We start from the raw sequence: 448495 nt of genomic DNA on the forward strand, positions 1-448495 counted from the left end.
AAGATGTCGGTCTCGCCGCGATAGGCAGACAAGGTCCCGTCGGGCGCCGCCGCGCTCTCGATCAGGCGCGTTGGCGTCGAGCCCACCGTAATGATCCGCCCGCCCTTGGCGCGCACGGCATTCAGGGCGGCGGCGGTGTCTTCGCTCACCTCGCCCCATTCGGCATGCATGCGATGGCCGGAAGTGTCGTCCGCTTTCACCGGCAGGAAGGTGCCCGGCCCCACATGCAGCGTCACCTTATGGAAGCTGGCGCCGGCGGCGCGGATTTCGTCCATCAGCGCGGGGGTGAAATGCAGGCTCGCCGTGGGCGCCGCGACCGAGCCTTCCACCTGCGCGAAGATTGGCTGGTAGTCGGTGCGATCCTGCGCATCCTCCGGACGGCGGGCGGCGATATAAGGCGGCAGGGGCATGTGGCCGACCGCGTCGATGGCGCCATCGAGCGCCGGGCCGGAGAGGTCGAAGGCGAAATCCACCGCGCCGTCCTCGCCTTTGGACAGCACGGTCGCATCCAGCGTGCCGAGGGCGCAGGTCTCGCCCGAGCCGCCGAAGCGCACCCGGTCGCCGGGCGCGAGGCGCTTGGCGGGACGCACGAAGGCGCGCCAGCTTTCGGGCGAAAGCCGCTTCACCAAGGTCGCCTCTATGGGCACAATGGAGCCGCCGGCGCGGGCGCGGGTGCCGTCGAGCCGGGCGGGGATGACCTTGGTGTCATTGATCACCAGCGCATCGCCCGGTCGCAGGAAGCGCGGCAGGTCGGCGATATGAGCGTCTTCCAGCTCGGGCGCATCGCCCGGCCGCACCACCAGCAGGCGTGCGGCGGCGCGCGGCTCGGCGGGGCGGAGCGCGATCAACTCGGGCGGCAGTTCGAAATCAAAGGCGTCTACGCGCATGAAACCCACATGCGCCGCGATCCATGCGGCGGGAGCGCCTTCCTAATTCGGATTGGCCGGAAGGGAAACCATCAAACGGTCGCTCAGAAGATGGCGACGGCGCCCTGCCAGATAGCCCAGCTCATGCCGGCGGTGACGAGGATGCCAAGCACGGTGGCGAAGAAGCCGGCGAGGATCACCCCGCCGTCGCGCTCCACGAGGCCGAGGCCGAAGATGCACACGGCAAAGCCCGGCGGCAAATTGCCGAGGAAGGGAATCGGCAGCAGCAGGATGAAGCCCAGCAGCACCACCACCGAGCCCACCACCCGGCGGGCCGTGGGCCCGGCGAACTGAGCCAGGCGTGGGCGAGACCAGCGCTCGAACCATTCGATGGTCGGGCGCGACCGGGTGACGATGGCATCCAGCATGCTACGCGAGAAGGTCTGGCGGGAGATTCGGTCCGGCAGCCATAATTCCTGCCGGCCCATGGCCATTTGCAGGCCGATGAGGCCGAGCACGATGCCGCAGATGACCGGAATGCCCGGCGGCATGGGAATGCAATTGGGAATGCCGAACAGCAGGAAGGTGATGCCGAAGGCGCGGTTGCGCAGCGCATTGATCAGATCGCCAATGGCGACACGCTCTCCTTCCTGGGCGGCGAGAACGGCGGCGAGCAGCTCAGACGTGCGCGGTGTGCGATGATCCACGGGGGCCTCTGGTCCTTCAGGCCTTCCTCTTAGCACCGGGAAAGCGGCGCTGTCAGGGCATAAGCTGCAATCGCGCCCGCCCGTCGGCCGTGCTCCCGTGGATCGTTCCACCGCGCTCTCGCTCAGCGCCACATGAACATCGCTGCCGCTCAGTGCAGCAGGAACATCCCGCTGACGGTGCGCAGCTCCGCGGGCTTGATCAATTGCTGGTGGGTCACTTCCACCGAATGCAGCTTGCCGTCCAGGTCGCGTTCCCAGAATGCGAGGAATTTCATCAATTCGGGAAATTTCGGGCACAAATCATATTGCTGCCAGATGAAGCTCTGCAAGAACGCCGGGTGATCCGGCATGCGATAGAGAATGTGGGCGGTGGCCAGGCCGTAGCCGGCCATCTGTTTGGCAAAACCCTCGCAAACCATATTCGACACCTCCGTGCGGTGCCCCAATCGATCATGGGCCAAAGGATTGTCGGCTCGCAACCTTGCGCGAGCCAGACTAAAATTTGGTATATGAGTTCAAATTCAAGGCGTTAGCAGCGAAGGCGGGAGACTGCTGACAGGGATGACGGAGATATGGCGGTTTCCATGGACGTCGCGCAGGGGCAGCGGTAACATTTCACGCTCGCGTGGGACAAAAACAATGCCGCGCCCTTTTGCGGTGTGCTTCAGCGCTTCGATCCTGGCCGGCTTTGTCGCATTCATCTGCCTCACGGCCTGTTCGCCGGCGCACGCCCAGTCGGCGGCGAGCCCTTCCGGGCTGGAGCCGGTGCGGATCCAGCTGAAATGGTCCCATCAATTCCAGTTCGCCGGCTTCTACGCCGCTGTTGCGAAGGGCTTCTACCGGGACGCGGGCCTGGACGTGTCATTGATCGAGGGTGGCCCCGCCATCGATCCCGTCGCCGCGGTGCTGTCCGGGGCGGCCGCGTTCGGGGTCGGCAATTCCTCGCTGATCGTGGACCGCGCCAAAGGGCGCCCGTTGGTGGCACTGGCCGCGATCTTCCAGCACTCGCCGTTTGTGGTGCTGGCGCGGCGCGGCGACGGCATCAACGGGCCAGCCGACCTGCGCGGCAGGAAGGTGATGATCGAGGAGCACTCCGCCGAGGTGCTCGCCTATCTGCATGCGCTCGGCCTGTGGCCGAACAAGCTCCAGCTCCTGCCGTACGGCGGCGATCCGCTGGTGCTGGCGCAAGGCGATATCGCCGCCATCAATGCCTACACCTCCACCGAGCCGTTCACCCTGCTGCGCCACGACGTGCCCTACCAGACGTTCAACCCGCGCGAGCTGGGAATCGATTTCTACGGCGACACCCTGTTCACCACCTCGGGCATCGCCGGGGACCGGCCGGAGCTTGCGCGGGCGGTGCGCGATGCCTCCCTGCGGGGCTGGCAATATGCGCTCGACCATCAGCAGGAGATCATCGAACTGATCCTGCGCGATTATGCACCGGGCTTCGAGCGCCGCCGGCTGGAATTCGAGGCCGACGCCATGCGCCCGCTGATCATCGCCGACGTGGTGGACCTCGGCTATCAGAGCGAAGCGCGCTGGCGCCGGATCGCCGACCAGTTCGCCGACGCGGGCATGATGCCGGAGCATTTCCCCCTCGCCGGCTTCATCTTCGAGGCCCCGAGGCCGAGCCTGCGCTGGCTCTATCTCTCGCTCACAGCGGCGACGGCGCTGGTGCTGGTGGCGGCGTTCCTCGCCCAGCGCTTCTACCGGCTGAACCGCCAGCTGCTGCGCGAGATGGAGCTGAGCCGGCGCCTGGAAAGCCGCCTCTCCAAGCTCGCCACCACCGACGACCTGACGCAGGCGCTGAACCGCCGGCGGTTTCTGGAACTGGCGGGCGAAGCCTTCGCCCGCGCCCGCGCCGACGCGACGGCGCTGAGCGTCGCGGTCATGGACCTGGATGATTTCAAGCACATCAATGACAGCCACGGCCATGCCGCGGGCGACGAGGTGCTTCAGTGCGTTGCCCACGCCGTGGCCGACATGATCGGCACGAATGCGGTGTTCGCCCGCACCGGCGGGGAAGAATTCGCCCTGCTGTTCGCCGGGCGCACCCCGGAGGCGGCAGCGACCAGCTGCGAGCAAATCCGCGCCCGCATCTCGGAGCTGCGCGTCTCCTCCCGCTGCGCGGATGTGATCAGCCTCACCATCAGCGTCGGTATCGCCGCGATGCGCACGGAGGACGAGACGTTCGATGCCATGCTGGCGCGCGCCGACGCGGCGCTCTACATGGCCAAGAAGGACGGGCGCAACCGGGTGCGCGCGCATCCTGAACCAGCGCCATGCTGAGTGCGGCAGGCCAGTCTGATCCTGGCCGGTAGCACTCACCATCGAAGAGTGCTAATAATCCGCGCGTCTGCCCTTGCGAGGGGATGGAGCCCCTCCTAGATCAGGCTGGGCCGCGGCCGTGATGCCGCGCCCGTGAAAAAGATCAAACATTGAACCGGAGGTTCCCGATGGGTTTCCGCCCTTTACATGACCGCGTGGTCGTGAAGCGCATTGAAGCGGAGCAGAAGACTGCTGGCGGCATCATTATCCCCGACACCGCCAAGGAAAAGCCCCAGGAGGGCGAGGTGGTTTCCGTGGGCCCTGGCGCGCGTGACGAAAGCGGCACCATTGTCGCCCTCGACGTGAAGGCCGGCGATCGCGTGCTGTTCGGCAAGTGGTCCGGCTCCGAGGTGAAGATCGACGGCCAGGACCTGCTCATCATGAAGGAAAGCGACATTCTCGGCGTGATCGCCTGAGCATTCGCCTTTCCCTCCACGTTCCTCGAAATTCAGGAGACGGCACATGGCTGCCAAAGAAGTAAAATTCTCCGTTGATGCGCGCGATCGCTTGCTGCGCGGCGTCGACATTCTCGCCAACGCCGTGAAGGTCACCCTCGGTCCCAAGGGCCGCAACGTGGTGATCGAGAAGTCCTATGGCGCCCCGCGCATCACCAAGGACGGCGTGACCGTCGCCAAGGAAATCGAGCTCGAAGACAAGTTCGAGAACCTCGGCGCCCAGCTGCTGCGCGAAGTCGCCTCCAAGACCAATGACCTGGCCGGCGACGGCACCACCACCGCCACGGTGCTCGCCCAGGCGATCGTCCGCGAAGGTGCCAAGTCGGTTGCCGCCGGCATGAACCCGATGGATCTGAAGCGCGGCATCGACCTCGCGGTCGCCGCCATCGTCAAGGATCTGGCCGCCAATTCCAAGAAGGTGACCTCGAACGCCGAGATCGCCCAGGTCGGCACCATCTCCGCCAATGGCGACGCCGAAGTCGGCAAGTTCCTGGCCGAGGCCATGGAGCGGGTTGGCAACGAAGGCGTGATCACCGTCGAGGAAGCCAAGACCGCCGAGAGCGAGCTCGACGTCGTCGAAGGCATGCAGTTCGACCGCGGTTATCTCTCGCCCTATTTCGTCACCAATGCCGAGAAGATGCGCGTTGAGTTCGAGGATCCCTATATCCTCATCAACGAGAAGAAGCTCTCGGGCCTCCAGGAATTGCTGCCGGTTCTCGAAGCCGTCGTGCAGTCCGGCAAGCCGCTCGTGATCATCGCGGAAGACGTGGAAGGCGAAGCCCTCGCCACCCTCGTCGTGAACAAGCTGCGCGGCGGCCTCAAGGTCGCGGCCGTCAAGGCTCCCGGCTTCGGCGATCGCCGTAAGGCCATGCTGCAGGATATCGCTATCCTCACCGGCGGCCAGGCGATCTCGGAAGACCTCGGCATCAAGCTCGACAGCGTCGATCTTTCCATGCTCGGCCGCGCCAAGAAGGTCGTGATCGAGAAGGAAAACACCACGATCGTGGACGGCGCCGGCGAGAAGGCCGACATCGAAGCCCGCGTGGCGCAGATCAAGGCGCAGATCGAGGAGACCACCTCGGACTACGACCGTGAGAAGCTCCAGGAGCGTCTGGCGAAGCTCGCCGGTGGCGTCGCCGTCATCCGCGTTGGCGGCTCCACGGAAGTGGAAGTGAAGGAAAAGAAGGATCGCGTCGACGACGCCCTGCACGCCACCCGCGCTGCGGTGGAAGAAGGCATCGTTCCCGGCGGCGGCGTGGCGCTGCTGCGCTCCATCGCGGTGCTGGCTGGCATCACGGTCGAGAATCCCGACCAGAAGACTGGCATCGAGATCGTGCGCCGCGCGATCCAGACCCCGGCCCGCCAGATCGTCCAGAATGCGGGCGACGATGGTTCGGTCGTGGTCGGCAAGATCCTGGAAAACCCGGAATATTCTTTCGGCTACAACGCCCAGACCGGCGAATATGTCGACATGGTGAAGGCCGGCATCATCGACCCCACCAAGGTCGTGCGCACCGCCCTGCAGGATGCCGCCTCGGTGGCTTCGCTGCTCATCACCACGGAAGCGCTGATCGCCGAAGTGCCCAAGAAGGGCGGGGCCGCCATGCCCCAGATGCCCGGCGGCGGCATGGATTACTGATCGCTTTCCAGCGGTTGGATCACGGAAAGGGCGCGGCGCAAGCTGCGCCCTTTTTCGTTGCGAAGGGTGCTGTTGCGCCCGTGTCTTCAGAAAAAGCTTTAAGCGCGGGGGGCGGCCCGCACGGCCCGGCCGAAAACGCCACCTATTCAACGCGTTAGAGGGCGGATCGACATTCAGTGACGTGGGGCCTCTGAGTGCGCGCCCTTTCTCTATGTCTTTCGGTCATCGCCCCTTCGTTCGTCATGGCCGGGCTCGTCCCGGCCATCCACGCGGCGCCGATTGCACGAGGCTTGCAAAGCTGGCGCCTGCGTTACCGCGTGGATGCGCGGGACAAGCCCGTGCATGACGATGCTCTGCTACAATCGCGCCGAACCCTGAATGGCGATCGGTCCTACGCCTCGCGCACGGCCTTGAGGAATTGCGGGCCGTAGCGCTCCAGCTTGGCCTCGCCGACGCCGGACACATCGCCGAGCCCGGCCAGCGAGCGCGGGCGGGCGCGGGCGATTTCCATCAGCGTCGTGTCGTGGAAGATCACATAAGGCGGCACGCCCTGCGCGCGCGCCAGCTCCAGGCGCAGCGCGCGCAATTTCTGGTACAGCGCCTCGTCGTGCGGATCGGAGAGCGCGGCCTTCGGCGCCCGCGCCCCGCCGGTGACCCGCGCCGCGCGGGTGCGCGCCTCCACCTTCAGCTCGATGCGCCGTTCCCCGCGCAGCACCGGGCGGCAGGCGGCGGACAAAGACAGGCCGCCATGCCCCTCCACATCCACCTGCAACAGGCCGAGCGCCACCACCTGGCGGACGATGGCGCGCCATTCGTCCCGCGAGGTTTCCTTGCCGATGCCGAACGTGCTCAGCGCCTCGTGGCGGAATTTGGTGATCTTCTCCGTGGTCGCGCCCACGAGCACGTCGATCACATGGCCGGCGCCGAAGCGCTCGCCGGTGCGATAGACGCAGGAGAGCAGCTTCTGCACCGCCTGGGTGCCGTCATAGGTGCGCACCGGCTCCAGGCAGGTATCGCAATTGCCGCACGGCTCGTCGCGCTGCTCCTCGAAATAGGACAGCAGCACCTGGCGCCGGCAATTGGCGGTCTCGCACAGGCCGAGCAGGGCATCGAGCTTCTGCCGCTCCACGCGCTTGCGGGCTTCGGGCGCGTCCGAGGCTTCCACGAACTGGATCAGCTTCGCCACATCCTCGACGCCGTAGAGCAGCAGCGCTTCGGAGGGCAGGCCGTCGCGGCCGGCGCGGCCGGTCTCCTGATAATAAGCTTCGATGCTCTTCGGCAGGTCGAGATGCACCACGAACCGCACGTCCGGCTTGTCGATGCCCATGCCGAAGGCGACGGTGGCCACCATCACGATGCCGTCTTCCTTCAGGAAGCGGTCCTGGTGGCGGGCGCGGGTCTCCGCATCGAGGCCGGCGTGATAGGGCAGCGCCATGCGCCCTTCGTCCATCAGCGCCTGGGCGGTGGCCTCCACCTTGGCGCGGCTCATGCAATAGATGATGCCGGCTTCGCCCGCGTGCTCGTCCAGCAGCGCGCGCAGCTGGGCCTTGGGATTGGACTTGGCGGCGATGCGATAGCGGATGTTCGGCCGATCGAAGCTTGAGAGGAAGACGCGCCCCTCCTCCAGCCCCAGCCGCTCGACGATCTCGCGCCGGGTCGGCCCGTCGGCGGTGGCGGTGAGCGCCACGCGCGGTATGCCCGGGAAGCGCTCGTGCAGCAGGGTGAGTTGGCGATATTCCGGGCGGAAATCGTGCCCCCATTGGGACACGCAATGCGCCTCGTCGATGGCGAAGAGCGCGATCCGCGCGCCCTGGAGCAAGGTGAGGAAACTGTCGGTCAAAAGGCGCTCGGGCGCCACATAGAGCAAATCGAGTTCGCCCAAAGCGAGCGCCCGTTCCACTTGCCGCGCCTCGCCGGGCGGCAGAGAGGAATTCAGCGCCGCCGCGCGCACCCCGAGCTGGCGCAGCGCCTGCACCTGGTCGTGCATCAAGGCGATGAGCGGGGAAATGACGATGCCTGTGCCGGGCCGCACCAGGGCCGGCACCTGGTAGCACAGCGACTTGCCGCCGCCAGTCGGCATGAGGACGAGCGCATCGCCGCCCGCGCAGACATGCGCGACGATCTCCGCCTGCGGCCCGCGAAACGCCTCATATCCGAAGACATGACGCAGGATCTCTCGCGGGTCCTTGGACGAAGCCGGAACCTTCAGCGACTCAAGCGGCAGGGCGGCGGACATGGCCCTTTATAGCGCGGGCGGGCGCGCCGGCAACGCGGCGCCGTGCCCGCCCGCCCCGTCCCGCTTCAGCGCCAGCGCCTCACAGCTCGAAGCTGCCGCCGCTGGCGGGAACGATCACCTTGGTGGAATGGCCTTCCAGCGCCGCGACGAAGCGGCGGGCATCCTTCACCAGCGGGGGGAACGAGCCGTAATGGCACGGCACCACGTTTTCCACATTCAGGAAGCGCTTCACCGCCAGCGCCGCCGTATCCGGCCCCATGGTGAACCGGTCGCCGATGGGCACGAAGGCGACCTTCGGCTTGTGAATCTCGCTCAGCAGCGCCATGTCGGAAAAAATATCCGTATCGCCGAGGTGCCACACCGTCGGCTCGCCGTGCGCCTTGACGATCAGCCCGGTGGGATTGCCGAGATAGGTCGGATGCGCGCCGCCGCCGCCCGAGGAATGATCCGCGCGCACCATGGAAACGGTGAAGCCGCCGAGATCGATGGTGCCGCCGGTGTTCATCATCTCGAACTTGGTCAGGCCCTGGCCGCCGAGGAAGGCGGAAATCTCAGGATTGCAGACCACCGGAATGGCGCGCCGCGCCGCTTCGGCTTCCTTCACGATCTCCACCGTATCGCCGATGTGATCGCCATGCCCGTGGGTCAGCAGAATGTGGGTGACACCGTGCACCGCATTGCGCCGCCCGGCGGAAAACGACGGGTTGCCGGTGAAGAAGGGGTCGATGAGCACGGCCTTGTCCGCGAAATCCAGGCGGAAGGCGGCATGTCCGAACCATGTGATCTTCATGAAATGGCCTTCGAAAGTCGATCCGCAGGCGGATGGGCGCGGCGCCCGCCGCCGTGGGGAAAGGAGGGTCCGGCCCCGGGCTTTCGCGCTGGACGCATCATTTGCGCCGGCAACCGCCCTGGGGCTACCGAAAGAGTATCGCGAAAGCCGTTCCCCGGCGCAACGCACAAGGCATGCGGCTCGCGCATGTGTGGCGAGGCCGTGTCCCCCATGCTAGCCAGAGGCATGACCAAGGATCCGCCCGCCGTCCCCGCCCCTGTTGCCGCCCGCGTGCTGCCGCTTGTCGATCTTGCCGGCCTCCTGCCGCCGCGCGGCGCGCTGATCGGGCTCGACCTTGGCACCAAGACCATCGGCGTCGCCAGCTGCGATCCCGACCGGCGCCTCGCGACCGTGGTAGAAACCGTGTGGCGCACCAAATTCACCGCCGATGCCGCGCGCCTGCTCATCCTTGCGAAGGAGCGCAACGCCGTCGCCTTCATCCTCGGCCTGCCGCTCAACATGGACGGCAGCGAAGGCCCGCGCGCCCAGGCGAGCCGCACCTTCGCGCGCAATTTCGCGCGCATCAGCGAACGGCCCATCGGCCTGTGGGACGAGCGCCTCTCCACCGCCGCCGTCGAGCGCGCGCTGATCGCGGCGGACGCGAGCCGCGCCAAGCGCGCCCAGGTGATCGACCAGCACGCCGCCGCCTTCATCCTCCAGGGCGCACTGGATTTCCTCGGCCGCATCGCCGACGAAAACGCACCCGACGAAGAGCTGCCGGATTAGGCCGGATCGACGTTCAATGCAGGGGCCATTCGAAAGCGGATGCCCGCCCTTTTCCTGCGTCTTTCGCTCGTCCCCCCTCGGTCGCCCCCCTCGTTCGTCATGGCCGGGCTCGTCCCGGCCATCCACGCGGCGCCGACTGCACGATCCTTGAAAAGCCGGCGCCAGCGGGGCCGCGTGGATGCACGGGGCAAGCCCGTGCATGACGCTTGTCTCCTTAAAGGAACGCAGGCGGAACACGCGGCCGCGGGCGATTCGGACACGGTTCGGTCCCGGCCCGTTCTCCCCGCAGCTCAGCACCTGTCCCGAAATGGAACGGACGGCAGCTCAGCGCGGGCGCGGCGGGCGGCGATGGCGCGGGGTTGCTCCCAGCAGGATACCGCGATCCACGGCCCCGGCCCCGAACCGCGCGCGCAATTGCTCCATGGCGTCTTCCGCCGCCTTGAGGCGCGGGGTCTTCGTGTCCACGAGGTCGGCGGGGTCCGCCTCGACGCCCGGCACGAGCTCGGACAGGCCCACGCCCACGAGGCGGAAGGGCGTGCCGTCCACTTCCTTCACCAGCAGGTCATGGGCGGCCTCATAGAGCCGGGCGGCGAGCTGCGTCGGCGTTTCGAGGGCGCGCGAGCGGGTCCTGGCCCGGAAATCGGCGCCCTTCAGCTTCAGCGTCACCGTGCGCCCGGCAATCTCACCCCGCCGCAGGCGCCCGCACACCTCCTCGCACAGGCCATAGAGAATCTGCTCCAGCGGGCGCAACTCGCGAATGTCGGTGTCGAATGTGGTTTCGGCGGAGACGCTTTTTGCCGCGCGATGGGGCTCCACCTTGCGGGTGTCGATGCCGAGCGACAGCCGCCACAACCGCTGCCCCTCCGCCCCATAGCGGCGCAGCATGTCGATCTCGCCGAGCCGCTGGATGTCGGCGATGCGGTTCAGCCCGTCGCGCGCCAGCTTCGCGCCGAAGGCGGGCCCGACCCCCCAGATGAAGGTGATCGGCCGGGGCGCGAGAAATTCCGGCGCCTCCTCTTGCCCCAGCACCGAATAGCCGCGCGGCTTGTCCAGCTCGGACGCGGTCTTGGCCAGGAACTTGTTGCTCGCGAGCCCGATGGAGACGGTAATCCCCACCTCTTTCTCCACCTGCTGGGCAAAGCGCGCCAGCGCGCGGCCCGGCGAGAGGCGGTGCAGCCGCTCGGTGCCGGCAAGGTCGAGGAAGGCCTCGTCGATGGAAAGCGGCTCCACCAGCGGGGTCAGCGCCTGCATGAGCGCGCGCACCTGCCGGCCGGCGATGCGGTATTTCTCCATGTTCGGCTTCAGCACCACCGCCTGCGGGCACAGCGCCTTCGCCTTGAACATGGGCATGGCCGATCGCACCCCATGGATGCGCGCGATATAGCAGGCCGTGGAGACCACGCCGCGCGTGCCGCCGCCGATGATCAGCGGCACGTCCGCAAGGCTCGGATCATCCCGCTTCTCGACCGCCGCGAAGAAGGCGTCGCAATCCACATGGGCGACGGTGAGCGAATCGATCTGCGCGTGGCGCACCAGGCGCGGGCTGCCGCAGGCAACGCACCTCGGCCCGCTTCCCGCATCGGCGCGGCAATCGCGGCAGAAGCCCGGCAGCGGCGCGGCCATGGATCCTCAGCGCTCGCGGCGCGCCGGCGCGTCGGGGTCGAACGGCGGATTGAGCACGTCGTGGGCGCGCGCCACATCCTGCGGCTTCAGCCCGGCATGGGCGGAGAATTCAATCAGCAGCGGCTCGTCCGCCAGCAGGAAGGCGAGCAGGCCGGCATTGAAATGGGGCTCGCGCGCCGCCGCGCGCAGCTCCGCCGGGCCGAGCCCGGTCTCGGCGAGGAAGCGGCCGATGCGGTCCGGCTCCTGCGCCAGGAAGCCGAGCGCGGACACCGCGACGGCCTCGGCGGCCTGCTGCACCCGGGCCGGCGTGTTCGAATGATCTTTGATGGGCATTTGCGCTTCCGCAACGAATGGTCTCTAGCTTGAGCCATCATGTCCGATCCTGGCGCGAAAAGCGAAGCGGTCGGCATGCAGCACGATGTTCGGAGCCGCGCCACCGGCGCGGAGGCGGACCTCATGGGCGGGGACAGAGGTATGCCGAAAACGGTGATGATCGTGGAGGACAACGAGCTGAACATGAAGCTCTTCCACGATCTGCTGGAAGCCAACGGGTATCAGACCGTGCAGACCCGCACCGGTGTGGAGGCGGTGCCGCTGGCACGCAAGCACAAGCCGGACCTGATCCTCATGGACATCCAGCTGCCCGAGGTCTCTGGCCTGGAAGTGACCGGCTGGCTGAAGGCCGACCCCGAGCTGCGCGCGATTCCCGTGGTCGCCGTGACCGCATTCGCCATGAAGGGCGATGAGGAGCGCATTCGCGCGGGCGGGTGCGAAGCCTATCTTTCCAAGCCCATATCGGTCGCCAAATTCCTGGAGACGGTCCGCATTTATAGCGGGGGATGACCGCTTCGGAGGCGAATCGGGTGCTTTGACATCGCGCCCGCTTCCGCTAACTTCCCTTTGTCGGGACGTGAAGCAGGCGGCTGCGCAGGGCGCGGCCCCGCTTCGGAAATACCCTACGGAGTGCTCAGGTCCGCCGCATCTCCTGGGTCCGTGGGGTTCGGCCGGCGGCCGGGCTGTGTGGGTGGCCTCCCCGCGCGCCCGCCGTCGGCCACCCGCCCCTCCCGACATCGCCGGGAACAGCCCCACGCCACCGGCCGGTGCGCTCCGAGCGCGCTCAGCTTTAAATGTTGCGGTGCGGTATTCCCGCCTGTAACAAAGGGTATTCATCTGGACCCGGTGCAAGCCCGGGTGGCTCTTCCGGCCGCCAATCCGCCGGACAACGCATATGACAGCGTAGCCCCAACCGCCTTTGCGCGGCGTGGCCGTCCATTGCGGAAATCCCAGACATGACCAAGCATAAAGCCTATTTTCGCGCGTGGTTCTCAAATCCGCGCGGCGACATTCTCGCCGGTATCGTCGTCGCGCTGGCACTCATTCCCGAAGCCATCGGCTTTTCCGTCATCGCCGGGGTGGACCCCAAGGTCGGGCTCTACGCCTCCTTCGCGATTGCCTGCGTCTCCGCCTTTGTCGGCGGCCGGCCCGGCATGATCTCCGCCGCCACGGCGGCGACGGCGGTCGTGATGGTCAGCCTGGTGCGGGATCACGGCCTGCAATATCTGTTTGCCGCCACCATCCTCATGGGGCTGTTGCAGATTGCCGCCAGTCTTCTGAAGGTCGGCCGGCTGATGCGCTTCATCTCGCGCTCGGTCATCACCGGCTTCGTCAATGCGCTCGCCATTCTGATCTTCATGGCGCAGCTGCCGGAACTGATCGGCGTGCCGGTTCAGACCTATGCGATGGTCGCCGCAGGCCTCGCCATCATCTATCTGTTTCCCTATCTGACCAAGGCCGTGCCCGCGCCATTGGTCTCCATCGCGGTTCTCACACTCTTCGCCTGGTGGTCAGGCATGGATCTGCGCACGGTCGGCGATCTTGGCGAACTGCCGTCCAGCTTTCCGGCCTTCATGCTGCCGGATGTGCCGCTGACCTTCGAGACATTGCAGATCATCTTCCCCTATTCGGTCACGCTCGCTGCCGTGGGCCTGCTGGAATCCCTGCTCACGGCCCAGATCGTCGACGACATGACCGACACCCTGAGCAACAAGAGCCAGGAATGCCTTGGCCAGGGGGCGAGCAACATCGCCTCGGCGCTGATCGGCGGCATGGGGGGATGCGCCATGATCGGCCAGTCGGTGATCAACGTCACGTCCGGCGGGCGGGGGCGGCTCTCCACCTTCGTGGCGGGCGCGTTCCTGCTGTTCCTGATCCTGGTGCTGGACGATCTCGTGCGCATCATTCCCATGGCGGCGCTGGTGGCGGTGATGATCATGGTCTCCATCGGCACTTTCTCGTGGCGCTCGATCCTCGATTTGCGCCGCAATCCCATGCCGTCCTCGGTGGTCATGTTGGCGACGGTGATCACCGTGGTCGGCACGCACGACCTCGCCAAGGGCGTGCTGGTGGGCGTGCTTTTGTCCGGCGTGTTCTTCGCCGGGAAAGTGGCGCGGATGGTGTCGGTCAACCGGAGCGAGGCCGACGGGCGGGTTATCTATACCGTGCTGGGGCAGATCTTCTTCGCCTCTTCAGAAGTGTTCTTGCGTGGTTTCGACTTTGAGGAGAAGCCGGCCGAGGTGGTGATCGACCTGACGCACGCGCACTTCTGGGACATCACCTCCATCGGTGCCCTCGACAAGGCGGTGCTGAAGTTCCGGCAGTCGGGCGCGCAGGTGAGCGTGCTCGGCCTCAACGCGGCGAGCGCGACCCTGGTGGATCGCTTCGCGCTGCACGACAAGGACGAGGCCCGGCCCATCGCGCTCCATTGAACGCATCGGCGGCGCGCCTTCGATGGCGTGCCGCCGGCGGAGCAAGGGCGGGAGCGATCAGGAACGCGCTGCCCACGGGGGACAGTCGGCCCCGAGCCCGACCGGCCCCTGCCGGACGCCACCGGACGCCGTCGAACACGTGTTGCGACAGAATGCCCGTTGCCAATATATTCAAATATCCTAATTTTAATATTATGAATGTCTAAACTTCGATTTCACCATCGGGTGCAACGAAAAATGGGGCCGTGGCCCGCCCGACGCTTGGTCCGGGCCAGCCTCAGTGGGAGCGAACCATGAGAGCATGCTCACTTCGGGCTCGGGCCTGGTCGCCTTATGTGGCGGGCATCCTGATCGGCCTGCTTCAGGTTCCGGCCTTCCTCCTGATCGACACCGCGCTCGGGGCCTCGTCCTCCTATGTGACCGTGGGCGGCACCCTTGCCGCGCTGATCGATCCGGCGGTGACACAGATCGCCTATGTGGCCAAGCACATCACGCCGACCGCGAAGAATTGGTGGCAGGTCGCCCTGGTGGTCGGCATTGCGCTCGGGGCGATGATCTCCATGTCGCTTTCCGGGGCGCGGCGCAAAGCCATCTCGCCGATCTGGGCGCGGGCGCTTGGCACCTCCAGCCCGACGGTGCGCTATCTGGTCGCCTTCGGCGCCGGCTTCCTCATGCTGTTCGGCGCACGCCTCGCCGATGGCTGCACCTCGGGGCACGGCATCTCGGGCATGGCCCAGCTTGCGGTCTCCTCCACCATCGCGGTGGCCTTCATGTTCGTCGGCGGCATCGCCACCGCTTTCCTCCTCCTGCGCCGCATCTGACGCGCCCGGATAGGATCAGCCATGTCCCTCCTTCAAGCCATTCTCATCGGCCTCGCCATGGGCATCGTATTCGGCGTCGCGCTGGAGAAGTCCCGCGTGTTTGAGCCGGGGATGATCGTCGGCCAGATGCAATTGCGTAATTTCATCATGCTGAAGGTCTTCCTCACCGCGGTCGCCACCGGCGCCGTGGTCTTGGCGGCGCTGCACGGCTTCGGCCTCATCAAGCTGGCGCCGAAGGCCACCTTCTTCGCCGCCGACGTGCTGGGCGGCATCGTCCTCGGCGCCGGCATCGCGCTGGCCGGGGCCTGCCCGGGCACGGTTCTCGCCCAGGTGGGTGTCGGCTATCGCGACGCGATCTTCACCCTCGTGGGCGGCCTGTTCGGGGCGATGGCCTTCAGCTATGCCGAACCGACCCTCGCGCCGCTGCTTCTGTCGGGTGGGCCGGGCAAGCTCACCTTGATGAGCTTCACCGACGTGCCCTATTGGATGCTGGCGCTCGGGTTCGCCGCGCTCCTGGTGGTGGTCTTGATCGCCCTGGAAAAATGGCGGCCGTGGCGGGCCGATCTCGGTGCCGACGTGGATGGGAATTTCGCCCCCGCACAGCGCGCGTCGGATGCTTCGGCCTCGCGCCTCAAGCCGGCGGAATGAACCCGATGCCGCCGGTCCAGTCCGCCCGCATCACCATCCTCGGGTCCGGCTTCGCCGCCCTCACCGCCGTTCGCGAACTGCGAGGCCAGGGCGTCGCCGCGCCGATAACGGTGATATCCCCCGACGATGCGCTCACCTATCTGCCAAGTCTGATCTGGATTCCCGCCGGCTTGCGCGCGGGGTCCGACTTGCGGGTGCCGCTGGGCGGCTTCTTCGCCAAGCATGGCGTCGTTCACCATCGGGCGCGGGTGGAAGGCGTGAGCGATGGCGGGCGCACGGTGCGCACCAGCGCCGGGCCGGTTGCCAACGACATGCTGCTGATCGCCAGCGGCGGGCGTTACATCCGCAAGCTGCCGGGCATCGATCATGCCGCCATCCCTTGCGAGGGCGTGGCGGCGGCGGAAGGCATCCGCGACCGGCTCGCGGCCTTGAAGGGCGGCACCATCGCCGTGGGCTTCGCCGCCAATCCGCAGGAGCCCTCCGCGGTGCGCGGCGGCCCGATGTTCGAATTCCTGTTCGGGATCGATACCCTGCTGCGCCGGCAGGGACGGCGCGCCGCGTTCGATCTCGTCTTCTTCAATCCCTCGCAATCGCCGGGCCAGCGCCTTGGCGCGCGGGCCGTGAGCGGTTTGCTCAAGGAGATGGAAAAGCGCGCCATCCGCACCCACCTTGGGCACAAGATGGTGCGCTTCGAGGCCGATCGGGTGGTGACCGAAGGCGGGGAGATCCCGGCCGATCTCATCCTCTTCATGCCCGGACTGACGGGACCCGCATGGCTCAATACCAGCGACCTGCCCCGTTCGCCCGGCGGCTTCATCTCAGCCGGCGCGACCTGCGCAGTCCCGGGGCTGGAGCGGGTCTATGTGGCAGGCGACGCGGGCAGCTTCCCCGGGCCGGACTGGATGCCGAAGCAAGCCCATCAGGCGGACCTTCAGGCGGTCGCCGCCGCCCGCAACATGGCGGCCGAGCTGAAAGGTCAGCCGGCCATCTTCGCCTTCAAGCCGGAGCTGGTGTGCATCGTCGATACGCTGGATGCCGGCATGCTGGTGTTCCGCGATGCGCGGTTCACGCTCGCCTTGCCCCGCCTCGGCCTGTTCCATACGGCCAAGCGGATGTTCGAGCAGCATTATCTGAAGGCGTTTCGCGCCGCCTGACCTTGCCCATAACGGATACTCTAGAGGTGCCGGTCCGCCCGATGCCCGAGGGCCGCGCTCACGGCGCTGCGGGCGAAATCGGTGAGTGAGCCTTCCATCAGCAAGGCGATGCCGAGCCGCGCCCCCGCCGCCATGCCCAGCACCGCCAGCGGCCAAGACAGGGCCATGAGCGAGCCGGCGGTGATGCCCTGGCCGATGGTGCATCCCCCGCAGATGATCCCGCCCATCCCCATGAGCGCCGCGCCGAGGAGATGGCGCTTCATCTCCCGTGGATCGTCGAACGCTTCCCAGCGGAATTCATCTCCAGTTCGCGCCGCCGCCGCCGCGCCCAGCACCACCCCGGCGACGCTGGCGGCGCCGAATTCCGCAAGGCTCGCCTGATCGAACAGAAGGCCGAACAGGGCGCGCGCGACAGGGGAGACGAAGGTGAGGCTCTGGGGCGCGCCGGGACGGGCGAATTCATCCATCAATTGGGTGGTGGCGAGCCATCCCGCCACCACGCCGAGGCCGAGCAGCACGCCAGCCGTCATCAGGCGGCGCGCGCGGCGCAATCTTGCATCGAGAAAGGCGAAGCTGGAGAGCAGGACTGCGCCGGCCAGCGCCAGCCCTCCCCGCGTGTCGAAGCCCACCACGCGGTTGAACAGGGTCGGCAGATCGCCCTGCCCGCCCCCCGGCACCGGCACGACCAGCCGCTCGATCAGGTCCACGCGCACGGTGGCGAGGATGCCGCGCAAGGTCGCATAGGCCACCGCGCCGAACACCAGCAGCACCACGAGGCTGCGCAGGTCGCCGGCGCCCAGGCGCACCAGCGAGCCGAAGGCGCAGGTGCCCACCAGGGCCATTCCAAGGCCGAACAGAAGCCCGCCGAACGCGACGCCGAACCATGGCAGGGCCGCCGGCAGATAATTGCTCCGCTCGGGCGACAACAGCCCGGTCAGGATCAGCACCTGGGTGCCCGCGAGCGCGACGCCGAGCGCGAGGCCGAACACCTTCAGGCGGCGCATGTCGCCGCCCACCATGGCGTCCTCCAGGGCGCCGAAGGTGCACAGCCGGGCGCGCCGCACGGCAAAGCCCACGACCGCGCCGATCAACAGGCCTGCGAGCGCGCTCCACCACGGGCTTTCGATGTCCATGCGCCGATCCTCCCTGAAACGGCCGGCGCGGGGCTTATGGATGCCCCGTCGCCGGCCCGGCGCTACGCGTCTTAAGTCTTCGGCGGGTCTACCGGCTCGCAGAAGATGTCGTAAATCACTGAAATCACGCGGCGCACGTCGTCGCTGGCGAGGCTGTAGCAGATGGTCTTGCCATCGCGGCGCGTGGTGACGAGGCCATCCAGGCGCAGGCGCGCCAATTGCTGGGACACGGTGGGCTGGCGCAGGGAGAGGATGTTCTCCAGCTCCGTCACCGAGCGCTCGCGTTCCGCCAGCAGGCACAGCAGCAGCAGCCGGTTTTCATGGGAGAGGGCCTTCAGAAAGTCGCTCGCCTTGCGCGCATTGCGCATCAACTGGTCCAGCTCGGCCGAGATCTCTGGGCCGTCGCGCAGTTCGTCCTCGATCCGCGATGAGACGATGGCCGACATATTTCCCGTATCCTCTTTCTGGCGGCATCAGCACGCCGCCGCGCGCGGCGGGCCTATTGGCTTTGCGCCGGCTTGTTAATCATGCTCCCGAGCATGCCCCAGAACGCGTCATCCGACATATAGCCGGTTATGCGGCCAACTTCGCGTCCTTCCTCCACCAATACAAAGGTCGGCGCGAACCGCACCGGTGCCGCCAGCACCAGGTCGCCCGGCACGCCGGCCCGCATGTTGACCCGCCGCAGCGGCGCCTGCCGCCCTTCGTCGGTCCGGTCGTAGACCGGCGATATTTCGGCATCGAAGCGCTGGCACCACGCGCAGCCGCTGCGTTCGAACATGACCAGTTCGCTCGCGCCGGAGGGGCTGGCCAGCAGCAGAACGCAGAGCGCGGCCCATGCGCCAAAAGCGACGGCACGGCGCGCGCAGAGGGACAATGATGCCATGCAAAACCCTGGTGGTGACAATGTTCCTTGGCACATATCATCGCATTCGAATATAAATGTAGCAAGAATGAAACCCGTGGCTTCGGCACGCGGGAAACGGGAGGGATCAATGTCCCTGGATATCAGCCTGCCCGGCGCCTTCCTGGCTGGCCTCCTCTCTTTTGCATCGCCCTGCGTGCTGCCGCTCGTGCCGGCCTATCTTGGCTTTCTCACCGGCGCGGCGGCGGAGACGACGGCGGTAGGGAGCGCGAGACAAGGGAGCGCGACGCCAGAGGCCGCGCGCTTGGGACGCGGGCGGGTGATCGCCATCGCCGGCGCCTTCGTGCTCGGCTTTTCCACCATCTTCATCCTGCTGGGCGCCACCGCCTCCGGCATCGGCCAATGGCTGACGCGCTATGCCGACATCCTCGGCGTCGTCTCGGGCGCGGTGCTCATCCTATTCGGCCTGCATCTGCTGGGCCTTGTGAAGGTCTCCTGGCTCTACCGGCAGGCCAAGCTGGAAGTGTCGCAGAAACCGGCCGGCCTGCTCGGGGCCTATCTGGTGGGCCTTGCCTTCGGCTTCGGCTGGTCGCCCTGCGTCGGCCCGGTGCTGGCCGCGATCCTGATCGTCGCCGGCGCCGAGAGTTCGCTCTGGCGGGGCGCGCTGCTGCTGGCTTTCTATGCCGCCGGCATCGGCATTCCGTTTCTCGCCGCCGCCGCCTTCGCCGGCCCGTTCCTCGTCTGGGCGCTGGCCGTGAAGACGCGGCTCGGCCTGATCGAAAAGATTTCCGGTGCCCTGCTGGTGGCCACCGGCGTGGTTTTCATGGCGGGCCTGATGCCCGAGGTTTCGCAACTTTTGCTGGATGCAGTTCCCGCGCTCGGCACCATCGGCTGAGGCGCGCAAACCCGAGGAGGACGGGCCCATGGGACATGTTCAAATGAGCCGGCGTGTCATGCTCGCCGCCCTTTTTGCCGCCCCCGCCGCCCTGCCCCGGTCCGCGATGGCGGCGGCGCGCATCGGCGACGATGGCCTCTATACCGAGGACTGGTATGTGGAGAGTTTCCTCGATCTTTCGGAGGATCTCGCCGCCGCCACCCAGAAAAACCGGCACTTCGCCCTGCAATGGAGCCAGCGCGGCTGTCCGCTGTGCAAGCGGCTGCATACGGTCTATTTCGCCGATCCGGCCATCGAGACGCCCATCAAGGCGCAATTCGACATCGTTCATCTGGATCTGTTCGGCGCCCGTGAGGTCATAGCCTTCGACGGCGCCCGCCTGACCGAGAAGGCGTTCGGCGCCCGCGAGGGCATTCGCGCGACGCCCACGTTCCAATTCTTCGCGATCGAGAACGGCGCGACGCGGGAAGTCGCGCGCATGCCAGGCCTGCTGGGGCCGGAAGAGTTTTCCGCCATGTTCCGCTATGTCGCCGCCGGCGGCTATGCCGAGGGGTCGTTCGCGGACTGGCTCGCGCGCCAGAAGCCACAGAAAAGCTGACGGCCCCAGTCCTTCGGACCGAAGCCGAGCGGGTACGCTCAAGCGCCGCGCGGGCTTGGACCAACGGCCCCGGTCCTCCGGACCGGAGCCGAGCGGGTACGCTCAAGCGCCGCGCGGGCTTGGACCAACGGCCCCGGTCCTCCGGACCGGAGCCGAGCGGGTTTCGCTCAAGCGCCGCGCGGGCTTGGACCAACGGCCGATGATCGAGCGCCATCGGCCGCAGGCCTCGAGGCTTATTTCGCCGGCTTGTTCACCGGAGATTCGGGATCGAACAGATAGGCGATCACATCCTTCATCTGCTGCTCGCTCAGCACATTGTGCACGCCAAAGCGCGGCATGTTGGAGCAGGCGAAGACCGCCTGGGGATCGAACACCCTGGCATAGGCCGCCTTCGCGTCCGCCGGGTCGAACTTGCGGTCCCGCCCATAGTTGGTGAGGCTCGGCCCCAGCGTGCCATAGCTCACTTCCTTCGGGTCCATCTGGTGGCAGGCATAGCAATTGCCGCCGCTCACGGTTCCCGGCGGGTCGGAAAACTGGCCGCCGCGTCCGTTCTGCGCGATCTTGGCGCCGTCCTTCCAATTCCCCATCACGCCATCGGCAGGGAATTTCACCAGCGCCGCCTCCCGTGCGACGATCGCCTCCGCCTGGGCGGGCGAAGGCGCGTTGCGGGTCTGCGAGCAGATCCGCATGGTTTCATCCTGGATCAGGCGCTCGGCCCAGCCTTCGGGAAGCTTGGTGAAGCTCTCCTTCACCACCGCATCGACACGCGCGGTGTCGACAACCGGGGCCTGCTGGGCGGCGGCGAGCTGGGGGAGCAGCAGCGCTGCGGCGACGGCAATCAGATATCGCTTCATGGACCTCTCCCCCTCAACGCTTGATGGAGGGGACATTGAGTTCGCCCCCCTTGGCCTGGGTGTTGAGATAGACGGTCAAAGCCGTGATCGCCTCAGAACCGTAATCGGGCGCGGGCATGCGCATCTGGCGATAGCAGTCCCACAGGCGGTGCTGCATGGTGCGCAGCGAACTCTGCGAGACCCGGTAGGTTGGCCAGGAGGCCATGGTCGCCTGGGCATCCTTGCCCGGAGTGTCGAGCTGCGGCAGCCCTTGCAGGCGGATGCGCTTGCCAGCCTCGCCGTGGCAGGTGGAGCAGGAGAAATCCATGATCGAGGAGCGGCGGAAGAACAGCGCCTCGCCGATGGCATAGGCCTCTTTTTCCTTGGCATGGGCGAGCGGCACCGCGATCGGCATGCCGTTCGACTTATTGGCGATGAAGGCCACGAGATCCTCCATGTCGGAGGAGCGTCCCGGCCCCGAGAAGGGCTTGGCGATGATGCCCTTGGTGTCGAATCCCTGGATCTTCTCCATGCACCACAGGAGGCGCTGTTCCAGGTCCATCACCTTGTCCGCGTCGGCGAAATAGCGGGGCAGGCTCGCATAGGCCCCCTCCAGCTTGCCGGGTCCCTGGCCGAGGTCGCAGGTCTCCAGCGACACGTTCTTGGTGCCGCGCTTCTCGCTCCACAGCACCTCGCCCCGGTCCACGCTGAGGTAGCCGGGATTGGCCATGGGATCTTCGATCATCTTGCGGTAGCGCTCGATTTCCTTCTCGCTGGCATCGTCCTGGGCCGCGGCGAAGCTGCTCGCGAGGCACATCAGTGCGAGCGCGCAGAGCCCTGTGAGGATTGTCGCTTTCGGTGGCATGGGTCCTCCCCGATCTTGTTGCGCAGCGATCCCCGGCCGTCTTGAGAGGCCTTTACCGGAACCGCCGCGGCCAATGCTCCAGCGCTGCACTGCAACGATGATCACCAGCTTGGAGCCACTTTACATTCAAAAAATTCGATATCACAATATGTGAAATTGATCGGCCGGGAAAAACCCGGTTCGAAACAAAAAACAAATGACGCCAAGGTCCCGCCTGCTTGTCGCGGGACTTCCAGGAGGAAACGGATGACGCCCAAGGGAAATGCCCCCGCATGGGGATTTGCCCCCACCCGACGCCAGGCGCTGCAGGTCGCGGCACTGTCGGCCTTTGCCGCCGTGCTCGCACCGCGCCTGTCGTTCGCGACCGAGGCGCAGGTCGCAGACGAGTTGAAGAAGCTGTTCGGAAGCAAGCCGATGGGCGAAGGCAAGGTCAAGCTGGACCTGCCCGAAATCGCCGAGAACGGCCTCGTCGTGCCGATCAATCTCGACGTCGACAGCCCCATGACCGATGCTGATTACGTCAAGAGCGTCCATGTATTCGCCGACGGCAACCCGCTGCCGCAGGTGGTGTCCTATCACTTCACGCCGGCCAGCGGCCGCGCCGCCGCCTCCGCCCGCATGCGCCTCGCCCAGACCCAGAATGTGATCGCCGTGGCGGAGATGTCGAACGGCACGCTCTACACGACAAAGGCGCAGGTGAAGGTGACCATCGGCGGCTGCGGCGGCTGATCCCTTCAGGCAATACGGCGGCGACGATACGGGAAGGACACATCATGGCGATCAAATCCGCACCTCGCGTGCGCGTTCCGGCGCAGGCGAAAGCCGGCGACATCATCGAGATCAAGACCCTCATCTCCCACGAGATGGAAAGCGGGCAGCGCAAGGATTCCGCCGGGAAACCCGTGCCGCGCGACATCATCAATACGTTCACGGCCGCGTTCAACGGCAAGAAATTCTTTCAGGCGGACTGGTTTCCCGCCATCTCGGCCAATCCCTACCAGTCGTTCTTCTTCAAGGCGAGCGAGAGCGGGGAATTCACCTTCACCTGGAAGGATGACGGCGGCGCCGAACAAAAGGCCACCGCCAAGCTGACCGTGGGCTGACGGCGCCCGTTCCCGCTCCGGGACGCGCGTGCGTCCCGCCTTTTCCGACGCGGCCCCGCATCCCTGAACCGGGAGGCGGAATGCCGTGCCATGTTCCGCAGGACGGTTGACGCTCATGATTTCGAGGCGCGATTTCCTCACCGCCGGCGTGGCCACAGCGGCCCTGCTCGCGGCCCACGGCCCCGCCGCTTTGGCGCAGGCGGTGCGCGGGCAGAAGCTGACGCAGGATGACCTGCTCCGGTTCGGCGCCCCCGGCACCGTGACCTTGCTCCATATGACCGATCTGCATGCGCAATTGATGCCGATCTATTTCCGCGAACCGTCGGTCAATCTCGGCGTCGGCGAGGCGAAAGGGCTACCGCCGCATCTGACCGAAGCAGCATTCCTCAAATACTTCAATATCCCCGCCGGGAGCGCCGATGCCTATGCGATGACCAGCGAGGACTTCGCCGCGCTCGCCAAGACCTATGGGCGCATGGGCGGCATGGACCGCATGGCGACCCTCATCAAGGCGATCCGCGGCGCGCGGGGCGACGACAAGGTGCTGCTGCTGGACGGCGGCGATGCCTTGCAAGGCAGCTGGACCTCGCTGCAGACCAAGGGCGAGGACATGGTCCGCGTCCTCTCGGCCCTCAAGCTCGACGCCCTGGTCGGCCATTTCGAATTCACCTACGGCACCGACCGGGTGCTGGAGATCAAGGAGAAGGCGCCGTTCGCCTTCCTCGCCCAGAACATCCGCAGCGTCGAATGGCAGGAGCCCGTGTTCGAGGCGCGCAAGATGTTCGAGAAGGGCGGCGCGAAGATCGCGGTGATCGGCCAGGCCTTTCCGCGCACCCCCATTTCCAACCCGCGCTGGATGATCCCGGACTGGGAGTTCGGCATCCGCGAGGAGGATATGCAGAAGCAGGTGGACGCCGCCCGTGCCGAGGGCGCGGACGTGGTGGTCCTGCTCTCCCACAACGGCTTCGACGTGGACCGCAAGATGGCGTCCCGCGTTTCCGGCATCGACGTCATCTTCACCGCCCATACCCATGATGCCATGCCGGCGTCGGTGATCGTCGGCAAGACCGTGCTGATCGCCACCGGCTCGCACGGCAAGTTCCTCTCGCGCCTCGACCTCGACGTGGCCGACAAGAAGGTCACGGGCTATCGCTTCCAGCTCATCCCGGTGTTCTCGGACGCCATCGCGCCCGACCCGGAGATGGCGAAGCTGGTGGCCGAGATCCGCGCGCCGTTCGAAAAGGACCTGTCGCGCGAGATCGGCCGGGCGGAGAGCATTCTCTACCGCCGGGGCAATTTCAACGGCACGCTGGACGACATGATCTGCGACGCCATGCTTCAGGAGCGCGATGTGGAGATCGCCCTCTCCCCCGGCTTCCGCTGGGGCGGGACGCTGCTGCCGGGCGATCCCATCACCTTCGACGCCATCGCCAACGCCACCGCCATCACCTATCCCGCGTGCTACCGCATGAACATGAGCGGCCAGCAGATCAAGGATGTGCTGGAAGATGTGGCGGACAACATCTTCCACCCCGATCCCTATTTCCAGGGCGGCGGCGACATGGTCCGCGTCGGCGGCATGGGCTATTCCATCGATGTGTCGAAAGGCGCGGGACAGCGCATTTCCGGCCTCACGCACCTGAAGACCGGGACGCCGATCGAGGCCGGAAAATCCTATTCGGTCGCCGGCTGGGCGAGCGTGAACCAGGGGGTCGAAGGTCCGCCGGTCTGGGAAATCGTGGAACGCTACGTGGCGCGCACCAAGGCCGTGCGGGTCGCGCCCAACACCTCCGTGAAGGTCACCGGCGCCTGAGAGGGATGCAGCGCCGGGCGCCGGGAAGTCTCAATCATATTCAAATCTACGAATTAAAGAATGTATCGGAGGACATGATGTCCGATCACACCGCCAAAGCCCCACCCGCCGCCTTCAACCGGCGCCGCTTCCTTTCGGCGGCGGGACTTGGGGCTGGCGCCATGGCGCTCAGCGCCAGCGCCGCCGGTGCCGGCGCAATCGCGGCCAAGGCCGCCGCCGCCGGCACGCCCGACCCCAATATCGTGCCGGTGCCGGACTGGACCAAGACACTGGGCCAAGGCGTCAATGTGAATCCCTATGGCAAGCCCTCCCCGTTCGAGAAGGACGTGGTGCGCCGGGAGGTGGAATGGCTGACAGCCAGCCGCGAAAGCTCGGTGAGCTTCACCCCGCTCTATGCGCTGGACGGCATCATCACGCCCAACGGCCTGTGCTTCGTGCGCCACCACGGCGGCGAAGCGGAGATTGATCCGGATAAGTATCGCTTCATGGTCCACGGCATGGTGGACAAGCCGCTGGTCTTCACGCTCGACGACATCAAGCGCATGCCGGGGCGGGTGAACCGCACCTATTTTCTGGAATGCGCCGCCAATTCCGGCATGGAATGGCGCGGGGCCCAGCTCAATGGCTGCCAGTTCACCCACGGCATGATCCACAATGTGATCTATACCGGCGTGCCGCTCAAAGCCTTCCTCGATGCGGCGGGCGTGAAGCCCAAGGGCAAATGGCTGCTTGCCGAGGGCGCGGATTCCGCCGCCATGACCCGCTCCATTCCCATGGAAAAGGCGATGAAGGATTGCCTGGTGGCCTTCGCCATGAACGGCGAGGCGCTGCGCCCCGAGCAGGGCTATCCGGTGCGCCTGGTGGTGCCGGGCTGGGAAGGCAATATGTGGATCAAATGGCTGCGCCGGATCGAGGTGGGCGACGAGCCCTGGGAGCAGCGTGAGGAGACCTCGAAATATACCGACCTGCTGGCCGACGGCCGCTCGCGCCGCTTCACCTTCGTGATGGACGCGAAATCCGTCATCACCAGCCCGAGCCCGCAGGCGCCGCTGCGCCACAAGGGCGCCAATGTGATTTCCGGCATCGCCTGGTCGGGGCGCGGCACCATCAAGCGGGTGGACGTCTCCCTCGACGGGGGGCGCAACTGGACCACGGCGCGCCTGGAGGGCGCCGCTTTGCCCATGTCCATGGCGCGCTTCTATCTGGATTTCGACTGGAACGGGCAGGAACTCATGGTCCAGTCGCGGGCCATGGACGAGACCGGCTATGTGCAGCCCACCAAGACCGCCCTGCGGGCGATCCGCGGCGAGAATTCCATCTATCATAACAATGGCATCCAGACGTGGCTGGTGCGGCCGAACGGGGAGACGGAAAATGTCGAAGTCGGCTGAAGCGCTCCTGTTCGCCATCGCGCTCGCCGCCCTCCCCGCGCTTCCCGCCTTGGCGGGCCCCGCCGGTGTCGGCCGGCCCGCCCTGCCGGAGGAGATTGCCGCCTGGGACATCGACGTGCGCCCCGATGGCCAGGGCCTGCCGCCCGGCAAGGGCTCGGTGAAGGAAGGCGAGGAAATTTTCCTGCAGAATTGCGCCGTGTGCCACGGCGAGTTCGGCGAGGGCGCCGGCCGCTGGCCCGTGCTGGCGGGCGGACAGGGCTCGCTCAAATCCGAGCGGCCGGAAAAAACCATCGGCTCCTTCTGGCCTTATGCCTCCACCGCCTATGATTACATCCATCGGGCCATGCCGTTCGGCAATGCCCAATCCCTGGAGCCGAACCAAGTCTATGCCATCGTCGCCTATCTCTTGAACCTGAACGACGTGGTTAAAGATGATTTCGTCCTGAGCCGGGAGAATTTCCCGAAGGTGACGCTGCCCAACGTGGGCGCCTTCTATGATGACGACCGCGAAACGGCCGAAAAAGCCTTCTGGAACGCCAATCCCTGCATGAAGGACTGCTCCGGCGAGGTGAAGGTGACCGGACACGCCCGCATTCTCAACGTGACGCCGAAGGAAGGCGAGGAACCGAAAGGCAATCTTGAGTGAACCAACGCCCGGCCCAGGCAAGGCGGGAGCACGCACGCACCCGGCAAGCGCGCACCCGACATGCACGGTGCGCGGGCTTGGCGGTGGCGATCCTCTGCGCCGGAGGCTGGCCGGCGCGGGCCGAGGGCGATCGCGAATATGGCGCCTATCTCGCGTCCCAATGCGTCACCTGCCATCAGGCGACAGGCAAGAGCGCCGGTGGCGTGCCGGCGATCGTCGGCTGGCCGCCGGACCAGTTCGCTGCCGTGATGACGTCCTACCGCCGCAAGGAGCGCGACAACGAGGTGATGCGCACCGTGGCGGCCGCCTTGTCGGATGAGGAGATCGCAGCGCTCGCCGCCTATTTCGGGGATTTGAAGGCCACAGGCGGGCCCTAAACACCGTCGCAAGATTCAACGAGGCGCCGGAACAGGTGCCCGTCATCAGGGGAGAAGCCCATGGCCATTTTCGATCGCCGCGCCTTTCTTGGAAGCCTGGCGCTTGCCGGGGCGGCGCCGGTGGCGGCCTCCGCCGCGCAAAGCCTGCAATTGAAGGACATCTCCAAGGAGGCGGACAGTGCCTGCCTCTATCATTGCGACTTCGGAGATCCGCCCCGATTCGTCCAGACCCTGACCAATATCTCCAACCATTATTCCGCGTACGGCGCGGACCCTTTCGCCATCCAGATCGCACTGGTGGCGCACGGACCGGGCGTGAAATTCTTTCTCGAATCCCTCGACGACACCACCTGGCGCGATGAAGTCATGGTGCCGCAGATCTTCGAGAAGGTGGAGAGCGTCGCGAAGAACGGGCTCAAGGTCTATCTGTGCTCGATCACCTTCGAACGCTTGAAGCTCAATCGCGACAAGGTCCGCAAGGCCGATTTCATCGCCTTCGTGCCCTCGGGCGTCGCCACCGTCGCCGCGCTCCAGAACAAGGGCTTCGCTTATATCAAGATCGGCTGAGCGCAACAGGCCGGCGCGGGAGGGATAAACCATGCCCATCAATCGCAGAGACTTCATGATCGGCTCGGGTGCGGCGGCGCTCGCCGTTCCGCTCGGCGCCCCCGCCGTGCTTGGCCAAGCCAAGCCCCGCCTCGTGGTGGTGGGCGGCGGCGCGGGCGGGGCAACGGCCGCGCGCTATGTGGCAAAGGACAGCGCCCGGGCGATCGAGGTGATCCTGGTGGAGCCAAGCCGCCAATATGTCACCTGCTTCCATTCGAACCTGTATCTCGGCGGCTACCGCACCTTCGATTCCCTCGTGCAGAGCTACGACAAGCTGGCGGCGCAGGGCGTGGCGCTGAACCACCAGGCCGCAACCGGCATCGATCGCGAGAAGAAGCAGGTACAGCTCGCCGACGGTTCAAGCCTCTCCTACGATCGCCTCATCCTCTCCCCCGGCATCGATCTGAACTATCAATCGGTGCCCGGCTGGAGCGAGGCTGCGGCCGAACTCATGCCCCATGCCTGGAAGGCCGGGCCGCAGACCAGATTGCTCAAGCAGAAGCTGGATGCGGTGCCCGACGGCGGACTGATCGTGATCATCGCCCCGCCCAATCCCTATCGCTGCCCGCCGGGGCCCTATGAGCGGGCCTCCATGATGGCTCATGTGCTGAAGACCACGGGGCGCGGCAAGGCCAAGATCATCATCGTCGATCCCAAGGAGAAGTTCTCCAAGATGGGCCTGTTCGAGGCCGGCTGGGAAAGCCACTATCCCGGCATGGTCGAATGGATCGCCCCCGCCATCAATGACGGGCTGAAGTCCGTGGATCCTGCCACCGGCACGGTCGTCACGGGCTTCGAAACCTATAAGAACGCGGCCCTGGTGAATGTCATTCCCGCCCAGATGGCCGGGCGCATCGCCCGCGACGCCGGGCTGGCCAATGCCACCGGCTATTGCCCGATCGATCCGCAGACCATGGCCTCGGCGATGGACGCCGCCATCTTCATCGTGGGGGATGCCGCCATTCCCGGCGACATGCCGAAATCCGCCTTCGCCGCCAACAGTCAGGCAAAGGTGGCGGCCATGGCGGTGCGCGCCCAATTGACCGGCGCCCGCGCCTTTCCCGCGCGCTATGCCAATACGTGCTGGAGCCTCATCGACACCGACGATGCGGTGAAGGTGGGCGGGCGCTATGCCCCGGCCGACGGCCGCATCAAGGAAATCGAGGGCTTCGTCTCCAAGACCGACGAAAGCGCCGACCTGCGCAAGCAGACCGAGGCCGAGAACATCGGCTGGTACGCCGCAATCACCGCCGACATCTTCGGATGATCGCCGCGTCTGTCTTTTAGCTGAAGCAGCCGCTCTTCCCTTGCTGCGTCACACGCGGCCACCACAATGATCGAGGTCATTCAAGATGCGCTTGACGTCTTCCGTTCTTCTGCTCTCCCTCGCCACGCTGAGCGCGGTGCCCGCCGTGGCGCAGGACATTTCCGCAGGCGAGCGGGTCTGGAACAAATGCCGTGCCTGCCATCAGGTGGGAGAGACTGCGAAGAATGCAGTCGGCCCAACGCTGAATGGCGTGTTCGGGCGCCCGGCGGGCACGGTTCCCGGCTATAATTATTCGCAAGCCAACAAGAATTCGGGGATCACCTGGGACGAGACGGTATTCGCCGAATATATCAAGGATCCGCGCGCGAAGATTCCTGGCACCAAGATGGCGTTCCCGGGTCTCAAGAACGAGCAGGAAATAAAGGATCTCACCGCGTTCCTGGCGCAATTCGGCGCCGACGGCAAGAAACAGTAAGGTTTGAAAGCTGGAGCGCGCGCCGGCTAATGGATCAACCGAAACGGATGGTATCCATCCGTTTCGAAAAGCTGATCCACCAGATAAAGAGCGCGATCCCCCCATATGGAACCACTTGGTGGTTCCATATGGGGGGCGAAGCGCACGCCGCCGCCCATCAGCCTTCGCAAGCGTCGGTCACACCCGCTCCGAACCCTGGGCTTGCGTCCCCTCCCCTGTCCTTTCACCTGCGCGCCTGCCGCCCCGCAGCACCACATAGATCGCCGGAATGACCAGCACTGTCAGCGCCGTGGACGAGGCAAGGCCGAACAGGAGGGAGATGGCGAGCCCCTGGAATATCGGGTCCGTCAGGATCACCGCGGCCCCGATCATCGCGGCGAGCGCGGTGAGGAGGATCGGCTTGAAACGTATGGCTCCGGCCTCCAGCAGCACATCCACCAGCGGCCGGTCAGGCGTGCGGGCATGGCGGATGAAATCCACCAGCAGGATCGAATTGCGCACGATGATGCCGGCGAGCGCGATGAAGCCGATCATCGAGGTTGCCGAGAACGGCGCCCCGAACATCCAATGGCCGAGCATGATGCCGATGAAGGTCAACGGGATCGGCGTCAGGATCACAAGCGGCACCTTGAAGGAGCCGAACTGGGCCACCACGAGAATATAGATGCCGAGGATCGCGACCCCGAACGCCGCCCCCATGTCGCGGAACGTGACCCAGGTCACCTCCCACTCGCCGTCCCACAGCAGCGTCGGATGGCTCTCGTCCTCGGGCTGGCCGTGGAGCGCGATCACGGGTTTCGGCACATCTCCCCAGTCCGCCTTTTCGATGGCGTCCGCCACCGCCATCATGCCGTAGACCGGCGCCTCGAACTGGCCGGCGAGTTCGCCCGTGACCATTTCGGCGGCGCGCCCATTGTGACGGAAGATCGGGAAGGACGCCGGCTCGCGCGTCACGGTCACCACATCGCCGAGTTCCACGACCCCGCGGGCCCCGGGCAGCGCATTGGCCGGCACCGGAGTGGTGAGCGTGCGTTCGTTCACAACCTCGGCGCTCTTGGGCAAGGCGATGCGGATCGGGATCGGCTGGCGGCCACCGCCGCGATGCGAATAGCCCACCGTCGAGCCGGCATAGAAGGCGCGGATGGCATCGTACACATCGCCCTGCTCGACCTTGTAATATTCGAGATTGTCCTGGTCGATGGCGATGCGCACGCGCTCGGGCTGGATGCCGTAGCTGTCGTCTACATCGACGATGAAAGGCACGCTCTCGAACGTCTCCCGCACCTTGGCCGCCACCGCGCGCCGGGTGGCGGGGTCTGGGCCGTAGATCTCCGCGAGCAGGGTTCCGAGCACCGGCGGCCCCGGCGGCGGCTCCACCACCTTCACCGCCGTGCCCGCCGGCAGATCGAGCCCTCGCAGGCGCTCGCGGATGTCGAGGGCGATGGCATGGCTCGGCCGGTCCCGCTCGCCCTTGGGCAGCAAGTTCACGGTGACATCGCCCTGCTGCGGCTGGGAGCGCAGATAATAGTGCCGCACCAAGCCGTTGAAATTGAACGGCGCGGACGTTCCCGCATAGGTCTGGAACGAGATCGTCTCCGGAATCGGGGCGAGGCGGTCGACGATCGCCTGAAGGGCGCGGTTGGTGTCCTCCACCGACGACCCTTTCGGCAGGTCGACCACCACCTGGAGCTCGGTCTTGTTGTCGAACGGCAGCAGTTTCACCGTGACGTGCTTGGTATAGATCAGCCCCAGCGAGGCCAGCGTGGCGAAACCGACCAGCAGAAGGAAGGTCCAGGACCGGGCCTTGGTCTTGAGGATCGGCGCCGCCACCGCCACATAGGCCCGCCCGAGCCAGCCCCCGTGGGCGGCATCATGCCCATGGGCCGCCGCATCGCCCTTGCGGCCCAGCTTCATCATGAGCCACGGCGTCAGCACCACGGCGACGAAGAAGGAGAACAGCATCGCCGCCGAGGCATTGGCGGGGATCGGGCTCATATAGGGCCCCATCATGCCGGAGACGAACAGCATGGGCAGCAGGGCCGCCACCACCGTCAGCGTCGCGACGATGGTGGGATTACCGACCTCCGCCACCGCTTCGATCGCCGCCTGCTCCCGCGCCCGGCCGTCCCGCATGGCCCAATGGCGAGCGATATTCTCGATCACCACGATGGCGTCGTCCACCAGGATGCCGATCGAGAAAATAAGCGCGAACAGGCTGACGCGGTTGAGCGTGTAGCCCATGAGCCGCGAGGCAAAAAGCGTGAGCAGGATGGTGGTGGGGATCACCACCGCCACCACCAGCGCCTCCCGCCGGCCGATGGCGAACGCAACCAGCACTACGATTGAAACCGTGGCAAGCCCCAGATGGAACAGGAGTTCGTTCGCCTTTTCGTTGGCGCTCTCGCCGTAATTGCGGGTGACCGTCAGTTCGACATCCTGCGGCAGGATTTGCCCGCGCACCTGTTCCAGGCGACGGGCGACCGCATCCGAGATGACGACCGCATTGGTCCCCGGCCGCTTGGCGATCGCGAGCGACACAGCGGGCACGCGTTCGAGGCCGGCCGAGCTCCTGCGCACGTCGGTCACGCGCGCCTCGTTGGGCTCGGTCGCGAGCACGATGTTGGCGACATCGCGCACATAGACCGGGCGGCCGTCGCGGGCGGTGAGGAACAGATTTCCGATTTCGGGCGCCGTCTGCAGCGTCTGGCCGGCGAGCAGTGTGCGCTGCTGGCCCTGTTCGCGCACCTTGCCGATCTGGAACGAACGGTTCGCACCCTCGATCTTCGCCGAAAGCTGCTGAAGCGTGATGCCGTAGAGCGAGAGCTTTTCCGGGTCCGGCTCGACCCGGATCTCCTCCGGCTGCTCGCCGACGATATAGGTCAGGCCGATATCCGGCAGCTTGGCCACTTCCACCTGAAGCTCGCGGGCAAGACGGGTCAGCCCGTTCGCGGTCCAGCGTACGGCGGCAGCCGGCGCGGGGGCCAGCGTCACAACCACGATGGCCACGTCGTCGATGCCGCGTCCCACGATCAGGGGCTCGGGAATGCCGACCGGAATGCGGTCCAGATTCGCCCGCACCTTGTCATGCACGCGCAGGATCGCGGCATCGGAGCTGGTGCCGACGAGGAAGCGCGCGGTGACGACGACGCCGTCATCCTCGGTCTGGGAATAGACGTGCTCGACGCCGTCGATGCTCTTGACGATGGTTTCCAGCGGCTCGGTGACGAGCTTGACCGCATCCTCCGCCTTGAGGCCGTTGGCCTCGACGCGGATGTCGACCATCGGCACCGAAATTTGCGGCTCCTCCTCGCGCGGCAGCGTGACGAGGGCGACGATGCCGAGCGCAAAGGCGGCAAGCAGGAACAGGGGCGTGAGCGGCGAGCCGATGAAGGCGCGTGTCAGGTTTCCGGCGATCCCGAGCTTCATTTCGCACGTCCCGGCAGGACGACGCGGTCGCCGTCCTTGAGCCCCGTCAGGATTTCCACCCGCGTCCCGCCATTGTCCGGGAACGTCTCGCCGAGGATCACCGCCACGTCGAGCGGGCCATCGGGCGCCGTGATGCGGACATAGTCGATGCCGTGGCGCGTCGTGACCGCCTCGGAGGGAACGGCGATGACCGTCCGCTTGCCGACCGGGATCCAGACCAGGGTACGCTCATTCACGAAATAGTCGCCCAGCCCCGCCACCTCCACGTCGGCGATGACACGGCCGTCCGATATCTCCGGATAGATCTTGACGATCCGGCCCGGCCGCGCGGTCGCCATGTCGCCGCTCTTGGCGGGCGAGAGGCCGCGCTGTCCAATAAGAACGGTGTCGCCTTCCTTGATTTCCGCGGCGTGGCGTTCCGGTAGGGACAGGCGCAAATAATACTGCCCGCTTGCAATGCGGGCGACTTCCTCGCCCGCAAGGATGACCGACCCGAGCGTTACCGGCACTGTCAGAACCCGTCCGGTCGCCGGCGCGAGAATGGCCCCCTCGGTGGCTCTTTGCGCGATAACCGCCTTATCGGCCTCGGCGGCGGCGACCTGATTGGCGACCACGTCGAATTGGGTCTGCATCTGGTCAAGCCGGCTCTGGCTGACAGCACCGCGCGCAAGAAGCTGCTGGTTCCGGTCCAGTTCGCTGCGGGCGTTGGTCAGCTGGGACCTGAGTTCCTTGATCTTCGCTTCGGCGGCGTTGAGCTCGAGGGCGAGCTTGTCGTCCACCACCAGCGCGATGGTTTCTCCCTCCTTGACCTCACTGCCTTCGGTGACGCCGATCTGGCGGATCGTGCCGCCGATGCGCGCGCGCGCCGGCACGACAGTGCGGCTTTCCACCTGGCCGAACACCGCCTTCAGTTCCGGGACCGAAATCGCCTTGACGGTCAGTTCCGCGTCCGTGGATGCGGCGCAAGCTTGCCCGCCTGCCCCGCTTGTGGCGAGAAGCAAGGCCAGCACAAAGGCGGGAACGTGGACTTTGGTTCGGGGCATGAAAGGCTCGGAGAATGAGGGGGCAAGCTGGAGCTTCGGCACGGTCGGCGTACGTCTGCCGCCGGCCGGAGGATGGCTGCGTGTGGGTCCTGGCTCGTCTATTCGAAAGCGACGCCCGGCTTGCAGCCCAGTTTCTTGAAGATGAGGGCGGCCGGACAGAAGCCGGTTACCGACGCCTGAATCAGGTTCAGCCCGACGAAGGCGGTCAAGAAATACCAATAGGGCGACACGTAGAAACCGAGCGCCAGAGAGACAAGGACCATAAGCCCGGCAAACATGAGGACGGCGCGATCGACGGTCATTTCGACATACTCCTTTGATTTTGCGGTGATATTTATTTTGCGGTATCGAGCCGGACGTCCTTCAATTTTTTGATGCCGAGAAGGTCGAGCGCCATATTCTCGTAGAATGTCTCCGACTTCCCGGTCCGGATCTTGTGCAGGAAATACCGCTCGAAGCCGATCTTGGCCGCGTGCACCCATTTGCCCTGGGCCGACCAATTGACATTGCGTGGCGGGATTTGAGGCTGCGCGACGAAGGCGATGCCGCCGTCGCCGAAATCGGCCAGACACACCGCATTCCAGCTTGCGACGGCATGCGGTTCCTGTCCGTGAAGCAGAGCACTGATATTTTGGGCCGTCGCGGTGGCCATGGATTCGATCATGAAGCCGGTCTTGGGAACGCCCACGGGAAGCGGCGTCTTGCCGACGGGTGGAATGGCGACACCGACACCGATGGCAAAGATATTGGGGTAGGCCGGATTGCGCTGATGCTTGTCGATCAAGACAAATCCGCGCGGATTGGTGAGGTTTTCGATGCCGCGCACCGCCAACACGCCGCGGAAGGCCGGCAGCATCATGGAAAAGGCGAAGGGCAGTTCATGCGCCGTCTTGAGCGAACCGTCCTCGTTCACCTCCTCGACGAACATGCGGCCCGGTTCCACCTTCGCCACCCGAGCATTGGTGATCCATTTGATGTGGTGTTCGCGCATGGCGCTCTCAAGCAACCCCTTCGTGTCGCCGACGCCGTCGAGCCCGAGATGGCCGATATAGGGTTCCGGCGTCACGAAGGTCATGGGCACGCGGTCGCGCTTCTTGGCCTGACGCAAGGCGGCATCGAGAATGAAGGCGAACTCGTAGGCCGGGCCGAAGCATGATGCGCCCTGCACCGCCCCGACCACGACCGGACCCGGATCGGCCAGCAGCGCATCGAATGCCCGCTTGGCCTCAAGCGCATGGTCCACGTGACAGACCGAATGCGTATAGCCGGACGGGCCGAGCCCGGGAACCTCGTCGAAAGCGAGATCTGGGCCGGTGGCCAGGATGAGATAATCGTAGGCCAGGAACGTGCCGTCGTTGAGCTCGACCTGATTTTGCTCCGGATGCACGCGCTTCGCCCCTTCCGGCTTCAGGCTGATGCCGCGCGTCGCAAAGATGTTGGTCAGATCGACCGTGATGTCCTGCCGCTCGCGCCAGCCGACGGCGACCCAGGGGTTGGACGGCACGAAAGAATAAGTCGTGCCAAGATTGACGACGGTGATCTTGTCACCCGGACCCGCCAGATCTTTCATTTCATAGGCCATGATGACCCCGCCAAGACCTGCGCCGAGCACAACGATATGCGACATGGACTTTCCTCCTTGGGATCCGGCCGTTTCCCAGCCGGTTTTTGAGTCTTTGTCAGAGCCGCTTCGCGCGATTATTTTTGATCCTGGCCAAGTTTCTTTATTTTCGCAGGATGCCGCGTGCAAGCGTTTGATCGGGCTCAATGAAATCCAAATGAAAATCACAACGCTCCGATCAGGTTCTTCAAATAGATGCGGCCATTGTCTTCCGGCCAGGCCGGCCGCCGCCGCGCATGTTCACTTGCAGCGCATGAAAAAAGCCGTGGCATCGGCAATTGCGCTTTTGCATCATCGTCTCCACTCGTGTGGCCTACCCTGTATCGTCGGCGGAGCCTCCGGTCCGAAGCCGTTGGCATTGTCGGTTGCAGATAACATTCAAGGATATTAAATTCAAGATCATGAATGTCATGGAAATGATCCCCGCCGCGGAAAAGGCCGCCGAGCTGATGCGCAGCTTGTCGCATCCGCAACGCCTTCTGGTGCTTTGCGCTTTGGGGAAGGAAGAGAAATCGGTCGCTCAGCTTCGTCAGGAGCTGGGGATTGAGCAGGTTCCCATGTCGCAACAATTGATGCGACTCAGGGCGGATGCGCTAGTGGAGGCGCGCCGGGAGGGCACGACCCATTATTACCGCATCAGCCGGCCGGAGGTTCTCGTCGTGGTGGAGGCTCTGCACGCCGCCTTCTGCGCCGTACCCAAAGGGGCGGGCCGGCCGCGACCCGGCTCCGAGAAAAAGGCCGCGACATGAAAAATCGCCATTTCTTCGGGTCATCGGTGGGCTGCGCCGGATTGCCAGCGGGTCGAAGGTGACGTGGCGCGACGAGGCTTTAGCCTAACCCACATCCGACCACCTGAAGCCCGCTTACAGCCGATCCAGGTGGGTACCGCTGCGTGAGCGCCCGATCTCAATGCCCATGGTCCAGGTGGGTCCAGCCCGCGATCAATAAGCCGCGGCAGAATTCGGGCGACATCCGGAGATCGCCGTCGCGGTCATCGCGGGACCGACATCCGCATGGAGCGCGCATACGCGTACTGATGCGACGCTGGAACGTCTCGCTGATGTACTGTCCCTTCCGGCGGCCGCGACCTTCCAGGAGCCGGATTTTAGTTTAGTGATGGTGGCTAAATCCGTGTGCGCTCCGTGTTATCAAAGAGTTACAAGATGTTCGTGTGCAGTTTTTGTGCACGCGGCAACCACCCTGCCCTGGCGCCGCACCGGCCCATGGCTCGCATGGACGCACCATCCAAAGCGGCATCGCAGGCATAATCAACCAGGTCAGCAGCATGAACGGGTTCGCGTGGAGGGCCACAGCTGGTGCTGGAGCGGAGCACCTGTTCAGGGTGACGGGTCGGCGGGCGCGCCAACATCCCAACCCTGGGCGCGGGCCGAGACGAACGCATGGAGGTAGATCAGGGGCACCACCGAGAAGAAGCGTCCGATGGTGGGCGGCTTGTCGCGCGCGACGGCGGTGATGCCCTGCACGAAGTCGAAGATGCTCTCGGGCTTGCGCCCTTCCTCGGCCAGCACAGTGTCTATGATCCTGGCCGTCTCGGCCTTGGAGAAGCCCCGGTTGCGCAGGAAGTCGCTGCGATCCTCGTCGGTGCGCGCGACGATCTTGTCCCGCGCGGCGCTGGTGCCGTTGGCGAAGGGCATGGGCGAGGAATTGGCGAAGCGGATCAGGGCCCGTGCCGCCTCATGGGCGAAGCGGGAGGCGGCGTATTTGGAGTGGCGGATGGTGATCCCTGGAAGTCCTCGACGCCCCAGAGATTGCGGTTCTGGCACACGGCACGCAGATAGAAACTCGCGATGCCGAGCGTCTTGGCGCCCACCTCCGAATTCCAGCAATAGAAGCCACGAAAATAGAGGTCCGGCGAGCCGTCGGGCAAACGCCCGGCCTCGATCGGGTTCAGGTCGCCGACCAGGAACAGGAACACGTCGCGCGACCTGCGCGTGACGCCGGGTTCCTGGCGACCGATGCGGCGCTCCGTGTCGAGCGCCCATGCCTCGGCATCCTTGCGGCGCAGGAACGTCTCGTTGACGTATTGCCCCTTTCCTGCCGACCGGGACTCTCCAGGCGCCCGATTTTGGTTTAGGGAAGACGGCCAATCCGCCGGCCGCATGTGCAGCCGTGTCGGAAATGCCGGAAATGGTGCGCCGCGTGGGGTAAAATCGCCTGTGAGCGCCGGCCATCAACGTTCTAAAATTACGAAATACTATGACATATCAATCATTTATATTTTCCGTAGCCCCTATGATGGATTGGACGGATCGCCATTGCCGGGCGTTCCATCGCACCCTGTCGGCGCGCGCGCTGCTCTATACGGAAATGGTCACGGCCCCGGCGGTGCTTCATGGCGACCGGGAGCGGCTGCTGGGGTATGCGCCGGTCGAGCACCCGGTCGCGGTGCAGCTCGGCGGCAGCGATCCCGCGCAATTGGCGCAGGCCGCGCGCATCTGCGCGGATTTCGGCTATGACGAGATCAATCTCAACGTGGGTTGCCCCTCGGGCCGGGTGCAGGGCGGTAATTTCGGCGCCTGCCTCATGCGCGAGCCGGAGCTGGTCGCGCGCTGCGTTGCCGCCATCAAGGCCGAGGTCGCCGTCCCGGTGACCGTCAAGTGCCGCATCGGCGTGGATGACCAGGACCCGGAAATCGCCCTGGACGCCCTGGCCGATGCCGTGATCGCGGCAGGCGCGGACGCGCTCATCGTCCATGCCCGCAAGGCGTGGCTACAAGGGCTCTCGCCGCGCGAGAACCGCGACATTCCCCCGCTCGACTATGACCGCGTGCGCCGCCTGAAGGCGCGCCTGCCCCATGTTCCCATCGCCCTGAACGGCGGCCTTTCGACGCTGGAGCAGGCCCAGGCCGAAAGCGCGGGGCTCGACGGGGTGATGCTCGGCCGCGCGGCCTATCAAAATCCGGAACTGCTGCTTGGGGTCGATCCGCTGTTTTATGGCGATGCGCCCCCGCACGCCGACGCCTTCGCGGCGGTGGATGCCTTCGAGCCTTATATCGCCGCCCATCTGGAAGCCGGCGGGCGCCTGCACGACATCACCCGCCACATGCTCGGCCTGTTCACCGGCAAGCCCGGTGCCCGCACCTTCCGCCGTCGGCTGTCCACCGAGGGGATCGCGCCCGGCGCCGGGCTGGAGGTGCTGCGCGCCGCGCTCAACGACGTACGTCGCGCGCCGCGCAGCGCTGCCGCCTGACATCTGGACAGGACCGTCGGTTCGGGCGCAGTTTGGCGCCCCATCCCGCCGGCTTTCCCCCGCGCATCCCTCCCTTCGAGGCCGCCTTCATGCTTTCCTCCATCCCCTGGAGCGAACTCGCCTATCTGACGTTGGCACTGCTGGTCGGTGGGATTGTGACTGGCCTGCTCGCCGGACTTCTGGGGGTCGGCGGCGGCGCGGTGATCGTGCCCGTGCTGTATGAGGTGTTTCGCATCATCGGCGTCGCCGAGGACATCCGCATGCAATTGTGCGTCGGCACCTCGCTCGCCATCATCGTGCCCACCTCGCTCCTGTCCTATCGCGCCCACAAGGCGCGCGGCGCGGTGATGGAAGGCGTGCTGAAGACCTGGAGCCTGCCGGCTATACTCGGAATTATCGCGGGTAGCGCCATCGCGGCGTTCCTCGACGGCTGGATTCTCCAGGCGGCCTTCGTGGTGATCGCGAGCTTGATGGGCCTCAAGGCCCTGCTCGGCCGCGCCGAGTGGCGCCTCGGCACCCAATTGCCGGGCAGGGCTGTCATGTGGGGCTACGGCTTCTTCATCGGCCTTGCGGCCTCGCTCATCGGCATCAGCGGCGGCGGCATCTCCAGCATCATTCTTGGGCTGTACGGTGTGCCCATCCATGCTGCCGTCGCCACCTCGGCCGGCATCGGCATGCTGATTCCCATTCCCGGCATCATCGGCTATGCGGTGGCCGGCTGGCCTCACATGTCGGACCTGCCACCCTTTTCCATCGGCTATGTCTCGGCGCTGGGCTTCGCCTGCATGGCGCCGGTGAGCGCGCTGACAGCGCCGTTCGGCGCGCGCCTCGCCCACCGCCTGTCGCGCCGAACGCTGGAAATGGGCTTCGGCCTGTTCCTGCTGGTCATGGCGCTGCGGTTCCTCATCGCCATCATCCTGGGATAGGTCCGCTGGGATAGGTTCAGCGGACCCCGCCTTCACCAGGTGCTGTGGAAGCCGGCCGTGATGCTGCGATTGATCTCGGTGCCGGTGTCGGCCACGGTGGTGGTGAGCACCAGCGGGCCGATCAGATTCTGCTGGGCGCTCAGCGAGGGCAGCCAGGTGTGGCGATCGCTGGCGACGGAGGTGCCGAGGCTGAACCGGGTCCCGGTCTCGTGCACGTTGAGGCTCAGGGATTTATCGCTGCTCCACCCCTCGCCGGAGGAGGTGGGGGCGAGCGTCACAGCATAGCTGTCGCTGACCTGCGCGCTGATATGGCCGCCCAGGTCCCATTCGCGCGAAAAGCTCGTGCCGAGCTGGCTCTTGTCCTGAAGCGGGTCGAGCCGCACGTCCACCGCGCCCTTGTCCCAGAACAGCAGGTTCGAGACGCCCGGCATCGCGACCTTCGCCCAGGCGACCGCGCCGGAAGTGTCGGTTGCGTTCCAGGGCAGGTTGGAACGCGGCTGCACCACCGTGACCGGAGCGGCGGAAACGGAGAGGTCGACGCCAAACTCGGCGGCGCTCCATCCGTTGAGCGCGCCGGCCGCCGTCACCGAGGCGGAACCATCGGCATTGGTCGTGCGCGAAACGCGGGTCGAGACCTCCTGCGCGGCGGCGGGGGCGCTGCCCACGGCCACGAGGAGCAAGGGCACGCATACGGGCGCGAAGGCACGGGGCAAACGGGCTTGCGGCATGTCGTCTCCGTCGATGCGGCACCGCCACGGCCCGAGGGCACGCAGCATTGCCTCAACTTCCAGATCCCAGCCCACCCCAATAGGCCAGAGGCAGGTTAAAGGAATCTTCCCGCAGCGCAATATGCCCCAGCCCCATCCCCCGCTCCTTGCCGAGCGCCCCATTACCGAGCGCCCATGCAACGATCGCATGTCTCGCGCCGACGGCGCCCGCGCGGCCAACTTGCTGGGACGCGCTGGCGCGGCTATCCCCGCCCGAAGGAGACAAAAATGACGCCACCCCGCGAACCCTCTGCCGACGCCACCCATGCCCTGCTGCTGCGCATCGCCGACGCCCTTGAGCGTCTCGCGCCGCCATCCCTGCTCACGCCCGATTTCGAAGCGGCGGACGCCTTCGTGTGGCACACCCAGCCGAACCGCTTCGAGCCGGTGAAGCACGTCAATCGCGTGGACATGGAGCTGCTTCAGGGCATCGACCGGGTGCGTGACCAACTTGTGGACAACACCGAGCGCTTCGCCCGCGGCCTGCCCGCCAACAACGCCCTGCTCTGGGGCGCGCGCGGCATGGGCAAAAGCTCGCTGGTGAAAGCCTCCCACGCCCATATCAACCAAACCGTGCTCGGCCCTGAAGCCGGCGGGCGGCGGCTGAAGCTGGTGGAAATCCATCGCGAGGACATCGAGACCCTGCCGGTCCTGATGTCGCTGGTGCGCGGCTCTCACCATCGCTTCATCGTGTTCTGCGACGATCTCTCCTTCGATGGCGACGACACCACCTACAAGTCGCTGAAGGCGGTGCTGGAAGGCGGCATCGAGGGGCGGCCGGACAATGTGATCTTCTACGCCACGTCCAACCGGCGCCACCTGCTGCCGCGCGACATGATGGAGAATGAGCGCTCCACCGCCATCAATCCCGGCGAGGCCGTGGAGGAGAAGGTTTCGCTCTCCGATCGCTTCGGCCTGTGGCTCGGCTTCCACAAATGCAGCCAGGACGAATATCTGGAGATGGTCGCCGCCTATGTGGCGCACCACAAGATTCCGATGACCGAGGACAAATGGCGTCCGCTGGCACTGGAATGGGCGACCACGCGCGGGTCGCGCTCGGGCCGTACCGCCTGGCAATTCGTGCAGGATCTCGCCGGCCAGCTCGGCGTGGCGCTCGCCCCGACGGCCGGCTGACGCCGCCGCCCATGAAAAAGGCCGGCTCGCAGGAGCCGGCCTTTTCTTTTGCGTGCAGCCGAAACAGCCTCAGTTCCGGGTGACGATGCAGGTGCCGCCCTGGGCCTGGAGCGCGTTGCAGAGGTTGTTCGCTTCCTCGCGCGTCGAGAACGGGCCAACCTGGGCCCGGTAATAAATGCCCTTGTCGCCGAGATCGGCGCGGCGGACCGTCGCCTTATAGCTGCCGAGCAGCTGAGGATACCGGCCCTGGAGCACCTTCCAGGAGCCCATGGCGTCGTTTTCGGACTTCTGCGAGGACACCTGCACCACATACGCGCCATTGGCGACTGCGGCAGGAGCGGCGGCGGCGGGCGCAGCCGCGGAAGCCGCGCCGACGGCCGCTGTGGTGACGGTCTTCGGCGCGGGGGCGCCGGTGGGCAGCGGATTTTGCATCGGCGCATAGGCCGTGGGCGCAATTCCGGGTGGCAGCGCCGAAGCGACCGGAGCGGAGTTTTCGACCAGGCTGCCGTCGGCCCGCACGGCCATGGTCTTCACCCGCTTCGGCTCGGTCGACGGGGTTCCGGCGGCGGCCGGCGGCGCACCGGCGGCGGCAGCTGCCGCTGCGGCGGCGGCGTTCACGTCCATCGGCTGCTCCTCGCGGGGCACGACGCGTTCCGTGCCGGGCGCACCGCCCACGCGGTCATAAATCAGCTTCTGCCCGTCGGCACCGGTCGTGGGCGTGGGACCCGCCACCTTGGTCGGCGCACTGTCCGCCTTGATGACCGGCGGTGGCTCGCCGCTCGTCGAGGATCCGCCGCTTCCCATCATGCGATAGGCGAACAGCCCCCCCGCCGAGGCGACGCCGATGCCGACCACGGACGCCACGATGATCAGCGCCATGCGGCCCTTGCGCTGGCGCGGCTCGGTTTCATAGACCTCCTCGGCGTGAGGCGGCATGTACCCCTCCTCGCCATAGGCGGGGTCGTAGGTGTCGTCATAATCCTCATAGCCGTCACCCTGGGCGGCGCCGCCATAGGCGTAACCGGCCTGGGCGTCCTCCTCCTCGTCCGCATAGCGGGCGGCGGGCGCGGGCGGCTCGCTCGGACGGGACGGCGCGGCCGGGCGGGGATCGTACTCGTCCTGAAGCTGGCGGCCCTCGGCGCGGCGGGAGAGCGAACCATAGCCGAGGCGCACCGACGTGCGGCTCTGCTCGGCGGCGACCTCCTGCTCCAGCGCTTCCCAGCTGGCCTGCGTATCCTGAGCGCGGGGATCCTGAAGGCGGGGATCCTGTTGACGCGGATCCTGGCTACGGGCGCGGGGCGCCATGTCCTCGGCCGGCGTGGCGCGGCCGGAGGGCTCGGGAGCGGCGCCGTCGCGAGCGCCACGGCGGCCCGGCTGCCAATCCTCGAACCGGCGCTCCACCGGCGGGGCGGGAAACTGCGGGGCCTGTGCAGGCTCCGGACGGGCCGCGCGGGCGCGGGGCGCGGGCGCCGGGGGCGGCTGGTCCTGCCCCATCTCCGCGAAATCGGCGAACGGGTCCTGATCGCCGATCAGCCGTGCCAGTTCCGCCAGCGCGTCTTCATTGCGCGGACGGCGAGAAGCGGGAGTCGCGGCCGCCGACGGCGCCTGACTGGCGTATTCGTCATCGCGCCGGTAGCGCAAGCTGCTTTCGTCGCCCATGTGGCCTCAATCGTGTTTGGTAGGACCGGAACTCCGCACCCTCCAAACCCAACCTTACGGCACACGGGTCGGAACGGACGACGCGGTCACTTCAATTCCTGAACAGCCTCAACCCCCAGCACCAACAGCCCGGAAGCGAGCACCGCTGCCACGCCGTGAACCAAGGCCAGACGTGCTAAGGTCAATTCTCGATCATTCTCCATAATGAAGCGTAAATGTGGCAATTCATTTCCGCGATTCCACTGCCCGTGAAAATCGCTGGCCAAATCGTGCAAATAAAAGGCGATCCGGTGGGGTTCGCGCGCGGCGGCGGCCTGTTCAACGAGCCGCGGCCATGCCGCGAGGCGCGCGAGTAGCCCCAACTCCCCCGGATCGTCCAGCCGCTCCAGCGGAGCGTGGGCATAAACTTCCGCTGTTTCCGGCAAAGATGCAATCTGTTCTTTGGCTTTGCGCAGGATCGAATGGGCGCGGGCGTGCGCATACTGCACGTAGAAGACCGGATTTTCCCGAGACTGCTCGATCACCTTGGCGAGATCGAAGTCCAGCGGCGCGTCATTCTTGCGGAACAGCATCATGAAGCGCACCGCGTCGCGGCCGACCTCGTCCACCACCTCGCGCAAGGTGACGAAGGAGCCCGCGCGCTTCGACATGCGCACCGGCTCGCCATTGCGATACAACCGCACCAGCTGGCACAATTCCACGTCCAGGCTCGCCTGGCCGCCGGTCACGGCCTTCACCGCCGCCTGCATGCGCTTGACATAGCCGCCATGGTCGGCGCCCCACACGTCGATCATGCGACGGAAGCCGCGATCGAACTTGTCCTTGTGATAGGCGATGTCGCCGGCAAAATAGGTGTAGCTGCCGTCCGACTTCACCAGCGGGCGATCCACGTCGTCACCGAAATCGGTGGAGCGGAACAGGCTCTGCTCGCGATCCTCCCAATCCTCGATCGGCGCGCCCTTGGGCGGCGGCAGGCGGCCTTGGTACACCTCGCCCGAACGGCGCAGCTGCTCGATCATCAGGCCGACCCGGTCGGCGCCCACGGTCAGCGAGCGCTCGGAGAAGAACACGTCGAACTCGATGCCCAGCGCGGCGAGATCGGCGCGGATCATCACCATCATGGCACCGATGGCGAAGCTGCGGAACACCGGAAGCCATTCGCTCTCGGGCGCCTCCAGGAACGCGCCGCCGTGCATTCCGGCCAGTTCCTGGCCTACGGGAACGAGATAGTCGCCCGGATAGAGGCCGTCGGGAATTTCCGCCGCCTCGCCGGTGGCCGCCTCGCGATAGCGCAGGAACACCGAGCGCGCGAGCACGTCCACCTGGGCGCCGGCATCGTTGATGTAATATTCCCGCGTCACCTTGTAGCCGGCAAACGCCAGCAGGCTCGCCATGGCATCGCCGAACACAGCGCCGCGGCAATGGCCCACATGCATGGGGCCGGTGGGATTCGCGGACACATATTCCACGTTCACCGGAACGTTATCGCCCATGGTGGAGCGGCCGAAATCGCGACCCGCGCGCAGGATGGCGGCGAGCACCACCGGCCAGAAGGCGGCATCCAGGGTCAGGTTGATGAAGCCGGGGCCGGCCACATCCACCTTGGCCACGCGCGGCACGGCGGCGAGCTTGGCGGCGATGCGCTCGGCGAGATCGCGCGGCTTCATGCCGGCGTCCTTGGCGAGCACCATTGCGGCATTGGTGGCGAGATCGCCATGGGTCGGATCGCGCGGCGGCTCCACCACGATGCGGCCGAGATCGAGACCCTCGGGCGTGCGGCCTTCCCCCAACTGGCCCTGGCGGGCAAGCTCGGCGACGGCTTCTCGCACGTGATCGGCGAAGATCGCGTAGACGTTCATGGGGCATTCCAATGTGGTGAGAGCACGGGGCGCCTAACGCAAATCCGGCGTCGAGTCAAAATAGCGGGCGTGCTGGTCCAGGGCATAACGGTCGGTCATGCCGGCGATATAATCGGCGACGCGGCGGATCAGGCGGGGCGTGTCGGAGGGGTCGATGTCGCGCCGCCAGTCGGGGGGCATGTCGTCCGGGGCGCTCAGGAAATGGGCGAACAGGTCGCGCACCACCTGCGCCGCGTCGGCCATGATGCGGTTGACGCGTTCATGCCGATACATGCGCGGAAACAAAAATCCCTTGATCGCCGCCTCCGCCGCCTGCACCTCGGCGGAAAAGCCCACGAGCGGCCGGCCCAGCGCCCGCACCTCCTCGACGCTGGCGACCCCCGCCGCCGCGGCGCGCCGGTCGGTCTCGCACACCACATCCTCGATGAAGCGGGTGATGACCCGGCGCATCATCTCATAGGCGGTGCGGTTTTTGTCGAGCGCCGGCCACAGCGCACGCACCTCGGCGAGCGCGTCGCCCACCAGCGGCAGGCCGGCGAGATCCTCCAGCGCGAACAGACCGGCGCGCAGGCCGTCGTCGATGTCGTGCACGTCATAGGCGATGTCGTCGGCGAGCGCGGCGGCCTGCGCCTCGGGGCCGGCATGGCTCCACAATTCCAGATCCTGGGCGGCGGAATGGACGGTCACCGCATGGGGCAGGCCGGCGGCATAGCGCCCGATGCCCCTGCCCTGCCGGTCGGTCATCGGGCCATTGTGCTTGATGATGCCTTCCAGCGTCTCCCAGGTGAGATTGAGCCCGTCGAAGGCCGCGTAGCGCCGTTCCAGGCGGGTCACCATGCGCAGCGACTGGGCATTGTGATCGAACCCGCCATGGGCCTGGAGGCACACGTCGAGCGCGCGTTCCCCAGCATGGGCGAACGGGGGATGGCCGAGATCATGGGCAAGGCCCAGCACCTCCGCCAGATCCTCGTCGAGCCCGAGCGCGCGGGCGATGGAACGCGCCACCTGCACCACTTCCAGCGTATGGGTGAGGCGGGTGCGGAAATGGTCGCCTTCATGAAACACGAAGACCTGGGTCTTGTGCTTCAGCCGGCGGAAGGCCGTGGAATGGATGACGCGGTCGCAATCGCGGCGAAACACATTGCGGCTGCCCTCCGGCTCGGGATGCAGCCGGCCACGGGAACGCAGGGGGTCACTGGCGTAGGATACGCGCGGGGTCGATCCCAAAACCGCCATCACCACCCCTATGCCCTTTAATTTACGCGCGGCCGCACTTAACTATCATGTCGAACACTGATCAACCGTCGAAGGCCGCCATGTCCAGCGCCGTGACACCACAGACCGCTTCTTCTCCCCCGCCCGCTCCGGGTCCCTTCATCGTCACCGACAGCGCGGCCCGCCGCGTGGCGCAGATCCTCGCTGGCGAAGCGCCGGAAAGCGCGCTGCGGGTCAGCGTCGAGGGCGGCGGCTGCTCGGGCTTCCAATATCGCTTCGATGTCACGCAAAATCGGGACAGCGAGGATCTGGTGATTGAGCGCGCGGGCGCCACCATCCTGGTGGACAAGGTTTCGCTCGATTATCTCGCGGGCTCGCGCCTCGATTTCGTCGATGACCTGATCGGCGCGGCGTTCAAGATCGACAATCCGCAGGCCACCTCCTCCTGCGGCTGCGGCACCAGCTTTTCGCTCTGATTCCGGGCGCGGGGCACCGCGTTTCGCGGCACCGCCGCGTTCGCGGGCAAGCGTCCAGCGCGATGAAGTCTTAAGTCGCGGCGGCGGTCGCGGGCTTGGCGTTTTTGCGCCGTAGCCAATTGGTCACGCGCACTTCCAGCACCCTCTGGCTTGCCCAGGCGAGTGCGAGGCTGGGCGGTAGCGCGAGCGCGAAGAAGATCGGCATCGACCAGTTCCCCGCCAGCGCGACCACGCCGGATTTGTAGAGGCCGAGCTTCACGAACGCCATGGCGATGGGGTGCCAGAGATAGAAGCTGTAGCTGATGGTGCCCATCCACAGCATGGCCGGCGTCCGCAGGATGCGTCCGAGAACCCCCGCGCCTGACGACATGCCGATGAACAGGATATAGGCCAGCAGGAGCGAGAGCGGCATCAGCAGGCTGCGCCAGTCGGCAAACGTGAGGAAGGCGAGCAGCGTCAGCTTCTTGGTCGCGGCGATCTCGATCACCGTGTGCCAGACCGCCAGGAACGCGACCAGCGCCAGCAGCGAAAACCGCGTACCGGCCCAGCGGGCAAGCGGCGGCACGGCGTTCAGCGCGACCAAGACGCCGGGAATGAACATCAGCGCCGGTGTGTGGATCCACAGCAGCGGCGCGGCCGCCGCGATCGGCAGCGCATAGCCCCAGCGGCCCATGAGCGCATACAGCGCAAAGCCAGAGGCGCACACAAGATAGAACGCGAACTCGTAGCTCAGCGACCATGCGGCCGGGTGGATCAGCGGAACCGGGACCACCGGCGGCATGGCCAGCAGGTTCGCCGGCAGCGCGGCGATCAATGCCATGGGCGGCACCCCTTCCGGGCGCCCGCCGGCGATATTCATGGCGAGGAAGATCACCACCGTCACCCACAGCACCGGGAAGATGCGGGTGGAGCGATTCCACAGGAAAGCGGCGGCACTGCGCGAACGGCGCAGCGACCCGATGATCACGATACCGCTGATGCCGAAGAACAATTCCACCGAGTGGGACAGGCTCATCAGGGCGAAATGCAGCGGACCGACGGTCACGGCGGCGGGCGCCGGCAGGGCCGAATTGATGACGTGATAGAAGAAGATCATGGCGCAGAACAGGCCGCGCGCGCCCTGGATATTGGCATTGAGCGCATGGCCGGACAGCATGCCGCCCGCCGGGTCCGGCGCGGAGGAAATCTGTGCCGGTTCGCCGCCCACGCTCGCCCCGCTGTCTGCCCGCGCGGCGATTCACCGTGCGTGAAGCAAGCACCTAGCACCAATCGCGGCGCCGCATCAGCCGCGCCGCGAAAAATCCGCCGGGCGGCTCAGTCCGGCGATTTCAGGTGCAGCGGCCAGGCGCCGTTCAGGCAAGCGAACATGCGTTCCGTGCGGGCGATGATCAGCAGGTCCGGCTTGAAATTATAGATGTCCGCATAATCGAAATCACACGCGCCGAAGGTGGTGCGGCTGAAATGCATCCACCCGGCCTCGGAGACGGGGGTGTAGCCGAACAAAGCGGGCCAGATGTCGACCGTGTAGGAATCGCCGACCACCAGCACGCGCGGGCCTTCCTTGCGGTAGCGGATCACATAGCCATTAAAGCCGCGCGCCTCGTGCTGGAGCCGCAGGGCCGGGTCCGGCTCCTTCTTGATGCCGGGCGGCAGGCGCAATTCATAGTTCATGTCCGGCAAGGGCGGCTTGAGGCGCAAGGTGCGCGCGAGGTCGCCTATCAGCATGGGCTGAAGCGGACCGATCACCTTTTTCACGTCGAGCTGCCAATCGGGATGCCCAGCCGCCGCGACGGTGGCGTTGAAGGCCAGGACCGCGCTGAGGCTGGTCCAATGGGTGTCATTGGGCAGATAGCGGCGCGCGTCGGGCGAGGCCCTGAGCACCTTGCGCAGATCCACGGCCGTGATGCCGGCCTTGGCGAGCCCCTGGAGCATAAGAGTATATTCGGTCGTGCGTTGCGGCACGCGGTCCTGCCATGCGGGCAGATTTTCCGTATCCACCGACTGCGTATTGGGCGGCAGGGCAACCACCATCTTTACGCCATGGGGCGCGAGATGGTCGCGCAGGCTTTCCATCAGCTCGACGAAGCGGTTCACCGCGCCCGTGCGCACCAATTGTCCGGCCGATTGCTCGGGCGCGCGCTGGCCGGACCAGAACATCTGACCGTTGCGGCCGAAATAGACGTTTTTGGTATCCGGCGAATGGACCAGGTCGCGCAATTCCCGGCGGGCCATCGGCATGGTCGCGCGGAATCCGAAATTGTCCTGAAGATAAAGCCCGGCAGCCTGAAGCTGTCCGTGCATGCGGCCGAACCAGCTGGCATCGGGCTTGGCACCGCCGCGCCAGATGCCGCGGCCGAGAGGATCCGGCACCACATTGCTCAGCAGGAGGGCCACAAGGATACCCATGATGAGGATGCCCATGTAGCGGCGATACGAAACGAGCAAGCCAAAGCCTCACAGTCACGGATCAGGATGCCGACGCCAAAGCCGCGATATGCGGCCTCAAAGCCTCATTCACATGGGCCGTCATCGGCACAAAGATCAACAATCCTCTGGTTTCCGAATGCAAACAGTGTTTCCCGCGGTGTAAACGGCCTCAATCGGGCGGCGGCGGCAGATTGTCGGGCCATTTGTTCTTCAGGCACGGAAACAGCCGCTCGGTGCGCGCGATGATCAGCACGTCGGGATTGAAATCGCGGATATCGGCGAAATCGAAATCGCAGGCGCCCGAGGAGAAGCGGCTGAAGTGCATCCACCCCACCTCGGCCACCGGGGTAAAGCCGAACAGGCCGGGCCATTGGGTGGCGGTATAGGAATCGCCCACCACCAGCACGCGCGGTCCGCTCTCGCGGAAGCGGATGGCATAGGGCGTGAACTGGCGCGATTCGGTCTTCAGGCGCAGCGCCGGATGGGGCCGCTTGACCCAGGCCGGATCGAAATTGAGGCGTTGGTTTTCATCGGCCAGGGGCGTCTTGATCCGCAGCAGGCGCGCAAGATCGCCCTGCGGGATCGGCTCCATCGGCCCCACGGCTTTGCTCAGATCCACCTGCCAGTCGGGATGGCCGGCGGCCACCATGGTGGCATTGAACGCGATGGCCGCGCTCATATGGGTCCAATGGGTGTCGTTGGGCAGGTAATGGCGCACGCCCGGCGCGGCCTTCAGCACCGCGCGCAGATCCACGGCGGTGATGCCGTCCTTCTGGAGGTCCGCCAGCATGAGCGAATATTCGGTCGGGCGCGGACGCACATATTTGTACCAGGTGGGCAGATCGTTCACGTCCACAGTCTGGGCATTGGGCGGGATGGCGACCACCAGCTTGGTGTGGGGAAGCCGGTCCTGCATCGCCTTCATGAGGGCGACGAAGCGCTCCACCGCGTGCACCCGGTACAATTGCCCGGCGGTCTGCTCCGGCGCGCGCTCGCCCGACCAGAACATCTGTCCGTTGGGCCCGATGTAGAGGATCGTGGTGTCCGGCGACCAGACCAGATCCCGCAAGGTCCGCCGGACCACCGGCATGGAGGCGCGAAAGCCGAAATTATCCTGAAGATAGAAGCCGAAGCTGCGCAGATTGCCGTGGAGGCGCTGGAAGAATCCCGCATCCTCGCGCGGCAGGCCGCGCCAGGTGTGGAAGCCCAGCGGATCGGGAATGAGATTGCTGAGCAGCAGCAGCGTCAGGATGCCCATCACCAGGGCACCCATGTAGCGGCGATAGGAGACCAGCAGTGCCATGCCTCAGAACCGATAATAGAGGAAGGGCGTGCCCATTCCGCCACCGATCCACACCACGCTGAACAGCATCAGCAGGGCGATCATCACATAATCGCCGACAGCGAGCAGCGGTTTCATCGCCGGCGACCAGCGGATGCGCGGCCACTTCCACAGGCCGATGATGCCGCCGACCACCAGAGCGGCGATCGACAGCGGATACAGGCCGAAGCCGAACGCAACGCTGTATCCGCCCACGCCATTGAAGCCGAACAGGCCCTGGAACATGGCGATGGCGCCATCGAAGGTCTCGGCGCGGAACCAGACCCAGCCGAGAAACACCGCCAGCAGCGTGTAGATATGGGCGAATGCGGCCGGCATGCGCTTCAATATCTTGCCGAGCCCGGCGCGCTCGATCACCAGGAAGGCGCCGTGATGGGCGCCCCAGATGACGAAATTCCAGCTCGCCCCGTGCCACAGGCCGCACAGCAGGAACACCGCCCACAGATTCGCATAAGTGCGCACCACGCCGCGCCGGTTGCCGCCGAGCGTGATGTAGACGTAGTCCCGCAGCCAGGACGACAGGCTCATGTGCCAGCGGCGCCAGAAATCGGTGATGCTGAGCGAGGCGTAGGGAATGCGGAAATTGCGCGGCAGGGTGAATCCCACCATCACGCCCAGGCCCACCGCCATGGCGGAATAGCCGCCGAAGTCGAAATAGATCTGAATCGCGTAGGCATAGACCCCGGTCCACGCCTCCAGCAGCGTCGGATGGGAGGTGCCGTCGAACACGGCGTCCACCATGCGCGCGACCTCGTCGGCGATCAGCACTTTCCAGGCGAGGCCGAGCGCGAACAGCCGCGCGCCGGCGGAGAAGCGGCCCCAGGTGGTGCGCCGGTCCGACAATTGATGCGCGACAAGCGAATATCGCACGATCGGACCCGCCACCAATTGCGGGAACATGGTCATGTATAGAATGAATTCCCACGGATCACGATTGGCGCGCACCCGGCCCTTATAGATATCCGCGATGTAGGAAATCGCATGGAACGAGTAGAATGAAATACCAAGCGGCAGGGCAATATTTGGATTTACGATATAAATTCCAAGCGGATGCAGGAGGAAATCGAGATTGTCGATCAAGAATCCGGTATATTTGAAAAATCCGAGCATCAGGACATTGAAGATCACGCCCAGAATGAGAAAACGCTTGCGCCGCGCGCCCTCATTTTTGTCGACCGCCAAAGCGACATAATAATTCACGGCGATCGAAAACAGCAGAATCAAAAGGTGCGGCGTGTATCCGACTGAATAAAAAATCAGCGAGAAGACAACGAAAATAAAATTCTTCGTCTTGATCTGCTTCGCCGAAAAATACAGCAGCAGGAAGAGCGGAAGAAAATAGAATAGAAACTGAATGGATGCGAAGGTCATACGATCGGGGCCGGCAGGGTCACGAGAAGGGGTCCGAAATGGCATCCTTTCGCCCGTCAGGCAAGCCTCAATCCTAGTTTGCGCGACGGCAGCTCTGCACTATCCTGCCTATTCTCTCGGGAGTGTGACCGATGCGTATCGCCACCTGGAACGTAAACTCCATCCGCCAGCGGCTGGACCATGCCGTGCGCTGGCTGGGCGAGGCGCAGCCCGACGTCGTGTGCCTGCAGGAAATCAAGTGCCAGACCGAGGCCTTCCCCCGCGAACCGTTCGAGGCGCTCGGCTATAATGTTTCCGTGCACGGGCAGAAGACCTTCAATGGTGTGGCCATGCTCTCCAAGCTGCCGCTGGAGGACGTGACCCACGGGCTCGCCGGCAATGAAGAGGATGTCCAGGCCCGCTTCATCGAGGCCGTCATCTCCACCAAGGGCGGCGCGGTGCGCGTGTGCTGCATCTATCTGCCCAACGGCAATCCGGTCGGCACGGAAAAATATCCCTACAAGCTCAATTTCATGGAGCGCCTGCACGCCTTCGCCGCCGACCGGCTCGCGCTGGAGGAGCCGCTCTTGCTGTGCGGGGATTTCAATGTGATTCCGGCCGAGGCCGATGCGGCGGACCCTTCCGCCTGGGTCAATGACGCCCTGTTCCTGCCGCAGACGCGGGAGGCGTTCCGCGCGCTCACCCATCTCGGGCTGGTGGATGCGGTGCGGGCGACCTCGGACAGCGCCAAGCTCTACAGCTTCTGGGATTATCAGGCCGGCGCCTTCCAGCGCGACCTCGGCATCCGCATCGACCATCTGCTGCTGTCGCCCCAGGCGGCCGATACGCTGATCGCGGCCGGCATCGACAAGCACGTGCGGGCCTGGGAAAAGCCGTCCGATCACGTGCCGGTGTGGGTGGATCTCAAGATCGCGGCCTGATCACACCGCGGGCTCGGCGCTGGGGAAGCGGTTTCGGGGCAAAACCGCCCTACCCGGCGCTCAAACCGCGTCGCGCGCTCAGCGCTGTGCGGTCTTCAGCCATTGTTCGAGATATTGTAGCGCCTGTGCGCGTTCCTCGGGCGTCGCCTCGGCGAAGGCGTCCTCATAAAGGTCGACCACCCATTTGTCCTGCGGGGCAGCGGCCCCGTCGCGGGCGAGGGTCAGCCACATCAGGCCGCGGGCGCCCTGCCGGTTGATGCCGTCGTCGCCCCGGAACAGCATGTTGCCGAGCAGCGCCTGGGCCTCATACTGCCCCTTCTGGGACGACAGGATGAGCCAGCGCGCCGCCTGACGTGGGTCGCGCGGCGTGCCGACGCCGTCCAGATACATCTTGCCGAGCCGATACTGGGCTTCCGAATCCCCGAAATAGGATGCGGCATAGGAATACATGTCGCGGGCGCGCCCCGCGTCCCGCCGCACCGACGAATTGGGTATGCCATGGAGATAATAGCCGCCGAGCGCCACGAACGCGCTCGCGACAAACCGCGCCTGGGCGGTGCCGGGATAATCCTCGGCATGGCTGTTGGCGACCCGGCTGAAATATTCGAACGCCTTGATGTCGTCGCGCTTCACGCCATCGCCGTCGGCATACATGCGGCCCAGCTTCCATTGGGCGGCGGGGTGGCCCTGGTCGGCGGCATAGCGCAGGGCATCCACGCCCTTGGCGGTCTGGCCGAGCCGCAGCGCCTGCGCGCCGGAGCGGAACGCCTCGTCCACCGGCCGCACGCCGGGGGTGACGGGCACATTGGCCGGCGGCGTCAATTGCTCGGGCACGGTGTGGTCCGATTGGGCATTGCCGTCGAACGCGAGCGCGGGGCTCGCCAGCACGCCACACAGCAGCAGCGCCGCCGCGAACGTCTCCCGATACGGACGTTTCTCCGGCTGGGACGCGCAGATGCAACGCCCGACACGGGACGCGCGACGCTTCAGCAGGGACTGGCTCTTGCTAACCATGATCGCGGAAAGATGCCATGGCGGGGGGGCGAGATCGGGGCCGCGCCAAGGCCAAGCCGAGGATTCTCCTGGGCGCCCCTGTGCTTTTGCCGCAATCAATAGACCGCAACCGGCCTTATGCCCTGTCATCCGGGATCACCCTCGACGTGGCGGCCGGAAAGACTTTCCGAGCAACTGAACGCGCCACGTGCAGAGCTTCGATTACACGCGGTTTTGTGGCGGCTTCGCGGCGCGCGCCGCCGCAGGCCGGGTCCGTGGCTGGAATGCTTCCAGGTGTTGCTCACCTGTCACAGTTTTCGGCCCGGACGAACCGGGCCGAAATCACGTCACGCGGTGCGGGACAATTGCGCGATGGCGGAGAGAACCTTCTCCTTGCGCGCGAGATATTCCTCGCGCTTCTCGCGCTCGGCCTCGACCACCTCCTCGGGCGCCCGCGCGACAAACGAAGCATTGGAAAGCTTGGCGTCGATGCGCGCGACTTCCTGGTCGAGCTTGCCGTCTTCCTTGCGCAGGCGGGTCAGCTCCTCGGCGAGATCGACGATGCCGGCGAGCGGCAGGGCCGCCACTTCTCCGCGCACCACCATCTGCACCGACTCGCCGGGCATGGCATCGGCGAGCGTGATGTCGGACAGCCGCGCCAACCGGCGGATGGCATCGTCCCACACCTTCGCGCGCAATTGGGTGGCGGCCGAGGCTTCCACCAGCACCAGCGGCACCTGGGCGCCGGCGGGCACGTTCATTTCGGCGCGCACGGAGCGCACCTCGGTGATGAGATCCACCGCCCAGCCCACCTCGGCCTCCGCATCGGGCGCTTCAAGGCCGGAGAGGTCGGGCCAGGGGGCAAGGGCGAGGAGCCCCGCGCGCGCCGGGCCCTGCTCGCCGGTGCGGGCCCACAATTCCTCGGTCAGGAACGGCATGAAGGGGTGCAGCAGCTTCAGCGCCACATCGAGCACGAAGGCCGTGGTGGCGCGCGTCTCGCTCTTGGCCGCGCCGTCGGGACCGGAGAGCACGGGCTTCGCCAGTTCCAGGTGCCAGTCGCAGAACACGTTCCAGATGAAGCGATAGACCGCGCCGGCGGCATCGTTGAAGCGATAGGCGGCGAGCGCGGTCTCAAGCTCGGCCGTCGCGCGGGCGGCTTCGCCCATGATCCAGCGGTTGAGCGTGCCGTCCACCTTAGCGGGGTCGAACCCCTCCACCCGCTCGCAGCCGTTCATCTGGGCAAAGCGCACCGCGTTCCAGAGCTTGGTCGCGAAATTGCGGTAGCCCTCCACGCGCGAGGTGGCGAGCTTGATGTCGCGCCCCTGGGCCGCCATGGCGGCGAGCGTGAAGCGCAGGGCATCGGCGCCATATTGGTCGATGAGGTCCAGCGGGTCGATCACATTGCCCTTGGACTTCGACATCTTCGCCCCCTTTTCGTCGCGGACGAGGGCGTGGATGTAGATGTCCTTGAACGGCACGTCGGGCATGAAATGCAGGCCCATCATCATCATCCGGGCGACCCAGAAGAAGATGATGTCGAAGCCGGTCACCAGAACCGAGGTCGGGTAGAATTTGGCGAGCTCCGGCGTCTCGTCCGGCCAGCCCATGGTGGAGAAGGGCCAGAGCGCGGAGGAGAACCAGGTGTCGAGCACGTCCTCGTCGCGGGTGAGGAAGGCGGCGCGCTTCTCGGCATCGTCGATCAGCGCCTGCGCCTCATCGCCGGTGAGGTTTTCCGCGCCGACATTGTGGGCGAGCGCAGCCTCGAACGCCTGGTCCTCGTCCAGCTCGACGAACACATTACCGAACGGGTCGTACCAGGCCGGGATCTGATGGCCCCACCAGAGCTGGCGCGAGACGCACCAGGGCTGGATATTCTCCAGCCATTCGAAATAGGTCTTTTCCCAATTCTTCGGCACGAAGCCGGTGCGCCCCTCGCGCACGGCCGCAAGCGCCGGCTGGGCCAGCGTCTTGGCGTCCACATACCATTGGTCGGTGAGCCAGGGCTCGATCACCACGCCCGAGCGGTCGCCGTGCGGCACCACATGGGGATGCGGCTCGATCTTCTCCAGCAGATCCAGATTGGTCAGCAACTCGACGATCTGCTTGCGGGCGACGAAGCGATCAGTGCCGTTCAGCAGGGTGAGCACGCCGCCGAAATCGGGATCGTCCACATAAGCGTCGCGGCGGGCGGCGAAGTCATCCTGTATGCCCGACACGTCGATGCGCGCCTCGGCGTCCAGGATGTTGATCATTGGAAGATGATGCCGGCGCCCCACCTCGAAATCGTTGAAATCGTGCGCCGGGGTGATCTTCACCGCGCCCGAGCCCTTCTCGGGATCGGAATATTCATCCGCCACGATGGGAATGCGCCGGCCCACCAGCGGCAGGATGACGAACTTGCCGACCAGATCGGCATAGCGCTCATCCTCGGGATGCACCGCGACCGCTGTATCGCCCAGCATGGTTTCCGGGCGCGTGGTGGCGACCACGATGAAGCGGCCGTCCTCGCCCTCCACCGGATAGCGCAGGTGCCAGAGATTGCCCTTCATCTCGACCGGCTGGACCTCGAGGTCCGAGATCGCCGTGACGAGCTTGGGGTCCCAGTTGACGAGCCGCTTGTCCTTGTAGATCAGGCCCGCGCGATGCAGCTCCACGAACACCTTCAGCACGGCACGGGAGAGGCCCTCGTCCATGGTGAAGCGCTCGCGCGACCAGTCGCAGGAGGCGCCGAGGCGCTTCAGCTGGTTGACGATGGTGCCGCCGGATTCTTCTTTCCAGGCCCACACGCGTTCGATGAAGGCGGCGCGGCCCATCTCGCGGCGGCTCGGTTCCTGGCGCTGGGCCAATTGGCGTTCCACCACCATCTGGGTGGCGATGCCGGCATGATCGGTGCCCGGCTGCCAGAGCACATCCTTGCCGCGCATACGCTCATAGCGCGCCAGCACGTCCTGGAGCGTGTTGTTGAGCGCATGGCCCATGTGCAGCGAGCCGGTGACGTTCGGCGGCGGGATGACAATGGAAAAGCCGGGCGCATCCTTGCGCTCGGGCCGCCCGCACCGGAACGCCTGCGCCTCTTCCCAGGCGGCCGAGATGCGTGCTTCCACGGCGGCGGGATCGAACACTTTTTCCAGCATGCGCAAAGCTCCACGGGCGCGCCGCGCCCGGCATCGTGATCTTGAGACGTGCGCCTTAAAGCCGTACGGCGGCCCCGCCGTCAACGGGGCCGCCGCACAAGGGGCAATTACGGGCTTGCGAAACGGTCAGCGCGCGGTGCGCGACACCCGCTCGATTTCCGCGCGGACCAGCCGTTCGACGATGTCGGGAAGATGGGCGTCCAGCCATTCCTTCAGCATCGGCCGGAGGATCTCCTTCACCAGATCCTCGACCGTGCGCTCATGCGCCGGCAGCACCATGTCGCCCAGCGATTCGAACGCGGCGGCCACCACCGCATCGACGGAGGGCGACAGAAGATCCTTGCGGCGCGGGGCATCGCCGAACGGGCGGGCTGCCGATTCCGAAGCGCGCGGCGCGACCGGACGGGTTGCGCCGTCGCCACGGGGGGCGGCGGGTTGCGCCGGCTGAGTGTGGGGCGTGCGAATGGGGGCGCCACCTGAAGCGGGATAATCGGCCATGTCCTCATCCTCGCGATACGGTGTGGCGGCTCCGGCGTCCATCTCATCCCACCCGCCGGCCGCATCGTCATAGCGATCAAGGCCGGGCGCGAACGGGTCCGCGAACGGGTCGGCCTCCGGGAGATGGCGCGTCGCGCTCTCGCGGCCGGTGGCCGCGTCTCGCGGCAGCTGGGGACGGGCCACCGCCGGACGCGCATCCTCCGCGCCATAGCCATTCTGGCGGGGCATGTCCGGCCTGGAGGCGTCCGGCCGTGCGAAATCCTGCCGGTTGGGCTCCTGGCGGAAGGGCTCCTGTCTGGCGCTCTCTTGCCGCGCCGAATCTTGCCGGCCTCCGTCCTGACGCAGCGGATCGGGGCGCGCAGATTCGGGGCGGGAAGCCTCCCCGCGACGGGGCGGCTCCGGGCGGGCCGAGGGTGCGAAGCGCGTGTCGTCGCCCAGCCCGCGACGGGGCGGGATGTCCTTTGCGGGCGGAGCGGCCTCGCGCCGGGTGGGGGAATCGTCGTCCGAGATGATCCGGCGGATGGAGGCCAGGATCTCGTCCATGGAGGGTTCTTGCGGCTTCGGGTTTGCGGACATGTCTCGACCTCGGCCGAAGACGTCCTTCAAACCGCGCGCAACGCTACGATTAATCAGGGACGCCAGAATCGCACCTATCTTTCAGCATGGCATCACGACGCGCCCCGGCGATCAAGCCCGCCGGCGCATCCGGCTCATTTTCCGTCGGGTGTGCGCAGCCCGAACCAGCTGTCACGCACCTGCTGATAGTGCACCTTCGGGTCGTAGACCGGAACCTTTAGCCCCATCGACACCGCATCCAGCTTGCCGATCACCGACACCAGCGAATAAGCCGCCACCACCCGGTCGCGCTGGGCGATCACCAGGGCCGACTTGGAATTGGTCAGGTCGGTCTGCGCATTCAGCACGTCGGTGGTGGTGCGCTGGCCGACGCGCCATTCCTCGCGCACGCCTTCGAGGGCGAGCGTATTGGCGGCGACCTGAGACTGCGCCGCCTCGATCTGCGCCTTGGCCGCTTCGAGCGCGCCCCAATATTGGACGCCCTGGGTGCGGACCGCGTCGCGGTTCACATCCACCTCGATGCGGGCCTGGGAGAGATATTCCTTGGCCTGGCGGATGGCGGAATATTCCGCGCCGCCCTGATAGATCGGAACCGACAGGTTGAGCGTCACCGCCGCACCGAAGGCCGAATCCACCGACTGGCTCTGGTCGTAGGATTGCAGCACCTGCCCCTGCACGTTGAGATTCGGCGCAAGACCGCCTTCCGCCATGCGAACCCTGAAGTTCGCTGCGTCCACGGCGAATTGCGAGGCCAGGATCGCCGGATTCCGCGTCAGTCCGGCGCCGATCACCCCGTCGAGCTTGGCCGGCAGGCGGCGTTCCACGGCGGTGGTGGGCGGCACCAGCTTGCCCGGCTCCACGCCGATCACCTGATGATAGACCGCGCGATAGGAGGAGAGGTTCGCAATCGCCTGCGCCACCTGATATTGCGCGCTGGCAACGCGCGCCTCGGCCTGCGCCACGTCGGTGCGGGTCACTTCGCCCACGTTGAAGCGGTCGCGGGTCGCGCGCAGTTCCTGGTTCAGGGCGGCGAGATTCTGCTGCTGCAATTCCAGAAGCGCGATGCCCTGGATCACATCCATGAACGCGGTCACGCCGTTCAGCAATACGCTCTGCTCGGTGTTGCGCAGCAGCTCGCGCTGGCCCTTCACCTGCGATTCGGCATTGCGGGTCGTGTTGGCGGTGAGAAAGCCGTTGAAGATCGTCTGGGTCACAGTGAGGTTGGCGGAGCGCGGCACGAGGGTGCCCGTGGTGCTCAGGCCGGCCGACTTGGAACGGGCATATTCGCTGCCGGCGCTCACGCCGGCCGAGATGTTGGGCCGATAGCCGGACAAGGCCTGCGGCACGTTTTCGTCGATGGCCCGCGTCCCGGCACGCTGCGAATTCAAGGTCGGGTTGTTGATGTAAGCGGCAGCCAGAGCGGCTTCGAGCGTTTGAGCGGACGCACTGGCAGACCACGCCGTCGCGCCAAGGGCGGAGGCGGCGGCCAGCACTAGGATGCGTCGGCGAACATGTGTCGCAAGCGACATGAATATCTCCCCGACCAACGCGAGGCCGCACGACAAAGAGTGCGGCGCCTGACGCGCGGAACTTAAGCTGACCTTAACTGCCTGTCCGGTCGGAGGGAACCGACCGGTTCGATACCTCGGCGCTTTTCCGCACAACCGCGGCAGAAGCGCCACAGGTGGATCAAAAAGTGAAGCGCGGCGGGGCTTCGAAGCCGGCCAGCAGGGGCACCGCGGCGTTGAATACGACGCGCTCACTCATCGCGCCGTTCACCTTGGTGAACACGGCCGCGCGGCCGGCGCCGCCACGACCCACCACGGTCACGAGTCGGCCACCTTCCTTCAGCTGGGCGAACAGCGCCTCCGGCACGACTTCGACCGATCCGTTGATGAAGATCACGTCGTAAGGAGCCTCGGGCGCCCAACCGGCGGTCAGCGGACCCTGGAAGGCGGCGACGTTGGCAACCGAGAGGTCGGCGAGAATCGCGGTTGATTCGGCGATCAGCTCGGCATCGTCGTCGAGTGCGACCACCTGCCCCGCCAGCCGTCCGAGGATCGCCGCCGAATATCCGGTGCCGACGGCGATATCGAGCACCAGGTCGTCCGGCTGCACGTCGGCGAGCTGGAGCAGCTTGGCCAGAACCATCGGCTCCACCAGATAGCGCGCGGGCGAACCGGCGCGGGCCGGGCGGATGACCAGATCGTCGTCGATATAGGCGAGGGACTTCAGATCCGAGGGCACGAAGCGCTCACGCGGGATCTCCAGCATTGCGCTGACGATCCGCGGATCGGTCACATCATTGGCGCGGACCTGGCCGTCCACCATGCCGCGACGCAATTCGGCGAAATCGATCATGTCTGGCCCTCCGACCGCAGCCGTGACGGTTTAACCCTCACCTGCAAGAGCCACAGACCTGCCACTTTTGCAAGTCGCCGGAACGCGAGCTTAGCGGCTCGCGTTCCGGCATCCGGCGGTGTTTCAGCGCCTCAAGTGCCGGTGCCTTACTTGGCTGCCGTGTCGGCAATGCCGGCGATCGTGATCTGGCGGAAGATCACGTGATCGCCCACCTTGATCTTCTTGAACTCGTCCCGGCCCTCGGGAATCTGAACCGCGACTTCGTTGCCGCCCGGCCCCTTGACCGTGACGGTGCGGGTGTCGAGGGCGACGGCGGTGACGGTCGCGGCGATTTCGCGGCGGTCGGTGACGATCGCGGCGGGCCGCGCGCCGGCGGGGGCGCCGTCCAGCGTCTTCACGTCAACGGGAATCGGCGTGCCGTCGTTGGGATGCACGACCTGGATCTCGGTCACCTGCTCCATGCCCGCGGTGACGATGTCGCCCACCTTGATCTGCGGGAAGTTCTGCATCTCCTCGCCGGCCTTCAGCGCGACCCAGTTCCCTTCCGGACCCACGAGGGTGATCATGCGGGTCTTGGCATCCACGGCGGACACCTTGGCCGAGATCGTCGTCTTCACCACGAAGGCGACGGTGAGAATCGGATCGGCGGCAAGGGCGAGCGTCGGCAGCAGCGCAAGCGCGCCGGCGGTGAGGAGTTTGCGCATGGTCATGGGCCTGGTCTCCCGAAGTGTCCGTCTTCCTGCGAGACGGAGCCGGGTTGGCTTGCCGCATGGTCAGGTCTCGCGCAAGCGCCAAGCCTGAGCTTTGTCGTCGCGCCCCCGGCCGCTCTCCGACACGCCGCCGGCGAGCCCCGCGCGACGGCGGCGCGGACCCACGTGGGGGATCGCGCAAGAGGGCATGAAAGGAGGCTACCCACAGGCCCCCTTGCCCCCAGCGGCCGACTGCTTTAGTTAGCGCCGCTACGAGGCCACGTGGCGGAGTGGTTACGCAGCGGACTGCAAATCCGTGCACCCCGGTTCGATTCCGGGCGTGGCCTCCAGTTTCGTGCGCGGCACTTTCCCTTTTGCGATGCCCATCTCGCCCGGATGCACGAAACTGAACCGCCGCTTGAGTGGCGAAGCATGGGCGTGGCACGCGGTTGGTGCCCGGAGATCTTGATGAGCATTTCGCCGCTGAAGCGCCTCGGCGCCTATATGCAAAAAGATGAGACCATGCGGCTCATCCATCGCCTCTTCATCTCCGACGGCCGCCGTCACTGGAAAGGATACGCGACAGCGTTCTCCTTCATGGGGCTGATGGCCGCTTCCACCGGCGCCATGGCCTATCTCATGAAGTCCGCGGTGGATTCGATCTTCGTCCACCCCACCGCCGAAGCGGTCTGGGCGGTGGCGATCGCCATGATGCTGCTCTCCATGGTCAAGGGCATTTCCGCCTATGCCCAGTCGGTCACCATGGCCAAGGTCGGCAACCGAATCGTCGCCGACAACCAGAAGCGGATCTTCAATCGCCTCCTCGACCAGGACGTGACCTATTATGCCGCGCGCCACACCGCCGACATCACCATGCGTTTTTCCATCGGCGCGAACTCGGCCCGCGACGCGCTGAACCTCGTCATCACCTCCATCGGCCGCGACATGCTCTCGCTGATCGCCTTGGTGACAGTCGCGATCCTCCAGGACCCGTTCCTCGCCATCGTCGCCTTGGTGGTGATGCCGATCGCGGTGATGGGCACGCGCAAGCTGGTGAAGAAGGCCAAGAACATCTTCAAGCGCGAGTTCGCCAGCGGCATCAAGCTCAACACCACCGCCATGGAATTCATCCAGGGCGTGCGCACGGTGAAGGCCTATACGCTGGAAACCATCATGCGCGGCCGGGTCTACAGCTATGTGGACGATGTGGAGCGCGCCTCCAACAATCTGATGAAGACCCAGGCCAAGTCGAGCCCGCTCATGGAGACGCTCGGCGGCTTCGCCATCGCGGGCGTGATTCTCTATGCCGGCTACAACGTGGTGGTGCTGAACAAGACGCCCGGCGAATTCTTCTCGGTGCTCACCGCGCTGCTGCTGGCCTATGAGCCCGCGAAGCGTCTCGCGCGCTTCAATGTGGAACTGGCCGGCATGATGGTCGGCACCAACATGCTGTTCGAGATCCTCGACACCCCCGGCGCCGAGCAGGAGCCGGCGGACATGCCGCTGCTTCCCGTCGGTCCGGGCCGGGTGGATTTCAAGGATGTGGAATTCGCCTATCGCCCCGGCGAACCGGTGCTGCGCGGCATCTCGCTGACGGCCGAGCCCGGCCAGACCACCGCCCTCGTGGGCACGTCCGGCGGCGGCAAGAGCACCATCATCAGCCTGATCGAGCGATTCTATACGCCCACTTCCGGCGTCGTCACCATCGACGGGCAGGACGTGACGCAGTTCAAGCGCACCTCGGTGCGCGCCGCCTCCGCTCTCGTCAGCCAGGACGTCTATCTGTTCTCCGGCACGGTGAAGGAGAATATCGGCTTCGGCCGTCCGGACGCCAGCGAGGACGAGATCATCGCGGCGGCCAAGGCGGCCCACGCCCATGACTTCATCATGGGCTTCGAGCACGGCTACGACACCCAGGTGGGCGAGCACGGCGCCCAGCTCTCCGGCGGCCAGCGCCAGCGCATCGCCATCTCCCGCGCCTTCCTCAAGGATGCCCCCATCCTGCTGCTGGACGAGGCCACGGCCGCGCTCGACAGCGAATCCGAGGCGGAAGTCCAAAAGGCGCTGGTGACCCTGCAAAGCCGGCGCACCACCATCGTCATCGCCCACCGCCTCCAGACCGTGGTGCGCGCCGACAAGATCTGCGTGGTCGACGGCGGCCATGTGGTGGAAAGCGGCCGGCACGACGAGCTGATGGCCAAGCGCGGGCGCTATTACAGCTTCTATCAGATGCAGTTCGCCCACGAGAACGAGCACAAGGGTGAGCACAAAGGCGAACAGAACGGCGCGCTCCAGGACACCGCCGGCCAGGCGCCGACTTTGCTCTCGGCCTGACGCCTTTAAAAACAAAGGCTTGGGGGAGATACCCCCAGGCTTTTCACAAGCCCCGCGCAATTATCGCGGTTTATGTCTTCACAAGCCGGCACACGGTTGCTATATCGCCGGCCTCGCAAGTGAGCACCTGATCCCCGGTAGCTCAGTGGTAGAGCAACCGGCTGTTAACCGGTTGGTCGCTGGTTCGAATCCGGCCCGGGGAGCCAGTTCTTGAAAAATGGCCGTCCAATTGGGCGGCCTTTTCGTTTCTGGAGCGGCGGCGCCCGGCGAGATCGCTCATCCCGCGCCGAACACCGACCAGCGCATGGCCTTCGCCAAATGCTCCAGCGCGATCGAGCCGAGCACCGAATTGCCGAACCGGTCGAGCCCCGGCGACCAGACCGCGATCGAGGCCTTGCCCGGCGCCACCGCCAGGATGCCGCCGCCCACCCCGCTCTTGCCCGGCAGGCCGACGCGGAAGGCGAAATCGCCCGAGCCGTCATAATGGCCGCAGGTCAGCATCAGGGCCGCGATGCGGCGGGCGCGCTCGGACGTGACGACCGAGCGCCCGGTGGTGGGAATCTTGCCGCCGAAGGCGATGTAGCGGCCCGCCATGGCCAATTGCCGGGCCGTCATGGTGATCGCGCAATGGTGGAAATAGACCCCGAGCGCGTGGTCCACCGGATGCTCCAGAACCTTGAACGCGCGCATGTAATTGGCGAGCGCGGTGTTGAGGAAGCCGGTCTGCTTCTCCGAGCGGGCGACATTCTCGTCGATGGCCACATCCTCGTCGTCGGCGACGAAGCGGATGAAGCGCAGGATCGAGCCGAGCGCCTCGCGCGGCTGATGGCCGGAGAGCAGCACGTCGGTCACGGCGATCGCGCCGGCATTGATGAAGGGATTGCGTGGCTTGCCCTTCTCATATTCCAGCTGGACGATGGAATTGAACGCATTGCCGGAGGGCTCGCGGCCGACGCGGTTCCACAGGTTGTCGCCCAGCTGCCCCAGCGCCAGGGTGAGGGTGAACACCTTCGATATGCTCTGGATCGAAAAGGCGGTCTCGAAATCCCCCGCGCAGATCATCTCGCCATCGGCCGTGGTCACGGCGATGGCGAATTGGTCGAGCGGCACCTTGGCGAGTTCGGGAATATAGCTCGCCACCGCTCCCCGATCAGTGCGCTGCGCCATGTCGGCGGCGATGTCCGCCACCACCTGCCTCAAATCCGGCTTGAAATCCGACACCCCGGTCCTCCCCTTGCACGCATGTCGACTATAACTCTCGCAGGCGCGAAGGGTAGCCGGCCGCAATGCGGCAGCTATGCTGCGCACCCGCTTTTCTCCCGTTCGGTGCGTCATGCCGCCTTCCCCTGCCCTGGTCTGGTTCCGCGACGATCTGCGGCTCGCCGACAATCCCGCCCTCACCCATGCTGCGCGCGACGGGCGGCCGGTGGCGGCGCTTTATGTGCTGGATGAAGCCTCGCCCGGCGTGCGGCCGCTCGGCGGGGCGGCGCGCTGGTGGCTGGCCCAGTCTCTGAAAGCACTGATGCGCGACCTCGGCGCGCACGGCATTCCCCTGATCCTGCGCCGGGGACGGGCGGGCGAGATCGTCCCGGCGCTGGCGCGGGCGCTCGGGGCCGGGCTCCTCACCTTCAACAGCCGGCCGGGCGCGGCCGAGCGCATGGTCGACGAGCAGGTCGCGGCGGCGCTTCGGGCGGAGGGCGGCGAGGTGCGCCTGTTCAACGCCCATGTGCTGCACGAATTGGGATCGGTGCGCACGGCGGCCGGCACCTTGCCGCGCACCTTTTCCGCCTTTCACCGGGCCGCCCTGAAGGATTGGACCCCGCGCCCGCCCCTGCCCCTTCCCCCGCGCCTGGAAGCCGCCCGCCACACAGAGGCAAGCGAGGACCTCGCCGCCTGGGCGCTCGAACCCTCCCGCCCCGATTGGGCGCAGGGCTTGCGCGCCACATGGCGGGCCGGAGAAGCCGCCGCGCGGGAGCGGCTGCACGCATTCCTGTCCGCCGGCCTGCGCGGCTATGCGGATCTGCGCGACCGGCCGGACCGCGAACACGTCTCGCGCCTGTCGCCGCATCTGCGCTGGGGCGAGATTTCTCCCCGGCAGGTGGCCCATGTCGCGCAGCATGCGGTGGAGGCGGAGGGGCTCGCCCCGCGCGACGGCGAGAAATTCCTGGCCGAACTCTATTGGCGCGAGTTCAACCATCACATCCTCAACGCGGCGCCGGACCTCGCGACGCGCAACCTGAACCCTGCCTTCGACGCCTTTCCCTGGCGGGACGCGCCCGAGGAATGCGCGGCATGGCAGAGCGGCCGCACCGGCTATCCCATCGTGGATGCCGCCATGCGGCAGCTCTGGCAGACGGGATGGATGCACAACCGCACGCGCATGGTGGTAGCTTCGTTCCTCGCCAAGCATTTGCTGGTGGACTGGCGCGCGGGCGAGCGCTGGTTCTGGGACACGCTGGTGGATGCGGACGCCGCGAGCAATCCCGGCAATTGGCAATGGGTCGCCGGCAGCGGCGTCGATGCCGCGCCTTATTTCCGCATCTTCAATCCGGTGTTGCAGGGCGAGAAATTCGATCCCGACGGGGCCTATGTGCGCGCCTACGTGCCCGAACTGGCGCGCCTGCCGCCGGCGCTGATTCACAAGCCCTGGACCGGCGATGCCACCGCTTTGTCGCGCGCCGGCGTGCGGCTCGGCGGCGATTATCCCCGCCCGATCATGGACCATGCGCTGGCGCGCGCACGGGCGCTGGAGGCGTTCCAGCAGATCAAGGCGCGATGAGCGCCCCGGCGCCGCGCCGCAGGGCCAAGCTATGGCGCGGCCGCAGGCTTCCCGCTACACCGGACGCGCTGGCGACTCAGAACCGAGACGGCCGCGCCCCGGCCGCGCCGGCGGGAATGTTTCGGCGAGGATCAAGCGATGCGGGAAACCCTCTATTCCTTGCAGATCCTGCGCTTTCTCGCGGCGGCTTTGGTCATGCTGTCCCAGGTCGAGCACAGCCTTTCCGGCTTTCGCGAGCGCTATGGGGCGGAGGTGCTCATCTTCGGGATTTCGGGCGATCTCGGGGTGCGCATCTTCTTCGTCATCAGCGGCTTCATCATGGTCTATATCGCCCATGATGCCTTCGCGCAGCCGGGCGCGCCGGGCCGGTTCCTGGCGGCGCGCATCGTGCGGGTGGTGCCGCTCTATTGGCTGCTGACGACGCTGCAAATCCTCGTCTTCCTGCTGCTCGCGCGCCTCGGCGACCCCTCCGGCGCCGCGCTCCTCTCTGTACCTGAAGTGGTGAAGAGCTATTTCTTCATCCCTTACTTCAATCTCTACGCGCAACACCGGCCGATCCTGTCCCAGGGCTGGACGCTGAACTATGAGATGTTCTTCTATCTCGCCTTCGCCGCCAGCCTGTTCCTGCGGCGCACCTTGGGCCTGCTCGTGCTGGTCGCCGCGCTGCTCGGCCTGACGGTGGCGGGCACGCTGGACTGGCAGCAGGACGTCATGCGCGCCTGGACCCATCCGATCCTGCTGGAATTCGTCATCGGCATCGCGCTCGCCCTGGTGAAACTGCACCTGATGCGCGACGGGCGCGGCGTGCTGGCGTTTCGCCATGCCATTCCCGCCTGCCTGGCGCTGATTGTCGCGGTCACGGCCTTTCCCTTGGCGGTGCCAGCGGCGCATACGCTGGTGGCGATGCTTACCGTGGGGCTATGCGTGCTGTGCGTGGATGCCAATCCCGCGCGGCCGGCGGTGGGGATTATGGTGGTGCTGGGAAATGCCTCCTACAGCCTCTATCTCAGCCACAGCTTCATATTTCTGTTCGTCGATCCGCTGTGGCGCAAGCTGTTGGGCGGGCACTATCTCGGGTTCTATTTCCTGTTGGTCACCAGCACGGCGCTGGCGCTCGGCTATTTGACCTATCGCTGCATCGAGCTGCCTATGAACGGGTTCCTGCGCAGCGCGCTCCTGCGCCGGAGCCCGCGCCCCGCCCCGGTGCCGCGATGACAGCCGCAAGCCGCGCCGGTTGCCGGTGGTGAGCGCGTTCGGTAACCTTCGCCTCGCCATCTGGAGCACGGTTATTCCATGAATATACGTAACGGCCTTGTTGAATCCATCGGCCACACCCCGCTCATCCGCCTGAAGAAGGCGTCCGAGGAGACCGGGTGCACCATTCTGGGCAAGGCGGAATTCCTCAATCCGGGGCAATCCGTGAAGGACCGCGCGGCGCTCGGCATCATCCAGGATGCGATCGCGAAGGGCACGCTCCAGCCCGGCGGCGTGATCGTGGAAGGCACGGCGGGCAATACCGGCATCGGCCTCGCGCTGGTGGCCGCGCCCTTCGGCTTCAAGACCGTGATCGTCATTCCCGAGACCCAGTCCCAGGAAAAGAAGGACATGCTGCGCCTCGCCGGCGCCACGCTCGTGGAAGTGCCGGCGGTGGCCTATTCCAACCCGAACAATTACGTAAAAGTCTCCGGCCGCCTCGCCGAGGCGCTCGCCAAGACCGAGCCGAACGGCGCCATCTGGGCCAACCAGTTCGACAATGTGGCCAATCGCCAAGCCCATATCGACACCACCGGCCCGGAAATCTACGACCAGACCGACGGCAAGGTGGATGGCTTCGTTTCCGCCGTCGGTACAGGGGGCACGCTGGCCGGCGTCGGAATCGCGCTGAAGGCGCGCAATCCCAACATCAAGATCGCCCTCGCCGACCCGTTCGGCGCGGCGCTTTATTCCTATTACACCACCGGCGTGCTGCACGCGGAGGGCTCCTCCATCACCGAGGGCATCGGCCAGGGGCGCATCACCGCGAACCTCGTGGATGCCCCGGTGGACTTCGCCTACCAGATCCCGGACGCCGAGGCGGTGCAGATCGTGTTCGACCTGCTGGAGCATGAGGGCCTGTGCCTCGGCGGCTCGTCGGGCATCAATATCGCCGGCGCGATCCGCCTCGCGAAGGATCTCGGGCCGGGGCATACCATCGTCACCATTCTCTGCGACTACGGCACGCGCTATCAGTCGAAGCTGTTCAATCCCGAATTCCTGCGCTCCAAGGATCTGCCCGTGCCGGGCTGGCTGGAACGCAAGAGCGAGGTGCCGAACGTTCTCGTGTGACCCTCGCCGCCCCTCCTCCAACGCGGAATCCTGTTCATGACCTCCTCGCCTTACCTCGTTTCCACGCAATGGCTCGCGGATAATCTCGGCGCCCCCGACCTGATGATCGTCGATGGCTCCTGGCACTTGCCGCCGACCGGACGCAACGGCAAGGCGGAGTTCCTGGAGCATCACATTCCCGGCGCCGTGTTCTTCGACATCGACGCGATTTCCGACCAGTCGAGCGACCTGCCCCACATGCTGCCGGATGCGCTCGCCTTCTCCGCGGCGGTGGGCAAGCTCGGCATCGGCGACGGGCTGCGGATCGTGGTCTATGACCAGCTCGGCCTGTTCTCGGCGGCGCGGGTGTGGTGGACCTTCCGCGCCTTCGGGGTGGCAGAGGTGATGATTCTGGATGGCGGCCTGCCGCAATGGCTGGCCGAGGGCCGCGAGACCGAAAGCGGGCCCTCCGCCCGCCAGCCGGCGACCTTCATGGCGCGGCTGGATCGCTCCATCATCGCCGACATCGCCCAGGTGGAGCGCGCCCTGACCGCCGGCACCAGCCAGGTGCTGGATGCGCGCCCCGCCGCCCGGTTCCGGGGCGAGGCGCCGGAGCCGCGCGCCGGCATCGCCTCCGGCCATATTCCCGGCAGCCTGAACCTGCCGTTCGGCGAAATCATCAAGGACGGTCACCTCGCCGAGCCCGAAGCCTTGCGCGCGGCCCTGGAAAGCGCGGGCGTGGATCTGTCCCGCCCCGTGATCACCTCGTGCGGCTCCGGCGTCTCGGCCGCCATCCTGTGGCTGGCGCTGGACAGCATCGGCAAGCGCCCGCATGCGCTCTATGACGGCTCCTGGGCCGAATGGGCCTCCGCCGGAAAGCCGGTGGCGACCGGCGCGGAATAAACCCCGGCCCTCGCTTGGAAGGCCCCTCCCCAGCCTCGCTTGGAAAGCCCCCTCCCCAGCCCTCCCCCGCAAGCGGGAGAGGGAGCGCATCGCTCTTCGCGACAAGGGATTTTCCCGCGACACCGCCTTATCCCCTCTCCCGCCTGCGGGGGAGGGTTAGGGAGGGGGAAAGATCGAGGAAAAAAGCGCGCGGCGGCGACGCGGCCGCGCTTATAGCAGCCCGAGCGACCGCAATTCGCGTTCCATCTCCGCCGGCAGGCCGGCCGCGCCCTTGCCCGCCGCGTCGAGATCGGCGGCCACATCCGCGTCCTTGAGATAGCGCCAGCCCTGGAACGGGCGGTGCGGACGCGGCGCCACGCGCACCACCTGCGGGTCCAGCACCAAAGTGCAGCGGCGGATACCCTCGCCATCGACGAACGGGCGAATGTCGACCAGCCGTTGCCGGCATAAGATCTCGCCCTTGATCACCCAATAGAGCGAACCGCCGCCGAGCAATTCCTCGGTGCGGGTGGGCACCATGCGGGTGATATGCCCATGTTCCACAGGCAGGCCGCGCGCCGCCTTGTCGGCGAGACGCTCGGCGATCCAGTCGGTGAGGTCTTCGATCGATTCGGCACCGACGCACAGCTTGAGAAGATGCAGCGGCCGGCCCGCCACCATGACGGACCCGGACGGGGCGGCCGGCGACGGCTTGGCCTTCGCCGCCGGGGATTTGGCAGCGGGAGATTTGGCAGCTGCGGATTTGGCGGGGGTTTTCGCGCTCATGCGGTGGCGGCCGGTTCCCGCTTCACCTGCGGCCAATCCACCTCGTCTTCGGCCAGCACCTCGCTTTCGCGCAGCGCCTCGGCCTTCCAGGCCACGAAATCGGGCTGGGCATGGACCGCCGCCACATAGGCTGCGCTCACCTCGTCGAGCGGCACCGCATAGGTGCGCAGGCGCGTCGCCACGGGGGCGAACATCGCATCCGCCGCACAGAACGCGCCGAACAGGAAATCCCCGCCGCCACCAAAGCGCTGGCGCGCCTCGCGGAAGATGGCGGTGACGCGGGCGACGTCGCGCTCCACGCCTTCGGGCAGGTCGCGCGGCTCCACCGGACGCCACAGATTCATGGGCAGATGGCGGCGCAGATGATGGAAGGAGGCGTGCATCTCGGCGCTGACGGACCGGGCAAACGCCCGCGCGGCGGGACGCGCCGGCCAGAGCGGGCGGCTCGGATGAGTTTCGGCCACATGCTCGATGATGGCGAGGGAATCCCACACCGGAATCTCGCCATCCACCAGAACCGGAACCCGGCCGGCGGTGCCGAGGGGCGCCAGCGCGGCCTTGAACGCATCCGTTCCAATGGCGATGCGCTGCTCCTCGAAGGCGATGCCGGCGGCGCGCAACGCGAGCCATGGGCGCATCGACCAGGAGGAATAATTCTTGTTTCCAATGATCAGCTTCAGCGGCATGGCGGTCGTTTTCCCCAGGACCCTACGGGACTGGGCCGCGTGCCGTCAGCGGATCGAAGCGACGATGACGGGATCGAACCCGCCGAAGAGATAGACCACGGCGATGGTCGCAACAACAACGCCCAAAGCGGTGCGTGCGATGCACCAGCAGGATCGTTCGGTCTTTACGGTCATGATGACTGTCTATGGCTTGAAGGGGGGAAAGAAAGGTGTCCTGACACAGGATTTCGGATGGGGCGCATTTCGGCCACGCATTCGTCACAATACCTAAGAAATTCCTAACGAATGTGCAAGGCCCTCTTGCTGCGCCGCACCTGACATATGCGCATGGCTGCCCTTCGCTGCCCGTTCCTACCAGCCCGGGCTTGCGCGGCGCTGGCGGCGATGCGACAGCAGGCCATGACCAATGCGCAGAACCCGCACGCGGCCGAGACCGCAGACACCGCCCTGCCCGCCGAGGAAGACGTGGCCCACGCCATTCTCACCCTCGCCGCAAAGGAGGCGGGCAAGACCATCGCCCCGGCCGACGCCGCCCTCGCTTTGATGGGCCCCGCGCAGTGGCAGCGCGCCCTTCCGGCGGTGCGCCGGGTCGCGGTGCGGCTCGCGCTCGAAGGCCGGCTGGTGATCTATCGCAAGGGAAAGCCCGTGGACCCGCAGGAGTTCCGCGGCGTCTACCGGCTCGGCCTGCCGCGCGAGGATTGAGCCGTTTCGCGAGCCGCGCACGGTCGCCGAAATTGCCGGGCGAACATTCGGCCGAAATGCCGGTTTGGTGTGCCGCCAAGGCGCGGCGAAGCCTCACGAAACCATTGTTCGTCCGCGCTAAGCCGTTGTTTCACGTGAAACATTTTGCCCGTATGGGGCCAGGGCGCCGCCAGAGCGGTACATCCTAGGGCGCGGGAAACAGCACCTTGGTCTTGCCGGCGAGGTAATAAGCGGCAAGGCCCACCCACTCGCGGGTCGCGATGTCCATCAGATCCTGCCCCTGCGCCACCCGCGTGAACGGGGTATCGAGTACATCCGCGCGGACAGTGCGATAGTCCACGGGATAAGCGATCACCGGAAAATCCACCGCGCGAAAGCAAGCAATGGCGCGGGGCATGTGGAAGGCGGAGGTCACCAGCAGCCATCTTTGGCCCGGCTGCGGGTCGACCAACGCCTTGCTGAAAGCGGCATTCTCGATGGTGTTGCGCGAGCGCTGCTCGAACACCACCCGTGAAAGATCGACGCCCACATCCTGCAAGGCCTTGCGTTCAGCCTCCGCTTCCGGCGCCACCCTCTCGCCCACGGCCGTTGAGCCCGCCGCCACCACCAGCCGGGCATCGGGATATTGCCGCGCCAGGGCCGCGAACACGATGATCCGCTCCGCCGCATCATTCACCGCCGTGACGCCCCGCGCCAGCGCCACGTCCGGCACCTCCGCGCCACCCAGCATGATGATGCCGTCGATGGGCTTTCCGTCGGAAACATAAGGCGGGAAACGCTCCTCCAGCGGCGAGACCAGATAATTGGCCAGCGGCGAGAAGCCGGTCAGGAACATGCCGAGCACCGCGAAGGCGAGAATCAGCGACGGCGTCCGGCGCAGGCCCGTCAGCAGCAGGATCACGCCGAAAACAGCCAGCAGCACCAAGATGTTGGACGGAGCTGCCAGGATTCCGAGAATCTTCGAGAGCGTGTAAAAATCGTCCATGTGCGCTCCTCTTCAACCAAGCAATAGCCTAGTCTTATTGCAGCGCGAAGATGTAGAAGCGCGCGAGCCGCCCGCCGGCGCCCGCGCGTTTCCGATTTTGGCGTGGATGGCCCCGCGAAAGCGCCATCAGGCGGTCTTGTCGAACAATTCCCGGCCGATCAGCATCCGGCGGATCTCGCTCGTCCCGGCGCCGATCTCATAGAGCTTGGCGTCCCGCAGCAGGCGGCCGGTGGGATAATCATTGATATAGCCGTTGCCGCCCAGCGTCTGGATCGCCTCAAGCGCCATCCAGGTGGCCTTCTCGGCTGCGAACAGGATCGCCCCGGCCGCATCCTCGCGCGTGGTGGCGCCGCGATCGCAAGCCTTTGCAACGGCATAGACATAAGCGCGCACGGCATTCATCGTCACGTACATGTCGGCCAGCTTGCCCTGCATCAGCTGGAACGTGCCGATGGGCTGGCCGAACTGCTTGCGCTCGTGGACATAGGGCATCACCACATCCATGCAGGCCTGCATGATGCCGACCGGCCCCGCCGCCAGCACCGCGCGTTCATAATCCAGGCCGGACATCAGCACGTTGACGCCGCGCCCCACCTCTCCCAGCACATTCTCCTCGGGCACTTCGCAGTCCTCGAACACCAGCTCGCAGGTGTCGGACCCGCGCATGCCGAGCTTGTCCAGCTTCTGCGCAGTGGAGAAGCCCTTGAACCCCTTCTCGATCAGGAAGGCGGTCATGCCGCGCGCGCCGGCGGCCGGGTCGGTCTTGGCATAGACCACCAGCGTCTCGGCGATGGGACCGTTGGTGATCCACATCTTATTGCCGTTGAGGATGTAGCGGTCGCCCTTTTTCTCCGCCCGAGTGCGCATGGACACCACGTCGGAACCGGCGCCCGGCTCCGACATGGCCAGCGCGCCCACATGCTCGCCCGAGATGAGCTTGGGCAGATACCGCCGCTTCTGCGCCTCGCTGCCGTTGCGGCGGATCTGATTTATGCAGAGGTTCGAATGCGCGCCATAGGAGAGCCCCACCGAAGCCGAGGCGCGGCTGATCTCCTCCACGGCGATCACATGCTCCAGATAGCCGAGCCCGGAGCCGCCATATTCCTCCTCCACGGTAATGCCATGCAGGCCGAGGGCGCCGAGCTGAGGCCACAGGTCGCGGGGAAACTGGTTCGTGCGGTCGATCTCCTCGGCGCGCGGGGCGATCTTGTCCTGGGAGAAGGCGCGCACGGTGTCGCGCAGCATGTCGGCGGTCTCGCCGAGATCGAAATCGAAACCGCGATGGGCGTTGGGCAACATGATCTTCCTCCCGGCCGCGTCGAAGCCCATTCTGCGCGGCCCGGCCGCCGTGGTCTTCTTGAGGAACGCGCGCTGAACCAATGGCAATGGTGTCCCCGCTCCCCGCCGGCACACAGCGACGCCCGGAAGCGGATGGGGCAGAATAAAACGGATGGCCGTTTATTCAACAGGAATATGAGCGGCGCTCAGGCATCCACATTGCGGCGCATGCCCGGCGGCCGGGGGCGCCCGCCCGGCGCATTCTGATCCGCGAGCATGGCCTGGGCCGCGTCGATGGAGACCGGGCCGGAAAACAGGAAGCCCTGTGCCTGCTGGGCCCCGAACGCCCTCAGGAAGCGCAATTGCTCGCGCGTCTCGACCCCCTCGGCGGTCAATACGATGCCCAGCGAACGGCCGAGCCGCACCACATATTCCACGATCGCTGCGGCATCGCGCTCCGTACCGAGATTGGAGATGAACGAGCGGTCGATCTTGATCTTGGTCACCGGGAAACGACGGATATGCACCAGTGAGGCATGCCCGGTGCCGAAATCGTCGAGCGCGATGCGCACCCCGCTCTCGCGCAGGCGCAGGAGCGCGGCGTTCACTTCCACATCGGCCTGAATGATGGCGCTCTCGGTAATTTCGATCTCCAGCCGCGAAGGTTCGAAGCCGGTCTCGGCGAGGCTCTCCAGGATGAGGTCGGCGATATTGGGCTGGCGCAGGCTGATGGGCGACATATTGACCGAGACGGTCACATCGTCGAGCCGCCGCCCCAGCTCGCAGGCCCGCCGCATCACCCAATTGTCGAGTCGGCAGATCAGGCGGCTGCGCTCGGCGACCGGGACGAAGGTCTCCGGGGGGAGGCGCCCACGCTCGGGATGATCCCAGCGCACCAGCGCCTCGAAGCCGACGATGCGCTCGCTCTCCACATCCACCTGCGGCTGGAAAACCAGCGCCATCTGCCCGTGATCAATGGCTTCCGCCAATTCAAGTTCCACCGTGCGGCGGTTGCGAATGTCCTGTTCCAGTTCCGGCGCGAAGAACCGCACCAGCCCGCGCCCGTCGGCCTTCGCGCGATACAATGCAATGTCGGCGAGGCGCATCAGCTCGCCCGGATCGTCCGTGTGCTCGGGCGCGAAAGCAACCCCAATGGACGCGCCGATCTGAAGCTCATGGCCCTCCAGGCGCACCGGCTGCTGCATCACGCTCAGCAATGTGTCGAGGAAAGGCTCCACCTCGGCCCGTTCGGCGCAGATCAGATAAAGCACGAACTCATCGCCGCCGAACCGCGCGGCAAGGCCTCGGTCGCCCAAAGTCTGGCGGACCCGCGAGGCCATCAGGCACAAAAGTTCATCGCCAACACCGTGGCCGAGCGTGTCGTTGATATCCTTGAACCCGTCGAGATCCAGATAGGCCATGGCCAGGATCTCGTTGCGAGTGAGGGCGGCGACGCGCGCCTGAAGCCGACCAACGAAGCCGCCGCGATTGGCCAGCCCCGTCAGATAATCCTCCATCGCCAGTGATTTGGCCTCCGCCTCGCTGGCCACCAGGGCAGCGCGGGTGCGGCGGGACTGCACCAGCAGCATCACGCAAATGGCAAGCAGCGTCAGCGAGAGCCCCGCGACCAGCGGAGCGATGCGCTGGAGCGCCGTCACTCCGGGACGCTCCGGCATCCAGGCCAGCACAATCGCATTGCCGTCGGCGAAATTGGTCAGCGTGATGAAATTTTCCCGGTCGTTCGGCACCGCTCCCCGATAGACGCGGAAGCCCGCCAATTTGACCCTGCGCGCCAATTCGCCGAGAAACGCGTCATCCAGCAGATCTACCGTCACCGATTGCAGCACGTCCGGCCCGCCGCCGATCGTTTCGGTGCTTTTAATGGAACGCACCACCGCAAGGCCGGCGAAGTCGCCGGTCGCGACAAATCCGGAAAGAGGTTCGCCCGCTGCTTTCGCGTCGCGGTTTTGCGGGTCGCGTATCATCCGCTGGACGGCGGGGCGCAGGGCATCGAACTGATGCTGGTCCACTTCCTGGTCCAGCGAATAAGCGTAAAGGACGTGGTTTTGCCGGTCGAGCAGGAAGGTCCGCTCATAGCCGAAGTGATTATTCAGCGAGCGTCCCAGGTTCTGGTGCAGCCAGGCGCGATCATTCTGCTTTACCCGCGCGCTGACTTCCTCGTCAGGCTCGATCAGGCTTACCGTACGCTTCATGAGGGCGGCATGATCGCTCAGCGCCGCACGGACGGCCTGCCGCTCAAATGCGTTGGAGCGGGCATCATTGCTGGCGGTCGCAAACGCCAGGACCGCGCAAAGGCACGTTACGACGACCAGCACCGCAGCGATGGTCGCCACCGAGAAGCTGCGCGCTGCAGCGCCCGCCCGTCTAGGAATATTAGCCTCCCGACCGAGGGCCACGAAAAGGCCGCGCGATCGACCCAATGTCGCCGCCGACCTTTCTCGTACGCCCGCGCAGCCGGCGCAAGCGCCCCGAAAGGTGCTCCTCCTCTTAGGTACCCCCAAACCACAGAGAGGCCAGGCCGAGAAACGCGAAAAATCCGACGCTGTCTGTTACCATCGTGACGAATACACCCGAGGCAACAGCCGGGTCGAGTTTAAGCTTGTGGATCCCCAGCGGAACCAGGATTCCGAACAGTCCTGCCGCCAGCATGTTGACCACGAGCGCGCTCGCGATCACTCCGCCAAGTTGCAAATTCCAGAACCAAGCGGCGGCGATGACACCGAGAAGGACCGCCAGGATCGATCCATTTACCAAACCAACCAAAACTTCTCGGAGCACGACGCGACGCGCGTTGTGGGAGCTGATGTCCTTGGTGGCGAGGGCACGGACCGCGACGGTCATGGTTTGGTTCGCCGCATTCCCACCCATGGAGGCGACGATCGGCATCAGCACTGCCAGCGCCACCATCTTCTCAATGGTGGCGGAGAACAGGCCGATGATGAAAGCGGCGAGGAATGCAGTCCCAAGATTCACCACAAGCCAGGGCAGGCGACCGCGGGCGGTATAAGCGACGGTGTCGGAGAGTTCCTCATCGCTGCCCACGCCCGCCATCGCGCGCAGATCCTCGTCCGCCTCCTCCTGGATCACGTCGACCACGTCGTCGATGGTCATGACCCCCACGAGACGACCGGCATCGTCCACCACCGGGGCGGAAACCAGATTATAGTGCTCGAACATGCGAGCCACCTCTTCCTGGTCCTCAGACGCCTTCACGATGTGGCGCTGGTCGCTCTTCACCGCCGTCAGCAGCACCGCGCGCTTGGTCCGCAGCAGGCGGTCGAGCGGCACCGACCCGATGAGCCGATAGGCGGGATCGACGACGAACACCTCATAGAAGGTCTCCGGCAGGTCATCGGTCTCGCGCATATGGTCGATGGTGCGGCCGACGGTCCAGAACGGAGGAACCGCGATGAATTCCGTCTGCATGCGCCGGCCGGCGCTTTCCTCGGGATAATCGAGCGAACGCTGGAGCGCGACCCGCTCGGGCGCGGGAATGTGCTGGAGGATGGCGGCTTTCTCGTCCTCATCCAGGTCTTCCAGGATGTAGACCGCATCGTCCGAATCGAGGTCGCGGATGCCCTCCGCCACGGTCCAGGGCCGCAACGCCTGGAGGATCTGGACGCGCACCGTTTCGTCGAGTTCGGTCAAGGCGGTGAAATCGAATTCGCCGCCCGCCAGTTCGATCAGCCGGGGCCGCTGCTCCGAATCGAGGGCCTCGATGATGTCGCCCAGGTCGGCTTCGTGCAGCCCGCGAATAAGCCGGCGTAGATGCTCGCCGTTCGATGCCGCGACCGCGTGCTGGACCTGCGCCAGAAAGGCATCGTCGATCGCGCCGTCCGCATTGCGGGGCGACAGGGGGGGATGCTCGTCTGCGGCGGCGGAACTTTCCTCGCGCATCGTTTACCCCGCATCATGGATGGAAACCGGCACAGGTTCGGACTAGGTTGCTGCCAACCTGAACGCACCGTTCTTCGCTTGCTGTCGCTGAGAGCCAGGAAACCACGGCGTGCCGCCGGGAGTCCGCTCACGCGCTTCTAGGCATACGAGGGCAGGAACGCAAACGCTCCAGCCGGAAAATCCGATTCATGAAGATCCGCATCACCTTGGCCTTGACCATGGGGGCCTTGGCCGCCCTGCTGGTGCCGCTTACCGCGCTGGCACAAGGGTGCCCAGGCCGCCCCTCGGCCCTCGGCACAGCGCGCGTGATGGAGGTGCCGGCGGGGGTGCGCGTCGGGACGAAATCCTTCCCTCAGACGCTGGCCCTTAAGCCCAAGGAAGTGGTGCTCACCTTCGACGACGGCCCCTGGCCCAAGACCACGGCGGCGGTGCTGGACGCGCTCAAGGCGCAGTGCGTGCGGGTGACCTTCTTCCTGATCGGGGAGAATGCCCGCGCCCGGCCGGAACTGGTGCGCCGGGCCCTGGCGGAGGGACATACCATCGCCCATCATTCCATGACCCATCCGGATGCGACGCTCGCCCATCTGCCCTACGCCGCCGCCGTGGCGGAGATCGAGCGCGGCATCGCCGCCGACGATGCCGCGGCCTATGGCAGTGCCGGAACTGGCGCCATGCCGCGCGTGCCGTTCTTCCGCTTTCCCGGTTTTGCCTCCACGCCGGAACTGCTCGCTTATCTTGAACAGCGTGGCATTTCTGTCTTCGGGGCGGATCTTTGGGCCAGCGACTGGAATAAAATGACGCCCGAGCAAGAACTTGCCCTGGTCCTCAGCCGTCTCGACGCGGCCGGAGGCGGTATCATTCTATTTCATGACACGAAAACCTATACTGCAGCCATGATTCCGGCGTTCTTGCAGGCTTTAGCGGAGCGTGGATATCACGTCGTTCACATCGTTCCCGCGTCGACCCGGTCATCCGGCCGTTGAGATTAACCCTATTTTTGGGGACGGTTCGAATCTGGTGATGTGTCAGGGCTTCGATCCTTGGGATCCGTCCCGGTGGGACGTCACGAGAGTTACAGGAATGCGGTCGATTATCCTTGCGGGAGCCCTCGTTGCCTTGGCGGGCGCCGCCCAGGCGGCTGGCGACCCGCCTTTCGCCGGCTCCGCCCCAACGACCGCATCCTCGGTGCCGCCCGGCGCCGCAGCGATTGTTCCGAGCCAGCCCGCAGCGATTGCCGCGCCCAAGGTCGCGCCGGTTCAGGCGGTGGCGCCCGTGCTCCTGCCGCCTGCGCCGCATCCGGCCTCCTACACCACCTCGGCCGCCGTGCCACCCGGCGCGGCCTGCCCCGGCAATCCCGATGCGCTCGGCACGTCGCGCATCGTGAAGATCGACCCAAAGCAGACGCCCTTCTTCGGGCGCCTTCAGTACAAGCAGACCGTGCCGTTGCAGAAAGGCGAAGTGATTCTCACTTTCGACGACGGCCCCCTGCCCCCGATGACCCATCGCGTGCTCGACGCACTGGCCGCCAATTGCGTGAAGGCCACGTTCTTCAGTGTCGGACGCATGGCCTCCACCTATCCGACCGTGCTTCAGGAAGTCTATGAAGCCGGCCACACCATCGGCTCGCACAGCCAAACGCACCCGCTGATCTTTCCCAAGCTGACGCATCCGGCGGGAATCGGCGAGATCGAGCAGGGCTTTGCCTCGGTCAATGCGGGGCTTGCCCCGATCGGCGCCCACACGGTTCCGTTCTTCCGCTTCCCCGGCCTCGGCCGCACCAAATTCTATGAGGCCTATACCCAGGAGCACGGCATCGCCGTGTTCAGCGTCGATCTGGTGGCCGACGACTGGATGCATCTGAAGCCCGATGAAGTCCTCAAGCGTGCACTCGACCGTCTGGAGGCGCGCGGGTCCGGCATTCTGCTGCTGCACGACATCCAGCCGTCCACCGCCGTGATGCTCCCGACCCTGCTGCACGAGTTGAAGACACGCGGCTTCAAGGTGGTTCACATGATTTATGGCGAGGGTCCCGACGCCGTCGCGGCGCTTCCGGCGGCGGTCTCCGCGCCCGGCACGGCGGCGAAACCCGCTTCCGCCAAGCCGGTTGCGGCTCAGTCAGCGACCTCCCATCCCGCCGCGCAAGCAACCTTCGGCGCGCCTGCGGCAGCCCAGGCTAGGCCGACCACCGCACCCGTTCGCGCGACCAGTACCGCGAGCGCGGCCGGCAGCACGCCTTCAAGCCGCGTGCCCCTGCCCGCACCGGCGCCCGCCGCCGTCACCGCAGCGCCGACGCAGGCAAATCCCCCGGCCGCTGAACAGCCCTTCAGCTTGTCCTGGCCGCGCATTCTGACGGATATCCTGCCGAAGAACCTTCAGTCCACCCAGTGAGCGGCGCGGCCTTTTCCCAAGATTGAGAAGCCGCCCGCCGACTCGGCCGGGCGGCTTTTTATTGGGCATCCGAGGCGGCTGGCGCGGCGGGATCGTCGGCGAACGATCCTGGCCAAACGATCTGGCGCGAACGATCTTGCACGAACGATCTTGCAACGGACGCGCGACGCCGGTCCGCAAACGACAACGGCGCCCGAAGGCGCCGTTTTGCGTCGGCCTTTGCGGCCCCATCTTCTGGTGCGGACGAGAGGACTCGAACCTCCACGGGTCTCCCCACTAGCACCTCAAGCTAGCGCGTCTACCAATTCCGCCACGACCGCAGTCAGAGATGGCTCGGCGCCCGCGAACCCTGAGGTGCGTGGCGCCGGGGGCCATCGTCTAACAGATCGCCCAGGGCGCCACAAGGCCTCAACAGCGGATCATGCGCCAACTATATGTAGCCTGTGGATGGCGTGTGTCCCGCGCGCCGTCAAAGCCGTATGAAGTCGCCATGACCGCTCATTCTTCCCCATCGCCGGCCGCCCCTTCGCCCGCCCGGTCCACGCTCGCCACGCACTTCCTGCCCCATCTCGCCGGAGCGGCGCCGGTGGAATGGAGCGTCAGCGATGCCCCCGTGCCCTATCCGCAGGCGATCGCGGCCATGGAAGCGCGGGTCGCCGCGATCGCCGCCGGAACCGCGCCGGAGCTGGTATGGCTGCTGGAGCATCCCGCGCTCTACACCGCCGGCACCAGCGCCAGGCGCGAGGATCTGATTGATGCGCGCTTCCCCGTGTTCGAGACCGGGCGCGGCGGGCAGTTCACCTATCACGGCCCCGGCCAGCGGGTGGCCTATGTGATGCTGAACCTCAAGCAGCGCAGCCCCGATCTGCGCCAATATGTCAGCGCGCTGGAGACTTGGCTCATCGCGTCCCTGTCCGCCTTCAACATCCGCGCGGAACGGCGCGAGGACCGAGTGGGCGTATGGGTGGCACGGCCGGGCCGGGAGGAAAAGATCGCCGCCATCGGCATTCGCGTGCGCCAATGGGTGAGCTTCCACGGCATCTCACTGAACGTGAGCCCCGACCTCACCCATTTCGGCGGCATCGTGCCCTGCGGGGTGCGCGAGCACGGCGTGACCAGCCTGGAGGACCTCGGCCACCTCGCCAGTCTACCCGAGGTGGACAGCGTTCTGCGGATCGCGTTCGAGGAAGTCTTCGGTGCGACCTGCCCGGCCAGCGCATCGCTCTGAAGCGCAGGCGTCAGGTGGAGCGCTATTTCCCAGCAGGTGCAGACGGCGCAACGGCCGGCGCGGGCTTGGCGCGCTCATAGGTGGTGCAGGCGGTGGCGATATAATTTGGCACCGAATCGATCCAGCACAATTCCATGCTGTCGGCACTCACCTCGCCGTCGCCCGAGCTGAAATCGGTGGCATAGACCACGCGCTTGCCATCGCTGCGGAAGGTGCCCAGCAGCACCTGTTCCTTGCCGCCCTTGGAGACCACCGCGCCGCCGAAGGCGCGGTCGCTCTGCGTGTCGATGCGCACGTTCCAGGCTTCGGTGCCGGGGCGGTTCGAGAAATGCGGCGTGTCCACGCGCAGCCGCATATCGTCCATGGGGGCGATGCTGAGATTGGAGCCGGCATGCGCGACCGCCGTCCACAGGCCGATGATGTTCGGCGCATCCGCCGCATATGCCGGCCCGAGCAGCCCGAGAAGAACCGCCGCCGCCACACCCGCGCTCCGCATGCCCCTGCTCCTTGCAACCGGCCTCCGCACGGGGCGGAGCGCCTCAGATGCCCAATTTGCTCTTGAGGATCTCGTTCAGCGCCTGGGGATTGGCCTTGCCCCCCGACGCCTTCATGGCTTGCCCGACGAACCAGCCGAGCATGGTGGGCTTGGCGATCACCTGGGCCACCTTGTCCGGATTGGCGGCGATGATCTCGTCCACCACCTTTTCGATGGCGCCGGTGTCGGTCACCTGCTTCAGGCCCCGGGCCTCGACGATCTCGCGCGGGTGCTGGGTGGTCTTTTCCTCCAGCAGAATCACCAGCACATCCTTGGCAATCTTGCCGGAAATGGTGTTGTCCGAGATCAGGTCCACGATGCCGGCGATCTGGGCCGGAGTAACGTGCACACTGGAGACCGCCAAGCCGGCCGTGTTCGCATAGGCGGAAAGATCGCCCATGATCCAATTGGCCACCAGCTTGGCATTGCGGGCGCTCGCGCCGTCCGCCTTCACCGCCGCCTCGAAATAGTCCGCCGTCTCTTTTTCGGCCACCAGAATGGCGGCGTCGTAGGGCGTCAGCCCGTAATCGGCGATGAAGCGGGCCTTCTTCTCGTCCGGCAGTTCCGGCAACGCGGCGTCGAGCGAACGCACGAAGGGTTCTTCCAGCACCAGCGGCAACAGGTCCGGGTCGGGGAAATAGCGATAATCATGCGCTTCTTCCTTGGAGCGCATGGACCGCGTCTCGCCCTTGTTGGGGTCGAACAGGCGCGTTTCCTGGTCGATCTTGCCACCGTCCTCAAGGATCTCGATCTGGCGGCGGGCTTCCACCTCGATCGCCTGGCCGATGAAGCGAATGGAATTGACGTTCTTGATCTCGCAGCGGGTGCCGAGCGGCTCGCCGGGGCGACGCACCGAGACGTTCACGTCCGCGCGCAGATTGCCCTTCTCCATGTCGCCGTCGCAGGTGCCGAGATAGCGCAGGATGGAGCGCAGCTTGGTCACATAGGCGCGCGCCTCCTCGGAGGAGCGCAGGTCCGGGCGGGAGACGATCTCCATCAGCGCCACGCCGGAGCGGTTCAGGTCCACGAACGAGAGCGAGGGGGACAGGTCGTGGATCGATTTTCCCGCGTCCTGCTCCAGGTGCAGCCGCTCGATGCCCACACTGATGCTTTCGCCGTCCGGCAGATCGACGATCACCTCGCCCTCGCCGACGATGGGATATTTGAACTGGCTGATCTGATAGCCCTGGGGCAGATCGGGATAGAAATAATTCTTCCGGTCGAACACGGAGCGCAGATTGATCTGCGCCTTCAGGCCGAGCCCGGTACGCACCGCCTGGGCGACGCATTCCTTGTTGATCACCGGCAGCATGCCGGGCATCGCCGCGTCCACCAGCGACACATGGTCGTTGGGCGGCCCGCCGAATTGCGTGGAGGCGCCGGAGAAGAGTTTGGCGTTGGAAGCCACCTGAGCATGCACTTCCATGCCGATCACCACCTCCCAATCGCCCGTGGCTCCACGAATGAGCTTCTTGGCATCGGCGGGTCGAACGTGAGCGGTCATCGCGGTCCTTCGCAACTGGCGCGGCATATGCCGCAGGTGATGTGTGTCCCTACTCCCGCGACCCGCTCTCTGGCAACCTTGGGAGCATTGCGCAGCCGCTCCCGGAGCACCGGCAAACCGGGGCGAAGGGCCGGCCCGTGGCAGCCCCGGCACAGGGCGCGATCGCTTCGCTGAGCGCCGCCGCGCCCGCGTGCGACGTTTCCACCCTCCCCGGCCCGTGCTAAGCCGCAACCGGTTTGCGAACGGTTCGAGCGCGCGAAGGGAAGAATATGCGTCTGGCGTCCGTCACTCTCGCACGCGATGAAGCGGACATCATCGAAGTCTTCGTCCGGCACAACCTGCATTTCGTCGATTGCATGTACATCATCGACGACGGCAGCACAGATGCGACCCGCGCCATCCTGGATCTGCTCCAGGGCGAGGGCCTGCCCCTGGTGCGGATCGAGGACGGCGCGCACGCCGCCTACAACCAGGGCCGCCGCACCACCGGCCTCATGCATCGGGCCATGCGGGACGAGGCGTGGGATTTTATATTCGCCCTCGACGCCGACGAATTCATCGCCATCGCCGACCGCGCGACCCTGGAAGCGGAGCTGGACGCTCTGCCGGAGCCGAAAATCGGCGCGTTCTCCGTGACCAATTATTTCCCGCACGCGGATGACGACGCCACCGACCCGAACCCCCTGTCGCGCCTGACCCATGTGCTGGACCTGCCACGCGGCAACGGCAAGGTGATCGTGCCCGGCGCCTTCGCGGCCCATCCCGAAACCCTGATCTCGGACGGCAACCACATCATCAGCCGCTGGCACGCCGAGCAGTCCGTGACCTTGCTCGCCACCGCGGACCTCGCCCATTTCCCGGTGCGGTCGGACGATCAATTGGTGGCGAAATGCATGGTCAGCTACATCCGCTGGCGCGCCCGGCCGGACTACAAGGCGTCCACCGCCTCGCACCATATCGAGGGCGCCCGCGCGCTGATGAAGGAACCCGGCCTGCTGCTGGAACGGCCGGATCAGCTTTTGCTCGCCTATATTCCCCAGCTCGAGGGACCGGTCTCGGTGCGGCCATTCGTCCAGCGCCGTGCGACGCCGCGCTATCTCGATCTCGCCCGCACCTATCCCTATCGGCGGGTGCTGGCGAGCCTCGACGCGCTGGTGGAAGGCGCGCGCGCGGGCACGGCGGAACTGAATGCCTTGCGGATCCAAGTCACCAAGGCACAGGCGCCGTTCCACCTCGCGCTTGCCGCCGCGCTGCGCAAGATGCGGCGCTCGTTCCTCAAGCGCTGGCTGTCCTTGCGCATGAAGTGACATTCCGCCTCGGCGGGCTCGCCAGCTGGGTGCCGGTGGCATACATTAAACCAGAACAATCAGACCGGGCCGGCGCGAGCGGCCGAGTCCCGGCGCAGTCAGGTCAGGGAGACCGCAACGCCATGGCAGACACAGCGACCGGCGAGACCTGGACCGGCGAGACCTGGACCGGATGGCGCGACTTCATCATTGAAAGCCGCATACCGGAAAGCGAGATCATCACCTCCTTCGTCTTCCGCCCCGCGGACGGCAAGGGCGTGCCGCGCCACCAGGCGGGGCAACATCTGACTTTGCTGATCGAGCCCGAGAATGGCCCCGCGCTGAAGCGCAATTACACGATTTCCGGCCATGCCAATGGCGAGACCTATCGCATCTCGGTCAAGCGCGAGGCCCAGGGCGCGGCATCTCGCTGGCTGCATGATGCGGCTGATGCCGGAACACGAGTGAAGCTCATGCCGCCGTCCGGCACCTTCGTCCTGCCGGCAGACCAGGAGCGCCCCGTGGTTCTGCTCTCGGGCGGGGTCGGCCTGACGCCGATGGTCTGCATGCTGGAGGCTTTGGCGGCGCAAACGCCCGGCACGCCTGCTCATTTCATCCATGGCACGCTGGACGGGACGACCCACGCCTTCGCAAGCCATGTGAAGCGCCTCGCCGCACAGCGCCCGGGCCTTGCGACGACGATCTTCTACGAACGCCCGCGCGACGGCGATGTGGCAGGCCGCGATTTCGATCGCGCGGGCTTCATCGATCTCGACTGGCTGGCGGAAAACACCCCGCTGGCGCAGGCGGATTATTTCATCTGCGGCCCCTTGCCCTTCATGCGCCATTTCGTCCAGGGGCTGGCCGCACGCGGCGTGCCGCGGGAGCGCATTCACTTCGAATTTTTCGGGCCGATCGAAGAGCTGCTGGACCCGCAGACCCAACCCGCGCCCGCTGCTGTTTCTCCCGGTGCCAAGGTGGCCCCCATGACCCATGCCAAGCCGTTTTCTCCCGGCACCCTCACTGCCGATCACATCGCCCAGGCCCTTATCGACAGCAATGCCGACGCGGTGGTCGCGAGCGATCGGGAGGGCCTGATCGTGCTGTGGAATCCGGGTGCCGAGCGCATCTTCGGCTTTTCCGAGCAGGAAGCGCTGGGCCAATCCCTCGATATCATCATTCCGGAACCGTTCCGCGCCCGCCATTGGGAGGGCTATCACCAGACGGCGGCGAGCGGTGTCAGCCGCTATGGCGCGGGCGACCTGCTCGCGGTTCCGGGCCTGCACAAGGACGGGCGGCGCTTCTCCATCGAATTCACCATCGTCTTGCTGAAGGACGCCGACGGCCGGGTCGTGGGCATGGTGTCCACCATCCGCGACGTGAACGCCCGCTTCGAGGAAACGAAGAAGCTGCGCAAGGAACTCGCCGCGCTGAAGGAAGCTGCCGAGTTGCAAAAGCCGGTGGCCTGAGCCGCCGGTTCAATACAGCCAGAGCAATTCGCCCTGCCCGCCCGCGAGCCGGTCGCCCACATGGCGCCGCGCCCGCCCGGAAATGCCGCCCCCCAAGAGCTCCGCGAGCTGCGGAATACGACGGGCGAGGAGCTGCAGGGCGACGAGATCGTGCTCGCCCGTATCGCCGAAGCCGGGACCGAGCAAAAGCGGCTCGCGCGCCAGCAGCAACGTGCCGCGCTTCATGCCGGCGCCGGCCTGAGGACCGAGGGTTCCGGCGATGGCGATGGTGCCGGCGATCATGTCGCGCGCCGCATGCTCGGCCACGTCGCCGTGAATGAGCACGAGCCCGCCGCGCATGTTCGCGCCGGCGAGCGGCCCGACATCGCCAAAAATTTCGATCGTGCCGCCCGTCATGCCGGTGCGTGCGCCGGGCAGCGGGCCGCCCAGCCGGGCGCCGGTTTGACCCCGCACCTCGATCCGCCCGCCCGACATGCCGCTCCCGACGCCTTCGCCGGCATCGCCTTCGATGGTGAGCCAGCCCCCGCTCATCTGCGCGCCGGCGCACACGCCAATGGGGCCGGACACCATCATCTCGCCGGACGCCAGGCCCGCGCCCACGAAATCCATGCGCGGATCGCCGCTGATCAGGAGCGCGCCGTCCGAGGCGGGCATGAGCGTGAACACTTCGCCGAGGGGCACCCGTGCGGTGCCATAGGGAAGCGGTAGGTGCTCCACCTCGCTCCCGCTGAGTCCGGCGAGCGCGTGCGGCGTCAGCCCCGACAGGTCGAGACGCGCGGCAAGCGATGCCCGCAACCTGAGTTCATAGCCGCTCACGCCATCAGCTCCCGCAGCTTGAAATGGAACGGGCCGAGATTGCCGCCGTAATTTCCCGCATCGATGGCGACGATGCCCGCCGCCGCGCCGAGCGTGCACACGGCGGAGATCCCGGCGCGCATGGAGGCGCCGACATCTGCGGCCGACAAACCGTCGATGACGATTTCAAGCACGCTCTGAACATCCCCCGGCAAGGCGCTCTCGACGCTCGCGCGCAGGGTCGGGCAATAGGCGTCATTGGTGGAGGCGATCATGCCGGGATATTTGCCGCCGATCTTCGAGCCGGACCGCACGACGCCGCCGGGAAACGGCAGGATCGCGCCCTTCACCCGCGCCATCGCGTCGACCGCCTGTTCGGCCGCGTTCAGCGCAGCCGCACGCGAGCGCGCCAGGATGAGAAAATTGCCGCCGCCGACCGAAGCCGTGCTGCTGCCGGTCACGTCGTCGCAGACAAACTCGCCTTCCATCACCGGGATGCGCCAGAACCGGCGGCCCTCGATGCTTTTGGCGATCTGGTGCCCATCGCCGAAATAGCGCAGGGCCCGGCCGAGCGGCACGCGTGGCCCCTCCTCGAGGCCGGCATAGCAGGCCGAGGTGGGGGCGGTCAGCACGCACTGGCCGACCCGCGCCGGCACGATCTTCTTCAAATTCTTCAGCGACATGGCGAAGATGAGCACGGAAATGCCTGGCCGCCCGTCGGGCGAGTCCTCCGGCGCGATCTCCCCCTCGATCCCCGCCTCGCAGCCGCAGCCGATCACCGAGGTGGCGAAACCCGTGAGCGACGCGGCAGCGGTACGCGCCCAGCGCCGCGTGTCGGCGGTGATGACGAGCCGCGTGCCCGCCATGGGAAAGGCTTCGGCGAAGCTGTCGCGGATCTCGACCCCGTTCAGGTTCACGGCGCGCACTCCACGATGCTGGGCCCTTGCCCGCCCCGGATCTCCCCGTCCGAAATGCGGAAATGCTTGGCCTTGAGGCCAATGGCCTCGTCGAACCAGCGGTCCATGCGCTTGTCCATGAGCGGATCGAACGGCGGCTTCACCGCATAGGTGCGCCCCTGCACCAGATCCACGATCTCACCGTCGCGCACGATGGTCCGGCCATCCTTCAGCACCAGGCGCGGCGCGCTGAACATGGCCTCGCGATCCGCCATGTCCGCATAGAGCACCACATCACCGACGGCACCGGGCGCGAGATGGCCGCGATCCTTCAAGCCCAGCGTGCGCGCCGGCGCGGCGCGGGTGACAATGGCGATCTCCTCCAGCGTGTATTCGCGCGTCAGCTCGGCAAGGTTGGTATGCGCCCGTGCCGCCTTGTGCAGCCGCGCCAGTTGCTCGTCGCGGAAATCGCGGTCCATCAGCAGGCGGATCAGATGGGGATAGGAGGTGAACGGCCCGCCGTTCGGATGGTCGGTGGTGAGAAACACCCGCCACGGGTCCTCGATCAGCAGGAACAATTCCAGGCCGATGGCCCATTGCAGGGCATTGACGAAGGAGGTGTCGCGATAGGCGAACGGCACCACGCCGCAGGCGGCATCGCACTCGATATCCATGCCCACCCATTTCTTCGGGCTGGCCAGGGAGTGGTTGCGATACTGCCCCATCAGATCGGCCGAGGCGGTCACCGTCTGGCCGAACATGATCTGCCCGACATCCACGCTAATATGGGGATTTGCGTTCACCGCCGCCGCGATTTCCGCCGCGCCGGACGAGAAGCGCCGGTCGCCTTCCGTCCCATAAGCGTGGAATTGCACATGGGTGAGGTGAAGGGGAAAGCCCTCGGTGGCGCCAATGGTCGAGAGCGTCGTCGCCACATTGCCGGGCACGCCGAGGTTGCACCCGTGCAGATGGATGGGATGGGGAATGCCCAGTTCCGTCACCGCGCGCTGCAACGTCTGCAGCACCCGGCGCGGGGTGAGCGTGTAATGCGGGCCGGCCTCGTCCAGATCGAGGCTGCGGGCATTGAACTTGAAGGCGGAAATCCCACCGGGATTGACGATCTTGATGGCGCAAGTCTGGGTCGCCGACAGCATCCAGGCGACATAATCGTTGATCGCCGTCTGGCTCTCGCCCTGCGCGATCAGGCGCAGCAGGAAATCGTCATTGCCGAGCACCAGGAAGCCGCCGGTGTCGATGTTCGGAATGTCTGCCATTTCCAGGTGCGCATGGCGCGCATTGGCCCCCACCATGGCCGGTTCGAACACGGCGGTGTAGCCCATCTGGGAATAACGGCAGCCCGTGACATGGGTTGTCGGCGCCGCAACGCCGCCGCCGCACCCGCAGAAGGCGCCGAACGGCTCGGGATTGGCGCGGCGATCCTCCCCCATCAGCAGGCGGGCGAGGTTCACCTTTCCGCCGGCAATATGGCTGTGCAGATCGATGCCGCCCGCCATCACCACGCAACCGGCGGCATCGTGCGTCTCGTCCGCGCGCAGGGTGGGATCGTCGGCGACGATGCGGCCGTCCTCGATCAGGACATTGCCCAGCAGGTCGACCATGCCGGAGGCCGGATCGAAGATCCGCCCGTTCGTGATGCGCACCCTCATGGCGCCCTCACCGATTGGAGGATCGCGGCGGCCGCCTGGGCGACGCTCGCCAGCCCGGCTTCGCGCAGTTTCACGAGCGGCAGGCACACCACGCTGTCCATGCGGAACACCTGTCCCGCATGGTCGACGCCCGGCGTGCCCACGGGGATGAACACGTCCGGCTCGCGGGGAAATTCGGTATGGGGATGGGCCAGCGCGATCAGCGGGCCAGACGAAAAGGCTGGCGGCGGATCGGGACGAAAGGCGCTCACATGCAGCAGCAGGTCGGCATCGCGCACCGCCCGGCTGGTGGCGTAAAGGCCCGGCGCGTGGCTGGCTTCGCCGTGCGCCACGAGCGTGCGTAGCGGATAGCCGAAGCGCCAGAGCGCCATCTGATGCGCGCCGATGAGATTGTCGCGCCCGCCCAAGGGAAAGACCGCCGCGCGCGTGGTCTCGTTCAGCTTCGCGACGATGGCGGCGGCATGGCCGACGATGCGCTCGCCCTCGGCGGGATCGAGCGCGCCGGCATTCCAGGTGAGGACGCCATAGCGCGCCGCCTTGAGCGCGCCCGCCAGTTCGGCGAGCGCCGCGCCCAGCGCGCCGTCGAAAGCGCCACCCAGCGTCTTCACGGAGCGCCCGTCCACGAATGCGTTGATGCCGGCCATCGCGTCCGCGAGCAGCGGCGGCGGCACGGGAATATGCGAAATCTCGTTGCCGGCAAGGGCCGCGCGCGCGGCGGGTCCGGCAAGATCCCCGAGAAACACCACCCGACGCGCGCAGGTGCGGCCCGTGAACAACGGCGCTGCGTCGGAATCCTGCGGATCGCTCGACGCCGCCGGCAGGGCGCGTTCGAAAAAGCGGGCGAAGTCGGGCGTCGGGTCCGCACCCACCACCACCAGCAGGTCACAGCGATTGCGAACCTCCGCGAGCGTGGTGGCGATCCAGCCGCGCCGTTGGAGCGTGTCCAGGTTGCGAAACAGCCCGCTGGACGCGGCATGATCGAAACTGGCGCCGAACCGCATGGCGAGATCAAACACACCGCGCAGCCCGTCCACATCCGCGCCGAGCCCGGAGAAAACCGCGGACCGGCTCCCAGAGAGCAGCGAGCCGGCGCGCGCGGCGGCCTCCTCCAGCGAAGTTTCCCGTCCCGCTACGCGTGGAACGGGCGGCTCACCGTCGGACCGCTCAAGCAGGGCGGCTGCCTCCGGGCAAGCGGAACGCGGGCGCACGGCGCGGCCCTGGACCTTCACTTCGAGGTCGTCGCACCCCAGGCCACAGAATCCGCACACCAGGTCGGTGACGATGCGGGATGTCGCGGCGGAGGACGTCGCGGCGGGAGACGTCGCAACAGGGGGCATGGCCGGGTCAATCATATTTGAGATAGGCGAAGCGCAGATCGGTCGCCGGCGTCCCCTCCAGCGGCCCGCCCTCCTCCGCGCCGGGCTGCCATTGCACCACCTCCTCGATCTTCCGCGCCAAGGCGAAGTCGCGTTCGGTGATGCCCTTGGCGTCGTGGGACATGAGGCGCACCTCGACCCAGGCATAGGAGGCGGTGATATCGGGATGGTGCCAGGCGGCTTCCGCGAGATGGCCGACGGTGTTGATCACCATCAGCGTGCCCTTCCAGCTGTTGGTGCGGTAGGTGCGCCGGATCCAGCCGTCTTCCAGCCGCCAATGGGGCAGATCGGTCGCGAGACGGGTGATGATGTCTTCGGACGAATAGGTCTTCTTGCGGTCGACAGGCATGTCGCGCGCCTCCTTCAGCGGGGGGTCCCGATCAAGACGCTGCGGCGGTTACCCGCTTGTCGTTGCAGTGCTCCGGATGTCCGGGCCATGCGTCCGTTCTTGGGAATAGAGCTAACATCATCCGGGACCGGCGCAAACCCGTCCCGGTTCACTTTCACAGACCGTGTTGCCGCTTGGCCGCCGTCAGGGTGTTCTGGAGAAGGCAGGCGATGGTCATCGGGCCGACGCCGCCGGGAACCGGCGTGATCAGTCCGGCGATGCCCTGCGCCTCCTGAAAAGCGACATCGCCCACGAGGCGGGTCTTCCCATCGCCCTTGGGCACGCGGTTGATGCCCACGTCGATCACGGTGGCGCCGGGCTTGATCCAGTCGCCGCGCACCATTTCCGGCCGGCCGACGGCGGCCACCAGAATGTCAGCGGTGCGGCACTCGCCGGGCAGGTCGCGGGTGCGCGAATGGGCGATGGTGACCGTGCAATCCTCGCGCAGCAGCAATTGCGCCGCCGGCTTGCCGACGATGTTGGAGCGCCCCACCACAACCGCCTTGAGGCCCGAAAGATTGCCCAGATGGTGCTTGAGCAGCATCACGCAGCCGAGCGGCGTGCACGGCACCAGCGCATCGAGCCCCACGGCGAGACGGCCGGCATTGACCACGTGGAAGCCGTCCACATCCTTGGCCGGATCGATGGTGGAGAGGACCTTATTGGTGTCGATATGGGCCGGCAGGGGCAATTGCACGAGAATGCCATGCACCGCCGGATCGGCATTGAGTCTGGCCACCAGCGCCAGCAGATCGGCTTCGGCGGTCTCCACCGGAAGCTTGAATTCGAACGAGGCCATGCCGGCTTCGGCGGTCTGGGCGGCCTTGTTGCGCACATAGACCTGGCTTGCGGGGTCCTCCCCCACCAGCACCACCGCGAGGCCGGGCTTCACGCCGGCGCGTGCGGCGAGATCCGCGACCTCGATCGCGATGCGGGCCCGCAGATCGGCCGCGAAGGCCTTTCCATCGATAAGCTTGGTTTCGATCACAATCGTCCCCCGCGAACGCAGACTGACACGCTGCGCGCCTTGTCGGTAGATGTCGCGCGACGTTCAAGACAAATCGGTCCAGCCCCCGCGCGGAGCCGCCATTCATGTCTTAAAGGGATAAAAAGTTTCGTAAAGAGAAAATATTATTCACCCGAGTTTGGTGCGCCGAGATGCTTGTCTTCGTAGGCGATGGTCCATTCGATGAGGTCGCGCCAAACGCGCTCGGTCAGGTCCGGGGGCAAGCCGGCTGCGGCGGCGCGCAGGCCGACGCGCTCCACCACCTCTTCCACCCGATCCGGGAGCAGGGCCGGAATGCCTTCCCGCTCCTTCACGATCACCACGTTTTTGACCACGGCGAGCCGCTGCACCAGCAGATCCACGATCTGATCGTCGATGGCATCGATGGCGTCGCGCGCGTCCGCAAGCGCTTCGGGAATACCCTCCCGCTGCGGCCGCGCGCCGGGGCTCACTTGGCCCACCACAGGTCTTCCACCGGGAAGCGGCCGGCAGCATCTTCGATCACCTGGGCGAGGGAAAACAGCGTCTCCTCCTCGAACGGGCGGCCGATCATCTGCAGGCCCAGGGGCAGGCCATCCGCCGAGAAGCCGGCGGGCACCGAAATGCCCGGCAGGCCGGCGAGATTCACCGTCACGGTGAACACGTCGTTGAGATACATCTCGACCGGATCGGCCTTGCTCTTCTCGCCGATGCCGAAGGCTGGCGAGGGCGTGGTCGGCGTCAGCACGGCATCGACGCCCTGCGCGAACACATCGTCGAAGTCGCGCTTGATAAGGCTGCGCACCTTCTGCGCGCGCAGATAATAGGCGTCGTAATAGCCGGCGGAGAGCACATAGGTGCCGATCATGATGCGCCGACGCACCTCCGGTCCGAAGCCGGCCGCGCGGGTGCGTTCGTACATCTCCGCGACATCGCGTCCCGGAACCCGCAGGCCGTAGCGCACGCCGTCATAACGCGCGAGGTTCGAGGACGCCTCGGCGGGCGCGACGATATAATAGGCTGGCAGGGCGTATTGCGTATGGGGGAGCGAGATGTCGACCACCTCCGCGCCCGCGTCGCGCAGCATCTCCGCTCCCTGCTCCCACAATTCGACAATCTCCGGCGACATGCCGTCCACGCGATATTCGCGCGGAATGCCGATGCGCTTGCCCTTCACAGAGGCGCCCACCGCATCTTCATAATTGGGCACGCGCAGATCCACGCTGGTGGAATCCTTCGGATCGTGCCCGGCCATGGAACGCAGCAGAAGGGCCGCGTCGTTCACCGAACGCGCGAACGGGCCGGCTTGGTCGAGGGACGAGGCATAGGCAACGATGCCCCAGCGCGAGCAGCGCCCATAGGTCGGCTTCACGCCCACGGTGCCGGTGAAAGCGGCGGGCTGGCGGATCGATCCGCCCGTGTCCGTGCCGGTGGCGCCGGCACACAGGAACGCCGCCACCGCCGCCGCCGAGCCACCCGAGGAGCCGCCGGGCACGAGCGGCGTGGTGTCCCCATCGCGCCGCCAGGGCGAAACCACGGGGCCGAAAGCGGAGGTCTCGTTGGACGAGCCCATGGCGAACTCGTCATTGTTCAGCTTGCCTAGCATCACCGCCCCGTCGCGCCAGAGCTGCGCGGTGACGGTGGATTCGTAGGGCGGGACGAAATTCTCAAGGATCTTCGATCCGGCGGTTGTCGCGACACCGTCGGTGCAGAACATGTCCTTCACCCCGATGGGCATGCCTTCGAGCGGACCGCCCTCGGAATTGCCGATGCGTTCATCGCTGGCCGCCGCCATGGCGAGCGCCTTCTCGGCCGTCTCCTCCAGATAGGCATTGAGGCCGCGCGCCTGCGCCATGGCGTCGAGATAGGACTGGGTCAGTTCGACCGCCGTGAACTCCCGCAGCGCCAGCTTTTCACGCGCCTGGGTGAGGGTCAGCTGATTAAGCGCGGTCATTCCACCACCTTCGGCACGGTAAAGAAGCCACCCTCGGCATCGGGCGCATTGGCGAGGATCTTTTCGGGATAATGACCGTCGCTCACCACATCCTCGCGCAGGGGCAGGCTGAGCGGAATGACGCCGCTCATGGGCTCGACGCCGGACACGTCGAGCGCCGACAATTGCTCGACGAAGGCGAGGATGGCGTTCAATTCCTCCTGAAGGGGCGCAAGTTCCTCCTCGCGCACCGAAATGCGCGCCAGATGCGCAACCCTTCGGACGGTCGCCTGATCGACGGACATGGACAGCTCCCAGCACGCACCGCCCCGCTTTGTACGGGCGGTGCCGACAGATGGTTCAACCGCAAGCGGTTGAACCATGTTCCGAACGCGAGCGCTGCAATTTTCCGCGCGCCGCCCGCGCCCCTCCCCGCCGCTATAGCAAGCCGGGGAATTGCGAGGCAATGGCGCACGGCGCGAAAGCGCGGGCCGCATGCAGCGGCAGCCCGCGCGCCGTCACCACAAGTCGGTCACGGCAGGTCGCTCACGGCATAAGCGCAATCTGCTCCAGGCCGAGCGTCTCGGGATAGCCCAGCACCAGGTTCATGTTCTGCACCGCCTGGCCGGAAGCGCCCTTCACCAGATTGTCCAGGGTGGAGAGCACGATCGCCCGGCCGCTCGCGCGGTCGGCGACGACACCCATCATCACCATGTTGGAGCCGCGCACGTGGCGCGACTGCGGCACCTGGCCGAACGGCAGGACATGGACGAATGGCTCGCCCTTGTAGAAGTCCACGAGGATCTTGTGGAGATCCTCCGCCTTGGCGCCGGTGGTGCGCACGTAAAGGGTGGCATAGATGCCCCGGTTCATGGGCGCGAGGTGCGGCACGAACATGGGGGCGACCGGGCGGCCGGCGGCCTTGGTGAATTCCTGGTCCAGTTCGCCCATGTGCCGGTGCGAGCCGACGCTATAGGCGTGGATGCCTTCCGACACCTCGGAGAACAGCATCGCTTCCTTGGCCGAGCGCCCGGCGCCGGACATGCCGGTCTTGCTGTCGATGACGATGGTTTCCGGCTCGATGGCGCCGGCTTCCAGCAGCGGCACCGCCGGCAGGATGGAGGTGGTGGTGTGGCAGCCGGGATTGGCGATCAGCCGGCCCTTCTTGATCTCGTCGCGATAAATCTCGACCAGGCCGAACACCGCCTCCTTCTGGAGATCGAGGGCGCCGTGGGGATGGCCGTACCATTTTTCATAGGCGCCGGGATCACGCAGGCGGAAGTCGGCGGACAGGTCCACCACCTTCACCTTGGGCGCCTGCTCGAACACCTTCTTGATGACCTCCTGGGTGGTCGCGTGCGGCAGGGCGCAGAACACGAGGTCCACCGCGTTGAAGTCCACCTCATCGATGGTCACGAGCTTGGGCAGCGCATAGGGCACGAACTGGGGGAACACGTCGGCCATGGACTGGCCCGCCTTGCGGTCCGCGGTCAGGGCGACAAGCTCAACACGGGGATGGCGCAGCAGAAGGCGCACGAGTTCGGACCCGGTGTAACCCGAGGCGCCAAGAACCGCGATCCGTGCCTTTGCTGTATCCGACATGTCCTTCTCCCGCCCGCAAGGGCTGTGCGACGTTGGCCGAACGCGTTCGCGCGCGGAACGCTGCGCGGGTGTGTTCGGTCGGGGGTCTGTACACCGATCCCATATCAGGCGAAAGACAGGGATAAGTGACCAGTCCCGCGCTGCGCGCGTTTCCGGTATGTTCCCTTTCGTCCCCTCGCCCTGGCATGATGGCCGGCGGCGATTCGCCCTGAAGCGACTTAAAGAGCCTCATGTCCGATAACGACGATCTGTTTGCCGCGCCCGCCCCTGCCCGCAAGGCCGCGACCCCGCGCGCCAAGGCGCCCGCCGCCGTGCCCGAGATGGCGGGCGATTATACCGCCGCCCATATCGAGGTGCTGGAAGGGCTGGAGCCGGTGCGCCGCCGCCCCGGCATGTATATCGGCGGCACGGATGTCAAAGCGCTGCATCACCTGTTCGCCGAGGTGATCGACAATTCCATGGACGAGGCTGTGGCGGGCCACGCCACCTTCATCGAAGTGCATCTCGCCGCCGACAGCACCCTGACCGTCACCGACAACGGGCGCGGCATTCCGGTGGAGGCGCATCCCAAGTTTCCCGGCAAGTCCACCGTCGAAGTCATCATGACCACCCTGCACGCGGGCGGAAAGTTCGACAGCAAGGTCTATGAGACCTCGGGCGGCCTGCACGGCGTCGGCGTGTCGGTGGTGAACGCTTTGTCCGACCATCTCGAAATCGAGGTGGCGCGCAACCAGACCCTGTATCGCCAGACCTATTCCAAGGGCGCACCGCTCGGGCCGCTCGCCGAGGTCGGTCGCATCACCAACCGGCGCGGCACGAAGGTGCGCTTCCATCCCGACCCGGAAATCTTCGGCGCCGGCGCGCATTTCGATCCCGCCCGCGTGTTCCGCATGGCGCGCTCGAAGGCCTATCTGTTCGGCGGCGTGGAAATCCGCTGGTCGTGCGATGCCGCGCTTCTGGTGGGTACCACCGGCGTGCCGGAGAAGATGACCTTCCGCTTTCCCGGCGGCCTCAAGGATTATCTGGCCGGCGATCTGGAAGGCCAGACGCTGGTGCATGGCGAGATTTTCGCCGGCCGCATTCAGAAGCAGGGCGGCCACGGCTCGGTGGAATGGGCGGTGGCCTGGGTCGCCGACGGCGACGGCGGCATCTCCTCTTATTGCAACACCATCCCCACCCACGACGGCGGCACCCATGAGAACGGGCTTCGCCTTGTCCTGCTGAAGGGCCTGCGCGATTACGCCGAGCGCATCGGCCAGGCGAAGCGCGCCGCCATCCTGATCGGCGACGACGTCACCACCGGCTGCGCGGCCATGCTCTCCGTGTTCGTGCGCGAGCCGGAATTCCAGGGCCAGACCAAGGACCGCCTCGCCACGGCCGAAGCCTCGCGCATCGTCGAGCAGGCCTTGCGCGACCCCCTCGACCACTGGCTCGCCGCCAATCCGGTGCAGGCGAACCGGCTTCTGGACCATGTGGTGGAGCGCGCGGAAGAGCGCCTGCGCCGCAAGCAGGAGAAGGAGGTCTCCCGCAAGACCGCCGTGCGCAAGCTGCGCCTGCCGGGCAAGCTCGCGGACTGCTCCAACACCGAGGCGGCCGGGTCTGAAATCTTCATCGTCGAGGGCGATTCGGCGGGCGGCTCGGCCAAGCAGGCGCGCGACCGCAAGACCCAGGCGGTTCTTCCCCTACGTGGCAAAATTCTCAATGTCGCCAGCGCCGGGCGCGACAAGCTCGCCCAGAACCAGCAATTATCCGATCTGCTTCAGGCGCTCGGCTGCGGAACGCTCGCCCAATATCGCGAAGCGGACCTGCGCTATGAGAAGGTGGTCATCATGACCGATGCCGACGTGGACGGGGCGCATATCGCCTCGCTTCTCGTCACCTTCTTTTACCGCCAGATCCCGAAGCTGATCGAGGAGGGCCATCTGTTCCTGGCGGTACCGCCGCTCTACCGCATCACCCAGGGCGCGAAAACGCTCTATGCCCGCGACGATGCCCACAAGGACCTTCTGATGAAGAAGGAATTCTCCGGCCGCGGCAAGGTCGATATCGGCCGCTTCAAGGGTCTCGGCGAGATGATGCCGGCGCAGTTGAAGGAAACCACCATGAGTCCGCGCACGCGCACCATGCTGCGCGTCACCATCGAGGCGGCCGCGCAGGCCGATACGGCGGACCTCGTGGAGCGCCTGATGGGCAACAAGCCGGAGGCGCGCTTCGCCTTCATCTCCGAGCGCGCCGCGTTCGCCGGCGAGGATCTGCTGGATATCTGACGCGTGCGCCCTCAGGCGGAGAGGTCGACGGGCTCTGGCTCCACCTGATTGAGCCGGCGCGGCAGGCGCGAGGCGGGGAAGGCCAGCGCGATCAGGCATACGCCCGCGCCGGCGAACAATTCCACCGGCCCGATGAGACCGATGAGCTGCGCCGCCAGCAGAGCCCCCAGCGCCTGGCCGGAAAAGAAGAAGGTCGCATAAAGCGAGACCGCCGAGCCGCGCGCGGCCGGCACCAGCTCGGTCGCCATGATCTGCAAGGTGTTGTGGATCATGTAGAAGCCGAAGCCGAGGACGCCGAACAGAGCCAGCATCAGGCCGAGCGAGGGCACCAGCGCGATGGCGATCAGGCACACGCCCGCCACCGTGGCGCCGAGCCCGGCCATGCCGGACAGGCCGAGTCGACGCACCAGAACCGCCACGAGGAAGGTGTAGATCACGCCGCCCACGCCGAACATGCCGAGCGCGAACCCCGCCTCCACCGCATCGCCCAGAGCACGGCCGACCATGTGGGCGGCGACGAACGGGAACACGCCGAAGATCAGCGCCCCCTCGATGGCGGCGACCAGGAACAGGCGGATCGAGAGCGGATTGCTAAACACCACGCGGTAGCGCTCCAGCGCCCCGCGTACGGACGGGCGTTGCGGGATCGCGGTCTCGCTGAGGAAGAACATCGCGCCAAGCGCCGCGGTGCCCGCCACCGCCGCCGTGCACCAGAACACGGCGCGCCATCCGATCAGGGTCGAGATCATGCCCGAGGCCATGGCGCCGCCGAGCTGGCCCAGCACGATGGCCATGAGCAGCCGGCCGAGCGCCTGGGGGCGCTGCTGCATGGTCACGCGATCCCCCACGGTCGCCAGCGCCACGGGTATCACCCCGCCGGCCCACCCGCCGGAAAAGATGCGTCCCGCCAGCAGTGCGTCATGGCTTGGCGCCAACGCGCAGCCGATCAGCCCGAGGCAGAGCATGGACAGCGTCACGCGGATCAGCCGCACCCTGCCCACGGCATCGCCGATAGGGCCGAACACCAATTGCATGGCCGCGTACGGCAGCGAAAAGGCGCTGGCGAGCAATGCCGCGCGTTGCAGCGTGACGGCAAGGTCCGCGGCCAGCAGATTCAGCATGGGGTCCACCGCGCGCATCGAGAACGCGCTGGCGAACCCGGCGAGACCGAGAACCAGGAGAAAGGGCATGTCGGCACTGCCGGACGGAGGCGGGACGCCGACCGGAAACAGGCGGGCGCGGGCGGCTTCCTTGAATGTCATTCCGCAAGGGGTCAAGGGCGCTGCCGCATGGCGCTGCCGGCTGCAATTCGCCACGCGCATGGCAGGTTCAATGACAAGCATTGACACAGCGCACAAAATCCTTACTTTACAACGTGTCGTCCGATTATTTCGAATCCAAGCGCGCCGAGCGACGACCGCTCGCCCAGCCCCGTACGGCACGGGGCCTGCGATAAGCGGAGCGCTGCCGCATTAAGCGACGATATGTCATTTTCCGAACTCGGCCTGAGCGAAAAAGTCCTCTCGGCCGTCACGGCGTCCGGCTACACCACGCCCACGCCCATCCAGGCGCAAGCCATTCCGCATGTTCTCGCCCGGCGCGACGTGCTGGGCTTGGCGCAGACGGGCACCGGCAAGACCGCCGCCTTCACCCTTCCCATGTTGACCCTGCTGGAGCAGGGCCGGGCACGGGCGCGCATGCCGCGCACCCTCATCCTCGAACCGACGCGCGAACTCGCAGCTCAGGTCGAGGACAGCTTCGCCCGCTACGGCAAGAACCATAAGCTCAATGTCGCGCTGCTGATCGGCGGCGTGTCGTTTGGCGATCAGAACACCAAGCTGGTGCGCGGCGTCGATGTGCTCATCGCCACCCCCGGCCGGCTGCTCGACCATGTGGAGCGCGGCCAGTTGCTGCTCTCCGGCATCGAAGTGCTCGTCATCGACGAAGCCGACCGCATGCTGGACATGGGCTTCATTCCCGACATCGAGCGCATCTGTAAGCTGGTACCCTTCACGCGGCAGACGCTGTTCTTCTCGGCTACCATGCCGCCTGAAATCCAGCGGCTGGTGTCGCAATTCCTCTCCAATCCGGTGCGGGTGGAAGTCTCCAAGCCCGCGTCCACCGCGACGACGGTGACCCAGGTCCTGGTCGCCACCGGACGCGAGGATTACGAGAAGCGCGAAATGCTGCGCGAATTGATCCGCGGCGCCGACGGCTTGCAGAACGGCATCATCTTCTGCAACCGCAAGAGCGAAGTCTCGGTGGTCCACCGCTCGCTCCAGAAGCACGGCTTCAACGTGGTGTGCCTGCACGGCGACATGGACCAGCGCTCGCGCACCACCGCGCTGGACCAGTTCCGCTCCGGCGAGGCCACCTTGCTGGTGGCGTCCGACGTCGCGGCGCGCGGTCTCGATATTCCGGCCGTCAGCCATGTCTTCAATTATGACGTGCCCCACCATGCGGAGGATTATGTCCACCGCATCGGGCGCACCGGCCGCGCGGGACGTAGCGGCATGGCCATCGCCTTGATGACCCATGACGACCTGAAGTCGCTCGCCGCCATCGAGAAGCTGATCGGCAATCCCATTCCCTGGCAGGGCGAGCCGCTTGGCGAAGCCCCGCCGCGCGAGCGCCGCACCGGTGCCGGCGACAAGCGTGGTCGCGAGAAGGGCCGCGAAGGCGGTCGCGAAGGTGGCCGTGGTCGCGACAAGGGCCGCGCCGCCCGCCCGGAAGAGGGTGATGTGCCGCGCACCGAGCGTCAGAACACCCGCAACCGCAAGCCACGCGAGGGAACGCCCCGCGAAGAGGCGGCACCTGTCGAGATCGCGGCAGCGCCGGTGCGCGAAGCCCGTCCCCCGCGCGAGCCGCGCCCGCCCCGGGAACCGCGCGAGGCGCCGGCCCGCGAGGTCGCGGCGCGTGAGAGCGCGCCCCGTGAAGCCCGCGAATCCGGCCGTCCGCCGCGTCGCGAGCGTCCCCCGGTGAACGAGCCGGCGGACATGTCCCACCTCCCCGCCTTCCTTCTGCGCCCGGTGCGCGTGAAGGCCACGAGCTGACCCCTCGGGGCGTGGGCCATATCGGTCCCGCCCCACAAGGTTTACCCCGCCGGAATGAGGTTTTCTCCGGCCTTATGGGGCTCTCGTCCCTACCTTCGGTATTACTTGCCTTCAGTGCCCGCCCGCCGTGCCGCGCACCGGCTTTCCGCGCTTTGCGGGAGCAGCCTTGCTGGCGGCGGAGGTGCTGCGGCGCCCCGACGCGGCGGGCTTTGCGCGGCGCGCCGCTCTGGCGATGTCCAGGGCGCGGCCGGCGAGCGCGGCCAGATCCTCCCCATCGTCCAGCGCCGCCTCCGGCACTTTCCAATAGGACATGATGGTGCGCCGGCCCTTGGCTTCATAGCTGAAGGGCACCGAGCCGCGCGCCGCCAGATCCAAGGCGAAGCCGTCATCCACTTTCAGATAGAGTTCGCCGCCCGCCTCCAGCGCGAACATGGTGCCGTCCGCATAGACCCCGGCACCGCCGAACATGCGGCGCACCGCCACCGGGCCGAAGGACGCGAACAATTCGCGGATGTCGTCTGCAGTCACGGCATTTCCGAGGGCGAGGAGAAGGTCTAAGGCGAAACCAACGCCGGCTTTTCCGCAGGCGATACATAGATGAGAGGGCGCAGCAGCTCCAGCAGCTCTTCCTTCACGCCTGCCGCATCGGCGGGCTTGGTGGTCGCTGAAATGGTCAGCTCGATGCGATCATAGCCGAGCTTGCCCAGAACCACGCTCGGCGCGGGCGTCGCCAGCACGCGGGCATCCTGCTCAAGGAATGCCAGCGCCTTGGCGCGAAGCGCGTCCACATCCACACTGGTCGCCACCTCCAGCGCGACCGACACCGTCGAATCGCCGGCGGGATAGGCGGATTTGTTCAGGATCGCCGCCCCCCACACCTGCCCGTTGGGGATCAGGATCTGCACATTGGCGGCACCCGCAAGTTCCGTGGTGAAGAGCGTCAGAGCCTTCACCGTACCGGCCTTTCCGGCGACCTCGACAGTGTCGCCGACGCGGAACGGACGGAAGACCAGCAGCATCACCCCGGCTGCCATGTTGGACAAGGTACCCTGCAAGGCGAGGCCTACGGCAAGGGAGGCGGCGCCCAACACCGCGATGATGCTGGTGGTCTGGATGCCGAAGCGCTGGAGCACCGCGACCAGAACGAATACCAGCACGACATATTTGGCGAGGCTTGCGAGGAAGCTCGCCACAGTCACGTCGATCCGCCCGGTCGCGTTCAGGCCGCGCATCAGCAGGCCCTCGACGGTCTTCGCGATCCACCAGCCAACCGCTAGAAGAATCAGCGCATAGAGCACGTTCAGGCCGTAGAGGACCGCCACATCGCCCAGGTGTTCGGTATCGATATCCATCGCCAAGGCCTCGCTGCTGTTTGATGGGATTGAAAAGGCAAACGCGGGACGATGCAATAAGTTCGGCATTGCGCATGTGGGGTTCCGGCGCGCCGCGCGAATGAATATGGTGCCGCTCCCTTATCGGCAGCGTCGGACCATGCCCGCATCCTCTTCCCTTCTCGACCAAGCCATCGCCCTTCACGATTCCGGCCAATTGGACGAGGCGGCGGGGCTCTATGGCGAGGTTCTGCGCGCAAACCCGCGCGAGGGCGAAGCGCTGTTCCGGCTCGGCCGGCTCCAGTGCCAGAAAGGGCAATTGGACGAGGGCGCACGCCTGCTCGCGGAGGCGACGCAGGCGGCACCGCAGGATGCGCGGGCGTTCGATCTTCTTGGCCTGGCGCTGGAGCGGCTCGGCCGCTTGACGCAAGCGCTCGCGGCCTATGACCAAGCGATCGCGCTCGCTCCGGAAAATCCCGATGCCTGGGACAGCCGCGCCGGCCTGCTCGGCGCCCTCGGCCGCCGCACCGAGGCGCTGCGCGCTTATGACGAATCCCTGCGCCTCGCGCCGCGCCGCCCGGAAGGCTGGCTCAATCGCGGCGCTTTGTTGCAGGAGATGGAGCGGCACGAGGACGCCATCAAATCCTTCGACACAGCGCTCGCCATGGCCCCCGGCATGGGCGCCGCCCATCTCAATCGGGGCGTCTCGCTGAGCGCGCTCATGCGCTACGCGCCCGCCCTCGCGGCGTTCGAGATCGTGCTGACGGCGGAGCCGGACAATGTGGACGCCTTGTCCAACACCGCGCTCGCCCTGCGCAATCTGGACCGCCCGCAGGAGGGGCTGGAGCTGCTCGACCGGGCGCTTGCGCGCGATCCCGCCGCCGCGCAGGCGCATGCCAACCGCGCCAGCGTGCTGCTGGACTTGCGGCGCTTCGCGGAAGGCGTGGAGAGCGCCACCCGCGCGGTGGAACTGGCGCCCGACCGCGCGGAGATTCTCTATCCCCACGCCTTGCTGCTCTCCACCGTCGGGCGGCATGGGGAAGCAATCGCCGAGCTCGATCGCGCGCTCGCCCGCGATCCCGCCTTCATCCGCGCGCGTATTCTGCGTGCCCAGCTCCAGATGGATCTTGGCCGGCTCGATGCCGGCCGGCAGGATCTGGACACCCTAGTCCAGGCGGCGCCTCCCCATCCGGAAGTAGCGTTCCTGCTCGCCACCGCGCGGCTTCGCAGCGGCGACTGGATGCGCGGCCTGCCGCTGTTCGAACGCCGCAACGAATTGCGCCAGAAAGGCTATGCGGAATTTCCCTATCCGCGGTGGACCGGCGACAAGCCGGACCCGAAGAGCCTGCTCGTGCTCCAGGGCGAGCAGGGACGCGGCGATATCATCCAGTTCGCCCGCTTCGCGCCGCTGCTCACCCGCCTGGGCCATAAGGTGGCGCTCGCCACGACACCCGAGATGCTGCCGCTCCTCTCGGGGATCGAAGGCATTGCCGGCGTCATGACCATCGAGCAGGCCATGGGCCTGCGCGAGCCGGCGCGCTGGGCGCCGCTGATGAGCGTGCCGCATTTGCTCCATCTGACGCCGCAGACCCTTCCGCCTTTTGCGCCCTATCTGAAGGCGCAGCCCGCGCGCACCGAGGCGTGGCGGCAGAGGCTGGGAGAAAGCGGGTTCAAGATCGCTGTCGCCTGGGCCGGAAATCCCAAGGGCGAAGCCGGCATGAGCCGCGCCTTTCCGCTCGCCGCCCTCGCGCCCGTCGCGGCTCTGGAAGGCGTGCGCATCATCTCGCTTCAGAAGGGGCCGGGCGAAGAGCAGGCGCAGGCGGCGGACCTGCCGTTCGCGGTCGAGCCCATTGGGGAAATCGATCCGCGGGGCGAGACCTTCCTCGACAGCGCGGCGATCCTGGCCGCCTGCGATCTCGTGATCTCCTGCGACACCGCCATGATCCACCTGGCCGGTGCGCTCGGCCGCCCGGCCTTGCTGGCGCTGATCGCCGGCTGCGACTGGCGCTGGCTAGCGGTGCGGGAGGATACCCCATGGTATCCGAGCGTGCGCCTGTTCCGCCAGGATGCGCCGGGCGATTGGAGTGCCGTGTTCGCCCGCATGGCGGATGAAGTGAAGCAGCGCATGGTGGCCCAAGCCGCCGCCTGAGGATCTCGCCCGGCCTCAATCCAGCAGGGCGAGCAGGCGCGCGGCGGCGTCCATCTCCAGCTTGCGGGCGGCATGGCGCGCGGCCGCAAGCTCGTCCTCGCCCCATTGGGCGCGGTTCCACGCCTCGTCCACATGGGCTGCGGTCCATGCAGTTTCCGCGTCGATGGCGCCATGGGCCACCGCCAGCGCCAGCAGGGCCGACCCGGTGAGCGCGGTCATGGAGGTGACGGCCGCAAGGCGGAACGGCTCACGCGGCACCAGTTCGGCGATGCGCGCCAAGGTCTCGTCCGGCTGCTTCACATGGCGCACGCCTGTGCTGAGGAAGAAGCGGGCGCCATGCCGATCGCGGAACCAGTCCAGCACCGGGTCCCAGGCCTGCGCCTGCAGCGCCTCCAGCCGCTCCGGTCCGTCGGCGCGATAGCAGAGCAGATCGGTGCCGGCATAGCTCACCACCTCGGCGGCTGAGGCGGCGGGATCGCGCATCACGCCGTCCAGCACCACGTTGACGAGCCGGGTCAGCGGCATGGCGTGCGGGTTGATCTCACGCACCTGCGCGTCCCATTCGGCGGCCACCGCCTCGGCGAGGGCGCGCGTGGGCAGGCGCAGGATATCGCGCGCCGGGGTGCGCACCGGTCGCCCGTCCAGAAGAATGGTGAACCCCTCCTCCTCGGCGCCGACGCCCGCGGCCTTGTAGAAGCGCTTCGGCAGCGTCACCCGCTGGGCGGCGCGCACGGATTCAGCCGGGTCGATGCCGGTGGTTTCGATGCCTTCCAGAAGATCACGCATGGGGGGTCTCGTGTTTTCGGCTAGGCGTTTTCAGCAAAATGGATTTCGATTTTGCGTCAAGAAAACGCATCAAAACAACAGCCAGGCTCATGCGGGAACGCGCGCGAACACGGTGTCGATGGCCGCCGGCAGATCCGCGAACCGCTCCACCATCAGATCCGCGCCGGCCGCCAGCAGGGCGCCGGGTTCATGATAGCCCCAGCCGACCGCGATGGCGAAGGCGCCGGCCGCCTTGGCCATCTCCATGTCGTAAGTGGTATCGCCCACCACCACGGTAAAGGCTGGCTCCGCCCCCATCTCGGCCATCGCCTGGAGCACCATGGCGGGATGGGGCTTGGAGGGCGCGTCGTCGGCCGTCTGGATGGTGGCGAACCAGCCCTCCATCGCATGGCCGGTCAGCACGCGCCGCACGCCGCGCCGCGCCTTGCCCGTCACCATGCCCAAATGCAGGTCGGCGCGGGTACGCAGCACTTCCAGCGTCTCGCGCGCGCCGGGATAGAGCGGCTCGGTGGGCGCGGCTTCGCGCTGCGTGCGGTAGGTGGAGCGATAGGCCGCCTCCAGCGCGACCGCGGGGAAATCCACGGCCCCACGAGACAGCACCGCGAAGGTCTCGGGCAGCGACAGGCCGACCACGGAGAGCATCTCTTCCCGCGTCGGCGGGGTCACGCCGCATGAAACGAAGGCCGCACTCATGGCTTCGACGATGGCATGCTGGCTGTCCACCAGCGTGCCATCGCAATCGAACAGGATGAGAGAGGGAAGCCGGTCTTCGGGCATCATTTCTGGGTCAGCTTGTCGGTGGCGAGATCATAGGTCCAGGATATGGCGTTGGGATCGAGAAATTGAATGGTCTTGAAGCCGCGCTGCTTGCACTGGCGCGGAAATGGACCGGAGGCGATCAGTTCCACGGCGGTCTTGGCGGGAAAATTGAACTTGATGGCGATGGTCGTCGCTTCCGGCCCGCTGGTAGTGACCTGAAGATCGAGCCCGTTCTGGACGAAATTGTCCTGGGTGGTCTTTGCGAACGCGCGCCGGGTCGGTTCGTCCGCCGTCGGCTGCGGCACGCCCGGACGAGCGGTGGGCAAGGCGGCCTCCGCTTCCGGTGCGCTGGACGGAGCGGACGCCGACGGTAAGAGCTGGGGGGCCACAAGCTGAGGAGCCACGAGCTGGGGAGCCACGAGCTGGGATTCGGGCATCGCGGGGGCCGAACTTGCCGAGGCAGATGCCGTTGGCGCGGGAGCCGGTGCTGGCTGGGCCGGCGCGGATGCCGGCGCACTCGCTTCCTGCCCCGTGCCGTCCGGCGGGGGGCTCAGCATGATCCACACGCCGGCACCCGCCAGCAGCGCGACCAGAACGCCCGCGGCGCCGACAATAAGAGGAAGCATCGAGCGGCGCTGCGGCAGGACGGCACCGCATTCGGCGCATTCATGTGCGTGGGGATGCGTCGGTGCTCCGCAGCCGGGACACAAGTCTGGCTGTCGGCTCATGCGTCGTCTCCGTAACTCGATTGGATGGCGCGCCCCCGGCATCCATGTAGCGCGGTTTGTCCGCAGGGGAAACCTGCCCGGCCGCAGCTGGGCGGCCCAGCACGAATGCCAAGCCGCCGCACGGCGCGTCCGGATTAGGCTTCGGGCGCTTCCAGGATCGGATCATATTGCGTGGCGTCGAGGCCCAGCACCGCCCAGGACTGGGCCATGTGGGGCGGCAGAGGCGCCGAGACATCGATCACGCCGGTGCCACGCGGATGGGGAATCACGATGCGGCGCGCCAGCAGATGCAGCTTGTTTTGCATCCCGCCGGGAAATTCCCAATTCTCGATGTTGAAATATTTCGGATCGCCGACGATGGGATGGCCAATGTGCGCCATGTGCGCCCGCAACTGATGGGTGCGGCCGGTGACCGGCTTCAGTGAGAGCCAGGACATCTTCTGCGCAGCCTGGTCCACCACCGCATAATAGGTCAGCGCGTGGCTCGCCTCGTCCTCGCCATGGCGGGCGACGCGCATGCGCTCCTCGCTCTCCTCGCGGGCGAGATAGGTGGAGATGCGCCCCTGCCGGGGCTTCGGCACGCCCGGCACCAGCGCCCAATAAATCTTGCGCGCCTCCCGCGAGCGGAAGCTCTTGGTGAGGATGGACGCCGCAAGCCGGGTCTTGGCGATCAGCAGGCAGCCGGCGGTGTCCTTGTCGATGCGGTGGACGAGGCGCGGCTTCTGCCCGTCGCGGTCGCGCATGGAATCGAGCATGCCGTCGACATGGCGATAGGTGCCCGAACCGCCCTGGACCGCGAGGCCCATGGGCTTGTTCAGCACCATCACATCCTTGTCCTCATAGAGGATCATGGCCTTCAGCGCGGTGAGATCTTCATTCTCGCGGCGGGCAGCGGCAGCAATCACGCCGCGCGGCGCGGCCGGGCGCTCACCCGCCTCGCCACCTGGTGCGGCGGCCCGCGCCGCCTCATCGGCCGCATCCACCGGCTCAATCCCATCGGCATCCACGCCGAGCGGCGGAATGCGCACGCCCTGGCCCGGATCCAGGCGCGTGGAGGTCTTCACGCGCCCGCCATCCACGCGCACCTGTCCGGTTCGCACCAGCTTTTGGAGATGGCCGAACGACAGGTCCGGGAAATGGGCCTTGAACCAGCGGTCGAGGCGCATCCCGGCCTCGTCCGCACTCACCTGCTTTACCTCGACCGCCATGGGTCACATCCTCGAAACGGTCGGAACTTGCGCGCAGATTTACGCGTCCCGCGCCCGTCTGTCACGTAAGGGCGCGCATGAGTGCCATGCCAGCGGTCACGGCGAGGATGCACAGCACCAGCGAGCCGATGGCATAGATCGCCGCATGCCCCCAGACGCCACGCTCCATCAGCAGGGCGAATTCCAGGGAAAACGTGGAAAAGGTGGTAAATCCGCCCAGGACCCCGGTGGTCAGGAACAGGCGCGTGGGCTGCGACCAGCTCACCCCGGACCTCATGGCGAACCATATGGTCGCCAGCCCCATGATGAAGCATCCCAGCACGTTGATGAACATCGTGACATAGGGAAACTCCACCATTCCCAGCAGGCGCATGCCCGCCAGATTGAAAAGATGGCGCATCAGGCCGCCCAGGCCCGCCCCGACGAAGACCAGAAGAGCGGGAATCATGGCTGCACCTGCAAGACTGAGGGACCCGCTTCGTCTTAGCGGTCCCTGCCGCCCCGCATCAAGGGTGCGCACCGGGATTTTTGCATTGCAGTACATGCCCCGGCGTCACGGTTCCCCGCGCTCCGCCCGCAATCGCGCCCAATAGTCCATGCGCTTCTTGATCTCGCGCTCGAAGCCGCGCTCCACCGGGTGGAAGAAGCTCTGCCGCCCCAGTTGCTCGGGGAAATAATTCTGCCCCGAGAACGCATCGGGCTCATCATGGTCGTAGCGATAGCCCTTGCCGTAGCCTTCGCCCTTCATGAGCTTTGTGGGGGCATTGAGGATATGTTTCGGCGGCACAAGGGAACCGCCGGCCTTTGCGGTGCGCATGGCCGCCGACCAAGCCTTGTAGACCGAATTGGATTTCGGCGCGGTGGCCAGATAGACGGCGGCCTCGGCAAGGGCAAGCTCCCCTTCCGGCGAGCCGAGGAAGTCGTAGGCGTCCTTCGCCGCGCTGGTCACCACGAGCGCCTGCGGATCGGCGAGCCCGATATCCTCCACCGCCATGCGCACCAACCGGCGGGCGAGGAACAGCGGGCTTTCGCCGGCATCCAGCATGCGGGCCAGATAATAGAGCGTCGCGTCGGGATCCGAGCCACGCACCGATTTGTGCAGGGCCGAGATGAGGTTGTAATGCCCGTCCTCGCTCTTGTCGTAGATCGGCGCGCGGCGCTGCACCACGTCCTGAAGGGCGGCGGTATCGAACACCTCGTCAGGGCGCGCGGCGCGCCAGACCTCCTCGGCGAGCGTCAGCGCGGCGCGACCGTCGCCGTCCGCCATGCGGGCGAGTGCGTCCCGCGCCTCGGCGTCGAGCGGCAAGGGGCGACCTTCCACCTCCTCCGCACGGACCAGCAGGCGCGCGATGGCCCCCTCGTCCAGGGCGCGAAACACCAGCACCCGCGCCCGCGAAAGCAAAGCGGCGTTCAGCTCGAAGGAGGGGTTTTCCGTGGTGGCGCCCACCAGGGTCACCGTGCCGTCCTCCATCACAGGCAGGAAACTGTCCTGCTGCGCGCGATTGAAGCGGTGGATCTCGTCCACGAACAGCAGCGTGCCCCGCCCAGTCGCCCGGCGATGGCGGGCCTGTTCGAACACCTTCTTCAGATCGGCGACGCCCGAGAAAATGGCTGATATCTGCTCGAAATGCAGGTCCGTGGCATGGGCCAGCAGCCGCGCCACGGTGGTCTTGCCTGTGCCGGGCGGCCCCCACAGGATGAGCGAGCCGAGCGAACGGCCCTCCAGCATGCGCGTCAGCACGCCGTCGGGACCGACCAGATGGTCCTGCCCCACGACATCCGCGATCTTCTCGGGGCGCAGGCGATCCGCCAGGGGGCGTGGCGCCCCCTGTTCCAGTCCGGCCGCTTCAAACAAGGTCGCCATGAACCGCCCCGGATCCCGTCCGCGCTCAGCCGCCGATCACGGCATTGATGACGCGCCCGCGGCGCGCCACGCTCACCTGCCAGGCACGCATCGGGGCGCGCGTGGCCTGCTCCAGATCGGCGGTGCGGGCAATCTTCGCACCATTGACCGCTAGGATCACGTCGCCCGGGCGGAAGCCGGCGGCGGCGGCAGGGGAATTCTCCGCCACGTCGGCAACGACGACGCCAGTATCGTCCACATCCACCCGCATCTCTTCCGCTACGGCGGGAGACACATTCACCACACGCGCGCCGGCAAAGGGCGAGCGGCCGCGCAACACGATCTCCTCACGCGGCACGCTTTCCGGCGCCGGCTCCAACGCGACCTTCACCTGTGTCTCGCGGCCCTGCCGGCTGAGGGTGAAGGTGACCGTACCACCTATTGGCCGGGTGGCGAAGCGATAGCCCAGCGATTCGGGGTCATCGACCCCCTGCCCTTCCACCGCGACGATCAGGTCTCCGGTCTTGATTCCCGCCTTGGCGGCAGGGCTCGCGGCCAGCACGCTTTGTACCAGAACGCCGGTCGGCCGGGCGATGCCGAGCCCCTCGGCGATCTCCGGCGTCACGCGCTGGAGCTTGGCCCCGAGCCAGGGCCGGCGGACCGTGGCGGAGCCGGCCTTCGCGGATTCAAGCACCACCCGCACCATATTGGTGGGAATGGCAAAGCCGATGCCGTGCGATCCGCCGGACCGCGAATAGATCGCCGTATTAATGCCGATCAGCCGCCCGGCCATGTCCACCAGCGCACCGCCGGAATTGCCCGGATTGATCGCCGCATCGGTCTGGATGAAGAACTGATAATCCGACACGCCCACCTGCGTGCGTGCGAGCGCGGAGACGATGCCCTGCGTCACCGTCTGGCCGACGCCGAACGGATCGCCGATCGCCAGCACCAGGTCGCCGACGGCAAGATCGTCGGAATTGCCGAGCTCCAGGCTCGCATAGCTCTTCTGATCGCCCTTGATGCGCAGCACCGCGAGATCCGTGCGCGGGTCGCTGAGCAACAGCTCGGCATCGAACTCGCGCTTGTCATTGAGCGCGATGCGGATCTGGTCCGCCCCCTGGATCACATGGTGATTGGTAACCACGAGGCCGCTCGGATCGACGATGACGCCTGAGCCCAGCGAACGCTGCATCCGCTCCGGTCCGCCGAGGCCAGGGGCATCACCGCCCTGTCCGCCGCCGAAAAAGCGCCGGAAGAAAGGATCGTCAAAGAACGGATTGGTGCGCGGCGCGCTCTTCAGCGCGTAAACATTTACAACCGCCGGCGCCGTGCGCGCCACAACCGGCGCAAAACTGAGGGTGATTTCGCTGCGCGTGACCGGCACCTGCGCGCGCTGCGTCTGGCTCGCGGCCGGCGCGGTTTGGGCGTGCGCGTCTCCCACCGCGGCGAGCGCCAAGAGGCCAAGCACGCCCGCACAGGCGAGCAAAGTTCGCATCCGCACCTGCCGGAACGCCAGCGTCTGCGCCCAGGGTTTCAGCTGAAAAAAGTGGGAGATGCCAGAAGCCATGAGCCACCTTAGGTCCGCACCGCACCAAACGGCGCCGCATGCCACATATAGAGCCTGCCTGAAACGAAAGAAGGGCGACCTAGCGGCCGCCCTTCCAAAACGTTTGGAAACCGAGACAGATCCAACCTCAGGCGGCGGCGGCCTCGGCCGCCGTGCGCGCGTGATCGGAAGCACCCTTGGCGTCCACGTCGCGATCGACGAACTCGATCACCGCAACCGGGGTCGAGTCGCCATAGCGGAAGCCTGCCTTGACGATGCGGGTATAGCCACCCGGACGCGCCTGATAGCGGGGCGCGATCACGTCGAACAGCTTCTTCACCACCGCGACGTCGCGCAGCTCGGCGATGGCCTGACGGCGCGCGTGCAGATCGCCGCGACGGGCGAGCGTGACGAGCTTTTCCACCACCGGGCGAAGATCCTTCGCCTTGGGCAGGGTGGTGACGATCTGCTCATGGGTGATGAGCGCCGCGCTGAGATTCATGAACATCGCCTTGCGATGTTCCCAGGTGCGGTTGAACTTGCGATGTACCTTGCCGTGACGCATGACGGCGAACTCCTAAAATCCGACGGCGTTTCGAGCCGGCTTATGGTTGAGCGGCTCGAGCCGCGTATGGAAAGCTCAGTAATGATCTTCGAAGCGCTTCGCCAGCTCTTCGATGTTTTCAGGCGGCCAGCCCGGCACTTCCATGCCGAGATGCAGACCCATGGAAGCCAGGACTTCCTTGATCTCGTTCAACGACTTGCGCCCGAAGTTCGGCGTGCGGAGCATCTCCGTCTCGCTCTTCTGGATCAGGTCGCCGATATAGACGATGTTGTCGTTCTTCAGGCAGTTCGCCGAACGCACCGAAAGCTCCAGCTCGTCCACCTTCTTCAGCAGCGCCGGGTTGAAGGGCAGCTCCTGGATGGCGGTGGATTCGCTCTCGCGCTTGGGCTCTTCGAAGTTCACGAAGATCTCAAGCTGGTCCTGCAGGATTCGCGCGGCATAAGCCAGTGCATCCTCCGCAGAAATGGACCCGTCGGTCTCGATCTGCATGGTCAGCTTGTCATAGTCGAGGATCTGACCCTCACGGGTGTTCTCGACCTTGTAGGAGACCTTGCGGACCGGCGAATACAGGCTGTCGATGGGGATGAGCCCGATGGGCGCATCTTCCGGCCGATTGCGGTCTGCCGCCACATAGCCCTTGCCGGTGTCGATGGTGAACTCCATGCGCAGCTCGGCGCCGTCATCCAGCGTGCAGATGACGAGGTGCGGATTGAGCACCTGGATGTCGCCCACGGTCTGGATGTCGCCAGCGGTCAACACGCCGGGGCCGGTCTTCTTCGCAACCAGACGCTTGGGGCCTTCGCCCTGCATCTTGATGGCGATGTCCTTGATGTTGAGAATGATGTCGGTCACATCCTCGCGGACGCCGGGGATCGACGAAAACTCGTGCAGCACGCCGTCGATATGCACCGAGGTCACTGCCGCGCCCTGGAGCGACGACAGCAGGATGCGCCGCAGCGAATTGCCGAGGGTCATGCCGAAGCCGCGCTCCAGCGGCTCGGCCACGACAGTGGCGAGGCGCTTGGGATCGCGGCCCGCCGTGACCTGCAACTTCTCGGGCTTGATCAGTTCTTGCCAGTTCTTCTGAATCACTTGCGTCACCTTGCCTTCTCACCGGGCCGCTGCACTCAGGTGCGATCTCTGACCGCGAGGCGCCGACCCGTCCCGTATGCGGGGGGAGGAACCGGGCAGAAGGCTCGCCGACCGGGCCGGCGAGCCAATGGAACGCTCAGACGCGCCGGCGCTTGCGCGGACGGCAACCGTTATGCGGGATCGGGGTCACGTCCCGGATCGAGGTCACCATGAAGCCAGCGGCCTGAAGGGCGCGCAGGGCGGACTCACGTCCCGAACCGGGACCGGAGACTTCCACTTCCAGGGTGCGCATGCCGTGCTCAGCAGCCTTGCGGGCCGCGTCTTCGGCGGCAACCTGCGCGGCGTACGGGGTGGACTTGCGCGAGCCCTTGAAGCCCATGGCACCGGCGGACGACCAAGAAATGGTGTTTCCCTGCGCGTCGGTGATGGTGATCATGGTGTTGTTGAACGAGGCGTTCACATGCGCGACGCCGGAGGCGATGTTCTTGCGCTCACGACGTTTAACGCGGGTAGCTTCCTTGGCCATCTGTACTTTGATCCTTCAGGCGCGCCCGTAACACCAGGCGCTCGGGACGGGTGCTCCCTCATGGGAGCGGGTCGAGCGAAACACAAAAAGGAAGGCCGGCGCACCGGCCTCCCCACTGCACCTAGGCGCAGATCACTTCTTCTTGCCGGCGATCGCCTTCGCCGGACCCTTGCGGGTGCGGGCGTTGGTGTGGGTGCGCTGGCCGCGCACCGGCAGGCCGCGACGATGGCGCAGGCCGCGGTAGCAACCGAGGTCCATCAGGCGCTTGATGTTCATCGACACTTCGCGGCGCAGGTCGCCTTCCACGATATAATCGCGGTCGATGGTCTCGCGGATCTGAAGCACTTCCTGATCGGTGAGCTGGTTCACGCGGCGTTCGGCCGGGATGTTCACCTTGGTCACGATCTCCTCGGCCTTCTTCGCGCCGATGCCGTGGATGTACTGAAGCGCGATGATCACGCGCTTGTTGGTCGGAATGTTGACGCCAGCGATACGAGCCACGTGTCTCTCCATGTGGACCGCCTACAGATGCAGGCGGTGTCTCCGCGTCCGGTGGAGGCCGGCCCATGCGGAGATAAAACAAAACCCGCACGTCCCACGTCGCCAAAAGCGGCGCGGGCAGCACGGATGCCGGATGAAGGGAGCGCTGATACACGCTTATGTGGGAGACGTCAAGTCACGCCTCCCAGCCGGTTCCCGTCAGACCGTTTCGAGCACCTCGGAGATGGCCTTCGTCACCTCGTCGATGGGCCGCATGCCGTCGATCTGCTGCAACTGGCCGCGCGCAGCGTAATAAGGCGCGACGATCGCAGTGTCACGGTTGTACGCCTCCAGCCGATGGCGGAACACGTCCGGATCGTCATCCTTGCGCACCGGCTCGCCGCGCGCCTTGGTCTCTTCGGCCCGGCGCATGATTCGATCCGTCAGCAGAGCCTGATCCACCACCAGTTCGATCACCGCATCGAGCTTCAGGCCCTTGTCGGCAAGCATGTGATCGAGCGCCTCGGCCTGGGCGACCGTGCGCGGGAAGCCGTCGAGGATGAACCCCTTCTGCGCGTCCGCATGCTCCAGCCGCTCGGCGATGATACCGATGACCACGTCGTCCGACACCAGGCCGCCCGCTTCCATCACCGCCTTGGCCTTCAGCCCCACCGGCGTTTCAGCAGCCACGGCGGCACGCAGCATGTCGCCGGTGGAGAGCTGGACGATCCCGTGACGGGCCACCAGTCGCTGGGCTTGAGTCCCCTTCCCCGCCCCGGGAGGTCCCAGCAGAATCAATCTCATTTCCGTCTCCCCCCACGCAGCTTGGCCTTCTTAACCAGTCCTTCGTACTGGTGGGCCAAGAGGTGTCCCTGTATCTGAGATACGGTGTCCATCGTGACGCTAACCACGATCAACAACGACGTCCCTCCGAAATAGAACGGAACGGCCGCGTAGGAAATGAGCAGTTCGGGGAAGAGACACACTGCCGCAATGTATGCGGCGCCGACGACAGTGATTCGGGTCAACACATAGTCGATATATTCGGCGGTCCGCTCACCCGGGCGGATGCCGGGAATGAAGCCGCCGTGCTTCTTCAGATTGTCCGCAGTCTCCACCGGATTGAACACGATCGCGGTGTAGAAGAAACAGAAGAACACGATCAGCGCGACATAGAAGACCATATACAGTGGGCGGCCGTGGCCCAGCTGCGTGGTGACGACGCCGAGCCATTCCGGACCCGAACCCTGCATGAAGCTCGCGATGGTCGTGGGGATCAGCAGCAAAGAAGAGGCGAAAATCGGCGGAATCACACCCGAAGTGTTCAACTTCAGCGGCAGATGCGAGGATTGGCCCTCATAGAGGCGATTGCCCACCTGGCGCTTGGGATATTGCACCAGCAACCGCCGCTGAGCCCGCTCCATGAACACGATGAAAGCGATCAGGCCGATGACCATCACCAGCACAAGCAGGATGATGGGGGTCGAAATCGCGCCCTGCCGGCCGAGTTCCAGGGTGCGGACGAAAGCGCCCGGAAGTTCTGCAACAATGCCCGCAAAGATGATCAGAGACGTGCCGTTGCCGATGCCGCGAGACGTGATCTGCTCACCAAGCCACATCAAGAACATCGTTCCGCCGGTCAGCGTGATCACGGTCGAAATCCGGAAGAAGAGCCCCGGATCCTGCACCACCGAACCCGAGCTTTCGAGACCGACGGAAATGCCATAGGCCTGGAACAGCGCCAGAACCACCGTGAGGTAGCGGGTATATTGGTTGATCTGCTTGCGGCCGCTCTCGCCCTCTTTCTTCAGCGCTTCCAGTGTCGGCGAGACGGTGGTCAGCAGCTGAATGATAATCGAAGCGGAGATATACGGCATGATGTTCAGCGCGAAGATCGCCATGCGCTCGACGGCACCGCCGGAGAACATGTTGAACAGGCCGAGAATGCCATTCTGCGCGCCGTGAAAGACTTGCGAGAGCGCATCGGGATTGATCCCCGGGAGGGGGATATAGGTTCCAAGGCGATACACCAGAAGGGCGCCGAGGGTGAACCAGATGCGCTTTTTCAGCTCCTCGGCCTTGCCGAGAGCACCGAAATTCAGGTTCGCTGCGAGTTGTTCCGCCGCCGAGACCATGCCTTGCTCCGCTTGGGCCATCCGCGTGGGAACGGCCTATCCATGAGAAGCGGGAGCGCGCGGCGTCAGGGCGAGAGCCGGCACGCACCGCATCTTTCCATCGGTCATACCCGCACTCGCCGCGGCAGACCATTGGCGAGATGACGCGCCGGGCCTACGCGATGAGGCGGAACGACCGCCTCTAATTTCGGCCCCATGCCCGGTGGGGCCTTAAATTCTTGAAACGAAATGATTTTTTAACACACCGCACAGGCAACGACGGCGAAGCAGCCCTGCCCCGCCGTCATCAGAAATCACGCAGCTTCTACCGCAACCGCAGACATGGTGACCGAGCCACCCGCCTTTTCGATCGCCTCAACCGCCGACTTGGTGGCATAGGCCACCTCAAGCGAAACCTTCGCCTTCAGTTCGCCCGACCCCAGCACGCGCACGCCATCCTTGGCACGGCGGATGACGCCAGCAGCCACCAGCGCCGCCGAATCGATTGTCGCGTTCGCATCGAGCTTTCCAGCGTCGATGGCGGTCTGCAACCGGCCCAGCGACACTTCGTTAAAGTCGAGGGCGAAGATGTTGTGGAAGCCCCGCTTCGGCAGGCGACGATGCAACGGCATCTGGCCGCCCTCGAAGCCCTTGATCGCAACGCCGGTACGGGCCTTCTGACCCTTGACGCCGCGACCAGCGGTCTTGCCCTTACCGGAGCCGATGCCCCGGCCGACGCGCATGCGCTTCTTGCGCGCGCCGACATTGTCTCTGATCTCGTCGAGCTTCATCTGATGGCCCTCACTCGCCCTCGACCACGCGGACGAGATGGCCGACCTTCGCGATCATGCCGCGCACGGCCGGCGTATCCTGGAGAGTGGAGCGGCGATGCCGCTTGTTCAGGCCGAGGCCGACCAAAGTCGCCTCCTGCGAGAACGGACGGCGGATCGGCGAGCCGATCTGCTCCACGGTTACGGTCTTGGCGGTCGAAGCCGCCGTCTTTTCGGTCGCCTTAGCCATGGCGCGCTCCTAATGGTTGCTGCCTGGCTCAGTCCGTCGCTTCCGCGTCTTCGACGCGGCGGCGGGACTGAAGCTGCGACACCTTGATACCCCGGCGCGAAGCGACGGAGCGCGGGCTGTCCTGATTGACCAGGGCGTCAAACGTGGCGCGCACCATGTTGTAGGGGTTGGAAGACCCGAACGACTTGGCGACGACATCGTGGATGCCGAGCGTCTCGAACACAGCGCGCATCGGGCCGCCGGCGATGATGCCGGTACCAGCCGGGGCGGCGCGCAGGATGACCTTGCCCGCACCGTGATGCCCATGCACGTCGTGATGCAGGGTCCGGCCTTCGCGCAGCGGCACGCGGATCAACGCGCGCTTGGCGCTTTCCGTGGCCTTGCGGATGGCTTCAGGCACTTCACGCGCCTTGCCATGACCGAACCCGACGCGACCCTTCTGGTCGCCGACGATAACCAGGGCGGCGAAACCGAAGCGCCGTCCGCCCTTCACAACCTTCGCGACACGATTGATGTGGACCAGCTTGTCCACGAACGTGTTGTCACGATCCTCGCGATCTCCGCGGTGTTCCCGTTCACGGGCCATTTCGCTACGTCCTTCGCGTCAGAACTGAAGGCCGCCTTCGCGGGCGCCCTCAGCGAGCGCCTTGACGCGCCCATGATAGATGTATGCGCCACGGTCGAACACGACCGCGGTCACGCCCTTCGCCGCCGCACGCTCAGCAACCAGCTTGCCGATGGCCTTGGCGGCCTCGGTGTCTGCGCCGGTCTTCAGGGTGCCGCGCAGGTCCTTTTCGAGGCTGGAGGCGGCCGCTACGGTCTCGCCCTTCGCATCGTCGATGATCTGCGCATAGATGTGCTGCGAGGTGCGGTGCACCGACAGGCGGGGACGCCCGTTGGCCGCAACGCGAATCGCACGGCGCACCTTGGCCTTGCGGCGCGCCAGCGCCTCCAAATCCTTAGCCATGGTTCGCCTCCGTTACTTCTTCTTGCCTTCCTTGCGGAAGATGAATTCGCCTGCGTATTTGACGCCCTTGCCCTTGTAGGGTTCGGGGCCGCGGAACTCGCGGATCTCGGCAGCGACCTGACCGACCTTCTGCTTGTCCATGCCCGAAACCAACACTTCCGTGGGCTTCGGGGTCACGATCTGGATCCCTTCGGGGATCGCATAGATCACGTCATGGCTATAGCCGAGCGACAGGTTCAGGTTCTTGCCGGCAGCCGCGGCCTTGTAGCCGACGCCGGTGATTTCGAGCTTCTTCTCGAAACCCTTCGTCACGCCTTCGACGAGGTTGGCGACCAGCGTGCGGGACATGCCCCACATCGCCCGATGCCGCTGCGTCTCGCCGCGCATGGAGACTTGCAGTTCGGCGCCGTTCAGCTCCGCCAGCACTTCTTCCACGAGAGTCAATTCGAGGGCGCCCTTGGGGCCCTTCACCTTCACCGTCTGACCGTCCACGCTGACATTGACGCCGGCGGGAATGGCGACGGGATGCTTGCCGATCTTCGACATGTTTCTCTCCGTCGCTCGCTCAGAACACCGTGCAGAGCACTTCGCCGCCGACATTCTTGTCGCGGGCGTCGTGATCAGCCATCACGCCCTGGGGCGTGGAAACAACTGCGATGCCGAGACCGTTCGCAACGCGCGGAAGGGTCTTGACGGACGCATAGACCCGGCGGCCCGGCTTGGAGACGCGCTTAATCTCGCGGATCACCGGCTGGCCGTCGAAATACTTCAGCTCGATCTCGAACTCTGTCCGGCCGTTGCCGTGATCGGTCGAGGTATAGCCGCGGATGTACCCTTCGTCGCGGAGCACGTCGAGCAGGCTGGCGCGCAGGCGCGAACCGGGCGTCGAGGTCTTCTCCTTGCGCCGCATCTGGGCGTTGCGGATACGGGTGATCAGATCGCTGATGGGATCGTTGATGGACATGAGCCTCTCCTCACCAGCTCGACTTCACGAGGCCCGGGACAAGTCCCTGGGACCCGAGTTCGCGCAGCGCGATACGGCTCATCTTGAGCTTGCGGTAAAACGCGCGGGGGCGGCCAGTGACTTCGCACCGGTTGCGCACGCGGATCTGCGCGGAATTCCGCGGCATCTGCGCGAGCTTGAGGGTGGCGGCAAACCGCTCCTCGATCGGCAGGGTCTTGTCGTTCACGATCGCCTTCAGACCCGCGCGCTTGCCGGCCAAGCTCTTGGAGAGCCTGCGGCGACGCTCGTTTGTCTCGATCGCGCTCTTCTTCGCCATGTCTTGCTCCTGTTCTCCGCGTCTGAAGAGGCCAAAACCCCTCCACAGCCGGAAAATCACAACCTTCTCTTGATTTGAGAGGGAAACGCGCCCGGCAGGAATATCCCGACCCAAGCGCGAATCGCCTCTTCTATACCGTCACTGGCGGAAGGGGAAGTCGAAAGCGCGCAGCAGGGCCCGCGCCTCATCGTCCGTCTTTGCCGTCGTGCACACGATGATGTCCATGCCCCAGATCTGCTCGACCTGGTCATAGTTGATCTCGGGGAACACGATGTGTTCCTTGATGCCCATGGCATAATTGCCGCGGCCATCGAAGCTCTTGGGGTTCAGACCACGAAAGTCACGAACGCGTGGCAGCGCGATCGTCACGAGCCGGTCCAGGAACTCAAACATGCGCACCTTGCGAAGGGTGACCTTCGCGCCGACCGGCTGGTTTTCGCGCAGCTTGAAGTTCGAGATCGCCTTGCGGGCCCGCGTCACAACCGGCTTCTGTCCGGCGATGCGCGCGAGATCCGCGGCGGCGGTCGTCACCTTCTTGGTGTCGGCAGTGGCTTCGCCAACGCCCATGTTGATGACGATCTTCTCGATCGTCGGAACCTGCAGCGGGTTCTTATAGCCGAACTGCTCGATCAGCTTCGGGCGCACGACTTCGTCGTAGTGCGTACGTAGCCGGGGGGTATAACTCACCTCAGCCATCGATCCTCTCCCCGGAACGCTTGGCCACGCGGACCTTCGTCCCGTCTTCCAGCACCTGGAAGCCGACGCGGGTCGGCTTGCCATCCTTGGGGTCGGCGACCGCAAGGTTGGACAGATGGACGGGCGCCTCCTTGGAGATGATCCCGCCTTCCTTGTCCGCTGTCTGGCGCTGGTGGCGCTTGACGATATTGACGCCACGGACGAGCGCACGCTCCTCCTTCGGCATCACTTGAATGACCTCGCCGGAGCGACCCTTGTCGCGGCCGATGAGAACGACGACCTTGTCGCCCTTTTTGATCTTCGCCGCCATCACAGCACCTCCGGCGCCAGCGAGATGATCTTCATGTGGTTCTTGGCGCGGAGTTCGCGCGGAACCGGTCCGAAGATACGAGTGCCCACCGGCTCTTTCTGATTGTTGATCAGCACGGCCGCATTGCGGTCGAAGCGGATCACAGAACCATCGACGCGGCGAATGTCCTTGGCCGTGCGCACCACGACGGCCTTCATGACATCGCCCTTCTTAACGCGGCCACGCGGAATGGCTTCCTTGACTGACACCACGATGATGTCGCCAACGTGAGCATACTTCCTCTTGGACCCGCCTAGCACCTTGATGCACATGACGCGACGCGCGCCGGAATTGTCCGCCACGTCGAGATTGGTCTGCATCTGGATCATGACGCACCTGTTCTCGTCATCCAGCGCCGCCGGCAAGCCGGCATTGCCCGTTCCACATACCGTGCCCGCTCATCGGTACACGGTTCTCACTGCGATGCGGTCTCCACTCAGTCCAGACGTCCCGAACTCGACGGACCCAGCATCGGAGCGCTTCGTTACTAGACCTCGGCCCGCTTCTCACCCTGGATCACGATCCAGTTCTTCAGCTTAGACAGAGGCCGATGCTCTTCGATCCACACGATATCGCCCACGTGATACGAATTCTCCGCATCATGCGCGTGATACTTCTTGGACCGACGAACGGTCTTCTTCAGCAGCGGGTGAGTGAAGCGACGCTCCACCCGGACCACCACCGTCTTGTCCTGCTTGTCGCTTACCACGACGCCTTGGAGCACGCGCTTCGGCATCGTTCCCTCACTTCGCCTTCGACGCGGCCGCGCCGCGCTTGGTGGTCTGCACGGTCTTGACCCGCGCGATGTCGCGACGGATCTCCTTGGACCGCGCCGTGTTCTCCAGCTGACCCGTCGCCTTTTGGAAGCGCAGGTTGAACTGTTCCTTCTTCAGCTTCAGCAGCTCATCGGCGAGCTGATCGGGGCTGAGGGCCCGAACGTCCTCGGCTTTCATGAGCCTCTCCTCACTCGGCGATGCGCTGAATGAAGCGCGTCTTGATGGGCAGTTTCGCGGCGGCGAGCGTGAGAGCCTCACGGGCCGTCTCGACGCTGACACCGTCGATTTCGAACATGATGCGGCCGGGCTTGATCTTGGCCGCCCAATATTCAGGAGCGCCCTTGCCCTTACCCATACGAACTTCGGTGGGCTTGGAGGTCACGGGCACATCGGGGAAAACGCGGATCCACACGCGACCGGCACGTTTCATGTGACGGGTGAGTGCGCGACGCGCGGCTTCGATCTGGCGGGCCGTCACGCGCTCGGGCTCGAGCGCCTTCAGGCCGAATTCGCCGAAATTCAGTTCCGTGCCGCCCTTAGCGACGCCGTGAATGCGTCCCTTGAACTGCTTGCGGAATTTCGTGCGCTTGGGTTGCAGCATGGCTTATCGCCTTTCTCTCTGCTCGAGCGTCAGGCGGCGTCGCGATCGCGGTCGCGACCATGGTCGCGATCACGTTCACGCCGGGGCGGACGCCCGCTCGGGCCGTCACTCTCGGCCAGGCGCTTGTCCTGGGCCATGGGATCGTGCTCGAGGATTTCACCCTTGAAGATCCACACCTTCACGCCGCACGTCCCGTAGGTCGTGAAGGCCGTGGCGGTGCCGTAATCCACATCGGCGCGCAGGGTGTGCAGCGGCACACGACCTTCGCGATACCATTCCAGGCGCGCGATCTCAGCTCCGCCGAGACGGCCGGAGCAGTTGATGCGGATGCCTTCGGCGCCGAGACGCATCGCCGACTGAACGGCGCGCTTCATGGCGCGGCGGAACGCAACGCGGCGCTCCAGCTGCTGGGCGATGGATTCAGCCACCAACCGCGCATCGATTTCCGGCTTGCGGATTTCGACGATGTTGATGAAGACCTCCGACTTGGTCATGTCGGCAACCTTCTTGCGAAGCTTGTCGATGTCGGCGCCCTTCTTGCCGATCACCACGCCCGGGCGGGCGGAATGAATCGTCACGCGGCACTTCTTGTGCGGACGCTCGATGACAACCTTGGACACCGCGGCCTGCTTAAGAAGCTTGAACAGCATCTTGCGGATCTTGATGTCCTCGTGGAGCAGCTGGCCGTATTCGCCCTTGTTGGCGAACCAGCGGCTGTCCCACGTGCGGTTGATGCCGAGCCGCAGCCCGATCGGATTGACCTTCTGACCCATCAGGCCCGCTCCTCAACTTCACGCACCACGATGGTGATCTGCGCGAACGGCTTCTCGATGCGCGAGGCACGACCGCGCGCCCGCGGCGAGAACCGCTTCATCACCAGGCCCTTGCCCACATGCGCTTCGGCAACGATCAGATCGTCGACGTCCAGCTCGTGGTTGTTCTCGGCATTGGCGATCGCGCTCTCGAGGCACTTCTTCACATCGCGGGCGATCCGCTTGCGAGAGAACTCAAGATCGGCGAGCGCCGTCGCCACCTTCTTGCCGCGGATCAGACCCGCGACGAGGTTCAGCTTCTGGGGGGAGACACGCAGATTGCGCGCAACCGCCTTGGCTTCATTGTCCGCGAGAGCGCGGGGCTTTGCCTGCTTACCCATGGCCTATCACCGCCGCTTCGACTTCTTGTCGGCCGCATGCCCGTAATAGGTACGGGTCGGCGAGAATTCGCCGAACTTGTGGCCGACCATGTCTTCCGACACATAAACGGGGACGTGCTTCTGGCCGTTATAAACGCCGAAAGTAAGGCCCACGAACTGGGGGAGGATCGTGGAGCGACGGCTCCAGATCTTAATCGTATCGTTGCGACCCGAAGCACGCGCGGTGTCTGCCTTCTTGAGCAGATAGCCGTCGACGAACGGGCCCTTCCAAATCGCTCTTGACATAAGTCAGGCCCTCACTTCTTCCGCTTGTGACGGCTGGTCACGATGAACCGATCCGTCGCCTTGTTGTTGCGGGTCTTCTTGCCTTTGGTCGGGAGGCCCCACGGGGTGACCGGATGACGGCCGCCCGAGGTACGTCCTTCACCACCGCCGTGGGGGTGATCGACCGGGTTCATGGTCACGCCGCGGTTATGCGGCTTGCGTCCGAGCCAGCGGTTACGACCCGCCTTGCCCAGAGAGATGTTCATGTGGTCCGGGTTCGAAACCGCACCCACCGTCGCGTAGCACGCGCCGTGCACCAAGCGCTGCTCGCCCGAGTTCAGGCGAACGATCACATAACCGTGGTCGCGGCCGACGATCTGCGCATAGGCGCCAGCGGAACGGGCCATCTGGCCGCCCTTGCCGATCTTCAGCTCGACATTGTGCACGATCGTCCCGACCGGCAGGTTCGACAGCGGCCCGGCATTGCCCGGCTTCACGTCCACCTGCTCGCCGGCGATCACGCTGTCGCCCACCGCCAGGCGCTGCGGCGCCAGGATATAAGCCAGATCACCGTCTTCGTACTTGACCAGGGCGATGAAGGCCGAACGGTTGGGATCGTATTCGATCCGCTCCACCACGGCCGCCATGTCGCGCTTGGTGCGCTTGAAGTCCACCAGACGATAGGTCTGCTTATGGCCGCCGCCACGGAAGCGAACCGTGATGCGACCGTTATTGTTGCGGCCACCCGAGGAGCTCTTGCCCTCGGTCAGCGTCTTCACCGGCTTGCCCTTGTAGAGGCCGGAGCGGTCCACGATCACGAGCTGGCGGAGGCTCGGCGTGACCGGCTTGAAATGCTTCAGCGCCATGGTCTTATTCCCGTCCCTCTGCTCACAGGCCCGTGGTGACGTCGATGGTTTGGCCCTCTTCGAGGGTCACGACCGCCTTCTTCACGTCGGACTGCACACCTTTGCGGCCTTTGAAGATCTTCACCTTGCCCTTGCGGACCAGAGTGTTGACGCTCTTCACCTTCACGTCGAACAGCTTCTCCACCGCCTCCTTGATCTGAGGCTTGGTGGCGGTGCGGGCGACCTTGAAGACGACCTTGTTGAATTCGCTCGCCGCCGTCGCCTTCTCGGTGATGACGGGAGACAGGATCACGTCGTAATGACGTGGCTCGATGTTCCGCTGCGGGCTCATTTGAAGCGCGCCTCCAGCGCGTCCACGGCTGCCTTGGTCAGGACCAGGGTGTCACGCCGCAGGATGTCGTAAACATTGATGCCCTGGATCGGCAGCACGTCCACGTAGGGGAGGTTGCGCGCCGCCATGGCGACGTTCGCCTCCACTTCGGAGCCGTCCACGATCAGCACCGAAGCCCAACCGAGCTTCGCGAACTGTTCCTTCAGGGCCTTGGTCTTGGGGTCGGTCAGCGACATGTGGTCGAGAACGACGATCTGCTCCGCCTTCGCCTTGGACGAAAGCGCATGCTTCAGCGCCAGGGCGCGCACCTTCTTCGGCAGGTCGATGGCGTGGGACCGCACGACCGGACCGAAGGCGCGGCCGCCGCCACGGAACTGCGGCGCAGACGCCGCACCGTGACGCGCATTGCCCGTGCCCTTCTGCTTATAGAGCTTCTTGGACGTGCGGTTGATTTCCGAACGACCCTTCGTGCGATGCGTACCGGCCTGGCGGCGCGACAGCTGCCAGGTGACACACCGATGCAGGATATCCGCACGGGGTTCGAGACCGAAAATCTCGTCCGAGAGCGTCACCGAACCTGCGTCGGCACCATCGAGCGTCTTGACGGCGATTTCCATCACACGCCCTCCCCGTTCGTCGCTTCAGCCTGCACCTCGGCCGCGCCGCCATTGCCGTCGCGCAGCTTGAACGCGCCGGGCTTGGGGGCTTCGGTGGGCAGACGCTTCTTCACCGCATCACGCACCGTGATCCAGCCGCCGGCGTGGCCGGGAACCGCACCTTCGACCGCGATCAGGCCGCGCTCGACGTCGGTCATCACGACCTTGAGGTTCTGGGTGGTGACGGTGACGTCGCCCATATGCCCCGGCATCTTCTTGTTCTTGAAGGTCTTGCCGGGATCCTGGCGACCACCGGTCGAACCGATGGAGCGATGCGAAATCGACACACCGTGGGTGGCCCGCAGACCACCGAAATTGTGCCGCTTCATACCGCCGGCAAAGCCCTTGCCGATGGTGGTGCCAGTGACATCCACATACTGGCCCACAACGAAGTGGTCAGCAGTGATCTCGGCACCGACCGGGATGAGGCCTTCGGCATCCACGCGGAATTCCGCGAGCTTGCGCTTGGGCTCCACCTCGGCCACCGCAAAGTGGCCCCGCTCGGCGCGGGTGGTGTTCTTCGGCTTGCGACGGCCAGCACCGAGCTGAACCGCGACATATCCGTTGCTATCGAGCGTGCGGTGGGCAACCACCTGGCAGCTCTCAACTTTCAGCACAGTGACCGGGACATGTTCACCAGCATCCGTAAAGATGCGTGTCATGCCGACCTTCTGGGCGATGACGCCTGACCGCATGGTCGTGTCTCCTCGCCTCACTTCAGAGCTTGATTTCGACGTCAACGCCGGCGGCGAGGTCGAGCTTCATCAGCGCGTCCACCGTCTGGGGCGTCGGATCGACAATATCGAGCAACCGCTTGTGAGTACGCATCTCAAACTGCTCGCGCGACTTCTTATCGACGTGCGGAGACCGGTTGACGGTGAACTTCTCGATCCGCGTCGGCAGCGGAATCGGGCCGCGCACCTGCGCGCCCGTGCGCTTGGCCGTGGCGACGATCTCGCGTGTTGACGCATCGAGGATGCGATGATCGAACGCCTTCAGGCGGATTCGAATGTTCTGGCCGTTCATGGCTCTAGGGCTCCACGAAAGAGGGACGCATGGGCGAACCACGCGCCCCCGTTCAAACTTCTATTTCACTCGATGATGGAAGCGACGACGCCAGCGCCGACGGTCCGGCCACCTTCACGGATGGCGAAGCGCAGCTTCTCCTCCATGGCGATGGGGACGATCAGGGCCACGTCCATCGAAACATTGTCCCCGGGCATCACCATTTCGGTGCCCTCGGGAAGCGTGCAGATGCCCGTCACGTCCGTCGTGCGGAAGTAGAACTGCGGGCGGTAGTTGGTGAAGAACGGCGTATGACGGCCGCCTTCTTCCTTCGTCAGGATATAGGCTTCGGCCTTGAACTTCGTGTGCGGCTTCACCGAACCCGGCTTGCACACGACTTGGCCGCGCTCCACGTCCTCGCGCTTGGTGCCGCGCACCAGGATGCCCACGTTGTCGCCCGCCTGCCCCTGGTCCAGAAGCTTGCGGAACATTTCAACGCCGGTCACCGTCGTCTTGGTGGTCGGGCGGATGCCGACGATCTCGACTTCCTCGCCCACCTTGATGATCCCGCGCTCGACGCGACCCGTCACAACCGTGCCGCGGCCAGAGATCGAGAACACGTCCTCGATCGGCATCAGGAACGGCAGGTCAACCGGACGCTCCGGCTGCGGGATGTAGCTGTCGACGGCCGCCATCAGCTTCAGCACCGCGTCATGGCCGAGCTCGGGAGACTTGCCCTCGAGCGCCATCAGCGCCGAACCGTGGATGATCGGGATGTCGTCGCCCGGGAAATCATACTTCGACAGAAGCTCGCGCACTTCCATCTCCACGAGCTCCAGAAGCTCGGGATCGTCGACCATGTCGCACTTGTTCAGGAACACCACCAGGGCGGGCACGCCCACCTGACGGGCCAGAAGGATGTGCTCGCGGGTCTGCGGCATCGGGCCGTCGGCCGCCGAAACCACCAGGATCGCGCCGTCCATCTGCGCCGCGCCGGTGATCATGTTCTTCACATAATCGGCGTGGCCCGGGCAATCCACGTGCGCATAATGGCGGTTCGTGGTCTCATATTCCACGTGCGCCGTGGAAATCGTGATGCCGCGCGCCTTCTCTTCCGGCGCCTTGTCGATCTGGTCGTACGCCGTGAACGTCGCGCCGCCCGCTTCCGCGAGCACCTTCGTGATCGCGGCCGTCAGCGACGTCTTGCCATGGTCAACGTGACCGATCGTGCCGATGTTGCAGTGCGGCTTGTTGCGTTCAAATTTTGCTTTGGCCATGGGACTCTCCGTTGGGTCTCTCTGGCGATTTCTCGATCAGGGTTCGGTTATGAAGTTCAGGCGTATTTCGCCTGAACCTCCTGCGCGACGTTCGACGGCACCTGTTCATAGTGGTCGAACTGCATGGTGAAGGTGGCGCGGCCCTGGCTGAAGGACCGCAGCGTATTCACGTAGCCGAACATGTTGGCCAGCGGCACCATCGCATTGATGACGTTCGCATTGCCGCGCATGTCCTGGCCCTGGATCTGGCCACGGCGCGAATTCAGATCGCCGATCACCGAACCCGTATAGTCTTCCGGCGTCACCACCTCGACCTTCATGATCGGCTCCAGCAGCACCGAGCCGCCCTTCTGAAGGGCTTCGCGGAACGCCGCACGGGAGGCGATTTCGAACGCGAGAGCGGACGAGTCCACTTCGTGATACGCGCCGTCGGTGAGCTGAACCTTCACGTCCACTACCGGGAAGTTCGCCAGCACGCCCGCACCGAGCACGCTTTCGAGACCCTTTTGGACGCCGGGGATATATTCCTTCGGCACCGCACCGCCGACGATCACGCTCTCGAAGCTGAAGCCCTTACCCACTTCGTTCGGCTCGACCGTGAACTTCACTCGCGCAAACTGGCCGGTACCGCCGGTCTGCTTCTTGTGGGTGTAGTCGACGTCGGTCTTCTTCGTGATGGTCTCGCGATAGGCCACCTGGGGGGCGCCGATATTGGCGTCAACCTTGTAGGTCCGGCGCAGGATGTCGACCTTGATGTCGAGATGCAGTTCGCCCATGCCCTTGAGGATGGTCTGGCCGCTTTCGAAATCGGTCGACACGCGGAAGGAGGGATCCTCCGCCGCCAGCTTGGAGAGCGCGATGCCGAGCTTTTCCTGGTCCGCCTTGGACTTGGGCTCGATGGCGATCTCGATCACCGGCTCCGGGAATTCCATCTTCTCAAGGATAACCGGCTTGATGGTGTCGCACAGCGTGTCGCCGGTGCGCACATCCTTCAGGCCTGCCAGGGCGACGATGTCGCCGGCATAGGCTTCCTTGATATCTTCGCGGTTGTTGGCATGCATCAACAGCATCCGGCCGACGCGCTCACGCTTGTCGCGGGTGGAGTTCAGCAGCGCCATGCCGGTCTCGAGCTTGCCCGAGTAAACGCGGCAGAAGGTGATGGTGCCGACGAAGGGATCGTCCATGATCTTGAACGCGAGAACCGACAAAGGCTCGTCATCGTTCGGCAGACGAACGGTGTCTTCTTCGGTCTTGAAGTCGATGCCCTTGATCGCGCCACGATCGATCGGGCTCGGCAGGAAGTCGACTACCGCGTCGAGCAGGGGCTGAACGCCCTTGTTCTTGAAGGCCGAGCCGCAGAACACCGGGTTAAACTTACGCGTCACGACCGCCTTGCGGATCAGCGACTTGAGGGTCGCTTCGTCCGGCTCGGTGCCATCGAGGTAAGCAGCCATGGCATCGTCGTCGAGTTCGACGGCGGCTTCCACCAGCTTATTACGGTACTCAGCAGCCTTGTCGGCGAGATCCGCGGGGATCTCCTCGTCATGGAACTTCGCGCCGAGGGCTTCGTCTTCCCAAACGACCGCCTTCATGCGGACGAGGTCGATGATGCCCTTGAAATTGTTCTCCGAGCCGATCGGCAACTGGCAGCACACGGGGTTACCGGCCACGCGGTCGATGATCATCTCGACGCAGCGGTAGAAGTCGGCGCCGGTCTTGTCCATCTTGTTGACGAACACGATGCGGGGCACGTTGTACTTATCTGCCTGGCGCCACACGGTCTCAGTCTGTGGCTCGACGCCCTGATTGCCGTCGAGCACGCAGATCGCGCCGTCGAGCACACGCAGCGAACGCTCGACTTCAATGGTGAAGTCCACGTGGCCTGGGGTGTCGATGATGTTCAGGCGCTTGCCGTTCCAAAAGGCGGTCGTCGCAGCAGAGGTGATCGTGATGCCACGCTCCTGCTCCTGCGTCATCCAATCCATGGTGGCGGCGCCATCATGGACTTCGCCAATCTTGTGGCTCTTTCCGGTGTAATAGAGAATCCGCTCGGTGGTCGTGGTCTTGCCGGCATCAATGTGGGCCATGATGCCGAAATTACGGTAGTCCTCGACGGCGTTAATGCGCGGCATGACTGAGGTCCTCTCCGATCACCAGCGATAATGAGAGAAGGCACGGTTGGCTTCGGCCATCCGGTGCGTATCTTCACGCTTCTTCACCGCGTTGCCGCGGTTGTTGGCGGCATCGAGCAGTTCGGCGGAGAGACGCTCCACCATGGTCTTCTCGTTACGGGCACGGGCCGACGCGATGAGCCAGCGGATCGCCAGGGTCTGGCGACGCTCGACGCGCACTTCGACGGGCACCTGATAGGTGGCGCCACCGACGCGGCGGGACCGCACTTCGACGGCCGGCGCGACATTTTCCAGCGCGGTGACGAACACCTCGACCGGGTCGTGCTTGGCCTTGGACTCGACCACGTCGAGGGCGCCGTACACGATGGTTTCCGCAACCGACTTCTTGCCGTCACGCATGACGGAATTCATGAAACGGCTGAGCACGAGGCTGCCGTACTTGGCGTCCGGAATGACTTCGCGGCGCTCGGCTTTATGACGACGAGACATAGCTCAAGCTCCCCTGATCACTTCGGCCGCTTCGCGCCGTACTTCGAACGGCGCTGCTTGCGGTTCTTCACGCCCTGGGTATCCAGCACGCCGCGGAGGATGTGATAACGCACGCCGGGCAGATCCTTGACGCGGCCGCCGCGGATCATGACCACCGAGTGCTCCTGAAGGTTATGTCCCTCACCGGGGATGTAACCGATCACTTCGTAGCTGTTGGTCAGCCGCACCTTGGCGACCTTACGAAGCGCCGAGTTCGGCTTCTTCGGGGTCGTGGTGTAAACGCGGGTGCAAACGCCGCGCTTCTGCGGGCTCGACTGAAGAGCAGGAGCCTTGTCCCGCGCCTTCTGCGCTTCCCGCGGCTTCCGGATCAGCTGGTTGATCGTCGGCATGTACGCCTTCGCCTCGTCCTGACCTGCGGCTTTCGCCGCATCCATGAATTTTGCGACCCCCTCGGGGATCGCTACGATTTAACGGCCGAAGCCGCCACAAAACAGTTTCGACGCCGAAAGGCTTTCGCCCTTCAGCGGCACCGCAAACGCCTAAGCATGGAGCGCTGAATCAACAGCATCCCGCTTCGTTCGCGACAGAGGATCACGCCACTCCATCTCCTTGCGGAGATTGGCGCCGCGATCGTGCACCCTTGTCTCGCAGTGCTCTTCCAGGCAGCTTTTGGCTATTTGATCGGTGCGTCCCGGATGCCGGGAGAACTGCTCCGATCGCTCAGACGCGAACGTCTGCCGTGGAAGTGGAGCGTGATGTAGCCGCAGAGTCGCCGTGCGTCAAGGGCTCGCAAGCTTCGTGACAGCTTTATTGCAAGTTTCGGCCCGCTTCCGGGGCCAAAACCGCCCTGCACGTCATATTATATTAACACGACCCTGTCGGAGAGTTCGTTTTTGTCTCCCGGTAGCGCCGGGAGATGCGGCGCGAGCAGGGCGCCGGCCTGGGTGACGGCCGCCGCGATTCCCTCCGCGAGCGCCCCCTCGCCCGCCCGCTCCACCACCGCGCCGCAGAGCGAAATCCAGGCCTCGTGCGGGATTGCCGCTTGGACCCCTTCGTCCGCGACGATCTCCACCAGGCGATCCCGTGGGGCCAGGAAGATCAGCAGGCCGTTGCGCGCCTCGGTCTGGTGAAGCCCATGAGCGTGGAAAAGCTCAAGCGCCTTGACACGGGCCGCATGGCGCCGCGCGGCGAGTGGAACGAGGCGGGCCGCAACCGGCGGGCGGGTCGCCAACAGGCCAAGCACGATGAAGCACCCCGCCTGGATCGCCAGAAGCGACACCGGGCGCATCGGCAGAACGGCCATGATTCCCCAGGGCGCGATCAAGGCCGCGAGGGCCGCCCACATGATTCCGTGAAAGGAATGCCCCACCACTCTGCCGGACGAGACTGCGACGCGGATTTCGGCACGGGTCACCTGCTCTGCGTGCGCGATGGATTGCGAGATTCGCTCCAGGTCCTCTTGGGCCAGGATGGGTGGCGAAGGCTGCGAAGAGCGTCCGGTGGTTCCGCGGCTCATCTCACCATCCTCCCGAGGCGCCGCCGCCGCCCGACGAGCCCCCGCCGCCGGAAAAGCCGCCGCCGCCGCCCGAACCGCCGCCCCAGCCGCCCGACATGGGGCCGGGAACGAATACGCCGCGTCGTCGCCCGCCCAGTCCGCGCCCGCCGCCGGAGCCGCGGGAAATGAAATAGAGGAACAGCAGTACCATGATCGCGAAAATGACGATCTGCACCCAGTCGTCCTCGCTCAATCCCGTCTGCGGCTCCGCGCCCTTGGCGCGCGCCTTCGCCTCCTCGGGGTCGAGATTGAGAATCTCCAGGATCGCGGCGGCCCCCGCCTCGATGCCGGCGGGCATGTTCCCGGCCTTGAAGGACGGCAGGATCGCGGTTCGGATGATCGTGCCGGACACCGCGTCGGTCAGGATGCCTTCAAGCCCATAGCCCACCTCAATGCGGACCTTGCGCTCGGCCGGCGCCACCAGTAGGAGCACGCCGTTATTCTTGCGCGCCTGCCCGATCTGCCAGAAGCGAAACAGGCGGTTCGCATAATCCTCGATCGATGTCCCTTGAAGCGAGGGCACGGTCGCGATCACGAACTGGTCGGTCGCCTTGGCCTCCTGGGCCGCCAGCTTCGCATCAAGGCTGCGCACGGTGGCCGCGTCGAGAATGCCCGCCGCATCCACCACGCGCCCGCTCAGGGGCGGAAAGCTCAGCTCGGCCCAAGCTGCCGTGCTGGAGGCGAGAAAGGCCCACACCAGCAACAGGCCCACCCATCCCCGCCGGGCCTGCACGCGCCGGGCCGCGGGTTCGAAGGGATGGCTCTGGCCCATGGCGCCGCCCTCCGTCCGCCTCAGTTGAACTTCACCTTCGGCACCTGCATCTGCTGCTCGGAGATGGTGAAGGTCTCCATGGGCTTGTTGGCGCGATACAGTGTGGCCGCCCAGATCGAACCGGGGAAGGTCCTCAGCTCGGTATTATAGATTCGCACGGCCTCGATATAATCGCGCCGCGCCACCGCGATGCGGTTCTCGGTGCCTTCGATCTGCGACTGGAGCGCCAGGAAGTTCTGGTTCGACTTCAGATCCGGATAGGCCTCCGATACGGCGATCAGCCGGCCGAGCGCCCCGGACAGCTGCGACTGGGCGTCCTGGAACTGCTTGAACTGCGCCGGGTCGGTGATGGTGGATGCATCCACGCGAATGGAGGTTGCCTTGGCCCGCGCCTCGACCACGGAGGTGAGCACGTCCTTCTCCTGGGCGGCATAGCCCTTCACGGTCTCCACCAGGTTCGGGATGAGATCGGAGCGGCGCTGATACTGATTGAGCACTTCGCTCCAGGCCGCCTTCGCCCGCTCTTCCTCGGTGGGGATTGCGTTCACGCCGCACCCGGCCAGGACCAGCGCCACGAGCACCATCAGGGACGGGATTTTCACGCGATCGGCAAATGCGCTGATGGAGGACATGACAAGCCTTTCTCGAGCAAACCGTCTGGTGCGGACGATCATAGCGATGGTGGATGAACGTGCGGCGTCTGCGGCTTGCCGAGACGCCCGATCCTATTTTCCCTTGGCGATATATCCCGGCAGATCCTGCGCCTCGTCGAGCAGCGCCAGTTTGAGCGCCAGATCCTCGGCCAGGTCCAGGCTGGTCTCAATCAGCCGCTTGCTCATGAAGGTGCGGAAATACTCGCCCCACATGAATTCCTTAAAGGGCGTGTCGTCATCGTCGCGGAATGCCGTGCCGCGCACGCCACGGGCAAGGGTGCGCCAGGGATTATCGGTCAATTCGCGCACGTGGCCCGGAATGCGCACATAGGGGCGCCGGTTCCCGTCAGCATCGATCGGCCAGCACATGCCGGCGCGATCCATCGCCGGCCAGAATTCGTCGGCATTCATGTGCGACCAGTCCAGCGTCCCGGCGATATCCTGCACCGCCGTCGTGCGGCCGCACAGCAGCAGCGCGCGGCACAGATGGTGATGGTCGATCATATAGAGCTGGCCCTTGGGCCCGATCACGCAGGGCACCGGCCGTTTGTGGACCAGGTCGTCGAGATCGTCCTTGTCCAGCGCGGCCATGCGCTTGGCGCGTCGCGTCACCTCGGACATGCCGAGGGTGAGCTGGGTCGGATGCAGATCGTCGATCGCAATCGTGCGATTTCCCATGGCCCCTCTCTGAATTGCGGGCCGCGCCATGCGCGACCCGTCCATCTTGCTGTGAAGGCAGAAGCGAAGATCAGCCCGGCGAGATCATCTGCTCGGGCCGCACCACCGCGTCGAACTCTTCATTCGTCACATAACCACCGCCGACCGCCTCTTCGCGCAGGGTCGTGCCGTTCTTGTGCGCGGTCTTGGCGATCTTAGCGGCATTATCGTAGCCGATCTTCGGGGCGAGCGCGGTGACCAGCATCAAGGACCGCTCGAGCGCCGCCTTGATATTGTCCTCGCGCGGCACGATGCCGACCACGCAATGCTCGGTGAAGCTGTTCGCCGCATCCGCCATCAGCCGCACCGACTGCAGGAAATTATAGGCCATCAACGGGTTATAGACGTTCAGCTCGAAATGGCCCTGGCTACCCGCGAACGTCAGCGCGGCATTATTGCCGAAGATCTGCACGCACACCTGCGTCATGGCCTCGCACTGGGTCGGGTTGACCTTGCCCGGCATGATGGAGGAGCCGGGCTCGTTCTCCGGCAGGGACAGTTCGCCGAGGCCCGAGCGCGGGCCCGAGCCCAGCAGGCGGATATCGTTGGCGATCTTGAACAACGCGGCCGCCGCCGAATTGATGGCGCCGTGCGAGAACACCATGGCGTCGTGCGCGGCGAGGGCTTCGAACTTGTTGGGTGCGCTGGTGAACGGCAGGCCGGTGATGCTGGCGATCTGTTCCGCCACCTTGTCGGCAAAGCCGACCGGGGCATTCAGGCCGGTGCCGACGGCCGTGCCGCCCTGCGCCAGCTGCATCAGGCCCGGCAGGGTGGATTCAAGCCGCGCGATGGCATTGCCGACCTGCTGGGCATAGCCGGAAAATTCCTGGCCGAGCGTAAGGGGCGTCGCATCCTGGGTGTGGGTGCGGCCGATCTTGATGATCGTGGACCATTCCTTCGCCTTCGCATCCAGGGCCTCATGGAGCGTGCTGAGGGCGGGCAGAAGGCGGTGAACGATCTCTTCCGCGCAGGCCACGTGCATGGCCGTGGGATAGGTGTCGTTCGACGACTGGCTCATATTGACGTGATCGTTCGGGTGAACCGGCTTCTTGGAGCCGCGCTCGCCGCCGAGGATCTCTATCGCACGGTTCGAGATCACCTCGTTCGCATTCATGTTGGACTGGGTGCCGGATCCGGTCTGCCATACGACCAGCGGAAAATGATCGTCGAGCTTGCCGTCGATCACTTCCTGGGCGGCGGCGACGATCGCGGCGCCGAGTGCCGGGTCGAGCCGGCCGAGACCCATGTTGGTTTCCGCCGCCGCGCGCTTGACGATGCCGAGGGCCCGCACGATGGGCAGGGGCTGGCGCTCCCAGCCGATCTTGAAGTTGCCCAGCGACCGCTGGGCCTGGGCGCCCCAATAGCGGTCTGCCGGCACCTCGATGGGGCCGAACGTGTCTGTCTCGGTACGGGTCGCTGTCATGATGGGAGGTTCCCTGTCGCCAAATTCTGGGAGCGAGGAGGCTTTTAGCACAGCCCGGAACGAGGCCGAGGCCCGCCGAATGGTAAAATAGTTATAAGAAGGTATCGGAGGAGGGCGGTTCTCACTGGATTTGCCATAGGTTCGCCGAGGATCAGGCGTGTTGTTACCTGATCGTGCTTTCGGATGGATGGACCAACGCTTCGTCCACCCCGAAGCTCGTGAAACTCGGCTCGGTTTGGGGGGAACCATGCCGCCTGTCGAGGCTTGAAGTGAGCGAGATCGTGAATCTTCGGCGTGTGCGCAAAGACCGCGCACGCAGCGAGGCGCAGGCCGAGGCCGCCGAGAACCGGATTCGGTTTGGACGCACCAAGGCTGAGCGGGAAGCTGAGGCCGCAGAACAGCGGAATAAAGCCCTGCGTCTTGAAGACCATCTGCTCACGAAGAGGGAAAACACATGAAAAGCCCCGTTGTGAAAAGGTCCATCGTGATCGCCGGTCATAAAACCAGCGTGAGCCTCGAAGATGCCTTCTGGGATGCCTTGAAGGAAATCGCGAGCAGTCGCCGCCTGACATTGTCTGACCTTGTCGCGACCATCGACTCGTCGCGCACGCAGGGGAATCTTTCTTCCGCGATCCGCCTCTTCGTTCTTGATCACTACCGGGGTCATGCGGCACCCAGTCGCGCCTCGAGTACCGCCGACCGCACTGGAGCAAGCGGAACTCCCGTTGCGTAAGCTTGGTCGGCCCCCTATCTGACTCTCTTGTGAAGCACGCGCTGCGTTGAAACGTGGCGCGTGCCTTTCTATAACCCGCTGCCAGTCGGTCGATCCAGGCGCGCTTTTTTGAGCGAGTCGCTGGAGCTTCAGGACGCAGGCGGTTTCGATTGTGGTGGACCGCCCGTGTGTGGCGCTCCAACGGGAGACGGCGGATGTCGTGGAAGAATCAGGGCGGTGGCCCATGGGGAAGCGGGCCTCGCGGTCCCTGGGGTACGGGGCCTTCCTCTTCGGGACCAACGCCAACGGACATTGAAGACCTGATCCGGCGCGGTCAGGACCGGCTCAAGAACATGCTTCCGGGTTCCATGGGGACCAAGGGAGCGATTCTGGTGGTGGCCCTCGTGGTGGCCGGCTGGCTGCTGTCGGGTTTCTATCGGGTCGAGCCCGACGAGCAGGGCGTGGTGCTCCGCTTCGGCCGGTTCGTCGAGATCACCCAGCCGGGCCTCAACTACCACCTGCCCTACCCCATCGAGACGGTGATCACGCCCAAGGTGACGCGGGTGAATCGACTCGACATCGGCATGCGCCTCACCGAGGATGCGCGCCGCGGCAGCACCGTGATGCGCGACATTCCCGAAGAGAGCCTGATGCTCACCGGCGACGAAAACATCGTCGACGTGGATTTCGCCGTGTTTTGGGTGATCAACAACGCCGAAAAATTCCTGTTCAACGTGCAGAATCCCGAAGGCACCATCAAGGCGGTGGCGGAAAGCGCCATGCGCGAGGTGATCGGCCGCACCAATATTCAGCCCATCCTCACCGGCGCCCGCCAGACCATCGAGCAGGACGTGCATGACCTCATGCAGCGCACCCTCGACAGCTATGGCGCAGGGGTGCAGATCACCCAGGTGCAGATGCAGAAGGTCGATCCGCCTTCCCAGGTCATCGATTCCTTCCGCGACGTCCAGGCCGCCCGCGCCGATGCGGAGCGCGCCCAGAACGAAGCGCAGACCTATGCCAACCGCGTCCTCCCCGAGGCGCGCGGACAGGCGGCGCAGATCGACAACGCGGCGCAGGCCTATCGCGAGCGCACCGTGGTGGAAGCCCGGGGCCAGGCCGAGCGCTTCCTCAGCATCTATGAGCAATATGTGAAGGCGAAGGACGTGACCCGCCAGCGCATGTATTTCGAAACCATGGAGCGGGTACTCGGCGGCATGGACAAGGTGCTGGTGGATCAGAATTCCACCGCCCGCGAAGGCGGCGTGGTGCCGGTGCTGCCGCTCGGCGATATCGGACGCAGATCGACGGCGCCCCAGGGCACCACCCAGCCCCAAGGAGCCGCCCGATGAAAAATCCCGTTCTCGGCGGCGTCCTTGCCGTCATCGCCGTGGTCGTGCTGATCGGCCTCTATTCGTCCGCCTTCATCGTGAACCAGACCCAGCAGGCCTTGGTGTTGCGGCTGGGCGATCCGCTGACCCCCATCACCAGCCCCGGCCTGCACTGGAAGATCCCGTTCATCGACAGCGTGGTCTATCTGGACAAGCGCATCCTCGACCTGGAAAATCCGTCCCAGGAAGTGATCGCCTCGGACCAGAAGCGCCTGGTGGTGGACGCCTTCGCCCGCTATCGCATCTCGAACCCGCTGCGGTTCTATCAGGCGGTGGGCAGCATCGAGGCCGCCAATTCCCGGCTCGCGACGGTGCTCAACTCGTCGCTGCGGCGCGTTCTCGGCGAAAGCACCTTCACCAGCGTCGTACGCGACGATCGTGAGGGCCTGATGCGCCGGATCGCCGAGCAGGTGAACCGGGAAGCCTCCAACTTCGGCATCGTGGTCGTGGATGTGCGCATCCGCCGTGCCGACCTGCCTGAAGCGAACAGCCAGGCGGTGTTCCAGCGCATGCAGACGGAACGCCAGCGCGAGGCGGCCGAAATCCGGGCGCAGGGTGCGGAAGCGGCCCAGCGCCTGCGGTCGCGGGCGGAGCGGGAAGCCACCATCGTGGTGGCCGAGGCAACCTCGCGCGGCGAGCAATTGCGCGGTCAGGGCGATGCGGAACGCAACGCCATCTTCGCCGACGCCTTCGGGCGCGATCCGGACTTCTTCGCCTTCTATCGCTCCATGCAGGCGTACGAGGCGAGCCTCAAGCCCGGCGACACGCGTCTGCTGATCAGCCCGGATTCGACCTTCTTCCGTTATTTCGTCGATCCGTTCGGCAATGGCGGAAGGCCGGTCCCGACCCCGGCTGCGGCTGCACCGGCCGCTGGAGCGGCGGCCGCCCCGGCGCAACCCGCGCCCGCACGCTGATCGCGGCGCGAGGGTCGATGCGCGATCTGGTAGCCGCCCTCGGTTTGGTCCTCGTCATCGAGGGTCTTTGCCTCGCCGCCTTCCCGGCGGCGTGGCGCAGCGCCATCAAGGCGGTGCTGCAAGCGCCGGAAACGCCGGTCCGCATTGCCGGGCTGGTGGCCGGGGCGGTGGGGGTGGTTCTGGTCTGGCTGGTCCGCGGATAAACTGCGCGCTCCAGTTGACGCGGCGTCGCGTTTCCGCCGCATTGGCAGGCGAGGCCTAAGGGCCACCGCCGTTTCATGCGGCTTTGCCTGGGTATTTGTTTTACCCCGCCCCTGAGGAGAGGCCATGTCCGCTCGTTTCATGTCCGCTCGCCTTCTCGGCGCGCTGAAGATACCGCTGCTCGCAGTGGTGCTGAGCGCCCCGCTCGCCTGGTCGGCGCCGACGCTCGCGGCTCCGGGCAAAGGCCCCGATACCGTTGCCGACGTGGCTGAGAAGGTCATGGACGCGGTGGTGAATATATCCACCTCGCAGAATGTGGCGGCCTCGCGCAGCGTGCCGACCCCGCAGCTGCCGCCGGGATCCCCGTTCGAGGATTTCTTCGACGAATTCTTCAAGCGCCGCCAGCAGCAGGACGGCGACCAGAATGGCGAGCGCGACGGCGGGCGCGGTCGCAAGGTTTCGTCCCTCGGTTCCGGCTTCGTCATCGACCCCTCGGGCCTGATCGTGACCAACAATCACGTGATCGCCGATGCCGACGAGATTTATGCCAATTTCAATGACGGCTCGAAGCTCAAGGCCGAACTGGTCGGGCGCGACACGAAGACCGACCTCGCGCTGTTGCGGGTGAAGCCCGACAAGCCGCTGACCTTCGTGAAGTTCGGCGATTCCGACAAGATGCGGGTCGGCGACTGGGTGATGGCCATCGGCAATCCGTTCGGCCTTGGCGGCACGCTGACGGTCGGCGTCGTCTCCGCGCGCAACCGCAACATCAATGCCGGCCCATACGACAATTTCCTCCAGACCGACGCCGCCATCAATCGCGGCAATTCCGGCGGTCCGCTGTTCAACATGGATGGCGAGGTCATCGGCATCAATACGGCGATCATCTCCCCCTCGGGCGGTTCGATCGGCATCGGCTTCGCCGTTCCTGCATCCACCGCCACGCCGGTGATCGCCCAGCTCGAACAGTTCAAGGAAGTGCGCCGCGGCTGGATCGGCGTGCGCATCCAGAGCGTCAGCGACGAAATCGCCGAGAGCCTCGGCCTCGGTAAGGCCCGCGGCGCGCTGGTGGGCGGCGTCAACGACGGCGGACCGGCCGCGAAAGCCGGCCTCAAGGCCGGCGATGTCGTGGTGCGCTTCGACGGCAAGGACGTGAAGGAAATGCGCGACCTCCCCCGTCTCGTCGCCGATACGGCGGTGGATAAGGAGGTGGATGTGGTGGTCGTGCGCAAGGGCAAGGAAGAAACCCTGCGCCTGAAAATCGCGCGCATGCCCGACGACGAGAAGGCCGCAGCCGCGGCCAAGGCGCCTGGCGCCGATACGGCGAAGCCCGAAGCCAAGAAGTCGCTCGGCCTGGAACTTGCGCCCATGAGCGAAGATCTGCGCAAGCGCTTCAAGATCAAGGACACCGTCAAGGGGGTCGTGATCCTGAACGTGGACCGCAATTCGCCCGCCGCTGACAAAGGCCTCAAACCCGGACAGATCGTGGTTGAAGTGGGCCAGGAAGCGGTCTCCAGCCCCGACGATGTGCAAAAACGCGTCGAGGGGCTGAAGAAGGACGGCAAGAAATCCGCCCTCCTGCTAATTTCCGATGCCGACGGTCAGGTCCAGTTCGCGGCCATCCCGCTGAACTGAGCTGAAGCCTCATGAATCGAAAGGCCCGGACACGCCGGGCCTTTTTACTCGCATAGTTTGCGGACCAGTTCAGGCGCTGCGGATTTCCTCGGCCGAATAGCCTTGGAGATACAATAGCGCGGTGAGATCGCCATGGTCGATGCGGGCATGGGCCGCCTCCGCCACCTTCGGCTTGGCGTGGAAGGCAACTCCAAGCCCGGCCTCGCCCAGCATGCCGAGATCGTTCGCGCCATCGCCCACCGCGAGGGTCTCGGACGGGGAAAGATGCAGCCGGTCCCGCAGCTCGACGAGGGACGCGGTCTTGGCATCGCGACCCAGGATCGGCTCCTCCACCAGACCCACGAACAGGTCCGCCTCGACCACGAGCCGGTTGGCGCGATTCTCGTCGAAACCGAGCAGCCCTGCCACCGCGGTGGTGAACAGGGTGAAACCGCCGGACACGAGCGCGGTATAAGCGCCGTTCGCCTTCATGGTGGCGACCAGCGCGGCGCCGCCGGGCGTGAGCGAAATGCGGCTGCGCAGGACCTCGTCCACCACGTCAACCGACAGGCCCTTCAGCAGGGCCACGCGTTCGCGCAGGGCCGGTTCAAACGCGATCTCGCCGCGCATTGCCCGCTCGGTGATCGCCGCCACATGGGCCTTGATGCCGATCACATCCGCGAGCTCGTCGATACATTCCTGGCCGATCATGGTGGAATCCATGTCGGCGATGAACAATCGCTTGCGCCGGGCGGCGGCTAGTTGCACCACCACGTCCACCGGCGCGCCGGCCAGCGCGGCCCGCACGCTGTCGGCAAGGATGCGCGTGTCGGCCCCAAGTTCCGGGTCGAAGGGAATGTCCACCGCCACGTCGGCCGCAAGAACGCGCTCTTCCTCCGCGCCGGGAAGGACGGAACGCGCCGCGTGCACCATTTCGCGCGTTAAGGTCGCGTCAGAGGGATTTGCGATAAGAGTCGCGACATACACCATGGTCTGTCCAATGAGGAAAGCTTGAAACCGTCGGCGGTGCTCATCGCAGGTCCAACGGCCAGCGGCAAGTCCGCGGTGGCGCTGGCCCTTGCCGAGCGCACGGGCGGGGTCGTGATAAACGCTGATTCCATGCAGGTTTACGGGGATTTGCGCATTCTCACCGCGCGGCCCAGCCTTGAGGAGGAAGCACGGGTTCCCCATCGGCTCTACGGCCATGCTGCGGCGATGGATGATTATTCCGTCGGCCGCTGGCTCGGCGAGGTGGTCGCCGCCATTGCGACGGCGCGTCAGGACGGCCAGCTTCCCATCGTGATCGGCGGCACGGGCCTGTATTTCCGCGCTCTGACCCAGGGGCTGGCGGCCATTCCCCCGATTCCCGAAGACATGCGGGCCGCCATTCGTGCCGCGGCCGAAGGCGAGAGCGCGCCCGTGCTCCATAGCCGCCTTGCGACGCTGGACCCGGAGACTGCTTTCCGCCTCACGCCCAATGATCGCCAGCGCATTTTGCGCGCGCTCGAAGTCGTCGAGGCGACCGGGCGCTCGCTCAGTGCTTGGCAGCGCAGCACGCAGCCGCCCGCCCTGCCCGCGGAAGGGGTGGTGCGGCGGGTGCTTCATCTCGATCGCGAGGTGCTGCGCCACCGGATCGACCGGCGCTTCGACGCGATGATGGAGGCCGGCGCCCTGGAAGAGGTGGAACGGCTTGCAGCCCGCCATCTGGCCGCCGACCGGCCGCTGCTCAAGGCCTGCGGCGTGCCCCCGCTGATGCGCCATCTGGCCGGCGAGATGGCCCGCGCCGAAGCGGTCGCGCTGGGCCAGAATGACACGCGCCGCTATGCCAAGCGGCAGGAGACTTGGTTTCGCCACCAGATGCCCGAATGGCCTCGCACGTCGCCCGACGCGGCCCTGGACAGCCTGTTGGACGAGATTGCCGCCTGATGCGCTCAGGCGGCCGCAAGGTTCCTGTGTGCCGGGGCTGGCTTGCCGGCCAAGCGAATCCATGCGCCGGCGACCGCCAGCAGCAGGAAGCCGATGGGCCCGTGCGGGCTGGCGTGGGCGGTCTGGATCTCCCAACCGAACGCGATGAGCAGAACCAGTGCCGGCCAGGGGGTACGGCGGGTGAGGTGGAGAGCAAGGGCCACGCTCACAGCGGCAAGGAGGACCATCCATGAGCCGGTGAGGCTTATGACCGACCCGACGCCACCCACCCACGGGTCCACCCAATCCGCATTGAGCAGCGCAATCGCGCCTTGTGCCTGCTCCGGCGTCAGAGTTCCGGCCGCGCGCATCGCCTCGATGTTCAGCATGCTGCGGCCAAGACCGATGCCGCCGATGGAATCGAGCGCCGTGTAGCAGATGAGGAAGAGGAAGGTCGCCACGCGCGACACCCAGGCCGCGAGACAGGCAAGGCCATCCTCAATCCCCTCCACGGCCATCCAGAGCCCCACCGACACCAGCCCGAGCATCGGAAGCTGAACCATGTGCATGGTGAACCACCAGGTCGGCCCGAAATAACCGAGCGCCCAATAGCGCGGGTCAAACGGCTGGGACGTGCACAGATAGGCATACATGCCCGGGCTGCTGGTGAAGCCCGCCGGATGGAAAAGCTCCATGCCGGCGAGAACAAGGGGTGCCGCGCAAAGGCACGCCCACCACAGGATTCCCTTAATTTTCTTGTCCATGTCCCACCCCCGATCCCGTGCGAGCTTAGCCTACCGGTGGGCCTGCCGAAACGGATCGCGGCGAGGCTTATCCGGCGAATGTGGACTGCGGCGACGGGGCTTTCGCGGCCGCCGGCTTGCTGGCCCGCGCGGCCTTTGCCGGTGGAAACAGGAGCTGCCGCACCGCTGCCGCCAGCGCCAGCGAAAGGCCCGCGATCAGCACCCATGCGGCAGGGCTAACCCCAAGCTGCGGCTGGAAATTCGCCGCCGCCACCAGCCAGGGATCCACGCCGGTCAGCAGCCCGTACCAGGCGACTTCGCCGAGCCCCGTCAGCACCGCGCCGAGCACCGTCACGCCGGCGAACAGCAGGGGTCCCACACGGTTCGAGAAATGGAAGACGATGCGATAGACGAACAGCACGATCAGCAGGCCGCCCATCATGACGGCTTCGGTCACATCCAGCTTCGACTGGATCAGGAAATGGGCAATGGCAAGGATTGCAATGGCGTAGACGCTGGCGTGCAGGGCGTTCCAGCGCTTTGCCCCCATGCGGCGGATGATGCGATCAAACGAGGTGCCCCCCAGCGCCAGCAGCAAGGCAACCGCCACCGCCCCGATGGTGAGATAGAAGCGCAAGACGATCTCACGCCCCGCCGCCGTAAAGCTATAGCCTTGATCTACCACGAACAATCCGAGATGCAACACGGCATAGAACAGCGCCGCGAGACCGAGATTGCGGCGCGCCAGGACCAGCTTCGGCCAATGGAACAGGCGCCGGACCGGGGTGACGGCGAGGCTCAGGAGCAGGAAACGCACCGCCCACAGGCCGGTGAAATGGATCGCCGCCGCAACCGGCCGCCCCCCGAGATCGCCCGCCAGCGCCCACCCCGCCAACCACAGTACGGGGATCGCCGCCCCTAGAAGAGTGAGCGTCAGTTCCGGGCTGAATTTGCCGTTGCGTTCGTGAAACAAAGCCATGATGCGTATTCTCTCGCTGTCGCTCAAGATACGCAAAACGCCGCGCCAAAGTTACGACCCATCATGACACAAGCCCGTGAGGCCGCACATCATACAGCGACGGGGGCCTTGATGGCAGGATGAGGATTATAATCCTCAATCACCACGTCATCATAGCGGAATGCAAAGATGTCGCGCACCTGCGGGTTCAGCACCAGGCGCGGCAAGGCACGCAGGGGACGGGACAATTGCTCCCGCGCCTGTTCCATATGGTTGGAATAAAGGTGGACGTCACCAAACGTGTGAATGAATTCTCCAGCTTTCAGTCCGGCCACCTGCGCGACCATGGAGGTTAGCAGGGCATAGGACGCGATATTGAAAGGAACGCCGAGAAATACGTCGGCGGAGCGCTGGTACAGCTGGCAGGAAAGCTTGCCTTCCGCGACATAGAACTGAAACAGGCAATGGCACGGCGGCAGCGCCATCTTCGGCACATCGGCCGGGTTCCAGGCGGTTACGATCAGGCGCCGAGAATCCGGATTGCGCTTGATGTCGGAGATGACCTGGGCGATCTGGTCGATCACCCCGCCGTCCGGGGTCGGCCAGGAGCGCCATTGATGGCCATAAACCGGGCCGAGATCGCCGGTCGCATCCGCCCATTCGTCCCAGATGGAAACGCCATTTTCCTTGAGATATCTGATATTTGTGTCGCCCGCCAGAAACCACAGCAGCTCGTGGACGATGGATTTCAGATGCAGCTTCTTGGTGGTGACCAAGGGGAAGCCCTCGGCCAGATCGAACCGCATCTGATGGCCGAACACGGAGAGCGTGCCGGTGCCGGTCCGGTCCTCCTTGCGGACGCCCTCGGCCAGAATGCGCAGAAGAAGGTCGTGGTACTGGCGCATCTCAGCCCTTCTCCGTCCCAATTCCGTGCTTCTCCGCGAGATTTATGCACTCCACCAGGAAAAGTCATCGCCGCAGGTCGCGAAGCCGCCTCCGGACCCACACAAATTCGTGTTGCGACGCAATATCCCTTCGCTCCAGCTTCGCTGCGTCGCAGCGTTGACATGGATCAATCGGCTGCCCACTGTGGACGCATTCCAAGGGGAGCCCCGCGAGGGGGCTGAGAGATCGCCTTCCGGATCGGTCGTCACGACCGCCGGCGCCGCGATGACCCTTCGAACCTGATCCGGGTCATGCCGGCGAAGGGATCGGAATAGGCCTCCGCCACGATTCGCCCCGCGAATCCCACCCGGAGGCCACCCGTCTCCTAAGCTCGAATTCCCGGATCTCATTTGAAGCGCGAGCTTGAAGGAGATCCGTATGCTCGACGAAGCCTCCACCTCATCCTTGAAGGTGACGACAGGCCCCCTGCTCCAATCCCGCAAGGTGTTCATTCCCGCCGACCGTCCCGACGTCCAGGTGGCGATGCGGGAGATCAGCCTGTCCGATCCCGCCGAACGCCCGGTGCGCGTCTATGACACCTCCGGCCCCTACACTGATCCCGCTGCCCTGATCGACCTGACCAAGGGCCTCGCCGAGCTGCGCCGCGGCTGGGTGCTCGAGCGCGGCGATGTCGAGGAAGTGGAAGGGCGCGCGCAGAAGCCGGAAGACGACGGCCTGAAGCCGGGCCAGACCAGCCACCTCCCGGCGTTCGACCGCACCGGCAGGAAGCCGCTGAAGGCGAAGCCCGGCAAGCGGCCGACTCAGATGGCCTATGCCCGCGCCGGCATCATCACCGCCGAAATGGAATATGTGGCCGCGCGCGAAAATCTCGCACGCGCCAATGGCGGCGCCCATCCGCACCACAAGGCCATGGGCCTCGGCTCCGCCATTCCCACCGACATCACGGCGGAATTCGTGCGCGAGGAAGTGGCGCGCGGCCGCGCCATCATCCCCAACAACATCAACCATCTCGAAACCGAGCCGATGGCCATTGGCCGGAACTTCCTGGTGAAGATCAACGCCAATATCGGCAATTCCGCCGTCACCTCGGGGGTTGCCGAGGAGGTGGACAAGCTGGTGTGGGCGATCCGCTGGGGCGGCGACACGGTGATGGACCTGTCCACCGGCAAGAACATCCACACCATCCGCGAATGGATCATCCGCAATGCCCCGGTGCCCATCGGCACGGTGCCGATCTACCAGGCGCTGGAAAAGGTGAATGGGGTCGCCGAGGACCTCACCTGGGAGATCTTCCGCGACACGGTGATCGAGCAGGCCGAGCAGGGCGTGGACTATATGACCGTCCATGCCGGCGTGCGCCTCGCTTATGTGCCGCTGACCGCCAATCGTGTCACCGGCATCGTCTCGCGCGGTGGCTCGATCATGGCCAAATGGTGCCTCGCGCATCACAAGGAAAGCTTCCTCTACGAGCATTTCGAGGAACTCTGCGAGATCTTCGCCCAATATGACGTCGCCTTCTCGCTCGGCGACGGCCTGCGCCCCGGCTCCATCGCGGACGCCAATGACGCCGCCCAGTTCGCCGAGCTGGAGACGCTGGGCGAACTCACCGAGATCGCCTGGAGGCATGATTGCCAGGTGATGATCGAGGGGCCGGGCCATGTGCCGCTTCACCTCATCCGCGAGAATGTGGAAAAGCAGCTGAAGATCTGCCACGAGGCCCCCTTCTATACGCTCGGGCCCTTGGTCACCGACATTTCCCCCGGCTACGACCACATCTCCTCGGCCATCGGTGCGGCGATGATCGGCTGGTTCGGCACCGCCATGCTCTGCTACGTGACGCCGAAGGAGCATCTCGGCCTGCCCAACCGGGACGATGTGAAGACCGGCGTTATCTCCTACAAGATCGCCGCCCATGCGGCGGATCTTGCCAAGGGGCATCCAGCCGCGCGCATCCGGGACGATGCACTCTCCCGGGCCCGCTTCTCGTTCCGCTGGCGCGACCAGTTCGCGCTCTCCCTGGACCCGGAGACGGCAGAGCAGTTCCACGATGAGACCTTGCCGGCGGAAGGCGCCAAGGTGGCGCATTTCTGCTCTATGTGCGGGCCGAAATTCTGCTCCATGAAGATTTCCCAGGAGCTGAAAATCGAGGCCGGCGACATCGCCCGCGCCGAAGCCGACAACCAGGCGGCGGCGGGCATGGCGGAAATGGCGCAGAAATTCCGGGACGGCGGCGGCAAGATCTACGCCCCCGCGCCCGACGTTGCGGAACCGCCCTCGGCCTGAGCGCCCGCGCCGCAAAAGAAAACCCCGCCCTTCACAGGGCGGGGCCAGACCCGGAAAATCGTTCCGGTCAGTCGAACGTGGCGCTTGTGGTATCCGATTTGCGATTATAGCGAATCGTAATCTTGGACACGCTGCAAAGGTCGATATTCTTCCAGACTGCGGTCGAATCATCGTCGTCATAGACCACTTTCAGGTCCCATTTGCAGGCGTTTGTGCTGCGGTTAAACTTGATCGTCCAAGTATCGCCATCTTCCAGAACGTCCTTACCGAGAACGTCCTCTTCCCAGTCATCGGACTTCACCGGCGAGACATAGACGTGACTGATGTCATAGCCGGTTTTGTTCACGAGCACGAAATCCTGCTTTCCAGCCGCATGCACAGGTGCAGCGATCATCATGAAACAGGACAAAGCAAACCAGAGACCTGGAAACGCGTATTTCATTACCTCCCCCCATAATTCCCCCAATCGGGTAGATTTTGTTTAAGTTTTTATTTGGCGTCGTCAATCGTGACGCTTTGTCGTACGGCAAATTCAGGAGCTAGCCGGCGAAGGTCAAGCTACCGTGCGCGCCCACGACACGCGGGATTACCGGCGAATCCCTCTCCGCGCATCGAGCCGGCTGGCGCAGATCCTGCCCGCGCAGAAGATGCGCCGACCCGGCGTTTTCCGGCGGCAGGAAAGCGTGAAACGGCACTGGACAATCCGCGCTGCCCCCCTTGAAATGCCGGAACGTCCCGAGTAGGTTCCGCGCTCTCTTCGGCGCCCCCGCGCGCCGGAGCTTCGCAGGTGTAGCTCAGTTGGTTAGAGCGCCGGTCTGTGGAACCGGAGGTCGGTGGTTCGAGCCCACCCACCTGTACCATTGCCAGTCCCCGCCCTTTCGCCCCATGCCGCCCCAAGCACCGGGTGTACGGGGCGGGCCGTGATCTGGACAATCTGAGATTGCCTGCCCCATATTTTCGCTGAACTGCGGGGGCCCAATGCCACATCAACGCGTCATTGTCCTCGACACCGAGACCACAGGGGTCCTGCCTTACGACAAGCTTGTCGCCCTGGCTGCCATTCGGTTCGACCATGGCACCTATGTGGATCACATCTACCGCATCTACGACCCGCGCAAGGATTCCCATCCCGGCGCACTGGAGGTGCATGGTTGGGACGACTGGCTGCTCCGCTTCCAACCTCTGTTCGCCGAGGAAGCGGACGAGATCCGCGCTTGGCTCGATTGGGCGGATTGCTTGATCATGCACAATGCCGATTTCGATATGCATTATGTGGCGCGCGAGCTGAGGAAAGCGGAGCGCCCGCCGGTCGAAAAGCAGGTGTTCTGCACCATGCGTGCGGCCCACGGCCATTGGCCGGGCCACTCGGCCAAGCTTTCGGCCTGCGTGAGCCGGCTCGGACTTGGATCTCAGGCCGCGCGCCATGATGCGTTCCAGGACGCCTTCCTCACGGCGCAGCTCTATTTCCATCTGAAGCGCGCCGCGATTCCCCCTTGGCCGCTGCCCTGGCCGTCGCCAACAAATCTCCTGCCCGCCCCGCCTCGCCCACCGGCACCCTTGCCCCGCCGCTCGCCCAAGGGATCGAACTGGCGGGCCGCACCGGTCACGGCCTCCCCGCCGGCACAACAGACCGCAGCCGACGCGCGCCGGTGGGTGAGAAACGCCGTGGCGCATGCGCGCGATGGCCAATTGGTGATCCGCTTCGTGGCAGCCGGAGCCGATGTGCCAGCCGATGTTCAGATGGCGACACTCGACGCCTATTCGTCCCACGTGGCAGGCATCCTGCGGCTGCCATTGGATGGCAACCTGCGCGACGCGCTTCGGGCAAGCGCCATGGCCCTTCCCGGAAGCCAGAAAGGGGCAACCACGGCCTCCAGACGCCTTGCCGCCAACCCGGAGGAAATGTCCGTCGTCCTGCCGCTGCTGATGGGCATGATCAAGCGGGATGGTCGCCTGACCAGCGCGGAGGAACATGCCATGCGCCACATTTTCGCGGTGATCCGGGCATCGACCGGTACCGCGCGTGCGGATGCCGCGCGTGCGGATGCCGCGCGCGCGGATGCCGCAGATGACACCGCCGCGGCGGTGCCGTTGCGCGATGAGGCCTGAGCCGCCGGGCCGCGCTCTCGCCAGGCGCCCGCGCATCGCGTGCGCGGCTGGTGTATGAAACGGGGCATGGATTTCTCAGCTCCCGCCGTCGCCCTCGCCGATTATGAAGCGCGCGCCGAACAGCGCATGAGCGAAATCGCGCGCGCCTATGTGAATGGCGGCGCGGCGGATGAAATCTCGCTGCGGGAAAACCGCGCCGCCTTCGCCCGCCTGAAGCTTCAGAACAGCGTGCTCGCGGACCTTTCCGCCGCCAATACCCGCCTCTCGCTGCTGGGGCTCGCCCTGGAGCATCCGATCGCGCTGGCGCCGGTGGCCTATCATCGGCTGGTGCATCCGGAGGGCGAGATCGCGAGCGTGATGGGCGCGGGCGCAGCCAAGGCGCTGGCCGTGGTCAGCACCCAGGCCAGCGAGAGCCTGGAGCGCATCGCCGCCGCCGCCACCGGGCCGCTGTGGTTCCAGCTCTATATCCAGCACGACCGGGGCTTCACGGCCGATCTGGTGGCCCGCGCCAAGGCCGCCGGCTATCGCGCCCTGGTGGTCACGGTGGACGCGCCGGCGAGCCTGCGCAACCGCGAGCAACGCTCCGGCTTCCGCCTGCCGCCCGGCATCGAGCCGGTGAACCTGCGCGGCATGCGCCCCGGCCCGCCCGCCTGCGCCGAGATCGGCCGCAGCCCGCTGTTCTCTGGCTTCCTGGAGGGTGCGCCCACGTGGCGCGATCTGGATTGGCTCGCTGGGCTCACCGATTTGCCGCTCGTGCTGAAAGGCATACTCAACCCCGCCGATGCCCGACGCGCGGTGGAGGCCGGTGCATCCGCATTGATCGTCTCCAACCATGGCGGCCGCGCGCTCGATACGGTGCCGGCGACCATTGAGGCGCTTCCCCGCATCGCTGAAGCGGTGGCGGGCGCCCTGCCCCTTCTGCTGGACGGCGGCGTGCGGCGCGGCACCGACGTCCTCAAGGCCCTGGCCCTGGGCGCGAGCGCCGTGCTCATCGGCCGGCCCCATATCCACGCCTTGGCGGTCGCCGGCGCGGCGGGGGTGGCGCACGCGGTCCATCTGCTGCGGGCGGAGCTGGAAGTCGCCATGGCCCTCACCGGCCGTGCCAGCCTGGCGCAGATCGATTCCGGCGTGCTGTGGCGGGCATGAGCTCACCCCGCCGGCCTGCGGGCGCGCGTGGGACGGCGCACGAAGCCGGCGGACGCGCGCAGGCTCATGTCCCGCTCCAGCATCGCATAGGCCACCAGCAGCGCCCGGATGGTCGCGCGCGCATCCCCCTCGCAGGCCGCGATGGCCTCGTCCACGTCCTGCTCGCTGACGTCGAAATCCGCAGGGTCGGCGGGCTGGACCTCGGAGTTGAGGGTATCGGTGGACTTCGGCTCGCGCGGCATAGGTCGCCCCTCATCGGTCGGGGCCTATTCATTTCACAAGAACAAAAAGAGAACAAGAAGACTCTTCTGTCTTTCCCCCGCCGCGGCCGCCTGATGCCCTTTCTGAGAGGCGCCGCTTTAGCGACAGCCGCCACAGGCGGCCGTCGCTCTTTCACATCGAACCGTTCGCTGAGCCGGAGCCCCCTGCTGCGGGCAATGGATGCTCCATCGCCCCTGTTCACGCTGCGCGGACGGTCTCCAGGAAGCGCTTCATGACCACGGTCAGGGTTTCCGACTGCTTTCCAAGGCTGCCCGCCGCTTCCTGCACAACATTGGCGGCGCGATTTGAATCCTGCGCGGCCCCGTTGATGCCGATGACATTCTCGGACACCTGCTGCGTGCCCTGCGAAGCGCGCGCCACGTTGTGCGCGATCTCCCGCGTCGCCACGCCCTGCTGATCCACGGCCGATGCGATCGAAGTGGCGATTTCGTTAATCTGACCGATAACGTCGGTGATACTGACGATCGAGTCCGAAGAACTTTTCGTTGCCGTCTGGATGTCGGATATCTGCGCTTCGATCTCGGCGATCGCGCTCGAGGTCTGCGACGCCAGCTGCTTCACTTCAGAGGCGACGACCGCAAACCCCCGGCCGGCCTCCCCGGCTCTCGCCGCTTCGATGGTGGCGTTGAGCGCCAGCAGGTTGGTCTGCCCCGCAATGTTCCGGATCAGATCGACGATCTGCCCGATCTTGTCCGCCGAAAGCGACAATTCCTGAACCGTCCCGGCCGTCGCTTTCGCATTGACGGTCGCGGAGGCCGCAATACGGGCCGACTCGTCCACCTGACGCTTAATCTCGATGATCGAGGACGCCAGCTCTTCCGCTGCGGACGCTACGGTCTGGACATTGGCGGACGCTTCGTTGGATGCACCTGCGGCCGTCTCCGACTGGGCCGCCACCTTGACCGTCGCCGACGTCATCGTGGTCGCTGCGTTCTGCAACTGCTCGGATGCTGACCCGACGCCCAGAACCACGTTGCCCATGGCGCTTTCCAGCCCGTCGGCAAGCTTCAGCATGGCGGCGCGGCGCTCGCGATCCTGCTCCTGCCGGGTGACTTCCGCCTCGACGCTCTTGCGTTGCGCGTCCTCGGCGATGCCGACACGGATCTGATCGACAGCACGGGAAATGTCACCGATTTCGTCCTTGCGTCTCGCGCCGGCGATTTCCGCGACAGGCTCTCCGTTCGCCATGCGACGCAATGCAGTCGTCAAGCGCGTGATGGGACCGGAAATGCCGGACGCGAAGAAGGAGGTCACGATCAGCGCCGTGGCGGTCACGCCAAGGGCGGTCACGATCTGCCAGAAGATGGAATTGCTGCTCTTGGCCTCAAGCTGCAGCTTCAGACGCTCGACGTCGGCCAGAACCACCGCGCGCGGCACCGTGATGAGGACCGACCAGGTCAAGCCGGTGCGGCCGAGCGTTACGGGCGAAAACACCTTCAGTGCATCGCGCACCTTATCCACTTCGACGACCGGAACACCGCCGCTCAGGTGCGCCATGTCCTTTTCCGCCTCGGGATCGATGGCCTTCAGGGGACCACCGATCGCACGCGCGTCGGCGCTCGAAGCCACCACCAGTCCGGCGCTCGACACGATGGCCACCGACCCCTGCCCCTTATAGATCGATTCATTCACCTTATTGGCGAGGGTCTGAACGAAGGACAGGTCGAAATCGGTGCCCGCGACACCCGCGAACTTGCCGCCGATCATGATGGGAACGGAGAGGGTGGCGAGGAACACCGGCTTGCCTTGGACGATATAGGGCAGCGGCGCCAGGATGCTCTCCTTGCCGGTGCTTTCGGGACCGAGGAACCATCCGCCCTTCATCACACCGTTGGGATGCAGCTCGCGGCTGTCGTATTCCACCAAGGGCTGCAACGCGATTTTTCCAGCGGAGTCACGGGTCCAATACGGCAAGGCCCGGCCGGTTGCGTCGGACCCCATGCTGGTCTTGTTCTCAAACTCCGCATCATTCTGATCGAGCGCATTCGGAAGCCAGGCGCTGTAAGTGCCGTTAAGACGCGGATTGTTTTTCAGCACGCCCAAGAGGATGCCGTTCAATTGAGCGCGGCGGTTCTCAGGGGCGGACGCGTCGTTGTCCTGAGCGGCGATCACCTCCAGGCCAATGGCCATGGTTCGTGCTGCCTCGAAGGCAATATCAAGCTCGGTCTGCACGGTACGCGCCTGGACCGTGGCCAGTCTCTGAAGTGAGTCCTTACTTATCCCGTCAAGCAAACCATCGACATTTTCAACTACATAAGATGAGGTTTCGCGCGCTGATACGATGCCGAACCCAACCAGAGCCGCGGACGATGCGATGACCCCCAGAGATGACAATGCAATGACTTTAATTTTAATGGAATGCAGATTCATCTGGAGGCCCAACCTTGGTCGATTTTGCACCAGAGGAAGCTGTTAAATACCGGCATGCTCAGGGCTTGCATCGCACATAGGACAATAGTCAGATGGCATGCGGCATAGAGGCCGCCCCGGCACGCCATCAGCTGCGCGCCTTTTGTGGGCATCCGTGGGGCCCGCGAACTTCGGTCGCGATGGGAAGGCGCACGACACCTGCGCTTCAAAGATGTGAAGCGATACCGCCGGTGATTTTGTGCTGAAGAATGGAATGGCGGGAGTGACGGGGCTCGAACCCGCGACCTCCGGCGTGACAGGCCAGAGGTGCTTTTGTCTTTTCAACGCCGTGTGACACGTACAAGGGCTGGAGGCAGCCCCAAATTTACCCAAAGTGTCACAAGGTTGCCCCCCCTCAATCGGCGAACAGCCGCGGCGCGCGATCCCCCGGAGTGGGCAGGCCCGGGGATGTGAAGATCAGCTCCCGTGCCGCTTTCGGCTGCCCGTCTGAAACCGTGTAGACGAGTTCGACTTCCTGCCGGTCAAACGCGGCGAAGATCTCCCTGGTCTCGGGTACGTCGTTGATCGACAAAATGAAGTGGCCCTTGATTGTCGCGAGCTGCCCTGCCATCTGCGCGAACTCGCTCCGAGAGAAGGCCGCCGCGCCGTAGTCGCGCTCGGAGCCGAAATAGGGCGGGTCCAGATAGAATAGGACCTCGGGTCCGTCGTAGCGGGCGACGAACTCGCCATAGGGCAGACGTTCGATGATGACGCCCGACAAACGATGATGGAGATCATCTAGAGTGCTCGCCAGGCGCACCACATCGAAGCGCCCTGGTAGCCCATTGGAGACCCCGAACGATCGCCCCTCAACCTTCCCGCCGAATGCGGCGCGTTGCAAATAAAGGAATCGCGCTGCGCGTTCGAGGTCGGTCAGCGTGTCCGGGGGCGTGGCGAGAAGGCGGGCGAATTCCTCTCGGCTGGTCAGCCGCCATTTGAGCATGTCGATGAACGCCTGATAGTGGCGCTGAAGGATCCTGAAAAAGGTCGCCACGTCGCCGGAGAGATCGTTGATCACCTCGCAAGGCGGCGCGCGCCGGCGGCGCAGGAACACGCCGCCCATACCCACGAATGGCTCGGCATAGGTTCGATGAGGTACCGCATCAATCATATCGGTCAGAAGGGAGGCCAGCTGTCGCTTGCCACCAATGTAAGGGGCAGCCGGGCGAACCGGCGTAACATTGCGCAATAAATCGTGAGACATTGAGAACATTCCGCGAACACGCTAGCCTGCGCGTGCGCACCGGTGCGCACGGTGGGCAGCTTTCACGAAACCTGAGGCTGGGCGGGGATTCGGCCAGGAATGGACCCGCAGCGGAGAGGCGTTGTCGCGCCTTGAGGCCCCACCGGCCTATCCTTCTGGCCGGGTGCAGGTGTCCCGCAACACCTTAGAGCGGGGTGGGGATGCATTCTTATTGCGTAAAGCGCGTGAGCAATTTGCAACCACGGATAAAGAGCGATCGGCCGGCGGATGCCCTCACCTGAGCACCCCCCCATGAACCTCACGAACATGCGCGAAAACGGCGTCAGACACATCCTTGTGTCCTGCCTCGGGTGCAATCACTCGGCCGAGGTCAATGTGGACCGATTTCCCGGCCACATGTTCGTGCCGACGATGGCGCGACGTTTCCGATGCTCGCGCTGCGGATCGCGGCGGATCGAAAGCCGTCCGGCATGGCGGACACAAATAAAAAGCTCCACCCCGCGGTGAGGGGAGATGGATCTGGGAGATCAGACCCAAGCGCCAAAATATCCGTTTGACGCCGCACCTCTGCGCTCCTATATTTAGACACATCGGATGGCCGCTAGGGCCGCCGGGCAAGTCGGAAGGGACAGCCGCCATGATCAAGATGATCGAAATCCGCGCCGAAATGATCCGCTCATTTCCGAGCGTCGCCAAAGTCTCCGCATGGAAGGAAAGGTTTTATATTGACCTTTCGGGCCGCAACACCAGCTTCTCCGGCGACCGTACCCTCAAGATTTTCATAAGCGGAAATGAGCTGATTGTAGACGCGGGAAAGGGCTCCATGTCCCCGACCATGTCGGCTGCCTATGACATCTTCATCGCCGACATCGAGCGCATCGCCACCAAGACCTACGGCTACTCGGACTCGCTCAACGCTCGCTATACCTTCAAATGATGGTGAGGCGGGCGGCCACGAAGGGCCGCCCATGCGCGTTTCACGCGGCCTGAAATATTTCAATCCACAAGGAGCAGATCATGCCCCTCGACACCAAGTCGACGAATCCAGCATACTTGATGGGGAGGCTCTGCGCCATGGTCTATCCCGATAGCGTGGCAGACATCCCGCCCACGACGGTTGCGGCCATATTTCGCAGCCCCATGGCCGGCCTCGCGCTGCTCCGCCCCCGGCTGGACAATAGCCCCGATGTCGAGGAGATCATCGAGGCGCTCGATCCAGGCGCTGAAGGCCCACTCAAAGGCGAGGCGCAAGGACCCTACTGGCTGGGATATTATCACCAGCGTGCGACGGCAGCGCTTGCCTCACGCCTGGCCGTCGAGGATCTCCGCCGGATCGGCGAGGTGCTTTATGGACCCCGTTGGCAGACCGAAATGGCCCAGGCACTCCGGTTCGGCGACAGCGCGCGCATCAGACAGTTTTTAAGCGGCGCCCGCCCGATCCCGGCCGGAATCTATGCGGACACAATGGCGTTGCTGCGCCACAAATCCGAGACCGCCAAGGCACTAGCTGATGAACTCGAGCGCCGCTCCGCGCCCGACGAAGCCTGACACGCCAAACAAAAAGCCCCGTCTCCCCGTGAGGGATGCGGGGCCAGTCGGGCGAAAAGCCATCGTTGACTGATACAGGAAAAACCTGTATCACAATATCACCACGGGGCAACGCCCCACTCTCACGGGAGACAAGCCGATGATCGGGTCAGAGAAACAAATTGCTTGGGCTGAAAAAATCAGGCCAGCCCTGATTGCGCAGTGGAATGAGGCGGTCGCTGCTGCGTCGGCAAAAGCGCCATCACCCGATGCCGCCCCCATCGTGATTCTGCGCGGCATTGTCGAATATGCCGCCACGATTGAGGACGCGTCATTCTGGATCGACAGCAGGGGCGGCAGGATACTGCTTGACGTGAACCGGCAAAAAATCATTCGCGAGAAATTCGGCGTTGAGCGGAAGGCGGTATTAGGTGCGGTAGACCACCTACTGAGCTACGTGAACATTTTGGCCCGGCAGCGGGAGGGTGCACAATGACCACGCGAAACGAAAAAATCAGGCAGATGTGTGTCGAGCTAGCCGCTCGCAGCCTCAATATGTCTGCACAAAATGTTGAGGCCGCCCGGACGTTCGCCAATATCCTGGCCGGGATATACGACCCGCTCCGGATAGATCAACCGGATGACGCCTATGCGGATAGCATCGCGCTCGGACTGCACCAGCTATACGGATACGACGATGATTTATCGTCTCGCTCACGCCGCTTCATTGATGAGGCGGTTCGGGCGTGGGCGCGTTTCGTCGAAATCGTGGGGTATCAGGCCGCGCGGCAGTGCGATACCCGCACGTTCGCCGCAGTGGAGATAATGCAGGCCGGCGGGACGGATCGCCACGCCGCGATTTACAGAGTGATGGGGGCATCGTGACAGGCGACGATCTGCGCGCCGCGCGCGCCGCGCTCGGTGAACGTTGGGGTCTCGGCAGGCCGCTGCGCATGAGCGAGATGGGGCGCGCCCTGCAATTGCAGGGGCGCGATCCAGGCGCGACCATCCGCGAGATGGAACGGCGCGACAGGGTGTCGGGGCCGGTTGCTATTGCCGTGAGCTACATGCTGGGGCATGATCCGGTGTCCTCGCGCCTAGATGATATCCTGACGCCCGTTCCCCGCTAATGCGGGGATGACCCGGGTACGACGTGATGCCCGCCTTTAGAATGTTCCCTGCATTGGCGGGGATGAACCCTGTATAGGGGAGGCATCCTTGAGGATGTCAGTGCGTTCCCTGCATGTGCGGGGATGAACCAACCCGACGCTACCCGCCTCCCGTGGGGGAGACGGGCGGCGTCATCGGGAATCCCGTAACGGGACGAGCGAGAGGGAGCGCCACCCCTACCCCGGTCGAACCAATCGGTCCGCCCGCGCGCGCAGATCGTCCAAGGTGCCATCATTGTGCAGCACAAAATCAGCTAGCGCCGGCACGCGCTCGCTCTCGTGCCCGTTGGCCGGGCCGACGCCGGGACGGCGGATCTCGACCAGGACGCCACCGCGCGTCTTGATGGCGTCCGCCTCGAGGGCGAAGCGGCAGCTTTCCAGCACCACGGGGGTGCCGGCAGCGAGCATGCGGTCCACCTTCGCGCACCACAGGTCCAGCCAGATGGTCGGGCGGATGCAGTTGCGCCCGAACGCCGTGCCAAGATCCTGCTGCACCTGCGTCGAGGTCACGCCGAGCTCGGGCACGATCTCACGCTTGAGATCGCCGTCGATGATGCGGGCGATCATCTCCTCGCCATAGCCAATTTCCCGCAGCAGGGTCGCGAACATGGCGGCGAACGGCGCCTTGATGTGCGGCGCCTCAAAACCGTGCGCCGCGCACAGATGGCGGGCCACCTCCGATTTTCCGGCGCCGGCATACCCCATGAGGCCGATGAGGCGGGGCATCATGGTGACCTACCCTCGCAGCGGCGGGATCGGCGGCGGCGGGCCGTCGCGCCAGGCGCGGGCCCAGCGCAGCAGCGCTTCGCACAGGCTCATGCCGATCAGCCCGAGAATGAACCCCACCATCCCCTCCACCGAGGTCGACGGAATGTCCGGCGCCGCCATATATCGCGACGCGAGGACCGCGCCGACCGGCGTGCCATAGCCAGCCACGAAGGTGCCGACGATGGCGGTGCCGACGTGGCGCGGCCAGGTCCCGCCGGGCCGGGACAGCGACCGGACGATGCCGCCGGCGGCGCCGGCGACGATGTGGGTCACCTTGACGCCCAGGATGGTCGCCAGGGGATCGGGGGGAAGGTCCGCCATCACTGACCACCTCTCGACGCCCGAGTGGATGCCCAGGTGCTCGCGATTTTCTCGATGGTTCGGCCGCCGAAATAGGCGCCGACGATGATTCCCATGAGGTTGGTCATCTCCGGGCTCAGCGGATCGGTCGTGCCGAGGGCAAGCACCTTGTCCCACACCACAACCTTGCCGACGTACAGGATGAAAATGCCGGCGAACAGCGGCCTGGGCAGGGCGGAATACCATCGCCCCTGCTCGGCGATGATCAAGTCGCGCCCGGCCTGCTGCGCCGCCACCTCGGACTTGATCGCCTCGATGGTGACCTGGGACCGGATGCGCTGGTCCTCGGTTTGCGCATCGACACGCTTGTTCAGGGCATCGAGGATCTTGTCCACGACACCGCCGCCGAGCCACGACAGGAGGGTGGTGAAGAGCGTCGTCAGCATGAGATCCACTCCCCTGCGGTCAGGAATCCATGCCAGTGCGTGCCTGTTCCGCCGGCGGTCAGCCGGAGGACATGATGCACACTTGGGGTGAGGGTCGGACTATCCCGATTCCCATCCCACTCCCATGAGGGTGATGGATCTGGCCGGAACGGGAGCGCGCCGTGCCGGCCACATCCGCAGGGGCACACATAAAGCATCCCCGCCGTCGGACGATCGGCAGCGGCGAAGAACTCGAAAGCGCCCGGTGGCGCGTCAGGTGCGTCGATATCCTCGACAAGGATCGCGCGCACCCTCACGGCCGGTCCCGCCGGCCGGGGGGCGTGGTGGTCACCGCCCGGAACACCACATTGCCGATTGTCACCGCCAGCGTCACGGTCGCCGCGGAGGTCTTGTCCATGAGCTGCGTCCAGTCGAAACCGGACACGCTGTCGAACACGGCAGCAATGATCGGCGGCAGGCAGGCCAGGGCGTTGAGCACGTTGAAGGCGAACGTCCGCCAGCCCCGCGGGGCGAGGAACCATGCTGCCGCGAACGCGACGCAGACCAAGGAAAGCGCAAGCAGGATGTGCATGATCAGCCCCCAATGAGATTGGTGAAGAACGAGGCGATGGAATCCCACCAGTGGACGGCGGCGACGGTGCCGCTCACAGCCGCGGTCGCGACGACGGTCTTGGTGGTCGTATCCATCTTGGGCGGAGCCGGCGGCGCGGCGGCAAGCGCGTCCAGGCGGGCCAGCAGCACCATGGCGCCGCACTGCCCCGAAACCGCGCTCGCATCCCAGTGACCATCGGTGACGTACTTGCCCTTGGTGTAGTGGGTGGAATAGCTCCAGAGGTACGGCGACAGCACGGTCGGGTGATAGTTGCGATATCCCCATCCGTTGTACCCTTCGAGCTCAAAGGCGATGCTTTCTGGGCTCCAGTCGTCGACCTTGTCGAGACCGTCGTAGCGCATGGCGTCGATTGCGCTTTCTTCCCACGAGAAGGGAGGGCTGCCCGCCGTAGGCCGACCCTTCGGCACTTGCTTGGTGCGCGCGGTCAGCGGGTCGCCGTTGTGAAGATGCCCCTTGAAGGACAGCCCACATTCCATGGCGTGGATGACGCCGACCACCTTCCAAGGCACGCCCGTCGCCGCCTCGACCGCTGCATAGCGGTCCTTGCCGGCGAGGATCTTTCGGGCCACGGAATCGGCCGCCGCGCGTTTTTCCGGCCGAATGGTCATGCTCAACCATAGGCGTGCATATTCGCCCTTCAGGGCGCTGAAGGTCGGCATAGTCATCTCCGATGATGTGGAATGAACACAAAAAAGCCGCCTCAGCGGGCGGCGGACGGGCGGGATATTTTCGGAGGTCAGACCCGAGGATCGTCCACCACATACAGAGTGGGCCGGCTCACCTCATAGAGGATCGAGCCCGTACCGACGTGGGAACAGATGTGTTTGAAATTGAGGTGCGTCGTGCCGGCCGGGATCTGGAATGGAGGTGTCCGGAAATAATAGGGGTGCCCATTGAGCCGGACATCTCCGATGGGTGTCGTGAGGTCCGCCACATAGTTGGAGCTCACCGCAGACGTTGCGGCCCCCGTGCTTGATGTGCGGGACTCGACTTGCAGCGACCAGCCGCGCAGTAGCTCACCACCTGTATAGAGCCAGACCAGCGCCTCGGCGCGCACCCACTGCCCGTCATAGGCGGACGCCGCAATGCTGGAATTGCCTGACCCTGAGGTGTCGGAAAACAGCGGCCACCACGTCACAGGCGTCTCATCAGATGCCGTGATGAGCACCCGTACCCCGGCTTTGCCGCCCGGATCGGTGATCGTTGACGCGACCGCGCTCGACGCGGGCGTGCCGCCACTGCACCCGACGCGGATATAGCTCGGCAGCGTGCCGCTGAGCGTCGTGGCGACACCGTTGTTGCCGCCGGTCCCGGTCAGGTTGCCATTTTGGTATAGGTTCGTTCCGGCGAAATCCGCATCCGGCCGGGGCTGCACGACACGGCGGATGGTATCCAAAAACACGAGGCTGTCGGCCGTCACCCCCAGCGGCAGAGCGTGCAGCCCGTCCAGTGTGGTGTCGGCGAGCGCCTCTTGCATAGCCGACATGGGATCCGCGAATGCGGTCGCCAGATCGGCGAGATACACGCCGCTCGTCTGCGCGGCAAAATCCCGTAGCTTGTCGTCCAGGCTCATCTTTTTGCGCCGATCGACGCTGTTCGCCGCCAGCGCGTTCGCGCCGCTGGTCCCGCGCGCATTGGGCGTGCAGAGGATCGGTATGGCGCCGCCGTCGAGCACCCGCTGCACATTGTCCCGAATGCCGGCAAATGCGACCTGCGGCGTCAGGCTGACCAGCTCATTGGGGCCGGTATAGAGCACGATCGCGGCATAATCCTCGGAGAGCGCCGCTTCGATCTGCGTCACCTGAGCGGCGTATGTCGTGCCCCCGACGCCCTTGTTGGCGCCGCCGATGTTGTTGGGTTTTGTGGCGTCGTACCAGCAGTCGAATTCAAATCGCGGGTCCAGGAGCCGCGCGCGGGTGACAAAGCCACCGGCGGACGTGACCATCAGGATTGCCGACAGCGCGCCGGCATTGGCCTCCATGCTGCTCGATCCGACGCCAGCGATCCGCGCGCCGTACGGCAGCGGAGGCTGGAGCGGTAGGCCGGCCATGCGGCCGGTAAGATAATCAAAATTGCTGTTGGCCTTGCCAAATGCCGACCGCAGGCTGTCGCCCGTGCCGTCGTTGGCGGCGGAGCCGGTATTGATGGTCTGAATGCTCATGGTGGTGACGCTCCGGAGGGATGGCAGCGCGCCGGCAATAAGGGATGTCAGGCCGCGTCGATGGTGAGCAGCAGGGCCGGGTTGATGATCATGTCCGCCGTGACGTTGGTCCGGTCGGCCGTCGTCTGGTGGATGCGCGTGACGATCGGCAGCACCGGCGCGACAGCGTCCTGTGCCTCATCGCGTGCGGTCTCGGAGGCGCCCCGCGCGCCCATGGCGCCAGTCTCGGCCTGGAGCGCTACGGTTGCATTCGTGGCGCTCGTCGAGGCCGCGGACGCTGCGCTCGCCGCCGCAGACTGAGAGAGCGCTGCCGCGGCTGCCGCCGCGACCCGGTCTGCCTGCGCGGCGGCACCATCGAGCAGGATCGACCAATCGGCGGCCCCAGGCCCTGGTGCCTCCACCGTGTCGCGCTCCGCGAACCAGGTCGACCCGAGATGCCCCACCGAATCCCGAGCGAGATAAGCCCCCGGTTGCCACGCACCGCGATGGACAAACGGCGGCGGCCCCTGGATGACGGGGAGAAAAACCTCAACCGATGCCATGATTTCCCCACTTGCTCACGATGAGCCGCCCGTAGAGCAGCGTGTCCGGCGCCCCGGCGATGGTCCGGGCGAGCGAAAAACGGGCGCGTGCGCCGATCGGCAGCGCGAGGGTCTCTTCCGGGGTGGCGGTGAGCACGAGCGCGCCCGCAGCCGGATCCGGAACAAGGATGCCGCCGTCCCCGGGCCAGGACTTGCTCAAGCCCCCATCGGCCCACTCGACCGAAAAGGTCACCTGCGCGCCGGTAAGATCCAAAGGCTGGCGGGCGCCCGCCCCGTCCAGAACGGTAAAAGCCAGCGGCACGCGCAATGCATCGCCGCTCCATACCGGGAGGTCCCGGTATTGAGGAAAGTCTGCCATCTCTGCCTCTTGGAACGTGGGCGGCTCAGCCTTCGGCGGGCGCCGCGCGCTTCGCCTCGATCTCGGTGATGTATCGGTCCTTGCGGAACCGGTCCGTCGCGGTCTCGATGGTCCAATCGATCTCGTCGACGCCCGGGCGCACGCCCGCGAGGCGCAGCGGCGCGCCGGCAATGACGCTGGGGTTTCCCTCAATGGTGAAGCTCAGCGTCGCCGCGCCATCTTCCAGTTCTTTTGATTTCGCCTTGGCGGCGCGCTTGGCCTCATCCTCGGTGCCGAACGGGGTCGGAATGCGCAGGATGGCGGCGGCGCCGGCATCGCTCTCGACCTCCACCTCCTTGCGGTGCTGGCGACCCTTGTCGTCGGTATAGGCGACCACCTTCTTGTGCCGCTCGCGATCGGAAAAGCGCACGCGGCAGGAGCCGCGCACGATCATGTTGCGGGTGATCACCAGGGGTGCCAGGGCGGCGCCGGAGGTGGATTCCCCCTTGCCCCGCTCGGCAATCACGAGATTGCCGTCCTTGACCGCGAACAGCCCGCCATAGCGCCGCGCCAGGCGGTGCAGCAGGTTGAGGTCGCTCTCGTCTTGTTGGCCAAGCCACGGCAGGCGGATCGCGCCCAGGCTCTCCGCCACCTGCGCCTTCAGCCCGTGGGCCCCCGCGACCTCCTCGACGATCTCCTTGAGGCTCTTATTGTCCCAGTGCCGTTCGCGATCTGTTTTCAGATCCTCGCGCATGTCGGCCGCGCGGCCGCGGATGTGCATGGAATAAGGCAGGCACTCGAGCTCGATCTCGTCGGCGGTGTAGGTCCCCTTGTCGATCAGGCCGGTTTCGCGATAACCGAGCGCCGCTTTCAGCACGGCGCCGCGGCGCGGGATGGCGAAAAACGGGTCATCGTGCAGATGGGTCTGGATTTCGTCCGCCTCATCCCCGGCGTGGTCGGTGATGGAAAGCTCGATCAGCGAGGCCCAGAACGCGCCGGTGACCGGCGTGCCGTCCACGCTCAGCGATGCCATTGGGTTCATGGCGTCAGGACCACAGCGTTACGCCGGGCGCGGATCTCACCTGCGGCAGGTCGGGCAGCAGGATGTCGACGCCGGCGGCAAACACCGGCCCAAGCCAGGCGAGGCCGGGATTGGCCGCAAGCACCGCCTCCACCGTGCCCGCATGCCGCCCGTAGCGGCGCAGGCAGATGAGATCGAGCATGTCGCCCTGCTGCGTGCGATAGCGCGTGGACATGGAGCCTCCGGCTTGATTGGACTTTTCAGAACAGGCGGATGCTGACGCCGGCTGAAATGCCGGACGCATCGTGGCGACGCAGTTGCAGGCGATAGCCGAGCCGGCCGGGCGTGCCGGCGGCGATGTGGTGGGATCGCTCCTCCCCTACCCCAACCAGGGCATGGCGGCCGTAAATGCGCCCGGCCAGCGAGGCGAACATGAGCGACTGGCCGGAGAGCGCGGCCGACCGGAGACCATCGAGCGTCCCCATGCCGCCGAATTCCAGCGGAAAGAGCACGCCGCGAATATTCACCTCGTCGGAGGTTGGCCCCATCCATTGCAGGGCCTCCATGCGGTCGACCACATCGCTGGAGGCCCATGGCGTGCTCAATTCGCGATCGATTTCCTGGTAGCCGAAGCCCATGGCGGTGAAAATATATGGCCCCAAGGCGAGCGTGACGGGTCCCACTCACCCCTCCTCAATAGATGGGGGCAAAGCTGCCCCGCACGTTGAAGCCCTTGATCTTCTGGCGCCCAGCGGCCTCGGCCTGCGCCGCAAGCGTGCCGGAGCGGGCAAGCTCGGCATTGAGCTGCCGCGCAAGATCGAGGGCCTGCATCATGCTCGCCGTGTCGACGGTGGGGGCGATGCTGACGCCGAGATATTCCTTCATCATCTCGCCCACATCGCGCGCCTTCTCCCCAGCCAGATTGAGGGATTCGAGATCCACTTGCGGCGCCGCGGGCGCGGGCGGCGGAGCGAACGCAGGCGCCGGCGCGCCGACAGCGGAATTAGCGCGCGCGGGCACCTGCGTAAGGGGGAGAGCAAAGGCTTGGGCGGGAACGCCCAAAGCGCCCTCACCACCAGCGGGGAGACCGGAAGAATAAGGTGTTCCTGGCGCAGGGTATAATGGCAGCACGTCGGGAGCGGCGGCGAGTGGTTCAGGATGTTTATAATCCCCAAAGGCGGGGGGCTTTCCCGGATAGCTGCTGGTGGCAAAGGCAAGCCCAGGAGAGGCGGGGGCTTGCGCCGTTCCATTGCGAATTTTCCGCCGCAGTTCGATTGCATCGGCGTCCTTCTGGACATCGCGGAGCCGCACCTCCAGCGAAGGAACCATATGGGGCATGAGCAGCCGGGCCTTCTCTATGCGATCAAGCAGCTCAGCACGGAGCGCAAGAACGGCATCTTCTTGAGCTCGCTCTTCGTCATTCGGTTCCGGCGGTCGCTCATAACCTTCTACAGTGTCAATAATTCCCTGCGAAACAACGCCAACACCGCCCTTCAGATAGTCCCCGACGCGCGTCATCAATACGTCGATGGATTGCCACGCCCGATCGTACTTGCTGAAATCCTTGGTCAGCTGCTGGTCGAAGCCCTTTTGCACCGACCCGACATATTGAGTCTTTTCCGCTACGCCGGCGAGTATCTTGGTCAGATTCTCATACTGGCTCGAAAGGGTTGCAATATTATCCTGATATTCTTTCCCGAAAAGGTTCGTGAGAGTTTCCGCTTTCTTGATCGGATCTTTAATGGAATTGATCCGCTGTAAAAGCATCAGTGTTGTCTCCAACGGCTTTGAAGCAAAATCCTTCTGCACATTGTGCGGATTGAGGCCGAGTGCCTTGTAGCCGTCAGCGCTATCTTTGAGAAAACCTTCTCCTAAGGCCATTGCATTCATTAATGTATTAAATGTACTTGATGCCACCTCATCGCCGACACCCACAGATTTCTGAGCGGCAGCAAAGGCAAGTGTCTGTTCGGGCGTTAAGCCCGACTGCCGTCCCAACTGGCCAGTCCGACGAAGGACACTGAGAAGATCACTCTCTTTTGCTGCGGTATTATCGGCCACCGTATTCACGGCGTCGCCAATCTCCTGGATCCGCGCCTGATCAGCATCGAACATATTGCCGATTTCCGCGAGGGCCTGACCCGTGTCGCCGGCATTCACCCCCCAAGCGCGCGAAGCCTTGGCCGCATATTCGGTGAAGGCCGGAAGCTCGCCCTTCGGCCGTCCCGCAAATCCACCCGCCGCCATCAGAGATGCCAATTCTTCTTTCGAAGTGCCTGTCGCCCGCGCGAGATCCATGAGCCCCTTGGCCAGTTTACCCAGATCCTCGGCGCTCACATCAGTCGCGCGCTGCACATCGTCCATGCCACGCTCAAAGCCAATCGACGTGTCGAATGCCTGCTTCGCACCAGCACCGACCGCAGCTGCACCGAGAATAGGGGCACCCACCCCCGCAAGGACGGCCCCTCCGACCCCAGCAGCAGCCATTGCCCCGTGGCCGAAACCGGTTTCTCCCGGCGGGGCCCGCTCGGGCGCGCGGCTTGGGGGGAGCCGAAAGCCGGGACCGGGCCGGCCCACGCCGGGGCCAAGGCCGTTCGGCTGGCGCCGGAGAAGATCGGCCTGCCGCCGCAGCGCGCCATTGGCCTCCTCGATACTGACCTTCAGCCCCCGCTCGGCGGATGTCACCTTGCTGATGGGCGTTCCGGCCTCGCGCAGCGCGCGCGCCGCATTTCCCACAATGTCGCGCTGGCGCTCGAACGCACTGGCCGCATTCTTGACTTCCGCCTGCGCGCGGGCATAGGCCTTGCGCAACGCAATCGTGGGCTTTTCCGCCTGCGCCATTTCGCGGCCGAGGCGCTGCACCTCCTCCTGCGCCGTGCGAAACGAGGTGCGCGCGGCAGCGAAAGTCTTCTGCGCCTCCCGGAATTTGGTGAACTTGCCGGCTTCGCCTTCCAGTTCGGCCAGCCGGCGCGCCAGACGGCGCGCCTCCTCACCCATGCCGCCGAGCGCGCCTTGCCCTTTCCGAGACTCTCCCTCGAGCTTGGCGATTGCCCGCATCAGGTCGTTCACCTCACCCGTCGACCCGGCGAGCTTATCCAGTTCCTTTCCGGACGCCGCGAGGCGACCGAGCGACAGGCCAGCCTTTGCGGCGGGTCCGGACATCTCATCCTTGAGCCGGGCGACAAGCATGGTGAGGCGATTGGCCATCTTCTACTCCCGAGCGTGAATTTCTGCCCACCAGACCAGCAACTCAGCGAATGTGAGCGCGCGGATCTCGGCGAGGGTGAAGCCGTTGCGCTTCAAATCGAGGGCGTAATGGCGCCACCGTCCGGGGATTGCCCGCTCCCCGTGCCGACCCGGAAGCGGCGGGGCAAGAAACGCAACATCACCGCATTGACCCGTTCCGCGTCGTCATCGTCGAGATGATTGAGAACGGCGTCCGGCACGTCGAACATGGGGAAGCGCGGTGGCTTTTCCCCAGCCTCCCGAGCGAGGGCCACATAGGCGTCGACCTCCCCAACGGTCAGCCGGCGCACCGAAATGGCCGCATATCGGACCCCCTCGAAAACCACAGGCCATTCCAGTGGGACGGTCTCGGACCGCGCAGATGGATTTTCAAATACAGGAGGTTCAGGTACTGGCGCGGCACTTGCCGCCGGACCTTGCCCGCCGTTGAACCCCTCAAATTGCTCGAATGCCATCATGTTTCCCTAGAGCTTGTCGAAAAGACGTGAGACTTCGTGTTCGAGGCGCTTCGGCAAAGTGTCCTCGATGGCTTCTTCCCAGACCGTGACCGCCGGTTCGCGCAGCAGCTCGGTGGGCACGGATGGTCCCCAAACCACGCGCACCGGCAGGCGATCCGCGCCATTGCGTACGAAAATCTGAGGTCCACCCGCCGCTTTGCCGATGAAGGCTCCGGGATAAGCCCGGGGCACATTCCAGGCCGAGGCATAAAGCTGGCGAAACACCTTGGGTCGCCCGGCAACCATTCGGGTCGACTTGACCGTGCGGACGCCCTTCGCATGGATCATGCCGAAATGCCGGCCCGTAGCGATGATCTTGAATTCCAGATCATCCATCCAGGCACCCTTCTTGCGCAGCGCCCGCGTGAGGCCCAGGGACGAATATTTGATGCCGAGATGGGAGCTCAGCGCCGTGCGCACCTTGCCGAAGGCGGAGGTTCCCGCGCGGTTCAGGGCATTAGCCAAGGCCTTCTGCGCTTCATATTCGCCGATAGCCCGCAGGCGGGCGGCATAGCGCGCGAGATAATCCCCGCCGCGTTCGATCTCGATCTTCATTGCAACCCTCCTGTCTCTGCGGCACGCTTCTGTTGCATCGTGCAACCTCGCCCAGGGAGGGGAAGGTGGAGTTCCTTTTGGTCTGGTTTGGCCTCGCCATTGCGAGCGCCGTGATCGCTCCGAGCCGGGGGCGAAGCGCAATACTCTGGTTCTTTCTCGCGTTCTTCATCTCCGGAGCGTTGGCAATCATTCTCCTGCTGGCCCTACCCTCTAAAAAAGTGCCGCAGCCCGCGGAAGTACGACTTGTCGAGGCGCCACCATCTTCAAACAGTAAGACATGCCCTAAGTGCGCCGAAACAATCAAGCGAGCGGCACGTGTTTGCCGATTTTGCGGATATTCTTTCGAAAAAGAATTATCCATAAAATCATCTCCATCCCAATATTTGGGAGTTCCGTACGTTGTGGACGAAAATCAATCTGTCAACGCATGGATCTATGGAAATGTGAAGACTTGGCCGTCACTCGAAGATTTTAAAGCTGAGGTTGATCACAAGACACCGCCGAGACTTACTTGATCGAAACCTGCACAAGCCCCAACCTCACATCAACCCGACGCGCTGCCCATGCAGAAGGTCGAGCACCACGCGGCGGGGGATCAGGACTGAACGGCTTTGACATTTGCCGAAGGTGACCGCGCCCGTAGAGGCGCGGGCGCCGGGCAGCTGCGCCAGGGCGATGGGCCATGCGCCGATCCATTGCGTCTCCACGAAGCATTGGGCGAGGAAGGAATGGGCGTTCGCGATCGCGACCGTATCCCGCGCTTCCATCGGCCCGAGCCTGAGGCCGAAGGCCGGAAGGGCCTTTTCCGCCACGCTGTCGCTGATGGCGAGTTGGAGCAGGTTTCCCACATCGCGGCCGGGAGCGGCGGCCGTCCGCATGAGATGCCGAAAACATCCAACCGGATCGTCCTGCGCCGTGCCGGCCATGAGGCCGGGCCGCAGATGGCTGACTTTCGGCAGGTCCGGTTCCATCTCCCAGAGACCGCGCGCCGCCTCAGGTCCAAAGAGCTTCTCGGCGGCGGAGAGCATGCGCGCCGCCGCATTCACCTTGGCGACACGCACGCCCCACAATTTGCCGTCGGCGAGCGCGGGCAGATCCTCGGCCTCCGCCCCCATCACATAGACCCCGGTGCGGCGCAGGGTGGGCAGCACCTCTGCCGTCACCCATTTCTTGAACCGCTTGGCCGCCGGCTTCCGGCTGGTGAGCACGAGGCTGTAGAGCCCCGATTCGTTGATGATGGTGAGCGCCTGGACCTGAGGGGCGATACCCTCACTAATGTTTAGGGTATCCGTGAGGGTCATTTTTTCATCGTCGTCAAGGCGGGTAGCGGCCTGGCTCGGATTGCTGTGCTCCAGCACCCGGCACACGTCGGCCAGGACGAACCACGGCTCGCCGTTGCGGTCGATGAGCCGCACCTCGGAATCCTCAAACTGAAAGGGGGTGAGAGTGTTGCAGGCATTCATGTTAGGCATATCAGTCTCCATGGGCGTCCGGCCCGCCAAGACCTGGACGCGCAGGTGGTCGCGCACGACCGCCGGAGCCCATGAAGCTCGGGATCGCGTCATTCCCCTGGCGGTGGGAAATTCGAGTGGTCGAAATCTTGATCGGGATTAGCAAACGTACTGTGGGGCGCACGAAGGCGGCCGAGTCGTTGCTCTGATGACCTTGAGATTGCAGTGAAAAAACAGGATGTCAACCCGCCAGAACCGGAAAACAACGAAGAATGGCTCCGGATCAGGCTGCCAGTGCGCCCTCGACGAGCACGTGTGGATCGAGTTCACGTGCCATGTAATATTCGCCAAGCGCATCCTCGGCACGGGCGCCGCTCGTGTGCTCGATATAGGTGCGCACCGCGTAGCACATGGTTTTGATGCGCTTGATCATCTCCAACGCTTCCTGCTCGCGTTCCGAGTCTTGCGGAATGCGGTCTTCGACCAGTTCCGCCAGATAGGAGATCAGATGGATATGAAACATGGCGCCAACCGCGCTCTCGGGAAGAAGCTGAGAGGCTCGGGCGACGAGGCAATCCTGCACATCGCTTATCGCTTCCATCTGGGCGTCGATGGCAATTTGCGCCGCGTGTCCCGCCCGTGACCGTCGGACAAGGGCGCGGTCCCATGCCGCGCTGAGAGCACGCACCTCCTGTATCACAGGCAGAAGGGGGCATTGTGTGGTATGAACAGTGTCAGCCTGGGCCATGGCGATCTCCGTGGCGGGGTGAGGCCCGGTATGGAAGTTCCCGCTTCCAGCCGGGCCGCTTCTTTGTTGCGAAGCTTCCTTCATTTACCTACAATGCACATATCCTGTCAACGTCAATGTAGGTAAATGTGGGTATGGGAAAAACTCCTTCATTGGGCGTGCGCGTCCAACCGGAAACGAAAGCGGCGCTTGAAAAGGCCGCCAAGGAGGATGTTCGATCTGTGTCGTCACTGATCGAGAAGATCCTCACCGACTGGCTGCGCGAGCGCGGTTACCTGCCCAAGTAAGGCTCCCAAATGACCCTCATTTTTAATGAGGGCCATCTCCTCACAGCAGCATCGCGGCCCGGATCGACGCGTATTGGCTCACGCCGCCCACCAGCACGTCGAAGTCGGTCATCTCGACCAGCGGCTGCCCGTCCATTTCCAATTTGAAGCTGTTCACGTCGACGGAATATTCCGGTTCGTTCTTCTCGCCCGGCTTCCAGGTTCCGGGCGTGACCGACACCAGCTTGCCGCGCGCATAGAGCACGCCAGAATGGGTGGTCGTGTCTTCATCCACGAAGGCGCCCGTCGCCATGAATTCCTTCTCGACGCCGGGATAGAGGCCGAACAGGCGGATGGTGGCGGGGTCGAAGGCGGTGAACTTGAAGCCGAGAATCGGCTTCTCGTAGCCGAGGTTGACGCCGCGCGGCTTGGGCATGCCGGCGTTGCGGAAATCCTCGATCAGCACCTTCATCTCAGGGATGGTGATCTCCGAGGCCTGGCCGACCTTGCTATCGCGATCGGCCCAAATGGTGCAGTTGCGCAGGATATAGGCGGGGGTCTCTTTCATGGCGGGGATCCTCGATCAGATGGGAGGGTCCGCGCGGCGGCGCACCACGCGGAAGATGGCGGGCGATCAGGCGGCGGCGGAGAGCGAGCCGGACGAAATCTCGGTGAGCACGCTGTCGCGCAGCACCGCGTAATAGGTGATGTCGCGGTGGGCGATGATGCGGATATCTTCCATCGGCGCCGGCGGCTCGAATTTCACCGCCAGGGTGATCCGGCCCTGCGCCATCTCCTCGTTGGAGTTGAGATCGAGCGGCAGCCAAACATCGCCGCCGAGGATCGCGCCTTCCGCGACCAATTGCGCCATGAAGGCGCGGCCGCTCTCGATCATGAACTTCAGATTGGCCTTACTGAACGGCTTGTCGACGAATTCGAGATAGGCTTTGCGGATCGCCTTGTTGATCTGGTCGGCCGTGCGGCGGACGGGCAGGAATTTCCAGAGATCATCGCCGGTCGTGACCCGGTTTCCCCATGTGCGAAACCCTTCGCCGTTGAGATTGATGATCGAATTGACCGCGCGCTCGTTCAGATAATCCGACTGCGCACCATAGGAGACCGGGCGCGTGGTGCCGGAAATACCCTTGATCGGCTTGTTGGAAACCGACCACCAGAAGCCGAGCGTGCTGTCCACCAGGCATTGCACGCCCGCGAAACGGCAGCCTGAGGGCCGGGGCACATAGGCGTTGGCGAGCGTGTCCCACACCATGCTCTTGGGATCGATCAGATAGATGCGCTGGGAATTCAGGAGCTGGCGCATCTGCACCGCGTCCTCATCCGTCGTGTCGGTCGCATCCACGAACGAGACGGCCTCGATGCGCGAGAGCACGGCGTCGAGTTCCGCCAGCGCGGGGCCGATCACCGGCCCCACATGGGCGGTCGCTGCGGCGCCTGCGCCGCCGGCAATGGCGACCGTGGGCGCGGCAGAATAGCCGGAGCCGCCATTGGTGACGGTGATCGCGGTGACGACGCCGTCCGTGAGCACGGCGACCGCGGTGGCGCCGGTGCCCGCGCCGGTCAGGGTCACCGCCGGCGGCGTCACATAGCCCGCGCCACCCGCGGTCACCGCGATCGCTGTGACGGCGCCGCTCGCCACCGAGGCGGTCGCCGTTGCGCCGCGCCCCCCGCCCGTGAGCGTCACCACCGGATTGACATAGCCGGAGCCGCCCCGCAGGACCTTGACGCCGGTGATCTTGCCATCCTCGAAAATGGCTTCGAACACGCCGCCGGTGCCGCCGGAGACCGAAACCACGGGCGCAGACTGGTAGCCATCCCCCTGGTTGGTCATGGAGATGGAGGCGATGCCGGTTGAGGAGCCGCCGGCCGTGAAACCGTCGATCTGCGCGATGGTGGGAACGAGGCCGAACTTGCTCTCGCACTTCAGCGCCGCCCACACCCCGGTCATGGCCGCCTGGTCGCCGACCAGGTTGGACATGGTCTCGGCGGCGTTCGCGCCCTGCTCGATCCGCACCACGAACACATAGGGTTTCCACTGGTCGAAAATGCCGTCGATGGCGTTTTTAAGCGTGCCGGCGGCGCCGAGGCTGGTGGCGGCGGAGGGCGTGCCCTTCAGCAGCACCGGTTCGTCATAAGGCCATGCGGTTTCATCCGCGTCCGGTGCGGTGCCGTAGAGGATGATGACGGCGCTCTGGTCGGTGCGGAAGAGGACCGGGGTTTCGGCGCTCTCGTTGACGCGCGAGCCATGATGAAAAGCGATATCGGCCATGGGCTTGGCTCCAACAAAAAAGGCGCCCGAAGGCGCCCATGTGGGGAGAAGGTGAAGGGCGGTGAGAGGGGAACCTCAGGGGGCGAGCGCGGCCGCGAATGCCGCGTCGATCGCGCCGGTCGTGGTGATGTTTTCGGCGGTGATCTCCCCCTGAATCTGGCGCAGGGCGGAGAAACAGCGCTGCACATGCCGGCCGACAGCGACGCCGATGGAAATCATGGTGGCGCGATCGAGGGTCACCCACGTGCCGGGCTGGGCTTCCCAGTCGATGCTGGCCACGTCGGGATCGTTGGACAGGAGCACACAGGCGCCGGAGATTTTGGCCTGTGACTGCTCATCCGTGCGGATCATTTGGCCCGCTACCTCGATCCCGCCGGTCTCGATTTCCCACCGGCGCTGTGCCGCGTGGGCGAGCAAGGCTGCGGTGGGGGATAGAGAGAGGCCGTAGGGCGCCAACACATCCCGCAAGGCCGCATCCGTCTGCGCGCCGGCCTCGTCTCGCGGCCAGCGCGTCGCGACGTTTCCAGCGGCGATCCAGGCCAGATAGGCGGGGGTGTCCAACGCGACGACGCTGCCCGCCGCCGAGGAATAGAGACGGCCGTCTGCACCCAGCCAATACCAATCGCGCGGGTTGTACATCATCACCCTACCCCCGAAAATCAGATAAACACGGCGTCATTGCTGACGGCCCCGGCCACCGAGCCGGGGAAGAAGTTCACGCCACCACCGCCGGTGACGCACAGGCTGTTCTGGTCGATGGTGTGGCGCTTGCCGGTAGAGGCGCCGGAAAACACCGCCGACATCGCTGTGATGGTCGACATGCTGTCCGCCCAGGCGAACTGATCCGTGAAGGATGGGGTGCCAGTAATCGCTACAGGGATCGGGCCGGGTGTCGCATAGGAGATATAAGACCGGCCGGATGCATAAATGTGGTTCTGCCCTCCGGAGGAAATCCGGTACCCGCTCTGGAAGAGTACAAAACTGCCACCATAGGCCTGCACCTGAGAATACAGACAGGGGCCGAAATCCACATCCATGAAATAGACATTACTGGAATAGGCCGATACACCCGCCGACGTTGGAGCACTATGCCGGACCCGGTCGAAGCGCACATAGGCACCGGTCTGTACCGAAAGCGGCCCAATAACGACGTCGGAAGGCGAGCTGCCCGACCCCAAAATATAGACCATGCCGAGCCCTGGCAGCGGTCCAGTGAGCGTGCCGCCCGCATACGTGCCGGGCGCGCATGAGATCGTCACCTGGTAGCCCGCCGTGTCGTAGAGCCGCCGCACCTGATTATAGGCATGCTCGATGGTGGCCCAAGGGTGCGCGGCGCTGCCGTCGCCCGTCGAATCGGATCCCGCGTTGCTGACATAGACCGTCGCGTCGCCGGTGAGTTTGATGCGGATGTCTTGGTATGCAACGCCCGACAGGAGGAACGCGCTGCCCGCCCAAATGACGGTGACGATCGCACCTGCGGGAAGATCGCCACGGTTGAGGGTGGCACCGCGCATCGTCTTTATTGGCTGCGCTCCGATGCCGTTGACATTTAACGTCGCCGGCCCTGCATTCTCGGCGGAAATCATCACTCTCAACGGGGTGCCGAGGATTTCCGAATAGGCCGCGATCGCAGGGCTGAGGGCGATCGTCAGCGCGGACGCTGTGCCACCCGCCGCGACGTAATTCCAGACGCCGGCGCGGATCGCGACCGGCAGTTCCGGCCCCCATCCCGCGGCGGTGCGTGAGAGATAGCGCGACGGATCGGAGAGGCCCTTGTCGCCGGCCACGACGAGATGCCCCGCAGGCACGTCGACGGCGGCCCACACCTCGCCGGTCCATTGGGCCAGACGGTTCGTGAGGTCCGCGCCCGCCCATGCACCGGTGGCTCCGGTGGGGATGACATAGGTCGCGCCGAGGGCGGGAGAGGCCGGCGGCGCCGTGGTGGTGGCGCTGTCCGCCACCAGGAACGGCGCGCGCAGCATCTGCCCGATGTGCACCGCCACGTCCGGCAGCAAATTGATGGTGATCTGCGCCGTGTCGGAGATCGGGAACACGATATCCGTGGTTAGCTCCACCGCATTGCCCTGTGCCGGCGAGCGCTTCTCAACAAACGGGTGCTTCGCCAGCGCGATCAGGGTGCCGGCGGCGTCGAACACGCCGATTTCGCGGATGTCGAACGGCCCGTCGGCGGCCGGAATCACCGCCGTGATCCGCCACATGGTCGGGTTGACGGGGTCGCGCCCCGAGGCCGCGATGCCATATGCGGCGCCCACACGGCGCACCAAATCGGTCATGGTCTCGTTGGGCGTGATGGGCACGCCGTTGCCATCGCCCACGCGCACCGTGGTCAGGCTCAGCGGTGTGCCGCCGATGCTGCCGGCAATGGCGGCCTGCCCGGCGAGGGTGACCACGCCGATATATTCATTGCTCATGCATGATCCTCAGGTGACATCCTCAGGCGACCGGGCGGGCGCGGATGCGGGTGCGCACCATGGCGCCCACGAAAACCGGGGGAATGGCGGACAAGATGGTGACCGGGTCGGCGTTCGGCCGGACGCGGATGCGCGTGCGCACCATCGCCCCCGCGAAAATGGGCGATTGCGACCCCGGCAGGCGCAGATTGGTGGCTTCCAGGTACGAGCGGACGTTCTTGGCGCGCAGCGTCGTGCGATAAAGGCTGTCCAACGCCGCGCCGCGCCATTCCCCGTTGGCGGGATCCGTGATCGCAAGGCGGAACGTGTAGGCGGGCCGAGCGGTCAGAAACCATTCGGTGACCTGCGCACCATAGCCGAGCGGATCGAGCGCGCGCTGCAGGGCATAGGGCGTGCCCTTGTGGGCATGCACGTCCCAACTCGCGGCGATCGTGGCGCGCTTGACCGCCTCCGGCCATTCGGGCTGCCATTCGTCCACCGACCATTCCCAGGCCAGGAACGGCAGCAAGCGGACATCGCATGCTGCGGGGTCGAGCGCGGTCGGAATGCTGCGCGGATCGGGCAGGCCCGCGAACGCCTCGGCGAAGGCCTCCGACAACGCAGATTCGAGCGGCGTGGCATTGCCGGGCAGGAGCGAGCGGCTGAACAGCATGGTGCGGCCTCAATCCGAGATGATGTCGGCGCGCACGGAGACGCTCGCCGCAAAGGCCGCCTCCTTCAGCCCTGGCAGCAGGTCCGCCACGGGCGAGGCGACTGTGACCTCCTCGACCAAGGCACGCCCGTCGGTGGCGAGCACGGTCGCGGCGGCCTCTATACCGGCGCGCGTCGCCGGCGCATTGATGCGGTGCCGGTCGGCGACATAGGTCGAGACGCGCTCCAGCGCCCGGCCCCGGATAAGGTCGATATCCGGCCCCGGCAGCACATGGATGGTGACGTCCACGTCATAGGAAATGATGCTGGCGCTCTCCACATAGACCGGCCGATCCGTCAGCGGACGCCGCTCCTTGGGCGAGAGTGCGAGGGACACGGCGCCGAGGACCTGGTCATCCGCCGTGCCATCCCCGCGCCGGTCAAGCACCACCACGAGTACCTCGCCAGGATCCACCAGCCCGCTCTCCGGCCCGTAGACCGCCACCGACTTGACCTGCGGATGGGCGTCTAGCGCCCACCAGATATAGGCGCCATAAGGCCCGGCGGTGGAGATGGCCTCAACCGCCATCTGCCTGCGGGCGCGCAGGTCATCGTCGCTTTCCAGGGTCGGCGCGACCGGTGGGGAGGCGGAAGGGTCGCCAGCATCGAGCGTGCGGCGGGTGAGGCCGAATTCCGCCGCGCGGTGCTCCAAAAACGCGCCCCAGGTGGAGGCCAGCATCACCGCACGAATGGCATCGTTATAGCTCTGCTTGGCGAGGGTGACCCGAAAGGCCACCTCCTCGATCAGCACGGTGACGCAATTGTCTTCCAGCAGCAGCGTATCGACCGGCGGCAGATCGGGCCGCTGCGCCCGCAAGGCCGCCCACCGGGCGATAAAACCCGCGCGGATCGCATCCGTCTCGGCCTCGAAATCCGCAGGCACCAGGTCCGGCACGGCGCCCAGCCGCGCGAGGTCGATATCCTCAAATCTGCGGCTCACAGCGTGACCTCCAACCGGCGGGTGGCATCCTCCGCCCGCCCATCGCCGACGTGGCCGCGAGGGACGTAATAGCCCTCGAGGACGAAGGTGATGGACCCATCCGCCGCGGCCTGGGAGACGCCCACCGACACGAGGGCGAAGCGCGGCTCGCCATATTGCCGGCCCTCCACCAGGCGCGGCTCCAGCGCATCGGCGGTCGCGACGAACGCCGCGATTTTCGTGCGGTCATTCATCGGCGCATCGATGAGGCCGGGGATATCGGACCCGAACAGACGCCGCATAATCCGCGTCATGCGGCGCGTGGTGAGCAGCAAGGTGATGGATTGGGCCACATGGTCCCAATCCACCAGAAGACGGCCCGTGAAGCGGTCGAAGCCGACGCTGTCGGGCACGTCAGGCGGCGGGCGTTTCGCCGGACGCGGTCTTGCCCTTCGGCGCCACCGGCGCGGGGTCCTCCGCAGCGGCGGGGGACTCGGGCGGGCTGAGGCGGGTGTCGTGCGGCGGCAGGAAATATTTCGCCTGCGCCTCGGTGAGGGTCACCGTCGCGCCCTGCTTGCGATAGGTGCCGAGCAGGAAGCCGGCGGTGTTCACGATGTAAACGGGCATGGTTACTTCCCCTTGATCTTCTGGGCAGGGCCGGATTCGAGCATCACTTTGTCTTCCGCATCCTCCTCGCCGAGCTTGGTCTCGCCATCGGTGACGATCAGGCCGGACTTGAGCGTGATCTGCCCCGACGCGAACGTGGCGAGGGTGTCTCCACCGACGGAAATGGCGACGCTGCCATTGGCGATAGCCACCTGGGCATTGCCGGCGCGAAGCCAGATGGAGCCGTCCGAAACGCTTGCCTTCACATCGCCGACCGCCAGGAGCACGAATTCATCGCCGCGCGTGCTCGGGCGTGCATTCGTGTCCGAGGGCACGGACATTTCGATTTCGCCGTCGGTCAGGTCGCCGCTCTCGGAGCGCACCCGCGCCTGCTGCCCGACGGATGGCGGAAAATGCGTCTTGCCGGCGCCGGCGGCCTGTTCCGACCAGGGAAGCCAGGGCGTGAGATAATCCGTGCCGCCCTGGCTGGAGAGGCGCACCCGGGCCCGGCCGTGGGCCGCGTCCACCTCGGCAATCGTGCCGATGCGCGAGCGGTTGCGCCCTGCCCGCTCCATGTCCGCGACCCTGAAATAAAGCTCGCGCACCTGCCGGGTGAGATCGTCAAAGACGGACATCGCCACCCTCGAACGCCACCGGAGGCACCGGCTGCGCAGCGGGCGCCGGGGCCACTGGCGAGACATCCGGCGACGTCGCCTCGGCGGGCGCCGGCGGCGTGATATGCAGCGCGCGCGCCTCTTCGCGCGTGAGGCCGAGCGAGGCCTGCTCCAACAGCCAGTGCGGCGGGGAGGCATCGCCTTCCAGGGCCGCGCGGATGCCCGCGCCCATCTTGGCGAGATGCGGATCAGCCGCGCCATCCAGCCACGCCAGCAGCCCCACCCACGCCGGCCCCAGCGCGGCACCTGGCACCGGATCGGCGGGCGGGGTCGCATCGATAATGATCTGCCGTGCCGCGCCGCGCGTGCCCTCGCGGAAAAAGGCGCCGCGGACCGAGCTGCGCTTGCCCACCCGGCCCGCGAAGGTCCGCCACAGATCGGCGGCGGGCGCGGCGGACGTGAGGGCTTCGAAAATCTGTCGCTCGATCATGTCGATGAGGAACTCGACCGCGCCATCGGTGGCGGGCATGACCTCCTCGTGCTCGCCGGCACCATCTTCCAGGTCGACGCGCACGAGCGCGGTCGCGCCTATTTCGATGGTAAGCGCCACAGTGCCGGGGGCCGTCAGGATGTTGCGGCCCGCGACATCGTGCTGCGCATCATCCGTATAGACGGCGATGAAAGGCCTGCGCTCCTGGCACACGCGGTCATCGATCGGGACGATGTCGCTATCTGCCACGCGATCCCGCGCCCATGTGCGGCCGAGCAGAACGTTCACGGTGAGCAGGCGCAAGGCGCATCGGGCCAGCATGTCATATCCTACTGAGATCGAGACGAACGCGGTCGAACCGATAGGGGTCCCGCGCCATCACCTCGAACCGGGGCTGCCCGGGCAGCTCCAGGGCGATGACGATATCCCCGGTCCGAAATTCGAAGCCCGGGGGGATATGGACCTGATCCATGGAGAGCGTGCCGCGCCGCGCCACGATGCTGGAGCGCCAATCCTCGCTATTGGTGCCGCTGGTCTCGACGATCTTGGACGTCGCGGAGATCTGCGCCGGCGCGGTGAAGGAGACGCGCGTGGGATCGGAAACCGTCCCGTAATTCCCCTTCTGCATGGGGCGCACTTCCACGGAACGGGCCATGTGACGGTCGACGACGCAATTAAGCTCGGCGCGGGCGCGATCGAACGGCGTCATGGAAACCTCGCGCTGTCGGGAAAGGGCGCCACCACCGATTGACCCCGCGATTCAGATCCAGCCGACGGGCGGTCGGGGTCGGTGCGCGGCGCCCTAACCATGCAGGGCTCCGCGATCAGTTGGCGGCGCTGGAGCCCTTGATCAACACCTTCGGCTTGAGGCACAGCGAGATGGGGTTCGACTGCACCTCGAGCCGATAGCCCTTGTTGTTGGGCATGAGGAAGGCCCGCAGGTAGCGCGGCAGGCCCATGGTGTTGACCGTGTCGTTGTAATCCGCCGGGGCGAAGCGGGTGATGAAGAGGCCGGGCGCGCCCATGGGGAAGAACTGCAAGTCATCGTCGCCGATGAAATTGGCGAGGCCGCCGGTGCGGTAGCGCTCGAAGGTGATGTCGCCGAACTGAAAGGTGCGCGGCAGGCCCTGGCGCAGGAACGCGGCCTCCACCGTGTTCTTGTAGCTGTCGACCACTTCCTTGTGCTTGAACAGCTTCTTATAGGCGGAACGGCCGGCGAGACAGTGCACGTGCGAATAAGGCGTGCCGGTGAGATTGTTCTCGACCGTCTCAATGATGCTGTCGCAGGCATCGCGCAGGACGCCGGATCCCGGATTGGCGTTGCCGAGATCGAGATAAGCCACGGATTCCTGCGCCACGCCGAATTCGTTGAACAGGTTGTAGCGGACCTGCCCCAGCTTGTTGAGGATGATGCCCTTCAGGGCACCCACCCGCTGATATTCGAGCGACAGGTCGAAATCGCGAAAATGCTTCATGGAGCGCTGCACGACGCGGGTTTCGACCGTCTCGCGCTGATCGGTGGTGCCGAACACGCGCTTACCCTGGACTTCCTCGGCCATCACGGCTTCGTCGCGTTGCCAGTGGGGCACCACGAGCTTGCGCATGCGCTCGTAATCCTTGGCCGTGGTCTCGCCGGGCCCGCCGCGGGCCGTCTCGGCGACGAGCTCGAGCGTGCCGTCGCGCTCCTCGATGGCAAGGTCTGTGGTGTCGATTCCCGCCTCGTCGAAGATGTTGAGCGCGCCCACCTGACCGGGGGCGAAGGGCTCGTTGTTGACGCTGGCGGTGAGGGTGGTGAAATCGAAGGCATCGCCTTCGAAGGCGTCGAGCATCTGAGGCATGTTGCGCTCCAGTTCCTGGCCCCCGGCCGTCCTGGCGGGGCGAGATGGTGGGAAAGCCGGGTTGCGGCGGGGAAGCGAACCGTCAGCGGACCTTGATGCCGACGGCGGCGAGGGAGGCGATCGCGGCGGCCTTGGCGGGCGCGCTGATACCGGAGGGCCATGCGATGTTGGGACCCATCAATTCCGCATCGGCCGTGATGCCGGCGGTCATCTTGGTCTCGCCGGCACCGGTGAGGCCGGGATAGATCGAATAGGCGATGGGGATCTGCGCGCCGTCGGTGGCTGCCGGGTCGAAGGCCTTGTACTGCGCGCCCGCGATCACCACCGCGATGAGAGCCGTATCGCCGGCGACGAAGTCGGACGTGCCGTCCGCGATGGTGAATTTCACCACGCCGGTGAAGGCGACACCGACCGTGCCGTTGCCCACCACCACGCCGGTCGGATCCTCCACGATGAAAGCGCCGGCGTCCGCGGCGGGCTCGATGAAGACCACCCGGTAGATGCCCGCCTTCACGCCGGCGCCATAGGGCGTGCCGGCGAGGGTGAGCACGCCCTTGTTGGCGCCGGCCACATCGGTCTTGGTGACCGTGACGGCGCCCGTGGGCAGCACCGCGCCCAGCAGGGAATTGGCCGGGAAATCCTGGTTCTCGGCCAGCATGAGGTTATCGCGGGACCGATTCCCGCTCGCCTCGGAAAGGATGGCCTCGCCGGGACGGCGGGCACGGGTGAGGACGGTGGACATGGGAAACCTCGCGATTTCGCGGGTGGAGAAACGCCGGGCGAAAGGCTCAGCGCGTGGCGGCGGCGCGCGTGGCTTCCATGCGACGCGCGTAGACATTCTTGGGATCGAGCGCCTCGGCGCGCTTCGCCTCGTCGGGGTTCGGCGGCATGCTGCCCTGGTGGTGCGGGTTCTGCCGCTTCGACTGGAGCGTGGAGGCCTTGGTCTGCAGGGCATCCGTGGCCTCTTCGAGTGAGCGGGCCGTGCCCATCACTTCGATGGCGGCGGCGGCGTCGAGCCCGAAGGACAGGGCGCGCGCCTGAACCTTGGCCATCTCGCCGGCCGCCCAGGTGTGTTCCTGCGGGGCCGCTCCGGACGGGGCCGGCTGGGTTTCGCTGCGGGCGCCCTGGGCTGGATCGGCGGCTGGATTGGCGGGCGGAACGACGGGGGGAACGACAGGATCGGACATGCGGCTATCCTCGAAGACGATGGGATAAGTCGGGGCATCGGCGGAGCGCACGCCGGCGCCCGCATCCGCCCCGACAGCGACGAAGGAAATTTCGTAAGGCTGCCAGTCGATGACGCGCCACAGCATCATCCCGCTGGCCTGGCGGATGCGCTCCACCTTGCGCAGGAGGTATCCGACCGAGACGTTACGAATGATGCCGTCCACGACCTTGCGGAATACCCGGTCAGCATCGGGATCATCCTCGGCCTTGGCGAAGCGCACCGTGGCGCGGCCTTCGCCCTTTTCGATCATGGCGCGGACCACGACGCCGAGAATGCCGGACAGCGACCATTGGGAATGGGCCGCCAGAAGCGGCGCGCCGGAATTCAGCCGGTTGAGGTCAACAGCTTCAGCGGAAACGACGAGCTCTTCCTCGTACGGCTCTTCGCGATACCAGTCGTAGCGGAGAACTCGGGCGCCGGTGGTCCACACCAGATCGATGGTGCGCGCCTCCACGTCGAAGGCAGAGACCGCGATGGCGCGCGTCTGCATCGGCAGCGCGAAGGCATCACTGCGCGGCTGGTGGGTCATTTGCGTCTTCCTGTGAGGGAATGCCCGGCGCCTGGCCGAATGCGATGCCGGCCTTGGCCAGCAGCGGCGCGTCTTGCTCCATTTCTTCCAGCCGTTCGTCCGGGTCGTAGCCCCGGGCGGCGACTTCCTCGCGCCAGCTTTCTAGGCCGAGGGCAAGTTCGGTTTCCTTGGCCTTGGCGTCCTTCAGCGGGTCCACCCAAGGACGGCGGGGCGGTGTCCATTCCGAGCGCGAATCGCCCGAAACGCCCTGCCCGCGCGCCGTCGCCGCGGCGAGCACCCGGCGGTCGGCCGTGCGCAGCATCTGCGGCACGGCCATCAGCCATTGCCACTGATCGAGCAGGGGCCAGAAATCGAGCTTCCCTTCCCGCATGGACGAGAAGTTCGTGCGGGTCAGGTCGCCCGAAATGGACGAATAGGGCAGGCCCGTGGCCGCCGCCGACGCCAGCAATTGCCGCGTCATGTGGTCGACATAGCCGTTGGACGGGGTGGGCGTGACCGGCGAGACTTCCTCGCCGTCATTGAGATAGGCGATCATGCCGGGGGCGATCTTCTCCAGCCGCCGGCCGCGCTTGTCTGTTCCCTGGGCTTCGCGCTGCGCTAGGTTGCTCGCGCCCTGCCCGGTGCGCCGCACGAAGATGGTGAGGCATGCCTCGATCTTCTTGCGGACGAGCTCAGCCTCCTCGTAATCCCCCGCGTCGCGCAACCGCAGCAAGGTGGGTGCGAGCCACGGCACACCCGTCACCTGCCCCGCCCGATCGATGCGGAATATGTGATCCACCTCGCTCGCCGGCACCCGCTCCGACAGGAACGTGCTGCTGCGGATCAGCGTGATCTCGCCCGGATGGATCGGGAACAGCCAGTAAGCCGCGCGCCGGCCGAAGGAATCGTATTCGACGCCGCTGATCACCACATTGCCGGAGGGCAGGATCTCGGTCTTGGCGAGATCGAGGTGATCGTGCTCCAGAACCTCGCACTGGAGGGGCACCTTCAGCCCCCATTCCGGCGGCCGCACATACCAGCGGATGAAGGCGGCCCCGCCCTCGACCACCTCGCCGATGGCCTGGGCCTGCTTTCCGTTCCAGTCCGACAGGCCCTCGGGATCGCAATTGTCCGAAAAGGCGTTCCACAGGTCGCGCCGGCGCTTCTTCGTCGTCTTCGAGAGCCCTGCGGGCGGGCGCGGCGTGAAGCCGGTTCCGACGATATGGGCCACCAGCTTCTGCTTGGCGTTCCGCGCCCACTCGTTATTGCGGACCATATCCCGCGAGCGGTTGCGGATGGTGGGCAGCGCGCCCGACATCTCGCGGCTGATCGATCCGCCGGAGGTCTGCCACGAGGCCGTGCGCCGGTCGTGGCGGGCCGCGTCAAACCCGCGCACCGTCTCCTGAACCTGTTCCAGGCCGAACTTGTCGGACAGGCGGCGGGCGCCCCAGCCCGGCGAAACGGAGGCGATCGCGCGCTCGAAGGCGTTCAGCTGCGCCATCAGCCGCGCTCAAACTGCGCGAGGGTGGATGGCAGGACCTCGCGACCGCCAGCGCCGGCGAGCTGGGCTTTGGCATAGGTGAGCGCCTGCATCAGCTCGCTCATGGAGCGATATTGCACACGCTGGCGTTCGCCACCGAGTTCCACTTCGACGAGGAGTTCGCCCATGGCGACGGCACGCTCAAGGCGCGCCACGTCAGCGGCGGTGAACGTGGTATCCGTCATGGGTCCGCCCGGGGTCAGAAATCGATGTTGAATCCGCCCAGCCAGCTATCCGGCTGCGGCTCTGGCTCTGGCGCTTCGAAAGGCCTCTCTGGCTCGCTGCGGCCAATCCCCGCCGCCATCACCTGGTGCGGCTCGGGTGCGAACAGATCCGGCGTCAATGTCCCGTCCGGCACCTGGCGCCGGCGGGCCAGCTCGCGCCATTCCTCCGGCGACATGGCGGATAGGCCGAGGTGTTCGGCCATCGCCATGTTGCCGATCCGGCAATCGAGATAGTGGTTTTCCCCGCGCTTGGTCCAGCGGCGCCCGGTGACGCGCCCGCGGTTGATCACGTCTTCGAGGAATTCCGACGTGATCTGCTTGAAATAAATCTCGTCAAGCCATAGCGCGAAATGGCAATAGCCCGGCGGATTGATGGTGAGCCCATCCTCCGACACCCGCGATTTGCGCAGGTAGTCGTAAAAATCGAGCTTCAGGGACCATGTTCCGGTCTTCCAGAGCTTCGCGCCGTTCTTCGTGACCCGACCTTCTAGGTCGATGTCCACCAGCTTCGGCTGGGCCGAGATCGCGGGACGCTCCCAGCCATCCTCGCCCTTCAGGGCATAGGCGCTGCCGCGCTTCGCGCACCAGGCATAGACCTGATTGGCGCGCCCGCCGTCGCCCGCGTCCACCCCGAAGGCGTCGGCGCGACGGCGATTGCCGAAGGCGTCCTCATAGCTGCGCTCGTAGATTTCGGCGAGCGAGACCCAGGCCCCGCGCCGGTCATCCGTGGTATCTCCGTCGAGGAAGCCGACGTCGATGGTCCATGACCTTTTGTCGGGCCCCCAGGCCACCACCTCGAAATAGATGCCGGAGTGCTGGACGTCCGCCATCACGGTGATGAGCAGTGCGTGTGCCGGGATGCGCCGGCGCGGGAAATCCTCGCGCCGCTCCATCAACCGAACATGGTCCGGCGCATCGCCCCGGAACTTGTAGGGCAGGCCCAGCACCAGATTGTGCAGGTCCTTCTGATCCTTCTCGGTCTTGGCCTTTATGACATCCTCGGCAATGGCCTCATAGGACATCATCAGCGAAATGAACGCGTCGATGTGGAAACCCGGCTCGCGGCCCAGGCCCGGCATCTGCGGGTGCCAGTAGCCCTCGCGCACCGCGATCACGCGCTCGGGCTCGGAGATTTGGTGCGTGCAGCTCGGGCACTGGTAATAGCTTTTGTGCGGATGCTCGCGGTCCACACGGAACAGGGCGATGTCGTGCACGAACGCGCGATTGCACTCCGGGCAGCGCACCCGCCAGAACCGTTGATCCGATCGCTTGAAGGCGCGGTCGATGCGACAGTGGCCGGCGGTCTCGCCCGTTTCGTCGCCGGTGTCTATTTCCGGCGTCGAGATATCGAGGATCTTGAACGACTTGGTGCGCCGGAAGGCGGTAAAGCGGCCGAAAAACAGATTCTCCGGATCGCCAACGCCGGGAATGTCCTGCCATTTCGACAGTTCGTCCCGCACGCCCTTCTTCACCGTCTTCATGGACAGGTCCATGACGGCGTTGGCGTTCGCCAGCGACAGGTAGCCGCCAGGGAAGCGCTTCTCGTACGTGGTCGAGCCCGTGCCGGCGCGAGCGGTCACCGGATAGATCACCGTGCGCTTCATACGCCGCTGCCAGGCGTCGATAAGCGGTTGCAGCTTCTGCCCGCTGATGTCCCGCAGGGTCTCCAGGCCCGGCACCGCATAGAGCGTGTTCGCGGGCTCCCGTTCTGCGATGTAGAGGCACCAGCCGAGCGCCAGGATCGAGGCGCCGGTCTGCTGCGACTTGCGCACCGTCACGAAATTGCACGGGTGATCGTCCGAAAGGCAATCGGCGATCTCGGGCAGATAGGGCGCCCCTTCCGGCGACCACAGCTCGCCGGACGATTCCCCGTCCACCAGCACCAGATTCTCGGCCAGCCAGCGCGACGGCGGCATCGGTTCCGGCGGCTTCACGCCCCGCGAAATCCGTCCGGACACCAGGCGCAGCGCACCAGGATGGCCGCTCACGTCGAAGCCTCCTCCGACCGACTGGTGTCCTCGATCGGGGCGGCGTCAGACATCTCTGCGAGCGCACGGGCGACGTCTTCGCGCATCCGGCTGGCGAGCACCTTCAGGTGGACGCGGGCACCGTGGGTGCCGTCCTTCGCGACGGCCGCTGAAATCTCGTCTGCGGCGCGCGGCAAGCGATCGATGACGTGGATGATGCGCTCGCAGACCTGTTCGAGCGCGTTCTCCACCATGTCCTTGCGCACCAGCTCGCCCTTGATTTCGGCAAGCTCCAGGCGGCGCTTTTCGGCCTCGTGCCACGTCTTTTGGCGCAGTGCCTCGTCGTATGACTCATTCGGCTTTAGCGGCGGTTCAGGGATGTCCCGTCGCGGCGCCTGGGCCTTCGAGGGGTCTCCAAGCTTCCCGCGCAGGTGATCGTACTGGACCACGTTGAACGAGACGATGGCGCCGAGCCCGTTGCGCTCCACCAGCAGATGATGCCGCTCGGCGAGCTCGCGGACCTTCTTCGTGACCGCCTGTTTCGTGACCCCGTCGCGCTCTGCCACGCGCGCGGCCGTCCACATGACAGCATCGGGCGCGGCAACCATGGTTGTTGCGTCCGACAACATCGACAACCCTGATTTTGAGACCGCTCAACTGGCAAAAGCCCGGGAGCAGCGTGCCCGCGGAGGGTGGGGGTGCCGGGGGAGGACCCGCGTTGGGGGGGGCGCGCCACGTTGGTGGGGAATGGGAGGGCTTGAGGGCGCCCCTCTGGCCGGGCCGGGGGCATGAAAAAACCCGGCGCGCTGCGAAGCGACCGGGTTACTTTTTATCTGTGACAAGTGATGCTCCAAATTCCACCCGCACGTCAAGCGGGTGCTGAATTCTTTTTCGGGGCGTCGATCACGTCACAGCCGATTCACCCACAGGGGGACGGCTGACTGCGCTGCACACATGCGCCTCCCACGGCCGTGCGGGACGTGCGGAATGATGCACGAGATGCGCACTCAGGCCCTGATCCGCAAGGGTTTCGGCGAGGCAGCCGAGCGCGGCAATCCAGAGCTCATATTCGCCGCGCTCGACCACGATGGGCGCAGGGTCGGGGACGAGTTCGAACTTGCGATACGCACCGGGGAAAGGCCTCTGCCGCGAACCATTGAAGCCGTCAATCTCGACCACGCTCGCCACGGGCCCAAATGCGCCAGGGCTGAGATGCGTGATCTGGCGAAACCACCTCGGCTTGCCGTTCGCACCACTCACGACGCGGCGGACGGGAGGCCCTGCCTCCCACGCCGGCGCGCATCCAAGGATTGCCTGGCGGATCACGAGCCGCGAAAGGGGTTGGCGAACCTTCCTGCGCCCTTCCTCGGTGAGGGGCGACAATCGATCGAGCCCGCGCCGAACCGCCTCGGCGCCCTCCTCACCAAGATCGCCCATATCCGTCAACGGGTTCCAACCCTCAGGCAATTCCACATCGAGCTTAGCCAAATCCTCCACCGCCGCCGCCACCGCGAGCGCGTCGGGGTGCGGATCGCCGCCCTCGACCTCGAGCGGCACGAGCCCCCATTGATTGAGGATATCCGGCTCCTGCACCACGGTCAGCAATTCACCGTAACGCGACAAGGATGACCACCCCGACCGAATAGCGGCAACCAACGAGGTCGGGCGCCCGACCTTAGGCAACTCATCGCAATAGGCCCAACGCACCAGATGCTCGATATCGATCGTTTTCATTGCCCATCCCTTCCGGTTCAACGCTTTGCGAGGGTTGCGAGGGTTCGATCCTCAGGCCGCGAACCCTCGCGGATTTTTTCTTGACGCTTTTTCAATTGGTTATCTGTCGCTTTGCGAGAGTTGCGAGGGTTGCGAGGGTTTCTCTTAGATGTATGAGAAAATTCGCCCCCTATCCCCCCGTTGTTCCATGTGTGCGTACGCGCAAAACCCTCGCAACCCTCGCACTTCTCCGCCAAGCCCCTGCCCTGGTTATCGAATTCCGGTTGCGAGGGTTCGCACGCACCCTCGCAAAACCTTCGCAACCCTCGGTGGCCGGCGCGCAACAGTCCGCGCACAATCCGGCCGACGCCTTGCCTGCGAGGGTGTCATTCGAGGTCGCCATAGGGATTTTGGGGGCTGCGGGGCGCGTCCGCGTGCTGCGCATCGGGCCGGGCGGGCACGTCGTGCAGGCGGCAGTCGAGATAGCGGCGCACGCGCTCCTTGGTCTTGGTCAGGCCCTTGTGGGGCATGGCCGAGCCGAACGCGGTCTCCTTCCAAGGTCTTCGCGCGTTTGCGAGCGACCATGAGACATAGGCCTCGTACATCTGGCGCGCGGTGACGCTGGCATTCTCGCTCGGATCGGTCCTTTCGACGCAATCGGCCATGAATGAGCCGATAGGGTCCATCTCCTCGCGATATTCGGCCGTTGCGGCGATCACCTCTTCCGGCGTCACCAGCCCCTCGACCAGGAAGAGGCGCGCGCCCTCGATCAGCCAGTTGAGGATGCCGGAGCGCTCGGCCGCGAACTCCGCCAGCACCTCGCCCATCTCGCGCTGTTCCGCGTCGGGAATGGTCACCTCCCAAGGCACGAGGCGCATGCGGCGCCATATGCCGTGATCCACGCCGCCAATGCGCGGCTTGTCATTGCCCGACATGACGGCCTTGAACACCGGCAGGAACTCGAAGAAGCCCTTGTTCAAATGGCGCACCAGCATGGGCTCGCCGCCTGTGAGCTGCTTGACCAGCGCTTCCTTCAGCGGCTCGCCGCGCGGCAGTTCGGACACGCGCACCAGCCGGGCGCCAGGCAGGCGGGCGAGATCCGGCGTTGCCTGGTCGCCGCGCCGCTGCCCCTGACCGGTCAGGCTCTCGGCCGAGAGCTGCTGTGCATAGGCGCCCATCAGGTCGCAGATGGCGTTGATGAAGGTGCTCTTGCCGTTCGCCCCTCCCCCGTAGTGAAACACCAGGGCCTGCACCGTGCGCCCGATGATGCCGAGGCCGTGGAACACCTGGAGAAACCGCTGCATGAGCGGATTCGGCTGGAAGCGATCGAGGAAGGCCTGGAAGCACGGGCATTTCGCGTCCTTGTCGTAAGCCACAGGCATGACCTTGGTCACCAGGTCCTCGCGCCGGTGCGGCTGGAACGAAAAGCTGCCCTTCCAGCGCACCGCATCCGGCTCGGGACATTCGGGATCGAGCTCGCGCGTGAAGCGCAGCACGCCGTTCTGCACCGCCACCAGCAGTGGATCGGCATCGAACGCGTCCACCGGCACGGTGAGATAGGGCTCGGCCTGCTGAATCATCGCCACCGTGCGGGCGCGATTGCCCGAGGAGATGCCGAACTTGCGGCGCGAGGCGCGGCGCTTGTCGAAATCCTCTTCCTTCTCGCCCGCGAATGGCTTGAGCACCCGCGCCTCGAGCACGATGCGGCTGGCTGTCCAATGGGCGCGGGTTTCAATGGCGGATTTTCCGCCCTCCATGTCCCAATGGGTGCCGGTCCACACATGCCAGCCCAGTTCGCGCCCGCAGCGCAGATCCTCGCCGAAATGGGCGATGAGCCGGCGGGCGTTGCCGATGTCGTTCTGCGCCTCACCGGCGCAGCGCTTCACGGTCTCTTCGTCGACCGCCGGGCCGGATGGCGGCGCCGCATCCTCGCCCGGGTCGAAATCCTCGAAACCATCGAAATCGCGAGCGTCTCCCTCCGGCGCCGGATCGCTCGCAGGGGGCTGCGGGGCATCGGCTGCCGCGCGGACGATGGCGGCAATGGTGGCGAGCGGGTCCATTCCAGGCGGCCCGGCGTCGGGAATAGGGGGAGGCGGAGTCAAGACGCACCATCCCCCGCACTTTCTTCCAGGCAGCGCGGACGGATGTTCTGGTAGACGGAGCGGCCGGCGATCTTGCGCTTGGCGAACCCCATGCGGCCGAAGCGGGTGAGGAAACTGTTCTCGCCGGGGTTTGCCAGATCGCGCCGCTTGCAGAAGGCGGAAAAGGCCGGCAAGAGCATGGCGGCTGGCGTCACCACGCCCCGCACCCGTTCGATACCCTCGACCGCGAAGCGGGCGACGGCATCATCCGCCTCGGCCAGGATGGCCCCCGACGGGTCCATCTCACCCACCCAGGGCAAGCCGAGGTGACGCCAGAGAGCGCGGGCGGCGGATTTTCCCGACAGCCGCTCGGTGATTTCCACCATGCGGCAGCGGGCCGAGAGGTCGGAGAGCGGGCCGAAGTCCTCCGAGGCCGAGGCGGTACGGACATTCAGTACCCCCTCACCCTCCAAGCCTTCGAAGGGAACACCGTCATGGTGCCCCCCTCGCTCTCCGAAGAAGTGGCTGAAGAGCGCCCGGTAGCATTCCCGCTTGTAGAGCAGCACTCGCCGGCGAGTCTCCTCGTCCTTCACCCGGCCTTCATCGATGGTGAACAGCCATCCGTGCACGAGGTCGAGGCGGAGAAGGGTCGTTTCCTGCGGCCCGCCGGGCGAAGGTATCACCACCATGGTGATACCTTGAGACAGGATCGGGTCGCGGCGGATCCTTTCCTGCTGCTTTCTCCATACTAACCCCAGGGCATCGCAGATCGGCTTGATCGCGATGAACACCGCGCCGTCGCGCTCAACGGCGAACAGCGTGTCCCCGTGGAACTCCACTTGGATCAAGGCAAGCGCATGGGCGGTCATTGCGAAGCTCCATCATTATCGAAGGCCGTGAGCGCGTAGCAGAGCCGCGCCATGGGGGGCAGATCGCCCATCAATTGCCGGAGCGCCGCCACGGCGCCCTTGACGTAAGAGGATTCAAAGCCCGGCTGAATGAGGCCTAAATCCAGGGCGCCCGAGATCAGCCCCTGCGCCATGAAATGGGGCGCAATGGTCGCGATCCCATCCGGGGTCGCGACGGTCCGCGTCGCCGCGCGGAACGGGTTGTCCCGCAGGAATTTCAGGCGGGCGGCGGGCGGCAGACCGAGACACCGCTGGAGATCATCCGCGCTGTGCCACGGCAAGTGCGGCCCGGGCAAAGGCGGGCGAAAGAAGCGCAGCCGGTGCGCGGCAAGATCGATGCTGTGCAAAGGATCGACCACGCTTTGGAATGAAGGCGAAAGGCGGGGTTGCATGGTCAAATCCCCTCCCCGATCAACCGAAACCGCGGATTTTCCTGATAGAAGAGGGCCAGGGCATCGGGGTCGGCGATGCCGTCTTCCGCCGGATCAAATTCGGGCAGATCGCCCGCATCCGGCTCCCTGTCGCTGTCCTGCTCCTCCGGTTCCTCGCCGGCATCCACCTCGCCGTCGATGACGGCACCGGCGTGGCGGGAGAATTCCTGGTTGGGCCATGCGTTCGACCATGCCAGAGACGGCTCGCAATCCTCCCGATCCACTCCGAGCGCGGCGAGGCGATCGAGAAGATGTTGCGGCAGATCGGCCAGGAAGACGGATCCCTCCGGCGTCAGCGCGACCGGATGAAGGCGCGCCGAGAGCGCGGAGAGGAGGGCCAGCGCCTCCTCGCCCACGAGATGCGTGATGGTCTTCGGCGGCCGCCGCGTGTGGCGCAGCGGATAGCGTTCAGGATCGGGAAAAGTGTCGACGAGGGGGCGCGCGTCCGCGCGCCTTGGCTTGCGGGCCATGGTGCTGCCTCTTGTTAGGCGTTGCGACGCGCCAACAGAGAGGCATTCCACGGCCCACCTGGTGGCGGGAGGTTGGAACCTGAAACAAGAGCAGGCGCAGTTATTCGGCCGAAGCCTTATTACCTGCCCTCCCGCCATAGGAGGCGCATCCGGAAAAATCCGGGCGCAAAAATAGCCGCGATGACGACGCGGCCAGCCGCTTGTTCGGAGGTTCCACGCTCCAAGCGGCAGGGTGGCGCGATTTGCGCGGCGCGTCAACAGCATGACACGGCATCGGCAAGATGCCGCCCTCTGTGACATGCTTCGCATAGCACTCGTAGATTTTTTATTGCAAAGGCAAGCTCAGGATAAGCAACGCGGCTTTTGATGTGATCAACATGGAGCCGAACCTGTTTCGCCGAAGCACCACACATTCCACACCGCGATTTGGCGTTCCGTATCACTTCGACGCGAAGTTGGAGCCATTCTTTGGTTGTGTAAAAGCGTTCCGCTGGAAGTTTCGCTAGCACACCCGCATGCTCTGGCTGAGCCGCCTCTTTTGATACGGGCAAATCCCAAGATGCATTGTATTTTATTTGCTTAGCCCTCGACGCTACACGCGCCCGTAGACCGCCGCGCTTACAAACGGCAGATCGCTGTCGCAACACGCATCGTGAAATCACGAATGATTTTAAATCAAATGTATTCCGCTCGGATAACGTCCGATTTCGCAAATATACTGACATTGTTGTATTTTTTACACGTTCTGGAACGTTTATTTCTTGAGAGAACCCCATTGACGAGACGATGCGGTCGAAGACATCAGAAGAACGATCCCCCGCGACAGCGGGTACGCAATAATCCGCACGCACGAAAGCCGCGTGTAGCTCGGTCAGCATAACGATTTTCATATCCGTGGCTCCGAGCAGCCACCACCCATGCCCGCGAAGAGCACGACGGTAATGCGATCATCGAGCGCGAAGGGGGCGTTCATTCCGCTGCCCCTTTGTGCTTGGAGGCGTCGAATTTTGTTGCCTCATTCCCCCACCCGTCCCAGCCGGGACGGGATTGACGCGAGAACAGATCCGCCCGCGCGGCATGCGGCGCGGCCTTTTCGACCATGGCGAAGAATTCTTCCGGCTTGCGGCTGTGCTCGCGGGCGATCCCGTCAAAGATGGACGGAAAGGCCGCGTGGCGAGGATTCCCAGCGGTGGCAACGATCACGGGTTCATGCATGGTCCTGGCGCGATATCCGGGACCCATGCGCACCTTTCCGGCCAGCGTCGTCTTCCGCCAGATGATCGATGTCTTATAGGTGAAGCCCCAGGCGTCGAGCACGCGCTGGCGTGCCGCCGGCGGGATCCATTCGCAGCACCACAGAAGAAGAAGGCAGTCGCCCCGGGCGAGATCGCCGACGCGCAAGGCCTCGATCTGGGCAAGCGACATGGTGGCGTAATGCGCCTTGGCGGACTTCCCCTCGCCCGCCTCTGAATAAAGCTCGAAATCCCAAGGCGGGTCTGCGGCGATCAGGTCATAGCCGAAGGTCCGCAAGGCGCCGAATTGCCAAGGCGCGCTCATGCCGCCATCCTGCATTTTTGTGTATCGCTACACACTTTCCCATTGACCGCGCCCGCCTCGTTGTGTATCAATACACACACAAACAACGGGGCACGAGAATGGGTCGCAAGGGCAAATCCAACCAGCCGCGCATCATCCGGCAGATGCTGGAACAGGATGGGTGGCAGGTGGTCCGCAAGGGCCCGGGCGATCACCTCCAGTTCAAGCGCCCCGATCAGCAGGGCCGCGTGACCCTGGACATGGGCGCCCGCGAGATACCCACCGGGACCCTGCGGTCCATCTACAGGCAGGCGGGGTGGGACTGGTGAGGGGCACCCCCCTCCCCTCACCAAAAGACACAGGAGCAGGACATGGCACACGCGATCGGCATCATCCACGAAGAGACCGGCACCTTCGGGATCTCCTTCCCCGACTTTCCCGGCTGCATCTCCGGCGGCACCACCCTGGATGATGCCATCGCCAATGGCGCACAGGCCCTTGCCTTCCACGTCGAGGGGATGGTGGAGGATGGTGAGGCGCTCCCCGAACTGCGGTCCCTGGATGGGATTCGAACCTGTGAACCCGAATGGGTCGAGGGCGGCATCGCGGTCGCGGTGCCGGTCGAACTGCCCGGCAAGTCGGTCCGCATCAACATCTCGGTGGACGAGCGCGCCCTGGAGCGCATCGACCGCGCCGCCCAGGCCGAGGGCAAGACCCGCTCGGGCTACCTGGTGGAAGCCGCCCTCGCCCACGCCCGCACGCAGATTGGCGAGGGGGGAACAAGCATCGTCAATCGGCCCGCGCGTGCGGTCGCCGCGCCCCGCAAGGCCGCCAAGAAAGCCTGAGATAAAGCCTGACATCACGCGCCCTCGCCGAATTGGTCGACGAGGTCCACCTCGCCCTCCGTAGGCTCAGGCAACGCGGCCATGCCGGCCCCGGCGAGCCGAGGCAGCACGGGTGCCCCCTCGGGGCGCGGGGCATAGATGAGCTTGGCGCAGGCGCGGCAATAAGAGCCCACGCCCCGCACCCGCGCGCCGCACATCAGGAGATCAGCCCCCCATCCACCGCCCACCGGCCGGCGGCACGCACCGGCCTCGATATCCGCCAGCCGCACGGGCTTATCCGGCGGCAGGAAGGCGGCGCGAAAGGCGCGAAAGCGCTCCACATGGGTCAGGCGATCACCTGTCGCGACCGGCTGGGCGGGAGGAACGGCGCGCGCGCCGCGCGGTGCAGCCCCAAGGCCTGACGTCTTAAGGCCCGCCGCCCCAAGGCATAGCTCCTTGGCACCCGGCGGCACGGCTCGCGCCTTTCCCACGGCCCACGTCTTGCGGATCTCGACGCGCTGCGCAGGCTCTTGCGCCATGGGCTGCCCCCGCTTTCGCGCCACCCGCACCTGCCCGCATCCCGGCTTCACCGCCGATTCAAGCCCAAGCCGACGCGCACGCCCGATGACGGCGTTGCGCGTGGTGTCCGCGCGACCAGCCTCAAGGATCGCGAGCGTGATCTGCGAAAAGGCCTCCCCCGCCGCGAGGCCGCGGGCAATCAGATCGTCATAAGGCTCCCAAGACGCTTTCATGCCGCCTCCCCTTCATTGGCGAGCGGTGCCCGCAGCAGATCGTCGAAATCCATCCCCGCCGGCGGCCAGGCGATGGCCACATGCGGCACGGTGGCGGCGTGGCGGCGCCGGGCGCGCTCCATGGAAAGACCGGTGGCGACGGGGTCGCTGTCGCCGTCGCCCAGCAAGGTCAGGCGCTGGATTTCCGGCGGCACGAACATCGCGGCGCTGTCGAAATCCGGCTCCGCCCCGGGCACCTTGCTGGCGCGCGTGCGGCCGCGCGCGTCCGTGGCGGTGCGCGTCGGATGCGCCACGCGGTCCAGGGCCTTGCCGGCGAGATTGCCGAGGTCGACCCCGCTCACGAATTCGGTGCGCCGCAGATCCTCGCCCGCCCCCGAAAGCGCCGTCCAGACCGCGCACACGGTCTCGATCCCCTCGCCCGCGATCTGCGCCACCGGCGCACCGCTCGCGGCGCGCACCAGCAGGATGCGATTGCCCTGTTTCGAGCCGCGCACCTTCTTAGCCGGCAGCACCTCTCCCGTGTCGGGATCGACGATTACCGCCTTGCCCTTGGGCTGGCTGAGATCGAGCCAGGTGGTGTGAAGCCCGGCGAAACTCCCGTCGGCATCGGTGATCGCCGCCACCATGGCCGGGCCACGATGAATGATGCGGGCGCATGTGCCGCCCCGGCCGTCGGGTTCGCGGCCGTGGAAATAGGGCGCGATGGGCATGAAGCGCAGCGGCGCGAACGGCGGCAGCTTGAGCCGCCGCAACGCGAAATAGGCCTGCACCGGCGTGCCATTGGCCGGCTTCGCGCCAAGCCAATGGGCATAGAGTGCCCCCCGCTCCTCTTCGCGATAGCGGTTCGATTTGGCCTCGCGCGCCGCTTCCTTTGCGCGGTGCTCTTCGGCCCGCGCCGCCAGGTCTTCCGGGCTGGCGCGCGTGCCCTCCCCGCGCGGCGGCTTGCGCCCCGTGAGCGTCTCGCACGCGCCGAGAAAATCCGCCCCGTCGAGATATTGCACCAAAGCGATGGCATCCCCCCCGCGCCCGGAGCCCCGGCAGATGAAGACGTTCTTGCGCACATTGATGCCGAACCGGTCCGTGCCGCCGCATACGGGGCATGGCCCCATGCGTTCCACCGCACCCTTGCCAAGGCGAATGCCGCGCCTGTCCACCACCTCGGCGACGGTGACGGCGCGCGCCTCGTTCACCACCTCGGCGACGGTGACGGCGCGCGCCTCGTTCACCCAGGCGTCGAAATCGGGATCGCGCTCAGACATGTGCGGCCCTCCCCATTTCGGCCATCAGCGCGCGTTCGCGCGGCGACCACACGCGCCCGTTGGCGGCTCGGCCAGCCAAGGCCCGGCGCACCCAGCGGCGCGACAGGCGCAGGCAAATGGCGATCTCGCCCACCGTGTAGCCGCGCGCGGCCATGCGGCGCGCAGCCGGGGCGCGGCGGCGGAAATAGCCGGGGCGGTGCACCACCAGCACCGGACGGGGCGAGAGCGCGCGCATGGGCTACACCGCCGCCAAAACGTCGCCGCGCCAGACGAACGGCGCGCGATCGAGGTCCACCACATCGCGCGGCGGCTTGTGGTGGCGCATCAGTGCGGCGAGCAGGCCGAGGCTTCCGGCGATGCCGTCCAGCCGGCGGAAATCCGGATTGTTGGCGCTGATGCTCTTGCGCGCCGCGTCATAATCCGCCGCAAGCTCCGCGACGAAGGACAGGCGCACGCCTCCCTTGCGCTTGTGGCCGCTGGCTTTCTGTCCGCTCCCCATGATCGCCTCCCCTCGCCAGTCGTCAGACCGCGCGCAAATTCATCTGCGCGGCATTCATGGGGGCGGAGGCATTGACCGCGCCCGCGCCCTTCACGCTCGCGAGGCCGGCGCGCATGTGGCGCAGGGAGACTTCCTGCTCCGCCAGCGAACGGTCGATCAATTCGGCCTCGGCGGGGGTGACCGTGTGGTCGGCGAGGGCCTGGGCAACCAGGACGCAGGTTTCCGCCGACCGGCGGAGCACCTCGGAATGGCGGTCCAGCAGGCTCGCGGCGGATTGGGCGGCGACCTCGTCGGTGAGCCGGCGCCCATTCACTTCCGCCATCACGGTGGTGACCACCGGCACGCCGCAATCCGCCTCGAGCGCCAGGGCGGCGGCAAGGTCGATCACGTCGCTGTCGCCCGCGCTTTGCCAGCGCGAAACCTCGGTCTTGGAGCGGTTCGCCACCTCGCCGGCGCGCACCACGCCGCCGCAGATCTTCACCAGATCCCGCGTGGCCGCCTTGATGCGATGGAACCATTGTTCATTCAGGGGCCGCGCGTCGCTCATGGGTCATCCCTTCTGTCAAGCGGCAAAAGCATTCCCATGTCGGGAAAACGCAGCGCGTTTTCCCGTACCGGGAACGGTTTCGGTGGTGTCTTGTGGGTGGCGTCAGATCACGGGGGCGGCGTCGCCCTCACAGGGACCGGAGGCTCGGAATGGGTGAACGACGGCTTGCATCTGCGGAGGAGGTGCTCTTCCGCAATTTCCTGATTGAACTCGCGAAGGCCTGCGCCCGCGACGCCGTTAGGGCTGACCCCGGCGTCAGGCCGCGCCTGCTCGACGTCGTTCAGAACATCATCCCCAAGCTCACGGCCCAGATGAAAGCCGACCCGTCCATCGTCGAGCAATTGCAGGCGCTCTCCGGGGAGATCCAGGCAATCGCCCTGTCCGGCCGCCCAATGGGAAAACCGCTCGGGCATGGTCACCGCCGCGCGCAGCAGGATGCAGGCGTAGCTGCGGGAAAGCCCGACAGCGGAGCGAAGAATTGAGGCGGGCACATGATCAAGGGCGGCGGGCAATGGCACGTCAATGCGCAAATGCCCCTCGGCGGCCGCGAACGTGTCCCGCCCCATCAGGGCGGCAATCTCCTGGAGCAGCGCAGCGCGCTCGGACGGATCATCCGCCATCCGGGCAAGGCTGGCCCAGCCCTCATCGAGGTGTGGAGCGTTCATGCCTCGACCTCCGAGGGAGGGGATGGGGCGAAGAGCGCCGGGTGGAACTCTATTAGGAATTGGACAAACGCATGACCAAAGCGATTTTCGGCGAACTCACCAACACGCTGTTTTTCTTGGGTGTCTCCAAGGTCTATGGCGACCTTGCGGGCGCCGCGAAGAAGAAGCGGCTCACCGAAAGCGATATCGGCGACGTGGAGCGGATCGCCCTCATTGATCTGAGCAAGGCCAGGGCGGCCATACCCGAATTCCCTGACGGCGGCGAAGAGGCAATCGAAGCCGCAGAAGCGCTCCTTCGCGAGTTCTTCCATGCAGCGAAGCAAGCTCGGCGTGGGGGCAAAACTTGATGCGATGTACGCATCCCATTTCTTACGATCGCTCATGCCGCGACCTCCGCGTGAGGAGCCTTCGACACCACAGCGCCGGTTTCCGGATCGCGCCGGCCGGTGAAGGTCTTGGCCAGGGCAGCCTCGGGCAAACCCCATTCGGTGTTGACGCGCCGGGCGGCTTCGCCGAGTGCCGCGCACAGGTCGCGGGCATAGTCCGTGTCGGCAAACGAGATGCAGGCCGAGCACGTATTGTCTGTCCCGCTCCCGGCGAAGAGAGAGAGCCCAAGCCCGTCCCGATGCGGGTTCAGGAATAGGAATTTCGTGGAAACCGACCAGTTGCGGCCCCAGAAATGGGCGGCCATCAGCACGCGAGGATCATCAGCCATGTCGCACACCGATCTGATCAAGGATTATGGACTTCATCTTGACGATGGGGCAGCAGGCCGGGTGGTTGGATGAGGGCGGGAACGTCATTTGCCCGGACCTCCGGTTTGACGGATGACAGCGAGGAGCGTCGGCGGAAGTGGCGCTCCGATGGAAGGCTCCCGAACGGGCAATATTCGAAGCTTGGCGATATCGCAGAGATCCGGGCTCATGCCGCGCGCCCCAGCTTGAGGGGCGGCGGGAGATGCCAACCTGAAGATCGGATCGAAGGAGAAGAAATCATGAGCGAGATGACGGACAACGAGTTGCGCGGCCGGATCATGACCTTGGAGACCATGGTCGTGACCCTGCTCGGCCACATGGCGGCGCACACCAGCGATCCTGCACAGTTCACCGCGCAGGTGATGGACAACACCGAGACCATGCTGCACCGCGCGGCAAAATCGGCGCCAAAGGAGATGGAGACCACCGTGCGGTTCGCCCTCGGGAGCTTCGAAGCGCTTTCCGGGCAGGTGCTGGCGCATGTCCACCGATATGCGGTGCCAAAGGGACGAGGCTGAAAGACAGCGCTTGAGCTTCATGCCGCGACCTCCGAGGGAGAGGATGTCGAGCCGCTTTCATGCTCGCGCATGAATTTCAGGGCTCTCTCGGCCAGCCGAAGACTCGGCACACGGCCCTCGCGAACCTGAAAAACAAAATTCGGATCACCCACCGCGTCGCGGCCGAAGCGGGTGGGCCTCATGCCTGAGCGATCAAGGTAAGCGTCCAGCTCGGCTCGGAATTGATCGGGTGTCATCATGGAACGGGAGATTATAGGAAAATGCCTATCAAGCAAGAGGCTAAATCCTATTCGCCTTCGCTGTCGGATTTTTCCTACACTTCGCCCATGGATACGGCGCGTGTGAAAATTCTCCAGCAGGTGGCTGAGCGCAGGTTGAACCTGTCCGAGCTATCGAAGCAACTCGGCAAAAACCATGCGTATTTGCAACAGTTTATAAAGCGGGGTGTTCCCGCTGAATTACCCGAAAGAGTGAGAGAACAACTTAGCTCGCTGCTCGGCATTGATGAGGATGAATTGCGCGCCAACCCGAGACGCCAAGACCCCCCAGAAAGCGACAACGTCGGCGATGAAGATGCGCTGGTGGCGATCCAAAAGCGGAAACGGCGTAGCCTTGAGCCAGGGGAGATTCTGGAAATCGACGTCCGCGCCGGTCTCGGAAACGGCGGCTACGGCACTGAGGTAATGGTGGACGGCGAGGTCGCCGACGGAGTGCGTGCAACTTGGCGCCTCCCTGTGGACTTCGTTCGGGCAGAGCTTCGCTCGCGCGAAGCCGAACTCGAAATTCTCCCGGTCGATGGCGATTCCATGATGCCAACGCTGATGCCAGGCGACAGGGTGATGATTAATCGGCGACAGAACACCCCCTCATCGGACGGCTTGTATGCAATCGGCGGACCTTACGGGGTGCAAATAAAGCGGATTGAATACATTCAAGGCACTCAAGATCCCATTATGATAAAAGTGATTTCCGACAATCCACTACACTCGGAGCGCGAATTGCCTGCGGATGAGATTCATGTGATCGGGCGGGTCGTCTGTCGAATTTCACGCATGTAGACTGGCTTTTAGGGGGGCGATGCGATGGGCGCGACTAACGGAAGTTATGGGATATTAGCCGCCATTGCGTTGACGCTATTAGCGCCAGCGGCATTTTCCTTACTTTCAAAGAGCTTCGTTTCATTCCTTACGTCCGCGGTTCTTTTATCTGCTTCTGTTTTTATTTTCATCTTCGCGAAGACCTCCTTCGAACTCATCTTGAGTTCTGTCATTTATGTTGGCGCGCTGATCTCCGCATCGGTCATTTTCATCGGCTATAGAATCGAGCGCGCTATTCGAGAGACGCGCCCAACAACTCCATCCCCAGCCGAACGCCCCGCGCTCACCCGAGAACAGGCGCTTGACGATTTTATCGCCAGCCGGGGAAGCAGACCTCCTCAGGCCGAACCGCATGCCCCACCCCCAAAGTCGGATGCAGAGTGGGAAGATCGCGTCCCGAGCCAAACCAAAAAGCCTTGGCTTTCGCCCGGTGCGACATAGCTGGATAGCGCAATAGGATTTTGCCTATTGACCTAGGATAGGACTATTCCTACAGTACCCCCATCCACCCGATGGGGAGCACCAATGTCCGACATCACCTATCCGGCCCAGCTCACGGCCGGCGCCGATCCCCGCGAGGATCTGCCTGTCTCCGCTGTGGAACAGGCCCGGCGGTCCCTGGCCCGCTGTCTCGCCGAAGAGGCGGCGCGGCGGACGGAAGACGAGGTCTCGGTTCCCCATCCGTGCGAGATTTCCCTCTCGTTTCGCGATTGGTGCCTGCGGCATGGCGTGACGCCCGAAGACCCGATCTTCGTGGCGTCCCTCACTCTCGCCATCCGCAATTACACCGCGCATGCCCTGCGCGTTGCCCAGCACCGCAGCGGACTTCTGGCCAGCGAGATGGCCGGCCTGGGTGCCGCAAATGCCGGCGCCGCGCGCCCCTTCATCCGGCCACCCGGTCAGAAGCCGGGAACGCCGAGCGATTTGCCGATGGCCGCAATAGCCGCTGAGCCAAGCGCGGATGCACCCGCCTTACTCCCCTCCGATGCCGCGCCCTTCGCCCAGGCGACGACCTTGGCTCCCATGGACGTCGACGGGTCCAACGGGTCCGGCTTATCCAGCGACGCCCAGGCTTTTGGCGTCAATCCGGCGTCGCGGGCGCCGAACTGATGCGCCGCCCCATCGATATAGCCGTGGCGCAAAAGCCAGCGGATCGTTTCGATCCCCTCCTGGACGCGCGGGTCCGGCGTCTCCGAGAACTCCGCCTCAAATGCGGCGAGTGTCGGCCCGCCCTCTCCGAAAAGATCGGAGAACAAAAGGAACTGCCGGCGCGGATGGGCAGCGTAGAGCTTCCCCAGGGCGTGCAGCGTCTGCGCCTTGAAGCGAAGGATGTTGTCCGGCTCGTTCACAGCCGCATCCCCGCAGTTTTACCCATTGATGCTCTCCGGCAATTGGTGTGTCGGCGGGTGTCAGGGCGCGGGCCGATTCGCGTCGGCTCGCGCCCACCTATCTACAACCAGGATTTGCACCCGGCACAAGACAGCACCGCGCCTTCGGGCGGGCGGGTGCACCATGTCTGAAGCCCTCGCCCGCATCTGCGCCCTGGCGCAGGCCATCGCGCGGCATCGCCATGAGACGGGCCTGTGCACGCGCGACGATCTGATCGAAGCCGGGTTCACACGCGCGGAAATCGATGCGCACCTCGCCGCCGCGCGCGCATGCCTTTCCGAACCACCCGTGATCGCAGCGGGCGCCATGCGCCCGGCGGCGCACATCCCCAGCTTTCAGCCCTCGGGAGCGCCCCGCCGCGCCTTTCCCCGACAGATGACCTTCGCCGAGGCGGCGGCGTTCCAAGGAGCACATCCGTGAACATGTCCGACATCACCTATCCGGCCCAGCTCACGGCCGATGAGGCGCACACGCTGAAGCGGGCGTGTGCCGGCCTTCAGGCCAGCCTGGCCGATGCCGAGGAAGAGCTCGGCGATTTCACCGCATGCGCCGATTATCTACCCGCGCAGGAAGCCCGGCTCGCCGGCGCCGCCGAAGGCACCACCCTGCGCCGGGAGATGGACGAGGCCCTGGGCGAGGCGCAGGTGGAGGCGACGGACGATGCCCGCGCCTTCCTCGCCGCGCTCGATGCCCTCGCCGCCCGCATCGCCAATGTGCGCGCCGAGTTCGTCGCCGGCCTCACCGCCGCCGCCGCGGCGGAAGCGCCCGAAGCGGAGGCCGCCTGACATGGCCGCCCCCTGCACCACCCCCTTCCTCCCCGCCCACAAGGGCGCGCTCTATCCCGGCGACGTGGTGCGCCTGGAAGAGACGCTCGCTCTTCCCGCCGGCTGCCCGCTGAAGCAAGGCCACATCTACACGGTGCTGCGGGTGGACGGCCTGCTGCACGACATGCACACCTGCCTCGTCCTGGCTGGTGCGGAAACCTGGACCCCCTTCGCCTGGCGCTTCGCGCTGGTGGCGCGCGGCCCGCATGCACCGGTCGCGGAAGCCTCGGCACAGGGCGCCGAGGAGGCGCGGGCCATCGTGGAGCGCATGACGCAGGTGATGCGCGAGCGCGAGCGCGAAACCGGCGCCTGCGACCGGCACGATCTCGCCCGCGCCGGATTCACGGCCGCCCAGATCATCGAATATGCCGATGAGGCCCGCGGCCTTGCCGGCGCGCCCAGCCAGCAGGTGGCGGCATGACCGCGATCATGACCCCCCGCATGGTCCGCCGCGCCGCCGGCCTGGGCGCCCTCCTTGGCGCGGGAGTGGCCGCTTTGGTGGCGCACCTCCACGGCATCGACCGGCCTTCCTTCGCCTTTGCCGGCGCCCTGTGGGGCGCGGCTATCGTCTTGACCGCCGCGGGCGCCCGCCTCCCCACCTGGCGGCGGTCGAGCCGGGGGAGGCGCGCATCATGATGCTGCTGGCCTCCCCCGGATTTTCCCCCCTGCCCGGTGGCACGCCGCTGGAACGCGTCGCGCGCCTCGTCTGGTGCGCCTCGCAGGAACTGCTGCACGCGGCCCGCACCGGCCAGCGCGCCCAGGCCGGCGCCATTGGCGCATGGCTATGCGCCACCGCCTCCGCCCCCACCTGCCCGGTCCGGCTCGCGCGCACCATCAACCGGACGATGGCGATCGCCCGCACCCACCTCGGCGGCGTCGCTCCCGCCTTTGAGCCCTGCCAGGGCGACGACGGGGAGGCCGCATGACCAACGATCAATCCCAGCCGGCCCGCACCTGGTGGCCGGAATTCCTGGTGGACGAATCCATGCCGGCGGGAAAGGCGCACCCGACGGAATGGATCGCGGGCGCCCTCGTAGACGGCGACGGCGTTTGGGGTTTCATGGTCGGCGGGGCCGTCTCGAAAGTGACCTCTCCGGACGATGACGACCCGGCTGACGTCTATGCGGTCCCGGTTTTGCTCGACGAACGCGTGGATTTCACGTGGAGCGAGCCGCGCGGCCGGCGCGAGGTCACCATCTATCCCGATGGAACCTATCGTGTTGAGGGCGTGCCGCCCGCCGACTTCACCAATTGCTGGGAGTTGGGCGAGCCCGAAAGCTGCGCCGATACCCTTGAGGCGTTCGTGCGAGAGTTCGCATCGCCCTGGGGAGGCTTGGACAAGCCCGAGGTCATCACCGTTCATTTCATCAAATGGGGTGGTGACGAACCCTTCCGCCTCCAATTGGTGGATGGCGCGCCCGCGTTCGTCCCCGTGAAAACGGGAGACTCGGCATGAACCCGGCCGGTGAAAACCCCTGGATGCAGACCGCCAGCGGCCGGGCATTCGACCTGGTGGCGCCCACAGCCGCCATGGTCGATCTCGGGCACGACGTGCCCGGTGCCCTCGCGCGCATCTCGCGATTTGGCGGGCATGTGCCCTCCGGCTCCTATTCGGTGGCGCAGCATTGCGTGCTCGGCGTGGACGCCATTCTTGCCGCCGGCGCCGCCGACGGGTGGCACGTGGCCCAGGCGTTCCTCCTGCACGATGCCCACGAGGCCTATATCGGCGACATCACGACGCCGATGCAGGATGCATTGGCGCAGGTCGCCGCGCAGATCGCGCCGGACGCCGCCGACGCGGCGCCCCTGATGCGGACCGTGATCCGCGAGATGAAGCGGCGCTGCGACGGCGCCATTCACGAGGCCGCCGGGCTGCCCTGGCCCCTGCCGAAGCATATCCATGCGCAGGTGAAAGCCTGGGATTTGGCCATGCTCGCCACCGAGCGCCTGCACCTCATGCCGCGCGCGCCGAGGCCCTGGGACCCGGTCGTTGAGGCCGCCCAGCCCGTCCGCCTGCGCGGCCGCATCCAGATCTGGCCATGGCCCCGCGCCGCCGACGAATGGAGCATGCGCTTGCGCACCCTCTTCCCCCACGCCGCCGCGCGCGCAAGCGCCTGACAGGAGAGCCCACATGTCCGTTCGCATCATCCGCAGCTTCCTGCAAACCCTCGGGCTCCTCTCCCGCGGCAAGCTGGAAGAGAAGCTCAACGAAGAAATGGAACGCGTCCTTGAGGCGCTCGACCAGCATCCCGAAGACAAGGCGCAGGCCACCGTCATCCTCGAAGTGGAATTCACCAAGCTCGGCGATCGCGTGGACTGCAAGCCGACGGTGAAGGTGAAACTCCCGAAGGAAAAGGCCTTCGCTTCAACCACATTCTGGCCGCTAGAAAACGGCCTCAGCGTCCAGCATCCGAGCCAGACCGACATGTTCGGCCCTCGTCCCACCGCGCGCGACGACGCGCGCGACTTCGCCTGACCCTCCTCACCCTTAAAACGGAAGTCCCGATTATGACGGAAGAAACCACATCGCCGGATGCCGCGCTCGTGTCCCTGCTCGCCCCGGCGGGCGGCGCGCCCTATTTCGGATCGCTCGATGGCGATGCCATCGACCGCATCAAGACCCTCGCCGCTGAGGGCACGAAGCCGGAAATCGTCCTGATCCCCACGGAGGGCCTCGGCCGGGGCCTGCCGCCGCGCGTGCCCATCCTGTGGGATCGGATCGACCAGGCGCCCATCTCGCTGAAGGCGCTCATCGAGGAAGCCCGCCCGCCCATGCCTCGTGTGGGCACGGCGACCACGGACACGCTCGCCTCCTTCATCGACCTCGTGAACCGGCACAAGGACGATGGTTCCGTGATCTTCGCAGCGACCTCCCATCCGGGGCTGAAGCTCACGGCCGTTCTTGATTATCACGCGCTGGACGGGACCGCCCGTGAGGGCAAGCACCGTGTTGCCTATACCTTCCCGCTGACCGAAGAATTCAAGGTGTGGGTCGCCGGCGACGGCAAGGCCATGAAACAGGCCGAGTTCGCTTTGTTTCTAGAAGAGCACGTGGCCGAGCTGGCCTCGCCGCGCGATGGCGAGTGCAGCGAGTACGAGCCCAAGTTCAAGGCCCAGTTCGGCGCGCCGAACGAGCTGCTGGACCTTTCCCGCTCGCTTGAGGTGAACGAGGGCTCCAAGGCCAAGCAAAGCTTCAACCCGCAGACCGGTGAGCGACAGGTGGCCTTCACCGCCGAGCACACGAATGCGGCGGGCGATCCCATCGACATTCCCGGCATCTTCATGATCTCGGTCGCGCCCTTCGTTTCCGGCGATTCCGAGCCGCCGAAAATCCGCATCCCCGCGCGCCTGCGCTACCGCCTGATAGGCGGCGCCATCACATGGTTCTATCAGCTCTATCGGTGGGAATATTTCCTGCGCGAACGGGTGCAGATCGACCTCGCCGAGGCCGCGAAAGAGACCGGGTTGCCCGCCTTCGAGGGCGCGCCGGAAATGGCGGCCTGACATGGCACGGGCCGCGAAACAGCTTGAGGCGCGTCGCCGCGCGTTGATCGCGGCCTATGCCCGCGCCCGCAAGGGCCACAGCGCGAGCGCCAGGATTTCCCGGCGCCTCGCCACCGTCACCTGCGACCTGCTGCGCGCGGAAATCCGCGCCGCCAGAAACCACCCCACGGTGGCGACGCGGGAACCCGACCTCTTCAGTGATCGAGCCGCAGCATGAAACTCACCCTCACGCGCGATGCGCTCCTCGCCGGCATCGACCGCATCGTGAAGCTGGTGGAAGCCCGCAACACCATCCCCATCCTCAGCCACATCAAGGCCGAGACGCGGGACGGCGCGCTGCACCTGACCGCCACCGACATGGACATGACCGGCGCCACCCGCGTGCAGGCCGAGATCCAGAACGACGGCGCGCTCACGCTGCACGGCAAGACCTTGCGCGATTTCGTGCACAAGCTGCCCGCCGGCTCCCATGTGAGCTTGGAATTGGCCAAGGCGGGAACGGTCACGGTGAAATCCGGCCGCACCCGCGCCACCTTGCCGACGCTGGATCCCACCGATTTCCCGGACCCGCCCGGCGCGGGAACGACCCACAGTTTCGAGGTGCCGGCGAACACGCTCGCCAAGATGATCAACCGGGTGGCGTTCGCCATCTCCACCGAGGAGACCCGCTATTATCTGAACGGCATCTACCTGCATGTGGTGGCGCCGCCACAATGCGACAGGCCCATGCTGCGCGCCGTGGCCACCGACGGCCACCGGCTGGGGCAATACCAGGTGACCGCGCCGAACGGTGTGATCCGCGAGGGCGAAGGACCCTTCGCCGGGATCATCATCCCGCGCAAGGCCGTCGACGAGATCGCCCGCCTGCTGAAACCGTTGGGCGGCGAGAACGTCAAGATCGAGGTGGGCAAGACCTTGCTTCGGCTCACCGCCGGCGCCACCACGCTCGCCAGCAAGCTGATTGATGGCACCTTCCCGGATTATGGGCGCGTCATCCCAAGCGGCAACGCTCTCAAGGCCGTACTCGACAAGGCTGCTCTCGCCGGCGCCGTGGAGCGGGTGCGCGTGGTTTCCTCCGACCGGGGCAATGGGGTGAAATTCGCTTTCGACGCCGGTGCGCTGACGCTGTCGGTGGTCAACCCCGACACCGGCACAGCCGTCGACGAGGTGGAGGTGGAGTATTCGGCCGAGCCGTTGGAGATCGGCTTCAACGGCGCCTATGTCGGCGATATCTGCGCCGTGGCCCCGGGCGAGCGCCTGTGCCTGGCCATGGCCGACCCCGGCTCGCCCTGCCTGATCACGCCCGCTGGCGAGGACACCTCCTCGCTCTATGTCCTCATGCCGATGCGGGTGTGAGCGATGAGCAATCTCGAAGTGCAGGCCGAATATGGCTCAATCGTCCTTTACATGCGGAATCCGGACCCCGCTGGCCGGACCGAACGCGCCACCGTCTGCCACCTGACGCCGGCCGAGGCGCGCAGCCTCATCGAAGGCATCGGTCAGGAGACACTACGGGCCGAATACAACATCCGGCAGAAAGTGACCGCGGAAATCCAGGATCTGAAAGAGAAAATCGCAGCCCTCGAAACCCGCTTGCGCGAATTGGAAGGGGGCGAGCATGCCTGATTCCGAAATCGTCGGCCTGTGTGTGCTCGCCGCCGCCATCGGCGCGCTGCTGGGCATCATCCTGGTGAGCCGGGAGAACCGCCATGGCGGATAAGGCGAGCGCCCCGCCCAATGGCCCGATCGACCTCGCCGAGGTGCGCCGGCGCCGCGAGCGCGAGCGCTACGCAGCCCTCGTGATGAAGGCCTTCGCCGATCAGGAACACACCACAAAGCGCGACCATCTCGACCGCAAGGCCGAGGTGCAGATCGCCGCCCGCGAGAGGATCTGACCATGGCGGATTGGACCGACGCGACGCTGTTTGGGGGCCCGCTTCCGCGGCGCTGCACCAGTTGTCGCCAAGTGAAGGCGATCAATGAGTTCAACGTCGATCTCTCCAGGGCCAACGGACGAGGATATGTATGTCGTTCGTGCATTCGCGTCAGTAATGTTGATGTACCCAATCGCACAGAGCGTGCCGAAGCGAGAAGGCGCGGCGAAGCTTGGTGCCGAGATTGTGCCAAATGGCTTGCCATCTTCGATGTGAACCAAGGTCTTTGTCGCGAGCATCAGCGGTTAACCGATAGGCAGCGCTACGCCACGAACGAGGCTCACCGCGAACGTCGTCGGGCGCACGCGACTATGCGAAAGCGCGGCGTCGAGCCGGTACCCGCAGTTGCCCGCGAGTATTACCTCGAACTCTTTGAAGGCGGATGCGCGTACTGCAATGGCGTCGCTGAAACCTGGGATCACGTTGTCCCCGTCGCGAAAGGCGGGACAACGACCCCCGACAACATTCTACCTTGTTGCATCCCCTGCAACAGCTCGAAACGAGACCGCGATCTCGACGAGTGGCTGACAGCCACCGGACGGCAGATGCGCCTTATCGCCATCGAGCATCTCTCTCACCACCAGGTGCTATGATGGCGCAAAGAACTTCTATTGAATGGACCAGAGGGGCCGACGGTTCCCCAGGCGCGACGTGGAATCCCATCGTCGGGTGCTCCATCGTCTCGCCCGGCTGCACCAATTGCTATGCCATGAGCATGGCCCGGCGCATCGAGGCCATGCAGCCGACAACGCATTATGCCGGCACCACCCAGGTGGTGAACGGCAACGCTGTGTGGACCGGCAAGGTGGCGCTTGCACCCGAGCGCATCCTGACCCAGCCGCTACGCTGGCAGAAGCCGCGCAAGATCTTCGTCAATTCCATGGGCGACCTGTTTCACGAGGCCGTGCCGGTGGAATGGATCGACCGCACCTTTGCGGTGATGAACGATGCCACATGGCACGACTTTCAGGTGCTCACCAAGCGGCCCGGCCGCATGCGCGCCTATCTCACCGATGAGGCGACGAACGAGCGCATCGCCGACGCGCAGGTGAGCATGGGCCTCGACGTCCACGTGAACACGCCTGCCCGCAATATCTGGCTTGGCACCTCGGTCGAAGACCAGCACCGGGCAGATGAACGGCGCGAGGATCTCTCCGCGCTCGCGGGCGACCGCTGGCGCACCTTTGTGAGCTACGAGCCAGCCCGTGGCCCGGTGGACTGGACGGGATGGGAATTCCTCTCATGGCTCATCTCCGGCGGCGAGAGCGGCAACCGCGCGCGCCCCTCAGATCCCGACTGGCACCGCGCCGCCCGTGATTTCTGTGCCGCCCACGGCATCCCCTACCTTTTCAAACAGTGGGGAGAGTGGCTCCCACTTGGGCAGTCGGGATTTACGCAATGGACCGCTTTGACACGCGGAGATGGCACACTCATCTATCACGACATTTGGCGCGGCCACGCTCATTTCAACGATGGCGCCGGCGGCCCAGAAACGCACGTGATCGGCCCGGTGAAAACCCATAGCAGGGCCTCGTGCCTTTCGGCCAGAATCGGCAAGCGCGCCGCCGGCCGCTTGCTCGACGGCATCGAGTACAACGGAATGCCGGGGGCGCCGCAATGACCGCCCATTGCTGCGGATGGCGCGCGCTCTCCGTGATCCAGCCCTGGACCTGGGTGCTGGCGCACGGATTCAAGCCGGTCGAAAACCGGAACTGGCGCCCCGGCAATCCAGGCCTGCGCTTCCGGGGCGACGTGCTCCTGCACGCTGGGCAGAAGTTCGACAGCGACGGCTATGACTGGATCGCCGCGACCTTCCCGCACATCCCGCTGCCGCACCCGGACGCCTTCGAACGCGGCGGCATCGTCGGCCAGGCGCGCATCGTCGACGTGGTGCGCGAGATGGAATCGCCCTGGTTCTTCGGCCCCATCGGCCTCGTGTTCGCCGACGCCAAGCCCCTGCCCTTCCAGCCCTGCAAGGGCGCCCTCGGCTTCTTCAATCCCGCATGGGGGCCACCTTCGGCCGCGCCGGCCGCACCTGCACAGGAGACATTGCTGTGAGCTCGAATTTTCACGCGACGGCGGAATGGCATGCGGGCGCCGAGGCGATGCGGGAAGCCTGCAAGGCGCGGATCGATGCGGGCGCCCGTAAAGCTGAATTCTCACCCGACATGCGCCGGCTCGCGGAAGCACTGGTTGCCGACATCACGCACCTGATCGACGAGATGCAGATCGCGGCCCCGCCCGTTCCCGCTGCGGAACCGGCCGCCGATAAAAGCGCCCCGAAGGGATGGCGCATGGTGCCAGCCGAGCCGAGCCGCGAAATGCGCCTCGCCGTCTGGAGGGATCAATATCTCTTCTACGGCGCGCCGGCGACGGATGTGGAGGAACTTGCGCTTAAGCGCCTCAATGACGAGGAGCAGCGGCAGTTTGACATCAGGAGCTACCGCGCCATGCTCGCCGCCGCTCCGCCCGCTCCCGCCCCTGAGGGTTCAACCGACTGGACGGTTGGCGACAGCGAAACAGCGGGCGCGGTCATGCGTTATCTTGGCATCGGCACCGACCCATCGCTGGAGCCCTATGCCGACCGCCGCAGGGACAAGGTCGCGTCAATCATCTGCGCGGCCCGCGCTGCCGCCCTCGCCCAGGCCGAGGGCCATTCCACCCCCGCGAGCGTCCATGCAGCGGCGGAGATGTTATCGGCCCTGCAAGCCGTCTGGCAATATGGCACCTGTGCGGGAAGCTGTCAGATGGAGGGGGCGGACGGCTCATGCACCTGCCACAAGGTATTTGAGGCGATCCGCAAAGCGGAAGGGCGCCCCAACCTACTCACCCAACCCACGAACGATATCGAATACACGTGCCTGCCAAAAGATGAGCTCTTCGAGATGCTCGACGTCATCAACGAGATGGTAGGTTTCTGCTCCTGCCATATGCCCGCACTTCGATATTACGCCGTGGGAAATGCCGTTTGGGTTATTGCCCACCGGGCCGCTGGGAACGACGAAAAAGCGGACGGGCTGAAAACGCAGCTACTCCAGAACCGGGCCGCATATATCTCTTCGGTCACCCCCTCCAAAGGGGAGGTGTGAGAAATGGAGCGTCCACCGCCTTTCGACTGCGCCATCTGCGGGCGACACGTCGAGAACCGCTGGCCCGGGTCGAAGCAGGAATGGCCCCTCTCGCCCGTCTGCCTCTCCTGCGAGCGATGCTATGCGGCGCCACTGCCGCCGCGGGGCTCATTCCGAGATCGACGCCTAGCGCGCCAGATCAACGCGCTCGCCGAAGCGCTGGAAACGGCGGCGAAACACGCCCAAGCGACAAGGAATTATCATGACCAGCCGTGATTACGACAGCGCGCCGGTGGCGGACAGCCTCGATCTCGCCGGCGTGATCCGCGGTCTCGCCACCGACCTTGAAGGGATGCGGGCCAAGACCATCAGCCCCGCTGAAGGGCTGGCGCGCGCCGCCGTGGCGAAACAGCTTTTCAATGGGGTCAGGCTCTACCTGCAAGCGATGCACATGCTGGAGCGAGAGGCCAAGCCCGCCAACCGCGTCACCCTCGAAGGGGAGGCGTAAGCCATGACTGAGGGCATCATCTCCCCGTGGTCGCCGGAACGAGATCGCATCCGGCTCGCCGTGCTCGGCAAGCTGATCGAGGAATGCAACGAACTGGCGGGGCGCGCCGCACGCTGCATCATCCAGGGCATCGACGAACAGGATCCAACGAGCGGGCGCACCAACCGGGAGGAACTCGCGCGCGAGATGGCCGATGCGATCGCCTGTATCGAGACCGCAGAGACGCGCCTCGGAATACCAATCAGCAGCGACCGGATTGCCGACAAATACGACGGCTTCAAACGCTGGCATGCGATGATCGAGACCGGGGAGGCGTGAGCCATGGCCATCCGCACTATTGTCGCCCTCCTTCTCGCCCTCGCCATATGCGCCACGCTGGCGCCCGCCCACGCCGACCCCATCGCGCCAGGCGCGGTGCGCGTGGTCGACGGTGATACAATCGCCGTGGGAGCGGTGCGGTATCGCCTCGTGGGATTCGACACGCCCGAGAAAGGCGCCCGGGCCCGCTGCCGCGCCGAGCGCACGCTGGCCGCCAGGGCCACGCGCAAGCTCCGGAGGATCGTCTCCGGCGGTGGGCTCGACCTTTCAGCCGTCCCCTGCTCTTGCCGCCCAGGCACGGCCGGCACACGCGCCTGCAATTTCGCCCGCCCCTGCGGCGTGCTCACCGCAGACGGGCGAGATGTGGGCATAACCCTGATCGCCGCGGGCCTCGCCCGCCCCTATCCCTTCGACTGGCGCCACCGCCCCGCGCCGGCGCACTGGTGCGGGAGGTGAGGATGGCGCTTCGCTTCTCCGTAGAACCGCGCGACATTCCCCCGGAAAAGGCGGCGCGGCGGCTGCATCTCACGCTGGCAGAATTTGATGCCGTCCGCGGCCGGCTGGAAGGCCGCGGGTTCCCGAGGCCAGATCCCGACACGGGAATGTACGATACCAAGGCCATCGACGCTTGGATGGATCGCCGCTCGGCCTTGACGGCGCCGCTGCAGTCGCGCGACGCTCGGGAGGTGGCGCTTGGCCGCATCGCCAACCTGTGAGCGTCCCGTGGGGGCAGACAAGATTCGCTATCTGGTGTTCGTGAACGGACGCTGGCGCTGGCGCCCCACCCGCACCATGCGCGCGCACGGCTTTCGCCTCATCAGCTTCGGCCCGGAACTGACATCGGCCGATCGCGCGAAGGCCATCCATCTGAACGACGAATGGGACCGCGCGCGACGCGGCCTGGCGTCCGAGCAGCCGCGGCGCGCCTTTCCGCATGGCAGTGTGGGAGACGGCTTCCTACGCGCCGTCGCCATGCGCAAGCTGGATCGAAAGGAAAAAGGGCTGCCTTGGACGCCCGAGCAAGAAAGCCGGGACGATTGGGCGCGGGCCTGGAAATGGATCGAGCCAGTCTATGGCGACGTGGATCCCCGCACCATCCAGCCCGAAGAAATGCTCCCCTTCAGAGCCAAGGTGGCCGAGCGGGTTTCCGAAAGCGAGGCGTTTCGCGTCATCAAGGTCTGGCGGGCGCTTTGGAAAAAGATGGCTGTGATGGGCTATTGCGACCGGGATCGCGATCCCTCGCTCGCCACCTCCAATTCCGCACCACCGCCGCGTGCCGGCGCATGGACCGACCATGAGGTGAAGCGCCTGGTCCAGCGCGCATGGCGCCGCGGATACCGCGGGCTGGCGGTCTGCATGGCGATCGCCTGGGATACCCAGCTCTCGCCGGTGGACGTGCGGCGCTTGACGCGAGCGCAGCGCATGCGCGATTCGGGCGGCAGCTATTTCAGCCTCGGCCGGGCGAAGACCGGGCGCGCAGCCGCAGGGACGCTCACGCGCTGGTCGGAAGCATTGCTTGACGCCTATCTCGCCGGCCAAGGATTCGAGGCGCTGGAAACCTCACCCCTTTTCAGGACGCGGCACATTGCGCCGACCAGCAAGGGCGGTCGCGCTTGGCTGCCTCGGCCATATACCAAGGACAAGCTCGGCAAGGACTTCTCGACGATCCGCGCCGAGGTGTTCGGCGTTGCAGAGCGCCGTCAGCTCGCCGACATGCGCCGCTCCGGCACCATCGAGGCCTTCGCCGGCGGAGCGAGCCCCGGCGGGGTGTCCACCAAGATGGCAAACACCCTCGCTGCATCCACGCGCCTGCAGAAGACGTACAACCCCGTCCACATCGCCACCGTGCGCCAGGTGGACGAGGCGCGCGAAATCGGCAGGGCACGGATGAAGGAACAAAAAGCCACCGAAAGTGTCACGACGCCGGACAGAAAAGTGTCACGGCGAAGGGCAGATAAGGCTTAAGTCATTGAAATAAATGGCGGGAGTGACGGGGCTCGAACCCGCGACCTCCGGCGTGACAGGCCGGCGCTCTAACCAACTGAGCTACACCCCCCGAGCGACGCTGCCTTCGTGGCGGCGCGTCGAGATGGCGGGTGATAAGGCGCGGCCCGGATCAAGTCAAGCGAACCGCCCGCATTTTTAGCCGGCCTGTGCAAAACTTGCCGAACGGTCGCCGCCACACCGGGCGAAAGCTGGATTTTGCAGGATCTCGCCAGACACCCGGCCCTCCGCGCGCCGCACGGGCAACCGAGAGGACTCATAAGAGCGGCAGGCAAAATGAGGATTCGGGAAAATGGCGGGCGGTGACGGGCGGGCACCACCTCTTACCCACAAGTCACCGATTAACAACAGGGACTCGTTCTAACCGCTGGTCGCGCTGCCGAAAGTTACTCCAACCATGTGTACATTCCAGGCGCGCGTGTCAACAATTTGCTCCCGTTTCCGTCCTGTCAGAGCCTCTGTTCTGACAAGGCTAGAAGCCGGGAGAAGCGGTGGCGCATAACCTTTGGAATCCTTGTGCGCGACGTCTGCGGCCGACACACGGGATCGTAGGGTCGGTGAATGGGCCTCGATGCCACGGCGACCAGAGCGCTCAGGCGCTGACATTCGAGTTGCGCACATGGCGACGCCATTACGGCAGCCCGCGCTGGAGCGATCCAGATCAAGGGAGCGTGCATCCGGTGGGGATACGCGCCATTGCGCCGTGGGACGGCGGGACGTACCGGCCACAAATCCGTCGGTCAGGACCGGTGTCAAATGTGGCCTGCGACCCATGGGAGATTCCCCGGCGGCGCATACCCCCCGGCCCTTGAACACGGAAGAATCGTTCTCCGCGGGGCCGCGGTCGCAGCTTGATCAGCCTCCACGAAATCGGCGTCGCATCGGCATCCGCCGCCAGCTGGCTGTTCAACAAGCTGGTGACGTACGTCTTTCTCTCCATGGTGGAATGGATCGGCCTCGCCGGCGTCATCGCCCTGTTCATGCTGGTGTGCCTGCTGGCGCTGGCCATCTGCTTCGTCTTCGTGCCGGAGACGCGCGGCCGTTCGCTGGAGACCATCGAGGCGGACGGTCTCGCCGGCACGCCGCTGCGCGCGGTGGGGCCGAGGGGCGCGACTAGCCTCCCGCTCACCGCGTCCATGTGGCGAGACCCTCGGCGTCGAGATATTCGATCTTGAGTTCGGCCGCCTTGCCGGCCTTCATCACGAAGCGCACGGATGACAGCGAGCCATAGGGCATGTTCTCGCCGCGCGGGGCGACTGCGAACGTGTCGCCGTCCCAGTGGGTCAGCGGCAAGGACAGCGTACCCGGGCCGAGCGCCAGCACCAGGCCGCTCTGGCCTTGCGTGATCCGCGCCGGGCCATAATAGGCATTCTCATAGATGCCCACATAATCGGCCACCGGGCGGGCTGCGGCCGGCTTCGCCGGCGCGGTCTTGCCCGCCAGATCGCCGGAAGGGTCATTGAAGGCCAGCAGCAGCGGATGGAACAGCGCATACCAGTCACGGGTGGGCGCGCCGTAGAGGACCGTGTCCATGAACTGACTGGTGATCGCCTCCGCTGCCCCCACGGGCGCGCCGTTGGTCAGCACCACGATGGCGATGTCGGCGGACGGCAAGAAGCGCACCTGCGTGCCCGCGCCGGTCCCGAAGGCGCCGGAATGGGACAGGTCCGGCCGCCCATCCGCATCCACCCCAACATTGAAGCCGAAGCCGTAGAAGCTGGATCGCGCGCCGACGGTGGGGGCAGGCGCACTGAAGGCCTGCGCCCGCAGGGCCGGCAGCAGAGCGGCAGGCGTGATCAGTTCCTTCCCGTTGTAGCGGCCGTTGGCGAGCACCAGCTTCATCCATTCGGCGATGTCGGTCACGCTCGACGAGACACCACCGGCCGGCGACTGCGGGTCGGGGTCGCGCTGGAAGCGTGGCGTAAAATGTCCGTCCTCCAGCGAGTGCAGCACCGCCCGGTTCTCGTGCTTGAGCAGGTCTTGATAACGCGAGCTGGTGGATGTCATGCCCAGCGGCCCGTAGAGCACCTTCTGGCAGAGGTCCTCCCACGATTGGCCAGAGGCCCGCGCCACTGCCTCGGCGCCGGTGGTGAGGCCGAAGTTGGAATAAGCATAGGAGATACGGAACGGCGCCAGCGGCAGCAGGCGGAGCCGCTCCAGGATCGCGGTGCGGTCGAAGCCGAGGTCTTCGAGCATGTCGCCGCCCGCGTGCGGCAGGCCGGTGCGATGCGAGAAGAAGTCGCCCACGGTCGCATTGGCGGTGACATAGGGATCCTTCAGCGCGAAGCCCGGCATGAGCTGCGCCACCTTGTCGTCCCATTTCACCACACCGGCCGTCACCTGCATGGCAACGACGGTGGCGGCGATCGGCTTGGACACCGAGGCCAGCTGGAACACGGTGGCCGTGTCGATCAAGGCCGGCTTGCCCAGTTCACGAACACCGAAGCCTTGCGCGAATACCGTCTTGCCGCCGTGCACCACGGCGACAGCCGCGCCCGGGAGGCCGCTGCGCTTCAGGACGCTCTCAATCGCCGCCGGCAGATCCGCCAGCGCCCTCTCCGTCCCGCCCTGGGCGAGCGGGATGACGTCTTCCGGCGGGATTGCCCCAAGCGTCAGGGGGACGGTCTGCGCCTGCAGCGGCAACACTGCGGAGCTCAGCAAAATGGCGGCGGCGAGCTTCAGTGCTCCCCGGCCAACAAACGAGGTGAGCTTGGCCATGACATCGGTCTCCAGCTATGTGATCGCCTGCAAACGGGGCGGCCACGTCAGGGGGCAGGTCGGTGAGACTCCGGCACGTGGTCACGCCGGCATCCCGGAATGCATTTGCGTCAAAAGACCCTTGCCATCTGGACGAACACACGCTGCCCGTCGTGGAAAATGCCGCGGAGTCTTCCCAGGGAATGGCGATGAGTAGCTGCGCATTGAGCGCATCGCCCAGCTTCGCGCGCAGGCCGGCGCTGGCGGCACCGAGCCTGGCGTCCGCATAGTCCACGCCGACCTCCTGGCTCCAGAGTGCCGCATAATCGACGAACACGAAGGCCTGGAGGCCCGAGATCCCCGGAGCGGACCAGGGGAGTGCCCGGCTGAGCTCGAACGTGGCGGCAACGCCACTGTCTCCCACCGCCATGGAATTGTCGAAGGCGCGCCCGAACGGGTCGCCCCCTACGTTCGGCCGCACCACCGAAGGCAAAGGATCGAACGCATATTGCGCGGCCATGCGCAAGCGTGCGTTCAGCTCCGGCAAGACCTCCTCGCGGACGTCGAGGTCGAGACGGACGAAGCGATAGTCGTCGGGCACGCCAGATCGCGAGGGAAACGCCCAGCGATCGGCGCGCGCGCCCAGGTCATCAAGACCTTGCGCCACAGAGGCGAGCACGGTTGCGGAACCGCCCTCGAACTCGGCGAGATAGCGCAGCGAGGCCGCCAGCCCGCGGTTTCGCCTTGGTATTTTCAGGCGGAATCCGGCGCTGCATGTCCGGGACGGCAATAGCGATTGTTCCAGGCGCGCGTGGTTCCGAGAAGCGCTGGATCACGGCCGACTGTTCGGACATGACCTGTTCCAGCACCTGCGCGGACGGGCGCATTCGCCAGCGCCGCACCGGCGCCGACGACCAGCGCCGCGGCTCTTGCAAACATCGAACCACGCATAGTCTCCCCCCATTCCCATGGGTCTTCATCGGCACCCATAATCGCCGAGCGTGTTCAGCTCCACCGTCGCGGGGGCCTCAGGTCGTCCGCGTTCAGCGGACGTCGTGCAGCCGCCGCCCGCCAGCCCGTCACACGGAGACAGCACACGGAGGATCAGCGTGGCGAAGCGAATGATTACCGCAGGTCAGAGATGTAGAAATGATGGTCGCAACTACTACGAATCGCGAGCATCAAAGTCTCTCACCCGTCCGGAGACGGGCTGATAGACTGATGCGGCTACAGGCCGGGCAACCCGAGCGGCGACGAGAGCTTCCGGACCACCAAGATGTCGATAGCAGGCAATTGTTTGAGCAATATTTGAAAACGGCATAATTGCGCAGCCCCCTCGGGAGGCGCACGAAAAAGCGCCGATGCCGCGCGCTCAGCTCGCGGCGATCAGGCCTGTCCCCATGAGGACGAAAGGCGGAATCACGCCCGTGCCGTGCATCCCGGTCACATGGGCGACGAGCCCCTCCATGATGTTGGCGCGGGCTTGCAGCGAGGTCAGGTGGCGCACCGAGGTCATGTAGGTGAACGCGAGCGCGTTGCGTGCCCCTTCCGGACCGGCCGCTCGCAGCACGTCGATGACCGCCTGTGGCAGCCGCTGGCCGGGAGGCGTGACCAGCACGGCGATCATCGCGCTGAGATCGGGCGGGGAATGCGGGCTCCAGTAGGAAAAGGCCGCAGCGGCCTTGAGCGCCTCGCGGTCGCCCGCTGCCAGCAATGCAATGCACTTCAGGACACGCATGTGCAGTTCAAATTCGGAATCGGGGTCCGCCATCTCGATCCCGCGGTCGAAGAATGCCAGCGCGGCGGTAAAATCGCCGCGCGCCTGCCGCAATTGCCCGAGCACCGGCAGGGCGGCGGCAAATTCCGCCGTGCGGGCGAAGGCCCGGTCCGCCAGATCCTCGGCCAGCTCAAGATGGCCGCGATCGACGAAATAGAGCAGCTTGGCGGCCGCCAGCAGCAGCAGCGCATTGGTCTCGATGAGCGGCAGGCAATCCAGCACGGTCGCCTCGATCTCGCTCTCGATCTCGTCGCGCTCGCGGCGAGAGATGCCGGTGAAGGGATTGGCAAGGACAAGGCGCGCGAACAGATGCAGGCACCATTGCAGCGCGATGTCCGCGCTGGCCGGGTTCTGCGCCCGCGCGTCACGCAGTTGCAGCCCCTTCTCCAGCCATTTCGGGTTGGAGGCCGACAACAGGGTCGTTGCCTTGCGCAGACGGATTTCCAGCGGCTGATCGGCGGGCGTGCCGAGCCCTTCCGAGGCGTCGGCCAGGGTCCGCTGCAACGCCTCGATGATGCCGTCCGTGGCGCGTTCCACCTCTGGGGTGAGCATGGCGAGGCTGGCGCCGCCGAACTCCAGCCGAAAGGCCCTGATGATGCGCCCTGACGGCGCTTCCCGCAGGATCGCCGTGCAATCCAGGCGGGCGCCGCTGTCCTGGAAGCTCACCTTCAGGGCATAGCGCGCGCCCTGCGGCACCGCCCCCTCGTCGCGCCCCACGATGATGACGGCTTGACCTTCGCTGACCCTGCCCGCGATCATGTCGCGCATCAGTCCGGTAATGGCCCCCGCCCGTTCTGTCAGGCGCTTGTCATGAAGCGGGACCACAGGGGCGATTGCCAGGAGCATGTTCGCCGGCGCCGGATCGGGCCTGACGGCCACAGCCGGCAGCTTTGTTGCGATCCACACATAGCCCTCGCCATACTGCGTGGCGATATATCGGGGCGACCTCGCGCTATCTCCCAGCTTTGCGCGCAGGCGGTTGACGAGAAAATCGACGTTGCGGTCGGATGCATCGGCCTGGGTCGGCGCGATCGCGTCGAGCAGTTGACTGCGCGGCATCAGGCGGTGCGGGTTGCGAGACAACACCAGGAGAAGCGCGCGCTCGCTCCGGGTGAAGCGAATCTGCTCACCGCTGCGATGGGCAAACAAGCAGGTGTCATCCAGTACCACATCGCCAAACACGAATCCGCCTGCGCTCGATCCCCCGCGTTCCATTCAAGCTTGTCCCCAGGCCGGCCCGGCACGCACCAATGCCGCCCGGATAATGCCCGAGGGTCAAATGCGGGTCGAGCCAATTTGGCTCCTGGAGGCCGCCGCCGCCATAAGTGGGGCCGCTGGAGGTACGCAGGAAAGATACTCGGCCCGAGCGCGTCATCGCGACGCGCGTGAACTGACGTAGCCACGCGCATCGATCCAGCCCGACGTTCGTTCCGGCCCGACGTTGAAGCGCTGGATTGTCGCCATGGGGCCATGTCACGCGAGTGGGCCGCATCTCATACAGCACGTTGAGCCGCTCAAACACTGTGCAAACAATCGCCTGCTAGACGGCCCCTTCGATGAATCTTACCGGTGGGGAATTCGGCATGGCGTCACCTTCAAACCGCTCCAACCCGCGCGCAAGCGGCAAAAGCGGGCAAAGCGCGCGTGTTGCAGCCTTGCTGAGCTCGACGGCCACGAACGGGCAGCCGCTGTCGATGGAGGAGCGGGAGATCTTGAAGCTGTGCGCCCTTCAAAAGACAGGGTCACGTCTGCGACGCACGCTGCCACGCTTGGCCGCGACCGCGCTGACGATCACGATCGCGCTGCTGCCCAGCAAGGAAGCATGGGCATTTTATTACTGGGCTCCACCGGCATCAAATGCCGATGATATGAATAATTTTGCGAACTACAATAGCTCCGACAATGTCGTTACAGCTAAAGCATACTATGGAAGTATTTCACAAAATATTTATCTATCAAATCAATATAAATTGCCAGGATATCCGGAACTACACTTTTATGCACCCTATCAAATAACAATAAATAATGGAGGAACGCTATCTAACATTTATCAAATATTTAATAATTCAAGCATGATGACCATCAACAATGATGGAACATTCAATACTTGGATTTTGCGCGGACCGTTCAAAATCAGCAACACCGGCCTGCTGAATGTCGGCGTAAGTCTGTATGAGATTGCAATCGACAACTTCGGGACCATCGCGTTGGGCGCCAACACGACGGCAGCCACGGCTACAATTAACAACCGAAGTGGAAAGATTGAATTCTCGGGAAACGCCACGGCGGGCTCCGCCCGTATCACCAATGACGGCACCCTGACTTTCAAGGACCGGTCGTCGCTCGCATCCGCATATATCATCAACAATGGTGTGCTGGCCCTCCACGACTATGTGTCCATGAGGGCTGGCAGGATCGAAAACGAGGGCAGCGTCACGCTCGGCGAATATGCCTCCTTGGGCGAAGGGGACATCGACAATGTCGGCAAAATAACCTTCAGCAACTTTTCGGGTGCCGGCAATGCCTCGCTCGTGAATGCCAGCACCGCCCAAATCCGCTTCATCGATAACGGATCAGCCGCCAATGCGAAGCTGGACAATGCCGGGCGGATCACCTTCCTGAATTTCGCCAGTGGCGCCAGTGCCACGATCACCAATTGGACCGCCGGAAGCGTCGTCGACATCTCCGGCCTGACGGCCGGCGGCACGCCCCTCGGCGCGCTGGCCGGCGAGGGCACCGTCGCGCTGGGCAGCAAATCCCTGACCGTCGGGGGCAACAATGCCAACACCGTCTTCTCCGGCGTTATCAAGGACGGCGGCGACGCCGGCGGCACCGGGGGCATGTTGATCAAGGAAGGCACGGGCAAGCTGACGCTCTCGGGAACACAGACCTACACCGGGGCAACGACCATCAACGCCGGCAATCTGAATGTAAACGGCTCGATCGCGCGTTCCTCGGTCGTCAACCTGAACAAGGGCGGCACGCTGTCGGGCAGCGGCAACTTCGGCAATGTCGTCAATAACGGCGGCACGCTCTCGCCCGGCAATTCCATCGGGACGATGCATATCAACGGCAACCTGACCATGAACCCAGGCTCGATCTACTATGTCGAGATCAATGGCGTCGCCAGCGACCGTATCGAGGTGACGGGCACGGCCAATATCAGCAGCTCGGTCTTCGAGATTGCCCATGACACCGACACGGCCTCGCTGCCGGTGCTTCCGGGCACCACCTACACCCTGATCACCACCGGCGGTGGCCTGACGGTGACTGCACCGCAGGTCGCCATCGCCGACTTTCCCTTCCTCGACTTCACGCTCGGCGCCGACGCGCACAACGGCTATCTGACCACCTCGCGCAGCTCCGAACGGTTCGCCAGCCTGGCCTCAACGTCGAATGAGCGCGCGGTGGCCAATGCGTTGGACACGGCCTCCCCGACCAGCCCGCTCTGGCAGCAGATCGTGGGGGCGAGCGAGGCGCAGGCGCGCGCAGCGTTCACAAGCCTGAGCACCGCATCATTTCATGCCTCCGCGGTCGGGGTCCTGTCCGAGCAGTCGATTTACCTGCGCGACGCGGTGGTCGACCGCATGCGTCAGGACTTCGGCCCCGCCACCCCCCTGGCGCCGGCGAGCACGGCGCTCACCTATGTGCCAGAGACGCCCAACGCCCGGGCCGCGGCGGCCAGAGGGCCGTTCCAAAAGGCGCCGCCGGCCGCCATGCTGCCGCCGCCCGAAGTCTATGCGGTCTGGGCACAGGGTGTGGGAAGCTGGGGCAAGCTCAACGGGGACAGCAATGCGGCGGCGATCGATCATTCAGTCGGCGGCGTCGTCTCCGGCGTCGATGTCACCTTCAACGGCCTCTGGCGCGTCGGCCTAGCCGCCGGCTACAGCGAATCGAACTTCAGCACACCGAACCAGCCCGTTTCCGGCTCAAGCGACAACTATAGCGTGACGCTTTATGGCGGCGGGCAGTTCGGCGCCTGGGGCATGCGCGGTGGCGCCAGCTTCGGGTGGGGCAACATCGAGACGTCGCGGCAGGTCACGGCCGTCGCTCTGGCGGGGGCCCAGCGTGGCGCATACGACGCGACGACGACGCAAGTGTTCGGCGATGTCGGCTACACCTTCGCCTTCGGCAGCGCTTCGATCGAGCCGTTTGCCAACCTCGCTTATGTCCACGTTGACAGCACCGTCAAGGAAACCGGCTTTGCCGCCGTAAGCGGCGATGCCGCGATCGACACCACCTTCGCAACGCTGGGGGCACGGGGCGCGTTCGCCGTGAACAGCGTATTGACGGCCCGTGGCAGCCTGGGTTGGCAGCACGCCTTGGGCGATGTGGTGCCGATGGCGACGCTGGCCTTTCAATCCGGCGGCACGCCCTTTTCCCTGGCCGGCACGCCCATCGCGCGCAATGCCCTCGTGGCGGAACTGGGCGCAGACCTCGCGATCGCCCCCAATGCGGCGATCGGCGCCGCCTGGAACGGACAGTTCGGCGACGGCGACACGTCAAACGCTATCAAAGGGTATCTCAGCTGGAAGTTCTGAGAACCCTTTGAGACCGTGCTGGGCATCCCTGCCCCCTCAGGCCCTTTTCGCTTGCGCGAAAGAGGCCGCGGGGGGCTGACGTGCCCCCCGTTTCCAGAGCCGGATCTGCACCCTGGCGGAGCCCCAACACCTGCGCCGAAATGGTCGCGAGACTTCACATGAGGGTATCTCGCTCCATCCCCAACTCCATACCAACGTCAGTATGCGCAGCCAGCAGGCACGCCCGGCGACGGACCTCGATCGCTGGTAACGGCCCGCGTCGTATTCGTACGGGAGTTGCCCCATAGGCCGCAACGCGGCGACGGGGGATGCGGAGGGAAAACCAGAAGGTGGAACCTCTTAGCCAAAGGTGCATCGAAACGCCCCAATGTGATCATTCGGGTGTACGCTCCGCGCGACTAGAACCGATTTTTCCGTTTATCATCAATGATCTGGAGGGATGGTGGGCGGTGACGGGCTCGAACCGCCGACCCTCTCGGTGTAAACGAGATGCTCTACCAACTGAGCTAACCGCCCGAACCATTCAGGCCGCTTGCTTTTCCGGTTCTCGCCTTTTTCGCGCTGGCGCGTAAATGGCGCGAACCAGTTTCTGCAATGCCTCACGACTGGCAGCCATATAGGCCGGGTCGGCGTGGGCGTAAACCTCTGTGATGTTGTAACCGGGCATGCGATGGCCGAGGAAGGCAGCGACCTCCCAGGGCGGCACGCTGTTGGCCCGCATCCACCGGGCGACGGTATGCCGGAAGGATGTGGGCTGTACGTCCTGTCCGAACCCCGCATTGGCACGCAGCGTCCGCCAAGCGGTCTTCACGCTGGCCAGGACCGCACCATTCGGGCTTACAAGGGCGTCACCGTCTTCTGGCTTGGCCTCGGCCTTCAGCTGGACCAAAAAAAGCCTGAGGGCCTCACAGATGCGGATGGTGGGGCGACGCTTCTTGGTCTGAGCGCGTCCGGGCGGGTTCAGCGTGATGATGCCCGTTTCCAGATCGATCCTCTCCCACGTCAGCTGCAATAGAGCCTCCGGCCTGGCGCCCGTGCCCGCCAGCAGCATTATATAGGTGTGCATGTAGCCGGAGGCGTGCTTCAGCAGCTTCCTGATTTCATCGACCGACAGCGGGCGACCGCGCGGCTGCTTGTCCCCTTCATCCACGTTTTTGAAGGGTGGGAGGCTGGCAATCTCGCCGTACTCCCAGGCCGCCCGGAGCGCAGCCTTACCGACGCTGATGACGCGGGCGACGGTAGACGGCTTCATCCCCTTCCCTTCCAGGAAGGCCACGAACCAGTCACGGGCGGCGCGGCTGGTGGCCTCCGCCACTGAGGCGGCTCCGAAGTGCTCATTCCAATAGGCGAGCGACATCTTCTGGGTGGGCGCGCTACGCTGCTTTTTGGCGTGCCGCTCCCAATGGGCGAGCAGCACGTCCGCAAGCGGCAGAGATGCGGGCTCGGCCTTCTGCGGGCGCACATTGGCGATGAACCACTCAGTCAGCCCTTTTTCGGCTTCCTGAAGGTCTGTTGTGCCAAGGCTGAAGCGCTCTGTCCGCTTGGTCTCGGCATTGTACCGGCAGCGATACCAGGCCGGGCTTTCTCCGCGCTGTCCGAGGAACCATTCTCCGAGCTGGAACTGTCGCTTGTCGTATCGTCCCATGCGCCGGTCCCCTTCAACAGAAGATCCACAATGTGCTGGCCCAGGTATCTCACGCCGCGCTCACCCATGCGGATGTGCGGCGTAATCCCCTTTCGGCGCCAACGCTTAAGGGTGCTCACGTCCACATTCAGGAAATGCGCGGCCTGCTCTTCGCCGTACTGGCGGAAAAGCGCAATGCCGTATTCGAGAGCGATACCCTCGCGCATTTTCTGATGCTCTTCATCCACAGGAGCCACCCAGTTTAAACACGGTAGTAGCGAATTGCGGCAGGCCGAAGGCTAAAACCACCAATAAGCCTGCAAACACCGAGCCCCAATAATCCTTTTTCGCAAGCTGAATAACGAACCATACCAATGTTGCGATATGGATGAGAAAGGACCACGGCTCATAAACCGGCGCTATCACCCGCCTGCCTACGCAATACAAAAATGGCGACCATCCCCACTGGACGGCCAACCAGTTCGCCGCGTAGAGTAGGATTGCTACGCCAGCCAGGAGAGTAGCTGGCCTTTTTGGGGGATTATTCATGAGGCCCGAACAAGCTGCGCAGATTTACGCCTCTTATCAGCGCGATGAATTAGCTTTAAAAGCGATGAATGAGGTTCACCTTCTTCAGAAAACGTCACCAGACTCACCCCTTATTGATATTCTCACAAGAGCGAAAAACGGGGACAGGGAAGCGATAAATAAAGTCTTGCAGCATGTTTATGTGACCCGATACAATAAGGCAGTGCAGCAACTTAACTCCGGTAAATACGATGAGTTGATGGTCCATATTACTCGGAACGGAAGCGCGCCTTCCGAATATGTCGCACCTCCTTCACCGATGAGAGGCGCTGCCAGAGGTATGAAGCAAGCGGCCAAGGTAGCCCTCCCCATTCTCATTCTGCGGACTTTAATGAGCATCTTCAGAATTGCGCGCTAACCACACCAATTATAACCTCGTGTGAATCGCAGGCGGAGACTTGCTAAATGTACGTCTTCGCTTCGAATCATATAACGCTCCGGGCCTATCGAGAGCGCTATATCCAGGTCGTTGCTTATCATGAACGCTTGCAGGGTTTTGTAAGGAATGCTCTCGCTCCACCCATCAAGCAGGGCGACTGGTAAATGAAACATCGGCCAAAACGGCTCACCTTTGCGTAGCTGATTTATCATTAGACGCCCGGCAGCCTCAAACGACACTTCGCTAAATATTATTGGAACCTCGTCCAAAGGCATGTTCCAGATCCTTAGCACCTCCTCGGCTTCGGGAAAGAACGACACCACCATATTCATATCGTCCGCCGAATATTCGCCGTGAGGCATTTTGCACACCCGCAGTATAGCCGAGGCGCTTTCAACGAAAAGACCCGGTTGCAATCCCCGCCCTCCCATGCACCGATATGCACCGCTACACGATGGTATTGTAAGTTGCACGAAAGCACCAGTTAGCTGAAGCTGCCATGTAGAGAGAGCGCAGTTAGACAATTCATTCTGAATTGTCCGAAGGTGCTGCGCGCGCTAGTTGTATTATAGATACATGGCGAAAGCAGCTTACTTCCGGTTGGAACATTCAGCGGTGAACCGCGCCTCTAAGGGCGACGGTTATCTATCCGCACATGCCAACTATGCCGCCAATACCAACAAATGCACGCGCGTCATCCATATTAACGGCCATACGAACCGCCATGCAATTCAGCGGCTTATTGCCGACCATGAACAGTCCGTGACGCGGAAGAATGCGCGTTTGGCCGACAAGATCCTGCTGTCGCTTCCTGTCGAGTTGAGTGAGGCCCACCGGCACCAGGCTGTGCAGCGCTTCTTGCGCTCCATCACCTTTGACGGCCGAACGCGGGCCATTGCGTTCTATCATTCCGACCACGCTCATAATCCCCACGCGCACGTCATTTTATTGGACCGGGATGTTGAGACAGGTCAGCCGGTTGCCCTCATGGGTGCCAACCGTCAGAACCGCCTTAAAGCCGGTCTTGAGCCGAACGCTACCGAGTGGCTGCGCAAAACGTGGGAAAAGGACTGCAACACCGTTTTTGAAGAGTTTGGTTACGGCCTGGAGGTTGATCGACGCAGCAACCTTGAGCGCGGGCTTGCGGCCGCTGGAGAGCACCGCGGCGTCGAACCTGACAATGACAATGCCGAACAGATGCCCCCGGACGCACCGACAGCGGAGATGGATAGCGCCCAGGAACCTGATAGCGTTGCCCCCGAACCAGAGGACGCCCACGATGGCGATGAAGACATGGCGTATGTTGCCGTGGATGAGCGCAAGCCCGATGAACTGGCGGCGGCCGAGCGCGTTCAGGTAGCCCGGCAGGCATTCCAGGAAGCCCTGAGCATTCAGCAGGCGATTGAACGTAAGGCCCACGCAGTCCAGCGCTATGAGGCTGCCAAGGTGCTAGCTCAGCGCGCCGCCGAGGCCTTTGGAGAGCAGGGCATCAGAACACAGGCTGCCGAGCAGCTCTACTACCAGGCGAAGAAGGCTTACGAGGCTACGCACGGCGAGAATGGGAAGGCCAAAGGCTTCACGCTTTCCCTGTTCGGCCGGACGCTTTGGCAGTCGCGCACCGCCAGGGAAGCAAGCGAGGCGGAGCGCCGACTGTCGGGCGCGTCCTATAACTATGAATTCTCCCAGAAGGATCTGGAGCAATTTGACCGCCAGAGCCAGCACGAGGCTCTGCGGGCCAACGAGCTATTCCAGGCAGCTGAAAAGCACGTTCAGTACATTCAGACCGCCTACGGAACCGATGAAGAGGCCCAGGAAGCCCTGCGGCTAAATCAACAGACCGTAAAAGAGTATATGGCCGACATGACTATGGCCGAGCTGATGGTGATGATCGAGGAAGGTGAGATTCAGCTCGGAGAGGCCGTCGAAGCGCTGCGCATTATGGGCCGGGATCACGACGCGGATGAACTGGCTGCCCATGAATATGAGCGCCAGCAGGAACGGAATAGGGAAAGCCCAGAAATGTAAGCCCGGCATCTATGCCGGGCTTTACCCCAAAAGAAAGTGGGAAGGAGAGACAAACCACTTTCAAACATACCTTACTCCAGATTTCATTATTCGATAAGCCTTTTTCGCCTTTACAGCGGTATTACCCAAGATGAGCAGGCTTTCATCTTTTGGCATGCGGAATATCTGGTCCGGCTTCATAAGCCGCACCCCCATCTCGCTCGCCCCTTTGCTTTGTCCATGGTCGCTGACGTTATAGCTTTGATTTTCAATGGTCCTGTCGCCTATCAACCGGCTGTAGGCCTCGTTCGTCCCCATATCCTTGCACCCGCCGAAAACCACATGATCGCACCCGTTCCATAGGGTGTCCGCGTCGTCGGCGTAGGTCGTGTCCAGATCCTTCTTGCTCAGAAAGCAGAGCATGATGGTGACGTGAGCCTTCCGGAGCACGTTGTGGGCCTTCACGATGGCCCCGCAGTGCCCCATGTCCTTCGCTTCGTCCGCTATTATGCGAACCGGCCGAGGCATGGGCTTCCCCATCCGGTCCCACATGCGCATGACTGTGTTCACGGCATTGCCGAACACCACGCGGGTGAACTCGCCACCGGTCTCTCCACCGGCTAGGCCCGCGCGTACGAACATCACAGTGGGCTTGTCGTAGAGAAACACGTCCTCCCACTTCCATCCGCGAGCGGCATTCCCCTCCGCATCCCGGCCGAAGGTGCTCACCTCCTTGATCCGCTCCGACCGCCAGATCTTCAGGCGGTTGAGGGAAGTTGACAGCATACTGGGGCCTTCGTTCGTGCCCAGCTTCTGAAAGGTTTTGATGGCCGCGAAGGTGCTGCCGTAGACCTTCATGCGCTTGATCATGGCGTCACGGAGATCGTCATCGATGATCTCCTCGGCGATCTGCGCGATGGTCTTGTTGTTTCCCTCATACTTCACGTTCAGCAGAATGGCGTCGTGAAGCATCTGCCGGGCAAAATCCCGGAAGTGCGGCTGGCGCTCCTTGTGGTCGCGGGGCACCAGCAGCTCACACAGGCTTTCGATGTCCGCGTCCGTGGAGATGTCGTCGGTGGTGCGCACGAACGAGAGCACATCGTACTTTCCGCCCTCCATGGGGCTTTCCAGGTCGATTTTCCCGACCATGTAGCCCATGCGGACGAATAGCGCCGCGGTCGCGCTATAAATCTCATTGGCGGCGTCGCTGATGATGATCACCGGCCGTTGCGCGGGATCAATAAGCTCCAATGCGTGAAACCCCGCAATAATGGTCTGGCTTTTACCTGTGCCGGGAGCGGCCATCACGATTGCGCTGCGCTCGAAGTGGCCGAAGATCGGAACGTCCGGCTTGATCATACGTCCGACATAGAACCCGCGCGGGTCCAGGTTTCCATTAGCCTTTAGTACCTTGCGGTCAGCCCACGCGGCATCACCATGTTTTGGCGCCTCTTTATGCCCCCAGAACGACCGATGGGCATACTCCCCAACATCCAATAAACCCTTGAGAATAGCTCCGCCAACTTCCGAGAGAAGGATAAATGGTGCGAGAATTATTCTCAAAAGCAAATCCATGTGAAATTATCCTATTGGGTACATCCCAAATCTACCAATACCTTTTAGGAGCGCGTTTTATGAAAACGCCAGAACTCTACACGTCCGTCACCCATCGCATCATCAAGGAACTGGAAACAGGAGTCCCCCCATGGGTAAAGCCCTGGTCTGGCCAATCAAAAGGCATCAACCTTATACCGGCCAACCTGCTTACCGGCCGCCCCTATTCCGGCATCAACACCCTTATACTGTGGTGCGAGACACTGGAGAAGGGTTATCCCACCCATGGATGGTGCACCTTCCAGCAGGCCAACGAGGTCGGCGCCCGGATCAAGAAGGGCGAGAAGGCCACCACCGTCGTGTTCGTGAAGCGCATCGAGCGTGAGGACGAGCAGACGGGCGAGAAGAAGGCCACGACCATCCTCAAGAGCTATGCCGTCTTCAACCAGGCACAGCTGGAGAACCTTCCCCCTCAATATGCCGTGCTGCCGGCCACCGAGTTCGTCAATGACGACCGCGCGCACGATGAGGCGGTGCAGTTTCAGCAAAACTGCGGGGTGAAGGTCTTCCACGGGGGCAACAAGGCCGCCTACTTCCCGCAGCGCGACCAGATCGTGCTGCCGGAATTCGGCACCTTCAGCGACGAGGAGGCATACTGGGGCACTTTCTTCCATGAGGTGACCCATGCCAGCGGCCACAAGGACAGGCTCAACCGCAACCTGTCTGGTCGGTTCGGTTCCAAAGCCTACGCGGCGGAGGAGCTGGTTGCCGAGCTGGGAAGTGCATTCACCTGCGCCCGTCTTGGTATCCCGCCGACGTTCCGCAGCGCCGCCTACATCAAGGATTGGCTGGAGGTTCTTAATAAGGACAACCAGGCGATCTTCCGGGCGGCCTCGCATGCCTCGCAGGCGACGGACTTCATGTGGGAGCAAGCCTTCTACGCGGAGCAGGACCAAACGCCCGAGGCCGAGCGCCTGAACCCGAACGAGAAACTTCAGGACGCTCTGGCGCCCTGATCTCAGCCCCCGCCTCGCGCGGGGGTTTTGCTTTTCTGATGTCACGCTGACGCTGTATACTGCTGGGATGCGCAGCAGCTTCCGGGTGGCACATGAGGATTAAAGCGTTCACAGCGGCCATAATTTCGATAGCGGCCGGATTTTCGGGAGAGGCATATTCCCAGGCGCAGCCGGACGGCTGGAAGAGCGGCCAATCCCCAGAATGGGGAACATTTGTTTATACAACTTCACAACAAACTACGATAAACGACACGCAGCAGTCGCTCATTTTTGGATATGGCTGCGCTCAGCAACCAGAATCATCAATTCACTTCTTTCATTATTTTATTATTGCCAAGGGGGCTGGAAGTAAATGCTCCTTGGCTGGCGATGAAGATGATAGAGCGCCGATAAAGATATCAACGCCTAAATCATATGACCATGACTATACATTCAAATGCAAATATGAAGCGACCCGAGATGCCTTGGTTTACACTCTTGTTGGCTCCTATAAGAACGCAATTCAGGATATATTCTCTCTTCAGGAACAGTTTAAAGCGAAAAATATCAAGTCGTTTGATGTTACATTGGTCGACTTAAGAGTACGAGCGACATTTTCCGCGAGGAACGATCAGTTGGTAAGAAACATGGTCTGCCAGGAATAGCTAAGAGCATACCTGTCCCATAGCTACATCCAGTTTGAGAATTCCCCTCCGGGTCTCACTGGTGTCCTGGTCACTCACGGTCGGCCGGTTGGCTTGGTAGACGACGCAGGCCCCGCTCACCGAGTGCGCGCAGGACATCAGCGTCAGACATAAGCTCAACGCGAGAAGCCGCGCGGGAGGCAGCGTCAACATCTTCCAGTGCCTTCTGTGCGTCTGCGCCCTGTTGCAATTTGCGGCCAAGAGACACGAACAAGGCATTTTGGATAGCGGGCCACCACTCCTTCAGGAGTGCAACCAAGGCGGCAAAGGCGGCAAAGGCGGCCTTCCAATCCATTCTACTTCTTGAAGTTCAAGGCGAGGGTATCAACAAACTTGCTTATGGCATCCACCACCTTGTTATCGGCATCGGTGGGCGTCAGATTAGCAATCGCAGAAGCCGCAGCAATGACCGACGTAATTGCCAATAATATTTCATCCCAATGACTTACAAACCATTCCACATATTTACCCTTTCGTTGCCTTTATTGAATCACCGCCATTAAGCCGCGTCAACAGCGGGGTATTCCTTCCACGGCAACTGAAAATGCGGCCCATCGGCCAGAACTCGGACGATCCCCCTCCCCCTGGCGCGCTCGATATAAGCGACGTGCTCTTTCATGAGATCGTCGGACAGGTCGTTCAGGTGGCGGTCCCAGACCGCGCCCCATTCGATAGGGATGCCCAGCTCGGCCGCGGCGTGCTTCATGGCAAGCGCGAGGATCGGCGCCGTATCCCAGTTGACCCCTGTCACCGCTCCAAGATCCACGGCATGGCCGGTCAGGTGGCGGCTTCTCATGGTCTTGCTGGCGCCGGAGGCGACGTATTTGCGCTGCTGGTCTGGGGATCTGAGCCCCGCCGTGACGGAAAAGTCGATGGGTGAGAGTTCGAGCGCGCGCCGCACCACCCGCACCAAATCCGGATGAACCCCTTCCAGGTTTCTCAGCGAACGCGGGCCAAATACAAATCCCATCAGTTCAGGCTGATGATGCCCATTTTCTGCAATGCCCAGGCGATAAGGCCCCAGGCGCCGGTCATCGCCATGGCCAGCTTCGTCAGCGCCCACCAGCCACCGATGACCTTGGCTTGGTTGGTCTCCAGCTGGGCAACCCGTTCCGGGAGATCGAGCGCTCTGGCATGACCCGCCTCCAGGATCGCAACCCGCGCGGGAAGATCCTTCAGGTGGTCCACCCGCTCTTTGACAGCGGAAAGGTCGGCTTTCAGCTCCAGCACCACGCCGTAGATTTGCGCCAAAATCGAGGGTTCGCGGCTCATGCAAATACCCTCTTTGGATAGGCTGGGGTTCCAATCACATATGGCGTCCAGGCCAGTGGGAGATCGCCATCAAGCACCCGGACGTTGACATGAAAACCCTCCGTTGGAGATCCATCCTCCCGATGCAAGATGCCAACGGGATCAATCTCCATCAAGGGTTCAAAGTCGTATTCCGCCAAGAGACTATCAAAGGTCTCTTGGTCTGGAAATTTGAGATAAATGGTGTTCGTCCACATGGCTATTGGGTCAGTTGTTGCAGTGTAGAGTTTGGAAGGCGGTAGGAGTAATATTGGAGATATGCCACCCATCCGAAAAGATACTCTCCCGCGATTGAAGAACCAATACGGAGAGCGGTTATTCCCTTTGGCGACGAAGTTCCGCCCGATAATACGGAGCTGCCGTTTACCGAGCCAGCAATCCCAACCGCGTCATAAGTGAGGCCGATCCTTAATTCTTGCCCCACAGTTGGAGCCATAAAAGAGCCGATTGAAGAAGCCGCACCGCCCACAACCACACTCTCGACCAAATTGGCTGGACCCGATCCTTTTGTGATCGTCATCCGATTGTTGTTCGTGCCATCGTCAATATGGACGAACCGTTGGTTCATCGCCGTGTCGGTGCCCGCGAGTGTCGCGGAAAGCACAATACCACCGTCATTCTGATTATAGCCGATGGCAGCGACGTTCGTGATCACAGCAATGTCTGCGGCACGCGTGGCGGCAATCGACGTGGTGGGAATATAGCTGCTCGCAAACGGCCCAGCTTCCAGGTTGGCAAATTGCACATTCCCGGTGACCGTCAGGGTCAGCGAACCCGCCGAAGGAGTGAAGGTGAGCGTCGAGCGCGCCGGGTAGGCGCCCGAGCCGGTGAGAGATCCAGTGAAGGTGCCGCTCAGTGTGACGGAACCCGTCCCGTAGAACGACAGCGTGTAGGAAACCGCCGCCGTGGTAACTGTTTGGGTGGATAAAATATTGGAATTGAGAAGGATATTAGTGCGCGCACCTTCGATCAGAAGACCTCGGGGGGCCAGCGTAGCTGGGTTATAATCGAAGCACGGCACATCATTACCGATCACCCGCATGACGCCCGATCCGTCGATGCAAGTGCGACCGCTGGCCCGCGTGAACGATACGAAAGAAGGGAGACTGCTTGCGCCGACCAGCTGGAGATTAAGGGTGGCGCGCTGGGAGTTTGACAGCGGACCCATTCTGCCGACGAAGCCCGCCTGCATGGCGTTGGCACAGGGCAACAACAGGCCGATAAGAACCGCAGAGAGCAGGAATAGCCGCAGCTTTGCGATGAAACCGCGCCAGAGGGGTCGGAAGGCTGCCAATCCCTATTTCTTCATTTTGCTGATGCTGAGCGTACCGTCAGAGGCATTGCGGGTGACGGCCAGCTTGGATTTGGCGTCCAAAATGAAATATTCCGGCGTCTCGGCCGAGAGTGGCGTCGAACTGACCGAGACGGTGGGTGTGACCACACCCACAGGCGCGTTGATGTGGCACTTTTGGGAACATACCAAGCGATAGACCGCCGGTATGGTATCGCTGGTGAAGTCCGTGATGGTCGTGCCGCTATTCACGGAAATGGCCGTCGCTGTGACGATGCGATAGGCAGTTCCTACAGCGGCATATCCGTCCGCGCCGTATCTGGCCTCTTGTGCCTGGGCTGAACCTAATGCAGTCACCATTATCGCAATCGCTATATACTTTTTCACATCGCGTGCTTTCGTTATTTTAATGCCATTATATCTATTTTATTCCGTATACCGCAATATTTCCCGACGCGACGTTGCCGGACGACATAAAAAACTGCACACCGTTGATTGGCGTCGTTGACTTATAGGCGCCCCCGCTAACAGATGGGTTAGGTGACCCGTCTGTTAGCGTTTGCATCCCCATCCAAGAAAACCCTTTAAAACCAGTCGATGATGTCATGTTAAAGAATGTCATTTCGCCATTTATTACCTCCCCGGCGGCGTTTCCTTGCACGCTCACCGTGAGCCTTATTTGGTTCTCATTGGTATAGAGCCGTCCCCCGAAAAAGTCTTCCGAACGGAACCCATAAGGGGTGCTGCTGCTGACCCAGGAGGTCCCACCATCGATGCTGACGCGAACATAAAAGTTTACGGCGTCCGTTTGCGGCGCCAAGTCCTTCACAATGAATTTGTAGGACCGGTAGGTATTGTCGAATGTCACCGTGGATGAGGTGAAATTCAACGCGGCGGAATTGTTTGCCGTCAGAGAACCCAAATAGGACATGCTGAGAGGAGCGCCACCGGCATACACCGTGCTCGCGCTCACGGTCGGAACCGCAAGCGTCAGGCTTGCACCGCTATTGCTCACAAGGAAAGGCAGGTCTGAGCTGCTAATGGCCCGGAAGAATGGTGTGGCACTATTCCCGGACGCTGGACCGGCGAAGATGGTGTTGCTTGACTGGACGACCCATGTGAGCGAGATCGTGTCGCTGATGGTGACCGGCGTGCGGCTTACAGCGAAGGTGGACGGTGCTTCCAGGCCGACGCTAACTAACGAGCCGCTGACGGCGCTTGCCGGGATCGGCCGCGTGACACCATCCACGAACCCTACATAGATTTTCTCCAGGGCGGCGGTAAGCGACCCGCTGTCCATATTCACCACCACGGAGGTGTTCGGCGCGCTGTAGGTGCTGCTGCTGACTGTGCCGTAATAGGTGAGGATGTCATCCGCCTTGATGCGGCGTCCGGTGGGGAAATATGCCGTCTTATCGCCGCTCACCAGGAAGGTGTTGCCGTTAACCTGGGTGGTCGTGAAGCCGAGATCGATCCATTGGGGATCTTCGTAGAAAGAGCGCACATCCGCCATGAGCTGGCGGGCCGCATCGTTCACGTCACCGGCAGGCATCGGCTCCGGGAACAGGAAGACGTTGGAGCCAGGTGTGGTCGAATAATCCGCCAAACCGTCCGCAAAGGCAGGAGCTGAAATCAGCGTTACAAGGGCAATCCAGAGCGCGAGAACATATTTACTCACCAATCCCACTTTCATTTTCGTTGAACAGAAACCGCAGCAATCCCTCATACTCATCGGTGGGCCGGGGCTCGCTGGCGGCATAGCCGATCATGCCGCCCGGCGTGGCGTAGCTCAGACTGGGCTGGATCTGGCGCAGGGAGTTCATGGCAGCATTCGTGCTGCCGTTCACGGAGCCCCGGTATCCTGCCTCGGCGGCCAGGCCAATCGCATTCGGAATGAGGAATGCGGGGTTGAAGGCTCCGGCAGCGGCAGACCCCAGAGCCCCACCCGCAGCGCCAAAACCCAGAAGGCGGTTCGGAGAGAGCTTTGCCACCTCTCGCAGAGCACGTTCGCCCCCGGTGGTGGTGGCAGCGCGCTCGACGGCCGGGCGCTGCTCAGGGCGCAGATAAGCCATCTGCTGCTCATCGTCAGCTATGCCACGGAAAACGTCTCTAGCACGCGTCTGCTTCGTCGTGCCGGGTGCACGTTGGCGGACCTGCCGCTCAACATCGTCGGCGAGGCTGAACGCCTGCTTGTCGCGCCAGGCGGAACGAGCGGAGGAAATGAGCTGCGCGTCCTCTGGGGTTCCGGAGCGCATCTGCGCGGGCGTCACGTTGTCCAGGAAGCTGTTGATCTGCTGTTTCAGGCGGCCAGCAAGCCGAGCACTCTCGGTTGATCCCCCCGCAATGTCGTCCAGGCCCTTCATGTAAGCGTCGAACCCGGCGGGGGTCAGATCGGCCTGGGGTTTAGATTTCAGCTCATTCAGCTTGCGGGTGATGGAGGCGTACTCAGGCGCGCTTTCAACGTACCCTTCCCGCTTCAAGGCATCCTGCACACTGGTGGCAAAGCTTTTGACCGCCCGCCGAGAGATCTGCGCGCCGGACTGGTCAACGGCGTCATAGGCGGCTTTGGCGCGGGCATTCACCTCCGCCCGACCGGTTTCCACTGGCCGCGTGATGGCTTTGTTGGCGGCATTGTAGACGGAGCTTCCCGCCTTCCCTCCAACAAGCGCACCCACGAGACCACCATAGGGCCGTGCCCATTCCCCAAAAGTGGAGGCGGCAGCATCACCACCGGCTTGGCCACCAGCCGCGCCGGTGGCGCCCGTGAGAACGCCGGGGATACCGCCCACCACGCCAGTGGTTGCGCCGGTGGCGACTGTCTGGGCGTACTCGCCAGCTTTCGTCTGCGGCTGATAGATGGATGAAGCTAACTCGGTGGCAGGTGAAGATGGCCCTCGGAACGGCGCTGCGGTAGAAAAATCGCCAGTGGCCAGCGCCTGTGTATTTCCCACCAGATCACGAACCCAGTTCACCGGGTTCAGCGCATCCGCAAACATCCCGGCGCCGATGCCGACGCCGCTGGCAGCCGACTTTACAACGTCCGCGCCAGTGCTGGTGCCGCTGAATTGGCGACGCAAGACGGCTTCAACGTCCGCCTGGGACATGCTGTCGGGAAATTCCGCAATATCGCCGGTGGGCAGTTGCACCTGCATTATTCAACCCTCCCCGTGGTGGGGTTGAACTTCAGGACGCGCGGTGCGGCAGGTGATGCCGGGCTGGCGCTGGCGGCGGGGACATTCAGCTCGTTTTCCTTGAATACCGGGCCGAGCTTGGCGGTCTCGTCGTAAAAACTCTCCAGGCTATTGTCGGAGCGCAGCAGGCGGCGGGCGATCTTTTCTTCCTGCTTCCGACGATCAAGAATGCGCTCATAGCCGTCCACGATCTTGTCGATGCCGTTCTGTGAGTTCCACAGACTCGGCAAGCTGTTCAGGAACATCTGCACGTCGGTGTCGCTGCTGGACCCGCTTCCGGGTGTACGCATGGCGGGGGCCAGCCGCGATGCAATGGACTGGATGGTCTCGGCTTCCGACATCCCGGAAAGCTCATTGTCACTGAGGCCAAGAGCTTTGCCGAAGGCCAGCCGCGCAGCCCCGGTGCCACCGAGCTTCGTGTTCTTCGCGAGCGTGCGCACACGCTGAAGCTCCGGCACCAGATCCGACAGCTTCTTGGTCTGCGCCGCGATCTCACCAAAGGTGCCGGTGTCCACCTGGGCAATCCCGGACGTAACCGCTTCAGCCTGGGCGGCACGGGTTTTCGGCGTGTCCTGATAACTGAACACACCCGCGTCCGGTGTCTGTCCACCGGCTGGCGGCGGCATGAGCGTCTGGCCAGCCGGAAGTGGCGCGGCGCTGGGCTGCGGAGGAGTGCCCTGGGCTGCTGCGACACCGGCGGGCGACTGATACGGCTGCGCACCGGGCAGAACGGCTTTCGGCGTATTCACGAAAGAGCCGGTGGTGCTGTTGAACGTCGGCACCAGGCGGGACGCTGTGTCCACTACCGACTGGGCAATGGCCTTATCCCGTTCGTTCGCTGAAGGATCGCGCAGCACCTGCATGGCGCGCGCAAGATCCCCCTCAAATCCTTTGCTCTGCACCCCATACTGAGCGTTCTGCTGAGCTTCCTGCGTCACGGCATTTAGCTGTTGCTGGCGCTGCTGGTTTTCAATGGCCTGCTGCCGGAGCTGGTCGAGCTGCTGGATGGTCGCTCCGCCCGCCGTGCCAATGGCCCCGAGAGTGGTGGCGCCGGGCTGCGAACTGGCCGCCATCAGGTTCAGGCCGAGCCGCGTCAGCGAATTTGCAAAGGTGGGGCTTTCCAGGATCGGATTGGAGCGCGTCTGAGGCGCGATCACGCCGTTCTGCGGCTGCTGCTCCGGTGATTGGGGCAAGTTCAAGTAGCGCAGAACACCGCTCTGAGGTTGGCCGGTCAGGAGATCGAGAATACCCATGGCTTACTGATTCCAGTACACCGGGCCAGAGCCAAAATACGAAACTCCGCCAGGGCTAGACATTTGTTGGGAGTAACCGCCACCACCTCCGCCGAACAAGGAATTTGCTGCGCCACCCGCAGCAGCTCCACCGGACGGGCCACCGAAATAATATCCGGCGCCCGTCGCCGCGAGACCCAGAACCTGTCCCAATGCATTGCTGCCCTGAACCGGCTGAGTATTGGTGGAAGTTGTGCCTGCGCCGGGCGTAACCAAGCCTAAGCGCTGGAGAAATTGGTTGAGAGCGTCGCCCTGGGAATTGGCGTCGTAGGAATAGCGTGCCATGCTTTCATCAATGCCCTTCTGAGCCTGAGCTTCCTTCTGCGCCCCGACCTGACCAAGGGCGGAAATGTCCGTATAATCCTGGTTGGCCAGGGCTGGCGCTAGGCCCGCAGCCGCAAGCTGGTTCTGGCGCTCCTGCATATAATTCTGGTTCGCCATGGTGGTGGATGTGTCTGACAATTGGCCCGCCAACGCCGTGCGCGCTGAATCCTGGGCGTCGGCATACAAGCCGGAGCCGTATCGGCCGGAGCGTGCGCTTCCGCTGGCGATGGTAGGAAATATGCTGTCCTGATAACCGCGCACCGTGCCCTGATTGGCGATGTCGATGGCGTCATTCAGGTAAGGATTTGCGTTCAGATAGGCGCCGTTCAGGGTATCGGTGACGTTGCCCTGGGCGTCTCTGACCGCCGGGCTGCCATTGACCGCACGGTCGGTGGCGAGACCCATCGCCTGGGAGGTCTCGGGAGACAAATCGGCATACGTCTGGCCGGGATAGAACGCCGGAGCACCCTGGTCATACAGGGAGCGAGCCTGATCGAGCGCGAACTGCTGCTGGTCCCCGATCCACCCCGGCGGGGCAACTGTCGAGGTCGTGGTCTGCGTCTTGCTCTTACTACTCGTCACGCTACAAGGCTTTCTCCACGGTTATCGCCACCTTCCGAAACCCTCTATCTTTCAGGACACGCTCCCAACCAGAGCGGCCGGAAGCTTGAAGGTATTCACATCCAATACTTTTGGCCCACGCTTCAATTAAGTCAATGCCCTTGATCCACCTAGGCATATCTACACCGCCAATAGCTGTTACTTCGGCGACACGCCCCCTTGAGGTTTCTTTGACTTCCACAGTGAGCGCCATGTTCAGGTGGCCATCATCCAGAGCATAGAAGCCCGCCACCTGCCCGGCGGCCAAAGCGAGATAGGTGGCGCCCTCCTCTATCTGTGCGGCCGGGTCGGCCTCATTGGCCTTGGAGAGGAGCCCCCAGAACTGCGGCCAGAAAGCATCCAGCTCCTGCGGCAGCAGCCCGTGAAGGGTTACACCCCAATCCATTCCACCCCCGTGCTCACCAACCGCAGCGAGGCGTATGCTCCGCCGATAGTGGTGGTGCTGGCGCCGTTGACCGTCTCCCCGGCCGCAGCTTCCAGGGTGAGCGTGTTGCCGCTCGCATCGGATCGCACCACCGTCACCGTGTCGCGGGCGAAGTCTTTCGCCGCCGGCAGCGTCACCACCACGTCGTCGCCGCTGGCGTCCACCACCACGAACTCGTTGCTGGCGGTGATGGTATGGTCCGCCGCCACCGTAACTACCCAGGGTCGTGCATAGTCGAACAGGCGCTTGAGGTTGTCGGCCAGATTGCGGATGTAATCCGGGCTGTTGTCGGCGCGGACGGTGAACGTGAGCTGCATCAGCGCACTCCCGTCGCTTTGGCCCGGAACTGAAGGCCGCGCACGTAGCTCCAGGCTCCGGACAGCGTGATCCTGGATTTATGAAAGCGCGCATCCACTCGCCCGCAATGTTCGCCGGTGGCGGCGCTGTACAGGAGGCTGGCGCTCTCGGAATGGGTCTCGGTCAGCTGGTTCCGGCTGAGGATCTTCACATCCACTGTGGGCGCGTCGGTCACCACGACGATGGACGAGACAAGCGCTCTCCCATTCAGGTTTAAGCGCGCTTCCACGCACTCGACCGTGGCCTCCATCGGCTCACCGTTGAAATATCCCAGAACGCCGTCTGCATTGAACGAAGCTGGTAAGACGGACCCACCTGCATATGCTGCGCTGTCTAGTGACAGCGGAATGTCTTCCAGGTTGCCATACTCTGCGCCCAGATCCTCGATGGTCTTTCCGGCCTGCAAGCTGATGAACGACTGCGCCACGTCCAACTCTATCAGAGTCCACCGCTGGTCCGTCCAGTTGTAAACCAGCATCTTATCCGGCAAACCGTTGGAGCTGAGGTTGCTCACATAGGCCCAGGTGACGATTTTCTTGAGCGGGTTGATGGATGCAACAATCTGGGGAATGGACCCAGGCTTCAGGTCAGCGAGGAAGGTCCGGTCGATCTTCTTATCGCCGATGCCGACGCTGGCCGCACCGTTGAACAGATAGAAGCCATCCAGGGCGAGGTAGAAGATTCGGCTTCCCCACACCACCACCGTATTGCCGCCGACCGTACCCTGGTTGGTCTCTGCGGTCTCAATGTTGAAGATGCCGGGCGTCCCGACATAGGAGGCGCGGATAATGGCGTCGCTCTTCAAGACGATGGCGTGGTTCTGATACCCCACCACGGCCTGCACCTCTCCTGAGCTGTCCTCGATGTCCTGAAAGTCGGCCTGCGTCACCGGCGAAGGCTCCCACGCCTCGGTGTTATCCAGACCATCCCAGCGGATGCGCTTTGGCCGCGCGCCGTCAACGGCATCAAACGTGTTGCCCATCAGGACGAAATTGTTCACCACCGTCATGGTCCGGCATTTCGGCGCGTTCGGCAGGGCGGCGAACTCTGTGCTGAGGCCTAGGTCGAAATACTGCGTATCGTCGGTGTAATCGGCCGCGATCAGCCGGTTCCCATACTGGGAGAACACCCAGCGCCCGTTGTCCGGCACAGCGTATGCGCCCGCACTACGGGTCACGTCCTGCCACTGGTTGCTGTTGAGTTTGAACAGGGCCGTGGCGGTACCGGCGAATATGTGCACGTTCCCGCTGCTGTCCTTCACCGCCACCGCGCCACGGCATGTGTCCGGCAGGGCATCAATGCCAGAGGGCACAAAGTCCTGGAACGGCACATAGTCGGAGGCCTGACTGATGCAGTTGGTAGCGACGCTGGAAAATTGCGTGAACGGCCCGGCGATGTCCGGACGCCATTCGCCAATCGGCTGGATGTCGGACAGCTCCGGCTGCATCACAGGAACCTTTGATGGAATGACGTGGAGCCCTGGACCAGCTTCCGCCGGCTCAGCTCAGCCAGGAAATCGGCGAGCGCCGGGGCATACATGGTGTTCACGCCGGCGATCTGAGCATCCTGCATGTACGTTTTGGCGTGGCCGAGCGCCCCGTACAGGTACAGGTTCGGAAACTCCTCCAGGACCCAGTTGGAAGCGACATCGGCCGAAAGGGGCGCGAAGTTCTCCCGGTAGATGGCGCGCAGCTCGTATTCTCCGTCCGGGATGGGAGCCAGGCGCACCGTGCGGCCTCCTTCCCAGGCGAACTGACACGGCACGCCGGAGACACCGGCACGCGGGCTTTGCAACAATGTGAGCGGAGATTGCTGAGCCATCTTCGGCATGCCGGGCCGGACATGTGCCAGGGCTGAAACGCCTTTGGCAGTAGCGGGAAGCTCCACAGTGGCGGTGCCCGGCGTCGTGGTGATGATGGAGATGGCGATTTGTTCCAGGGCGTGCACCTTGGGCCGGATGTCTGCCTCGAACAGCGCAATGAACGTGGGCGCTTTCGATGCCAAATCCGGCCGCACCAGCCAATCGGTGATTTCATTCTGCAAGCCTGCGTAACTGTCCAGGTCCATGCTTAAAGCCGTCCGTTATAGGTTTTAAGGTTCGGATATTCGGTATTCAGCAGGTGCCGCAGCTTCTTCTGAAACTCCTCGCGCGTCATGCCATTGCGCGCGGGCGACAGCATGAGATTGAAGTTGTGCTTCGAGATCATCTCCATGATCACCGTAGGCGGGATTACCGCGAACGGCTGTTGGTCGATGGCCTCGGCATCATTGCGCCGGTGACGGAGTCCGCTGGTGCGGATATCGGCTGCATGCTGAACAGCTGCGGATACGTCCTCAGAGGTCTGCACATGCACACGGCGGTGCCCTCCCCCGAGGTTCTCAACATCAATCCGGGTGGTGACATCCCCGCTCTGAAAGTGGATCGGCTTTCCAGCCATGGTGCATGAGCAATCATTGAAATTGGGGGGCGGTTGTCCGCCCCGTTTAGGCTTAGATCAGATCCGCGATCAGATCCGCGATCAGACCGTTGGCCGCCTCGTTTTCGCACTTCAGCATGAACTCGGAGATCAGTTGGTGCTTGGTGTTGTCACCCGTCTTGCCGAGTTCCTGGCTGATGAACTTGCGGCCTTGCAGGTAGGACACGCCCCACTTATCCGGAGACAGTAAGGCAATTACGCCGTCGTCCATGTGGCGGTTCGTGACCAGGTTCAGGTCGCCGAAGTCGGTCTCGTAGACGCGCACGCTGGTGATCAGCTTGCCTTCCTCGAAATCCGCCCGGTTGTTCATGGCGTTTTCGGTCATCAGAGCACTGACGCTCTTGCGGCGACGGGTACCGACCATCATCACGGACGGCCAATCGCTGCTGTTGTCGTAGCACTTCTCGGCCAGGTCGGTGATTTGCGCCGGATCGAACGCGCGCGGCGTACCGGGGACACGAGCTACTGGCAGACCTTGCGTGATCACCGGATCGGTGCCGTCGTTGGCCTTGTTCGTATTGGTCTTGATCCAGGCCTGCATCGTGCCGGTATGGCGCGTCGGATCGCCGTCGCTGCCGGCGGCGGCTGACTGGTTGCCGACCAGGATCTTCTCCATGTCGCGGCGAAGCTCCAGGCCCTTCTTGATCTTCTGGCGGAGATATTCATCCTCGGCACCGGCCACATCGATGGCGCGGGCGCTACCAGACACGACAAAGGACTTGTCGGAGATCTGGGTTACGTTACCCACGCGCACTGGAGGGGTCAGCGACTGCGGGTCAGCGTCGGCGCCTTCCTGCCGGGCATTGGTGTTGTCCGCCGCCGCGAGGGTGTCGGTGGTCCAATCCTTCTGCGTGTTGGAGGCTTCTTCCGCGTCACCGATCATGCTCATAAAGGGCGTGTCGGTGGGCGAGATCATGCTGATGGTGTTCGCATAATCCTCGTGTTCATTCGTCAGATCATATGAGCTGTACGTATTTGCTGGCTGTGGCATTGTTTTTTATCCCCGTAAGGGTTGTTGTTTCGCGGCCTTGAGGCGAGCCAGAGCGTTCTTCACGTTCGGGTTCTTCTCAAAGGCCTCCCTTGCGGCCAACTTCTGCACAGCGTTCGGGTTTGGCTTGGGTGCCTCACCCGAGGGGGCGAGAGACTTTGCTTCTTTGGCGGCATTGCGCACGCCCTTCCCGATGTTCTGGTTACGCTCGTCCCACTTCCGGGCCTTATCCACGATCAACCAGGCACGGTGGTCGCCAAGATCGGCGATATCCGTATCCTCAAAGCCCTGTGCCTTGAGATATCCGACCGCCTTCTGGACGTACTGGGGATTTGCAAAGTCAGGACTGGCCTTCCTCAGCAATTCCGCCTGCTGCGCCTCAAAGGCATCACGCTCGGTTTTGGCCTGTTGATCTTGCTGTGCCTGCACACGCCGCTGTTCGGCTATAACCGCGTTGTAACGGTCAATGGCTTCCTTCCCCTGGAGATACCGGGTGTTGGCCTCGGCACGCTTTGCAGGATCGGTTTCGACGGTGGCTGCATGAAGCAGCGCGGTCAGCTGGTTTTGGTCCGGCAGGTTCGGGCGCATCATCTGAGAGAGATGCCCGAGCTGCTGCTGGTATTGGTTGGCCAGGCCGCCCACCTGCTGCTTCAGCGTGGTCACCTCGCGCTCGCGCGCCAAGATTTCATGCTGTTTGCCTTCAAGGTGTTTGGCCGAGGAATAGGTCTGTGTCAGCTCAGACAGCGGCACCTGACGTGCTTCACCATTCACCTTTACGGTGAAGATGGGCTCGTCGGCATCACCCGCGCCTTCATCATCCTGTTCGCCACCATCCGCCGGTGCTTCGGCCGCGCCATTACCCTCGGGCTCGCCGTCCTGGCTTCCCTGCTCATCGGCAGGGGGCTGGGCGGCACCGTCATCGGGATCGGCGTCGGCATCTGCCTGATTGGCGGAGGCCGCGTCACGCTTTGCCTTAAGCATGGCAAAAGCGTCGCTTTCATTCATTTGCTTGGGCTGCTCGATAGCAGGGCTCCGTTCACCCTGGGCCGCAGGTGCGGCTCCAGTGGCCGGAGCTTCTTTCTTGATCGTCACGCCTTGTTACTTTCGTTGCGTTGCGCCGCGTCGAGGGGCCGTTTTGGCTTCCTTATTCGCAGCCTCCATGCGCCCGCTGCTGACGATGTTCGCCAGGGCGGTCTTAACGGCTTCGAGCCCACGCAGTTCGCACCACGCGTGCTCTCGCTGTTCAACCGTTAAAGCTTGTTTCCAACCGGAGATAATGGTGCGCTCGACGCGCTCGCAGGCCTCCTTAAAGGCCGGTATATTAAGCAGCAGTTGCGCTTGGTTCGCTGCTTCTATCTTGTCCATTATCGTTCGCGGTCACCATTTGTTCAATTTCAGCCAGAGTCTTAAACCTCTGCATATTCAACTTTTCACGTTCGCGCACGTCTTGCAACCAGATTTCCAATACCCTTACTTTGGTATCCTCCCGGTGCTTTTGCAGATCAGCTTTAAGCTTAGCTTCCTCAATCGCGTTCTTGGAAACCAGCTCGGCCTCTGCCACGTCGATGGCGCTGGGTTGTGCGGGCTGGGGCTGAGGCGGATTGGCAACAGGGTCCGTGAGATACCGACCCTTGGTCACCAGACCTTGGGCGGTCAACAGATCCTGGAGGACGTTATAGGCGTTCTCCAACGACACCAGCGGCCCAGCCACGCCGCCCTGCATCTCCACCACCCCTTGCAGGATGCTGTAGGCGCTGTTGAGGGAAGCGATCTTCTCCAGGCGGTCGGCATACCCTAGGCCAACCTTGATCACGGTATTCCGCTTGGTGCGCCAGTCGGTGGGATTCACCGGCACATATTTGCCCATGAACTCGAACATCCGCTCGCGCTTCTCGTTCTTCATCACCAACTCGCGGACATGCTCCATCAGCGAGCGCACGCCGGTCTCGGCGAAGGTACGCAGCATCATCTTCACCCGCATCAGGCTCTGGCTCATGATCATGGCGCCCATCATGTTGGTGCTGTCGGCCAGCGCCTGGGAATCCAGGCCTGCGGCCTGCTTGGACAAGCCTGTGCGAGATTCGAGCATCCCTTGCAGGTACTCCATGATGGGCAGCGTCATAGTCGCGGTGTTAGGCGGCGCGGTCCATCCGATGGCATCGGCGATATTTCCGCGAACGCGGATGGGATGCCCCGGCACCGTCTGCATGAGATCGTTGTATGTATCCTCTGCGGCATTGGTCTCGTTGATCATCGGCCGGACGCGGTTACTCGCCACCACAGCGTTCAGGGACTGGCGCCACAGCACAGTGTGGATATCCTGAAGATCGTTCACCAGCTCGGCCGCGGAGCCACCGTGGTGCTGGTGCGGGGCAATGATGGGTGTCCAGGCGTGGTACGGAATGCGGGACACCAGCTCTTGGGAGAGCACCACGCTGCTCCCCTCCCCGCCGGTGCACACCTTCCAGAGCTTGATGATGCCGCTGTTATCCAGGTCGCTGCGGATATAATGCTCGCGGACTTCCACAATAGCGTCGTCACCACGGGCCGGACTGCTCAGGTCATTCGATGTGCCCTGATTGCTGGCGCGCTCCCGTGCCTCCGGATCATCGAGCGGTGACAGGGTCGCCAGGCTGTCCACCTTGTCGGCGGGATAGCCCATGGCCTTCAGCTCACCGCGCGTCTTGTCCACGATACGCTCGGCCACATACCGGGCATCGGACAGGTCCACCTTGGTGTATCCCTCCTCCACCACGATGTTCTCCGGCGCCACCGCCTGGATGCGCACTTGCTCATTCCGTTCTTCGCGCACCAGATCCAGGTTCACGCGGATGCCCTGCATAAGCTCGGGCGGGATGGTGGCTAGCGCCTCAATGCTCGGAATCTCCTCCCCGGTTGGCAGGAACCCTCTGACGGCCATTTGCAGGACGTTCCCGGCGTCGGCGACAACCTTGTCCGCCTCGTCCAGAGAAAGGCCCTGATAGCTCTCCGGGACGACCTGGGCCTCACTGTTCCACCAAGCCTTGGCGTACCCGTTCTTCTGAAGCAGGCCATCCTTGGCCCAGGCGACAAACAGCTCGAAACCCTTGTTCTGTGTGAAAATGACATGCTGGGTGTACGCGGTCTCTAGCTTGGCCTGCTCGACATCCTCCTCACTGGTGGGCTCAAACACCCCTGCCCCCTCGCTGGTCATGAAGGGCTCCAGCATCTGGGGGAGCAGGGTTTCCACCACGTCGCGCACTTCTGCCGTGGCAATCTTGCTTTCCCCGTCATTGCTGGGGATATGGTCCATTTCCTGCCGGTAATATTCCAGCATGTCCTTGCGGGCTTCACGGACCTTATTGGTCGAGTTGTAGGCAGATAGGAACCGGCTATTCAGGTATGCGGCAACGCCACCATCCGTTTGAATTGGCTTTTTTGCAGCAGCCTTACGCGCCATTAAACTATCCCTACTTTCGGCATAGTGAATGCTACCCCGGAATTATTGCGGCGTACAGAGGCGACCTTTAATCCGGTCATCACTCCATACCTCGTCGCATCCATCAGGTGGTCATTCTCCTTATTGATCAGACCTTTCTCGTTTCGAGCATAAAGGTGTAATTCCTGCTGCCAGGCGCCACAGGTGTTGAACACCTTGAACCGGCCGGTGTGCATACGGGTGAGCACGTCATCGATCCCAGCTTCCACGGAGTTGTCCGCAGGGGTCAGGTTCAAACCAGAGCTACGTGCCCGGTTCAGGAAGGTCTCACCATCCTGCTGGTTGCGCTGGCCGCCGGCGGGATCGCAGACGCCGGGCATCCAGTTGGCGCCCATCCCCTGGAGATGCAGGGCATGACCCTCCAGGGTGCGTTCCCCCTGCTTATATTCGGCTGTCACGTAGACGGTGTCGGTGTCCCGATCATGGGCGAGGAACGCCGCCGCCGTGTTGTGCCAGCCGAAATCCAAGCCGAAGCAGCGTGGCCAGTAGGCGGGGATCTCGCGCGGATCGACCAACAGCTTGGCGATGTCCACCGGGAACACCAGGCCGCTCCCCACGGACGGCACCCCATTGGTGCGCGCCTCACGCTCATGGGGCCGGTAGCTGGCGATGATCGTTTCACGCAGTTCAGGCGAGATATGCTTGGCGTCGGCAATCCCCATGCAGACCAGGGCGCGGTCCTTGGTGGGGTTCTTCCAGAAGTCGAACACCAGCCGCGTCATGCCCATGAGCGGGGTGAAGGTCAGGAAGACGATGCCGCCGGTGGCGTTGGTCCGGCTCAGGGCCTCGGAATGGATCTCATCCGGCGGCTCCTCGTCCTCCCACACCACGTCCACGCTGGCCGCCTGCCATTTCTGGCGGCCCTGGGCGTAGTTCTTGAAGTTCAGCACACTCTCGCCGCCCGAGACGTGGCGGACGCGCATGAAGTCCACGGCATCGCGGATACCATGGCTGGCTTTGGCGATGTTTGTGATTAGGGATGTGGGAATTGTGCCACTGCCGGGCTCACCCATGGTGCCGAGCAGCTTCGTCTGAGGACCGTCGCGGGTGCTTTCTGCGGTAACCCCGCCGCACCAGGCCAGCACCGGGCGATTAAAGCGCTTTCCCTCCCACCAGTCAGGATAGATGCCAGTCAGATGGAAGGTGGTCTCAGCCGCGCCAGCGAGCGTCTTGCCGAGCTGGTTCCCGGCGGACAGGCAGCGTTCCCGCTTGGTGGCGCCGAGCCGGTGAAACTCCAACTGCTTGTCATATGGCTGGTAGATCTCGCCACGAAGTTTAAGCTCTTCACGAGCCAATAGGGCTATTTCACGGCGCTGTCTACTTGTCAGCTCCACCCGATGCGAGCGCTCTTAGTTCATCCACGGTCAGGCTGGAAATGGCATGCTCAAGCCGCACCGGGTTTTCTTTATTTCCAGAGTGCTCAACGTCTTGGCGGTTCTTCCAATGCAGAAAACGATTGTGCATGTTGAAAATGTACGTCGTGGCGTTGAATGTCTTCCCCATGAAGATGCCTTGTTGGCCGGCTTTGGCCCACCAAGCCTCGGCAATCAATCGCCCCTCTTTTACGGCTTGCGAAAATTCAGGCTCCCGCGCCTGCAAATCATCCCATAGCTCATTGCTCATGGCCCGCGCCGGAGGAATGGCCAGCGCAACCTTTACCTCGGCATCGCTGCCGCCATCCGTGTAAATGGAGTGCATAAGCTCGCGCCAGCCGGGGATCAAATCGGCCAAGGTCACTATCGGACGCCCTACAGGATTACTCATATCAATTTAGCTTCAATTCCCCCGTTTCATAATGCTCACGACCATCCATTGCGTTATGAACCACGACCCCATCTAACTCCATGGGTTTGCACCAACATTTCTCGGTCAACTCATGCTCCCGATAATCACCTAATGGGTAGACGTGGCATTTATCCATGCCATAACCATGTCAAACAAAACGACTACTGACAATATAAAAGCCCCCGAAGGGGCTTTAGCCGGGCAGGCATTATTCCTTCGACTGGATAACCGTGACAGACACGTTATTGCCAGCTGACAGCGCCGTGGTAGCACTTACCCCAATGGCTTCCATCGTCTGCGGCGCCGAGAAGGTACGCGACACTTCAGATGTGCCAACAGCGATAGCTTCGGAGCCCAGCACTGTGCTGTCGGACAACATGCGGCTGAGAGTGACGCTCACAGGGGTGCTTGCCTTCAGAGAGATCGTAACGTCCTTCTTGGGATCGACCTGAATGGCTCCAAGCGCGGCCGGGGTCGTGCCGGAGGTGACACGAGCGCGAGACACCGTGAAGTCATGGCCGCGCTCATATTGGCTCCATGTGGTCGTAACCGCATGCGCGGCACTGGAGGCAAATACCAGAGCCGTCACGCCCAGCAATTTGAGATTGATTTTCATTATATTTACTTTCATTGCAATGAACTTAAAAACAATGAAAGCGTGCACTCAATAACTGATATCGTCAACGACCTTATTGTGTATACGGTTATTTCTTTTGCAAGCGGGCAAGCTCACGCTCGGAAACCTTATCTCCAGCTGCCGCGGCCTTAGCATACCACTTCTCTGCCTCCTGCTTGCTTTGAGGGGCGCCAATGCCGTATTCATACGCCGAGGCGATATAAAATCCGACATTCTTTAGATCCGTCGCGGAGGATGTTTGGCTTTCAAGTTGGGAAATGCTTTTTTCAGGAATTATTTGACCATCCTTAATTTCTGGGACACCGATAGCCATAGAAGTAATATAAAACGTCGACTGGAATCCGGCCACAATCAGTCTTTTATCATTAGGAAACTCAGCAGCGACGGCACGGCAATTGGCAACTATTTCAGTTATAAGCTCAAATTTAAAGGCGTTAAGTGCGTTAAATAGCGCATTCGACAAGCCCTGACTTCCGTCCACTGCCATATGAATACATTTTAGTGCTGCCGGATCATTGCCCGCAGAGCCCGCATTTTTAGCCTTCTCTTCATTCTGCCCGCAGCCAACCAATAAGATGGCAGATAGAACAAGGCCACTGACTGAAAACATGCCACGCATAATTGCTCCCTCCCCTACGGCGGTAATGTCTTGCCTGTCACCGGATCGGGTTGCAAGCTGCATCTTGACTGGTTGCAAACTTGCCCCAGCGCGAGCTTGAGCTATGCTCGCGATACCTCCAAGGCGGCAGGCAAACTCATGCGCACGCTCACTTTTTCAGCCATTGCACTTTTTTCGTGTGTTAACATCAGCTTAGCTCAAGGTGTCCGTTGCGATACGAGTTCTGTGTCGGCGGATGGTTCCCTGAATTTCGCGCCATCGGGAACGGCTTGCCGAAGCAGCGGAAAGACCGAGACCAGGCGCGCCACTTCCACCCAGAGCGAGAGCGCACCTCGGAAGCCTCAGCCGACGCGGCGGGCGGCCACCGGCGCCGGAACTCCTGTGCCGGGGCAGCCTGGCTTGAGGTACACTTCCACTCAACCCGACCCAAAGCTTGTGAGGCAGTATCAGGGAAACACTGGGGCATATGAATTAGGCCAGGGCGTCGGCATGATGTTGTTCGGGGTGCCGGATGGCCCTCCCCCTACATCCTCACGTACACGCCCACCACAGAACGCACAGATACCTCCAAGCATGATGAGCGTGCCAATCGCTCCCCGCCCTGTGCCCTGGTCTGGTTTGCTAGGACATTAGCACTCGCTCAAGCGACAGATTTTGCCGGTTCCTGTTTTCTTACGAAGAAGCCGCCAGAACTCTTATGATGCGTGGAAAAGCCTGGAGCTGGATTTTTCTGCTAAATCGCTGTTTAAGTGAATATGTACAGGGCCTATCGCCAGGGGGCGTTAACCTCAACTGGAATGGGTTCGTCCAGAGCGCCAAGTCCTGCCTTGGTGGCGGAAATAGGATAGTTCTTCCAGTCCATGGCCCATGCTCCATCGATAACGCACACGGCGTGCCCAATCCCATCCCATCGTGGGAACGCCACCAAACTCAACCGAGATGCATCAAACCCCGCCTTCCTTAGCATTGCGCACTTGAGAACCGCATAATCCAAGCAGTTCCCCGGTTCTCCTGGTTTAATAACCCTCCATGGGCGATACCACTTTGCAATACGTGGTGTGTAGTTCCGGCTGGCGCTGACCTCGGCGTTGATTGATACGGCTGTATCGTAACCCTTAAATGGCTCGGCTAACGCAACGCTGCTTAATAAGGCGAGAGCGCTAAAACTCCACAGCAAGCTGTGGTATACCATATCATTTGACCTTACCTTTAAGCCCCTCCTGGGGCTCATTGATTCCGGCTTGCCTGGAAGATCGTATGAGTTCGGCAGCCCTATCCTGGTCGGGGATATCCAGAAAGAATACGTAATACCTTTTCCCGTTGTCCCGCTTAACGTCATGCCTCATCTCAATTCCATGAGAACGCAGCAGGCGCCGGACCTCAGAAATCCGATTAGTGGGTTTCACTGCCAGAATGCTACGGAAAATGCTGGCCGAAGACACCCGCCGACCGGCCGCAAGTTCCCGTAGGACATAGCCGCATTGGGTGTTCGCCGCAGAAGGGCGCAGCACCCTTTCGGTAGGTGCTGATCCTCCTGCGAAATCAATGCGGCACGCCGGATCGAGTCCAGGCTTAAAGGCATCCTGGAGTGCCTGCTGGAGCAGGGCGAAGAGCGGCCAGGGCTTGCTCATCGGATCACCCTCCCCTTGACCTTCGCGCTTTTCGGCAGCTGGGTGATGGCGGTGCCTCGCAGGTCGAGCCAGCCGCCCACGGTCAGGCCGTCCGGCAGCTGGGTGATGGCGGTGCCTTGCAGGTAGAGCCAGCCGCCCACGGTCAGGCCGTCCGGCAGCTGGGTGATGGCGGTGCCTTGCAGGTCGAGACCGCCGCCCACGGTCAGGCCGTCCGGCAGCTGGGTGATGGCGGTGCCTCGCAGGTCGAGCCAGCCGCCCACGGTCAGGCCGTCCGGCAGCTGGGTGATGGCGGTGCCTTGCAGGTAGAGCCAGCCGCCCACGGTCAGGCCGTCCGGCAGCTGGGTGATGGCGGTGCCTTGCAGGTCGAGACCGCCGCCCACGGTCAGGCCGTCCGGCAGCTGGGTGATGGCGGTGCCTTGCAGGTCGAGACCGCCGCCCACGGTCAGGCCGTCCGGCAGCTGGGTGATGGCGGTGCCTTGCAGGTCGAGACCGCCGCCCACGGTCAGGCCGTCCGGCAGCTGGGTGATGGCGGTGCCTCGCAGGTCGAGACCGCCGCCCACCGTTAGGCCTTGACCGATCATCAGCACCGCAAGGTGGGTATGGTTAGCTCTGATGGCCTTTTCCAACGCGCCCGCATCCGCCTTCGCCGCGATAAGAGCGGCAACCTTTTTCTTGTCGTAGGGCTTCGTTTTCAGTGATCCGTGCACATACAGGTACGTCTTTCCGCCGATTTCCGTGACCGGAACGGAGACGTAAACGGTCTGCGCCAGGTGCAGATATTCCTTCTCAACCGGCACGTAGCCGAGATTGCGTAATTCGCTCTCCCGAACGGTCAGACCCAATTTTTCCAGGAACGCCACCACATAGTGCACATAGCGGGGGTGGATATGGCCGTTGCCCTTACCCTTGATCTGATTGATGCCGCCGTCATGCTCGATGGTGCAGTGGGGATGATTTTCGGCATCGCGCAGGGAATAGATCTTCACCCCGCGACCGAAATACGAGGCCACGCAATGGCGCATAAGGTTGCCCTCGCGCTCGTAGGCCTTCTTTCCGACCAAGCGCACGAAGCGGAAGCCATCGCCGAAGTCGATGAACTCCTCGGTGTCGACTTCATCCTCGCGGATGGCTGCGCCACGCTTCTGGAGGACAGCTGACCAGCGCTCTGCAGCGGCATGTGCCTGCTTGTAGCTCATTTTCTTGAGCCGCTTCGGCGCTGCATCGCTGTTGAGGTAGTCGATGATATGTTCAATCTCGCCCATATTCTCATCGTGCTTCTTGAGATAGTTGGCGAGGTTACTGCGCACCCACTGGGATACTTCGGGGGTGCTGGCTTGTTGAAGGTATTGCGGATTCACAATCCTCACTTTCTCTTGGTGTTAGATAAATTGCGCAAACACGGCGATCTCAACGACGCCAATGGCGAGGAATAAAGCCCCTGCCCACAGCTCAGGTGCAGCCCAATAGATATCGGCCAATCGGTCCTGAAGCGTTGGAATGTAGCGAGGCGGGTTATAGGTGGTCATGATATATCTCCTTATTGGTTTTGGTTAGTCCAATAAAGACATGTCTGGAATATGGCGTCAAATACTTTTTTACACATTTATTATGTTATTTATTATTGCACTTATTAGTTAGGTGAATTAAAGTCAACCCACAACCAATAATGAGATACTATATGGAAACACCACACCACGATGATATTGACTGGATAAACGCTATGCTGGACGGCTACGACTCCGCCCCAGTCGGCTACAACAAATAGGAGGCAGCATTGAGTGAAGAATATCGCCGCCGCACTCTTAAAGGTGCAACACGACCTTGATCCGGTTAAAAAGGGTAAAAAAGGGCACAACAACAAGTACGCCGACCTCCCCGCCGTTCTGGACGAGGCAATTTCGACCTGCAACACCCATGGGATTGTCGTCCTACAGCCGATCCAACCCGCCAGCCGCGAGAACCACGCGCGGGTAGAAACGATCCTCTTACACGCCGACAGCGGAGAAATGGTCACGGGCGCGGCCGAGGTGCCTTGGCGCTCCGAAAGCAAGATGAATGACGCGCAGAGCTACGGCAGCGCAGTCACCTATGCCCGCCGCTACAGCCTTGTGAGCGCACTTGGCATCTCCACCGAAGATGACGATGGACAATCAGCTCACGCCCGACCTGCGAAGACCCAGCCGACGACACCGGCACCACGCGGGGAACTCTCCCTTGAGGAGAAGACGGCGAAGGCCATTCACCAAGCCAGGACGCTGGTGGAAATGAAGCCTGCCGACCCGGCGCTTATGAAGGCTTACCGCGAGGAGAACGCCAAGGTTATCGAGCGTTGCCGCGCTTATCCGGAGGCTGCTCAGATTCTTGAAGACGGGGAGGTGTAGCCATGGACTTCACCAGCTTCACGAATGACCAGCTCATCACCGAGGCCATGGACACCAAGGCCCATGCTGACGAGCTATACGCCCACCTGGACGACGTAAAGCGCGAGCTTCTGCGGCGGCACCAGGAGACCGGCGAAGTCAGCCTGGAGAACGAGACTGCCGTATCAAGCCTGACACGCGAGGCATTGAGCGAGGCATGGCTCAAACGCCAGTATGGCTTTGAGAAGAAGGATTTGCCGCCGGAGTGCATCACCGAAAAGGTGAGTCCCGTTATCGACTGGGATAAGGTGAAAACCTGGCTTGCAGATCAAGGCATGACACTCGACGCCACCTGGAGCGTGCGCCTAAAACATAAACCTATGAAAGCTAAGTAAGTGAGTACGTTAAACAAAGTGATCTTAATCGGAAACGTGGGCAAAGACCCCGAAATCCGAATGACCCAAGGTGGTACTAAAATCGCCAATCTCAGCATTGCCACCAGTGAGCGCCGCAAAGACAAGGCGTCGGGCGACACTACCACAACCACCGAATGGCACCGCCTGATCGCCTTCTCAGGCACGGCGGACGTGATCGATGCCTTCGTGCAGAAAGGCTCGAAGATCTACATCGAGGGGCGCATCCAAAGCCGGAAATGGACCGATAAGGATGGAGCTGAACGCATCGCCTACGAGATCCTGGTGGACAAATTGGTCATGCTGGATGGGAAAAAGGATGGACATGACGACAGTGGCCATGTGCAGAAGGCATCCGCCAAGCCTGTTCAGGTGACCGCTGAAATGCCCTTCGACGATGAGATACCGTTCTAGGGCAGCCCCATGAGCGTCACATCACGGTTCACCACGGATAATCTGCCCGTCGTTAAAAAGGGTCGCCCCATGAAATACCCGTGGGACACCCTCAAAGTCCGCGAGGGATTCACGACCGACCGGCCCTACCAGTCCATGCGCAATCATGCCTGTCACGCTGGAAAGCGATATGGCGTTAAGTTCTCCTGCGAGCCCTATAATGGCGGCACGCGCGTGGTTCGGGTTAAATAGGCGATTCCCGCCCGCTCAAGGAACGAGATTAAGGTTATAGGTGCCTTCGACGTAAACCTCGTTGGCACCTAACCTCATCTCGCCGCTCACGCACTTTTCGCCCTTAAACACCTTCTTCTCAAAGGGCTTTGCGGTAACGCAATAATAGGCGTCCTTGCCGCCCCAATTCTTGGTTTCAGTCTGCGCGTAATAATGCACCAATCCGTTCGGCACAACGAAGTCGCCGCAGGATGATCCTTTGATTGTGCCCCAGCCCTGAACAATCCATTCCGTAGAATTTGCTTCCTTCGGGTGGGCGGTGAACAGGGACATCGTTTTACTGGTCTTGTTGCAAACGTGAAGGGTGCCATACCCACTGTTCGTGACCGCAACTGGTTGCGGCGCTGGTGTGTGAGGTGGAGCGGCGGGTGGTGCTGCCGCTGGCGCGCCTCCCCGCCCATACAACAGCTCCTTCATTTCGTCCTCGGAGAGATTTTTCGGCCGTGCCGGGTCGGCTGGAGGCGTGGCACACAGAGCCTCAAACTCCCTAAATTGTTTCATAACCCCATCCAATGGCACAGGATTGGACTTGCCCTTGGCCACCACCATCAACCGCGATCCAACCGCAAGCACTGCCTTCAGTTGGGCCATCGATCCGCCCTTGGCTACGATATCGCTGCTGTCAGTCATTTCGTTGAATTCCCCCATGCCGTTCAGCGATAGGGACTTGGACCCCGACCGAAGCGTGAGCTGAACAGCTACGCCGTCTTTCACGCCGGGAATGTTGAAAAACGAGCGCGCTTCTATCGGCTTTAGGCCGCGGGAACATGCAAAACCGATCACGATGTCGTCGCTGTTCGGCGCCGCATACATGAGGGATGCCCCATCCTTCTGTTCGGAGAAGAGCCATTGCCTATCGTGTGTGGTCGTCTCGGTCCGCCTGGGGGCAACGTAGGGGTTTTTCAGCTCAACCAGCTGCCGCGGAGGGTTGTCCCCGTCGTTGGGAATTTGGCTGATCCAGGGACCAGACGATGACTGGCAGGTCAGAGCGCCGCGGCCGCCGAAGGTGATGATATCTGTCTGCACACCCGAATTCGGCCCTGATACCAAGCCTTGGGATGCGTATAGATCCTGGCCCAAAACATTCTTCAGCTGTTCCGGAGATTCCCCAAACTGGACCAGAACGCGCCAATGCCCGGTGGATCTAAGTCGCTCATAGACAATCGCATCGACTTTCAGCCCACGCCAAAACGTGTTCTCCATCACGGAAACGACGAACCTATCCCCGCCGGGTTGGGCCATGATTACCCGTGATGTATTTTGCGCGATGCGCGTATCCCGCGGCGCATTTGGCTTGTATCCCGGCTTGTCCGCCTCCTCCAGCAGATCAAAGTTATGATCCCGGAGCCCGCCCGTCAGCGAGCAACCGGCAAGGAGTGGATCTAGGAGGGGTGCCGCGTCAAAGGGCGAGAAAGTCTGCCTCTGCGACGTCCGCTTATCCAGGAGATCCTCAATTCTCTTTGAGTCGAAATTTCCGGCCTGCTGCGGCTGTGGGGACGGATTAGCGGGAGCTTCGGTGACAGGGATTCCCGCCACAACCGTCAGCCCAGAATCCACCCGGCAAATGATTGCGGGCCTCCCCTGAAAATCGCGGATGCTGGTTGATCCACCCTTCCCTGCCCTAGCCAGAATTTGCTGCGAGGCTGATACCAAAGAGAAGAAGGTATCCTTCACCGCGTCGGCGGGCACATCGAATTGGACCATGATGACACGCGGCTCTGCCCCCTGCGCCTCATATTCCAAGACGTTGAGCTTGAGCCCCTTCCACGTCGCGTTCGTGAGGGTGCTGTTGAAGGTCCACTTCTCTCCCTCTTTCGCGGCTTTGATATCGCCGATCTTATCGGCAAATGGGGCCGTGTATCTGTAGGTGATGCCGCCGCCGCTGGGTGCCACGGCCGTCGAGGCCTTCAGCTCATCATGGAATTTAACGAAGGCCTGCGGCAGTTGGCACCCCGACAGAAGCGGATTGAGAAGCCCATCCATCACCCATGGCGTGGAAGTATTCTGGCTGCCCGGCGCCTGGGCGAAGCCCGCGCTCGACATGGCCACTAGAAACGCCAACGCCACAGACGCGCGCCGCATCATTTTGCTGATCCCCGCCAACCTTCGCCCCGCCTGAATCTTGGCAGTTGGCACAACCTTGGGTCAAGCTGGATCGCGCCCTAAATTGCCGCTTCTCGCACAACTGCTGAGGGAGTAACCTACCTTCTCCCTTCGGGAAGCGCGGTTGATTGAGGTTCGTGGAAGGCTAGTGGGCTAATGAGTCCTGAAGAAATTCGTGCCAAGTCCGCGGACAATGCGCTGCATGCCGAGGGCACCCGCCATATCTTCGATGAACGAACAAGAAAACTCTCCATATTGGTCCGCTCACGCGATTTTATCGGAATCGCCATACCATTAGTTATCGGTTATGTTTTAAGTGCTGATTTCTTCGATTTCTTAAAGAACTATCAGCGGCTAGCGATTACGGTCTTGGCGCTTTTAGCCCTTGCTCAACTTTTGCTTACTCTTTGGTCGCTCATTTCCAAGTGGGACGAAGAGCTCCAATATTGCAACCGTGCTTCTCGGGACAGCTACGCGCTTCGCACCGCCTGGAATAAGCTGGCCGAGAACGACGCCGAGAATCTGGAGCTTGAATACAAGCTGTTGTCGAAGCGTCAGGATGATGCCGATTCGCACGATATTCAGAAGGGGATAAAGCCAGCCGAATATGCTGCGGGCATGCGTACCGGACTCATTCTCTTTAAGCGCAAATGCTACACGTGCGATAAAGTCCCGACGACGAGGACAGCGCCCTGGCGCCCTAAAAGCCCCTGCATGACGTGTGGCGGAAACTAATAATACCATTAGGAGAGAACAATGAGCGAGAGGACTCGGCGCTTTGCAGATGATTTCGAGAGGCTCAATGCGGAAGAGAAGCTGGAACTTCTAGCTGAGCTAAATCAACGCGTTGAGACCGCAGGGCTGCGTGAGCAGCGGGAAAAGAGTCGCCCATTAAACATGGGGCCACTAGGTGGTCGCTGTCCGCGGTGCGGAAGATAACACCCTCCGCTTGCTAACCTTGCACAACTCGCACTTGCACTGAATCAAGCTCGGCGTAGCCTTTGGCCACGCTGAGCCGAACCACCTGCCGATCATCGCGCCAGCACCCCGCCTGCGTCATGGCATCGAGGACGCTCTTTGCAAGGTTATCCACGTCGCCGACCGGCCACGCCAAACCTTCCAGGGCATCCTGTCGTTCTTTTTTGGTGTAGCTCTTAGGCACCGACACGTCGCAATGGATAAAAACGCTCACAGCGCCCGCGTATTGGGTCTTGGACTGATACGGGATGCAGCGGATGAAGTCCGCCTTCCAGCGCGTGTAGCTGCTCGGCATGAATGTGGTGCCGCCACGCCCGAGGCGGGGCCTTGGTGACGGCATGGGCTTCAATGGAACCGTGAACTCGACCACCTATCGCGCAGACGGTTCATCCGTGTTCAGGAAGCTCAGCAGAAGCTTCTTCCGCGTCAGCACCTTGCTCCCTACCGCCAGGCGTACATCGGCCAGGAAGGCTGCCAAGCTGGGGAGACGCTCCCCTCCCCGGATGGCCCACTTGCACGCCTTGCGGATGGCGTAGAGCGGGTATTCACCCAACTCCTCGCCCCATACCTCGACTTGAGTGGCCAGCTTGGCGGAGTCGCCAGCGAACAGGTTGAAGCCGGCGAACATCTTGGACAGCTCAAGCGCCAGCTCGGCAGGCCGGTTCTTGGCGGGCGAAGTGATCTCAGAAAGGGATTTCACCGTCAGCGAGATGCACTCCACCAGCTCCGGCGTTCTCTCCGGCTTCGGCACCCGAGGAAACGGCTCCATCCCGTCGATTGCCTTGCGCTCCTGTGCGTCGATCCACGAAGCCATTGAAGGCGGCAGCAAAGTTGCTACCAGTTGCTCCGCCAGCCTGGCCGCCTGGTCTGCGGTTTGCGGCTTCCCTATCGCACCAATTCTCCCAAGTGCCTCGCCAATCTCGCTTGAGCGGCTTCGGACAGTCAGGGCTGTGCCAGTAGCGGCTGAAGGCCCGCCAGACGGCGTTGAGCTGGTCTGCTCCCCACCCATGTTCACGCCGGGGATATTCTGCCCATTCGGCTGGTGGGAGACCGCCAGTGTTTTCGATAAACTGGCTAAGGCTTGTTCGAGGGTTGGCATGTTTGGGGGCTTTCTTTTTGGTTTCCTCCTGCGGCGAAAGGGATACAGGGATAGTATTACTTGGTTTGTTAGAAAGATGGTTTGTTATATGGGGTGAACCAGGATCACCACCCCCTGGTGAACCAGGATCACCACCTGGTGCAGCAGGTTCACTACCCGGCATGGTCGGCCGATACATGTTCGAGGTCGATGAGCCATTGTCGCGTTCACGGGCTTCCACCATCAGGAAACCAACCTCGACAGCCTTATGAACATGCTCAATGACGCATCTGCGGCTCAAGCCGCTTTCCTCGGCGATCTGTGCATATGAGGGAAAGCAGCCAGTGCCGTCTGAGGCCATGTGGCTCCAGATCGTGTAGCAGACCAGCTTAGTGGTAGGCTCTAGCTTGGATGAGCGTATGGCGTGCTGCCATGAGAAGAATGCATTCAAATACCTGACTTTCTTTTGGTTATTGCCGCCTGACAGCCGAAATACGGCGGGGCGGCATCCGTCAGGTAGATGTCACCCGCCCCGCAAGATCCTGGGTGACCTCGCCTCGCTTCGTCAAGGATTATTTTCCTACTAACATTCTTCGTCTAGGGGGATTCGCAATGGCGCTGCCCCTGCTACGCTCTGAGAGCAACCAAAGCCGAGGGCACGCAGATGAAGGCTACGTTCAGCTTTAGGGGCTCGCTGGTGGATGCCACGAACGCCCACGTCATTGATCGGATGGGGCATCTTCACCCTGAGTTGGGCGAGCGTGATGAAGCGCTTTTCCTGGTGGCCTGCGAGCGCGATCAGCGCATCACCGCCAAGCAGTTCCTGACGCTTGCAAAGCTGGCCAGCCAATGCAGTGAATATGAGCTGTGCGGAGAGCTGGTCGCCCACGGCGGTGCGATAAAGGCGGTTCAGATTGCCATGGCTGGGCACTGATACGGCCGCTGGGGGGAACTATGAATATCCGACGCGGCCTGTTTCGTATCTGGGTTCTGGTTTCCGTCCTATGGGCAATCACGATCATTGCCTTCATGTACAGTCCGGTAAGTCGGGAGTTCGCGCGCGGCGCAGAAGCCCGCGAATGGGCAAAGGCCGGAATAAATCTACTTCCCGTTCCATGCAGCCAAACCAGAGGGAAGCTCGGCACCGACTATTCAGCCAGACGGGGCAACGCGGGGCCATGGGACAATTACAGCAACATCCAGCCCGGCGATTTCTGCTGGTATGAAGAGCCCAAATTCCGCGCTCTTTATCCTGAGTACAAGGATTTGAACACGCGAGATTTATCCGAAAAATTGTATTCTAAAGCTGTTATCACTCTTACACCACAGCCTAAACCTTGGGAGGAACTGCTTCAGGCAGCAGCAATTGCGGTTCTTCCACCGCTGACGCTCTTCATGCTCGGCGCGGCCATTCTGTGGGCTTTGGCTGGATTCAGGGCAACAAACACCGTGAGCAAATAGCTGATGCATACTAGACGATCCGCCAGATCACGACGACGGCGAGCACCAAGGTCACCAAAGCCGCAATGGCGACAAAGCCCTCAGCTTCTCCGCTGAGGAGCCCAAAAAGTTTGAAGGAGAGCCGGTTTCTGGATTCGTCTGACACGGGACACACCTCACCATTAATCGAATCGGTGAAGCTGTCTCAATCCCTACGGGTATGGGTGCAAACCCTGGACCATGCGTCAAGGGGGCGCCCGCACTTTCACCCGGATAACCGCATTATCCCCACGACCATATACCCTTTGTGAGTTGTGGGGATAACTCGATAAAAGGGTTGGGGCACAACCGTTTGCAGCCCCAACTATCTGACATTTCGCTAATTTTCAGCGTCTATGCCCATCCCCCATTTCCACAGGGGCGCCGCCTCGATAGCTGAACTGCTATCAAACTTTATAGCGTTCGAGACCAACCTTGTCCTGAACTCCAAGATCTTTGGCCCATCGGGGAAGAGCCCCTCGCCCGCTCCATTCTTCGCCATTCGGACCACGGTACTTCACGGCAGGTTTGGCGCGCGTGCCATCGGCAGCAGCAGGCGCAGCCCGAGGACGGCGCGGCGCAGTGGGAATGCCGCCCAGGGCCTCTAGCTCTGCCATCAGCTCTTGGCGTCGTGCGTCTTTCTTCTCCTCCAGGGCAGCGCTTGCCGCCTCCACGAGGGCTTGCAGCTCATCGAGCGACATTTCTGAAAAATCAGGCACGGTGGTCTCTTTGGTTTTGGATGCCATGTGAGGCCTCGTAAACTTGGCCGCGAATGGCGGCGGGAAAGTGCAGGTTATCCCCCAGCAGCCTTATACCCTATGGGGTTATAGTCAAGGCGGCGCTCCGCAGTTACGGCGACCGAGGGTTGTTATTCCACTTATTACACACTTATTGTTGACATTATTATTTTACAGCGCAATAATGTATTTAACAAATAAGGAGAAACCCAATGAACCCACACTTGCCTGAAGGAGCCGCAAACCATCCCTGCGCGCCATACAACCTGAAAGACGCCGACGTTTGGTATGAGCTTTCCGATGGCAAGGGCGCATATCTCGCTACGCTGCGCGATAAAGCAGCGGCCATTGAGGAAGCGCACGTTAGCCTTTTCCGCCGCCGCAACCTGTCCGGCCGCCAGGAATGCGTGGTGAAGCAATTCACAGACTACGGCGCCGGTGACTCTCACGAGGAATGCGTCGCGCACCTAGAATGGGATGCCGATACTAACAGTGTCCAGAACGCATAGAGGGGAAAAGCATGAGCTATTTGATTTATCTGGTTTTCCTGATGCTTACCCTGAGCGCCTTCTTCATCCTCGGCCAGCGCGACCGCTGTGAAGACTTCGGCGGCCAATGGGTACGCCTTAGCTGCCAAGAGCAATAAGCGATGCAAACCGACTTCTTCCACCTGCTTGAGGTCGAGAAGAAGCCGGATTTGCGCTTTGATGATTTAGACCCCGTGGCTTATCTGCGGGAACAGATACGAAAACAAAGAGAAAGCGAGGAATGTGATCAAGGAGCGCATCAACCTACCGGGTGGGTATTATTTCACGCGGGGGCATAGCTGCTATGAGTTATATAGCGCCGATGGCACGTACGTCACTGATGATTTTTCGCTTACCGAGGCAGAAGACTTCGCTGCCGCGATGAACTCCATGCTGTCGTCCGCTGAGGTGGCCTTGGAAAATGAACAGCTGCGCAAGGACAACAGCCGGTTATGTGCCGCTGTGGATAAACTGGTAGCTAAGCTGAATGAGGTTTACAGCAAAGCTTCTTCAAGACCGTGATTGGCAAGCGAGACTCCGCACGGGCATAATCGTATACACGATTAATACCCGCAGAGCTGCTTGCGTACCGGGAGTGTGGAATAGGTGCGCGTCCGGCAGATCTCCACACAGACCTTCTGAAAACGCTCGACGCTGAAAGCGGGATTATTCGCGATGGCGTGAAGGTTCCTGACGACGTTCATCGAGAAGATGTCCATAGGCTCCGAAAATCGGCAATCCTCCTGCGTTTTGCATTCTGCCGCATAATCCAGCACCGAGGCACAATCATCCCTGCCCAGTTGGAGCTTTCCTACGGGTGCCGCCTTGGTAACCCTTAGAACGCCGCCGGAATAGGTTGCGACCTTCAACCTGCCGTCCTCGTACCCCAGGTCAAATTGGAGGCTGTCGTAGGAGGGTTGAACTTTGAAGGTGTAGTCCGTTGGGGAGAACCCCGTAACGGTCCTGTTCTTCAAGCCCGCTGGGGAGGCGGATATCAGGTAGTAGTTATCTACGCCCCCGCTTCCGCCGCTCCTGGTGGTGATAATCAGGACATCCTCATCCGGTAGGCGATATTGGCCTTGAATGGTTCCGCCATGACCATTCAGTGTGATCTTCTGCGTACCCAAAGCGACATCTATCGAGTCGTCATCGGAATTGAATCTGGATATCACCAGAACGGTGCCGAAGCGGGTTCCGACCCGTTCCACCTGTTGGTTCGGCGTCTCTGGAGCCGCCGCCGATGGATGGGCCGGTAAAGGTTGCGCCGGAGACGGTTTCGGAGACGAGGTCCACTGCTGGGCCGTAGCTACTCCCGAGGGCATTATCCCCACCAGAAGCGCAATCAACAACGCGGCTGCACGAAGGCGCGGCATGGTCCACCTCGGAACAGAAGCCAATGTGAAGGTGAAGCTCCCGCGCAAACATGCCGGAGAGTTTGCCCTTCGGGAAGTGGCTTACTACCGCGCCGGGCTTCGCCCCTAACAATCCCACCCACAACCGCCCGTAGGGCGCGGGGTGGCCCTGTCAGTCACATCGCGCTCTATCCTGCACCGCCAGATTCTGCACTGGCAGTGGCTCTACGTATTTTCAAATTTCATTCGGGAAAAAGGTCTCGAACTCGCACAAAGGGGTTTCCGGATTCGCCCGCCTTACGGATTTTTTCAGTCAGAACACTGGGAAATGGGATTTCTCGCCGGAGCGCGTCGTGAAGGTCCAATCCCTCAATACATACCACACGCTTGGCGCGACCGAAGGCATGTAGGCCGTCTTCCGTGAAACCGTTGTAACTGATGAATATTCCCCGCGCCCAAGGCGCCTTCTGCTCTAGTTTGCCGTGGAAGGCGTGGAGATCGCCAGCCCCCGTAGGACTGGCATGCCATTTCGCCTCAAGCAGATAGACTTCATTAGCGAGAACGAAACTGCCATCGATCTGCTCTCCCCTATTTCTGAACGGATCGCGGGCGTCGAGTTTGTAAAGGTCGAACAGCGCTTTCAGGAATCGCTCAAACGCATACCCTCTTGTGTGAGGCTCGACACCGTAGAGCCCAATCAGCTCCGCATTTAGTTTGCTTATCTTTTCGGTATCGAAGGCGGGAACCGGCGTGAAGGGAGAAGGCGCTTCCACTCCGCCCTCTAGCTTATTAATAAGCGTGAGCAAGCGACCATGGGCGTTCTTCACCAAGTCGGGACCGGACGTGTTCATGCGAACCGCCTCCCGATAGTCCCACAGAGCCTTCAGCGTGCGCGCGGCGGTGATGCCGTCTACGCTCCTGAGAAAAAATCTCAGCCTTTTTCCCTTTGAGCTGCCGTCCTCGGCATATCGTGGGTCATCGATGTCGATATTCAACTCTTCCGCGAAAAATCGAGAGAACGATGCATTGCTGAATTGGAGCACGTAGCCACCCTGCATTCCAAACAGCTCATCCAGAAATTGCATATCTATCGTGCGGATGTTCGCCATGGCGTTGAACCGTTCCCACCGTTGTTTTGAGAACGATAGAGAGCAGCCACGCTAGTGCAAAGCTCCGTGCGTCCCTGTTGCGCACGTTGGCGCGTAACTGGCGCGAACTGGGGGCCTTGGTGCCCTCCAGTGCCCCGGAGGCTATATGAGCGCCTCCGGCAACCCCTTGCGGCTCCTAGGCCCGTCTGAGCCCATCCCAGTGTAAACGAGATGCTCTACCAACTGAGCTAACCGCCCGACCTGACGGGGTAGTCCCGTTCGCCGCCTCGCCATGCATCAAGAGGGCGGCGCGCGCGATGCACAGGCGCGAGAAAAGCTTTAAGCGCCGTCCGCTCGACACGCAAGCTGCGCGAACCGGCATCTCCAAAAGGCAAAGCCCGGCGCGAAAAAACCCAAAAATGCGTTTGAAGAGGCATGGGCGCCGGTTCCAGCGCTTCCGCGCCGTTGGCCGGCCAAAACCACAACTCCCCTGGGAAGGTCCTGGCAGGCGCATACGCTGCGCACGGGCGCGGCGGTCCTTCCCGGTAGCGGCTACCCGACCTCTCCAGTGCAACGGCGTGGGGAAAACCCCAGCAGGGTCAGGCGAAGCCCCAAACGGCCGCAGGGGCGAGCGTAGGGCGCGGCGGGAGAGAGACTATGCACGGGCCGCCCGAATCCGTCCCCGCGACCCCGGGGGGCGCTTCTTGGTCTTTGCGACGAAGCAGCACCCCCACGGGTGGAGGATCAGCCGTTCACGGCTTCCTTCAGGCCCTTGCCGGGCGTGAACTTCGGAGCCTTGGAGGCCTTGATCTTCACCGGCTTGCCGGTGCGGGGATTGCGGCCTTCGCGCGCCGCGCGGCTCACCACCGAGAAGGAGCCGAAGCCGATGAGCTTCACTTCTTCACCCTTCTGCAGGGCCTGGGCGATGATGTCGAACGTCGCGTCCACCGCGGCCGCCGCAGCCGCCTTCGTCAGCTTGGCCTCGTCGGCCACCGCGGCGATCAGTTCGTTCTTGGTGGTCATGTGACCGTTCCTTCCGTTGTTATCTTCGAATCGAGGGACATCAAAGCCCGCAGCGATGGGCGGGAAGCTTTACGGAAAATGCGGCTTTTGCAAGCGCGATCCGCCACAAACCCGCATCAATGCACGATTTCCCGCATTCCGTGACGCAAAACAAAAGAGGCGGCACCCTTTCGGGGCCGCCTCTCTTTACATGCTAAGCCTTTGAAATCGCTCAGTGAGCAACCACACCAGCGGCATCTTCCTCCGGCACAGCGGCGGTGATGGGCCGTTCGGTCCATTCGATGGGCTCAGGCGTGCGGATCAGCGCATGCTTGAGCACTTCGTCCATCCGCGAGACCGGAATGATCTCCATGGCGTTCTTCACATTGGCCGGAATGTCGGCCAAATCCTTCGCGTTTTCCTCGGGGATGAGGACGGTCTTGATGCCGCCGCGCAGCGCCGCGAGCAGCTTCTCCTTCAGCCCGCCGATGGGCAGGACCCGGCCGCGCAGGGTGATTTCACCCGTCATGGCCACGTCGCGCCGCACGGCGATCCCCGTGAGCACCGAGACGATGGTGGTCGCCATGGCGACGCCGGCGGACGGACCGTCCTTGGGAGTGGCGCCCTCCGGCACGTGGACATGGATGTCCCGACGCTCGAACAAAGGCGGCTCGATGCCGAAATCGACCGCGCGCGAGCGGACGTAGGACGCCGCCGCCGAGATGGACTCCTTCATCACGTCCCGCAGGTTTCCCGTCACCGTCATCTTGCCCTTGCCGGGCATCATGACGCCTTCGATGGTCAGCAATTCGCCGCCCACCTCGGTCCAGGCAAGGCCAGTCACCAGGCCCACCTGATCCTCGCCCTCGATCTCGCCATAGCGGAAGCGCGGCGCGCCGAGGAAGTCCTCGAGGTTCTTGGCGGTGACCTTGACGGTCTTGCGCTTGGACATCACCAGCTCCTTCACGGCCTTGCGGGCCAGTGTGGAGAGCTCGCGCTCCAAATTACGCACGCCCGCCTCGCGGGTGTAGCGGCGGATCAGCAGCATCAGGGCGCCATCGTCGATGGCGAATTCCTTCGGCTGCAGGCCGTGCTTCGTGATCGCGTTCGGGATCAGATGCTTACGCGAGATTTCCGCCTTCTCATCCTCGGTGTATCCGGCGATGCGGATCACCTCCATCCGGTCCAGCAAAGCCGGCGGGATGTTGAGGGTGTTGGCGGTGGTCACGAACATCACGCTCGACAGGTCGTAATCGACCTCCAGATAATGGTCGTTGAACGTGGAGTTCTGCTCCGGATCCAGCACTTCCAGCAGGGCCGAGGACGGATCGCCGCGGAAGTCCGCGCCCATCTTGTCGATTTCATCGAGCAGGAAGAGCGGGTTGGACTTCTTCGCCTTGCGCATGGACTGCACGATCTTGCCGGGCATGGAGCCGATATAGGTCCGCCGGTGACCGCGAATCTCCGCCTCGTCGCGCACGCCGCCGAGGGAGACGCGCACGAACTCGCGGCCCGTCGCCTTGGCGATGGACTTGCCCAGCGAGGTCTTGCCGACGCCCGGAGGGCCGACGAGGCACAGGATGGGACCCGAGAGCTTGTTCGCGCGGCTCTGCACGGCGAGATACTCGACGATCCGCTCCTTGACCTTGTCGAGGCCGTAATGATCGGCATCGAGGATCGACTGGGCGAACGGCAGGTCCTTCTTGACCTTGCTCTTGATCCCCCACGGGATCGACAGCAACCAGTCCAGATAATTGCGCACCACGGTGGCTTCCGCCGACATGGGCGACATCTGGCGCAGCTTCTTCAGCTCGTGGGTCGCCTTTTCACGGGCTTCCTTGGAGAGCTTGGTCTTCTTGATGCGGTCTTCCAGCTCCTGAAGGTCGTCGCGGCCGTCCTCGTCGCCGAGTTCCTTCTGGATCGCTTTCATCTGCTCGTTGAGATAATACTCGCGCTGGGTCTTCTCCATCTGGCGCTTCACCCGCGTGCGGATGCGCTTTTCCACCTGGAGCACGGAGATTTCACTCTCCATCAGCCCGAGCACCTTCTCCAGGCGCTCGGCGACCTTGATGGTCTCCAGCACGCCCTGCTTCTCGGGGATCTTCACCGCGAGATGGGAGGCGATGGTGTCGGCGAGCTTGGAATGGTCGTCGATCTGACCGACGACGCCGACCACCTCGGGCGACACCTTCTTGTTGAGCTTCACATAATTTTCGAACTCATTGACCACCGAGCGGGCCATGGCCTCGCCCTCGACGCGGTCGCCGACCTCGTCGTCGAGCGTGATCGCCTCGGCCTCATAGAGGTCGGTGCGCTCGGTGTACTTGACCACCTGCGCGCGGGTGATGCCTTCCACCAGCACCTTCACGGTGCCGTCGGGCAGCTTCAGCAATTGCAGCACGGTGGCGAGCGTGCCGACGGTGTAGATCGCGTCGGTCGCCGGATCGTCGTCGGAGGCATTCTCCTGGGTCGCCAGGAGAATATAGGTGTCGCCGCGCATCACCTCTTCCAGCGCGCGAATGGACTTTTCGCGGCCGACGAAGAGGGGAACGATCATATGGGGGAAAACAACAATATCCCGAAGCGGAAGCACCGGGAACGTCTGAGAGACGCCGGCAACGAGCGCGGGGCGCGGCTTTTGGCTCGTCATGACCCAATCCTTTCTTTTGACGCCGGCACAGACGGACGCCTGTCCGCCTGCGCAGCGCAGCCGGGACGGGAGCGGGATTTCAATGCTGGAGCGGGCAATGCAGAAGGGGCAAAGCCGCGAGAGGCACGAGTACCGAGCCCGGGGACCGGATTCTTCGAAATTGAAATGGAGAGCCGACCCACAGGTTTCAAGATCGTCGGATCAAGTCTCCGGCGGTTCGGCTCGAAAGTGCCGGATCCCGTTCCGCCGGAAAGAAAAGCCGCGCCGTGGGCAAGCTTCGACACCACCCCCGCGCGCGCGGCGCGAGGGGCTTGAGCGGAATGCGGAGCGTCACGCACTGGCGCCGGCATCGCCGACACGATCGGCGTAGATATAGAGCGGCCGGGCCCCCTGCTCGACCACTTCCTTGCTGATCACCACTTCCTCCACGCCTTCAAGGCCGGGGAGGTCGAACATGGTGTCGAGCAGGATGCCTTCCATGATGGAGCGCAGGCCACGGGCGCCGGTCTTGCGTTCGATCGCCTTGCGGGCGATGGCGCCGAGGGCTTCCTCGTGGATGGTCAGGTCCACGTTCTCCATCTCGAACAGCCGCTGATACTGCTTCACCAGCGCGTTCTTGGGCTCGGACAGGATCTGCTTGAGGGCCGCCTCGTCGAGATCGCCGAGCGTCGCCAGAACCGGCAGACGGCCGATGAACTCGGGGATCAGGCCATATTTCAGCAGGTCCTCGGGCTCCACCTCGCGGAACACTTCACCCGGCCGCCGCTCTTCCACCGGCGCGACCTTGGCGCCGAAGCCGATGGAGGTGCCACCCTTGCCGCGGGTGGAGATGATCTTGTCGAGCCCGGCGAACGCGCCGCCGCAGATGAACAGGATGTTGGTGGTATCCACCTGCAGGAATTCCTGCTGGGGATGCTTGCGGCCACCCTGGGGCGGCACGGAAGCGACCGTGCCTTCCATGATCTTCAACAGCGCCTGCTGCACGCCCTCACCCGACACGTCGCGGGTAATGGAGGGATTGTCGGACTTGCGACTGATTTTGTCGATTTCGTCGATATAGACGATGCCGCGCTGCGCCCGCTCCACATTATAATCAGCGGCTTGGAGCAGCTTGAGGATGATGTTTTCCACATCCTCGCCCACATAGCCCGCTTCGGTGAGCGTGGTGGCGTCGGCCATGGTGAACGGCACGTCGAGGATGCGCGCCAGAGTCTGCGCCAGCAACGTCTTGCCCGAGCCGGTGGGCCCGATCAGCATGATGTTGGACTTGGCCAGTTCGACGTCGCCATGCTTCGTGGCGTGGTTGAGCCGCTTGTAATGGTTGTGCACGGCCACCGAGAGGACCTTCTTCGCATGCTCCTGGCCAATGACATAGTCATCCAGGACCTTGCGGATTTCCTTCGGGGTCGGAATGCCATCCCGCGACTTCACCAACGAGGATTTCGACTCCTCGCGGATGATATCCATGCACAGTTCGACACACTCGTCGCAAATAAAGACCGTAGGTCCTGCGATGAGCTTGCGGACCTCGTGCTGGCTTTTGCCGCAGAACGAGCAGTAAAGCGTGTTCTTGCTGTCGCTGCCGCCGGTCTTGCTCATCTTCTTCTCCGTCCGGTCTGCCCGTCCGCCCGCCAAGGCGCGCTGACGTTGGACCAATTCAGGACCAGACGCGGCTGAGGCCGCACCCGGAACCGTTCGGCTTTCGGCCGAAGTTCAGCCAATCACCCTCTCGCGTTGCAATCAAGGCACATGCACAGATTATGCCCAGACCGCTTGCCTGAGGATGGCATCGTCGAAAAGAGGTGAAGCTTCCCGATCGACGCAGTGACGCCACTCGACACGGCCTGCCGTGGCGGGTCCCTGAACAGTGTCCCTAGGCGGGAAGAACCACAGGGTACCGCCACAGCCGGTTCGAATGCCGGCTCATGGCCCCATGCAAGCGCGATCTTGCACTGCACGCAAGAGCCGTGCGTCCAAATGGCCCCTAAAAAGGGGCGGATCAGGCCTTGGCGGGCTCTTCCGCCGGGCGCTGGTCGAGCACGGAATCGATCAGGCCGAACTCCTTCGCGGCGGTCGCCGTCATGAAGTTGTCGCGTTCCAGGGCCTCTTCGATCTTGGCAATCGGCTGGCCCGTATGCTTCACATAAATTTCATTCAGCCGCTGCTTCAGGCTCATGATTTCCTTGGCATGCAGCATGATGTCCGTAACCTGGCCCTGGAACCCGCCTGACGGCTGGTGAACCATGATTCGCGCGTTCGGCAGCGCAAAGCGCAGGCCCTTTTCGCCAGCGGTCAGCAACAGCGAGCCCATCGAAGCCGCCTGCCCGATGCACAGCGTCGACACCGGCGGACGGATGAACTGCATGGTGTCGTAGATCGCGAGGCCCGACGTCACCACTCCACCCGGGGAGTTGATGTACATCGAGATTTCCTTCTTGGGATTCTCGGCTTCCAGGAACAGGAGCTGCGCCACCGTCAGGGTGGACATGCCGTCTTCCACCGGTCCCGTGAGGAAGATGATCCGCTCCTTCAGCAGGCGCGAATAAATGTCGTAAGAGCGTTCCCCGCGGTTGGTCTGCTCGACCACCATGGGAACCAGATAGCTGTTGTACGTCTCAATGGGGTCGCGCATCTCGCATCCTCAGGCGCGGCCACCGGGAAGGGTGCGCCGCGCGATATCGTCGCAGTGGAAGCAGGTGACGACCTGAGGCTCAGGCCGCCTTCTCGTCTTCCTCTTTATAGAGCTCTTCGCGGGAGACCGGCTTTTCGGTCACGTTGGCGAGCTCGAGGAGGAAGTCGACGACCTTCTCCTCGTACAGGGGGGCGCGGACGGAAGCCATCGCCTGCGGATTGCGGCGATAGTAATCCCACACCTGCTGTTCCTGCCCGGGAAACTGCCGCGCGCGCTCCACCACCGCACGCGTCACTTCATCGTCGCTGACCTGAATATTGTTGCGCTCACCGATTTCCGCAAGAACCAGCCCGAGCCGCACGCGACGCTCGGCGATCCGCGTATAGTCGCCGCGGGCGGCGTCCTCGGTGGTGCCTTCGTCCTCGAAGGTGCGGCCCTGGGCGGTCAGGTCCTGCTGAACCTGCTGCCACACGCCGTCGAACTCCTGCGAGACCAGGGTCGGCGGCACGTCGAACTTATGCAGCGCGTCGAGCGCGTCGAGCAGGGCGCGCTTCACCTTCTGACGGCTGGCGCCGGCATGCTCCTGGGTGATGCGGGCGCGGACCTGCTCCTTGAGCTTGTCCAGGCTCTCCTGGCCGAGGCTCTTGGCGAATTCGTCGTCCAGCACCAGTTCGCCGGGCGCCTCCACGAGTGTCGCGGTCACTTCGAACGCCGCCGCCTTGCCGGCCAGCTCGCGCGCCGCATAGGCCTCGGGGAAGGAGACGTTGACGGTGCGGGTCTCGCCGGCGGCAATGCCGAGCAGTTGCTCTTCGAAGCCGGGGATGAAGCTGTTCGAGCCGATCACCACCTGGATGCCTTCGCCCGAACCACCCTCGAACGCTTCGCCGTCGATGGTGCCGACGAAATTGGTGGTGACGCGGTCGCCATTCTCGGCGGCGCCCTGCTTCTCGCTATAGGGCCGGTTGGAATCGGCGAGCCGGTTCAGGGTCTCGTCCACTTCCGCGTCGGACACGATCGCCACCAGCTTCTCGATGGAGATGTCCTTGAAATTGCCCAGCTCGATCACCGGCAGGATCTCAAGCTCCACGGTATAGGCGAGGTCGGCCTTGCCCTCGATGACGTTGGTGACCTCGGCTTCGTCCTTCGGCAGCTCGACGCGCGGCTGGAGCGCGAGGCGGAAGCCGTGCTCCTCGACGATCTTGCCATTGGCCTCGGTCACGGCCTGCTCGATCACCTCCGCCATGACGGACTTGCCGTACACGCGCTTGAGATGGGCGACCGGCACCTTGCCGGGGCGGAAGCCGTTCAGACGCACCTGGCCCTTGAGCTCGGTCAGGCGGCCATTGGCCTTGGCATCCAGGTCCGCCGCGGGAAGCACCACGCGAAAGGCGCGCTTGAGGCCGTCGGCCTGGGTTTCGGTCACCTGCATCGTCTTGCCTTCGTTCATTTTCCGCCGCGGCGGTGTCATTCCATCAAAACTCAAAGTGCGCCGCGTCCGGCAAGGCGCATGGCGCATCCTGAAAGGGTGCGGTCCGGTGACGTGGTGCGGGCGGAGGGGCTCGAACCCCCACGACTTTCGTCACGGGAACCTAAATCCCGCGCGTCTACCAGTTCCGCCACGCCCGCGTGCCCGAAATTCACGCACTCGGGAGCCGCGCGAGACGCGCTTCTCCTGGTGCGCGACCGATTGAATCGGCACCGGCCGGGCTGGGGCTTATATCATGCTGCTGTCACCGTGCAGCAAGAAAAAGCAGCTTTGGCCGCCCGTCGCGCGGCCATCCTCGGGAATTTTCCCGCCCGTCGGCCGCGATGGTAAATCCGGCTTGCCCTTTGCCCGGCGGCAGGAGAAGGTCCGCTCCGCTCAACCGTTCAATTCCAGGAGAGCTGCCTTGCGCGTTCCGGCCCCTTCCCGTCGTGCGGTTCTCACCGGAGCCGCCGCCCTGGCGCTCAGCGTCCCGTTCGCACGCGCCGCAGGCGCCCAGCCGGCGACCCCGCCGGACACCGCGAACCGGCTCAAGGCCGCCGACGCCGTGCGCATCGAGCTTGGCGGGCAGTCCTCCATCGCTTTGTTCGGCGAATCCATTCCCGGCCCGGTGCTGCGCGTGAAGCGCGGCGCGCCGTTCGCGGTGAATGTGGAAAACACCATCGACGCGCCTCTCTCCCTGCACTGGCAGGGCGTGCGCGTTCCCAATGCGGTGGACGGCGTGCCCGGCCTGACCGGCAGCGCCATTGCCAATGGCGAGACGCGTGGCATCGCCTTTACCCCGCCCGACGCTGGCACGTTCCTCTATCGCGCCTTCGTGCCGGAGCGCGCGTCGCGCTCGCTGGTCGGCGCCTTCATCGTCGAGGAGGCGCAGCCCTCGCCCTTCTCCGCCGACCTCACGCTGCTGGTCCAGGCCTGGTCGCCCGATCCGACGATGACCGTGCCGCTGCTTACGGTGAACGGCGCCGTCTCCCCCACCCTCGAAGCCCCGGCCGGGGGGCGCGCGCGACTGCGGCTGGTCAATGCCAGCGCCCAATTCCTGCGCCTGAAGATGGGCGATGCCCCTTGCTTCGTGCTGGCGGTGGACGGCCAGCCGGTGCAGCCGTTCGCCCTGAAGGACGGTCGCGTCCAGCTCACCCCCGGCGGGCGCATCGACCTCACCCTCGATGTCGGCACCGCCGATCCCATCCGCCTGGATGTGGAAACCACCCAATTGCCGATCCAGCTCGCCCTTGTGGTGCCCGTCGGTGCCGGCAGTTCCGCCCAGGGCCAGGCGCTTCCGGCGCCGGAGGCCCTGCCCTCCAACGGCCTGCCGGAAAAGATCCCGCTGGAAAACGCCGCGCGGTTCGAAGTGCCGCTTTCCGGCGCGGCCTCGCTTTCGTCTTTCCCGAGCCTCGGCACGGTGAAGCCCGGGCAAAGCGTCGTGCTCTCGCTGGTGAACAAGCTGGAGGTGCCAGTCGCGGTGCTACTGCACGGCACGCCGGCGCGCCTCCTCGACGGCGTGGACGACGGCTGGAAGCCCTGGTGGCACGATGCCATTCCGGTCGCGCCCCGCACCACGGTGCGCGCGGCTCTTGTGGCCGGCACGGCGGGCAAATGGGCGGTCATCGGCCAGCGCGGCGGCGACGGCGCCATCGTCGCTGCCCAGTCCTACGACGTGGCCTGACCGGGCTGGCTTGAACGGGCTCGCCTGACGGGCTGGCCTGACGGGGGTGGTCTGACAGGGGTGGTCTGACAGGGGTGGTCTGACGGGGGCTCGCCTCACCGCGGCATCACACGGCGTGGGAAACCCCACGCCGCAGGGTCCTCGGTAAGAAGGCTCTAGCGAGGCGGCAGATCCGTAAAGAGCCGGCTATAGACCGCCGACAGAGCCTCCGGCAGATCGTCGGCGATGAGGCCCGCCCCGGCCTCGTTCCCGGCTTCGCCGTGCAGCCAGACCCCGGCGCTCGCGGCCTCGAACGGCGCCATGCCCTGCGCCAGCAGCCCGCCGATGAAGCCGGAGAGCACATCGCCCGAACCCGCCGTCGCCAGCATCGGCGGGGCGTTCTCGGCAATCGAGGCGCGCCCATCCGGACTGGCGACCACCGTATCTGCACCCTTCAGCACCGCCACGACCCCAAGCACGCGCGCCGCCGCCCGCGCCCGCGCGAGCTTCGACGGCGCATCCAGAACATCGGCGTGTCCACCGAACAGGCGGGCGAACTCGCCGTCATGTGGTGTGACCACCGCCCCGGCGCACCGGCCGAGCAGGCGGGCGAGGTCATCGGCGGCGCCGGCGAAGCTGGTAAGGGCATCGGCGTCCACGACCAGGCTGCGCGAAGAGCCGGCCGCCGCTTCCACAAGCTCCCGCGTCCGCGCCCCGACGCCGAGTCCCGGCCCGAGCACGATTGTGGACAGGCGTCGATCCTCCAGCAGCGCCACCAGGTCCGCCGGCACGTCGCATGGGCGCATCATGACGGCGGCATAGGAGGCGGCATGGATCGCCAGCGCCTCGCTCGGACAGGCGATGGTGACGAGCCCCGCCCCGGCCCGCAGCGCCCCGCGCCCCGACAGCCGCGCCGCGCCCGCCGTCCAGGCGCCGCCGCTGACGACAACCGCATGCCCGCGCGCATATTTGTGGCCCATCGTACCCGGAACGGGAAAATGCGCGCCCCAGGCGGCCGGCGCATTCACGCTGGTGCGGGGCCTGATGGTTTCGAGCACGGTGTCGGGAATGCCGATATCCGCCACCCGCACCCGGCCGCACAGCGCGCGGCCCGGTAGCAGCAGATGACCGGGCTTGCGGCGGAAGAAGGTGACCGTCTCAACCGCCGGCGCCGCCGCGCCCCGCACCGCACCGGTGGCGCCATCCAGGCCCGAGGGCAGATCCACCGCAACGATGGGCTTACCGCTCGCCGCCATGCGCTCCACCAGGGCGCGCGCGGCACCGTCGAGATCGCGGGCGAGGCCGGCGCCGAACAGGGCGTCGACGATCAGATCGCCCGCCCCGAGATCCAGGGTGGCGGGGTCCTCCACCGGGCCGCTCCAGCGCGCGGCGGCGCCGGCCGCATCGCCCTTCAGCGCGGCGCGATCCCCCAGCAGGGCGAGGCGGACGCGAAAGCCACGCTGCTTCAGCACGCGCGCCGCGACGAACCCGTCGCCGCCATTGTTTCCCGGCCCGCACAGGATCGTGATCCGCGTCGAAAGCGCCTGCCGGGCGACCGTATCGGCTACGGCGGTGCCGGCCCGCTCCATGAGCACGCTGCCTGCGATTCCGGCAGCCATGGCCAGTTGGTCGGCCCGACCCATCTCCGCGGGGTCCAGAAGCTCGATCATTTTGGTCTCCATCGCCCCGTGCCTAATTCCCATCCATTAACTGTCGATACGCGCATTAAACATTGCCTATTATTTACTCATTCCGTCTATTTTTTAGTCACAGTTGCCAATGGCCAGGGAAGAGGTCATGTATTGCCGCGCATGGCACGCATCCTGCTTAAGGGGAAACCGGCTCGGCCAGTTGCCGGTGGGACGGGCCAGGGAGACGGAGCGCATGAAAAAGATCGAGGCCATCATTAAACCCTTCAAGCTCGACGAGGTGAAGGAGGCGCTGCAAGATGTCGGTCTCCAGGGCATCACCGTCACCGAGGCGAAGGGCTTCGGGCGCCAGAAGGGCCATACCGAGCTCTATCGTGGAGCCGAATATGTGGTCGATTTCCTCCCGAAAGTGAAAATCGAGGTGGTTATCGCCGACGACATGGTCGAAAAAGCCGTGGACGCGATTCGTCGCGCCGCGCAGACCGGCCGCATCGGTGACGGCAAGATCTTCGTCTCCAACATTGAGGAAGCGATCCGCATCCGTACGGGCGAATCTGGTCTCGACGCCATTTGATAAAGTACCAAGAATAGTACTAGAGGAAAGGCACTTACCAGCATGTCTACGGTCAAGGATGTCTTCGACTCCATCAAGAACAACGACGTCAAATACGTCGATCTGCGCTTCACCGACCCGCGCGGGAAGTGGCAGCATGTGACCTTCGACCTCTCCATGGTTGACGAAGACCTGTTCAGCGAAGGCACCGCCTTCGACGGGTCGTCCATCGCCGGTTGGAAGGCCATCAACGAATCCGACATGCAGCTCCTGCCCGATCCGGCAACCGCCTGCATCGACCCCTTCTTCTCCGAAACCACCATGTCGATCGTGTGCGACGTGCTGGAGCCCACCACCGGCGAGCCCTATGCGCGCGACCCGCGCGGCATCGCGAAGAAGGCCGAAGCCTACGCGAAGTCCACCGGTATCGGCGATGCGGTCTATTTCGGCCCCGAGGCCGAATTCTTCATTTTCGACGACGTGCGCTTCAAGGCCGACCCGTACAACACGGGTTTCAAGCTCGATTCCGTCGAGTTGCCCTCCAATGGCGACACCGAATATGAAGGCGGCAATCTCGGCCACCGCATCAAGACCAAGGGCGGCTATTTCCCGGTGCCCCCGCTCGACAGCGCGCAGGACATGCGCTCCGAGATGCTCGGCGCCATGGCCAAGATGGGCGCCAAGGTGGAAAAGCACCACCACGAAGTCGCCTCCGCCCAGCACGAATTGGGCCTGAAGTTCGGCCCGCTCGTCACCATGGCCGACCATCTGCAGATCTATAAGTATTGCATCCACCAGGTCGCCAACATCTATGGCAAGACCGCGACCTTCATGCCGAAGCCGGTGTTCGGCGACAACGGCTCGGGCATGCACGTGCACCAGTCCATCTGGAAGGACGGCAAGCCCCTGTTCGCTGGCGACAAATATGCCGACCTCAGCCAGGAATGCCTGTGGTATATCGGCGGCATCATCAAGCATGCCAAGTCGCTGAACGCCTTCACCAACCCGCTGACCAATTCCTACAAGCGGCTGGTGCCCGGCTATGAAGCCCCGGTTCTGCTCGCCTATTCCGCGCGCAACCGTTCGGCCTCCTGCCGCATCCCCTACACCAACAATCCCAAGGCCAAGCGCGTGGAAGTGCGCTTCCCCGATCCGGGCGCGAACCCCTATCTCGCCTTCGCGGCCCTGTTCATGGCCGGCATGGACGGCATCCTGAACCGCATCGATCCCGGCGCGGCCATGGACAAGGACCTGTACGACCTGCCTCCGGCGGAGCTGAAGCAGATCCCGACCGTCTGCGGTTCGCTGCGCGAAGCGCTGAAGTCGCTGGAAGATGACAATGCCTATCTCCAGAAGGGCGGCGTCTTCGCTCCGGACTTCATTGAAGCCTATATCGATCTCAAGATGACCGAAGTGATGCGTTTCGAAATGACGCCGCACCCGGTTGAATTCGAGATGTATTATTCGGTCTGAGGCCGATCCGGCCGACGGTCCGCCGCCGGTCTCTTTTCAGATGTGACCCTCCCGGCTGGGGCGCCCAAGTGGCGCCCCTTCTTTTTGGCGAGCCGCGCCCGGGCGGCGAGAGGTCTCAGCCCAGAAACCACCAGGCGCCGCCCAGCAGCATCGCTTCGCCGGCGAGCGCCCCGAGCAGGATCGAGCGGCGGCAGGCGAAGAAGACGGCGACCCCGACCGCGACGCTGGCGAGCCGCAGGGACAACGGCATCTCGGCCAGCGCGCCAGCAGGGGTGAAGATCAGCCGGCCGACCACCGCCGCCAGCAAAGCCGTCGCCACCGCCTTGACCCAGCGGAATAATTCGCTGCCCTCCTGCACCTTGCGGCCGGCCACCATGGCCAGCGCCCGCCACACTTCGGTGGGCAGGAAGCCGACCAGTATCACCACCAGGATCGCGGCCGCTTCGCCAGAAAGCGTGCTCATGCGCGCCTCCGCAGAAAGCGCCCGATGAGATAGGCCACCGTGCCCCCGCCGATGCCGCTGATCATGAGGTCCGCGCCGCCGGACAGCCCGACCACGAACGGCACGCTCAGCAGGCCGGCGGCGAGCGCGAGCCAATCCATCAGATCATGGCCGGCATTGCGGATCATCATCAGCGAGAACGACACCGGCGTCAGGAACAGAAGCCCGGCCGCGAGGATCGGCGGCAATTCGCCCGCGAGGAAGAAACCCACCGCCGTGCCGGCGAGGCTGACGGCGAGCAGCGCATTGCCGAGCCCGAGCGCGAACGCGACGCGCCCTTCTCCCGGAATCTTGGGCAACAGGCGCAGCCCCTCCACCCAGAAGGTCATGGCGACATAATGGGAGCACAGCAGCTCCGCCCAGAAATTGCGCCTGTGCCCGCGCAGGAAGGGCGCGATCGCCACGGCCATGGGCAGTAGCCGCAATGAGGACAGGCCGATGGCGAGGGCGAGGGCCGGCAATGCGGTTCCCGCCCCGATGCCGCCTGCCAGGATCACCTGCGCCGGAAGCGCCCAGATCAGGAGCGTGGAGAGCATGCCGGCGAAGAACGGGAAGCCGACGCCATGCAGCAGGCCGCCCAGGCCGACATAGCCGGCAAACAGCACCACGCCGGGAACGGAGATGGCATGCCGCGCGCCGCGCCCGACCCAGGCGAGGGGCGACAGCGTCTCAAGGGATTCGACATCGGGCGGGAGCGGTGGCGGTACGGCCGGGGGGGAGACGGGGGGCGGCACGGGCGGCTTCTTGTCCGTTCTGGAGTGCGTTCCGGGCAAATTAGCATCACATGCCGGGGTGGCGTCTGCATCCTTTGCAGGGCTCGCGAAATCGCCATGCGAGATACCCGCCGGCACCGGGCGGCCCGGGCGCATGTCTTTCGCCTCCAGCCGTTAGGGCCTAGAAGGAATGGCGTCTTCTCCAGCTTTCCAGCGAGTCCCGTGCGCGTCGTTCCCTTTCCCTATGCCGATCCGGTGGCGCTGTTCGAGACCTTCGCGGGAGAGCCTTTCGCGGCCCTGCTCCACAGCGGCGCGCGCGATGGCGAACGCGGGCGCTATTCCTATATCGCCGCCGATCCATTCCTGCGCATCGCCGCTGACGAACGCGGCGTGCGGATCGATGGGGCCGCGCTGGATCTTGATCCATTCACCGCCCTTGAACGTGCGCTCGATCGCTTTGCCCTGCCGCAGGGCGAAAGCCCGGTGCCCTTCGCCACCGGGGCTGTGGGATTCATATCCTACGAGCTGGGGCGCCATCTGGAGCGGCTTCCCGCGCCGAAGCGGAGCCCCGCGCCGTTTCCCGAAATGCTCTTTGGTCTCTACGACACGGTGCTCGCCTTCGATCATCAGCAAGAGGCGGCCTATGTGCTGTCGTGCGGCCTTCCCGAACCTGAGGGTCCGGCGCGTCGGGCGCGGGCGCAAGCGCGGGCCGACCATATGCTGGCCCGCCTCGCCTACGCCCCTCCCCGGCGCCGCGCCGCGGACTGGACGGCCCGCACCTCCTGGACGCCCATGCAGCCGCGCGCGGAAGTCGAAGCCGGCATCGCCCGCGTGATCGAATATATCCGCGCCGGCGACATCTTTCAGGCCAACCTCACCCAGGCCATGCTGGCGCAGCGTCCTGCCGGCCTCCCTGATTATGAGCTCTATCTGCGCCTGCTGGAGCTGAGCCCCGCGCCCTTCTCCGCTCTGCTCACGGGGGATGGCACGCACGCGGTCATCAGCGCCTCGCCGGAACGCTTCCTGCGCATTACCGCTGAAGGGAAGGTGGAGACGCGCCCCATCAAGGGCACGCGCCCCCGCGATCCCGACCCCGCCCGCGACGCGGCCAACGCCGCCGCCTTGCTGGCGAGCCCAAAGGACCGGGCGGAAAACCTGATGATCGTCGATCTCATGCGCAACGATCTGAGCCGGGTGTCGTGCATCGGCAGCGTCGGCGTGCCGGTCCTGAACGGGCTGGAGACCTTCGCGTCGGTCCATCATCTGGTGTCGGTGGTGGAAAGCCGGCTGCGTCCGGGCATCCGCCCGGTGGATGTGCTGCGCGCCTGCTTTCCCGGCGGCTCCATCACCGGCGCGCCGAAGATCCGCGCCATGGAGATCATTCACGAGCTGGAGCCCCTGCCGCGCGGCATCTATTGCGGCGCCATCGGCTGGATTGGGTTCGACGGGGCGATGGACACCTCGATCGTCATCCGCACGCTCGCGCGCTCCGGCGAGACTCTGATCGCCCAGGCAGGTGGCGGCATCGTCGCGGATTCGGTGCCGGCGGACGAATATGAGGAAAGCATGGTCAAGATCACGCCCCTGCTACGGGCGGTTTCGGGGGAGCCGACATGATCCTATGGCTGAACGGGGCGCTCGTGGAACACGGCGCAGCGCGCATCGCACCCGATGATCGCGGCTTCACCCTCGGTGACGGCCTGTTCGAGACCGTGCGCGTCAAGAATGGTGCGCTATGGCATCTGCATGCCCATCTGGCGCGTCTCGCCGCCGGAGCGCAGGTGCTGGGCCTGCCGTTGCCGCAAGTGGATTTCAACGCGGCGGCGCTCGCGGTTCTGGAGAAAAACGGGCTTTCCGACGGTGTGGTGCGCATCACGCTGAGCCGAGGTTCGGGACCGCGCGGCGTGCTGCCGCCGGCCGCGCCCGAACCCACGGTGCTGATCACCGCCGCGCCCGCCCCACCGCCGGCGCCGCCGGCTCGGCTGATCATCGCCCGTGTCACACGACGCAACGAGCTGTCGCCGCTGCATGCCGTGAAATCGCTGAATTACCTGGACAATATTCTCGCCCGCCAGGAAGCCGCGGCGCGGGGGGCGGACGATGCCCTGTTGCTCAATACGCGCGGACGGGTGGCGGAAAGCACCATCGCGAACCTGTTCGTGGTGATCGGCAACATGCTGTTGACGCCGCCCGTGTGCGAAGGCGCCCTGCCCGGCATCATGCGCGCGGAGGTGCTGCGCGAGCACGGCAGCGAAATGAACCTGAGCGAAGAGGATCTGGCGCAGGCGCAGGAAATCTTCCTCACCAGCAGCCTCGGCATCCGCTCCGTTTCGCATTTGGAGGGGCGGCAGCTTCCCGCCACTTATCCGGTGGCGGCGAGCTTACGCGTGTCGCTCGGCCTCCTTTGAGGTGGGCGAGGAAGGCGGCGTGCGTCGCCGGTCTCGGGCGCGGCACGGGCACGTGGTACCTTCAAGCAAGTGGCACCTTCAAAAAAACGGGCGGCCACTGGCCGCCCGCTTCGCATTCATCCCACCCGCTTCGGCTCACGCCTTGACGAGCGGCACCTTGGGCACATGGCTGCCACGCCGCGGGCCGGAACCCGTGGTGCCGCCGCCCCCACCGCCGCCGCCGGAACGCGGCGTCTTCGGCGCGGCCTTGGAACCGCCCTTGGGTCCGCCGGAGCGTGAAGCCCCCGGCTTGGCCGACGCCGTTTCCGCCTTGCGGCGCGGGGCACGCTTGGCCGGCGCGGGCACAATCTTGTCCGGCTTCGGCGTCACGGGGCCATCCGGGAATTCAAAGCCGAGCTTCGATTCCTTGCCGGTCCCCTGCACCACCACCAGCACATGGCCACCGCCCTTGAGCCGGCCGAACAGAACCTCGTCGGCCAGCGGCGTCTTGATATATTCCTGGATCACCCGCGCCATGGGGCGAGCGCCCATCTGCTCGTCATAGCCGCGCTCCACCAGCCAAGCGGTCGCCTCGTCGGACAGTTCGATGGTGACATTGCGGTCCGCAAGCTGGGCTTCCAGCTGAAGGACGAACTTCTCCACCACCTGCCCGATCACCTCGTGCGGCAGATGCGCGAAGGTCACCACCGCATCGAGACGATTGCGGAATTCCGGTGCAAACGTACGGTTGATGGCCTCAATGTCGTCGCCCGAACGCTTGGTCCGGGTGAAGCCATAGGCCTCCTTCGACAGGTCCGCCGCACCCGCATTGCTGGTCATGATCAGGATCACGTTGCGGAAATCCACGGTCTTGCCGTTGTGATCCGTGAGCTTCCCGTGGTCCATGACCTGGAGCAGGATGTTGAACAGGTCCGGATGGGCCTTCTCGATCTCGTCCAGCAGCAGCACACAATGCGGGGTCTGGTCGACGCCGTCGGTCAGCAGGCCGCCCTGGTCGAAGCCGACGTAGCCGGGAGGCGCGCCGATCAGCCGCGAGACCGTGTGGCGCTCCATATATTCCGACATGTCGAAGCGCAGCAGGTTCACCCCGAGGATGGAGGCGAGCTGCTTGGCCACTTCCGTCTTACCGACGCCGGTGGGGCCGGAGAACAGATAAGAGCCGATGGGCTTCTCCGGTTCCCGCAGCCCGGCGCGCGCCAGCTTGATTGACGCTGAAAGCGCCTCGATGGCCTTGTTCTGGCCATAGACCACGCGCTTCAGCGTGCTTTCCAGATGGGCGAGCACTTCGGCATCGTCCTTGGAGACGGTCTTGGGCGGGATGCGGGCCATGGTCGCGATCGTGGCCTCGATTTCCTTCAGGCCGATGATCTTCTTGCGCCGGCTCTCGGGCATCAGCATCTGCGCCGCGCCGCTCTCGTCGATGACGTCGATCGCCTTGTCGGGCAGCTTGCGGTCGTGGATGTAGCGCGCGGACAACTCCACCGCGGCCTTGATGGCCTCGTTGGTGTAGCGCAGCTTGTGATAGTCCTCAAAATAGGGCTTGAGGCCCTTCAGGATCTCGATCGTGTCGGGCACAGTGGGTTCCGCCACGTCGATCTTCTGGAACCGCCGCACCAGGGCGCGGTCCTTCTCGAAATACTGGCGATATTCCTTATAGGTGGTCGAGCCCATGCACCGCAGCGTGCCGGAGGCGAGCGCCGGCTTCAGCAGATTGGACGCATCCATGGCCCCGCCCGAGGTCGCACCGGCGCCGATGACCGTGTGGATCTCGTCGATGAACATGATGGCGTTGGGATAGGCCTCGATCTCCTTCACCACCTGCTTCAGCCGCTCCTCGAAATCGCCGCGATAGCGGGTTCCGGCGAGCAGCGCGCCCATGTCGAGCGAGAAGATGGTGGCGGTCGCGAGCACTTCCGGGACGTCGCCATTGATGATGCGCCGCGCAAGGCCCTCGGCGATGGCGGTCTTGCCGACGCCGGGATCGCCCACGAACAGCGGATTGTTCTTCTGCCGGCGGCAGAGAACCTGGATCGTGCGCTGGATTTCCTTGTCGCGGCCGATGAGGGGGTCGATCTTTCCCTCATGCGCCTTCTTGTTGAGGTTGACGCAATAAGCGTCGAGGGCATCAGCCTTTTTCTTGGTGTCGTCTCCGGATTTCGTCTCGGTCTCCTCTTCAGCGCCGCGCACCGGCCGGCTCTCCGAAAGGCCGGCACGCTTCGCGATGCCGTGGGAAATATAATTGACCGCATCGTACCGCGTCATGTCCTGCTCCTGCAGGAAATAGGCGGCATGGCTCTCGCGCTCGGCAAAAATGGCGACCAGCACGTTGGCGCCGGTCACTTCCTCGCGCCCCGACGACTGGACATGGATGACCGCGCGCTGAATGACGCGCTGGAAGCCGGCGGTGGGCTTGGAATCGTCGCCGGCGGCCTGGATCAAATTCTCCAGCTCGCTGTCCACATATTCGATGAGATTACGGCGCAGCTTGTCGAGATCGACGTTGCACGCCCGCATGACGGCTGCAGCGTCCTGATCGTCGACCAAAGACAGCAGCAAATGCTCGAGCGTCGCGTATTCATGGTGGCGCTCATTGGCAAGGGCGAGCGCCCGGTGAAGCGATTGTTCGAGGCTGCGTGAGAAAGTTGGCATCTAGACCTCTATCTCGTGCGCCACCCGAAGCCCGGAACGTCCGTCGGCTTCGTTTGCGCACGCGCTCCTTCAAACTTTGTACCGGCTCTCAGATTACGCAAGAGCCTTGCCTGAACATCTCCATCACCAATTTGAGACGCCAACCGACGCGAATGCACCTATTTTTTTTCCATCACACATTGCAGAGGATGTTGGTGTTTGCGGGCGAAGTCCATCACCTGCGTCACTTTTGTCTCGGCGACCTCATAGGTGAACACGCCACATTCGCCGACACCGTTTTGGTGGACGTGCATCATGATGGTGTTGGCCTCCTCGCGCCCCTTGTTGAAGAAGCGCTCGAGGACGTGGACCACGAATTCCATGGGGGTGTAGTCGTCGTTCAGCAGCAGGACGCGATAGAGGCTGGGCCGCTTGGTCTGCGTCTTCGTGCGGGTGATGACGGCAGTGCCGGGATTGTCGCCGCCGCCACGGCGCGGCGGTTCGCCTGCGGCCATCGCCGGCGCATAAGCCGGACGCCCCGTGCGTGACGGGGAACGGGAAAGGGCGGGACGGGAAGAGGACTGCATCATTTCATCGGCATCCGTGCCAGGTTTTGACGGACCGCGCAGATGCGGCCGGGCGTCGGGCACGTGCCAGATAATAGGAACGGGGGCCCGGCAATGCCAGACCGCCGTTGGTCATAGGCTTCAAAATGACGCCTCTCGGCCCACTTTGGAAAGCCACACGAAAGGCTCCCGTGGGAGCCTAAGCGTGTCGGACGCGATCACTGAACCTTGGCGAAGGCGCTCTCGTACGGCTTGTAGGCTTCCTTGGCGAGGTCCTTGTACAGCTCGCCGAGCTTGGTGGTTTCCGCCACCAGGCCTTCGTACGCGGTCTTCAGGTAGGACTGCTGGATCTCGACGGCCTGCTCGAGCGTCTTGGCGCTCATCAGCTTCTCGAGAGTTGCGGTGCCGAGCTCGAACGAGCTCTTGGTGTAGTCGGCGATTTCAAGGGCGATCGCCTGGGCGCTCTTGGAGAAGGTGCCGAAGCTCTTCATGGCGAGTTCGACGTTTTCCTTACCGAGCTTCTGGAAGTCTTCGATATTCTGGGCCATGGGTGTCCTCATTGCGTTTGTTAAGGCTGCCACTCATTAAGTCCGGTGCGGTGGGCCATTCGGAGCCGCCCCAGTTGCATTAAGATGCATCGCAACAAAGACGTCAACAAAATTGTGCAGTGCACCATGCCTCATTTTGGCTTGGTTTACGGGTTGGTAACCGCGGGTTTTTAGGCTGTAGCCAGTCATTCCCCGGTTCATGGACCCGAGCCCTCCTGAATTTTCGTGCTCTCGCGCGAGATTGAGATGCTCCACTCCAGGCCGACCCTTTCCTGGACTGACCCACGGGACACGGTTTCATGCGTATTGCGATCGCGAACGGCTCCTTCTCCGCCAAGCTCGTCGCGGCGGCCCTTGCCGCAGTGATGGTGATGGCGTCAACGGGTGTTGACGCAAAGCCTCGCAAGCATAAGAGCGCCCATGCCCAGTCGCAGAGCAAGAAGGCATCCGCGAGCAAGTCCGATGACACTACCGGCTCCGGGTGGAAAACCGGCACGGCCGCCATCATCGTGGATGGCAATACCGGAAAGGTCCTCTACGAGGATAAGGCGGACGCTCTGCGTCACCCTGCCTCACTCACCAAGGTGATGACCCTCTATCTCCTGTTCGAGCAGATGGAGGCCGGGCGCCTGAACCTCAACAGCGAAATGGTGGTCTCGGCGCGGGCCGCCGCCCAGTCGCCGTCCAAGCTGAATGTCCGCGCGGGGTCGACCATCGATGTCGAGGACGCGATCAAGGCGATCGTGACTCGCTCGGCCAACGACGTCGCCGTGGTGATCGCGGAAACCGTCGGCGGGACCGAGGAAAGATTCGCCGACATGATGACGCGCAAAGCCCATGCCCTCGGCATGTCGCGCACCAATTTCGAGAATGCCAACGGCCTGCCCAATCCGCGCCAAGTGACCACCGCCCGCGACCTCTCCATCCTGGGCCGGGCGATCCAGGAGCGCTTCCCACGCGAATACAAATATTTCTCTACCCGCAGCTTTACCTACAAAGGCGAGACCATCGGCAATCACAACCGCCTGTTGGGTCGCGTCGAGGGCGTGGATGGGATCAAGACCGGCTACACCCGCGCCTCCGGCTTTAACCTTCTCACCTCGCTGCATCGCGACGATCGCTACCTCATCGGGGTGGTGCTTGGCGGCTCCAGCGGTGCCTCTCGCGATAACCGCATGGCAAGCCTGATCGCCAACAATTACAATCGTGCCTATGCCGGGAACCGTACGGCGCCCCGGATCACGGAAACCGCCGCGCTGGATGATGACGGGCCGGTGCCGGTTCCCGTCGCTGCCCCCGCCGAGCGCGAAGCCTCCGGCCCTATTGCCCCGCTGCCCGAGCCGCAGCGCCTCGCCTATGCGGCACCGGATCCGGTGACCACGGCCAGCCTGCCGCGCGGGCCCGCCCCCGGCTCCGCCGCGCCCATCAGACCGGTGGCCGTGAAGACGGTCGCGATCCAGCGGCTTACTACGCCCCTGACCGCGCCGGCCTTCGTCCCCAAAGGCACGCTCGGCTATATCGGCTCGAACGGAACGCCTATTCCGCCTTCCCCGATCCAAGTTGCAGAACCCGCGCGCGTGCAGGCGGAACCGATCCGCACAGCCTCCGCCGGCCCCATAGAATTGCCGGACACCTTCGGCCCTTCGCCCAATGAGGCTGTGGCACGGCCCGTCCCCGCGCAGCAGACGCAGCCCCACCATTCGGGCTGGGGCATTCAGATCGGCGCCTTCGGTGCGGAAAAGGAAGCGCGGGCAAGGCTGGATGTCGCGCAAGCGAAAGCCAAGAGCCTTTTGGGCCAAGCCGATGGATTTACGCAGAAAGTCTCAAAGGGCTCGACGGATCTCTACCGCGCCCGCTTTGCCGGCCTTGATGAAAAAGGAGCGAAGGAAGCCTGCCGTTTACTGCAACGCAATGATTTCGCCTGCATGATTTTCCGCAATTGATGTAGTGCGTTTGGAGAGAATCAGCGATGTTTGTTGAGAATGACATCTTTCGCTTGATTCACCCTCGCAGCAAGATAACTGGATCCGCCATGATCGGGGTGGAGCTTTTTCATCAAGGCACGATGCGCGGTGCGAACCGCAGCTTCGCCAGCCCCCGGTTCAAGCCCAAGTATTTGATGGGCTTCCTCTTCCGTCATCGCGCTGTTGCGCGCACTCATATTGTTTCCGCTCCCGCTCCTGCCACCCGCATTGGTCTGCGAGTCTTCACGCCATGCGGGCGCCCTGCGGTCGAGATAAGCTTCGATTAGGGCCAGCGACTGGGCATCGAGCCCGCCGCGCAACGCCAGAAGCTCGGGAACCGCGAGATCATCCAGCGAGACGCCCACGCGCGGACCGGCGATGACCCGTCCGGTCAGGATGCCGGTGTCGTGGTTCAGCTCCATCTCGAACATCGGCGAGGACACCCGTGAGACGCGCGGCGCCCGTGATCCGGTGAACCGGCCCTGGCCGAACAGACCGGAGAACCAGCCGCCGATCCCGCCTCCGTTCACCTGCGCCAGCAGCCCGGCGCCCAGCATCGCGAGCGGAACCGCCGCCGCGAACCGCCCGGTCACCAAAGAGAAGGCCGCGCCGCCGAGCATCAGATAGCCCGCGATCTTGTAGAGTGCGGTCGCAAGCGCCCGGGGCGAGGCTTTGGTCCACAGCTTCAGCGCGCAAAGGCCCAGCAGCAGCAGAAGCGCTCCCGCAATCAAAGTCACCACACGCGCTCTCCCATGAGGGTCTTGCCCTTAAGTATCATGTCAGGGCCGGATCGGCCGGTCATTGGCCCATGGCCGAAAGCAGCCGCACCGCCCCTGCCTCCCGCCCCGCCAGAAGGGCTTGCCGGCCGCCGGCGGCATAGGCGGCCACCGCCCGCAGCAGGGCGCGCAATTCCTCATCCGCGCCAGGGCGAAACCGGCACCAGGCCCCGGAAGTCAGGCGCGCCAGTTCCTTGAATACGGCTTCCACCTGCCGGTCCTCGCCTTCCTGGAACAGAAACAGGCGCACGCCCAGCACGGCGAGTTCCCCCGCCTTCGCGGCGAGGGCGTCGGGATTTTCCTCCACGGCGTCCCCCACGAACACGGCCGCCTTCAGCCCAGAGCGCTGCGCCTCCTTGGCGAGATGGCCGAGCACGCGGGAGATCTGCGTATGCCCGCCCTGGCAGGCGATGGCGCCCATCAAAGCGCCGAGCCGCGCGGGGTCGGATACCCAGGGCGAGGCGCGGCATTCCGAAAGGCCACGATAATAGATCAACTGAACATCGAGCCCGCCCAGATCGGCGGCGGCGGAAAACAGATCGCCCTGGAGGCGGCAGGCGAGATCCCAGGTCGGCTGACGCGAAAAGGTCGCATCCATGGCAAAGGCAAGCCGGCCGCGCTGCCCATCGGCCCGCGTCGGCCCAAGGTCGCGCGCGGCGGCGAGGAAGGCCGCAAGTTCCGCCTCGCTGGCGGACCCTGCAGGCGTCAGGGGCTTCTTGGGTCCGCTCATGGGGCGAAAGTCCCGTGCATCGGGCCGGGTCGGCAAGGCGGAAGGGAATCCTGATCCATCCTTAGCAAAATAGGCGTTCTCGCGCCCGGCACCAGAGGGTGCGAAGCGATGACCGCCCTGCCGCGATCGCGCGGTTGACCCGCAGGTTTCCGGCGCTAGGGTCTGCGCCGCAAAAAGAATGGCGGGCGGTTGCGGCCCGCGGGAGAGACACGATGGCGGGCAAGCCCGAAGTGGTGGAAACGGTCGATGCGCTGCGGGCCCAGGTGGCCGCATGGCGCGCCGCGGGGGAGAAAGTCGCTCTGGTGCCGACCATGGGCGCCCTGCACGAAGGACACATCGCGTTGGTGCGCCAGGCCAAGACGCTGGCGCGGCGGATCGTGGTCTCGATCTTCGTCAACCCGACCCAGTTCGCGCCTAACGAGGATTTTTCCCGCTATCCGCGCACATTCGACAATGACCTCGCCTTGCTGGCGGCTGAGGGCGTGGACGTGGTCTACGCTCCCACGGCCGCCGATATGTACCCGCAGGGTTTCGCGACCCATTTCGCCATGGGCGGCCCGGCGCTCGGGCTCGAGACCGATTTCCGCACCCATTTCTTCGCTGGCGTCGCGATCGTGGTGAGCAAGCTGCTGATCCGCACCGGGCCGGACTACGCCATGTTCGGCGAGAAGGATTATCAGCAATTGAAGGTGGTCACGCGCCTCGCGGCCGATCTCGACCTGCCGGTGGAAATCGTGCCCGGCGCCACGGTGCGCGAGCATGACGGGCTCGCCCTATCCTCCCGCAATCGCTATCTCTCGCCCGAGGAGCGGGCGATCGCGCCGGTGATCCAGCAGGCGCTGAAGGACGCCGCCGCCGCGATCCGGGCCGGCACGCCCGCCGATACCGCGTCAGCCGCCGCTGCCGATCGCATCGCCGCCGCCGGGCTGAAGGTGGATTATGTGGCCGCGCGCCATGCCGAGAGCCTCGCGCCGTTGGCCGGTCCGGGCGAACCCATACGGCTGCTGGCCGCCGCATGGCTCGGCAAGACCCGGCTCATTGATAATATCGGCGTTTGACGCCCACGCACTCCACCAGCAGGAGCCGCGCTTATGCCTCGCTATTTCTTCCACACCCAGTTCGGCGCAGAGATGCTGAAGGACGAGAGCGGCATTGTGCTGCGCGATCCCGACGCTGCATGGGAAAAGGCGCAGGCACTTGCCGCCGCGCTGCTGGCGACGCAGGCGGGCGATGCGCGCCTGCTCGCCGCGATCATCGCCGTGCACGATGAGGCGGGGGAGATCGTGCTGGAGTTTCCGGTCTCGGAGGCCATCCGGCACGACGGGCATTAGGCCTTGCCGCTGCACACGCGGGGCTTTCCCACCATCGTGCGGACCGTTAGCGTAAGCGCAATCTCTGTTTGTATGTCATGCCGCCAAGCTGGCGAAGGCAAGGGTTCAATGAAGGACGCGCTTGTAGTTCTGGGCATGCACCGCGGCGGCACGTCATCCCTCGCGGGGACGCTGGTGCATCTCGGCGCGGCGCCGCCGAAGACGCTGATGCAGCCGACAGAACACAATGTCCTTGGCTATTTTGAATCGACGCGCATGCATCATCTCAACCAGGCGATCCTCGAATCCGGAGGATCGGACTGGGACGACTGGCGGGCCTTCAACCCGCGTTGGAAAGACAGTGCGGTTGCCCGCACCCTCGCCGAGACGGCACGCGAGACGCTTGAGGACGAGTTTGGCGGCGCACCGCTGATCATGCTCAAGGACCCTCGGATCTGCCGGCTGGTTCCGTTCTGGTTTGAAGCGTTGCGGGCGACTGGCTATACGCCTTACGCCCTCCTGCCGATCCGCAACCCGCTGGAGGTCGCGCTTTCGCTACGCCAGCGCGACGGACTGCCGATCGCCCATGGCCTGCTTGTCTGGCTGCGTTATGTTCTGGATGCTGAGCGCACCACCCGCGCGACACCGCGGGATGTCATATCCTGGCGGGCATTGCTGACGGACTGGCGCGGCACGCTCGAAACCGCGAGCGCGCGGCTCAATCTCATTTGGCCGCGCGTGTCTGATTTCTCGGCCGCCGAAATCGACAACTTTCTGTCAGATACACTGCGCCGCCAGCGGATTGATGATCCCAACTGGCGCACACGGCCTGAAATTCACGAATGGGTCCGCCTCGCCCACGACGCCCTCGACGAACTCACCCGCACCCCCAATTCCAACAGCGCCATGGAGACCCTAGACCGGGTTCGCACCGAGTTCGACCAGGCATGCCTGATCTACGGACCCGCCCTTGCCGCGCTCCAGGACAGGCTTGTCCGCAGCGATCTGCTTGTAGAAAAGCTCTCCGAGCAAGCCGAGTCGGGTGAAGCCTCCCGCCTCGAGATGGAGGCGCTGCGCGAGCGGATCCGCGAACTCGAGGCCGCGGCTTTCGCCCTCACCACGGACCGCGATGCGATCCGGGCGCATGTGGACAATCTGCAAGCCGCCCTCGACGCCGCCGAGGCAAACCCCGCCGCCTTCGAGGCCGAACGCGCGGCGCTGGCGGCCGAGATCGAGCGGCTGAACACCGCGCTTCAGGTCGCCGGGGAGAGCCTCGCCGCGGCCGAGACGCGCCTCGCCGAAGAGATCGAGGCACGGCAAGTTCTGGCAACCCGCGCCTTGCAGGCCGAGACGGAACTCGAAGCGGCACGTGCTGAATGTTCCAACGCGCGGGCACGCGCCGAGGCCGAAGCGACGCAATCCACCGCATGGATCGAAGAAATCTCGGCCCTCACCAAGGACCGCGACGCCGTTCACGCCCATTCCCTCGGTCTACAGGCAATGGTGGAGCAGCTGGAGGCTGAGGTTGCCACGGTACGGGGCGAATTGGCCCATGCCATTATGGATCGCGATGTGGCACGCGCCCAGGCCCATGATGTCGAGCGTCTGTTCGAGGAAACGCGCCGCCAGAACGAGGACGCCATCAAGGCCGCTTATGAGGCCGAGCTCTCCGCGCTCCGCGCCGCGCTCGAGGCGAAATCCCTTGAGGAAAACATACCGAAGGAAGAAGCGCTCAAGGAAGAGGCGCGCGGGTTGCGCAACGAAATTCACGACCTCACCAACGCGGCGGACGCCCTGCGGATCGATCGAGACGCCGCCCATGCGGATTCGCGGCGGATGGAGGCCGAGCTTTCCGAACTTCGGGCCCTGATCGCTGCCAAGTCGCTTGGCGAAGAAGCCGGATCGGCGGAGCTGCGCGAGGAAGTGGCGACCTTGCATGAGGAGGTGGCCGCGCTGACGGCGGATCGCGACGCCGTGCATGCCCATTCGCTGCGGATGGAACGCGGCCTCAGCACCGCGCGTTCGGAATATATTGACCTTGAGCGCCAGACCACGGCCGTCCAGGCCGAGCTCAACCGCGTGCTGGAGCTTCGTGCCGCCAGCCGGCGACGTGCGCGCAAGCTGATGGGCTCCAAACTCGCGAAATGGCTCGTCCCCGACGTGACGCCAAGCAATCCGCCGCAAGGCGATGCCTGAGACGCCCCTAATCTCCAGCCCAGACGGAGCCCACATGCTCAATGCCCCGATCCTCCGCCAGCAGATCAAGGCCGCCCGCGCGCTCCTCGGCTGGACCAAGGGCGATCTCGAACGCACCAGCGGGATCCCCACGGCAACGATCAAGGCCATCGAGACCGGCGGCCTGAACGACCAGCCCGAGGCATTGCAGCGCATGCGCGCCGCGCTCGACACCGCCGGCGTGGAGTTCATCGAAGCAGGGGTGCGGCTGCGCCCCGCGGGCGAATGCCTCCGCGCGGACCAGCTCAATGCCTCGAACGATGATTAACTCGTTCTTCGCCGGCCAGGGCTAAAAAGCCCGCGCTTGTCGGCGGCCCGCTATGGTCTATCTTTCCAAGCGGGCCGCGCGCGCATCAAGAACGCACCGCCTTCATCCTGGGGGCGGAGCGCGGGTTTGGGAGACAGAAATGCTGAAGCAGCCGCGTGAACAGTTCATCGAAGGCCTCGGCGTCATCGAGACCACCCAGACCGACAATATCCTGCGGTGGGACGGCGACATGGTCTATGTGGAATATGACGTCTACCACAACGGCCAGATGGTTCATTCCAAGTATAAAAAGCGCGTGACGCGCGAAGTCGCGACAGCTTTGCTTGCCGTCCTCACGGAAAAATCCGCCTCGAACTGAGGTGGTCTGAGTCTAAATGGCGCGGCATGGGCACCGCCGGTGCCGCGCATGAATCCTTTGCCGGTCGGGACTTTTTACTGCTTGGGACTTTTCCCGATTGGAATTTGCGGCCCTATCGCGCTCAGGTCCGGATCTGGATCTGCTTGACCTGCTCAAAATGGCGCTCGAGCATGGGCAGAGTCTGAGCGGCATAATCCTTCAGTGCCGTCTGGTCGCCCTCCTTGGCGAAGCTGGCGAAGATGCCGATCGCGGCATCATGCACGCTGGTCTGCATCTGGACGAACAGCGTATCGAAATCCGCGCCGGTCGCCGCCTTGAGCTGTTCGATTTTCGCTTCATGCTTGGCATCGAGGGAACCGGGCACCACGATCTGCCCATCGGCCTTGGCTGCCGCCGCCTTCAGCCCGGCCAGGGCGTGCGTGTGATCCGCGACCAATCGCGTCGCGAAGATCTTGATTTGCGGGCTTTCGCTTTTTTCCAGCGCGAGACGGCCGGCCACGATCTCGAAGCGGTCGGCAATCCCGGCCGCCTCGACGAATTTCGGCCCGGAGAGCGTACCGGTCAATTGAGCCTGCGCCAGTGCCGGAGCGAGCAATAGGGCGAGACAGGCGAGGATGAGGGTCTTGATGCGGGGCATGGGCGCCTCCTTCCGTCGCGGAAGAAACCCTCCGCAATGGCCGGCGGTTCCCCGCACGGCCGCCCAGCCTTATGCGGGATCCCTCACAAAGGTCAGCGCGAAACCGTCATATCCCTTGCTGCCCACGGTCTGGATCGCCGTCGAGGTCAGGCGCGGATCGGCCGCCACGAGGTCAAACAGGCGCCGCACGCCCTGGACGCGCGGGTCTTCGCTGGCCTCATCCGCCACCGCGCCGTCGCGGATCACATTGTCCCACACGATCAGCGTACCCGGCCGCGACAGGCGGAGCGCCCAAGCGAGATAATCGGGATTGCTCGGCTTGTCGGCGTCCACGAAAATCAGGTCAAAGGGCCCGATCACGTCGGCCTCCAGGGTCGGCAAGGTCTCAAGCGCGCGGCCGACCCGCAGGTCGATTTGCTGCGAAAGGCCGGCGCGCCGGAAATTCTCCCGCGCCACCTGCGCATAATCGCCATCGGCCTCCAGCGTCACCAGCTTGCCGTCCGCCGGCAGGGCGCGGGCAAGCCAGATGGTGCTGTAGCCGCCGAGCGTGCCGATTTCGAGAATCCGCCGAGCCTTCACCATGCGTGCGAACAGGGCCAGCATCTGCCCTTGCGCCGGCGAGACGTTGATCGGCGGAAGACCGGCTGCGGCGCTCGCCTCCAGCACCGCATCGAGCACCGGATCGGCCGGCACGAGCGCATTGACGATATAATCATCGACGCGGGTCCACCGTTGCTGGTTGAGATCGGCGTCGCTCATATGCCCTCCCCGGTCCGGTTCACACGCGCTTCGTGAAACACGAAGCGGTGCTCAATCCTCGTCGCTCTCCCGCGCGGCGCGGATGGAGAGCACTGCATAGGCCACCACCAGCCCGAGCTCGAACAGCGTCAGGATCAGCAGGCGCCCCATGCCCGCCGGTGCCCAGGCGCCCAGGATCACCTGGCTCAGCGTCGCCAGCAGCCACAGCACCACCGCCCAGCCGGCGCCGAGCCACAGGCCGACCCCGGCGATGGGATCGATGATCGCCGCCCAGATGATCGCCGCCTGGACCGACGGCGGCAGGCTCTCGAAGGAATTCGTCGCGCCATCGCCGACGCCGCAGATGATCGCCCAATGATAGACGCCCTCCGCCAGCAGGAAGAGCGCCACCGCCCGCAGGAAGAACACCAGCCGACGACGCCAGGGCGTAAGGCGCTCCAGATGGGCGCGGGCACTGGCGTCGATGGGATCGTAATGGGTCATGCAGGGTCCGGCGTGAACGTCAGTTCATGGTCGATGGGCGCGAAATGGCCGGCGATGACCGCCGGATCGATATCTTCCAGCCGCGCCGGTTGCCAGCGCGGGGCATTGTCCTTGTCGACGATCACCGCGCGCACACCTTCGTAGAAATCGTGGGCGCGCGCCACCCGGTTCACCACCCGATATTCGGCGACAAGACATTCCGCAAGGTCGAGGGAGGGCCCGCGCCGCATCTGCTCCATGGCGATGGCGACCGAGGTCGGGCACTTGGCGCGGACGGTCGCCGCGCTGTCGCGGGCGAAGGCCGCATCCTCGCCCGTACCCGCGCCGATCTCGTCCAGGCGCCCGAGGATCGCCCAAATGTCCGGCTGGCCGAATGCATCGGCGATCACGGCTTTGTGCCGGTCGAGCGGCGCGGGGCCGGGATCGGCCGCATGGGCCGCCAAGGTCGCCGCCACGTCACCGCCGGCAACGAGCGCTTCCTCCAGCGCCGGAAAACCGGCCGAGGGAACGAAATGCGTGGCGAGGCCGGCAGAGAGCGCGTCCGCCGCCTTGATGCGCGCGCCGGTCAAGGCGAGATACACGCCCTTCGCATCCGGCAGGCGCGGAAGGACATGAGTGCCGCCCACATCGGGAAACAGGCCGATGGCCACTTCCGGCATGGCGAACAGATAGCGCTCCCCCGCCACCCGATAGGGGCCATGGGCGGAGAGGCCGAATCCCCCGCCCATGCAGATGCCGTCGATCAGCGCGACATAGGGCTTGGGATAGGTGCCGATATAATGATTGAGCTGATATTCCTCGAACCAGAAGCGCAGTGCATCGTCCACCTGTCCGACGCGCCCATGCTCATAGATGGCGCGGATGTCGCCGCCGGCGCAGAACGCCTTCTCGCCCGCCGCCTTGATGATGACGCGCGTCACGCCCGGGTCTTGTGCCCAGGCCTTCATCTGGGGATGGATCGCGCGCACCATGGTGTGGTTCAGCGCGTTGAGGGCCTTCGGACGGTTCAAGGTGATGACGCCGGCTTCCCCCCGGCGCTCCAGCAGGACGTCTGGCTCGGTGCTCACGGCGGCTCCTTAGGAGAGATGATGCGGGCGCGCGCCCGCCGGATCAGGCCCCGCGAGGGTTAGACGGCGCGCCCGCGCGCGTCAACGCAGGGGTGCGAATAGAGACGCTCTCGGTGCGCGTCACCCCGCCGCTCGCCATCGTCTCGCCCTCGCGCGGATCTAGGCCTATAAGGAATGCCTTGCGGCCTTCAAGGTCGCCGCACCATCGCGAGTGCCCGTCCATGTCGTCTCCCGTTGCCCGTTTCCCCGCCGCCCTGCCCGCCAATCCGGCCGCTGAAAGCCTTGATCTGGTGCAACGCCTGCGACGCAACCGCAAATCGGGCTGGGCGCGGCGGCTGGTGCGGGAAAACACGCTGACGGTCGATGATCTGATCTGGCCGGTGTTCGTGGTGGAAGGCACCGCGACGCGCACCCCAATCGCCTCGATGCCGGGGGTGGACCGCCTGTCGGTGGACGAGATCGTGCGCGCCGCCGAAAGCGCCGCCAAGCTCGGCATCCCCGCCATCGCCCTGTTTCCCTATACCGAACCGACGCTCCGCGACCCGACCGGCAGCGAAGCGCTGAACGAGCAGAATCTCGTGTGCCGGGCGCTGCGCGCCATCAAGGCCGAGGTGCCGGACATCGGCCTCATCACCGACGTGGCGTTGGACCCTTACACCAGCCACGGCCATGACGGCCTGCTGGAGGGCGAGCGCATCCTGAACGACGAGACGGTGGCCGTTCTCGTGCATCAGGCGATCGTGCAAGCCCAGGCGGGCGCGGACGTGATCGCCCCGTCCGACATGATGGACGGCCGCGTCGGCGCCATCCGCGCCGGGCTCGACCGCGCCGGCTTCGAGGACGTGCAGATCATGTCCTATGCGGCGAAATATGCTTCCGCCTTCTACGGCCCGTTCCGCGACGCCATCGGCACCGCGAAAACCCTCACCGGCGACAAGCGCACCTATCAGATGGACCCAGCGAACGGCGCCGAGGCGCTGCGGGAAGCCGCGCTCGACGTGGAAGAGGGCGCCGACATGCTGATGGTGAAGCCCGGCCTGCCCTATCTCGACATCGTCTATCGCCTCAAGGAAGCCTTCGGCCTGCCGACCTTTGCCTATCAGGTGTCGGGCGAATACGCGATGATCGAGGGCGCGATCCGCAACGGCTGGCTCGACGGCGAACGGGTGGTCGAGGAAAGCCTGATGGCGTTCAAGCGGGCGGGCGCCGACGGCATCCTCACCTATTTCGCGCCCCGCATGGCCGAGCGGCTCGCCGCCCGCCGCTGAGCGGTTCCTGTTGGATGCTTCCGCCGTTGCGGGAGGTGCGGCCCTCGGGACCTGAGGCCGCTGCCCATTGGCGATGCCGCGCCGGATTCGGCTGGCGCGCGCCGCCCGCAAACGACACTTTTGAACTTCGGGCGCATCGTCCGCGCTTCGTTCGCCCAATCCGAGGACTGCCCATGCGCGCCGACGCGCTTTCGACCGGTCTTGCGCCCCTGCCCGTCACACTGGCAGATCTCCTGGCGGCGCGCAGCATCGTTGAAGCTGCCGTGGTGCGAACCCCGACCCTGCGCGCGCCGCGGCTCTCCGCCCTCACTGGCGCGGACGTGTGGGTGAAGTACGAAACCTTCCAGATGACCGCCTCGTTCAAGGAACGCGGCGCGGTGGTGAAGCTGTCCCGCCTCACGCCCGAGGAGGCCAGGCGCGGCGTCATCGCAATGTCGGCGGGAAACCACGCCCAGGCGGTGGCCTATCACGGCACGCGGCTCGGCATTTCCACCACCATCGTGATGCCCGAGAGCACACCCCAGGTGAAGGTGGCCGCCACCGAGGCGTTCGGCGCCCGCGTGGTGCTGCACGGCGAGGGCGTGGGCGATGCCGAGCTGGAAGCCCTGCGCATCGCGGCGGAGGAAGGCCGTGTGTTCGTCCATCCCTACGAGGACAGGGACGTGATCGCCGGCCAGGGCTCCATCGGTCTTGAGATGATCGAGGACGGGCCGGCCTTCGACCAGCTCGTCGTGCCGATCGGCGGCGGCGGACTGATCTCGGGTGTTGCGCTGGCGGCCAAGGGCCTGTCGCCGGCGACCGAGGTGATTGGCGTCGAAGCCGCGCTCTATCCCGCCATGTGGTCTGCGCTGAAGGGCATCGCCCGGCCCTGCGGCGGCCCGACGCTGGCGGAAGGCATCGCGGTGCGCAACGTCGGCACCATGACCGCGGCGATCATCCGCCGCCTCGTGTCCGATATCGTGCTGGTGGAGGAGACGCGGCTTGAGCAAGCGGTGAACGCCCTTTTGACCAATCAGAAGGTGCTGGCCGAAGGCGCCGGTGCCGCCGGCCTCGCCGCCATGCTCAGCGATCCGGAGCGGTTCAAGGGCAAGACCGTGGGCCTCATTCTGTGCGGCGGCAATATCGACCCGCGGGTGCTGGCCAGCATCCTGGTGCGCGAGCTGGAGCGCGAGCAGCGCATCGTCTCGTTTCGGCTGACCATATTGGACCGCCCGGGCATGCTCGGCATGATCACCACGCTGCTGGGCCAGCTCGGCGCCAACATCCTGGAAGTGCACCATCGCCGCACCTTCCTGGATGTTCCGGCCAAGGGCACCCGGCTCGATCTGACGGTGGAAACCCGCGACGCGCGGCACGCGGAAAAGATCCAGCGCGCGCTGGAAGCCGAGGGCCTGCCTGTCGAACGGTTGGGCGCCGGTGGCACCGAATGGTGAGCCGCGCCTGAATCCGGCTGCGCGCCCTCGACAAGCCGCGCCCCAACCCATCATGTTTGCCCCATGAAGCCGCTCTTTCAGACCCTGCTGGTGCTTTTGTTGCTCACCGTCTCGGTGGGGCTGCTGATGCACCTTGCCGATGACAAGGCGCACCTGTGCGATTTCGACCTGCCCGCTGGCGGGATCGGCTGCTATCTGCGCCAATACGGCGACCTGGCCGGCGGTCTGCTGGGCGCCGCCGGCACCATCTTCGCCGGCTGGATCGCTTGGCTCGGGGTGCAGGGACAGATCAACAAAGGCGAAATTGCCTTCCTGCAGGAACGTCGCGACGCCTCCGCCGAAGCGCTGTACGGACTGAACTTTCTTCAGTCCATCGTCGACGACTGGTTGTCCGGATTTGGCGCCGCCGATCCGGTCTGCGCCTACCCCAATATCGAGGTCCTCCGGCGACTGCAGAAACGCGGCATGCTGGAGCATCTGAACTTCGCCCCCTCTGCCGGCACCTTCCTGGCGTGGCATCTGGCGAAGGAATTGCTGAAGCTGCGCACGGCCTTTTCCCGGCTCGATGCTTTGCCCGACGATGATAAATTGCGCGAGGCGGAGCAGCTGGATACCGAGCAATTGATCGCCGAAGCCCTCGACGGACTGCGGGAGATCAAGGCTCAAGTGGGTCTAGCTATCGCCCGCGAGCAAGCGACGCAGGCCGATCTGACCGCCCGCATCGCACGCGACATGCGCTGAGGCGCATCAAAACGCACCATGCGCTGAAGCAAAGCGGCGTGTCACGGCGCCACGGCGGCCCCGGCCGGGCGGCGGTTGTCATTGGCGCCATAGACCGTGCCGGGCCGCGGCTTCCAGAGCCGCAGCGTATCCGAACCGAAGGCCGGCTGCTGCGCCTGGGCCGGGCCCGCGTCCGGGAATTGGATCGCCTCCACCGCGCTCCACGGGCGTTGCACCACCACCTTGTGGCCCTTCTCCACCAGCAGGCGAATAGTGTCCGGCGACAGGGCATAGGGCTCGGCGAACAGCACGTCGGGCAGCCATTGATGGTGAATGCGCGGCGCGTCCACCGCTTCCTGGAGTGTCATGCCGTGGTCGATCACGTTCACCAGCGTCTGCACCACGGAGGAAATGATTCGCGATCCCCCTGGCGAGCCGAGGACGAGATAAGGCTTGCCCTCCCGCACCACGATGGTCGGGCTCATGGAACTGAGCGGCCGCTTGCCCGGCGCGATTGCGTTGCGCGCCCCCTGGACGAGGCCGAACGCATTGGAATTGCCCGGCTTGGTGGTGAAATCGTCCATGGTGTCATTCAGGAACACCCCGGTGCCCGGCGCCATGACGCGCGCGCCAAAATAGGCGTTGAGGGAATAGGTCACCGCGACCGTGTTGCCGGCCGCGTCGGCGACGGAATAATGGGTCGTCTCGGTGCCCTCATGGGGGGCGGACGAGGGATCGTCCAGCGTCGAGACGGCCGCGCGGGCAAGATCGATGCGCGCCCGGATCGCCACCGCATAGTCCTTCGACAGCAGCCGCTCTAGCGGATTGGCGCCGAACGCGGGATCGATGAGCGCGGAATTGCGGTCGATGAAAGCCTGCCGCATCGCCTCGGCCATCATATGCACCGTCTCCGCCGCACCCGCGCCGGACGAAGACAAAGGATAGCCCTCAAGGATGTTCAGGATCTCGCAGATGGCCGTGCCCCCCGCGCTGGAGGGCGCCGCGGTGAGAATGTCATAGCCGCGATAGGTGCAGCGCAGCGGCTCGCCCACGCGCACCGCATATGTGGCGAAATCCTGCGCGCTCAGCAGGCCGCCGCCCGCCGTGCTCGCGGCGACGATGCGCCGGGGAATCTCGCCGCGGTAGAAGGCGGCAGGACCGCTGGCCGCGATGGCCGAGAGGGTCGAGGCAAGATCGCTCTGCACCAGCCGGTCGCCGGCCTTGAGCGCGGCGCCATCCTTCAGGAAAATCGCGGCGAGGGTGGGATCGGCGCGGAACGCCTCGGTGCCGGTGGCGAGGATGGCCGCGTCCCCTGCGGACAGCACATAGCCTTCCCGCGCCAGGGCGATCGCCGGCGCCATCACCTGGGTGCGCGACATGGTGCCGAAACGCTCCAGCGCGGTATCGAGGCCGAGCACCGATCCCGGCACGGCCACGGCGCGCCAACCCTTCAGGCTCGCGTCTGGAACCAGATTGCCGTCACCATCCAGGAACATGCCGGCGGTGGCCGCGCCGGGCGCGGCTTCGCGGAAATCGATGAAGGTCGCGGTGCCGTCGGCGAGGCGCACCACCATATAGCCGCCACCGCCGAGATTGCCGCAGCACGGATGTACCACGGCCAGCGCATACCCCACCGCCACCGCCGCATCCACCGCATTGCCGCCGCGCCGCAGGATATCGGCGCCCACCCCGGCGGCGATCGCCTGTTCGCTCACCACCATGCCGCCCTGCCCCTCTACCGGCCGGGGGGAAATGGCGAGCGCCGCGCAGGTCGATCCGAGAAGGAGAAGCGTGAGCAAAATGGCACGGCGGGCGGCGGCGAAAACATCCATGGGCAATCCGGTCCTGAGAGACGATCACACGGGCGCCGCCCTTGTCCGACGCCACATGGGCGAGGGCGTGGCGGCACCGGCTAGGTTTGCCAAAATGCGGAGCGCGCATCCAGGGCGCCGCTTGCACCCTGCGGCCGGTTCTTGCGCCCCAAGGTGAGGCACACCACCTTATTGCGCATGGAGCGAAATGAGATGACATACACGCCCGGTGACAGCCGTCCTTACTCGGATTCGACGCGCCCGCATGCCTTCGACACGGTCACCCAGCCGGAATATTTCGAAGGTGTGCTCTCGCGCCGCCTTGTGGCCTTCGCCGTCGACGCGACGATGATCATCGGCCCGATCGTTCTGCTGGCCGTCTTCATCTTCGTGTTCGGCATCTTCACCTTGAGCTTGGGCTGGATGCTGTTTCCCCTGCTGGGACCGGCGTTCGTGATCTGGGCCATTTGCTATAACGCACTGACCCTTGGATCTCCCGCTTCGGCCACGCTCGGCATGCGGCTGATGGAGCTGGAAATGCGCACCTGGTACGGTGCGCCGGCTTATGCCGTGCTCGGCGGGGTGCATGCGGTGGCGTTCTGGGTCTCGGTGAGCGTGTTCACGCCGTTCGTCTTGCTGGTGGCATTGTTCAATGATCGCCGCCGGCTGCTGCATGATTTCCTGGTCGGCGCGGTGGTGGTGAACACCGAATCGCGCGCCGCGCTGCTGCGCCGCAGCTAAATTTCGCAAGGCGGGGGGCGCAAATTCTTTTGACCGACTCGACCCTGGGAGCGATGCTCACACAATTCGAGGCCTGAGTGTCGTGACCGAGCATCCGCGTGACACACCGCAATTCTATCTGACCGCACCTTCGCCTTGCCCCTATCTGCCGGGCAAGGAGGAGCGGAAGGTGTTTACGCACCTTGTGGGCGAACGCGCGACCACGCTCAATGATGTCCTGACCCAAGGCGGATTCCGCCGCAGCCAGTCAATCGCCTATCGTCCGGCCTGCGAGGGGTGTCGCGCCTGCGTCTCCGTGCGCATCTGCGTGGACGAGTTCACGGAAAGCCGCAGCTTCCGCCGCGTGCTCGCCGCCAATACCGACATCGGCGGGGCGCTGCGCGAGACCGTGCCGACCTCCGAGCAATATGCGCTCTTCCGCTCCTATGTCAGCACCCGCCACGGTTCCGGCGGCATGGCGGACATGAGCGTGCTCGACTATGCCATGATGGTGGAGGACACCCATGTACAGTCCCGTCTGGTGGAATATCGAAAGCTCGGGCCGGACACGCGCATCAACGGGCGCGGCATCGGCGATCTGTTCGCGGTGGCTCTGACCGATGTGCTGAGCGACGGGCTCTCCATGGTCTATTCCTTCTACAACCCCAATATCCCCGACCGCTCCCTGGGCACGTTCCTGATTCTCGATCACATCGCCAAGGCGCGGGCGATGGGCCTGCCTTATGTCTATCTCGGCTATTGGGTGAACGGCTCGCGCAAGATGGACTACAAGCGCCGCTTCCTGCCGCAGGAGCGCCTTTCCCCGCAGGGCTGGGAGCGGGTCGAAGCTTGAGCACGCCGGGCCACTCGTCCACAACCTTGCAAACCCGTGGCGAAAGCCGCAAACGGCGTGCGGCGGCATGGCCGTGGGAGGCGCTCGGGTGAGCCAGTTTATCAACGTTTTTCTTGCGGTGTTCGCCGCCCTGTTTCCGGTGGTCAATCCGCTGGGCGGCGCGCCCATTTTCTACCAGTTCACACGCGGCGCCTCGCCGGCGACGCGGGCGATGATCGCGCGCAAGATCGCCACCTATGGCTTCGTCCTGCTGCTGTGCTCCATGGTGCTCGGCTCGCACATCCTCACCTTCTTCGGCATCAGCCTGCCGGTGGTGCGTGTGGGCGGCGGCATGGTGGTGGCGTTCGTCGGCTGGCAGATCCTGCACCAGGGCAATGCCCCGGCAGACCGGCAGACCGACAACAGCTCCCAGCAGGATGTCGACGTGTCCCGGATCGAGGATCAGGCGTTCTATCCGCTCACCATGCCGCTGACGGTAGGCCCGGGCTCGATCGCCACAGCCATCGCGCTGGGCAGCCAGGTTTCGGCGGGAACGACTTTTTCCTACACCATCGCGGCGCTGGAAGTCGCGGCGGCAGTGCTTGGCCTGCTCTCGATCTCGATCACCATCCTTCTGGCCTATCGCTATGCCGGCGATATCGAGCGCATCCTGGGGCCGAACGGCACCAATATCCTGGTCCGCCTGTTCGCCTTCGTGCTCCTGTGCATCGGCCTCCAGATCATGTGGACCGGGGCGAGCGAACTGCTGAGCAGCCTGCCGATTCCCCACCAGGCCGCCAGGCCCTTGGGCGGATAATCCTCGGGCGGATAAGGCCCGGGGCCGATAAGCCTCAATCCCCGCCGGAGAGATCGCGGCGGGCAATTTCCACCTCGTGCGCGTAGCGGCGCAGCGCCTCGACCTCGTGCAACTGGCCGAGAACCTGGCCGGTGTCGGGATCGACCACCGCCAGCATCTCCGCATTGGCATCGCGGAACACGCCCGCCGCCTCGGTGACATTCATGTCGGGATGGAGAATGGCGTTGCGGTGCTGGGCAAACGCGTCGATCGGCCCGTCCTGTCCGGCCGAATAGACCCGCGCCACCCGCACCAGCCCGGCATAACGCCCCTCGGCGTCCAGCAGCGTGACGTGCCGGATCTGGCCGAGCGGAAAGGCGGCGCGGAAGGCGGCCTGGGTCCCGTCGGCGGAAAAGGTCGCGCGCATCGGCTCCATCAGCCGGCCGACCGTGAGGTCCCGCAACCACCCGACGTCGTGTGCGCCGCGGATGCTCTCCCCCCGCAGGTGCAGCCGCCAAGTGGAGAAGGAATAACCGAAGGTTTCCCGCACCGTGAGGGAGCAGGCGATAGCGGCGGTGAGGACGAGGCCGGAAATGGCGAGATCGCCCGTGGTCTCAAGGGTCAGAAAGGTCATGGTGAACGGCCCGCCGACGATGCCAACGGCGAGCGCCGCCATGCCCACCACGGCCGAAACCACGGGATCGACCGGGAGGCCCGCGAACGCGGCTGCTCCGGCGAACAGCTTGCCCATGAGCGAGCCGAGGAACAGCGCCGCCAGAAACAGGCCGCCGCGAAACCCCGATCCCAGCGACAGGGAAGAGGCGCAGATCTTCAGCAGGAAGACCAGAAGCACCGACACGGTGACACCGGTCCCCACCTGGATATGCAGCGCCCCCTCCCCGCTCGACATGATCTGCGGGCTATAGAGGGCGAGGGCCCCGACGCCCAGTCCACCGATCATGGGCCGCAATGGGGCGGGCACACCGCTGAGCTGGAAGCCCTTCTCGACCAGAGTGACCAGCCGCATGATGGCGATCGCGACACCGGCTCCGATCAGGCCGAGCAGGATGAAGGGCGGATAGTCCGCGAGCGTCAGGTCGGGAATCGGCGGCACGATGATGGGAAACGGCTCCGCCCCGAGGGTACGGACGGTCAGAACCGCGAGCAGAGCCGCGGTCATCACCGGCGCGACCGAGGGAATGGCGTAAACCCCGATGATCAGCTCGAAACCGTAGAAGGCACCGGTCAGGGGCGCATGGAACGCGGCGGCGATGCCGGCCGCCGCGCCGGAGCCGACCAGCACGCGGCATTGCCCCCGGCTGAGGCCGAGCCGGCTGGCGATGGTTGAGCCTATGCCGGCCCCCGCCTGGCTATAGCCCGCCTCCATGCCGACCGACGCGCCGAAACCGTTGCAGAGCATGACCTGGACCGAGAGAATGGCGCTGTCGAGCAAAGACATCCGCCCGCCGTGGAGCGCGTTCGCCTCGATCGGGTCGCGGATTCCGCCGGGCCGTACCTTGCGCACGATCCAGGCCAGCAGGCCGATCGCCAGGCCGCCAACCGCCGGGATCAGGTACATATAAGGCTGCGACAGGCTGGGAAGACGGCTGAGCATGCCGTCCGTTCCGGCGCCGAACAGGATGGCATGCATCCATTTGGCGCCGCTGCTGATCGCCATCGCAACCGCGCCGGAAAGGATGCCCACCACGGCCGCAAGCAGCACCAGGCGCAATTCCCCGCGCCGGTGCGTGCTGGCCGCAAGGGCGGCAAGGCCGGAGTTGGCGGCAGAAGCGCGGCCGCGCGTTTCGACCGCTTCCGTCATGGCGTCAGCCGAACTTATTGTTGCGTGGGAATCCCTTGGGCGGCAGGCGGCCGGACGAGGCACGCTCGCCCTGCCATTCCAAAAGCTCGCTGACCGTCCAGGTGCGGCCGGAGGTATCCTCCCAGGTGAGGCCGTCGGCGATCGCGAACACCTTGATGTCCGAGAGGCCGCCCTCGCGGTAGCGCTGCAACCGCACGCCCCGCCCGCGCACCATTTCCGGCACCTGGCTGAGCGGGAACAGCAGCAGCTTGCGATTGTCGCCGATCACCGCCACCCAATCGCCCACCGCCGGCACCACGGCGGTGGCGACGTCCGGCGCATCCATGGACAGCACCTGCTTGCCCTTGCGGGTGTTGGCAAGGCAATCATCCTCCGCCACCAGGAAGCCGCGCCCCTCGCGCGAGGACACCAGCAGCTTGCGCCCGCCCTGATAGGCGAAGACGCTGACGATCTCCGCTTCCTGCTCCAGGTCGATCATGAGGCGGATCGGCTCGCCATGGCCGCGCCCGCCCGGCAGCTTGGAGGCATCCAGGGTGTAGAAGCGGCCATTCGTCGCCCAGACCATGACACGCGACGTGGTCTCGGCGAAGAAGGCGTGGGCGAGGCTGTCGTCGCCCTTGAACTGAAGGCCGGAGAGATCCGCCACATGGCCCTTCAGCGCGCGGATCCAGCCCTTCTGCGTGACCACGATGGTGACCGGCTCGCGCTCCACCAGCGCCTCGCTGAAGGCATCCTCGTCGAACACAGCCGCGACGCCGAAGCTGGTGCGGCGGCGACCGATGGCGGTGTCCGGGCCATAGAGCTTATGGGTCTCGTGGATCTGCTTGCCGATCGCCTTCCACTGGGCCGGCTCGGATCCCACGAGCTTGTTGAGCTGGTCCTGTTCCTTGCTCAGCTTGTCGTGCTCCTTGCGGATTTCCATCTCCTCCAGGCGGCGCAGGGAGCGCAGGCGCATGTTGAGGATGGCTTCCGCCTGCACGTCCGTGAGCTCGAACGTGGACATGAGCGAAACCTTGGGCTCGTCCTCCTCGCGGATGATGCGGATCACCTCGTCGAGGTTGAGATAGGCGATCAGATAGCCGCCCAGAACCTCAAGCCGGTGCGCGATCTCGCCCAGGCGATGACGCGAGGAGCGCAGCAGCACGTCGCGGCGGTGGGCGAGCCATTCGCGCAGCGCGTCGGCGAGCGAGAGCACCTTGGGAATCTGCCCGCGCACCAGCACGTTCATGTTCAGCGAGACGCGGGCCTCAAGCTCGGTGAGCTTGAACAGGCTGGCCATCAGGACTTCGGCATCCACCGCGCGGGTGCGCGGCTCCAGCACCAGGCGGATGTCCTCCGCGCTCTCGTCGCGCACGTCGGCAAGCAGGGGCAGCTTCTTGTCGGTCAGCAGCTCGGCGATCTTCTCCACCAGGCGCGACTTGGGCACGCCATAGGGAATTTCCGTCACCACCACGAGATAGGTGCCGCGGCCGGTGTCTTCCTTGTGCCAGCGCGCCCGCACGCGGAACGAGCCGCGCCCGGTGGCATAGGCTTCCGCGGCGCCGACGGGATCCTCCACCAGCACGCCGCCGGTGGGGAAATCCGGGCCGGGCACGAATTGCAGCAGGTCGGAGGCTGGCGCGTCGGGATGGTCCAGCAGATGGAGCGCGGCATCCAGCAATTCGGCGGCATTGTGCGGCGGGATCGAGGTCGCCATGCCGACGGCGATGCCCTGTGAGCCGTTGGCCAGCAGGTTCGGGAAGGCGGCCGGGAGGACAACCGGCTCTTCCTCGGAGCCGTCATAGGTGGGGCGGAAATCCACCGCGTCGTCGTCGATGCCGTCCAGCAGCAGACGCGCGGTCTCGGTGAGGCGCGCTTCGGTGTATCGCATGGCGGCGGCATTATCGCCGTCCACATTGCCGAAATTGCCCTGTCCGTCCACCAACGGATAACGCTGGGCAAAATCCTGCGCCAGGCGCACCAAAGCGTCATAGACCGCTTGGTCGCCGTGCGGGTGGAACTTGCCGATCACGTCGCCCACGACACGGGCGCATTTCTTGAAGCCGGCTTCCGGATCCAGCTTCAGCAAGCGCATCGCATGGAGGATGCGGCGGTGGACCGGCTTCAGCCCGTCGCGCGCATCGGGCAGCGCACGGTGCATGATCGTGGAGAGGGCGTAGGCCAGATAGCGTTCTTCGAGCGCCGCCTTCAGTTCGACCGGCTCGATATTGCCATCGCCTGGGGGGGGAAGTGTGCGGGTAGCCATGGGATCGCACTAGCGCGCCCTGCGTCGCGGCACAAGCCGGTGCACCTTCGTGCACAGGTTTGTCACACCCGAAACACCCGAAGGCCTCAAGACTGAACAAAATCGCAGATTTGATTTATCTATGTGAATAGGCGTTCAAGAATCATTGGCGACGTTACGTTTTTCGTTACCACGAATTAATCTGAAGTGATGCACGGGAACATAACCCCGACATCCGAGCGTTTCACCTTGTGCCCATACGCCGAATGGCGTCGCTTGGAGCTTCAGAGGAGAAGCTAAAAATGAAACGTCTTATGATTGCTTTCTGTGGTGCGGCAGCACTCGGACTCGTCTCGCTGGCAAGCGGCGCAAACGCCACGCCGCTGACGCCCGCAAAGCCCCTCGGTCTCGCGGAAAGCGGCATTCAGGCCGAGTCGGTGGCATGGCGTCGCGTGTGCCGTCCGGTGACCCGCTGGGCCTATGGGCGCCGGATCGTCACCACCCGCTGCACGAGAGTGTGGGTCGGTCCGCCGCGCGGCCGCTATTATGGCCCCGCCCGTCCGGGTCCCTATTACGGCCCGCGTCCTTATTGATGTGATCGCTGCAACGGGGAGGCCCCAGCGGCCTCCCTCTTCAGGGCCGAGAGGAAGCTGTCGCGCGCATCCGGCAATCTCATGCCGCGCGGTTCGAATATTCGCTGGCTCAGAAAATACCCTGTGAGGACATAGGCCGCCGCCAGATCCTCCGCAGGAGGGGGCACCGGACCGCCGATGAGAAAGCTCGGCAAGGCCAGCAGCCGCTCCGCATAGGGCGCTCCAGCCCCCTCCGACACCGCCCGCCCGGTGCGCGGAGACACGAACACCAGATCATTGCGCCCCCCGGTGGCGGCGCAGGCGTCCAGTTCCAGCCCAAAGCCCAGTTCGGCCAGCATCGCCAGCTCAAACCGCGCCAGAAGCACCCCGGCGGAGTCCGGATCCTCGATGGCATCGAGGATCGCCGCAAGCACCTCGTAAAGACCGGGATGGGGATCGCGTTCCGCCAGCAGGTGCAGCAGGCTCGCCATATGGCTCAGGCCGAAGGCGGCATGGGGCACACGGATCATCAGGTCCGTGCGCACAGTGAGCGCCTCGAGCGAATAGAGCCCCAATTGCCCGTCGAGCCGCGCGCGCCAGACAGCGCGCATCACGTTGCCCGGCTGCACAAGCGGCGCGTGGCGCTTCGATGTGGCGCCCCGCAGAAGCCCGAGATGGCGCCCGTGCTGGCGCGTCATCAATTCGACGATGGCACTGCTCTCCCCGTGCCGCCGCACGCCGATCACGATGCCCTCGTCGGTCCATTCCACGGCGGCGTCAGTCCCCCCGGGGGAATTCCAGGCCCATTTCGCGATAGCGCTCGGGATCGTCGGCCCAATTCTCGCGCACCTTCACAAACAGGAACAGGTGCACCGGACTTTCGACGATCTCCGAGATTTCCTTGCGGGCTTCCGTGGAAATCGCCTTGATGGCCGCACCGGCCTTGCCGAGCACGATCTTGCGCTGGCTTTCCCGCTCGACGAAAATCGTCTGCTCGATCCGCACCGAACCGTCACGCAATTCCTTCCACGAATCGGTCTCGACGGTGGAGCGATAGGGCAGTTCGTCGTGCAGGCGCAGGAACAGCTTCTCGCGCGTCACTTCCGCCGCCAGCATGCGCATGGGCGCGTCGGTGATCTGGTCTTCGGGATAGAGCCACGGCCCATAGGGCATGGATTGCGCGAACCAGCGCTTGATGTCCTCGATCCCGTCGCCCTTGAGCGCGGAAATCAGGAACACCTTCTCGAACGGCAGGCGCTCCGTGAGCCGCGCCACCAGCGCCAGCAGCGACTCGCGTTTCACGAGGTCGATCTTGTTGATGATCAGCGCGCGCGGGTGGCGCACCTGGCTCAAGGGCTCCAGCAGCGCCTCGATCTCGGCATCGACGCCACGATTGGCATCCACCAGCAGCGCCACCAAGTCTGCGTCCGAGGCGCTGGTCCAGGCCGTGGAGACCATGGCCCGCTCCAGCCGCCGCTTGGGCGAGAAGATGCCGGGCGTGTCCACCAGGATGATCTGCGCCGGGCCTTCAAGCACGATCCCGCGCACGATCGCCCGCGTCGTCTGGACCTTATGGGAGACGATGGAGACCTTGGTCCCCACCAGCGCATTGGTGAGGGTGGACTTGCCGGCATTGGGTGCGCCGAGCAGGGCGACGAAACCGCAGCGCGTCTGTCCCTCGGCCGTGCTCGGCGGGGTGACCGCGTCGTTCATGCTTCGCTCCCGGTGGGCACGCCCTCGCGGGCGAGAAATGCGGCGGCCGCAGCCTTCTGCGCCGCCTGCTTGGATGATCCTATGGCTTCCGCTGAGGCAAGACCAGGGAGTTCGACCCGCACACGAAAGCTCGGCGCATGGTCCGGTCCGCTGCGTTCCACGTCGCGATAGGAGGGCGGCGGCAGGCCACGGGCCTGGGCCCATTCCTGCAAATGGGTCTTGGCATCACGCAGCGGCCGGCGCGGGGCCAGCAGCCGGGCGCGCCAGAAACGCTCCACCAGCGCATGCGCGGCCTCATAGCCACCGTCGAGATAGACCGCGGCGACCACCGCCTCGGTCACATCGGCGAGGATGGTGCGGCGGCTGCGCGCGCCCGACTGGGTTTCGCCATTGCCGAGCCGGATGAAGGCGCCGATGTTCATGTCCTCGGCCACCTCCGCGCAGGCTTCCTCGCGCACGAGATCGGCCAGGCGGCGGGAGAGCTCCCCCTCCTCCGCCTGCGGGAAGGCCGCATAGAGCATGTGCGACACGATCGAGCCGAGCACATGGTCGCCGAGGAATTCGAGCCTCTGATACGAGCGCACGCGCGGCGCATCGCCCTTGACGACGCTGATGTGCGTCAGGGCCAGCTCGATGAAGCTGCGATCCGCGAAGGTATAGCCGAGATGGGCTTCCAGCGCGGACAGGTCTGACCCGACGCTGTTCATCGGACCATGCTGAACAAGCGTGACCACCGCACCGACCAGGGCCACGTCCAGACCTGCCAGGCCTGCGCGTGATCGTCGATGGAGAAGAAGATCAACTGCGCCTTGCCGATGAGATTCTCAAACGGCACATAGCCCACCTGGCTCAGAACGCGGCTATCCGCCGAATTGTCGCGGTTGTCGCCCATCATGAAGTAATGGCCCGCCGGTACGTTATAGACCTGCGTGTTATCGTAGAATCCATTGTCCACGAGATCGAGGGTCTCATAGGAGACGCCGTTCGGCAAAGTCTCCTTCCATCGCTTGACCGGCACGACGCGCCCGCTGCCATCGTCCTCGGTAATGTCCGAGAGGCGTTCGCGCTTCACCGGTACGCCGTTGATGTTCAGCACGCCGTCGATCATCTGGATGGCATCGCCGGGCATGCCGACGACACGCTTGATATAGTCGGTTTCATTATCGCGCGGCAGCTTGAACACAACCACGTCGCCACGCGTCGGCTCCGCCCCGAAAATGCGGCCGGAGAACAGATTCGGCGAAAACGGAATGGAAAAGCGGGAATAGCCGTAGCTGAACTTCGAGACGAAGAGATAATCGCCGATCAGCAGCGTATCCTTCATGGACCCCGACGGGATGTTGAAGGGCTGGAAAAGAACGGTGCGAATCACCAGCGCGATCAGAAGCGCGTGGATGATGACCTTAACGGTTTCTAGGAAACCGCCTTCCTTCTTGGAATCGCTGGCTGCGGTCATTGAGGGTCCGATGTATGGCGTGCGCGCACACTGTGCCGCAAACGTTGCCCAGAAGGCGGTCGCATGGACGCGCGGGGCTGCAATGCCCCACGTCGCAGGGCAGCTATAGACCGTTCAGTTCCAGGCGGCAACGCAGCGGCCATGCGCCAGACGCGGGCATCGCGCAAACGTGCGCGTGCGGCGCAGGCGCAGTTCGCCCGCCGGCCGCGTGGCGGCCGTCATCGGGGCGCCGCCGTGCCAACCGGTACCGCGCTGATGATGACATAGGCGGCGGAGAGTGGTCCCTCGTCCGTCAGGCTCAATTCGATGCGCGGCTCGTAGCCGTCCGGGACCATGGCGGCGAGCCGGGCCGCGGCCCCGCCGGTCAGCGCCAGGGTCGGCTTGCCGGTGGGCAGATTCACCACGCCCATGTCGCGCCAGAACACGCCGTGGCTCAGCCCGGTGCCCAAGGCCTTGGCGCAGGCCTCCTTGGCGGCGAACCGCTTGGCATAGGTCTCCGCGCGGCGCATGCGCCGATCCGCCTTCGCGCGCTCGAGCGGCGTGAACACGCGATCCAGAAAGCGGTCGCCAAACCGCTCGATCGAGCGCGCGATGCGGCGCGCGTCGGTAAAATCCGAGCCCATGCCTAAAATCATGCGGCCTGCTCCGTTCGCAGATGCGTCCGGCCATGGGCGATCACATCGCGCATGCGTCGGATCACGCTTTCGAGCCCGTGAAACACGGCCTCGCCGATGATGTAATGGCCGATGTTGAGTTCCACCACCTGCGGCAGGCCCGCCATCTGGCGGGCGGTCACATAATCCAGCCCATGACCGCCGTGCACCTCAAGTCCCAGATCCGCGGCCTGGGCGGCGGCGGCGGCGAGGCGGGCGAATTCGCTCTCGGCCTCGGCATCCTTCCCCGCCGCGCGCAGATCGCACCAGGTGCCCGTGTGCAATTCGACGATGTCGGCGTTCAGGGCGCGCGCGGCCTCGATCTGCACCGGATCGGGCGCCACGAACAGGGAAATGCGAATGCCGCCGGCCTTCAGCGCGGCGATCCTCGGGCCGAGATCCCCCGCCTGCCCGGCCGCGTCGAGCCCGCCCTCTGTCGTGCGCTCCTCGCGCTTTTCGGGCACCAGGCAGCAGGCATGCGGCGCCGTTTTCAGTGCGATTTCGACCATTTCGTCGGTCGCCGCCATCTCAAAATTGAGCGGCAGGGCGATTTCCGCCTTCAGCCGCGCCATGTCGGCATCGCGGATATGGCGACGGTCCTCGCGCAGATGGGCGGTGATGCCGTCGGCGCCGGCGGCAAGGGCGAGTGCGGCCGCGCGCACCGGATCGGGATGGCTGCCGCCACGGGCATTCCGCACCGTCGCCACATGGTCGACATTCACCCCGAGCCGCACCGGACGCACACCCTTCATGGTCCCAACTCCTCAGCCGTTGACGCGCTCCGCGCTGGATACCACCGGCTTCGACCGCAATTCGGAAAGAATGCCGTTGAGATGGCGCAGGTCGAACACTTCCAGGTCGATCACCAGCTCGGTGAAGTCCGGCGAGCGCGAGCGCATGTTGATGCCCTGAATATTTCCGTTCCGCGAGCCGATAACGGTTGCCACCTGGGCGAGCGATCCCGGCTCGTTCACCGCCGTCACGACGATCTGCGCGGGAAAGCGCCCGTCGCTCAATTCGTCCACGTCCCAGCGCACGTCGAGCCAACGCTCGGGCGCGTCCTCGAAATTCTGCAGGGCCGGCGACTGGATGGGATAGATGGTGATGCCTTCCCCCGGCGCGAGGATGCCGACGATCCGGTCGCCCGGCACTGCCCCGCCATTGGGGGCGAAGCGCACCGGTAGTTCGCCATTGATGCCGCGAATGGGAATAGGGCCCACAAGCGCTTCCTCGGGTCCGTCGGGAATCTTGAACTTGAGGTTCTGCCCCCGCTTCAGCTCGAACCAGCCTTCCCCCTTCGGCGCCTTCTCGGCGGAGGTGCGCTCGTCCGGGCGCACGGCGCTCCAGTCGGGATAGACCGCGCGGATCAGATCGTCGGTCTTGATCTCGCCACGGCCCACGGCGGAGAACACATCGTCCAGCGCCATGCGGGCAAGGCGCGGCAGGGCCTTGGAGAGCAAGTCGTCGGAAAACGCCTTGCCGGCCTTGGAGAAGGCGCGTTCGGCGATCTTGCGCCCGAGCCCGGCATATTGCGCCCGCACCGCCGCGCGCGTCGCCCGCCGCACCGCAGCGCGAGCCTTGCCGGTGACGGCAATGGTTTCCCACGCGCCGGGCGGCGTCTGCGCCTTGGAGGTGATGATCTCCACCTCGTCGCCATTCTTCAGCTCGGACACCAGCGGCGCCACGGTGCCGTTGATCTTGCAGCCGACGGCGGTGTTGCCGACATCGGTGTGCACCGCATAGGCGAAGTCGATGGGCGTCGCGCGGCGCGGCAGCGCGATCAGCCGCCCCTTGGGGGTGAAGCAGAACACCTGATCGTGGAACAGCTCGAGCTTGGTGTGTTCCAGGAATTCTTCCGGGCTCAGGCCCTGGGCGAGATTCTCGATGGTCTTGCGCAACCAGGCATAGGCACGGCTCTCATTGGAGAGCATCGCCACCTGCGCGCCGGAGGCATCCTTATAGAGCGCGTGCGCTGCAATGCCGTATTCCGCGATATCGTCCATGTCGCGGGTGCGGATCTGCAATTCCACGCGCTGGCGACGCGGCCCGATCACGGTGGTGTGGAGGGATCGATAATCGTTCGGCTTGGGGGTGGAGATATAATCCTTGAAGCGGCCCGGCACGATCGGCCATTTGGTGTGCACCACCCCTAGCGCGCGATACGTATCTTCCACGGTTTCGACGATCACCCGGAAGCCGTAGAGGTCCGACAATTGCTCGAAGCCGATAGCCTTGCGTTCCATCTTGCCCCAGATGGAATAGGGCCGCTTCTCGCGCCCCTTCACGTCCGCCTTGATTTCGCGCCGCGCCAGCTCGGCCTGAAGTTCGCGCTCAATCTCCTCCACCAGCAGACCATTGCGCTCGCGCAGTTCGGACACGCGCGCGGCGATCGAGGCATAGGCTTCCGGCGAGAGCTGGCGGAAGGACAGATCCTCCAATTCCTCGCGCATGTCCTGCATGCCCATGCGGGCGGCAAGCGGCGCGTAGATGTCCAGGGTCTCCTGGGCGACACGATCGCGCTTTTCCTGCGGCACCCATTTCAGCGTGCGCATGTTGTGCAGGCGGTCCGCGAGCTTCACCAGCAGGACGCGCACGTCATCGGCGATGGCGAGCAGCAGCTTGCGCAGGTTTTCCGCCTGCTTGGCCTGCTTGGAGACCAGATCCAGCTTCTTGATCTTGGTGAGTCCCTCCACCAGCGTCGCGATCTGGGTGCCGAACAGGCGCTCGATCTCAGCCTTGGTGGCGCCCGTATCCTCGATCGTGTCGTGCAGGAGCGCGGCGATGATGGTCGCGTCGTCGAGCTTGAGGTCGGTGAGGATCGCCGCGACTTCGAGCGGATGGGAAAAATAGGGATCGCCCGAGGCGCGAAGCTGCGTGCCGTGCGCCCGCATGGCGTAGACATAGGCACGGTCGAGCAATGCTTCGTCGGTGTTGGGATTATACCGGCGTACACGCTCGACGAGTTCGTATTGGCGCATCATGGCGCAACGGACCGTCGAAGCAGGAGGGAGCAGCGGGACGCCGCCCCGTTTGAGACATTCCAAACCATATCATGGACGGCGCGCCCCGGCGCAAGGCTGAACCGGGGCGTAAGGTAAATTTATGAATGTCCTCAAGGAAGAAGCAGGGTCGACCCGGTGGTGCCGCGCGATTCCAGATCCCGATGGGCGGTCTGCGCATCCCTCAAGGCATAGGTCTGGTGGACGGGAATCTTCACCGCACCCTTGATCACCGCCTCGAACAGATCGTTCGCCGTGGCCAGGAGATCCGCGCGGGTCGCGACATGGGTGGCGAGGGTCGGCCGGGTCGCATAGAGCGAGCCCTTCTGAGACAGCGTCAGCAAATCGAAATTCTTGATGGCGCCCGAGGCATTGCCGAAGCTGACCCACAGGCCGCGCGGCTTGATGCAGTCCAGCGATGCGGGATAAGTGGATTGGCCCACCCCGTCATAGACCACGTCGCACAGCTTGCCGTTGGTGATCTCCTTGACGCGGTGGACGAAATCCTCGTCGCGGTAGAGGATGACGTGATCGACGCCATTGGCGAGCGCGAGTTCCGCCTTCTCCTTGGACCCAACGGTTCCGATGACCGTCGCGCCGAGGAAGCTCGCCCATTGCGAGAGGATGAGCCCCACCCCGCCGGCTGCAGCCTGGATCAGCACCGTATCGCCTTGCTTCACCTCGAACGTACGGCGCACGAGATATTGCGCCGTCATGCCCTTCAGCATCATGGCCGCCGCCGTGCGGTCGTCGATGGAGGCGGGCAGATGCACAAGCGCCGTAGCGGGCACATTGCGCACCTCGGCATAGGCGCCGAGCGCGGTGGCATAAGCGACGCGATCCCCGGCATGGAAATCATTCACATGCGGCCCCACGGCCTCGACGACGCCCGCGCCCTCGCTGCCCGGCGTGAACGGCATCTGAGGCGCCTTGTAGAGGCCGGTGCGGAAATAGGTATCGACGAAATTGAGGCCGATGGCGGTGTGGCGAAGCCGCACCTCGCCCGGACCGGGCGGCGCAATCTCCACATCCTCAAAGCTGAGAACCTCCGGGCCGCCGGTCCGGTGCACGCGCACGATACCCACCATTTTTCCGCTCCCAGCATTCCGATTTTGCGCGGATGATAGGCACTCGCCAGCCAGCGGCAAGCCGCGCGCCGCCGGAAAGCGTCTGGCGTGCGCGATTATGGCCTGAGACGACAGGGCGCGCGACAGGCCAGCGGCGGGCCGATAAAATGACCGCCAGAAAGATCAACACGCGCCGGGAATCTCAGATGTCTCAGTCGATGCCCTATGACGTTGCGGTGATCGGTGCCGGGCCGGCCGGCCTTGCCGCGGCCCTCGGCCTTGCCCGCAAGGGGCTGCGCACCGCCCTCGTCACCGGCCCGGAGCGCGGCCAGGACCATCGCACCACCGCCCTCCTGGAAGGCTCGGTGCGAATTCTCACGGAATTCGGCGCCTGGGATGATCTGGCGCCCCAGGCGACGCCGCTGCGCGACCTGCGAATCGTAGACGGCACGCGCCGGCTGGTGCGGGCGCCGGAAGTTCTGTTCCGCTCCAGCGAGATCGGGCTGGAGGCCTTTGGCTATAATCTCGAGAACGAAGCGTTGCGCGGCGTGCTGCGTGCCCTGTGCGAGGCAACGCCCGGCCTCGATCTCTTCACCGCCTCGCTCGATGATCTGGCCTGCGGGGATGACGCCGTCGATCTCGTGCTCGATACCGGCGCGTCCCTGTCCGCCCGCCTCGTGATCGCCGCCGACGGGCGCAATTCGCGGGTGCGGGAGGCGGTTGGCATCGCCATGCGGCGCCGATCCTATCCCCAGGTGGCGCTGACCATGACCGTGCGCCACACCCGGCCGCACGACGATATTTCCACCGAATTCCACATGGAGCACGGCCCGTTCACGCTGGTGCCCCTCTCGGGTAACCGCTCGTCCATCGTGTGCGTTGTGAGCGAGCGCGAGGCTGTGGACCTGCTGGGCCTCGATGCAGGCGCCTTTGCGCGCGAGATGGAGCGGCGCGCCTTCTCGCTGCTCGGCGCATTCGAGGTGGAGAGCGGGCGCGGAACCTATCCGCTTGCAGCCGAAACGGCAGAAAAAGCGACGGCTCCGCGTGTGGCCCTGATGGGCGAGGCCGCCCATGTCATGCCGCCGATCGGAGCGCAGGGGCTCAACCTCGGCCTGCGCGATGCCGAAACGCTGGTAACGCTGGCGAGCGAAGCGGTCGCGCTAGGCGCTGATCCCGGCAGCGCGGCGGTGCTGGAGCGCTATGCCCGCGAACGCCGCAATGATGTGAGCGGACGCATGGCGGCGGTGGATCTGCTCAATCGCTCGCTGCTATCGGATCTCGTGCCGATCCAGAGCGTGCGCGGGTTCGGGCTGTATCTCCTCGATCGCGTCGGTCCGCTGCGGCGCGGCCTGATGCGCCTCGGCATCGGCGCCCGCGCCGCCTGAGGCAAAGCTCAGCGGATCATGTGCAGCGGCAGCAGGTTCTGCTGGATCAGGTAGAGCACGCCCGTCACGGTCACCACCGACAGCACGGTGCCGAGGAGGACGGCGGCCGAGGCCTCCTCCACATAGACCTGGTACTGCCGCGCCAGCACGAAGGCATTGAGCGCCGGCGGCAGGGAAGCCATGAGCACGCCGGTCTTCACCCAGGTGGGCGAAAACACGCCGAGCGTGGTCAGCGCCAGCAGCGCGACCAAGGGATGAACCAGAAGCTTGAGCGCAAGCAAAGGCGCAAGCTCGCGCGGCACCCGGCCGAGCGGACGCAAGGCCACCGTGACGCCGAGCGTGAACAAGGCGCAGGGGGCGGCGGCGTTCTTCAGGAAATCCAGCATCCGTTCGACCGCACCCGGCGCGCGGAACTCGAAGGCGGCGGAAACGATGCCGAGCAGGGTCGCCACGTTGAATGGGTGGGTCACCACCCGCTTCACCACGCCGGCCAGGGTATGGAGCACGCTTTCGCTGCGGCCGTGCACGCCCATCAGCAGGGGCACCAGCGTGAAGAAGAACAGGCTGTCGCAGGCGAAGATGAGCGCCGCCGGGGTCGCGGCATCCTGTCCCAGCGCCGCAAGCGTCAGGCCCGGACCCATATAGCCGACATTGGCATAGGCGCCGACCGTGGTGGCGATCGCGGCCTCTCCGATATTGCCGCGCCGCAGCCACAGGGCAAGGATCAAGGCCAGCAGCGCGCAGAAGGAGGTCGAGACCACCACCGCCAGGATGAAGCCCGGATTGATGAGCTGGGCGAACGGGGTCTGCGACACGATGCGATAGAACAGCGCCGGCAGCGCAACATAGATGATGAAGAAGGAGAGCCAGGCGAGCCCCTCCTCCGGCAAACGCACGAAGCGCCCGCACGCATAGCCGAGGAAGATCAGGCCGAAGAAGGGAAAGGCGAGGCCGAAGAGGTCGGACATGGATTGTGCACTGCGGAAGGGATCCGCCTGCTAGCGGCTTTAGCGGCGCAGGTCAAACGGTGCAGCGACCGCGCGCGGCAACCGGTGGCATGTTGCAGCGCATCTTGGGGCTTGCCGCCTGCCGTGGGCATGGTCATGCTGAAGCAGGACTGTCTGGGGGACCTCGCATGAAACTGCCGCGCAACTTCTTCAAGCCGCTCGCCATTGGTGCGCCTGCGCCCTATCGGGAGCTGCCGGTGCGGCTGGAGCGGATGATTCATTTCGTGCCCCCGCACATGGAGAAAATGCGCGCCAAGGTGCCCGACCTCGCCAAACAGGTGGACGTGGTGCTCGGCAATCTGGAAGACGCCATTCCCATTGACGCGAAGGAGGCAGCGCGCTCCGGCTTTATCGAGATGGCGCGCAATGTGGATTTCGGCGCCACCGGCCTTTGGACCCGCATCAACGCGCTGAACAGCCCGTGGGCGCTAGACGATATCATCGACGTGGTCGCCGCCATCGGCAACAAGCTCGACGTGATCATGCTGCCGAAGGTCGATGGCCCCTGGGACATCGCCTATCTCGACCAGCTCCTGGCCCAGCTCGAAGCCAGGCATGCCATCGGCAAGCCGATCCTGATCCATGCCATTCTGGAGACTGCGGAAGGCGTGAAGAATGTGGAGGCGATCGCCGCCTCTTCGCCCCGTATGCACGGCATGAGCCTCGGCCCGGCCGACCTTGCCGCCTCCCGCGCCATGAAGACCACCCGCGTCGGCGGCGGGCATCCGGACTATCAGGTTCTGGCCGATCCCGATGGCGACAAGCCCCGCGCAGGCTATCAGCAGGATCTTTGGCATTATACCGTGGGCAAGATGGTGGACGCATGCGCGGCCAATGCCATCAAGCCCTTCTATGGGCCGTTCGGCGACTTCGCCGATTTGGCCGCGTGCGAAAGCCAGTTCCGCAACGCCTTTCTTCAGGGATGCGTCGGTGCATGGTCCTTGCATCCGACACAGATTGCCATTGCGAAGAAGGTTTATAGTCCCGATCCTGGTGAGGTTGCATTTGCCCTGAAGATCCTCGAAGCCATGCCCGATGGGGCGGGCGCGGTGATGATCGACGGGAAGATGCAGGACGACGCCACCTGGAAACAGGCCAAGGTCATCGTCGACTTGGCCAAGCTCGTGTCGGAAAAAGATGCCGAAATGGCAAAGGTTTACGGCCTCTAGACGAGGAGGGCCGGAAAGGTTGAGAGGTTAAGAGTCACATGCCACGCGATCCGAAACCCCGGGAGCGCACCGCGTCTCCCTCGCGCGCCGACAAGGCGATGATGACTCGCGACATCGGCGAGGTGCGTGAAGCGTTTGCGACACCCGCAGCCGACACCATGCGCCTCGCCAAGTTCCGCATCGGCGAGGTGGTGCGTCACAAGCACTTCCCCTTCCGGGGCGTGGTGTTCGACGTGGACCCTGTGTTCGACAATACCGAGGAATGGTGGCAGGCGATCCCCGAGGAGATCCGTCCGCGCAAGGACCAGCCCTTCTACCATCTGCTCGCGGAGAATGCGGAGAACGAATACGTCGCCTATGTCTCCGAGCAGAATCTCGAAGCCGACCACTCGGGCGAGCCGGTGCGCCATCCGCGCGTCGCGGAAGCATTGACCGAGGACGGCGAAGGCGGCTGGCGCATGCGCCGCGATCTTCTGAATTGATCTTAGGACCGCTAGGCGGCCGCTAGCCGGGCGCAGGCGAACATAAGCCTATAAGCCTGCAACGAAAACGGCGCGCCCTTGGGCGCGCCGTTTCCTTTTCCACCACTTCTATGCCGCGCGCTGGCGCAGGCTCACTTGCCGGCAGGCGCCGCGGGCGCTGCGGCGGGCGCCGCCTGGCCGGGCTGGCCACCGCGCTCTTCAAGCTTCTTCTGGGCGAGCTTCTGAAGTTCCTCAGCCAGCTTCTGACGCTCGGCGGCAACCACGTTGGGATCCGAGGCCGGGCCGTCGTAAGCCTTAGCGAAGTCCTTGGCCGGCAGCTGGAAATTCAGCGTGCGACCACCCATCTGAAGGGCCTGGATGGTGATCGTCTGGGACTTCTTCAGCTTGGTCACGAACTCGGCGTTCACGTCCATGGAAGCGAAGCAGCCGTTCGGGAAGCAGATCTCATATTTCAGCGCCAAAGGCGGCTGCTGGTCGATGATCACGCGGGTGCCGGGCTGAACCATCATGCCGATCGGAACGGACACGATGAACTTCAAGTTCGGATCGCCCTGAACTTCGCGGATGGCCGCGGAAGCCAGCGGCTGGCCGGTTTCGGCCGTGAAGTCCTGGGTGGTCATGCAGATCTGCTTGTTGGCCTGCTGGTCGTTGCCGCAAACCTTGGTCCAGGGCGTGTTGATGCCTGGAACCGCCACGGAGGCCGGGGCACCACCCTGGGCCTGCTGGCCCTGGGGCGCCGCCTGCGCCGGAGCGGCGGGCTTGGCGGGCTTCGACTGCGCGAACGCGCCGCCGGCGATCCCGAGGGTCAGTGCCATGACGGCAAGGCCGCCGACACGGCGCAAAATTTTCGCTTTCATCATATTTCAAAAATTCCCTGTCGCGTGGCACCGGCCGGGTGGATCGGCTGGACCCCTCTTAACCTCGGCTCTGTCGGTGTCAATTGAGGCAACACGGTGACGGGGAACCGCTTCCGTGTGCGGATGTGATACCTTGCCCAACATTGCGGCTGTCACACGACAGCGTCGCCGCTGGAGATCATAAACACCTGCCCATGCGACAGGCTGCCGCTATCTTCCTTGCGCTGCTGCTTTTCGGGCCCGTGCCTGCGGGCGCCCAGCCGGCGCATGCCATTGCGATGCATGGGGAACCGGCCTATCCGCCGGGGTTCGACCATTTCGCCTATGCCAATCCCGCGGCGCCCCAGGGCGGGCGGCTCACGCTCTCCTTGCCCGGCACGTTCGATAGTCTCAACCCCTTCATTATAAAGGGATCTTCGACCGCGTTCATCCGCAACAACGTGGTCGAAAGCCTGATGGTACGGGGCTTCGACGAGCCCTTCACCCTCTATGGCCAGCTGGCTCAGGAGGTGGAAACCGACCCCCAGCGCAGCTTTGTCGCCTTCACCCTCGACCCCCGTGCCCGGTTTTCCGACGGGACACCGGTGACGGCCGACGACGTGGTGTTTTCATACCGACTTCTGCGCGAGAAGGGGCGGCCCAACCATCGCCTGTACTATGGCAAGATCGCCCGCGCGCAGGTCCTGGCCGAGCGGGTGGTACGGTTCGATTTCGTGAGCGCGGACAGGGAGTTGCCCCTCATCATGGGGCTGATGCCGGTGTTCGCGCGCCATGCGACCGACCCCGACACATTCACGGAAACCAGCCTGAAGCCGCCGCTCGGGTCCGGCCCCTACAAGGTGGTGACGGTGGAGCCGGGCGCCAGCGTAACGCTGGCCAAGGACCCGTCCTATTGGGGGCGCGACCTGCCGACGAATCGTGGATTCAACAACTTCGCGCAGCTTCGATTCGACTATTTCCGCGAACAGAACAGCGAATTCGAAGCCTTCAAACGTCACCTGGTCGATGCGAGGTTCGAGAGCGATCCGGGCCGTTGGGAAACCGGCTATGATTTTCCCGCCGCCCGCGCCGGGGAGGTAACCCGAGAGGTTATCCCCACCGGGTTACCGAAACCCCATTATGCCCTGGTGTTCAACACCCGCCGGGCGGTGTTCTCCGACGTGCGGGTGCGCCGGGCGATCATCGAGCTGTTCGATTTTGCCTGGCTCGACCGCAATTTCTACCATGGCCTCTACGCCCGGACCGCCGGCTTCTTCGACGGCTCGGAGCTCTCCTCTGTCGGGCGCAAGGCGGGTGCGGCCGAGCGGGCCATGCTCGCCGCCTTCCCCGGCGCGGTTCGCGCCGATGTGCTGGAGGGCACCTATGCCCCGCCCGCCGCCGATGGCACCGGCCGCGACCGGCTGCGGCTGAAGGCGGCGCTCGACCTGTTCGCCCAAGCCGGCTGGCGGCTGAAGGATGGCAAGCTGCGCCGGGGCGATACCGGCGCGCCGCTCCGCTTCGAGATCATGGTAACGACCCGCGAGCAGGAGCGCCTGTGCCTCGCCTTCGCCAGCCAGCTGGCGCGTGCCGGCATCGCGGCCAATGTGCGGATCGTGGATGCGGTGCAATTCGATGCGCGGCGCAATTCCTATGATTTCGACATGGTGCCCTTCGTGTGGGGACAGTCGCTTTCCCCCGGCAATGAGCAGGCCTTTTATTTCGGCTCCGCCGCCGCCGACCAGCCGGGCACGCGCAATTACATGGGCATGAAGAGCGCCGCCGCCGATACGCTGATCGCGGCGATGATTGCGGCCAACAGCCGGGCGGATCTCGTGGCGGCCACGCGGGCGCTGGATCGGGTGCTGATTTCCGGCGCCTATGGGGTGCCGCTGTTCCACGCGCCGGGCCAATGGCTCGCCCGCTGGACCGCGATCCATCTGCCGAGCCAGCCCTCGCTCTACGGCACTTTGCCGGAAACCTGGTGGCACACGCCGCAGTGAAGCGGCGCGGCGGCCGCCTCCCCGCGCCCAACCCCTCAGCCGATTTCCACCACTTCCACTTCGGCGCCAGCCAGCTGGGCGACATCGCCCACGGCCTTGCCCATGAGCGCGCGGGCCAGCGGCGAGACATAGGAGACCGAGCCGCGCGCGGGATCGGCCTCGTCCTCGCCCACGATGCGATAGGTCTGGCGGCGGCCGTCCTCGCGCTCGAAGGTCACGCGCATGCCGAACTGGAGCGTGTCGGACCCGGGCTCCGGCTCCACCACACGGGCGGTGGCGCGGCGGGCCGTGAAATAGCGCAGGTCCCGCGTCGCCCGCGCCATGGCGGTGCGGTCCGCCTGAACCTCGCCCAGCGCCTGAGCCGCACCATAGGCCGCCCGTGCCTCTGCCAGGGCCGCATCCAGCGCCGCCAGTCCCTGCGCCGTCACCAGATTGGGATGGGGCGAAATGGGGCGGTCCGGCAGATCGGCGGCAGTGGCTTCGAGATCGTTTTCGCGGGTGAAGGCAACAGACATGGCAACGGGGTTTCGGGGCTGGGCGCCGCACTGGCGCGGAAAAGGAGTGTTGGTCTCATATAGTCAGCAAAGCATGCCGTTCCATCCCCGACATCGCTTTGCGACGCCCGCTTTCCCCAAGGTCGTGCAAAACGGCCGTCCCACCCGGCGCAGCCGCCCCAACGGAACCGCGTCACCGGCGGGGCGTTCTTCTGGATAAGGAGAACCTAGCCATGAAGACAAGCATCGTATTGGCCTTCGTCGGCCTTGCCGCCCTGACCGGCCCCGTGGCCGCGCAGGGCGTGGTGCGCGGCGCTCAGGAAGGCGCGGCGGTGGGCAATAACGCAGCCGGCCCCGTAGGCGCAGCCGTAGGCGGCGCTGTCGGCGGCGTCACCGGAGGTGTGGTCGGCGGGGTGAAGGGCGTGCTGGGCATTCCCCAGAACACCAAGGTGAAAAAGCACACGGCGAGCGGCACGAAGACGCATAAGACGACAAAGCCGAAGACCACCGCAACGAACCCGACGCCGGCATCAGCCCCTGCGACCCCAGCCGCTTCGACGCCGCCGGCAACAGCCCCTGCTCCCGCATCGGCGAGCCCTTCAAGCCCCGCGCCGGCACCTGTGCAGCCGACACCCTCGGCAACCCCGCCGGCCGCCGCACCTGCCACCAGCAATTGATGCTCCGCAGCCTGCTTCCACGGCCCGCGCGCCGAGCGAACAAGACTGATGCAGGCTTGAGGAAGGGTGAAGGCTTAGGGAATGGACCCGTAACGCGCGACTTTGTGCATCGCGCCCGCTTCACGCCACACGGCGCTTTTCCGTGAGCGCCGCCAGCTTCTTGAGCACCGAAAGCGTGCCCTTCAGCCGGGACTCGGCGGTGGGCCATTCGCGCAGGAACACCACCTTGAAGTCCGGCCGCACCTTGGCCTGCGGTCCCTCGGCATTGATCATCTGCACGAGGCCGGAGGGATCGGCGAACTGGTTCTCCCGGAACGCCAGCACCACGCCCTTGGGACCCGCATCCACCTTGCCCACATTGGCGCGGCGGGCGAGCGCCTTGATCTGGGTCAGGCGAATGAGGTGCGTCACCTCCTCCGGAGCCGGGCCGAAGCGGTCCACCAGTTCGGCGCCGAAGGAATCCAGCTCCGCGTCGGTCTCGATGTCCGCGAGTCGCCGATAGAGCGCGAGCCGCACGTGCAAATCGGTGACGTAATCTTCCGGGATCAGCACCGGCATGCCGATGGTGATGTTGGGCGACCATTTGTCGGCGGCGATCTCGGTAATGCCCGCCTTCAGGTGGGCGATCGCCTCCTGCAGCATCTCCTGGTAAAGTTCGTAGCCGACTTCCTTGATATGGCCCGACTGCTCGTCGCCCAAGAGATTGCCGGCGCCGCGAATGTCGAGATCGTGGCTCGCGAGCTGGAAGCCGGCGCCGAGCGTCTCCAGGGATTGCAGCACTTTCAGCCGCCGCTCGGCCTGGGTGGTCATGGGCTTTGCGGCGGGCGTCGTGAACAAGGCATAGGCCCGCGCCTTCGCCCGGCCCACGCGTCCGCGCAATTGGTAGAGCTGGGCGAGGCCGAACATGTCGGCGCGATGCACGATCAGCGTGTTGGCGTTCGGCACGTCGAGCCCGCTTTCCACGATGGTGGTGGAGAGCAGCACATCATATTGCCCGTCATAGAAGGCGGACATGATGTCTTCCAGCGCGGTTGCCGCCATCTGGCCGTTGGCCACCGCCACCTTCAGTTCTGGCACCTGCTTTTCCAGGAACTCGCGCACCTCGGCGAGATCGTCGATGCGCGGCACCACATAGAAGCTCTGGCCGCCGCGATAGCGCTCGCGCAACAGAGCTTCGCGGATGGTCAGCGGATCGAACGGCGTGATGAAGGTGCGCACCGCGAGGCGATCCACCGGCGGGGTGGCGATGAGCGAGAGTTCGCGCACGCCGGTCATGGCCAGTTGCAGGGTGCGCGGAATGGGTGTCGCGGTCAGGGTGAGGACATGCACCTCCGCCCGCAGCGCCTTCAGCCGCTCCTTGTGGGCGACGCCGAAATGCTGCTCCTCGTCCACGATGACGAGGCCGAGGTCGCGGAAATGGATGCCCTTGCCGAGCAGGGCATGGGTGCCCACCACGATGTCCACTTGGCCATCCGCCAGCCCCGCCTTCACCGCCGTGAGATCCTTGCCGGTGACGAGGCGCGAGGCCTGGGCGACGTTCACCGGCAGGCCCTTGAAGCGCTCGGTGAAGGTGCGGAAATGCTGGCGCGCGAGCAAAGTGGTCGGCACCACCACCGCCACCTGCTTGCCGGAGAGCGCCACCGCGAAGGCGGCGCGCAGCGCCACTTCCGTCTTGCCGAAGCCCACGTCGCCGCACACCAGGCGGTCCATGGGATGGCCGGAGCCGAGATCGTCCAGCACCGCCTCGATGGCGGCCTGCTGGTCGTCGGTCTCCTCATAGGCGAAGCGGGCGCGGAATTCGTCATAGAGCCCGGCCGCCGGCACGAGGCGCGGGGCTTCGGAGAGCTGGCGCGCGGCGGCGATCTTGATGAGCTCGCCCGCCATCTCGCGGATGCGCTTCTTCATCCGCGCCTTGCGCGTCTGCCAGCCGCCACCGCCCAATTTATCGAGCTGGGCCTCGGTATCCTCCGAGCCGTAGCGCGTCAGGAGTTCGAGATTCTCCACCGGCAGGAATAGCTTGTCGCCGCCGGCATAATGGATCTCCAGACAATCGTGCGGCGCGCCCATGGCCTCGATGGCCTTGAGCCCGATAAACCGGCCGATGCCATGGTCCACATGCACCACGAGGTCGCCGGCGGTGAGCGCGTTCAGCTCGGACAGCACATCCTGCGCGCGCCGCGCCTTGCGCTTGGGGCGCACCAGGCGATCGCCGAGAATGTCCTGTTCGCCGATAATGGCGAAATCGGGCGTCTCGAACCCCACTTCCAGCCCATAGACCGCCAGCGCCGCCTTGGTCTTCGGCAGCGCGTCCAGCAAGGCGAAGCGGGAAATCGCGGTGGTGTCCTTCAGCCCATGGTCGGCGAGCACGGTGCCGAGGCGCTCGCGCGAGCCTTCCGACCAGCCGGCGAGGATCACCTTCTTGGTCTTCTGGAGGGTGCGCACATGTTCGACCGCGAGGTCGAACACATTCACCTCGGGATCGGCCCGCTCGGCCGCGAAGGAGCGGCCCTGCACGCCGCCGATGTCGATCACCTTGCCGCGGGAGGTCTCCGGCGTCGCGAAGGAGGAGATGCGCACCAGCGCCGAGGCGGCGAGCCGGTCGCTCCATTCCTTGCCGGAGAGATAGAGCCGGTTGGGCGGCAAGGGCTTGTAGACCGCGCCGCCGCCGGAAAGGGCGAGCGCCTCCTTGCGGGCGGCATAATATTCCTCGATCTGGCCGATGCGCTCGCCCGCCGCTTCCTCGGTGAGCGGATCGACCACCAGCGGCACGCCGTCGAGGTAATCGAACAGCGTGTCCAGCCCCTCGTGGAACAACGGCAGCCAATGTTCCATGCCGGCATGGCGGCGGCCTTCGCTGACCGCCTCATACAGCGTGTCGCCCTTGGTGTTGGCGCCGAATTCCGCGAGATAAGCCATGCGGAAGCGACGCATGGTATCCGAGGTCAGCTGGAATTCCGCCATGGGCACCAGCTCCAGCGACGACATCTGGCCCGAGGTGCGCTGCGTCTCCGGATCGAAGGCGCGGATGCTTTCCAGCGTGTCGCCGAAGAAATCCAGGCGGATCGGCTGGGCGAGGCCCGGCGGGAACAGATCGATCAGCCCGCCGCGCACAGCATATTCGCCGGTATCGCGCACGGTGGGCGTGCGCAGATAGCCGTTGCGCTCGGCCCATTCCACGATGCCTTCCAGCGCCATGGCATTGCCGGGCTTGGCGGCGAGCGACTGGGCGGCGAGCACCTCCTTCGCCGGCACGCGCTGCACGCTGGCGTTCACCGTGGTGAGCAGGACACTCGCCTCCCCGCCACGCACGCGGGCAAGCCGCGCCAGCGTGGACATGCGCCGCGCCACGATGGCGCCGTTGGGCGAGGCGCGGTCATAGGGCAGGCAATCCCAGGAGGGGAAGGTCAGCACCTCCAGTTCGGGCGCGTAGAAGGCCAGTCCCCGCTCCAGCGCCGCCATGCGCTGGCCATCGCGGCACAGCACCACCAGGCTCGGCCATCGCGCATTCTTCTTCGCGGCGAGGGACCGCGCGAGATCGGCGACGATCAGGCCTTCCAGCCCATCCGGCACGCGCGAGAGGGTGAGCGGGGCGCCGGGGGCGATGTCTTCGGCAAGGGGACGGGGACGCTTCACGGATCGGTTCCAATTGCGCGGGCGGGCGAACCGGCGCCCGTCCTGCGGACCCCAAGGGTCCGGCATCTCTAAGGGAAAAGGGAGAAGATGGGCCGGCTTTAGAGCATTTCATCGTTTCACGGAAACGATGAAATGCTCTAACTCATTGCATTATCGCATTTTCTTCACGCGAACCGGTTTCCACTTCGCTCGAAAATGCTCTAGAGCCCGCGCGGCACGCCCCGGCCGGACAGATGAAAGCCCTGGAGCCGGCGAAAGATCTCGGTGTCATGGTCGGGCGGCACAGGCACATTGCCGCCGATCCAGGAAATCAGGTCGGGGTCTTCCACCTCGATCAGGATTTCGAACGCGGTCACCTCGTCCTCGGTGAGGCTCTCGATCTCGGCATCGGCGAAACGGCCCATGAGCAGGTCCATCTCGCGCGTGCCGCGATGCCAGGCCCGGAACAGGATGCGCCTGCGGCGCACATCCAGCCCTGCGCTCGATTTCTCGGTTCCCGTCACGATGGCATCCTCCCGCGCGATCCGGCGCGCGCAACAGCAAAGCACGGCCGAGCCTTTGGAGCCCGTCCGCGCCGATGCTTATAGTCGCTTTTGAAGCGCCCTGGCCAGTGCCGGCCCCGCGCCCGCGCGACGGCTATTTCCTGGAGAGATCGCGGCCGAGATAATAGAGGCCGAGCGGCGGGATGAGGGTGCCGAAGAAGGCCTCGGTCGCCTCGGTCTGGGTCAATTCCCGATGCTGCGTGATCGCCACATAGCCGGCGGTCAGGATCATCGAGGCGGGCAGTGCGAAGCCCATGCCGAGCGCGACCCCGCCCAGCGTCGTGATGCCGACGCCCGTCTTGCCCGCGAGATGGACCGGCGCCACCGGCACCGGCTCCGCATAGGCCCAGGCGCCTGAGCTCGCCCCATTCAACATGCCGGCAACCGCCAGCATGATCGCAATCCGCTTTCCGTTCATTCCCGTCCCCTTGCGTGAGTCGCACAGGAGATTAGACGGCAAACGACACCGGCCACAGTGAAGCTCAAGCTATGTTACCGTTACTTTTCCTCGAACACCTGCGCGAGGCGGGTCATGAAGGGCTCGTCGGTCATGTCGAGCCGCAGCGGCGTCACGGAGATGCGGCCCTCGTCCAGCGCCCGCAGGTCCGAGCCCGGCACGGTGCCGAACACGCGGCGCTCGAAGCCGATCCAATAATAGGCATTGCCGCGCCCATCCTGGCGCGCCTCGATGCGCATGAGATTCTGGTCGCGCCGGCCCTGGGCGGTGACGGCGATGCCCTGCACATCGCGCGGCGGGCGATCCGGGAAATTCACATTTACCAGGATGCCGGCGGGAATGCCCTCCTTCAGCAAGGTGCGGATCACCTCCGGCGCATGGGCCTCGGCGGTGTCGTAGGAGGGATTCGCGCGCGTCGCTGGGCCGAACGCCTGCGACAAGGCGATGGAGGGAATGCCGAGGATCGTCCCCTCGATGGCGCCCGCCACGGTGCCGGAATAGCTCACGTCCTCGGCGATGTTCTGCCCGCGATTGACGCCCGAGAGCACGAGGTCCGGCGCCTTGCCTTCCATGAGGTGGCGCACCGCCATGATGACGCAGTCGGTGGGCGTGCCCTTCACCGCGAAGCGCTGATCCTCCACCTGCCGCAGGCGCAGCGGATCGCTGAGCGAGAGCGAATGGGCGACGCCCGACTGGTCGGTCTCCGGCGCCACCACCCACACATCGTCCGACAGGGCGCGGGCAATGCGCGCGCATGCATCGAGCCCCGGCGCGTGGATGCCGTCATCATTGGTGACCAGGATGCGCATGGGATGGGTCCTCAGGTGCGGCCAGCCGGTGCCGGCGGGGTGGATGGCGTCGCGCCAGATTGGCCGGGCAGCCTGCGGCGACGCTGCACTTTGATGAGCGCTGCTTACCCGGAGTGCCGTGACACTGCAACGAAAGGAGAAGCCATCCGGGGCTAAGGCGGGTTCAGGGGATGATGGCACGCGCGGAAAGGCAGCATTCCCCCTCCCCACCCTCCCCCGCACGCGGGAGAGGGAGCGCAAACGGCGGCGCGCGCGCGATGAGACAAAAAATGTGTTGGCCCCCTCTCCCGCGTGCGGGGGAGGGTTGGGGAGGGGGCGCGCAGCGCGGGAACGCGCCCCTGAGACCCAAGGCCCTATTTCATTTTCTCGATCAGCTTGAGCCCGCCCATATAAGGCGCGAGCGCCGCCGGCACGGCGACCGCGCCATTTTCCTGCTGGTAATTCTCCAGCACCGCCACCAGCGCGCGGCCGACGGCGACGCCGGAGCCGTTCAGCGTGTGGACGAAGCGCGGGCTCTTGCTGTCCGCCGGGCGATAGCGGGCATTCATGCGGCGGGCCTGGAAATCGCCGCACACCGAGCAGGAGGAAATCTCGCGATACATCCCCTGCCCCGGCAGCCACACCTCGATGTCATAGGTCTTCTGCGAGGCGAACCCCATGTCGCCGGTGCAGAGCGTCACCACGCGATAATGCAGGTCCAGCTTCTTCAGCACCGCCTCGGCGCAGGCGAGCATGCGCTCGTGCTCCTCCAGGGATTTTTCCGGCGCGGTGATGGAGACCAATTCCACCTTGGTGAACTGGTGCTGGCGGATCATGCCCCGCGTATCCCGCCCCGCCGACCCCGCCTCGGCCCGGAAGCACGGCGTGCAGGCGGTGAGGCGCAGGGGGAGTTCTTCTTCCGAAAGGATGGATTCGCGCACGAGGTTCGTGAGCGGGACTTCGGCGGTGGGGATGAGCCAGAGGCGTTCGGGGACCTCGGGTTTTTCGATTTTACGATTTTGCTCTTCAGCAAGAGCATTCTGCATCTTTTTTATTGCTCGATTGAGTGTGTTCTCAATGGTTGCGCTCGCGTAACCGTGCTTTTGCATGGTATCGCTAAGTAGGTTCATTTTGTCAAGAAATTCGTCAATGTTTACGCGCTCGCTGTTGCTCATCGCAGAAACTATTGAATTTTCGATCTGAGATAAGCTTCGATCACGCTCAGATGTGACCGTTTCTTCAAGGCTTGCGGTTCTATTGACTTGAAACTGATCATAGTCGAACTTCGGCAATTGCGCGGTGCCGAACATCGCCTCGTCGCGCACCAGCAGCGGCGGATTCACTTCCATATAGCCGTGCTCTTGCGTATGCACGTCCAGGAAGAATTGCCCCAGCGCCCGCTCCATGCGGGCCAGCGGGCCCTTATTGACCACGAAGCGCGCGCCGGACAGCTTTGCCGCCGTGTCGAAATCCATCATCCCGAGGCCTTCGCCCACCTCGAAATGCTGCTTCGCCGCGAAATCATAAGTCGGCTTGGTGCCGGAGACGCTCTTCTCCACATTGTCGTGCTCGTCCGCGCCATCCGGCACGCTGTCCAGCGGCACGTTGGGGATGGCGGCAAGCTCGGTGGTCAGCGCGGCGTCGAGCGCCTTCGCCTCCTGCTCCAGGGCGGGAATATCCACCTTCAGCCGGCCGACTTCCTCCATGAGCGCGGCGGCGCGGGCTTCATCCTTCGCCGCCTTGGCCTGGCCGACTTCCTTCGACGCCGCATTGCGGCGCGCGAGCAGGCCTTCCAGCGTGGTGAGCGTGGCGCGGCGCTGCTCGTCGAGGGCCAGCAGCTTGTCGCGCAGGGCGGTCGCCTCGGTCCCATCCACGCGCCGGCGCGTCAGGGCCGTGACGAGGGCTTCGGGCTGCTCGCGGACCCATTTGATATCGTGCATGAAACCGGCTCCGCCGCGATAAGGCGACGGCGCCCCTCCGCCCCTTGGGGACGGTGGGGCTTCATCCCTCGCCCGAACAGTGTGGGATGCGCCCGAAAACCCTCAGTCCGCCGCCTCGGCCGCCGCGCGGGCCGCCTCGGCCGCATTCCGCCGCTTCTCGACGATGCGCACCAGATAGACCGAAATCTCGTAGAGAAGCAGCGTCGGGATCGCAAGAGAGAGCTGGCTGATGACATCCGGTGGGGTGAGCACGGCGGCCAGGATGAACACGCCGACGATGGCATAGCGCCGCGCCTTGGTGAGCATGTCGGCCGTCACCACCCCCACCTGCGCCAGCAAGGTGAGAATCACCGGAAGCTGAAAGCAGATGCCGAACGCCAGGATCAGCGTGGTGATGAGCGAGAGATATTCGCTCACCTTCGGCAGCAGCGAGATTTCCGCCTGCCCGTTGCCGCCCACCTGCTGCATGCCCAGGAAGTAGGTCATGGCCAGCGGCATGGCGACGAAATAGACGAACGCCGCGCCGATCAGGAAGCAGATGGGCGTCGCGACCAGATACGGAACGAACGCATTCTTCTCATGCTTGTAGAGGCCCGGCGCCACGAACATGTAAATCTGCGTCGCCACCACCGGGAAGGAGATGAACGCCGCGCCAAACATGCCGAGCTTGATCTGGGTGAACAGGAATTCCTGTGGCGCCGTATAGATGAGCTTCACGCTCGACGAAAAGCCGGAGGCGAATTCATAGGGCCACAGCAGGATATTGTAGATCTGCTTCGCCAGCATGAAGCAGATGAAAAAGGCGATCAGGAACGCGATCACCGATTTGATCAGGCGCGAGCGCAGCTCGACCAGATGCTCGATAAGCGGCGCCTTCGAGGCGTCGATTTCGTCCGTGCTCATGTCCGCGACCCTTCCGCCCGCGACCCTTCTGCCCGCGATCCGTCCGTATCGGAAGAGGGTGCGGACAGCGGCACCGCCTCAGGGGGCGGGGCGAGAAGAACGGGCTCGGCGGCGGGGGGCGGTAACGGCACGAGGGGCTCGCTGGAAACGGCGACGGTGGGCGCGGCCTGCACGGGCATGGCCTGCACGGGCATGGGCTGCGCGGGCGCGGCCTGCGCGGGATTGGCGATCTGCGCGGTGGCGGCGGTGATCGCGGCCGCCGCGCTCATGGCGGCAGCCTCATGGGGCGAGAGGGTCTTGGTCACCGCCGGCACCTCCACAGGGGGCGCATCGACGGCGGGCGCATCGACGGGCGCGGCCGACTTGGTGACGCCCTCGACGGTGGAGCGAATCTCCTCGCGGATGCTGCGCAGCGGGTCGAACACGTCCGACCCGGGGAAAGAGGATTTCGCGCTCTCGGCGATATTGCCGATCTCGCTGCGCATGTCCGACAGGTCCGCTTCCCTAAGGGCATCCTGGAATTGCCCCTGGAACTCGCCCGCCATGCGGCGCAGCTTGGTGACCGTGCGCCCCACGGTGCGCAGAACCGATGGCAATTCCTTGGGCCCGATGACGATCAGCGCAACAACGCCGATCAACATGAGCTCAGACCAGCCGATGTCGAACATGACGGCTCAATGCCTGCGGCTCAGCCGCGGCCTCCTCTAGCGCCCGAATGAAGCCTCAGACGGCCTTCTTCTCTGCCTCGGGTGCAGCCGATGCCTGGTGCGGAATCGGACGCGGCGCTTCCGGCGTGGCCGCCGGCGCGGGCGTCTCATCCTCGGCCAAGCCCTTCTTGAAGGACTTGATGCCCTTGGCCACGTCGCCCATCAGGTCGGAGATCTTGCCGCGACCAAACAGGAGGAGCACCACGGCCAGCACGATGATCCAGTGCCAGATGCTCAACGAACCCATAACACTTCCTCCAAAAACGTCGCGCGCACGGCGCCGATCGCGCGGCTTTGCGCCGCTCTCATGCCACCGACTCTAGAGCATGTCCCGGCAAAGTTGAACGACTTTTCCCGACCGGAAGCGTCGTCGCATTCACCTTGCGGCATCCGCCCGGCATGCGCGCCCAAAATCCAGCGTTATCCCCCGGAAGCGGCGAAAACAAGGACTTCGGACGGGTCCACCATCACGCCCACGTCCCGTCCGGGCACCGCGCCCGGCGGCGCGCGCAGCCGCGCCACCACCGGACGGTCGCGCCCGGCCACCATCACTTCGACGAGATCAAGCTCGCCGAGGAACCGCCGCTCCACCACCCGGCCGCGAATCCCGCATGGATTGGCGGTCAGCGAGATGCCCTGCGGCCGCACCGCCAGCACGGCCGCGCCGTCCGCCGTACCTTGCGGAGCGGGAAAGCTGCCGAGCGGGCTGTTCACCCATCCGCCCTGCACCATCGCGTCCATCTCATTCAGCTCGCAGAAGAAACGCGCCGCCCCGAGGTCGCGTGGCGCGCGATACAGCTCTTCCGGCGGCCCCACCTGCACCAGCTCGCCATTGCGCAGCAAGGCGATGCGATCGGAGAGACGCATCGCTTCCTCGGGATCGTGGGTGACGATGATGCAGGTGGCGCGCGCATCGCGCAGCACCGCCAGCGTATCGGCCCGCACCTGGTCGCGCAGGCGCCGGTCGAGGCCGGAGAACGGCTCGTCCAGCAGCAGGATGCCGGGACGCGGGGCAAGCGCGCGCGCGAGCGCCACGCGCTGCTGCTGGCCGCCGGACAATTCATGGGGATAGGCGCCCGCATAGCGCTCCAAATCGACGCGGGCGAGCGCGCGCAGCGCCTCCCCCTCGGCTTCGGACTTGCGCAGGCCGGAAAGGCCGAACATCACGTTCTGCAGGTTGGTCAGGTGCGGAAAAAGCGCATAATCCTGGAACACCAGCCCGATGCCGCGCCGTTCCGCCGGCACGAAGGCGGAGGGCCCGGCCATCTCGATGGTGTCGACGCTGATGCGCCCGCTGTCCGGCCGCTCGATGCCCGCCGCGAGGCGCAGCAGCGAAGTCTTGCCGCAGCCGGAATTGCCGAGGAGGCAGAGAACCTCGCCGGGCCGCACGTGCAGAGTGATGCCGCGCACGGCCTCCACGTCGCCGTAGGACAGGCGCACATCCTCGAAGCTCAGGCCCTTGGCGATGGCGGCGGGGGTTCGCTGGCGCACGGTCTTGGTCTCGATTTTCATTCCTCGTCCTCGTCGCCCGGCTGCGGCGGCGGTGCAAGGGCGAAGTCCAGAGGGTCGGCCTCCAGCGGATCTTCGTCCTCGCGCAGCGTGTCATCATCGGACGGCAGCGGGATGGAGAAGCCGGAAGGAATGCGCCCGTCCAGCAACCCCGCGCCCTTCAGCTCGTCCAGGCCGGGCAGATCCTGCACGCCGTCGAGCCCGAAATGGACCAGAAAGGTGGGCGTGGTTCCATATGTCACGGGCCGCCCCGGCGCCTTGCGGCGGCCGCGCAGGCGCACCCAGCCGCTCTCCAGCAGCACGTCGAGCGTGCCCTTGGAGGTGGAGACGCCGCGAATCTCCTCGATTTCCGCCCGCGTCACCGGCTGGTGATAGGCGATGATGGCCAGCACCTCGATGGCCGCGCGCGAAAGCTTGCGCGGCTCGGGGGCGCCGGCGGCCACCACATGGGCAAGGTCCGGCGCGGTGCGCAGCATCCAGCCGCCGGCCACCTTCACCACATTCACGCCGTGGCGCGCATAATCGGCCGTGAGCGCGTCCATGAGAGCGGGGATGTCCGCGTCGGCCGGCAGATGCGGGCGCAGCGCGGCGGCGTCCAGCGGCATCGCCGAGGTGAACAGCAGCGCCTCGATGATCCGCAGGTCGCGGGCGAGCGCCAGCGCCCGCTCGTCCTCGGGACGGGCGTCGAACAGATCGACGCGCGGCGCGGCGCGGTTCATGCCTCGCCCTCCTCCGGCGCCCGGTTGCGCAGCCAGAGCGGGGCGAAGGGCGCGTCCTGGCGAATATCCAATGTCCCGTCCTTCACCATCTCCAGACTGGCCGAAAAGCTGGAGGCCAGCGCCGTCGCCCGCTGCTCGGGCGTGGTGAGATAGTCTAGCAGGAAGTGGTCGAGACGCATCCAATCGCCCGCAACCCCGCCGAGCAAGCGTTCCAGCCGCGCCCGCGCCTCGGCCAGCGACCAGACCGCGCGGGTCTTCAGCGTGACATAGGACAGCGCCTGCCTCTGCCGCTGGGCCGCATAGGCGGACAGCAGATCATACAATGTCGCGGTATAGGTCACCGGCTGGTCCGTGCCGCGCGGGCGTTCCGGCACGACGCGCGGGAACACGTCCCGGCCGAGCCGCTCGCGCGCCATCAGCCGCGCCGCCGCCTGGCGGATACGCTCCAGATGGCGCAGGCGCCGGGCGAAGGCGGCGGCCATCTCCTCGGCGCTCGGCCCATCCTCCTGCGGTGGCAGCGGCAGCAGGAGGCGCGATTTGAGATAGGCGAGCCAGGCGGCCATCACGAGATAATCGGCGGCCAGCTCCAGCCGCACCTTGCGGGCGGCGTCGATGAAGGCGAGATATTGGTCCGCCAGCGCCAGGATGGAGAGCCGCGTCAGGTCCACCTTCTGGGTGCGCGCGAGGGCGAGCAGAAGGTCCAGCGGGCCTTCGAAGCCATCGATATCCACCACGAAAGCGCCATCCCCGGCCGAGGCGGGACTGTCCTCGGCGAAGTCGGGGGTGTCGGGCGCGGTGGACATGGCCTTATCTGGATACTCCCAACAGGCTGGCGAGCCGAAGCCGCGCTTCCATAACGTCGAACCGGTCGGACACGACGCGCAGCGCCAGCGCCCGGTCCCCCCGCTCGGCGGCGAGACCTGCGAGCGGCGGGGCATTGTCCGCCACCTCAGCCATTTCTTCCAGCTTGCCGTTACAATGGAGGAGCATGTCGCAGCCGGCAGCGATCGAGGCGGCGGCGCGTTCGCCCACGGAACCGGACAGCGCGCCCATGGAAAGATCGTCGCTCATCACCAGCCCGGAAAAGCCGATGAAGCCGCGGATGATCTCGTCCATCACCAGGCGCGAGGTGGTGGCGGGCCGCTCGGCATCCAACGCCGCATAGACCACATGGGCGGTCATGGCGAGCGGCAGATGGGCGAGCGGACGGAAAGCGGCGAAATCCGTGCGTTCCAGCTCGGCGCGGTCGGTGTCCACCACCGGCAGGCGCTCGTGGCTGTCGACGCGGGCCCGGCCGTGTCCGGGAATATGCTTCACCACCGGCAGCACGCCACCATCCAGCAAGCCGCCCGCCGCCGCCCGGGCCAGCGCGGCCACCTGGGCCGGCGTCTCGCCATAGGCGCGGTTGCCGATGATGCCATGGCCCTCGGGCAAGCGCAGGTCCGCCACCGGCAGGCAATCCACATCGATGCCGAGGTCTAAAAGATCGGCGGCGATCAGCCGGGAATTGAGGCGCACCGCCTCCAGCCCCGCCTCGCGGCTGCGGCCATAGAGCACGCCGAACGCTTCGGCCGGCGGATATTCGGGCCAATAGGGCGGGCGCAGGCGCTGCACCCGCCCGCCTTCCTGGTCGATCAGCACCGGCGCGTTCCAGCCCAGCGCGTCGCGCGCCTCGGCCACCAGAAGGCGCACCTGGTCGGGCGTCTCCACATTGCGCGCGAACAGAATGAGGCCCCAGGGCGCGCGCGCCCGCAGGAAGTCACGCTCCTGCGGCAGCAGGCGGGGGCCAGCGAGCCCGACGATGAAAGCATTCGCGGTCATGGGATCGGCCTATCGGGGCGTCATGCGCGCGTCAAGGCACGGCACGCCCTGGGCCGGACCGACGAAAAAAGGCCGGGACGATGCCCGGCCTTAAGGTGGTTCTTGGAGGAACAGCGTCGGACGGTCCTGGCTCAGAGGCCCGCCACATATTGGCTCGGGTCCACGGGCTGGGAGCCCTTGCGGATCTCGAAGTGAAGTTGGGGTGTGCTGACGCCGCCGCTCTGGCCGGCCTTGGCGACGATCTGGCCGCGCCGCACGGTGTCGCCGCGCTTCACCATCAGCTCGCTGTTATGGGCATAGGCGGTGACATAGCCGTCCGCATGCTTGATGAGCACGAGATTGCCGTAGCCCTTCAGCTCGTTGCCGGCATAGGCGACGACGCCATCCTCGGCGGCGCGCACGCCGGTGCCTTCGGGCACCGCGAAATTCACGCCGTCATTGCGGGCGCCGCCCGGCTTGGGACCAAAGCCGGAGATCACCCGGCCGCGCACCGGGGCGCGGAACTGGGGACCGGAACCGGGGGTGCGGGCGGTGTCGTCAGCATCATCCGCTGGCGTCACCTTGGCGGCGGTCTCGACCTTCGCCGGGGCTGCGGACGCCACCTTGGCCGGAGCGGTAGCAGACGGGATCGCAGCGGTCACTGCGGATGTCGGCGCGGAGGGCACGGTCGCCGGCTTGGCGGCGACGACGGTCTTGGGCGCGGCAGGCGGAGCCACGGGCGTGGGCACCGCTGCGACGACGCTGGGCTTGGCGGCGGCCGGCGCGGGCCGGATCTGCGCCAGATTTCCGGCGGTGCCCGGCGGCACCACGAGCGTCTGGCCGATCTTCAGCTGCGCATCCGGGGAGATGCCATTGACCTGCGCGAGATGCGCCCGGGTCATGCCATAGCTTTGTGCCACCGAGGTGAGCGTTTCGCCTGGGGTCACCACATGGCTGGCGGCGCGGGCCGTCGTATGTGTCGGCGCCGGGGCGGGCGGGGCCGCGGCATAGGTCGCGGCGCCATAATTGGGCGCGCCGTACAAGGGCTGTCCGCCCGACGGCGGGGGCGCGGCATAGGCGACCGGCGGACCGGCCGGTGCCAGGGGCGCCGAGGCGATGGGACCGGCATCGACCCGGCCCGTCGGCGCGGCGCCGAGCGAACCCGTCACCTCCGGCGAGCCCTGGCTTGCCATCGGCCCCGGAGCGGAGAAGCGCGCCGAATCCGAACTGCACCCGGCGAGCGCACCGGAGACGAGCCCGACCATGGCGAGCCGCGCCAAGACGTTTTGTCCCAAGGTTTCGCGGGAAGAAAGCATGTGACCGAACTCGCACGCAACGAACATGCGGCCACTTAAGAGCCCCAGCAGTAAACGGCGCCTTAAGCTCCGGAGCCTTCCTCAGCATTTCCTTTAGTGTGACAATTACGCAACGTCGCGAAGGATCACTCTACCTTCGGCACGGTGGTGAGCAGGCGGCCTGTCGAGCCCGCGGTTGACGACAAGTGACTGCCGAGGCTTTCCACCTGCGCGCCGTAATTCTCGCGCGAGGAAGGATCGAGCACCGCCGCCGGCGCGGAGAGCACCACGCCGGCCGCCGTGCCGATGGTGGTCGCGGTTCCGGCGGTGACCTGGATGATGCGATCGCCCACGCCCTCGCGGCCGTCGGTCATGGTCTGGCCCTCGGCGAGGCGGCCGCCGATCATCTGCACCACTTCCGGGCTTTCGGCGAACTTGCCGTGGTTCAGCTTGTCGTCGGTCTGGAGCTTGGTGAGGTCCAGCACCGTGATGTGGTCGCGCTCGAACTCGGTGCGGAACGGCTCCTGCTCGGGGTTCACCTGCCCGAGCCGCGCGGCCGAGCCCCACACCTGCCTGGACACCTGGAGCGCCCGGTCGTCCTGCGACACAAAGATGGTGAAGTTGGGCTTTGGGTTGCCGAAATCGGAAAACTGGGTGCGGAAGATGTCCACGTCCACATCCGGTGCGGCCAGCATGACGTTGCGGATCTTGGGCGCGATGCGGCCGTTGCGGATCGCCATCTGGCGCAGGGCCTCCAGCGTCACCCAATTGCCCATGGAATGCGCGAGGATGGAAATCTCCCCCACGTCCGGATCCTTGGCGAGGCCCGTGAGCAGCTTTTCCAGCGCATCGCGCGAATAGCTGGCGCTTTCGCGGTCGTAGCCATAGGCCAGCAGGCTGCCGCGCGAGGGCCAGGTGAACAGGATCGGCGTTACCGGCGCGTTTGAATCGTGCACGATCTGCGCGAAGCGGAAGACGGCGTCCTCGAAGCGGTTGTTATAGCCGTGGATGAAGATCAGCGCCTGCCGGCGGGGCGTCTTCTTGATGCGCTTGTTGAACCAGTCGAGCGCGGCGCTCTGGGTCAGCACATCGGCGCGTAGGGTCACGAAATCGGTGGCGGGATTGCCCGGTACGCTCTTCGGCCATTGCACGTCGCCCACCTTGCGATTGGCGGCGGGCGGAATGGAAACCGCGATCTCCGCAAAGCTCAGCGTGGTGCCGCGGTCGCCGGAAAACATGTCGAGGTTCTTGGCGGGCGCGCGGGTGGTGGCCACCACCATCTCAACCACGCTGGCGCCCGGCACGGTGTATTCCACCGGCACCAATATGCCGGGTGGGCGACCGCCGCATGCGGCCAGCCCGAGACTGAGCGCCAGGGTGACCCCCACGGCGCGACCGCGCGATCCGAGCCGCATCATGTCCCCTGAATTCCTCTCCGCATCGGACGCGGAACCATGTGGATAGAGGAGCAAAGCGGCCGGTGCAATGCACCGAGAGGGGCATTTTGTTTACAAAGTCGCGGCTGCCCCGGCGACAAGCGGCACGAATCGCACCGGCATCATCTGCGTGGCCACGAGGCCGGACGCGCCTTTGACGAAGCGCGTCAGGGTTTGGACCTCGCTGGGATCGCCCATGGGGGCGACCAGGATTCCGTCGATCCGCAACTGATCCACCAAGGCCTGCGGCAATTCCGCCGTCGCAGCGGTGATCAGGATGCGATCGAACGGCGCGCGCGCCGGCAGCCCGGTGCGCCCATCCCCCACGAAAGCGGTGACATTGCGCAGCCCCAGCACGTTGAAGCGCACCTGCGCCTCGCTCACCAGCTGCCGATAGCGGTCGATGGTGGTCACCTGTCCGGCGAGATGGGAGAGCACCGCCGCCTGGTAGCCCGATCCGGTGCCGATCTCCAGCACGCTGTGCTGCGCGTTCACCGCCAGCGCCTCGGTCATGGCGGCGACCACGCTCGGCTGCGACATGGTCTGCCCGCAGGCGATCGGCAGGGCGACGTCGTCATAGGCATGCCGGCGCAGGGCCGGGTCCACGAACAAGGCGCGCGGCACCAGCTCCATGGCGCGCAACACCGCCAGATCCTGGATGCCGCGATGGCGCAGGCCGAGCACGAACGAAATGCGTTCCTGCTTCTCGGCGTCGGTATCCGCCATCGCGCCGTCCTGCTCCACAGATTGCTCGCCGGACATAGTACACCACTTTCAAAAGCGGCTGGCGCGGGCTTTTCGCGCGCCAGGCGGCCAACACCTTGATGGCAGGGGCATTCCCGGCTTCCTGGAAAGATGGGATCGCCTCCGCGGGGTTCAACGCCGCCGGCCGCGGTTAAGTTTCCCATCCCTTGTGCTTTGCATGGCATGCTCTGCATCGCATGCTCTTGCGCGCGGCGGCAGGCTCGGCCACTTTCCCCGCGCATGCGCCCGGCTTTGCTCGATCCCCTCTTCGCGCCCCTGACCAGCCTTTCGGGCATCGGCCCCAAACTGGAAAAGCCGTTCGCCCGCCTGCTGGCGCGCGAGACGCCGCGGGTGATCGACCTGCTGTTCCATCTGCCCTCCGGCTATGTGGACCGCCGCGCTCGCCCGCGCATCGCCGATGCCGCGCCCGATACCGACGTAACGGTGGAAGTGCGGGTGGAGGACCATCACCCCCCCGCCCCCGGCCGCCGCGCGCCCCATCGCACCCTGGTGAGCGATGAAAGCGGCGATCTGACCGTGGTGCATTTCAACATCGACCGCACCCGCCTCGAGCGCCTGCTGCCGGTCGGCGAGACGCGCTGGCTGTGCGGCCGCATCACGCTTTACGACGGCATGCGGCAGATGACCCATCCCGACCGTATCCTCGATGCCGCCGGCCTCGCCAAGCTGCCGCCCATCGAACCCACCTATCCGCTCGTGGAGGGTCTCGCCGCCGGCCATGTGCGCCGGGCCATCGAGGCGGCGCTTGCCCGTATCCCGGACCTGCCGGAGATGATCCCCTTAGACGGGATGCCGGCGGACCTATTCCTGGACGGTCGCTGGCCGAGCTTCCGCGACGCGCTGCACCGGGTGCACCGGCCGGCGGATCTCGTCGAGGCGCAACCCACCGGCGCCGCCTGGCAGCGCCTCGCGTTCGAGGAATTGCTGGCCCATCAGGTGACCTTGGCCCTGGTGCGGGCCCGGCAGATCGAGACCGGCGGGCGGGCGAGCATCGGCGACGGGCATATCACCCGCGCCGTGCGCAGCGCCCTGCCCTTCTCGCTGACCGGCGCGCAGGAAACCGCGCTCGCCGCCATATCGGCCGATATCTCCTCGGAAAAGCGCATGCTGCGCCTGCTCCAGGGCGATGTCGGCTCGGGTAAGACCGTGGTGGCTTTGCTCGCCGCTGCCGGCGTGATCGAGGCCGGACGACAGGCGGCGCTGATGGCGCCGACCGAGATCCTCGCCCGCCAGCATCTGGAAACCATCGCCCCCCTCGCCGCTAAGGCGGGCATCGAAACCGCGATCCTCACCGGTCGCGAGAAGGGCCGCGCCCGCGAGGCGATTCTCGCCGGCCTGCGGGAAGGGCGCATCCGCCTCGTGCTCGGCACCCATGCGCTGATCCAGAACGACGTCGCCTTCGCCGATCTCGCGCTCGCCATCGTGGACGAGCAGCACCGCTTCGGCGTGGAACAGCGCCTCGCGCTCTCCCGCAAGGGGGAGGCTGTGGACATGCTGCTGATGACCGCCACCCCCATTCCCCGCACCCTCGTGCTCACCTTGTTCGGCGACATGGACAGCTGCGAACTGCGGGAAAAGCCGCCGGGACGCCAGCCCATCGACACGCGCTCTATCTCCATCGAGCGGCTCGACGAGGTGGTGGCCGCCGTGGGGCGCGCGCTCATGCAGGGCGCGCAATGCTATTGGATTTGCCCGCTGGTGGAGGAGAGCGACGTTTCCGACCTCGCCGCCGCCAGCGAACGCCACGAGAGCCTGCAGCATTATTTCGGCGACAAGGCCGGTCTTGTCCACGGCCGCCTGTCCGGGGCGCAGAAGGATGCGGTGATGGCCCGCTTCGCCAGCGGGGAGACGCGCATCCTGGTGGCGACCACGGTGGTGGAAGTGGGCGTGAACGTGCCCAATGCCACCATCATGGTGATCGAGCATGCCGAGCGCTTCGGCCTTGCCCAATTGCATCAGTTACGCGGACGCGTGGGACGTGGCGACAAGGCCTCCACCTGCCTGCTGCTGTATCGCGGTCCCTTAAGTGAGACCGCCAAGGCGCGGCTCGCGATTCTGCGCGAGAGCGAGGACGGCTTTGCCATCGCGGAAGAGGATCTGCGCCTACGCGGCGAAGGCGACGTGCTCGGCACCCGCCAGAGCGGCTTTCCCGGCTTCGCCCTCGCCCGCCTGGATGTGCATGCGGCCCTGGTGCCGCAGGCGCGGGAAGTCGCCGCGCGCATCGTCGGCGCCGATCCCACGCTCGGCGGGGCCCAGAGCGCGCCGGTGCGGATGATGCTGTATCTCCACGAGCGCGATGCGGCGATGCGCTTGCTCTCGGCCGGTTGAAGGACGATGGTCCCGCCCGACATGCCAGCCACGCCCTCCCCCGATCCCCGCCCGCGCCCCACCGATCTGCGCGGGATGCTGCTGCACCGCGCGATTTTCGCGGCGGGCTGCGTGTTTCTCACCCTCGGCGCCATCGGCATGGTGGTGCCCATGATGCCGGGCACGGTGTTCCTGATTCTCGCCGCCTGGTGCTTCGCCCGCACCTCGCCGAAGTTCGAGGCCTGGCTGCTCAACCACCGCTATCTCGGCCCGAGCGTCGCCCGCTGGCAGGAAACGGGCGCCATTCCCTGGCCCGTGAAATTGCTGGCGCTCACCAGCTTCGTCGGCACCTGGAGCGCGTCCTGGTATATGGGCGCGCCGATGGCGGTGCTGATCGGCCTGGGGATTTTCTTCTCGGTGCTCGCGCTCTTCATGGTGACGCGGCCGTCGCGGTGAGGGAGGTGGGAGCGCGGTGGGTGAAGTCCCTCAGCTCATGGGGATGGTCATTACGACCTCGCCGATCTCGTCGAGATTATTTCCATCGAGATATTTGTCCAGGCGCCCCTTCTTATCTTTTGCCAATTTTCCATCCACATAGCGGCGGTAGACTGCGATGTCGCCTGTCCTTGCCTTGTGGACATAGACAAATTTGCCGACCTTGGGCTGAAACGTCTTGGGATCCGGCTTCTTGGCGGCGGCCTGAGTGACGCTATGATAGCGATAGATCCGGTTGATGGTCGGATCTTTTAAATTTGGCAACGCTTTTTTTAACTCGGGCAGAACATCTTTCCACTCGGGAGCTTTTTCTCCTTTGGCCCGGGAGAGCTCTATCTGGGCAATGCCCCTATCGGCTTGGGAAAATCCCTTTTCCGCGTTCATTTCATCGTATTTACTACTGTACTCCACGACAATCTCACGCTCTTCAACTTCTAGCTGAGCACGAATAATCGCATCAGCCTCGGGCATGACTTTCATCACGCCAACATCTGTATTCTTATAAAGTACATTAATACTTGTAATTCCTGTTCGTGCAGTCAAAATATAAGTATTATTTTTATTTCTTTTGCAGAAATTTTCAAAAAATCTGTAAGCGTAACTGTCCTTGATAAAATCAGGATCGTCCAATTTTTCGTGATTTTCCCCATACGCCAATTCCGAGCGGGCGCCATAGCACATGATCAGGGAGATAAGATGGGATTTCTGGGAAAGAACATCACTCAGCTGCGTCGCCATATCATCATAGCGCAGAAATTGAGCTTTATTATGCAACGCTTGACCCGAGGACACTTCTTTTGAATGCGATGCTTTATAGGTCCAGGAAAATTCACCATCCCCGGCGCGACCATGAACGATAATCATGACTTTTCGCGCCGTTGCACAATTATGGATAATTTGATTTTTTATCAATTGATATGAGAAATCATCATCAAGATTCTTGAGCTTGAGAAGCTGAACAAAATTGACAAAAAATACGGTGTCTCCCGCCATTTTGTGGGTTTCATATGTATTAGTTTTTACCGAGTGCTTCTTCCAGATTGCGGTATGGGTTGGCCCCGCCTCTTTTTGGTTTCCATATTGAAGCGGATTAATATACGTAATTTCCTCATCATTCGGCAGATCGTGCTCAGCGGCGCAATGAAGAACGACAATATCGCAAGCCATGACTAGCCTCATAGCCACCCTTACCAATCAGCCGCTGTTTTAACGATGCGTTGGCAACAAGCGTAAGACAGCACCGCCTTACGCTCCGTTCAGCTGCCAAATCTTTTGCTTCCGATCCTGCGGCGCTCCATTCGCAAACGCCGATCGCCCTCCCTCACTCCACCGTGACGGATTTCGCCAGATTGCGCGGCTGGTCCACGTCCGTGCCCATGATGACCGCCGTGTGGTAGGCGATCAGCTGGACCGGGATGGAATAGACCAGCGGCCCCACGGTCGCCGGCATCTCCGGCAGGATCAGCTTCTGGATCGCGTCCACGTTCGCCTGCGCCGCGCCGGCTGGGTCGGTGACGAGAATGATCCGGCCACCGCGCGCCGCCACCTCCTCCATGTTGGAGACGGTCTTGTCGAAGATGCGGTCGGACGGGGCGATCACCACCACCGGCATCTTCTCGTCGATCAGCGCGATGGGGCCATGCTTCAGCTCGCCGCCGGCATAGCCCTCGGCGTGGATGTAGGAGATTTCCTTCAGCTTCAGCGCGCCTTCCAGCGCCAGCGGATAATTGGTGCCGCGGCCGAGATAGAGCACGTCCTGTGCCTTGGAGAGGGTGCGGGCGAGAACCTCAATCTCCGGGCTCAGTTTTAGCGCCTCGGTCATCAGGCGCGGCACTTCCATCATGGCGCGCACCAGGCGATGCTCGTCCTCAAGGGAAAGATTGCCCTTCGCGCGGCCGGTCGCCACCGCGAGGCAAAGCAAGGTAGCGAGCTGACAGGTGAAGGCCTTGGTGGAGGCGACGCCGATTTCCGGACCGGCGAGGATCGGCAGCACCACATCCGCCTCGCGGGCGATGGTGGAAGTCGGCACGTTCACCACCGCCACCACCTTCTGCCCGCATTCCTTGGCATAGCGCAGGGAGGCCAGCGTATCGGCGGTTTCGCCCGACTGGGAGATGACGATGGTGACGCCGCCCGGCGGCAAGGGGGTCTCGCGATAGCGGAACTCGGATGCGATGTCGGTGCTCACCGGAATGCGCGCGAACCGCTCGAACCAATATTCCGCCACCGCACCGGCATAGAGCGCCGTGCCGCAGGCGGTGATCGACATATGGTTGATGTCGGCGAGCGCGAACGGCAGCTCGGGCAGGCACACCACCTCCTCGGCGATGTCCACATAATGGCTGAAGGTGTGGGCGATGACCTCGGGCTGCTCGTAAATCTCCTTCGCCATGAAATGGCGATGGTTGCCCTTGTCGACGATCAAGGTGCCGGCGGCCACCTTCTGGATCGCCCGCTGCACGATCGCCCCGCGCTCGTTGCGCACTTCGACGCCGCCGCGATGCAGAACGGCCCAATCGCCCTCTTCCAGATAGGAGACGGTGTCGGTGAACGGGCCGAGCGCGATCGCGTCCGAACCCAGGAACATCTCGCCCTCGCCATAGCCGATGGCGAGCGGCGAACCGCGCCGGGCCGCGATCATCAGATCGTCGAAGCCGTCGAACACGAAGGCCAGCGCAAACGCCCCCTTCAGGCGCGGGAGCACCGCACCCACGGCGGTCACCGGGTCGAGACCCGCCAGCAATTCGCGATCCACCAGCTGGGCGACCACCTCGGTGTCAGTGTCGCTCTTGAAGCTGATGCCGCGGCCGATCAGCTCTTCCTTCAGCTCGCGGAAATTCTCGATAATGCCATTGTGCACCGCAGCAACCCGCTTGGTGGCGTGCGGGTGGGCATTGCGTTCCGAGGGCTTGCCGTGGGTCGCCCAGCGGGTGTGGCCGATGCCGGTGTGGCCGTGCAGCGGGTGGCGGTCCAGCTTCTTCTCGAGGTTCCGCAGCTTGCCTTCGGCGCGGCAGAGCGTGAGGTGGTTGTCCTCCAGGGTCGCGATGCCCGCGGAATCATAGCCGCGATATTCCAGGCGGCGGAGCGATTCCACCAGGTTTTCCGCAACGGGTGTCTTGCCGAGAATGCCGACGATGCCGCACATGACCGATTGCGCTCCGTAAATGTCACACCCGAGGCCGGTTAAAGCCCGCTTCATGCTGCGCCGCCAGCCCTCGCGGCGCAGCGCAGCATCACTTCCTCTTTCGCTTCCTGACGACCGGTCGCCCGGCGGGCGAAGCGATCAATCCTTTTGCTTCGCGCGGTCGCGGAATTCCGGCGCCCAGCCGGGCTTCACCACCTGCCGCCCGCGGGCGATCGCCAGCGCATCGTCCGGCACGTTATCGGTGATGACCGAGCCGGTGCCCACGTAGGCTCCGGCGCCGATGGTCACCGGCGCCACCAGCGCTGAATGCACGCCGATGAAGGCGCCCGCGCCGATCTCCGTCCGCGATTTGGTGAAGCCGTCGTAATTGCAGGTGATGGTGCCGGCCCCGAGATTGCTGTTGGCGCCCACATGGGCGTCGCCGACATAGGAAAGATGGTTCACCTTAACGCCGCGTTCAAGGTGGGCCGCCTTGGTCTCGACGAAATTGCCGATGCGCACCCCGGTATCGAGCCGCGTGCCCGGCCGCAGCCGCGCATAGGGGCCGATGGTGACGCCGCTTTCCAGGTGCGCCCCTTCCAGATGGCAGAAGGAATGGATCACCACGTCATTGCCGACGCGCACCCCCGGACCGAACACCACGTGCGGCTCCACGATCACGTCGCGGCCAAGCTCGGTGTCGGCGCTGAAGAACACCGTCTCGGGGGCGACCAGGGTCGCGCCGCCCGCCATGGCCACAAGCCGCAGCCGCTTCTGGATGATGGCTTCCGCCTCGGCCAGCTGGATGCGGCTATTGATGCCAGCCACATCCTCGGCCTCGCCCTCGGCGGCGATGGTGGCGTGGCCCTGGGCGCGGGCGATCTCCACCGCGTCCGTGAGATAATATTCGCCCTTGGCATTGTCGTTGCCGATGCGCTCCAGCAGATCCAGCGCATGGGCGCCGGAGAGCGCCATCAGCCCGGCATTGCAGAAATCGATCTGCCGCTCGCTGGGGCTCGCGTCCTTTTCCTCGCGGATCGCCAGTAACTCCCCGCCATGCGTGATCAGCCGGCCGTAGCCGGTGGGATCGGCGGCATAGAAACCGAGCGCCACGACGGCGGCCCCGCTCGCCAGTGGCGCGCGCAGGGCCAGCAGGGTCTGGGAGCGCACCAGCGGCGTGTCGGCATAGAGAACCAGCACGTCGTCCACCGGCTGCGCCAGCGCCGCGCGGGCGGCGAGCACGGCATGGGCCGTGCCGAGCCGCTCTTCCTGGAGAAACACCTGGGCATGGGGGGCGATGCGATGGGCTTCCTCGGCCACATCGGCACGGCCGGGACCGACCACCACGGCGATGCGCGTCGCTCCGGCGCCCCGGGTCGCCTCCAGCACATGGTGCAGCATGGTGCGGCCGGCGATCTTATGGAGCACCTTGGGCAGGCGCGACGCCATGCGCGTGCCTTCGCCGGCAGCCAGAATCACGACAAGAAGACTGCGTTCGCTCATGGAAATCCTCACGCCACGACCAACGCGGCCCTTCTAGAGCGAAAACCACGCCCTTGTCGCCATCCGATGTCGGCGAGGCACCGGGATCCCCGCCTGTAACCGAATATGGGTGAAGCCTTCCTTCACGCGCAACGGATGGCGAAGCCGGAGCGGGGCTCGGTTGCGCGGGGCAAGACGCCGCTCCAAGAAGACGCTCCGGGCTGCAAACGGCCGCCGGGGGAGTTGTCTCGCGGCGGGGATGATGCCATCTGGCAGGGACACCATTGCAGGACGCGCCCATGGATACCGCCACCGACCGCAGCTTCCGTCCCGGACCGCGCGCCATGAACTGGCTGATCGCGATCGGCATGGGCGCCACCGGCTGGGCGATCTATGTGCGCTATCTGATCATCGAGCCATCCACCGTGGGCCTCGCCTGCGATGCCGGGCTCGCCACCTTCCAGTGCAAGCTGCGCGCGGCCACCATCGCCCTGTTCGGCTGGTCGGTGTTCGGCGGCATCGCCCTTGCCGCCGCTTTGGTGCAGCTCTGGCGACCGCGCCTCGTCACATTCGCGGTCGGGATCGCGTTCGCGGGGATCGCGCTGGTACTCTACAATAATATCGCAGGTGCGATCGCGGCGATGCTGCTCATCCTGTCGCTCGCGCGGCCCGGACCCGCCACAGCGTAACGGCGAGCGCCAGGCAGATCAGGCCGAACCACAGCGCCTGCCAATTCTGCAGCGTCTCGTTGAGCGGCACGAATAGTCCCGCGACCAGCAGCCACCAGAAGGCCGTGCGTTCCGCCATGCCCGCCCCCGCCCCGGCCGGCAGCCGCAGCAAGGCGAACACGGCGAGCGCCGCCGCGACCGGCGTCAACGCATTGATCGGGAAGTCCTTGTAGCGCGGATCGAACACCAGTTCGAACGCCGCTTCGCCGATGGCGAGAACGCCGAGGGCGAGAACAGCCGCGGCGGCCACCGCGAATCCGTCCTCCTGTCGGCGTCGCGCACCATCGAGCACGATGGCGAGCGCGGGCAGCCGCACGCTAGCGCCGATGGCCGCGGGAATCACCGCCATCGCGCCGAGCGAGACCGCGACGAAGGCGAGATTGCGCGTCCAGCCAATCCAGCCGAGGCTCTCCAGCGGCAGCGCCGCGAGCGCTGGCCCGAATGTCGCCCCCCCGGCGAACGCGATCAGGGCGACCGCGAGCCAGTCACGCGGGCGCACGCTCTTCGCCCGCTTTTTCGCCCCATACAGCGCCGCGCCGAAGGCCAGCACCACGATCGCGACCCCCACTGCCGCCTGGGCGCGCCAGAAGGGGTGATCCGAGACCGGCTCGCCCCAGTGGAATTTCGGTTCGCGCGTTCCGGCGTCGATCAGCCCCCAATGGCCGCCCACCGTACCCTCGTTCGCCCGCTTCCAGGGCTGGTCGAACGCCTCGATGACATTGACCCGATAGCCTTTTTCCTTGGCCAGCTTCAGCAGCTCATGCATCACCAGAGCCTGCTGCGAGGGCGCCGGAAGCGCGCCCTCGCGCATGCGCCCGGCGCTCGGCCAGCCGGTCTCGCCGATCAGGATTTCCTTGCCGGGAAACATCTTCGCCACATGCTGGCGGGTTTCGTCGATATGCCGCGCCGCCTGATCGGCCGCCACCGGCAGGTCCTCCCAATAGGGCAGGATGTGCACGGTGATGAAATCCACGTCCGCCGCAAGCGCCGGGGCACGCTCCCAGAATTCCCAAACGTCGGCATAGGTGACGGGCGTGGCGCCGACGCGGGACTTCACCTCCCGCAGGATGGCGGAGATGTCGGAGGAGGACAGTTCGCCGCGCAGCATCACCTCATTGCCGACGATCACCCCCTGGATCACGTCGGGATATTGCTGCGCGAGCTTCACCCCGGCATCGATCTCGATCCGGTTCCGCGCCCGTTCGGAGCCGAGCCAGATGCCCTGGAACATCTTGAGCCCGTGCTTGCGGGCCAGCGGCGCCACCTTGTCGAGCCCCATTTCCACCGAATAGGTGCGCACGCAATCGGTGATCTTCGCCAATTGCGCCAAATCCTCGTCGATCTGCTGTTCGGGAATCACGAGCCCCTTGATCAGCGGGGATTGGCCGTCGCGGAAAGGGGCATACGACACGCATTGCAGTTTTTCGCCGGCGGCCAGCGGAGACGGCGGCATGGCCACCGGCCGCCCCATCCAGCCGGCGAGCGCCACAACAGCCGCGCCCACCACAAGTGTCAGCAGGAGCGGCAACCGCAAAGACGATGTCATGAAATCTCCCGAGGGCTGGGGCCGCAGCGCGTGTGCAGCGACATAAAGCTTCACGACAACCCTGTGAAGCCATTGCGGTGCAACCGAGGCAGGCCAAGGGCGGCGGGGCGCCGCTGGTGCCTCTTTTGCTGCGCGTCCTCATGCTGACAAATTCCCGACATTCTCCTAAGGTGCCGCCGCGGATCGTCTTCCGCCCCTCAGCCTTCGAACCCAATGGCCAATATGGACCGTTTCCGTCTCACGCTCCTCGCGGGCGCCCTGTTCCTCGCGTTCGCCGGTCCGGTTTCCGCCCAGTCGCAGGGAACCGACCAAAAGCCCGCAACCCCCGCCGAGCAGATCACGCCGGAGCAGCAGGCGGCGCGGGAGGCGCAGCGCCGGTCCGTGGAGGAATTCACCGAAGCCGCGAAACTGCCGGGCAATGCCGGTTTGCCGGAATGTGTCTGGACCGGGCGGCGCATTGCCGCGCTGCTGTGGCGCGACGATATCGACACCGCGCGCCGCCATCTCGACATGTACGAGCGGTTCGGTTGCCCGACCGAGCACCTCAAGCTGGCGTTCCGCTGCTTGGTGCGCCAGGGCAACATCGATCAAAAAGCGCAGGAGCGTTTGGGCGCGCGGGTTCATCAATGTTGGGTTAATCCCGACTATGTTGCTGCACCGGCGCAATAATTAGATCACGGCGCGGCCTCCGGGCCGCCCATCGCCCGCCACACTTCCCATTTACCTCTTGATTTGAGAGGTTTAGTGTCTCGATGCAGTGCCGCGAAAATGGCGCTGCCGACCTTGGGGCAGGTCGAAAGGGTGCTCCGTAGCTTAAGATCAGGAACCGACGTCTTAAGTCTGCGTTAACGGTTCGATTTCCCTTTCGAGTGGGTCTCCGCCAATGCGTCCCGGCCTTGCTGCTGCTGCAGCCATCATCACGGTTGTGACCGGATTTCACGCCGCGATCTGGTATTCCGTGCGCCCGGAAGTTCACGCTCCGAGCGTTACGGAACGCTTTTCGAGCCTGTCCTTCGCGCCCTATAGCCGAGACGTCCGCCACCCCGATAAGGGCCCGCCGGTGACGGCGGAGCAGATTCGCGCGGATGTGAATGCGGTGGCCGACTATACCCGCGCCATCCGCACCTATTCGTCCACCATGGGACTGGAGCTGATCCCCGCCATCGCCGCCGAGCGCGGGCTGAAGGTGACGGTCGGCGCCTGGATCGACAAGGACGAGGCCCGCAACGAAAAGGAGATCCGCGCGGCGGTCGAACTGTCGAAGCGCAATCCCAATGTCGAAGGCCTGGTAATCGGCAACGAAACCATCTTCCGCGGCGAAAAGAGCGCGGCCGAGATGGCCGAGCTGATCCGCAAGGTAAAGCGCGAGACCAGCACCCCCGTCACCACAGGCGAAATCTGGAACGTGTGGCTCGACCATCCCGAGCTGGTGTCGGCATCGGATTACATCGCCGCGCACATTCTTCCCTATTGGGAAGGCGTGAGCGCCGAGCAGGTCGTGGACCGCTCCATAGATATTTATAATCGCCTGCGCGCCGCCTATCCCGGCAAGCGCATCGTGATTGCCGAGTTCGGCTGGCCGAGCGCGGGCTTCAATCGCGACGGGGCGGTGCCGGGCGAACTCGCGCAGGCGAATGTGATCCGCACCTTCACGGCCCGCGCCGAAGCCATGGGCATCGAATATAATATCATTGAGGCGTTCGACGCCCCGTGGAAGAGCTTCGAAGGCTCGGTGGGCCAATATTGGGGCGTGTTCGACGCCAACCGGCACCTGAAATTCCCGCTGACCGGCCCGATCGTGCCGAACACGTTCAACCAGACGGCGATTCTCGCCCTGCTGCTGGGCCTCGTGTTCTCGCTGCCCATGCTGCGCGCCTCGCAGACCGTCACCGTATCGCAAGGCGCCGTGCTCGCTGCTGCGGCGAACGGCGTCGGGGCGTGGGTCGCCTTGGTGTTCAACCATTGGGCCACGCATTATGTCACCGGCGGCAATTATGTGACGCTGCTGCTGTCCCTGGTTCTGCTCGTGCCGCTGGTGATCGTGCTGCTCTATCGCATCGAGGAATTGGCCGCCGTCGCGTTCGGCCCCGCCCCGAAGCGTCTGGTGGAGGCCCGGCCCGCCGCCACGCTCTCGCGCTATCCGAAGGTGTCGATCCACATCCCCGCCTATCGCGAACCGCCGGAGATGCTGAAGCAGACCCTGGATGCGGTGGCGCGGCTGGATTATCCCAACCTCGAATGCGTCGTCGCGCTCAACAACACGCCCGACCCGGCGATGGTGGAGCCGATCCGCGCCCATTGCGCCACGCTCGGCGAGCGCTTCAAGTTCCTGAACCTTGAGAAGATCAGCGGCTTCAAGGCCGGCGCCCTGCGCATCGCGCTGGAGCACACCGCCCCCGATGCCGAGATCATCGGCGTAATCGATGCCGATTACGTGGTCGCGCCCAATTGGCTGAAGGATCTCGTGCCGGTGTTCGAGGACCCCACCGTGGGCCTCGTCCAGGCACCGCAGGATCATCGCGACGCGCACCTGAGCCCGATGCACGAGGCCATGAACGCGGAATATGCCGGCTTCTTCGACGTCGGCATGGTCCAGCGCAACGAGGATGACGCCATCGTCGTGCACGGCACCATGTGCCTGGTGCGCCGCGCCGCCATGATGGAGGCCGGCTCCTGGTCGTCCGACACCATCTGCGAGGATACCGACCTCGGCCTCACCATCGCCGAGAACGGTTGGAAGACCCATTATACCCGCACCCGCTATGGCTGGGGCCTCTTGCCCGATACGTTCGAGGCGTTCAAGAAGCAGCGCCATCGCTGGGCCTACGGCGGCTTCCAGATCATCCGCAAGCATTGGTCGCGCTTCCTGCCGGCCCGCTCGCGCCTGACCACGGCCCAGCGCCGTCACTTCCTGCTCGGCTGGGTGGCCTGGCTCGGGGCCGAATCGGTGGGCGCGCTCGCCGCCATCCTGTCGCTGGTGTTCGTGCCGTTCGTGTTCGCCTTCGGCATCGCAGTTCCGGCGCATATTCTCACCTTGCCGATCATCGCCACCTTCGTGGTCTATGTGCTGCATTTCATTGCGATGTACCGCATGCGGGTCGCCACCACGCCGTTGCGCATGCTGGGCGCGGCGATCGCCGCCATGGCGGTGCAGTTCACGGTCGCCAAGGCGGTGTTCGACGGTTTCCGCTACAAGGACCTCGCCTTCGCCCGCACCGCCAAGGGCGGCGGCTGGCTCTCGGGTGCCGCGCGCTCCTTCCCGGCGCTGCCCGAGGCGGTGGTGGGCACCCTGCTGCTGGGATCGGGCGTGGCGCTGCACATGACCAATTGGCACGTGGTGCGCGAGGTCGATCTTTATGCGCTCGCTTTGGTGGTGCAGAGCCTGCCGTTCGTTGCGGCGGCGCTCATCGGCCTCGGCGAAACCTCGCGGCTGAATGATTTCGCCACTTGGCGCGCCCTGAAGACCCGCATCGCGACCGTCGCCGGCCGCCTGCCGGCCGTGGCCGACTAAGCTCCCGGATGGCACCTTGATCGAACGCCCGGCCCTGCGCCGGGCGTTTTCATTTGTGCCTCGTCGGCCGATTTTCGAGCATTGATACCGCCGTTTTTCCCGCGACGCGGCAGGAGATTGACGGAGCGGACGCGAAAAATCCGCATCCGCCGACACAATGGAATCAAGACGCGGCAAAGGGTTTCGGCCCGCTTCACCGCGTGTTGCGCCCCATGAAGGCATGGTCACGCTTGCGGCAAAATTAGGGAGGGTTTACGACTGCGCGCCAGACCCTTCGCATCCGCGAAGGTGGTACCATTTCCCCGCTTACAGATGGGAGACCTTATGGACGCCACCACCAAAACCGCAGGTTCAGCCGCCAAGCTGACAGTGGGTGAGAAGAGCTGGGACCTGCCGGTCAACGGCGGAACCATCGGCCCCTCGGTCGTCGACATCTCCAAGCTGTACGGCCAGACCGGGATGTTCACCTACGACCCGGGCTTTACCTCCACGGCTTCGTGCGAGAGCAAGATCACCTATATCGACGGCGATGAAGGCGTGCTGCTCTATCGCGGCTATCCCATCGAGCAGATCGCCGAAGGCGGCGACTTCCTGGAGACCTGCTATCTCCTGCTCTATGGCGAACTGCCCACCGCCGCGCAGAAGGCCGATTTCGATTATTCCGTGACCCGTCACACGATGGTTCACGAGCAGATGACCCGGTTCTTCCAGGGCTTCCGCCGCGACGCCCACCCCATGGCCATCATGGTGGCCTCGGTCGGCGCGCTCTCGGCCTTCTATCACGACTCGACCGATATTTCCGACCCGCAGCAGCGCCTGATCGCGTCGATCCGCATGATCGCGAAGATCCCGACCCTTGCCGCGATGGCCTATAAATATTCCATCGGCCAGCCGTTCGTGTATCCCCAGAACTCGCTGGATTACACCTCGAACTTCCTGAACATGTGCTTCGCCGTTCCGTGCGAGGACTATAAGGTGAGCCCGACGCTCGCCCGCGCCATGGACCGGATTTTCATCCTCCATGCCGACCACGAGCAGAATGCCTCCACCTCCACGGTGCGTCTCGCCGGCTCCTCGGGGGCCAACCCGTTCGCCTGTATTGCCGCCGGCATCGCCTGCCTGTGGGGACCGGCCCACGGTGGCGCGAACGAAGCCGCGCTGAAGATGCTCACGGAAATCGGCCGTCCTGAGCGCATTCCGGAATTCGTGAACCGCGCCAAGGACAAGAACGATCCGTTCCGCCTCATGGGCTTCGGCCACCGGGTCTATAAGAATTACGACCCGCGCGCCAAGATCATGCAGCAGACCTGCCACGAGGTTCTTACCGAACTCGGCATCAAGGACGATCCGCTACTGGACGTGGCCATCGAGCTGGAGCGCGTGGCGCTGCACGATGAATATTTCATCGAGAAGAAGCTCTATCCGAACATCGATTTCTATTCCGGCATCACCCTGAAGGCGATGGGCTTCCCCACCACCATGTTCACGGTGCTGTTCGCGGTTGCCCGCACGGTCGGCTGGATCGGCCAGTGGAAGGAAATGATCGAGGATCCGGGCCAGCGCATCGGCCGTCCCCGCCAGCTCTACACCGGCGCCGAGCGTCGCGACTACGTGCCGATGGCCAAGCGCAAGTGATGCACGCCGCGTGAGCCTTTCGAGGCTCGCGGCACCGCCTGGCGCCGGCGCTTCCTACCAAAAGAAACGCGGCCGAAGGGCCGCGTTTTTCGTTTTAAGGGGCGTCGTTTTAAGGGGCGTCGTTTGAAGGGGCGTTGTGTTTCAAGAAACCGCAAGGTCGCGCGCCACCACGGGGCGAGCAGCTTGGGCACACCGTCGGGACACGGCCGAAAACGCGGGATATCAGCGCCGGGCGGCGGCCGTGGCGAGCACCACCCGCGCGGCGCGCAGGCTCGGGGCCTCGTCCTCGGTACCGAAGATCTCATCCAGCCGCGCGAACGCCTCGATCTGCCGGTCCCGATCCGCGCCATCCTTCAGCAGCCGGCCCAGCGCGCCCGAAAGCCGCTCGGGCGTGCAATCGTGCTGGAGAAATTCCGGCACGATATTCTCGCCGAGGATGAGATTGGGCAGGATGACGCTGGGCAGCTTCAGGATATAGGGCGCGATAACCGCTTCCCACGCCGCCACCTTATAGGCCGCAACCGTCGGCACACCGGAAAGCGCCAGTTCCAGCGTCACCGTGCCGGACGCCGCGAGCGCGGCCCGCGCCGTACGGAACGCGGCATATTTTTCCTCCGCGTCGGTAACGACGCGCGGGTGCACCGGCCAGTCCGCAACCAGGGCCTCGACCATGGGCAGCAGGCGCGGAAGTGTGGGCAACACCACGTCCAGCGGGCGTTGGCTTGCAAGATGCCCGATCGCCTGTCCGAAAACCGCGCCCAGCCGCTCCACCTCGCTGCGCCGGCTGCCCGGCAGCACCAGGACCAGCGGCGGCTCATGGGCGGGACGCGCCGGTTGCGCCGCACTCGCCCGCAATTCGGCGAGCCGCTCCAGCAGCGGATGGCCGACATAAGTGGTCGGCGGCCCGCCAAGGCGCAGATGCACATCCGGTTCGAACGGCAGCAAGGCCATCAGATGATCGATGGACGGCCGCATGGCCTTCGCCCGGCCGGGCCGCCACGCCCAGACCGTGGGCGACACATATTTCACAATCGGGATCTGCGTATTGTGACGCCGCACCCGCGCGGCCACGCGATGGGTGAAGTCCGGCGCATCCACCAGCACCAGGACGTCCGGCGGAGCGGCGCAGATGGCCTCAACCGTCTCGCGCAGGCGCTTGAGGATGGTGGGCAGCTTGGCGAAGACCTGACCGAAGCCGATGGCGGTCAGATCGTCCATGGGAAACAGGCTCGCCAGCCCCGCCGCCTGCATGCGCGGCCCGCCGACCCCGGTGAAAACGACGCCGGCAGGCGCGAGCTGGCGCAGGCCCGCCATGACCGCACCACCCAGCATGTCGCCGGATTCCTCACCCGCCAGGATAAAAACGCGCAGCGGGCGCGCCGGCAGACCGGTGCTCACGCCCGCCCCCCCGGCGCGACGCCGAGCACGAACAGGCCTGCGGCATCGGCCGCGCGGACCAGTTCCTGCGGATCTGGAACAATGACCCCGCCGGCCTCGAAGGCGATTCCGGCAAGCCCGGCCCGCGCCGCGCAGGCGACGGTGCCGGGGCCGAGGGACGGCAGGTCCACCCGGCGATCCTGATCGGGCTTCGGCGCCTTCACCAGCACGCCCGCGCGCATGGGAAAGCGCAGCCGCCCGCTGGTGCGCAGGGCTTCATAGCGCGCCAGCACGGCATCGGTGCCTTCGGCGGCCTCCACGGCGGCGACGAAGCCGTTCACCACGATCACCCCCTGCCCCACATCGAACGGGCCGAGCGTGTGCACCACCGAAAGGCCGAGCTTGATATCGGCTTGCTGTTCGGCGCTCGGCTGGACATGGCCGAGCACGCCTTCCGGCAGCAGCAGCCCCGGCACCGCCTCGTGCGCGCCGATGAGGTGAAAGCCCTGCTCCGCCACGAGGCCCAGGACACCGGACAGTAGATGGTTATCGCCGCCGCGCAGCAGCCGCGCGACACGCGGCAGCAGGCGGATGGTGGTCCAATCCAGCCCGAGATCGGACAAGCGCGGGCGGGTGAGCGTTCCCACCATCACCACGTCGCGCACCCCGCGGGCGCGCGCCACGGCGGAGACGCTGCCGAGCGAACCGAGGCGGAACCAATGGTGGGGATAACGCTCCAGAGCCGGATCGGCGAAGCCCTTCATGAGCAGCAGCAGAACATCGCGCCCCTGGGCGCGCACCGCTTCCGCGACCGCCGCCGGGAATGCGCCGCCGCCGGCGACGATGGCCAGCGGCCCTTCCTGGACAGAAGTTGAGGCGTTAACACCGGGTGCGCCGCCGGCCGGGCCAAGGCCCTGCGCCTTCAGCCCGTGTTGTACCGGCGCACGGGTCACCGGCTCATTCCTCGTGCACGACGCCGCGCGCGGGCTGGCAGAGCGCGCGATTCTTGCCGGCGTCGATGAAATCCACAATCTCGCGTGCGAACGGCGAGGCCTCGGTCTGTTCGCGCAGCCGCGCGAGACGTTCCGCGAACACGCCGGCGCCGAAGAACAGATCGCGATAGGCGGCCCGCGCGGCATGCAGATCCGCCCGCGTGAAACCGCGCCGCTTCATGCCGATGGTGTTGAGGCCCACCAGACGCCCGGCCTGGCCGAGCACATAGGCATAGGGAATCACATCCTCGCGCACGCCGGTGATGCCGCTGACCATCACCTGCGCACCGATGCGGGTATATTGATGTACCGCACACAGGCCGCCGAGAAACACATGGTCGCCCACGTCCACATGGCCGCCGAGGGTGGCATTATTGGCGAAGATCACATGGTTGCCGACGTTGCAATCGTGCCCCACATGGGCGGCGGTCATCAGCATGCAGCCATCGCCGATGCGGGTCACGCCGCGCCCGCCGGCGGTGCCGATATTGACCGTCACATGTTCGCGGATCACGCAATCCATGCCGATGGTGAGCCCTGTGCGCTCGCCCTTATAATGCACGGACTGGGGCGGCGTGCCGAGCGAAGCGAAGGGATAAACCTCGGTGCGCGCACCGATGGTGGTCTGCCCCTGCACGTTCACATGGGAGATCAACCGGACACCGGCATGAAGCGTGACGTCCGCCCCGACGGTGCAGAACGGGCCAATCTGGACATCGTCGGCGAGGATGGCGCCGTCGGAAACACGCGCGAGAGGGTCAATCAGGGGCACATCAGAATCCGGTAATCATCGCGCCAAGGCGCGCCTCGGCGACAAGCTCGCCGCCCACTTTCGCCTCGCCGCGATACCACCACATGTTGCGGCGACGCGAGATCTTGGTCATGTGATATTCAAGCACGTCGCCCGGCACGACGGGACGGCGGAACTTGGCCTCGTCGATGGTCATGAAATAAACCAAGGGCGGTGGCTGGTCCGCCGGGCGCTCGGGCTTTGAGAGAATGCAGATCACGCCGGCGGTCTGCGCCATGCCCTCGATGATGAGCACGCCGGGCATCACCGGATTGCCGGGGAAATGGCCCTGGAAATGCGGTTCGTTGGCCGTGACGTTCTTCACGCCGACGCAGGAATTGTCACTGTCGATGCGCTCCACCCGGTCCACCAGCAGGAACGGATAGCGATGCGGCAGGCACTGGAGGATCTTTTGCAGATCGGCGCTCGCAAGCACCTTGCATTCGCTCTCGGCCGAAAGAGCCTCGGGGCTGCTGCTGGCGTCGCTCATTCGTCCCCCCCTTCATCGCTGCGTCGGGTGCTTGCCTGACCCAATTTCTTCAGCGCGGTCACTTCCCGAAACCATTCCCGCACCGGCTTGGCCGGCGATCCGCCCCAGCGCACGCCGGGCGGAACATCGTCTTTCACATTGGACGAGGCCGCGATCTGCGCCGCGTCGCCGATGCGCACATGGCCGATTACGCCCACCTGGCCGCCCAGCATGACAAAATCACCGAGGGTCGTGCTGCCCGAGATGCCGGTCTGCGAGACGATCACGCAATGGCGGCCAATCACCACATTATGGGCGATCTGCACGAGATTATCGATCTTGGTACCTTCGCCGATGACGGTATCGCGCAGCGCGCCGCGGTCGATGGTCGTGCCGGCGCCGATCTCCACATCATCCTGGATCACGACCCGGCCGATCTGCGGCACTTTGAGATGACCGCGCGGGCTCGGCTGATAGCCGAATCCGTCCTGGCCGATGCGCACGCCGCTGTGAAGAATCACGCGATTGCCGACCAGCGCATGAATCAGGATGGCCCCGGCGCCGATGGATGTCTCCCGGCCGATGCGCACACCGGCACCGATGACCGCATTGGCGCAGATCACCGATTGCGCGCCGATCTCGACGTCCGGGCCAATCACCGCGCCGGGATCGACAGTCACGCCGTCCTCGAGCCGGGCGGTGGGATGAATGAAGGCGCCGGGCGCAATGCCTTGATGGCCGAACACAGGTTGCGGCCGCAGCGCGGTGGCAAACAGGGAGCGGGTGACATTGACGAAGGCGAGCGCGGGACGCGGGGACACCAGCACGATCAGGCCGGCCGGCGCGCCTTCCGCGAGTTTCTCGGTCGTGATGCAGACGCTGGCCCGGGTCGCCTCGAATTCGCTGCGGTAGCGCGGCGCATCGAAGAAGGCCAGATCGCCCGGCCCGGCGTCGGCGAGGGTTGAGACCCCGCGGACAAGACAGCCTTCGGGCAGATCACCCGCGGGCAGGTCACCCGCCAGGGCGCGCGCTCCGCTCAGTGCCGCAACCTCCGCGAGGGTCAGCGGTGACGGCAGGGGGAAAAAGAGAGGATCGCTCATGATTTAGATACGCTGCGGGCGTCAGGCGGCAAGACCGCCGACGCCCGCATGAGAGGACAGGATTAGAACTTGGTGCCGCCCGAGAAGCGGAACGCCTGGTCCTTGTCGTAGGCTTGCTGGCTCAGAACCCAGGCATAGTCGAAGCGCAGGGGACCGAACGGCGACTGCCAGATCAGGCTCGCGCCCACCGAGGACCGGATGCCGTTATCGTCGAACACGCAGACATTGCCGGTCGCGTTCTGGGCACCCGCCGGGCAGGTGTACGGCGCCGGGGCACCCACAAAGGTGGTCTGGCCCTGATAGTCGAACAGCGAGCCAGCGTCCGCGAACACCGCCGCTTTCAGACCGATGTCCTTGGGCAGGAAGGCGAGCGGGAACTGAACTTCAGCCGACAGGCCCCAGTAGGACGTGCCGCCCAGGGAGTCCTGGGAGAGCGAGGCCATGTCGCGGGGGCCGATACCGTTCGGGGCGAAGCCGCGAACCAGATTCGGACCCATGAAGAAATTGTCCATGATCCGCAAATCCTGGTCGCCCCAGGCATTCACGTGGCCCGCCTGACCGTGCACCAACAGCACCCAGTCGCTGATCAGCGGATAGTAATAGCGGACGTCAGCCGAGGTACGGATGAAGTTCACATCGCCGCCGAGGCCAGCGAAATCCTGCTTCAATTCCGCATAAAGGCCGGAGGTCGGGTTGATGTTGCTGTCGAGCCCGTTGAAGGAGAGCGTATAGCCCGCCGCCGACGTGATGGTCGCACCTTGCGCCACCGCCTCGATGATCGCCCAGGACGCAGTTCCCGCGCAGGTCAGGAAGGGGTCGCCCCACACGGCGCAGTCGAGGTTGATCTCGCGCTGATAGAGGTTGTAGCGCAGCGCCAGCGTGATTTCGTCGGTGATCGGAAGACCGAAGCGGAAGCCTCCACCAAGTGTGTTGGTATTATAGGAGGTGTAGCTGGTCGCGCTGGTTTCCTTCCAATAGAAGTCGATGCCAGCCGAGAGCCGATAGCCGAGGAAGTAAGGTTCGGTGAAGGAGAATTCCGCGCCCTGGGCGTTCTGGCCGAAGGAGCCGGAAATCTTCACATACTGGCCACGGCCAAGGAAGTTCCTCTCGCCCAGAGAGACTTCGGCGATGAAGCCGTCCGAGGTCGAATAGCCGCCAGACACCGCGAACTCACCCGTCGGCTGGTCTTCCACATCCACCACCAGGATGATGCGGTCGGGCGCCGAGCCAGGCTCGTTGGTGATCTTGACGGACTTGAAGTAGCCAAGATTGCGCAGGCGGCGTTCGGCACGATCGACCATCACGCGGTTATAGGCATCGCCCTCGCCGATATCGAATTCGCGACGGATAACCCAGTCGCGGGTCCGGGTGTTGCCGCGCACCTCGATGCGCTCCACGTAAACCCGCGGCCCCTCTTCCACAACGAACAGCACGTTGATGCGCTTGTTCTCGAAGTCGCGATCGCCGCGCGGCCGCACCTGGGCGAAGGCATAGCCGCTCTTCGACACCTCGATGGTGACGTTCTCGACCGATTTTTCGACCAGCTCGGCGTTATAGACCTGCCCCTCGCTCATGCGCAGCGCGCTGCGCAGGTTGGCGGCCGGCACGTCGCGGATATTGGAGACCACATCCACCTTGCCGAAGCGATACTGCGCGCCTTCGTCCAATGTGAAGGTAATCACATAGCCGGCCGGTGAACCGCTGGTTGCGGGAACGAGCTCTGCATTGGCGGCGATGATGCGGAAGTCGGCATAGCCATTCTTCAAATACCAGCGACGCAGCAATTCCTGGTCCGCATTCACGCGATCCGGATCATAGACGTCCGTGGACTTGAGGAAGGAGAGCCAATTGGTGGTCGTCGTGGTGATCACGTCCTTCAGCTTGTAGTCTGAGAACGCCTTGTTGCCGACGAACTTAATTTCCTTGACGCCGACCTTCTCACCCTCGGTGATCTCGAACACCAGATCGACACGCCCATTGCCGCGATCGATGGTGACGGGATTGACCTTGACGTCGGTGCGACCGGCGCGGCGGTAAACCTCGATGATGCGCTGGGTATCCGCCTGCACCACGGCCTTGGACAAGGCACCGCGCGGCTTGGATTGGATCTCCGCCAGCAAGGCGTCGTCCTTGAGCTTCTTATTGCCCTCGAAGGCGATGCGATTGATCACCTCGTTTTCGGAGACGCGCACCACCAGCCGGCCGCCCTGGTGGGAGATGTTCACATCCGAGAACAGGCCGGTGGCATAGAGGGCCGCGAGGCCCTCGTTGATCTTGGCGGGCGAGAGCGACTCGCCTGGCTTCACCGCGAAATAGGACCGGATCGTCGCCGCGTCGACGCGGCGATTGCCTTCGACCACGATGTTCGAGGCGGATTGAGCGGCCGCGGGACCGGCGATGAGGATGGAACCGGCAGTCGTCGCCATCGCGGCGCTGAGCGCGATGCCGAGGACGGCGGCCAGTTTCACGATGACTCGGACCCGAGCAGTCATATGGCGCGCAACCTTGAATTCGTTGTTCTCAAACCCGGGCGCCTGGGCGCTCGGATTCTCACCGTCGAGGCGCTTGTACAGGCTTTTCCCCGCACTGCAAACGCCTGTCCCACCAGCGGCTTCCGCTTTTCCGCCGACCGTGGCCGCTGCGCCACGACTGGCCCCTTTTTCACATGGTGGCCAAGTGCAGCACGTCGTTCCATGTGGCAAAAACCATCAGCATCAACACAATGGCGAGGCCGATGCGAAAACCGATGTCCTGCGTGCGGGCACTGAGCGGCCGCCCGCGCACCGCTTCCACAGCGTAGAACAGCAGGTGCCCCCCGTCCAACAGCGGGATCGGAAAGAGGTTAAGAAGTCCGATGGAAACCGAAAGAACCGCAGCGAGGGATAGAAGCGCACCGATTCCATAGGTGGCTACCTGCCCGGACACCTGGGCGATGCGGATCGGGCCGCCCAGCTGATCGGCTGATTCCCGCCCCGCGATCAGGCCGCCGAGATAGTCGAAGGTGCGCGCGACCACGAACCAGGTCTCCTGCGCCCCCATGCCGATCGCTTCCACCGGGCCATAGCGGCGCGTGGTCACATCCGCGGCCGCGAGCGAACGGGAAATACCCAGCAACCCCATCTTGTGCGCATTCCCGAACGCGTCCTTCACCTCGCGCAATTGCGGGGTCGCGGTCAGCGAAAGCTCGGAACTGCCGCGCTCCACCTTGAAGCTCAAGGCTTCGCCGGCATTGGAGCCGACAATGCGCTGCATGTCGGCGAAGCTCTCCACGGGCGTGCCGTCAATGGAGAGCACCAGGTCGCCCGGTGCGAATCCAGCCTGCTCGGCGGCACTGCCGGCGGCCACCTGATCCACGCGCGGCGCCGTCACCTGGCGGCCGAACACCATGAAGACCATGGAGAAAATGACCACCGCGAGGATGAAATTGGCGATCGGCCCGGCCGCGACAATGGCGGCACGCCACGCGAGCGGCGCGTAAAAGAAGCTTTCCTTGCGCTCCTGCGGGGTCATCTGCCGCAGCTTTTCCGTGTTCGGCGTGCTCGCGGCGTCCTCGTCACCGAAGAATCGCACGTAGCCGCCGAGCGGCACAGCGGCGAGCCGCCAGCGCGTGCCGTGGCGGTCGTTGAAGCCGGCGATCTCCGGGCCAAAGCCCAGGGAGAAGGTCAAGACCCGCACGCCCGCGCGCCGCGCCACCCAGAAATGGCCAAGCTCGTGAAAAAACACCACCAGAGTCAGCACGAAAAGGAACGGCACCACATAGCCGAGGAGCGAGGTGCCCCAGGCGCCCAGACTCGCAAACACTTCCATCGTCCGTTCCTCGCGCGCGCCGCGCCGGCCCGTGGCGAAGCGCCGCGCAGCCGATGGCACCGAATGTTGGGCAAAGGCCGCGCCGCGCGGCCTTTGCGATCCACAGGAGATGAGGCCGAATGCCCCAGCGCAGAGCCTTAGGATGCCTTTGCGGCAAACTTAGGCAAGCGCGAAAGCGATCACCGGCCGCAACCGCACTCAGGCGACTGCCGCTGCGGCATATTTCGGCAGCAGCGACACCGCGACGCGGCGCGCCTGCGCATCCAGCGCCAAAGCCTCCGCCAGCGAGGCCGGCGAACCGCCGGCGGGTAGCGTCGCCAGCGTCTCCTCGACGACGGCCGCGATGCCGAACATGCCGATCGCCCCCTCAAGGAAGGCCGCGACTGCGATCTCGTTCGCGCCGTTGAGGATGGTCGGGGCGCTTCCGCCCGCTTCCATGGCTTCCATGGCGAGGCGCAAGGCGGGGAATCGCTCGAGATCCGGCGCCTCGAAAGTCAGCCGGCCCACCTTGGTGAGATCCAGCCGCCGACAAGAGGTTTCCAGCCGGTCGGGAAAGCCGAGGCAATGGGCGATGGGTACGCACATGTCCGGAATGGCCAGACCGGCGACCACCGATCCATCGCGGAACGAGACGAGGCCATGCACCACCGATTCGGGATGCACCACCGCTTCCAGCTGGCTGGCGGGAATCGCGAACAAATGGTGCGCCTCGATCAGCTCCAGCCCCTTGTTCATCAAGGTGGCAGAATCGATGGTGATCTTGGCGCCCATCGACCAATTGGGGTGCTTCAGCGCATCGGCGGCGCGGGCGCGGGCGATCTGCTCGCGCGGGGCGGTGCGGAACGGGCCGCCGGAAGCAGTGATGGTCACCCGCTCCACATCCGCGCGCGGCCCGGCGCCGAGCGCCTGATAGATGGCGTTATGCTCGGAATCCATGGGCAGCAAGGTGGTGCCGGTGCGCGCGGCCTCGGCGATGAAGAATGCGCCGGCCGCCACGAGGCATTCCTTGTTGGCGACCGCGAGCCGCCGACCGGACCCGAAGGCCGCGACCGTGGGCGCAAGGCCGGCAACGCCGGAAATGGCGGCGACCACGAGATTCGCCTCGCGCTGGGCCGCCTCGATGATGGCCGAAGGACCCGCGCCGCTTGCGATTCCCGTGCCCGCGAGCAGGTCGGCGAGTTCCGCGCCCTTGGTCGGATCGGCGATGGCGGCGAAACGGGCGTTGAGATCGCGCGCGACCTGCGCGAGGGCCTGCGGATCGCGCCCGCCTGCGATCGCTTCCACGCGATAGCGGCCGGGCGCTTCGCTCAGCACCTTCATCGTGCTGCGGCCCACCGAGCCGGTGACCCCGAGGATGGAAATGACGGTCATGGCGAAAGACCTACCACAAAAGCAGACCCGCCGCTGGGGCGAGGTCGTTGCGGGCAAAGCCGATCAGGCCTGCGAGCAGCACCGCGGCGAGAAATCCGTCCAGTCGGTCCAGCACGCCGCCATGTCCGGGAATGAGGCTTCCGGTATCCTTCACCCCGAACGCCCGCTTGAAGGCCGATTCGGCAAGATCGCCGGATTGCGCCACCGCGCTCAGGACAATGCCAAGCACCACCCACATTGGGCTGAACACGAGCCCCGCCGCGAGCAGCAGCGCGATTCCCGCCCCCATGCCGCAGAGCGCGCCGCCCACCGCGCCGGACCAGGTCTTGTTGGGCGAAAGGCGCGGCCACAGCTTGGGGCCACCGAAGGTGCGGCCGGTGAAATAGGCGCCGATGTCCGTGCTCCACACCACCGCATAGAGGAACAGCACGGCGACGAAGCCCAATTGGTCGGTATCGCGCAGCGCGACGATGGGCAGGCTGGCCACCGCCCCGCATAAAACCCCCGCTCCCGCCCAAAGGCGGCCGCGCGCGATCAGGATGGCGAGCACCGCGCCGGCAAGGCAGATCATCGTCGCCCCCGCGCCGGACCCGGTGGCGGCAAGCACCGCGCTCGCGGCCAGCACGGCCGCCCCGCCAATGGCGATCGACGGCAGGCGCGGCGTCACGCGTGCCACGGTGCCGCATTCGTAAACGATAGCGATGCCCGCGAGCGCCCAGATCAGCGCAAACGGCCAGCCGCCGAACCAGGTGATCGCCAGGACGAGCGGCGCCAAGATGGCGGCGGAAAGGGTGCGCGGGCCGAGGTCTTTTCCGCCGATCACGTGCGCACGCTGCCGGCGCGGGCGGCGATGCCGCCGAACCGACGGTCACGCCGGGCATATTCCTCGATGGCGCCCACCAGCGCGGCATGGTCGAACTCGGGCCAATAGATGGGCAGGAACACGAGTTCCGAATAGGCGCCCTGCCAGAGCAGGAAATTGGAGAGCCGCTGCTCGCCGCTGGTGCGCACGATCAGGTCCGGGTCGGGAATGCCGGCGGTGTCGAGGCGGGCGGTGATCATGTCCGCGCTGATGTCCTGTGGCCGGATCTTGCCGGCCACCGCCTCCGCAGCGAGGCGCGCGGCGGCGGCGGCGATCTCCTGCCGCCCGCCATAATTGAACGCCACCACCAGGGTGAGGCCGGTATTGTCCTTGGTGAGGGCTTCCGCCTCGTCCAGCAGCTGGCAGATGTCGCGGGCGAGCTCTGCCCGTTCGCCGATGATGCGGACCCGCACATTGGCGCTGTGCAGCTCGGCCAGATCGTGCCGGACGAACCGCTTCAGGAGGCCCATGAGGTCGGAGACCTCGCTCGCCGGACGCGACCAGTTCTCGCTGGAGAAGCTGTAGATGGTGAGATAGCGGATGCCGATCTCACGCGCCGCCCGCACGCACCGGCGCAGCGCCTCGAGCCCGCGCCGGTGGCCTTCGAACCGGGGCAGGTTGCGCGCCGTCGCCCAGCGCCCGTTGCCGTCCATGATGACGCCCACGTGCACCGGAATGCACGCGCCGCCCATGACTGGCGTCGCTGAGGCGCCGTTGCGCACCGACATGGCCCCTTCCCCCTTCATGCCATGCTCCTCAGACCGAGAGGATTTCCTTTTCCTTATGGGCGAGGGTCTGGTCCAGTTCGGAGATCACCTCGTCCGTCGCCTTCTGCACCTGGGTGGAGAAGCGCTCCAGGTCATCGGCGCTGATCTCGCTGTCCTTTTCGAGCTTCTTGAGCAGGTCCATGCCATCGCGCCGCACGTGACGCACCGAAACGCGCGCCGCCTCGGCATATTTATGGGCGACCTTCACCATTTCCTGGCGCCGCTCCTGGTTCAGCTCGGGAATGCGGATGCGCATCACCTGGCCTTCGGTGGAGGGGTTGAGGCCGAGATTGCTGTCGCGGATCGCCTTTTCCACGGCGCTGACCATGGAGCGGTCCCACACCTGCACGGAGAGCATGCGCGGCTCGGGAACCGAGACCGTCGCCACCTGGCTGATGGGCATGTGGGTGCCGTAGGCGTCCACCTGGATCGGCTCCAGGAGGCTGGCCGACGCGCGGCCGGTGCGCAGGCCGCCGAGTTCCTGCTTCAGCACGCCCACCGCGCCCTGCATGCGGCGCTTGAGATCGGCAAGGTCGAATGCGTCGGTGCTCATGGCAAATTCCTGTTCTTCATTTTCCCGGCGCGACATGCCGGTTCTGTCCTTCCCGCCCCGCCTGACGACAAGGCCGAAGGCCAAGGTCTCTGAAACCCGGGACACCCGGGAAATACGCGACACCCGCCGGGCGCCGCGCACCGGCGAGACGGCCGCCCCGCCGGCACCCGCTTGATGCAGACCGACAGACCACGACGCGTCGCTACTCCCGACTTAAGCCCTTAAGGCGCAACCACGGTGACGTGGCCTTCGCCCTTGGCGGCCGCCACGATGGCACCCGGCTCGCGAATAGAAAAGACGATTATCGGCAAGGCGGCTTCACGGGCAAGGGCGAACGCAGCGGCATCCATCACCTTCAGATCGTAGGCGAGCGCCTGATCATGGGTGAGGCGGTCATAGCGGCGAGCGTTGGGGTCGAGCTTGGGGTCGGCGGTATAGACGCCGTCCACATTGGTCGCCTTGAGAACGGCATCGCAGCTCAGTTCTGCCGCGCGCAGCACCGCGCCCGTGTCAGTGGTGAAGTACGGATTACCCGTACCGCCCGCCAGCAGCACGATCCGCCCCCGCCGCAGATGCCGCATGGCCGGCTGGCGGGCATAGGGTTCGCAGACGGTGGGCATGGGAATGGCGGACATGGTGCGGGCCGGTTCGCCGGCTGCTTCCACCGCCTGCTCCAGGGCGAGGCAGTTCATGACGGTGGCGAGCATGCCCATATGATCGGCGGTGGACCGATTGAGGTCCTCGCCGGCCACCCGCGCGCCCCGCAGGATATTGCCGCCGCCGACAACCACGGCAACCTCGCAGCCGAGCGCACGCACGGCCACGAGATCGCGGGCGATCCGCGTCACGGTCGGGGGATGGAGCCCGAACGGCTCCGGTCCCATCAAGGCCTCGCCGGAGACCTTGATGAGGACGCGGGGATAGGGAAGGTCGGACATGGCCCCCTCCCCCGCCCCGATCAGGACTGACCCGCGACTGTAGCGGCGACTTCGGCTGCGAAGTCGCTCTCTTCTTTCTCGATGCCTTCGCCGAGCGCGTAGCGCACAAACGCCGTGAGCTTCACCGGCGCGCCGACGCCGCCCTCGGCTTCCTTCAGCACCTGGGCCACTGACTTGGAGCCGTCATGCACGAACGGCTGCTCCAGCAGGGTGACTTCCTTGAAGAAGGTCTTGATGCCGCTTTCGGCGATCTTGTCCTGCACGTTGGCGGGCTTGCCCTGGTGCTTCTCGAGCAGGATCGCCTTCTCGCGGGCGACCACGCTCTCGTCGATGCCCGAGGCATCGAGCGCCAGCGGGCTCAGCGCCGCGACATGCATGGCGATCTGGCGGCCGAGGGTGGAGAGCTTCTCCACATCGCCCTTGGATTCGAGCGCAACCAGCACGCCGATGCGGCCGAGGCCCTCGGACACCGTGCCGTGCACATAAGACGCGATCACGCCATGCTCGACCTGGAGCTTGGCGACGCGGCGCAGCGTCATGTTCTCGCCGATGGTGGCGATCAGGGTCGCGAGCTTCTCGGACACCGTCACGCTCTCACCCGGGAAATGGGCGGCGGCCAGGGCTTCGAGCGAGCCGTCGGTGTTGAGGGCGATCTTGGCGGCTTCGCGCACGAACGCCTGGAAATCGGCATTGCGGGCGACGAAGTCGGTCTCGGCATTCACTTCCAGCGCGACCGCATAATGGCCCGAGGATTCCACCGAAACGAGGCCTTCGGCGGCCACGCGGCCGGCCTTCTTGGCGGCCTTGGCGAGACCCTTCTTGCGCAGCCAGTCGATGGCAGCTTCGATGTCGCCGGCGGTCTCGGTCAGAGCGGCCTTGCAGTCCATCATGCCGGCGCCAGTCTTGTCGCGCAGTTCCTTCACGAGAGCTGCAGTGATCGCGGCCATGCTCAGCTTCCTCTTTTTCTCATGCCACGGCCGGCAAGGGGGTGCCCAAGCCGGCCGCCGGGGCGCTTATCGCCCCTTCACTCAAATGACCTCCGGGGAAGGGATCACTCCACTTCGGCGGAGAACTCCTTCGCCTGGGCGATCCAGCCGTCGACGCGGCCGGGCAGACCCACTTCTTCACCGATGTGGTGCGCGTCCTGGGCATCCAGGCCGGCGATCTGGGTGAAGTGGAAGATGCCGAGATCGTTGAGCTTCTGCTCGATCTCCGGGCTCACGCCCGTCAGCTTCTTCAGGTCGTCGGCAACGCCGCGCGGACCGGAGAGGGGCTCGAAGGTGGACCACACGCTCAGCTCGGCGGGCAGGTCCTCGATCAGGGGCTCCTCGGCGGCGCCCACATCGCCGAAATCGCCGGCGCCGCGGGAAATGCCGTCGATGGCGGCGCGGGCGACCAGATCGCAATAGAGCTGGATCGCGCGGCCAGCATCGTCATTGCCGGGAACCGGGAAGGCGATGCCGTCGGGATCGCAATTGGTATCGAGGATGGCCGCCACCGGGATGCCGAGGCGCTGGGCCTCCTTCACGGCGATGTCTTCCTTGTTCGTGTCGATCACGAACAGCAGGTCGGGCAGGCCGCCCATGTCGCGGATGCCACCGAGGGCGCGTTCCAGCTTCTCCTTTTCACGGGAGAGCGTCAGGCGCTCCTTCTTGGTGTAGCCCGAGCCCGCCTCGGGGCCGGCCAGCATCTCTTCCAGCTTCTTGAGCCGGGCGATGGAATTGGAAATCGTCTTCCAATTGGTGAGCATGCCGCCCAGCCAACGGGAATTCACGAAATACTGCGCCGAGCGGCGGGCGGCGTCAGCCACCTGGTCCGCGGCCTGGCGCTTGGTGCCGACGAACAGCACGCGGCCGCCATTGGCCACCGTGTCGGACACGGCCTGAAGCGCGCGATGGAGCGCCGGCACGGTCTGCGACAGGTCGATGATGTGGATGTTGTTGCGGACGCCGAAGATATACGGCGCCATCTTGGGGTTCCAGCGGTGCGACTGGTGACCGAAATGCACGCCAGCTTCCAAAAGCTGACGCATGGAATAATCAGGAATTGCCACTTCTATTCTCCGGTTGAGCCTCCGCGGACGTACCCTCGGCCCGTCAGGGACGAAGGCACCGGATTGGCCAATTGGCCGACTGTCCGCGTGCGGAATGGCGCGGCTTATAGGCGAAGGGGGGCAAAAGGGCAAGGGCACCGCCGATTTTCGCCCTCCCCTTCCCAGGGAATCCGCTGGTTAAGTGAGATTTTCTCACCTGCACGCGGATTTTTCGCGTTTGCCCGCGCCCGGTCGCGGCGGCCAGCCTTGGGGCACATTCAACGCCAGCCCCAATGGAGCCGCCCATGTCGTCCCTGCACCCCGTCCTTTGCGACATTAGCGAGGGTATCGCCACCCTCACCCTCAACCGGCCGGAAAAGCTGAACGCCATCGATTATGCCCTCGCCGATGCGCTGCTGTCCTTCCTCGACACGCTGGAAACCGATGAGACCGTGAAAGCGGTGATTCTCACCGGTGCGGGGGAGAAGGCTTTCTCCGCCGGCGGCGACATTCATCAGTTTTCCCGCAGCGTGCGCCTCGGCCCGCTCGGCGCGGTGCGCGATTTCGTCAGGCGTGGCCAGACGCTGACCTCGCGGATCGAGGCCTTTCCCAAGCCCATCATCGCGGCGGTCAACGGCATCGCCTTCGGTGGTGGATGCGAGATCACGGAAGCGGCGCCGCTCGCCATCGCCAGCGAAACTGCGCTGTTTGCCAAGCCGGAAATCAAGCTCGGCATGCCGCCCACCTTTGGCGGCACCCAGCGCCTGCCGCGCCTCGCCGGGCGCAAGCGCGCGCTGGAGCTGCTGCTGACCGGCGACAGCTTCTCGCCGCAGCACGCCCTCGCGCTGGGCCTGATCAACCAGATCGTGCCGGCAGCCGAGCTCATCCCGGCGGCGCGGGCCTTGGCGCAGCGCATCATGCGCCACTCGCCCGTGGCGGTGACCAGCGTCCTGACGGCGGTGACGCGCGGCATCAACCAGACCATCGGCGAGGGTCTCCAGGTGGAAAGCGAGCAGTTCGCCCGCATGGTCCCGACCCACGACCTGCGCGAGGGCCTGGAAGCCTGGATCGAGCGGCGCCAGCCCCGCTACATGGGGCGCTGAGGCGGCGTCCCCGGCTGCGGGGCGGCGAGTTCGTCCCGCAGCCAGTTCCGGAACGCCGCCACCTCCGGCCGGTGCAGCGAGGCCGGATCGGCCAGCAGCCAATAGGCGGTGCGGGCCTCCACCGGCGGCCCGAGCACCGCCACCAGCCGGCCCGCTTCGAGATCCCCGGCAACGACCGGCAGCCGCCCCATGGCGACCCCAAGCCCTTGTGCCGCCGCCTCCCAGGCCAGATGGATGGAATCAAAGCGCAAGCCGCGCTCCAGATCGGGCACCGCGACCCCGCGCAGGGCCGCCCAGGCGCCCCAGTCCTCAGCCACGTCGGTCACATGCAGCAAGGTGTGGCCCGCCAGATCCGCGTGCGTCCGCACCGCGGCGGCGAGGCGCGGCGCGCACACGGGGACCAAGTGCTGCCGCACCAGCAGATCGGCGGAAACGCCCTGCCAGCCGCCCTCCCCCATGCGAATGGCCATGTCCACCCCGTCGCGCGGAAACTCGATCCTGCGGTGGGCGCTGTCGAGGCTCACGTCGATGCCGGGATGGCGGGCCTGGAAGCGGGAGAGATGGGGAATGAGCCAGCGCAGGCCGAAGGTGGGCGCAACACTCACGCTCAGCCGATCCGCCGGGCGGCGCCCCGGCACGGCTTCAGTGGCGGATGCGATTTGCGCCAGGATCTCCCGCACCCGCGGAAGATAGGCCTCCCCCGCCGGCGTCAGGGTCAATTGCCGGTGGCCACGGGCGAACAACGGCACGCCGAGCCAATCCTCAAGTCCCTGAACCCCGTGGCTCACCGCACTCGGCGTGAGGTTGAGTTCCTCCGCCGCAAGCTTGAACGAGAGGTGTCGGCCCGCCGCCTCGAACAGGCGCAGCGCGTTGAGCGGCGGCAGCCGATAGGCCATGGCCGGGGCGGCCCGCTCAGGCCGCTTCCACCGCGACCACGCCCGGAATCGCCTTGAGCGCCCCGGCGATCTGCGGCGAGACCGGATAGCGGCCGTCGAGGCGGATTTCGACCTCCGCCTTGCCCTGTTCCATCATCAAGATGAGGCTGACTTCGCCATCGCCCTTGCCGCCTGACAGGCGCTTGGCGATTCCCTCCAGGGGATCGACGGATTGCACGAAAATCCGCAGGCTCTTGTGATGCTTGGCGGTGGCCGCGTCGAGCCGCTCGCAGGTCTGGATGCGCACCCGCACGTCCTCGCCCTGAAGTTCGGCATTGACCATCATGAGGATGGGCGTGCCGGGCTCCAGCAGATCGCGATAATGGGCGAGCCCTTCCGAAAAGATCACCGCCTCGAAATGGCCGGACGGGTCCGAGAGCCCAACGATGCCCATGCGCGTGCCCGACTTGGTGCGCCGCTCCTGCTTGGACACCACGGTGGCGGCGAGTCGCCCCGCCGCCGCACCGGCGCGCACGCCGCGGGCAAAATCGCTGAACGGCTGCACCCGCAGCTTCTTCAGGGATTGCGCATAATCGTCCAGCGGGTGGCCGGTGAGGAAGAAGCCGATGGAATCATATTCACGCTGCAGGCGCTCCGCCGGCTCCCAGGGCGCGGCATCCGGCAAGGGCAGGTCGGCCTTCACCGGACCGGAGCCGAACATGTCGTTCTGGCCCAGCGCCCGCCCCTGCTCTTCGCGCGCGGCATGGGCGGCGATGGAATCGAGGGCGGCGAAGACCCGCGCCCGATTCTTCTCCAGCACGTCGAAGCAGCCCGCCGCCACCAGGCTTTCCAGGGTGCGCTTGTTGACCAGCTTGGCGGGCAGGCGGTCCGCGAAATCGGAAAGCGAGGCGAAGGGCTTCTGCGCGCGCGCCGCCACCAGTGCATCGACGGCATGCCCGCCCACGCCCTTGATGGCCGCCGTCGCATAGATGATCTTGCCGTCCACCACGGCGAATTCGCGGGTGGAGAGATTGATGTTGGGCGGCACCACCTCGATGCCGAGCCGCTGCGCCTCCTGGCGGAATTCCGCCAGCTTGTCGGTATTGCCCATGTCCAGCGTCATGGAGGCGGCGAGGAATTCCGTCGCATAATTGGCCTTCAGCCAGGCCGTCTGATAGGCGACCAGGGCATAGGCCGCCGCGTGGGATTTGTTGAAGCCGTAATCCGCGAACTTGGCCAGCAGGTCGAAGATCGTATCGGCCTGTGCCTTCGGCACGCCGCCTTCCTCGGCCCCGGAGACGAAGCGCTCGCGCTGTTTCTCCATCTCGGCGCGGATCTTCTTGCCCATGGCGCGACGCAGCAGGTCGGCTTCGCCGAGCGAATAGCCCGACAGCGCCTGCGCGATCTGCATCACCTGTTCCTGGTAGATGATGACGCCGAATGTTTCCTTCAGATAGGGCTCGAGCTTGGGGTGGATATAGTCCGGCTCCGCGCGTCCGTGCTTGCAGTCGCAATAGACCGGGATATTGGCCATGGGGCCGGGACGATAGAGCGCCACGAGGGCGATCAGGTCTTCCACCCGGTCGGCCTTCATATCCACCAGCGCGCGGCGCATGCCCGCGCTTTCCACCTGGAACACGCCCACCGTCTCGCCGCGTGCCAGCATGGCGTAGGTCTTGGGATCGTCGAGCGGGATCTTCGAGATATCGAGGTCGATGCCGCGCTGGTGCACCAGCTTCACGGCCTTCTCGATGGTGGTCAGCGTCTTCAGGCCGAGGAAGTCGAACTTCACAAGGCCCGCCTGCTCCACCCATTTCATATTGTACTGGGTGACCGGCATGTCGGACTTGGGATCGCGATAAAGCGGCACCAATTCATGCAAGGGCCGATCGCCGATCACGATGCCGGCGGCATGGGTCGAGGCGTGGCGGTTCAGCCCTTCCAGGCGAACGGCGATATCGAACGCGCGCTTGACCACCTCTTCCTCGGCCTGGGCGGCCTGAAGGCGCGGCTCGTCATGGATCGCCTGCTTCAGCGTGACCGGCGCGGCGGGGTTCTGCGGCACCAGCTTGCAGAGCTTGTCCACTTGGCCATAGGGCATTTCCAGCACCCGGCCGACGTCGCGCAGCACGCCGCGCGCCTGGAGCGTACCGAAGGTGATGATCTGCGCCACCTGCGCGCGCCCATAGCGCTGCTGGACGTAATGGATCACCTCGTCGCGGCGCTCCTGGCAGAAATCCACGTCGAAGTCCGGCATGGACACGCGATCGGGATTCAGGAAGCGTTCGAACAGCAGGCCGAAGCGCAGCGGGTCGAGATCGGTGATCTGGAGCGAATACGCCACCAGCGAGCCGGCGCCGGAACCGCGCCCCGGTCCCACCGGGATGTCATGCGCCTTCGCCCATTTGATGAAGTCCGACACGATGAGGAAGTAGCCGGGAAACTTCATCTTGGTGATGACGGACAATTCGTAGGCGAGGCGCTGCTCATAGACGGCGACCTCCAGGCCGGGCGCCGGCCCATGCTTGGCAAGGCGGGCGACAAGCCCTTCCTGCGCCTGCCGCTCCAGCTCCGCCGCCTCTTCCGCGAGCGGATCGCCATCGCCGCCGCCGGTGGTGAAGCGCGGCAGGATCGGCTTCACCGTGCGCACCCGGTAGGCGCAGCGCTGGGCGATTTCCACCGTGTTCGCCGTCGCCTCGGGCAGATCGGCGAACAGGGTGAGCATTTCCTCGCGGGTCTTGAAGCGATGGTCCGGGGTCAGGCGCGGGCGCTCGCCATCGGCCACCACCCGGCCCTCGGCGATGCAGCCGAGCGCATCATGGGCCTCATAATCGCCGTGCGAACCGAAGAACGGCTCGTTGGCGGCCACCAGCGGGAGCGCGCGGGAATAGGCCAGCTCCAGCAATTGCGGCTCGACGATGCGCTCGCGCTCCATGCCGTGGCGCTGGAGCTCCACATAGAGCCGGTCGCCGAACATCTGCGCCAGCATGTCGAGCCGCTCGGCGGCAAGGTCGCCATGCCCGCCGGCAAGTGCCCGGTCGATGGGGCCATTGGGGCCGCCGGTGAGCGCGATCAGCCCCTCGTTCGCCTCGCGCAGCCAGTCGAGCGAGATGCGCGATTCCTCGTCGCTCGGCGTCTCCATGAAGGCGCGGGAGACCAGCTTCATCAGGTTGCGCCAGCCGATCTCGCGCGCGGCCAGCAGGACTAGGCGCGGCTTCTTGGGCGGCAGGGCGCCGCGCGGGCCGGGCGCTTCCACGAGGTCCACCGCCAGCGAACATCCCATGATGGGCTGAATGCCGGCGCCCGCCATTTTCTCCGAGAATTCCAGCGCGCCGAACAGATTTCCGGTGTCGGTCAGCGCCAAAGCGGGCTGCGAGTCGGCTTTGGCCAGATCGGCCAGCTTGCCGATCGAGAGCGCGCCCTCCAGCAGCGAATAGGAGGAATGGACGTGGAGATGGACAAAGCCGGGAGTGCGCATGGATCTTCCAGGGGGCGATACGCGCGGACGCCGCGCACGAGTCGCAATGTCGTATCGTACCCCAGATGGGACGCTCGGCGAGCCGCAGCAAGTTCAACTTTCCATTTGCCTCCAACGCATGATCCACGACAGTTCCCCGCGCGTTTCCTGAACGGGGCATCACCATGCGGGGCTTCATCGGCAGCTGGCAGTTCTGGGCGCTCGGCGCGGCCCTATTCGCGGCGCTCACCGCCATCTTCGGCAAACTGGGGGTCAGCGCCGTTCACAGCGATCTGGCAACCCTCATCCGCACCATCGTCATTCTCGCCATCATCACGCTGATGGTCGTCGCCGGGCAGGCGTGGCAGCCGCTCGATACCATCTCGGCGAAGACCTGGCTGTTCCTGGTGCTGTCCGGCAGCGCCACGGGCGCGTCCTGGCTGTGTTATTTCCGCGCCCTGCAAATCGGCGAGGCGGCGAAGGTGGCGCCGCTCGACAAGCTCAGCGTGGTGATGGTCGCCGTGTTCGGCGCGCTGTTCCTCGGCGAGCGACTCTCGCTCATAAATTGGGCCGGCGTCGCGCTGATCGCCGCCGGCGCCATCCTGGTCGCCCTGCGCTGATCCGCCGAGCGGCGCGACCCGTGTGGCGGGCCGGAGCGAAGGCCTGTCCCGGGCGAGGCGGCGTGCGGCCGAAATCGGCGCCGAACTTTCATCGAATTCGCGGCTTCATCGGGCCGAGGAGCGCGGAGACGAGCCCCTAAACCGAAGTTTCTCCGCGCTAAGTTATTGTTTCACGTGAAACATTTTGCGCGGGGCGCCTAGTCCAGCTCGACAATCCGACCGTCTATCACCGTGACTCGCCGATGCATGCGCGCCGCCAATTGCAGATTATGCGTGGCAATGATGGCGGCGACCCCGGTGGCATGGACCAGTTCGGCGAGAGCGGAGAACACATGGTCCGAGGTCTTGGGATCGAGATTGCCGGTCGGTTCGTCCGCCAGCAGCAGGCGCGGCGCATTGGCGAGGGCGCGGGCGATGGCGACGCGCTGCTGCTCGCCGCCGGACAGCTCCGACGGGCGATGGGTGAGGCGATGGCCGAGGCCGAGATAGCCCAGCAGATCCTTCGCCCGTGCGGCGGCGTCCTTCTTTGACAGGCCGCGGATCATCTGCGGCATCATCACGTTTTCCAGCGCCGAGAATTCCGCCAGCAGATTATGGGATTGATAGACGAAGCCCACATGCACCCGCCGCATGCGGGTGCGCTCGCGGTCGGGCAGTTTCACCGTGGGCTGCCCGTCGATGAAGACCTCGCCCTCGTCGGGATGCTCCAGCAAGCCCGCCATATGCAGCAGGGTGGATTTACCCGAACCGGAAGGCGCCACCAGCGCCACCGACTGGCCACGCTCGACCACGAGATCCGCCCCGCGCAGCACCTCGATGGTGCCCGCACCCTGAACGTAGCGCCGCCCCACGCCGGCAAGCGCAAGGGCGGCCGGATTGGGCTCTGTCTGGAAGGGAGAAATCGCCATCACTCGTATCTCAACGCTTCCACCGGATCGAGCCGCGCGGCCCGCCAGGAGGGATAAAGGGTGGCGAGCAGCGACAGCACAAGCGCCATGACCACGACCGCGGTTGTTTCCCCGGCATTCATCTCCGCCGGCAGGCGGCTGAGATAATATAGCTCCGGCGAGAACAACTCCGTGGACGTGAGATAGGAGATGAAGCGGCGGATTTCCTCGATGTTCAGGCACACCAGAACCCCGAGCCCCAGCCCCACCATCGTGCCCACCACGCCGATGCTGGCGCCGGTGATGAGGAACACGCGCATGATCGCCCCTTGCGTCGCGCCCATGGTGCGCAACACCGCGATATCGCGCCCTTTGTCCTTCACCAGCATGATGAGGCCCGACACGATGTTCAGCGCGGCCACCAGCACGATCAGCGTGAGAATGAGGAACATCACGTTGCGCTCAACCTGGAGCGCATTGAAGAAGGTGGCGTTGCGCTGGCGCCAGTCCACCAGATAGACCGGCCGCTCCGCCGCCGCCTGGATCGCCGGCTTGAGGATCGCCACGTCATCGGGGTTGTCGATATAGACCTCGATGGCGTTCACATCGTTCGGTCGGTTGAAATACGCCTGCGCCTCCGGCAGCGGCATGAAGAGAAAGGCGCTGTCGTATTCCGACATCCCGATCTCGAACACCGCCGCGATCTTATAGACCTTGATGCGCGGCGACGTGCCCATGGGCGTCACCGCGCCACGTGGCGCCACCAGTGTGATGTTGTCGCCGGCGCGCAGCGCCAATTGGTCGGCGAGGCGCTTGCCGATCGCCACGCCCTGCCCCTTGTCGAAGCCTTCCAGGCTGCCCTGGCGGATATTGTTCGCGATCGAGGGCAGGCCGCGCAGGTCCTTTTCCGAAAGCCCGCGCGCCAGAACGCCGCTGGCATTATAGGGCGAGGAGGCCAGCGCCTGCCCTTCCACCAGCGGCACGGCAAGCCGCACGCCGTGGAGCTTGGCAATGCGATCCGCCACCGCGATATAATCGGTCAGCGGCGTTTCCAGCGGCTGCACCAGCAGATGCCCGTTGAGGCCGAGGATCTTGCCGAGCAATTCCTGGCGGAAGCCGTTCATCACCGCCATCACGATGATCAGCGTCGCCACGCCGAGCACGATGCCGAGGAACGAAAAGCCGGCAATCACCGAGATGAAGCCTTCCTTGCGGCGTGCCCGCAAGTAGCGCAGGGACAGCATCCATTCGAAGGCCGAGAACGGCCGCGTGCCCGTCGGTTCTTCCGAGCGGGCCGCAGAAGCTGGAGCCATGCGCTGGCCTCCTGTCATTTCTTGAGCCTTTCATAGGCGTCCGCGATGGACATGAGTTCACGCGAGCCGTCGGAGCGGCGCTTCAGTTCGACCTTGCCCTCGGCGAGGCTCTTGGGTCCCACCAGGATCTGCCACGGCAGACCGATGAGATCGGCTGTGGCGAATTTCGCCCCGGCCCGCTCTTCGGTATCATCATAGAGCACGTCGACCCCGCTGGCGGTGAGCTTCGCGTAAAGCTCGGCGCAGGCGCCATCGACCGCGGCATCGCCCACCTTGAGGTTGAGGATGCCCACCTGGAACGGCGCCACCGCATCCGGCCAGATGATGCCGTTCTCGTCATGGGACGCTTCGATCATCGCCGCCACCAGCCGCGAGGGCCCGATGCCGTAGGAGCCCATGTGGATCGGATGCTCGGCGCCGTCCGGCCCCTGCACCTTGGCGCCGAAGGGATCGGAATATTTGGTGCCGAAATAGAAGATGTGCCCCACCTCGATGCCGCGCGCGGCCATGCGGCGCGCCTCGGGGATCGCGGCGAACGCGGCTTCGTCATGCTTTTCGGAGGTCGCGGCGTAGAGCTTCGTCCACTGGTCGAACACGCCCTGGAGCTGGGCCGCATCGTCGAAATTCACGTCGGCGGCCGGCGGGGCGAGATCCAGATAATCGGCATGGCAGAACACCTCGCTCTCGCCGGTGGAGGCGAGAATGATGAATTCATGCGAGAGATTGCCGCCGATCGGCCCGGTATCGGCCACCATGGGAATCGCTTTCAGCCCCATCCGCGAGAAGGTGCGCAAATAGGCGACGAACATCTTGTTGTAGGAATGGCGGGCGCCTTCCGCATCGAGGTCGAAGGAATAGGCATCCTTCATCAAAAACTCGCGCGAGCGGTAAACGCCGAAGCGCGGGCGCACCTCGTCGCGGAACTTCCACTGGATATGGTAAAGGTTCAGCGGCAGGCTCTTGTAGGATTTCACATAGGCCCGCACGATCTCGGTGACCATTTCCTCATTGGTCGGGCCGAACAGCATCTCGCGATCGTGACGGTCGCGAATGCGCAGCATCTCCTTGCCGTAGTCGTCATAGCGCCCGCTCTCGCGCCACAGGTCCGCCGACTGGATGGTCGGCATCAGCATTTCATTGGCGCCGGCGCGGTTCTGCTCTTCGCGGATGATGTTGCAGATCTTGGTCAGCACCCGGTGACCGAGCGGCAGCCAGGCATAGATGCCCGCGCTCTCCTGCCGCACCATGCCGGCGCGCAGCATGAGCCGGTGCGAAACGATCTCCGCCTCCTTCGGAACTTCACGAAGGATGGGCAGAAAATAGCGGGACAAGCGCATCTGGATAACTCTGCGGCTGGACGTTTCAAAAGCGTGGCGGAGAGAAAGCGGAACGGTTGGCAAAATACAAGCCCGCCCCGCCCACATCCGTGCTGCGACGCAACAAATGATCTATTGCGGCGCAAGGATGACAAAGGCGTAAATCTTGTTCTACTTTGAGCACGCCAAAAGAAAGGGGACCGCCATTGCGCCCAAGCGGCGCGATGGGGAGGGTCCGGGTCTCGGGAGGATCATCAACAACAAGCCGACCGACGACCGTCAAAGATGGCGCGCGCAATTCGGGAACGGCAGCACTGAAGGATCGAGCGGCTGCACCCGCGGCGAACCAGAATAAGGTGCATTAAAACGTGAAAAAGGCGAGACCTCGGTCTCGCCTTTCTTTTTTCATCCGCAGGGCCGGCGCCACTTTCCCGAAGATCGGCTTCCCCGAATCTCCCGGCACCGCGCGAATCTGCCGGCGCCCGGCCCTTCACTCGTCGCTGGTGCTGAACGGCATGGGGAAATCCTCCAGCGTGAGGATGCCGTTCATCACGATATAGAACAGCCCGAACGTGACGATGGCCGCCACAAGTGTGGTGGCCGCCACCTTGCGCATCAGGAAAGGCCGCGTCGGCGCACCGGGATCGGTGCCGGGATCCACGTCACCCGCTTCCGCCTGCGAGCGCACGCCGAACGGAAGTATGGCGAACAGCACCGTCCACCACACGATGAAATAGATGGCGAGTACCGATCCGATCTTCACGCGCTTCGCGTCCTCACGCCTGTTCCAGCTCCACCAGCGTCCCGTTGAAATCCTTGGGGTGCAGGAACAATACCGGCTTGCCGTGGGCGCCGATTCTCGGCTCCCCGGTGCCGAGCACCCGCGCACCCGTCGCCTTCAGCTGCTCGCGTGCCGCGAGGATGTCCTCGACCTCGTAGCAGATGTGGTGGATGCCACCGTCCGGGTTGCGCTCCAGGAACTTCAAAATTGGCGAATCCGCGCCGAGCGGCTCCAGCAGTTCGATCTTGGTGTTGGGCAGGTTGATGAAAACCGTGCTCACGCCATGCTCGTGCTGCGGCACGATCTCGGAGACATCCGCCCCGAGCGTGTCGCGATAGAGGGCGGAGGCCGCCGCAATGTCGCGCACCGCAATGGCCACATGATTGAGCCGGCCGATCATGAACCCCTCCTGAAGCACCGTTGAGCCGCGGACCCGCCTGACACGCCGCAGGCCCTATCAAACTTCGAGAATATGCACGTGGCAAACCGGCTTTTTGCCCCACAGGCCATTCACCGCAGATCGCACCGCGCGTTCAATGGTCTCGGCAAGGGCATCGGGATCACGGCGGCGGGCCCGTGGCAGGCCGTTCATGGTGGCGACCACCGTGTCGAACACGTGATCGAGCATGTCGATGCCGCCCTCCCCGCGCTCGGGAATGCCGGTCAGTTCCAGCGCGGGCTCCCCAACGAGGGCGCCCTTCTGGTCGACCGCCAGAGCCACCGAGACCACGCCCACGAAACCGAGGCGCCGGCGCTCCGGGATGGTCTGGGCGGTATCGGCCACCAGCAAGCGCCCATCCTTATAAAGACGGCCGAAGGGAATATCGTCCACGCGCTCGGCCGGACCCGGCGCAAGACGAATGACATTGCCATCGTAGCAATTCACCACTTCCGGCACGCCCAGGCGACGCGCGAGGGCGGCATGCTCGGCCAGATGCAGGGGCTCGCCATGCACGGGTATGGAGACCTGCGGGCGCACCCAGCCGTACATCTGCTCCAGCTCCCCCCGGCGCGGATGGCCGGAGACGTGAACCAGGGCGTCGCGATCGGTCATCACCCGCACGCCGCGCTTCACCAGGCCGTTGATGACGGTGTTCACCACCTTCTCATTGCCCGGAATAGTGCGGGAGGAAAAGACCACCAGATCGCCCTTGGATAGCGCGATCTCGGGATGATCGTCCGTGGCGATCCGGCTCAAGGCCGCCCGCGGCTCGCCCTGCGAGCCGGTGAGAAGGGCCACGACCTTGTCGCGCGGCAAATAGCCGTAGGCGTCGGCGCCGCGAAATGGCGGAATGCCGTCCAGCATGCCGTGCTCGCGGGCAACCCCGATCACCCGTTCCATCGCGCGCCCCACGACCACCACTTCGCGATCAGCCGCCAGCGCCGCCTCGGCGATGGAGCGCACGCGCGCCACGTTGGACGAGAATGTGGTGAAGCAGATGCGGTGCTTGGCGGCCGCAACGATTTCCTTGAGCGTCGCCCCGACATCGGCCTCCGAAGGGGAAACACCGTCGCGGATGGCGTTCGTCGAATCGCAGATGATGGCGCGCACGCCCTCATCGCCCAGCGCACTCAGCCGAGCGACATCCGTGACCGAGCCGACCACCGGGGTCGGATCCAGCTTCCAGTCGCCCGTATGCAGAACCAGCCCGAGCGACGTGCGGATCGCCACCGCGTGGCTATCGGGAATCGAATGGGCGACGGGAATGAATTCCACCTCGAACGGGCCGATGGAAATCCGCGCGCCCGCCCGCACCACATTGACCGGAATGTTCGGTGCGCCCGGTTCGCCCCAGCGCTTGGCCTCCAGCAGGCCGGCGGTGAAGGCCGTGGTGTAGATCGGGCATTTGAGGCGTGGCCACAGGTCGATCACCGCGCCGACATGGTCCTCATGGCCATGCGTGAGGATGAGACCGACGATGTTCGCCTTTTCCTTTTCCAGGAAGCGAATATCGGGCAACACCAGATCCACGCCCGGCGCCTCGTCCCCCGCGAAGCTCATGCCGAGGTCCATCATCAGCCATTTGCGGGCGCGACGCGGACCGAAACCGTAAAGACCAAGATTCATGCCGATCTCGCCCACCCCGCCCAGGGGTGCGAAGACCAGCTCGTTCTGTTCCGCCATGTGACCTATCATTCCGCCTTCGGCAGGGAGACATCGCCGGCGGTGATGATCTCTGCAATTCCGTCCCGCCGCCGCAACATCATGGCGCCGCGGGCATCGATGCTCTCGAAACGTCCCGTCACTTCCCGCTCGCCGATGCGCACGCTCACCGTATCGCCGATGGCGAGGGCATGGCGCATCCAGTCGGTGCGGACCGAGGGAAAGCCGTTGCCGCCATTCCATTGGTTGAGGCGCACCGCCATGGCCCGATCCAGGGCTTCCAGCACGCGATCAGGCGCGGTGGGCGCACCCACCGCTTCCAGGCTGGTGGCGCGATACGGCAGGTCTTCGGGGTGGTGAAGGCAGTTGACGCCGAACCCGATGACCGCCGCCGGGCGCCCCGCCGCGTCGGTGCCGCCTTCCACCAGGATGCCGGCAAGCTTGCCGCCGTCCAGGATGAGGTCATTGGGCCATTTCAGCTTGAGCCCTTCGGTCGTCAGCAATGGCGCGGCAGCCAGCACGGCATCGCGCAGCGCCAGGCCGGCAACGAAGCAAAGCTGAGCCACATGCGCCACCGGCGCCGGATTCGGCAGAACCAGGGTCGCAAACAGATTGCCGAGTTCGCTCGTCCAGGGCCGCCCGCGCCGCCCGCGCCCCGCGCTCTGAATGTCGGCCACCAACCAAACCGGCATGGCCTCGCCACGGCCGAGCCGCGCGAGACCTTCCGCGTTGGTGGAGCCGATCTCCGTGAATCGGACGATGGGAATCGTGGAGCTTTGGAAACGCTGCGCCGCCATAGTTCAGAAAAGTGCCCGGGCGGCCACACCGGCCGCGTTGATCAGCGGCGAGGGATAAACGAAATAGAAGATGGTGAACAGACCGGAAAGCCCCAGCACCGCCTTCAGTTCACCGGGCATGGGGTCGAAGGCTTCCGCCGGCTCGTCAAAATACATGATCTTGACCACCCGGAGGTAATAATAGGCACCTACCACCGAGGCGAGTACGCCGATCACCGCGAGGCCATAGAGGCCCGCCTCGATAGCCGCCAGGAATACGTAATATTTCGCCAGGAACCCGGCCAGCGGCGGAATGCCGGCGAGCGAGAACATCAGCCCGCCCAACAGCAGCGCCATCATCGGATTGGTCCGCGCGAGCCCGGCCAACTCGTCCACATTCTCGACCGCATTGCCGTTGCGGCGCATGGCGAGCACGCAGGCAAAGCTGCCCAGGGTCATGGCAACATAGATCGCCATATAGATCAGCACACCGCGAATGCCCTGCGGGGTCGCGGCCGCGAGGCCCACCAAGGCAAAGCCCATGTGGCCGATGGAGGAATAAGCCAGCAGGCGCTTGATGTTGCGCTGGCCGATGGCGGCGAACGCGCCGAGCACCATCGAGGCGATGGAGACGAAGGCGATGATCTGCTGCCAGGAATGGGTGATGTGCGGGAAGGCTTCGGTGGCAACGCGCAGGAACACGGCCATGGCCGCCACCTTCGGGGCGGTGGCGAAGAAGGTCGTGACCGGCGTCGGCGCGCCTTCGTAAACGTCCGGCGTCCACATGTGGAACGGCACGGCCGAGACCTTGAAGCACAGGCCGGCGAACAGGAACACAATGCCGAACACCAGCCCGATGGTCGGCGTCGTGGCAGCCGCGGCGATGGCACCGAAATTCACCGAATCGGTGAAGCCATAGATCAGCGAGGCGCCGTAGAGCAGCATGCCGGACGACAGGGCGCCGAGAACGAAATACTTCAGGCCCGCCTCGGTGGACCGTATCGAGTCCCGATTGTACGCGGCCACCACATAGAGCGAGAGGCTCATCAGTTCGAGGCCGAGATACAGCGCGATCAGATCGCCCGCCGAGACCAGCATGCACATGCCGAGCGTGGCGATGAGGATGAGCACCGGATATTCGAACTTGCTTTGCCGCTCGCGGTTCAGCCAATGCACCGACAAAATCAGTGACACAAGGGCGCCGAGGATCGCGAGCGCCTTCATGAAGCGGCTGAAATCGTCGATCACGAGGCTGCCGCCGAACGCCGAGAGGGTAGTGTGCGGCGCCACCAGCACGAGGATGCCGGCGGCGGCGAGCACCGCGATGGCGAGGCCGTTCACCAGATTGGCGGCCGCTTCGCCGCGGATCGCACCGACCAGCAGCAGCACGATCGCCGAAACGGCGAGCGTGACTTCGGGAAGAACGGCGCCGAGCGGAGGCAGGGACGACATCGGGCGACCTCGGGTCAGAAGCTGAACATCAGCGTGGCGGTTTTCACCGCCGACGCGACAGTATCGGTACGCGCAACCACCGCATTCACCGCCGTGGACGTCATGTCCAGGATCGGCGCCGGCCAGAAGCCGAACAGAATGGTGATCACCACGAGCGGAACGAGGATCACAATCTCGCGCGGGCCAAGATCGAGGATGCCCTTGAGATTGTCTTTTTCAAGCGGCCCGAAGATCACGCGCCAGTAGAGCCACAGGGCATAGGCGGCCGAGAAGATCACACCCGTCGCCGCGAAGAAGGCGATCCAGCTGTTGCGCTCGAACGCCGCCAGCATGGTGAGGAACTCGCCGACGAAGCCGGAAGTGCCGGGCAGGCCCACATTGGCCATGGTGAAGATCATGAAGGCGGTCGCATAAAGCGGCATGCGCTTCACCAGCCCGCCATAAGCGGAGATGTCGCGGGTATGCATGCGGTCGTAAATGACGCCAACGCAGAGGAACAGCGCGCCCGAGACGAAGCCGTGCGAGATCATGAGGAACATGGCGCCCTGGAGCCCCTGCTCGTTCATCGCGAACAGGCCCATGGTGACGAAGCCCATGTGCGCGATGGACGAATAGGCGATCAGCTTCTTGATGTCAGTCTGCACCAGCGCCACCAGCGAGGTGTAGATGATCGCCACCACCGACAGCGTGAACACAAGGGGCGCGAACAGATGCGAGGCATCCGGGAACATCGGCAGCGAATAGCGGATGAAGCCGTAGCCACCCATCTTCAGCAGCACGCCCGCCAGGATCACCGAGCCGGCCGTGGGCGCTTCCACATGCGCATCGGGCAGCCAGGTGTGCACCGGCCACATGGGCATCTTCACTGCGAACGAGGCGAAGAAGGCCAACCAGAGCCATGTCTGCATCCCCACCGGGAAGCCGTGGGTCATGAGCGTCGGCACGTCGGTGGTGCCCGCCTGCCAATAGATCGCCATGATGGCGAGCATCAGCAGCACCGAACCCGCCAGCGTGTAGAGGAAAAACTTGAAGCTCGCGTAAATACGGCGCGGGCCACCCCAGATGCCGATGATGAGGAACATCGGGATCAGCGAAGCTTCGAAGTAGAAGTAGAATAGAACCAGATCGAGCGCGCAGAAGGTGCCGACCATCAAGGTCTCAAGCACCAAGAACGCGATCATATATTCCTTCACCCGCTTCTTCACGCTCTCCCAGCTTGCCAGGATGCAGAACGGCATGAGGAAAGTGGTGAGGATGACCAGCGGCAGGGAAATGCCGTCCACGCCCATGTGATAGGCGGCGATATCGCCCAGCCACGGATGCTTCTCGACAAACTGGAAGCCCGCCGCCTTGGAGTCGAAGCCCGGCAGCAGCAGCAGGGACACAATGAAGGTGACGAGCGTCGTCCACAGCGCCACCCAGCGGGCGTTGCGAGCGGACACCAAGTCGTCACCCCGGACCACCAGGATGAACAATGCCCCCACCAAAGGCAGGAACGTGACGACGGAGAGGATGGGCCATGTGGTCATCGTCACACTCCGGCGAACATGAACCAGGTGATGAAGGCGGCGACGCCGATCAGCATCACGAAGGCATAGTGATAGAGATAGCCGCTTTGCAGACGCACGACCGAGGCGGTCACGTCCAGCACGCGGGCGGAAATCCCGTCCGGCCCCATACCGTCGATGATCCGGCCGTCACCCTGTTTCCAGAGCACGCGGCCGATCCACAGGACGGGGCGGATGATGATGAAATTGTAGATCTCGTCGAAGTACCACTTATTCAGCAGGAACTGGTACAGCGCGTCCTGGCTGCGGGCGAGCGCCACCGGCACCGACGGATCGAGCACATAGAACCAATAGGCGACGAGGAAGCCCAGCGCCATCATGACCGTGGGCGCATAGGCCGCCCAGCCGGGGATATCGTGCATCTCGTGCAGAATGTGATTTTCCGCCCCCATAAAGATGGATTGGCGGAAGAAGTCCTGCACGTGGTGGCCGACGAAGTCGCCGTAGAACACCATACCGGCAAACACCGAGCCGACGGCGAGGACGCCGAGCGGAATGGTCATCGCCAGCGGCGATTCATGTGCATTTTCGTAATGATGATGGTCGTGGGGATGACCGTGGAAGGTCATGAACACGAGGCGCCAGGAATAGAAGGAGGTGAGCGCGGCGGCGGCCACGGTCATCACCCAGCCGTAGAGCGCGAAGCTGTTATCGCTGGCCCAGGCGGCCTCGATGATCGCGTCCTTGGAATAATAGCCCGCGAAGAAGGGAAAGCCCGTGATCGCCAGCGTCCCGATCAGCATCATTGCATAGGTGAAGGGGATCTTCTTATAGAGCCCACCCATGTGGCGCATGTCCTGCTCGTGGTGCATCGCATTGATGACCGAGCCGGCGCAGAGGAACAGCAGCGCCTTGAAGCAGGCATGGGTGAAAAGGTGGAAGATGCCGATCGAATAGGCCCCCGCCCCCATGGCCACGAACATGTAGCCGAGCTGGGAACAGGTGGAATAGGCGATCACCTTCTTGATGTCGTTCTGCACCAGGGCCACCGTGGCCGCGAACATCGCGGTCGTGGCGCCCACCAGCATCACCACGCTCAGTGCGGTGTGCGAGAGCTCGAAGATTGGCGACATGCGCGCCACCATGAACACCCCGGCCGTCACCATGGTCGCGGCATGGATGAGGGCGGACACCGGGGTCGGGCCCTCCATCGCGTCCGGCAGCCAAGTGTGAAGCAGGAACTGGGCCGACTTACCCATTGCGCCGACAAACAGCAACAGGGCGATCACAGTCGGTGCATCCCAAGCATGGCCGAGGAAATTGATGCTCTTGCCGACCAGCGAAGGCGCCTGGGCGAAGACCGCGTCGAACGTGACGGAACCGGTCATCACGAACACGGCGAAGATGCCGAGCATGAAGCCGAAGTCGCCGACACGGTTCACCACGAAGGCCTTCATCGCCGCCGCGTTCGCCGAGGGCTTCTCATACCAGAAGCCGATCAGCAGGTAGGAGGCAAGGCCCACGCCCTCCCAGCCGAAGAACAGCTGGACCAGATTGTCCGCCGTCACCAGCATCAGCATGGCGAAGGTGAACAAGGAGAGATAGGCGAAGAAGCGCTGGCGGCTCGGATCCTCGTGCATGTAGCCGATGGAATAGAGGTGAACCAGCGAGGAGACCGTGGTCACGACGATCAGCATGATCGCCGTCATGGTGTCGATGCGGAACGCCCAGTCGATCTTGAGGTCGCCCACATGGATCCAGCGCATCACCTGCACATGCGCGTCGTGTCCGCCGAAGCCCACCTGGAAGAAGGCGACCCAGGCGAGCGCGCAGGAGATGAACAGAAACGCGGTGGTGATGATTTCCGCCGGGCGCGCGCCGATGACGCGGCCGAATAGCCCGGCAATCAGAAAGCCGATGAGGGGAAGAAAGACGATCGCCTGATACATGGCCTCAGCCCTTCATGGCATTGATGTCCTCGACGGCGATCGAACCGCGGTTGCGGTAGAACACCACGAGGATGGCGAGCCCGATGGCCGCCTCGGCGGCAGCGACGGTCAGCACCAGGAGCGCGAACACCTGGCCGACGATGCTGCCGTGGAAGGCGGAGAAGGCGACCAGATTGATATTCACGGCGAGCAGGATCAGCTCCACCGACATCAGGATGACGATCACGTTCTTCCGATTGAGGAAGATGCCGAGCGTGCCCAGCGTGAACAGGATCGCCGCGACCGTGAGATAGTGGGAAAGCGAAATGTCCATCTTTCCCTCCTAGATGCCCTGGCCCGGGCGCACCTTGACCACTTCCATCGCGGTCTCGGGCGTACGGGCAACCTGGGCGGAGACGTTCTGGCGCTTCACGTTCACCTTGTGGCGCAGCGTGAGCACGATGGCGCCGATCATGGCGACGAGCAGCACCATGCCCGAAGCCTCGAAGAAGTAGACGTAATCGGTGTAGAGCACGTGACCGAGCGCCTTGGTGTTGCTGATGGCCGCGCCGCCGACGGCGGCCGCCTTTGGCAATTGCGCAACCGCGGGCGCGGTCGCCCAGGTGCTCACCACCAGGATCAGCTCAACCAGGAACACCACGCCCACCAGCGCGCCCACCGGCAGATATTGCAGGAACCCTTGCCGCAGCTCGACGAAGTCCACGTCCAGCATCATCACGACGAAGAGGAACAGCACCGCCACCGCGCCGACATAGACCACCACCAGGATCAAGGCGAGGAACTCGACACCGATCAGGATGAATAGGCCCGCCGCATTGACGAAGCACAGGATGAGGAACAGGACCGAATGGACTGGGTTGCGGGAGGCAATCACCATGAAGGCCGACGCCACGAGGACGCCAGCGAAGAGATAGAAAAATACTGCCGCGACACTCATGCGCCGAGCTCCCCTCTCCGCGGCGCCACGGCGCCGATCCTATGCGGCCGCGCGTGGCGGCCGGCCCGTCGATAGCCCGTACCCATCACATTAGTCCACTGTCTCGGGTGCCCGCAGGACGCGCGCCCCCTCAGCCCCAACCCTCACCGCCCGCCGGAAGCGGGCGAACCCTGTCACCGATAAGGCGCGTCCTGCGCGATGGACTGCGCGATTTCGCGCTCCCACCGGTCGCCATTGGCGAGCAGGCGCTCCTTGTCGTAGTACAATTCCTCGCGGGTCTCGGTCGCGAACTCGAAGTTCGGCCCCTCGACAATGGCATCCACCGGGCAGGCCTCCTGGCAGAAGCCGCAATAGATGCACTTCACCATGTCGATGTCGTAACGCGTGGTGCGGCGGGTGCCGTCGTTGCGGCGCGGGCCAGCCTCGATGGTGATGGCCTGGGCGGGGCAGATGGCCTCGCACAATTTGCAGGCGATGCAGCGCTCTTCCCCGTTGGGATAGCGGCGCAACGCATGCTCGCCCCGGAAGCGCGGCGAGATGGGGTTCTTCTCGAACGGGTAGTTGATGGTCGCCTTGGGCGCAAAGAAATAGCGCATGGCGAGCACAAAACCCGAGAGAAACTCGGTGAGGAAAACGGCGCGGGCCGCTTGATCCAGTTTCATGGCATCGCTCCCGCCGCGCCAACGCGGCCGAATGAAAGGTAACAGGTCTCGATCATTGGGGCGCCGTCCCCGTGAAGTGAAGGACACTCGCCACCACCACTACGGCCACCAGCGAGATCGGCAGGAAGATCTTCCAGCCGAGCCGCATCAGCTGGTCGTAGCGATAGCGGGGCACCATCGCCTTCGCCATGGCGAACAGGAAGAACATGAAGCACAGCTTCAGCACGAACCAGATGATCCCCGGCACCCAGGTGAAGGGAGCGAACGGCAGCGGCGAGAGCCAGCCGCCGAGGAACAGGATCGTGCCGAGGGCGCACATGGTCATGATCGCCACGTATTCGCCCAGCATGAACAGCAGGTAGGGGGTGGAGGAATATTCCACCATGAAGCCGGCGACGAGCTCGGATTCCGCTTCCACCAGATCGAACGGCGGACGGTTGGTTTCCGCGAGCGCCGAGACCAGGAAGATCACGAACATCGGCAGCAGCGGCAGGAAATACCAGTTCAGTAGCCCGAACCGGCCGTTCTGCGCCTCGACAATGGCAGAGAGGTTTTGCGACCCGGCGCACATCAGCACTGTGATGATGACGAAGCCGATGGAGACCTCGTAGGAGACCATCTGCGCCGCCGAGCGCAGCGCCGCCAGGAACGGATATTTCGAGTTCGACGCCCAGCCGGCCATGATGATGCCGTATACGCCCAGCGAGGAAATCGCGAAAATGTAGAGAATGCCGATGTTGAGATCGGCGATCACCCAACCCGAGGCCAAGGGAATGGCTGCCCAGGCGGAGAGCGCGAGCACGCAGCTCACCAGCGGCGCCAGGATGAAGATGCCCTTGTTGGAGCCCGCAGGGATGATCGGCTCCTTGAGGACGAACTTCAGCAGGTCGGCGAAGGATTGCAGCAGGCCGAAGGGGCCGACCACGTTGGGGCCGCGGCGCATCTGCACCGCCGCCCAGATCTTGCGGTCCGCCAACAGGATGAAGGCGATAAAGATCAGCAGTGCCACCAGCAGCGCGAGGCTCGCGCCGAAGATGATCAGCACCTGGATAAGGGTATCCTGCCAGCTCATGGGTTCTTCCCGCCCCTCAATCCGTCATCCGGCAGGGCGCATGCCCAACCGGCTTCCAGCAGGCCGAGGCCCGCTCACCCAGATTCCCGTTTCGTGTCCTGCCCGCCATGGTCCTACTCCGCCGCCACGGCATCGCTGCCGAGCCGCAGTTTCGAGCATTCCGCCATCACGGCGGAGGCCCGCGCGATCGAGTTGGTCAGGAAGAAATCACCAATGGTGGAGACGAACGCGCCCTTGTCGGCCGTTCCGCCCAAGCCGGCAAGCGCGGCGATGGACCCGGCGTCCGCCGGCTCCACCTGATCCAGCCGGCCGAGGTGCGGATAGGCCGCGACCAGAGCCGCGCGCAACGCCAGAAGCGTATCGTAGGGCAGCTTATGGCCGATCACCTCGGACAGGGCCCGCAGCACCGCCCAATCCTCGCGCGCATCGCCCGGCGGGAAGGCCGCGCGATTGGCAAACTGGGGCCGTCCCTCGGTATTGACGTAAATGCCGGACTTTTCCGGATAAGCCGCGCCCGGCAGGATCACATCCGCCCGATGCGCGCCGCGATCACCATGGGTGCCGAGATAGATGACGAAGGCGCCGGGCGCCACATCCACTTCGTCCGCACCCAGCAGGAAGGCCACGTCCAGCGCGCCGGCGGCGGTCATGCCCGCCACGTCGAGGCCGCCCTCGCCCGGAACCACGCCCACATCGAGCGCACCGACGCGGGAGGCCGCGGTATGCAGGACCGCAAAGCCATTCCAGCCATCCTTCACCGCGCCGACGGCCACCGCTACGCGGGCCGCGAGCGAAAGCACCGCAGCACCGTCAGGCCGGGCAACAGCCCCCTGCCCCACGATGACGAGCGGCCGCTCGGCCGCCTTCAGTGCCTCGGCGAAGGTACCGGAGCCGGCCAGCTCAGCCAACGTCTCGGGGCCGGCCCCGAGATATTCGTAAGGATAGGTGAGGTCCACGCGCGGACCGATCACGCCGACCTTGAGGCCGCCGGCCCGCCAGCGCTTGCGGATGCGGGCGTTCAGTACACTCGCCTCATGGCGCGGATCAGTGCCGATGAGCAGGATCGCGTCCGCCGCCTCGATGCCCTCGATGCCGGCATTGAAGATGTAGGTGGCGCGGCCGAGCGCCGGTGTGAGCGCCGCACCGTCCTGGCGCGCGTCGATGTTCTTCGAGCCGAGCTTGTCGAACAGCCCCTTCAGGGCGAAGGCTTCTTCGACGCTGGAGAGATCGCCGAGGATCGCGCCGATGCGGGCCGGTGCGGTCGCCTTCACCTTGGCGGCGATCACCGCAAAGGCCTCGGTCCAGGTGGCGGGCACAAGGCGCCCGTCCTTGCGCACATAGGGCCGGTCCAGGCGCTGCGCCTTCAGGCCATCCCACACATAGCGGGTCTTATCGGAAATCCATTCCTCGTTCACCGCCTCGTTGGTGCGCGGCAGGATGCGCATCACTTCGCGGCCACGGGTGTCGATGCGGATGTTGGAGCCGACCGCGTCCATCACGTCCACGGATTCGGTCTTGGTCAATTCCCAGGGCCGCGCATGGAAGGCGTAGGGCTTGTGGGTCAGCGCGCCCACCGGGCAGAGATCGGCCACATTGCCTTGCAATTCCGAATGCATGGCGTGTTCGAGATAGGTGGTGATCTCCATGTCCTCGCCGCGCCCGATGGCGCCGAGGTCCGCCGCGCCGGCGACTTCGGTGGTGAAGCGCACGCAGCGGGTGCAATGGATGCACCGGTTCATGGAGGTCCGCACCAGCGGGCCGATATATTTGTCTTCCACCGCCCGCTTGTTCTCGGCGAAGCGGGAGGTGTCCACGCCATAGGCCATGGCCTGGTCCTGCAAGTCGCACTCGCCGCCCTGGTCGCAGATCGGGCAATCCAGCGGGTGGTTGATGAGCAGGAATTCCATCACCCCTTCGCGGGCCTTCTTCACCATGGGGCTCTTGGTGAGCACCACGGGCGGCTCGCCATTGGGGCCGGGACGCAGATCTTTCACCGCCATGGCGCAAGACGCCGTCGGCTTGGGGGGGCCGCCCTTCACTTCCACCAGGCACATGCGGCAATTGCCGGCGATGGACAGGCGTTCATGGAAGCAGAAGCGCGGAATTTCGACGCCCGCAACCTCGCACGCCTGCAACAGCGTGTATTCGGCGGGGACGTCTACCTCGGTGCCGTCGACGATCAGCTTGGCCATGACAGGTCCCTACTGCAATTCGATCGGATCAAGCGCACGCTCGATCCGATCGACGCGGTGTTCCAGGCGTTCGAAGCGGCGACTGTTTTCCACAACGGCCTCCTCAAGCGCGGTCACGCGAACTTCCAGATGATGGATATCCTCCGCCATTCGCTCGGTGCGCGCGTCGATCCGGCGCACGAGCGTCAAGAGAGAGCTATCCGGTTCGTCGGCCATGCCTCACTCCGCCGCCACCGGCATGTGCACCGGGTCGGAATGGGGATTGGCCGCATATTGGTCGATGCGCTTCTCGATCTCATGACGGAAGTGCCGGATCAGGCCCTGGACCGGCCAGGCCGCCGCGTCGCCGAGGGCGCAGATGGTATGGCCTTCGATCTGGGTCGTCACTTCGAGCAGCAAATCGATCTCGCGCTTCTGCGCGCGGCCTTCGGCCATGCGGTTCAGCACCCGCCACATCCAGCCCGTGCCCTCGCGGCACGGTGTGCACTGGCCGCAGCTCTCATGCTTGAAGAAATAAGAAATGCGGGCGATGGCGCGAACAATGTCCGTGGACTTGTCCATCACCAGGATGCCGGCGGTGCCGAGGCTGGACTTGGCGGCGCGGGTGCCGTCGAAATCCATGATCAGGTCTTCGCACTGGTCGGCCGGGATCACCGGGCAGGACGCGCCGCCGGGGATGATGGCGAGCAGATTGTCCCAGCCGCCGCGGATGCCGCCGCCGTGCCGCTCGATCAATTCCTTGAACGGCGTGCCCATGGCGTCCTCGACCACGCAGGGCGTGTTCACATGGCCCGAGATGCCGAACAGCTTGGTTCCGACATTGTTCGGACGGCCGATACCGGCGAACCAGGCCGCGCCGCGCCGCAGGATGTCGGGCGCAACCGCGATGGATTCCACATTGTTGACCGTGGTCGGGCAGCCATAGAGGCCCATGTTGGCCGGGAACGGCGGCTTCAGCCGCGGCATGCCCTTCTTGCCTTCCAGGCTCTCCAGCAGCGCGGTTTCCTCGCCGCAGATATAGGCCCCGGCGCCGTGGTGCACATAGAGGTCGAACGGATAGCCGTGGACATTGTCCTTGCCGATGAGCTTGGCCTCATAGGCCTGCTCGACGGCCGCTTCGAGCTGCTCGCGCTCGCGCACATATTCGCCGCGCACATAGATATAGGCCGCGTGCGCGCCCATGGCGAAGGAGGCGATGAGGCAGCCTTCGATCAGGAGATGCGGATCATGCCGCATGATCTCCCGGTCCTTGCAGGTCCCCGGCTCGGATTCGTCGGCGTTCACCACCAGATAATGGGGGCGTCCGTCGGACTGCTTGGGCATGAAGGACCATTTGAGGCCAGTCGAGAAGCCGGCGCCGCCGCGGCCACGCAACCCCGAGACCTTCATCTCATTGATGATCCAGTCGCGGCCCTTTTCCAGAATGCCCTTGGTGCCGTCCCAATTGCCGCGCGCCAGCGCGCCCTTCAGGCCCCAGTCGTGGATGCCGTAGAGATTGGTGAAGATGCGGTCCTTGTCCTGGAGCATGGCTCAAGCCTCCGGATCGCGCACGCCGGTGCCGGTCTTCGGCGCCTCGCGCTTGGAGCCCGTGACGGAGGGGCTGCTCTCCTGGGCGGCGCGTGCCACCTCTTCCCGCTTTTCGCCGGCATGCTGGCCGTTCACGGCCTTTTCCTGAGCGGCCGAGGCGATGCCCACCGGATCGACCGGAGTCTCCGCCGCTGCGGCCGGACGGCCGGCCTGCAACAGATCCGGCTGCTCGTCGGCCGCCGCCACGGCGGCTTCGGCAGCGCGCGGCTCATAGATCTGCGGATCGGTCAGCGAGGTCAGATCCCCCGCCGGCGCTGAGAACTGGCGGCCGGTCTGCGGACCGGGCTTTACTGGGCGGCCGGCGGCGAGATCATCGAGGATTTTCTCCAGGATCTCGGGGCTCAGGTCCTCGAAATAATCGTAATTGATCTGAACCATGGGCGCATTGGCGCAGGCGCCGAGGCATTCCACTTCCAGCCAGGACAGCGCGCCATCGGCCGAAACATGACGCTCCGGTCCGATCTTGCGCTGGCAGACCTCTTTCAGCTCATTGGCACCGCGCAGCATGCAGGGCGTGGTGCCGCAGAGCTGCACGAAATGGCGCCCCACCGGCTCCAGATTGAACATGGTGTAGAAGGTGGCGATCTCCAGCACCCGGATGTTCGGCATGCCGAGCCGGTCCGCGACCACGCGGATCGCGGGCTCCGGCAACCAGCCACCGCATTGCTCCTGCGCCTTCCACAGGAGCGAGATCACGGCGCTGGCCTGGCGGCCTTCGGGATATTTGGCAATCTGACGATCGGCCCAGGCATCATTCTCCGCCGTGAAGGCGAAGCTTGCGGGCTGCTCAGCTGCGAGGCGGCGGACAGACATCAGCGGCTTCCCGGGCTGACAATGTGACAATCATTATAGGCGCCGCCCACCTGGGCGATGCCGCAATAAGCGTAGACGCCATTCTTGTAGAGCTTCACCGCAGCCCCATCCGCATGGGCGAAGCTGCCCTGCGTGCCGGGAATGCCGCTCTCGGGGATGAGCGCCGCATCCACCGGCTGCCACCCGCCGTTCAGCAGGCTGAACATGGTGAGCTTCTGCACCACCATCGCCCGTGGCGGCTCGGCCGGTGCGCCAAGCGGAACCACCACGTCGAGCGTCGTGGGCGCGCGGCCGTAATCGGTGGCCTCACCGGCACCGCAGGCCAGCGGCAGAAGCGCGGAGGCCGTCAGGAGAGCCTTCACCGATCCACCTCCCCGAACACGATATCGAGGGAGCCGAGGATCGCGGATACGTCGGCCAGCATGTAGCCGCGGCACAGGAAGTCCATCGCCTGGAGATGGGCGAAGCCGGGCGCGCGGATCTTGCAGCGATAGGGCTTGTTGGTGCCGTCGGCGACCAGATAAACGCCGAACTCGCCTTTCGGCGCTTCCACCGCGGCGTACACGTCGCCCGCTGTTACGTGATAGCCTTCGGTATAAAGCTTGAAATGGTGGATCAGCGCTTCCATCGAGCGCTTCATCTCGCCCCGCTTGGGCGGCACCACCTTATTGTCGACCGTGGCCACCGGGCCCGGCTCCTTCAGCAGCCGCTGCACGCACTGCTTCATGATCTTGATGGACTGGCGCATCTCTTCCATGCGGACCACGTAGCGATCATAGCAATCGCCGTGCTTGCCGATGGGAATGTCGAAATCCAGCTCAGAATAGCATTCATAAGGCTGCGCGCGCCGCAGATCCCAGGCGGCGCCGGAGCCGCGCACCATCACGCCGGAAAATCCCCAGGCCTGAGCCTCTTCCAGAGTCACCACGCCGATATCGACGGTGCGCTGCTTGAAGATGCGGTTGCCGGTGACCAGCGCATCGAGATCGTCGAGGGTCTGGAGGCACGGGTCGCAGAAGGCGCCGATGTCCTCGACCAACTTGGTCGGCAGGTCCTGATGAACGCCGCCCGGCCGGAAATAGGCCGCATGCATGCGGCTCCCGGACGCGCGCTCATAGAACATCATGAGCTTCTCTCGCTGCTCGAAGCCCCACAGCGGCGGGGTGAGTGCACCCACGTCCATCGCGAACGTGGTGACGTTCAAAATGTGCGAGAGCAGGCGGCCGATCTCGGAATACAGCACGCGGATCAGCTGGCCGCGGATCGGCACCTCAATGCCGAGGAGCTTCTCCACCGCCAGGCAATAGGCATGCTCTTGGTTCATCGGCGCGCAATAATCGAGCCGGTCGAAATAGGGCACGGCCTGGAGATAGGTCTTCGCCTCAATCAGCTTTTCGGTGCCGCGATGCAGCAGGCCGATATGCGGGTCGACGCGTTCCACCACCTCGCCGTTCAGCTCCAGCACCAAGCGCAGCACGCCGTGCGCGGCGGGATGCTGCGGGCCGAAATTGATCTGGAAGTTGCGGACCGGCGTGCCGGGATCGGGCGAGTCGAGGGTGTGGGCCATGGGGCGCTCCTTCAGCTCGCCTTGGGGGCGCCGGGCTGCGAGGCAGCCTTTTCGTCGCCGGGCAGAACATATTCGACACCCTCCCACGGGGAGAGGAAGTCGAAGTTGCGGAATTCCTGCGGAAGCCGGACCGGCTCATAAATCACGCGCTTGGCCTCGTCGTCATAGCGCACCTCGACGAAGCCCGTGAGCGGAAAGTCCTTGCGCAAGGGATAGCCGTCGAACCCATAGTCGGTCAGCAGACGGCGCAGTTCGGGATGGCCGATGAACAGAATGCCATACATGTCGTAGGCCTCCCGCTCGAACCAATTGGCGCCCGGAAACACCCCGCAGATGGAGGGCACGGGCGTGGCCTCGTCGGTCTGCACCTTCAGGCGGATCCGCATATTGTGCTTCAGCGAAAGCAGATGGTAGACGACGTCGAATCGCAGCTCGCGGGCCGGGTAATCCACGCCGCACACATCCACGATGCCGTGAAACAGGCACGCCGGGTCGTCGCGCAGGAAGGTCGTGACCTTCACGATCTGCGCCCCCTCCACTTCAAGGGTCAATTCGCCGAACGCCATATGCGTCGCGCGGATCGCTTCGCCGAGCGCGCCGGATATGTGAACCGCGAGGTCCTTCAAGGTCTCGTCCATCTGCCTCTTCCCGTCGCCGTGCGTTCAGCGATTCAGCGTTCGATGGTTCCGATGCGGCGAATCTTCTTCTGGAGAAGAAGAACGCCGTAGAGCAACGCTTCCGCGGTGGGCGGGCAGCCGGGGACATAGATGTCCACGGGCACGATCCGATCGCAGCCGCGCACCACGGCATAGGAATAATGATAATAGCCGCCGCCATTGGCGCAGCTGCCCATGGAGATCACGTAACGCGGCTCCGGCATCTGGTCGTAGACCTTGCGGAGCGCGGGCGCCATCTTATTGGTCAGCGTGCCGGCAACGATCATCACATCCGACTGGCGCGGAGAGGCGCGCGGCGCGAAGCCGAAACGCTCCACGTCGTAGCGCGGCATGGAAACCTGCATCATCTCCACAGCGCAGCACGCAAGGCCGAAGGTCATCCACATGAGCGAGCCGGTGCGCGCCCAGGTAATGAGGTCGTCGACATTGGTCATCAGGAAGCCGCGGTCCGCGAGTTCGGAATTGATCTCCTGGAAGAAGGGATCGTCCGAGCCGACGGGACGGCCGGTATTGGGATCGACGAGGCCGCGCGGCGCCTGGGCCACCAGCGGCTTCGTCGCAGAAGGGGTCAATCCCATTCGAGTGCTCCCTTGCGCCATTCGTAGATGAACCCGACGGTCAGCACGCCGAGGAAGATCATCATGGACCAGAAGCCGAGATCGCCGAGGCCGCCGAACGAGATCGCCCAGGGGAACAGGAAGGCCACTTCCAGATCGAAGATGATGAAGAGGATGGAGACGAGATAGAAGCGCACGTCAAACGTCATGCGCGCATCGTCGAACGCATTGAAGCCGCATTCATAGGCTGAAAGCTTCTCCGGATCCGGGCTGCTGTACGCCACGATGAACGGCGAGATGAGCAGAGCAAGGCCGATCACCACCGAGACCCCGATGAAGATGACGACCGGGAGATAATCCTGGAGCAGCAGGTTCATGATCCGCACCTTGGGGCGCATGGGCGATCCGCTTGAAGCGTTACCGCGCCGGCCTCGGTTGGAGGAGTTCGAAACGAGCGAGGCTTATCGCAGCGCCAGATGGGTGGCAAGTGCGACCTTGCCCTTCAAGCGCAGAACAGCCCAAACTTGCTGAGCTGCCGGTGCGACAGGTGCCATATCTCGCAAATGCCACGCGAATTTTTGTAGGATGTCGATTTTCACCACCGCGCTTGAAGCCCGTTGCGGCGACTGAAAATGCGCCACTTACCCCATCATCCGGCCTGGGTCGGCGGACCCTTACGGCTTCTTCGCGCTCACGCCCGCTTGCAGTGCAACACCGCCACGCCCGCCGACATGCCGCAGCGCGACATATATTCTTTCGCCCCATGGCCAAGGTGAAGCTGCGACAGTTTGACAGAGGAGAGGCCTCGGCGAGGTATCTGCGTCCTCAGGGGCGGGTTGCTTCTTTCACCGCAGCGACCAATTGCTTCAGCGAGAACGGCTTCGGCAGGAAGGCAAAACGCTCGCCCTCGGGGAGATTCTTGGCGAACGCCTCCTCCGCATAGCCCGAGATGAAGATGATTTTCAGATCGGGATCGCGGCGCCGCAGTTCGCGCAGGAGGCTCGGCCCATCCATCTCGGGCATCACGACATCGGACACCACCACATCGAAGCTGGTGCCGGGCTGGTCCATCGCCTCCAGGGCCTCGGCCCCGTTCGCCGCCGCCACCACGCGATAGCCGCGCGCGCTCAAGGCGCGGGAGGCGAAGGCGCGCACCGCGTCCTCGTCCTCCACCAGCAGCACCGACGCCTGTCCGGTCAGGTCCGGAACCTTGGCTTCCGGTTCGGCGGGGCGCGCCTGCGTCTCCTCGACCGCCCCCTCATGGCGCGGCAGGAACACGCGGAACAGGCTGCCCTTGCCCAGTTCGCTCGCGGCCAGCACGCTGCCGCCGGTCTGCTTCACGATGCCGTAAACCGTGGAAAGCCCGAGGCCGGTGCCCTTGCCCACGTCCTTGGTGGAGAAGAACGGCTCGAAGATCTTCTCCAATATGTCCGGCGGCATGCCGGTGCCGGTGTCGCCCACTTCGACCAGCACATAATCGGCGGGCGCAAGGTTGCTGGCGTCGCCGTAGGCGGCGCAGGCCGCCGCCGGAACATTCAGGGTGCGCAATGTGACGACACCGCCCGAGGGCATGGCATCGCGCGCATTGACCGCGAGATTCACGATCACCTGCTCGAACTGGTTCACATCCACGAGAATCGGCCATAGCTCCCGCCCGTGTTCCACTTGCAGCGAGATGCTTTCGCCCATCAGGCGGCGCAGCAGCATGGAAAGGTCGGAAATCACGTCGGTGAGCTGGATCACCTGCGGCCGCAGCGTCTGCCGGCGCGAGAAGGCGAGCAGTTGGCGCACCAGCCCGGCCGCCCGATTCGCGTTCTGCTTGATCTGCATGATGTCGGGGAAGGACGGATCGCTCGGCCGGTGATTGGCCAGCAGGAGATCGCAATAGCCGAGAATGGCGGTGAGTACGTTGTTGAAATCATGCGCCACGCCGCCGGCGAGCTGCCCGATCGCCTGCATCTTCTGCGATTGGGCGAACTGCGCCTCAAGGGCACGCTGCGCGGTGGTGTCCACCACATAGATCGCCGCGCCGGCGCCCCCCGGCCCAAGATTGGCGGCATAGAGCCTCGCCGAGCGTCCCCCTTGCCCCGCGATGCCAACATCCACCGGCGCTCCGCTTGCCTGGCCGGACAGCGTCTCGCGCACGAGGCTTTCCACCGCCGGAACGTCGCGCTCGGCGACCAATTGCTCCAGCTTGGTGCCCGCGCGCATGCGGTCGCTGCCCGCGAAAAGGCGGGCAAAACTGCCGTTGGCCTCGCGCACCGCGCCGGCCCCATCGACATTCGCCATGGCGAGCGGCGAGCGCGAGAAGAATGAGGCGTCGGAGCCGCCGGACATGCGCTGCGGCGGTTCCAGCGCCTGCCCTTCCGCGACGGCCGGCAGGGCCATGGCGTCGCCGCGCGGGATCACGACGGCGATGCAATCCGCTCCGGCGCGTCCGCCGATCCACACGCGGCCGGAGGCGATGGAGCCGTCCTGGCGCACGAAGTCCATGTCGATCCCGCGCGGACCGGTCTGGCCCCGCTCGACGGCGGCTTTCGCGATGGTGGTGCTTCGTGGCCCGACCAGCTCGGCAAACGGCAGCACGCCCGCGCCGAGTTCAGCCAGCCCGTAGCCCAGCCAGCGGGAGAAAGTGCCGTTCGCCAGCCGCCCGCCGGCCGAAGAAAGCAGCACCATTCCGACCGGCGCCTGCTCCCAGATTTCAGCAAGCGCGAGGGCGCCCACGGCCGGCAGCAGCGGATCCGTCGCTTGCGCCGCGGGTGGACGGGCGAGAGCGACGTTGGCGGCGCTTGCGGCCACCTGTGCAAGGGGCACCGACGGAACGGTCTCGCCGGCCAGATGCAGCACCCACAAGGCGCGCCGCGCACCGGCGAGCGGCTGCACCGAAACCACCAAGCGCCGACCCGCCGGGTTGGGATCGAAGGGGAAGATCTGCATACCCCTGACGCCGTCGGCGGCGCTGCGCAACAGCAGGCCGACCATGGCCTGCCCACCGGGGATGCGGCCGAGAAAGCGGTCCGGCGTCGGAACCTGGCCGGCCGCGCTGCGACTGAGATTGAGATAGGCGGTGTTGACGGCGAGCACGCGCTCTCCGGCTTCCACCACGATTGCCGCATCGCTCATATTGGCCAGCAGCGCCTGCACCAGCTCGTCGCTGCGCTTGTCGGTGCCGCTCCACAGCCGCATGGTCGCGCTCACCACGGCGAAGATGCCGATGGCGGCGAGGCCCGCGAGGACCGCGGTGATGCCGCCGCTCGTGCTGCCCTCAAGCGCCGCGACGACGATGCCGCCGGCGAAAGCCGCCCCGCCGACCACCAAACGTTCACGCCCGGACGTCCTGCGGCTGAACACCCCGCTCAAAAAACCCGAGCGCGCATCGCCCGCGTCGGTGCTCATGAAGTCGTCCTTCCAAGGAGCGCAGAAACGCCCTTTGCGGCCATAAACCGCTCCGAATCCGCTAAAATTAACGCAAAGTTACGGCATTGGTTGAAATCATGCCATGATCGTCAACAATTTCTTGGTTCGCCGGTTGATGTTGTACCCTACGGGCACCCCCGGCCCGATCGCACGGCGCTGGGGTGCCGGGCTTGGGACGTGATACATCGCACGGGCAGCGAAGAGGACACACGATGTTGCAGAATTTGTTTGGGGCGCAACTCGATCTGCCCGTGCGCTTGGCCATCGCCTTGCTGGTGATCGGCGTGCTGCTGGGCCTGACCGTGTTTATCGTACGCCACCTCGGGCGCGAAGGCCGAGGCGGCGCGGCGCGCTCCCGCCAGGCGCGTCTCGCGGTTCTAGACAGCGTCACCATAGATCCGCGCCGGCGCCTGGTGTTGGTGCGGCGTGATGAGGTCGAACACCTGCTGCTGGTCGGCGGCTCCACCGATATTGTCGTGGAGCCCGCGATCTCCCGTGCTCCGGCGCGCGAGCCGGCGGTATTGCGGGAGCCGGCCATCGCCCGTGAACCTGCCCGCGAGGCCATGCCGCTGCGCGATCCGCGTGAGGCGCTGCCGCCCCGCGAACCGCGCGAAGCCCTTGCGCCGCGCGAAAGCCGAGAAGCCCTGCCGCCCCGCGAAGTGATGACGCCGCGGGAGGCTCTGCCTTCCCGCGAGACTTTGCCTCAACGCGAGGCCCCGGCTCCGCGCGACGCCCAAGTTGCCCGCGAAGCCCAAGTCCTGCGTGAGGCCGTTGCGCCGCGTGAATCCATTTATGCACGCGATCCCCAGTCGCCCCGTCGGCCGCTGAGTCCGCCCGTTGCAGCCAAGCCTACTCTCGAGAGCGCCACTCGGGAAACCGCCGCCGCGCCCAGCGCTCCAGCCCCTGACAAGCCGGACGAGCCCGCCACCCTGGCGGCGGCCGTTGCACGCGAGCCGACCCCGGCACCCGCCATTGCCCCGGTGCTCGAAGGCGATGCCCCCGCAGCCGAAGTCCGCCGTCCTCTCCCCACACGGCGCACCACCGACCGGACCGCTCCTGCGATCGACACGCCGCGCCGCCCCGATGCTGGAGCACCGCGCACACCCTTCGCGAGGCCGCAGCGGCTCGAGGCGAGCATCGATCCCGCCCGCCCCGCACCGTCCGTGACTGCTTCCGTTGAGGCACCCGCTACATCCGTGGCCCCGACGGCACCGTCCACACCGGTGCAGGAGGGCGCGCTCGCGACAAAATCGCAGGCCGCATCGCCAACGGGTGTTGCGCCGCAAGTCAGCGTCGCGCCGGAAGCGCGGCGCGAAGTCGAAAATGCCGTAGCGCCCGAAGTGACGCTGGACCTGCCGCCTCCCGCATCGCCCATTGTGCCGCCCGGGGCACCGCCGGTTGCCGAGCGCGCCACGCCCGTGGCGCCGCCCGTGCTTCCGTCCGCTCCGGTTCCGGCCGCAGCCCGGGCGGAGGCTCCGGCGCCGGTGCCACGTCGCGGAACGACCTTCACGCTCGGCAAGGACATTCGCACCACGGAAGCGCCGCGCGCGGAGCCTCGCCTCGCCGAATCCGCGCAAGGGCGCCCGACCGTGCAGCCCGTCGCCGCTCCGCCGGTCGCCCCGCCGCCGGTGATCGCGCCCGCGGCATCTGATTTCGAGACCCCGCCCGCAAGATCGGCGGAGATCATTCCCGCGCTAACCCTTGAGGACCTGCTGGGTCCGGATGCGGCTGAGATTCCGGGCGATCCTGCCGGTTCCGCGCTGCCCCCGGTGGAGGAAGCTGCGCCGGCACGGCGAGGGCTTGGGGCGCTATTCCGCACCGCCAACATGAAAGCACGGCCCGAAGGAGAGCGGCCCGAAGCACCCGATCAGGCGTCCGCCGCCGCACCCGTGGCCGAGCCGGCCGCGCTGGAAGTGATGGCCCGCCCGGCGGCGGCCCGCGTGGTGGAACCCGCCGATCTTCCCACGATCGCACCGGACCACCCTGCGCCCGACGGGGCACGCCCGCCGGTTCCGCCGGCGCCGGAGGTGCGCGCACGGCCCGTCGATCCGAGAGATCTCAAGGTGAGGATGGCGCCGCCGGCGCCCGCGATCGTCGTCGAGCCCGTCGCGTCCAATGCGCCGGCGCCCGCCGCAGTCACGGCCGCGCCGCCCGCTCCACCGCGCCGTTGGGTGCTGCCGCGCGCCACCCCACCGGCCGCGCCCCAGCCGGACGCGTTCGCCCGCGAATTGGCCAATCCGTTCGCCTTGGATTCCGGCAGTATGGTCTCCATCGACCCCGCGCTCCCGCAGCCCGTGGCGGATTCCAAGGCCCCTGCCCCGCCTAAAACGGAAGATGCGACGGAGAAGGACCCATTCGAGGATCTGGAAGCCGAAATGGCCAATCTGCTCGGCCGCGGCACCGGGCCGCGCTGATCGCGCCCTGCCGGCCGCACGCATGAAAAAGCCGGGCCCTAGGCCCGGCTTTTATCTTTGTTCAACTCTGATTGCGGCATCGCGCGAACCGGCATGCCGGCCCGCGCGAACCTCAATCGTCGCGATAGACCCGCTCGCGCCGCTCGTGTCGCTCCTGGGCTTCCACCGATAGCGTGGCAATCGGCCGGGCTTCCAGGCGTTTCAGCGAAATCGGCTCGCCGGTATCCTCGCAATAGCCGTAGCTCCCGTCCTCGATTCGCCCCAGGGCGGCATCGATCTTGGAGATCAGCTTCCGCTGGCGATCGCGCGCCCGCAGTTCGATCGAACGATCCGTCTCGGAAGACGCACGGTCCGCGAGATCGGGGTGATTCTGGTTCTCGTCTTGAAGGTGCTGCAGCGTTTCACGCGCCTCCCGCAGGATATCGTCCTTCCAGGCCAACAGCTTCAGCCGGAAATATTCCCGCTGGCGGTCGTTCATGAAGGGCTCGTCCTCGCGGGGGCGATAGTCCTGGTCGATTTGGACCGACATCAGCAATGTCCTCGATACAGCGTCGCTGATCCCCACCGGGTCGCCGCGCTTATATCCACCACCTCGCCTCACGACAACCGCCATCAACGCCCACGGCGCTCGGCAAACAAACTCAAGCGGGGCCTGTCCGTTCCCCTGCTATATGTTGATACCGCCACGTAGGCGCTGCGCCCTGCGCGGCGTCAGACACAGCTCACCACCAAGCCTTGCCGATGTTGAAAGTGTAGGCGAGCGAAACCCCTGCGGTGAACTGGTTGGCGCTCTGGGTCAAAGGCGAATCGGCGGCATCTCCAACCAGCCGGCCGTAGGTGCCGAACACGCCTGCGGTGAAGCCCCTGCCGAAATCCTTGGTCAGCTGCGCGGTCGCTCCCCAGGAATACAGGCCGCTGCTGGCCTGATAGACGGTCAAGGGATTGCCGAGAAAATTGGCGCTCAGCGACTGGAACGGCGTCACACCGAAATAAGCATTCTGGAACGCGGAAGAGCCGAAGGCGAGGCGGGGGCCGATGGCGAAACGCCAGGTTTCATATGGTACGATCACGTCGGCGCCGAGATCACCGACCCATCCCTCATAACCACCGAACCCATAGCGCAACTCACCGCGCAGGCGTAGCCAGTCAACCGGATACCATTCGGAGAAACCACCGATTTCCAGCGAGGGGTCGAGGTTGCCGATGCCGTTCAGGCGGTCCGAATCGTCTTCGTCCCGCCCCCAGTCGATCCGACCGACGGCGCCGATGCGGAACTTGCCGGTGTCGAACAGGGCGATCGATGGATTATCATCAACACTGTGGAAAGCGTTGAGTTCGCTCGCTTTCGATATGCTGAAAATGAAGCCGGGGCGGAATTCGTAGGTCTCGCTGCCGGGATATTGTGGTATGATATTGCCTGAGCCGCCAATGGTCAGATACCAGTCTTCCTTGGGCTTGGCGGGGGCCGGCGCGGTCATTCCCGGCGCGACATCGGCGGCCGAGGCGGGGCCGGAGGCAGCGATAAAAAGGCCGGTGGCACAGAGCGTTACGAAAGAAAGAAGGCGCGGCTCGGCCATAGTCCACCCAGTCTGAATCCAAGAGCGCACCCTACCCCGCACCCTCCACACGTTGGTGCCAAATATGTCACGCATGCCCGATGATCGCGCTCCTCACGCGACTTACGCGGCTTTTTGCTGCGGATAAGGTGAATGAATCCCAAACGAACGTCGGATGACCGTCAGGCGCTGGAAAATTCCACGGTGCTGACTTCCTGACGGTCCGCGACCCGGGCACGCCGGCGCTCCCCCCGGTCGGCGAGGCGACCGGCCCAATAGCTGGTCCAGCGCAGGCCGGCGCCGAGCGCACCCCAGGTGGAGGGCAGCGGCGGGGCGCCGAACAGGGCGATCCGGTCGTCGCGCTCGACGATGGCGTCGCCGATCAGGTCCGCGGCCAGGCTCACATTGGCCAGCGGGTCCTGACCGAGGGCCAGGGCATACCACACGCCGGGGCGATAACGGCCGATCAGGGGCAAGCCGGAGGGCGCGCGCGCGGCGCGCCAGCCGAAGGCATGGCCCACCATGGCCGAGGCGAGGCGCGGATAGAGGAGTCCGGCCTGTCGCCGCAAGGCACATGCGGCGGCAACCTCCCGACCCTGATAGGTGGCGGTCGGCGCGGTGAAGGTGAGGTGCCCGCCATCGAGGGCGAAGCGCACCGGCCGCGCGCCGGTCTCGCGCACGACCGGGCCGCCATAGCCGCCCGACGATACATGGAAGCTGCCGGTGACGAAGGTGGCCGGATAGACCGCGCGGGCGAGCCAGGGCGCCACGCGCCCAAGCCCGCGCGTGGCGCAGAAGATGGCGTGGTCCGCCCGCACCCGCCCGGTCGCGAGCTGGATATATTTGCGCACACCATCGAGATCGACGCTCTCAACCGGCGCGCGCATGAAGCGGCGGACACCGGCGGCGGTCGCGGCCTCGCCCAGCAACTGCGCGAGCGGGCCAACGTCGAAGCGGCGGGCGTCGGGGTCGAGCAGCGCGCCGGAATAAAGATCGGTGCCGATGAGATCGAACAGGTCCGCCTCGCCCACGCGCTTAAGCTCGGGAAGCCCGAGCACGTCGCGCGCGGCGGCCTCGTCCAGCAAATCGGCGAGACCGGCCGGGCCGGGAACCAGCAATTCCCCCTCGCCCGTCTGCTCCAGCCGCAGCACGTCCAGCAGGCGCAGGGCGCTGCGGGTCGCGCCGGCGGAAAGATCATAAAGCGCCCGTGCCCGGTCCCGGTCGGCCCGCGCGCACAGGTCCATGGCGGTGAGATCGAGGCCGGCGGCGACGATGCTCTCCTGTCGCCCGGCTTCCGGTGCCTTGGTCTCCAGCAAGACCACCGCGCGGCCGCGCAGGGCCAGCACCAGCGCGATCCAAAGACCCGGCGTGCCGTCGCCGATGACGCAGACGTCACAATCGAGATCGCCGCGCACCGCGGGCAGCGGCTCAGCCGGGGCGATGCCCGGCCCGGTGGCGCGCACGGCCGTGCTCATGGTGCCGAAAGGGTCATGGTGCCCCCATTTCCGTTTTCAGAATTCCCGCCTTCGAATCTCCAACGTCGGGGCGACCCCCTCGATAAGGGCAAGAAGGTGGCATAAATCCAACGAGGATAAGGCGTAGCATTGCCGTACGCCCGGTCCAAGGGGCGATCACGAGCCAACGGTATCATGTGGCTACCGAGAGAGAATCGGTGAACGGAAATGCCCTGCGATGGTATCTTAACACCATTATGGCGGGTCGACACTCTTGGGCTGAGGTCAGTGCCGAGATGACATCGTCTGCAAGATGCAATCGGCATGCACGGGCTTGACCCGTGCATCCACGCCGCCCGGCTCACTCCAGTATTTCAAGCATCGTGAGGTCGGCGCCGCGTGGATGGCCGGGACGCGCCCGGCCATGACGAACGAAGGGCGACGAGAGAGGGAAGCAGGAAAAGGGCGCGCATCCGCTTTCGGATGCCCCACTTCACTGAATGTCGATCGGCCTTAAAGCCGCGCCGAAGGCGCGCGGGTGGCGCTCAGGGACGGTTGATGCCGCGATCGGCCAGGACGTCGTCCACTTTGCGAGCCAATTGGTCCAGGGTGAAGGGCTTGGGCAGGAAGGCCACGCCGTGGTCGAGAATGCCGTTATGCACCACCGCGTTGCGGGTATAGCCGGTGGTGTAGAGGATCTTCAGCCCGGCCCGCGCGGCGGCCGCTTTTTCCGCCAGTTGCCGGCCGGTCATGTCGGGCATGACGATGTCGGTGAACAGCAGGTCGATGCGCGGCTGCAGGACCAATTGCTCCATCGCCTGGTTGCCGCTGGCGGCCTGCACCACGGTATAACCCAGCTCCCGCAGGGCATCGACGCTCATATGGCGGACATTCTCTTCATCCTCCACCACCAGGATGGTGATGTCGGGCCGACCTGGCGGCAGATGCCCATCGCTCTTGCTCGCGCCTCCAGCCAGCGCCGGCTCGCCGACCTGCCGCGGCAGATAGAGCTTCACCGTGGTGCCCTGCCCAATCTCCGAATAGATCTTCACATGGCCGCCAGACTGTTTGACGAAGCCGAACACCTGGCTGAGGCCGAGACCGGTGCCGCGTCCGATTCCCTTGGTCGTGTAGAACGGGTCAAACGCACGTTCAATCACGTCGGGACCCATGCCGGTACCGGTGTCGGAAACGCTGACCAGCACATATTGGCCTGCGGTCACCTCGGCGTGATTGCGGGCATAGCGCTCGTCGAGATCGGTATTGGCGGTCTCGATGGTGAGCCGGCCGCCGTCGGGCATGGCGTCTCGCGCATTCACCGCCAAATTGACGATGGCGTTCTCCAATTGCGCGGGGTCGGCAAACGCGCGCCAGAGCCCACCGGCCAGCACGGTTTCCACCTGAATGGTTTCGCCCAGCGTGCGCCGCAGCAACTCCGACATGCCGCCCACCAGCTTGTTGGCATCCAGTGGTTGGGGCTCCAGCGCCTGCTGGCGGGAAAAGGCGAGCAGCCGCGCCGTCAGCGCCGCCGCGCGCTGGGCGCCTTCCAGCGCATTGCCGATGCAGGTGCGCACCATTTCGTGCTCGGCGCCGGTGAGCCGGCGCCGCGCGATATCCAGCGAGCCGATGACGATGGCCAGCATATTGTTGAAATCGTGCGCGATGCCGCCCGTCAGCTGGCCGATCGCTTCGGTCTTCTGCATCTGGCGGATCTGCGCTTCGGCGACGAAGCGCTCGGTCATTTCCTGCTGCAGTTCGCTGGTGCGCTCGGCGATCCGCGCCTCCAGCTCGGCATTCAGGCGCCGCAGGGCCTCGTCGCTCGCCTTGCGGTGCTGGAGCGCGGCCAACAGACTGCTGGTGAGGGCGATGATCAGCAGCGCGGTCAAGCCATAGAACAGCATGGCCACATAGTCGGACGGCCAGTCGAGCCCGAAACCGTCCTGCGGGGTGACGAGATAATAAGCCACCATCAGGCCGCCCAGCACCGCCGCCAGCATGCCCGGCCAAAAGCCGCCCAGAAACGCCACGAGGCAGATCACCGGAATGAAGGTGATGAAGGGATAGCCGGCAAACACATCGCCAGCGGCCAGCCGCACCAGCAGGGCCAGGGCGCTAAGCATCACAGCAAGCAGATAGGAGAACCACGGCCGCGCGCGCACGGCTTCCGATAGCCCAGCGAGTTTCATTGAGCCTTGGCCCCCGCCGCCGCTCGGCGCGGCGCAACTCAGAATATTCAGGATGGGGCCAAAAGTCTCGCCCTAGCTTGGTACCTGTTTCGGCAGGTATGGATCATCTGGCCCTGCCGACCGGACACGCACACCGACCGATCGCCGCACTGCACCAGCGGACCCCGCATGATAAGGTGCGAATCCTCGCCACGCCCCGGATGGTCCATGCGCCGCCTCATTCTGCTTCGCCACGCGAAATCCGATTGGCCCGAGGGCATTGTCGATGCCGAGCGTCCGCTCGCCCAGCGCGGCCGCGCGGCCGCTCCGATGATCGGGGCCTATATGGCCGCGCAGGACCTGGTGCCCGACCGGGTGCTGGTTTCCCCCGCCCGCCGCACCCGCGACACTTGGCAGTTGCTGGCCCCGGCCCTGCCCGCGACCGTCGCCGTGCTCAGCGAGCCGCGCCTCTATGACGCCGGCGTCACCCGCATTCTCTCCGTGCTGCGCGAGCAGCCGCGCGAGGTCCATGCGCTGATGCTGGTGGGGCACAATCCCGGCCTTGAAGATATCGCCGATGTGCTGACCGACCAGGGCCCGGCGGCGACGCGGGCCCTGATGTCGGAAAAATTCCCCACCGGCGCACTCGCGATCATCGATTTGCCCATCGACGACTGGGCCGACGTGATGCCGCAGACCGGCCGGCTCGACCGCTTCGTCACGCCGCGCTCGCTGATGCTGGAGATGTAGCGCCTTGGCTATGGGCCTGCTCGATGAAGCCTGGATCGGCCTGCGCGCGGTCGCGGACCGGGTCGAGGACCTGGCTCATCCCACCTTGCGCCTGGGCGTCACCGGGCTTGCGCGCTCGGGCAAGACCATTTTCACCACGGCGCTCATCCATGCTCTGATGCACGGTGGCCGGCTGCCGGTGTTCGAGGCGATGAATTCCGGCCGCATCGCCGGTGCGCGCCTCGCGCCCCAGCCGGACGACGCGGTGCCCCGCTTTCCCTATGAAGACCATCTGGCGCGGCTCGCCACGCTGCGCGAATGGCCCGCCTCCACCACCCGCATCAGCGAATTGCGGCTGGAGATTTCCTATGCGCCGCTCAGGGGCGGCCAGCGGCGCCTGACGCTCGATCTCGTGGACTATCCCGGCGAATGGCTGCTGGACCTGCCCTTGCTGGACATGAGCTATGGCGATTTCTGCCGGCAGGCGCTGGAACTTGCCCGTGCTCCCGCGCGCGCGCCTTATGCCGAGGCTTTGCTTGCGGCGCTGGCCGCCGCCGACCCCGCCGGGCCGGCGGACGAGACGAAGGCGCGCGAGCTCGCCGCCGTCTTCACCGCCTATCTCGCCGCCTGCAGGGGCGAGCGGGTGGGCATGAGCCTGCTGCCGCCGGGCCGTTTCCTGATGCCCGGCGACCTGGAAGGCTCCCCGGCGCTGACCTTCGCGCCGCTCGACCTTCAGGACGGCCCGGCGCTGCCCGCCGGCTCGCTCGGCGCCATGATGGAACGGCGGTTCCAATCCTACAAAAGCGCGGTGGTGCGGCCGTTCTTCCGCGATCATTTCGCCCGGCTGGACCACCAGATCGTGCTGGTGGACGCGCTGTCCGCGCTGAACGCCGGGCCGGCGGCGCTCTCCGACCTGGAGCGCGCGCTGGATTCGATCCTGGTGGCGTTCCGCGTGGGGCGAAACAGCCTGATGAGCGCCCTGCTGCGCCCGCGCATCGAGAAAGTGCTGTTCGCGGCCACCAAGGCCGACCATCTCCACCGCGCCAGCCATGACCGCCTGGAAGCCATCCTGCGGCGGCTGGTGGACCGCGCGCTCGCCCGTGCGCGAGAAGGCGGGGCGCGCATCGATGTCGCCGCGCTCGCCGCCATCCGCGCCACCCGCGAGGCGGATGTGTCCAAGGGCGGACGCAGCATCGCCGCCATCATCGGCACGCCGGAGGCCGGGCAGGAAGCCGGCGGGCAGGTGTTCGACGGCAGCGGCGAGGTGGCGCTATTTCCCGGCGCGCTGCCGGCCGACCCCGACGCCCTGTTCGCCGCCGAGGGCGCGGCCTTTCGCGGGCTGGCAAGCGGACCGGACAGCGAGGCGGACTTTCGCTTCCTGCGCTTCCGCCCGCCGGCCGGCATTGGCGCGACCAGCCCCCTGCCCCATATTCGCCTCGACCGCGCGCTCCAGTTCCTGCTGGGCGACCGGCTGAAGTAAGATCTGAAGTCTTCATGCCCGAACCGCACAACCACCGGCCCGAAAATGCCCGCCCCCAGGTGTTCCGCCTGGACGAGGCCGGCATCGTCGTGACCGAGGCGCCTGCGCCGGTCGATGAGGCGGACGAGATCGTCGCACCCGTCCCTCCCGCCCGGCGCAGGGGTTTTTCGCTCGGCGCGCTGTTCTGGACCGCCCTCGGTGGGCTCGCGAGCCTCGGCATCGGCCTTGCCGTGACGCGGCTGATCGAGGATCTGTTCGCGCAGACGCAGGCGCTCGGCTATCTCGGCCTGGCGCTGGCGGGCCTGCTGGCGGTGGCGGTGGTGGCGATCATCGGCCGCGAGGTCGCCGGGCTGATGCGCTTTTCCAGCCTGGATTCCATTCGCGAGCGGGCGGTGCTCGCGCTCGCGAACGACGACCGCGCGCTCGCCGAGGCGGTGACACACGATCTGCTCGGCATCGCCAAGGAGATGCCCGCGCTCGCCCGCGCCCGCGCCGACCTCTCCTCCCATCTCGGCGCGATCATCGACGGGGCGGATCTGGTGCAGCTCACCGAGCGCACGCTGATGGCGCCGCTGGACGCACGGGCGCGGCAGCTGGTCTCGGATACGGCCAAGCGCGTGTCGGTAGTCACCGCCGTCTCGCCGCGCGCGGTGGTGGACCTCTTGTTCGTGCTCTACAGCGCCTTCGTGCTGATCCGCCGGCTGGCGGAACTCTATGGCGGACGCCCCGGCGCGCTCGGCATGCTGCGGCTGGTGCGCCATGTGCTGAGCCACCTCGCGGTGACCGGCGGCATGGCCGCCGGCGATACCCTGGTTCAGGAATTGGTGGGATCGGGCATTGCGGCGCGCCTCTCGGCGCGGCTCGGCGAGGGGGTGGTGAACGGCCTGCTGACCGCGCGCCTTGGCCTTGCCGCGATCGCGGTGACCCGCCCTCTCCCCTTTACCGCCCTACCGGCGCCCCGCGTCGCCGATGTGGCGGCGGGGCTGATGAAGAAGGCGCAGGAAGACGAGGCGCGCCCTCAGCTCGGCAGCAGGCGCCCCGGCAAGGCCGAGGGCGAATAAGGCTCCGGCCGGTTGCGCCACAGCATCTCCCACAGCGGCCAAGCCAGCAGGGGGCACAGCACCGCGATCAGGGCGCCGACCGTCCAGTCGGCATTGCCGAGCGCGCTCGCCAGCACCGCCACCAGCCCGAGCGCGGTGATGACTGCCAGGCCGCTCATGAGCCACCAGCGCCAGGGCGAAAGCCCGCCATCGAACACGATGCCGCCCGCATGGGGTTGCAACGCTCCGTGCAGCGCGGCGATGAAGGCGGCATAGGCCTTGCGATGATCGTCCACACTGGTGATGGAGGTGCGCGAGAGCGAACCGATGGTCAGCTTCTCCCCCGCCTTGCCGTGAATCACGGTCTCATAATTGGGCGAGGCCAATTGGCCGGGATGATAGCTCAGCCGCACTCGCGCCACGTCGCGCAGATGGAGCGCGCCAGAGCGGGCGCCGACCGTCCAATGTAGCGTCTCGCCATCGAGGCGGAAGCGGGAGCCCGAGCCGATCAGGCGCGGCCGGAAGCTATAGGTCAGACCGTCTTCCGGCGGCGGCGCGCCGTCCGCAGGGCCCGTGCCGAAGGAAAGGCCGGTGGATGTCGTCAAGGGAAACCTCGTGGAAGCTCAAGCATGCGGACACGGCATGACGCTAAGTCACATCGTGCGCCAGGGTACAATATTGCGGCTTGAGGTCCACCAGCGGCGTGCCATCGATGCAATCGAGCCCGCGCACCAGCACGTCCAGGCCTTCGCGGGCGACGAACAGCACCACCGAGGAGGCGATGGGGTTGGGCCGCACCGGCGAGCGCAGCGCAAAGGTGCCGGAGGCCTCGCTGGCGCTGCGCGGCATCTGCAACACCAGATCGCGCCGCGCCTGGTCCATGAAATAGAGCACCTGGAGCCGCGGCTCGCGCCCGACGCCTTCGAGCGCGGCTTCCCAGCGCGGGTCGATCTCCAGCCGGCAGATGGGGCCGTCCTCGCTGCCGCGCTTGGGGCAATCCTCTCGTCGCGCCCAGGGCGTGCGGATGCGGCCGATGAAATAGAGCCCGGCATCGAAGGCCGGCGGCAGCGCGACCGCGATCTCGCCGGGGCGGATGCCCGCGTCATCGTCGGAGGGGGCGGGCGCGGCCGCGCTTTCGGTTGAGAGGGAACTCATGCTTTATCCTCGGCAGTCCCGCGTTCGCGGCGAACCCGCTTGATGATAGACCCACCTGCCCGACGCCGCCATGCGGCGCCCTTGCCCCCTACGCCGCCATGCGGCGCCACTTGTCCCCGACGCCGCCATGCGGCGTCCTTGCCCGGAGAGCCCCCGATGCAGCCGTCCCGCGACCTTGCCCGCCTCGTGGAGATCATGGCCGCGCTGCGCACGCCCGTCACCGGCTGCCCCTGGGACCTGGAGCAGGATTTCTCCACCATCGCCCCCTATACGATCGAGGAAGCCTATGAGGTGGCGGACGCCATCGCCCGCAACGACATGGCGGATCTGCCGGACGAACTGGGCGACCTGCTGCTTCAGGTGGTGTTTCACTCAAGGCTCGGCGAAGAGCAGGGCCTGTTCGATCTCGGCGACGTGGTGGAGGCCATCACCTCCAAGCTCATCCGCCGGCATCCCCATGTGTTCGGCGATGCGCGCCACCTCGACCCTCAGGTGGTGAAGGCCATGTGGGGGGAGATCAAGGCGCAAGAAAAGGCCGAGCGCGCCCAGCGCCGCGCCGCCGCCGGCCTTCCCGCGGACGAGACCGGCCGGACGCTCGACGGCGTGCCGGTGGGCCTGCCGGCGCTGACCCGGGCCCTGAAGCTCCAGGAAAAAGCCGGCCGCGTGGGCTTCGACTGGAATGATGCGCGCCAAGTGCTGGCGAAAATCCGCGAGGAGACGGACGAGGTTGCCGAGGCGCTCGACGCCGGCGGCACGGACGCCATCAAGGACGAGATCGGCGATCTTCTGTTCGCGCTGGTGAACCTCGCCCGCCATGCCGGTGTGGATCCGGAAGCGGCCTTGCGCGGCACCAATGAGAAATTCACCCGCCGCTTCGCCTTCGTGGAAGACCAGCTCGCCGCGCGCGGGCGCACGCCGAAACAGGCGAGCCTGGACGAGATGGAAGCCTTCTGGGTGGCGGCGAAGGGGGCGGAACGGGGGGAATAGCGTTCCCCCTTCCCCCCGCGTGGCGGCAGCGGCTCGCGCCGCCGCCCGTTCTCACATCTGATGCACGCGCCCGGCCCCGAACCGGCGCGTCACCAGGGGCGCGCGCTCGGGCAGGATGCGCAAGGCAAAATGCATCACGCCGTCCTCATCGGTGCGACGCTCCAGCACCTCGCCATGGCGATAGAGCCAGCCCTGGCCTTCGCCGTCGTCGGCCGCGACCGTGACGTCCAGTGTTACACGGCCGGCGGTGATCTGGCGTTCCACCACGTCCAGCAGATCGGACGTGCCGGCGCCGGTGAGGGCGGAGACCAGGATCGGCCGGTCGGCGAGATCGCTGCGCGCGGCCGTGTTCTCCATCGCGTCGCGTGCGGCATCCGAGAGCAGGTCTATCTTGTTCCACACTTCCAGCACGCGGCCGCTGGCCTCGATGTCGATGCCGAGGTCGGTGAGCACGTCCTTCACATCGTCGGCCTGCGCCTGGCTGTCGGGATGGGAGACGTCGCGCACATGCAGGATCACGTCCGCCTCGATCACCTCTTCGAGCGTCGCGCGGAAGGCGGCGACGAGCTGGGTGGGCAGATCGGAGATGAAGCCCACTGTATCGGACAGGATGATCCGCGTGCCGTGCGGCAAGTCCACCGCCCGCAAGGTGGGATCGAGGGTCGCGAACAGCAGGTCCTGCGCCATCACCTCCGAGCGGGTGAGGCGGTTGAATAATGTTGATTTACCCGCATTGGTATATCCAACCAATGCAACCACGGGATAGGGCACGCGCTTGCGGCTTGTGCGGTGCAGCGCACGGGTGCGCTTCACCTGTTCAAGATCGCGCTCGATGCGGATGATGCGTTCGCCGATCTGCCGGCGGTCGGCCTCGATCTGGGTTTCACCGGGGCCGCCCAAGAAGCCGAAGCCGCCGCGCTGGCGCTCCAGATGGGTCCAGGACCGCACGAGGCGCGAGCGCTGGTAATTCAGATGGGCGAGTTCCACCTGAAGCGTGCCTTCCTTCGTGCGGGCGCGGCTGCCGAAGATTTCAAGAATCAGGGCGGTCCGGTCGACCACTTTGGTGGACCACGCCTTTTCCAGATTGCGCTGCTGCACGGGCGAGAGCGCGGCATCGAAGAACACGAGGCCGATCTCTTCCGCCTGCACGATGCCGGCGATCTCTTCCACCTTGCCGGAACCGAGATAGGTGGCGGGCTTCACCTCGGCCAAAGGCACGAGGCCGCGATAGACCACCTCAAGATCGATGGCCATGGCGAGGCCCACCGCCTCGTCGAGCCGCGCTTCGGGGGAACGGCGCTCGTGCGCCGCGCCCTTCTGCGTCCACCGGGCCCGGTTGGATGAAAACGGCGTGATGACAGCGCATCGCGTGGGCGGGGCTTGGCGTTCAACGCTTTTTGCCCCGACCTTCGATGCGCCCCGTTCGTCCTTATGCTCCACGTATCGTTACGCCTTCTCCGCCGCGACCTCGTCGGTCGGGTCAAACAATTGCACGGGATGACCGGGCATGATGGTCGAAATCGCGTGCTTGTAGACAAGCTGAGAGTGGCCATCGCGCCGCAGCAGGACGCAGAAATTATCGAACCACGTCACCACACCTTGCAACTTCACCCCGTTCACCAGGAAGATTGTGAGGGGAGTCTTGTTCTTGCGGACGTGATTGAGGAATGTGTCCTGCAGATTTTGTGTCCGTTCCGCCGCCATTTTCGTATCCGTTTCTTTCGGCGTTGCCCCGCCCTACCCGACGCGAAGCAGCGATCGAAGGGCGGGAGTTAGCAGCCTAGGATGGCACAGCGAAAAATCGGTGCAACTGCAATTTTTGCCCCGCAGCATCAGCATATTGTGCTGCATCAAGCGGAGGCCTCGGCGAATTTGTGGAACTGGGCCCGCAGATTGCGCGCCACAGGGCCCACAGTGCCCGTTCCCACAGGTGTCCCGTCGATGGCGATCACGGGCATGATGAGCGAGGTTGCGGAGGAGACGAACGCTTCCTTCGCGGCCTTCGCCTCGTCCAAAGTGAAGGCACGTTCCTCAACCTTGAGCTGCATTTCGGCGGCGACCTCCATGAGCACGGTGCGGGTGATGCCGCGCAGGATGCCGTGCTCGGCTGGCCGCGTCACGAGCCGCCCGTCCTGGGTCACGATCCAGGCATTGGTGGAGGCGCCCTCGGTCACGTGGCCCTGCGCATCCACGAACCAGGCCTCTCCGGCCCCGGCCTCGCGCGCCGCCTGCTTGGCCAGCACATTGGGCAGGAGCCCGACGCTCTTGATGTCCACCCGGTCCCAGCGATTTTCCGGCAGCGAGATCACCTTCATCCCAGCCGCCGCCGTGGCGTCATTCTTGGCAAAATTGGCGGAGCGGGCGGTGACGACGATGCTCGGCGGCACGCTGGCGGCGGGAAAGCCATGGTCGCGCCGCGCGACGCCGCGCGTCACCTGGAGATAGACCAGCCCGTCGCGCACCAAATTGCGCCGCACGGTCTCGCGCAGCACCGTCGTAAGCGCCCCGCGCGACATGGGGGCGGCAATGCGCAATTCCGTCAACGAGCGGTCTAGCCGGTCGAGATGACGGCGCTCGTCGATCAATTTGCCGCCACGCACCTCGCAGACTTCATACACACCGTCGGCGAACTGGTAGCCGCGATCCTCCACATGCACGCAGGCGTCGCGGTGGGGCAGATAGCGGCCGTTCACATAGGCAATGCGGGACATGGCGGAATTCGAACCTCAACTGCGCCAGAAGGCAAGGTGGATGAGCACGAACGCGCCCACAGTCTCCAGCCGGCCGGCGATCATGGCGAAGGCTGCGCCAAGCACGGACAGAGGCGGCAAAGCGGAAATGGCGGGCCAGTCCGGATTGGCCGCGTCATAGATCGGTCCGGCATTGGTCAGCGCCGCCACCGCCGCCGTGACCCCCGCCTGCAGGCTGGGCATGGAAATGCTCATGAGAATGATGGTGAAGGCGAGGGTCGCGAGCACGGAGACCAGCCCCACCCAGACCCCGCGCATGGCGGAGCCGACGCCCCCCTCCCCGGTGCGCGCGGGCTGCACCAGATGGGGCGAGATGAGCCGCATCAGATCGCCCTGGGCGCGCAGCAGCATGGCGCGCAACCGCAGCAGCTTGATGCCGCCGGTGACCGAAAGCGCCCCGCCGCCCACCAGCGCCATGCCCAGCACCAGGGCCGGCGGCACGATGCCATAGACCTCCGCACCGCTCACCAAGCCGCTGGTCGCGATCAGCGAGGCAGCGCTGAATGCGCCCATCTCCAGCGACGCCCGCACCGAGATAACCGATGGATCGCGAAAGATGACGGCGCCGAGCACGATCGCCGCCACTACCCAATAGCCGAGCAGCAGCAGGCTTTCCGATTGCTCGGGCGCGGCATGGATGCGGCGGGTCACCAGCGCGCGATGCCAGCGCACGCTGGTGGCCGACCACAGCATGAAGGGGACCATCGCCAGCGGCGTGGCGACGCTGGTGCGCAGCGCCTCCACCGCCTGCGGCGGCACATGGGCGCCGGACGAGGTCGCCGCCGACGCGAGGCACAAGGCGACATAGATCGAATTGCCGCTCGCCAGCAGAACGATCAGCGCCAGCAGGGTCGCGGCGGCATAGATCGGCGCGATATCCCGGACCACGCCGCCGGTATCGACGATCTCAAGCCCGTCGACCCCGGCCTGGGCGCGATGGGGCAGGCCCGCGAGCCCGGCCGGCGCCAAAACCGCCACGCCGGAAACGATGGTCAGCAGGCCGCCGCTCCATTGCAGCAAAGCGAACCACACATAAAGGCTGCGCGGCGCCTCGTGCACCGCCGTAAATCCGGTGGTGGTGAAGGCGGACAGCGCCTCGAACCAGGCGCGCCACAGATCGAGCCCGCTCGCCACCGCCACCGCCGGCGCGGCCACCACCGGGACCAGCAGCCAGAGCGCGGCGAGCGCGGCGAACGCATGGAGCCGGCGCATGCGCACCTTGACCCCGGCGCAGGACAGCCGCATGGCGCCGGCGAAGAAGACGCAGGCGAGCGTGGTCGCGAGGAAGATCGGCGCCTGCCCCTCCCCGTTGCGCACCGAGACCAGCGCGGGCAACAGCGCGGCCCCGCCCACCCACAGGAGCGCCCACGCGAGAAGCCGGAGGATGGAGGGCATGGAGGCGATGCTTTAAAAGAATTCGAGGCTCACGCGGAACAGCTGTTCCACGCGCTTGATGCGCTCCGCCAAGGCGAACAGGATCACCCGATCCTGCGCCCGCACCACCGTGTCGCCGGTGGGCAGCAGCACTTCGCCGTTGCGCACCAGCGCGCCCACCCGCAGGCCCTTCAGCAGGTCGATGTCGCGCAGCGGCCGCCCCACCAGGGGCGAGGTTTCCAGCGCCTCCGCCTCGATCATCTCGCCGGCCCCGTCGAGCAGCGAATGCACGCCCCGGATGCGCCCGCGCCGCACATGCTGGAGCACCTTGGAGACGGTGATCTGGCGCGGGTTCACATGCGCGTCGATGCCGAGGCCGCGGGCGAAGGTGGTGTAGCCCGGCTCGTTCAGCAGCGCGAGGATGCGCCGCGCGCCGATCTGCTTGGCCAGCAGGCAGGCGACGATATTGATGCGGTCGTCATTGGTGAGCGCGATCATGGTGTCGGCGTCCCCGACCCCCGCCTCGTCCAGGATCTCGCGCGAGAGCGCATCGCCGTTCAGCACCACCGAGCGCGACAGGATCTCCGCGATCGCCTGCGCGCGTTCGGGCGCGCTCTCGATGATCTTGATCTTGGCGATCGGATTGCGCTTCTCCAGCTGGTCGGCGACATAAAGGCCGATATTGCCGCCGCCGGCGATGACGATGCGCTGTCCCGGCACCTCGTCATGGCCGAAGATGGACAAGGTGCGCCGCACCTGGTCGGACCGCGCGACGAAATAGGCGATGTCACCGGCCAGGATGGTGTCGCGCGAGGTAAGGACGATTGGCTTGCCGCCGCGATTGACCGCCACGATGGTGGCGCGCAGATCCGGGAACAGCTGGGTCAGCTCGCGCAGCGGCGTATCGAGGATCGGGCATTCCTCGGAGCAATAGACCCCGGCCACCACCACCGCCCCGTCGGCAAAGGTGACGGTATCGATGGAGCCGGGCAGCGACAGGCGCCGCAGCACCATTTCGCCCACCTCGATCTCGGGCGAAATCACCACGTCGATGGGCAGATGGTCGCGCGAGAGCATGTCGCGCCATTCCGGCATCAGATAGGTCTGGGCGCGGATGCGGGCGACCTTGGTCGGCACGTTGAACAAGGAATGCGCGACCTGGCACGCAATCATGTTCACCTCGTCGTGCAGGGTCACGGCGATCAGCATGTCCGCCTGCTCGATGCCGGCCTTGGCAAGCACGTCGGGGTGCGAGCCGTGGCCGACCACGCCGCGCACGTCCAGCTGCTCGGTGGCGATCTGGATGCGGCGCGCGCTGGCATCGATGATGGAGACGTCGTTCTGCTCGCTCGCGAGGCGCTCGGCAATGCCGAGCCCCACCTGCCCCGCCCCGCAGATCACGACCTTCATGCGCGATTCCCCCTAACCCGGCCGCAGCTTATCCCCTCGGCGCCGCAGCGCCTATTCCTACCCTACGCCGAGAGCCTTGAGCTTTCGATGAAGAGCCGAGCGCTCCATGCCCACAAATTCCGCCGTGCGGGAGATATTTCCGCCGAAGCGATTGATCTGCGCGGCCAGATATTCGCGCTCGAACACCTCGCGGGCCTCGCGCAGCGGCAGGCCCATCAGATGCTCCCCGCCATTGCCGTTGGGCAAATTGGGCACGAGCGCCCCCACGTCCGGCGGCAGCATGGAGGCGGTGACGATGGCGTCAGGGTCTCCGCCGGCCAGGATCAGCACCCGTTCCACATTGTTGCGCAGCTGGCGCACATTGCCGGGCCAGTCGTGGGATTGCAGCACCGCCATGGCGTCGTCGGCGATCTTCCGGCTCGGCAGGCCGGTGGTCTGGGAGATCAGGTCGATGAAGAAATCCACGAGGTCGGGAATATCCTCGCGCCGCTCGGCCAGCGGCGGCACGCGGATCGGCACCACGCTGAGGCGGTGATAGAGGTCCTCGCGGAACCGCCCCTGCGCGATCTCCTCCTCCAGGTTGCGGCCGGTGGAGGAGATGATGCGCACGTCGACGCTCACCTTGTCCGAGCCGCCGATGCGGGTGAAGGTCTGCTCCACCAGCACGCGCAGCACCCGGTTCTGGGTCTCGCGCGGCATGTCGGCGATCTCGTCCAGAAACAGCGTGCCGCCGTGGGCTTCCTCCAGCGCGCCGCGCCGGGCCTCGCGCCCCTCGCCTTCCTCGACCCCGAACAATTCATATTCCAGCCGCTCGGGCGTGATCGCGGCGGCATTGATGACGATGAACGGCCCCTGGTTGCGGCTCGATACCGCATGAACCATGCGCGCGGTCAGCTCCTTGCCCGATCCCGACGGACCGATGATCAGGATGCGGCTGTTGGTGGGCCCGACCCGGTCGATGGTCGCCTTCAGCTGCTGGATGGCGCTGGAGCGGCCGATCAGGGTCTGCGGCTGCGTCATCTGCTTGAGTTCGCGCACTTCCCGGCGCAGGCGCAGGGTTTCCAGCGCGCGCTCGGTGATGACGATCAGGCGGTCGGCGTTGAACGGCTTCTCGATGAAGTCATAGGCGCCGCGCTTGATGGCGGCGACGGCGGTTTCGATATTGCCGTGGCCGGAGATCATCACCACCGGCACGTCGGGATGCGCCAGCTTGATGGTGTCGAGCAATTCCAACCCGTCCATCCGGCTGCCCTGGAGCCAGATGTCCAGGAAGATCAGGTTCGGCCGCCGGGTGGCGATGGCGGCGAGCGCGCTGTCGGCGTCGCGGGCGGTGCGGGCGGAATAGCCCTCGTCCTCCAGGATGCCGGCCACCAGGCCGCAGATGTCGGCTTCGTCGTCGACGATCAGAATGTCGTGGGCCATGGCTCAAGCCCCCTTCTTCTGGTCGGCCGGCACCAGGATCGGCCCGTCGGCGCGCATGCGCAGCCGGACCCAGGCGCCCCGTCCCTCGGGCGAGTCGTAAAGCTCGATGCCGCCGCCATGCTCTTCCATGATCTTACCGACGATGGCGAGGCCGAGGCCGGTGCCTTTTTCACGCGTGGTCACATACGGCTCCAGGAGGCGGTTGCGCTTCTCCTGGGGCAGGCCGGTTCCGTTGTCGATCACATCAACCACCAGATCTTCGCCGGACTGGTCCGCCTTCACGCGGATCAGCCCCTTGCCACGTTGTTCCGCCGGAACGGCCTCGATGGCCTCGGCGGCATTCTTGAGGATGTTGGTCAGGGCCTGGGATATCAGGCGACGGTCGAACCGCGCCGGAAGGGAGGAAGGGATGTCGGCCTCGAAGGTGACTTCGGGATGACCGACTTTCATTAAAAAAAGCGTCTGCCGCAGGGTCTCGGCGAGATCCTGGCTGTCCACGACCGGCTTCGGCATGCGGGCGAAGGAGGAGAATTCGTCCACCATCCGGCCGATGTCGCCCACCTGGCGGATGATGGTGTCGGTGCACTGGTCGAACACGTCGCGGTCCTGTGTGATGTGCTTGCCGTACTTGCGCTTCAGCCGCTCCGCCGAAAGCTGGATGGGCGTCAGCGGATTCTTGATCTCGTGGGCGATGCGGCGCGCCACGTCGGCCCAGGCGGAGGTGCGCTGCGCCGAGATCAGCGCGGTGATGTCGTCCAGCGTCACCACCCAGCCGTGGTCGGCCTCGGAGGATTGCTCGGTGGTGACGCGCACGGCGAACACCCGTTCGCGCCCCTCGCGCTGCACCGTGATATTGCCCTGGACGATGCGCTCGCGCCCGGCCTCCGCCTCGCCGATCAGGGAGGCGGTCTCGGGCACCACTTCGGCAAGCGGATGGCCGAGCGCATCGGCCTCCTTCACCCCCAGCAGCTTTTCCGCCGAGCGGTTGAGGATGGTCACCCGCTCGTCGGAATCAAGCCCGATCACCCCCGCCCCGACGCCGGACAGGACCGCCTCGGTGAAGCGGCGGCGCACGTCGATCTGATCGCGCGCCCGCAGCAAGGCATCATGCTGGTTGCGCAATTCGGCGGTCATCTTGTTGAAGGTCTCGCCCAGCGTCGCGAAATCGCCCTCGGAGCGATAGATCGGCACCTGGACGTCAAGATTGCCCGCCGCCACATGGTCCGCCGCCGACATCAGCCGGCGGATCGGCGCCACCAGCCATTTCGAGACATTGATGCCGAGCCAGACCGCCGAAAGCAGCACGATCAGCGTGATGACCGCATACATGAGAGCGAACGCCACCTGCACCCCGAAGCGCCGCTCCTCCAGGCTCTGATAATCCGCGAGGGTCTCCCGCGTGGTTTTCAGATAGCCGATCACCCTTGGATCGATGGGCCGCGCCACATAGAGATAGAGGTCGGGATAATCCTTCAGCTTGATCAGCGCCCCGACGAAATCGGCATCGGACGGCAGATAGATGATCGGCTGCTCGGCGGTCGCTTCATCAATGGCGATATTGGCCGGCACCAGGAATTCGCGGCCGGTCATGACCTGTGCGCCCTCGACCACCTTCAGGTCGCGCTCGATCATCAGCGCGCCGGGCAGATTGCGCAGCGCCGCCTGGGCGGTGAGAATCTGCCGGAAGCGCGCCCGGTCGCTGTCATAAAGCGGCTTGAGGCGGTTGAGATCGGCGCTCATGGCGAGGACGTCGCCGCGAATGTTCAGCGCATGCTCGCGGACATAGGTTTGCGCCACCTGCACCGCGTTCGCGACGATCTCCTGGGTCCGCACGGAAAACCACCGGTCGAGCCCGCGATCCAAGGTCAGGCTCGCGACCCCCGCCACCAGGATGGCGGGCACCACGGCGACCACGGCGAACAAAGCGACGATGCGCACATGCAGCCGCGAGGCGGCGCGGCCCCGCGCCCGCGCCCGGACGATGCGCCACACCTCGCGCCCCACCATGGTGGACAGGATGGCCACCGCGAGCGCGTTTCCGGCCAGCAGGCCGATCACCACCTCGTGGCTCGGCACCACCGGCGTCAGGCCCATCAGGATCAGGAAGGTGGCCAAGGCCGAGCAGAGCGCCAGCACCACCATCGCCGGCGCGAACAGGCCCACGCTTAGCAACGGGCTCGCTCCTGGCATCCCCCCGCCCGTGGCACGGTTATCGGCGGTGTCCAGGCTGGCATTCGTCATGGATGGAAGGGTCCCGCGCCGCACCGGGAATCAGTGCGACTGATGCAATGGGACAACACTGGTGCAAAAATGTGACAATTGCGACTGGTCCCGCCGCTTGTCCTGCGCATGGAGCGAAAAGTGTCAGGGGTCGCGGCCGCCGTCGGGCCAGCGCCGCGCCTCTTCCTCGCGCATGGGCCGCCCCACCAGATAGCCTTGGACACAATCGCTGCCGAGGGCCACCACCTCGTTCATGGCGTCGTCGTTTTCCACCCCTTCGGCCACCACTTCGATGCCGAAGGCGTGGGCCAGATCCACCATCACCCCCACGATGCGCCGCGAACGGGAATTGTCGACGATCTCGCGGATGAAAGAGCGGTCGATCTTAAGCACGTTCACCGGCAGACGCTGAAGATAACTGAAGGAGGAATAGCCGGTGCCGAAATCATCGATGGCCACCTTGCTGCCCAGGGATTGCAGCTGGACCATCACCTCGACCGCTTTTTCCGGCTCCGACAGCAAGGTGCTCTCTGTCAGCTCGAACAATACCTGCTCGCCCTTCAGATTCACTTGCTGAAGAATGTTCGCGATGCGCGCCACAAGATCGGGGGCCATCACCTGCGGGGCGGAAAGATTGACCGACACATAGCGCGGCCCAAGTCCCCTGGAGGCGCGATCCTGGTTCCAGCGTGCGCAGGCCGCCACCGCCCGTTCCAGAACCAGTTCGCCCAATTGCTCGGACAGGCCCGAGGCCTCGGCGATGGCCACGAATTCGCTGGGCTCCACATTTCCCAGCGCCGGATGGCTCCAGCGGGCGAGGGCCTCAAAGCCCATCACCGTTCCGGTCTTGCAGCACACGATCGGCTGAAACACCATGTACAGGTCGTGCGAGCGCCGCAGAATGGCGTCCCGCAGATCGGTTTCCAGCGCCAGGCGCTCCTGGTGGTCCGCGCGCAGCGACTGGTCGAACACCACCGCATGGCCGCGCCCCTGGGCGTGGAGCGCCATTTCGGCATCGCGCAACATGTGTTCCAATTGCCCCTGCTCGCGGGCGATGCCGATGCGCGCGCGCAGATAGAAGCGTCGGCCCTCGCTTTCCAGCGGCGCCTGGAACAGCGCATCGACGCTGCGCCCGGTGGCCAGCGCGTCCGAGCCGCGGAACAGAATGATGGCGAATTCCCGCTCGCCGGTGCGCGCCAGCATCGCATCGCCACGCAGCGCGAGGCGCAGCCGCAAGGCCAGTTGCGCCGCCACCGGCTCGGTGAATTCGCGCCCGAGGCTCGCGGCGAGCACGTCGAGATCGCGGAAATGCACCACCACCACCCCGGTTGGCGCGCTCGGCGCGTCGGCGACCAGGCGCAGCAGCCCGGCGCGATTGGGCAGCCCCGTCATGGCATCGTGATAGGCGAGCCGCTCCAGCGCCTCCTGGGCATTCACGAAATTGGAGATGTCCCGCAGATAGGCGGTGAAGACGCGCCGGGTCGCGCCGCGAATCTCGGTGACGGTCAGTTCCACGGGAAACACGCTGCCATCCGCGCGCCGGCCCTGAAGCTCCACGCGCCGGCCGAGGATGTGAGGCGAACCGTCTTCCAGATAGCGCTTGAGGCCCGACTGGTGCGACATCGCATAGCGCGGCGGAATGATGGTGGCGCCAAGCGAGCGGCCGATCGCATCCGCGCGCTGATAGCCGAATATGCGCTCGGCGGCCGGGTTGAACTCCAGGATCATGCCCGCTTCGTCGATGGTGACGACGGCATCGAGCGCCGAACCGAGCATGCTGCGCAGGGTGACATCGTTCAATTCCCGCTCGGCCCGCATGCATTCGGCCGAGCGCGCCACCATGCCGGCCACCAGATGGCACAGGGATTTGACGGTCTCGTCCCACGCCAGGTTCTCGTCGTCGTGGGCGATGCAGAAATGACCCCACCAATGGCCTGCCGCCATGACCGGGACGGTATAGAAGCGCACGATCTGATGGGCCTCGAAATAGGCGCGCATATAGCCCGTGAGATCGCGGGTAAGCCCTTCGATCACCTCGCCGCGGATACGCCGGCTCGCCCAGTCGCGCTGGAGGTCGTCGGCGCCGTCGGGGGCGATGGTGCGATGGTGGGCGCGGCCGATGGGAGCAAGGCCCGGCCGCGCCCAATCGGCCCGACAGATCACCCCGAGCCCTGGATGCCCGTCCTGGCGAACCTCGAACAAGGCGACGCGGCTGAGACCGAACGCCTCGCCGATACCGGCGCAGACCCGCTCCAGCGCCTCGTTCCAAAGATCGCCGTCATCGCTCTGGGCGATAAATGCATTCATCGCCCAGAGCAGGTGACTCAAAGCGACTTCAGACATCACGGGTCCTTGCATACCGGCATCAACAAATGCGGTGCCCTATGCGCGTCATCGCGTATCCGGACCGCCCCCTCGCGAAATCTTATTCCTTAGATTCGCAGCTTGCACGCATAAGATGTCAGCAAACCTCAGATTAACGGCTGGTGCGAATGACCTGAATATCCAGATCGCGGATTTTTTTCCGCAAGGTATTGCGGTTCAGGCCGAGCAATTCCGCCGCCTTGATCTGATTACCCCGCGCCGCAGCAAGAGCCGCCGACAGGAGTGGATATTCCACGTCCCGCAGGATCCGATGGTAAAGGCCGGGCGGCGGCAAATCTTCGCCGAATCCGGCAAAATATGTGTTAAGATGCCGTTCCACCGAAGCGGCGAGCGTGGCATCCACCGGACCATCCTCGGCGCCCGCGCTGGGCACCGGCTCGGACAGTTCGGCCTCGATGATGCCGGTGGTGATGATCTCCTGCGGGTACAAGGCCGAGAGCCGGCGCACCAGGTTTTCAAGCTCACGCACATTGCCGGGCCAGCGATAGCGCTTCAGCCGATCGAGGGCGGCGGTGTCGATCTGCTTCGCCGGCAGGCCCTCCCGCTCCGCCTGAAGGAAGAAGTGCCGCACCAGATCCGGCACGTCCTCGGAACGCTCGCGCAGCGGCGGCAGGCGCAGCGGCACCACGTTCAGGCGGAAGAACAGATCCTCGCGGAACAGGCCCTGCTGGATCAGCGTGCGCAGGTCCTTGTTGGTTGCGGCAATGATGCGCACGTCGGTCTTGATGGGGGTGCGCCCGCCCACCGTGGTATATTCCCCTTGCTGGAGCACGCGCAGCAGGCGGGTCTGCGCCTCCATGGGCATGTCGCCGATTTCGTCGAGGAAGAGCGTGCCGCTTTCCGCCTGCTCGAACCGGCCGGTATTGCGCGTGGTGGCGCCGGTGAACGAGCCCTTTTCGTGGCCGAACAATTCGCTCTCGATGAGATCGCGCGGGATCGCCGCCATGTTGATGGCCACGAACGGCCCGGTGCGGCGCTTGCCGTAATCGTGCAGCGCCCGCGCCACCAGTTCCTTGCCGGTGCCGCTCTCGCCCGCGATCATCACGGTGAGGTCGGTTTGCATGAGGCGGGCGAGCAGGCGGTAGATTTCCTGCATCGCCGGCGAGCGGCCCACGAGCGGGATATTGTCCTGCTCCTCGGAGCCGAGCGGATGCTGGTCGGACTTCTTCGGCTCGGCGAGCGCGCGGCCGACGATGGAGATCAGCTCCTTCAGGTCGAACGGCTTGGGCAGATATTCATAAGCGCCGCGCTCGGAGGCGCGGATCGCGGTCATGAACGTGTTCTGCGCGCTCATGACGATGACCGGCAGGTCCGGCCGCGCCTTCTTGATGCGCGGCAAGAGGTCGAAGGCGTTTTCGTCCGGCATCACCACGTCGGTGATGACCAGATCGCCATCTCCCTGGCTCACCCAGCGCCAGAGGGTGGCCGCATTCCCGCACGAGCGCACTTCATATCCGGCCCGCGACAGGGCCTGATTAAGCACGGTACGGATCGCAGCATCGTCGTCGGCGACCAGAATGCTTCCCGTGGGCATGGATACCTCAGTTGTCCTCGGAGGCGACACGTGTGCCGCGATACATGGGAAGGAGAACCCGGAAGCTGGTTCGCCGGGGCTGGCTGTCGCACTCGACGATCCCGCCATGGTCGCCGATGATCTTCGCCACCAATGCAAGGCCGAGGCCACTTCCCGTCGGCTTGGTGGTCACGAACGGATCGAACAGATGGGGCAGCAGGTCGTCCGGCACGCCCTTGCCATTGTCCTTGACGCAGAATTCCAGCGGCAGGCTGACGCGCGAGGAGGCGCCGGGCACGGTGAGCCGCACGCCGGGGCGGAAGGCGGTGGTGAGATGGATTTCCCCGTCCGTCTCCGAATCGATGGCCTCGGCCGCGTTCTTCACCAGATTGAGGAACACCTGAACCAATTGGTCGCGGTTCGCGAAGACCGGCGGCAAGGAGGGGTCATATTCCTCGATAAAGCGGATGTGCCGCGCGAAGCCCGAGGACGCGAGCGTACGCACATGCTCCAGCACCGCATGGATATTCACCGGCTCGCGGGCGATGGGCCGCTCGTCGGAGAACACCTCCATGCGGTCCACCAGCTTCACGATGCGGTCCGCCTCGTCGGTGATCAGGCGGGTGAGCGCGCGGTCCTCGTCGCCCGCCGACTGTTCCAGAAGCTGGGCGGCGCCGCGAATGCCGGAGAGCGGATTCTTGATCTCGTGGGCCAGCATGGAGGCGAGCGCGCTCACCGAGCGGGCGGCGCCGCGATGGGTGAGCTGGCGGTCCATCTTGTCGGCGATGGTGCGCTCCTGGATCATCACCACCACATGGCCCGGCCGTTCGGAGACCGGCCCGACATGGATGTCGACCACCCGCTCGCCGCCATTCTTGGGCGTACCGAGGTCCACGCGATATTCGTTCACCGGCGCGCCGCGCGCCCGCACCTGATCGATCAGGCCGAGCAGCGGCGTGCCGAACGGCACGAATTCGGCGAACGGCCGGCGCCGCAGCACCGGCAGGCTGACTTCAAAAAAAGCCTCGGCCGCCACGTTGGCGTCGACGATCTGCCCGGTATCGGAAACCGTGATCACAGGGTGGGGCACCGCATCGAGGATCGCGCGGGTAAAATTCAACTCCGGCTCGGGCCGGCGCTTTGCATCTGCCTTCATGCCGCGGCCTTCCAGTTGGCATCATCGAAAGCGGCGCGAATCCCGTCCGCGACCGCGTCGGGGTCTTCCGCGCGCAGCAGCCTTGCCCGCCATGGCTTGACCCAGTCTTGCTCGCGGCCGGCGCTCGCCGCCGCCGCTTCCAGCGCCCAGCCGATATGCTTGCGGGCCTGCCGCATGCCGAGCCCGGCGCCATAGAGAGCGAGCCAGCCCTCGTACATTTCCAACAGCACGTCGCGCTGTTCGCACAGGCTAGGCTCCACCGGCGCGCGCCCGGTTTCCAGGAACCGCGCCACCTGGCCGGGGAACCAGGGCCGCCCCTGCGCGCCACGGCCGATCATCACCCCGTCGGCGCCCGACGCGGACAGCATGGGGCCGGCATCGGCGCAGCGCGTGAGATCGCCATTGGCGAGCACCGGAATGGAGACCTTCGCCTTCACCTCGGCGATCGCCGCCCAATCCGCTTCGCCGGTGTAGAATTGGCAGCGGGTCCGGCCATGGATCGTCAGCAAGGCGATGCCCGCATCCTCGGCGATGGTGGCGAGCACCGGTGCGATCCGCGCCGCCCCGTCCCAGCCCAGGCGGGTCTTCAGCGTCACCGGGACGGAGACGGCGGAACGCACCGCCGCGATGATCCGCGCCGCCAGCGGCAGGTCGCGCAGCAGCGCCGCGCCCGCAGCTCCGGTGGTCACGCGCTTGGCCGGGCAGCCCATATTGATGTCGATGATATCCGCGCCTTCCGCCTCCGCCATGCGGGCGGCCTCCCCCATCCAATGGGGATCGTTGCCGGCCAGCTGAACGGCGTGCAGCGGAATGCCGGCGCGTTCGGCCCGAAGCGTGGTCTCGCCATGGCCCTCGAGCAGCGCTTCGCTGGCGACCATTTCAGACACCACGAGCCCGGCGCCATATCGAACCGCCATGCGCCGCACCGGCGCATCGGTAATACCGGCCATCGGGGCGAGCACCACCGGGTTCGGGAGGGCGTGGGGGCCGATTCGAACGGTCGAAAGAGATGGAGAAAGAAGCTCTTGCACAGATTTTAGGCCACCTAAGGAGTGCCTACATTCTAGACAATTGCGATGCACGCGCAAGGGCAGCTTTGCAATGAGGCGCATGGTGCAGCGCGAAGGCTGCCGAAGGCACAGGCGACCGCCGCTTTTTTGTCCCCTTGCGCGGCGGGTTCGGGCGCTGTTCAAGGAGCAAATGGCGAAAAAAGGGAATGATCTTCATGGCGACGTGCGCGGTCATTGTGGTGGCGGCGGGCCGCGGCACCCGCGCCGGTGGTCCGTTGCCCAAACAATATCACCATCTCGGTGGGGAAACCGTGCTGCGGCGCACCTTGCGCCTGTTCGCTGAGCATTCCGATATCCATACCATCCAGGTGGTGATCCATCCCGACGATGAAGCCCGCTTCGCCGCCGCCGCCGCCGGCCTTGCGAAAGTGCGCTTGGCGGTGGCGGGCGGACGCGAGCGGCAGGATTCGGTGCGGGCCGGCCTCGAAGCGCTGGCGGGCGAGGCCCCCGACCTCGTACTGGTGCACGATGCCGCCCGCCCGTTCGTGACGCACGCCCTGATCTCCCGCGCGGTCGAAGCGGCGGCCACCCACGGCGCGGCGGTGCCGGTGACCGGCGTGACCGATACCATCAAGGTGGTGGACGGCTTGGGAGCCGTCACCTCCACGCCTGTGCGCGCCACGTTGCGCGCGGTGCAGACTCCCCAGGCTTTCCGGTATGACATGCTGCGCGCCGCCCATGATGCGGCGCAAGCCGGCGGCATCGCCGGCCTGACCGACGACGCCGCCGTGATGGAATGGGCAGGGCACAAGGTCGCGACCTTTGAAGGAGAAGCGGGCAACATGAAACTCACCTCCGCCGACGATCTGGCCCGCGCCGCCCGCGCGGGCGCGGCCCCGCTCAGCGATGTGCGCACCGGCACCGGGTTCGACGTGCATGCCTTCGGTCCCGGCGACCATGTGATGCTCGGCGGCCTCGCCATTCCCTTCGACAAGGGCCTCGACGGCCATTCCGACGCCGACGTGGGGCTGCATGCGCTCACCGATGCGGTGCTCGGCGCCCTGTGCGACGGCGATATCGGCGCCCATTTTCCGCCCTCCGACCCGCAATGGAAGGGCGCGACTTCCGACCGTTTCCTGGTGTTCGCGCTCGACAAGGTGCGCGCGCGCGGCGGCATCGTCGCCCATCTCGACCTGACCTTGATCTGCGAAGCCCCGAAGATCGGCCCCCACCGCGACGCGATCCGCACGCGCATCAGCGAAATCACCGGCGTTGCGCTCGGCCGCATCAGCGTGAAGGCCACCACCACCGAGCGGCTCGGCTTCACCGGCCGGCGCGAGGGCATCGCCGCCATGGCGTCCGCCACCATCCGCCTGCCCGAGGAGGATTTGCTGTGAGCGATCTGGAAACCCAAGACCGCGCCCGGCGCGTGCTGGAGGCCTGCCGCGCCGCCGGCCTCACGCTGGCTACCGCCGAATCCTGCACCGGCGGCCTCGTGATCGGCGCGCTGACCGATATCGCCGGCTCCTCCGATGTGGTGGATCGCGGCTTCGTCACCTATTCCAATGCCGCCAAGATGGCGATGCTCGGCGTGCCGGAGGCGATCCTCGCCGCCCATGGCGCGGTGAGCGAGGAGACCGCGCGCGCCATGGCCCGCGGCGCGCTCGCCGCCGCCGGCACCGGCCTTGCGGTTTCGATCACCGGCGTTGCAGGTCCCGGTGGCGGATCTGACGAAAAGCCGGTTGGCCTGGTGCATTTTGCGGCGGCCAAGCGCGGCGGCCTGCTGGTGCATCGCGAGGAGCGGTTCGGCCCGCTGGAGCGCGCCGACATCCGCGCCCGCTCGGTGCTTGTGGCGCTGGAAATGCTGGAGACGCTGGCGCGGTTTTGAGCGCTCAGGCCGCCCCGTACACCGCATCCGCCCGCTTCTCGAACGCATCGGCGAAGCGGCGGAAGGCGGCGTCGAACATGGCGCCCATCAGCAGGCCTAGGGTGCGCGAGCGAAATTCATAGGAGATGAAAAAGCTCACCTCGCACTTGCTGCCCTCCAGGTCGCGGAATTCCCAGCGATTGTCGAGGCGGCTGAACGGCCCGTCCAGATATTCCACGTGGATCGTCAGCTTGGGCCGGTCGAGGGTGACGCGCGAGGTGAAGGTCTCGCGGATCAGCTTGTAGGCGACCGTCATATCGGCGATCAGCACCTCCTGCCCCTCCCCGCCGGGCGTGCGGCGACGCACCCGCAGGGATTGGCAGAGCGGCACGAATTCCGGGTAATGGTCCACATCCGCCACGAGATCGAACATCTCGGCGGCGGAATGGTTCACCACGCGCTTGCTGGAGAAAGACGGCACGCCCTCACACCCGACCGAGCTTTGCCTCGCGGGCGCTGCGCAGGCGTGCGAAATCGTCGCCCGCATGGTGCGAAGAGCGCGTCAGCGGGCTCGACGACACCATCAGGAAGCCCTTGGCATAGGCCACCGTCTCGAAGGCGGAGAATTCGTCCGGCGTCACGAAGCGCTCCACCTTGTGGTGCTTGCGCGTGGGCTGGAGATATTGGCCGATGGTGATGAAATCCACCTCGGCCGAGCGCAGGTCGTCCATGAGCTGGAGCACTTCGTTCCGCTCCTCGCCGAGCCCCACCATGATGCCCGACTTGGTGAAGATGGAAGGGTCCAGCTCCTTCACCTGCTGTAGCAACCGCAGCGAGTGAAAATAGCGCGCGCCGGGCCGCACGGTGAGATACTTCGCCGGCACAGTTTCCAGATTATGGTTGAAGACATCGGGCTTTGCCTCGACCACCACTTCGATGGCGCCGGGCTTGCGCAGGAAATCCGGGGTGAGAATCTCGATGGTGGTGCCGGGGCTCCCGGCACGGATGGCGCGGATGGTGCGGGCGAAATGTTCGGCACCGCCGTCCGCCAGATCGTCCCGGTCCACCGAGGTGATGACCACGTGAGAGAGGCCGAGCTTGGCCACCGCCTCGCCCACCTTCTGCGGCTCGTCGAGGTCCAACGCCTGCGGCAGGCCGGTGCGCACATTGCAGAAGGCGCAGGCGCGGGTGCACGTGTCGCCCATGATCATGAAAGTGGCGTGCTTCTTTTCCCAGCACTCGCCAATGTTCGGGCAGCCCGCTTCCTCGCACACCGTGTGCAGGCCGTTGGCGCGCACGATGTCCGCCGTCTTGGACCAGCCGGCGGAGCCCGGCGCCTTCACGCGGATCCATTCCGGCTTGCGCAGGATCTCGCTTTCCGGGCGATGCGCCTTTTCCGGATGGCGCGGCCGGTTCAGGGTATTGACGAGCGTGACCATATCTTCAGGCGACTTTCGCGCGCGATAAAAGCATTCGCTTCAAAATGTAGTCTCCCATCGCGCCAGCGTCGAGCCGGCGCGATGCAGTGCTGACCTGCCGGCAGCGCCGGACCGGCCAAGGGCCTTTAGCGCGCGCGGATGCGGCGCCACACCCACAGCACGATGATGGCACCAACCACGGCGGCGATGAGCGTGCGGAAGAAGCCATAGACCGGCACGTCCGCCCATTCCGCCAGCTTGCCGCCGACGAACGCCCCAATCAGGCCGAACACGAGGTTCGTCAGCAGCCCGTGGTCGCTCGCGGTGATCCGCTCCGCGATCCAGCCGGCGATCAGGCCGATGAGGATCATGGTGAACAAGCCGACGCCGGGCTGGCTCAACGCCGCATAGGTCTCGCCATTCATGGATCAGCCCCCAGGTTCCGCCCGGCCCGCGCCGCGCGCCCCTCACATATGGATAACGCGGCCGTACGCGTCCAGCACGCTCTCGTGCATGGTTTCCGAAAGCGTCGGATGCGGGAAGATGGCGTGGATCAGCTCTTCCTCGGTGGTCTCGAGATTCATGGCGATCATGAAGCCCTGGATCAGCTCGGTGACTTCCGCGCCCACGAGATGGGCGCCCAGCAATTCGCCGGTCTTCTTGTCGAAGATGGTTTTCACCAGGCCCTCGGGCTCGCCGAGCGCGATCGCCTTGCCGTTGCCGATGAAGGGGAAGCGGCCGATGCGGACGTCGCGGCCCTGCTCCTTGGCCTTCTTCTCGGTGAGGCCGATGGAGGCGACCTGCGGGTTGCAATAGGTGCAGCCGGGGATCTTGTTCTTGTCGATGGGGTGGGTGTGAAGCCCCTTGATGGTCTCCACGCAGATCACGCCCTCATGCTCGGCCTTGTGGGCCAGCATGGGCGCGCCGGCGACATCGCCGATGGCATAGATGCCGGGCACATTGGTGCGGCCATAGCCATCGGTCACGACGATGCCGCGCTCGATCTTCACGCCGACCGCTTCGAGGCCCAGGCTGTCCACATTGCCGACCACGCCGACGGCGGAGATCATCCGGTCCACCGCGAAATCGTGCTTGGCGCCCTTGTTGTCCTCCACATGGACGGTGAGATTCTCGCCATGCTTGGTGACGCCGCTGACCTTGGCGCCGGTGAGGATCTTCATGCCCTGCTTTTCCAGGCGCTTGCGCACATGGGCAGCAATCTCCTCATCCTCCACGGGGAGGATCTGCGGCAGCACCTCGACCACCGTCACGTCGGCGCCCATGGTCTTGTAGAAGGACGCGAACTCGATGCCGATGGCGCCCGAGCCCATGACCAGCAGGGACTTGGGCATGATGTCCGGCACCATGGCTTCGAAATAGGTCCAGATCAGCTTCTTGTCGGGCTCCAGGCCCGGCAGGGCGCGCGGGCGGGCGCCGGTGGCGACGATGATGTGCTTGGCGGTGTAGTCGCCGCCGCCGAGCGCGCCCTTGGGCGCATTCTCGGCCGCTTCCACCTTCAGCTTTCCGGGGGCGGAAAGGGTCGCCTTGCCCCAGATCACGTCCACCTTGTTCTTCTTCAGCAGGAAGCCGACGCCGGTGGAGAGCTGGCTGGCAACGCCGCGCGAGCGCTTCACCACCGCGCCGATATCGAAGCCCACCTTCTCGGCGGAGAGGCCGTAATCCTTGGCGTGCTCCATATAATGGAACACTTCGGCCGAGCGCAGCAACGCCTTGGTGGGGATGCAGCCCCAGTTCAGGCAGATGCCGCCGAGATGGCTCTTTTCCACCACCGCGGTCTTGAAGCCGAGCTGGGCCGCGCGGATGGCGGCCACATAGCCGCCCGGGCCGCCGCCGATGACGATGATGTCGAAATTGGTCTCAGCCATGGATCTCTCCTTCCCCTCCTGGGCCGCCGGACGCACCGCATCGGCAGAAGGGACCGGGTGGGAATGGGGCCGTGCCCGCCCCGCGCGCGCCGGCGAAAGGCCTCGGCAGGCGACAGGGCCGGCGGGCCGGGTCCGACGCACCAGCGCCGGACCCCAGCCGTCAGCGGGTCAGATAAGCGTAGATTTCATCCTTCAGCCGCACGCGCTCCTTGCGCACGGTGTCGAGCGCAAGGTCGTCCATGGGCTCAAGATCGCTCTCGGCCTTGTGGACCACCTCGTTCACCTTGTCGTACTCGGCAACCAGATGGGCGAAGTGCGGGTCGCTCTGGCGCAGCTCGTGGAGCTTGCCGGCATATTCGGGGAAGTCGGCGGCCAATTGGTGGGGCGTGTGGGACATGAGTGCCTCGTTCTACCTTGGACGCGGCGGCATGCGCGCCGCATGGGCCCTGCTACACCGAAGCCGCCGTGCGACCTTTGATCTGCCGCACAGGAAACCGGCCTTCCGGCCGGCTTCCGCCGCGCTCCTCACACCAGCATGGATCACACCAGCATGGTCATGGGCTTCTCGACGAACTCCTTGAACGCGGCCAGCAGCTCGGCGCCCAGCGCCCCGTCCATCACCCGGTGATCGCAGGTGAGGGTAGCAGTCATCTGGGTGGCGATCTTGATCTCGCCGCCGCGCACCACGGGGCGCTGTTCGGACGCGCCGATGGCGATGATGGAGGATTGCGGGGCGTTGATGATCGCCACGAAATCGCGCACGCCCATCATGCCGAGGTTGGAGATGGAGGTGGAGCCGCCGGAATATTCCTCCGGCTTCAGCTTCTTGGTGCGGGCGCGCGCGGCGAGGTCGCGCATCTCGTTGGAGATGGCGGACAAGGTCTTGGTCTCGGCCTTCTTGATGACCGGGGCATAAAGCCCGCCGTCGATGGCAACCGCCACGCCGACGTCGGAATTCTTCATGCGCAGGATCCGGTCCTCGGCCCACACCGCATTGGCGGCCGGCACCTTCTGCAGCGCCAGCGCCATGGCCTTGATGATGAAGTCGTTGACGGAAACACGGTAGACCGGCTTGCCGTCCTTGTCCTTGGACGCCATGGAATTGACGGTCTCGCGCAGCTTCATCAGATCGTCGAGGTCGCAATCCACGCTGAGATAGAAGGTGGGGGTGAGCTGCTCGCTCTCCACCAGCCGCTTGGCGATGGTCTTGCGCATGCCGTCGAGCTGGACTTCCTCGAAGGACCCCGCCTCGAACATGGCCTTGACCTGGTCGGCGGTCGGCCCGCTGACAGCGGCCTTCGCAGGAGCGGGAGCCGCTGCGGCCGGCGCGGACGCAGGAGCGGCAGCGGCGGCCGGCGCAGCGCCGGGCTTCGCGCCTTCCACATCGCGCGCGACGACACGGCCATGGGGGCCGGAGCCGGGCAGCGCGGCAAGATCGATGCCCTTTTCCTTGGCGAGGCGACGGGCCAGCGGCGAGGCGAACACGCGTCCACCTTGGCCGTTCGCGGCCGGTGCGGCCGGGGGCGTCACTTCGCGTTGGATCGCACCGGCATCGCCGGGGGCGGGAACCTTCGGCGGCGTCTTGTCTTCGGCAATGGCGGCCTGCTTTTGCGGCGAGGCTTCCGCCGGAGCAGCGGGGACTTTGGCGCCGCCGGCGCCGGAGGCGACCGCCTTGGCGTCCTCGCCCTCGCCGGCCAGAACCGCGATGAGCTGGTTCACCGGCACGTCCTGCGTGCCCTCGGGCACCAGGATCTTCGCCATCACGCCTTCATCGACGGCTTCCACTTCCATGGTCGCCTTGTCGGTCTCGATCTCGGCGATCACGTCGCCGGACTTGACGCTGTCGCCTTCCTTCTTGAGCCATTTGGCGAGATTGCCCTTCTCCATGGTGGGAGACAGGGCCGGCATCAGGATTTCGATGGGCATCTGGTCTTCCCCTCAGCGATAGGTCACGGCGCGGACGGCCTCGATCACGTCGGCGACCGTCGGCAGAGCGAGCTTTTCGAGATTGGCGGCATAAGGCATGGGCACATCCTTGCCGGTCACGCGCAGGACCGGCGCGTCGAGATAATCAAACGCATCGGCCATCAGGCGGGCGGAAATCTCGGCGCCGACGCCGGACTGGGCCCAGCCCTCCTCGATGGTCACGCAACGGCCGGTCTTCTTCACCGACTCGATGATGGTCGCGGTATCCATGGGGCGGATGGTGCGCAAATCGATGACTTCCGCCTCGATGCCCTGCTTGGCCAATTCCTCGGCCGCCTTCAGCGCATAGGTCATGCCGATAGACCAGGCCACCAGGGTCACGTCCTTGCCGGCACGCGCGATGCGCGCCTTGCCGATGGGGAGCACGTAATCATCCAGCTTCGGCACCTCGAAGGAATGGCCGTAGAGGATTTCGTTTTCCAGGAAGATGATGGGATTGGGATCGCGGATCGCCGCCTTCAGCAGGCCCTTGGCATCGGCGGCGCTATAGGGCGCGATCACCTTGAGGCCGGGGATATGGCTGTACCAGGAGGTGTAATCCTGGCTGTGCTGGGCGGCGACGCGCGCGGCCGCGCCGTTCGGGCCGCGGAACACGATGGAGCAATGCACCTGGCCACCGGACATATAAAGCGTCTTGGCGGCGGAATTGATGATCTGGTCAATCGCCTGCATGGCGAAGTTGAAGGTCATGAATTCCACGATGGGCTTGAGCCCCGCCATGGCGGCACCGACGCCCATGCCGGCGAAGCCGTGCTCGGTGATGGGGGTATCCACCACGCGCTTGGCGCCGAATTCCTGGAGCAGGCCTTGAGTGATCTTATAGGCGCCCTGATATTCGGCGACTTCCTCGCCCATGACGAACACGTCGGCGTCGCGGCGCATTTCCTCGGCCATGGCGTCGCGCAGGGCCTCGCGTACGGTCATGGTGACCATTTCGGTGCCGGGCGGTACTTCCGGATCCGGCTGGCTCTTCACCTGGGGCGGGTTGGCGACGGCGGAGGGCACGGCCGCCTGCGGGGCGGGCGCGGCAGCGGCCGTGGGGGACGGCTGCGGAGCGGCCGTCGGCGGCGCGCTCTCGGCGGCCTTCTGGGCCGGAGCCGGAGCCGCGTTCGCGTCCTCGCCATCGGCCAGGATCGAGGCGATGGGGGTGTTCACGGCCACGTCCTGCGTGCCCTCGGGCACCAGGATCTTGCCGAGGATGCCCTCGTCCACGGCTTCCACTTCCATGGTGGCCTTATCGGTCTCGATCTCGGCGATCACGTCGCCGGACTTGACGCTGTCGCCCTCTTTCTTAAGCCATTTGGTGAGATTGCCCTTCTCCATGGTGGGGGAGAGGGCCGGCATGAGGATATCGATGGGCATGGCTTCTGCTCAGCTCTTGCTCGACGCGGGCTCGCTCACGCTCGCGGGGGCGGGCGGAACGGGGCGCTGTCTCGTGAGATTGGAATAAGCGGAGGCCGCGGCGGCCGCGACCGTGAGGGAGGCGATGAACAGGATGAGGGCCTTGCCGACCCGCCGGGCATGATCGCCCGCCGCGCCTTCGCGCAGACGGGCGGAAAAGGGCCAGAGCACCAGCAGCGCCTGACGGCGCGCGCTCAACGAGCCGGAGGCGGCCTCGGCCCTCATCCCTTCGCGGATCGCAACGCCCCAGCTCGCGGCTGCACCCGCGAGCGAGGCCAGAAGGAGAATGAGGGCCGGGATCGCCATGGCCGCCGCCTTAGCGCAGGATGTCCGTGTACAGCTCAGAGGGATCGGGCTCGGGATCGTGCGTCGCGAAATCGGCGGCCGCATTGACGACCTCGCGGATTTCGCCGTCGATCGCCTTCAGTTCGTCCTCGCTCACGAGGCCCTTTTCCAGCAGGCGCGCCCGCACCTGCTCGATGGGATCGTGCTCGGTCCGCATCTTCTGCACCTCCTCCTTCGACCGGTATTTCGCCGGATCGGACATGGAGTGGCCGCGATAGCGGTAGGTCTGCATTTCCAGGATATAGGGGCCCTTGCCGTCGCGGGCGAAGCCGAGCGCCCGTTCGGCAGCCGCCTTCACCGCGCGCACGTCCATGCCGTCCACCTGCTCGCCGGGAATGTTGAACGAGGTGCCGCGCTTGGAGAAGTCGGTCTGGGCGGAGGCGCGATTGACCGACGTGCCCATGGCGTATTTGTTGTTCTCGATCACGTACACGGCCGGCAGTTTCCACAGCTCGGCCATGTTGAAGCTCTCATAGACCTGGCCCTGGTTGGCCGCGCCGTCGCCGAAATAGACCACCGAGACCGAGCCATTGTCGCGGTAATGATTGGCGAAGGCGAGGCCGGTGCCGAGCGAGACCTGGGCGCCGACGATGCCGTGGCCCCCGAAAAACTGCTTCTCGATGCTGAACATATGCATCGAGCCGCCCTTGCCCTTGGAATAGCCGCCGCGGCGGCCGGTGAGCTCGGCCATGACGCCCTTGGCTTCCATGCCGGTGGACAGCATGTGGCCGTGGTCGCGATAGCCGGTGATCACCTGATCACCCTTCTTCATGGCCATCTGCATGCCGACCACCACGGCCTCCTGGCCGATATAGAGGTGGCAGAAGCCGCCGATCAGACCCATGCCATACATCTGGCCGGCCTTTTCCTCGAAGCGGCGGATCAGGAGCATCTCGCGATACGCGTGAAGTTCCTGCTCCTTGCTGAAGTCCGGTATCGCGCCGGGCGCGGCTTCGGTGCGGGCGACTGCCTTTTTTACGGCCATCTCATCCTCGGGACACGCTGGAACCGAGGAGTCTCTAGCGCACCTCCGAGACGACTCAAAGCGCCATTTGCATCGTGCTGCACCGCAACACGTTGCAAACGCTTGACTCTGCTGGGTTGAACTGGATTTCAGTTAATTGATGTCATGAACTTGTAACAAGTTCATGAGCGAGGTTTCAGCAGCACAAGGTCCTTCGCATTGACGAAATCCAGCTGCCGGCGTCCCTCTTCATCCAGCAGGTCCGGATCGAGCCGCGAGGCCTGGAGCAGGGAGACCTTGTTCTCGATCGCGCGCCGCTGGGCCTTCAGCGCCGCCAGCTCGCCTTCGAGCTGCGCCATCTCCACCTGGAAGTTGCGCTTCGCCATCAGGCCGTGCTGGCCATTATAGGCATGGTACGCGAAATAGCCGATGACACCCCCGGAGAGGGTGTAGAGCAGCAGTGCGAACAGGAAGGAGCGCAGGCGCGAGCGTGTTTGCATGCCGCCATCCTGCCCCATCGCGGTTGCTGGGGGGTTAAGACTCGCAGTCCTTGGAATCTCCCGCTGTGGCGCCATCCCCGCGGCTGGGCTGGCAAGCCCGGCCTTGGCCTAGAACGAGAAAAGGCGGAGCGTCGCCGCCCCGCCTTCCGCATTTTAAAAGCTTGCGGCAAACGCTCAGGCGAGCGCCTTCAGCGCGGCCTTGCCGGCGTACTTCGCCGCATCGCCCAGTTCCTGCTCGATGCGCAGCAGCTGATTATATTTCGCGGTGCGATCCGAACGGGACAGCGAGCCGGTCTTGATCTGCCCGCAATTGGTCGCCACCGCGAGATCGGCGATGGTGGAATCCTCGGTCTCGCCCGAACGGTGGGACATAACCGCGCGATAGCCCGCCTTATGGGCCATTTCCACCGTTTCCAGCGTCTCGGTGAGCGAACCAATCTGGTTCACCTTCACCAGGATGGCGTTGCCGGTGGCTTCCTTGATGCCGCGCGACAGGCGGGTGACATTGGTGACGAACAGATCGTCGCCCACCAGCTGGCACTTGGAGCCGATGGTATCGGTCAGCAGCTTCCAACCCGCCCAGTCGTCCTCGGACATGCCGTCCTCGATGGTGACGATGGGATAGCGCGACACGAGGTCGGCCAGATACTTCACCTGGGCCTCGATATCGCGGACCAGCTTCTCGCCTTCATAATGATAGGCGCCGTCCTTGAAGAATTCGGTGGCAGCGCAATCGAGGCCGAGGAGCACGTCCTCGCCGGGCCGATAGCCGGCCTTCTCGATCGCCTTCATGATGAAGGAGAGCGCATCGTCGGCGCTCAGCAGGTTCGGGGCGAAGCCGCCCTCGTCGCCCACATTGGTGTTGTGGCCGGCGTCCTTCAGGCCCTTCTTCAGGGTCTGGAAGATTTCCGAGCCGATCCGCAGCGCGTCCGCGAAGGTGGGCGCGCCGGCGGGCAGGATCATGAATTCCTGGAAGTCGATGGGATTGTCCGCATGGGCGCCACCATTGACGATGTTCATCATCGGCACCGGCAAGGTGCGGGCGTTCACGCCGCCGACATAGCGATAGAGCGGCAGATTGTTGGAGATCGCCGCCGCCTTGGCCACCGCCAGCGAGACGCCGAGGATGGCGTTGGCGCCGAGGCGGGCCTTGTTGGGCGTGCCGTCGAGGGCGATCAAGGTGGCGTCGAGCTTGGCCTGGTCCTCGGCATCGAAGCCGCCGACGGCATCGAAGATCTCGCCGTTCACCGCATCCACGGCCTTCAGCACACCCTTGCCGCCGTAGCGGGACTTGTCGCCGTCGCGCAGTTCCACGGCCTCATGGGCGCCCGTGGAGGCGCCGGAGGGGACGGCCGCGCGGCCGAGGGAGCCGTCTTCCAGCACCACGTCCACTTCCACCGTGGGATTGCCGCGGCTGTCCAGGATTTCGCGGCCCATGATATCGACGATGGCGGTCATTGGAATGTCCCTCCCTTTGGTCCTGGAGCCGAGATGTCCAGGCGCGCCCGATGTCGCGGCCGCTTCTAGCGCGAACCCGCGCGGCTGCGAAGGGGCGATGGGAGCGGCACCTTGCCCGTTTTCGGCTAATGTCCTGTTCCAGAATCCGACGGGACCGCCTCTTTTGCCGCACAAGGACTTGTCATGACTTCCGCCGACCTCCAGCTCGGTCGCGAGACCGCCCTGCCCGCCTCGCCCGAAACGGCGGTGCTGGATCGCGTGCCCAATCCGCACCCGGACGTGGATTATGTGGCGCGGTTCACCTGTCCCGAATTCACCTCGCTCTGCCCGGTCACCGGCCAACCCGATTTCGCCCATGTCGTGATCGACTATGTGCCGGACCAGTTCCTGGTGGAATCCAAGTCGCTGAAGCTCTATTTCGCCAGCTTCCGCAACCATGGCGCCTTCCACGAGGATTGCACCATCGCCATCGGCAAGCGCCTGGTGGGGCTGCTGGCGCCGCGGTTTTTGCGAATCGCGGGCTATTGGTATCCGAGGGGAGGCATACCCATTGATGTTTTCTGGCAGACTGGGGATCTGCCTAAGGGCGCCTGGCTGCCGGACACGGGAGTTGCGCCCTATCGCGGAAGGGGATGACCATGCCCAGTTTGGTGATCACCAATGGGGATGCGGCGGTCGAGCGCCTGAAGGCCGGCGGGATTGCCGGCCATTTCCTGCCTTGGCGGGACATGCTCCATGACGGCCCGGTTCCCGCCGACCCGTCTCTCGCCATCGTGGCGGATGTCCGCGCCGCGTTTCTCTCCCAATCGCTTGGGCTGGAATTCGATTCCGTCCGGGCTGATTTCGCCGAGCGCGACGGACAGCTGGAGATCCACATCGCCTTCACCTGCGTGGACCTGTGGTTCGAGCACGACCTTTACGACCAGCTCCAGCTCATACAATTGCTGGATTATTTCGCCCACGAGCCGGAGCGTCTGGGCCTGCGGCTCATCCAGTCGGACCATTATCTCGGCCTGATGGACGAAACGCAGGTGCATGAGCTGGCGCAGCGGGCCTGCCCGGTCAGTGCCGTGCAATTGGAGACCGCGAGCGAGGCCTGGGAGGCCTTCACGGCGCCGACGCCGCGGGCCCTTGCCCGATTCGTCAAGCAGCCGAGCCCGGCCCTGCCCTTCCTGGTGCCGGCCCTGCGCCGGGCGCTGGCCGAACTGCCCGCGCCGCGCACCGGGCTTTCGCTCACCGAGGAACGCATCCTGCGCCAGCTGGTGGACGGGCCGCAGAGCGTCGCCCATGTCTATGGCGCCGTGCACAAGATGGACGAGGCGCAGTTTCTCGCCGATCTGCCTTTTTTCCTGCGATTGGACGGACTTGCCTTCGCCCATGAGCCGCTGATCGAGGGGCTGCCCTTCACCTCCAGCGAGTGCAAGCCGTTCCGTGCGAGCACGCCGGCGGGGCCGGAGGAGATCACCTATCGCACCTTCGCCACGGCCGAAATCGCTCTGACAGAAGCCGGGCATGCAGCGCTGAAGGGCAGTTTCGACCATGCCTGCGAGAATGCCATCGACCGCTGGCTGGGGGGAACGCGCCTCCAGCCGGGCGCCATGTGGCGGTACGACCGCAATGCGGAACGCTTGATCGACCCCAATTAAGCGGACCCGCCGAAACCCGGCGGTCGCACAGATCCCGCAAAATGTTTCACGTGAAACAATGGCTTAGCGCGGACGAACAGCGGATCAAAGGGGCCTCTCCGCCCTCTGCGGGCCGACCGAACCGCGATTTCGGCCGAAGTTCGGGCGCTACTTTCGGGGCGCGCCCGAACCCTTCGGCAAACGCGCCCCGCGCCGGCTGGATGGCGCGGCCCGGTAGCCAGTCGTCATGGCCGGGCCTGTCCCGGCCATCCACGCTTCGCCACCCGCGCCATGCTTGAACGCCAGCGCCAGCGGTTCCACGTGGATGCACGGGACAAGCCCGTGCATGACGATGCTCTGCTGCAACGCGGCGTCAAGCCATGAAGGTCGATCGACCCCTAAGCCGGGGTCAGCAGCTTCAGCCCCACGATGCCGGCGGCGATCAGGCCGATGCAGCCGAGGCGCAAGGCGCCGGCGGGCTCGTTCAGCACGAAGATGCCGATCAGCACCGTGCCGACGAGGCCGATGCCGGTCCACACGGCATAGGCCGTGCCCAGCGGAAGATCGCGCAGGGAGAGGCCGAGCAGGCCGATGCTGGCGGTGAAGGTAGCCGCCGTGAACACGGTCGGCCAGAGGCGGGTGAAGCCTTCCGTATGCTTCAGCCCAAACGCCCACCCAATTTCCGCGATCCCGGCGAGAGCCAGGTAAACCCAGGACATGGGACGCTCCGGTACAAGCGGGGTCGTCCCCACCGATCCACCGAAAGGGGCAAGGTCGTCCCGCCCCCGGCCGCGCCTGCACGGCACGCCTATTGAGAATATTATTTTCTCAATAAGAATATTCTAGCGTGCACTCCCGCCAATTCAAGCCGCACCCGCCGGGCGCTCCACCACCAAGGCGGCGCCGAGCGCGCTCGACGGCTTCACCACCACGATGCCCTCGATGGCCTCTTCCACCATGCCGCGCGCCTGCAGCGAGCGGCGCAGGCTGGCGGCGCCGGGCGAATGGAAGCGAATGGCGGCCAGCCGCAGGCCTTCGCCGGCGGGGGCGGGCACGCCGTAGCGCTGGGTGAAATTGGCGCGGGTCATCAGGTCGATCTCGCCGCGCGGCGTCTGCGCCACATACCAGTCGTCGCTGGCGCGACGGGGCGTCACGCCGGTCAGCGTATCGAGGAAGCTGACGTGATCCACGAGGCTTTCCGACACCAGCACCACCCCCGAAACCCCGGTGATGCCATTGGCGTGGCGCTGAAGATCGGGCGACCAGAAATTCTCCGGCCGATGCTGCGTGCAGGTGAAGAAGCCCACGTCCGGGGCCAGCGGATCGACGGCGAAGGCCAGCGCGAAGGCCACTTCCACGTCATTCCCGTCGGGCCTGCGTGCCATGCGCGAGAATTCGAACAGGTCGAAGCCGCCGAAGCCGGCCGCGTCGAACGTCGCCTTCTCTCCGGCCGGGTCGGTGCCCTCCAGCACCAGCATGGAGAGGCCTTCTCCATTGCGGGCGAGGAAATCTCGATTGAAGGCGCCGAAGGAAAACTGCTCCGGCGTGCCGGCGGGGATCTTCTGCGGCTCAGAGATTTCCAGCAGCTCGATGAAGAAGCCGGGCATCTGGACGATGCGGTTCTGGGTGCCCCAGGGATGGCGGTTGCGTGGGCTGACGGTGAAGCCGAGCAGGTCGTAGACCTCCCCCGCCGCATCGAGATCGCGCACCACATGGACGACGTGATCGAGACCTCTGCGCATGGGGGAACTCCTTTTACCCGTGGGATGCCGCGCTAGACCAGCCGGCTCTGCTCCATCGCCGCGCCGACGAAGGACGCGAACAAGGGATGCGGCTCGAACGGCCGCGACTTCAGCTCGGGGTGGAATTGAACGCCGATGAACCAGGGGTGGTCGGCATATTCCACGATTTCCGGCAGCAGCCCGTCGGGCGACATGCCGGAGAAGCGTAGGCCGTGCTGTTCCAGCCGGTCCTTATAGGCGGTGTTCACTTCGTAACGATGACGATGGCGCTCATAAATGTCGCTCTCGCCGTAAATCTCACCCACCCGGCTGCCGGGATTGAGCACCGCGTGATAGGCGCCGAGCCGCATGGTGCCGCCAAGGTCGCCCGCCGCCGAGCGGCGCTCCAGCTCATTGCCCTTGAGCCATTCGGTAAGCAGGCCCACCACCGGCTCGCTGGTCTCGCCGAATTCGGTGGAATTGGCGTTCTGCACGCCGGCGAGATTGCGGGCCGCCTCGATCACCGCCATCTGCATGCCGAAACAGATGCCGAAATAGGGCACCTTGCGTTCGCGGGCGAACTGGGCGGCGCGGATCTTCCCTTCCGCTCCGCGCTGGCCGAAGCCGCCGGGCACCAGGATGCCGTGCACATGCTCCAGGAACGGCACGGGGTCCTCGTGCTCGAAGGTCTCGCTCTCGATCCAGTCGAGATTGACCTTCACCTTGTTCGCGATGCCGCCATGGGCCAAAGCCTCGATCAGCGACTTATAGGCATCCTTCAGGCCGGTATATTTGCCGACCACGGCAATGGTGACCTCGCCTTCCGGATTGCGCACCCGCTGCTCGATGGTGGACCAGCGCTTCAGGTTCGGCGCCGGCGCGGGATCGATGCCGAACGCGGCCAGCACTTCCGTATCCAGCCCCTCGGCATGATAGGCGGCGGGCACGGCGTAGATATTGTCCACGTCCCGCGCCTCGATCACCGCGCTTTCCCGCACGTTGCAGAACAGCGAGAGCTTGCGCCGTTCCTCGCGCGGGATCGCCCGGTCGGTGCGGCACAAAAGGATGTCGGGCTGGATGCCGATGGAGCGCAGCTCCTTCACCGAATGCTGGGTCGGCTTGGTCTTCAATTCCCCGGCCGAGGGAATGAAGGGCATCAACGTCAGATGGATGAAGATGGCATGGCCGCGCGGCAGCTCGTTCTTGAGCTGGCGGGTCGCCTCGAAGAACGGCAGGCCCTCGATGTCGCCCACGGTTCCGCCCACCTCGATGAGTACGAAATCGTAGCTCTCATTGCCCTCCAGGACGAAGTCCTTGATGGCATTGGTGACATGCGGGATCACCTGGACCGTGGCGCCGAGATAATCGCCGCGCCGCTCCTTGGTGATGATGTCCTGATAGATGCGGCCGGTGGTGACATTGTCCCGCTTGGTGGCGGGGCGGCCGGTGAAGCGCTCGTAATGGCCGAGGTCGAGATCGGTCTCGGCCCCGTCGTCGGTCACGAACACTTCGCCATGCTGATACGGGCTCATGGTGCCCGGATCGACGTTCAGATAGGGGTCCAGCTTGCGCAGCCGAACCGTATAGCCACGCGCCTGAAGAAGCGCGCCCAAGGCTGCGGAAGCGAGGCCCTTGCCCAGTGAGGACACGACGCCGCCGGTGATGAAGATATAGCGCGCCATGGGCTTAAACTCTAATCCGCGCAAACGCGATTCGGCGAGAGCAATGCCATTCCGGCATCGCCTCGCCTGTGGAGAACCTCATATCGCGGCGCGACCGCCGCGATACACGATCACTGAGACTTCGGAACCTGCGGGCCGCTGGGCGCCGGTGCGGCTTCCGGGGCAGGCGCGGGTGCGGCCTGGCCAGCCGGCGCCTGCTGGCGGAGCTGATCGAGAATCGTGCCGCCGCTCTGGGGAACCGAGGGGCCGCTCGGAGCGGCCGGGGTCAGCAGGTCCGGCGGGGTGCGACCCCAGCCGGCCAGAATGGTCAGCGAAATCGAGGTGACGAAGAAGATGCCGGCGAGGATCGCGGTGACACGCGTCAGCAGATTGGCGCTTCCGCGCGCGGTGAAGAAGCCGCCGCCGGAGCCGCCGCCCCCGCCACCGATGCCCAGGCCACCGCCCTCGGAACGCTGGATCAGTACCACGCCGATCAGCGCGAGCACCACCATCAGATGAATGACGATCAAAACAGTCTGCATGGAATCCACGTCTTCGCGCCGGCGTCCGCCAAAAGGCCGGGCAACCGCGCACAGGTCCGGAAAAAGTCAGTCGGGCGCGTTCCTACACGATCGCGTCGGGCAATGAAAGAGTGCCTGATTTCGCAGCACCTCCCCGCGCCCTGCATGGCACGCGGATCTTGCGGCGCACGCCGCGCCCCACCATGGCAAAGCCGATGATCCATACCGCTCCGCTGACGCTGCGGCCGCGCGCTAAGGTCGATTTCGCCGCCACACAGGCGAAGAGGCCGAGGCACGCGCCGATCGCGCCGCCCAACCCGGCGCCGCGCCGGTGCCGGCAGAAAAAGCGATGCGGAAGCGATTCGGAAGCCGGCTTTGCTCTGCACCCGAGAGATCCCCTCTCCCCGACGGGGAGAGGGTTAGGGTGAGGGGCCGCGCGCCGATGACGCGTCCCTGCCCGCCCCTAATGCGCCAGCACCGCCAGCAGCAGCAAAGCGACGATGTTGGTGATCTTGATCATGGGGTTCACGGCCGGTCCCGCCGTGTCCTTATAGGGATCACCCACCGTGTCGCCGGTCACGGACGCCTTGTGCGCGTCCGAGCCCTTGTAGTGGCGCACGCCGTCCTTATCCACGAAGCCGTCCTCGAACGATTTCTTGGCATTGTCCCAGGCGCCGCCGCCCGAGGTCATGGAGATGGCGACGAACAGGCCGGTGACGATCACCCCCAGCAGCATGGCGCCCACCGCCGAGAAGGCGGCGGATTTTCCCGCCACCCCGCCGCCCGCCACCAGATAGATGAGGTAATAGCAGACGATGGGCGAGAGCACCGGCAGCAGGGAGGGGATGACCATCTCCTTGATGGCGGCTTTCGTGAGCAGATCCACGGCGCGGGAATAATCCGGCTTCTCGGCATAGGTCATGATGCCGGGATGCTCGCGGAACTGGCGCCGCACCTCTTCCACGATCGCGCCGGCTGCCCGTCCCACCGCCGTCATGCCCATGGCGGCGAACAGGAACGGCAGCAGGCCGCCGAACAGCAGGCCCACCACCACATAGGGATTTTCCAGCGAGAAGTTCGGCGTGACCCCGGCGAAATAGCTGCCGGGGGCGGCCGTGCTGGTGAAGAATTTCAAATCCTGGCTATAGGCCGCGAACAGCACCAAAGCGCCGAGGCCGGCGGAGCCGATGGCATAGCCCTTGGTGACCGCCTTGGTGGTGTTGCCCACCGCGTCCAGCGCATCGGTGGAATGGCGCACCTCCGGGGGAAGGCCGGCCATTTCCGCGATGCCGCCGGCATTGTCCGTCACCGGGCCGAAGGCATCGAGCGCGACCACCATGCCCGCCAGCGCCAGCATGGTCGTCGCGGCGATCGCGATGCCGAACAGGCCGGCAAGCCCATGGGCCACCAGGATGCCGGCGATGATCACGAGCGTCGGCATCGCGGTGGATTCCAGCGAGATGGCCAGGCCCTGGATGATGTTCGTGCCGTGCCCCGTCACCGAAGCCTGGGCGATGGACACCACCGGGCGATAGCCGGTGCCGGTGTAATATTCGGTGATGACGACGATGGCGCCCGTCACCGCGAGCCCGGCGACGCCCGCCAGGAACAGGCTGGTGCCGGTGAGGGCGCTGCCGGAGATCGGCCCGAAGCCCACCAGCACCCAGGTGACGAAGGCGAGCGCGAACACCGAGAGCCCGGCGCTCGCGCCGAACCCCTTGTAGAGCGCGCCCATGATCGAGGAAGTCGGCCCGAGCCGCACGAAGAAGGTGCCCGCGATGGAGGTGATGATGCATACGCCGCCGATGGCGAGCGGATAGAGCAGCATGGATTCCAGCGCCGGCGTATTGGCGAAGAAGATCGCCGCCAGCACCATGGTGGCCACCACGGTGACCACATAGGTCTCGAACAGATCGGCGGCCATGCCGGCGCAATCGCCGACATTGTCGCCTACGTTGTCGGCGATGGTGGCGGGATTGCGCGGATCATCCTCCGGGATGCCGGCCTCCACCTTGCCCACGAGATCGCCGCCCACGTCCGCACCCTTGGTGAAGATGCCGCCGCCGAGCCGCGCGAAGATGGAGATCAGCGAGGCGCCGAAGCCGAGCGCCACCAGCGCGTCGACGACGGTTCGGCTGCCCGGCGCCATGCCGAGGCCCTTGGTGAGCACGGCGAAATAAACCGTCACCCCAAGCAATGCGAGACCGGCCACCAGCATGCCGGTGACCGCGCCGGCCTTGAAGGCCAAGTCCAACCCGCCGGCGAGCGATTTCGTCGCCGCCTGGGCGGTGCGCACATTGGCGCGGACCGAAACATTCATGCCGATGAAGCCGGCCAGCGCCGAGAGGATCGCGCCCACGGCGAAACCGACCGCCACCAGCCAGCCCAGCAAAAATCCAACCGCAATGAAAATGACGACGCCGACGATCCCGATGGTCGTATATTGGCGCTTGAGATAGGCCTGCGCGCCTTCCGCGATGGCGGCCGCGATTTCCTGCATCCGCGCATTGCCCGGATCGGCCGACATGACCGCGCGCCCGGCCCAGACTCCGTAGCCGACGGCCAGCAGGCCGCAGGCGATGATCACCACCAATGCCAACATGAATCCACCCCTACATTTCCGCCCAGGTTTTCTTGTCTTATGGGGGGAGTGTGAGGGGTGCGCCGGAAAGTCGCAATCGTCTCTTTGCGGTATTCGCCCGGGCGGCGGGCGGCATAACAGATTGGCGAAGCCGAAAAGCGCCCGTGGCGTCAGAGCTTGCTGCGGTGGAACAGCGGGCGCGGCAAAGTGCGCACGATGGCCATGATGCCGAACCAGAACCAGGGCGTGTAGA

General features: G+C 65.0%; 458 protein-coding genes, 7 tRNA genes, 3 pseudogenes, 1 riboswitch and 1 other annotated feature (2 of these 470 only partly in view). Of the genes and pseudogenes, 144 read left to right on the forward strand and 324 right to left on the reverse strand.

All coding sequences use genetic code 11. The features are described 5' to 3' along the window. The 3 genes from queA to V5G24_RS12235 all read right to left on the reverse strand — a co-directional run. Nucleotides 1–887, reverse strand: partial view of a tRNA preQ1(34) S-adenosylmethionine ribosyltransferase-isomerase QueA gene (queA, locus tag V5G24_RS12225; protein ID WP_394082329.1) — the 5' portion only. Its footprint begins 205 nt before the window's first position; 887 of the gene's 1092 nt are visible here — the first part of the coding sequence; its start codon is at nucleotides 885–887; the stop codon falls past the left edge of the window. 83 nt (nucleotides 888–970) lie between these two features. Then, complete coding sequence (locus tag V5G24_RS12230; RefSeq protein WP_394082327.1) at nucleotides 971–1573, reverse strand: exopolysaccharide biosynthesis protein; 603 nt, start codon at nucleotides 1571–1573, stop codon at nucleotides 971–973. Nucleotides 1574–1722: 149 nt separating this feature from the next. Next, a complete protein-coding gene (locus tag V5G24_RS12235; protein ID WP_394082325.1) occupies nucleotides 1723–1992 on the reverse strand; it encodes an usg protein in 270 nt (89 codons plus the stop codon). Nucleotides 1993–2212: 220 nt separating this feature from the next. Between V5G24_RS12235 and V5G24_RS12240 the strand changes: the two genes are divergently transcribed. The 3 genes from V5G24_RS12240 (at nucleotide 2213) to groL (ending at nucleotide 5998) form a co-directional block, all read left to right on the forward strand. Then, complete coding sequence (locus V5G24_RS12240) at nucleotides 2213–3865, forward strand: ABC transporter substrate-binding protein (protein ID WP_394082323.1); 1653 nt, start codon at nucleotides 2213–2215, stop codon at nucleotides 3863–3865. Nucleotides 3866–4032: 167 nt separating this feature from the next. Continuing rightward, nucleotides 4033–4320 (forward strand): co-chaperone GroES, encoded by a 288-nt coding sequence (gene groES / locus V5G24_RS12245; protein WP_394082321.1) that lies wholly within the window; start codon nucleotides 4033–4035, stop codon nucleotides 4318–4320. A gap of 46 nt (nucleotides 4321–4366) precedes the next feature. Then, complete coding sequence (groL, locus tag V5G24_RS12250) at nucleotides 4367–5998, forward strand: chaperonin GroEL (RefSeq protein WP_394082319.1); 1632 nt, start codon at nucleotides 4367–4369, stop codon at nucleotides 5996–5998. A 391-nt stretch (nucleotides 5999–6389) separates the two neighbouring features. Here the strand turns inward: groL and recQ are convergent, their stop codons facing one another. Next, nucleotides 6390–8234, reverse strand: a complete 1845-nt coding sequence (recQ, locus tag V5G24_RS12255) for a DNA helicase RecQ (protein ID WP_394082317.1) — start codon at nucleotides 8232–8234, stop codon at nucleotides 6390–6392. A gap of 79 nt (nucleotides 8235–8313) precedes the next feature. Continuing rightward, nucleotides 8314–9024, reverse strand: a complete 711-nt coding sequence (locus V5G24_RS12260; RefSeq protein ID WP_394082315.1) for a metal-dependent hydrolase — start codon at nucleotides 9022–9024, stop codon at nucleotides 8314–8316. A 225-nt stretch (nucleotides 9025–9249) separates the two neighbouring features. On the opposite strand from V5G24_RS12260, the gene ruvX reads away from it, so the two are divergent. After that, nucleotides 9250–9789 carry a Holliday junction resolvase RuvX gene (gene ruvX / locus V5G24_RS12265; protein WP_394082313.1) on the forward strand — a complete coding sequence of 180 codons (540 nt, stop codon included), beginning with the start codon at nucleotides 9250–9252 and terminating at the stop codon, nucleotides 9787–9789. Nucleotides 9790–10113: 324 nt separating this feature from the next. Here ruvX and V5G24_RS12270 read toward each other — a convergent pair whose 3' ends face one another. Together V5G24_RS12270 and V5G24_RS12275 are read right to left on the reverse strand one after the other, a co-directional pair. After that, nucleotides 10114–11412 carry a DNA polymerase IV gene (locus V5G24_RS12270; RefSeq protein WP_394082311.1) on the reverse strand — a complete coding sequence of 433 codons (1299 nt, stop codon included), beginning with the start codon at nucleotides 11410–11412 and terminating at the stop codon, nucleotides 10114–10116. A gap of 6 nt (nucleotides 11413–11418) precedes the next feature. Next, the gene (locus tag V5G24_RS12275; RefSeq protein WP_394082309.1) at nucleotides 11419–11745 is read right to left on the reverse strand and encodes a DUF3572 domain-containing protein; all 327 of its coding nucleotides are present in this window, start codon (nucleotides 11743–11745) and stop codon (nucleotides 11419–11421) included. Between the two features lie 141 nt (nucleotides 11746–11886). Between V5G24_RS12275 and V5G24_RS12280 the strand changes: the two genes are divergently transcribed. The 5 genes from V5G24_RS12280 to V5G24_RS12300 all read left to right on the forward strand — a co-directional run bounded on the left by V5G24_RS12280 (nucleotide 11887) and on the right by V5G24_RS12300 (nucleotide 16800). After that, entirely contained in the window at nucleotides 11887–12255 is a 369-nt protein-coding gene (locus V5G24_RS12280) for a response regulator (RefSeq protein ID WP_394045024.1), read from the forward strand. 326 nt (nucleotides 12256–12581) lie between these two features. Next, nucleotides 12582–12637: a sequence feature (sul1 is cis-regulatory element that is thought to sense ions involved in sulfur or methionine metabolism; They are found in Alphaproteobacteria), on the forward strand. A gap of 64 nt (nucleotides 12638–12701) precedes the next feature. Beyond that, nucleotides 12702–14177 (forward strand): SulP family inorganic anion transporter, encoded by a 1476-nt coding sequence (locus V5G24_RS12285; RefSeq protein ID WP_394082307.1) that lies wholly within the window; start codon nucleotides 12702–12704, stop codon nucleotides 14175–14177. 245 nt (nucleotides 14178–14422) lie between these two features. After that, nucleotides 14423–14998, forward strand: coding sequence for a YeeE/YedE thiosulfate transporter family protein (locus V5G24_RS12290; protein ID WP_394082305.1), 576 nt, complete (start codon nucleotides 14423–14425; stop codon nucleotides 14996–14998). 21 nt (nucleotides 14999–15019) lie between these two features. After that, on the forward strand, nucleotides 15020–15646 hold the full coding sequence (locus V5G24_RS12295) for a YeeE/YedE thiosulfate transporter family protein (RefSeq protein WP_394082303.1): 627 nt from the start codon (nucleotides 15020–15022) through the stop codon (nucleotides 15644–15646). A 5-nt stretch (nucleotides 15647–15651) separates the two neighbouring features. Next, nucleotides 15652–16800 carry an FAD-dependent oxidoreductase gene (locus V5G24_RS12300; RefSeq protein WP_509292312.1) on the forward strand — a complete coding sequence of 383 codons (1149 nt, stop codon included), beginning with the start codon at nucleotides 15652–15654 and terminating at the stop codon, nucleotides 16798–16800. Nucleotides 16801–16820: 20 nt separating this feature from the next. Here V5G24_RS12300 and V5G24_RS12305 read toward each other — a convergent pair whose 3' ends face one another. From V5G24_RS12305 to V5G24_RS12315, 3 genes are all read right to left on the reverse strand, one after another. Continuing rightward, nucleotides 16821–17933, reverse strand: a complete 1113-nt coding sequence (locus tag V5G24_RS12305) for a YeeE/YedE family protein (RefSeq protein ID WP_394082299.1) — start codon at nucleotides 17931–17933, stop codon at nucleotides 16821–16823. Nucleotides 17934–18004: 71 nt separating this feature from the next. Then, nucleotides 18005–18379 carry an ArsR/SmtB family transcription factor gene (locus tag V5G24_RS12310; RefSeq protein WP_394082297.1) on the reverse strand — a complete coding sequence of 125 codons (375 nt, stop codon included), beginning with the start codon at nucleotides 18377–18379 and terminating at the stop codon, nucleotides 18005–18007. Between the two features lie 53 nt (nucleotides 18380–18432). Next, on the reverse strand, nucleotides 18433–18819 hold the full coding sequence (locus tag V5G24_RS12315; RefSeq protein WP_394082295.1) for a thioredoxin fold domain-containing protein: 387 nt from the start codon (nucleotides 18817–18819) through the stop codon (nucleotides 18433–18435). A gap of 109 nt (nucleotides 18820–18928) precedes the next feature. Here V5G24_RS12315 and V5G24_RS12320 point away from each other — a divergent pair, with 109 nt between their 5' ends. Beyond that, nucleotides 18929–19693: a cytochrome c biogenesis CcdA family protein gene (locus V5G24_RS12320; protein WP_394082293.1), complete on the forward strand. Its 765-nt coding sequence runs from the start codon at nucleotides 18929–18931 to the stop codon at nucleotides 19691–19693. Nucleotides 19694–19721: 28 nt separating this feature from the next. Then, nucleotides 19722–20291, forward strand: coding sequence for a thioredoxin family protein (locus tag V5G24_RS12325; RefSeq protein ID WP_394082291.1), 570 nt, complete (start codon nucleotides 19722–19724; stop codon nucleotides 20289–20291). A gap of 233 nt (nucleotides 20292–20524) precedes the next feature. Here V5G24_RS12325 and soxX read toward each other — a convergent pair whose 3' ends face one another. Together soxX and soxA are read right to left on the reverse strand one after the other, a co-directional pair. After that, nucleotides 20525–21145, reverse strand: coding sequence for a sulfur oxidation c-type cytochrome SoxX (gene soxX / locus V5G24_RS12330; RefSeq protein ID WP_394082289.1), 621 nt, complete (start codon nucleotides 21143–21145; stop codon nucleotides 20525–20527). Nucleotides 21146–21158: 13 nt separating this feature from the next. Further along, nucleotides 21159–21941: a sulfur oxidation c-type cytochrome SoxA gene (gene soxA, locus V5G24_RS12335; protein WP_394083070.1), complete on the reverse strand. Its 783-nt coding sequence runs from the start codon at nucleotides 21939–21941 to the stop codon at nucleotides 21159–21161. 294 nt (nucleotides 21942–22235) lie between these two features. On the opposite strand from soxA, the gene soxY reads away from it, so the two are divergent. From soxY to V5G24_RS12380, 9 genes are all read left to right on the forward strand, one after another. Next, nucleotides 22236–22718 (forward strand): thiosulfate oxidation carrier protein SoxY, encoded by a 483-nt coding sequence (gene soxY / locus V5G24_RS12340; RefSeq protein ID WP_394082287.1) that lies wholly within the window; start codon nucleotides 22236–22238, stop codon nucleotides 22716–22718. Nucleotides 22719–22762: 44 nt separating this feature from the next. Then, the gene (soxZ, locus tag V5G24_RS12345) at nucleotides 22763–23092 is read left to right on the forward strand and encodes a thiosulfate oxidation carrier complex protein SoxZ (protein ID WP_394082285.1); all 330 of its coding nucleotides are present in this window, start codon (nucleotides 22763–22765) and stop codon (nucleotides 23090–23092) included. Between the two features lie 115 nt (nucleotides 23093–23207). Further along, nucleotides 23208–24905, forward strand: a complete 1698-nt coding sequence (gene soxB / locus V5G24_RS12350; protein ID WP_394082283.1) for a thiosulfohydrolase SoxB — start codon at nucleotides 23208–23210, stop codon at nucleotides 24903–24905. A gap of 77 nt (nucleotides 24906–24982) precedes the next feature. Then, on the forward strand, nucleotides 24983–26296 hold the full coding sequence (gene soxC, locus V5G24_RS12355; protein ID WP_394083068.1) for a sulfite dehydrogenase: 1314 nt from the start codon (nucleotides 24983–24985) through the stop codon (nucleotides 26294–26296). Continuing rightward, the gene (locus tag V5G24_RS12360; protein WP_394082281.1) at nucleotides 26280–26942 is read left to right on the forward strand and encodes a c-type cytochrome; all 663 of its coding nucleotides are present in this window, start codon (nucleotides 26280–26282) and stop codon (nucleotides 26940–26942) included. Before soxC ends, V5G24_RS12360 begins: the two co-directional genes overlap by 17 nt. Nucleotides 26943–27025: 83 nt before the next feature. Continuing rightward, entirely contained in the window at nucleotides 27026–27319 is a 294-nt protein-coding gene (locus V5G24_RS12365) for a c-type cytochrome (RefSeq protein WP_394083066.1), read from the forward strand. Nucleotides 27320–27379: 60 nt separating this feature from the next. Continuing rightward, nucleotides 27380–27886, forward strand: coding sequence for a DsrE family protein (locus V5G24_RS12370; RefSeq protein WP_394082279.1), 507 nt, complete (start codon nucleotides 27380–27382; stop codon nucleotides 27884–27886). A 31-nt stretch (nucleotides 27887–27917) separates the two neighbouring features. Further along, nucleotides 27918–29192, forward strand: a complete 1275-nt coding sequence (locus V5G24_RS12375; protein WP_394082277.1) for an FCSD flavin-binding domain-containing protein — start codon at nucleotides 27918–27920, stop codon at nucleotides 29190–29192. A gap of 85 nt (nucleotides 29193–29277) precedes the next feature. Next, complete coding sequence (locus V5G24_RS12380; RefSeq protein ID WP_394082275.1) at nucleotides 29278–29667, forward strand: c-type cytochrome; 390 nt, start codon at nucleotides 29278–29280, stop codon at nucleotides 29665–29667. A 177-nt stretch (nucleotides 29668–29844) separates the two neighbouring features. On the opposite strand, the gene V5G24_RS12385 is transcribed toward V5G24_RS12380, so the two are convergent. From V5G24_RS12385 to V5G24_RS12400, 4 genes are all read right to left on the reverse strand, one after another. Then, nucleotides 29845–33093, reverse strand: coding sequence for an efflux RND transporter permease subunit (locus V5G24_RS12385; protein WP_394082273.1), 3249 nt, complete (start codon nucleotides 33091–33093; stop codon nucleotides 29845–29847). Continuing rightward, nucleotides 33090–34136, reverse strand: coding sequence for an efflux RND transporter periplasmic adaptor subunit (locus tag V5G24_RS12390; protein WP_394082271.1), 1047 nt, complete (start codon nucleotides 34134–34136; stop codon nucleotides 33090–33092). Before V5G24_RS12390 ends, V5G24_RS12385 begins: the two co-directional genes overlap by 4 nt. A 98-nt stretch (nucleotides 34137–34234) precedes the next feature. Further along, nucleotides 34235–34438, reverse strand: a complete 204-nt coding sequence (locus tag V5G24_RS12395) for a YgaP family membrane protein (protein WP_394082269.1) — start codon at nucleotides 34436–34438, stop codon at nucleotides 34235–34237. Between the two features lie 32 nt (nucleotides 34439–34470). Continuing rightward, complete coding sequence (locus V5G24_RS12400) at nucleotides 34471–35763, reverse strand: NAD(P)/FAD-dependent oxidoreductase (protein WP_394083064.1); 1293 nt, start codon at nucleotides 35761–35763, stop codon at nucleotides 34471–34473. Between the two features lie 395 nt (nucleotides 35764–36158). Between V5G24_RS12400 and V5G24_RS12405 the strand changes: the two genes are divergently transcribed. Further along, the gene (locus tag V5G24_RS12405) at nucleotides 36159–36506 is read left to right on the forward strand and encodes an ArsR/SmtB family transcription factor (RefSeq protein ID WP_394082267.1); all 348 of its coding nucleotides are present in this window, start codon (nucleotides 36159–36161) and stop codon (nucleotides 36504–36506) included. Nucleotides 36507–37094: 588 nt separating this feature from the next. On the opposite strand, the pseudogene V5G24_RS12410 reads toward V5G24_RS12405, so the two are convergent. Next, nucleotides 37095–37699 (reverse strand): annotated as a pseudogene (locus V5G24_RS12410) (hypothetical protein); the annotation flags it as partial. A 311-nt stretch (nucleotides 37700–38010) separates the two neighbouring features. On the opposite strand from V5G24_RS12410, the gene dusA reads away from it, so the two are divergent. Both dusA and V5G24_RS12420 read left to right on the forward strand, forming a co-directional pair. Beyond that, the gene (gene dusA / locus V5G24_RS12415) at nucleotides 38011–38967 is read left to right on the forward strand and encodes a tRNA dihydrouridine(20/20a) synthase DusA (protein ID WP_509292313.1); all 957 of its coding nucleotides are present in this window, start codon (nucleotides 38011–38013) and stop codon (nucleotides 38965–38967) included. A gap of 89 nt (nucleotides 38968–39056) precedes the next feature. Then, nucleotides 39057–39893 (forward strand): sulfite exporter TauE/SafE family protein, encoded by an 837-nt coding sequence (locus V5G24_RS12420; RefSeq protein ID WP_394082263.1) that lies wholly within the window; start codon nucleotides 39057–39059, stop codon nucleotides 39891–39893. A gap of 32 nt (nucleotides 39894–39925) precedes the next feature. On the opposite strand, the gene V5G24_RS12425 is transcribed toward V5G24_RS12420, so the two are convergent. After that, nucleotides 39926–40621 carry a hypothetical protein gene (locus V5G24_RS12425; protein ID WP_394082261.1) on the reverse strand — a complete coding sequence of 232 codons (696 nt, stop codon included), beginning with the start codon at nucleotides 40619–40621 and terminating at the stop codon, nucleotides 39926–39928. Nucleotides 40622–40888: 267 nt separating this feature from the next. On the opposite strand from V5G24_RS12425, the gene V5G24_RS12430 reads away from it, so the two are divergent. Next, nucleotides 40889–41794 (forward strand): ATP-binding protein, encoded by a 906-nt coding sequence (locus V5G24_RS12430; RefSeq protein ID WP_394082259.1) that lies wholly within the window; start codon nucleotides 40889–40891, stop codon nucleotides 41792–41794. Between the two features lie 69 nt (nucleotides 41795–41863). Here the strand turns inward: V5G24_RS12430 and V5G24_RS12435 are convergent, their stop codons facing one another. The 3 genes from V5G24_RS12435 to V5G24_RS12445 all read right to left on the reverse strand — a co-directional run bounded on the left by V5G24_RS12435 (nucleotide 41864) and on the right by V5G24_RS12445 (nucleotide 46548). Beyond that, the gene (locus V5G24_RS12435) at nucleotides 41864–43453 is read right to left on the reverse strand and encodes an SPOR domain-containing protein (protein WP_394082257.1); all 1590 of its coding nucleotides are present in this window, start codon (nucleotides 43451–43453) and stop codon (nucleotides 41864–41866) included. 86 nt (nucleotides 43454–43539) lie between these two features. Next, nucleotides 43540–45312 carry an arginine--tRNA ligase gene (gene argS / locus V5G24_RS12440; protein ID WP_394082255.1) on the reverse strand — a complete coding sequence of 591 codons (1773 nt, stop codon included), beginning with the start codon at nucleotides 45310–45312 and terminating at the stop codon, nucleotides 43540–43542. 33 nt (nucleotides 45313–45345) lie between these two features. Continuing rightward, nucleotides 45346–46548 carry a deoxyguanosinetriphosphate triphosphohydrolase gene (locus V5G24_RS12445; protein WP_394082253.1) on the reverse strand — a complete coding sequence of 401 codons (1203 nt, stop codon included), beginning with the start codon at nucleotides 46546–46548 and terminating at the stop codon, nucleotides 45346–45348. Between the two features lie 80 nt (nucleotides 46549–46628). Here V5G24_RS12445 and erpA point away from each other — a divergent pair, with 80 nt between their 5' ends. Further along, entirely contained in the window at nucleotides 46629–47003 is a 375-nt protein-coding gene (erpA, locus tag V5G24_RS12450; RefSeq protein WP_394082251.1) for an iron-sulfur cluster insertion protein ErpA, read from the forward strand. A gap of 70 nt (nucleotides 47004–47073) precedes the next feature. On the opposite strand, the gene V5G24_RS12455 is transcribed toward erpA, so the two are convergent. From V5G24_RS12455 to V5G24_RS12470, 4 genes are all read right to left on the reverse strand, one after another. Next, on the reverse strand, nucleotides 47074–48210 hold the full coding sequence (locus tag V5G24_RS12455) for an acyltransferase family protein (protein ID WP_394082249.1): 1137 nt from the start codon (nucleotides 48208–48210) through the stop codon (nucleotides 47074–47076). Between the two features lie 107 nt (nucleotides 48211–48317). Beyond that, the gene (locus V5G24_RS12460; protein ID WP_394082247.1) at nucleotides 48318–49448 is read right to left on the reverse strand and encodes an alginate O-acetyltransferase AlgX-related protein; all 1131 of its coding nucleotides are present in this window, start codon (nucleotides 49446–49448) and stop codon (nucleotides 48318–48320) included. A 151-nt stretch (nucleotides 49449–49599) separates the two neighbouring features. Further along, nucleotides 49600–50733 (reverse strand): alginate O-acetyltransferase AlgX-related protein, encoded by a 1134-nt coding sequence (locus V5G24_RS12465; RefSeq protein ID WP_394082245.1) that lies wholly within the window; start codon nucleotides 50731–50733, stop codon nucleotides 49600–49602. A 3-nt stretch (nucleotides 50734–50736) separates the two neighbouring features. Continuing rightward, complete coding sequence (locus V5G24_RS12470; RefSeq protein WP_394082243.1) at nucleotides 50737–52143, reverse strand: MBOAT family O-acyltransferase; 1407 nt, start codon at nucleotides 52141–52143, stop codon at nucleotides 50737–50739. Nucleotides 52144–52274: 131 nt separating this feature from the next. On the opposite strand from V5G24_RS12470, the gene xth reads away from it, so the two are divergent. Beyond that, complete coding sequence (xth, locus tag V5G24_RS12475) at nucleotides 52275–53063, forward strand: exodeoxyribonuclease III (protein WP_394082241.1); 789 nt, start codon at nucleotides 52275–52277, stop codon at nucleotides 53061–53063. Nucleotides 53064–53141: 78 nt separating this feature from the next. Here the strand turns inward: xth and V5G24_RS12480 are convergent, their stop codons facing one another. The 6 genes from V5G24_RS12480 to V5G24_RS12505 all read right to left on the reverse strand — a co-directional run bounded on the left by V5G24_RS12480 (nucleotide 53142) and on the right by V5G24_RS12505 (nucleotide 61335). Beyond that, nucleotides 53142–54077 (reverse strand): tetratricopeptide repeat protein, encoded by a 936-nt coding sequence (locus V5G24_RS12480; RefSeq protein ID WP_394082239.1) that lies wholly within the window; start codon nucleotides 54075–54077, stop codon nucleotides 53142–53144. A gap of 326 nt (nucleotides 54078–54403) precedes the next feature. Further along, on the reverse strand, nucleotides 54404–57190 hold the full coding sequence (locus V5G24_RS12485; protein WP_394082238.1) for a valine--tRNA ligase: 2787 nt from the start codon (nucleotides 57188–57190) through the stop codon (nucleotides 54404–54406). Nucleotides 57191–57316: 126 nt separating this feature from the next. Then, nucleotides 57317–58264: a DUF2497 domain-containing protein gene (locus V5G24_RS12490; protein ID WP_394082236.1), complete on the reverse strand. Its 948-nt coding sequence runs from the start codon at nucleotides 58262–58264 to the stop codon at nucleotides 57317–57319. A gap of 134 nt (nucleotides 58265–58398) precedes the next feature. Next, nucleotides 58399–59793: a TolC family outer membrane protein gene (locus tag V5G24_RS12495; protein ID WP_394082234.1), complete on the reverse strand. Its 1395-nt coding sequence runs from the start codon at nucleotides 59791–59793 to the stop codon at nucleotides 58399–58401. A 160-nt stretch (nucleotides 59794–59953) separates the two neighbouring features. After that, nucleotides 59954–60625: a protein-L-isoaspartate O-methyltransferase family protein gene (locus tag V5G24_RS12500; protein WP_394082232.1), complete on the reverse strand. Its 672-nt coding sequence runs from the start codon at nucleotides 60623–60625 to the stop codon at nucleotides 59954–59956. 146 nt (nucleotides 60626–60771) lie between these two features. Then, complete coding sequence (locus V5G24_RS12505) at nucleotides 60772–61335, reverse strand: hypothetical protein (protein WP_394082230.1); 564 nt, start codon at nucleotides 61333–61335, stop codon at nucleotides 60772–60774. Between the two features lie 255 nt (nucleotides 61336–61590). Here V5G24_RS12505 and V5G24_RS12510 point away from each other — a divergent pair. The 3 genes from V5G24_RS12510 (at nucleotide 61591) to V5G24_RS12520 (ending at nucleotide 63854) form a co-directional block, all read left to right on the forward strand. Continuing rightward, nucleotides 61591–61664: transfer RNA gene (locus tag V5G24_RS12510), tRNA-Cys, on the forward strand. A gap of 118 nt (nucleotides 61665–61782) precedes the next feature. Continuing rightward, complete coding sequence (locus tag V5G24_RS12515) at nucleotides 61783–63648, forward strand: ABC transporter ATP-binding protein (protein WP_394082229.1); 1866 nt, start codon at nucleotides 61783–61785, stop codon at nucleotides 63646–63648. 131 nt (nucleotides 63649–63779) lie between these two features. Then, nucleotides 63780–63854: transfer RNA gene (locus V5G24_RS12520), tRNA-Asn, on the forward strand. Nucleotides 63855–63924: 70 nt separating this feature from the next. Here V5G24_RS12520 and V5G24_RS12525 read toward each other — a convergent pair. Beyond that, nucleotides 63925–64815 (reverse strand): glutaminase, encoded by an 891-nt coding sequence (locus V5G24_RS12525; RefSeq protein ID WP_394083062.1) that lies wholly within the window; start codon nucleotides 64813–64815, stop codon nucleotides 63925–63927. A 166-nt stretch (nucleotides 64816–64981) separates the two neighbouring features. On the opposite strand from V5G24_RS12525, the gene V5G24_RS12530 reads away from it, so the two are divergent. The 4 genes from V5G24_RS12530 (at nucleotide 64982) to sseA (ending at nucleotide 69634) form a co-directional block, all read left to right on the forward strand. Next, nucleotides 64982–66427, forward strand: a complete 1446-nt coding sequence (locus tag V5G24_RS12530; protein ID WP_394082227.1) for a cryptochrome/photolyase family protein — start codon at nucleotides 64982–64984, stop codon at nucleotides 66425–66427. A 138-nt stretch (nucleotides 66428–66565) separates the two neighbouring features. Beyond that, on the forward strand, nucleotides 66566–67642 hold the full coding sequence (locus tag V5G24_RS12535; protein ID WP_394082225.1) for an acyltransferase family protein: 1077 nt from the start codon (nucleotides 66566–66568) through the stop codon (nucleotides 67640–67642). Between the two features lie 78 nt (nucleotides 67643–67720). Further along, on the forward strand, nucleotides 67721–68752 hold the full coding sequence (locus V5G24_RS12540) for a cysteine synthase A (RefSeq protein ID WP_394082223.1): 1032 nt from the start codon (nucleotides 67721–67723) through the stop codon (nucleotides 68750–68752). A gap of 36 nt (nucleotides 68753–68788) precedes the next feature. Continuing rightward, on the forward strand, nucleotides 68789–69634 hold the full coding sequence (gene sseA, locus V5G24_RS12545) for a 3-mercaptopyruvate sulfurtransferase (protein WP_394082221.1): 846 nt from the start codon (nucleotides 68789–68791) through the stop codon (nucleotides 69632–69634). Between the two features lie 210 nt (nucleotides 69635–69844). Here the strand turns inward: sseA and V5G24_RS12550 are convergent, their stop codons facing one another. The 3 genes from V5G24_RS12550 to V5G24_RS12560 all read right to left on the reverse strand — a co-directional run bounded on the left by V5G24_RS12550 (nucleotide 69845) and on the right by V5G24_RS12560 (nucleotide 71259). After that, nucleotides 69845–70294, reverse strand: a complete 450-nt coding sequence (locus V5G24_RS12550) for a DUF1489 family protein (protein WP_394083060.1) — start codon at nucleotides 70292–70294, stop codon at nucleotides 69845–69847. Between the two features lie 101 nt (nucleotides 70295–70395). Next, entirely contained in the window at nucleotides 70396–71085 is a 690-nt protein-coding gene (locus tag V5G24_RS12555) for a glutathione S-transferase (protein WP_394082219.1), read from the reverse strand. A gap of 45 nt (nucleotides 71086–71130) precedes the next feature. Next, nucleotides 71131–71259: a hypothetical protein gene (locus V5G24_RS12560; RefSeq protein ID WP_348845105.1), complete on the reverse strand. Its 129-nt coding sequence runs from the start codon at nucleotides 71257–71259 to the stop codon at nucleotides 71131–71133. A 225-nt stretch (nucleotides 71260–71484) separates the two neighbouring features. Between V5G24_RS12560 and V5G24_RS12565 the strand changes: the two genes are divergently transcribed. Beyond that, entirely contained in the window at nucleotides 71485–71787 is a 303-nt protein-coding gene (locus tag V5G24_RS12565; protein ID WP_394082217.1) for a DUF3253 domain-containing protein, read from the forward strand. Between the two features lie 184 nt (nucleotides 71788–71971). On the opposite strand, the gene V5G24_RS12570 is transcribed toward V5G24_RS12565, so the two are convergent. The 4 genes from V5G24_RS12570 to mgtE all read right to left on the reverse strand — a co-directional run bounded on the left by V5G24_RS12570 (nucleotide 71972) and on the right by mgtE (nucleotide 77968). Then, nucleotides 71972–72772 (reverse strand): YdcF family protein, encoded by an 801-nt coding sequence (locus tag V5G24_RS12570; protein WP_394082215.1) that lies wholly within the window; start codon nucleotides 72770–72772, stop codon nucleotides 71972–71974. A gap of 126 nt (nucleotides 72773–72898) precedes the next feature. Further along, a complete protein-coding gene (locus tag V5G24_RS12575; protein WP_394082213.1) occupies nucleotides 72899–74071 on the reverse strand; it encodes an isovaleryl-CoA dehydrogenase in 1173 nt (390 codons plus the stop codon). A 185-nt stretch (nucleotides 74072–74256) separates the two neighbouring features. Then, on the reverse strand, nucleotides 74257–76467 hold the full coding sequence (locus V5G24_RS12580; RefSeq protein ID WP_509292235.1) for an EAL domain-containing protein: 2211 nt from the start codon (nucleotides 76465–76467) through the stop codon (nucleotides 74257–74259). A 91-nt stretch (nucleotides 76468–76558) separates the two neighbouring features. Further along, a complete protein-coding gene (mgtE, locus tag V5G24_RS12585) occupies nucleotides 76559–77968 on the reverse strand; it encodes a magnesium transporter (protein WP_394082209.1) in 1410 nt (469 codons plus the stop codon). A gap of 188 nt (nucleotides 77969–78156) precedes the next feature. Here mgtE and V5G24_RS12590 point away from each other — a divergent pair, with 188 nt between their 5' ends. Both V5G24_RS12590 and V5G24_RS12595 read left to right on the forward strand, forming a co-directional pair. Continuing rightward, nucleotides 78157–78951, forward strand: coding sequence for a polysaccharide deacetylase family protein (locus V5G24_RS12590; protein ID WP_394082207.1), 795 nt, complete (start codon nucleotides 78157–78159; stop codon nucleotides 78949–78951). A 97-nt stretch (nucleotides 78952–79048) separates the two neighbouring features. Continuing rightward, nucleotides 79049–80356: a polysaccharide deacetylase family protein gene (locus tag V5G24_RS12595; RefSeq protein ID WP_394082205.1), complete on the forward strand. Its 1308-nt coding sequence runs from the start codon at nucleotides 79049–79051 to the stop codon at nucleotides 80354–80356. Nucleotides 80357–80591: 235 nt separating this feature from the next. Here the strand turns inward: V5G24_RS12595 and V5G24_RS12600 are convergent. Further along, a tRNA-Leu gene (locus V5G24_RS12600) sits at nucleotides 80592–80676 on the reverse strand. A 170-nt stretch (nucleotides 80677–80846) separates the two neighbouring features. Here V5G24_RS12600 and lipB point away from each other — a divergent pair. Continuing rightward, nucleotides 80847–81584, forward strand: a complete 738-nt coding sequence (gene lipB, locus V5G24_RS12605; RefSeq protein WP_394082203.1) for a lipoyl(octanoyl) transferase LipB — start codon at nucleotides 80847–80849, stop codon at nucleotides 81582–81584. A gap of 22 nt (nucleotides 81585–81606) precedes the next feature. Here lipB and V5G24_RS12610 read toward each other — a convergent pair whose 3' ends face one another. Further along, nucleotides 81607–82080: a DUF2147 domain-containing protein gene (locus V5G24_RS12610; protein WP_394082201.1), complete on the reverse strand. Its 474-nt coding sequence runs from the start codon at nucleotides 82078–82080 to the stop codon at nucleotides 81607–81609. A 43-nt stretch (nucleotides 82081–82123) separates the two neighbouring features. Further along, nucleotides 82124–83623, reverse strand: a complete 1500-nt coding sequence (gene gatB / locus V5G24_RS12615; protein WP_394082199.1) for an Asp-tRNA(Asn)/Glu-tRNA(Gln) amidotransferase subunit GatB — start codon at nucleotides 83621–83623, stop codon at nucleotides 82124–82126. Between the two features lie 269 nt (nucleotides 83624–83892). Here gatB and V5G24_RS12620 point away from each other — a divergent pair, with 269 nt between their 5' ends. Next, nucleotides 83893–84930, forward strand: coding sequence for a glycosyltransferase family 2 protein (locus V5G24_RS12620; RefSeq protein ID WP_394082197.1), 1038 nt, complete (start codon nucleotides 83893–83895; stop codon nucleotides 84928–84930). A 122-nt stretch (nucleotides 84931–85052) separates the two neighbouring features. Continuing rightward, nucleotides 85053–86378 (forward strand): PAS domain S-box protein, encoded by a 1326-nt coding sequence (locus V5G24_RS12625; RefSeq protein ID WP_394082195.1) that lies wholly within the window; start codon nucleotides 85053–85055, stop codon nucleotides 86376–86378. A gap of 9 nt (nucleotides 86379–86387) precedes the next feature. On the opposite strand, the gene V5G24_RS12630 is transcribed toward V5G24_RS12625, so the two are convergent. The 10 genes from V5G24_RS12630 to argC form a co-directional block, all read right to left on the reverse strand. After that, nucleotides 86388–87194: a formylmethanofuran dehydrogenase subunit C gene (locus V5G24_RS12630; RefSeq protein ID WP_394082193.1), complete on the reverse strand. Its 807-nt coding sequence runs from the start codon at nucleotides 87192–87194 to the stop codon at nucleotides 86388–86390. Continuing rightward, complete coding sequence (gene fhcD, locus V5G24_RS12635) at nucleotides 87191–88090, reverse strand: formylmethanofuran--tetrahydromethanopterin N-formyltransferase (protein WP_394082191.1); 900 nt, start codon at nucleotides 88088–88090, stop codon at nucleotides 87191–87193. The genes V5G24_RS12630 and fhcD overlap by 4 nt, the downstream gene beginning before the upstream one ends. Beyond that, nucleotides 88087–89736, reverse strand: a complete 1650-nt coding sequence (locus tag V5G24_RS12640; RefSeq protein ID WP_394082189.1) for a formylmethanofuran dehydrogenase subunit A — start codon at nucleotides 89734–89736, stop codon at nucleotides 88087–88089. The genes fhcD and V5G24_RS12640 overlap by 4 nt, the downstream gene beginning before the upstream one ends. Continuing rightward, complete coding sequence (locus V5G24_RS12645; protein ID WP_394082187.1) at nucleotides 89733–91073, reverse strand: formylmethanofuran dehydrogenase; 1341 nt, start codon at nucleotides 91071–91073, stop codon at nucleotides 89733–89735. Before V5G24_RS12645 ends, V5G24_RS12640 begins: the two co-directional genes overlap by 4 nt. Nucleotides 91074–91080: 7 nt before the next feature. Next, on the reverse strand, nucleotides 91081–91461 hold the full coding sequence (locus V5G24_RS12650) for a 4a-hydroxytetrahydrobiopterin dehydratase (protein WP_394082185.1): 381 nt from the start codon (nucleotides 91459–91461) through the stop codon (nucleotides 91081–91083). Nucleotides 91462–91615: 154 nt separating this feature from the next. Then, on the reverse strand, nucleotides 91616–92488 hold the full coding sequence (gene folD / locus V5G24_RS12655; protein WP_394082183.1) for a bifunctional methylenetetrahydrofolate dehydrogenase/methenyltetrahydrofolate cyclohydrolase FolD: 873 nt from the start codon (nucleotides 92486–92488) through the stop codon (nucleotides 91616–91618). A 143-nt stretch (nucleotides 92489–92631) separates the two neighbouring features. Further along, entirely contained in the window at nucleotides 92632–92967 is a 336-nt protein-coding gene (locus V5G24_RS12660; RefSeq protein WP_394082181.1) for a chorismate mutase, read from the reverse strand. Then, nucleotides 92955–94439: an Asp-tRNA(Asn)/Glu-tRNA(Gln) amidotransferase subunit GatA gene (gene gatA / locus V5G24_RS12665; protein WP_394082179.1), complete on the reverse strand. Its 1485-nt coding sequence runs from the start codon at nucleotides 94437–94439 to the stop codon at nucleotides 92955–92957. Before gatA ends, V5G24_RS12660 begins: the two co-directional genes overlap by 13 nt. Then, nucleotides 94436–94723, reverse strand: a complete 288-nt coding sequence (gene gatC, locus V5G24_RS12670; RefSeq protein ID WP_394082177.1) for an Asp-tRNA(Asn)/Glu-tRNA(Gln) amidotransferase subunit GatC — start codon at nucleotides 94721–94723, stop codon at nucleotides 94436–94438. The genes gatA and gatC overlap by 4 nt, the downstream gene beginning before the upstream one ends. Nucleotides 94724–94964: 241 nt before the next feature. Further along, nucleotides 94965–96020 carry an N-acetyl-gamma-glutamyl-phosphate reductase gene (gene argC, locus V5G24_RS12675; protein WP_394082175.1) on the reverse strand — a complete coding sequence of 352 codons (1056 nt, stop codon included), beginning with the start codon at nucleotides 96018–96020 and terminating at the stop codon, nucleotides 94965–94967. A 230-nt stretch (nucleotides 96021–96250) separates the two neighbouring features. Here argC and parE point away from each other — a divergent pair, with 230 nt between their 5' ends. Further along, the gene (parE, locus tag V5G24_RS12680) at nucleotides 96251–98287 is read left to right on the forward strand and encodes a DNA topoisomerase IV subunit B (RefSeq protein ID WP_394082173.1); all 2037 of its coding nucleotides are present in this window, start codon (nucleotides 96251–96253) and stop codon (nucleotides 98285–98287) included. Between the two features lie 11 nt (nucleotides 98288–98298). Here parE and V5G24_RS12685 read toward each other — a convergent pair whose 3' ends face one another. Next, a complete protein-coding gene (locus V5G24_RS12685; protein ID WP_394082171.1) occupies nucleotides 98299–99549 on the reverse strand; it encodes an MFS transporter in 1251 nt (416 codons plus the stop codon). Nucleotides 99550–99771: 222 nt separating this feature from the next. On the opposite strand from V5G24_RS12685, the gene V5G24_RS12690 reads away from it, so the two are divergent. Next, nucleotides 99772–101340 (forward strand): DEAD/DEAH box helicase, encoded by a 1569-nt coding sequence (locus V5G24_RS12690; protein WP_394082169.1) that lies wholly within the window; start codon nucleotides 99772–99774, stop codon nucleotides 101338–101340. A gap of 111 nt (nucleotides 101341–101451) precedes the next feature. Here the strand turns inward: V5G24_RS12690 and V5G24_RS12695 are convergent, their stop codons facing one another. After that, complete coding sequence (locus tag V5G24_RS12695; protein WP_394082167.1) at nucleotides 101452–101868, reverse strand: TfoX/Sxy family protein; 417 nt, start codon at nucleotides 101866–101868, stop codon at nucleotides 101452–101454. Nucleotides 101869–101894: 26 nt separating this feature from the next. Next, nucleotides 101895–102692 carry a mechanosensitive ion channel family protein gene (locus V5G24_RS12700; RefSeq protein WP_394082165.1) on the reverse strand — a complete coding sequence of 266 codons (798 nt, stop codon included), beginning with the start codon at nucleotides 102690–102692 and terminating at the stop codon, nucleotides 101895–101897. Between the two features lie 139 nt (nucleotides 102693–102831). On the opposite strand from V5G24_RS12700, the gene V5G24_RS12705 reads away from it, so the two are divergent. Beyond that, nucleotides 102832–104820, forward strand: coding sequence for a tetratricopeptide repeat protein (locus tag V5G24_RS12705; RefSeq protein WP_394082163.1), 1989 nt, complete (start codon nucleotides 102832–102834; stop codon nucleotides 104818–104820). A gap of 15 nt (nucleotides 104821–104835) precedes the next feature. On the opposite strand, the gene V5G24_RS12710 is transcribed toward V5G24_RS12705, so the two are convergent. From V5G24_RS12710 to fumC, 43 genes are all read right to left on the reverse strand, one after another. After that, a complete protein-coding gene (locus V5G24_RS12710) occupies nucleotides 104836–105606 on the reverse strand; it encodes an ATP12 family chaperone protein (RefSeq protein WP_394082161.1) in 771 nt (256 codons plus the stop codon). Nucleotides 105607–105693: 87 nt separating this feature from the next. Next, nucleotides 105694–106386 (reverse strand): HAD-IA family hydrolase, encoded by a 693-nt coding sequence (locus V5G24_RS12715; RefSeq protein ID WP_394082159.1) that lies wholly within the window; start codon nucleotides 106384–106386, stop codon nucleotides 105694–105696. Continuing rightward, nucleotides 106383–106691, reverse strand: a complete 309-nt coding sequence (locus V5G24_RS12720; RefSeq protein WP_394082157.1) for a hypothetical protein — start codon at nucleotides 106689–106691, stop codon at nucleotides 106383–106385. Before V5G24_RS12720 ends, V5G24_RS12715 begins: the two co-directional genes overlap by 4 nt. Nucleotides 106692–107227: 536 nt before the next feature. Further along, complete coding sequence (locus tag V5G24_RS12725; protein ID WP_394082155.1) at nucleotides 107228–108301, reverse strand: RluA family pseudouridine synthase; 1074 nt, start codon at nucleotides 108299–108301, stop codon at nucleotides 107228–107230. Nucleotides 108302–108362: 61 nt separating this feature from the next. Next, nucleotides 108363–108749, reverse strand: a complete 387-nt coding sequence (gene crcB, locus V5G24_RS12730; RefSeq protein WP_394082153.1) for a fluoride efflux transporter CrcB — start codon at nucleotides 108747–108749, stop codon at nucleotides 108363–108365. 105 nt (nucleotides 108750–108854) lie between these two features. Then, nucleotides 108855–110165: a replication-associated recombination protein A gene (locus V5G24_RS12735; protein ID WP_394082151.1), complete on the reverse strand. Its 1311-nt coding sequence runs from the start codon at nucleotides 110163–110165 to the stop codon at nucleotides 108855–108857. 25 nt (nucleotides 110166–110190) lie between these two features. After that, entirely contained in the window at nucleotides 110191–111642 is a 1452-nt protein-coding gene (locus tag V5G24_RS12740) for a Do family serine endopeptidase (RefSeq protein ID WP_394083058.1), read from the reverse strand. Between the two features lie 199 nt (nucleotides 111643–111841). Next, the gene (rplQ, locus tag V5G24_RS12745) at nucleotides 111842–112258 is read right to left on the reverse strand and encodes a 50S ribosomal protein L17 (RefSeq protein WP_348845072.1); all 417 of its coding nucleotides are present in this window, start codon (nucleotides 112256–112258) and stop codon (nucleotides 111842–111844) included. 75 nt (nucleotides 112259–112333) lie between these two features. Further along, a complete protein-coding gene (locus V5G24_RS12750) occupies nucleotides 112334–113359 on the reverse strand; it encodes a DNA-directed RNA polymerase subunit alpha (protein WP_394044992.1) in 1026 nt (341 codons plus the stop codon). A gap of 127 nt (nucleotides 113360–113486) precedes the next feature. Next, nucleotides 113487–113876: a 30S ribosomal protein S11 gene (gene rpsK / locus V5G24_RS12755; protein WP_348845071.1), complete on the reverse strand. Its 390-nt coding sequence runs from the start codon at nucleotides 113874–113876 to the stop codon at nucleotides 113487–113489. A gap of 132 nt (nucleotides 113877–114008) precedes the next feature. Then, nucleotides 114009–114377, reverse strand: a complete 369-nt coding sequence (gene rpsM / locus V5G24_RS12760; RefSeq protein WP_348845283.1) for a 30S ribosomal protein S13 — start codon at nucleotides 114375–114377, stop codon at nucleotides 114009–114011. A 198-nt stretch (nucleotides 114378–114575) separates the two neighbouring features. After that, the gene (locus V5G24_RS12765; RefSeq protein WP_394082149.1) at nucleotides 114576–115160 is read right to left on the reverse strand and encodes an adenylate kinase; all 585 of its coding nucleotides are present in this window, start codon (nucleotides 115158–115160) and stop codon (nucleotides 114576–114578) included. Next, on the reverse strand, nucleotides 115157–116491 hold the full coding sequence (gene secY / locus V5G24_RS12770) for a preprotein translocase subunit SecY (protein ID WP_394082147.1): 1335 nt from the start codon (nucleotides 116489–116491) through the stop codon (nucleotides 115157–115159). Before secY ends, V5G24_RS12765 begins: the two co-directional genes overlap by 4 nt. Nucleotides 116492–116784: 293 nt before the next feature. Then, a complete protein-coding gene (gene rplO, locus V5G24_RS12775) occupies nucleotides 116785–117261 on the reverse strand; it encodes a 50S ribosomal protein L15 (RefSeq protein ID WP_394082145.1) in 477 nt (158 codons plus the stop codon). A 10-nt stretch (nucleotides 117262–117271) separates the two neighbouring features. Further along, nucleotides 117272–117490, reverse strand: coding sequence for a 50S ribosomal protein L30 (gene rpmD, locus V5G24_RS12780; RefSeq protein ID WP_394071622.1), 219 nt, complete (start codon nucleotides 117488–117490; stop codon nucleotides 117272–117274). Nucleotides 117491–117518: 28 nt separating this feature from the next. Further along, nucleotides 117519–118076, reverse strand: coding sequence for a 30S ribosomal protein S5 (rpsE, locus tag V5G24_RS12785; RefSeq protein WP_348845067.1), 558 nt, complete (start codon nucleotides 118074–118076; stop codon nucleotides 117519–117521). Nucleotides 118077–118094: 18 nt separating this feature from the next. Further along, complete coding sequence (rplR, locus tag V5G24_RS12790; RefSeq protein WP_348845066.1) at nucleotides 118095–118457, reverse strand: 50S ribosomal protein L18; 363 nt, start codon at nucleotides 118455–118457, stop codon at nucleotides 118095–118097. Between the two features lie 12 nt (nucleotides 118458–118469). Then, entirely contained in the window at nucleotides 118470–119003 is a 534-nt protein-coding gene (rplF, locus tag V5G24_RS12795) for a 50S ribosomal protein L6 (protein ID WP_394071623.1), read from the reverse strand. Between the two features lie 19 nt (nucleotides 119004–119022). Then, nucleotides 119023–119421, reverse strand: a complete 399-nt coding sequence (gene rpsH / locus V5G24_RS12800; RefSeq protein WP_348845064.1) for a 30S ribosomal protein S8 — start codon at nucleotides 119419–119421, stop codon at nucleotides 119023–119025. Nucleotides 119422–119431: 10 nt separating this feature from the next. After that, on the reverse strand, nucleotides 119432–119737 hold the full coding sequence (rpsN, locus tag V5G24_RS12805) for a 30S ribosomal protein S14 (RefSeq protein ID WP_394012591.1): 306 nt from the start codon (nucleotides 119735–119737) through the stop codon (nucleotides 119432–119434). A 138-nt stretch (nucleotides 119738–119875) separates the two neighbouring features. Beyond that, nucleotides 119876–120433 (reverse strand): 50S ribosomal protein L5, encoded by a 558-nt coding sequence (gene rplE / locus V5G24_RS12810; RefSeq protein ID WP_394082143.1) that lies wholly within the window; start codon nucleotides 120431–120433, stop codon nucleotides 119876–119878. Further along, nucleotides 120426–120743, reverse strand: coding sequence for a 50S ribosomal protein L24 (rplX, locus tag V5G24_RS12815; protein ID WP_394045008.1), 318 nt, complete (start codon nucleotides 120741–120743; stop codon nucleotides 120426–120428). Before rplX ends, rplE begins: the two co-directional genes overlap by 8 nt. Next, entirely contained in the window at nucleotides 120743–121111 is a 369-nt protein-coding gene (rplN, locus tag V5G24_RS12820; RefSeq protein ID WP_029006297.1) for a 50S ribosomal protein L14, read from the reverse strand. Before rplN ends, rplX begins: the two co-directional genes overlap by 1 nt. A gap of 158 nt (nucleotides 121112–121269) precedes the next feature. Further along, entirely contained in the window at nucleotides 121270–121518 is a 249-nt protein-coding gene (rpsQ, locus tag V5G24_RS12825) for a 30S ribosomal protein S17 (RefSeq protein WP_394045010.1), read from the reverse strand. A 7-nt stretch (nucleotides 121519–121525) separates the two neighbouring features. Beyond that, nucleotides 121526–121735 carry a 50S ribosomal protein L29 gene (gene rpmC, locus V5G24_RS12830; protein WP_348845059.1) on the reverse strand — a complete coding sequence of 70 codons (210 nt, stop codon included), beginning with the start codon at nucleotides 121733–121735 and terminating at the stop codon, nucleotides 121526–121528. Nucleotides 121736–121745: 10 nt separating this feature from the next. After that, the gene (gene rplP / locus V5G24_RS12835) at nucleotides 121746–122159 is read right to left on the reverse strand and encodes a 50S ribosomal protein L16 (RefSeq protein WP_348845058.1); all 414 of its coding nucleotides are present in this window, start codon (nucleotides 122157–122159) and stop codon (nucleotides 121746–121748) included. Nucleotides 122160–122188: 29 nt separating this feature from the next. Beyond that, nucleotides 122189–122932 (reverse strand): 30S ribosomal protein S3, encoded by a 744-nt coding sequence (gene rpsC, locus V5G24_RS12840; protein WP_394082141.1) that lies wholly within the window; start codon nucleotides 122930–122932, stop codon nucleotides 122189–122191. Beyond that, nucleotides 122932–123312 (reverse strand): 50S ribosomal protein L22, encoded by a 381-nt coding sequence (gene rplV / locus V5G24_RS12845; RefSeq protein ID WP_348845056.1) that lies wholly within the window; start codon nucleotides 123310–123312, stop codon nucleotides 122932–122934. The genes rpsC and rplV overlap by 1 nt, the downstream gene beginning before the upstream one ends. 6 nt (nucleotides 123313–123318) lie before the next feature. Beyond that, nucleotides 123319–123597 carry a 30S ribosomal protein S19 gene (rpsS, locus tag V5G24_RS12850; protein WP_209105111.1) on the reverse strand — a complete coding sequence of 93 codons (279 nt, stop codon included), beginning with the start codon at nucleotides 123595–123597 and terminating at the stop codon, nucleotides 123319–123321. Nucleotides 123598–123608: 11 nt separating this feature from the next. Further along, entirely contained in the window at nucleotides 123609–124442 is an 834-nt protein-coding gene (gene rplB, locus V5G24_RS12855) for a 50S ribosomal protein L2 (RefSeq protein WP_394082139.1), read from the reverse strand. Nucleotides 124443–124464: 22 nt separating this feature from the next. Next, nucleotides 124465–124773, reverse strand: a complete 309-nt coding sequence (locus tag V5G24_RS12860; protein ID WP_348845054.1) for a 50S ribosomal protein L23 — start codon at nucleotides 124771–124773, stop codon at nucleotides 124465–124467. After that, on the reverse strand, nucleotides 124770–125390 hold the full coding sequence (gene rplD, locus V5G24_RS12865) for a 50S ribosomal protein L4 (protein WP_394082137.1): 621 nt from the start codon (nucleotides 125388–125390) through the stop codon (nucleotides 124770–124772). The genes V5G24_RS12860 and rplD overlap by 4 nt, the downstream gene beginning before the upstream one ends. Further along, nucleotides 125390–126124 (reverse strand): 50S ribosomal protein L3, encoded by a 735-nt coding sequence (gene rplC / locus V5G24_RS12870; RefSeq protein ID WP_394082135.1) that lies wholly within the window; start codon nucleotides 126122–126124, stop codon nucleotides 125390–125392. Before rplC ends, rplD begins: the two co-directional genes overlap by 1 nt. A gap of 22 nt (nucleotides 126125–126146) precedes the next feature. After that, complete coding sequence (rpsJ, locus tag V5G24_RS12875) at nucleotides 126147–126455, reverse strand: 30S ribosomal protein S10 (protein ID WP_348845050.1); 309 nt, start codon at nucleotides 126453–126455, stop codon at nucleotides 126147–126149. 65 nt (nucleotides 126456–126520) lie between these two features. Beyond that, nucleotides 126521–127711, reverse strand: a complete 1191-nt coding sequence (tuf, locus tag V5G24_RS12880) for an elongation factor Tu (protein WP_509292236.1) — start codon at nucleotides 127709–127711, stop codon at nucleotides 126521–126523. A 56-nt stretch (nucleotides 127712–127767) separates the two neighbouring features. Beyond that, nucleotides 127768–129843 (reverse strand): elongation factor G, encoded by a 2076-nt coding sequence (gene fusA, locus V5G24_RS12885; protein WP_394085881.1) that lies wholly within the window; start codon nucleotides 129841–129843, stop codon nucleotides 127768–127770. 18 nt (nucleotides 129844–129861) lie between these two features. Then, the gene (gene rpsG, locus V5G24_RS12890) at nucleotides 129862–130332 is read right to left on the reverse strand and encodes a 30S ribosomal protein S7 (RefSeq protein ID WP_394014820.1); all 471 of its coding nucleotides are present in this window, start codon (nucleotides 130330–130332) and stop codon (nucleotides 129862–129864) included. A 17-nt stretch (nucleotides 130333–130349) separates the two neighbouring features. After that, complete coding sequence (rpsL, locus tag V5G24_RS12895) at nucleotides 130350–130721, reverse strand: 30S ribosomal protein S12 (RefSeq protein ID WP_012171083.1); 372 nt, start codon at nucleotides 130719–130721, stop codon at nucleotides 130350–130352. Between the two features lie 470 nt (nucleotides 130722–131191). Then, the gene (locus V5G24_RS12900) at nucleotides 131192–131848 is read right to left on the reverse strand and encodes a TPM domain-containing protein (RefSeq protein WP_394085879.1); all 657 of its coding nucleotides are present in this window, start codon (nucleotides 131846–131848) and stop codon (nucleotides 131192–131194) included. A gap of 1 nt (nucleotide 131849) precedes the next feature. Continuing rightward, nucleotides 131850–132659 carry a TPM domain-containing protein gene (locus V5G24_RS12905; RefSeq protein WP_394085878.1) on the reverse strand — a complete coding sequence of 270 codons (810 nt, stop codon included), beginning with the start codon at nucleotides 132657–132659 and terminating at the stop codon, nucleotides 131850–131852. 20 nt (nucleotides 132660–132679) lie between these two features. Then, nucleotides 132680–133291: a LemA family protein gene (locus V5G24_RS12910; protein WP_394085877.1), complete on the reverse strand. Its 612-nt coding sequence runs from the start codon at nucleotides 133289–133291 to the stop codon at nucleotides 132680–132682. Between the two features lie 93 nt (nucleotides 133292–133384). Continuing rightward, nucleotides 133385–133990 carry a ParB-like protein gene (locus V5G24_RS12915; RefSeq protein WP_394085876.1) on the reverse strand — a complete coding sequence of 202 codons (606 nt, stop codon included), beginning with the start codon at nucleotides 133988–133990 and terminating at the stop codon, nucleotides 133385–133387. A gap of 70 nt (nucleotides 133991–134060) precedes the next feature. Next, nucleotides 134061–135452, reverse strand: coding sequence for a class II fumarate hydratase (gene fumC / locus V5G24_RS12920; RefSeq protein WP_394085875.1), 1392 nt, complete (start codon nucleotides 135450–135452; stop codon nucleotides 134061–134063). 269 nt (nucleotides 135453–135721) lie between these two features. Between fumC and V5G24_RS12925 the strand changes: the two genes are divergently transcribed. The 6 genes from V5G24_RS12925 to V5G24_RS12950 all read left to right on the forward strand — a co-directional run bounded on the left by V5G24_RS12925 (nucleotide 135722) and on the right by V5G24_RS12950 (nucleotide 140305). Beyond that, nucleotides 135722–135910 carry a DUF4169 family protein gene (locus V5G24_RS12925; protein ID WP_394085874.1) on the forward strand — a complete coding sequence of 63 codons (189 nt, stop codon included), beginning with the start codon at nucleotides 135722–135724 and terminating at the stop codon, nucleotides 135908–135910. Continuing rightward, nucleotides 135907–136185 (forward strand): ribbon-helix-helix domain-containing protein, encoded by a 279-nt coding sequence (locus V5G24_RS12930; protein ID WP_394085873.1) that lies wholly within the window; start codon nucleotides 135907–135909, stop codon nucleotides 136183–136185. The genes V5G24_RS12925 and V5G24_RS12930 overlap by 4 nt, the downstream gene beginning before the upstream one ends. Before the next feature lie 194 nt (nucleotides 136186–136379). Beyond that, a complete protein-coding gene (gene hflK, locus V5G24_RS12935) occupies nucleotides 136380–137516 on the forward strand; it encodes an FtsH protease activity modulator HflK (protein WP_394085871.1) in 1137 nt (378 codons plus the stop codon). After that, nucleotides 137513–138469, forward strand: a complete 957-nt coding sequence (gene hflC, locus V5G24_RS12940) for a protease modulator HflC (protein ID WP_394085870.1) — start codon at nucleotides 137513–137515, stop codon at nucleotides 138467–138469. Before hflK ends, hflC begins: the two co-directional genes overlap by 4 nt. Nucleotides 138470–138486: 17 nt before the next feature. Continuing rightward, on the forward strand, nucleotides 138487–138672 hold the full coding sequence (locus V5G24_RS12945) for a DUF2065 domain-containing protein (protein ID WP_394069536.1): 186 nt from the start codon (nucleotides 138487–138489) through the stop codon (nucleotides 138670–138672). Between the two features lie 139 nt (nucleotides 138673–138811). Then, nucleotides 138812–140305, forward strand: coding sequence for a DegQ family serine endoprotease (locus V5G24_RS12950; protein ID WP_394085884.1), 1494 nt, complete (start codon nucleotides 138812–138814; stop codon nucleotides 140303–140305). A 69-nt stretch (nucleotides 140306–140374) separates the two neighbouring features. Here the strand turns inward: V5G24_RS12950 and serB are convergent, their stop codons facing one another. Further along, on the reverse strand, nucleotides 140375–141274 hold the full coding sequence (gene serB, locus V5G24_RS12955; RefSeq protein WP_394085869.1) for a phosphoserine phosphatase SerB: 900 nt from the start codon (nucleotides 141272–141274) through the stop codon (nucleotides 140375–140377). Between the two features lie 21 nt (nucleotides 141275–141295). On the opposite strand from serB, the gene miaA reads away from it, so the two are divergent. Next, nucleotides 141296–142210 carry a tRNA (adenosine(37)-N6)-dimethylallyltransferase MiaA gene (gene miaA / locus V5G24_RS12960; protein WP_394085868.1) on the forward strand — a complete coding sequence of 305 codons (915 nt, stop codon included), beginning with the start codon at nucleotides 141296–141298 and terminating at the stop codon, nucleotides 142208–142210. Between the two features lie 5 nt (nucleotides 142211–142215). Here miaA and V5G24_RS12965 read toward each other — a convergent pair whose 3' ends face one another. The 3 genes from V5G24_RS12965 to V5G24_RS12975 all read right to left on the reverse strand — a co-directional run bounded on the left by V5G24_RS12965 (nucleotide 142216) and on the right by V5G24_RS12975 (nucleotide 144795). Continuing rightward, entirely contained in the window at nucleotides 142216–142953 is a 738-nt protein-coding gene (locus V5G24_RS12965; protein WP_394085866.1) for a hypothetical protein, read from the reverse strand. Nucleotides 142954–143020: 67 nt separating this feature from the next. Beyond that, nucleotides 143021–143911 (reverse strand): protein-methionine-sulfoxide reductase heme-binding subunit MsrQ, encoded by an 891-nt coding sequence (locus V5G24_RS12970; protein WP_394085865.1) that lies wholly within the window; start codon nucleotides 143909–143911, stop codon nucleotides 143021–143023. Nucleotides 143912–144000: 89 nt separating this feature from the next. Further along, entirely contained in the window at nucleotides 144001–144795 is a 795-nt protein-coding gene (locus V5G24_RS12975) for a thymidylate synthase (RefSeq protein ID WP_394085864.1), read from the reverse strand. A gap of 188 nt (nucleotides 144796–144983) precedes the next feature. Then, nucleotides 144984–145118: riboswitch (TPP riboswitch) on the forward strand. Between the two features lie 95 nt (nucleotides 145119–145213). Between V5G24_RS12975 and thiC the strand changes: the two genes are divergently transcribed. Further along, nucleotides 145214–147079, forward strand: coding sequence for a phosphomethylpyrimidine synthase ThiC (thiC, locus tag V5G24_RS12980; RefSeq protein WP_394085862.1), 1866 nt, complete (start codon nucleotides 145214–145216; stop codon nucleotides 147077–147079). 67 nt (nucleotides 147080–147146) lie between these two features. Here the strand turns inward: thiC and V5G24_RS12985 are convergent, their stop codons facing one another. Continuing rightward, entirely contained in the window at nucleotides 147147–147521 is a 375-nt protein-coding gene (locus V5G24_RS12985; protein ID WP_394085861.1) for a hypothetical protein, read from the reverse strand. Between the two features lie 341 nt (nucleotides 147522–147862). Between V5G24_RS12985 and V5G24_RS12990 the strand changes: the two genes are divergently transcribed. The 3 genes from V5G24_RS12990 to V5G24_RS13000 all read left to right on the forward strand — a co-directional run bounded on the left by V5G24_RS12990 (nucleotide 147863) and on the right by V5G24_RS13000 (nucleotide 150334). Then, nucleotides 147863–147939 (forward strand) — tRNA-His (locus V5G24_RS12990). 118 nt (nucleotides 147940–148057) lie between these two features. Then, complete coding sequence (locus V5G24_RS12995) at nucleotides 148058–149188, forward strand: 3'-5' exonuclease (protein WP_394085860.1); 1131 nt, start codon at nucleotides 148058–148060, stop codon at nucleotides 149186–149188. A gap of 66 nt (nucleotides 149189–149254) precedes the next feature. Next, a complete protein-coding gene (locus V5G24_RS13000) occupies nucleotides 149255–150334 on the forward strand; it encodes an alpha-hydroxy acid oxidase (RefSeq protein WP_394085859.1) in 1080 nt (359 codons plus the stop codon). Between the two features lie 2 nt (nucleotides 150335–150336). Here V5G24_RS13000 and V5G24_RS13005 read toward each other — a convergent pair whose 3' ends face one another. From V5G24_RS13005 to V5G24_RS13015, 3 genes are all read right to left on the reverse strand, one after another. Next, on the reverse strand, nucleotides 150337–150576 hold the full coding sequence (locus tag V5G24_RS13005; protein WP_394085858.1) for a hypothetical protein: 240 nt from the start codon (nucleotides 150574–150576) through the stop codon (nucleotides 150337–150339). A gap of 217 nt (nucleotides 150577–150793) precedes the next feature. Then, nucleotides 150794–152986, reverse strand: a complete 2193-nt coding sequence (locus V5G24_RS13010) for a methyl-accepting chemotaxis protein (RefSeq protein WP_394085857.1) — start codon at nucleotides 152984–152986, stop codon at nucleotides 150794–150796. A 394-nt stretch (nucleotides 152987–153380) separates the two neighbouring features. Continuing rightward, a complete protein-coding gene (locus V5G24_RS13015) occupies nucleotides 153381–154229 on the reverse strand; it encodes a DNA adenine methylase (RefSeq protein ID WP_394085856.1) in 849 nt (282 codons plus the stop codon). A gap of 637 nt (nucleotides 154230–154866) precedes the next feature. Here V5G24_RS13015 and V5G24_RS13020 point away from each other — a divergent pair. The 5 genes from V5G24_RS13020 (at nucleotide 154867) to V5G24_RS13040 (ending at nucleotide 156886) form a co-directional block, all read left to right on the forward strand. Continuing rightward, on the forward strand, nucleotides 154867–155166 hold the full coding sequence (locus tag V5G24_RS13020; RefSeq protein ID WP_394085855.1) for a hypothetical protein: 300 nt from the start codon (nucleotides 154867–154869) through the stop codon (nucleotides 155164–155166). Nucleotides 155167–155246: 80 nt separating this feature from the next. After that, nucleotides 155247–155777, forward strand: a complete 531-nt coding sequence (locus V5G24_RS13025; protein ID WP_394085854.1) for a hypothetical protein — start codon at nucleotides 155247–155249, stop codon at nucleotides 155775–155777. A gap of 139 nt (nucleotides 155778–155916) precedes the next feature. Then, the gene (locus V5G24_RS13030) at nucleotides 155917–156252 is read left to right on the forward strand and encodes a hypothetical protein (RefSeq protein ID WP_394085853.1); all 336 of its coding nucleotides are present in this window, start codon (nucleotides 155917–155919) and stop codon (nucleotides 156250–156252) included. After that, nucleotides 156249–156641, forward strand: a complete 393-nt coding sequence (locus V5G24_RS13035) for a hypothetical protein (RefSeq protein WP_394085852.1) — start codon at nucleotides 156249–156251, stop codon at nucleotides 156639–156641. Before V5G24_RS13030 ends, V5G24_RS13035 begins: the two co-directional genes overlap by 4 nt. Then, complete coding sequence (locus V5G24_RS13040; protein WP_394085851.1) at nucleotides 156638–156886, forward strand: hypothetical protein; 249 nt, start codon at nucleotides 156638–156640, stop codon at nucleotides 156884–156886. Before V5G24_RS13035 ends, V5G24_RS13040 begins: the two co-directional genes overlap by 4 nt. A 216-nt stretch (nucleotides 156887–157102) precedes the next feature. On the opposite strand, the gene V5G24_RS13045 is transcribed toward V5G24_RS13040, so the two are convergent. The 15 genes from V5G24_RS13045 to V5G24_RS13115 all read right to left on the reverse strand — a co-directional run bounded on the left by V5G24_RS13045 (nucleotide 157103) and on the right by V5G24_RS13115 (nucleotide 167411). Beyond that, a complete protein-coding gene (locus V5G24_RS13045; RefSeq protein ID WP_394085850.1) occupies nucleotides 157103–157654 on the reverse strand; it encodes a hypothetical protein in 552 nt (183 codons plus the stop codon). Nucleotides 157655–157660: 6 nt separating this feature from the next. Next, nucleotides 157661–158014 carry a hypothetical protein gene (locus V5G24_RS13050; RefSeq protein ID WP_394085849.1) on the reverse strand — a complete coding sequence of 118 codons (354 nt, stop codon included), beginning with the start codon at nucleotides 158012–158014 and terminating at the stop codon, nucleotides 157661–157663. After that, the gene (locus V5G24_RS13055) at nucleotides 158014–158439 is read right to left on the reverse strand and encodes a 3TM-type holin (RefSeq protein ID WP_394085848.1); all 426 of its coding nucleotides are present in this window, start codon (nucleotides 158437–158439) and stop codon (nucleotides 158014–158016) included. The genes V5G24_RS13050 and V5G24_RS13055 overlap by 1 nt, the downstream gene beginning before the upstream one ends. Next, nucleotides 158433–158636 carry a ubiquitination-like system serine protease family protein gene (locus V5G24_RS13060; protein WP_394085883.1) on the reverse strand — a complete coding sequence of 68 codons (204 nt, stop codon included), beginning with the start codon at nucleotides 158634–158636 and terminating at the stop codon, nucleotides 158433–158435. Before V5G24_RS13060 ends, V5G24_RS13055 begins: the two co-directional genes overlap by 7 nt. A gap of 95 nt (nucleotides 158637–158731) precedes the next feature. Continuing rightward, a complete protein-coding gene (locus V5G24_RS13065; protein ID WP_394085847.1) occupies nucleotides 158732–159010 on the reverse strand; it encodes a hypothetical protein in 279 nt (92 codons plus the stop codon). 2 nt (nucleotides 159011–159012) lie between these two features. Then, entirely contained in the window at nucleotides 159013–159711 is a 699-nt protein-coding gene (locus V5G24_RS13070) for a hypothetical protein (protein ID WP_394085845.1), read from the reverse strand. Nucleotides 159712–159788: 77 nt separating this feature from the next. Continuing rightward, nucleotides 159789–161213 (reverse strand): SGNH/GDSL hydrolase family protein, encoded by a 1425-nt coding sequence (locus tag V5G24_RS13075; RefSeq protein ID WP_394085844.1) that lies wholly within the window; start codon nucleotides 161211–161213, stop codon nucleotides 159789–159791. A gap of 47 nt (nucleotides 161214–161260) precedes the next feature. Continuing rightward, nucleotides 161261–161755, reverse strand: a complete 495-nt coding sequence (locus V5G24_RS13080; protein WP_394085843.1) for a hypothetical protein — start codon at nucleotides 161753–161755, stop codon at nucleotides 161261–161263. Beyond that, entirely contained in the window at nucleotides 161742–162113 is a 372-nt protein-coding gene (locus V5G24_RS13085) for a hypothetical protein (protein ID WP_394085842.1), read from the reverse strand. The genes V5G24_RS13080 and V5G24_RS13085 overlap by 14 nt, the downstream gene beginning before the upstream one ends. 25 nt (nucleotides 162114–162138) lie before the next feature. Beyond that, on the reverse strand, nucleotides 162139–163125 hold the full coding sequence (locus tag V5G24_RS13090) for a phage late control D family protein (RefSeq protein ID WP_394085840.1): 987 nt from the start codon (nucleotides 163123–163125) through the stop codon (nucleotides 162139–162141). Nucleotides 163126–163138: 13 nt separating this feature from the next. Continuing rightward, nucleotides 163139–163348, reverse strand: coding sequence for a tail protein X (locus V5G24_RS13095; protein ID WP_394085839.1), 210 nt, complete (start codon nucleotides 163346–163348; stop codon nucleotides 163139–163141). Between the two features lie 25 nt (nucleotides 163349–163373). After that, nucleotides 163374–163796, reverse strand: coding sequence for a phage tail protein (locus tag V5G24_RS13100; protein ID WP_394085838.1), 423 nt, complete (start codon nucleotides 163794–163796; stop codon nucleotides 163374–163376). 10 nt (nucleotides 163797–163806) lie between these two features. Continuing rightward, nucleotides 163807–166320, reverse strand: coding sequence for a phage tail tape measure protein (locus V5G24_RS13105; protein WP_394085837.1), 2514 nt, complete (start codon nucleotides 166318–166320; stop codon nucleotides 163807–163809). 92 nt (nucleotides 166321–166412) lie between these two features. After that, nucleotides 166413–166817 carry a phage tail assembly protein gene (locus V5G24_RS13110; protein ID WP_394085836.1) on the reverse strand — a complete coding sequence of 135 codons (405 nt, stop codon included), beginning with the start codon at nucleotides 166815–166817 and terminating at the stop codon, nucleotides 166413–166415. A gap of 6 nt (nucleotides 166818–166823) precedes the next feature. Next, the gene (locus V5G24_RS13115; RefSeq protein WP_394085835.1) at nucleotides 166824–167411 is read right to left on the reverse strand and encodes a phage tail protein; all 588 of its coding nucleotides are present in this window, start codon (nucleotides 167409–167411) and stop codon (nucleotides 166824–166826) included. Nucleotides 167412–167476: 65 nt separating this feature from the next. Here V5G24_RS13115 and V5G24_RS13120 point away from each other — a divergent pair, with 65 nt between their 5' ends. Continuing rightward, nucleotides 167477–167926: a zinc ribbon domain-containing protein gene (locus V5G24_RS13120; RefSeq protein ID WP_394085834.1), complete on the forward strand. Its 450-nt coding sequence runs from the start codon at nucleotides 167477–167479 to the stop codon at nucleotides 167924–167926. Between the two features lie 24 nt (nucleotides 167927–167950). On the opposite strand, the gene V5G24_RS13125 is transcribed toward V5G24_RS13120, so the two are convergent. Next, a complete protein-coding gene (locus tag V5G24_RS13125) occupies nucleotides 167951–168883 on the reverse strand; it encodes a BRO-N domain-containing protein (protein WP_394085833.1) in 933 nt (310 codons plus the stop codon). Nucleotides 168884–169145: 262 nt separating this feature from the next. Then, on the reverse strand, nucleotides 169146–169610 hold the full coding sequence (locus V5G24_RS13130) for a hypothetical protein (protein WP_394085832.1): 465 nt from the start codon (nucleotides 169608–169610) through the stop codon (nucleotides 169146–169148). A 134-nt stretch (nucleotides 169611–169744) separates the two neighbouring features. Between V5G24_RS13130 and V5G24_RS13135 the strand changes: the two genes are divergently transcribed. Next, nucleotides 169745–169897 (forward strand): type II toxin-antitoxin system antitoxin, encoded by a 153-nt coding sequence (locus V5G24_RS13135; RefSeq protein WP_394085831.1) that lies wholly within the window; start codon nucleotides 169745–169747, stop codon nucleotides 169895–169897. A 40-nt stretch (nucleotides 169898–169937) separates the two neighbouring features. Here the strand turns inward: V5G24_RS13135 and V5G24_RS13140 are convergent, their stop codons facing one another. The 25 genes from V5G24_RS13140 to V5G24_RS13260 form a co-directional block, all read right to left on the reverse strand. Then, complete coding sequence (locus V5G24_RS13140) at nucleotides 169938–170444, reverse strand: phage major tail tube protein (RefSeq protein ID WP_394085830.1); 507 nt, start codon at nucleotides 170442–170444, stop codon at nucleotides 169938–169940. 66 nt (nucleotides 170445–170510) lie between these two features. Beyond that, nucleotides 170511–172163 (reverse strand): phage tail sheath family protein, encoded by a 1653-nt coding sequence (locus V5G24_RS13145; protein ID WP_394085829.1) that lies wholly within the window; start codon nucleotides 172161–172163, stop codon nucleotides 170511–170513. A gap of 75 nt (nucleotides 172164–172238) precedes the next feature. After that, on the reverse strand, nucleotides 172239–172805 hold the full coding sequence (locus tag V5G24_RS13150; RefSeq protein ID WP_394085828.1) for a DUF4376 domain-containing protein: 567 nt from the start codon (nucleotides 172803–172805) through the stop codon (nucleotides 172239–172241). 17 nt (nucleotides 172806–172822) lie between these two features. Continuing rightward, nucleotides 172823–174595, reverse strand: coding sequence for a phage tail-collar fiber domain-containing protein (locus V5G24_RS13155; RefSeq protein WP_394085827.1), 1773 nt, complete (start codon nucleotides 174593–174595; stop codon nucleotides 172823–172825). Between the two features lie 22 nt (nucleotides 174596–174617). Beyond that, on the reverse strand, nucleotides 174618–175247 hold the full coding sequence (locus V5G24_RS13160; protein WP_394085826.1) for a phage tail protein I: 630 nt from the start codon (nucleotides 175245–175247) through the stop codon (nucleotides 174618–174620). A 9-nt stretch (nucleotides 175248–175256) separates the two neighbouring features. Beyond that, complete coding sequence (locus tag V5G24_RS13165) at nucleotides 175257–176225, reverse strand: baseplate assembly protein (RefSeq protein ID WP_394085825.1); 969 nt, start codon at nucleotides 176223–176225, stop codon at nucleotides 175257–175259. Beyond that, complete coding sequence (locus V5G24_RS13170) at nucleotides 176222–176617, reverse strand: GPW/gp25 family protein (protein WP_394085824.1); 396 nt, start codon at nucleotides 176615–176617, stop codon at nucleotides 176222–176224. Before V5G24_RS13170 ends, V5G24_RS13165 begins: the two co-directional genes overlap by 4 nt. Nucleotide 176618: 1 nt before the next feature. Then, nucleotides 176619–176831, reverse strand: coding sequence for a hypothetical protein (locus V5G24_RS13175; protein ID WP_394085823.1), 213 nt, complete (start codon nucleotides 176829–176831; stop codon nucleotides 176619–176621). Between the two features lie 2 nt (nucleotides 176832–176833). Beyond that, the gene (locus V5G24_RS13180; protein ID WP_394085822.1) at nucleotides 176834–177445 is read right to left on the reverse strand and encodes a phage baseplate assembly protein V; all 612 of its coding nucleotides are present in this window, start codon (nucleotides 177443–177445) and stop codon (nucleotides 176834–176836) included. Continuing rightward, on the reverse strand, nucleotides 177432–178217 hold the full coding sequence (locus V5G24_RS13185) for a hypothetical protein (protein WP_394085821.1): 786 nt from the start codon (nucleotides 178215–178217) through the stop codon (nucleotides 177432–177434). The genes V5G24_RS13180 and V5G24_RS13185 overlap by 14 nt, the downstream gene beginning before the upstream one ends. Nucleotides 178218–178236: 19 nt before the next feature. After that, on the reverse strand, nucleotides 178237–178623 hold the full coding sequence (locus tag V5G24_RS13190; RefSeq protein ID WP_394085819.1) for a hypothetical protein: 387 nt from the start codon (nucleotides 178621–178623) through the stop codon (nucleotides 178237–178239). 115 nt (nucleotides 178624–178738) lie between these two features. Next, nucleotides 178739–179752 carry a major capsid protein gene (locus V5G24_RS13195; protein ID WP_394085818.1) on the reverse strand — a complete coding sequence of 338 codons (1014 nt, stop codon included), beginning with the start codon at nucleotides 179750–179752 and terminating at the stop codon, nucleotides 178739–178741. Nucleotides 179753–179834: 82 nt separating this feature from the next. Next, entirely contained in the window at nucleotides 179835–180494 is a 660-nt protein-coding gene (locus V5G24_RS13200) for a head decoration protein (protein ID WP_394085817.1), read from the reverse strand. A 46-nt stretch (nucleotides 180495–180540) separates the two neighbouring features. Next, nucleotides 180541–181509 carry an HK97 family phage prohead protease gene (locus V5G24_RS13205; RefSeq protein WP_394085815.1) on the reverse strand — a complete coding sequence of 323 codons (969 nt, stop codon included), beginning with the start codon at nucleotides 181507–181509 and terminating at the stop codon, nucleotides 180541–180543. Next, nucleotides 181487–182989, reverse strand: coding sequence for a phage portal protein (locus V5G24_RS13210; protein ID WP_394085814.1), 1503 nt, complete (start codon nucleotides 182987–182989; stop codon nucleotides 181487–181489). Before V5G24_RS13210 ends, V5G24_RS13205 begins: the two co-directional genes overlap by 23 nt. Next, complete coding sequence (locus V5G24_RS13215) at nucleotides 182989–183213, reverse strand: phage head-tail joining protein (protein WP_394085813.1); 225 nt, start codon at nucleotides 183211–183213, stop codon at nucleotides 182989–182991. The genes V5G24_RS13210 and V5G24_RS13215 overlap by 1 nt, the downstream gene beginning before the upstream one ends. 14 nt (nucleotides 183214–183227) lie before the next feature. Continuing rightward, complete coding sequence (locus V5G24_RS13220; RefSeq protein WP_394085812.1) at nucleotides 183228–185240, reverse strand: terminase gpA endonuclease subunit; 2013 nt, start codon at nucleotides 185238–185240, stop codon at nucleotides 183228–183230. After that, nucleotides 185237–185827: an ArsR family transcriptional regulator gene (locus V5G24_RS13225; protein ID WP_394085811.1), complete on the reverse strand. Its 591-nt coding sequence runs from the start codon at nucleotides 185825–185827 to the stop codon at nucleotides 185237–185239. Before V5G24_RS13225 ends, V5G24_RS13220 begins: the two co-directional genes overlap by 4 nt. A gap of 295 nt (nucleotides 185828–186122) precedes the next feature. Beyond that, nucleotides 186123–186953: a hypothetical protein gene (locus V5G24_RS13230; protein WP_394085810.1), complete on the reverse strand. Its 831-nt coding sequence runs from the start codon at nucleotides 186951–186953 to the stop codon at nucleotides 186123–186125. Nucleotides 186954–187318: 365 nt separating this feature from the next. Beyond that, the gene (locus tag V5G24_RS13235; protein ID WP_394085809.1) at nucleotides 187319–189034 is read right to left on the reverse strand and encodes a DNA primase family protein; all 1716 of its coding nucleotides are present in this window, start codon (nucleotides 189032–189034) and stop codon (nucleotides 187319–187321) included. Continuing rightward, nucleotides 189031–189882 carry a phage antirepressor N-terminal domain-containing protein gene (locus V5G24_RS13240; RefSeq protein ID WP_394085808.1) on the reverse strand — a complete coding sequence of 284 codons (852 nt, stop codon included), beginning with the start codon at nucleotides 189880–189882 and terminating at the stop codon, nucleotides 189031–189033. Before V5G24_RS13240 ends, V5G24_RS13235 begins: the two co-directional genes overlap by 4 nt. Beyond that, a complete protein-coding gene (locus V5G24_RS13245; RefSeq protein WP_394085807.1) occupies nucleotides 189879–190313 on the reverse strand; it encodes a hypothetical protein in 435 nt (144 codons plus the stop codon). Before V5G24_RS13245 ends, V5G24_RS13240 begins: the two co-directional genes overlap by 4 nt. A 2-nt stretch (nucleotides 190314–190315) precedes the next feature. Further along, nucleotides 190316–190822, reverse strand: coding sequence for a hypothetical protein (locus V5G24_RS13250; RefSeq protein WP_394085805.1), 507 nt, complete (start codon nucleotides 190820–190822; stop codon nucleotides 190316–190318). Between the two features lie 254 nt (nucleotides 190823–191076). Beyond that, the gene (locus tag V5G24_RS13255) at nucleotides 191077–191712 is read right to left on the reverse strand and encodes an HNH endonuclease (protein WP_394085804.1); all 636 of its coding nucleotides are present in this window, start codon (nucleotides 191710–191712) and stop codon (nucleotides 191077–191079) included. 79 nt (nucleotides 191713–191791) lie between these two features. After that, nucleotides 191792–192379 carry an MT-A70 family methyltransferase gene (locus V5G24_RS13260; RefSeq protein WP_394085803.1) on the reverse strand — a complete coding sequence of 196 codons (588 nt, stop codon included), beginning with the start codon at nucleotides 192377–192379 and terminating at the stop codon, nucleotides 191792–191794. 98 nt (nucleotides 192380–192477) lie between these two features. On the opposite strand from V5G24_RS13260, the gene V5G24_RS13265 reads away from it, so the two are divergent. Together V5G24_RS13265 and V5G24_RS13270 are read left to right on the forward strand one after the other, a co-directional pair. Beyond that, on the forward strand, nucleotides 192478–192687 hold the full coding sequence (locus V5G24_RS13265) for a type II toxin-antitoxin system HicA family toxin (RefSeq protein ID WP_394085802.1): 210 nt from the start codon (nucleotides 192478–192480) through the stop codon (nucleotides 192685–192687). Nucleotides 192688–192729: 42 nt separating this feature from the next. Beyond that, complete coding sequence (locus V5G24_RS13270; RefSeq protein ID WP_394085801.1) at nucleotides 192730–193203, forward strand: type II toxin-antitoxin system HicB family antitoxin; 474 nt, start codon at nucleotides 192730–192732, stop codon at nucleotides 193201–193203. 14 nt (nucleotides 193204–193217) lie between these two features. On the opposite strand, the gene V5G24_RS13275 is transcribed toward V5G24_RS13270, so the two are convergent. From V5G24_RS13275 to V5G24_RS13300, 6 genes are all read right to left on the reverse strand, one after another. Then, nucleotides 193218–193934, reverse strand: a complete 717-nt coding sequence (locus tag V5G24_RS13275; RefSeq protein WP_394085800.1) for a GcrA family cell cycle regulator — start codon at nucleotides 193932–193934, stop codon at nucleotides 193218–193220. Further along, on the reverse strand, nucleotides 193931–195193 hold the full coding sequence (locus V5G24_RS13280; RefSeq protein ID WP_394085799.1) for a DUF7146 domain-containing protein: 1263 nt from the start codon (nucleotides 195191–195193) through the stop codon (nucleotides 193931–193933). The genes V5G24_RS13275 and V5G24_RS13280 overlap by 4 nt, the downstream gene beginning before the upstream one ends. Beyond that, nucleotides 195186–195428: a helix-turn-helix domain-containing protein gene (locus tag V5G24_RS13285; protein WP_394085798.1), complete on the reverse strand. Its 243-nt coding sequence runs from the start codon at nucleotides 195426–195428 to the stop codon at nucleotides 195186–195188. The genes V5G24_RS13280 and V5G24_RS13285 overlap by 8 nt, the downstream gene beginning before the upstream one ends. Nucleotides 195429–195431: 3 nt before the next feature. Further along, the gene (locus V5G24_RS13290; protein WP_394085797.1) at nucleotides 195432–195692 is read right to left on the reverse strand and encodes a hypothetical protein; all 261 of its coding nucleotides are present in this window, start codon (nucleotides 195690–195692) and stop codon (nucleotides 195432–195434) included. Nucleotides 195693–195714: 22 nt separating this feature from the next. Then, a complete protein-coding gene (locus V5G24_RS13295; protein WP_394085796.1) occupies nucleotides 195715–196239 on the reverse strand; it encodes a hypothetical protein in 525 nt (174 codons plus the stop codon). A gap of 107 nt (nucleotides 196240–196346) precedes the next feature. Beyond that, nucleotides 196347–196859: a hypothetical protein gene (locus tag V5G24_RS13300; RefSeq protein ID WP_394085795.1), complete on the reverse strand. Its 513-nt coding sequence runs from the start codon at nucleotides 196857–196859 to the stop codon at nucleotides 196347–196349. A 116-nt stretch (nucleotides 196860–196975) separates the two neighbouring features. Between V5G24_RS13300 and V5G24_RS13305 the strand changes: the two genes are divergently transcribed. Continuing rightward, on the forward strand, nucleotides 196976–197251 hold the full coding sequence (locus tag V5G24_RS13305; RefSeq protein ID WP_394085794.1) for a hypothetical protein: 276 nt from the start codon (nucleotides 196976–196978) through the stop codon (nucleotides 197249–197251). 32 nt (nucleotides 197252–197283) lie between these two features. Here V5G24_RS13305 and V5G24_RS13310 read toward each other — a convergent pair whose 3' ends face one another. Next, complete coding sequence (locus V5G24_RS13310) at nucleotides 197284–197619, reverse strand: hypothetical protein (RefSeq protein ID WP_394085793.1); 336 nt, start codon at nucleotides 197617–197619, stop codon at nucleotides 197284–197286. A 279-nt stretch (nucleotides 197620–197898) separates the two neighbouring features. Between V5G24_RS13310 and V5G24_RS13315 the strand changes: the two genes are divergently transcribed. The 3 genes from V5G24_RS13315 to V5G24_RS13325 all read left to right on the forward strand — a co-directional run bounded on the left by V5G24_RS13315 (nucleotide 197899) and on the right by V5G24_RS13325 (nucleotide 199715). Continuing rightward, complete coding sequence (locus V5G24_RS13315; protein WP_394085792.1) at nucleotides 197899–198177, forward strand: hypothetical protein; 279 nt, start codon at nucleotides 197899–197901, stop codon at nucleotides 198175–198177. A 260-nt stretch (nucleotides 198178–198437) separates the two neighbouring features. Continuing rightward, on the forward strand, nucleotides 198438–199235 hold the full coding sequence (locus V5G24_RS13320; RefSeq protein WP_394085791.1) for a S24 family peptidase: 798 nt from the start codon (nucleotides 198438–198440) through the stop codon (nucleotides 199233–199235). A gap of 24 nt (nucleotides 199236–199259) precedes the next feature. After that, nucleotides 199260–199715, forward strand: coding sequence for a hypothetical protein (locus V5G24_RS13325; RefSeq protein WP_394085790.1), 456 nt, complete (start codon nucleotides 199260–199262; stop codon nucleotides 199713–199715). Nucleotides 199716–200173: 458 nt separating this feature from the next. Here V5G24_RS13325 and V5G24_RS13330 read toward each other — a convergent pair whose 3' ends face one another. Beyond that, nucleotides 200174–200623, reverse strand: coding sequence for a hypothetical protein (locus V5G24_RS13330; protein WP_394085789.1), 450 nt, complete (start codon nucleotides 200621–200623; stop codon nucleotides 200174–200176). 163 nt (nucleotides 200624–200786) lie between these two features. Between V5G24_RS13330 and V5G24_RS13335 the strand changes: the two genes are divergently transcribed. From V5G24_RS13335 to V5G24_RS13440, 22 genes are all read left to right on the forward strand, one after another. Next, complete coding sequence (locus V5G24_RS13335) at nucleotides 200787–201083, forward strand: hypothetical protein (RefSeq protein WP_394085788.1); 297 nt, start codon at nucleotides 200787–200789, stop codon at nucleotides 201081–201083. Beyond that, nucleotides 201080–201448 (forward strand): hypothetical protein, encoded by a 369-nt coding sequence (locus V5G24_RS13340; protein ID WP_394085787.1) that lies wholly within the window; start codon nucleotides 201080–201082, stop codon nucleotides 201446–201448. Before V5G24_RS13335 ends, V5G24_RS13340 begins: the two co-directional genes overlap by 4 nt. 1 nt (nucleotide 201449) lies before the next feature. Continuing rightward, nucleotides 201450–201908 (forward strand): hypothetical protein, encoded by a 459-nt coding sequence (locus V5G24_RS13345; RefSeq protein WP_394085786.1) that lies wholly within the window; start codon nucleotides 201450–201452, stop codon nucleotides 201906–201908. Continuing rightward, nucleotides 201905–202123 carry a hypothetical protein gene (locus V5G24_RS13350; RefSeq protein WP_394085785.1) on the forward strand — a complete coding sequence of 73 codons (219 nt, stop codon included), beginning with the start codon at nucleotides 201905–201907 and terminating at the stop codon, nucleotides 202121–202123. The genes V5G24_RS13345 and V5G24_RS13350 overlap by 4 nt, the downstream gene beginning before the upstream one ends. Next, complete coding sequence (locus tag V5G24_RS13355; protein ID WP_394085784.1) at nucleotides 202120–202413, forward strand: hypothetical protein; 294 nt, start codon at nucleotides 202120–202122, stop codon at nucleotides 202411–202413. The genes V5G24_RS13350 and V5G24_RS13355 overlap by 4 nt, the downstream gene beginning before the upstream one ends. Then, the gene (locus V5G24_RS13360; RefSeq protein ID WP_394085783.1) at nucleotides 202410–202943 is read left to right on the forward strand and encodes a hypothetical protein; all 534 of its coding nucleotides are present in this window, start codon (nucleotides 202410–202412) and stop codon (nucleotides 202941–202943) included. The genes V5G24_RS13355 and V5G24_RS13360 overlap by 4 nt, the downstream gene beginning before the upstream one ends. Then, nucleotides 202940–203605 (forward strand): HD domain-containing protein, encoded by a 666-nt coding sequence (locus V5G24_RS13365; protein ID WP_394085782.1) that lies wholly within the window; start codon nucleotides 202940–202942, stop codon nucleotides 203603–203605. Before V5G24_RS13360 ends, V5G24_RS13365 begins: the two co-directional genes overlap by 4 nt. A gap of 13 nt (nucleotides 203606–203618) precedes the next feature. Then, nucleotides 203619–203963, forward strand: coding sequence for a YfdP family phage-associated protein (locus V5G24_RS13370; protein WP_394085781.1), 345 nt, complete (start codon nucleotides 203619–203621; stop codon nucleotides 203961–203963). Between the two features lie 32 nt (nucleotides 203964–203995). Next, nucleotides 203996–204991: a DUF2303 family protein gene (locus tag V5G24_RS13375; RefSeq protein WP_394085780.1), complete on the forward strand. Its 996-nt coding sequence runs from the start codon at nucleotides 203996–203998 to the stop codon at nucleotides 204989–204991. 1 nt (nucleotide 204992) lies between these two features. Further along, nucleotides 204993–205208, forward strand: a complete 216-nt coding sequence (locus tag V5G24_RS13380) for a hypothetical protein (protein ID WP_394085779.1) — start codon at nucleotides 204993–204995, stop codon at nucleotides 205206–205208. Continuing rightward, nucleotides 205205–206347, forward strand: a complete 1143-nt coding sequence (dnaN, locus tag V5G24_RS13385) for a DNA polymerase III subunit beta (protein WP_394085778.1) — start codon at nucleotides 205205–205207, stop codon at nucleotides 206345–206347. The genes V5G24_RS13380 and dnaN overlap by 4 nt, the downstream gene beginning before the upstream one ends. A 3-nt stretch (nucleotides 206348–206350) precedes the next feature. Continuing rightward, entirely contained in the window at nucleotides 206351–206617 is a 267-nt protein-coding gene (locus tag V5G24_RS13390) for a hypothetical protein (protein WP_394085777.1), read from the forward strand. A gap of 83 nt (nucleotides 206618–206700) precedes the next feature. Then, a complete protein-coding gene (locus V5G24_RS13395) occupies nucleotides 206701–206886 on the forward strand; it encodes a hypothetical protein (protein ID WP_394085776.1) in 186 nt (61 codons plus the stop codon). 2 nt (nucleotides 206887–206888) lie between these two features. Further along, nucleotides 206889–207518, forward strand: a complete 630-nt coding sequence (locus V5G24_RS13400; protein ID WP_394085775.1) for an HNH endonuclease — start codon at nucleotides 206889–206891, stop codon at nucleotides 207516–207518. Continuing rightward, nucleotides 207518–208546 (forward strand): DUF5131 family protein, encoded by a 1029-nt coding sequence (locus tag V5G24_RS13405; RefSeq protein ID WP_509292322.1) that lies wholly within the window; start codon nucleotides 207518–207520, stop codon nucleotides 208544–208546. The genes V5G24_RS13400 and V5G24_RS13405 overlap by 1 nt, the downstream gene beginning before the upstream one ends. Beyond that, nucleotides 208543–208983, forward strand: a complete 441-nt coding sequence (locus tag V5G24_RS13410; RefSeq protein WP_394085774.1) for an ASCH domain-containing protein — start codon at nucleotides 208543–208545, stop codon at nucleotides 208981–208983. Before V5G24_RS13405 ends, V5G24_RS13410 begins: the two co-directional genes overlap by 4 nt. Then, a complete protein-coding gene (locus V5G24_RS13415) occupies nucleotides 208980–210014 on the forward strand; it encodes a hypothetical protein (RefSeq protein WP_394085773.1) in 1035 nt (344 codons plus the stop codon). Before V5G24_RS13410 ends, V5G24_RS13415 begins: the two co-directional genes overlap by 4 nt. A 241-nt stretch (nucleotides 210015–210255) precedes the next feature. Continuing rightward, nucleotides 210256–210501 carry a hypothetical protein gene (locus tag V5G24_RS13420; protein ID WP_394085772.1) on the forward strand — a complete coding sequence of 82 codons (246 nt, stop codon included), beginning with the start codon at nucleotides 210256–210258 and terminating at the stop codon, nucleotides 210499–210501. Between the two features lie 3 nt (nucleotides 210502–210504). Further along, nucleotides 210505–210819 (forward strand): hypothetical protein, encoded by a 315-nt coding sequence (locus tag V5G24_RS13425; protein ID WP_394085771.1) that lies wholly within the window; start codon nucleotides 210505–210507, stop codon nucleotides 210817–210819. Between the two features lie 3 nt (nucleotides 210820–210822). Continuing rightward, complete coding sequence (locus V5G24_RS13430) at nucleotides 210823–211275, forward strand: thermonuclease family protein (protein WP_394085770.1); 453 nt, start codon at nucleotides 210823–210825, stop codon at nucleotides 211273–211275. Between the two features lie 2 nt (nucleotides 211276–211277). Further along, nucleotides 211278–211535 carry a hypothetical protein gene (locus V5G24_RS13435; protein ID WP_394085769.1) on the forward strand — a complete coding sequence of 86 codons (258 nt, stop codon included), beginning with the start codon at nucleotides 211278–211280 and terminating at the stop codon, nucleotides 211533–211535. A gap of 76 nt (nucleotides 211536–211611) precedes the next feature. Then, nucleotides 211612–212784, forward strand: a complete 1173-nt coding sequence (locus tag V5G24_RS13440) for a hypothetical protein (protein ID WP_394085768.1) — start codon at nucleotides 211612–211614, stop codon at nucleotides 212782–212784. A gap of 14 nt (nucleotides 212785–212798) precedes the next feature. Here V5G24_RS13440 and V5G24_RS13445 read toward each other — a convergent pair. After that, nucleotides 212799–212875: transfer RNA gene (locus V5G24_RS13445), tRNA-Asp, on the reverse strand. A gap of 799 nt (nucleotides 212876–213674) precedes the next feature. On the opposite strand from V5G24_RS13445, the gene V5G24_RS13450 reads away from it, so the two are divergent. After that, complete coding sequence (locus tag V5G24_RS13450; protein WP_394085767.1) at nucleotides 213675–213998, forward strand: MFS transporter; 324 nt, start codon at nucleotides 213675–213677, stop codon at nucleotides 213996–213998. On the opposite strand, the gene V5G24_RS13455 is transcribed toward V5G24_RS13450, so the two are convergent. The 3 genes and pseudogenes from V5G24_RS13455 to V5G24_RS13465 form a co-directional block, all read right to left on the reverse strand. Beyond that, nucleotides 213949–215541, reverse strand: coding sequence for a serine hydrolase (locus V5G24_RS13455; RefSeq protein ID WP_394085766.1), 1593 nt, complete (start codon nucleotides 215539–215541; stop codon nucleotides 213949–213951). The genes V5G24_RS13450 and V5G24_RS13455 overlap by 50 nt on opposite strands. A 286-nt stretch (nucleotides 215542–215827) precedes the next feature. Further along, nucleotides 215828–216310, reverse strand: a pseudogene (locus V5G24_RS13460) (ShlB/FhaC/HecB family hemolysin secretion/activation protein); the annotation flags it as partial. 582 nt (nucleotides 216311–216892) lie between these two features. Then, nucleotides 216893–218512, reverse strand: a complete 1620-nt coding sequence (locus V5G24_RS13465; RefSeq protein ID WP_394085765.1) for a winged helix-turn-helix domain-containing protein — start codon at nucleotides 218510–218512, stop codon at nucleotides 216893–216895. Nucleotides 218513–218853: 341 nt separating this feature from the next. On the opposite strand from V5G24_RS13465, the gene V5G24_RS13470 reads away from it, so the two are divergent. Then, a complete protein-coding gene (locus V5G24_RS13470) occupies nucleotides 218854–221838 on the forward strand; it encodes an autotransporter family protein (protein ID WP_394085764.1) in 2985 nt (994 codons plus the stop codon). Between the two features lie 440 nt (nucleotides 221839–222278). Here the strand turns inward: V5G24_RS13470 and V5G24_RS13475 are convergent. Both V5G24_RS13475 and V5G24_RS13480 read right to left on the reverse strand, forming a co-directional pair. Continuing rightward, nucleotides 222279–222354, reverse strand: a tRNA-Val gene (locus tag V5G24_RS13475). Between the two features lie 7 nt (nucleotides 222355–222361). Further along, nucleotides 222362–223483, reverse strand: coding sequence for a tyrosine-type recombinase/integrase (locus V5G24_RS13480; protein WP_394085763.1), 1122 nt, complete (start codon nucleotides 223481–223483; stop codon nucleotides 222362–222364). Nucleotides 223484–223515: 32 nt separating this feature from the next. On the opposite strand from V5G24_RS13480, the gene V5G24_RS13485 reads away from it, so the two are divergent. Further along, nucleotides 223516–223728 carry a hypothetical protein gene (locus V5G24_RS13485; RefSeq protein ID WP_394085762.1) on the forward strand — a complete coding sequence of 71 codons (213 nt, stop codon included), beginning with the start codon at nucleotides 223516–223518 and terminating at the stop codon, nucleotides 223726–223728. Nucleotides 223729–224009: 281 nt separating this feature from the next. After that, nucleotides 224010–224408, forward strand: a complete 399-nt coding sequence (locus tag V5G24_RS13490; RefSeq protein ID WP_394085761.1) for a hypothetical protein — start codon at nucleotides 224010–224012, stop codon at nucleotides 224406–224408. On the opposite strand, the gene V5G24_RS13495 is transcribed toward V5G24_RS13490, so the two are convergent. After that, entirely contained in the window at nucleotides 224405–224845 is a 441-nt protein-coding gene (locus V5G24_RS13495; protein ID WP_394085760.1) for a hypothetical protein, read from the reverse strand. The genes V5G24_RS13490 and V5G24_RS13495 overlap by 4 nt on opposite strands. A 160-nt stretch (nucleotides 224846–225005) precedes the next feature. Between V5G24_RS13495 and V5G24_RS13500 the strand changes: the two genes are divergently transcribed. Beyond that, nucleotides 225006–226454 (forward strand): MobA/MobL family protein, encoded by a 1449-nt coding sequence (locus tag V5G24_RS13500; RefSeq protein ID WP_394085759.1) that lies wholly within the window; start codon nucleotides 225006–225008, stop codon nucleotides 226452–226454. 60 nt (nucleotides 226455–226514) lie between these two features. Here V5G24_RS13500 and V5G24_RS13505 read toward each other — a convergent pair whose 3' ends face one another. Then, the gene (locus V5G24_RS13505) at nucleotides 226515–228008 is read right to left on the reverse strand and encodes a type IV secretory system conjugative DNA transfer family protein (protein WP_394085758.1); all 1494 of its coding nucleotides are present in this window, start codon (nucleotides 228006–228008) and stop codon (nucleotides 226515–226517) included. 59 nt (nucleotides 228009–228067) lie between these two features. On the opposite strand from V5G24_RS13505, the gene V5G24_RS13510 reads away from it, so the two are divergent. Further along, nucleotides 228068–229003, forward strand: coding sequence for an ArdC family protein (locus V5G24_RS13510; protein WP_394085757.1), 936 nt, complete (start codon nucleotides 228068–228070; stop codon nucleotides 229001–229003). A gap of 92 nt (nucleotides 229004–229095) precedes the next feature. Next, nucleotides 229096–229647 carry a hypothetical protein gene (locus V5G24_RS13515; protein ID WP_394085756.1) on the forward strand — a complete coding sequence of 184 codons (552 nt, stop codon included), beginning with the start codon at nucleotides 229096–229098 and terminating at the stop codon, nucleotides 229645–229647. 70 nt (nucleotides 229648–229717) lie between these two features. Here the strand turns inward: V5G24_RS13515 and V5G24_RS13520 are convergent, their stop codons facing one another. From V5G24_RS13520 to V5G24_RS13650, 27 genes are all read right to left on the reverse strand, one after another. Next, nucleotides 229718–229981 (reverse strand): hypothetical protein, encoded by a 264-nt coding sequence (locus V5G24_RS13520; protein ID WP_394085754.1) that lies wholly within the window; start codon nucleotides 229979–229981, stop codon nucleotides 229718–229720. Nucleotide 229982: 1 nt separating this feature from the next. Further along, nucleotides 229983–230147: a hypothetical protein gene (locus V5G24_RS13525; protein ID WP_394085753.1), complete on the reverse strand. Its 165-nt coding sequence runs from the start codon at nucleotides 230145–230147 to the stop codon at nucleotides 229983–229985. Between the two features lie 38 nt (nucleotides 230148–230185). Next, nucleotides 230186–230656: a M15 family metallopeptidase gene (locus tag V5G24_RS13530; RefSeq protein WP_394085752.1), complete on the reverse strand. Its 471-nt coding sequence runs from the start codon at nucleotides 230654–230656 to the stop codon at nucleotides 230186–230188. Beyond that, entirely contained in the window at nucleotides 230656–230958 is a 303-nt protein-coding gene (locus V5G24_RS13535; RefSeq protein WP_394085751.1) for a hypothetical protein, read from the reverse strand. Before V5G24_RS13535 ends, V5G24_RS13530 begins: the two co-directional genes overlap by 1 nt. Before the next feature lie 238 nt (nucleotides 230959–231196). Beyond that, entirely contained in the window at nucleotides 231197–232291 is a 1095-nt protein-coding gene (locus V5G24_RS13540) for a hypothetical protein (RefSeq protein WP_394085750.1), read from the reverse strand. Between the two features lie 3 nt (nucleotides 232292–232294). Then, nucleotides 232295–232675 carry a hypothetical protein gene (locus V5G24_RS13545; RefSeq protein WP_394085749.1) on the reverse strand — a complete coding sequence of 127 codons (381 nt, stop codon included), beginning with the start codon at nucleotides 232673–232675 and terminating at the stop codon, nucleotides 232295–232297. 34 nt (nucleotides 232676–232709) lie between these two features. Then, on the reverse strand, nucleotides 232710–233966 hold the full coding sequence (locus tag V5G24_RS13550; RefSeq protein ID WP_394085747.1) for a hypothetical protein: 1257 nt from the start codon (nucleotides 233964–233966) through the stop codon (nucleotides 232710–232712). Further along, nucleotides 233959–235440, reverse strand: a complete 1482-nt coding sequence (locus V5G24_RS13555) for a hypothetical protein (RefSeq protein WP_394085746.1) — start codon at nucleotides 235438–235440, stop codon at nucleotides 233959–233961. The genes V5G24_RS13550 and V5G24_RS13555 overlap by 8 nt, the downstream gene beginning before the upstream one ends. Further along, nucleotides 235440–236732, reverse strand: a complete 1293-nt coding sequence (locus V5G24_RS13560; RefSeq protein ID WP_394085745.1) for a RodZ family helix-turn-helix domain-containing protein — start codon at nucleotides 236730–236732, stop codon at nucleotides 235440–235442. The genes V5G24_RS13555 and V5G24_RS13560 overlap by 1 nt, the downstream gene beginning before the upstream one ends. A gap of 3 nt (nucleotides 236733–236735) precedes the next feature. Beyond that, nucleotides 236736–237677: a hypothetical protein gene (locus V5G24_RS13565; RefSeq protein ID WP_394085744.1), complete on the reverse strand. Its 942-nt coding sequence runs from the start codon at nucleotides 237675–237677 to the stop codon at nucleotides 236736–236738. Between the two features lies 1 nt (nucleotide 237678). Further along, entirely contained in the window at nucleotides 237679–238101 is a 423-nt protein-coding gene (locus V5G24_RS13570; protein ID WP_394085743.1) for a hypothetical protein, read from the reverse strand. Further along, a complete protein-coding gene (locus V5G24_RS13575; RefSeq protein ID WP_394085742.1) occupies nucleotides 238086–238457 on the reverse strand; it encodes a hypothetical protein in 372 nt (123 codons plus the stop codon). The genes V5G24_RS13570 and V5G24_RS13575 overlap by 16 nt, the downstream gene beginning before the upstream one ends. After that, on the reverse strand, nucleotides 238457–239944 hold the full coding sequence (locus tag V5G24_RS13580) for a hypothetical protein (RefSeq protein WP_394085741.1): 1488 nt from the start codon (nucleotides 239942–239944) through the stop codon (nucleotides 238457–238459). The genes V5G24_RS13575 and V5G24_RS13580 overlap by 1 nt, the downstream gene beginning before the upstream one ends. After that, nucleotides 239944–240564, reverse strand: a complete 621-nt coding sequence (locus V5G24_RS13585; protein ID WP_394085740.1) for a phage adaptor protein — start codon at nucleotides 240562–240564, stop codon at nucleotides 239944–239946. Before V5G24_RS13585 ends, V5G24_RS13580 begins: the two co-directional genes overlap by 1 nt. 2 nt (nucleotides 240565–240566) lie before the next feature. Next, a complete protein-coding gene (locus tag V5G24_RS13590; protein ID WP_394085739.1) occupies nucleotides 240567–240935 on the reverse strand; it encodes a hypothetical protein in 369 nt (122 codons plus the stop codon). 52 nt (nucleotides 240936–240987) lie between these two features. Next, a complete protein-coding gene (locus tag V5G24_RS13595; RefSeq protein ID WP_394085738.1) occupies nucleotides 240988–241965 on the reverse strand; it encodes an SU10 major capsid protein in 978 nt (325 codons plus the stop codon). Nucleotides 241966–241971: 6 nt separating this feature from the next. Further along, on the reverse strand, nucleotides 241972–243054 hold the full coding sequence (locus tag V5G24_RS13600) for a hypothetical protein (RefSeq protein WP_394085737.1): 1083 nt from the start codon (nucleotides 243052–243054) through the stop codon (nucleotides 241972–241974). A gap of 6 nt (nucleotides 243055–243060) precedes the next feature. Continuing rightward, nucleotides 243061–243327, reverse strand: a complete 267-nt coding sequence (locus V5G24_RS13605; RefSeq protein WP_509292333.1) for a hypothetical protein — start codon at nucleotides 243325–243327, stop codon at nucleotides 243061–243063. Next, complete coding sequence (locus V5G24_RS13610) at nucleotides 243284–245401, reverse strand: portal protein (protein ID WP_394085736.1); 2118 nt, start codon at nucleotides 245399–245401, stop codon at nucleotides 243284–243286. The genes V5G24_RS13605 and V5G24_RS13610 overlap by 44 nt, the downstream gene beginning before the upstream one ends. Then, complete coding sequence (locus V5G24_RS13615; RefSeq protein WP_394085735.1) at nucleotides 245401–246774, reverse strand: terminase large subunit domain-containing protein; 1374 nt, start codon at nucleotides 246772–246774, stop codon at nucleotides 245401–245403. Before V5G24_RS13615 ends, V5G24_RS13610 begins: the two co-directional genes overlap by 1 nt. Continuing rightward, nucleotides 246758–247171 (reverse strand): hypothetical protein, encoded by a 414-nt coding sequence (locus V5G24_RS13620; protein ID WP_394085734.1) that lies wholly within the window; start codon nucleotides 247169–247171, stop codon nucleotides 246758–246760. The genes V5G24_RS13615 and V5G24_RS13620 overlap by 17 nt, the downstream gene beginning before the upstream one ends. Nucleotides 247172–247433: 262 nt before the next feature. Beyond that, on the reverse strand, nucleotides 247434–247841 hold the full coding sequence (locus tag V5G24_RS13625; RefSeq protein WP_394085733.1) for a hypothetical protein: 408 nt from the start codon (nucleotides 247839–247841) through the stop codon (nucleotides 247434–247436). A gap of 88 nt (nucleotides 247842–247929) precedes the next feature. After that, complete coding sequence (locus tag V5G24_RS13630) at nucleotides 247930–248481, reverse strand: hypothetical protein (protein WP_394085732.1); 552 nt, start codon at nucleotides 248479–248481, stop codon at nucleotides 247930–247932. A 766-nt stretch (nucleotides 248482–249247) separates the two neighbouring features. Further along, nucleotides 249248–249712: a transglutaminase domain-containing protein gene (locus V5G24_RS13635; protein WP_509292323.1), complete on the reverse strand. Its 465-nt coding sequence runs from the start codon at nucleotides 249710–249712 to the stop codon at nucleotides 249248–249250. After that, a complete protein-coding gene (locus tag V5G24_RS13640) occupies nucleotides 249675–250112 on the reverse strand; it encodes a hypothetical protein (protein ID WP_509292334.1) in 438 nt (145 codons plus the stop codon). Before V5G24_RS13640 ends, V5G24_RS13635 begins: the two co-directional genes overlap by 38 nt. Beyond that, complete coding sequence (locus V5G24_RS13645; protein WP_509292237.1) at nucleotides 250109–251470, reverse strand: hypothetical protein; 1362 nt, start codon at nucleotides 251468–251470, stop codon at nucleotides 250109–250111. Before V5G24_RS13645 ends, V5G24_RS13640 begins: the two co-directional genes overlap by 4 nt. A gap of 21 nt (nucleotides 251471–251491) precedes the next feature. Then, on the reverse strand, nucleotides 251492–251638 hold the full coding sequence (locus tag V5G24_RS13650) for a hypothetical protein (RefSeq protein WP_394082044.1): 147 nt from the start codon (nucleotides 251636–251638) through the stop codon (nucleotides 251492–251494). Between the two features lie 252 nt (nucleotides 251639–251890). Here V5G24_RS13650 and V5G24_RS13655 point away from each other — a divergent pair, with 252 nt between their 5' ends. Genes V5G24_RS13655 through V5G24_RS13665 form a run of 3 tightly spaced genes read left to right on the forward strand, consistent with a single transcriptional unit; the run spans nucleotide 251891 to nucleotide 253299 of the window. Beyond that, the gene (locus tag V5G24_RS13655; RefSeq protein ID WP_394082042.1) at nucleotides 251891–252493 is read left to right on the forward strand and encodes an ERF family protein; all 603 of its coding nucleotides are present in this window, start codon (nucleotides 251891–251893) and stop codon (nucleotides 252491–252493) included. A 2-nt stretch (nucleotides 252494–252495) separates the two neighbouring features. Next, nucleotides 252496–252867, forward strand: a complete 372-nt coding sequence (locus V5G24_RS13660) for a hypothetical protein (RefSeq protein ID WP_394082040.1) — start codon at nucleotides 252496–252498, stop codon at nucleotides 252865–252867. Nucleotides 252868–252927: 60 nt separating this feature from the next. Next, nucleotides 252928–253299 (forward strand): single-stranded DNA-binding protein, encoded by a 372-nt coding sequence (locus tag V5G24_RS13665; RefSeq protein ID WP_509292238.1) that lies wholly within the window; start codon nucleotides 252928–252930, stop codon nucleotides 253297–253299. A gap of 246 nt (nucleotides 253300–253545) precedes the next feature. Here V5G24_RS13665 and V5G24_RS13670 read toward each other — a convergent pair whose 3' ends face one another. Next, nucleotides 253546–255654 carry a DUF1036 domain-containing protein gene (locus tag V5G24_RS13670; protein WP_394082036.1) on the reverse strand — a complete coding sequence of 703 codons (2109 nt, stop codon included), beginning with the start codon at nucleotides 255652–255654 and terminating at the stop codon, nucleotides 253546–253548. 174 nt (nucleotides 255655–255828) lie between these two features. Between V5G24_RS13670 and V5G24_RS13675 the strand changes: the two genes are divergently transcribed. Continuing rightward, the gene (locus tag V5G24_RS13675) at nucleotides 255829–256407 is read left to right on the forward strand and encodes a mobilome CxxCx(11)CxxC protein (protein ID WP_394082034.1); all 579 of its coding nucleotides are present in this window, start codon (nucleotides 255829–255831) and stop codon (nucleotides 256405–256407) included. 217 nt (nucleotides 256408–256624) lie between these two features. On the opposite strand, the gene V5G24_RS13680 is transcribed toward V5G24_RS13675, so the two are convergent. The 3 genes and pseudogenes from V5G24_RS13680 to V5G24_RS13690 all read right to left on the reverse strand — a co-directional run. Then, a complete protein-coding gene (locus V5G24_RS13680; RefSeq protein ID WP_509292239.1) occupies nucleotides 256625–256945 on the reverse strand; it encodes a RusA family crossover junction endodeoxyribonuclease in 321 nt (106 codons plus the stop codon). A gap of 75 nt (nucleotides 256946–257020) precedes the next feature. Continuing rightward, entirely contained in the window at nucleotides 257021–257749 is a 729-nt protein-coding gene (locus tag V5G24_RS13685) for a hypothetical protein (protein ID WP_394082129.1), read from the reverse strand. A 283-nt stretch (nucleotides 257750–258032) separates the two neighbouring features. Continuing rightward, nucleotides 258033–258089, reverse strand: a pseudogene (locus V5G24_RS13690) (hypothetical protein); the annotation flags it as partial. 303 nt (nucleotides 258090–258392) lie between these two features. Between V5G24_RS13690 and V5G24_RS13695 the strand changes: the two are divergent. Together V5G24_RS13695 and V5G24_RS13700 are read left to right on the forward strand one after the other, a co-directional pair. Further along, nucleotides 258393–258662: a hypothetical protein gene (locus tag V5G24_RS13695; RefSeq protein WP_394082032.1), complete on the forward strand. Its 270-nt coding sequence runs from the start codon at nucleotides 258393–258395 to the stop codon at nucleotides 258660–258662. A gap of 20 nt (nucleotides 258663–258682) precedes the next feature. After that, on the forward strand, nucleotides 258683–259189 hold the full coding sequence (locus V5G24_RS13700; RefSeq protein ID WP_394082030.1) for a hypothetical protein: 507 nt from the start codon (nucleotides 258683–258685) through the stop codon (nucleotides 259187–259189). A 10-nt stretch (nucleotides 259190–259199) separates the two neighbouring features. On the opposite strand, the gene V5G24_RS13705 is transcribed toward V5G24_RS13700, so the two are convergent. Next, the gene (locus tag V5G24_RS13705; protein ID WP_394082028.1) at nucleotides 259200–259334 is read right to left on the reverse strand and encodes a hypothetical protein; all 135 of its coding nucleotides are present in this window, start codon (nucleotides 259332–259334) and stop codon (nucleotides 259200–259202) included. A gap of 280 nt (nucleotides 259335–259614) precedes the next feature. Then, a complete protein-coding gene (locus V5G24_RS13710; protein WP_394082026.1) occupies nucleotides 259615–259953 on the reverse strand; it encodes an H-NS histone family protein in 339 nt (112 codons plus the stop codon). A gap of 203 nt (nucleotides 259954–260156) precedes the next feature. Here V5G24_RS13710 and V5G24_RS13715 point away from each other — a divergent pair, with 203 nt between their 5' ends. From V5G24_RS13715 to V5G24_RS13725, 3 genes are all read left to right on the forward strand, one after another. After that, complete coding sequence (locus tag V5G24_RS13715) at nucleotides 260157–260453, forward strand: hypothetical protein (protein ID WP_394082024.1); 297 nt, start codon at nucleotides 260157–260159, stop codon at nucleotides 260451–260453. 11 nt (nucleotides 260454–260464) lie between these two features. Further along, nucleotides 260465–260590 carry a hypothetical protein gene (locus V5G24_RS13720; protein WP_394082022.1) on the forward strand — a complete coding sequence of 42 codons (126 nt, stop codon included), beginning with the start codon at nucleotides 260465–260467 and terminating at the stop codon, nucleotides 260588–260590. 124 nt (nucleotides 260591–260714) lie between these two features. Further along, on the forward strand, nucleotides 260715–260993 hold the full coding sequence (locus V5G24_RS13725) for a hypothetical protein (RefSeq protein ID WP_394082020.1): 279 nt from the start codon (nucleotides 260715–260717) through the stop codon (nucleotides 260991–260993). 41 nt (nucleotides 260994–261034) lie between these two features. On the opposite strand, the gene V5G24_RS13730 is transcribed toward V5G24_RS13725, so the two are convergent. The 8 genes from V5G24_RS13730 to V5G24_RS13765 all read right to left on the reverse strand — a co-directional run bounded on the left by V5G24_RS13730 (nucleotide 261035) and on the right by V5G24_RS13765 (nucleotide 270821). Then, nucleotides 261035–261844: a hypothetical protein gene (locus V5G24_RS13730; RefSeq protein WP_394082018.1), complete on the reverse strand. Its 810-nt coding sequence runs from the start codon at nucleotides 261842–261844 to the stop codon at nucleotides 261035–261037. A gap of 221 nt (nucleotides 261845–262065) precedes the next feature. After that, nucleotides 262066–262932, reverse strand: a complete 867-nt coding sequence (locus V5G24_RS13735) for a restriction endonuclease (RefSeq protein ID WP_394082016.1) — start codon at nucleotides 262930–262932, stop codon at nucleotides 262066–262068. Between the two features lie 723 nt (nucleotides 262933–263655). Next, nucleotides 263656–263934, reverse strand: a complete 279-nt coding sequence (locus V5G24_RS13740) for an HU family DNA-binding protein (RefSeq protein WP_348845029.1) — start codon at nucleotides 263932–263934, stop codon at nucleotides 263656–263658. A gap of 211 nt (nucleotides 263935–264145) precedes the next feature. Beyond that, on the reverse strand, nucleotides 264146–266563 hold the full coding sequence (gene lon / locus V5G24_RS13745; protein ID WP_394082014.1) for an endopeptidase La: 2418 nt from the start codon (nucleotides 266561–266563) through the stop codon (nucleotides 264146–264148). A 330-nt stretch (nucleotides 266564–266893) separates the two neighbouring features. Continuing rightward, entirely contained in the window at nucleotides 266894–268162 is a 1269-nt protein-coding gene (gene clpX, locus V5G24_RS13750; RefSeq protein ID WP_394046229.1) for an ATP-dependent Clp protease ATP-binding subunit ClpX, read from the reverse strand. Between the two features lie 400 nt (nucleotides 268163–268562). Beyond that, nucleotides 268563–269195, reverse strand: coding sequence for an ATP-dependent Clp endopeptidase proteolytic subunit ClpP (gene clpP, locus V5G24_RS13755; protein ID WP_394082012.1), 633 nt, complete (start codon nucleotides 269193–269195; stop codon nucleotides 268563–268565). Between the two features lie 79 nt (nucleotides 269196–269274). Beyond that, entirely contained in the window at nucleotides 269275–270624 is a 1350-nt protein-coding gene (gene tig / locus V5G24_RS13760; protein WP_394082125.1) for a trigger factor, read from the reverse strand. A 112-nt stretch (nucleotides 270625–270736) separates the two neighbouring features. Then, nucleotides 270737–270821, reverse strand: a tRNA-Leu gene (locus tag V5G24_RS13765). A gap of 263 nt (nucleotides 270822–271084) precedes the next feature. Between V5G24_RS13765 and V5G24_RS13770 the strand changes: the two genes are divergently transcribed. Beyond that, the gene (locus V5G24_RS13770) at nucleotides 271085–272344 is read left to right on the forward strand and encodes a multicopper oxidase family protein (protein ID WP_394082010.1); all 1260 of its coding nucleotides are present in this window, start codon (nucleotides 271085–271087) and stop codon (nucleotides 272342–272344) included. Nucleotides 272345–272499: 155 nt separating this feature from the next. Here the strand turns inward: V5G24_RS13770 and V5G24_RS13775 are convergent, their stop codons facing one another. Beyond that, the gene (locus tag V5G24_RS13775; RefSeq protein ID WP_394082008.1) at nucleotides 272500–273993 is read right to left on the reverse strand and encodes an NAD(P)H-hydrate dehydratase; all 1494 of its coding nucleotides are present in this window, start codon (nucleotides 273991–273993) and stop codon (nucleotides 272500–272502) included. Nucleotides 273994–274207: 214 nt separating this feature from the next. Between V5G24_RS13775 and V5G24_RS13780 the strand changes: the two genes are divergently transcribed. Both V5G24_RS13780 and glnA read left to right on the forward strand, forming a co-directional pair. Continuing rightward, nucleotides 274208–274546 carry a P-II family nitrogen regulator gene (locus V5G24_RS13780; protein WP_348845278.1) on the forward strand — a complete coding sequence of 113 codons (339 nt, stop codon included), beginning with the start codon at nucleotides 274208–274210 and terminating at the stop codon, nucleotides 274544–274546. Nucleotides 274547–274588: 42 nt separating this feature from the next. After that, the gene (gene glnA / locus V5G24_RS13785; RefSeq protein WP_394082006.1) at nucleotides 274589–275998 is read left to right on the forward strand and encodes a type I glutamate--ammonia ligase; all 1410 of its coding nucleotides are present in this window, start codon (nucleotides 274589–274591) and stop codon (nucleotides 275996–275998) included. Between the two features lie 115 nt (nucleotides 275999–276113). Here glnA and V5G24_RS13790 read toward each other — a convergent pair whose 3' ends face one another. Both V5G24_RS13790 and V5G24_RS13795 read right to left on the reverse strand, forming a co-directional pair. Continuing rightward, a complete protein-coding gene (locus tag V5G24_RS13790) occupies nucleotides 276114–276461 on the reverse strand; it encodes an AzlD domain-containing protein (RefSeq protein WP_394082004.1) in 348 nt (115 codons plus the stop codon). Then, nucleotides 276458–277234 carry an AzlC family ABC transporter permease gene (locus tag V5G24_RS13795; RefSeq protein WP_394082002.1) on the reverse strand — a complete coding sequence of 259 codons (777 nt, stop codon included), beginning with the start codon at nucleotides 277232–277234 and terminating at the stop codon, nucleotides 276458–276460. Before V5G24_RS13795 ends, V5G24_RS13790 begins: the two co-directional genes overlap by 4 nt. Before the next feature lie 201 nt (nucleotides 277235–277435). Here V5G24_RS13795 and pabB point away from each other — a divergent pair, with 201 nt between their 5' ends. Both pabB and V5G24_RS13805 read left to right on the forward strand, forming a co-directional pair. Next, nucleotides 277436–278830, forward strand: coding sequence for an aminodeoxychorismate synthase component I (pabB, locus tag V5G24_RS13800; RefSeq protein ID WP_394082000.1), 1395 nt, complete (start codon nucleotides 277436–277438; stop codon nucleotides 278828–278830). Then, on the forward strand, nucleotides 278827–279621 hold the full coding sequence (locus tag V5G24_RS13805; protein WP_394081998.1) for an aminotransferase class IV: 795 nt from the start codon (nucleotides 278827–278829) through the stop codon (nucleotides 279619–279621). Before pabB ends, V5G24_RS13805 begins: the two co-directional genes overlap by 4 nt. Nucleotides 279622–279756: 135 nt before the next feature. Here the strand turns inward: V5G24_RS13805 and clpA are convergent, their stop codons facing one another. The 3 genes from clpA to V5G24_RS13820 form a co-directional block, all read right to left on the reverse strand. After that, nucleotides 279757–282270, reverse strand: a complete 2514-nt coding sequence (clpA, locus tag V5G24_RS13810; protein WP_394081996.1) for an ATP-dependent Clp protease ATP-binding subunit ClpA — start codon at nucleotides 282268–282270, stop codon at nucleotides 279757–279759. Between the two features lie 158 nt (nucleotides 282271–282428). Continuing rightward, complete coding sequence (gene clpS, locus V5G24_RS13815) at nucleotides 282429–282764, reverse strand: ATP-dependent Clp protease adapter ClpS (protein ID WP_394069576.1); 336 nt, start codon at nucleotides 282762–282764, stop codon at nucleotides 282429–282431. 269 nt (nucleotides 282765–283033) lie between these two features. After that, on the reverse strand, nucleotides 283034–283363 hold the full coding sequence (locus V5G24_RS13820) for a phasin family protein (protein ID WP_394081994.1): 330 nt from the start codon (nucleotides 283361–283363) through the stop codon (nucleotides 283034–283036). Nucleotides 283364–283662: 299 nt separating this feature from the next. Between V5G24_RS13820 and V5G24_RS13825 the strand changes: the two genes are divergently transcribed. Next, nucleotides 283663–285306: a serine hydrolase gene (locus V5G24_RS13825; RefSeq protein WP_394081992.1), complete on the forward strand. Its 1644-nt coding sequence runs from the start codon at nucleotides 283663–283665 to the stop codon at nucleotides 285304–285306. 20 nt (nucleotides 285307–285326) lie between these two features. On the opposite strand, the gene V5G24_RS13830 is transcribed toward V5G24_RS13825, so the two are convergent. Beyond that, nucleotides 285327–286064, reverse strand: a complete 738-nt coding sequence (locus V5G24_RS13830) for a J domain-containing protein (protein ID WP_394081990.1) — start codon at nucleotides 286062–286064, stop codon at nucleotides 285327–285329. Between the two features lie 61 nt (nucleotides 286065–286125). Next, nucleotides 286126–286833 carry a VWA domain-containing protein gene (locus tag V5G24_RS13835; protein ID WP_394081988.1) on the reverse strand — a complete coding sequence of 236 codons (708 nt, stop codon included), beginning with the start codon at nucleotides 286831–286833 and terminating at the stop codon, nucleotides 286126–286128. Between the two features lie 212 nt (nucleotides 286834–287045). On the opposite strand from V5G24_RS13835, the gene panC reads away from it, so the two are divergent. The 5 genes from panC to V5G24_RS13860 all read left to right on the forward strand — a co-directional run bounded on the left by panC (nucleotide 287046) and on the right by V5G24_RS13860 (nucleotide 291004). Then, nucleotides 287046–287891 carry a pantoate--beta-alanine ligase gene (gene panC, locus V5G24_RS13840; protein ID WP_394081986.1) on the forward strand — a complete coding sequence of 282 codons (846 nt, stop codon included), beginning with the start codon at nucleotides 287046–287048 and terminating at the stop codon, nucleotides 287889–287891. Between the two features lie 33 nt (nucleotides 287892–287924). Beyond that, the gene (locus V5G24_RS13845) at nucleotides 287925–288164 is read left to right on the forward strand and encodes a DUF6894 family protein (RefSeq protein ID WP_394081984.1); all 240 of its coding nucleotides are present in this window, start codon (nucleotides 287925–287927) and stop codon (nucleotides 288162–288164) included. Nucleotides 288165–288272: 108 nt separating this feature from the next. Continuing rightward, complete coding sequence (locus tag V5G24_RS13850; RefSeq protein ID WP_394081982.1) at nucleotides 288273–290339, forward strand: hypothetical protein; 2067 nt, start codon at nucleotides 288273–288275, stop codon at nucleotides 290337–290339. 34 nt (nucleotides 290340–290373) lie between these two features. Further along, nucleotides 290374–290646 (forward strand): helix-turn-helix domain-containing protein, encoded by a 273-nt coding sequence (locus V5G24_RS13855; RefSeq protein ID WP_394081980.1) that lies wholly within the window; start codon nucleotides 290374–290376, stop codon nucleotides 290644–290646. A gap of 139 nt (nucleotides 290647–290785) precedes the next feature. Further along, complete coding sequence (locus V5G24_RS13860; RefSeq protein WP_394046263.1) at nucleotides 290786–291004, forward strand: hypothetical protein; 219 nt, start codon at nucleotides 290786–290788, stop codon at nucleotides 291002–291004. 121 nt (nucleotides 291005–291125) lie between these two features. On the opposite strand, the gene V5G24_RS13865 is transcribed toward V5G24_RS13860, so the two are convergent. The 4 genes from V5G24_RS13865 to V5G24_RS13880 form a co-directional block, all read right to left on the reverse strand. Then, the gene (locus V5G24_RS13865; RefSeq protein WP_394081978.1) at nucleotides 291126–291641 is read right to left on the reverse strand and encodes a DUF4142 domain-containing protein; all 516 of its coding nucleotides are present in this window, start codon (nucleotides 291639–291641) and stop codon (nucleotides 291126–291128) included. Nucleotides 291642–291710: 69 nt separating this feature from the next. Further along, the gene (locus tag V5G24_RS13870) at nucleotides 291711–292400 is read right to left on the reverse strand and encodes an O-methyltransferase (RefSeq protein WP_394081976.1); all 690 of its coding nucleotides are present in this window, start codon (nucleotides 292398–292400) and stop codon (nucleotides 291711–291713) included. Between the two features lie 51 nt (nucleotides 292401–292451). Beyond that, entirely contained in the window at nucleotides 292452–292883 is a 432-nt protein-coding gene (locus V5G24_RS13875; RefSeq protein ID WP_394081974.1) for a DUF6163 family protein, read from the reverse strand. Next, complete coding sequence (locus V5G24_RS13880; RefSeq protein WP_394081972.1) at nucleotides 292880–293950, reverse strand: enoyl-CoA hydratase/isomerase family protein; 1071 nt, start codon at nucleotides 293948–293950, stop codon at nucleotides 292880–292882. Before V5G24_RS13880 ends, V5G24_RS13875 begins: the two co-directional genes overlap by 4 nt. Nucleotides 293951–294171: 221 nt before the next feature. Here V5G24_RS13880 and hemB point away from each other — a divergent pair, with 221 nt between their 5' ends. From hemB to V5G24_RS13895, 3 genes are all read left to right on the forward strand, one after another. Continuing rightward, nucleotides 294172–295218 (forward strand): porphobilinogen synthase, encoded by a 1047-nt coding sequence (hemB, locus tag V5G24_RS13885; RefSeq protein WP_394081970.1) that lies wholly within the window; start codon nucleotides 294172–294174, stop codon nucleotides 295216–295218. A gap of 173 nt (nucleotides 295219–295391) precedes the next feature. Beyond that, nucleotides 295392–296651, forward strand: a complete 1260-nt coding sequence (locus V5G24_RS13890) for a threonine ammonia-lyase (protein ID WP_394081968.1) — start codon at nucleotides 295392–295394, stop codon at nucleotides 296649–296651. 63 nt (nucleotides 296652–296714) lie between these two features. Further along, the gene (locus V5G24_RS13895; protein WP_394081966.1) at nucleotides 296715–297392 is read left to right on the forward strand and encodes a hypothetical protein; all 678 of its coding nucleotides are present in this window, start codon (nucleotides 296715–296717) and stop codon (nucleotides 297390–297392) included. 41 nt (nucleotides 297393–297433) lie between these two features. Here V5G24_RS13895 and ggt read toward each other — a convergent pair whose 3' ends face one another. Beyond that, the gene (gene ggt, locus V5G24_RS13900; protein WP_394081964.1) at nucleotides 297434–299203 is read right to left on the reverse strand and encodes a gamma-glutamyltransferase; all 1770 of its coding nucleotides are present in this window, start codon (nucleotides 299201–299203) and stop codon (nucleotides 297434–297436) included. Nucleotides 299204–299395: 192 nt separating this feature from the next. Here ggt and V5G24_RS13905 point away from each other — a divergent pair, with 192 nt between their 5' ends. The 3 genes from V5G24_RS13905 (at nucleotide 299396) to V5G24_RS13915 (ending at nucleotide 301551) form a co-directional block, all read left to right on the forward strand. Then, nucleotides 299396–299923, forward strand: coding sequence for an RDD family protein (locus tag V5G24_RS13905; protein WP_394081962.1), 528 nt, complete (start codon nucleotides 299396–299398; stop codon nucleotides 299921–299923). Between the two features lie 82 nt (nucleotides 299924–300005). Beyond that, the gene (locus tag V5G24_RS13910) at nucleotides 300006–300755 is read left to right on the forward strand and encodes an arginyltransferase (protein WP_394081960.1); all 750 of its coding nucleotides are present in this window, start codon (nucleotides 300006–300008) and stop codon (nucleotides 300753–300755) included. Between the two features lie 88 nt (nucleotides 300756–300843). Continuing rightward, nucleotides 300844–301551, forward strand: a complete 708-nt coding sequence (locus V5G24_RS13915; RefSeq protein WP_394081958.1) for a MarC family protein — start codon at nucleotides 300844–300846, stop codon at nucleotides 301549–301551. A 34-nt stretch (nucleotides 301552–301585) separates the two neighbouring features. Here V5G24_RS13915 and V5G24_RS13920 read toward each other — a convergent pair whose 3' ends face one another. Both V5G24_RS13920 and parC read right to left on the reverse strand, forming a co-directional pair. Next, nucleotides 301586–303352, reverse strand: coding sequence for a chloride channel protein (locus V5G24_RS13920; protein ID WP_394081956.1), 1767 nt, complete (start codon nucleotides 303350–303352; stop codon nucleotides 301586–301588). A 4-nt stretch (nucleotides 303353–303356) separates the two neighbouring features. Continuing rightward, nucleotides 303357–305597, reverse strand: a complete 2241-nt coding sequence (parC, locus tag V5G24_RS13925) for a DNA topoisomerase IV subunit A (RefSeq protein WP_394081954.1) — start codon at nucleotides 305595–305597, stop codon at nucleotides 303357–303359. Nucleotides 305598–305878: 281 nt separating this feature from the next. On the opposite strand from parC, the gene V5G24_RS13930 reads away from it, so the two are divergent. Beyond that, nucleotides 305879–306169, forward strand: coding sequence for a hypothetical protein (locus tag V5G24_RS13930; RefSeq protein WP_394081952.1), 291 nt, complete (start codon nucleotides 305879–305881; stop codon nucleotides 306167–306169). Here the strand turns inward: V5G24_RS13930 and recO are convergent. The 8 genes from recO to V5G24_RS13970 all read right to left on the reverse strand — a co-directional run bounded on the left by recO (nucleotide 306163) and on the right by V5G24_RS13970 (nucleotide 314057). Further along, entirely contained in the window at nucleotides 306163–306918 is a 756-nt protein-coding gene (gene recO, locus V5G24_RS13935; protein WP_394081950.1) for a DNA repair protein RecO, read from the reverse strand. The two genes, V5G24_RS13930 and recO, sit on opposite strands and share 7 nt — an antisense overlap. A gap of 7 nt (nucleotides 306919–306925) precedes the next feature. After that, on the reverse strand, nucleotides 306926–307861 hold the full coding sequence (gene era, locus V5G24_RS13940; protein ID WP_394081948.1) for a GTPase Era: 936 nt from the start codon (nucleotides 307859–307861) through the stop codon (nucleotides 306926–306928). Next, nucleotides 307858–308568, reverse strand: a complete 711-nt coding sequence (gene rnc, locus V5G24_RS13945; RefSeq protein ID WP_394082123.1) for a ribonuclease III — start codon at nucleotides 308566–308568, stop codon at nucleotides 307858–307860. Before rnc ends, era begins: the two co-directional genes overlap by 4 nt. Then, entirely contained in the window at nucleotides 308565–309317 is a 753-nt protein-coding gene (gene lepB, locus V5G24_RS13950) for a signal peptidase I (protein ID WP_394069451.1), read from the reverse strand. Before lepB ends, rnc begins: the two co-directional genes overlap by 4 nt. Nucleotides 309318–309535: 218 nt before the next feature. Beyond that, nucleotides 309536–309952 (reverse strand): holo-ACP synthase, encoded by a 417-nt coding sequence (gene acpS, locus V5G24_RS13955; protein WP_394081946.1) that lies wholly within the window; start codon nucleotides 309950–309952, stop codon nucleotides 309536–309538. Beyond that, entirely contained in the window at nucleotides 309949–310722 is a 774-nt protein-coding gene (locus V5G24_RS13960) for a pyridoxine 5'-phosphate synthase (RefSeq protein WP_394081944.1), read from the reverse strand. Before V5G24_RS13960 ends, acpS begins: the two co-directional genes overlap by 4 nt. Nucleotides 310723–310734: 12 nt before the next feature. Next, complete coding sequence (locus V5G24_RS13965; protein WP_394081942.1) at nucleotides 310735–312951, reverse strand: RelA/SpoT family protein; 2217 nt, start codon at nucleotides 312949–312951, stop codon at nucleotides 310735–310737. A gap of 131 nt (nucleotides 312952–313082) precedes the next feature. Beyond that, on the reverse strand, nucleotides 313083–314057 hold the full coding sequence (locus V5G24_RS13970) for a quinone oxidoreductase family protein (protein ID WP_394081940.1): 975 nt from the start codon (nucleotides 314055–314057) through the stop codon (nucleotides 313083–313085). A gap of 185 nt (nucleotides 314058–314242) precedes the next feature. Between V5G24_RS13970 and V5G24_RS13975 the strand changes: the two genes are divergently transcribed. Continuing rightward, the gene (locus V5G24_RS13975) at nucleotides 314243–315421 is read left to right on the forward strand and encodes a UbiH/UbiF family hydroxylase (RefSeq protein ID WP_394081938.1); all 1179 of its coding nucleotides are present in this window, start codon (nucleotides 314243–314245) and stop codon (nucleotides 315419–315421) included. A gap of 8 nt (nucleotides 315422–315429) precedes the next feature. Here V5G24_RS13975 and V5G24_RS13980 read toward each other — a convergent pair whose 3' ends face one another. Further along, nucleotides 315430–316389, reverse strand: a complete 960-nt coding sequence (locus tag V5G24_RS13980; RefSeq protein ID WP_394081936.1) for an AEC family transporter — start codon at nucleotides 316387–316389, stop codon at nucleotides 315430–315432. 167 nt (nucleotides 316390–316556) lie between these two features. Between V5G24_RS13980 and V5G24_RS13985 the strand changes: the two genes are divergently transcribed. Both V5G24_RS13985 and hspQ read left to right on the forward strand, forming a co-directional pair. Next, complete coding sequence (locus tag V5G24_RS13985) at nucleotides 316557–317597, forward strand: HpcH/HpaI aldolase/citrate lyase family protein (protein ID WP_394081934.1); 1041 nt, start codon at nucleotides 316557–316559, stop codon at nucleotides 317595–317597. 158 nt (nucleotides 317598–317755) lie between these two features. Then, nucleotides 317756–318079, forward strand: a complete 324-nt coding sequence (hspQ, locus tag V5G24_RS13990; protein ID WP_394046317.1) for a heat shock protein HspQ — start codon at nucleotides 317756–317758, stop codon at nucleotides 318077–318079. 131 nt (nucleotides 318080–318210) lie between these two features. Here the strand turns inward: hspQ and V5G24_RS13995 are convergent, their stop codons facing one another. Then, nucleotides 318211–318939, reverse strand: a complete 729-nt coding sequence (locus V5G24_RS13995) for an invasion associated locus B family protein (RefSeq protein WP_394081932.1) — start codon at nucleotides 318937–318939, stop codon at nucleotides 318211–318213. A 191-nt stretch (nucleotides 318940–319130) separates the two neighbouring features. Here V5G24_RS13995 and V5G24_RS14000 point away from each other — a divergent pair, with 191 nt between their 5' ends. After that, on the forward strand, nucleotides 319131–320915 hold the full coding sequence (locus V5G24_RS14000; protein WP_394081930.1) for an extracellular solute-binding protein: 1785 nt from the start codon (nucleotides 319131–319133) through the stop codon (nucleotides 320913–320915). A gap of 35 nt (nucleotides 320916–320950) precedes the next feature. Here V5G24_RS14000 and greA read toward each other — a convergent pair whose 3' ends face one another. Continuing rightward, a complete protein-coding gene (gene greA, locus V5G24_RS14005; protein ID WP_394081928.1) occupies nucleotides 320951–321430 on the reverse strand; it encodes a transcription elongation factor GreA in 480 nt (159 codons plus the stop codon). A 212-nt stretch (nucleotides 321431–321642) separates the two neighbouring features. On the opposite strand from greA, the gene V5G24_RS14010 reads away from it, so the two are divergent. Further along, nucleotides 321643–322086, forward strand: coding sequence for a hypothetical protein (locus V5G24_RS14010; RefSeq protein ID WP_394081926.1), 444 nt, complete (start codon nucleotides 321643–321645; stop codon nucleotides 322084–322086). A 120-nt stretch (nucleotides 322087–322206) separates the two neighbouring features. Here V5G24_RS14010 and mfd read toward each other — a convergent pair whose 3' ends face one another. From mfd to V5G24_RS14085, 15 genes are all read right to left on the reverse strand, one after another. Beyond that, nucleotides 322207–325719, reverse strand: a complete 3513-nt coding sequence (gene mfd, locus V5G24_RS14015) for a transcription-repair coupling factor (protein WP_394081924.1) — start codon at nucleotides 325717–325719, stop codon at nucleotides 322207–322209. A 200-nt stretch (nucleotides 325720–325919) separates the two neighbouring features. Continuing rightward, on the reverse strand, nucleotides 325920–326222 hold the full coding sequence (locus tag V5G24_RS14020) for an FAD assembly factor SdhE (RefSeq protein ID WP_394081922.1): 303 nt from the start codon (nucleotides 326220–326222) through the stop codon (nucleotides 325920–325922). Between the two features lie 133 nt (nucleotides 326223–326355). Then, on the reverse strand, nucleotides 326356–326679 hold the full coding sequence (locus V5G24_RS14025) for a hypothetical protein (RefSeq protein WP_394081920.1): 324 nt from the start codon (nucleotides 326677–326679) through the stop codon (nucleotides 326356–326358). Between the two features lie 80 nt (nucleotides 326680–326759). Beyond that, the gene (gene surE / locus V5G24_RS14030) at nucleotides 326760–327527 is read right to left on the reverse strand and encodes a 5'/3'-nucleotidase SurE (protein ID WP_394081918.1); all 768 of its coding nucleotides are present in this window, start codon (nucleotides 327525–327527) and stop codon (nucleotides 326760–326762) included. A gap of 353 nt (nucleotides 327528–327880) precedes the next feature. Next, nucleotides 327881–329446, reverse strand: coding sequence for a serine--tRNA ligase (gene serS / locus V5G24_RS14035; protein ID WP_394081916.1), 1566 nt, complete (start codon nucleotides 329444–329446; stop codon nucleotides 327881–327883). A gap of 102 nt (nucleotides 329447–329548) precedes the next feature. Further along, nucleotides 329549–330349: a twin-arginine translocase subunit TatC gene (gene tatC, locus V5G24_RS14040; RefSeq protein ID WP_394081914.1), complete on the reverse strand. Its 801-nt coding sequence runs from the start codon at nucleotides 330347–330349 to the stop codon at nucleotides 329549–329551. Beyond that, nucleotides 330346–331017 carry a Sec-independent protein translocase protein TatB gene (gene tatB / locus V5G24_RS14045; protein ID WP_394081912.1) on the reverse strand — a complete coding sequence of 224 codons (672 nt, stop codon included), beginning with the start codon at nucleotides 331015–331017 and terminating at the stop codon, nucleotides 330346–330348. The genes tatC and tatB overlap by 4 nt, the downstream gene beginning before the upstream one ends. Before the next feature lie 55 nt (nucleotides 331018–331072). Continuing rightward, nucleotides 331073–331303, reverse strand: coding sequence for a twin-arginine translocase TatA/TatE family subunit (locus tag V5G24_RS14050; RefSeq protein WP_394081910.1), 231 nt, complete (start codon nucleotides 331301–331303; stop codon nucleotides 331073–331075). A gap of 173 nt (nucleotides 331304–331476) precedes the next feature. Then, complete coding sequence (locus V5G24_RS14055; protein ID WP_394081908.1) at nucleotides 331477–332568, reverse strand: ABC transporter ATP-binding protein; 1092 nt, start codon at nucleotides 332566–332568, stop codon at nucleotides 331477–331479. Further along, entirely contained in the window at nucleotides 332565–333284 is a 720-nt protein-coding gene (scpB, locus tag V5G24_RS14060) for an SMC-Scp complex subunit ScpB (protein WP_394081906.1), read from the reverse strand. The genes V5G24_RS14055 and scpB overlap by 4 nt, the downstream gene beginning before the upstream one ends. Beyond that, nucleotides 333281–334087, reverse strand: a complete 807-nt coding sequence (locus V5G24_RS14065) for a segregation and condensation protein A (protein WP_394081904.1) — start codon at nucleotides 334085–334087, stop codon at nucleotides 333281–333283. Before V5G24_RS14065 ends, scpB begins: the two co-directional genes overlap by 4 nt. A 4-nt stretch (nucleotides 334088–334091) precedes the next feature. Further along, nucleotides 334092–335105 carry a beta-N-acetylhexosaminidase gene (nagZ, locus tag V5G24_RS14070; RefSeq protein ID WP_394081902.1) on the reverse strand — a complete coding sequence of 338 codons (1014 nt, stop codon included), beginning with the start codon at nucleotides 335103–335105 and terminating at the stop codon, nucleotides 334092–334094. A 131-nt stretch (nucleotides 335106–335236) separates the two neighbouring features. Next, nucleotides 335237–336400 carry a peptidoglycan DD-metalloendopeptidase family protein gene (locus V5G24_RS14075; protein WP_394081900.1) on the reverse strand — a complete coding sequence of 388 codons (1164 nt, stop codon included), beginning with the start codon at nucleotides 336398–336400 and terminating at the stop codon, nucleotides 335237–335239. A gap of 125 nt (nucleotides 336401–336525) precedes the next feature. Beyond that, nucleotides 336526–337797, reverse strand: coding sequence for an alpha/beta hydrolase (locus tag V5G24_RS14080; RefSeq protein ID WP_394081898.1), 1272 nt, complete (start codon nucleotides 337795–337797; stop codon nucleotides 336526–336528). Nucleotides 337798–337887: 90 nt separating this feature from the next. Continuing rightward, on the reverse strand, nucleotides 337888–338541 hold the full coding sequence (locus V5G24_RS14085) for a protein-L-isoaspartate(D-aspartate) O-methyltransferase (RefSeq protein WP_394081896.1): 654 nt from the start codon (nucleotides 338539–338541) through the stop codon (nucleotides 337888–337890). Nucleotides 338542–338799: 258 nt separating this feature from the next. On the opposite strand from V5G24_RS14085, the gene recG reads away from it, so the two are divergent. Both recG and V5G24_RS14095 read left to right on the forward strand, forming a co-directional pair. Further along, complete coding sequence (gene recG / locus V5G24_RS14090; RefSeq protein WP_394081894.1) at nucleotides 338800–340908, forward strand: ATP-dependent DNA helicase RecG; 2109 nt, start codon at nucleotides 338800–338802, stop codon at nucleotides 340906–340908. 21 nt (nucleotides 340909–340929) lie between these two features. After that, nucleotides 340930–341343, forward strand: a complete 414-nt coding sequence (locus tag V5G24_RS14095; RefSeq protein WP_394081892.1) for a YbaN family protein — start codon at nucleotides 340930–340932, stop codon at nucleotides 341341–341343. A 30-nt stretch (nucleotides 341344–341373) separates the two neighbouring features. On the opposite strand, the gene V5G24_RS14100 is transcribed toward V5G24_RS14095, so the two are convergent. The 3 genes from V5G24_RS14100 to glmU all read right to left on the reverse strand — a co-directional run bounded on the left by V5G24_RS14100 (nucleotide 341374) and on the right by glmU (nucleotide 346009). Then, on the reverse strand, nucleotides 341374–342549 hold the full coding sequence (locus V5G24_RS14100) for a hypothetical protein (protein WP_394081890.1): 1176 nt from the start codon (nucleotides 342547–342549) through the stop codon (nucleotides 341374–341376). Nucleotides 342550–342703: 154 nt separating this feature from the next. After that, nucleotides 342704–344527 carry a glutamine--fructose-6-phosphate transaminase (isomerizing) gene (gene glmS / locus V5G24_RS14105; RefSeq protein ID WP_394082121.1) on the reverse strand — a complete coding sequence of 608 codons (1824 nt, stop codon included), beginning with the start codon at nucleotides 344525–344527 and terminating at the stop codon, nucleotides 342704–342706. A 138-nt stretch (nucleotides 344528–344665) separates the two neighbouring features. Continuing rightward, complete coding sequence (gene glmU / locus V5G24_RS14110) at nucleotides 344666–346009, reverse strand: bifunctional UDP-N-acetylglucosamine diphosphorylase/glucosamine-1-phosphate N-acetyltransferase GlmU (protein ID WP_394081888.1); 1344 nt, start codon at nucleotides 346007–346009, stop codon at nucleotides 344666–344668. A 278-nt stretch (nucleotides 346010–346287) separates the two neighbouring features. Between glmU and V5G24_RS14115 the strand changes: the two genes are divergently transcribed. After that, on the forward strand, nucleotides 346288–346677 hold the full coding sequence (locus V5G24_RS14115; RefSeq protein WP_394081886.1) for a hypothetical protein: 390 nt from the start codon (nucleotides 346288–346290) through the stop codon (nucleotides 346675–346677). Here V5G24_RS14115 and V5G24_RS14120 read toward each other — a convergent pair. After that, nucleotides 346637–348262, reverse strand: coding sequence for a glycoside hydrolase family 17 protein (locus V5G24_RS14120; RefSeq protein ID WP_394081884.1), 1626 nt, complete (start codon nucleotides 348260–348262; stop codon nucleotides 346637–346639). The two genes, V5G24_RS14115 and V5G24_RS14120, sit on opposite strands and share 41 nt — an antisense overlap. A gap of 213 nt (nucleotides 348263–348475) precedes the next feature. Here V5G24_RS14120 and V5G24_RS14125 point away from each other — a divergent pair, with 213 nt between their 5' ends. The 3 genes from V5G24_RS14125 to gltA all read left to right on the forward strand — a co-directional run bounded on the left by V5G24_RS14125 (nucleotide 348476) and on the right by gltA (nucleotide 353408). Further along, nucleotides 348476–348931 (forward strand): hypothetical protein, encoded by a 456-nt coding sequence (locus V5G24_RS14125; protein WP_394081882.1) that lies wholly within the window; start codon nucleotides 348476–348478, stop codon nucleotides 348929–348931. 214 nt (nucleotides 348932–349145) lie between these two features. After that, on the forward strand, nucleotides 349146–351773 hold the full coding sequence (locus tag V5G24_RS14130; protein WP_394081880.1) for a glycosyltransferase: 2628 nt from the start codon (nucleotides 349146–349148) through the stop codon (nucleotides 351771–351773). Nucleotides 351774–352097: 324 nt separating this feature from the next. Next, nucleotides 352098–353408, forward strand: coding sequence for a citrate synthase (gene gltA, locus V5G24_RS14135; RefSeq protein WP_394081878.1), 1311 nt, complete (start codon nucleotides 352098–352100; stop codon nucleotides 353406–353408). Between the two features lie 222 nt (nucleotides 353409–353630). Here gltA and lpxB read toward each other — a convergent pair whose 3' ends face one another. From lpxB to V5G24_RS14205, 14 genes are all read right to left on the reverse strand, one after another. Next, on the reverse strand, nucleotides 353631–354806 hold the full coding sequence (gene lpxB, locus V5G24_RS14140; protein WP_394081876.1) for a lipid-A-disaccharide synthase: 1176 nt from the start codon (nucleotides 354804–354806) through the stop codon (nucleotides 353631–353633). Continuing rightward, nucleotides 354803–355738, reverse strand: a complete 936-nt coding sequence (locus V5G24_RS14145) for an LpxI family protein (protein ID WP_394081874.1) — start codon at nucleotides 355736–355738, stop codon at nucleotides 354803–354805. The genes lpxB and V5G24_RS14145 overlap by 4 nt, the downstream gene beginning before the upstream one ends. 4 nt (nucleotides 355739–355742) lie before the next feature. After that, nucleotides 355743–356549 carry an acyl-ACP--UDP-N-acetylglucosamine O-acyltransferase gene (gene lpxA, locus V5G24_RS14150; protein WP_394081872.1) on the reverse strand — a complete coding sequence of 269 codons (807 nt, stop codon included), beginning with the start codon at nucleotides 356547–356549 and terminating at the stop codon, nucleotides 355743–355745. Between the two features lies 1 nt (nucleotide 356550). Next, entirely contained in the window at nucleotides 356551–357057 is a 507-nt protein-coding gene (fabZ, locus tag V5G24_RS14155; RefSeq protein ID WP_394081870.1) for a 3-hydroxyacyl-ACP dehydratase FabZ, read from the reverse strand. Next, nucleotides 357054–358136, reverse strand: a complete 1083-nt coding sequence (gene lpxD, locus V5G24_RS14160; RefSeq protein ID WP_394081868.1) for a UDP-3-O-(3-hydroxymyristoyl)glucosamine N-acyltransferase — start codon at nucleotides 358134–358136, stop codon at nucleotides 357054–357056. The genes fabZ and lpxD overlap by 4 nt, the downstream gene beginning before the upstream one ends. 62 nt (nucleotides 358137–358198) lie before the next feature. Next, nucleotides 358199–360604, reverse strand: a complete 2406-nt coding sequence (gene bamA / locus V5G24_RS14165) for an outer membrane protein assembly factor BamA (RefSeq protein WP_445322299.1) — start codon at nucleotides 360602–360604, stop codon at nucleotides 358199–358201. A gap of 193 nt (nucleotides 360605–360797) precedes the next feature. Then, nucleotides 360798–361943, reverse strand: a complete 1146-nt coding sequence (gene rseP / locus V5G24_RS14170; RefSeq protein WP_394081864.1) for an RIP metalloprotease RseP — start codon at nucleotides 361941–361943, stop codon at nucleotides 360798–360800. Between the two features lie 198 nt (nucleotides 361944–362141). Further along, nucleotides 362142–363314 (reverse strand): 1-deoxy-D-xylulose-5-phosphate reductoisomerase, encoded by a 1173-nt coding sequence (gene dxr / locus V5G24_RS14175; protein WP_394081862.1) that lies wholly within the window; start codon nucleotides 363312–363314, stop codon nucleotides 362142–362144. A 10-nt stretch (nucleotides 363315–363324) separates the two neighbouring features. Beyond that, complete coding sequence (locus V5G24_RS14180) at nucleotides 363325–364137, reverse strand: phosphatidate cytidylyltransferase (RefSeq protein ID WP_394081860.1); 813 nt, start codon at nucleotides 364135–364137, stop codon at nucleotides 363325–363327. Continuing rightward, complete coding sequence (locus V5G24_RS14185; protein ID WP_394082119.1) at nucleotides 364134–364904, reverse strand: isoprenyl transferase; 771 nt, start codon at nucleotides 364902–364904, stop codon at nucleotides 364134–364136. The genes V5G24_RS14180 and V5G24_RS14185 overlap by 4 nt, the downstream gene beginning before the upstream one ends. Before the next feature lie 28 nt (nucleotides 364905–364932). Beyond that, the gene (gene frr, locus V5G24_RS14190; protein ID WP_394081858.1) at nucleotides 364933–365496 is read right to left on the reverse strand and encodes a ribosome recycling factor; all 564 of its coding nucleotides are present in this window, start codon (nucleotides 365494–365496) and stop codon (nucleotides 364933–364935) included. Nucleotides 365497–365717: 221 nt separating this feature from the next. Beyond that, nucleotides 365718–366434 (reverse strand): UMP kinase, encoded by a 717-nt coding sequence (pyrH, locus tag V5G24_RS14195; RefSeq protein WP_348844942.1) that lies wholly within the window; start codon nucleotides 366432–366434, stop codon nucleotides 365718–365720. Nucleotides 366435–366454: 20 nt separating this feature from the next. Continuing rightward, nucleotides 366455–367381 (reverse strand): translation elongation factor Ts, encoded by a 927-nt coding sequence (gene tsf / locus V5G24_RS14200; protein ID WP_394081856.1) that lies wholly within the window; start codon nucleotides 367379–367381, stop codon nucleotides 366455–366457. 104 nt (nucleotides 367382–367485) lie between these two features. Next, on the reverse strand, nucleotides 367486–368487 hold the full coding sequence (locus V5G24_RS14205; protein ID WP_394014915.1) for a 30S ribosomal protein S2: 1002 nt from the start codon (nucleotides 368485–368487) through the stop codon (nucleotides 367486–367488). 284 nt (nucleotides 368488–368771) lie between these two features. On the opposite strand from V5G24_RS14205, the gene V5G24_RS14210 reads away from it, so the two are divergent. Next, the gene (locus V5G24_RS14210) at nucleotides 368772–369569 is read left to right on the forward strand and encodes a crotonase/enoyl-CoA hydratase family protein (RefSeq protein ID WP_394081854.1); all 798 of its coding nucleotides are present in this window, start codon (nucleotides 368772–368774) and stop codon (nucleotides 369567–369569) included. Here the strand turns inward: V5G24_RS14210 and gcvA are convergent. Beyond that, nucleotides 369554–370465, reverse strand: coding sequence for a transcriptional regulator GcvA (gene gcvA, locus V5G24_RS14215; protein WP_394081852.1), 912 nt, complete (start codon nucleotides 370463–370465; stop codon nucleotides 369554–369556). The genes V5G24_RS14210 and gcvA overlap by 16 nt on opposite strands. Before the next feature lie 16 nt (nucleotides 370466–370481). Further along, on the reverse strand, nucleotides 370482–373922 hold the full coding sequence (gene dnaE / locus V5G24_RS14220; RefSeq protein WP_394081850.1) for a DNA polymerase III subunit alpha: 3441 nt from the start codon (nucleotides 373920–373922) through the stop codon (nucleotides 370482–370484). Between the two features lie 164 nt (nucleotides 373923–374086). On the opposite strand from dnaE, the gene V5G24_RS14225 reads away from it, so the two are divergent. Then, nucleotides 374087–374521 (forward strand): EamA family transporter, encoded by a 435-nt coding sequence (locus V5G24_RS14225; protein ID WP_394081848.1) that lies wholly within the window; start codon nucleotides 374087–374089, stop codon nucleotides 374519–374521. A gap of 197 nt (nucleotides 374522–374718) precedes the next feature. Here the strand turns inward: V5G24_RS14225 and V5G24_RS14230 are convergent, their stop codons facing one another. From V5G24_RS14230 to V5G24_RS14345, 24 genes are all read right to left on the reverse strand, one after another. After that, nucleotides 374719–375429 (reverse strand): ABC transporter ATP-binding protein, encoded by a 711-nt coding sequence (locus V5G24_RS14230; protein ID WP_394081846.1) that lies wholly within the window; start codon nucleotides 375427–375429, stop codon nucleotides 374719–374721. Further along, the gene (locus V5G24_RS14235) at nucleotides 375429–376721 is read right to left on the reverse strand and encodes a lipoprotein-releasing ABC transporter permease subunit (RefSeq protein ID WP_394081844.1); all 1293 of its coding nucleotides are present in this window, start codon (nucleotides 376719–376721) and stop codon (nucleotides 375429–375431) included. Before V5G24_RS14235 ends, V5G24_RS14230 begins: the two co-directional genes overlap by 1 nt. Before the next feature lie 14 nt (nucleotides 376722–376735). Next, nucleotides 376736–378058, reverse strand: a complete 1323-nt coding sequence (proS, locus tag V5G24_RS14240; protein WP_394081842.1) for a proline--tRNA ligase — start codon at nucleotides 378056–378058, stop codon at nucleotides 376736–376738. Nucleotides 378059–378527: 469 nt separating this feature from the next. After that, a complete protein-coding gene (locus tag V5G24_RS14245; RefSeq protein WP_394081840.1) occupies nucleotides 378528–378800 on the reverse strand; it encodes a DUF1467 family protein in 273 nt (90 codons plus the stop codon). 13 nt (nucleotides 378801–378813) lie between these two features. Further along, entirely contained in the window at nucleotides 378814–379218 is a 405-nt protein-coding gene (gene mce, locus V5G24_RS14250) for a methylmalonyl-CoA epimerase (RefSeq protein WP_394069346.1), read from the reverse strand. 57 nt (nucleotides 379219–379275) lie between these two features. After that, the gene (locus V5G24_RS14255) at nucleotides 379276–380943 is read right to left on the reverse strand and encodes a ribonuclease J (RefSeq protein ID WP_394081838.1); all 1668 of its coding nucleotides are present in this window, start codon (nucleotides 380941–380943) and stop codon (nucleotides 379276–379278) included. An 8-nt stretch (nucleotides 380944–380951) separates the two neighbouring features. Continuing rightward, nucleotides 380952–381719: a biotin--[acetyl-CoA-carboxylase] ligase gene (locus V5G24_RS14260; protein ID WP_394081836.1), complete on the reverse strand. Its 768-nt coding sequence runs from the start codon at nucleotides 381717–381719 to the stop codon at nucleotides 380952–380954. Nucleotides 381720–381722: 3 nt separating this feature from the next. Continuing rightward, a complete protein-coding gene (nuoN, locus tag V5G24_RS14265; protein ID WP_394081834.1) occupies nucleotides 381723–383150 on the reverse strand; it encodes an NADH-quinone oxidoreductase subunit NuoN in 1428 nt (475 codons plus the stop codon). 14 nt (nucleotides 383151–383164) lie between these two features. Further along, nucleotides 383165–384679 (reverse strand): NADH-quinone oxidoreductase subunit M, encoded by a 1515-nt coding sequence (locus V5G24_RS14270; RefSeq protein ID WP_394081832.1) that lies wholly within the window; start codon nucleotides 384677–384679, stop codon nucleotides 383165–383167. A gap of 2 nt (nucleotides 384680–384681) precedes the next feature. Beyond that, on the reverse strand, nucleotides 384682–386607 hold the full coding sequence (gene nuoL, locus V5G24_RS14275) for an NADH-quinone oxidoreductase subunit L (protein ID WP_394081830.1): 1926 nt from the start codon (nucleotides 386605–386607) through the stop codon (nucleotides 384682–384684). A gap of 4 nt (nucleotides 386608–386611) precedes the next feature. Next, on the reverse strand, nucleotides 386612–386920 hold the full coding sequence (nuoK, locus tag V5G24_RS14280) for an NADH-quinone oxidoreductase subunit NuoK (protein WP_348844925.1): 309 nt from the start codon (nucleotides 386918–386920) through the stop codon (nucleotides 386612–386614). A gap of 9 nt (nucleotides 386921–386929) precedes the next feature. Then, complete coding sequence (locus tag V5G24_RS14285) at nucleotides 386930–387544, reverse strand: NADH-quinone oxidoreductase subunit J (protein WP_394081828.1); 615 nt, start codon at nucleotides 387542–387544, stop codon at nucleotides 386930–386932. Between the two features lie 173 nt (nucleotides 387545–387717). Beyond that, the gene (nuoI, locus tag V5G24_RS14290; protein WP_394081826.1) at nucleotides 387718–388206 is read right to left on the reverse strand and encodes an NADH-quinone oxidoreductase subunit NuoI; all 489 of its coding nucleotides are present in this window, start codon (nucleotides 388204–388206) and stop codon (nucleotides 387718–387720) included. Nucleotides 388207–388258: 52 nt separating this feature from the next. Next, nucleotides 388259–389278 carry an NADH-quinone oxidoreductase subunit NuoH gene (nuoH, locus tag V5G24_RS14295; protein ID WP_394081824.1) on the reverse strand — a complete coding sequence of 340 codons (1020 nt, stop codon included), beginning with the start codon at nucleotides 389276–389278 and terminating at the stop codon, nucleotides 388259–388261. A 113-nt stretch (nucleotides 389279–389391) separates the two neighbouring features. Continuing rightward, the gene (gene nuoG / locus V5G24_RS14300) at nucleotides 389392–391470 is read right to left on the reverse strand and encodes an NADH-quinone oxidoreductase subunit NuoG (RefSeq protein WP_394081822.1); all 2079 of its coding nucleotides are present in this window, start codon (nucleotides 391468–391470) and stop codon (nucleotides 389392–389394) included. Between the two features lie 9 nt (nucleotides 391471–391479). Then, nucleotides 391480–391686 carry a hypothetical protein gene (locus tag V5G24_RS14305; protein ID WP_394081820.1) on the reverse strand — a complete coding sequence of 69 codons (207 nt, stop codon included), beginning with the start codon at nucleotides 391684–391686 and terminating at the stop codon, nucleotides 391480–391482. Between the two features lie 3 nt (nucleotides 391687–391689). After that, nucleotides 391690–392997, reverse strand: coding sequence for an NADH-quinone oxidoreductase subunit NuoF (gene nuoF, locus V5G24_RS14310; RefSeq protein ID WP_394081818.1), 1308 nt, complete (start codon nucleotides 392995–392997; stop codon nucleotides 391690–391692). 3 nt (nucleotides 392998–393000) lie between these two features. Then, on the reverse strand, nucleotides 393001–393870 hold the full coding sequence (gene nuoE, locus V5G24_RS14315) for an NADH-quinone oxidoreductase subunit NuoE (protein ID WP_394081816.1): 870 nt from the start codon (nucleotides 393868–393870) through the stop codon (nucleotides 393001–393003). Then, nucleotides 393870–394232: a hypothetical protein gene (locus V5G24_RS14320; protein ID WP_394081814.1), complete on the reverse strand. Its 363-nt coding sequence runs from the start codon at nucleotides 394230–394232 to the stop codon at nucleotides 393870–393872. Before V5G24_RS14320 ends, nuoE begins: the two co-directional genes overlap by 1 nt. After that, complete coding sequence (locus V5G24_RS14325; RefSeq protein WP_394081812.1) at nucleotides 394229–395437, reverse strand: NADH-quinone oxidoreductase subunit D; 1209 nt, start codon at nucleotides 395435–395437, stop codon at nucleotides 394229–394231. Before V5G24_RS14325 ends, V5G24_RS14320 begins: the two co-directional genes overlap by 4 nt. Nucleotides 395438–395448: 11 nt before the next feature. Further along, nucleotides 395449–396075, reverse strand: coding sequence for an NADH-quinone oxidoreductase subunit C (locus V5G24_RS14330; RefSeq protein ID WP_394081810.1), 627 nt, complete (start codon nucleotides 396073–396075; stop codon nucleotides 395449–395451). Nucleotides 396076–396107: 32 nt separating this feature from the next. Continuing rightward, nucleotides 396108–396692: a NuoB/complex I 20 kDa subunit family protein gene (locus V5G24_RS14335; protein WP_394014934.1), complete on the reverse strand. Its 585-nt coding sequence runs from the start codon at nucleotides 396690–396692 to the stop codon at nucleotides 396108–396110. Then, nucleotides 396683–397048, reverse strand: coding sequence for an NADH-quinone oxidoreductase subunit A (locus V5G24_RS14340; protein ID WP_394082117.1), 366 nt, complete (start codon nucleotides 397046–397048; stop codon nucleotides 396683–396685). Before V5G24_RS14340 ends, V5G24_RS14335 begins: the two co-directional genes overlap by 10 nt. 448 nt (nucleotides 397049–397496) lie before the next feature. Next, a complete protein-coding gene (locus V5G24_RS14345) occupies nucleotides 397497–400067 on the reverse strand; it encodes a response regulator (RefSeq protein WP_394081809.1) in 2571 nt (856 codons plus the stop codon). Nucleotides 400068–400300: 233 nt separating this feature from the next. Here V5G24_RS14345 and V5G24_RS14350 point away from each other — a divergent pair, with 233 nt between their 5' ends. Continuing rightward, on the forward strand, nucleotides 400301–402502 hold the full coding sequence (locus tag V5G24_RS14350; protein ID WP_394081808.1) for a flagellar biosynthetic protein FliO: 2202 nt from the start codon (nucleotides 400301–400303) through the stop codon (nucleotides 402500–402502). Nucleotides 402503–402614: 112 nt separating this feature from the next. Here the strand turns inward: V5G24_RS14350 and dksA are convergent, their stop codons facing one another. The 4 genes from dksA to V5G24_RS14370 all read right to left on the reverse strand — a co-directional run bounded on the left by dksA (nucleotide 402615) and on the right by V5G24_RS14370 (nucleotide 407698). After that, nucleotides 402615–403031 (reverse strand): RNA polymerase-binding protein DksA, encoded by a 417-nt coding sequence (dksA, locus tag V5G24_RS14355; protein ID WP_394081807.1) that lies wholly within the window; start codon nucleotides 403029–403031, stop codon nucleotides 402615–402617. Between the two features lie 193 nt (nucleotides 403032–403224). After that, nucleotides 403225–404079: a MipA/OmpV family protein gene (locus tag V5G24_RS14360; RefSeq protein ID WP_394081805.1), complete on the reverse strand. Its 855-nt coding sequence runs from the start codon at nucleotides 404077–404079 to the stop codon at nucleotides 403225–403227. A 161-nt stretch (nucleotides 404080–404240) separates the two neighbouring features. Continuing rightward, nucleotides 404241–405533 (reverse strand): NAD(P)/FAD-dependent oxidoreductase, encoded by a 1293-nt coding sequence (locus V5G24_RS14365; protein WP_394081803.1) that lies wholly within the window; start codon nucleotides 405531–405533, stop codon nucleotides 404241–404243. Between the two features lie 524 nt (nucleotides 405534–406057). Then, nucleotides 406058–407698 (reverse strand): ATP-binding protein, encoded by a 1641-nt coding sequence (locus V5G24_RS14370; RefSeq protein ID WP_394081801.1) that lies wholly within the window; start codon nucleotides 407696–407698, stop codon nucleotides 406058–406060. Nucleotides 407699–407905: 207 nt separating this feature from the next. Here V5G24_RS14370 and V5G24_RS14375 point away from each other — a divergent pair, with 207 nt between their 5' ends. The 3 genes from V5G24_RS14375 to V5G24_RS14385 are packed head-to-tail and all read left to right on the forward strand — an operon-like array spanning nucleotide 407906 to nucleotide 410947. Beyond that, nucleotides 407906–408427, forward strand: a complete 522-nt coding sequence (locus V5G24_RS14375; protein ID WP_394081799.1) for a SixA phosphatase family protein — start codon at nucleotides 407906–407908, stop codon at nucleotides 408425–408427. A gap of 10 nt (nucleotides 408428–408437) precedes the next feature. Continuing rightward, a complete protein-coding gene (locus tag V5G24_RS14380) occupies nucleotides 408438–409886 on the forward strand; it encodes a YcjX family GTP-binding protein (protein WP_394082114.1) in 1449 nt (482 codons plus the stop codon). Nucleotides 409887–409900: 14 nt separating this feature from the next. Next, nucleotides 409901–410947 (forward strand): YcjF family protein, encoded by a 1047-nt coding sequence (locus V5G24_RS14385; protein WP_394081797.1) that lies wholly within the window; start codon nucleotides 409901–409903, stop codon nucleotides 410945–410947. Here the strand turns inward: V5G24_RS14385 and V5G24_RS14390 are convergent. Continuing rightward, nucleotides 410905–411531 (reverse strand): hypothetical protein, encoded by a 627-nt coding sequence (locus V5G24_RS14390; RefSeq protein ID WP_394081795.1) that lies wholly within the window; start codon nucleotides 411529–411531, stop codon nucleotides 410905–410907. The two genes, V5G24_RS14385 and V5G24_RS14390, sit on opposite strands and share 43 nt — an antisense overlap. Nucleotides 411532–411574: 43 nt before the next feature. Beyond that, nucleotides 411575–412081, reverse strand: coding sequence for an SAM-dependent methyltransferase (locus V5G24_RS14395; protein ID WP_394081793.1), 507 nt, complete (start codon nucleotides 412079–412081; stop codon nucleotides 411575–411577). Nucleotides 412082–412237: 156 nt separating this feature from the next. Between V5G24_RS14395 and mazG the strand changes: the two genes are divergently transcribed. Continuing rightward, a complete protein-coding gene (gene mazG / locus V5G24_RS14400; RefSeq protein ID WP_394081791.1) occupies nucleotides 412238–413068 on the forward strand; it encodes a nucleoside triphosphate pyrophosphohydrolase in 831 nt (276 codons plus the stop codon). A 51-nt stretch (nucleotides 413069–413119) separates the two neighbouring features. Here mazG and hflX read toward each other — a convergent pair whose 3' ends face one another. The 11 genes from hflX to dusB form a co-directional block, all read right to left on the reverse strand. After that, nucleotides 413120–414322, reverse strand: coding sequence for a GTPase HflX (gene hflX, locus V5G24_RS14405; protein WP_509292240.1), 1203 nt, complete (start codon nucleotides 414320–414322; stop codon nucleotides 413120–413122). A 192-nt stretch (nucleotides 414323–414514) separates the two neighbouring features. Then, nucleotides 414515–414772 (reverse strand): RNA chaperone Hfq, encoded by a 258-nt coding sequence (hfq, locus tag V5G24_RS14410; protein WP_348844899.1) that lies wholly within the window; start codon nucleotides 414770–414772, stop codon nucleotides 414515–414517. A 146-nt stretch (nucleotides 414773–414918) separates the two neighbouring features. Continuing rightward, nucleotides 414919–415779 (reverse strand): D-amino-acid transaminase, encoded by an 861-nt coding sequence (locus V5G24_RS14415; RefSeq protein WP_394081787.1) that lies wholly within the window; start codon nucleotides 415777–415779, stop codon nucleotides 414919–414921. A 15-nt stretch (nucleotides 415780–415794) separates the two neighbouring features. After that, nucleotides 415795–417213 (reverse strand): hypothetical protein, encoded by a 1419-nt coding sequence (locus V5G24_RS14420; protein WP_394081785.1) that lies wholly within the window; start codon nucleotides 417211–417213, stop codon nucleotides 415795–415797. Nucleotides 417214–417225: 12 nt separating this feature from the next. Beyond that, nucleotides 417226–418602: a Trk system potassium transporter TrkA gene (gene trkA / locus V5G24_RS14425; protein ID WP_394081783.1), complete on the reverse strand. Its 1377-nt coding sequence runs from the start codon at nucleotides 418600–418602 to the stop codon at nucleotides 417226–417228. 57 nt (nucleotides 418603–418659) lie between these two features. Continuing rightward, nucleotides 418660–420024 carry a nitrogen assimilation response regulator NtrX gene (gene ntrX, locus V5G24_RS14430; RefSeq protein ID WP_394081781.1) on the reverse strand — a complete coding sequence of 455 codons (1365 nt, stop codon included), beginning with the start codon at nucleotides 420022–420024 and terminating at the stop codon, nucleotides 418660–418662. Nucleotides 420025–420027: 3 nt separating this feature from the next. After that, nucleotides 420028–422265, reverse strand: coding sequence for a sensor histidine kinase NtrY-like (locus V5G24_RS14435; protein ID WP_394081779.1), 2238 nt, complete (start codon nucleotides 422263–422265; stop codon nucleotides 420028–420030). Between the two features lie 123 nt (nucleotides 422266–422388). Beyond that, a complete protein-coding gene (locus V5G24_RS14440; protein ID WP_394081777.1) occupies nucleotides 422389–424587 on the reverse strand; it encodes a putative bifunctional diguanylate cyclase/phosphodiesterase in 2199 nt (732 codons plus the stop codon). A gap of 133 nt (nucleotides 424588–424720) precedes the next feature. Then, on the reverse strand, nucleotides 424721–426163 hold the full coding sequence (gene ntrC / locus V5G24_RS14445) for a nitrogen regulation protein NR(I) (protein ID WP_394081775.1): 1443 nt from the start codon (nucleotides 426161–426163) through the stop codon (nucleotides 424721–424723). 7 nt (nucleotides 426164–426170) lie between these two features. Then, on the reverse strand, nucleotides 426171–427298 hold the full coding sequence (locus V5G24_RS14450) for a two-component system sensor histidine kinase NtrB (RefSeq protein ID WP_394081773.1): 1128 nt from the start codon (nucleotides 427296–427298) through the stop codon (nucleotides 426171–426173). Beyond that, a complete protein-coding gene (dusB, locus tag V5G24_RS14455) occupies nucleotides 427295–428248 on the reverse strand; it encodes a tRNA dihydrouridine synthase DusB (protein WP_509292241.1) in 954 nt (317 codons plus the stop codon). The genes V5G24_RS14450 and dusB overlap by 4 nt, the downstream gene beginning before the upstream one ends. Before the next feature lie 275 nt (nucleotides 428249–428523). Here dusB and V5G24_RS14460 point away from each other — a divergent pair, with 275 nt between their 5' ends. Together V5G24_RS14460 and V5G24_RS14465 are read left to right on the forward strand one after the other, a co-directional pair. Further along, on the forward strand, nucleotides 428524–429705 hold the full coding sequence (locus tag V5G24_RS14460; protein WP_394081769.1) for a bifunctional 2-C-methyl-D-erythritol 4-phosphate cytidylyltransferase/2-C-methyl-D-erythritol 2,4-cyclodiphosphate synthase: 1182 nt from the start codon (nucleotides 428524–428526) through the stop codon (nucleotides 429703–429705). After that, complete coding sequence (locus V5G24_RS14465; protein ID WP_394081767.1) at nucleotides 429702–430196, forward strand: CinA family protein; 495 nt, start codon at nucleotides 429702–429704, stop codon at nucleotides 430194–430196. Before V5G24_RS14460 ends, V5G24_RS14465 begins: the two co-directional genes overlap by 4 nt. Nucleotides 430197–430200: 4 nt before the next feature. On the opposite strand, the gene V5G24_RS14470 is transcribed toward V5G24_RS14465, so the two are convergent. From V5G24_RS14470 to eno, 11 genes are all read right to left on the reverse strand, one after another. After that, the gene (locus tag V5G24_RS14470) at nucleotides 430201–430656 is read right to left on the reverse strand and encodes a type II toxin-antitoxin system RatA family toxin (protein WP_394081765.1); all 456 of its coding nucleotides are present in this window, start codon (nucleotides 430654–430656) and stop codon (nucleotides 430201–430203) included. Nucleotides 430657–430660: 4 nt separating this feature from the next. Next, entirely contained in the window at nucleotides 430661–431614 is a 954-nt protein-coding gene (gene lipA / locus V5G24_RS14475; protein WP_394081763.1) for a lipoyl synthase, read from the reverse strand. Nucleotides 431615–431739: 125 nt separating this feature from the next. Continuing rightward, nucleotides 431740–432018, reverse strand: coding sequence for a GlsB/YeaQ/YmgE family stress response membrane protein (locus V5G24_RS14480; RefSeq protein WP_394081761.1), 279 nt, complete (start codon nucleotides 432016–432018; stop codon nucleotides 431740–431742). A gap of 42 nt (nucleotides 432019–432060) precedes the next feature. Next, the gene (lpdA, locus tag V5G24_RS14485) at nucleotides 432061–433479 is read right to left on the reverse strand and encodes a dihydrolipoyl dehydrogenase (RefSeq protein WP_394081759.1); all 1419 of its coding nucleotides are present in this window, start codon (nucleotides 433477–433479) and stop codon (nucleotides 432061–432063) included. A gap of 160 nt (nucleotides 433480–433639) precedes the next feature. Continuing rightward, nucleotides 433640–433876, reverse strand: a complete 237-nt coding sequence (locus V5G24_RS14490) for an HP1242/YdcH family protein (protein ID WP_394081757.1) — start codon at nucleotides 433874–433876, stop codon at nucleotides 433640–433642. A gap of 143 nt (nucleotides 433877–434019) precedes the next feature. Beyond that, nucleotides 434020–435405, reverse strand: a complete 1386-nt coding sequence (locus V5G24_RS14495) for a pyruvate dehydrogenase complex dihydrolipoamide acetyltransferase (protein WP_394081755.1) — start codon at nucleotides 435403–435405, stop codon at nucleotides 434020–434022. Between the two features lie 12 nt (nucleotides 435406–435417). Continuing rightward, a complete protein-coding gene (locus tag V5G24_RS14500; protein WP_394081753.1) occupies nucleotides 435418–436827 on the reverse strand; it encodes a pyruvate dehydrogenase complex E1 component subunit beta in 1410 nt (469 codons plus the stop codon). Between the two features lie 9 nt (nucleotides 436828–436836). Then, entirely contained in the window at nucleotides 436837–437172 is a 336-nt protein-coding gene (locus tag V5G24_RS14505) for a hypothetical protein (RefSeq protein WP_394081751.1), read from the reverse strand. Nucleotides 437173–437182: 10 nt separating this feature from the next. Then, nucleotides 437183–438196, reverse strand: a complete 1014-nt coding sequence (pdhA, locus tag V5G24_RS14510) for a pyruvate dehydrogenase (acetyl-transferring) E1 component subunit alpha (protein WP_394081749.1) — start codon at nucleotides 438194–438196, stop codon at nucleotides 437183–437185. A 161-nt stretch (nucleotides 438197–438357) separates the two neighbouring features. Beyond that, the gene (locus V5G24_RS14515; protein WP_394081747.1) at nucleotides 438358–438675 is read right to left on the reverse strand and encodes an FtsB family cell division protein; all 318 of its coding nucleotides are present in this window, start codon (nucleotides 438673–438675) and stop codon (nucleotides 438358–438360) included. 174 nt (nucleotides 438676–438849) lie between these two features. Then, a complete protein-coding gene (gene eno, locus V5G24_RS14520) occupies nucleotides 438850–440133 on the reverse strand; it encodes a phosphopyruvate hydratase (protein WP_394081745.1) in 1284 nt (427 codons plus the stop codon). Nucleotides 440134–440316: 183 nt separating this feature from the next. Between eno and queF the strand changes: the two genes are divergently transcribed. Together queF and V5G24_RS14530 are read left to right on the forward strand one after the other, a co-directional pair. Continuing rightward, complete coding sequence (gene queF, locus V5G24_RS14525; protein WP_394081743.1) at nucleotides 440317–440769, forward strand: preQ(1) synthase; 453 nt, start codon at nucleotides 440317–440319, stop codon at nucleotides 440767–440769. A 2-nt stretch (nucleotides 440770–440771) separates the two neighbouring features. Then, a complete protein-coding gene (locus V5G24_RS14530; RefSeq protein WP_394081741.1) occupies nucleotides 440772–441779 on the forward strand; it encodes a hypothetical protein in 1008 nt (335 codons plus the stop codon). Between the two features lie 377 nt (nucleotides 441780–442156). Here V5G24_RS14530 and V5G24_RS14535 read toward each other — a convergent pair whose 3' ends face one another. From V5G24_RS14535 to V5G24_RS14560, 6 genes are all read right to left on the reverse strand, one after another. Further along, nucleotides 442157–442477: a DMT family transporter gene (locus V5G24_RS14535; RefSeq protein ID WP_394081739.1), complete on the reverse strand. Its 321-nt coding sequence runs from the start codon at nucleotides 442475–442477 to the stop codon at nucleotides 442157–442159. A 144-nt stretch (nucleotides 442478–442621) separates the two neighbouring features. Then, on the reverse strand, nucleotides 442622–443500 hold the full coding sequence (locus V5G24_RS14540; RefSeq protein ID WP_394081737.1) for a VOC family protein: 879 nt from the start codon (nucleotides 443498–443500) through the stop codon (nucleotides 442622–442624). A gap of 32 nt (nucleotides 443501–443532) precedes the next feature. Continuing rightward, nucleotides 443533–445161 carry a CTP synthase gene (gene pyrG / locus V5G24_RS14545; RefSeq protein ID WP_394081735.1) on the reverse strand — a complete coding sequence of 543 codons (1629 nt, stop codon included), beginning with the start codon at nucleotides 445159–445161 and terminating at the stop codon, nucleotides 443533–443535. Nucleotides 445162–445271: 110 nt separating this feature from the next. Continuing rightward, the gene (gene secG / locus V5G24_RS14550) at nucleotides 445272–445682 is read right to left on the reverse strand and encodes a preprotein translocase subunit SecG (RefSeq protein WP_394081733.1); all 411 of its coding nucleotides are present in this window, start codon (nucleotides 445680–445682) and stop codon (nucleotides 445272–445274) included. A gap of 442 nt (nucleotides 445683–446124) precedes the next feature. Beyond that, nucleotides 446125–448263 carry a sodium-translocating pyrophosphatase gene (locus V5G24_RS14555; RefSeq protein WP_394081731.1) on the reverse strand — a complete coding sequence of 713 codons (2139 nt, stop codon included), beginning with the start codon at nucleotides 448261–448263 and terminating at the stop codon, nucleotides 446125–446127. 149 nt (nucleotides 448264–448412) lie between these two features. Further along, on the reverse strand, nucleotides 448413–448495 hold the 3' end of the coding sequence (locus tag V5G24_RS14560) for an SDR family oxidoreductase (RefSeq protein ID WP_394081729.1). It continues 670 nt past the right edge of the window; only the last 83 of its 753 coding nucleotides appear in the window; the start codon falls outside the window, past its right edge — the gene reads right to left on this strand; its stop codon occupies nucleotides 448413–448415.

The sequence above is a fragment of the Roseixanthobacter finlandensis genome, from assembly GCF_043195105.2.
Lineage (GTDB): Bacteria > Pseudomonadota > Alphaproteobacteria > Rhizobiales > Xanthobacteraceae > NCEH01.

Coding starts and splice junctions, on each gene's coding strand:
- V5G24_RS12235 (WP_394082325.1), bottom strand. CDS start 1,992: ATGGTTTGCGAGGGTTTTGCCAAACAGATGGCCGGCTACGGCCTGGCC.
- V5G24_RS12240 (WP_394082323.1), top strand. CDS start 2,213: ATGCCGCGCCCTTTTGCGGTGTGCTTCAGCGCTTCGATCCTGGCCGGC.
- groES (WP_394082321.1), top strand. CDS start 4,033: ATGGGTTTCCGCCCTTTACATGACCGCGTGGTCGTGAAGCGCATTGAA.
- groL (WP_394082319.1), top strand. CDS start 4,367: ATGGCTGCCAAAGAAGTAAAATTCTCCGTTGATGCGCGCGATCGCTTG.
- recQ (WP_394082317.1), bottom strand. CDS start 8,234: ATGTCCGCCGCCCTGCCGCTTGAGTCGCTGAAGGTTCCGGCTTCGTCC.
- V5G24_RS12260 (WP_394082315.1), bottom strand. CDS start 9,024: ATGAAGATCACATGGTTCGGACATGCCGCCTTCCGCCTGGATTTCGCG.
- ruvX (WP_394082313.1), top strand. CDS start 9,250: ATGACCAAGGATCCGCCCGCCGTCCCCGCCCCTGTTGCCGCCCGCGTG.
- V5G24_RS12270 (WP_394082311.1), bottom strand. CDS start 11,412: ATGGCCGCGCCGCTGCCGGGCTTCTGCCGCGATTGCCGCGCCGATGCG.
- V5G24_RS12275 (WP_394082309.1), bottom strand. CDS start 11,745: ATGCCCATCAAAGATCATTCGAACACGCCGGCCCGGGTGCAGCAGGCC.
- V5G24_RS12280 (WP_394045024.1), top strand. CDS start 11,887: ATGCCGAAAACGGTGATGATCGTGGAGGACAACGAGCTGAACATGAAG.
- V5G24_RS12285 (WP_394082307.1), top strand. CDS start 12,702: ATGACCAAGCATAAAGCCTATTTTCGCGCGTGGTTCTCAAATCCGCGC.
- V5G24_RS12295 (WP_394082303.1), top strand. CDS start 15,020: ATGTCCCTCCTTCAAGCCATTCTCATCGGCCTCGCCATGGGCATCGTA.
- V5G24_RS12300 (WP_509292312.1), top strand. CDS start 15,652: ATGCCGCCGGTCCAGTCCGCCCGCATCACCATCCTCGGGTCCGGCTTC.
- V5G24_RS12305 (WP_394082299.1), bottom strand. CDS start 17,933: ATGGACATCGAAAGCCCGTGGTGGAGCGCGCTCGCAGGCCTGTTGATC.
- V5G24_RS12310 (WP_394082297.1), bottom strand. CDS start 18,379: ATGTCGGCCATCGTCTCATCGCGGATCGAGGACGAACTGCGCGACGGC.
- V5G24_RS12315 (WP_394082295.1), bottom strand. CDS start 18,819: ATGGCATCATTGTCCCTCTGCGCGCGCCGTGCCGTCGCTTTTGGCGCA.
- V5G24_RS12320 (WP_394082293.1), top strand. CDS start 18,929: ATGTCCCTGGATATCAGCCTGCCCGGCGCCTTCCTGGCTGGCCTCCTC.
- V5G24_RS12325 (WP_394082291.1), top strand. CDS start 19,722: ATGGGACATGTTCAAATGAGCCGGCGTGTCATGCTCGCCGCCCTTTTT.
- soxX (WP_394082289.1), bottom strand. CDS start 21,145: ATGAAGCGATATCTGATTGCCGTCGCCGCAGCGCTGCTGCTCCCCCAG.
- soxA (WP_394083070.1), bottom strand. CDS start 21,941: ATGTGCCTCGCGAGCAGCTTCGCCGCGGCCCAGGACGATGCCAGCGAG.
- soxY (WP_394082287.1), top strand. CDS start 22,236: ATGACGCCCAAGGGAAATGCCCCCGCATGGGGATTTGCCCCCACCCGA.
- soxZ (WP_394082285.1), top strand. CDS start 22,763: ATGGCGATCAAATCCGCACCTCGCGTGCGCGTTCCGGCGCAGGCGAAA.
- soxB (WP_394082283.1), top strand. CDS start 23,208: ATGATTTCGAGGCGCGATTTCCTCACCGCCGGCGTGGCCACAGCGGCC.
- soxC (WP_394083068.1), top strand. CDS start 24,983: ATGTCCGATCACACCGCCAAAGCCCCACCCGCCGCCTTCAACCGGCGC.
- V5G24_RS12360 (WP_394082281.1), top strand. CDS start 26,280: ATGTCGAAGTCGGCTGAAGCGCTCCTGTTCGCCATCGCGCTCGCCGCC.
- V5G24_RS12370 (WP_394082279.1), top strand. CDS start 27,380: ATGGCCATTTTCGATCGCCGCGCCTTTCTTGGAAGCCTGGCGCTTGCC.
- V5G24_RS12375 (WP_394082277.1), top strand. CDS start 27,918: ATGCCCATCAATCGCAGAGACTTCATGATCGGCTCGGGTGCGGCGGCG.
- V5G24_RS12380 (WP_394082275.1), top strand. CDS start 29,278: ATGCGCTTGACGTCTTCCGTTCTTCTGCTCTCCCTCGCCACGCTGAGC.
- V5G24_RS12385 (WP_394082273.1), bottom strand. CDS start 33,093: ATGAAGCTCGGGATCGCCGGAAACCTGACACGCGCCTTCATCGGCTCG.
- V5G24_RS12390 (WP_394082271.1), bottom strand. CDS start 34,136: ATGCCCCGAACCAAAGTCCACGTTCCCGCCTTTGTGCTGGCCTTGCTT.
- V5G24_RS12395 (WP_394082269.1), bottom strand. CDS start 34,438: ATGACCGTCGATCGCGCCGTCCTCATGTTTGCCGGGCTTATGGTCCTT.
- V5G24_RS12400 (WP_394083064.1), bottom strand. CDS start 35,763: ATGTCGCATATCGTTGTGCTCGGCGCAGGTCTTGGCGGGGTCATCATG.
- V5G24_RS12405 (WP_394082267.1), top strand. CDS start 36,159: ATGAATGTCATGGAAATGATCCCCGCCGCGGAAAAGGCCGCCGAGCTG.
- dusA (WP_509292313.1), top strand. CDS start 38,011: ATGATGGATTGGACGGATCGCCATTGCCGGGCGTTCCATCGCACCCTG.
- V5G24_RS12420 (WP_394082263.1), top strand. CDS start 39,057: ATGCTTTCCTCCATCCCCTGGAGCGAACTCGCCTATCTGACGTTGGCA.
- V5G24_RS12425 (WP_394082261.1), bottom strand. CDS start 40,621: ATGCCGCAAGCCCGTTTGCCCCGTGCCTTCGCGCCCGTATGCGTGCCC.
- V5G24_RS12430 (WP_394082259.1), top strand. CDS start 40,889: ATGACGCCACCCCGCGAACCCTCTGCCGACGCCACCCATGCCCTGCTG.
- V5G24_RS12435 (WP_394082257.1), bottom strand. CDS start 43,453: ATGGGCGACGAAAGCAGCTTGCGCTACCGGCGCGATGACGAATACGCC.
- argS (WP_394082255.1), bottom strand. CDS start 45,312: ATGAACGTCTACGCGATCTTCGCCGATCACGTGCGAGAAGCCGTCGCC.
- V5G24_RS12445 (WP_394082253.1), bottom strand. CDS start 46,548: ATGGCGGTTTTGGGATCGACCCCGCGCGTATCCTACGCCAGTGACCCC.
- erpA (WP_394082251.1), top strand. CDS start 46,629: ATGTCCAGCGCCGTGACACCACAGACCGCTTCTTCTCCCCCGCCCGCT.
- V5G24_RS12465 (WP_394082245.1), bottom strand. CDS start 50,733: ATGGCACTGCTGGTCTCCTATCGCCGCTACATGGGTGCCCTGGTGATG.
- V5G24_RS12470 (WP_394082243.1), bottom strand. CDS start 52,143: ATGACCTTCGCATCCATTCAGTTTCTATTCTATTTTCTTCCGCTCTTC.
- xth (WP_394082241.1), top strand. CDS start 52,275: ATGCGTATCGCCACCTGGAACGTAAACTCCATCCGCCAGCGGCTGGAC.
- V5G24_RS12480 (WP_394082239.1), bottom strand. CDS start 54,077: ATGGTTAGCAAGAGCCAGTCCCTGCTGAAGCGTCGCGCGTCCCGTGTC.
- V5G24_RS12485 (WP_394082238.1), bottom strand. CDS start 57,190: ATGCTGGAAAAAGTGTTCGATCCCGCCGCCGTGGAAGCACGCATCTCG.
- V5G24_RS12490 (WP_394082236.1), bottom strand. CDS start 58,264: ATGTCCGCAAACCCGAAGCCGCAAGAACCCTCCATGGACGAGATCCTG.
- V5G24_RS12495 (WP_394082234.1), bottom strand. CDS start 59,793: ATGTCGCTTGCGACACATGTTCGCCGACGCATCCTAGTGCTGGCCGCC.
- V5G24_RS12500 (WP_394082232.1), bottom strand. CDS start 60,625: ATGATCGATTTCGCCGAATTGCGTCGCGGCATGGTGGACGGCCAGGTC.
- V5G24_RS12505 (WP_394082230.1), bottom strand. CDS start 61,335: ATGACCATGCGCAAACTCCTCACCGCCGGCGCGCTTGCGCTGCTGCCG.
- V5G24_RS12515 (WP_394082229.1), top strand. CDS start 61,783: ATGAGCATTTCGCCGCTGAAGCGCCTCGGCGCCTATATGCAAAAAGAT.
- V5G24_RS12525 (WP_394083062.1), bottom strand. CDS start 64,815: ATGGCGCAGCGCACTGATCGGGGAGCGGTGGCGAGCTATATTCCCGAA.
- V5G24_RS12530 (WP_394082227.1), top strand. CDS start 64,982: ATGCCGCCTTCCCCTGCCCTGGTCTGGTTCCGCGACGATCTGCGGCTC.
- V5G24_RS12535 (WP_394082225.1), top strand. CDS start 66,566: ATGCGGGAAACCCTCTATTCCTTGCAGATCCTGCGCTTTCTCGCGGCG.
- V5G24_RS12540 (WP_394082223.1), top strand. CDS start 67,721: ATGAATATACGTAACGGCCTTGTTGAATCCATCGGCCACACCCCGCTC.
- sseA (WP_394082221.1), top strand. CDS start 68,789: ATGACCTCCTCGCCTTACCTCGTTTCCACGCAATGGCTCGCGGATAAT.
- V5G24_RS12550 (WP_394083060.1), bottom strand. CDS start 70,294: ATGGTGGCGGGCCGGCCGCTGCATCTTCTCAAGCTGTGCGTCGGTGCC.
- V5G24_RS12555 (WP_394082219.1), bottom strand. CDS start 71,085: ATGCCGCTGAAGCTGATCATTGGAAACAAGAATTATTCCTCCTGGTCG.
- V5G24_RS12560 (WP_348845105.1), bottom strand. CDS start 71,259: ATGACCGTAAAGACCGAACGATCCTGCTGGTGCATCGCACGCACCGCT.
- V5G24_RS12565 (WP_394082217.1), top strand. CDS start 71,485: ATGACCAATGCGCAGAACCCGCACGCGGCCGAGACCGCAGACACCGCC.
- V5G24_RS12570 (WP_394082215.1), bottom strand. CDS start 72,772: ATGGACGATTTTTACACGCTCTCGAAGATTCTCGGAATCCTGGCAGCT.
- V5G24_RS12575 (WP_394082213.1), bottom strand. CDS start 74,071: ATGTTGCCCAACGCCCATCGCGGTTTCGATTTCGATCTCGGCGAGACC.
- mgtE (WP_394082209.1), bottom strand. CDS start 77,968: ATGCGCGAGGAAAGTTCCGCCGCCGCAGACGAGCATCCCCCCCTGTCG.
- V5G24_RS12590 (WP_394082207.1), top strand. CDS start 78,157: ATGAAGATCCGCATCACCTTGGCCTTGACCATGGGGGCCTTGGCCGCC.
- V5G24_RS12595 (WP_394082205.1), top strand. CDS start 79,049: ATGCGGTCGATTATCCTTGCGGGAGCCCTCGTTGCCTTGGCGGGCGCC.
- lipB (WP_394082203.1), top strand. CDS start 80,847: ATGACCGCTCATTCTTCCCCATCGCCGGCCGCCCCTTCGCCCGCCCGG.
- V5G24_RS12610 (WP_394082201.1), bottom strand. CDS start 82,080: ATGCGGAGCGCGGGTGTGGCGGCGGCGGTTCTTCTCGGGCTGCTCGGG.
- gatB (WP_394082199.1), bottom strand. CDS start 83,623: ATGACCGCTCACGTTCGACCCGCCGATGCCAAGAAGCTCATTCGTGGA.
- V5G24_RS12620 (WP_394082197.1), top strand. CDS start 83,893: ATGCGTCTGGCGTCCGTCACTCTCGCACGCGATGAAGCGGACATCATC.
- V5G24_RS12625 (WP_394082195.1), top strand. CDS start 85,053: ATGGCAGACACAGCGACCGGCGAGACCTGGACCGGCGAGACCTGGACC.
- V5G24_RS12640 (WP_394082189.1), bottom strand. CDS start 89,736: ATGAGGGTGCGCATCACGAACGGGCGGATCTTCGATCCGGCCTCCGGC.
- V5G24_RS12645 (WP_394082187.1), bottom strand. CDS start 91,073: ATGCCCCCTGTTGCGACGTCTCCCGCCGCGACGTCCTCCGCCGCGACA.
- V5G24_RS12650 (WP_394082185.1), bottom strand. CDS start 91,461: ATGCCTGTCGACCGCAAGAAGACCTATTCGTCCGAAGACATCATCACC.
- gatA (WP_394082179.1), bottom strand. CDS start 94,439: ATGACCGCGCTTAATCAGCTGACCCTCACCCAGGCGCGTGAAAAGCTG.
- gatC (WP_394082177.1), bottom strand. CDS start 94,723: ATGTCCGTCGATCAGGCGACCGTCCGAAGGGTTGCGCATCTGGCGCGC.
- argC (WP_394082175.1), bottom strand. CDS start 96,020: ATGTCGGATACAGCAAAGGCACGGATCGCGGTTCTTGGCGCCTCGGGT.
- parE (WP_394082173.1), top strand. CDS start 96,251: ATGTCCGATAACGACGATCTGTTTGCCGCGCCCGCCCCTGCCCGCAAG.
- V5G24_RS12685 (WP_394082171.1), bottom strand. CDS start 99,549: ATGACATTCAAGGAAGCCGCCCGCGCCCGCCTGTTTCCGGTCGGCGTC.
- V5G24_RS12690 (WP_394082169.1), top strand. CDS start 99,772: ATGTCATTTTCCGAACTCGGCCTGAGCGAAAAAGTCCTCTCGGCCGTC.
- V5G24_RS12700 (WP_394082165.1), bottom strand. CDS start 102,692: ATGGATATCGATACCGAACACCTGGGCGATGTGGCGGTCCTCTACGGC.
- V5G24_RS12705 (WP_394082163.1), top strand. CDS start 102,832: ATGCCCGCATCCTCTTCCCTTCTCGACCAAGCCATCGCCCTTCACGAT.
- V5G24_RS12710 (WP_394082161.1), bottom strand. CDS start 105,606: ATGCGTGATCTTCTGGAAGGCATCGAAACCACCGGCATCGACCCGGCT.
- V5G24_RS12715 (WP_394082159.1), bottom strand. CDS start 106,386: ATGATGCCCGAAGACCGGCTTCCCTCTCTCATCCTGTTCGATTGCGAT.
- V5G24_RS12725 (WP_394082155.1), bottom strand. CDS start 108,301: ATGGCGGTCGAGGTAAAGCAGGTGAGTGCGGACGAGGCCGGGATGCGC.
- crcB (WP_394082153.1), bottom strand. CDS start 108,749: ATGATTCCCGCTCTTCTGGTCTTCGTCGGGGCGGGCCTGGGCGGCCTG.
- V5G24_RS12735 (WP_394082151.1), bottom strand. CDS start 110,165: ATGGCGACCTTGTTTGAAGCGGCCGGACTGGAACAGGGGGCGCCACGC.
- V5G24_RS12740 (WP_394083058.1), bottom strand. CDS start 111,642: ATGCGAACTTTGCTCGCCTGTGCGGGCGTGCTTGGCCTCTTGGCGCTC.
- rplQ (WP_348845072.1), bottom strand. CDS start 112,258: ATGCGTCACGGCAAGGTACATCGCAAGTTCAACCGCACCTGGGAACAT.
- rpsK (WP_348845071.1), bottom strand. CDS start 113,876: ATGGCCAAGGAAGCTACCCGCGTTAAACGTCGTGAGCGCAAGAACATC.
- V5G24_RS12765 (WP_394082149.1), bottom strand. CDS start 115,160: ATGAGATTGATTCTGCTGGGACCTCCCGGGGCGGGGAAGGGGACTCAA.
- secY (WP_394082147.1), bottom strand. CDS start 116,491: ATGGTCTCGGCGGCGGAACAACTCGCAGCGAACCTGAATTTCGGTGCT.
- rplO (WP_394082145.1), bottom strand. CDS start 117,261: ATGAAGCTCGACGAGATCAGAGACAATGTCGGCGCGCGCAAGAAGCGC.
- rpmD (WP_394071622.1), bottom strand. CDS start 117,490: ATGGCTAAGGCGACCGAAAAGACGGCGGCTTCGACCGCCAAGACCGTA.
- rpsE (WP_348845067.1), bottom strand. CDS start 118,076: ATGGCCCGTGAACGGGAACACCGCGGAGATCGCGAGGATCGTGACAAC.
- rplR (WP_348845066.1), bottom strand. CDS start 118,457: ATGGCTAAGGATTTGGAGGCGCTGGCGCGCCGCAAGGCCAAGGTGCGC.
- rplF (WP_394071623.1), bottom strand. CDS start 119,003: ATGTCGAAGATCGGCAAGCATCCCGTCGCCATTCCCGCCGGCGTCAAT.
- rpsH (WP_348845064.1), bottom strand. CDS start 119,421: ATGTCCATCAACGATCCCATCAGCGATCTGATCACCCGTATCCGCAAC.
- rpsN (WP_394012591.1), bottom strand. CDS start 119,737: ATGGCGAAGAAGAGCGCGATCGAGACAAACGAGCGTCGCCGCAGGCTC.
- rplE (WP_394082143.1), bottom strand. CDS start 120,433: ATGGCTGAGGTGAGTTATACCCCCCGGCTACGTACGCACTACGACGAA.
- rplX (WP_394045008.1), bottom strand. CDS start 120,743: ATGGCGGCGAAGATCAAAAAGGGCGACAAGGTCGTCGTTCTCATCGGC.
- rplN (WP_029006297.1), bottom strand. CDS start 121,111: ATGATCCAGATGCAGACCAATCTCGACGTGGCGGACAATTCCGGCGCG.
- rpsQ (WP_394045010.1), bottom strand. CDS start 121,518: ATGCCGAAGCGCGTGCTCCAAGGCGTCGTGGTAAGCGACAAGCAGGAC.
- rpmC (WP_348845059.1), bottom strand. CDS start 121,735: ATGAAAGCCGAGGACGTTCGGGCCCTCAGCCCCGATCAGCTCGCCGAT.
- rplP (WP_348845058.1), bottom strand. CDS start 122,159: ATGCTGCAACCCAAGCGCACGAAATTCCGCAAGCAGTTCAAGGGACGC.
- rpsC (WP_394082141.1), bottom strand. CDS start 122,932: ATGGGTCAGAAGGTCAATCCGATCGGGCTGCGGCTCGGCATCAACCGC.
- rplV (WP_348845056.1), bottom strand. CDS start 123,312: ATGGGTAAGCAGGCAAAGCCCCGCGCTCTCGCGGACAATGAAGCCAAG.
- rpsS (WP_209105111.1), bottom strand. CDS start 123,597: ATGTCAAGAGCGATTTGGAAGGGCCCGTTCGTCGACGGCTATCTGCTC.
- rplB (WP_394082139.1), bottom strand. CDS start 124,442: ATGGCGCTGAAGCATTTCAAGCCGGTCACGCCGAGCCTCCGCCAGCTC.
- V5G24_RS12860 (WP_348845054.1), bottom strand. CDS start 124,773: ATGAGCCCGCAGCGGAACATCGAGCCACGTCATTACGACGTGATCCTG.
- rplD (WP_394082137.1), bottom strand. CDS start 125,390: ATGGAAATCGCCGTCAAGACGCTCGATGGTGCCGACGCAGGTTCGGTG.
- rplC (WP_394082135.1), bottom strand. CDS start 126,124: ATGCGGTCAGGCGTCATCGCCCAGAAGGTCGGCATGACACGCATCTTT.
- rpsJ (WP_348845050.1), bottom strand. CDS start 126,455: ATGAACGGCCAGAACATTCGAATCCGCCTGAAGGCGTTCGATCATCGC.
- tuf (WP_509292236.1), bottom strand. CDS start 127,711: ATGGCCAAAGCAAAATTTGAACGCAACAAGCCGCACTGCAACATCGGC.
- fusA (WP_394085881.1), bottom strand. CDS start 129,843: ATGCCGCGCATTAACGCCGTCGAGGACTACCGTAATTTCGGCATCATG.
- rpsG (WP_394014820.1), bottom strand. CDS start 130,332: ATGTCTCGTCGTCATAAAGCCGAGCGCCGCGAAGTCATTCCGGACGCC.
- rpsL (WP_012171083.1), bottom strand. CDS start 130,721: ATGCCGACGATCAACCAGCTGATCCGGAAGCCGCGGGAAGCGCAGAAG.
- V5G24_RS12900 (WP_394085879.1), bottom strand. CDS start 131,848: ATGAGCCGCGGAACCACCGGACGCTCTTCGCAGCCTTCGCCACCCATC.
- V5G24_RS12905 (WP_394085878.1), bottom strand. CDS start 132,659: ATGGGCCAGAGCCATCCCTTCGAACCCGCGGCCCGGCGCGTGCAGGCC.
- V5G24_RS12910 (WP_394085877.1), bottom strand. CDS start 133,291: ATGTCCTCCATCAGCGCATTTGCCGATCGCGTGAAAATCCCGTCCCTG.
- V5G24_RS12915 (WP_394085876.1), bottom strand. CDS start 133,990: ATGGGAAATCGCACGATTGCGATCGACGATCTGCATCCGACCCAGCTC.
- fumC (WP_394085875.1), bottom strand. CDS start 135,452: ATGACAGCGACCCGTACCGAGACAGACACGTTCGGCCCCATCGAGGTG.
- V5G24_RS12930 (WP_394085873.1), top strand. CDS start 135,907: ATGAAAAGCCCCGTTGTGAAAAGGTCCATCGTGATCGCCGGTCATAAA.
- hflK (WP_394085871.1), top strand. CDS start 136,380: ATGTCGTGGAAGAATCAGGGCGGTGGCCCATGGGGAAGCGGGCCTCGC.
- hflC (WP_394085870.1), top strand. CDS start 137,513: ATGAAAAATCCCGTTCTCGGCGGCGTCCTTGCCGTCATCGCCGTGGTC.
- V5G24_RS12945 (WP_394069536.1), top strand. CDS start 138,487: ATGCGCGATCTGGTAGCCGCCCTCGGTTTGGTCCTCGTCATCGAGGGT.
- V5G24_RS12950 (WP_394085884.1), top strand. CDS start 138,812: ATGTCCGCTCGCCTTCTCGGCGCGCTGAAGATACCGCTGCTCGCAGTG.
- serB (WP_394085869.1), bottom strand. CDS start 141,274: ATGGTGTATGTCGCGACTCTTATCGCAAATCCCTCTGACGCGACCTTA.
- V5G24_RS12965 (WP_394085866.1), bottom strand. CDS start 142,953: ATGGACAAGAAAATTAAGGGAATCCTGTGGTGGGCGTGCCTTTGCGCG.
- V5G24_RS12970 (WP_394085865.1), bottom strand. CDS start 143,911: ATGGCTTTGTTTCACGAACGCAACGGCAAATTCAGCCCGGAACTGACG.
- V5G24_RS12975 (WP_394085864.1), bottom strand. CDS start 144,795: ATGCGCCAGTACCACGACCTTCTTCTGCGCATTCTGGCCGAGGGCGTC.
- thiC (WP_394085862.1), top strand. CDS start 145,214: ATGCTCGACGAAGCCTCCACCTCATCCTTGAAGGTGACGACAGGCCCC.
- V5G24_RS12985 (WP_394085861.1), bottom strand. CDS start 147,521: ATGAAATACGCGTTTCCAGGTCTCTGGTTTGCTTTGTCCTGTTTCATG.
- V5G24_RS12995 (WP_394085860.1), top strand. CDS start 148,058: ATGCCACATCAACGCGTCATTGTCCTCGACACCGAGACCACAGGGGTC.
- V5G24_RS13000 (WP_394085859.1), top strand. CDS start 149,255: ATGGATTTCTCAGCTCCCGCCGTCGCCCTCGCCGATTATGAAGCGCGC.
- V5G24_RS13005 (WP_394085858.1), bottom strand. CDS start 150,576: ATGCCGCGCGAGCCGAAGTCCACCGATACCCTCAACTCCGAGGTCCAG.
- V5G24_RS13010 (WP_394085857.1), bottom strand. CDS start 152,986: ATGAATCTGCATTCCATTAAAATTAAAGTCATTGCATTGTCATCTCTG.
- V5G24_RS13015 (WP_394085856.1), bottom strand. CDS start 154,229: ATGTCTCACGATTTATTGCGCAATGTTACGCCGGTTCGCCCGGCTGCC.
- V5G24_RS13020 (WP_394085855.1), top strand. CDS start 154,867: ATGATCAAGATGATCGAAATCCGCGCCGAAATGATCCGCTCATTTCCG.
- V5G24_RS13025 (WP_394085854.1), top strand. CDS start 155,247: ATGCCCCTCGACACCAAGTCGACGAATCCAGCATACTTGATGGGGAGG.
- V5G24_RS13030 (WP_394085853.1), top strand. CDS start 155,917: ATGATCGGGTCAGAGAAACAAATTGCTTGGGCTGAAAAAATCAGGCCA.
- V5G24_RS13035 (WP_394085852.1), top strand. CDS start 156,249: ATGACCACGCGAAACGAAAAAATCAGGCAGATGTGTGTCGAGCTAGCC.
- V5G24_RS13045 (WP_394085850.1), bottom strand. CDS start 157,654: ATGATGCCCCGCCTCATCGGCCTCATGGGGTATGCCGGCGCCGGAAAA.
- V5G24_RS13050 (WP_394085849.1), bottom strand. CDS start 158,014: ATGGCGGACCTTCCCCCCGATCCCCTGGCGACCATCCTGGGCGTCAAG.
- V5G24_RS13055 (WP_394085848.1), bottom strand. CDS start 158,439: ATGCTGACGACGCTCTTCACCACCCTCCTGTCGTGGCTCGGCGGCGGT.
- V5G24_RS13060 (WP_394085883.1), bottom strand. CDS start 158,636: ATGCTTTATGTGTGCCCCTGCGGATGTGGCCGGCACGGCGCGCTCCCG.
- V5G24_RS13065 (WP_394085847.1), bottom strand. CDS start 159,010: ATGCACATCCTGCTTGCGCTTTCCTTGGTCTGCGTCGCGTTCGCGGCA.
- V5G24_RS13070 (WP_394085845.1), bottom strand. CDS start 159,711: ATGCCGACCTTCAGCGCCCTGAAGGGCGAATATGCACGCCTATGGTTG.
- V5G24_RS13075 (WP_394085844.1), bottom strand. CDS start 161,213: ATGAGCATTCAGACCATCAATACCGGCTCCGCCGCCAACGACGGCACG.
- V5G24_RS13080 (WP_394085843.1), bottom strand. CDS start 161,755: ATGGCATCGGTTGAGGTTTTTCTCCCCGTCATCCAGGGGCCGCCGCCG.
- V5G24_RS13085 (WP_394085842.1), bottom strand. CDS start 162,113: ATGGCAGACTTTCCTCAATACCGGGACCTCCCGGTATGGAGCGGCGAT.
- V5G24_RS13090 (WP_394085840.1), bottom strand. CDS start 163,125: ATGGCATCGCTGAGCGTGGACGGCACGCCGGTCACCGGCGCGTTCTGG.
- V5G24_RS13095 (WP_394085839.1), bottom strand. CDS start 163,348: ATGTCCACGCGCTATCGCACGCAGCAGGGCGACATGCTCGATCTCATC.
- V5G24_RS13105 (WP_394085837.1), bottom strand. CDS start 166,320: ATGGCCAATCGCCTCACCATGCTTGTCGCCCGGCTCAAGGATGAGATG.
- V5G24_RS13110 (WP_394085836.1), bottom strand. CDS start 166,817: ATGATGGCATTCGAGCAATTTGAGGGGTTCAACGGCGGGCAAGGTCCG.
- V5G24_RS13115 (WP_394085835.1), bottom strand. CDS start 167,411: ATGAAGATCGAGATCGAACGCGGCGGGGATTATCTCGCGCGCTATGCC.
- V5G24_RS13125 (WP_394085833.1), bottom strand. CDS start 168,883: ATGCCTAACATGAATGCCTGCAACACTCTCACCCCCTTTCAGTTTGAG.
- V5G24_RS13130 (WP_394085832.1), bottom strand. CDS start 169,610: ATGGCCCAGGCTGACACTGTTCATACCACACAATGCCCCCTTCTGCCT.
- V5G24_RS13135 (WP_394085831.1), top strand. CDS start 169,745: ATGGGAAAAACTCCTTCATTGGGCGTGCGCGTCCAACCGGAAACGAAA.
- V5G24_RS13140 (WP_394085830.1), bottom strand. CDS start 170,444: ATGAAAGAGACCCCCGCCTATATCCTGCGCAACTGCACCATTTGGGCC.
- V5G24_RS13145 (WP_394085829.1), bottom strand. CDS start 172,163: ATGGCCGATATCGCTTTTCATCATGGCTCGCGCGTCAACGAGAGCGCC.
- V5G24_RS13150 (WP_394085828.1), bottom strand. CDS start 172,805: ATGATGTACAACCCGCGCGATTGGTATTGGCTGGGTGCAGACGGCCGT.
- V5G24_RS13155 (WP_394085827.1), bottom strand. CDS start 174,595: ATGAGCAATGAATATATCGGCGTGGTCACCCTCGCCGGGCAGGCCGCC.
- V5G24_RS13160 (WP_394085826.1), bottom strand. CDS start 175,247: ATGCTGTTCAGCCGCTCGCTCCTGCCCGGCAATGCCACGCCGCTCGAA.
- V5G24_RS13175 (WP_394085823.1), bottom strand. CDS start 176,831: ATGCCCGTTTACATCGTGAACACCGCCGGCTTCCTGCTCGGCACCTAT.
- V5G24_RS13180 (WP_394085822.1), bottom strand. CDS start 177,445: ATGTCCGTCTTTGACGATCTCACCCGGCAGGTGCGCGAGCTTTATTTC.
- V5G24_RS13190 (WP_394085819.1), bottom strand. CDS start 178,623: ATGACGCCGTTCGATCGCGCCCGCGCCGAGCTTAATTGCGTCGTCGAC.
- V5G24_RS13195 (WP_394085818.1), bottom strand. CDS start 179,752: ATGCCTCAGATGCTCGACGCCTTCGAAGGCGATGCCTTCGATTTCACC.
- V5G24_RS13200 (WP_394085817.1), bottom strand. CDS start 180,494: ATGTCCACCGTCCTCACCCGTGCCCGCCGTCCCGGCGAGGCCATCCTT.
- V5G24_RS13205 (WP_394085815.1), bottom strand. CDS start 181,509: ATGACCCACCAGCCGCGCAGTGATGCCTTCGCGCTGCCGATGCAGACG.
- V5G24_RS13210 (WP_394085814.1), bottom strand. CDS start 182,989: ATGGCGCAGCTGAACGCCTTCGAGCGCGCGATCGCCTCCGTTTCGCCG.
- V5G24_RS13215 (WP_394085813.1), bottom strand. CDS start 183,213: ATGACGGATACCACGTTCACCGCCGCTGACGTGGCGCGCCTTGAGCGT.
- V5G24_RS13225 (WP_394085811.1), bottom strand. CDS start 185,827: ATGGTTGCCGCGCCCGATGCTGTCATGTGGACGGCCGCGCGCGTGGCA.
- V5G24_RS13230 (WP_394085810.1), bottom strand. CDS start 186,953: ATGAAAACGATCGATATCGAGCATCTGGTGCGTTGGGCCTATTGCGAT.
- V5G24_RS13240 (WP_394085808.1), bottom strand. CDS start 189,882: ATGACCGCCCATGCGCTTGCCTTGATCCAAGTGGAGTTCCACGGGGAC.
- V5G24_RS13245 (WP_394085807.1), bottom strand. CDS start 190,313: ATGCAACCCCGCCTTTCGCCTTCATTCCAAAGCGTGGTCGATCCTTTG.
- V5G24_RS13250 (WP_394085805.1), bottom strand. CDS start 190,822: ATGGCCCGCAAGCCAAGGCGCGCGGACGCGCGCCCCCTCGTCGACACT.
- V5G24_RS13255 (WP_394085804.1), bottom strand. CDS start 191,712: ATGAAAATCGTTATGCTGACCGAGCTACACGCGGCTTTCGTGCGTGCG.
- V5G24_RS13260 (WP_394085803.1), bottom strand. CDS start 192,379: ATGAGCGCGCCTTGGCAATTCGGCGCCTTGCGGACCTTCGGCTATGAC.
- V5G24_RS13265 (WP_394085802.1), top strand. CDS start 192,478: ATGGGTCGCAAGGGCAAATCCAACCAGCCGCGCATCATCCGGCAGATG.
- V5G24_RS13270 (WP_394085801.1), top strand. CDS start 192,730: ATGGCACACGCGATCGGCATCATCCACGAAGAGACCGGCACCTTCGGG.
- V5G24_RS13275 (WP_394085800.1), bottom strand. CDS start 193,934: ATGAAAGCGTCTTGGGAGCCTTATGACGATCTGATTGCCCGCGGCCTC.
- V5G24_RS13280 (WP_394085799.1), bottom strand. CDS start 195,193: ATGTCTGAGCGCGATCCCGATTTCGACGCCTGGGTGAACGAGGCGCGC.
- V5G24_RS13285 (WP_394085798.1), bottom strand. CDS start 195,428: ATGCGCGCGCTCTCGCCCCGTCCGGTGCTGGTGGTGCACCGCCCCGGC.
- V5G24_RS13290 (WP_394085797.1), bottom strand. CDS start 195,692: ATGGGGAGCGGACAGAAAGCCAGCGGCCACAAGCGCAAGGGAGGCGTG.
- V5G24_RS13295 (WP_394085796.1), bottom strand. CDS start 196,239: ATGAGCGACGCGCGGCCCCTGAATGAACAATGGTTCCATCGCATCAAG.
- V5G24_RS13300 (WP_394085795.1), bottom strand. CDS start 196,859: ATGGCGGATGATCCGTCCGAGCGCGCTGCGCTGCTCCAGGAGATTGCC.
- V5G24_RS13305 (WP_394085794.1), top strand. CDS start 196,976: ATGACCAAAGCGATTTTCGGCGAACTCACCAACACGCTGTTTTTCTTG.
- V5G24_RS13310 (WP_394085793.1), bottom strand. CDS start 197,619: ATGGCTGATGATCCTCGCGTGCTGATGGCCGCCCATTTCTGGGGCCGC.
- V5G24_RS13315 (WP_394085792.1), top strand. CDS start 197,899: ATGAGCGAGATGACGGACAACGAGTTGCGCGGCCGGATCATGACCTTG.
- V5G24_RS13320 (WP_394085791.1), top strand. CDS start 198,438: ATGCCTATCAAGCAAGAGGCTAAATCCTATTCGCCTTCGCTGTCGGAT.
- V5G24_RS13325 (WP_394085790.1), top strand. CDS start 199,260: ATGGGCGCGACTAACGGAAGTTATGGGATATTAGCCGCCATTGCGTTG.
- V5G24_RS13335 (WP_394085788.1), top strand. CDS start 200,787: ATGTCTGAAGCCCTCGCCCGCATCTGCGCCCTGGCGCAGGCCATCGCG.
- V5G24_RS13345 (WP_394085786.1), top strand. CDS start 201,450: ATGGCCGCCCCCTGCACCACCCCCTTCCTCCCCGCCCACAAGGGCGCG.
- V5G24_RS13350 (WP_394085785.1), top strand. CDS start 201,905: ATGACCGCGATCATGACCCCCCGCATGGTCCGCCGCGCCGCCGGCCTG.
- V5G24_RS13355 (WP_394085784.1), top strand. CDS start 202,120: ATGATGCTGCTGGCCTCCCCCGGATTTTCCCCCCTGCCCGGTGGCACG.
- V5G24_RS13360 (WP_394085783.1), top strand. CDS start 202,410: ATGACCAACGATCAATCCCAGCCGGCCCGCACCTGGTGGCCGGAATTC.
- V5G24_RS13365 (WP_394085782.1), top strand. CDS start 202,940: ATGAACCCGGCCGGTGAAAACCCCTGGATGCAGACCGCCAGCGGCCGG.
- V5G24_RS13370 (WP_394085781.1), top strand. CDS start 203,619: ATGTCCGTTCGCATCATCCGCAGCTTCCTGCAAACCCTCGGGCTCCTC.
- V5G24_RS13375 (WP_394085780.1), top strand. CDS start 203,996: ATGACGGAAGAAACCACATCGCCGGATGCCGCGCTCGTGTCCCTGCTC.
- V5G24_RS13380 (WP_394085779.1), top strand. CDS start 204,993: ATGGCACGGGCCGCGAAACAGCTTGAGGCGCGTCGCCGCGCGTTGATC.
- dnaN (WP_394085778.1), top strand. CDS start 205,205: ATGAAACTCACCCTCACGCGCGATGCGCTCCTCGCCGGCATCGACCGC.
- V5G24_RS13390 (WP_394085777.1), top strand. CDS start 206,351: ATGAGCAATCTCGAAGTGCAGGCCGAATATGGCTCAATCGTCCTTTAC.
- V5G24_RS13395 (WP_394085776.1), top strand. CDS start 206,701: ATGGCGGATAAGGCGAGCGCCCCGCCCAATGGCCCGATCGACCTCGCC.
- V5G24_RS13400 (WP_394085775.1), top strand. CDS start 206,889: ATGGCGGATTGGACCGACGCGACGCTGTTTGGGGGCCCGCTTCCGCGG.
- V5G24_RS13405 (WP_509292322.1), top strand. CDS start 207,518: ATGGCGCAAAGAACTTCTATTGAATGGACCAGAGGGGCCGACGGTTCC.
- V5G24_RS13410 (WP_394085774.1), top strand. CDS start 208,543: ATGACCGCCCATTGCTGCGGATGGCGCGCGCTCTCCGTGATCCAGCCC.
- V5G24_RS13420 (WP_394085772.1), top strand. CDS start 210,256: ATGACCAGCCGTGATTACGACAGCGCGCCGGTGGCGGACAGCCTCGAT.
- V5G24_RS13425 (WP_394085771.1), top strand. CDS start 210,505: ATGACTGAGGGCATCATCTCCCCGTGGTCGCCGGAACGAGATCGCATC.
- V5G24_RS13430 (WP_394085770.1), top strand. CDS start 210,823: ATGGCCATCCGCACTATTGTCGCCCTCCTTCTCGCCCTCGCCATATGC.
- V5G24_RS13435 (WP_394085769.1), top strand. CDS start 211,278: ATGGCGCTTCGCTTCTCCGTAGAACCGCGCGACATTCCCCCGGAAAAG.
- V5G24_RS13440 (WP_394085768.1), top strand. CDS start 211,612: ATGCGCGCGCACGGCTTTCGCCTCATCAGCTTCGGCCCGGAACTGACA.
- V5G24_RS13455 (WP_394085766.1), bottom strand. CDS start 215,541: ATGGCCAAGCTCACCTCGTTTGTTGGCCGGGGAGCACTGAAGCTCGCC.
- V5G24_RS13465 (WP_394085765.1), bottom strand. CDS start 218,512: ATGGAACGCGGGGGATCGAGCGCAGGCGGATTCGTGTTTGGCGATGTG.
- V5G24_RS13470 (WP_394085764.1), top strand. CDS start 218,854: ATGAATCTTACCGGTGGGGAATTCGGCATGGCGTCACCTTCAAACCGC.
- V5G24_RS13480 (WP_394085763.1), bottom strand. CDS start 223,483: ATGGGACGATACGACAAGCGACAGTTCCAGCTCGGAGAATGGTTCCTC.
- V5G24_RS13490 (WP_394085761.1), top strand. CDS start 224,010: ATGAGGCCCGAACAAGCTGCGCAGATTTACGCCTCTTATCAGCGCGAT.
- V5G24_RS13500 (WP_394085759.1), top strand. CDS start 225,006: ATGGCGAAAGCAGCTTACTTCCGGTTGGAACATTCAGCGGTGAACCGC.
- V5G24_RS13505 (WP_394085758.1), bottom strand. CDS start 228,008: ATGGATTTGCTTTTGAGAATAATTCTCGCACCATTTATCCTTCTCTCG.
- V5G24_RS13510 (WP_394085757.1), top strand. CDS start 228,068: ATGAAAACGCCAGAACTCTACACGTCCGTCACCCATCGCATCATCAAG.
- V5G24_RS13515 (WP_394085756.1), top strand. CDS start 229,096: ATGAGGATTAAAGCGTTCACAGCGGCCATAATTTCGATAGCGGCCGGA.
- V5G24_RS13520 (WP_394085754.1), bottom strand. CDS start 229,981: ATGGATTGGAAGGCCGCCTTTGCCGCCTTTGCCGCCTTGGTTGCACTC.
- V5G24_RS13530 (WP_394085752.1), bottom strand. CDS start 230,656: ATGGGATTTGTATTTGGCCCGCGTTCGCTGAGAAACCTGGAAGGGGTT.
- V5G24_RS13535 (WP_394085751.1), bottom strand. CDS start 230,958: ATGAGCCGCGAACCCTCGATTTTGGCGCAAATCTACGGCGTGGTGCTG.
- V5G24_RS13555 (WP_394085746.1), bottom strand. CDS start 235,440: ATGCAGGTGCAACTGCCCACCGGCGATATTGCGGAATTTCCCGACAGC.
- V5G24_RS13560 (WP_394085745.1), bottom strand. CDS start 236,732: ATGGGTATTCTCGATCTCCTGACCGGCCAACCTCAGAGCGGTGTTCTG.
- V5G24_RS13570 (WP_394085743.1), bottom strand. CDS start 238,101: ATGGATTGGGGTGTAACCCTTCACGGGCTGCTGCCGCAGGAGCTGGAT.
- V5G24_RS13575 (WP_394085742.1), bottom strand. CDS start 238,457: ATGCAGCTCACGTTCACCGTCCGCGCCGACAACAGCCCGGATTACATC.
- V5G24_RS13580 (WP_394085741.1), bottom strand. CDS start 239,944: ATGCAGCCGGAGCTGTCCGACATCCAGCCGATTGGCGAATGGCGTCCG.
- V5G24_RS13585 (WP_394085740.1), bottom strand. CDS start 240,564: ATGGACCTGGACAGTTACGCAGGCTTGCAGAATGAAATCACCGATTGG.
- V5G24_RS13590 (WP_394085739.1), bottom strand. CDS start 240,935: ATGGCTGGAAAGCCGATCCACTTTCAGAGCGGGGATGTCACCACCCGG.
- V5G24_RS13595 (WP_394085738.1), bottom strand. CDS start 241,965: ATGCCACAGCCAGCAAATACGTACAGCTCATATGATCTGACGAATGAA.
- V5G24_RS13605 (WP_509292333.1), bottom strand. CDS start 243,327: ATGGACAAGATAGAAGCAGCGAACCAAGCGCAACTGCTGCTTAATATA.
- V5G24_RS13610 (WP_394085736.1), bottom strand. CDS start 245,401: ATGGCGCGTAAGGCTGCTGCAAAAAAGCCAATTCAAACGGATGGTGGC.
- V5G24_RS13625 (WP_394085733.1), bottom strand. CDS start 247,841: ATGAAAATCAATCTCAAATTGCTGGGCGTGACGGCTCTGGTATTTGCC.
- V5G24_RS13630 (WP_394085732.1), bottom strand. CDS start 248,481: ATGCGTGGCATGTTTTCAGTCAGTGGCCTTGTTCTATCTGCCATCTTA.
- V5G24_RS13635 (WP_509292323.1), bottom strand. CDS start 249,712: ATGAGCCCCAGGAGGGGCTTAAAGGTAAGGTCAAATGATATGGTATAC.
- V5G24_RS13640 (WP_509292334.1), bottom strand. CDS start 250,112: ATGAGCAAGCCCTGGCCGCTCTTCGCCCTGCTCCAGCAGGCACTCCAG.
- V5G24_RS13650 (WP_394082044.1), bottom strand. CDS start 251,638: ATGACCACCTATAACCCGCCTCGCTACATTCCAACGCTTCAGGACCGA.
- V5G24_RS13660 (WP_394082040.1), top strand. CDS start 252,496: ATGGACTTCACCAGCTTCACGAATGACCAGCTCATCACCGAGGCCATG.
- V5G24_RS13665 (WP_509292238.1), top strand. CDS start 252,928: ATGACCCAAGGTGGTACTAAAATCGCCAATCTCAGCATTGCCACCAGT.
- V5G24_RS13670 (WP_394082036.1), bottom strand. CDS start 255,654: ATGATGCGGCGCGCGTCTGTGGCGTTGGCGTTTCTAGTGGCCATGTCG.
- V5G24_RS13675 (WP_394082034.1), top strand. CDS start 255,829: ATGAGTCCTGAAGAAATTCGTGCCAAGTCCGCGGACAATGCGCTGCAT.
- V5G24_RS13680 (WP_509292239.1), bottom strand. CDS start 256,945: ATGCCGAGCAGCTACACGCGCTGGAAGGCGGACTTCATCCGCTGCATC.
- V5G24_RS13685 (WP_394082129.1), bottom strand. CDS start 257,749: ATGCCAACCCTCGAACAAGCCTTAGCCAGTTTATCGAAAACACTGGCG.
- V5G24_RS13695 (WP_394082032.1), top strand. CDS start 258,393: ATGAAGGCTACGTTCAGCTTTAGGGGCTCGCTGGTGGATGCCACGAAC.
- V5G24_RS13700 (WP_394082030.1), top strand. CDS start 258,683: ATGAATATCCGACGCGGCCTGTTTCGTATCTGGGTTCTGGTTTCCGTC.
- V5G24_RS13710 (WP_394082026.1), bottom strand. CDS start 259,953: ATGGCATCCAAAACCAAAGAGACCACCGTGCCTGATTTTTCAGAAATG.
- V5G24_RS13715 (WP_394082024.1), top strand. CDS start 260,157: ATGAACCCACACTTGCCTGAAGGAGCCGCAAACCATCCCTGCGCGCCA.
- V5G24_RS13720 (WP_394082022.1), top strand. CDS start 260,465: ATGAGCTATTTGATTTATCTGGTTTTCCTGATGCTTACCCTGAGCGCC.
- V5G24_RS13730 (WP_394082018.1), bottom strand. CDS start 261,844: ATGCCGCGCCTTCGTGCAGCCGCGTTGTTGATTGCGCTTCTGGTGGGG.
- V5G24_RS13735 (WP_394082016.1), bottom strand. CDS start 262,932: ATGGCGAACATCCGCACGATAGATATGCAATTTCTGGATGAGCTGTTT.
- V5G24_RS13740 (WP_348845029.1), bottom strand. CDS start 263,934: ATGACCACCAAGAACGAACTGATCGCCGCGGTGGCCGACGAGGCCAAG.
- lon (WP_394082014.1), bottom strand. CDS start 266,563: ATGACGAGCCAAAAGCCGCGCCCCGCGCTCGTTGCCGGCGTCTCTCAG.
- clpX (WP_394046229.1), bottom strand. CDS start 268,162: ATGAGCAAGACCGGCGGCAGCGACAGCAAGAACACGCTTTACTGCTCG.
- clpP (WP_394082012.1), bottom strand. CDS start 269,195: ATGCGCGACCCCATTGAGACGTACAACAGCTATCTGGTTCCCATGGTG.
- tig (WP_394082125.1), bottom strand. CDS start 270,624: ATGCAGGTGACCGAAACCCAGGCCGACGGCCTCAAGCGCGCCTTTCGC.
- V5G24_RS13775 (WP_394082008.1), bottom strand. CDS start 273,993: ATGATCGAGCTTCTGGACCCCGCGGAGATGGGTCGGGCCGACCAACTG.
- V5G24_RS13780 (WP_348845278.1), top strand. CDS start 274,208: ATGAAAAAGATCGAGGCCATCATTAAACCCTTCAAGCTCGACGAGGTG.
- glnA (WP_394082006.1), top strand. CDS start 274,589: ATGTCTACGGTCAAGGATGTCTTCGACTCCATCAAGAACAACGACGTC.
- V5G24_RS13790 (WP_394082004.1), bottom strand. CDS start 276,461: ATGAGCACGCTTTCTGGCGAAGCGGCCGCGATCCTGGTGGTGATACTG.
- V5G24_RS13805 (WP_394081998.1), top strand. CDS start 278,827: ATGATCCTATGGCTGAACGGGGCGCTCGTGGAACACGGCGCAGCGCGC.
- clpA (WP_394081996.1), bottom strand. CDS start 282,270: ATGCCAACTTTCTCACGCAGCCTCGAACAATCGCTTCACCGGGCGCTC.
- clpS (WP_394069576.1), bottom strand. CDS start 282,764: ATGGCCGCAGGCGAACCGCCGCGCCGTGGCGGCGGCGACAATCCCGGC.
- V5G24_RS13820 (WP_394081994.1), bottom strand. CDS start 283,363: ATGGCCCAGAATATCGAAGACTTCCAGAAGCTCGGTAAGGAAAACGTC.
- V5G24_RS13825 (WP_394081992.1), top strand. CDS start 283,663: ATGCGTATTGCGATCGCGAACGGCTCCTTCTCCGCCAAGCTCGTCGCG.
- V5G24_RS13835 (WP_394081988.1), bottom strand. CDS start 286,833: ATGAGCGGACCCAAGAAGCCCCTGACGCCTGCAGGGTCCGCCAGCGAG.
- panC (WP_394081986.1), top strand. CDS start 287,046: ATGGCGGGCAAGCCCGAAGTGGTGGAAACGGTCGATGCGCTGCGGGCC.
- V5G24_RS13845 (WP_394081984.1), top strand. CDS start 287,925: ATGCCTCGCTATTTCTTCCACACCCAGTTCGGCGCAGAGATGCTGAAG.
- V5G24_RS13850 (WP_394081982.1), top strand. CDS start 288,273: ATGAAGGACGCGCTTGTAGTTCTGGGCATGCACCGCGGCGGCACGTCA.
- V5G24_RS13855 (WP_394081980.1), top strand. CDS start 290,374: ATGCTCAATGCCCCGATCCTCCGCCAGCAGATCAAGGCCGCCCGCGCG.
- V5G24_RS13860 (WP_394046263.1), top strand. CDS start 290,786: ATGCTGAAGCAGCCGCGTGAACAGTTCATCGAAGGCCTCGGCGTCATC.
- V5G24_RS13865 (WP_394081978.1), bottom strand. CDS start 291,641: ATGCCCCGCATCAAGACCCTCATCCTCGCCTGTCTCGCCCTATTGCTC.
- V5G24_RS13870 (WP_394081976.1), bottom strand. CDS start 292,400: ATGAGCGACGCCGATCTCAACCAGCAACGGTGGACCCGCGTCGATGAT.
- V5G24_RS13875 (WP_394081974.1), bottom strand. CDS start 292,883: ATGACCCATTACGATCCCATCGACGCCAGTGCCCGCGCCCATCTGGAG.
- hemB (WP_394081970.1), top strand. CDS start 294,172: ATGTCGTCTCCCGTTGCCCGTTTCCCCGCCGCCCTGCCCGCCAATCCG.
- V5G24_RS13890 (WP_394081968.1), top strand. CDS start 295,392: ATGCGCGCCGACGCGCTTTCGACCGGTCTTGCGCCCCTGCCCGTCACA.
- V5G24_RS13895 (WP_394081966.1), top strand. CDS start 296,715: ATGAAGCCGCTCTTTCAGACCCTGCTGGTGCTTTTGTTGCTCACCGTC.
- ggt (WP_394081964.1), bottom strand. CDS start 299,203: ATGGATGTTTTCGCCGCCGCCCGCCGTGCCATTTTGCTCACGCTTCTC.
- V5G24_RS13905 (WP_394081962.1), top strand. CDS start 299,396: ATGACATACACGCCCGGTGACAGCCGTCCTTACTCGGATTCGACGCGC.
- V5G24_RS13920 (WP_394081956.1), bottom strand. CDS start 303,352: ATGACGGAAGCGGTCGAAACGCGCGGCCGCGCTTCTGCCGCCAACTCC.
- parC (WP_394081954.1), bottom strand. CDS start 305,597: ATGGCTACCCGCACACTTCCCCCCCCAGGCGATGGCAATATCGAGCCG.
- V5G24_RS13930 (WP_394081952.1), top strand. CDS start 305,879: ATGAAACGTCTTATGATTGCTTTCTGTGGTGCGGCAGCACTCGGACTC.
- era (WP_394081948.1), bottom strand. CDS start 307,861: ATGAACGACGCGGTCACCCCGCCGAGCACGGCCGAGGGACAGACGCGC.
- rnc (WP_394082123.1), bottom strand. CDS start 308,568: ATGAACAGCGTCGGGTCAGACCTGTCCGCGCTGGAAGCCCATCTCGGC.
- lepB (WP_394069451.1), bottom strand. CDS start 309,317: ATGACCGCAGCCAGCGATTCCAAGAAGGAAGGCGGTTTCCTAGAAACC.
- acpS (WP_394081946.1), bottom strand. CDS start 309,952: ATGATTTTAGGCATGGGCTCGGATTTTACCGACGCGCGCCGCATCGCG.
- V5G24_RS13960 (WP_394081944.1), bottom strand. CDS start 310,722: ATGAAGGGTGTGCGTCCGGTGCGGCTCGGGGTGAATGTCGACCATGTG.
- V5G24_RS13965 (WP_394081942.1), bottom strand. CDS start 312,951: ATGATGCGCCAATACGAACTCGTCGAGCGTGTACGCCGGTATAATCCC.
- V5G24_RS13970 (WP_394081940.1), bottom strand. CDS start 314,057: ATGGTGGGTATCGTGCGCGTGCACCGGACCGGCGGCCCGGAGGTTCTC.
- V5G24_RS13975 (WP_394081938.1), top strand. CDS start 314,243: ATGTCTCAGTCGATGCCCTATGACGTTGCGGTGATCGGTGCCGGGCCG.
- V5G24_RS13980 (WP_394081936.1), bottom strand. CDS start 316,389: ATGTCCGACCTCTTCGGCCTCGCCTTTCCCTTCTTCGGCCTGATCTTC.
- V5G24_RS13985 (WP_394081934.1), top strand. CDS start 316,557: ATGAAACTGCCGCGCAACTTCTTCAAGCCGCTCGCCATTGGTGCGCCT.
- hspQ (WP_394046317.1), top strand. CDS start 317,756: ATGCGCCTCGCCAAGTTCCGCATCGGCGAGGTGGTGCGTCACAAGCAC.
- V5G24_RS13995 (WP_394081932.1), bottom strand. CDS start 318,939: ATGATGAAAGCGAAAATTTTGCGCCGTGTCGGCGGCCTTGCCGTCATG.
- V5G24_RS14000 (WP_394081930.1), top strand. CDS start 319,131: ATGCGACAGGCTGCCGCTATCTTCCTTGCGCTGCTGCTTTTCGGGCCC.
- greA (WP_394081928.1), bottom strand. CDS start 321,430: ATGTCTGTTGCCTTCACCCGCGAAAACGATCTCGAAGCCACTGCCGCC.
- V5G24_RS14010 (WP_394081926.1), top strand. CDS start 321,643: ATGAAGACAAGCATCGTATTGGCCTTCGTCGGCCTTGCCGCCCTGACC.
- V5G24_RS14025 (WP_394081920.1), bottom strand. CDS start 326,679: ATGAACGGAAAGCGGATTGCGATCATGCTGGCGGTTGCCGGCATGTTG.
- surE (WP_394081918.1), bottom strand. CDS start 327,527: ATGCGCATCCTGGTCACCAATGATGACGGCATCCACGCGCCGGGGCTC.
- serS (WP_394081916.1), bottom strand. CDS start 329,446: ATGCACGATATCAAATGGGTCCGCGAGCAGCCCGAAGCCCTCGTCACG.
- tatC (WP_394081914.1), bottom strand. CDS start 330,349: ATGAGCACGGACGAAATCGACGCCTCGAAGGCGCCGCTTATCGAGCAT.
- tatB (WP_394081912.1), bottom strand. CDS start 331,017: ATGTTCGACATCGGCTGGTCTGAGCTCATGTTGATCGGCGTTGTTGCG.
- V5G24_RS14050 (WP_394081910.1), bottom strand. CDS start 331,303: ATGGGTTCGTTGAGCATCTGGCACTGGATCATCGTGCTGGCCGTGGTG.
- V5G24_RS14055 (WP_394081908.1), bottom strand. CDS start 332,568: ATGAAAATCGAGACCAAGACCGTGCGCCAGCGAACCCCCGCCGCCATC.
- scpB (WP_394081906.1), bottom strand. CDS start 333,284: ATGAACCGCGCCGCGCCGCGCGTCGATCTGTTCGACGCCCGTCCCGAG.
- V5G24_RS14065 (WP_394081904.1), bottom strand. CDS start 334,087: ATGTCCACCGCGCCCGACACCCCCGACTTCGCCGAGGACAGTCCCGCC.
- nagZ (WP_394081902.1), bottom strand. CDS start 335,105: ATGACCGCGAATGCTTTCATCGTCGGGCTCGCTGGCCCCCGCCTGCTG.
- V5G24_RS14075 (WP_394081900.1), bottom strand. CDS start 336,400: ATGCTTTCTTCCCGCGAAACCTTGGGACAAAACGTCTTGGCGCGGCTC.
- V5G24_RS14080 (WP_394081898.1), bottom strand. CDS start 337,797: ATGATGCGGCTCGGATCGCGCGGTCGCGCCGTGGGGGTCACCCTGGCG.
- V5G24_RS14085 (WP_394081896.1), bottom strand. CDS start 338,541: ATGGCGGATACCGACGCCGAGAAGCAGGAACGCATTTCGTTCGTGCTC.
- recG (WP_394081894.1), top strand. CDS start 338,800: ATGCGCCCGGCTTTGCTCGATCCCCTCTTCGCGCCCCTGACCAGCCTT.
- V5G24_RS14095 (WP_394081892.1), top strand. CDS start 340,930: ATGCCAGCCACGCCCTCCCCCGATCCCCGCCCGCGCCCCACCGATCTG.
- V5G24_RS14100 (WP_394081890.1), bottom strand. CDS start 342,549: ATGGCTTGCGATATTGTCGTTCTTCATTGCGCCGCTGAGCACGATCTG.
- glmS (WP_394082121.1), bottom strand. CDS start 344,527: ATGTGCGGCATCGTCGGCATTCTCGGCAAGACACCCGTTGCGGAAAAC.
- glmU (WP_394081888.1), bottom strand. CDS start 346,009: ATGAGCGAACGCAGTCTTCTTGTCGTGATTCTGGCTGCCGGCGAAGGC.
- V5G24_RS14115 (WP_394081886.1), top strand. CDS start 346,288: ATGGATACCGCCACCGACCGCAGCTTCCGTCCCGGACCGCGCGCCATG.
- V5G24_RS14120 (WP_394081884.1), bottom strand. CDS start 348,262: ATGACATCGTCTTTGCGGTTGCCGCTCCTGCTGACACTTGTGGTGGGC.
- V5G24_RS14125 (WP_394081882.1), top strand. CDS start 348,476: ATGGCCAATATGGACCGTTTCCGTCTCACGCTCCTCGCGGGCGCCCTG.
- V5G24_RS14130 (WP_394081880.1), top strand. CDS start 349,146: ATGCGTCCCGGCCTTGCTGCTGCTGCAGCCATCATCACGGTTGTGACC.
- gltA (WP_394081878.1), top strand. CDS start 352,098: ATGGACGCCACCACCAAAACCGCAGGTTCAGCCGCCAAGCTGACAGTG.
- fabZ (WP_394081870.1), bottom strand. CDS start 357,057: ATGAGCGACGCCAGCAGCAGCCCCGAGGCTCTTTCGGCCGAGAGCGAA.
- lpxD (WP_394081868.1), bottom strand. CDS start 358,136: ATGAGCGATCCTCTCTTTTTCCCCCTGCCGTCACCGCTGACCCTCGCG.
- rseP (WP_394081864.1), bottom strand. CDS start 361,943: ATGGAAGTGTTTGCGAGTCTGGGCGCCTGGGGCACCTCGCTCCTCGGC.
- dxr (WP_394081862.1), bottom strand. CDS start 363,314: ATGACCGTCATTTCCATCCTCGGGGTCACCGGCTCGGTGGGCCGCAGC.
- V5G24_RS14185 (WP_394082119.1), bottom strand. CDS start 364,904: ATGTCGGTGCGCAACGGCGCCTCAGCGACGCCAGTCATGGGCGGCGCG.
- frr (WP_394081858.1), bottom strand. CDS start 365,496: ATGAGCACCGACGCATTCGACCTTGCCGATCTCAAGCGCCGCATGCAG.
- pyrH (WP_348844942.1), bottom strand. CDS start 366,434: ATGTCCGACCTTCCCTATCCCCGCGTCCTCATCAAGGTCTCCGGCGAG.
- tsf (WP_394081856.1), bottom strand. CDS start 367,381: ATGGCCGCGATCACTGCAGCTCTCGTGAAGGAACTGCGCGACAAGACT.
- V5G24_RS14210 (WP_394081854.1), top strand. CDS start 368,772: ATGTCGTCCCTGCACCCCGTCCTTTGCGACATTAGCGAGGGTATCGCC.
- gcvA (WP_394081852.1), bottom strand. CDS start 370,465: ATGGCCTATCGGCTGCCGCCGCTCAACGCGCTGCGCCTGTTCGAGGCG.
- dnaE (WP_394081850.1), bottom strand. CDS start 373,922: ATGCGCACTCCCGGCTTTGTCCATCTCCACGTCCATTCCTCCTATTCG.
- V5G24_RS14225 (WP_394081848.1), top strand. CDS start 374,087: ATGCGGGGCTTCATCGGCAGCTGGCAGTTCTGGGCGCTCGGCGCGGCC.
- V5G24_RS14230 (WP_394081846.1), bottom strand. CDS start 375,429: ATGGCGATTTCTCCCTTCCAGACAGAGCCCAATCCGGCCGCCCTTGCG.
- V5G24_RS14235 (WP_394081844.1), bottom strand. CDS start 376,721: ATGGCTCCAGCTTCTGCGGCCCGCTCGGAAGAACCGACGGGCACGCGG.
- proS (WP_394081842.1), bottom strand. CDS start 378,058: ATGCGCTTGTCCCGCTATTTTCTGCCCATCCTTCGTGAAGTTCCGAAG.
- mce (WP_394069346.1), bottom strand. CDS start 379,218: ATGATCGGCCGGCTCAATCATGTGGCCATTGCGGTGCGCGACATTGCG.
- V5G24_RS14255 (WP_394081838.1), bottom strand. CDS start 380,943: ATGGCGGAACAGAACGAGCTGGTCTTCGCACCCCTGGGCGGGGTGGGC.
- V5G24_RS14260 (WP_394081836.1), bottom strand. CDS start 381,719: ATGGCGGCGCAGCGTTTCCAAAGCTCCACGATTCCCATCGTCCGATTC.
- nuoN (WP_394081834.1), bottom strand. CDS start 383,150: ATGTCGTCCCTGCCTCCGCTCGGCGCCGTTCTTCCCGAAGTCACGCTC.
- V5G24_RS14270 (WP_394081832.1), bottom strand. CDS start 384,679: ATGACCACATGGCCCATCCTCTCCGTCGTCACGTTCCTGCCTTTGGTG.
- nuoL (WP_394081830.1), bottom strand. CDS start 386,607: ATGTATCAGGCGATCGTCTTTCTTCCCCTCATCGGCTTTCTGATTGCC.
- nuoK (WP_348844925.1), bottom strand. CDS start 386,920: ATGGACATTTCGCTTTCCCACTATCTCACGGTCGCGGCGATCCTGTTC.
- V5G24_RS14285 (WP_394081828.1), bottom strand. CDS start 387,544: ATGAGTGTCGCGGCAGTATTTTTCTATCTCTTCGCTGGCGTCCTCGTG.
- nuoI (WP_394081826.1), bottom strand. CDS start 388,206: ATGAAACTGGATCAAGCGGCCCGCGCCGTTTTCCTCACCGAGTTTCTC.
- nuoH (WP_394081824.1), bottom strand. CDS start 389,278: ATGAGCTGGCAGGATACCCTTATCCAGGTGCTGATCATCTTCGGCGCG.
- nuoG (WP_394081822.1), bottom strand. CDS start 391,470: ATGGCCAAGCTGATCGTCGACGGCACCGAGGTAGACGTCCCCGCCGAA.
- V5G24_RS14305 (WP_394081820.1), bottom strand. CDS start 391,686: ATGGCCGACGAACCGGATAGCTCTCTCTTGACGCTCGTGCGCCGGATC.
- nuoF (WP_394081818.1), bottom strand. CDS start 392,997: ATGCTCCAGGACAAGGACCGCATCTTCACCAATCTCTACGGCATCCAC.
- nuoE (WP_394081816.1), bottom strand. CDS start 393,870: ATGTCTGTCCGCCGCCTCGCAGCTGAGCAGCCCGCAAGCTTCGCCTTC.
- V5G24_RS14325 (WP_394081812.1), bottom strand. CDS start 395,437: ATGGCCCACACCCTCGACTCGCCCGATCCCGGCACGCCGGTCCGCAAC.
- V5G24_RS14330 (WP_394081810.1), bottom strand. CDS start 396,075: ATGGACGAGACCTTGAAGGACCTCGCGGTTCACATATCCGGCGCGCTC.
- V5G24_RS14335 (WP_394014934.1), bottom strand. CDS start 396,692: ATGGGATTGACCCCTTCTGCGACGAAGCCGCTGGTGGCCCAGGCGCCG.
- V5G24_RS14340 (WP_394082117.1), bottom strand. CDS start 397,048: ATGAACCTGCTGCTCCAGGATTATCTCCCGGTCGTCATCTTCATCGGG.
- V5G24_RS14345 (WP_394081809.1), bottom strand. CDS start 400,067: ATGAGCACCGACGCGGGCGATGCGCGCTCGGGTTTTTTGAGCGGGGTG.
- V5G24_RS14350 (WP_394081808.1), top strand. CDS start 400,301: ATGTTGCAGAATTTGTTTGGGGCGCAACTCGATCTGCCCGTGCGCTTG.
- dksA (WP_394081807.1), bottom strand. CDS start 403,031: ATGTCGGTCCAAATCGACCAGGACTATCGCCCCCGCGAGGACGAGCCC.
- V5G24_RS14360 (WP_394081805.1), bottom strand. CDS start 404,079: ATGGCCGAGCCGCGCCTTCTTTCTTTCGTAACGCTCTGTGCCACCGGC.
- V5G24_RS14365 (WP_394081803.1), bottom strand. CDS start 405,533: ATGAGCACGGCCGTGCGCGCCACCGGGCCGGGCATCGCCCCGGCTGAG.
- V5G24_RS14370 (WP_394081801.1), bottom strand. CDS start 407,698: ATGAAACTCGCTGGGCTATCGGAAGCCGTGCGCGCGCGGCCGTGGTTC.
- V5G24_RS14375 (WP_394081799.1), top strand. CDS start 407,906: ATGCGCCGCCTCATTCTGCTTCGCCACGCGAAATCCGATTGGCCCGAG.
- V5G24_RS14380 (WP_394082114.1), top strand. CDS start 408,438: ATGGGCCTGCTCGATGAAGCCTGGATCGGCCTGCGCGCGGTCGCGGAC.
- V5G24_RS14385 (WP_394081797.1), top strand. CDS start 409,901: ATGCCCGAACCGCACAACCACCGGCCCGAAAATGCCCGCCCCCAGGTG.
- V5G24_RS14395 (WP_394081793.1), bottom strand. CDS start 412,081: ATGAGTTCCCTCTCAACCGAAAGCGCGGCCGCGCCCGCCCCCTCCGAC.
- mazG (WP_394081791.1), top strand. CDS start 412,238: ATGCAGCCGTCCCGCGACCTTGCCCGCCTCGTGGAGATCATGGCCGCG.
- hflX (WP_509292240.1), bottom strand. CDS start 414,322: ATGGCCATCGATCTTGAGGTGGTCTATCGCGGCCTCGTGCCTTTGGCC.
- hfq (WP_348844899.1), bottom strand. CDS start 414,772: ATGGCGGCGGAACGGACACAAAATCTGCAGGACACATTCCTCAATCAC.
- V5G24_RS14415 (WP_394081787.1), bottom strand. CDS start 415,779: ATGTCCCGCATTGCCTATGTGAACGGCCGCTATCTGCCCCACCGCGAC.
- V5G24_RS14420 (WP_394081785.1), bottom strand. CDS start 417,213: ATGCCCTCCATCCTCCGGCTTCTCGCGTGGGCGCTCCTGTGGGTGGGC.
- trkA (WP_394081783.1), bottom strand. CDS start 418,602: ATGAAGGTCGTGATCTGCGGGGCGGGGCAGGTGGGGCTCGGCATTGCC.
- ntrX (WP_394081781.1), bottom strand. CDS start 420,024: ATGGCCCACGACATTCTGATCGTCGACGACGAAGCCGACATCTGCGGC.
- V5G24_RS14435 (WP_394081779.1), bottom strand. CDS start 422,265: ATGACGAATGCCAGCCTGGACACCGCCGATAACCGTGCCACGGGCGGG.
- V5G24_RS14440 (WP_394081777.1), bottom strand. CDS start 424,587: ATGTCTGAAGTCGCTTTGAGTCACCTGCTCTGGGCGATGAATGCATTT.
- ntrC (WP_394081775.1), bottom strand. CDS start 426,163: ATGCCCACGGGAAGCATTCTGGTCGCCGACGACGATGCTGCGATCCGT.
- V5G24_RS14450 (WP_394081773.1), bottom strand. CDS start 427,298: ATGAAGGCAGATGCAAAGCGCCGGCCCGAGCCGGAGTTGAATTTTACC.
- dusB (WP_509292241.1), bottom strand. CDS start 428,248: ATGGCCGGTATTACCGATGCGCCGGTGCGGCGCATGGCGGTTCGATAT.
- V5G24_RS14460 (WP_394081769.1), top strand. CDS start 428,524: ATGGCGACGTGCGCGGTCATTGTGGTGGCGGCGGGCCGCGGCACCCGC.
- lipA (WP_394081763.1), bottom strand. CDS start 431,614: ATGGTCACGCTCGTCAATACCCTGAACCGGCCGCGCCATCCGGAAAAG.
- V5G24_RS14480 (WP_394081761.1), bottom strand. CDS start 432,018: ATGAATGGCGAGACCTATGCGGCGTTGAGCCAGCCCGGCGTCGGCTTG.
- lpdA (WP_394081759.1), bottom strand. CDS start 433,479: ATGGCTGAGACCAATTTCGACATCATCGTCATCGGCGGCGGCCCGGGC.
- V5G24_RS14490 (WP_394081757.1), bottom strand. CDS start 433,876: ATGTCCCACACGCCCCACCAATTGGCCGCCGACTTCCCCGAATATGCC.
- V5G24_RS14495 (WP_394081755.1), bottom strand. CDS start 435,405: ATGCCCATCGAAATCCTGATGCCGGCCCTGTCTCCCACCATGGAGAAG.
- V5G24_RS14500 (WP_394081753.1), bottom strand. CDS start 436,827: ATGCCCATCGATATCCTCATGCCGGCCCTCTCCCCCACCATGGAGAAG.
- V5G24_RS14505 (WP_394081751.1), bottom strand. CDS start 437,172: ATGGCGATCCCGGCCCTCATTCTCCTTCTGGCCTCGCTCGCGGGTGCA.
- pdhA (WP_394081749.1), bottom strand. CDS start 438,196: ATGGCCGTAAAAAAGGCAGTCGCCCGCACCGAAGCCGCGCCCGGCGCG.
- V5G24_RS14515 (WP_394081747.1), bottom strand. CDS start 438,675: ATGCAAACACGCTCGCGCCTGCGCTCCTTCCTGTTCGCACTGCTGCTC.
- eno (WP_394081745.1), bottom strand. CDS start 440,133: ATGACCGCCATCGTCGATATCATGGGCCGCGAAATCCTGGACAGCCGC.
- queF (WP_394081743.1), top strand. CDS start 440,317: ATGACTTCCGCCGACCTCCAGCTCGGTCGCGAGACCGCCCTGCCCGCC.
- V5G24_RS14530 (WP_394081741.1), top strand. CDS start 440,772: ATGCCCAGTTTGGTGATCACCAATGGGGATGCGGCGGTCGAGCGCCTG.
- V5G24_RS14535 (WP_394081739.1), bottom strand. CDS start 442,477: ATGTCCTGGGTTTACCTGGCTCTCGCCGGGATCGCGGAAATTGGGTGG.
- V5G24_RS14540 (WP_394081737.1), bottom strand. CDS start 443,500: ATGCGCAGAGGTCTCGATCACGTCGTCCATGTGGTGCGCGATCTCGAT.
- pyrG (WP_394081735.1), bottom strand. CDS start 445,161: ATGGCGCGCTATATCTTCATCACCGGCGGCGTCGTGTCCTCACTGGGC.
- secG (WP_394081733.1), bottom strand. CDS start 445,682: ATGCAGACTGTTTTGATCGTCATTCATCTGATGGTGGTGCTCGCGCTG.
- V5G24_RS14555 (WP_394081731.1), bottom strand. CDS start 448,263: ATGTTGGCATTGGTGGTGATCATCGCCTGCGGCCTGCTGGCCGTCGGC.